The following is a 461,373-nucleotide window of genomic DNA, read 5'->3' on the forward strand; positions in this document are numbered from 1 at the left end:
GCCGGGTTTAAACTACAATCCGCCAGTGCTTTTCGTGATTTTTCTCGCCAGCAGATCATTTGGAATGAAAAATTTGCAGGTAAACGCCCTGTCCTTGATACCCATAGTCAACCGTTAGATATTTCAACATTATCTGAAGGGGAATTATGTGAAGCGATTTTGCATTGGTCTGCGCTACCAGGGGCGAGCCGTCACCACTGGGGTACTGAGATTGATGTTTACGATCCTCTTCGCATTCCTGCTGGGCAAACCTTGCAATTAGAACCTTGGGAATATCAAGAAGGGGGTTATTTTGCTGAGCTTAATCATTGGTTAACTGACAATATGGCGACTTTTGATTTCTACCGCCCGTTCACCGCTACCAATGCAGGTGTTGCACAAGAACCTTGGCATATTAGTTATTGGCCGTTGTCCCATGAAGCTGAGCTGCTATTGACGCCAGAAATTGTTAGGCAGGTGCTAACCGAAGAAGATATTAGTGGAAAAACCTGGTTATTAGATAACCTTGAGTATGTTTTTAACCACTATATTAGAGTGCCTGAATGATTTATCTGTCACTCAGTCTCTTGCTGAGTGACTCCTTTCCCCATCACGTCATCATAAATCTGGGTTATTCTGATCCGAATTTGACATATCGACGACAGGTAAGCGGTACATAAAAATCAGTAACCAACACATCCCTAAAAATAACCCAATTTTTAGCCAGCCATAACTAACCACCCAAATCGAAAAGGCAAACGTAATAACGATTAACGTCATGGCTTTCGGTTTTACACCTTTTGGTAGCGCACGATGCGCTTGCCAGTGACGTAAATACCCGCCAAACCATGAGCGATATAACAACCAATTATGGAAGCGTGGAGAAGAACGCGAAAAGCACCATGCCGCCAATAATAAGAAGCAGGTCGTTGGCATGACCGGTAAAATAGCCCCAAGAAAAGCTAAGCCAACAGCAATCCATCCTACTGTAATGAATATGATTTTCTTTATATTCATTCAGGCTCTCCCGTTACAACAAAAAACATGGTTAAATGACCCCACTAAAGCCAGCCAACTGCGTCATGTGGGCAGGCCTACACATTATTATGATTAAAATAAGAAGGCAAATATGCATTGGTTAGCCGATTACTGGTGGGTCATTCTACTGTTATTAGTCGGGGTCATTTGGAACTCAGTAAAAGAAATGATGCGTCTCGACCCCAAAAAGTATTTAGATGACAAACCTGAAATTCCGCCTCACAAAGATAATAATCACCTCTGGGATGATGAAGACGACGACTGGCCTAAAGACAAAAAGCGCTAATTTGTTGCCTTAAACTTTTCACCTCTTCAGGGTAATAGTCATTCAGCCACTGTGCGATTTCGGCTCTTGCCCGTTTTAACCACTGTTTTTGCCCTGTTAACCCGAGTTGCATGGCAATACGTTCAACAGATAGTCCTTGATAAAAATAAGCCCCAAGGGCAGAGCCTGTTATTTCAGCCGAATGTTGTCGCTGTAAAATCGCTAAAAAACGCTGTAATGACGCCTCACTTGCGGCTAACGAACGGTGGTAGTCGCTAAAGCCAACTAATTCTAGCCAATCTCCATCATCCAGTAGCTGCTCAGATGTGCTTTTCAGACAAAATTCATTCAGGTCATTTCGCCAAAATAGATCCCGCTGCAATCTCTGTTGCCCTAAATGGCAAATTGACTGAGCTTCTGCGGATAATGGCAATATCGCCATCGCCGTAAAACAACCACTACTCGCCTCAACATGCCGCCCAATTCGTACGATTTGGAACCCTGATGATTGCCAAAAAGCCAATAATTCAGGGGTTAAACCAAAGCTGACCGATAGGAAATCTAAACCTTCCTGAATGCCTTGCTCAATTTGCGATTCTAATAACCGGTAACCCATTTTTTGGCGACGATATCCAGCATTTACAGCGATACGCATCACTCGTCGAGAATCTAATCTCGGCGCTTGAGGGAAATAGCAATGCGCTGCGAGGGATTGAGCAACCAGATTTCCCCGTGGGCGTCGTTGTCCTGCCCAAATTTGCCAGCTCAATTTTTCATCTAACCCCCCTTCATCCACCATCCACACAGCGCCGATAACGTCCTGATTATGATGGCTTGCGACGGCAAAATACTGGTGTTGCGCATCCAATAATCGGCGTAAATCTAACGGCGAAGTCCGATAATGTGCCGCGGTCAATAAACCATAAAATGCGTGGAGTTGTTTGGGATCATGAGCCAGCTGCTGCTGGGTAAGCGACTTGAGAATAATCGGTTCTGACACGACATTCGTCGAAGCAGAGCTTTCCAATAATAAACTTTGGTTAATCACCCTTTCGAGCGGGTCATGTTCTGCAAAGCGGATCGGCTGAGTGAGCGACAGCGAGGTAAAATTTTCGAGGCTATCGCAAAATTTCATTATAAAACCACGCCCCGTACCTTCATAACCTTCCACCGTCGTGGTCATAAGTACCCGTGGGAAAAAGGCGATAATCTGCCGCAGAATATGGGAAGGAATGGCGGCAGCTTCATCAATGATTAGCCAATCAGCCTCAATTTTCTGCCCTGATTGGCAATAGTGCAAAAGCGCATCAGGTGCCCAAAATTTGAGTTCATGCTGAGCATATTCGGCAATCACGCCGGTGGTCACTTTCGCTGGCGCACAACACCAACATACTCCGTTCCACGCCTTGATCAGCATCCCTGCAACAGTGGACTTGCCTCGTCCGCGAGGGGCGATTAAGCCCCATACTCCGTTTTTTGCAGACAGCAATTGTCCGAGCGCATCTTGTTGCTGCTCTGTCGGCTGACCCGAGGGGGCTATCCATTTGGGGTGATCGGGTAACAAATTCAGTAAGCGAGGTTGGTTTCGTTCCTCAAGCTGTTGATCAATAAACAGCACATCAGGGCAATTTCGAAAAATGCGTTGCAAATGATGCACAAAATTCGGTGTGGGGATTTCACCAAATTGCTCATTCCATCTCACACTATCCGCATCATGTTGCTGCGCCCATAAGGATTGGGGCGGTGTACAAAGCACCAATAAGCTTCCTGCTTTTAGAGTCCCCGCTAAGATAGCCAGCGCTTCGCTGTGTAACCCTTTACGCGCATCAAAAATACCATGAACAAATTCGCGTCCAAGCAGGAGTTGGGCTTTTTCTGGTGGAATACTATTGGGTAATTCAGGAGAAAGACAGAGCCAATCACCCGATAAGAAGCTTTGAAATTGCTGAAGCACAGATGTAACCCACTCATGCTCCCCAGATAAAACCAGCAGGCGGCGGAAACCGAGATGATGTAGCTGTTCAACAATCGCTTGTAATGAATTTTTCATCGCCAAGGTTACGATTTACCAATAAGTAACGACAGAATCCCGGCGGCGATCAATGGCCCAACAGGAACACCTCGGAATAAAGCAACACCAATCACAGTACCCACCAATAACCCCGCCACCGTCGAAGGCTGACTTCCCATCAGTGCTACCCCCCGACTACCTAGCCAAGAAACCAATATACCAATCACTATTGCCAATAATGATTTCCAATTCAAAAAGGAGCTTAATACATCATTCGCTGAGATTTTTCCGCTCGCAATAGGTGCCATGACACCTATCGTCAAAATTAAAATCCCGATGGTTAGCCCATATTTTTCGACCCAAGGGAAGAAATTATTCAGCGGCGTGATCCGCACCACCAGCAAAAATAGCATGGCTAACGTCACTGTCATGTTGTGGCTGATAATGCCTAATCCTGCCAATACCAGCAAAATGATCAGTGTAGGATCCACTTGGCTCATAATTTTTCCCCTGTAAAATAAGTGTATTGCAGCAATACAGCGTCACCGCGTCAATTGAGTTAGTATGTTATTGATCTCGCGTTGAAGAGGCAAATCATCCTTCACCTTTAAACGCTATTTTCTGTAGTCTATCTGAAAAAAGTTTATCTTAGAAAATAGGATTCCCTTCATTCATGGAACCCTAATAAAACTTAAGTTAAATAATTAGAATATTCGATACTCCATATTGTTTTTTCACCCACTATTCCGACCTTCTTGATCAATATTTTTTAAGATACAGAGTGTTTCACTAAAAAAAACCAAAAAAAATCTCTTTCCCAGACAGCAAGTTATCTATTCGTATAATAGATTGCCGTAATCTATAAACACGATTCACTAGGATCTCGGCTATGTCTCACGATTTAACCACTTATTCAAACGCTCGCTTTATCGCACTGCGTCTACGCCCAGGGGAAGATGTCATTCTTACCTTACAAGAACAGGTCAAACATCATCAGTTGCAAGCCGCATTTATTGCTGGCTGCGTGGGAAGCTTGACCGATGTCGCCTTACGTTTTGCTGGGCAAGAAAACACCCATCTTACCTCTGGTAAGTTTGAAATTGTTTCACTGATAGGCACCCTTGATGCTCAGGGTGAACATCTGCATTTGGCGATTTCCGATGAAAACGGACAAATGAGTGGTGGGCATATGATGCCGGGTTGTACCGTCAGAACCACCCTCGAATTGATTATTGGCGAACTGGAAAATAAAACCTTTACCCGCGAGCCTTGCGCGCTCTCAGGATATGAGGAATTGGTCGTCACCTCTCGTTAACTTTCGTTTTATTTTGATTTTCATTCTGGCTTTAATTTACAACTTATTAGGGATATTTAATTCATGGCAAACTCGTCAATAATCTCCAGCAGAACATTGGCTTTAATTGTTTTTTCCATTGCAATCAATATGGTGGTTGGGCAACTAAGTTCCATGTTAAAACTGCCTATCTTCCTTGATTCTATTGGCACTATCATCTGCGCACTGCTCGCAGGCCCTTGGGCTGCTATCTTCAGTGGCTTAGCGACTAACTTGCTTTGGGGGCTTTTAACTGGGCCTATCGCGGCAGCATTTGCCCCAGTGGCGATGATGATCGGCTTAAGTGCTGGTTTGCTGGCGCGTGCTGGCGGTTTTCGTACCCTACCACGCGTTATTTTATCAGGTGTGGTGATCACTATCGCACTGATGATTGTCGCCGTGCCTATTCGTACCTACTTATTTGCAGGTACCACCGGTAGCGGAGCAGACTTTTTTGTGGCTTATTTCCATGCTGTTGGTGAAAACTTATTAGAGTCTGTGGCTATCACCGTTTTAGGCGCTAATATTGCAGATAAGATAATTTCAGCTATTGTGGCTTGGTTGCTTGTCCGTCGTTTACCTGAGCGCGTTCAACGGACTTTCCCGAATATGGCTAAAGTGCGCTAGGGGTTAGAATGCACCCTTTTACCTCGCTAACCTTATGGGGGTGGCTTAGCGCCACTACCCTTTTTTTACCTTTTGGGCTACCCCTAATCATCGTCGCTTGCAGTATTTTTTTGGCGGTTATTTTATGGCCAGCCGCCCGCTATCGCTGGAAATTTATTGTCTGGTTTATGGTACCGATGGCCGCAGGGCTTTGGTTGGTGCATGGTGGCTGGTTAAGCCAATTACTTTCTGGTACCCATCCTTCTGATATTCAGCAGCAAAAAGCCCTCGCATTATGGTTTAGGTTGCTAGCGATTATTAGTGCCTCTCAATTATGGCTACAATATGTGCCCACTGAGCGATTTATCCGGGCGCTATTTGCCAGTCGTCTCCCTGCCAGTTTTGCCTACGTGCTCGCCGGCCCTCTTTTACTTGTTGAACAACTTCGTCAGCAGCTTGCCACGATCCGTGAAGCTCAGCTTGCCCGAGGCGTGCCCTTAGACGGCCACTTTTGGCAACGATTAACCACGTTACCCGCCTTATTATTTCCCCTTGCGAGCCAAGCACTCAGTGAGCTAACCGTCCGCAGTGCTGCCCTAGATATGCGCGGTTTTCGTTACACTCGCCATCGCACCACATTGAATAAACCTACGGATAGCCGCCTTCAATATGCATTGCGTCTTGGCTTATTAGTGTTAATCGTGATTGAAGGAGTATTCACGCTATGTTGGTAAACATGACGGAAAATAGGGTGGTAAATCTACAGCAAATGACGTTTACACCTCAGGACAGCGAGAAACCTATCCTGTCAGGGATTAACCTAGCCCTATCACACGGAAATTGGCATTGTGTGTTAGGCGGAAATGGCAGCGGAAAAACCACATTAGCCCAACTGTTAGCGGGTTGGTTGCCTGATCAGTTAACTGGAAATATCACGGGTAATGGCATGATCCTTGCCCAACCATTAGGGGAGCAATCTTTAGTTGAACTCTCTATTGAGCGTCAACTCGTGCAACAATCTCCGCAGTTGCAACTCTCTGGCTGTACGTTTACCGTTGAGCAAGAAGTGGCTTTTGGCCCCGAAAATTTAGGGCTTCCACCCGAAGAAATCACTCAACGGATTGAACAAGCTCTTGAGTTAACGTTCAGCCAAAATTTACGCATTCGTCACCCGGCAACACTCTCTGGCGGGGAAGCTCAGCGCGTTGTATTGGCGAGTGCGCTTGCTATGCAACCACGATTATTACTATTGGATGAAGCCTTTAGCCGATTAACTCCCGCAGCCACACATCGATTACTCGCTCAGTTAAAAAATTACAGTGAACAAACCGGCTGTTGTGTGATCCTGTTCGAACGGCATTTACTGCCAGCGCTGCATTTTTGCGATGATTTTTCGTTACTTGAACAAGGTATTATTACTGCTCAAGGGGATATTAACGCCATATTTTTACCTGCGCAGCAGACAATCAATATGCCCGATGCGTGGCGTGTTGTCGGGAAATTAATGGAACGTGGCAGTTGGCACTCCCCAGTGCCTCGCAATGAACAACAACTGATTCAAGGTATTGAGGCGAGTTATGCTGCAAATTAATCAATTAAGCTTTCAATACACCCCTAAAACAGCACATGCCATTGAAGATCTCACACTGACACTGCACGCAGGAGAATGGGTGGCATTGGTGGGTGATAATGGCGCGGGAAAATCCACCTTATTGCGTTTAATGACCGGTTTATTGCCGCCTTCGCATGGGGAAGTCAATTTTAATCAACAACCTATCAGTGAATTGAAAGCAGCAAAACGTGCCCAACAGATTGGGATTTTATTCCAAGAGGCTGAAAAACAGATTTTTCACAGCACGGTGAAAGATGAGATTATGTTTGGATTACGCCGCCAAAAATTTTCCTCATCAGATATCGCTGAAAAATTAGAGCGAGCTTTAACACTTTGCCATTTAACTGATGTTGCAGATAAACATCCGCTTGATTTACATTCAGCCCAGCGGCGAATGGTCGCTGTGGCCTGTTTAACCGCTGTTCAGCCTAAATTACTGCTGTTAGATGAGCCAAGCCGAGATTTCGATACACTGTGGTTAGGGTATTTTGAGCAATGGCTCGATTATCAAAAACAATTGGGTACTACGGTTGTCACGATCAGCCATGATTTGGATTTTGCGGCTCGGCATTTTGCTCGCGCGCTACATTTATCTCAAGGTCGCTTAGTGGCTGATGGTAATATTGAGACGGTATTACGCCACCCTGAGTTACAGCCTGATTCTGTTTTGCCATCCCCTACTTTGCATTCACTTAGCCATCAATTGAACCTTCCTATCGAAAACCAAGCTGAGCGTTGGGTTCAGCAATTTTTGGTACAGTCATGATTTGAAGACAAAAAAATAGCCTGCGGTTGGCAGGCTATCATTCTTCATATTAGTGAAGTTTTAGAAACTTAATCGAGTTTAACGCCGATACGACGAGCGACTTCTTCGTAAGCTTCAATCAAGCCACCAAGGCTTTGACGAAAACGGTCTTTGTCCATTTTGTTCAGGGTTTCTTTATCCCACAAACGGCTACCGTCTGGAGAGAATTCATCACCCAGCACAACTTCACCGTTGAATAAACCGAACTCCAATTTAAAGTCGACTAAGATCAAACCTGCATCCGCAAAAATCTTGCTTAAAACATCGTTCGCTTTGTAGCTCAGTTCGCGCATTTTCGCTAAGTTTTCTTTGCTCACCCAACCAAACGTTTCGCAGTAAGACTCGTTCACCATTGGGTCATGTTTAGCGTCATCTTTCAGGAATAAGTCGAACAGAGGCGGGTTTAAAATCATCCCTTCTTCAACCCCAAGGCGCTTAACCAGAGAGCCTGCCGCACGGTTACGGATAACGCATTCAACCGGCACCATATCCAGTTTTTTAACCAATGCTTCAGTGTCAGATAATAAGGCTTCCATCTGTGTAGGAATGCCTGCTTCTTGCAACTTAGTCATGATGAAATGGTTAAATTTGTTATTAACCATTCCCTTACGGTCAAACTGTTCGATACGCTCGCCATCGAGTGCTGATGTATCATTACGGAACTCCAGAACTAATAAATCTGGATCCTCTGTGGTATAGACCGTTTTTGCCTTGCCACGATACAACTCAGCTTTCTTTTGCATCTTAAACACTCCAGGGATGTGATTACACTCAATAGAAATCAACCTGCACAGCAGATTCAGATAAGTAACAGTAGAATAGATCGCTAAAAATAGCGGGTTCATTGTTAATTTTCTGCTCTGATTCAGTCAGTTACCCCAAAAACATTGATACAGCGCTAACTAACTGATATTCAATATTTTATGATTAACTGCTAATTATGATAATAAAATTCTCTCGCATACGCAAACGATTACTTAGCTGCAAATACTGATTTTTTGTCCATTTGTTTCACTGAGAATTTTATGATGGATAGGTGCGCAGGTGGGTAGTTAAATTAATGGATGTTTGCTGATAACAATCAGTTTGTGGGTATATACGTCGATATCTCTACCCCAAAGTTGATTAATCCACTGGCTAAAGAATTCAGACTCAGTATGGATTTGTGTTAGTGGTCTGTCTTCGTGCGTGCCATCGGAAGCATAAATATAATAGCCTTGATAAAATGCCCAAGAAATCATGATTTCCCAGAAGCGTTGCCCATCACGAGTATGCTCTTCATCCGTTACCATGATGCTATGGTTGTCGAGCAAATGAATGAAAAATATTCGAGGTAAATCTCCAATATTATTCCGGTGTAGATGGGATATAGTGCGCCAAACTTTAATTTGTGTACCCGTAGTTTCACCAAAGATAATATCCGTACGGAATCTCAGCTCCAGCAAGTAAACTGTTTCTGGTATTCCCTCCATCGCTAATAATCGATATTGTTCTTTTTTGAGTGATTTAACTAACCGGTATCCTTTGGGGATAACATAGCCGGGTAAATCAAAGTCCACAATTCCGTCTCGAATAAAGCTTTCCGTATGGCTCTGGTTATTTGCGGTACTGCGTAATTTATAATTAAATTCAGCCCCTGATATTTGTCTTGGCATCGAAGTACTATCACTCTTGGTCGTTGGTTTAGATGCGTTATTATCCACGACTTTTCCCTCACTGTTAGCCTTCATTGACTGAAGTATATCCGAAAAATAGCCTCTAATACATTCACCGTTAGAGTGACTATTAAGCGGTTTTATTACGTTTACATCACGTTTTTACCTGAAAAAAACGCCATCCCATAGGACGGCGTTTTCACTTGATAGAACAAATAAGTTAGCTAACTAAACTTATTTTTTAGTCGGTGCTTTACTGAAAGCGGCTTTCAGTGCGGCGACCATTTCATCATTCTGTTTCTGAGTTAATGGTACGCCTTTGGTGTTGATAAACTGTAGGCTACTACGGTTATTCAAATCACCCACTTGGACTTTATAGTCATCTTCAGGTACCGATGGGTCATCAATACCCAGCGCTTGCCACTCAGAGCTGCTCAAGCCTTTGTAAGTCACCATGACGGAACCTGCTGAACGGCTACGATCACCCACTTTCATGCCAACGCTTTCTAATGCGTGAGGTAAACGCTCCCAAACCGCATCGTACGGCGCACGAACGATAACCACTGGTAAGCCAGTGTCATTGCTGCCTGTTTGAACATCAATGATGCCATAGGCGCTTTGCAGGCTATTTTTGCTTGAAGTATCACGCAGGGTGTACAGAGCATCGGTTAAATCGTTTAATAACAGTTTGTTATAACGTTGGATTTCCGCTGCATCTGTCACTGTTTCATCACCTTGGCGTAAGCCTAAGTTAGTCACTGTTAACGCAATCATGCCATTTTCTGGCTGAACCGTGACTTTATGACGGCTCTCTAATGGGACGTTTTCGTCTGCACGATCCCATTTAATCCAGTCAGTTTCGATAGAGCGAGAACCATCGTTCTTCGTAGAGACTGGGATACCACGCTGTTCTAAAATCATGGTTACTTGCGACCATAACGCATTATTTTCAGGAGTATTATCTAGCAACAAACGGCTGGCTTCTGCGCTGTTTTCAGTGCGTGAACCCGCTAATTGTGAAATCGTCAGTACTGGTGGGCGAATATCTAACGCTTTCCCAACCGCCCCTGTTGAGGTGGTTTTAGGAATATCATATTCACCATTAGTTGCTGGTAAAGTGATCCCCTGCGGCGCGCTTAGCACTTTCAATGGCGCAGCATTAAGATATTCCTCATCACCACTGACCTGACGTTTATAGCGCTGATCGCTGGAGCAGGCTGCCAGTAACACGACAAGTGACAGGCCAGCAACCTTCATAACCTTCGATTTTTGCAATAATGTTGCCATTAAAATTCCCTAAATTTTACAGTAAACCCGCGAGTTTCAAGGCATCTTCAACCTTTTGCTGTCCAGATACAGTTAACGGTGTCATTGGTAACCGTAATGTATCATCCGCAATAAGACCTAAACGATGACAAGCCCATTTCGCAGGGATTGGATTCGGCTCAACAAATAACTGATGATGAAGTCCCATCAGCTGTTTATTCAATTCACGGGCCTCAGTATATTTGCCCGCAAGCGCTAAGTCACACATTTTTACCATCTGCGCAGCCGCGACGTTGGACGTGACCGAAATGACGCCCTTTCCACCGAGTTGCATGAAATCAAGTGCAGTCGCATCATCGCCAGAAAGCAGAACAAAATGGTCATCAACCAACTCTTTGATTTGATGAACCCGTGCTAAGTTCCCTGTGGCTTCTTTAATTGCCACAATATTCGCCAATTTCGCCAAGCGGCCCACAGTTTCAGGTAATAAATCACATCCAGTGCGCGATGGTACATTATAGAGAACTTGTGGCAAGCTGGTGTTTTCTGAGATTGCTTTAAAATGCTGATATAAGCCTTCTTGTGACGGTCTATTATAATAAGGCGTTACTGTTAGGCACGCAACTACACCACTGTTTTCAAACTCATTTGTTAGTGAAATCGCTTCTGCGGTCGCATTTGCACCTGTTCCCGCAATAATTGGGATACGTCCATCTGCTAGCTCAAGCGTCGCTTTCACTACATCAACATGCTCTTTATGGTTTAATGTTGCTGATTCCCCCGTTGTTCCCACTGACACAATCGCAGAGGTTTTATTTGCGACATGGTAATCCACCAGCTGTTTCAAGCTTTTTCTATCAACGTTACCCGCTGAATCCATTGGTGTGATCACAGCAACAATACTGCCTTGTAAAAAGTCTTTGTAGTTTACGTTTTGATTAGCCATCGCAATGCCCCCTAAATAGTGAGTTTCCATGTTACGTTTTCATTTCACAGAAGAAAACCACCCAAACGCAAGATTTTAATGAATTTTGTTAATGCCGATGACATTAACTTAAATAGAAGTAATAATTCAGCCATATTTGTCGCAAGAGTGAATCGCCCCACTTGGCAGATTCACAATTTTATGGTTTCCTTACCACCATCCTGAGTCAATATCATTGACCTAAATTTAGTCAAAATAAGGAAGATACTTTGCCTAAGACTGAACCGCAATTTCTTGTTATTACTGCGCTGGGAACAGATCGTCCGGGCATTGTGAATACAATGACACGCCTTGTCAGTGAATGTGATTGTAATATTGAGGATAGTCGACTCGCTATGTTTGGCGAGGAATTTACTTTTATAATGATGTTATCCGGCAGTTGGAATGCTATCACGCTTCTAGAGGCGATTTTACCGACTAAAGGGGCAGAGTTAGATTTGCTGATTGTGATGAAACGCACGCATAGCGTACAAAAAACCTACTATCCGTCTACTGTAACCGTGAATGTGATGGTGGACGATGCGCCGCGTATTATTGAACAATTTACCAATTTGTTTACCACTCAACAGTGCAACATCGCAGAATTGATTTCTAAAACACAGCCTGCAAATGATACACAACCGGCCCAATTGGAAATTCAAATTACAGCCCATGACCCACTGGATGATAATGGCATAATTATAAAGAATAAATTTCAACAACTATGTACAATGCTAAATGCCAAAGGCAACATCAGTATTGTTAACAACCCCAAAATGCAGAGTTAACGGAGATATATGTAATGAACCCATTGAAAGCCGGTGATAAGGCACCTCAATTTAGCCTTCCTGACCAAGATGGTGAAATCATCAATCTTTCTGATTTCCAGGGTCAACGCGTATTAGTTTACTTTTATCCTAAAGCGATGACACCAGGCTGTACAGTTCAAGCATGTGGACTGCGTGATGAGATGGATACACTAAAAGCAAAAGGTGTCGAAGTTTTAGGTATTAGTACAGACAAACCAGAAAAATTGGCTCGTTTCGCTGAAAAAGAGTTATTAAACTTCACACTGTTATCCGATGAAGATCATCAAATTTGTGAACAATTTGGTGTGTGGGGTGAAAAACAATTTATGGGTAAAACTTATGACGGTATCCACCGCATTAGTTTCCTTGTCGATGCAAATGGCACCATCGAGCACGTATTTGACGATTTTAAAACCAGTAACCACCACGAAATCGTATTAGCATATATCAACGCTCACGCCTAATTACTCAAAAGGGTTGCTAATTTAGCAACCCTTTTTCTTCATGACTCTATTTTCTAACCTTCTGTTTTTTCTGTTGTCTCACTATCACTCAAATCTTGTGGCCATGCGTTAATCACCGCTTTGATTAAGGTTGCTAGCGGGATCGCAAAAAACACGCCCCAGAATCCCCATAACCCGCCAAAAATCACCACAGACAAGATAATCACGAGTGGGTGTAAGTTCACGGCTTCTGAGTACAACAGCGGCACGACGATGTTACTGTCTAGCCCTTGGATCACCAGATAAACAATAAACAGTGACCAGAACTCAGTACCTACGCCCCATTGAAATAATGCGACTAAGACCACCGGAATGGTGGCTGCCACTGCACCGATATATGGGATCAAAACAGAAACGCCAACCAATACGGATAACAGCACTGAGTAACGCAGATCAAAATAGGCAAAACCAATATAGGTACAGACACCAACAATCACCATTTCCGTGACTTTACCACGCAAATAGTTGGTAATTTGCTGATTCATCTCCAGCCAAACTTTACTGACCAAAAGACGATTTTTCGGTAACAGTTTTAAGAAACTTTTGGTGATCTTTTCTTTATCTTTTAATAAGAAAAACATCATCAACGGCACTAAAACCAGATAGATTGCTAATGTAAAAATACCAATTAATGAAGCAACTGACGCTTTTACCACAGACTCCGCAACAACTGACAACCTACTGCGCACATTATCTGCCATCATATCAATGATGCCAGCATCAACCAGTGCAGGATATTGCTCCGGTAATCGGCGAGCAAACTCGCTAAAGCGATTGACCATGTTAGGTAAATCCGCCACGAGATTGATCCCTTGCTGCCATGCTGTTGGTGCAATAATTAAGATCACCATGGCACTTATTCCAGCAAACAAGGTCAAAATGATGCTAACCGCTAAAACGCGGGATAAACCAAGTCGTTGGAGTAAATGTGTTGGCCATTCCAGTAAATACGCTAAGACAATTGCGACTAATAATGGAGCCAGTATACTGCTGAAGAAAAAGATGACCAGAAAGCCAATAACCAGCAAACTAAACAATGCAACTGCTTGCGGGTCAGCAAAGCGCCGACGGTACCATTGTAAAAACATTTCTAACATTCATTGGCTCCTGGGAATGTAAAACAAAGACAGTTCCTAAATTAAAGAAAATTATACCGAATAACAGATTTTACGATAGCTTTTGCTATCATATCTCCCAATTAATTCGTATTTTCTGTAGGTAATAAGTGAAGATATGCACTATGAATAAAAAATTGAAATATCCACTGCTCGCTATCCTGATGTCCGCACTTATCCATGGTGCTGTATTACCTGCCTATAGTGCTGTTGAAGATACCCTACCCGATATCGGTACAACCGCAGGAGGAACTCTCAGCATTAACCAAGAAATCATTATGGGTGATGCCATCACTCGTCAAATTCGAGGAAGTACCCCCCTCATTTATGACCCCTTACTAACCCAGTACGTGAATAAGCTTGGGCAACGTTTAGTGACGAATGCAGATTCCGTCAAAACGCCATTTAAATTTTACCTTGTCAATAACCCGAATATTAACGCTTACGCCTATTTTGGCGGTAACGTGGTTCTTCACTCGGCACTGTTTCGTTATAGCCAAAATGAGAGCCAGCTTGCTTCCGTTATGGCGCACGAAATCTCTCACGTCACCCAGCGCCATCTGGCGCGAATGATGGAAGACCAAAAGGCCACAACACCGTTAGCTATCGCGGGGACTATCGGTTCTCTATTATTGGTAATGGCGAACCCGCAAGCTGGTTTTGCTGCATTAACGGGAACATTCGCGGGAATGCAGCAAGGGATGATCAGCTTTACACAAGCCAATGAGCAAGAAGCCGACCGAATTGGCCTACAAACATTACGTCGCTCAGGGTTTGACCCTCATGCCATGGCTGATTTTATGCAAACCATGTCTGACCAAACCCGCTATATGTCTAAACCGCCAGAAATTTTGCTGACTCACCCCTTACCTGACAGCCGTTTAGCCGATGCTCGTAACCGTTCAAACCAATATCCCAAAGTCCATGCCCCATCCTCATTAGACTTTATGTTGGCACGCGTTCGAATTTTGTCGATGTACAGCCCTGCGGATCAACGCAATGCGCTGGATCAAATCATCGAAAATTACAGTAAAGGCAATGCTCAAGAGCAAATGGCGGCGAAGTACGGCAAAGCATTATTGTTATCTCAAGATAAAAAATACAGCGAAGCGGGCGTTATTATTTCTGAATTGTTAGCCAAGCAGCCGGATAACCCGTGGTTTATCGACTCCATGACCGATATCGATATTGAGCAAAAACAAGTCGGTAAAGCAGTTGCTCGTCTACAAGATGCATTGAAGAAATCGCCGAAAAATACGGTATTTATTGTTAACCTTGCGAACGCATATGTCAGTAATGGGCAGTATAAAGACGCCACTAATTTATTAAATAAATACACGTTTGATTACCCAGACGACCCAATTGGCTGGGATCTGCTTGCCGAAGCCTCAGCAAAACTGGGGGATCGTAATGCAGAATTGGCGGCATATGCCGAAGGTATGGCACTGCGTGGCAACTACGACACTGCCATCAATTATTTAAGCGAAGCGAGCCGTAAAAGCCGCTTAGGCAGTTATGAACAACAACGTTTTGATGCGCGAATCGATGAACTCACTCGATTAAAAGAGCGCGATAGCAACGCAAAACCGTAAGGAATAAAGATAATGACGGATTCAATTAAAATTTATCACAACCCTCGCTGCTCCAAGAGCCGTGAAACACTGGCTTTATTGCAAGAAAAAGGCATCACGCCAACGGTGGTTGAATATCTAACGACGCCACCTTCAGTGGCTGACATTGAGAAATTGCTAAAGATGCTTGGATTTACCGATGCGCGCCAGTTAATGCGCACCAAAGAAGATATCTATAAAGAGTTGAAATTAGCGGATAATAACGTCACTCAAGCGCAGCTTATTCAAGCCATGCATGATAATCCAAAGTTAATTGAGCGCCCGATTGTGGTAAAAGGTAAAAAAGCCAAGTTAGGTCGGCCACCAGAGCAAGTGCTGGAAATTTTATAAGTAGGCTATTTGGCAGACAATAGATTGGCAGTCAATAGGCTGCCAATTTTTTATAATTTGAGAATGTCTTTAACGAAAGGAATGGTCATTTTACGTTGAGCAACAATCGAAGCATGATCAAGCTTATTTAAGATATCAAATAAGGTACCCATCTTTCTGTCTAACCGTTTTAATACAAACCGGCAAACATCTTCAGGCAATTCAAATCCACGAATACTGGCACGTAATTGCAGCGCACAAATTTTGTCTTCATCACTTAAAGGGTGCAGTTTATAAATTTGCCCCCAATCGAGGCGAGAGGCTAAATCCGGCAGTTTCAAATCAATCTGGCGCGGCGGGCGATCCCCGGTGATCAGTAAGCACGTTCGACCAATTTCTAAAATGCGGTTATACAGATTGAAGATGGCCATTTCCCACTCTTCATCTCCCGCGATGCATTGAATATTATCAATACAGACCAGAGAAAGATGTTCCATACCTTCTAGCACATCTGGCACAAAGTAAGCGCGTTTATCCAGCGGCACATAACCCACAGCAACACCTTGCTCAGATAACTCAGCACATGCCGCATGCAGTAAATGACTCTTACCGCCCCCTTCTCTTGACCAGTAATAAATATAACTACCGTGAGGCTGATTAATCGCCGTTTTTAGCGCAGAGAGTAATCCCTCATTTTCCCCTGCATAGAAACTGGCAAAGGTTTCATCATCTGGAAGAGAAAGTGGTAATGAGAGTTGAGATGGTGTATTCAGAAGCGCCTCTGATTGTGCAGTTCAATTAACGCCATTGAGTTTATCATAAATAACAAGAAGAGATGAACAGCCTGACGGTTAATTGCCGGAGCTTTAGCCACTCCGGCAATCTATTTCACTTAATCGTGACTTATTTTTTATTTTCGTCTAAGACTTTCACTTCAGAAGTCACAAACTGTTTTTCTGGGCGAACAAAGGTAATAAAGCGGAATAACAGCGCCATCAGAATACCGACGATTGTCGCCAACGCCATACCTTTCAGTTCAGCTTGACCAATGTGGATCACTGCGCCACTCACACCGATGATTAAAATCACTGAAGTTAAAATCAGGTTTTGTGGTTTGTTATAATCCACTTTCGAATCAATCAGAACACGAATTCCCGATGCACCGATTACGCCGTACAGTAACAGTGAAACACCCCCCATAACAGGTACTGGCACTAATTGAATCGCTGCCGCTAATTTGCCCACGCAAGAGAGTAAGATAGCGATAATGGCCGCGCCACCGATGACCCACGTACTGTAAACCTTAGTAATCGCCATCACGCCGATATTTTCACCGTAAGTGGTATTTGGCGTCGAACCAAAGAAACCCGACAACACGGTAGAGAAACCGTTTGCGAACATGGAACGATGTAAGCCTGGGTTTTTCATTAAGTCACGCTCAACGATATTCGCCGTCACCACTAAGTGCCCAACGTGTTCTGCAATCACCACTAACGCCGCAGGTAAAATGGTTAAAATCGCAAACCACTCAAAGCGCGGTGTATAGAATGTTGGAACTGCAAACCATGGAGCCTCGATAACTGGCGTGAAATCCACTATCCCCATGAAATAAGAGAGTGCATAGCCCGTTAAGAAGCCAATTAAGATTGGGATAATCGATAGGAATCCACGGAAAACCACGGCACACAAAATAGTGACTGACAATGTGGTGATTGAGATAATTAAGGTACTTGAATCAACCGCCGCACCTTCTTTTGGTAACAGCCCAGCCATACTAGCTGCTACTTGCGCTAATTCTAGACCGATAACTGCGACAATCGCCCCCATCGCTGCAGGTGGGAACATCACGTTGATCCAGCCACGCCCTGCCACTTTGACAATCAATGCCACGATACAAAATAGCACCCCGCAGATAATAAACCCGCCAAGCGCTAGCTCATACCCAAGAGGAAGTAAAATTAATACCGGAGAAATAAAGGCGAAACTCGACCCTAAATAAGCAGGAATTTTACCCTTACAGATAAATAAATACAGCAGCGTACCGATCCCGTTGAATAATAAAATTGTTGCCGGGTTCACGCCAAATAAAATAGGAACAATAACCGTTGCCCCAAACATGGCAAACAAATGTTGAAAGCTTAATGGAATGGTTTGTAGTAATGGTGGTCTTTCTTCAACACTTATCGTGCGGCGTGTCATGCTCGTCATCCTCTTATGCGTCGTGAATATTATTTTTTTATCAAAAAAAAGCCGACTCTTCAGTCGGCTTCATTATTATTTAGTACCAAATATCTTATCGCCCGCGTCTCCGAGACCTGGAACGATGTAACCATCTTTATTTAAATATTGATCAATCGAAGCGGTATACAGTTCAACATCAGGGTGAGCAGCTTCTAATGCAGCAATCCCTTCCGGTGCAGCAACAAGAACTAATATTTTAATTGAATTACAACCAGATTTTTTCAGAAGGTCGATAGTTGCAATCATCGAGCCACCGGTTGCTAACATGGGGTCAACAACCAAAGCCATACGCTCATCGATGTTTGAAACTAGCTTTTGGAAATATGGGACAGGTTGTAACGTTTCTTCATCACGGTAAATACCTACTACGCTGATACGTGCACTTGGAACGCTTTCCAGAACGCCGTTCATCATGCCAATACCGGCACGCAGGATAGGAACTACAGTGATTTTTTTACCTTTAATTTGCTCAATTTCTACAGGACCACACCAACCATCAATTGTTACTTTTTCAGTTTCTAGGTCAGCGGTCGCTTCATAAGTCAGTAGGCTACCAACCTCTGAGGCCAGTTCACGAAAGCGCTTAGTGCTTATGTCATGATCTCGCATCAGGCCGAGTTTATGTTTAACGAGAGGGTGTTTTACCTCAACGATCTTCATGGGTTTCTCCTACTTTTTTAAAACGTTACCGGACAAAAAAATCGCGGGATTATACCGCTTTTTTCCCTCAATGCCACTAGTATCATCTTGATTCAGGTCAAACAATCATCAATCTGGCGTTATTTGCTGAATTAGTATACACATAATATTTTTTATGGTGTAGGCAGTGAATAAAATCATGCGCTTTGCGTCACGACATCACAATTTATTGCAGCAAATATTTCAGTCAGAAAGCTATCGCAAACGTTTGCGGAGCCTGATAGAATATCGGCAAATGAAGTTATCTTTTCCAAAATGCAATTGCCTTGGGGGCCGTAGTGACTGATAAAACCTCTCTCAGCTATAAAGATGCCGGTGTTGATATTGATGCAGGTAACGCATTGGTTGAACGTATCAAAGGTGTGGTGAAAGAGACTCGCCGTCCAGAAGTGATGGGAGGATTGGGAGGGTTCGGCGCACTGTGTGCCCTGCCACAAAAATACCGCGAGCCTGTTTTAGTCTCAGGCACTGACGGTGTGGGAACTAAACTACGCCTCGCCATGGACTTAAAACGTCATGAGTCCATCGGTATCGATTTAGTCGCTATGTGCGTCAACGACCTAATTGTCCAAGGTGCTGAGCCACTGTTTTTCTTAGACTATTATGCAACTGGCAAACTGGATGTAGATACCGCCGCGAGCGTTATCACGGGGATCGCGGAAGGCTGTAAGCAGTCTGGCTGTGCATTAGTCGGTGGTGAAACCGCTGAAATGCCGGGCATGTACCACGGCGAGGATTATGATGTTGCTGGCTTCTGTGTGGGTGTTGTTGAGCGCTCTGAAATTATTGATGGCACAAAAGTCAGTGCGGGCGACGCGCTGATCGCGTTAGCCTCAAGCGGCCCTCACTCTAACGGTTATTCATTAGTGCGTAAAATTCTGGAAGTCAGCAAAACCAATCCAGAAACCACGCAATTAGCGGGCAAACCTCTCGCTGATCACCTGTTAGAACCAACCCGTATCTATGTTAAAAATGTCTTAGAATTAATTGCTAAAAACGATATTCATGCCATTGCACACATTACGGGCGGCGGCTTCTGGGAAAATATTCCTCGCGTTTTACCTGACAACACCCAAGCCATCATTGACGGCAACAGCTGGGAATGGCCTGCGGTATTCGAATGGCTGCAACAAGCGGGTGATGTCACCACCCACGAAATGTATCGTACATTTAACTGCGGCGTCGGTATTATCATTGCTCTGCCACAAACCGAAGTTGAATCTGCATTAAAACTGCTGAGCGCATTGGGCGAAAATGCTTGGCAGATCGGGACAATTGGCGAATTACCTGCGGGTGAAGAGCAGGTTGTTATCCGCTAATGAAAAACATCGTTGTTTTGATTTCAGGCAGTGGCAGTAATTTGCAGTCGATTATTGATGCCTGCCAACGCCATGAAATCGATGGGCAAATCGTCGCGGTGATCAGTAATAAAAGTGATGCTTACGGTTTGGTTCGCGCACAAGAGGCTGGCATTCCAGCCCTTTGTGTTAGCTCGAAAGCATTCACTGAACGCCAAGCCTACGATGCTGCACTGTTAGACGCTATCGAGCAGTATCAACCGGATTTAGTGGCATTAGCTGGGTTTATGCGCATTTTAACCCCTGATTTTGTGAAACATTTCACAGGGAAAATGCTGAATATCCACCCTTCTTTATTGCCTAAATATCCGGGGCTGCATACCCATCGACGCGCACTTGAAAATGGTGATAAAGAACACGGTACTTCCGTACATTTTGTCACTGAAGAGCTCGATGGTGGTCCGATTATTTTGCAAGGATATGTGCCGGTGTTACCGCAAGATACTGAAGACGATTTGGTTGAACGCGTTAAACTGCAAGAGCACCTGATTTATCCTCAAGTTATTGCGTGGTTTGTTTCCTGTCGCCTCGTAATGCAAGACGGTAAAGCCCTGCTCGATGGCCAGCCGCTATCAGCGACAGGTTATCACGCAAATTAATGCGCAATTCAGTAGATTTAAATACATTCGCTCAGATTTGGTTGGCAGGTCTGAGCGAATAACTCAAGTTCAGCCATCCGCAAGAAACGCTTTATTTCCCACCCGCCAAATCGATAAAACTTCCCGTGACGTAAGATGCCTCACCAGACAACAACCACGCGATAGCCTGAGCGACTTCTTCTGGCTGGCCTCCACGTTTCATCGGTAAACTCTCTTTAACCCGATCAACCCGTGCAGCTTCACCACCATCGGCATGCATATCTGTATAGATAAAACCGGGGCGGACGGCATTGACTCGAATACCCTCCCCAGCGACTTCGAGAGATAAACCAATCGTCATTGTATCGATGGCACCTTTGGATGCGGCATAGTCCACATACTCATGTGGGGAGCCAAGGCGAGATGCCGCAGAAGAAACATTAACAATCGCGCCACCTTGCCCACCATGACGAAACGCCATACGTTTGACCGCTTCACGCGCACAGAGAAAGCTACCGCTGACATTCGTTGCAAATAATTGAGCTAATCGCTGTGCATCTAACTGCTCTATTGAGGCTTGAGGCATGATTATTCCTGCGTTGTTAACCAGCCCAGAAATGGGGCCTAATTCTTTATCGATCTGCTGAAACAACGAAACAATTTGTTCTTCCTGAGAAATATCGGCCTGCACCGCAATGGCGGTACCACCTGCATGGCGAATTATGTCTAAAACTTCCTGCGCGCAGTCTTGACGAGTGTGGTAGCCAATACAAACTTTATGACCTTTATGTGCCAAATTGATTGCTGTCGCTCGACCGATACCGCGATCGCCACCCGTTATCAACGTAATATTGTTTTTCATGTTTTATGCGCCCAGTTTTAATTTTATTTTTTCTTATTGACCAATATTAAGACTGAAATGTACAGGTAAAATACTGGCATGACGAAAAATACACGTTTTCCTGACAATTTAGTGATAAGCCACCAACAAACGCGCTTACTAAGAGTGAGGCTCCTAAATAAGCACTTCGATAGCGTTCTGGAGCCAGATGATTAACCGGAAAGGCAGCGCTGAGCGAGAAACAGACATCTCTCTAAAGATTGCGAATAAATAACAAGTTGGAAAAAGCGGTTAAGTATAAAATTTAACTTTCTCCACTTTGTTTTATTTCAATAATCTAAGTGAATCACTCTTCTAAACAGTTTTTTCGTTCATGCTCAATAAGCCATTCTTTACGCGCTATACCACCACCATAACCTGTCATTGCACCATCTTTACCAATAATTCTGTGGCACGGTATGATGATAGCTATTCGGTTCGCACCATTGGCTGCCGCCACTGCGCGTACTGCTTTGATATTCCCAATCTGCTCAGATAGTGCTTGGTAGTGAGATATTTGCCCATAGCTAACACCACGTACCCCTAGCCAGACAGAACGTTGGAAATCACTACCTGGGGTAACTAGGCGTAGATCAAATTTCTGACGTGTTCCAGAAAAATACTCGGTAATCTCTTTTTCAGCCTGACGTGTATGAACGTTTTCCCCTGAAATTATTCGCGCTTTAAGCAACTTTTGAAGATAGCGAAATTCGGCTTCCAACATTCTTCGGTCAGTAAACTCCAGCAGACAAACACCGTGTTCTGTGGCACAGACAAACATGGGCCCAAGTGGTGTAGTAAAACGGTGAATCATAATCATCTGACTCTGCTGAGTCGGGGCAGCACCTGTTATGTTCTTATAGGTATAACCAAAACCGCTCAATGATTCATAACCATTATCCAAAGCAACATCCGTGGCAGTTCGACCACTTTTAAGCTCTTGAACCGCTATATTAACCCGCTGCATTCGTTGAAATGTCTGGAAGGTAATTCCATGATTTTGTAGAAACCAACGACGTACTCTTTCTGGGCTGATACCATGCATCCGTAATTCAGAATCTTTTATTTTTGCTTTAGGGTATGCACGTACAAGCCCCAGCGCTTGCTCAATGAAAAGCGGTGCACTATATGCATTTTCTGTAGGACGACACACTTTACAGGGGCGAAACCCTGCATCCAAAGCCGACTTAAAATCTCGATAAAAATCAACATTTTTACGTTTTGGTTTACGTGCCCGACACACTGAAATACAAAATACGCCAGTAGTTTTGACACCAACAAAAAAAACGCCTGTATATTCTGCATTGCGTTCAAGTAATGCCTGATACCAGATATTACACTGATTATTATCGAGAACTTTCATCCACAAAAACTCCTGCAAATGTCTGCTGTGATTGGATAGTTAACATCAAGTCTCTAAGCTTTGTTTGAAGAGCAGAATGAATAAAATTCCCCATTGAAATACGTTTTACGCCCAGTATACTTAATCTCTCAAATTTAGGCAGATTAGGCATACACATTACATTTAATGGCAAGCTAATTGATTTGGAAATAATCTCTATATCATTTTCTAATGTTAGGCATGGGACAAAAAGCCCATCAGCACCCGCTGCTTTATAAAGCCGCCCGCGGAACAAGGTTTCCTCCAATGATTGTTCATGATTTAGGAGGTATGTATCGGTACGAATATTTAAAAATAATGGGCTATCTTCTAAGATTAATGCCGCTCTTATCTCTTTTAATGCCTCGGAAAATATTGTTGCATCACCAAGTTGTCTGACACCATTAATCACTCTGCTGTCTTCAAGGTTTATACCAACAACCCCTAACTGAATAAGGCGTTTGAGATTAATAGCAATCTCCTCAGAGGTATCACCAAATCCAGCTTCTACATCAACGCTTAATGGTAGATTACTAACAGATTTGATGCGACTGACAATGTAAAATAGCTCATCAAAAGAAATGGATTCCCCATCTTCGTAACCTAATGTAGCGGCAATCGCTGCACTTGAAGTCCCTAGTGCCTGATAGCCTGCTTGCTGCGCAGCAATCGCACTTCCTGCATCCCAAACATTCGCAATAAGTAGCGGTTTATTTTGATTATGAAGCTCAATGAAATTCATGTTTATCTCCTTTTTGAATGAAGATAAACCTAAAATATTCAATGCTCCCTAACAACCGAAAATTGGACGACCATTTTTGTATGTTATCTATATCAACCAAGGAAAAATCTTCTCTACTTTGTTGTTCAACACGCTCTAGTTCTTATAACGTCCGCTCTTGGCACAAGGCTGTCCGCTATTTTAGATTTACATCACCGCCATCCCGACTCAGTTCTGTACGAGTACAATCTTTAGATGGATACAATTTCCGCCCTTTTCTATTTCTAGCCACGTATTTTCAGATATTACGTTCACTCTTGTGGTCTAAACCCACCATCAACCACATGCCAACCACTCCCCCTTAAACCAACTAATCTTCGACAAACTCTCCCTCACCCTGCTTTCTGTCATTATTTTATTGCAAATAAGTGGTATCCTTATAACAGCGCTAAGTAATTAATTTTCTAGTTGATACTTTCGCCATAAATAGTTTTATAATTAATAACAATCGAGGTGTTTTATGACGACCGGGCAAGCTCATCTGTTTAAGTTGCGCCCACTTGAGCGTGAAGACTTAGCTTTCATCCACCAGCTGGACAATAACGCCAATATTATGCGTTATTGGTTCGAAGAGCCTTATGAGGCATTCGTTGAGCTCAGTGATCTTTACGATAAGCATATTCACGACCAATCCGAACGCCGCTTTATTGTCGAATCAGACAGTGAAAAAGTCGGTTTAGTCGAGCTGGTTGAAATTGATTATGTTCACCGTCGTTCTGAATTCCAGATTATCATTGCACCCCGCTATCAAGGGAAAGGGTATGCAAGCCGCGCTGCAAAACTGGCCATGGACTACGCCTTTTCAGTGCTCAATTTGTACAAACTTTATCTGATAGTCGATAAAGAAAATGTCAAAGCTATCCATATTTATAATAAACTCGACTTCCACACAGAAGGCGAGCTAATTGATGAGTTTTTTGTTAATGGTCGCTACCACACCGCAATCCGTATGTGTGTGTTCCAGCACCAATATTTTGCAATGAAACAGCAGTCTTAAAACGCTTAATATTTCCAAGAATAGCGCGATAGAAGTCAAAGGTGATAATCGGTTTTTATCAGTATTAACCAGTCGAATACGGAGCAACAATGTCCCAAGAACGCCTCTATCATGAAAAAGAGCTCAGCTGGCTCTCTTTTAACGAACGAGTTCTCCAAGAAGCCGCGGATAAGCGGAACCCTCTTATAGAACGAATGCGTTTTTTGGGCATTTACTCCAATAACTTAGATGAATTCTATAAAGTCCGTTTTGCGGATGTAAAACGTCGCATCTTAATCAATGAAGAACGCGGCTCTGCCAGTGGTGCTCGTCATCTGCTCAAACGCATTCAATCTAAAGTGGCCAAACAAGAGCAAGAGTTCGACGTTCTCTACAACGACCTGCTCCTTGAAATGGCACGTAACCAAATATTCTTAATTAATGAGCGTCAAATTTCACCGCGCCAGCAAATTTGGTTACGCCAATACTTTCGTCAAAATCTACGCCAACATATCACGCCGATTTTAATCAATCGTGATACTAACTTAGTGGAATTTCTGAAAGATGATTACACCTACCTCGCCGTTGAAATTATTAATGGTGCTGAAGTGCAATACGCCTTATTAGAGATCCCATCGGATAAAGTTCCACGTTTTGTTAATCTCCCGCCAGAGATGCCAAAGCGTCGCAAATCAATGATTTTAATTGACAATATCCTTCGCTATACCCTCGATGAAATTTTTAAAGGCTTCTTTGACTACGACAAGCTCAATGCCTATTCCATGAAAATGACCCGTGATGCGGAATATGATATCGCCACGGAGATGGAGTCTAGCCTGCTAGAAATTATGTCATCCACGTTAAAACAGCGGTTAACGGCGGAGCCAGTTCGCTTTGTTTATCAACGTGATATGCCCGATGAAATGGTCGCGCTACTACGAGAAAAACTGGGGTTATCGAATGATGACTCGGTGATTGCAGGAGGGCGTTACCATAACTTTAAAGATTTTATTAACTTCCCGAATGAAGGGAATAAAAACTTACTCAACAAACCATTACCGCGCTTACGCCACCGCTGGTTTGATAACTTCCGTAACGGATTTGACGCCATTCGCGAACGCGATGTGTTGCTCTACTACCCTTATTACACGTTCGAGCACACGTTAGAATTGCTGCGCCAAGCGTCGTTTGACCCGAATGTGCTATCCATCAAAATCAATATTTACCGTGTGGCAAAAGACTCTCGCATCATCGACTCGGTGATCCACGCTGCCCACAACGGTAAAAAAGTGACCGTGGTCGTGGAACTGCAAGCGCGTTTTGATGAAGCCGCTAATATTCACTGGGCAAAACGCCTGACTGAAGCGGGCGTCCACGTTATCTTCTCCGCGCCGGGGCTTAAAATTCACGCCAAGTTGTTTATTATCTCCCGTATGGAAGAAGGCCAAATTGTTCGCTATGCCCATATCGGTACGGGTAACTTTAACGAAAAAACCGCTCGCCTCTACACCGATTACTCATTACTCACCTGTAACGAGCAAATCACTAACGAAGTGCGCCGAGTATTTAGCTTTATTGAAAACCCGTATCGCCCTGTGACATTCGATAATTTGATGGTGTCTCCGCAAAATACACGCACCAAAATCACTGAGTTAATTGACCAAGAAATTGCGAATGCGCAAGCTGGGTTACCGAGCGGCATCACGCTGAAAATTAATAACTTAGTCGATAAAGAACTGACCGATAAGCTTTATGATGCCTCCAATGCAGGCGTTAAAATTCGCTTGTTAGTGCGTGGTATGTGTTCACTTGTCTCAGGGCAACAAGGCTATAGCGAAAATATCCAAGTCACCAGTGTGGTCGACCGATTCTTAGAGCATGACCGTGTTTACGTCTTCACCAATGCCGGTGATGAAAAAGTCTTTATCTCTTCGGCCGATTGGATGACCCGCAACATCGACTACCGTATCGAAGTCGCCGTTCGTTTGCTGGATCCGCGACTTAAACAGATGGTTTTAGATATCCTCGAATTACAGTTCAGTGATACCGTCAAAGCCCGCTTTGTTGACAAAGAACTCAGTAATCATTATGTTCCCCGCGGCAATAAGCGCAAAATTCGCGCTCAATTAGCTGTTTATGAATTTTTAAAAGCACTCGAAATGCCTGACACAAGAGCTTGATACTATGCCAATTGCCAGTTCATCTACCCCAAGACCACAAGAAATTGCGGCGATTGACTTGGGTTCAAACAGTTTTCATATGGTTATTGCGCGTATTGTCAATGGAGCACTACAAGTTCTAACCCGTTTAAAAAAACGTGTTCATCTTGCTGATGGGCTGAGTGATACCAATGAACTCAGTGAAGAAGCCATGGAACGTGGCTTGGCGTGTTTATCGCTATTTGCTGAGCGTCTACAAGGCTTCACGCCCGATAACGTCTGTATCGTTGGTACCCATTCATTACGAGTCGCCACCAACGTCGAAGAATTCCTGCGCCGTGCCAAGGCCATTATTCCCTACCCGATTGAGATCATTTCAGGGCAAGAAGAGGCTCGCTTGATTTTTATGGGTGTTGAGCACACTCAGCCGGAAAAAGGACGCAAACTGGTTATCGATATTGGCGGCGGATCCACGGAGCTGGTGATCGGTGAAAAATTTGAACCGATTTTAATTGAAAGCCGCCGTATGGGCTGTGTTAGCTTTGCGCGTCACTATTTTCCTAACGAAACCATTTCCCCAGAGAATTTTAATCGCGCCTATTTAGCCGCCTGCTTAAAATTGGAAAGCACCGCTACCCTGTTTAAAAAACAAGTCTGGGACGTGGCCATGGGGGCCTCCGGCACCATTAAAGCGGCACATGCGGTGATTGTAGAGATGGGCGACCGTGATGGCATTATTACCCGCGAGCGTCTCGAAAAAATCAAACAGCTAGCACTGAAGCATAAAACATTTCGTTCATTAGAAATTCCAGGGCTTTCTGCTGATCGCAAACAAGTTTTTGTACCCGGTTTAGCTATCTTAATTGCGGTGTTTGATTCCCTCGAAATCAAAGAATTACGACTCTCAGACGGAGCCTTACGTGAAGGTGTTCTCTATGAAATGGAAGGTCGCTTTCGCCACCAAGATATTCGTCAACGTACCGCGTTAAGCCTTGCCGAGCACTATAATATCGACCGCGAACAAGCTAAACGGGTTTTGAAAACCATGGAAGAGCTGTATTATCAGTGGCGTCAGCAGAACCCTAAACAGGCCAACCCACAATTAGAATCCATTTTAATTTGGGCGGTTATGCTGCACGAAGTGGGATTGAGCATTAACCATAGTGGCATGCACCGTCACTCCGCCTATATCTTACAAAACACTAACTTACCGGGATTTAGCCAAGAGCAACAATTGCTGTTATCCACGTTGGTTCGTCATCATCGTCGCGCCATTAAATACGATGAAATACCTAAGTTTAACTTGTTTAAACGCAAGCAATTTATGCCGTTGATTCAGATTTTGCGCTTATCTATCTTATTGAATAATCAGCGCCAATCGACAACGACGCCTTCGTCTATGCGCATTGAAACCGACGAAGGTCATTGGACACTTTTCTTACCTGAGCAGTATCTCGCCCACAATGCGTTAATGCTGCTCGACCTTGAAAAAGAGAGTGCATACTGGGAAGAAGTTCCTGGCTGGAAACTCACTATTTGCGCAGAAAATGAGCCATAGGCTGATATGACTCAAAAATGGGTGTGATTTAGAAAACAGAAACAAAAAATAATGATTTGCGGTCAGTGTTGTTTTGTTCTTCTTATTCGAAATATGAACAGATTTGATATTTTTTTGGGATCAGCGACAATACTGGGTAGAAGTTTCGTCACCTCGCAGGCGAATTAATTTAAAGCGCTTCGGCGTCGAATGGTTTAAGGATTAACATGTCACAAACTGCTTTTTCAACTGATGCGGCACCAATAATCAATCCGCATTCACAAAGACTGGCGTACATCCGCCAGCAAATACTGACGTTATTCATGGAAGACGAAGAGTTTGTTCACGCTCTTGTCGAGAAAGACCAACACGTCAGTATGGATGATAAAGCATTTAGTGAAAAAATTAGCACGGTTAAAGAACTGCTTATTGACCTCCACACCGCGGATATCGCCGATATCCTTGAGATGCTGCCGTACGACGAGCGTCTCGCTCTTTGGCGTTTAGTCGATAACAACGAACGCGGTGAAGTATTGGTTGAGGCCTCCGTATCAGTGTGGGACAGCCTGATTAAAGATATGTCAGACCGAGAACTGCTGCGAGCAGTTGCTGGCTTACATGTGGACGAACAAGCATATATCGCCGAACACTTGCCCCGCGATACCATGCGCCGACTCCTCACTTACTTAGACCCAAGCTTACGCAGCCGTATTCGTGAAGTCCTCCAATACGCCAAAGACAGCGTTGGACAGATGATGGATTTCGAATTCGTCACCGTGCGTTCAAATGTCACCCTAAAAACAGTGCAACGCTATCTACGCCAACGGGGAAAAATTCCTGAAGCAACGGATAAAATTTTCGTTGTCGATAAAGATAATTATCTGCAAGGTGAATTACCCCTGACCACCATTTTAATCCAAGCGCCAGAACGTATTGTTGCCGACGTGATGAAAACGGATACCGTCACCTTCTTACCCGATGAAAAAGGTGAAGATGCGGCGAGCGCGTTCGAACGTTACGACTTAATTTCTGCCGCCGTTGTGGACAGTAATGGTTTGCTGATGGGACGTCTAACCGTTGAAGACATCGTTGATAATATCAGCGAAGAAAATGACAACAGCATCCGTCGTATGGGGGGCTTAAGCCCTGAAGAGGACGTATTTGCCCCAGTTGGTCAAGCCGTTAAAACCCGTTGGACATGGCTTGCCATTAACCTGTGTACCGCATTCGTCGCTTCCCGCGTTATTGGTGTATTCGAAGATACAATTTCACAGCTAGTTGCTCTCGCAACATTAATGCCAATCGTGGCCGGTATCGGTGGTAATACCGGTAACCAGACTATTACCATGATTGTCCGTGCCATCGCGTTACACCAAATTCAGAACGGTAGCTTCTCCTTCCTGATGGTCAGAGAGCTTGGGGTCGCCTTTATTAACGGGGTAGTTTGGGGTGGTATTATGGGGGTCGTCACCTATCTCCTGTATGGGGATCTCGCTATGGGCGCTGTAATGACCCTTGCAATGGTACTCAACCTCTTGATGGCTGCCATCATGGGTGTCCTGATCCCATTAATTATGATTAAAATGGGTAAAGACCCTGCTATCGGCTCTAGCGTGATGATCACTGCCATTACAGATACTGGCGGCTTCTTTATCTTCTTAGGGTTAGCTACCCTGTTCTTAGTTTAACGGCCTACCCGCATACTTTCTGAACATAGACCATAGTCTTTAGTGAACAGAAAGCATGCGGGTTTATAAAAACCTGCCATTTCCTGCAAAACCTCCTAATCATACTGAAACAGAAATAACTGACAGATCATATCCGCGAGTATTATTTATTTAAATAGCCTTATCACCTGCAAATTAATTATATTATTTTATCTATACCTGTTATTTACTCTATTTAGTTTCACACTTAATAAATGAGTACCATTATATTTATTGCCTTTTTTGCCATTATTTTACATCTCAAAATATACAATCGTCTGTAATTACTCGTTTATTAATATCATATCGTGGCATTCAATTATCATTTAGAGTAGTCATTTGACCTTTTTTAACTAAATAGAATCTTATGCTTGTTTTCAAGGTGGCAGTTTACAGAATATGAAACTTTCTGCTATAAATGAAGGCACGTTAGAGATACAGAGTATTACCTTGGTTTATTTTCCCTCGTTTTATCTCTCATATCCTTTGCCAAATAATATTAATTACTTCGCTATTTAACGTACCTATTATTACAAATAACCTCATCGCGCTAATATTGAAATGTTGTGTATTTAGAAGGACAGAATTATGACATCGCAAACAACCAGCCAACCTGCGGCTAGACCGTTAGGCAAAGAAGATTATAAAACGTTGGGCTTATCCTCTTTGGGTGGCACATTAGAATTTTATGATTTCGTTATTTTCGTTTTTTACGCGAAAATTATCTCTCAACTGTTTTTCCCGGGAGATAATGAATTTCTCGCATTAATGGCGACGCTGGGTCTGTTTGCTGCGGGTTATCTTGCTCGCCCATTGGGCGGCATTATCATGGCTCATTTTGGCGATAAAATTGGCCGTAAGAAAATGTTTACCTTAAGTATTTTCTTGATGGCATTCCCAACCTTTATTATTGGTTTCTTACCTACATTTGAGACCATTGGTGCCGCTGCACCACTGTTACTGTTATTAATGCGTATCATGCAAGGTGCTGCTATCGGCGGTGAAATGCCAGGTGCATGGGTGTTTATTGCCGAACATACACCGAAACAGCGTTATGGTTTAGGCGTGGGAACATTAACCTCAGGGATCACTGGCGGGATTTTATTAGGCTCTATCGTCGCTATTATCATTGAGCGTTCTTATACCACCCAAGAAGTGCATGATTTTGCGTGGCGTATTCCGTTTATCTTAGGGGGTATCTTTGGTTTTATCTCTGTCTATCTGCGTCGCTTCTTGCAAGAGACCCCGATTTTCAAAGAGATGGCAGCTAAAAAAGCGTTAACCAAAGAATTGCCTGTAAAAACCGTGGTTAAATCCCATAAACAAGCTTGCATGATCACCGCTGCACTGACGTGGTCGCTGTCTACTGCCATCGTTGTCACCATTTTGATGACGCCTGACGTGGTATTAAAAGGTATTTATGGCATCGATCGTAATATTGCTTTGCAAGCCAACTGCGCGGCAACCTTGACCTTAACCTTAGGATGTATTTTCTGGGGCTGGTTAGGGGATAGAACCGGAACGCGTACTTCTATGACATTGTCTTGGGGCGGATTAGCTGTCACAGCTATCTATTTCTATTCATCATTGTCATCTGATATTTCTGCGAATACCTTAACGTTTAATTACGCATTAATGGGCTTCTTCGTGGGGGCGATTGCGACAACGCCAATTATTAGTACTCGCGCGTTTCCACCAGAAATTCGTTTCTCTGGATTATCCTTTGCGTATAACTTGGCATATGCCGTATTTGGTGGATTAACCCCAATCTTGACAGGGGCATGGTTACAGCAATCCCATATGGCACCAGCATATTATGTGGCAGGAGTATCCTTGTTAGCCGTTGCCGTGGCGTTTATCCCTCTGTCATACAAAGGTTGGACTCGTACTGCAGAAGAGGAACGTAACCCTGCGGCAGTACTAAAAACCAGCATAACTCAATAAAACGAATTAGAACAATGACTCGCCTGTGGCTGTAAAGTCACAGGCTTTTTTATTTTCTTACGAAAAAACGTGCTTTTATCTATAGTTCTTTTCCATTTTTTCATATTTCCTCCATTTTCTTTTGTTCCCCTCAAGCTAAACTATTAAAATACGCAACTGATTAATTTTTAATATATACCTTATTATATTCAGTTAAATTTATTGGAATGGTTCCTAACTGATTTTACTCAACCTTGAGTTAAGCGAATTACCCACCATGACGACACAGAAACGCCGTACAATTTTGACTCGCTCTGCCCTGTTTGTTGCTCTGCTAGCTGCGGCTGGCGCAACGTGGTATGTCTACCATAAAAATAACCAAAATGAAGTACCAACCACAGCCAGTGCAACTCAAGGCGGACAAACGAAAAAAGCAGGCGGGAGACCATCACGCCCGCTTGCGCCCGTGCAATTTGCCACTGCGCAAGAAAAAGTCGTGCCACGTTTCCTATCCGGTTTAGGTACCGTGCAGGCCGCTAACATGGTGACAGTCACTAGCCGTGTTGAAGGTCAATTAATGAATATCTACTTTACCGAAGGACAATCCGTCAAAGCAGGTGATTTACTCGCGCAAATTGACCCTCGCCCTTTTGAAGTGCAACTTGCCCAAGCGGAAGGTCAATTAGCCAAAGATAAAGCCACTTTAGCTAATGCTCGATTAGACCTGAGCCGCTACCAAAAACTGGCAGGAACCAAAGTCATCTCTCAACAAGAGCTGGATAACCAGCGAGCTACCGTATTACAAGCCGAGGGTAGCATCAAAGTTGACCAAGCTGCCGTTGATAATGCCAAGCTGCAACTGACCTACAGTAAAATTACAGCCCCCATTTCTGGACGCATCGGTTTAAAACAAGTGGATGTGGGTAACTTTATCTCCTCAGGGACTTCCACGCCGATTGTGGTGATCACCCAAACGCAACCTGCTGACGTGCTATTTGCCTTACCTGAAGGCGACATTCCTGCCATCCAACAAGCGCAAGCGGCGGGAAATAAAGTCCTGATTGAAGCGTGGGATCGTAACAATATTGCCATGATTGCACGCGGTGAGTTATTGAGTACTGATAACCAAATTGACCCAGCAACGGGCACACTAAAAATCAAAGCACGCTTTACTAACGAAGAACAAAAACTGTTCCCGAACCAATTTGTGAACGTCAAAATGCAAGTGGAAACGTTGCAAAATGCCGTCGTGATCCCAACCGCAGCTCTGCAAATGGGTAATGAAGGTCACTATGTTTGGGTATTGAGCGACGATGATACGGTGGCAAAACACCTCGTCACCGTCGGTATTCAAGATAGCCAACAAGTGGTGATTGAAAGCGGTTTATCCGCTAACACCAAAGTCATCACCGATGGCGTCGATAAGCTAACTGATGGCGCGAAAGTTGAAGTGGTCAACGCATCAACCCTCGAAAAGAAACCCGCTTCTACAGAGAGAAAGCCTCGCAATAGTGCGGAGAAAGCCTAATGCAGCCGGAAACACATAAAGGCGGTGGCCCATCCCGCCTCTTCATTCTGCGCCCTGTTGCAACCACCTTATTTATGGTGGCGATTTTGCTGGCGGGGATCATCGGTTATCGGTTTTTACCTGTATCAGCATTGCCGGAAGTGGACTACCCAACCATTCAAGTGGTGACCTTATATCCGGGTGCCAGCCCTGATGTAATGACGTCGGCTATCACTGCGCCGTTAGAAACGCAATTTGGTCAAATGTCCGGTTTGCAACAGATGTCATCACGCAGCTCCGGCGGCGCATCGGTGATCACCTTAATGTTTCAGCTCTCTTTGCCTCTCGATGTGGCAGAGCAAGAGGTCCAAGCGGCAATTAACTCCGCCACCAGCTTGCTGCCTTCAGATTTACCGTATCCACCAATTTACAACAAAGTAAACCCTGCGGATCCACCCGTTTTAACGCTCGCTGTCACCTCCGATGCAATGCCGTTAACGCAGGTACAAGATATTATTGAAACCCGCGTTGCGCAGAAAATTTCCCAAGTGACTGGGGTCGGCTTAGTCACCTTAGCGGGGGGACAACGCCCTGCCGTGCGTGTCAATCTTAATCCTCAAGCCATGGCGGCAAAAGGGTTAGACAGCGAAACCATCCGCACCGCTATCAATAATGCCAACGTCAACTCCGCAAAAGGGAGTTTTGATGGCCCAACCCGCTCTGTGACGTTATCTGCCAATGACCAGATGAAATCCCTTGAGGATTACCGCAAATTAATTGTCGCCTTCCAAAATGGTGCCCCTGTACGTTTGGGAGATATTGCCACCATTGAGCAAGGTGCTGAGAACGCCTATCTCGGTGCATGGGCTAATAGCCAACAAGCGATTGTGATTAACGTTCAGCGCCAGCCGGGCGCTAACGTGATTAGCACCACGGATACTATCCGTGCGTTATTGCCTGAATTGATTGAAAGCTTACCGGCGTCTGTTAACGTCGATATTTTGACCGACCGCACCAGCACCATTCGCGCTTCCGTCAATGATGTTCAATTCGAATTAATGCTCGCTATCGCCCTCGTGGTGATGGTGATTTACCTATTCCTGCGTAATGGGATTGCGACGCTGATCCCCGGCATCGCCGTGCCATTATCGTTAGTCGGCACCTTTGCCGTGATGTATTTTTGCGGCTTTTCCGTCAATAACCTTACATTGATGGCGCTAACCATCGCCACGGGATTCGTGGTAGATGATGCCATCGTGGTGATTGAAAATATCTCTCGCTATCTCGAACAAGGGGATAAACCGGTTGTTGCCGCATTAAAAGGCGCAGGAGAAATCGGTTTTACCATTATCTCCCTGACCTTCTCTTTGGTTGCAGTACTGATCCCGCTGCTGTTTATGGGAGATATTGTCGGGCGTTTATTCCGTGAGTTTGCGATTACGTTGGCGGTAGCGATTTTGATCTCCGCCGTGGTGTCGCTCACCCTCACCCCAATGATGTGCGCCCGTTTACTCAAACCGGAATCTCAGCATAAACATAACCGCTTTGAAATCGCCTGTGAGCGTTTCTTTGAGTGGATGATTGCAGGTTATGGTGTTTGGCTAAAACGAATTCTTAACCACCAATGGTTAACTCTGTGTGTCGCATTAGGAACCTTGGTACTGACCGTGCTGCTGTATATGTGGATCCCAAAAGGGTTCTTCCCACTGCAAGATAGCGGCATTATTCAAGGTACGATTGAAAGTCGCCAGTCCATTTCGTTTGCCGCGATGTCGAAGAAGCAGCTAGAGGTGGCGGGCATTATTTTGGCAGATCCAGCAGTTGAGAACGTCACCACTTATGTAGGTATCGACGGTAACAATGCCACACTGAATAACGCTCGAATTCAAATCACGTTGAAGCCCCTTGATGAGCGTGATGACCGAGTTCCAACGATTATTCCTCGCTTACAGCAAGCCACCAGCGGCATTGCAGGGGTCAATCTCTACTTGCAACCGTCACAGGATTTAACCATTGATACCCAGGTTTCCCGCACCCCGTATCAATTCACGCTACAAGCTGGCTCACTAGATGAACTCAGCACTTGGGTGCCAAAATTGCAGGAAGCCTTAAATCAGCAACCTGCACTCATCGACGTCAGCAGCGACTGGCAAGATAAAGGTTTAGTGGCATATGTGAATGTGGATCGTGATACTGCGAGCCGTTTTGGTATTACTATGTCGAATATCGATAATGCGCTGTATAACGCCTTTGGCCAGCGTATGATCTCCACCATTTACACCCAAGCTAACCAATATCGCGTGATTTTAGAGCACAATACCCAAACTCGGGATGGGATGGATGCGCTCAATGATATTCGCTTAAAAGGCACTGATGGCGCGATTGTTCCGCTTAATACCCTCGTCAATATTCAAGAAGGCTATGGGCCTTTAGCGATTAACCACCTCGACCAATTCCCATCAGTGACGTTCTCTTTTGATGTAGCGGGAGATTCCTCATTGGAGGAAGCGGTCAATGCGGTGAAACTCGCCGAAAAACAGATTGCGATGCCAAAATCGATTACCACCCAGTTCCAAGGGGCAACCCTCGCCTTTGAAGCCGCACTGAGCAGCACCGTTTGGCTGATTTTTGCCGCGATCATCGCAATGTATATCGTGCTCGGTATTCTGTACGAAAGCTTTATTCATCCCATCACTATTTTGTCCACTTTGCCGACCGCTGGGGTGGGTGCTTTACTCGCGCTAATGATGGCGGGAAATGAGCTCGATGTCATTGCCATTATCGGGATTATCTTGCTGATAGGGATCGTGAAAAAGAACGCCATTATGATGATTGACTTTGCTCTCGCCGCAGAGCGTGAACAAGGTTTATCCCCATATGATGCGATTTATCAGGCCTGTTTACTGCGTTTTCGCCCGATCCTGATGACCACCATGGCCGCGTTGCTTGGTGCATTACCGCTGATGCTCAGTACCGGTGTTGGCGCAGAACTACGTCAGCCTCTGGGGGTTTGTATGGTGGGCGGGCTGATCATGAGTCAGATTTTAACGCTGTTCACCACGCCTGTGATCTACCTGATGTTTGACCGCTTAGCCCATCGCTTCAATCGCCGTGGGCACAAGGTACAGGAGTCTTAATGAAACGCTTCTTTGCTTTGTTTGTTAGCCGTCCGGTAGCGACCACGTTAATCAGTGTCGCCATTACCCTGTGCGGTGCATTGAGCTTTCTGTTTTTACCTGTGGCACCATTGCCACAGGTGGACTATCCCGTGATAAGAGTGACGGCGTCACTTCCAGGTGCATCCCCTGAAACTATGGCATCCTCCATCGCGACACCGCTTGAGCGCTCATTAGGCAGCATTGCTGGTTTAAATGAGATGACCTCTAGCAGTTCGTTAGGGCGAACCACCATTACCTTAGAGTTTGATTTAACCAAAGATATCAATAATGCCGCGCGGGAAGTACAAGCCGCCTTGAATGCTGCACAAAATTTATTACCTAGCGGTATGCCAAGCCGACCGCGTTACTATAAATCAAATCCATCTGACGCTCCGATCATGATTTTAACCCTCACATCAAAAACCCTCAGTACCGGGGAAATGTATGATGTGGCGTCCACTCGCTTAGCTCAGCGTATCGCGCAAATCGAAGGGGTCAGTGAAGTTGCCGTCGGTGGCGGTTCTCTTCCTGCGGTGCGTGTGGAACTCAACCCAACCGCCTTATTTAATCAAGGGGTTTCCCTTGATGCTGTACGCTCTGCTATCAGTAGTGCCAACGTGCGCCAACCGCAAGGCTATATCAATAATGACGATAATCGCTACCAAGTTCAAACTAACGACGAACTGAAAAAAGCCGCCGATTACCGTCCGATTATTGTGCATTACAGTAATGGCAATGCCGTCAAACTCAGTGATGTGGCGGTCGTAAAAGATTCTGTCCAAGATGTCCGAGCCGCAGGGATGTCCAGTGGTGAACCGGCAATTTTGATCATTATTCGCCGCGAAGCGGGTGCCAATATCATTGAGACGGTCAAACGTATTCGCGAGGAACTCCCTGAATTTAAAGATCTGATCCCTGCCGCTATTGATTTACAGGTCGCCCAAGATAGAACACCGACCATCAAAGCATCGTTGGCAGAAGTTGAACGGGCGTTAATGATTGCAATTGCGCTGGTGATCCTCGTCGTATTGCTATTTTTACGTTCAGGTCGTGCCACTTTAATTCCCGCTATTGCAGTGCCTGTCTCATTAATTGGTACCTTTACCGCCATGTATTTATGCGGTTTTAGCCTCAATAACTTATCTTTGATGGCCTTAACCGTCGCCACCGGATTTGTGGTGGATGATGCCATTGTGGTGTTAGAGAATATTTCTCGGCATATTGAAAATGGTCGAAAACCGTTTATCGCCGCGGTTAAAGGGGTCTCTGAGGTTGGCTTTACTGTCGTTTCTATGAGTATTTCTTTAGTGGCGGTGTTTATTCCACTGTTACTGATGGATGGATTAGTCGGGCGATTATTCCGTGAGTTTGCCATTACGCTCTCTACTGCCATCGGAATTTCACTGATTATCTCGCTGACGTTAACCCCGATGATGTGCGCGCATTTACTGAAAAAACGTGGCGCGGCTAATACCAAGCAACGGGGATTTGGACGCGTTCTTATTCGGTTACAAGAAAGTTACGGCGTCACGTTGAATTGGGTGTTATCTCATCGTCGCAGTGTACTGGCGGTGCTGATTGCGGCAATTGGCTTGAATGTTTATCTGTATATTTCGATCCCTAAAGCCTTTTTCCCTGAGCAAGATACAGGGCGTTTATTGGGATTCGTTCGAGCAGACCAAAGCATCTCATTCCAGTCAATGAAGCAAAAAATGACCCGCTTTATGCAGCAAGTGAAAGCGGATCCTGCCGTGGATAGCGTCACTGGATTTACGGGCGGCAGCCGCGTCAACAGCGGTTCTATGTTTATCTCCTTAAAACCACTGGATGAGCGCAAAGAGAGTGCCAACAGCGTGATTAACCGCTTGCGCATGAAACTGGCGAACGAGCCGGGTGCCAACTTATTTATGATGCCCGTGCAAGATATTCGCGTGGGAGGACGCCAATCCGAAGCTAGCTATCAATTTACCCTGTTAGCCGACGAGCTGGATGCGTTACGTTCATGGGAACCCGCTATTCGTCGAGCGCTGGGGGATTTACCGCAATTAACCGATGTGAACTCCGATAAAGAAGATAAAGGCGCGGAGATGGCATTAACCTATGACCGCGATTTGATGGCGCAATTGGGTATCGATGTGCGTGATGCTAACAACCTGCTCAACAACGCCTTTGGTCAACGTCAAATTTCTACCATTTATGAAGCCATGAACCAATATAAAGTGGTGATGGAAGTGGCACCTGAATACACTCAAGACGTCAGCTCACTGGATAAAATGTTTGTGGTGAATAAGCAAGGAGAAGCGATTCCCCTCTCCTATTTTGCCCGCTGGCAGCCCGCCAATGCACCGTTAAGTGTTAACCACCAAGGGTTATCAGCCGCGTCCACCATTTCCTTTAACGTGGCAGACGGCTATACCTTGGATGATGCCATCGTGGCGGTGGAAAAAACAATGACCGCTTTAGGGGTGCCATCGACGGTACGCGGCACTTTCGCAGGGACAGCACAAGTTTTCCAAGATACCTTAAAATCTCAGTTATTTTTAATCTTAGCGGCGATTGTCACGGTCTATTTGGTGTTGGGTATTTTGTATGAGAGCTATATTCACCCGCTCACCATTTTATCGACATTGCCATCCGCAGGTGTCGGCGCGTTATTAGCCTTGGAATTATTTGATACGCCATTTAGCCTAATTGCCTTAATCGGCATTATGTTGCTTATTGGTATTGTGATGAAAAACGCCATTATCATGGTGGATTTTGCCCTTCAAGCCCAACGTAATGCGAACTTATCGGCGAAGGACGCTATTTTACGCGCGAGCCTGCTGCGTTTTAGACCGATTTTAATGACTACCCTTGCCGCGATTTTTGGGGCGCTCCCCTTGATGCTAGGTACAGGTGATGGCGCAGAGTTACGCCAACCGCTGGGGATCGCGATTGTCGGTGGTTTAGTCATGAGCCAGTTGCTGACGCTATTTACCACACCGGTGGTGTATCTCAGTTTTGATAGCCTGAGGCAGCGTTTTTCACGCAAAGCGCCTTCAATGCAGGAGAAATCCCATGAAGCTTAAACTCACCAGCCTCAGCACTCGGTTATTTATCGCTATCTTTGCCACCTGTTTGCTGCTGGTTGCTATCATGCATCAAGGCGTCAGAATGGGCTTCCAGCATGGTTTTATTGACTATATTAAAGAGAATGACCAACAACGTGCTGAATTGCTCGCGTTAGCACTTGCCGAGCAATATGAAGAGCAAGAGAGTTGGCGTTTTTTGGCGGTTGATGAGCGCATGTTTTTCCGCATTTTACGTAACGTCGATAATCAGCACCAAGGGCAAGGTCATGGCGGTGGTCATAAGCGAATGCGTGGTATGTTTTGGCTTTATGACGCCAAAGACAACCTGATTTGGGGGCGGGACCTCCCCCCTCCAGATCAAGTGATTCGCGTGCCAGTCAAAACGAGCCGAGGAGCAACCGTCGGCTGGCTAGTCGCCAGTTATGAAAGCGGTATCAGCAACCAATTAGACCAACGTTTTGATACCCAGCAGATGCACATTAGCTGGGTAATTGCTGGGTTATCGCTGTTCGTGGCGCTGTTAGTGACCCTATTTTTAGCTCGTGGCTTTTTAAAACCCATCACCCGATTATTGGAAGGCACTCAGCAGCTCGCAAAAGGCAATTTCAGCGCGCGGGTATCTGAGGTTGGCCAAGATGAGTTGGGACAACTGGCGAAAGACTTTAACCATCTCGCCTCAACTTTGGAAAAAAATGAGCAAATGCGCCGCGATTATATGGCGGATATTTCCCACGAATTACGCACCCCGCTCTCCGTTTTACGCGGAGAGCTTGAAGCTGTGCAGGACGGCGTGCGCCAAGCGACTCCTGAAACTATTAATTCCCTACTCAATGAAACTCAAACACTGATAAAATTGGTCAATGACCTACATCAGCTTTCTTTATCCGATAGAGGCTCCTTGGTTTACCGTATGGAATCTATCGATATTATCCCGATCATTGAGATGAATTTAGGGCAAGCCAAATGGCGCTTGGAAGATAGGCAGCTGACGTTAGAAACTCAATTTTCCGCCCATTCCCATCTATTCGCTGACCCTGATCGCATCAACCAATTGTTTTATAATTTGATGGAAAATAGCCTGCGCTATACGGATCCTCACGGTAAAATTGCCGTTAGCGTGAGCCAACACGAACAACAATTAGTGATTACGTGGGAAGATAGCGCACCGGGATTAAGTGTTGAACAGTGTCAGCGTCTATTTGAGCGATTTTACCGTGTGGAAGTTTCTCGTAACCGTGCGAGTGGCGGCTCAGGTTTGGGGCTAGCGATTTGCTATAATATTGTCGAAGCCCATAACGGGACTATTTCTGCGGCACCCTCTCCACTCGGTGGCGTGAAGATAACCATTCAACTTCCCATTGCGACGCAGGAGGAGCAATAGTGTCTTTGCCTGAATCCCCTTTATTGGGAGCTAATAGCGCCCATGTTCTAATTGTTGAAGATGAACCCAAACTTGGACAGTTACTGTTTGATTATCTGCAAGCGGCTGGTTATGTACCAGCCTTGCTGATGCGCGGTGATGAAGTCATCCCCTATGTACAAAAGCACTTTCCTGACCTGATTTTATTAGATTTGATGTTGCCGGGGCTCGATGGCATTTCAGTCTGTCGTGAATTGCGTAAATTCAGCGACGTTCCTGTGATTATGGTGACGGCTAAAACGGAAGAAATTGACCGTTTATTAGGGTTGGAAATTGGGGCCGATGACTACGTTTGTAAGCCTTTTAGTCCTCGAGAAGTGGTAGCCCGCGTGAAAACGATTTTGCGCCGTTGCCAAAAAGCCCCTTCTTCTACAGGAAACCAAGAAACTCAACTGGTTATCGATGAAAATGCTTTCCAAGTACGTTATGGCGATAAATTACTGGAATTGACCCCCGCAGAATTTCGTCTGTTAAAGTTTTTGTCTGATAACGCGGGTACCGTGTTTTCTCGAGATCAATTACTGGATATTTTGTACGACGACCATCGCGTGGTCACCGATAGAACCATTGATAGCCACGTCAAAAATTTACGCCGTAAGCTTGAATTTCTGGATGACGAAAAAACCTTTATCCGCTCTATCTATGGTTTAGGCTATCGTTGGGACGATATCTAATCGCCGCCGGCGTTTCTGTAACAAAATTATAACCCTGTTTTTTACATGGGAAATTTGGCATTCCCATCATTTAGCGTTAAAATCCCCACCCTCGAATTTTTACACCAAGCCATCCGGCTTGGTGCTGACCTGACATCAGACTGAGAACTAACATGTTTACACCAGAATTATTATCCCCAGCAGGTTCCTTGAAGAACATGCGCTATGCATTTGCTTATGGAGCCGATGCGGTTTACGCCGGTCAACCACGTTATAGCTTACGCGTGCGCAATAACGAATTTAACCATGAGAATCTCGCAAAAGGGATCAACGAAGCCCACGAGCTGGGTAAAAAATTCTATGTGGTCGTCAATATCGCGCCACATAACGCCAAGTTGAAAACCTTTATTCGTGACCTGACTCCCGTGATTGAAATGGGTCCCGATGCACTGATTATGTCCGACCCCGGTCTAATTATGATGGTGCGTGAAGCCTTCCCGGAGATGGATATTCACTTATCGGTTCAGGCTAACGCCGTCAACTGGGCTTCCGTGAAATTCTGGAAACAAATGGGATTAACCCGCGTGATTTTATCCCGCGAATTATCTCTGGAAGAAATAGCTGAAATTCGCCAGCAAGTGCCTGAAATTGAGCTGGAAGTTTTTGTACACGGTGCGCTATGTATGGCGTATTCCGGTCGCTGCCTGCTGTCTGGTTATATTAATAAACGTGACCCGAACCAAGGCACCTGTACTAACGCGTGTCGTTGGGAATATAAAGTTCAGGAAGGCAAAGAAGACGATGTGGGTAACATCGTGCATGTCCATGAGCCAATCCCAGTTAAAAACGTGACGACAACACTCGGTGAAGGTGCTCCAACCGATAAAGTTTACATGATTGAAGAAGCGATGCGTCCGGGCGAATATATGACCGCCTTTGAAGACGAACACGGTACTTACATCATGAATTCAAAAGATTTACGCGCCATCGAACACGTTGAAACGCTGACAAAAATGGGCGTTCACTCACTGAAAATCGAAGGTCGTACCAAATCATTCTATTATTGCGCTCGTACTGCCCAAGTCTATCGCCGCGCCATTGATGATGCGGTGGCGGGTAAACCATTTGACCCAACCCTGCTTTCTACCCTCGAAGGGTTAGCGCACCGCGGTTATACCGAAGGTTTCTTGCGTCGTCATACCCATGATGCCTACCAAACCTATGAGTATGGCTATTCCGTTTCGGATACCCAGCAATTTGTTGGTGAATTCACAGGTAACCGTGTGAATGGCTTAGCGGAAGTTGATGTGAAAAACAAATTTAGCGTCGGCGATAGCCTAGAGTTAATGACACCATCAGGCAATATTGTCTTCACTCTGGATGCATTAACTAACCGCAAAGGCGAATCCATTAATGTCGCACCGGGTAATGGGCATGTGGTTTATCTGCCGATCCCTGAAGATGTGGACGTGAATTTTGGTCTGTTGATCCGTAACCTTGCGGGAACGACGACTCGAGATCCTCATCAAGCCCAAGTAGAAAAGGCGTAAAAGCAAAAAAGCGTAAACTGGCTAAGCATTCCATCGCTTATTGCTAAACACGTTTTGCTGAATAGAAGCCCATGGTCGATGACTATGGGCTTTTTCTTAGGCATTCGTGTAAAAAATGGTCATTTTATGCTTTATTTTAGTTGAGAATCATTCTCGTTATTGACAGCCTCGTTAAAAAGTGCACTCAATATCCAAATTTATGCAACAGATCACATCAATTGGTTATTCTATATCGTATAGTCACTGTCGAAAACGAAGAACTAGAAAGTCATAAATTAAGACTAGGAACCACCTCCTTGGCTAGCTCAATCTCCCTTGAGCTAGCCATTTCTTTTTTCTAGCCCCTCAAAATTCTTACCACCAGCGATGAAAATGGTGTACAGGTCCAAAGCCACTGCCGACCTCTAAACTATCTGCTTGCTCCAGTGCCCCTTGCAAATAGGCTTTTGCTTCCACAACCGTTTGTTGCCAATCTGCAAGACGTGGTCTCAGTGCGGCTAGTGCTGCTGACAATGTGCATCCTGTACCATGGGTATTTTTGGTATCGATACGTACCGATGTAAAGCGCCACTCACCTTCTGGGGTAATCAACCAATCAGGGCTTTGAGAATCGATTAAGTGCCCGCCTTTCATCAAGACACTTTGGCAACCCAATTGCAGTAAACGTTGCCCTTGCTCACGCATTTGTTCTTCGGTTTGCGCCACCGGCTCATCAAGTAATACTGCCGCTTCGGGTAAATTTGGTGTGATCAGAGAAACCATGGGTAAAAGCTCACGTCTTAGCGTCTCCACGGCATCAGGTAATAATAGTGGGTCTCCGCTTTTGGCTAACATCACAGTATCGAGCACCACATAAGGTACGGGTGTTTTTTTCAACGCATTGGCGACAACTTGAACATTGTCGCGATTAGATAACATTCCGATTTTCGCGGCATCAATACGGACATCACTTAAAACAGAGTTCAATTGCGCTGCAACAAAGTCTGAAGGGATATTATGGATGGCTTGAACACCTTGCGTATTTTGTGCCACCAGTGCAGTTATTACACTGGTTCCATACGCACCGAGTGCGGAAAATGTTTTCAGGTCTGCTTGAATACCAGCTCCGCCTGATGGATCTGTTCCCGCAATCGTTAATGCATTCACTCTCATTAATGCCCTCTCCATTGTCTTCAGAAAAATAATGGTCTTCAGAAAAATAATTGCCTTCAGAAAGATAATTGACCTTAGTCATATTGCGTTTATGATGCCTTTTTAACTTAAAAAAAATCATTAAGTTAATGAAACAACGACCTTAAATGGATTGTCTCATACAAAACATTAATTACTAGCAGATTATCCATTGACCCCAATAATTAGATGCGATTAATTTCCATCTAGAGTAATTCAATATTTTACATAAAATAATCATATGGTTATGAATCATAAATTCATTCTAATACCCATAATTGATATAAACATTGAATTGATTCCTTACAACAAATTACGATCCTAATAAGTCATTATCCTAATTTAACCATTTATTGCTGTCCTATTTAGCTTATCTTTATTAAAATAATTCCCACTACAATTATTACAATTGCGATAATGATGTTGTCAATGTCTATCATGACTCATCTATCAGATAAAACTAGATTGGATCCACAATGAGAGTTAATAAAAACATACAGTTGGTTGTAGGCGCATCGGCAATTCTGAGCGCTTCAATCTGCATGTCATCACCTGCGTTGGCTGAAGAGCAGCCTGTCGGTTTATGGGATAAATTCACCAATAACGTCAGCACCACTTGGGATTCTGACAAATATGAGCTGTATATCCCGTTCTTCACTTGGCATAACCGTTTTATGTACGATAAAGAAAAAACGGATACCTACAATGAAGAACCATGGGGCTTTGGTATCGGTAAATATCGTTATGATGAAGATAATGACTGGCATGCACTCTATGCAATGGCATTTATGGATTCCCATAATAAAGTCGAGCCAATCGTTGGTTATGGTTTCCAAAAAATGTGGATCCCAGGCGACCTTGATGGTTTCCGTATGGGTGCGGGTTTTACGTTAGGTATCACCGCGCGTGAAGAATATAGCTATATCCCAATCCCAGTTCCGCTGCCTTTAGTCTCTGTCGAATATGATAAATTTTCTGTTCAAGCCACCTATATTCCAGGCACCTACAATAACGGTAACGTGCTGTTTGCTTGGTTACGTTGGCAGTGGTAAGCGCTTGAGCTTACGCTCATATCGCTAGAGGCCGATTTAACAGAAAATAAGTACAAAAAAACCGGTAGATTAAAAATCTTACCGGTTTTTATTTATATAGCCTTTTATTTATCAATACGCTTACTTATTGATAAGGCTATAACGCATTGCCCTCTACACCTTGTTTTTTGGTGCCCGAGAATTGATAACCAACCCACAGAACCGCGACCCAAACAGGCATAATCAGGACAGAAACGCGTAAGCCATCCATTGTTAGAATAATAATCAAGATCAGCGACAAGAACGCTAAACACAGATAGTTACCAAATGGATACCAAATACTCTTAAACTTCGTTTCAATACCTTGTTTATTCATTGCTGCTCTAAACTTCAAGTTAGAGACACAGATCATAATCCAGTTTAAAACTAACGTGGTGACCACTAAGGACATCAGTAATTCAAATGCCTTACCTTCCATCACAAAGTTAATCAAGATCCCGCCAGAAGTCGCGATACCTGAAACAAGCAATGCCATCACAGGCACGCCGCCTTTATTCACTTTTGCCATAAAGCGTGGTGCGTTACCTTGTTGTGCTAAGCCATACAGCATGCGGCTAGTACAGTAAGCTCCACTGTTATAAACCGACAGAGCAGCAATCAAAATCACCACGTTCAACGCGTTGGCAACAAGTAAGTCACCCAGCTCATGGAAAATCAATACGAATGGGCTAGTTTTACCATCCAGTTGTACCCATGGATACAGCGCCAATAATACCGCCAGTGAGCCGATATAAAAAATTAAGATACGGTAAACCACTTGGTTGATGGCTTTAGGAATGCTTTTATCGGGATCTTCCGCTTCTGCCGCGGTGATCCCTACTAACTCCAATCCACCAAATGAGAACATAATAATTGCCAGCGCGACCAATAGCCCATTATAGCCTTTGGCAAAAAAGCCGCCGTATTCCCATAAGTTACTCACTTTAGCTTGAGGGCCACCATGACCACTAAACAGCAAGTAACAACCAAATAAAATCATCGCGATAACCGCAACAACTTTGATCAGAGCAAACCAGAATTCAGTCTCTCCATAGGAGCGAACGTTAATCAGGTTAATCGCATTAACCGCAATAAAAAACACCAGCGCCGAAACCCAAATAGGTAACTCAGGCCACCAGTGTTGCATATATTTACCCGCAGCGGTCAGTTCAGTCATCCCAACGAGGATAAACATGACCCAGTAGTTCCAACCCGAGAGGAACCCGGCAAAACCGCCCCAATATTTGAATGCGAAATGGCTAAATGACCCTGCAACAGGCTCTTGAACAATCATTTCACCTAACTGACGCATGATCAGAAAAGCGATAAATCCACACAATGCATACCCGAGTAGTACCGAAGGCCCTGCCATTTGAATAGTGGTTGCTATCCCTAAAAATAGCCCTGTACCGACAGCGCCCCCTAAGGCAATTAACTGAATATGCCTGTTTTTCAATCCGCGCTTTAACGTCTGTTGCGCCATATCTTTACCCTTCGTCCTCTAGCTTTTTGTTATCGTCCACAGTTGTGATAATCACGCAAGTTTATTTGAATTTTTGCATGAACTCCACTCGCAATTACACCACTGTAAAGCTGGCTTTCTGCCTGTCTTCTAATGTTTCCAAATAATGACAAACTAATATCCAGTAAGACGTTGCAAAATGCAAACTCAAAATGGTAACAAACCCGTCACGCGGCAGACGCCAAGTTGAAAGTCATCCCCGCCCTGATCGCAGAGATTATTCATTGCTAAGAGGTATAAAAAAGCACAAACAATTATAATGCTTATGATTAATAGCATATTTCGCATAGATAATGGGATTCATAATAGTCACATCATCTGGCAATATTAATCGATATTATCGTCTTTAGTTGCGTAAAATGGGCTATTCATCGTTTTCAAGAAAACAATTGTTTATTTTTGCAGCTCTTGGTAAATAACTGGCTATTGTTGTGTGATTTTTATACATAAATCTGCAATACCGCACAACCAACCTTTGTCATGGTGAAATGAAGTTGTGTATACTTCAGTTACCGTAAAATAAGAATGAATTTGAGATGGCACAAGATAACCACGTAGCACTTGTTAACGCTCTAAGTAAATGGATCGAAGAGCATTTAGGTCGAGTCATCCACTTGGAAGAACTCGCTGCCTATTCTGGGTATTCCCTTTGGCATATGCAAAAAATCTTTAAGGAAGTCACAGGAATTTCCTTAGGAAAATATATCCGTCAGCGTCGACTGGCTGGAGCCGTAAATTTATTAAGAAACAGCAGCCAAAGCATTTTTGATATTGCGTTAGATTTTGGCTTCGGCTCGCAATCTCACTTTACCTATATGTTCCGCAAAGAATATGGCATTACGCCGTTTGATTTTCGTCAAAATGACCAAATTCATTTGGATGTAAAAGAGCCATTACACCTAACCCCGGATGATGAGTGAATTTGTTTTACGCGCATTGACCTGAATTTTTTCAGATTTAATGCGATAAAACATGGGCATTCTCATCCTTTTTACTGAGCAACTTATTCGTTGCCTTCTTAGATAATTTACATTCTCGATAATCAGAGTAAGGTACCTGTAGAAGTTCTATTTTAGGAGGCATTGATGTCAATCAAACTGGTCGCCATTGATTTAGATGGCACGTTACTCAATTCGCAGCACCAAATTTCCCCCGCAGTGAAAGAAGCCATTACCCGCGCGCACAAACAAGGTGTGCGAATTGTCCTTGCCTCAGGCCGCCCCTATTCTGGTATTTTACCCTACCTTCAAGAACTTGGATTAGATACCGCCAGTAACTACTGCATCAGTAATAATGGCAGCGTGATCCATCAAGCCAATGATGGCAGTCACCTGTATGAAAACCTGTTAGATTTTGAAGATTATCAATATTTTGCTGATCTGGCTAACAACGTGGGGGTTCATATGCACGCCCTTGCGGATAACACTATGTTCACCGCTAATCGCCATATTAGCCGCTATACCATTCATGATGCCTATTTCACCAATACCCCTCTGGTGTATTGCCCCGTTAACGAAATGGATAGCTCGCTCAGTTTTACCAAAATCATGATTATTGATCATCCTGAGAAACTGGATGTGGGTATCAGCTATATTCCTGAAAATACCTTTGAAAACTATTCGCTGATCAAAACCAGTCCTTATTTCCTCGAAGTTTCGAATAAAGATGCCAGTAAGGGCTCTGCGCTGAAAGTATTATGTGAAAAGTTATCCCTCACACCAGACAAAATCATGAGCATCGGTGACCAAAATAATGATGTCGCCATGCTACAGTATTCGAGTGTTTCGGTTGCAATGGGAAATGCTGCACCACATATCCGTGAAATAGTGAAATTTGTCACCACCACCAACGATTGTGATGGCGTTGCTGTCGCAATAAACAAATTTATTATCTAGTGAGCCGTTAATTTAGAGTTCAAATCTCTAGACAAAAATACAATTTAACTGGATATGCCTAGGCATTCCCATTCTGGCATATCCATCTCCTGCACTTCTCTTAGAGCTATTTTATCCTTTACCTTACTTACTCTTCCAAATTTGATACTATCTGCCTCCTTTAAAAATTGTCATTCATCTATAAGTACAATAAAACCCACATCACTAACAGGTAGTAAAATGTTTTCGACTAAAGATATGTTAATTCTGGGGATGATGGTATTCGCCTTATTTCTAGGCGCGGGAAATATCATCTTTCCACCGATGGCAGGCTATCAATCAGGGACTGACTGGTTTGATACCTCATTAGGCTTTCTGATCACCGGTGTTCTGCTACCCTTCTTAACCTTGGTTACGGTTGCAGTAAAAGGGCGTGGTGAAAAGCTTTCTGTTGATTTACCCAAATGGGTTGCGGTCATTTTCTGGGTTGCACTCTACTTAATCGTCGGCTCTACATTTGCGATGCCAAGGGTGACCAATACCGCGTTTGAAATGGGCTTCTTACCATTAGGCTTTGTTCAAAAAAGCACATTTTCGCATCTCACTTTCGCACTCATTTTTAACTTTACCTCGATGTTCTTCATGTTAAAGCAAGGTACCATGATCAGCGCGATTGGTAAGTTTATGACTCCAGCATTACTTGTTTTATTAGTGGTAGTGGGAATTGCCGTGGTCATTAACCCGCTTTCTGATATGAATCCCCCTGTTAAACAGTATGCAGAATTTGCCTTCTTTGGCGGCGTAATTGATGGCTACCAAACCATGGATGTCCTCTCTGCGATGGCGTTTGGTGGGATTGTGGCGCGTGCATTGGCGTCAAAACAGATCACTGAACCACGCCAAGTCGCGACCATCACGATTAAAGCAGGTTTAATTTCAGTAAGCTTACTCGCGGCGCTGTATATCTGCCTGTTCTATTTAGGCGCGACCAGTGAACAAGTGGCGAATACAGCAACCAACGGCGGACAGATCTTCTCTCGTTACGTCGATGTCCTATTTGGTGCAGTAGGTACGTGGATCATGTGCGGGATTGTATTACTCGCAAGCATGACCACGTTAGTGGGTGTAACTAGCGCATGTGCGGATTACTTTGCCACGTTCCATCACCGTTTAGGCTATCGCTTCTGGGTAGTTTTCTTCACGATGCTAACCACTGTCGTGTCCACGTTTGGTCTCGATACCTTATTGCGCGTCACCATTCCGGCTCTGCTGATGATTTACCCTTCATCAGTTACTATCGTGTTCCTGCAATTTGCACGCAAATTAATGGCGGCACCTCGGGTCACTTATGGGATCACCATTGGCGTAGTTGTGCTGATGAGCCTGTTCGATACGCTAAATAACATGGAATTATTGAGTGCAACGGTAAAAGCAAACCTGATCACCTACTTACCGCTGTTTGAGCAAGGTATGGGTTGGTTAATTCCAGGAATTATCGCGTTTATTATCTCGATGTTTATTGGCAAATTTACCAAGAAAAGCGAGCCTGTTGCTGAGCAAAACTTAGCTTAATCTTGATATTTAAAAGCCGAATGTTGGCATATCGCTGACATTCGGCTTTTTATTTTTTAGGATTAGTACGCTACGCCCCAAACTTAACTCATCGCCTTGTGGCAATAAAACAGGTGATTGACCCTATGGTTACCATCAAGACACCTTGCCAGAAGCCCAATGTTAATGCGGTACTCAATAACATTGAAGAGAATGCCGTAGAGATCACCGGAGTGAAATAGGACAACGTCCCAAGAAAAGCCACATTGCCTTTGATAATTGCCACCGTCCAAAGCGCATTTGCCCCGCCAGTTGCAATGGCAGTGACAAATAACAAAATGACACTATTCACATTGATATTAAATGGCGCTGGCGTCGAGAAGATAAATAAGATCCACAAACCAACCGATGTCATGATAAAAAACAGCACCATACCATTGCAGCCATTCGACATTCGTTTCGTAATATTGCTATAAAAAGCCCACAGTAATGCGCCAACAAAGGCTAAGCCGTAGCTAAGTGGGTTACTTTGAATATTTGAAAGGATCGCGTTCAAGGACAAAGGTTGATCGCCGGAGATAACCCACAATAAACCCGCAAACGCTAAAATAAGCCCGATAATCAGTAATAGGCTAAAACGCTGTCGATTAAACAGAACCGCTAACGCAATTGTGAAGCTCGGCCATAAGTAATTCACCATGCCCAGTTCAATGGCTTGCTGGCGGTTATTGGCAAGCCCTAAGGCTAAAATAAAGCAGATTTCATAGCTGACAAATAAAAATGCCCCCCAGAACAAGTAACGTCTAGGGAAAAGATGAATTTTTGGTAATCCCATTACAACAACCAAAACCAGGCTGCCTATCGAATAGATAAGTGCCGCACCACCAATAGGACCAAAGTTTTCGCTCGTACTGCGAACAAGCCCTACCATTGTACTCCACAATAAAATGGACACTACCCCATAAAATGTTGCTGCATATCGTCCGAGTTTCATCTTCCTGATCAACACCTTATTTCATATTTATCTGATTATCATTTTCCTCCAAAACCTTACGCTCTAAGGGCAATAAAGCAAGTTTTTTATATTTATTAGCCAGAAAATAAAGAATAAAAAAAGGCGTGTAGAAATAAATCTAGACGCCTTCCATTTATATTTCTGTTAACTTTCAACTGCGGTCAACTGCAACCAGCTAGCGTAAAATTAATGGGCTTCGTTCTTAACCCACTGCTCAACCGACTCTTTTTCCCAAATTCCTTCATTGAGCTGTTTTTTCAACTCTGGGTGATCATTAATATCAAATGTTGGAATTTTTCCCGCGCCTAACTGCTGGTTGTAATCTTTCGCGAGTTTGAATGCCACGCCGGACAATAAGAGGATGGCAATCAAGTTTGTAATTGCCATTAAGCCCATTGAGACATCCGCAAGTTTCCAAATCAGTGGCATTTCACCGAGCGCCCCAAACATCACCATCCCCAATGTCGCTAAGCGAAAAATAAACAGCCCTGCGGTATGATTATTTTCCAAGAAAATCATATTGCTTTCTGCATAAGCATAGTTGGCAATGATTGATGTAAAGGCAAAGAAGAAAATCGCAATCGCAACGAAGATACTTCCCCAACTGCCCACCGCAGAAGATAAGGCTAGCTGAGTCAGCTCAATACCATTGATTTTATCCACCGGACCATCTAACACACCAGAAGCCAAAATAATAATGGCCGTAGCGCTACAGATCACGATGGTATCCATGAATACACCCAACATTTGCACGTAGCCTTGGGAAGCAGGATGCGGAGGATAAGGTGACGCAGACGCCGCTGCATTTGGCGCAGAGCCCATTCCGGCCTCATTCGAGAATAACCCGCGCTGAATGCCTTGCGTCATCGCTTGAGCAATACCATAACCAATTGCGCCGCCTGCGGCTTCTTGTAAACCAAAGGCGCTACGGAATATCAGCATAAAGACATCAGGTAAACGCTCAATATTTTGACCTACTACCCAGAAAGCCAGCACTAAATAAGCGATAGCCATGATTGGCACAACAAATTCGGCAACTTTAGCAATTGATCTTAATCCACCAAAAATAATGGTGCCACTGAGGATCACTAAGGCGATTCCAACATAGAGTGGGTTAAAATCAAATGCCACGGCAGTTGCTTGTGCAATGGAGTTTGCTTGGACTGCATTAAAAACCAAGCCAAATGCAATGATTAAGAAGATAGAGAACAGTACACCCATCCAGCGTTGTTTTAAGCCTTTCTCCATATAGTATGAAGGCCCGCCGCGATAGTTGCCTTGGTCATCTTTCGTTTTATAAAGCTGCGCTAATGTGCATTCAACAAATGACGTTGCCATTCCTAATAATGCAACGACCCACATCCAGAATATAGCGCCGGGGCCGCCTGCCGTAATCGCGATAGCAACACCTGTTAGATTTCCAGTACCGACTCGAGCTGCTAGGCTGGTACATAGTGCTTGGAATGAAGAAATACCCGAACTGTCTGATTGAGTACTATTTTTCAGTACTCCAAACATGTGACCAAAATGCCTGAACTGAATGAATTTAGATCGTATTGTAAAATATAAACCGGCTCCCAGTAATAAATAAATTAATAACGAGCCCCAAATAAGATTGCTGATTGAGTTTATAAATTCTATCAAATTATGCTCCTTTTATTATATCCACTAATAGAGGTATTAGTTGGTGAGTTATTTAGCTCCATATTATTTAAGTAATTAAACAAATAAAAATATAAACCATGATGGTTCATCATGAATAATCAATGTTATTAAACAAGACCCATGAATTATATTTTTTTTACTTTCGCTGTAAATTTTTTTCTGACTAGAATCCTATTTAATACTTAACACAGCGAGACATCATGCAAATTAGAATAAAAAAACAAAACAAAACAATAGTTAAAACAAAACGATACAACCAAGTTGATTACTTTAAGAACAGTTTCAATCAATTGATTGAAAACATGGCAATTTTTAATCAGAATTTACAGTTATAAGTAAAAAAACATTAAATTTAATTAACTGAATACGTATTTAATTAAATAATCTTTCAGCGTTTTTTAAATTGAATAACTAATTGATGAACTTTAATTATTACTCTTTTGAATAATCATTGAAGATAAATATTAAATATAGTTTGATACGTCTTTATTGAATTATATTTCACTTGTTTTAAATCTACCACTTAATCCTATTTCAGCATCAAACAATCACTTTTCAATCATCACAATAAGATGATTGCTAATGTTTTATGATACCAATACACTTATTGCTAATTTGCTTTCCACATCAAAGGGTAATATATGGAAATCCACATCAAAGTTTCTGACGATTTAGTCTCAACACTCTCTGAAAAATCCTACGACGCGTTCACTACTGAATTGCACGCCAGAGTTTTAGAAGTATACCCAGGTAGTAACCTTTTCATTACACATGACAGTGGTGCAACCACCTTCAATACCAAAGGCTTCCATGATGATAAAGAAGCGCATATTGTTCTCCATGAACTGGTTGAAGATGTTTTCCATCATGGTCACTGGTTAAAAGCATAAAACTTGCTAGCCCTATTTTCCAGCCTCCAGCAATAATAGCTAGGCTGGAACTCCTCGCTCTCGTCCTTCTCCCTATTTCAAACCCTGATCAAGATCATAGTTAATGATGATGTTAGTCTACTTTGTATAAAAGTCCTTTTCTTTTAAGCGTTATATGATAATGTATATAACGAATTTTCATTTACATTGCTTTTGCTAATTTATAGCAGCCAGTATTTATTACTGGCTTTTTTTATGGGAAAAATTTAGGCGAACGCCTGAATTGAATACTCAGATATGCCGTCAATCTCGAAGAGAAAACTATTGCGATTTTTCACACAATGACACTATGGCAGTACGTAGTTCAGGCGTATCACTGGTGATCATTTGATGATGCTCAGAGAATTTCCCACCTTGAACACTTACGCTAACAACAAACGGTAATTTCTCACCTTGCTCACTGGTTTGATAAAAACCACAGACTCGATAACTTTCACCCTCTTTAAATTCACTTTTCAGAACAATTTTGACATCATCAAAAGTCAAAGGGCTTCCTGAACTTAACTTATTCTCAATAAGCTTTTCAGCTTGCTTGGTGACATCGTTATCACCGATTGTTGTATAAAACTGATAAGCAAATACGCCTAACGCCAATAAAATCACTATCAGTAGCTTGCTTTTTATACGTTTCAATCTCAAATCCTTCTTATACTACACTTATGGGCTTATCGATTATGTTAACACCTTTACCCCGTCAATAATAAGTATCTAGATATTCATGCCGCACAAAAAGTTCCATTTAATTGAAAGAATAAAAATCGATTTATTTTACATTTAAAATTTTATGGTTTATATAATATTGACTCTCAGCTTTTAGAACACGAACAAAATTTATTTAACAAATATTTATCAGTGTGAAGAAATAATGAATAATTGTGTTCTAAATATGAAACCATCCTATATTTAAGTAAATCAGATTGAAATAAAAAACCACAGTGGCAAGCTGATAATAAATAAAGAGGAGAATCAAAATGAAAAATTTAAAATCACTTATTTTAGTCAGCAGTTTATTAGCAGTGAGTTTCTCTACATTTGCTTATCATGGTAATGGTTATCACCGAAATGGTAATGGACCTAGTCAAGCTCAATATGATAGACCATGCGATGGTAATTACCGTGGGCAACATATGGGACGCCACCAAGGAATGATGCAATACTCTACGGCCGTACAAACCACTCAGCCAGAAGAGGCATTAAAGAAAATTACAGCAGAAGTGCCAAAGGGTGAGAGTAACAAGAAATATATGGTGAAAGTGGCAGTGGTTGAAATCTCTCCTAGCTTAGTGACACAAGAAGCTCAATAAATTTCACTCTGAATAATAATAGCCAGTAATATCTTTAATAATGCTGGCTATTACGTATTAACCAAAAGTTAGCTATTTATACCTATAGGTAAATATCCTTGCCATAATGGTTGATATTTATTTCCATTCTCATTTTTATTTAAGTGAATATAATATTCACCAACTTTCTTTAGTAATAAACAATCATCAACATCTTTTAAATTATCTTTATGCTGTTGCTGGCTATTCACTAAGAGCTGGCTAATTGCTTTTTGTTTAGCTTCTTGGACATTTTTTGCCACAAAGAGATCAAACTCATGCAGCTCCGCAAGTGTTGATGAAATATATCCACCTACATTAATAAAATAGAGCTTATATTCACTTTCTGATGGTTCTTTGCTCAAACTGATGTCGAACCCATCTGCCCAATTGATATCTGCATACCCATCCACATGGATTTTATCTTTATCCCCAAACCAAGCATCTCGCAATAATGGCCAAGCTTCTTCTGGTGTGTTGACTGCAGCAAACTGCACATCATGTACTTCAATATTGGATTTTCCGGCATTACCACCAACATAAAACATAAATAGCTTCATTATTATCTCTCTGTGATTAGTTATCGTTATATATATTAATATACAACCATATCAATTCAATGTGCAATAATTAACACCATTGCAAAAAATAAAAACTAAGAAAAATTACCATTTTAAATCAATTAATTAAATCAAATGAAAAATTAACCCCGTCTAAAACCACTCCTTACAAGCATAACAAAATGAATAAAAAATCACTTTAACTATATATTTATTTACAACTGAATTATTTCGAGTAATCTAATCACACAAGATAAATATATTTCAGGGACTCATTATGGATCGTCGTTCATTTCTAAAATCAAGCTCACTTGTTGCAGGTGGTTTAGCACTAAATTCAGTTTTAAATCAAGCAAGTGCAAATACTAGCGCACTTGTTAAGCCGAATGCTCAACATCCTTTATTACTCAATTTCAATGAAAACTCATTGGGAATGTCACCTAGTGCACAAAAAGCGGTCATTGAAGCTTTACCCGGTTCATTCCGTTACCCTGATGACGCACGCTCCGAGCTTATCGGCAATATTGGCACACTGCATAATCTAGACAGCAAGAATGTGACCCTAGGAAATGGTTCATCAGAAACCATTCAAGCGGCTGTCGCCATGCTCGCAAATAAGGCAAGAAAAGAAGGCATAAAAATTCAACTTGTTACCCCAGATCCTACATTTAACTATGCTGAACTTTATGCACTCCCACTCGGTGTAGAAATTACTAAAGTTCCATTAAAATCAGATTTGAGTTTTGACCTGAAAAAGATGGAGCAAATCGCCAATGATTTCGACGGTTTATCCATTATCTATATCTGTAATCCAAATAACCCAACGGCGATGATAACGCCGCATAGCCCACTCGATAGCTGGATGAAAAAAGTTTCAGATAAACAATTTTTTATTGTTGATGAAGCCTACGCTGAGTTTGTTGAAGATCCGCAATTTGTGAGTGCAATTGAATTAGTCAAAGCAGGGCAAAAAAACCTAATAGTGACACGGACTTTCTCGAAGATTTACGCATTAGCAGGCTTGCGAGTGGGATACGGTATTGCAATCCCTGAAATCATTGAAGCAGTCGATGAGTTTATCTCGATTGATAACACCAATACTGCGGGTGCTGTCGCTGCCATTGCTTCATTGAAAGATAAGAAATTCCTGGAATATAGCCTTAAATCTAACAATCTTTCACGTAAAATCGTTGAAGCTGCACTCAATGAATTAGGCTTAGAATATGCACCATCACAAGCTAACTTTATTTTCCACAAAGTAAAAGGTGATGTGAAAACCTATAAACAGCGCATGAAAGAGGCCAATATTATGGTTGGCAGAGAGTTTCCACCTGTTATGGGTTGGAACCGTTTAACGTTAGGTACCCCACAAGAAATGGAGCAGTTTGTTGCAGTACTTAAAGAGTTTCGTCAAAAAGGTTGGGTGTAAGTAAAATCCCCCTTCTTTACCAAGCATCTTCTACCCAACCACTCTCTATATAGTAGAAGATGCTGTTCACTAAAAAGGACCTTTAAAAATAAAAAATGCACCTGCAAAAATAAGAATAAAGCCAATAATATGGTTTATTGTAAAACTCTCGCCCAGATAAAGCACAGAGAACCCAGCGAATACGCATAACGTAATCACTTCTTGCATCGTCTTCAATTCAGCAGCGCTGTAATATTGATGCCCTAAGCGATTTGCAGGTACCGCGAAACAGTATTCTACAAATGCAATCAACCAACTAAAGAATATGACTATATATAATGGCTTATTCGTAAATTTTAAATGTCCATACCAAGCGAACATCATAAATACATTGGAAATAACCAACAAGATGACAGGGTAAAGTTTTGCTAGCATGATAAGCCAATGGCGAGTTCAAATATGCATATATTATGCGAATAACTCCCCTTAACTTCAATCATCTTCCAATACTTGTTCATTATTACTGTCACTTATAGCCAACCAAATAGCTTGCATTTTTTCCCGAAAGAAAAACAAACCGTACTTATTGGTATATTTTGTTATTTACTTTAATCTCACCGCGATTACAATGACCTCAATTAATGTATTTGTAGGTACACTTTATGATGGATTTTATTACTGCAAATCAGAAGGCATGGGATAAACAAGCAGCATCTCAACAACCTTGGTCTACTCCCGTTGATAGTCAAACAATTGAAGAAGCAAAAAAAGGAAATTGGAAAATCTATCTAACGCCAACGCCATTAAATAAAGCTTGGCTTGGTGACGTAAAAGGGAAGAAAATTCTCTGTTTAGCTTCTGCGGGTGGACAGCAAGCACCAATCCTCGCTGCTGCGGGCGCTATCGTGACAGTATTTGATTTGTCAGAAAAGCAGTTAGAGCAAGATAATATGGTGGCTAAGCGGGATAATTTAGCACTGACGACAGTTCAAGGTGATATGCGTCATCTCCCTATGTTTGAAGACAATTCATTTGATATTATTTTTCACCCAATTTCAAACTTATATATTCCCGATGTTAATCCTGTATGGCAAGAATGCTTTCGGGTACTTAAACCGCAAGGTCGATTGCTCTCAAGTTTTTTTAACCCTATCGTGTTTGTTGATGATAGAGAAAAAAGTCCTGTTGAAAATACAATTATTCGACCTCGATATACCATGCCGTTTTCAGAATTAGATAATTTATCTCAAGAACAAGTGGCGTCAAAACAAGCGAAGCAAGAAGCGTTTGTCTTTGGTCATTCTCTGACTGACTTAATTGGTGGGCAAATACAAGCAGGCTTTAATATTGCAGGTTTTCAAGAAGATTGGCAGCCAAATCCTCGTTTTGTTATCGACAATTTCTTACCAACATTCCTAGCGACACTGGCAATAAAACCATAAGGCAGTATTGATAATACAAAGATCAATCTGCCTTTCAATTATTATGATTTATGACTATCGATTGCAATAACGTTCCCAGATCGGGTCAAATTGTTCAACTGGGACGATATCATCAACTTTTTCAACCAGTGGAATAGAAACCACTGTTTTACCTTCTTTGTTTTTATGTAAACGAACAATAAATCGTTTATACCCGGAAGGCAAGCCATCTTCAAACCCAAAAACCTCACCACAATAGTAGCCAGTCTCATCCCCCTCTTCATTCTGATTCAGGACATGATATTTCACATTTTTGTATGTTGCGGCTGATGGATATATCAGAAAATCTTCAACGGCGCTTTTGATTTTACTCTCTGCATCCATCTTAGTATCTGAAGAAACTTCTGTCATCACACCTGCTATGTAGGAACAGCCCGCAACTAATAATAATACAAGGACTCTTAGTAACATTTTTCTCTATAGAATGGCGAATTAGAACACACTAAGTATTATTATAAATCGTCTAAAAAATAATTCGAGTGCAAATCTAACACATAATTGTTGTGTGTTAATTTAAATGCAAAAAATTGCACTTTTTATTTGGTTTACGCTACGAAGGCGCTAAATTGATAAATTCACTGCGTAAGCTGCCAGAAATATACTAAAACAGCTGCAGTGACTATCCAAATCAACGTTGCTAGACTTAAACAAATCCACGGTGTTAACTTGGTTGCAAAGACATAAACAGTGATTAAATACATTGCATAAGGGATTAATGACCATAAGCCAAATAATGCTGTTTTTCTTAACGCCTCCGCACCTTGCTCCTGAACCACTATCACATGGGCAATTAATGCAAAGGTGGGAAACAAAGGAACTAATCCTGCAATATAATAAACTTTGCTACGCGAGAGAATCGCGATAACTAAAACAGCGAGTGCGCCAAACAGACATTTTACCAATAAAGAAATCATAGCAAACTTAATAGGGTTAAGAGTATTTGTACTGATTATCACTCTAAACCACTCACATTGGCTAGTTAGCTTTCATAAACAATCCTTTCTCCATCACATATTTAAGCATGTGATTTTTTACACCTATATGTTTATCGATGGTTGAATATTTTTTGCCATTATTCTGATATAACCTCTTTGTATAATGAAACAACCAAAGAGATAAAAATGACAATAAAAATTTCTGTACTCGTTGATAACAACACCCTCATTGACAGCTATTTTTGTGGTGAACCCGCGGTTTGCTACCACATTGAAGCTGACGGTAAAAAAATACTATTTGATACTGGCTATTCCGATGTTTTCATTAACAATGCCAATATCCTCAATATCGACCTTGCTCAAATTACTGACCTCGTTTTATCCCATGGTCATAATGATCACACATGGGGAATTAATCACCTTATTCAATATTTAGATCGCCGAAATGTTGAATCCCAGCAAACAAAAAAATTGATTTATCACCCGGATGCTTTGCAACCTAAAAGTTATCACTCAAAAGTTATTGGCGCGAATACCCCAAAAAATGTTTTAACTGCCTACTTTGATACAGTTGAAACCAAAGGTGCTTACTCTGTTTCTGAGAATGTAATTTTCTTAGGTGAGATCCCAAGAAATAACACATTTGAAGGGAAAGAACCGGTAGGTAAAACTATCGATGAGCATAACAATAGCGTTGACGATTATGTACTTGACGATAGCGCCCTCGCGATTAAAACCTCCGAAGGGCTGATTGTTATTACGGGGTGCTCACACTCAGGGATCTGTAATATTGTCGAGCATGCAAAGCGAGTCACCAAAATAGACAAAATTGTGACTGTCATCGGTGGATTCCATTTACAAAAAGCGTCCGATGAGCTGTTAAACCAAACCAGTGATTATTTTAAAAAACAAAATTTATTGTAGATCCACCCATGCCATTGCACTGACTTGGCAGCCAAAATTCATTTAGCAAAACACGCCCCCGTTCAAGAAGTTGGAACTGGTATGCAACTCACTTATCCTGCATAAAATAACACTTAATCATGTAGCTAATTGAATAATCCCGATATTAGCTACATAGCTTCATACTGATTGCCTTTATAAGTATAAGTATATCTATGTTCTTGAACCCAAATCATTATCGTGTTTTGAGCCTGATAACATTCGTGTCAGCTCTTCACATCGAATAATTTTTCCATTCATCAAATGGAAGCAAGCAAACACCTCAAATTCACTCACTGTGCCCTCTTTCTTTACTGCCTTCGCAATATGTTGTGTATGAACACAATTTTCACCTTCCGCAATCGACTTAATGTCGATCGTGATGCTCTCGGTGGCTTCTTTTAATACCTTCATATGCGTGCAGAACTCGGCAAAATCAATCAGCTTTCCATCAACTACCTGCACATAATCCGATGAGAAAAATTGCTTAATTACTGCTAACTCTCCAATTTGTTTACCAAGAACTGCTGTCAATGCTGTTCCACAAATACCATCTTATTCATGCCTATTCCTCTGTATAATATTATTTTTACATTTCTTAATATTATATTCGGCCAACTCACGCGGCTTTCAATCACCCAGCCCTTTATTAGATAAAAATAATTCTTATTTACATTACGTAAATCTATTCATCTAATTCTTATCATCAAAACAAACTTATTGAATTTCATAAATAGAAAGACTACAACGTAGAGTACTCGAGAAAAAATTCTTTTAAGGAATAATATGAAGCTGTTTAAATCTATTTGGCAGTTTTTTGGTACTTATCAAACACCCGTAATTCGCTTAACTCATTGTATGATATTTTTATTGGTTATTGGGCAAATTATCATCAGTAATTGGATGTCTATCAGTAAAAGTGGTGTGCTCCCAGTAAGCGGGCCTGCATATTATTTTACTTGGCTACACATTATTATCGGGTTCTGTTTATTATTTTTGGCGGCTATTCTCATTTTTATCTGTCTCTCAAATCGAGGATTTCGATATTTCTATCCTTATTTATGGGCAGATCTCTCTCAGATAAAAAACGATGTCAAAAGCCTATTTAATTTAACGCTTCCCGACAGCTCACCTAAAGGCTTAGCAACCAGTGTCCAAGGGCTTGGATTAGGTGCATTGGCGCTAGTTGTCCTTTCTGGTGTGACTTGGTTTATTTTATGGTGGCAAAACTCATCATTAGCCCCTGAAGCGAGAAATATTCATAAAACACTCACAGGGCTAATCGAAGTTTATATTGTGGGGCATGGTCTTATGGGATTATTGCATTTTATCCTATGGAGAAAAGCACCCCATTAACCTACGGCTAATAGAATGAAGCATCCGTCGTACTGTATTTATTCAGCTTAAGTTGCTTTCCATCCGAAATAAGTGTCAAAATAAATTGACACTTAGATGTCACACCCTGTTGGTTATATTCACATTGAGAATCAGCAATCAGTGCTGATTGATTAAGTACTTTAACCTCTAAAATAATATCATAAGGCTTAGCTGGGTCATTTTTGTACTCTACAGCAGTCTCCGAAAATAACTTATTGTCATTGTAATATGATATAGCGTATAAGCGTCCATTCTTATCATAATGAAATTCACTGAGCTTTGTTTTTGGCTCCGCAATCCATGAACTCTTAATAAAGCCATCCTCGCCATATTGATACAATAATTTACCATCTGAGTCTTTCTTAGATAAAATCAAACAATTATTTCCAACTTCCATTTCAACTGGCCCGTTAGAGTCATGACCAATCAACTTATTTTTATTACGCTTAACCGAAAGCTCATTATGTTCACTATTAATATACTCATCTTTTGTACGCTTCATGCTGAAGCTTTCAATACAACCATCCTTTGCCACTTTCAAATCTGACTCATAGTTTATAGAGCCATCTTCATTATAAACAACTGAATTGACTTCCTTCACATTCCCTTTCACTGGGTTAAAGTCATACATATGCGCCATGTTGAAAACGACTGGACTGTACTTTTGTTCTGATAACGCAATCGCTTGAAAAGGTAAAGAACATGTAGCGATATATGTTGTTAATAGTAAAAAGCTAGACTTCATCTTTACCTCTAATTTTTATCTTATTTTGATGAATCATGTCTGATTCAACATATCTGCTAGCTTTGAGAACTCAGAGAATTTATTCGAGAATAACTATACTCCACATAACTTACCTCTAATTCTACTGTGCCATTAGCCAAAACTAAAGCAGATATCCCCGCCTCTTCGTTTAGCTACTTCATACTCTGAATATTTTAGCAAAGCATTAGATGATTCAGTTTTTTATTAATTAACAAGAATCAGCATAATCTTTTAATAAAGTTAAAAAAGCTGCTAGAATTAATGTAAAGTTTCGCAAGTATACCTATTTTTAACAGATTATCTCATGGCTGATGGATTGTTTTATTGAGAGTTATCTTGCTGTTACATTCAAATATACAGATAATGCTGATTTACACAAATTTAAGCTCTTTCTATACTCACCACTCAATTTTTCGTTAAGGAATAAACATGAATTGGTATTTAGAAGTCATCAAAAATAACTATGCTAATTTCGAAGGTCGTGCTAGACGTAAAGAGTATTGGATGTTTACTCTTGTTAACATGATCATCATTATGGTTCTATATGCATTGATCATTTCATCTGTTGATTACACAACAGGCGGAATGGGTATGCTAGGTGTTATTGCAGGAATTTTATTGGGGATCTATGCATTAGCCACTATCGTCCCTTCTATTGCAGTATCCGTACGTCGCTTACATGATACTGAGAAATCAGGTTGGTGGTATTTAATCGCATTCATCCCATTTGGCGGGATCGTATTGCTCGTCTTCATGTGCTTAGAAGGTACTAAAGGCGACAATCGTTTTGGCGCAGATCCAAAAGCATAAAAAAATTGCCCCTTATTCAGTAAGGGGCTTATTTACTACCATCTTAAACCCTCTTCAAAATAACTTTAATCTATTTACTTCAATTTCTTACCAGCTAGTAAAATACGGTTTCCGTAATGCTTCTTTTCGGTAATTTTATTGTTTTTCCATTTGATACGATTGTCAGTATAAAATTGCATTTATGTGCAATATTTTGCTTGTCATAGTCACACTTAGAGTCAACAACTAATATAGGCAAACCAAGTGCCTTAATCTCCATTTGAAGATCAAATGGCTTTGTTAGGTCTTTACCGTAACTAATGATACTTTCAGAGAACACAATATTATCTTTATAATATTTTATCGTCTCAGGAAGGTTATTCTCGTTATACGTATTTTCGCTATATTGAACTTTCGGCTCTGCAGTCATTGAGCCTAAAATTATTCCGTCATTATTGTACTGATATATTAACTTTCCATTACTATCAGTTCTAGAAATAATCAAACAATTCTCCGCCACTTCCATTTCAACAGGCCCATTTGCATCTGAACCTACTAATTTATTTTTTTCTCGTTTGATTGAAAGCCAGTTATCAATGCTATTTAAATACTCATCTTTTTTTTGTTTCATTATAAAACTATCAACACAACCATCACGACCAACCTTTAATTCAGATTGATAATTGATGGTATCATCCTCATTATAAACAAAGGTATTCAGTTCTTTGATATTGCCTTTAACTGGGTTAAAATCATAGAGTTGGGCAAAATTAAAAACGATCGGGTTATACTCATCATTTTGAAATGCAGCAGATTGGAAAGAGACGGTAAATAATGCCAATTGAACAATTGAAGCTAAGCATTTGTTATTCATATAATTCTACACCTCGAAATTGCTAATTTGCTGTGTTCTAAATTTTATAACTGTTCTTTTCTAGTTTTTATTTACATCGTTAATTTCACTACAAATAATCCTTTTCATATTAACATTTATCAAACTAACTTCCAGCCTCATTTTTTATAAAAAAAATAAAAATACGTATAAATACTTATTTATTGGATTTCTTTACGTCTAATTAAGATAATCTTTAGACTATAAAATTTACACGTATTTATACCTATTTAATTGTTTATAATTAATAAAAAACCGCTCTAAGCGGTTATTGGTTCAAAACGAAACGGTATTAATTAATATTACTTTCAACAGGTTTTAGCTATAAAATAGCGCTTATTTTGTAGCCGGTTTTGCAGAATAGTTTTGCAGAAGAATTTTTCTAGACAAAATAAAACGGGAGTTTTTAGGCTCCCGTTATTAATAACACTACGTAATAAATTACATGTGTTTAATGATTGCGTCGCCGAATTCGCTACATTTCAGTAATTTAGCGCCTTCTAATTGACGTTCGAAATCGTAAGTTACAGTCTTAGCCGCGATTGCGCCTTCCATACCTTTAACGATTAAGTCTGCCGCTTCAACCCAACCCATGTGGCGCAGCATCATCTCTGCGGACAGAATAATAGAGCCTGGGTTTACTTTATCTTGGCCTGCATATTTCGGTGCAGTCCCGTGAGTTGCTTCGAACAGTGCACATTCAGAACCAATGTTTGCGCCCGGTGCAATACCGATACCACCAACTTGGGCAGCTAATGCGTCAGAAATATAGTCACCGTTCAGGTTCATACACGCGATAACATCATACTCTGCTGGACGCAGCAGGATTTGTTGTAAGAATGCATCCGCGATAACGTCTTTAACAATGATATCTTTGCCCGTTTTTGGATTCTTAATTTTAACCCATGGACCACCATCGATTAATTCACCGCCGAACTCATCTTGTGCTAATTGGTAGCCCCAATCTTTAAATGCACCTTCAGTGAATTTCATAATGTTGCCTTTATGAACTAAAGTCACTGAATCACGGTTATTATCGATTGCATATTCAATTGCTGCACGAACTAAACGTTTTGTGCCTTCTTCAGAGCATGGTTTGATACCAATACCGCAATCTTGTGGGAAACGAATTTTCGTTACGCCCATCTCGTTTTGCAGGAATTTGATCACTTTGTCTGCTTCTGCGCTACCCGCTTTCCACTCAATACCTGCATAGATATCTTCTGAGTTTTCACGGAAGATCACCATATCAGTGAGTTCAGGTTGTTTAACTGGGCTTGGTGTGCCTTTGTAGTAACGAACTGGACGTAGGCAGATGTATAGATCAAGCTGTTGACGAAGTGCAACGTTGAGGGAACGAATGCCGCCACCAACTGGAGTGGTTAATGGACCTTTAATAGAAACGCGGTAATCGCGGATTAAATCGAGGGTTTCTTGCGGTAACCAAACATCTTTGCCATATAACTGAGTGGATTTTTCGCCAGTATAAATTTCCATCCAAGAAATTTTACGCTCACCGTTATAGGCTTTTTTAACTGCGGCATCAACAACTTTTAACATTGCCGGAGTGACATCAACCCCAATACCGTCACCTTCAATGAAAGGGATAATTGGGTTGTTCGGAACGTGTAATTTGCCTTTTGCATCAATGGTAATTTTAGCGCCTTCTGCCGGAACTACTACTTTGCTATCCATTAACCTCTCCTTCACTTGCGTATTTTACTTGTTAATTTTTTGTAAGAGACCTGTCAATACTACTGCAATCTGCGTCGAACGCCAATGATTACTAAGCTAAGCTTTTATACAGATCGCATTTAACGCATTATTTTCGTGTCTAAACACTCAGAAAAACCAAGATAAATATATTTAAATCATAATCTTAGATAAAAAACCAACACTCTAAAAAGTTAAGATCTAAGCTAAATCAAGACCTAAATACTGAATGACCTTATTCCATAGCTTATCTAAAATGCCCTATCTAAACATTCGTACTGCTCACAGAAATTAATATATTGTCATATTATCTTTATGATTTAATAGATTTAATTAAATTATTAGCACTTAATGGTTTTAATGTGCGAAAAAACAAAACCCTATTGATTTTAAATCAATTTATATTATCCCGCGCGTAATTGAATTCTATTCAAACAAATAATGAAATACCACAATAGATTAAGAAAAATACATTTTTATTTATTAAAAATATAATTACTAATTCAAGATAAATATAAAGGTGAATATATGGAAAAATTATCTAACTTAATCAATTTAAAACAAGAAACCTTCTCGCAGCATCCATTTTTTCTGGGCTCCATTGACTCATCTTTACCCGTCAAAGAATCACTGGCATTTTTACCCAAACTTGCGTTTTTTATTTTGGCATTTGGCGATATTAACAAATATATTTTGCCCTTTGAAAATCCTAAAAATGATTTAGAAGCCGCCGTAAATGACCACGCTTTAGAAGATTCTGACCATTGGTATTGGTATATTGATGATCTCCGCACATTACGTATGAATGAACCACAACTTTTGACGGATACCTTAGTATGGTTGTGGTCCCCACAAATGGAAGATAACCGTAAGCTCATCTATGAATTAATCAGCGCTATCGCCAATCAACCGGCTAAAATTCGCTTAGCCGTCATTGAATGCATGGAAGCAACCGGGCGTACATTCTTCACTTACGTCAATCAAATCGCTAAATTATCGCCTGTACCACTTAAATATTGCGGAGCTCTTCATTTAGCTCACGAATCCGGTCATACGATGGGTAGTGACGCTGAATTAATTGATACTATTAATTATACGGATGAAGAGCACGTTCTTTGTGTGCATTTGATTGAGCGAATATTTACTGCTTTTACTCGTTTTATCGATGAAATAAATCAGTAACCATAAATCAAGGGGAAGCGGCTCACTGTTTGAGCATTCTTTCCCCTTGATGATCAAACAAAACGTCCTTACTTTATCGTCAAAATATCGCTATTCTATTGCGTATTACATGAATCACTCTCAGTAAATTATTATGAATGCACCTAATCGCAACCGCACCAAGTACACGTCCTCACCGTCAAAACCACGTCGTACATTGGCAACGAATTCATCTTCTCGCGGAACTCGCCCAACCCAACCACGCAAAGTGATTATTTTCAATAAACCATTTGATGTACTACCGCAATTTACGGATGAGCAAGGACGGGAAACGTTAAAAAACTATATTCCCATCTCTGATGTTTATGCCGCGGGGCGTTTGGATAGAGACAGTGAAGGTCTGTTAGTCCTCACCAATGATGGTCAATTGCAAGCCACGCTAACCCAGCCGCAGAAAAAAACAGGAAAAATCTACTATGCTCAAGTAGAAGGCATTCCCGATGAAAGCGCCCTCGCAAAATTTCGCAAGGGATTGCCCCTAAATGATGGACCCACTCTACCCGCGGGTATTGAGTTAGTCAGTGAGCCCGAGTGGTTATGGGCACGAGTTCCGCCAATCCGTGAGCGTAAGAACATTCCTACTTCTTGGTTGAAGATCACGCTTTATGAAGGAAGAAATCGACAAGTTCGTCGGATGACTGCCAATATTGGTTTTCCTACATTGCGATTAATACGCTATGCCATGGGAAATTTCACACTCGATAACTTATCTTCCGGCGAATGGAAGGAGGTCACTGTTGTTTAAACCCAATGTTACCGTTGCTACCATTGTCCATGCCCAAGGGCGTTTTTTAGTGGTTGAAGAGTGGGTGAATAATAAACCCACATGGAATCAACCTGCAGGACACCTTGAAGCCAATGAAACATTAGTACAAGCTGCCGTTCGCGAACTTTATGAAGAGACTGGCATTATTGGTGAGCCTCAAGCATTGGTTAAAATCCACCAGTGGATAGCCCCCGATGACACCCAATTTATTCGCGTCTTATTTTCCCTTGAACTGGATGCCCCCTGCGAAACCCATCCCCACGACGATGATATCAGCGCTTGTTATTGGGTTAGCGCAGAAGAAATTCTGACTAGCCAATGCCTTCGCTCCCCTTTAGTGGCTCAAAGTATCTGCTGTTACCTAGAAGGTACTCGCTATCCTTTAAGCGTTTTAGCCGCCTTCGGTGACCATTACGAGTAACATTATTATCCTAACGCTGGTGCAACAAGGGGGCAACGTGCTAAAGTATGGGGCTTGATTTTTCCGCATTGAGACTATTTCCCATGTCAAATAACAGTACCAAATCAGATAACAGCCAAATTAAGGTCATCGTCGGTATGTCCGGTGGTGTTGATTCATCCGTTTCCGCTTACCTGCTCAAACAGCAAGGGTATCAGGTGGTCGGTCTGTTTATGAAGAACTGGGAAGAAGACGATAACGAAGAATACTGCACCGCAGCGACTGACCTTGCTGATGCGCAAGCAGTATGCGACAAACTCGGTATCGAGCTGCGCACCATCAACTTTGCCGCTGAATATTGGGACAATGTATTCGAACACTTTTTAGAAGAATACAAAGCGGGTCGTACCCCAAACCCAGATATTCTGTGTAACAAAGAGATCAAATTTAAAGCTTTCTTAGAATTTGCCGCCGAAGATCTGGGCGCAGATTATATTGCAACGGGTCACTATGTTCGTCGCCGTGATGTTGATGGTAAAAGCCAGCTATTACGCGGCTTAGACAACAACAAAGACCAAAGCTACTTCCTGTATACCCTCAGCCATGAACAAGTGGCAAAAAGCTTATTCCCTGTAGGTGAATTAGAAAAACCTGAAGTCCGTCGCATCGCCGAAGAAATTGGTTTAGTGACTGCAAAGAAAAAAGATTCTACCGGGATCTGCTTTATTGGTGAGCGTAAATTCCGCGATTTCCTCGGTCGCTACCTCCCTGCTCAACCAGGCCCAATCGTCACCGTTGACGGTGAAACCATTGGCCAGCACGAAGGGCTGATGTACCACACATTAGGCCAACGTAAAGGATTAGGTATTGGCGGCACCAAAGACGGTTCTGAAGAGCCATGGTATGTGGTCGATAAAGACGTTGAAAACAATCAATTGATTGTGGCGCAAGGTCATGAGCATCCACGTTTAATGTCTACAGGCTTAATTGCTCAGCAATTAGATTGGGTTGATAGACAAACATTAACTGAGCCATTGCGCTGCGTTGTTAAAACCCGTTACCGTCAAGCGGATATCCCTTGTACAATTACCCCATTGAGCGCCGAGAGAATCCAAGTCACTTTCGATTATCCGGTTGCGGCTGTTACTCCGGGACAATCTGCGGTATTTTATATCGACGAAGTCTGCCTCGGTGGCGGCGTTATTGAAGCCCGTATTCAGGAGTAAATGTGGCGAAAAACTATTACGATATCACGCTAGCCTTAGCGGGTATCTGCCAAGCAAGTCTGATGGTACAAAAGCTCGCTCATGAAGGTACCTTTAATGAGCAAGATGGTAAAACCATGGTCGATAGCCTGACCAACATGAATCCATCCACCACGCTGGATGTATTCGGTAATGACGAAGCGAATTTAAAAACCGGTTTAACTGCCCTGCTGGGTATGTTGACCGGGGGTAATAGCGGGATTTCTGCAGAGATGACCCGCTATATGCTTAGCATCATGGCGCTAGAGCGCCGCTTAAGCAAAGATGACAATGCAATGAACCAACTCGGTCAGCGAATTGAGCAACTTGAGCGTCAAGCCAGCTATTTCGAACCGATGTCTGAAGGTGTTTTTAATGCACTCGCCGGAATTTATGTGGATGTAGTTAGCCCAGCAGGTCCCCGTATTCAAGTGACCGGCTCCCCTGATATTCTGAAAAACACCGTTGTTCAAGCCAAAGTTAGAGCCACATTGCTCGCAGGTATTCGCTGCGCCGTTCTCTGGCAGCAAGTTGGTGGAAGTCGCCTCCAACTGATGTTTTCTCGAAGCCGTCTGTCTAATCAGGCGAAACAAATTTTGTCTCACCTATAAATCTGGAGTTGCTACCAATGGAATTATCCTCACTGACCGCTGTATCCCCGATTGACGGCCGTTACGGTGATAAAGTCAGCGCTTTACGCACTATTTTTAGTGAGTTTGGCTTACTGAAATTTCGTGTGCAAGTTGAAGTTCGCTGGCTGCAAAAACTGGCTGCAACCGCTCAAATCAAAGAAGTTCCTTCATTTGATGCTGACGCAATCGCTTACTTAGATGAAATCGTCACAAACTTCTGCGAAAAAGATGCAATGCGTATCAAAGAAATTGAGCGCACAACTAACCACGATGTTAAAGCAGTAGAGTATTTCCTAAAAGAAAAAGTGGCGCATATTCCTGCTCTGCATGCGGTCTCTGAATTTATTCACTTTGCTTGTACGTCTGAAGATATCAATAACCTGTCCCATGCATTAATGCTGAAAACCGCTCGTGAAGAGGTTTTACTGCCACAATGGCGTCAAATCATCGATAAAGTTAAGGCGATGGCGCACGAATACCGTACTTTACCTTTACTGTCACGTACTCATGGGCAACCAGCAACACCATCCACTATCGGTAAAGAATTTGCTAACGTTGCGTACCGTTTAGAGCGCCAATTCCGCCAGTTAGAGCAAGTGGAAATTTTAGGTAAAATCAATGGTGCGGTCGGTAACTATAACGCCCACATTGCCGCTTACCCAGAAGTTAACTGGCACGAATTCAGTGAAACATTTGTGACTTCACTGGGTATTCAATGGAACCCGTTCACCACGCAAATCGAACCGCACGACTATATCGCAGAACTGTTTGATTGTGTTGCACGTTTCAACACTATCGTGTTGGACTTTGACCGTGATATATGGGGTTATGTTGCTTTAAATCACTTTAAGCAAAAAACCATTGCAGGTGAAATTGGCTCATCCACCATGCCACACAAAGTTAACCCTATCGACTTCGAAAACTCAGAAGGTAACTTAGGTTTAGCAAACGCGGTATTAGGTCATTTAGCAAGCAAATTGCCAGTTTCTCGCTGGCAGCGTGACCTGACTGACTCAACCGTTCTGCGTAACTTAGGTGTCGGTTTGGGTTATGCCCTGATTGCTTACCAGTCCACAATGAAGGGCTTGAACAAGTTAGAAGTTAACGAGCAGCACTTATTGGATGAATTAGATCAAAACTGGGAAGTGTTAGCCGAGCCAATCCAGACTGTAATGCGTCGTTATGGCATCGAAAAACCGTATGAAAAACTGAAAGAATTAACGCGAGGTAAACGCGTTACCGCTGAAGGCATGAAACAGTTTATCGATGGTTTAGAGCTTCCAGAAAGCGAAAAAGAGCGCCTGAAAGCAATGACGCCAGCCAACTACATTGGCTATGCCATTAATTTTATTGATGAAATCAAGTAATCAATAATTATTAAAACAGGCGGCATTCGCGTCGCCTGTTTTTCTTCTTTTCCAATTTTTCCAATAAATCTCAGATTCGACTATTTTTCCGATCTGTTTGACTTATATTTAGTTAAGATCTTGTTCCCTATCCCATCTCTTTCTACCATACTCATTATAATATTATCATTTGCATGCTTTCTTTATGTGAGGTTCTCAGATGCGCATTCTTATCGTCGAAGATAACGCCCTACTTCGTCACCATTTAACGGTTCAACTCAAAGAATTAGGTCATCAAGTGGATTCTGCTGAAGATGCAAAAGAAGCTGACTATTTTCTGAATGAAAGCCATCCCGATATTGCGGTAGTGGATTTAGGTCTTCCTGATGAAGACGGGCTTTCCATGATCAAACGCTGGCGCAGCAACCATGTAATCATTCCGCTTCTCGTCTTAACTGCACGAGAAAGCTGGCAAGAAAAGGTTCAAGCTCTCAATAGTGGCGCAGATGACTATGTCACCAAACCCTTTCAATTAGAAGAGTTGGTCGCGCGTATGCAAGCATTGATGCGCCGTAACAGCGGATTAGCCTCCCAAGTGCTTGAACTTGAAAACTTTGTGATTGACCTTTCCCGTAAAGAATTTACGGTCAACGGTGAGTCGGTCAAACTTACTGCATTCGAATATACAATTATTGAAACCTTGCTACGCAATAATGGAAAAGTGGTCAGTAAAGACTCCCTTATGCGCCAGCTTTATCCAGATGCAGAATTACGTGAAAGCCATACCATCGATGTGCTTATGGGGCGTTTACGTAAAAAAATCCAACAGTTCCATTCCCAAGAGGTAATTGTGACTGTTCGCGGCCAAGGCTACCGTTTCGATGTGAACAACTGATATGAAACTGAGTAAATTTAGGTTCAAACCCCTTTCTTTACAGGCGCGTTTTATTTGTGCGACGTCAGCTGTGATCCTTGCGCTAACCCTCGCCTATGGGATTGTGGCTGTTGTGGGTTATTTAGTCAGTTTTGATCGAACGACCTACACTTTGCTACGTAGCCAAAGTAACCTAATTTACAGCCTTGCTCAGTGGCAAGATAATAAAATTGATATTCGCGTTCCGCCAAACTTTACGTTGAACAATCCCTCGTTGATCATTATTTATGATAGAAATGGGCAAACCGTCTGGCGACAACGTGAAGTCCCCAGCGTCGAGCGCCTTATTCAACTCGACTGGTTAAAAAAGAATGGGTTATACGAAATTGATACCGATTTCGATGAAACGCGCCAATTGATGAACAATAACCCAGACTACAGCCATCGACTCAATGATATTGATAATATCGATGAACCATTAACTCACTCCGTTTCAGTTAACCAGTATTTAGAAACTGAAACCATGCCAGCACTAACGATTGTCGTCGTCGATACGTTACCTCAAGACCTACAAAGCACTGGCGTTGTCTGGGACTGGTTTGGTTACGTGTTACTCGCCAACTTTATACTGGTGATCCCGCTGTTATGGCTCGCGGCCTATTGGAGTGTGCGCCCCATTAAGTCACTGATTTCGCAAATTAGTAGTCTTGAAAAAGGGGAACGAGAAACGCTGGATGAAAACCCGCCAGCAGAGTTGCGAGGCTTAGTGCGGAATTTGAATATTTTGCTGAGCAACGAACGCAAACGCTATAGCAAATATCGCACTACATTGTCCGATTTAACCCACAGTCTAAAAACGCCTTTAGCAGTGTTACAGTCCACATTGCGGCTTCTACGTTCAGGTAAGCAAATGACCATCGAACAAGCTGAGCCTATCATGTTAGAACAGATAGGACGTATTTCTCAGCAAGTTGGCTACTATTTGCATCGCGCCTCAAACCAAGGGGATGAAAACCTGATGCTGCGAGAAATCGCATCGGTACCTTCTATCTTAGATAGCCTCTCTAGCGCACTGCATAAAGTGTATCTCAACAAAGGTGTCTCCATCACCGTCGATATCTCCCCTGAAATCACATGGCTAGGTCAGCCCAATGATTTTATGGAAGTGATGGGCAATATTATGGAAAACGCCTGTAAATATTGCCTTGAGTTTGTGGAAGTCACCGCCCTTGCCGATCATGATAGTCTAACGATTTTTGTGGATGATGATGGCCCTGGCGTTCCTGAAAGTAAACGCAGCATGATATTTATGCGCGGGCAACGCGCTGATACCCTGCGACCGGGGCAAGGTTTGGGGCTATCGATTGCGGTAGATATCATTGACCAATATGATGGTGAAATTACCATTTCGGATAGTCCACTTGGTGGTGCTCGCGTCGCCGTCACCTTTAGGCAGCAAGCGGTGATTGAAGATAGCTAGGTCATTGATGAAGATAATTAGGTTGTGAATGAAAATAATTCGTTCATCCGTGTATGAAGATGGCTAATCTGTGAACTGACGCCCTCTAAGCCCTGTTTTACGATCCATTTCCGGTATACTATTTAGGAAGTTTTGTCATAACTAGGGAACAATAAGATGGATTATAAACTGAATCTTGACTGGCAGAGTTTTCTGGACAGTCATTGGCAGAAACGACCTCTGCTTATCAAACAGGGTTTTACGCGTTTTATTGATCCTATCTCGCCTGATGAACTCGCGGGATTAGCGATGGAAGATGAGGTTGATAGCCGTTTAGTCAGCCATCAAAATGGGCTCTGGCAAGTCGCCCACGGTCCATTCGAGAGCTACGACCATTTAGGTGAAGAAAACTGGTCAATCTTGGTTCAAGCGGTTGACCACTGGCACCACCCAAGTGCCCAACTGATGAAACCTTTCCGAGTCCTTTCTGACTGGCGTATGGACGATTTAATGATCTCCTACTCTGTTCCGGGTGGTGGTGTAGGGCCTCATCTCGACCAATATGATGTATTCATTATTCAAGGCGAAGGTCGTCGCCACTGGCGTGTTGGGGAAAAAATCCCAATGAAACAGCACTCCCCACATCCTGACTTACTGCAAGTACAGCCTTTTGATGCCATCATCGATGAAGAGATGGAACCCGGTGATATCCTGTATATTCCACCTGGATTCCCCCACGAAGGTTATGCCATTGAGCCATCACTGAATTATTCTGTCGGTTTCCGTGCACCCAATGCCCGTGAATTAATGAGCAGCTTTGCTGACCATTTAATTTCCAATGATTTAGGCAGCTACCGTTACAGCGACCCTGACCTTTCTTTCCGTGATAATCCGGCAGAAATTTTGCAAGGCGAACAAATTAAGCTGCGTGAAATGATGGAATCACTGATTCATGATCCAGAACTATTCCGTAAATGGTTAGGTGAATTTATTTCTCAATCACGTCACGAGCTGGATTTAGCACCGCCAGAGCCACCTTATGAACAAGATGAGATTTATAATTTATTAAAAGACCAGCAAGAAACCCTATATAAACTCAATGGGTTGCGCGCTCTTCGTGTTGGCGATCAGTTCTTTGTTAACGGTGAGTCTTTAGAGACTAAATGCTATGAAGCCGCAGATAGCCTGTGCCGTTTCGATGCGGTCAACCATGCAAATCTCAGTGATGCGTTAGACGATGTCAATTTTATCGCCTTAATTACTGCGCTGATTAATAGCGGATATTGGTATTTTGACGATTAATTATTCCTATAATTAACAGCCAAAGACAGCAAATGCCCCGAATATCATTACTTCACATCGGGGCATTTTTATTACCATTTTTTATATTAAAAACGCATCAAAACTATTTATTCGTATTACGTTTTGCATGGATAGCCGTTAATTCCGCAATTCGCATGATTACGCTTACCGCCTGCTCCATTCCTTCTTGAGTAATAAACTCATGTTTACTATGGAAGTTATAGCCGCCAGTGAAAATATTCGGGCATGGTAAGCCTCGGTATGATAGCTGCGCGCCGTCCGTTCCCCCACGAATAGGCTTGATAACAGGTTCAATCTCGCAGTCCAGCATCGCTTGTTTAGCTAATTCCACAACATGCGGATACTTCATCACTTCTTTATGCATATTGTAGTAGCTATCATCCAATGTCAGCTCGATATAGCAGCTCGGGTGCAGCCCTTCCCCCACCTTTTCTGCGATACGAATAATATTTTTCTTTCTCGCTTCAAAATTGGCTAAGTCAAAATCACGGATAATGTAGTTCATTTCCGCTTTTTCCACGTTCCCCTTAATGGACGTTAGGTGATAAAAACCTTCGTAGCCTTCCGTATTTTCAGGCGTTTCATCCGGCGGTAACATAGAATGAATTCGCGTTGCTAAACCCAACGCATTGACCATCACACCTTTGGCGCTACCAGGATGGGTATTGTTACCCACAATTTTGATAGAGACGTTGGCAGCGTTAAAGTTTTCGAATTCGAGTTCACCGACGCCACCACCATCAACGGTATAAGCCCAGCGAGCATCAAACTCTTTAAAATCGATATGTTGTGCACCACGACCAATTTCTTCATCTGGCGTAAAGGCAATACAAATTTTTCCGTGTGGAACATTTTGCCCTTCTAAACGCACAATCGCGGTAATAATTTCTGCGATACCCGCTTTATCATCCGCCCCTAATAAGGTTTTGCCGTCTGTCATAATTAGCGTTTTGCCAATCATTTCGTGCAATACAGGGAACATAACGGGGGATAAAACTTCATCACCAATGCCCAGAGCAATATCGCCACCACGATAGTTCTCAAGTACTTGCGGGCACACATTTTTGCCCGAATAATCTGGGGCGGTATCTAAATGCGAAATGAAGCCTATCGCAGGCACATCCCAATCGACATTGGATGGCATGATAGCCGTTAAACAGCCATGTTCCGACAGCGTCACTTTTTCAAAGCCAAGGATATTCAATTCTTTGGCTAACGCGCGGGCAAATTTTAGCTGGCCAGTGCTACTAGGTACTGTTTTTGCATTCAGTTTTGATTGTGTATCAAACGCAGTGTATTCAAAAAACCGCTCCAAGAGTTTGTCCATACTTCCTCCCCCTAAATATCAATGGGGATATTATGGGAAAGATCACAGAAACAATTATTGTTTCAAATCAGATTTGCAGCTAAAGAGTGAGGAAGATAACTAATTAGTTTAATTTATTGTTCATTTTGGGCTGCACTTTTGGATAACACGACGCGTTAGGTACCATGTTATATAATGACTATCTTATATAACTAAATGCGCTATAGCATGATCCCTAAGGTGGGAATACGATGGCAAAAACATTTTTAATTTACGGTGTTAGTAAAGGGTTAGGTAAAGCATTAGTTGAAGGAGTGCCTGAGCAAATCGATACTGTGTATGGTGTTTCTCGCTCTAAACCCCCTTTTAGCGATGCGCAATTTCACTGGATATCAGCTGACCTTAGTGATCCACAATCGGCTTCAACCATCAAAAAGCATTTAGGTGAACACCCCATTGATGCCCTAATTTATAATGTCGGCATTTGGGAAAAGCTCGCCTTTACTGAAGAATATGATTTCGAGTCCACCAGCGATATTGAATTACTCACCATGATCCAAACCAATATCAGTGCCTGCCTGTTGAATTTGAAAGCATTACTCAGCAACTTGCGTTTAGGCACCAATAGTAAAATTATTTTAATTGGCTCTACGTGGGGGTTGGATAATCATAATGGCAAAGAGGTCACCTTTAGCGCGACCAAGTATGCCCTACGCGGGATTGTGCAATCACTGAGAGAAACCTTGCGCCAAGATAATATCGGTATTTCTATTTTGAACTTAGGTTATCTCGCTACGGAATATCCGTTATCCATGCCCGTTGATGAGGTAATTGCAAAAAGTGAAGGGGCGTTAATTCCGCTGCAAGATGTGGTGAATGCCGTGCGCTTTATTCTTAGCACCAGCAGCGCCACCTGTGTAAAAGAAATTACTATGCCTGCCATGTTGGATGAAAACGTGTGATATCAGCCTAATTTACTCAGTGCATAAAATACGGGAGCTAAAAAGCTCCCTTTTATCTTTATTCTTCGTTAGTTAACTTTGCCAACAAATCATCCACATATTCACTGACCACTTTACTCGCCAGCCCATAATGGCGCTCTTCAAATTCGCTTTCCACTTGGCTTGGTTCTAAATTCAATTGCACGGTGTGAGCGCCTTGTAAACGCGCTTCATGCACAAACCCTGCCGCAGGATAAACATGCCCCGATGTCCCGATGGAAATAAACAGTGTAGCTTCCCCAAGTGCTTGGTAGATTCTATCCATTTCAAACGGCATCTCACCAAACCACACAATATGCGGGCGTAACGGCTGTGGGAACTGGCAGCAGTGGCAACGCTCTTCTACGGATAAATCCCCTTTCCATTCGAGGACTTGGTTTGACCAATTACAACGTACTTTTAATAATTCACCGTGCATATGCACGACGCGCTTGCTACCCGCTCGCTCATGTAAATTATCAATATTTTGGGTCACTAGTAGGAATCTATCCCCGAGCGCTTGTTCTAATTTTGCTAATGCGTAGTGCGCTGAATTCGGTTGAATATTCTCTTGTTGCAACTGGCGACGACGTTCATTGTAAAAACGCTGAACTAATTGTGGATCACGGGCAAAGCCTTCGGGCGTTGCCACATCTTCCACGCGATGCTCTTCCCATAAACCATCAGCCGAACGGAAGGTTTGGATCCCTGACTCTGCAGAAATACCCGCACCGGTTAATACAACCACGTTAATGTTTTGCATACTGAGCAGTCTATTATCAATGTAGTAAGAACGATTGCGAAGTCGCTGACGGCGTTTACATTTATTTTTACTTATTTTTTTCAATCTACGGCGAAATCGCAACATCGGAAATTTCCTTTCATCCTTGCAGTGAATTTGTCGGTGTAAAAAGTGAAAGTATAAACATGGTAAATTATGTTATTTATACATAATTTGGATAGTAACATACTAAAACCCATCATCTCCTGCAAAGTAAAACAAATATCTCAATAACCTCGATTTAATAACTTTTTTATCATCAAAAAGACATTTTTTTCACTTTCAGATGACAAAAAACTTTATCCCCATCACACCTAACGGCTAAAATAGCCGCCATCTCACTATTTTGATTTCTCTTATTTGAAGGATTTGCATGGAAAAGTTTTTTGAAAGAATGATGTACGCTTCACGTTGGATCCTTGCGCCCATTTACTTGGGGCTATCACTGACATTGCTGGCGTTAACCATCAAATTTTTCCAAGAAGTATTTCATATTCTGCCAAACATCTTTAGCATTCCAGAATCTGATTTGATCCTCACTCTGCTATCTCTCATTGATATGGCGCTGGTGGGTGGGTTACTGGTGATGGTGATGTTCTCAGGTTACGAAAACTTCGTCTCCCAATTAAATTTGTCTGATCACCATGAAAAGCTGAATTGGATTGGTACCATGGATGCGACGTCGCTGAAAAATAAAGTGGCCGCCTCCATTGTCGCTATCTCATCCATCCACTTATTAAAGATTTTCATGAACCTCAAAAACGTCGAAAACGATAAGTTAATGTGGTACGTGATCCTTCATTTAACCTTCGTGCTGTCAGCGTTTGTGATGGGTTATTTGGATAAAATGACCAAAAAAGATAAGTATTAATCTCTCTCAATACATGCGGTTTCGCATAAAATAAGGGAAGCTCACTGACGCTTCCCTTTTTGTTTCAAATATTATTTTTTCAAAAACGGTAAAATATGGCTCATTAACTGCTCAGGGCACTCTTCCGTCACGAAATGACCACACTCCCCAAGTATCGCTCCTTGTAATTGGGTTGCTCGTCCCTGTAATGTCAATTGCGGTGCATCTCGGGTTGCCTGATCCGCCCCTATCGCCAATACCGGCATGGTGAGCTTTTTCTGCGCTCGCTGTTTATTTTGCTCAATCGTCTGTGGAATAGCGCGATAATAGGCAAACCCAGCTCGCAGTCCACCCGGTGAAGCATACGCATCAATATACGTCTGCGCGGCAACGCGATCACGGCGATAGGCCCAATTATCAAAAATAAAATTAAGATACTCGCGCTCTTTACCTGCCGTCAGCGTTTCCGGTAAATCACGCACTTGGTTAAACATAAAATGCCAGAGGAAAATATTCTCTTCAGGATCCACAAAAATACTCGGTGCTGGCGCTAACCCTGGAATAACCGCTTCTGTTAAGGCTATCTTTTTCACGTCGTCGGGATAATCACTTGCCAGCGCATACCCCACCCACATGCCAATATCATGCCCTATCACCGAATAGTGAGTATGGCCAAGTTGCTTCATCATTTCGTGCAATGTGGTTGCGGCAGCCCCCGTATCATAGCCACTGTCTGGCTTATCCGAATACCCTGTTCCTAGTGGATCGACTGCAATAGCGGTATAACCATTAGCAGCAAGCTCCGTCATCACATAACGCCATGTATACCAGGTCTGTGGCCAGCCGGGGATCAATAGGACAGGCTCCCCTTCCCCTGCGGTCACATAGTGAAGGCGCTGCCCGTTCACTTTCACATAATGATGTTTAAAGTTGGCTTCGTTCGCTTCAATGGTTGGAAGCGTAGCACTTACAACTGATTGAGTTAGGTTTCCTGCTGCTAACGTAGTAGTTGCCTGCAAAGAGAACGTCATCAGGGAAACGAGCAACACCTTTTTCAATACCGAATTCATATTTATTCCTACGCTTTTATGTGAGTAAAAAAGCCACTCATTCACGAGTTGCATTAATTGTTTGTCGATCAATAATGAATAGATTAAAGGCTATTTTAATTCTTTGTCAATCGATAAATAATATTATTTGTCATTCGACAAAGAAGTGATACTATGAGTGCATTATCATTCAGAGGAGCATTTGTTATGGCGGGAAGACCGAGAGAATTCGACCGAGACGCAGCATTGAATAAAGCTAAGCTTGTCTTTTGGCAGCGCGGTTATGAAGGCACGTCGATATCAGATTTAGTTTCTGCTCTGGGCATCGCTTCTGCTCGCATTTATGCGGCATTTGGCTCGAAAGAAAACCTATTTCGCGAAGCTATCGCCCTGTATTTGAGCCAAGAAGGGGCTTTTGCTGAAACTGCGTTACAAGAGCCCAATACGCGTCTAGCGATAGCGCAGTTACTAACCCAAGCTGTCGAAACTTACACCCAGCAAACGCATCCACAGGGATGCATGGTGGTTTTATCACTGACTAACTATGCCAGTGAAAATGAAAACATTATGTCTTGGCTGGCGAGTTACCGGAAAACCCGTACTACCGCCATCATAAAACGTTTAAATGAGGGAGTAACTCAAGGGGATTTACCCAAAGAAACGGACACGCAAGCACTTGGCGATTATATCTCAACACTCTTTCACGGCATTTCGATTCAAGCTCGCGACGGGGTGAGTAAAGCTCAGTTGCTCGCGATGGTTAACGTTGCGATGACAGGGTTTGATTCCTTTATCTCAACATCAACTGCCCACTGATTATAAATTTCAATTTTAGGAAAAAATCGCTATGTCCTCATTCGGTTCATCTCTCAGTCATACATGGGTTTGCACATGGCTTTCAACATCTCAACCCACCACCGGTGAGGCACTTCCGTTTCCGTTGGAGATCCCAACCTTATTGAATAACCAAACCCTACAACAAACACTGCGAATCACATTAGGCGGACAACAATTACGCCTGGTGTTTTCCAATCGTTATGGCACCCAACCCTTAGTGCTGGGTGAGAATGCCATTGCTGTAAAATCGCTATCTGGTAAGTCATGGAATGCGCCTGTTCTGTTTAATGGGCAATCTCGTGTTTCTATCCCTGTAGGGCAAGTGTTGTACAGTGATGAAATTATCCATCCCATTGACGATTTGTCTGAAATCACACTGCGAACCTATCTACCGGATCCTACGCTTGTAGAGACCTTTCATTGGGATGCACGACATTATTCTCAATTAACATCGGGTAACAGCGTTCATTCCAAAACGACAAAAGAAAGCCTACCAATTAGTTCACGTTTATTATTAGAGGCTGTTGAAATTCAGAATCAGGCACCAAGCCAAGCGATTGTTGTCATTGGCGATTCCATGGTGGATGGCAATGGTGTCGAAATGGGAGCTTATCACCGTTGGGTGGATTTTTTTGCTGAGCGTGCCGTTTCTCAACACACTTCGGTGATCAATGCGGGGCAATCGGGCTCCCGTTTACTCAAAGATGGAATTGGGATCAGTACATTATCTCGCTTTACTCGGGATGTTATTGAGCAAGCTGGCGTAACCACATGCATTGTACAAGTGGGTCTCAATGATATTGGGCTTGCACAAACCGCCCTAGCGCCTGCGGATATGACACCTTCTGCTAGCCAACTGATTGAAGGTTATCGTCAATTACTTGATATAGCGCATCAGCATAATATTCGCGTCGTCGGTGTCACGCTTGTTCCGCTACGTTGTACAGCCGAATATGGATTAGAGAACTTCTATACCCCTGAGAAAGAAGTTATTCGCCAAGAAGTGAACGAATGGGTACGCACCAGCAATGAATTTGACGCATTGATTGACAGTGAACAACTTGTGCGCGACTCACAAAATCCTCAACAATTAGCATTAATCTATGATTCTGGGGATCATCTCCACCTTAACCACGCAGGGCATCTGTTGGTTGCGGATTCAATTTCCTTTGATGCTGTTGTTGGGGTTTAAAACAGCCACTAGAGTTTAAAACCACAGGCACGAGAATAGCTTTTCGTGCCTAATTATTCCTCTATTCTTTGATACGGCTTAACATTATCTTCCGCCACGCCATCATTCCCTATGTTACTATTCACCTACCTAATCCATCATCTAAAATAGCCTTGGATAACCGAATGAGTGACCATTTTATCGGGAAATTTGAAGCCGAAATTAAGTTTAAATTACCCAATTCTGACACTTTTCTTAAGCAGCTTATCAATGACAATGCTGAAGCATTTACCGTCAATAATCATGAAGTTGATGACTTTTTTGACTATCCCGATGGGCAGTTAGCCGCGCAAAATATCAGTATGTCCGTGCGGGAGATGATACCGTCTGGGATCAAACTTTGGATAGTCAAAGGACCAAGCAGCTCAGAGTGTAAAGCGATTGATATTGCAGACTGCCAACATGTCAAAAATATGCTGACTACCTTGGGATATCAATGTTACCTAACGATTGCGAAACAGCGCAGCATCTATTTTCTGGATGATATTCATATCACCATTGATTACTTAGAAGGTATTGGTTGGTTTGCTGAATTTGCGATTATGACGGACGATGAGAGCGAGCTAGACAACTTATACACAAAGTTACTGTCTACCGCGCAACACTATGGTTTTACGGAAGCATTAATTGAAACCCGCAGCTACAAGCAGATGTACCTAGAGAGTTTGGTGAAATAATATTGCGTTAACTATTATTAGAAGAAATGAGGCGCGACTGTTGCTACTCGCGCCTTGTTGATTACTGACCGCTTAGAATTCGCGCCGGATCTAACTTACTTGCGCGTCTTGCTGGATACCAGCTGGCTAATAAGCTCAGAACAACCGTGGTGAACAGCACGTAAATCACGTCCATCACATGCAGTTCGGAAGGTAGGAAATCAATAAAGTAGACATCCCCTGATAAGATAGGATGACCGATAATCACTTCAAGTCCCTTAATCATCGTGGTTAAATTTAAGGAGATTAATACCCCCAGCACCACGCCGATAAGCGAACCAACCAGCCCTCCGATTAACCCATACCACAGGAAGATAGCGCGGATCTGTCTATCTTTTGCCCCTAATGTCCGCAGAACCGCAATATCGCTGCTTTTATCTTTGACGGCCATCACGAGCGTGGAGACGATATTAAAACAAGCGACCCCGATGACTAAAATCATCGCCAAATACATGACACTGCGAACCACTTGAATGTCGTTATACATATAGCCGTAATCGCCTATCCAGCTTTTCACCACCACATGATGCATGGTTTTCAGCCCTGCGTCATACACCACTTTATCGGCTTCGAAAGGATCTTTAGCTTTAATTTCAAAGCCGCTAATGCCGTTTCCATAGCCAAGATATTCCTGTGCGTCCGCCAGCGGAACTAAGGCAAGCTGATGGTCGAGTAGTCCACTTAAGCGGAAAATCCCCGTCACTTGGACACGAATACGCTTAGGCTGCTGAATTTTCATGCTGTCATCGGTATTTGGGATCATAATCGTCACCCAATCCCCGACTTTCACATTCAGCGAATTCGCCACCCCTTGCCCTAAAATGATAGACTGCTTACCCGCTTCAAAATGTTGCCACGCATCATTTAAGATAAACTCAGGCAAGGCACTGACTTGGGATTCTGTTTCATGAGAAACACCCATAATCTGGATGGCTTTCAGGTTCGCGCCGCGCTCAAGTAGTCCCGTGAAATTCACATAGGGGCTAACCCCTTGAACACCCGGCGTTTTGCGGATCACATTTTGCGCGAACTCCCAATCCTGATAAGGGGCTTCAACGGCGTAAATTTGCCCGTGAGGCACCACGGAAAGGACTCGGTTATTTAATTCTCGCTCAAAGCCATTCATGGCACTTAAGCCGATAATTAATACCGCAACACCTAAAACAATCCCAAGGGTCGAGACAATCGACACCAAAGACACCATGCCTGTCCTACGGCGTCCTCGGCTAAATCGCAATGCCGCTAGTAGCGTCAGAGGCATTTTAATCATTACATTGCCCCCAACGTAATTTCCTGTTGAAGATGACCATCACGCATTTCTAAACGACGGGATAGACGACTCGCCAGTTTCATATCATGGGTGACCACTAAAAATGCCGTTTTTTGCTTACGGTTTAACTCACCCAATAATTCAAAAATAGCATCCGCATTACGCAAATCGAGGTTACCTGTTGGTTCATCTGCCAGCACTAACGCAGGGTCATTCACCAATGCACGAGCAATAGCGACACGTTGACGCTCACCACCAGATAATTCAGATGGACGGTGATTGGCTCGGTGCTCTAACCCTACCGCTTTTAACATTTCGGTGGCTTTCGCAAACGCCGTTGCTTTCGCCACACCGCCAATTAACAGCGGCATCGCCACATTTTCCAGTGCCGTAAAATCAGGCAATAAATGGTGGAATTGATAAATAAAACCGAGGTCTTTATTACGAATTGCCGCACGGGCGTCGGAAGAAAGCTGGTTAATCTGCTGCCCACGAAAAATAACATTTCCTTGAGATGGCGTATCTAACCCGCCAAGTAAGTGTAATAAGGTACTTTTACCGGAACCTGAGCTACCCACGATAGCCATGGTTTCGCCTTCATTCATCGTGAAGCTGACATTCTTTAACACTTCTGTGGAGAGTGTGCCTTCTTGATAAATTTTGCTTAAATGTTCACAGACCAGAAGTGGTTGGTTATTCATATCGTAAAGCCTCAGCAGGTTGTACCGCTGCCGCACGCCAAGAAGGATAAAGCGTCGCCAGCAAAGAAATCAGCATTGCGCACAGCGCAATAATTAAAATACCCGGATAGTCGAGTACAATCGGGAGTGCCACTCCCCGCGGTAATAAGCCAATTAACGGCATAATCACATTTAATTGGCTCGACAGCAGCGTCCCCAGAACCGTACCAATTAATGTCCCGATAATGCCAGCACCCGCCCCTTGGATCATAAAGATAGTCAAAATTTTGCTACGTTTGAGTCCCAAGGTTTTCAATATCGCCACTTCACCTTGTTTTTCCATGACTAATAAGGATAACGACGTAATGATGTTAAATGCCGCCACTGCGATAATCAGGCTCAGCAGCAGGCCCATCATGTTTTTTTCCATTCTTACTGCTTGGAAAAATTCGCCTTTACGTTCACGCCAATCTGTCCAAACTAACCCTTCCGGCAATGTCTGTTTGCTCGCCACATCCACTTGCAGAGGTTCGTCCAGATATAAACGCCACCCAGTAATATTTCCGGTTGGGTAACGTAGCATTCGCGCTGCATCAGGCTGAGCAACAATCAATTCGCTCGTATCCGCTTCACCATTAGTTTGAAAAATACCCGCAACCGTAAATAAACGCTGACTAGGTATACGCCCCATAGGGGTTAATTGACTCACCCCTGGAATAATCAAACGCACTTGATCGCCGCGTTTCACGCCAAGAGTTTCCGCCAGCCGATTACCAAGAAAAACGTTGTATTCCCCATCGATTAAATCATGGCGATCACCGCTTATCAGCTTATCGAGTAATAAGGAGGATTCATCGGAACGGATCCCCCCCATCATGCCCACCCCCACGTTAGACCGGCTTTGTAAAACCACTTCCGACTGAACAATCGGTTCGATTTTCTTAACGCCTTTGAGGTTTTTTAATTCCGTGACGGGGTGTTGATTGGGGTCGATATTTCCAGTATTTGAGGTCAATATGGCCTGTGGCATATAGGCAAGTATGCTATCTTGTAACGAACGTTCAAAACCATTCATTACAGACGTCACGGTAATCAATGCCGCAACACCAAGAGTTATGCCTATCGCCGACAAACTGGATACAAAACGTCCAAATTTATCGACCGCGCGCCCACGCATATAGCGCAGACCTATAAAGAGTGAGACAGATTGATGCATGAAAACGTAATGTCCCTGTTGCCAAAGCGAAGTGTTCAGGGATAATAAAGGGTACGATTGATGAATGGAACCACCCAACCGCGCTTTTGTGGTTTTTTTTATTATAAATACTATTTGTTTAGATCACTTTCAGACTACTCAATGAGTTCTGTGGGTTGTTTAATTAATTTTTAATTGCCTAACTAATCATTAATTAACTAGTTAGCTATGAGAAGCTGAATATTTCTATGTCGTCAAATTATCGTTATGAACTGCCCAGTCGTGCTGGAGATGTCCGCCATTTAGGCTGCTTAATTGGTGCTGCAGGCCCCTTAGAATGCGCAGAAATGATTGAACGCCATCAAGGTCCTGTGGTGATTGTCACACGTGATATGCAAAACGCATTACGCGTTCGTGATGAACTTCAACAATTCACCCAACATCCTATAGAGACACTATCGGATTGGGAAACGTTACCCTACGATAATTTTTCGCCACATCAAGAAATCATCTCTCACCGTTTGTCCACTCTATACCGCTTGCCAACGCTGCAAAAAGGGGCACTGATCCTCCCCGTTAATACCTTAATGCAGAAAGTGTGCCCTGCTGATTTTCTAACGGGACATGCCTTAGTGATGGCTAAAGGCGATAAGCTCTCGCGCGATAGCCTGCGAGACGAACTGGATAAAGCCGGATACCGCCATGTTGAGCAAGTGCTTGAGCATGGTGAATATGCCATTCGCGGAGCATTACTCGACTTATTCCCAATGGGTAGCGACCTGCCATTTCGTATCGACTTTTTTGATGATGAAATTGACAGCTTACGCACCTTTGACGTCGATACCCAACGCACCTTAGAAGAAGTCAGCGCAATAAACTTATTGCCTGCTCATGAATTTCCGACCGATAAAGACGCTATCGAGCGTTTTCGTAGCCAATGGCGTGAACGTTTTGAAGTCCGCCGTGACCCGGAACATATATACCAGCAGGTGAGTAAAAATACTCTGCCAAGTGGGATTGAGTATTGGCAGCCACTGTTTTTCGCTGAGCCGTTGCCTTCTTTATTTGAATATTTACCCGCGAACACTCTGTTTGTTTCGCAAAATCTACAAGAACCCGCAGAGCGTTTCCAGCAAGATACTCAGCAGCGTTATGAAAGCCGTGGTGTTGACCCAATGCGCCCATTGCTTCCTCCTGCCGAGTTATGGTTAACCGTCGAACAACTGAATCAGAACTTAAAAAATTGGCCTCGGGTACAGTTGTCTACGGAAAAATTACCGAAGAAAGCGGCCAATACCAATTTAGACTATCAGCCACTTCCAGATATTAGTACCCAAGGACAAAGTAAAAACCCACTGGAAAAACTGCGTCAGTTCACCGAACAGTTTGATGGCACCATAGTGTTCTCCGTGGAAAGTGAAGGACGCCGTGAAACGGTGAGCGAATTACTCGCACGCCTAAAAATTCGCCCTGAAATTATCAATAATTATTTTGGTCAAACCCAAGACCGCTTTGCTATTACGATTGGCGCGGCTGAACATGGATTTATTCAACCAGAAAGCCATCGCGCCTTAATTTGCGAAAGTGATTTACTGGGTGAGCGAGTGGTACGCCGCCGCAGTGACCAACGCCGAACCATCAATACCGATATTCTTATTCGTAACCTTGCCGAGTTACGCCCAGGTCAACCCGTGGTTCATATTGAGCATGGTGTCGGTCGCTATCAAGGCTTAATCACCTTAGAAGCAGGTGGTATTCCTGCCGAGTATTTGATCCTCACCTACGCAGGCGAAGATAAACTGTATGTCCCTGTCTCTTCATTACATTTAATTAGCCGTTATGCTGGTGGTGCTGATGACAATGCGCCGCTGCATAAATTAGGTAGTGATAGCTGGGGACGAGCTCGCCAAAAAGCGGCGGAAAAAGTGCGGGATGTGGCGGCTGAACTTCTGGATATTTATGCTCAACGCGCAGCTAAAGCAGGCTTCGCCTTCAAGCATGATAAAGAACAGTATCAGGAATTTTGCCAAGGTTTCCCATTCGAAACCACTACCGATCAAGAGATGGCGATTAACGCAGTATTGAGTGATATGTGCCAGCCGCTGGCAATGGATCGCTTAGTCTGTGGCGATGTGGGCTTTGGTAAAACTGAAGTCGCCATGCGCGCCGCATTTTTAGCCATCAACAATGATAAGCAAGTGGCGGTACTGGTTCCTACCACGCTATTAGCCCAGCAACATTATGATAATTTCCGCGACCGCTTTGCGAATTGGCCGGTACGTATCGAAATGCTATCGCGCTTTAAAACGGCCAAAGAGCAGCAACAAATTATTAGCGATACCGCAGAAGGCAAAGTGGATATTTTGATTGGTACCCATAAATTGCTACAAAGCGATATTCAATGGAAAGATCTGGGTTTGCTGGTGGTAGATGAAGAGCACCGCTTCGGGGTTCGTCACAAAGAACGCATTAAAGCGATGCGCGCTGACGTGGATATTCTGACCTTAACTGCGACGCCAATTCCACGTACCCTGAATATGGCAATGAGTGGTATGCGAGATTTATCGATTATCGCAACCCCACCTGCTCGCCGCTTAGCCGTAAAAACCTTTGTTCGCCAATATGATGATTTAGTGGTGCGAGAAGCGATTCTGCGAGAAACGTTACGCGGCGGTCAGGTTTATTATCTTTATAATGATGTGGAAAATATCGAGAAAGCCAAAGCACGCCTTGAAGCCTTAGTGCCCGAAGCGCGATTTGTTGTGGGTCACGGACAGATGCGTGAGCGCGAACTTGAGAGGGTCATGACGGACTTCCACCATCAACGGTTTAATGTCCTGATCTGCACCACGATTATTGAAACAGGTATTGATATCCCAACAGCAAATACCATTATTATTGAACGTGCTGACCACTTTGGTTTAGCTCAATTACATCAGCTACGCGGTCGTGTGGGTCGTTCCCATCACCAAGCTTATGCTTACCTGCTGACACCGCATCCAAAAGCCATGACCACCGATGCACAAAAACGCCTTGAAGCAATTTCATCCCTTGAAGATTTAGGGGCTGGGTTTGCGCTGGCGACCCATGACCTTGAAATTCGAGGTGCTGGCGAGCTATTGGGTGAAGACCAAAGCGGGCAGATGACCACCATCGGTTTCACCTTATATATGGAGTTACTCGAAAGTGCGGTGGATGCACTGAAAGAAGGACGCGAACCATCTCTTGAGGATCTCACCAGTCAACAAACTGAAGTGGAACTGCGTATGCCAGTGCTACTGCCTGATGAGTATATCCACGATGTGAATATCCGACTGTCTTTCTATAAACGTATTGCCAGCGCTAAAGATCAGGCAGAACTGGATGAGCTGCGTATCGAGCTTATTGACCGCTTTGGTACTTTACCTGATGCGGGTAAATTCTTGCTGTCGACAGCAGGCATTCGTTTACAAGCGCAAAAACTGGGCATGAAACGGATTGAAGCTCATGAGAAAGGCGGATTTATTGAGTTCAATGAACGCAACAAAGTCGACCCGATGTTCTTAATCAGCTTACTGCAAAATCAGCCGAAAACGTTCCGCATGGAAGGCCCAGTCCGTTTGAAATTCTTCCACGATTTAGCCGATAGAGCGACGCGTTTAGACTTTATCAAGCAGCTAGTCGCTGATTTTGATGAGCATCAGCTAGTGTCGTAGGGGCAGTCACTCTCAACAAAAAAGCCATCGATTCATTATGCTTCGATGGCTTTCTTTTATATGGTTTTAACCAATAAATAACTACTTTTTATTATCTATCAAATGACCTATCGCTTCTAAGTGCCCCAGCGCGTCACTATTGCCCTGCGCCGCAGATTTTTGGAACCATTCTAAGGATTGGTGAGAGTCATCAGATAAACGCTCACTGGTTTCATACATTATTCCCATCATATATTGCGCTTGAGCATGCCCTTGGCTAGCCGCTTTTAGATACCACTCAATGGCTTTTTCTTCATTTTCTTCAACTCCTTCCCCCACATCATACAGGGTACCAACTTCGTACTGTGCATCGAGGTCGCCACTTTTGGCTTTCAACATGAGTTCATTAAATGAGGGAATATTGCGCGACGTGAAACCTAAAAATTCCAGTAATTTTTTAAGCATGGTTTCTCTTTCTACTCAAATATTCCAAAGGTATTTTTGCCCGTTTTGACTTCCAGTATGGTAGACGGTTGGTAAGCTTTTGGTAGGTCATCTGGCTTCATACAGTAAAATGGCAAAATGCTTTTTGCCCCTTCACGCAAGGTTTCACATGCCGCTTTACTGGACATGGTTAAATCTAGCTGCCCATTTTCATTTAGAGGAATAAACACCGTTGGCTCATACGGCATTCTCACTTTACCAATCGTATCGCCAATACGGTAAATAACATCATACCCTACAATAATCTGCTCTAAACTCTTGGTGATCACGCAAGTTCTCGGTTCATTGTTGGAAAATGGTGGTAGCGACCTTCCTTGTAAGGACTGGATCATCAAAATAGTTCTGCACTCGCGTTGCGCAGGGTGCCAACGAGATAAAGACTCTTGCGTGAATGAGCCTAAAATACCCGTAACCGAACAGTTTTCATGTTCCACCATACGCGTTGCTCTAATGGGTTCGGTAGATAAAACAGTGGCAATTTTCACTTCGTCACTACGTACAAAAGAGAAATAAACAGCAGCAATTAGGCAAACAACAACGAATGCGGCTAACAACAACTTAATTTTTAGCTTCATCGTTTGCCCTTTTATTAAATAGTGAGTGTGTTAGCTATTGTAGCTTATCTAGTATCAACTACATTAATTACATACAAGAAATATGGTTTTTTAGATTAGTCTGAATATGAGACATACATCTTATTTACTTACGCGTAATAAGTTTACCGCGAATAGTCGTAAATAATTAACTAAATCAATTTCAATATATTGCACCACATTAGAATATTCTCTATTTCTTTGTTTTTTAACAAAAAAACGAAGCCTACCAATTAATGTGTATTATGAGTGATTTAAATTTATAATATATCGCCTTTTTGTATTAAATCACACTTAACCCAAACTCATTAGGATAATTAGCTGATTTTATGGCGTCTATTTAATGAATAAGTATTTAAAATATATGCGCCGTTTTAACTGGATATTATTATTTATTTTAAATACATCTTTATTCTGATTGGAGGATACACACGATTATTCGCTGATAACCGTGTGTATCCTTACGATTGCAGTACCAAAAAAACAATCACTATCGATTAATGTAATTTCAGTTTAGGTCGAATAATACGGTTAATGCTGCCAACTAGCATCATTAAACCCGTTTTTATATAGCCGTGTAATGCAATTTGGTGCATGCGATATAGGGAAATATAGACGAAACGAGCTATGCGTCCTTCTACCATCATATCTCCACGCATTAAGTTACCCATCAAGCTACCTACGGTACTAAAGCGAGATAACGAAACTAATGAACCATGATCTTTGTAAATGTAGTTTTTCAGTGGCTTATCTTTCATTAATGCCACGATATTGTCATAGCATAAGCTCGCCATTTGATGAGCGGATTGTGCTCTTGGTGGGACAAAGCCACCTTCCGGTTTTGCACAAGATGCGCAGTCACCAATGGCGAATATCCCATCATCCAACGTGGTTTGTAATGTCGGCTTAACCACCAATTGATTGATGCGATTGGTTTCTAAACCTGCAATATCTTTCATAAAATCAGGTGCTTTGATCCCCGCAGCCCACACCATTAAGTCAGCATAAATTTTACCGTCTTCTTTGGTATTTAAGCCATCGGTATCCGCGCTTGTTACCATGGTTTTGGTTAACACTTTCACGCCCAATTTATTCAGTTCTTGGTGTGCTGCGCTTGAAATACGTGGAGGTAATGCAGGTAAAATACGCTCACCCGCTTCCACTAACGTCACATTTAACGCATCTGTGTCTAACCCTTTAAAACCATAGCTCGTTAACTGCTCAACCGCATTATACAGTTCTGCAGAAAGCTCAACCCCCGTTGCCCCACCGCCGACAATAGCGATATTCACTTTTTCTTCCGCATTATCACGTACTGAATAACGCAAGAATAAATTCAGCATTTCATCGTGAAAACGGTGAGCTTGTGCAGGACTATCAAGGAAAATACAGTTTTCTTTTACGCCTGGGGTGCCAAAATCATTCGAGGCACTTCCCAACGCCATGACTAAAATATCGTAATCAATTTCACGCAATGGTACTAACAGCTCACCGTCTTTGTCACGTAATTCACCGAGAACCACTTTTTTGTTTTCTCGGTCGATATTTGTGAGGGAGCCTAATTGGAAGTGAAATGCATTGTGACGAGCATGGGCTAAATAACTGATAGCATCAACACCATCATCCAGTGAACCCGTCGCCACTTCATGAAGTAATGGTTTCCATAAATGACTTGGGTTACGGTCAATCAGCGTGATATCCGCACGTTTTTTACGCCCTAATTTACGTCCTAAACGTGTTGCCAGTTCTAAACCACCAGCACCACCGCCTACAACAACGATTTTAGGTTGAGTTAAGGTCATACGCCCCTCATATAAAATATATTAATGTTATTTAAGATTTCTAATAACAAAAAACTTAAATAACACTAATTCACCGTCTTTTATTTTGTTCGGGTTTGAAGAATATCATGTCTGGTCATTTGGTCATACCAAATGTTGATGCAAATCAACTTAGTTGATTATTATGACAACGATCACGCTCGTCAAATCATTTTTTGAAAAAAAAGAAACGAGTCAGCTTTATTTAACTTAGAGACAAAAAAGCCCGAGAATGGCGTTATTCTCGGGCTTGGAAACCTAGCATTTTGTGAGGGTATTTTACTTCACTTTCTTAATACGCTCGTCCGTCGGTAACTGAATTGGCGAGTTATCTTTGAAGTATTTCATCAACGCTTCGTTATCCGGCAGGCTATAAATACGGTCTTTACCTTGTTTAAAGGTAGAGAAACGGCTACCACCCGTTGCCAGAAACTCATTGGCAGCGACACGATAGCTTTTCTTCATATCGATTGGCTTGCCATTTAATTTCATGGAGCCTGTAATCACTTTATCGCCTACCGCACGACTGTCATCCCATTCATAATAAAAACCGTGGGAAACTGGCATGACTTGCGGGCGTTCACGATCCCACTGTTGCTCTAACGCTTGTTTAATTTGCGCCCCAGTTAATGATTGTGTAACGACCACATTCGAGAATGGCTGCACCGTAAAGATATCACCGTAGGTCAGCTCCCCTGCTTTGAGATCAGCACGAATGCCACCGCTGTTCATAAAGGCAATTTGAGCACCGCCAGCATCTGGTGTCGCTGCAGCATACAGCTGAGCATCAGCGATAATTTTACCTAATGTTGAATCACCACCCGACGCTAATTTTTTATCCGCAGGTGCACTCAAAATCCCCATGACTTGTTCAGCAATCGGTTTGGAGATGCGTTCATAGTTTTGGATAAAGCGGCTTAATTGAGGATCTTTCTCATAACGGCTTGTTTCAACCGGGATATTTTTCGCATTAATGCTGATGATATCGTTGGTTTTTCTATCAATTTCAATATTCAATTGAGACAGTAATGTCCCGTTAGATTGTGCTGAAATGACTTTCTTACCATTAATATCACAGTTATACGCTTGATGTGTATGCCCGCTCACCACAAAGTCCACATCGGCATCGAGCTGCTTAACAATCTCGACAATAGGCCCTTTGATATTGTCGCAACGGTTAATATCTTTAACCTTGGTATCCACTTGCTGAGTTGCTCCTTCGTGGATCAACACACCGATACTGCGAATACCTTGCGCCTTAAGCAATTTCACCTGTTGGTTAATGGTTTCGGCTTCATTTTTAAACTCTAAGCCTGCGGTACCACTTGGCGTAACGATGGCAGGCGTTCCTTCCAGCGTTAAACCAATAAATGCCATTGGCACGCCATCAAATTTCTTAACATAATAAGATGGGAATAGCGTTTCACCGGTCTCTTTGACAATCACGTTCGCGGCTAAATAGTTAAAGTCAGCACCAGCAAAAGACTCTTTACCCACACAGCCTGCGGTTGGGTGGCATCCGCCATTTTGCTTTCTCAGTAACTCGACTTTACCTTTATCGAACTCATGGTTGCCGACTGCACTGGTCTCAAGACCAATTGCGCTAAGCGCTTCAATGGTTGGCTCATCGTAGAACATCGATGACAGTAATGGACTCGCACCCACTAAATCCCCTGCGCCCACAATGATGGTGTTGTCGTTTTCCGCTTTTAATTGCTTGACCAGTGTCGCAATGGATTCGATTCCACCGAGTTTACCATCCCCCGGCGCTTGTAATGCACCGTGGAAATCGTTAATACCAATGACTTGAACTTTTACGGTATCGCTCTGTTTCGTGGCACAGCCTGCTAATAAAGCACCTGATACCAGCAATGTCACTAAACTGATTTTATGATTCATCTATTCATTGCCCCCAATTACATTTTAAAGCGATAAGTGGTTGTCATCGAACCGGATAACGAATGTGCGCGACGCGACTCACCATCATACAGTTTTGGTGTGGAGTTATCAGACTCTTGCTGATGATGCCAGCCCATACCGCCACTTAATGAAACGGAAAGGTTCTCAGTTGGTTTCCAGTAGGTAAATAAGCCAACCTGACCTTGTTTTAAACGCTCACCTGAGTAAGAGAATTCACTGTAGTTACTGTTAGCCCCGACAGACCAAGTTGGGTTAACTTGATATTCGGCTTTTAACGCCAGCATGGTTTCACCATCACGAACATAGTCGATATCGGCGTAGGCTGGTGAATTAAAACGTCCACGAGTATTACCAATTGGGTTACGCGCAAATTGCCCTACACCATTGGTTTTATGTGCGGTGGTATGCGTGATGCCCGTCATTAAAGTCCATGGCGTTTCTGGAACGCGCCACTCAATTTCACCCGCATAGTGCCAAGCACGCTTATCAAAGTTTTGTTTGCCACGTTTGGTATCTGTCGATGTACGCTTACCATCGCTACCGTATTCATGACCATAAATTTGAGAAGATAAGGTGATATCGGAGTTAAGTTTATATTTGATCTCTAAGCCTTGTTGACGGAAAACATCATCCGCCTGACCAATAAAATAAGAGGCTTTCAATGGTTTGGTGTTGTAGTTAATGCCACCTGTAACCACATGGTTGATATCGTGATTGACACCATTTCCGTCACGGAAATACATTCTGTCAATATTCGGGCTATCTCGACGCATCACTTTGCCATCAAGATAAAGTAAATCTAAGTTCCAATCGCTAATTGCGGTGTTGGTATAATAACCATTATAGGTGTTTAAAGATAAACGCTGGGAGTTGGTAAAAATACCTGTATTTTTCAACGTGAACCAACCCGCTTTACCTTTGAAATTAACGGGTTCAAAGTCTAATTTAAATTTAGCGTAACGCTGACCAATTTTGTTATAGCCTTTCGCTTCACCATCATCGTTATATAAAATCGCTCGGGAGGCGAAGTCTTTACTTGCTGCCAGTTTGATCGCGCCATAATAAGAGGCATCAAACCCGATAAAATCAGCAAAATATCCTGATTGGTAATCTAACTGAATATTCTGCCCCCAAGCTTGGGCAACTTGTTTTCTGTAACGTTGCTCATTGGCATCGTAACGGTTTTCTGACTTCAAGTATTTCCACATATTTCGTGTAGAAAGCTCTAATTCAGAGTCTGCAACAAATGAGTTTTCCTTGATGGCATTTTCCCAATCGCCAGCATTAGCCCCAAATGCAACGAAACAAGATGGAAACAATATTAACACTATTTTTTTGACTTTCATTTAAATTAAACCTAGTCGTGATTATTAGAATATAACTACCCGCACCCAATTTTTATTGGGCGTTATGACACCTTGCTATCTTTCAATAAGTAACAATTTCATTTAGCTTTAATTACTGCAATAGTCTTTAATGATTATTTAATTTAAGTTTCACCCTCTATTCTTTAAGCGCAATTTATTTTTTGGCATTAAGAATAAAATTTTAATTATTTTACAAGTCGAAATAATTAATCTAAACATATTGATTTGATTTAAGTTAACTCCATAATTTTAGACTTGTTTGGGCGATATTCAACCGCACTCTTAAGGAGCGTTTTGAGTTGATATTCATAATGAAAAGCATGCTAACGTAATTTTGTGTCAATTAACACGATCAGCGTCACAACAAACTAGATACATTGCAAATCACACATCATTCGATGTGATGTTAATCACTTTATAGGCTATTACATCTATTAATTGAACTCCATATTTAAACAATAACTTTGCTATTTTAATCATCTATATTTTAATGAAATGTTATTTACTAAAGTTAAATAACATTTTTATTTAAACCAATAACATTAATCCATAACCTAGATCTTCAATTTAAATAAATCTCTAAGTCAATCATTCTGTTTTTAAGCGATATACTGGTTTGAACAGTTGAAATGAAGAATATTTATCGTACATAAAGAGATTATTTAACGCCAGTCTATAATTATAACTAGGAATTATTCCTAGTTCATTCCATACATTAGCTAATATTGATGCACATTTTTTACACATATATTGAATATAGATACAGTATTACTAATCAAATATGACAATCAAATTCCTTTTTCATACTCAATTTATACCAATAAAGTTACCCGTAACTTATTCAGTGAGTTTAAGATAAAAAAAAACCGATGGGTCATTATCCCATCGGTTCATTTTCAACGCGATTTAATTAGCGATTACGGTGTTCTTGCCATTTTTCATGTAGTTCGACTAACTGACGGTGACTTTGCTTCCAACGATCCACAGATTGCAGCTCATTCAATGAATATTGACGGCCACTGTGATACAGCTTAGAAGCGCGGCTATCACTTTGTTTCGGTAAATTATCCAGAACACTCACCGCACCTTCACGATTATTACAAACAAGGATCATGTCACAGCCCGCGTTCAATGATGCTTTCGCTCTCTCAGGATAACTTCCCATAATCGCAGCACCTTCCATCGATAAGTCATCAGAGAAGATAACGCCATCGAAGCCAAGCTGCTCACGTAATACTGATTTTAACCAGAATGGTGAACCACTCGCAGGGCGATCATCAGCTTGAGTATAAACCACATGGGCAGGCATAATCGCATCAAGCAATTCACGCTGAATAAAATCTTTAAAAATAGACATATCCTTGCCGCGAATTTGCTCTAATGGGCGATCATCTCGTGGCGTTTCTTTATGGGAATCGGCTTTGACGGCCCCATGCCCTGGGAAGTGTTTACCTGTGGTTTTCATTCCTGCACTGTGCATACCGCGAATAAAACGCTCTGCCATCACCATCGCAATTTCAGGATCTGCGTGGAATGAACGCTCACCAATGGCGATGCTTTCGTGCCCTAAATCTAATACCGGTGCAAAGCTAATATCGATATCCATAGCAATCATTTCTGCCGCCATTAACCAGCCTGCTTCTTGTGCTAATTTAGCACCGTCCATCTGATTGTTCAGTGCAGCAAAAGCTTGCGCGGAAGGTAATGCGGTAAATCCATCACGAAAACGCTGTACACGGCCACCTTCTTGATCCACAGCAATCAATAAACGGTGCCTTGATGCATCACGGATTTGTCGCACTAACTCACGCAACTGTGCCGCATCATGGAAGTTACGGGTAAATAAAATCAACCCGCCTACCAGTGGATGAGCTAAAATTTCACGCTCTTCGTTGTCCAGTTCATAGCCCTGAACATCCAGCATTATCGGACCCATAACATGCCTCACTTGATTAATTTTCACAAATTCTCGTATATTCACGGAGATTTTATATTGCCCAATCAAAGACCAAAATAGTCTCGTAATGGGGAAGAATCATTTAAAAACTGCGCTTCTTGACGCTGGCACCACTGAACTTCATACCACATTAACGTCATGTATTTGACCCACGGCTCCCATTGCAAACAGTGCTCTGCCAAACGGTGTTTATCTTTATAGGCACCATAGGTGGGGCAATATTGCGTCAAGAAATAATCTCGTTGTTCTACCGTCAGGCTATTGAATTGAAAATAGGTTTCTAGGGACAACCCAATATCGGTATTTGCTGCATATTCCCAATCCACTAGCATTTTTGGCACCCCTTGCTCACACAGCACATTACCCGGATGAATATCCATATGGGCGGGTGCGAGCTTTAATACCTTTGGCATTGGCGTGCGTAGGAAACGATGATGTACCCGCTTCCAGCGTGCTGAGACTCTTTTATTATCAATTAAATAGCCGTAATGAGCAATCTCATTACGTAACGGTAATCGGTAATTTAATACGTCATGATTATGGAGCTTGGCAACGATCCCTGCCAATTTTTTTTGAAATTCAAAAGAAAGAAATTGTTCGCCACTAGGATGATCGCCATCAACCCATTCCAATAATAACCAATGGGTATTACGCCCAAGGACTTGGGGGGAATAAGGAAAATCTTTCAGTTGCTTAAGAATATGCGCTTCTTTGCGGCGATTAACATACAACGCATTTTGCGCTTGCCCATCTGAGCGGGCGATTAATTTAATGGGGGGAACAGTATCTTGAGTTTGAGTAGAGTATCGATATTCAACTAAATAGCTGCCTCCCGATAACCCCGCTAATGGAGAGACTTCCCAGCATGATGCTAAAACTGCTGGGAAGCATTCAGAAAGTAATGCAAACAGTGATGATTGATTACTCAATACTCTGTTTTCCAGACCACACAATTTCACCGGTTTGCACGTCCATTAACTGCATTTCAATGCTGCGATCTTTGGTGGAACCTGACATAACACTATAAATCACATACTGGGCTTGAACATAACGCCCTAAACCAATCGCTTTACTGCGAGTGACCAGACTATCATCCTGTGACAATCCCAATGTTTTGCGGGCTGCACTGACGACACCTTGAGGAACCACTTTAAACTTATTGGTTTTCATGACTTCATTGGTTAATGCTGCCGTTACTGCCTGTGAAGGCAAGCTTCCGCTGGTATTATTTTTGACAGAATCGACCAGCAAAACTTTGCCACTTTCAACGCCATCGTCCGCCACCATTTTATTGACTAACGGCTGTAATGCCCCGGCCCAATCAACGGTTTGCTGCTTTGGTGGCATCGGTACTGTGTCCGTTGGTGGTGGAGGCGTTAATTCCGGCTGCTTTTCAGGCTGTTTCGGTGTTACACCAGGTTCAACAGGAACAATTGGGGGTTTAGGCCCTTGAGGGACTGACGGACAACCTGCCAAAATAAATGCTGCTGCTGCGACCAATAAGATCCGTTTCATTGTGACTCTCCAGCCGTTGAAGGTAAGAAAACATAGATACGCGCATTACGTGCAAGCGGGGATGTTGTGACCTCTTTTAGCATCACTGATGAATTAGCCGGGATGACTTGAGGCTGACTCTTTGTTGAATCCACTCTCAATCCTTGCTCGTCATACCAAAAGATACGATACAGCACAGTGACCGGTTTCTTTTCAATATTGCTCATGTTGATAGTTGCGGTTGCCGTTACGCTACCAACCTTGATCACCGGTTTTTCTACAATCACACCTGCTGCTAGCACGGAAGGCTCCATCACGATGCGCTGCTGATCATTAAATGATAACCCTGTTTTTTTGTTCCAAACACAACCACTGAGAAACAGCGTAAGTAAGCCCAGTGTGGCGACGTATTTTAAGGTTGATGCAGCGCGTTTCATGATGAATTACTTAGCCAATAATGGGCCTAATGGACGTCCACCCACTAAGTGCATATGAATGTGGAAGACTTCTTGTCCTGAATGTTTGTTGCAGTTCATAATCAGGCGATAACCATCTTCTGCAATCCCTTCTTCTTTCGCAATTTTCGCCGCCACGGTAAATAAGCGCCCTAATGCCAGCTCATCATCAACCGTCACATCATTCACGGTTGGGATTAATTTATTCGGAATGATCAAAATATGCGTCGGCGCTTGTGCCGCGATATCACGAAATGCAGTGACCAGCTCGTCTTGATATACGATCTCGGAAGGGATTTCACGTCGAATAATTTTACTGAAAATAGTCTCTTCTGCCATGACAAATTCCTTAATAATTTAATAGTTATCTATTTATTGCCCAGCGCGTAAATGGAATAAACGGTTGAAGTTCTCAGTGGTGATTTGTGCCATTTCTTCAACACTCACCCCTTTCAATACAGCCATATACTCCACCACATCACGTACATACGCAGGTTGGTTCTCTTTGCCACGATGCGGTACTGGGGCTAAGTAAGGTGAATCTGTTTCCACTAAAATTCTATCTAATGGCACAACTCGCGCAGCTTCTCGGATCTGTTCAGCATTACGGAACGTGACAATACCGGAAAAAGAGATGTACATCCCTAAATCCAGTAAATCGATAGCCGTTTGTTGGTCTTCCGTAAAGCAGTGCAACACACCGCCACACTCGTCAACTTTCTCTTCCCGTAAAATAGACAGTGTATCTTCTCGCGCGGAACGAGTATGCACAATCACGGGCTTATTCACTTGACGACCAATGCGAATATGCTGACGAAATGACTCTTGCTGCAGTGCCGCATTCTCTTGCTGATAATAGTAATCTAAGCCCGTTTCACCAAGCGCGACCACTTCACTACCCGCTGCTAATTGCGCCAATTTTTCAAAATCATAACCTTCATCCAAGTTTAATGGATGAATACCACAAGAAAACGCAACATTGTCGCGCTTTCCAATTAACTGTTTCATGCTTTCAAAACCTGGCAAGGTGGTTGCCACGGCCAACATAAAGCCGACATCTCGTGCAGATGCCTTTGCGATAACATCATCGACGTTAGTGTGTAATTTTTCATAATCTAAACAGTCGAGATGGCAGTGTGAATCAACAACAAACATAGTCTACTCTTTTTATCTTGAAGGCGAAGCGAATAACGCTTCCCAGTGTAATAACTGATTGGTCAGGAGTAACTCCTGATTTAGCGCAGGTACGGTTAGTAATTGGTAACGACACGCTTGCCACTGGCTATACACATCCAATAGCTGCGAACTGCTCATGGATGTTGCCAACAAAGTGACGCATGCCATTTTATCTTGGTTGACAACATACTGCCCTGCTTTTTGCTGCAATTTTATGCCATCGGCAATTAACCCGAGTAGCCAATTAATGCATTCAGGTCCATTATCAGTATTTAATGCTGGCAGAAGTTTTAAAAAATCTTTCTGACGTAAGCTCTGCTCTAACTCGTTGCATAATCGCTGACGTCGTTGCCACTGCTCAGGCTCAAGCAACTGCAATGCGGCAACAGGTGCGCCTTGGCACAATGTTAACGCAGTAACAGCATCCTCTACGGATAAACCCGCCTGCTGTTTTTGCAGCCAATATAACGCAACTTGCTGATCAGGCGCAGGTAGAAAGTGAGTTAAACAACGACTTCTTAATGTGGCCAGCAAGCTATCTAATTTTTCACAACCTAATAAAAAGTAGGTTTGCCCTGTGGGTTCTTCTAAGGTTTTGAGCAACGCGTTAGCCGCGGCATCCGTCAGTGCCTGTGCATCGGGAATGGAAACAATTTTTGCACCACTTTGTTGCGCATGACCACTTAATGTTTCAGTTAGCTTACGAACCGAATCAACACTGATGGTCGTTTTCCCTTTTTCAGGCTCTAGAACATGATAATCAGGATGTGTGCCAGCCAACATTAAACGGCAACTATGGCATTCTCCACAGCTTTTTAAACCATCTTTATTTTGGCAAATCAACCAACGGCTCACGCCATAGCTTAATGCTTCAGCCCCATTGCCCGCTATTGAATGAATCAACAATGCGTGGTGACCACGCCCTGCTTGATAAGCGCTTATTAATTGACGATAAGTTTCATTAAGCCATGGATACCAATTCATCATTCGAGCCTTATTTTGCCAGCCATGTCAGTAAGGTACTGCGAATATCGGCTTGCACTTGTTCAATGTTTTGGCTCGCATCGATGGTTAAAATAGTATCATCTGCCGCAGCCAGTTCTAAATAGCGCGCTCGAGTACGTTCAAAGAAAGCCAGCGATTCTTTCTCAATACGGTCTAATTCACCGCGAGAACGTGCGCGTTGTAAACCCAGTTCTGGCGGTAAATCTAAATAAAGAGTCAGAGCCGGTTTAAACTCACCAAGAACTAAGTCTCGTAATGACGCCATTAAGTGGCGATCGATTTCACGGCCACCGCCTTGGTATGCTTGGGAGGATAAATCGTGTCTATCACCAATGACCCATTTTCCTGCTGCAAGTGCGGGCTTGATGACCGTATCAACTAACTGAACACGCGCCGCATACAACATTAATAGCTCTGCTTTGTCGGTGACTCTATCACCTTCAATGCCTTGTTTTATCAATTCACGCAGTTGTTCAGCCAGTGGTGTACCACCCGGTTCACGGGTAAACACCATATCGTGAATGCCCGCTTGGTTTAATGTGTCAACAACGGTGTTGATTGCCGTCGTTTTACCCGCACCTTCTAATCCTTCAATAACAATAAATTGGTTTTTCATTTCGTTTATCAATTCTTTTGCTCAATTTGTCGGTAAACCTTAACAGCGCGGTTATGGTCATTAAGATTGCGACTAAAAGTATGTCCGCCTGTACCATCGGCGACAAAGTATAAATAATCTGTTTTTGCTGGGTGAGCCGCCGCTTTTATCGAGGCAAGACTCGGCATAGCAATTGGCGTTGGTGGTAAACCATCGATTTTATACGTGTTATACGCGGTGTAGTTATCTAAGTCACTGCGATAAATTTTACCACGATAATTTTCCCCTAACCCGTAGATAACTGTAGGATCTGTTTGTAAGCGCATGTTTTTCTTCAAGCGATTCACAAACACCGAAGCAACCTGAGCGCGTTCGTTATCCACGCCAGTCTCTTTTTCGACAATCGATGCCATGATCAACATTTCATAGGCATTCTTATAGGGTAGATCTTTATCGCGACCTTTCCACTCTTCTTCCACAGCGGCTTGCATGCGTTTATAAGCACGCTTGAGTATCTCAACGTCACTGGTACCCGCTGTGTATAAATAGGTATCAGGGTATAACCAACCTTCGAGATTATCACCCTCTTTAAAATCCAGCATGGCATAAAGCTCAGTTGGCGTTGCATCTTGAGTTTTATGTTGCATATAGGGCGCATCACGCAAAATATTGCTCCAATCAGCCAATTTGTTACCTTCAATAAAGCGAATACTAAATTGCGCTTCTTTACCACTGGTGATCAGCGCTAATAATTGATCCACAGTCATATTTGGCTGTAAGCGATAAGTGCCTGCTTTGAACTGAGCTAATTCGGGGCGCGCTTTTAGAAGAAGCTGGAAATTATGCCCTTCTTCGATAAATTTTTCTTTGATAAGCAACCCTTCTAAGGCCACTCGCCCTGTCCCTGCTGGCACAGTAAAGATAGTTTCTTGGACAATGTTGATAGGCTTCTTCGCATAATCAAGAACTTGACGATATTGTAGATACGCTACAATCGCGCCAATAACCACAAGGACAAAGACAATCAGTGTTATTTTTTTCGCTAATTTCATTATGGGTCACTTAAATGCATTGTTTGTCGATGAATGATAAGAATTAAATCGTTATCGGGTTTAAATTTGTCGCTGTAATAGTAAATACTCAAACAGTTCTCTTGATTGATAACTGATTGTTTTATCTTCTGAAAACCGAATGCTTTTCACTGGTAAAACAGGCATTAATGCATTGCAAATAATGACTTCATCACATTGAGTCAAAATGGCGGGAAAGCGCTCAACTTCTGCCAGATGGTACTGGCTATTATTGAGCTGTGCTATGATCTTTTGTCTCATTAACCCATTGACACCAGAGTGACTAAGAATGGGTGTGTAAACATCACGCCCTATACGCCAAAAAATATTGGCGCTACAGCATTCAACGATGGCACCATTCGTATCTAACACCACGGCCTCATCCAGTTGAGCATCGTCAATCTCTTGGCGGATCAACACTTGCTCTAATCGATTTAAGTGCTTCATACCTGCTAAGAGTGGATTGCGGCTTAATGGAGTTTGGCTGAGCAACAATGATACCCCTTGGCACTGCAATGCTACGTAATGCTTTGGGAAAGGAGAAGCCATCACAATGATTGTCGGATATTCAAATCCTTGCGAGCTATAACCTCGACCGCCCTTACCACGACTTAACACAACCTTCAGCACAAACTCTTCATCAGTTTGTTGTTCACAAACCTTTTCAATATGTCGCGTCAGTTGTGACCAATCTATCGCAGGTAATTTGAGGCGAGCAGAATCTTGCTGTAAGCGTAAAATATGCTTATCTAACATCTTCGCCTGCTGATTTACGCCATGAATAGTCGTAAAGCACCCATCACCAAAGGCGATAGCGCGATCAGTAATATCAATTTGTTGACAAGAAACCCCGTTAACCCAATAAGTCATGACCATTTCTTATAATAAAAGCTGATAAATCAGGCAGTAACATAGTGTGTAATATCATAAACTAAAGCAAAGAGTACTGCAAAAAGAAGGCAAAAATAAAGCCCCAGTATCAAAGACACTGGAGCTTAGAAATGCACAGTATTATTGATTATTCAGCGTTATAGCGACGGAAAATCAATGAGCCGTTAGTACCACCGAAGCCGAATGAGTTACACAGAGCATACTCCATGTTTTCAACTTTACGCGCTTCACCCGGAACAAAATCAAGCTTACAACCTTCATCTGGGTTATCTAAGTTGATTGTTGGTGGAACGATTTGGTCGCATAGAGACAGAATCGTAAAGATAGATTCAACTGCACCCGCAGCACCTAATAGGTGACCAGTCATAGATTTTGTTGAACTAACTAACACATTTGTATCTTCGCCAAATACAGAGATAACCGCTTGTGCTTCCGCTAAGTCACCTGCTGGTGTTGATGTACCGTGAGCATTGATATAGCCAATATCACTTGGCTTAATACCTGCATCATTTAGCGCATTTTTCATCGCTAATGCAGCGCCTTCACCATTTTCTGGTGGTGACGTCATATGGTAAGCATCACTGCTCATACCAAAGCCTGCGATTTCTGCGTAAATTTTCGCGCCGCGTGCTTTAGCGTGTTCGTATTCTTCGAGAATAATGATACCTGCACCATCACCCAGAACAAAACCATCACGGTCTTTATCCCAAGGACGACTTGCTGCTTGTGGGTTATCATTACGTGTCGATAGTGCGCGCGCTGCACCAAAGCCAGCTACACCTAATGGTGTCGTTGCTTTCTCAGTGCCACCCGCAAGCATAACATCAGCATCACCATAGGCTATCATCCGTGCAGCATGTCCAATATTATGAACGCCTGATGTACAAGCTGTTGCAATTGAAATGCTTGGACCACGGAGGCCATACATGATGCTTAAGTGACCAGCAGCCATGTTGATGATTGTCGATGGTACGAAGAATGGGCTAACTTTACGAGGACCACCGTGCATCATAGATTCACAGTTATCTTGAATTAACCCTAACCCGCCAATACCAGAACCAATAGCTAAACCGATACGAGTAGCATTGGCTTCTGTTACTTCCAATCCAGAATCTTTGATGGCTTGATAACCAGCTGCAATGCCATACTGAATGAATGGGTCCATCTTCTTCGCATCTTTGCGAGAGATGTCAAAATCTTCGTAATTGAAATCTTTTACTAAGCCTGCAAATTTAGTTGCGTGGTTAGTAGTATCAAAATGATCAATTAGGCTGATACCACTCTGTCCGCCACAAACAGCTTTCCATGATGAATCAACTGTATTGCCGACAGGAGATAACATGCCAAGTCCGGTTACAACTACACGACGCTTAGACACGTATGTCCTCCAAGGAGGGAATTAGTTACAAAAGAAACATAGGCGATCGAATGATCGCCTAGATAAGTTTTACTGCTATTACTCAGATGCTTTGACGTAGTCAATTGCAGCCTGTACTGTAGTGATCTTTTCAGCTTCTTCGTCAGGGATTTCGCAATCGAACTCTTCTTCCAGAGCCATAACCAGTTCTACTGTGTCAAGAGAATCAGCGCCCAAGTCATCAACAAATGAAGCTGTATTCACAACTTCTTCCTCTTTAACACCCAGTTGTTCAACGATGATTTTCTTAACGCGTTCTTCGATAGTGCTCATACTATTAAAATTCCTATCAAAACTCGCTTTCGCGATGGTTTTCGTAGTTTATGAAATACAGGAAAAGATACAACCCAATCCCGGCTGTGGAAACCATTATTTTGCATAATTTTGCATTAGGCAACACAAAAATATGCAAATGGTTCCCTCATTTCTTTAGATCATGTACATGCCACCATTGACATGCAATGTTTCACCTGTGATGTAAGCAGCTTCGTCAGAAGCTAAAAATGCTACAGCACTGGCAATTTCTTGTGCATCACCCAGTCTATTCGCAGGAACCTGAGATAAAATGCCTGCACGTTGTTCGTCTGTCAATGCCTTAGTCATATCAGTTTCGATAAAACCAGGCGCTACAACGTTAACAGTGATACCACGAGAAGCGACTTCACGAGCTAATGATTTACTAAAACCAATCAGCCCAGCTTTCGCTGCCGCGTAGTTTGTTTGTCCCGCATTCCCCATGACACCCACAACAGATGCAATGGAAATAATTCGCCCACAACGCTTTTTCATCATGGCACGCAAAACGGATTTAGACAAACGGTAAACGGATGAAAGATTCGTGTCAATAATATCTTGCCACTCATCATCCTTCATACGCATCAATAAGTTATCACGCGTAATACCAGCATTATTAACTAAAATATCAATTTCGCCAAATTCCGCACGGATCTGGGTCAATGTTTCTTCAATTGATGCTGGATCTGTCACGTTTAACGCTAAGCCTTTACCTTTCCCATCTAAATAGGCAGTAATCGCTTCCGCGCCTTTTTCGCTTGTTGCAGTACCAATAACGGTCGCACCGCGTGCAGTCAAGGTTAAAGCAATCGCTTTACCGATTCCACGGCTAGCACCAGTTACCAGTGCAATTTTTCCTTCAAAGCTCATTGTCGTCCTCAGATAGTTTCTAAAGCCGAGTCTAATGATACAGGATCATTGACTGCAACGGCAGTTAAATTAGAGACAATTCGCTTGGTTAGACCAGTCAGGACTTTGCCTGGGCCCATTTCAACCAATTGCTCAATACCTTGTTCTGCCATGAATTCGACTGTTTCAGTCCAGCGCACCGGATTATATAACTGGCGCACTAATGCATCACGGATATTTTTCGCAGACGTTTCCATTTTAACATCAACATTATTGATAACAGGATAGGTCGGCTCACAAAATTCAATTTTTTCTAATGCATCAGCTAATTTATCTGCTGCTGGCTTCATTAATGCACAGTGTGAAGGCACGCTAACAGACAGTGGCAATGCTCGTTTTGCGCCCGCTTCTTTACACGCAGCACCTGCACGCTCAACCGCAGCTTTCTCGCCCGCAATAACAACTTGACCTGGTGAGTTAAAGTTCACAGGTGAAACCACCTGACCTTGTGCTGCTTCTTGGCATGCTTTTTCGATAGATTCGTTATCTAAACCGATGATTGCATACATTGCGCCAGTACCTTCAGGAACCGCTTCTTGCATCAGTTTGCCGCGCAGTTCTACCAATTTAATGGCTTGTTTGAAGTCGATAACACCCGCACAAACTAACGCTGAATATTCGCCAAGGCTGTGACCTGCCATCAACGTAGGAATTTTACCATTTTTTGCTTGCCAAACACGGAAGATAGCCACAGACGCGGCTAATAATGCAGGTTGAGTCTGCCATGTTTTATTTAATTCTTCTTCTGGTCCATTTTGAACTAATGCCCAGAGATCGTAACCCAATGCTTCAGACGCTTCAGCGAATGTTTCTTTAACCAGCTGATTTTTTTCTGCTAAATCAGCTAACATTCCTAAAGACTGGGAACCTTGTCCCGGAAATACCATAGCAAATTGTGTCATGTTTGTTTTCTCAGTAAATTAAAAACGAACCAGTGCGGAGCCCCAAGTAAAGCCGCCACCAAATGCTTCTAATAACACTAATTGGCCGCGCTGAATGCGACCATCGCGCACTGCTTCATCGAGTGCTGTTGGGACTGATGCCGCAGAAGTATTTCCATGACGATCCAGCGTTACAACCACTTTATCCATGGTCATATCCAATTTTTTTGCGGTCGCGGAAATAATTCGTAAATTTGCTTGATGTGGTACTAACCAATCAAGTTCTTCTTTTGCAATGTCGTTTTGCGCCAATGTCTCATCGACAATATGGGCTAATTCACGCACAGCAACTTTGAATACTTCGTTACCTGTCATGGATAAATAAGCTTGGTCATCTGAGCAGCGAGCACGGTTTGGTAAGGAGAGTAAGTCCCCATAACGCCCGTCGGCATGCAGATGTGTAGAAATAATACCTGGTTCTTCAGAAGCGCCGATCACCACTGCACCCGCAGCATCACCAAATAGAATAATGGTTCCGCGATCATTCGGGTCTAAAGTTTTAGATAACGCATCCGCACCAATCACCAGTGCTTTCTTAGTCATGCCCGTTTTAACGAACTGATCAGCGATACTGATAGCATAAGTAAAACCAGCACAAGCTGCTGCCACATCAAATGCGGCACAATCATTAATTTCCAGCATTTGCTGAATTTGACACGCTGCGCTTGGGAATGCGTGAGTTGCGGAGGTTGTCGCGACAATAATTAAACCAATTTCACTGCTGTCGACCTGTGCCATTTCCAGCGCATTTTTTGCTGCTTGGAAACCCATTGTGGACACGTTTTCATCGGCAGCTGAAATTCGTCTCTCTTTAATACCCGTACGCGTTACAATCCATTCATCAGAAGTATCAACCATTTTTTCCAGATCAGCATTGGTACGAACTTGCGATGGCAAATAGCTGCCTGTTCCTAATATTTTACTGTGCATAGGTTATTGATCACTCCTGGGTAAAACAATATTAAGTCGAGCTGTTATTCTTTCGGGAACTTGTCGTTCAACAGCCTGTACCGCACGTTCAATTGCGGCTTTAAACGCATTTTCATTCGCTGCGCCATGGCTTTTGATGACAATCCCTTTTAATCCTAACAGAGTCGCGCCGTTATACTGGTCGGGGTTCATATCCCCAAAACGCTTCATTAGCCGTTTTTTCAACCATTTCTTAGCGAGTTGCATAAACCAACCGCTTTTTTTGTTCTCTTCACCGGCTGATCTTAACAATGAAAGAATGACACGAATCACACCTTCCATTGTTTTTAGTGAGACATTACCTGCGAAGCCGTCACACACTAATACATCTGTTTTACCTGTCAGCAACTCGTTGCCTTCAACATAACCAATGTAATTAATTGACGCCGTTTCTTTCAACATAGCGGCGGCTTCGCGGATATTGTCCAGCCCTTTACTCTCTTCTTCACCAATATTGAGTAAAGCGACTTTAGGTTGATTGATGTTGGCAACCTCTTCCGCCATCACTGAACCCATCACAGCAAATTGCACGAGCATTTCACTGCTACAATTTACGTTAGCCCCTAAATCGAGGACAACGGTTTTTCCTTTTTTCTGATTTGGCAAAATGGTCATTAACGCTGGGCGTTCAATGCCTTCAATTGATTTTAACATCAATTTTGCCAAGCCCATCAATGCACCTGTATTACCCGCACTCACGCACGCTTGCGCTTGACCTGTCTTGACTAACTCTAACGCCACTCGCATTGACGTCCCTTTGCTTTGGCGAATTGCGTGGGATGGCTTAGCATCGTTAGCAATGACGTTTTCTGCAGGGATAATTTCGATACGCGAAATTTGCTCCGCACTTTGTTGTGCAAGCAAAGGATGAATGGCTTCGGGTTGACCGACAAGCAGTAATTTTAATGCTGGATTAGATGCCAGTGCCTGCAATGCAGCAGGCACCGTGACGCGGGGACCAACATCCCCGCCCATGGCATCTAACGCGATGGTTAGACTAGCCAAAGTATCAACAATTACTTGCTGATAACCTTACGGCCACGGTAGTAACCATCTGCAGTCACATGGTGACGCAGGTGAGTTTCACCGGAAGTTTTATCTACAGAAACTAGGGTAGCAGTCAGTGCATCATGTGAACGACGCATACCGCGTTTTGAACGAGTTGGTTTATTCTGTTGTACGGCCATTGACCTTACTCCTTAAGTACTTTTCTTTAAACTGGCTAATGCGGCAAATGGATTTGGCTTTTCTACCTCAGGAGGTAGTTGGCCATACACCATGTCCGCCTCGGACACTTCACAGTGTTCAGAATCATGAACCGGAACCACTGGTAAGGATAGAATTATTTCATCTTCTAACATTCCCAGCAAATTTATTTCACCAAATTCATCTACATAAACTGGTTCATATTCTTCCGGTAATGCTTCGGCCTTTTCGTCACTGACGACAGGACTAAAACAATACGATACGTAGACATGATGTTTAAAATCTTTTCTGCAACGTTGGCATTGTAGAGTGACATCTAATTCAGAATGCCCTTCTATCACTGTCAAACGTCGCTTATCAATTTTAAATGATAATTCGGATTTAACATCACTGTCTACACTGACTACTGATTCGGCAATTCGTGTAACTTGCTCAGGTGTGTAACTCCCGACATAGTCGAGGTTTTTCTGAGCTGCACGCTGCGCATCGATAGTCAGGGGTAATTTTACCTTTTGCATAAGGCGCGCATATTAACTTTGTAATGAACTATAGTCAAAGAAAAAGGCGGGATAAACTCGCCTTTTCACCAAAAAATCGCCGGTTAAGCGGATATAGTTTAAAATGAGTTAACCCTTTTGGCTATGAGTTTCGAGAAAAATCATGAAATCAATTATTTTGGCGTCAACCTCTGAATACCGACAAGCCTTACTAAAGAAGCTGGGCATCCCATTTCTCGCCGCTGCGCCGAACGTTGATGAAACGCCTGTACTGCAGGAATCGGCTCAAGCTTTAGTGATGCGCTTATCCCACGAAAAAGCTAAAGCACTGGCTCAACAATACCCTCAACATCTAATCATCGGCTCTGACCAAGTTTGCGTCATTGACGATAAAATAGTCGGAAAGCCACACAATTTTGATAATGCCTTTAAACAACTCAAGGCAGCGTCAGGTCATCGGGTGACTTTTTATACTGGGCTTTGCTTGTTAGATAGTGCGACAGGTAAATTCAATCTTCAGTGCGAACCCTTCGATGTCTATTTTAGACAGCTCACTGATGAAGAAATCACACAATACCTGAATAAAGACGAACCTTATCAATGCGCTGGCAGTTTTAAATCGGAAGGATTAGGCATTAGCCTGTTTGATAAGCTTTCAGGGCGAGATCCAAACACTCTGATTGGTTTGCCGACTATTTTATTGCTGGAGATGTTACGTCAGCATGGAGTCAACCCACTCTTAGACTAAATAATTAAGGTTAGCTAGCCTGCGGGTAGTCGCTAACCTTTATTATCATTATTACTGCATTACTGCGCTTTTTTCGCTCGTAATACTTTCAAGCACTGATTCAAATCGTTATGTAGCGGCGCAACAACTCGCATTTCCTCACCCGTTTTCGGATGAGTGAATTTCAGTGAATACGCGTGCAAGAACAAACGCTTCAGTCCTGTATCTGCTAACTGGCTATCAAATTGCTTATCACCATAACGGTCATCAAACGCAATTGGGTGACCTGCGTGTAAAGTATGTACGCGGATTTGGTGAGTACGTCCCGTTACTGGGCTCGCCTTAACTAACGTTGCATTTTCAAAACGTTCTTCGACTTTAAAACGTGTTTCAGAAGGCTTTCCTTCACTATTGACTCGAACAATACGTTCACCGCTTTGCAAAATATTTTTCAATAACGGAGCTTGCACAACTTTAGTATGTGACTGCCAATTGCCGCGCACTAACGCTAAATAATCTTTTTGCATCTGTTTTAAACGTAACTGCTCGTGAAGCGCACGTAACGCCGAACGTTTTTTAGCGACTAATAAGATACCAGAAGTATCTCTGTCTAAACGATGCACCAGTTCTAAAAAACGGGCCTCTGGACGTAAGGCGCGTAGCCCTTCAATTACGCCGAAACTTAACCCACTGCCACCATGAACCGCGGTACCTGATGGCTTATTGATGACTAAAATGGATTCGTCTTCAAATAGAATGCAATCCGTTAATGCTGCCACCTTATCCAATTTTGCTGAAACAGGTGCAGTTTCACGCTCAGCGACACGCACTGGCGGCACGCGAACTTGATCCCCTTCGAGTAGTTTGTATTCAGGCTTAATTCGCCCTTTGTTGACGCGCACTTCACCTTTACGGATGATGCGATAAATCATGCTCTTAGGAACACCTTTTAACTTGCTCAGCAAGAAATTATCAATGCGTTGCCCTGCTTCGTCATCGCTAATATCAATAAATTGAACTTGGTTTTCTGTTTTCATTCGGGAATGCGTTAACTCTGATTGATGAATAAATAGTCTCACTTACATCGGTATATCATACCGACTCCACGAATTTTTTTATGTTTTTTTTTAAATTGGTCAATTTCTGCATGATTGGCTCAATTTCTTAATAAAATTTCCATATAACTTACGTTGCACTTGCTATAATGCACTTGGCAATGGAATAATAAGCGGTGCCAAGATGTTTAAAAACGAAAATTGGCTTTGCTATGTTAGCTTTAGGTGTTTTCGCACTTTCGGCTATAATTATTTTTAGCTAGTAGAATACAAGTTAGACGTAATACTGTAGGAATTTATTATTTGATGGCGTAACGATGCTGCAATGGCGTAAGACATCTAACTAAATCAAATAAATTAGCGAGCAACGAATTTTAGCTTATTGGGTTGGGAGTCTCCGTTTTCTAAGAAATCTACGGCATCCTGATTAAGAACGCTGAATTTTTAATCTAAAAATCAGGTTCACCGAATACTGCGCGTCTCTATACGAACGACTGCCGAGAGGTAGACGGCTTTGTAAAAATCATGAGGCCATCGGTTTACAGTAGCTCCTTCTTTCGCTGCTCTATTATTTAAAAAATAATGAGTAAGTAATAACATGAAAAGAATGCTAATCAACGCAACTCAACAGGAAGAGTTGCGTGTTGCCCTTGTTGACGGGCAACGACTCTACGACTTGGATATTGAAAGCCCAGGTCATGAGCAAAAAAAAGCCAACATTTATAAAGGTAAAATTACCCGTATTGAACCAAGCCTCGAAGCTGCTTTTGTTGATTATGGCGCTGAAAGACATGGTTTCCTGCCTATCAAAGAAATCGCTCGCGAATACTTTCCTAGCAATTATCACTCCCAAGGTCGTCCTAACATCAAAGATGTGCTGAAAGAAGGCCAAGAGGTTATTGTTCAAGTTGATAAAGAAGAGCGTGGTAACAAAGGTGCAGCCTTAACCACATTCATCAGCTTAGCGGGTAGTTATTTAGTTCTGATGCCAAACAACCCACGTGCCGGTGGTATTTCTCGCCGCATCGAAGGTGAAGACCGTACAGAATTAAAAGAAGCGTTATCTTGCTTAGAAATTCCAGATGGTATGGGGCTAATCGTCCGTACTGCGGGTGTCGGTAAATCAGCAGAATCCCTGCAACAAGATTTACTGTATCGCTTACGCCACTGGGAAGCGATTCAAAAAGCAGCTGAAAACCGCCCTGCGCCGTTCTTAATCCACCAAGAAAGTAATGTGATTGTCCGTGCTTTCCGTGATTATTTACGTCCTGACATCGGCGAAATCCTGATCGATAACCCGAAAGTGGTTGAGATGGCACGTAACCATATCGAAGCGATTGGTCGTGGTGATTTTGCTAGCAAAATTAAACATTATAGTGGCGATGTTCCTCTGTTTAGTCACTATCAAATCGAATCTCAAATCGAATCTGCGTTCCAGCGTGAAGTACGTTTACCTTCTGGCGGTGCGTTAGTTATCGATACAACCGAAGCATTAACGGCTATTGATATCAACTCCTCACGCTCAACCCGTGGTGGTGATATCGAAGAGACTGCATTCAATACTAACCTTGAAGCGGCTGACGAAATTGCACGTCAATTACGTTTACGTGACTTAGGTGGGCTGATTGTTATCGACTTTATCGATATGACCCCAGTTCGCCACCAACGTGAAGTTGAAAACCGCCTACGTGAAGCTGTTCGCCAAGACCGAGCTCGTATTCAAATCGCGCGCATTTCACGCTTTGGTCTGTTGGAAATGTCTCGTCAGCGTCTTAGCCCATCTCTGGGTGAGTCGAGTCATCACGTCTGCCCACGCTGTACAGGTACGGGGACTATCCGTGATAACGAATCGCTGTCACTGTCAGTATTACGTTTAATCGAAGAAGAAGCACTGAAAGAAAATACCCATGAAGTGCATGCGATTGTCCCTGTGCAAATCGCATCTTATCTATTAAATGAAAAACGCCAAGCCGTCACGGAAATTGAGCAACGTCAGCGTAACGTGCGCGTTGTGATTGTTCCAAATGACCAGATGCAAACGCCTCACTTCCACGTCATCCGCATCCGTAAAGGTGAAGAAGTTCAAACCCTGAGCTACAACTTAGCCCAGTATCATGAAGCTGAAACTTTAAACCACGGTGAAGAAACGACAACTGAGCGTAAAATACCTGAGCAACCTGCTATTTCAGCATTTGCACTGCAAGAGCCCGTTGAAGCTCCTGCACTGAAACCAAAAGAAGCCCCGGCTAAAGCGCCTGTTCGCGAAAAAGTGGATGAGCAACCTAAAGCTGGTTTATTTAGCAAAATTGCTGCTTTCTTTAAAGGTCTCTTTGCTGAAGAAGAAAAAGCAGTTGAAAAGCCGGCACAGAAACCACGTCAGAATAACAATGACCGTCGCCGTAATAATGATCGTCGTCGCAATAATAACGACCGCCGTAATAACAATCGTCGCGATCGCGATGATAATTACGAAAATCGTGATAACCGCGACAATCGTGATAACCGCGACAATCGTGACAATCGTAATAATCGCAATGCACAATCTGAAGATGCTGCAAACCGCAACAAGGGACGTAATAACAAGAATACGACCCCAGTTGAAGAGCAAACAACGGACAGTGCAAACCACGAAAATCAGCAGCAACGTCGTGATCAACGTGCAGAGCGTCGCCGTCGTCAAGATGAAAAACGTCAACAACAAACTGCAAAAACGCAGCAAGATAACCAGCAAACCGCTGTTGATAATGCTGCTGTAGAAAAAGATGAAGAAGAACAACGTCCTGTTGCTCCTCGTCGTCAACGCCGTCAATTAACACAAAAAATTCGTGTGACTGACAATGACCAAGCAGCAGAAACGTCAATAGTTACTGATACCGCTGTTGTTGCAGAAAACTCTACAGCACCGATTGCAGCATTACCTGCAGCAGTGAATGTTGAGAAAAAACAGTCTCATGTTTCTCTGGACGAAGATGATAACTTAGCGACTAACACTGAACAATTGGATGATGATGAAAAACAAGATACCATCATTCCACGCCGTTCTCGTCGTTCACCACGTCATCTGAGAGTGAGTGGTCAGCGTCGTCGCCGTTACCGTGATGAGCGTCATTTGAATAAATCACCAATGCCTTTAGCGGCGGCAGTAGCCTCCCCTGAATTAGCCTCTGGTAAAGTATTTATTCGCTACCCAGTCGTTCAGCCTCAACAAGAAAGCATGGCTATCATGACCAATGAAGAGATGCTGGAACAACAAAATACGGTTCAAGCACCTGTAGTTGCTGCACCGATTGAACATGTTGAAGTAAAAGCGGAACACATTGACGTACCCGTAGTTACTGACGCTATCGTTGAGACGCCAAAAGCAGAAACTGAAACTAGCGTTGTTGTTGAAAATACGACGGTTGAAGCCGCAACAGTGGAAAGCGATGTTGTTGAAAATGATGTTGTTCAAAATGTAGCAGCAGACATTATCGAAGAGACAAAATCAGAAGTCACTGAAACGCTGGTTGAAGCTCCTATCGTTGAAGAGGTCAAAACTGTTGTTGAACCTGTCGTTGCAGATATGGTGATTGAAACTGCAGTTACCGCAGCAGTAGTTGTTGAAACTGCCGTGATTGAACCTGCTCCAACAGCAAATGCGGTTAACTTACATAAGCGCCATGCATACTCACCAATGACGAAAGCCCCAGCACCTGCTGTAATGGCTTCTGACTTTGAAATTAAAGAGTATCAACGTGAGCCATCAACCTTTGAACCTAAAGGTGCAGGTGGTCATGTAGCCGCCAATGTTGCGACATCAGAAATGGCAAAACCCGCTAGTTTCTAATACGCTACAACATTAAGTATCAAAGCCTTGCTAGGAAACTAGCAAGGCTTTTTTATCACTACAATTCGTATATAGTAATAATTTAAAACCAAGGTGCCTGAATCATCACCGAGCCATAAAACAGTGCGCGGCCTGCGAGTTCACCACTAAATATACCCAGCATCGCCAATGCAATAAAAATAGCTGATGGCTGTTTTCCCTTATACCCTCTCATCGCAACAATGCAAGGCAATAGCATGCTCATCACCACCTGCCACCAAAGCAAATAACTTCCCCCTTGGCTTGCAGGTAATTGTAAGCGAGTAATTTGAGCCCCTAATACTAATGCAATCCCTACCAGCACACCCATTTTGATAACTGATGGAACGGGTTTTCCTTGTCCAATGATTAATACAGTAATGAGACTAAAACCCAGGACTATTGCACTACCAATGAACGCGATTTGTGTCGCAGGGGTATGCCATAATGGATGCGCAACCATTTGGTAATATACTTGCGCCGTCACAAAAATAGCCGCAACGCCACCAATAGCACTTAACCAGCCGAGTAACTGATTACGCACATTGACTTGAGGGGATAGCCAACATGACAGCGCCCAAAGAGTCACGACACCGTTTAATAATACAAATGTCACCGCTTCACGGCTCAGCCACGAATGACTTAGTCCAAGAACAGAACGATAGGCTTCAAAAGGTACCCCTAAATGCCCCATTGACATCGATGAGCCAATCGCTTCAATCAACCAAATCAATATGACCACACGGCGTAGCATAGCCCCTGAGAGTAGATTCTGTTTACTTGCTTTCATTTGGTAAATAGTTAATGCGAGGACTGCACCAATTCCCCACTGACTCATCACTGTAAAAAACACCAGCGGGAGCTCCATATGTTTAATATCCATGATTAGTCCTCCATACCAATGATGACAATATTCGGGTTGCTTATCGTGTGGTCAGGCATGTTGTAACTCTGTTCCAATACACTCCAGTTAGTGGTGTGTTTCTTGCGTAATTCATTAATATCACCAAATTCGATAGCACCTGTAGGGCAAGATTCCACACATCTTGGTAGCAAGCCCTCATCAAGTCGTTCTGCACACATGTTGCACTTGCTGGTTTTGCCTTCAGCTGGGTCAAAAACAGGAGCATGATATGGGCATGCCATGATACACATCTGGCATCCAATACACTTTTCATGATCTTGAACGACGATACCATCGGCACGCTTAGTGTACGTATTCGCAGGGCAGACTTTTAAGCATTGAGGATCATCACAGTGATTACATGACATCGTGATAAATGCTTGTGTATTGGGCGAGTCACCGTTGAATTCTCGAACTCGACGCCACAACACGCCTGGAGGGGTTACATTTTCGGATTTACATGCCATGGAGCAAGTTCGGCAGCCATAACAATCCTTCGTATTAATTAAAAAACCATATTGCTTTACCATGACTATGCCTCCCTTCTCACATCAACCAACGTACTATTACAACAATGCCCAGTACCTAAATGCTCAACTTGGTCATTGGTCACGTGGCTGCTGCTTCCCCCTTGCTGTTCCCACCAACCATTATCTAAAGAAATGACTCCCTTTTTGATATGCATTGTCACAACTGCAATAGCTCGATGCTCACCGCGGTCATTGAACGCAATAGCCCATTCCCCATCTTTGATATCTCGCACTTTCGCATCTTCTGGGTGAATCAATACGTTAGGTTGGTTGCGGTGTATTTCTAGAATCCATTCATTCATGCCATGGCTAGAGTGGACGCTCCGAGCCAACTTTCTTTGCACGGCCATTAATGGGTATTTTTTAGCCAGCTCAGGGGAGCCTTGGACCGATTCCGTCACCTGATAGTAAGAAACGACGGGAGAAAACGTTTTCTTTTGCCACTCTTCAATAAAAAAATGGGCTTTTTTGGTAGATGTCCTAAATACGCCATCTTTGAATGGGATCCAGTCACCCTCAACTGGGCGAACAGGGCCTTTGGCCAACATTTGGCGAGTAATGCCAGAACCTTCTAAACATGTGTCAATGTAGTGTTCAATGGGTTTATTAAATACATCGCCAAAGCCAAAACGCTCCGCTAATTGCGCGAAGATCCAATAATCAGGTTTAGCTTCACCGACTGGTTCGACAGCTTTCTCCATCAATTGTACATACTGACTACGTACCCCAGCCATCAAGCTAGTATCTTCAAAAATTGTCGTTACGGGTAAAACTAAATCCGCATACAATGCCGTTGAGCTCATTAAGTTATCCGCAACAACCACAAATGGAACTTTTTTGAGCGCTTCACGGACTTTGTTTGTATTGGGGAGCTGGGTCATAACCCCCATTGTCATGATCCACCAAAAATTAATTGGATGCGGCTGCTCATTAACAATGTACTCGCCGACCTTAGATACAGGGATTGGTGGAATATTTTTAGCATTGGGAGCAGGCGGAACGATTGGGCTGAATTTTGCCATCTGCCGAGCGCCACCTGCATCACAGACACCGGCACCACGTTTACCAATATTTCCGGTTAACAGTGCGAGATAGAACTGGCTAGCAGCAACGTAAGTACCATACTCAGTTCGTTGCGCTCCAGACATATTTTGTACAATCATCGATGGCGTTAACGATGAATAGTCCCGAGCAAGACGCACTATAGTTTCAGCTGGCACATCGGTTTCTTTGGAAACACGTTGAACATCCCACCCTTTTGCTTGTTGATAGATCTGTTCAAAAACAGTGGTGAATCCAAAATCTTGAGGTAATTCATGCTGGTGAAGTGCAGGTTTAATGCCAGCAAGGTCATGACGAACTGGCTTTTGACTTATTAAATCAAAGACCAGATAACTGTCCTTATCATTGTTATCTTCCCTAATTTGTTGTTGATGCGAATCAACAAGATAGACAGCCCCAGTATGTACCCGTAGAAAATCCTCATCAATTCGATTCTCTTCAATAATGATTTTAATCATACCTAAGGCGAGCGCAGTATCTGTCCCAGGAATGATTGGTATCCATTCATCGGCTTTTGCCGCCGTTTCATTAAAACGAGGATCAATAACAACCAGTCTCGCGCCATTTTTCCGCGCCTGATTATAATTTTTAAAATAGGCTTGCATCGTCACGGCGGGGTTATTTCCCCAACACAGAATATAGCGGCTATCCGCAATCGTATCGCGAGTGTCTGCATAACGTAAACCAAGCATTGGGATCATCGCTGCGGTAACTGCCGAACAACATAACGATCCCGCTTGTTTAGTAGAACCGCCTAAATAATCAAAAAATGCCTTACCCATATCATTTTTAATCGAATCCATGTTCCCTGCATGGGTTGATATGAATAATCCTTCATTACCATATTTATCAATGGTTTCTCGGATATTTTTTTCAATAAGATCCAACGCTTGATCCCATGAGATAGGCTTAAACTCAGCTTTCCCTTTCTCACCAACTCTGAGTAATGGTGTGGTGATCCGTTCTGCATGGTATACCCATTTAGTTCTGCTCATTCCTCGCAAGCAGCACTTCACGTTAAAACCTTCCGTCGCTTGTATTTTCATCAACTTACCTTGATAGGTATAAGCGGTCAGGTTGCAGTGCAAACACTCCATCGCACAAGTTGAACGAAATGTTTTGTAGTCGGAGAGCCTTAAACGAACTCGAGGTAAAGGCCGATTATTGTTGGCTTGCACAAATGCGCTCGGCGCTATCGTCGCCAAGCCCACGACACCAATTCCCTTGAGTAAAGTTCGGCGATTTAATCGCAATTCATCGTAAATTTTCATTATGGTAAACCTCAACATTGCTTTTAATTTAGTTCACCATATGTATACAGCATTCACAATTAGTGAACTTGCTTCATGTCAAAGTTACTCTTACTTGATCCGAAATTTACCCATGATCGTTATCGTGCTTTCCCCTATATAGGTTATTAGTTCCTACTCCTAACTCATGGTAAAATCAGCGGTCTAGATAAAACGAGGTTATGTATGACTACACTGCAAGGTGTTAATTCTGTTGATATCGCTGTAAATATTCTTAATTTCATCGCACAAAATGGTGGCATTGCGCGTGCGGCTGATATTTCCAAAGGCTGCGATATATCGAAAAGTCGCTTACATAAATATTTAGTTTCGTTATGTCGGACTCAAATGCTTTATCAAGATGTACAAACCAGCCGTTATGGTTTGGGGCCAAATTTGTCATTCTTAGCCAGTTTTGTTGCAACAGAAGGGTCAATTGTTGAGGTAATAAACCAAAGTTTGGTCCATTTTCGTGATACACAGAATGTTTCCACGGGACTCGCTATTCGTATTGGTAAAACATTATCCTTGGTAAAATACAATCGTAGCTTTAAAAATGTCGAAATTGATTTTCTCCCCAATACCCCTTTACCCATTGATAAAAGTGCAGCAGGTTTAATTTATTGTGCATTTGATAAACAATTTACAACACATCCATTTTCTGATGACGAGCTGAATCATATTATTCAACAAGGCTATGCGATTCGTTATTTACCCACAGAAGGTATCCCAGGAGCACAATCTATTGCTTGCCCGATATTCAATCAACAAGGCGAATTAGTCGCCGCAGCGATTACCATGGGCTTTATTGAAAAAGATGAAATGAGCAGATTAGCAAGCTTATTAATCAAACAAATTCGTACTATAACGTTATGATTTAAATAAAAAAGCTGAGACATGCTCAGCTTCTTTAACATCAAATTAGGTGATAATTACTTAGTTTCAGGTCGCGCCAGTTCACCCATCTCTTTAAGCTTTTTAGAGATCTCACGACGCTCTTTGGACAACTCAGCATTCTTAATGATGTAATCATCGATACGATCATCATAGTCGCTACGCATGTTTGCAATGATGCCATGGATATCATCAATGGACATGCCTGGTTTGATATACTCACTCAGGTTATCTAACAGCAGAACACGCTTTTGGTTATCACGAATTTTCTTTTCGTTATCCGTGATTTCGCGACGAATTTTATTTTTACGGCGAAACATACGCACAAATTCCAGTACATTTTGGAAAGTTGGTTTGTTAGCGTTGTCCATGTTTAAAATCCCCTATTCAATAGTCAAAATGTATTGTCTATTAACACAATACCTTCTTCTAGGGTCACCTTACAAGATGCATTCACTATTTTATTGATTTGAATTTAATGATTTGCATTGCAAATGCATCTTTAGACCTTAATTTGCGAGCGTGCTCGTAAGCTATTTATATACAGACAAACTTCCTCCATTAAATTCCGCCTGTTTTATTAATCAATGTTAGTAATAACGTTCTTCACTGAAACAAAACACTTGAACATTGTAGCCTATAAGATACCATGAGGACATATGCGTATAATCTGGCATTATTTAACCACGGATGGTAAAGATCCATGCTCAAATTTCATCGATAAAATCAAAGACCCAATTGCTCGAATTAAAGTGGTCTTGCGTCTTAACCAACTCGCTAAGGGAAATTTAGGGAAACATAAATATTGTCGAAATGGAGTATGGGAGTTAAAAATTGACCAAGGACCAGGATATCGAGTCTATTACAGCTTAGTTAGAGACGAGATTATTTTACTGCTTTTAGCGGGTACGAAAAAAACACAGCAAGCAAATATTGGTATCGCAATTCAGAATCTAACCGACTATTTAAGGTAGGAACAAATATGGCTAAATCTCGATTACATGACGATGCAGTGGTTGAAATGCTACGCAAAGATCCAACTCTCATCCCAATTTACCTACAGCAAGCCTTTGTACAGATTGATGAAGATGGCGGGCAAGCCGCATTTTTATTAGCTTTACGCCATATTATTGAAGCTCGAGGAGGGATGGCAGATATAGCCGAACAGTCCGGCTTATCCCGAGAAACTCTCTATCGAACATTATCCCCGACAGGAAACCCCACATTAAAAACACTACGCAGTATCATTAATGCAACTGGAATACCATTTTCTTCACTCGCGACGCTATCCTCCACATAAGTTTAGATTTTCTGCTAGATGGTTTACCATAGCCTCAAGCCGTTATACGTTTGCATTACTCACCTAAATCGACGATGGATCTCATTTTGAAAAATAAGCATAATCAGCCGACCTTCTTTATTCATGACTATGAAACATTTGGTAAGCATCCGGCACTGGATCGTCCTGCGCAATTTGCGGGTGTGCGGACAGACTTAGATTTCAATATCATCGATGAACCTGAAGTATTTTACTGCAAACCTACGGATGATTATCTTCCTCAGCCAGAAGCGGTAATGATAACCGGCATTACCCCGCAAATCGCGATGGCCAACGGCGTGAATGAAGCGGAATTTGCGAAACGCATTCATAACGCATTCAGCGTACCTAACACCTGCATTATGGGTTACAACAATATCCGCTTTGATGATGAAGTGACGCGAAATATTTTCTATCGTAACTTTTATGACCCTTATGCCTATAGCTGGCAGCAAGGTAATTCTCGCTGGGATTTATTGGATGCATTACGCGCTTGCTTTGCATTACGCCCTGAAGGGATCAACTGGCCAGAAAATGATGACGGGCTACCTAGCTTGCGCCTTGAACATCTAACCAAAGCTAACGGCGTTGTCCATGAAAATGCCCATGATGCGATGTCTGACGTTTTAGCGACCATTAATATGGCTAAGTTACTGAAACAGGCGCAGCCCCGTATGTTTGATTACTTCTATCAGCTGCGAAATAAAAACAAAGTTAATCAGCTAATCGACATCGTAGATATGACCCCGTTAGTTCATGTATCGGGGATGTTTGGTGCGGTACGCTCTTATGTTAGCTTAGTTGCCCCTCTCGCCTGGCACCCTGAGAATAAAAACGCGGTGATTATGTGCGACCTGTCTGCCGACATGTCGCCGCTTCTAACGTTAAATGCGGATGAACTGCGTGAGCGCTTATACACACCGAAAGCCGAATTAGGTGACGAGCTACCCGTCCCAGTTAAACTGGTACATATAAATAAATGCCCAATCCTTGCCCCTGAGAAGACCTTGCGAACAGTGGATGCTGAACGTACAGGCATTGACCGTGACCTGTGCATGCGTAATTTAGAATTATTGCGTAAGAATCCTGATGTGCGGAATAAATTGATTGAGCTGTTCAGCGTTGCCCAACAATTTCAAGAGTCAAATGACGTGGATAGTCAAATCTATAATGGCTTTTTCAGCCCATCTGATCGCTCTACGATGGACATTATTCGCGAAACGCCACCCCAAAATTTACCGGCATTAGATCTTAGCTTCGAAGATAAGCGAATGAAGGCGCTATTTTTCCGTTATAAGGCACGCAATTTCCCTGCGACACTCTCTTATGATGAGCAACAGCGTTGGTTACAGCATCGCCGCGATTATTTTACTGAAAGCCGTTTAACGGATTATCTACAGCAAATTAAATTACTCATGGAAGTTCATCATGAAGATGAAAAACGCTGTCAGCAATTAAAAGCCTTAGTGAACTATGCCGCAGAATTAGCAAGTTGATAGTCAGTGATAGAAATTCAAATGGGCAGAAACCTGCCCATATTTATTATCTTTTAGTGGTCACAACCACAATCCCCTTCCCAATGTTTCCGTTTAGTGGTCTTTCCAAGACCTGGATTCATGGTGTTTGTTGGGTCGGACTCTTTATAAAATGATTTCAATTGTTCCGGCGCTTTATACAAATGCCCAACGTTATGCTCTGCTGGGTACTGAGCACCTCGCGCATCCAGTAATTCCAACATTTTTTGCTTCAGCTCTTTCGGGTCTACGCCTTTTTTCAAGACATAATCTTGATGCATTACGTGGCACATAAAATGTCCACAATATAATTTATGCACAATCAGATTTTCAATTTCTGGTGGTAGTTTTTCAAACCAATCGCGGTCATTACGTCTTAGAGCGATATCTAATGGTAAAACATCCTCCACATCATTACTGTGCACAGCATGATAGCGAACCGCTGAACCTGCGGCGGCAAAGCGATGTAGGAATGCTTTTGCCCCTTCTTCTGGTGTGCATTCAAAATAGCCGCCATCGGCTTTGGCGAAGAAAGATTTCAACCAGACTTTGGCTTCATCAATACCGTCTCCCGCCATTTTAAGCATTAAATGGTGCTCATACTGGTCACGGAACTGTTTCATACGAGGAGGTAGATGAGAAGGCCACAGTTTGCTTAACAACTGCATGGTGCGGTCAATTAAGTTTGATGGCAGCAGTGGCACTTTATTCAATACCGCATCCATTCGCCCTTTAATGGTAAAGAATGTTGGCATTTTGTCGGTACCAAATTTATCTATCATTAAGAACGTATCTTTGCCATAAATCTCTGCAATATCAAAACAGCCACGGTGCATATACTCACCCGCAACAGGTAAGTTTTCAAATTCGCTCAAGATATGCCGACGAATGTCTTCTAGGACATCTGGATTGTTCGACCCAATATAGAAAACTTGTGTGGCTTTGTCCGCAGGGAAAGTGTCTAAGCGAACAGCGAAAACAGCCAGCTTACCGGCACAGCCTGAAGCTTCAAATAACCGACGCTCGTCCGCATTAAAGCGCGATGGTGTGTCTGCGTCGACATCACGCACACGTTCTGCGTAATCATGATCCGATGCCAATTTTTCGCTATTTTCGATATCTTCGCTGCTATAGCGGCGATTTTGTAAGTTGGTTAAGACTTCTTCTGGGGTTTTCCCCAATTCGATACCTAAATGGTTTACCAGCTCAACTTTGCCATCTTCATTGATGCGTCCATATAAGGCCAACTCAGTATAAGCAGGACCACGACGTACAAGGGATCCACCAGAACTATTACAAATTCCCCCCACAACGGAAGCACCAATGCATGAGGAGCCAATTAAGGAGTGCGGTTCACGCCCCAGAGGTTTGAGAATTTTTTCGAGGTCATAAAGCGTGCTGCCCGGCATCGCGACCACTTGGTTGAATTCAGGTAACACTTGAATTTGGTTTAGGCGTAGCGTGCTGATAATGACGATATCGCGATCATAATCATAACCGCTTGGGGTTGAGCCTTCGGTGAGCCCCGTGTTTGCCGCTTGCATGATCACAATTTTGTCAGCTTCGACACAGGCTTTAAATACATACCACTGTTCGAGTAACGTGGTTGGGAATACAACAGCAATGGCATCACCCACTCCTGAGCGGAAGCCTTTGCGATAACGTTCAGTTTTATGGGGTTCGGTAAGGATATTTTTTTTGCCAACAATGTTCCTGAGTGTGAGTAATAATCGTTGGTTCTCAGGATTTTTCACATCATTCATCTCATGCCTTCCTGTCAGGGTCTTGTCATTAAACCCATCCACAATATCACATAAGATTAATATGTTAAGAAATTATTAATACCCTTTAGAAACAAAAACAGCACCCAAAGGCGCTGTGTTTATTAGTCTTCAATTTCAGTTCGCAGTTCGCAGTTCGCAGTTCGCAGTTTAACTATTTCGATGCCAACCTATATTTGAAGTTATATTTAGGCAGATATGCTGACATATATTCAAAATAATTCGTGTTGTAGCTAGGCGGCAAGCAAGCTAGACCCTAGGAGCATACATAAGTATGTGACTAGGGCTAGCGCGTGCAGCCAACAACGCTACGACGCGAAGAATGAAGAATATATCTATACGTCGCTCATCTGCGGCATAGGCCTACGGAACATACGAGTCAGCACAGCCATATACACCAGACCAACCGCCGTCCAAATCAAACCATAAACCATTGAATCTTCTTCGATATTCAGCCACAGCACACAGACTGTTAGCGTACCGATGATCGGTAATATCAAATAGTTCATGATGTTTTTGAAGCCTTTAATACGGCGTTCACGGATAAAGAACTGGCTAATTACCGAGATATTCACAAATGTAAATGCAATCAGAGCACCGAAGTTAATTAATGCTGTTGCAAAATCCATCTCAAACCAGATAGCGCCGAGGGCTAAGAAGCCAACTAATAAGACGTTATAAGCTGGTGTGCGCCATGTTGGGCTAACGTAGCCGAATATTTTTTCTGGGAATACGCCATCACGACCCATTACATACATTAGACGCGCACTACCCGCATGAGCCGCCATACCAGATGCTAATACCGTGACACAGGAGAACACTAGGATAATGGCTTGGAAGAAGGATCCCGCCACAAATCGCATAATGTCAGGCTGTGTTTCGTTAATATTCGCAAAGCGTGAAACGTCTGGGAAAAATTGCTGTAAGAAGAACGAAACGGTAATAAAGATCACGCCACCAATCAGTGCAGTTAAGAAAATTGCACGAGGAATGACTTTACCTGCGTTTGGCGTCTCTTCTGACAGTGAACTTAACCCATCAAAACCTAAGAATGAGAAACAGAGTATGGTTGCCCCAGCTATCAGCGGGATCATCTCAGTTTTTTCATTCGCAAATGGATTGAATGTCCAGATCTCCCCAGTCCCTTCACCATTTGAAACTCCGTGGATCACTAAACCTGTAAACACCGCCATTACCCCCATTTGGATAATCGCAATTACAGTACTTAAGTTTGCAATCACGTTGATGCCTCGTAAGTTAGCGGCAGTCATTAAAATGACCAAGCCGATGACAAAATACGCAGGTTCAACATTCGGGAAAATATCTTGTAAATAAATTTTCGCCAATAAAATATTGATCATTGGCATGAAAATGTAGGACAGCAATGATGTCCAACCCACAAGGAAACCAATATGTGGACTCATTGATTTCTGGGCATAAGTATAGGCAGAACCCGCTGATGGGAAGCGTTTAACCAGCTTACCGTAGCTCAGTGCAGTGAACAGTATCGCAGCAAGGGCAATAATGTATGAAGTTGGGACGTGACCACCAGTCTTATCTGATACCATTCCGAAAGTATCAAAGATAGTCATTGGCTGAATATACGCAATACCGATCATGACAACTTGTACAAGCGTTAATGTCTTCGCAAGTTGAACTCGGTTATTCGCGCCAGTTTGGTTGTGGCCGATATCTAAAGGTACGGAATTATTTTGCATGATAAAGCCCCCCCATAACTTTCGATTGCGTACTTCGACTCAATCGACAGTTACTGGGAAGACTTTGCATCTGCCTATAAGCAGAGAAGAAAGAAGAGAAGTGGAAAAGCGTCTGTGCGAAGCCGGTGTTTGCTCCGTAGTCATCAATGCGGCAACGACGGCCGCTTGGCCCTGCTGCCAGTGCGAAAAAGTAAGCCATAAAAGCATTCCTCAAAGCTGTAGCATGAAATATTAGCTACACGTAAATATTTATTTATCTATCCGGCCTAATATCCGGCCCCGTTAAAATGAAAGAACCCTAAAAAGCAAAAAAACCGATGCCGGTTTTTATCAGGCATCAGTCATTTTTTAGTCCGCGCATTTTGCACGTCATACCTGTAAATAGCAAGCCAATTTGTTAACAAAACGCCCCCTTTTCAATGAGAAATTCTGATAATTTTGGACTTTCCGTTCTGATAGCTAATATGACACGTTTTTAAGATGATAAATGGCACTAAAGCTGATTGATTATCCTTAATAAAATGCTAAACCGGTCGATCTAATTTCGCAGCACTTTTTTCCAATAACATATCTAAACTTGAGTGCAATAATTTACTTTTTACGGCTTTGGTTTCCGACTGCAATGGATGACCAACTTTATTATCCATAGTATAGACAGTCACTTTTCCCTCCTGATGGTTATAAATCAATAAACCATCCACACCATAATCATATTGGTCTTTAAAATTACCCAGTACCGATTGCATACTGTTTCTCGCCTCAACATCACCATTGACGGCTTTGCGCAGTGCTTCGATAGATAGCCCCACAGGAATCGAGTGGACATACAACACTTCCACATCAGAATCACCATCATCACTGCCATTACACATAAAGCAGGCATCCCTTTGAACCGATGAAAGCCGTTCCATTTTGCGCAATTCGATTAATAATTTTTGACCATCTTGATACGGCGATTGCGAAATATCGAGAAAAACTAATCGGTAAGGCCCCGGATCACCCGCAAGGGCATGGGAAATACCGCCTACAAATAGTAAAAAACTCAGACAACTAGCTCTAAAATAACGGTTAAATTTGGGCATAGTCTATTCCTGCTCGGCTCCATATCGCGGTGAGGAAGATTGACGCAGTTAGAGATAAATAACTATATCTTTATATCTGAATTACTTTTTTTCTTTTTGACGACCTATTTTCTTTTTAAATAATAGTACAAAAAAGCCCTTTGGTGATTAACCAAAGGGCTTAGATAAACAAAAATTAATGATTTAATTAGAAGTTGTAGTTGATGCCGATATTATAACGACGACCTTCTAATTCAGCACCATAGGTTCCTTTATCTACACGGCGGTCTAATACGTTATAAACACCACCAACAATGTTGGCATTTTTACTTAGTTTATAACTCGTACCTAGGTCAAACAGTGCGTAGGATGGTGTACCTTTACTCATTTGCTGACCACGGCCTTGGTAGTTTGACGTTTCGCTACGGAAATTCATACGACCCCATGTTTGTAAATCTTCCGTTGTCTCCCAAGTCAAGGTGGTATTTACCATGTGCTTAGGCTGCTTACTCAACGGCTTACCTTTATTCACGCCACTTTTTTGTTCTGTGTGTGTGAAAGTATAGTTCGCTGCGAATTCGAGGTTATCAAGAATACCCCAGTTAAAGGTTACTTCGACACCTTGCATTCTTGCTTTATCGACGTTGGCTTTATCGCTAACAAAACGGTACGGTTTGCCTGGAGAATCACCCTCGCCATCGGCCAAAGTACAGTCTCTGATTGTGTCAATGCTATTATCACAACGTCTAATTTCCGTGATTTTATCTTTGAAATCAGTATTATAGATTGTAACCCCAGCGGTTAGGTTATCTTGATTATTCCAAATAACACCAATCTCTTCAGTGATACTTTTTTCTGGTTTCAGATCTGGGTTACCGTAAATGATTGCATTTCCTTTACCACCGCCCGTTGCTTGTCCCCAGTTTGCAGATGACTCACGTAAACTTGGTGCTTTATAGCCTGTAGATACACCACCTTTAATGGTCCATTGCTCATCCGCATGCCAAACACCATATAAACGCGGAGTCCAATGAGCGCCGTAGTTTTCATCATTATCCATTCGCAGACCACCCGTTAATGCAAAGTCATTTGTCATTAACCATTCATCTTCTGCAAATAATGCCCAGCTGTATCTGTCTAACTCGCTATTTCCCGGCAGCTTGTTGCTTTGATCTTTTAGCTTTTCCTTACGGTACTGACCACCAATACTGACACTGTGATCACCCAGTAAGAAAACACTTTGGTTACGGACGACTAAATCTTCTGCCGTCATTTTACGACCTGGGTTTTTCGCTTCATCGTACTGAACATAAGTGTCTGTCGATGCAAGATCATAAGTACCTGTATGTGTTAAAGCCACATGGGTCATGTCATACTTGCTAAATCCGCTACCATCACCATAAGCAGAGGTGTAACCCTCACGATAGTCACGATGCTGATTATCTTTTTTAAAGTCTAAATCAAAGGCGTTTTGCTCATTTGGAGTCAGTGATAATGTCCCACCACCACTGGTCATAATTTGGCGACCAAATCCATCGATAATTTTATCTTCACTTCGATGTGAATATTGACCTTGTAACTTCATTCCCAATAAACCATCAACTAATGGTCCCGATGTATAGAAGCTACCCTGCCCTGTATTACCCGAATTTTTGCGTTCTGTAATGGTAGTATCTGCGCGTAAACTCGTTGTCCACTCTTGTTGAACACGACGAGTAATAATATTGATAACCCCACCCATCGCATCAGAGCCGTAAAGAGAAGACATAGGACCACGTACCACTTCGATACGCTCGATGGCAGGTAATGGCGGTAACCAGCCTTGCTCGATACCTGCGCCATCACTATTTGGTCGAATGCTACGTGTATCCACACGTTTCCCATCGATAAGGATCATGGTGTATTTTGCATCCATCCCTCGGATACTAATATCAGAGCTGCTACCGCCACCAGTAACAAGAACACCTGGAACATCCTTCAGAGCATCCGTCACATCGCGATACGCTTTAGTTTCTAGCTGTTCACGCGTCACAACGGAGATTGATGCAGGCGCATCTTCAATTTTTTGCTGATAGCCTGATGCAGTCGTTACAAAAATTTTATCGCTGTTGCTATCCGCAAAAGCAGGTACCGCAGTGATAGCCGCAATAATGCTAACTGCTATTTTTCTTTTAGTAAAAACAACCATTCCCAATTCTCCAAGAGATTTCTTTATCTTAACAATGAATTTTCAATGCTCAGCATGGGTCGCCTAACGCCCCAAAGGTTTATTATTTTTTGACATGATACTTTCTGAGGTTTACCACTTTTGAAGTTAAATCAATTAAGTAATTAACTCTCATTCGCAGGCGGTAACAATAATGTAAATGGTAATACTTATCAATACCATTATTGATTGATTCATGACTTTCCGTGATGAATTGTGTGACTTAAGTCAAAGGTTAAATCTTTTGAATCAAGATCTGCGGCGGATTATTCATCAGTCGTAGATCCTATTAAAAACGAAGAAAGGTGAGCGCTTGTCTGAAGGGAACCTACATGCAAGCGCAAAAAGAGGGTTATACGGAAGATTATTGACTAATATTCTGGCTAAATTGTGCGTAACCACGTTTTGCCGCAGCGTGATATTGTTGATTGAGTGGTGCGGTCATCTGCTGTGCTATTGCCGTCATTTCAGGGCCTGCTAGTTTAGGTGAACCGGTACGAAACGGTGGTCGAGGATCATACTCAATTGCCAATTCGACAAGGGAGGCAACCTCTTCCCCACGCAAGGCTTTGAGCACCAACAGTGAGGCGTCAAATGAACCGGTTGCCGGTCCAGAGGTATAAATCGAACCATCGATGACGACATCACTGCCCCCTACCGCGATTGCCCCTACGTCTGATAGCATCGGAACAACATTACTATTACTGGTTGCCCGCTTACCCCGCAATAACCCTGCTGTGCCTAGCATTAACGAGCCATAACAAGTCCCAATCACTGCTTTTGCTGTATGCCCAACCCGTACAAAAAATTGAATCACTTCTGGATCTTCAATGACCTCTGGAGGCACCATACCCGTGACTAAAACATCTAAATTATCAGGGCATTCATCGAATGTCATTGTTGGCATGGTTGGCCATCCTGTGTAGCCCTCAAGCAGCTCTTTACGCTTCCAGATAAAATAAATTTCAGCGCCCACAATAGTAAAAACGGATTGTGCTCCATTAATGTCCATTGGCATAAATCCTGGGCAGACAAAAATTCCCACTTTGAGTAAAGACGATTGTTGCGCCCTCCCCCCTGCAATCAACGCCTGAATCGACGGTGTCGTCAACCCCGCATCCGTATTGATGGCATAATTATGCTTATTCATTCTATTACCTTTGGTTATTTAATCATCATTATTATACTGATCGGTAAGGTAATATATGATATACAATGATGTAAACTATTTTTGTACTGAATGGTAATAAAATGGCACAAAAAGGTAGACCACGAAATTATGATAGCCATGAAGCGCTGAATAACATCATGGCGTTATTCTGGCGCAAGGGGTATTCCGCCACTACACTTGAAGATTTGGTTGACGTCACGGCAATGAAAAAACCGAGTCTCTACGCCGCTTTTGGAAACAAAGCACGGCTGTATGAGTTAGCAATGGCACGGTTTGGTGAAATTGCACAAGAACACTACGCAGCGGCACTGACTGAACAATCCCCAAATGAGCCGTTATTCGCGCGGCTTAGCCGTTGGCTTCGTGCCACAGTCTCCTTGTATAACGGAGTGGACGGTAAGACTGGCTGCATGGTGCTTTGCACTGCCGTAGCAGAAACCGATGACCCACAGATACAAGCCTTCCTAAAAGACGTTATCCTTGCGCAGGAGACGATGCTTATCACTTGTATCGAAAAGGAAAAATCGACCTTACGTGAACCAGAAAATGTACTATTACTGGTAAAAACGCTTATCGCATTACTGCATTCAGTATCGTTACGGGCGAGAGCGGGCGAAACAGAAGAGGAATTGTCCACGCTCATTGATGCGGGAGAGATGGTACTACGTGCAATGCTGGTTATACCGGCAAATACCCAATCAAAATAATCCCCTTAGAAAATAAAAAATGGGTAATGTCGTCAGCAAACTAACTGACTAACATTACCCATTAACATCTTAATTTTAAGAGAATATTATTTCTCTAAATTCTCTTTATATGACGGGAAGCTCATCTCTTTATAACGGACAATCGAGGTTTTCTTCGCGATTTTATATCCGAACCAGATAGCTAAGAATAGAGGAATACCGATATAGGTTGCAGTGACTCCCACCCAGTCAATTTTGTCTTCTAAGAAAGCTTGGTAGTTTTGACCCAATGTGATCACTAAGCATAGGATAAAGGCGAAAATTGGCCCGATTGGGAAGAAACCTGAGCGATATGGCAAGTCATTAAGATCTCTACCTTGCGCAATATAGCCTCTTCTGAAGCGGTAATGGCTGATGGCAATCCCTAACCATGCGATAAACCCAGTCATACCTGACGTATTTAATAACCACAGATACACAGTTTGGTTACCAAACATTGAGCTTAAGAAGCACAGCCCCGCCACAACCGTGGTTGCCAGCAATGCATAACGTGGTACGCCACCTTTTGACAGGCGAGCAAAGATTCTCGGTGCTTTACCTTCACGAGCCAAGGTATATAACATACGCGTTGATGCATACATGCCTGAGTTACCCGCAGAGAGAACTGCCGTTAATATAACCGCGTTCATCATCGCTGCTGCTGATAATAACCCTGCATTTTCAAATACTAACGTAAACGGACTCACGCTAATATCTTTAACATCGTTACGCAGTAAACTTGGGTCAGTATATGGAATAATTAAGCTGATGATTAAAATTGCGAAGATATAGAACAGCAAAATACGCCAGAATACTTTACGCACCGCACGCGGAATATTTTTCGCGGGATCTTTTGATTCACCTGCCGCAATACCGATTAATTCAGTCCCTTGGAATGAGAACCCTACAATCATCGCCACACCAATCATGGCGGAGAAACCACCTGCAAATGGTGCGTCACCAATTTCCCAGTTATGCCAACCTGCGTTTTCTGCGCCACTCATAATGCCGAAAATCATCAGCACACCGACAATGATAAAAATAATCACCGTGGTCACTTTAATCAGCGAGAACCAGTATTCAGCTTCACCAAATCCTTTAACAGAAATGTAGTTCAGTAAGAAAATGATCGCTAAGAAGATAGCACTCCAGATCCAACCGGGGGTATCTGGGAACCAATAGGTCATCACTAATTGTGCAGCCACAAGGTCAACTGCGATAGTGACCGCCCAGTTGTACCAGTAGTTCCAACCTAATGCGAAACCAAAACCTTCATCGACATATTTTGCGCCATACGTCGCAAAGGAGCCGGAGACTGGCATATACGCTGCTAATTCGCCTAAGCTGGTCATTAAGAAGTACACCATTAAACCAATAATGGCGTATGAAAGAAGCGCTCCACCCGGCCCAGCTTGTGCTACCGTGGCACCGGATGCCACAAATAACCCAGTTCCGATGGAGCCGCCAATTGCGATCATCGCGAGGTGGCGAGCTTTTAGTTCTCGACGTAATCTTGGTCCGCCGCTCATCGATGTCGTTGTATGTTGTTCTGCCATCTGTTCCCTGTATTTTATTTTCAGTCAATAACGCGGGGATTCTAACAAACTCAAACGGCAGAACTAAGCAACTCTTTGCTGTTATAAGATACCTTCATAATCCAGCGATAATTATTAGCAAAACACGTTATGCTGAATAAAACGTCAATTACAATAATCCAGCAGATTCGTTATCGCGTTAGAAAGATGCTTCTGACGGTGATAAATTAGGTATAACGTACGCTCGAGTTGTAGCTCTTCCACTTCAAGCTCCACCAGCGTGCCATTATCTAACTGCTCCGCAATCACGCGTCGAGATAAACAGCTGATGCCCATCCCAAAGCGTACCGCATGTTTAATCGCTTCAGAATTGCCTAACTCCATTAAAATATGGAAGCCTGGAAGGTGTGCAAATAGTAGTTGGTCTAGTACATCGCGCGTACCAGAACCTCTTTCACGCAAGATCCATGGCGCATCTTTTAACTCTTTTAAGGTGACTTTTTTCTTCGCTAATGGGTTACTTGGTGCAGCAAACACCACTAACTCATCTTTTAACCACGGTTTTGAAATGAGTTCAGGGCTATGACAAACCCCTTCAATCAGCCCTACATCCGCCCGAAACTCCATCACGCCTTTAATGACTTCTTCGGTATTTCCGATAAATAATTCCAGTGGAATTTCAGGATTATCATGACGGTACCCGGCTAGAATCTCAGGCAACATATAGTTACCGATTGTGGTACTTGCCGCCAAACGAACTGCACCCATCTCTTTTTTGAACAGTTGCTCGACTTCAAATGCTTGTTCTAATAACGCTAATGCCTTTGGGTAAAGTAGGCGGCCATGTTCGTTAGTGACAAGTCGTTTACCTACACGGTCAAAGAGTTGTACGCCTAACTGCCCTTCCAAGTCAGTCAGTGAAGCACTCACTGCGGACTGCGATAACGCTAATAATTGCGATGCCTGTGTCGTGGAGCCACTTTTCAATACTTCCGTGAAAACTTCAAGCTGCCTCAGTGTAATACGCATACAGAAAGCTCCAAGATGATTATGTAGTTGTAATAATATTGTTAATATTAATCATTTATTAGCAATATACCAGAAGAAACTCCTAATCTATTTTTTAGATAAATAATACAAAAACAATCAATTTAGATTATTGAATTTTTTGTTATATGCTTATTCCAACTTAATCTAAGTCGTCATAAAGAGTGTAGTCATGGATAAAACTGGAACCAAAGCAATAACACAAAATCGTTCGTTCCCTATTCTAAAACTTGTTCCGGGGATCATTTTAGCGGGAATTTTAACAGCCATAGCCATATACCTTGGTGAACAGTCATGGTTTATGGATATCGGCCTGGGCGCGCTCACCCTGGCTATTCTTCTTGGTATTTGTGTAGGAAATACCGTTTACCCTGTGGTTAGTACAAGTAGTGATGCAGGGATCAAATTTGCTAAGCACTATTTTTTACGTGCCGGTATTATTTTGTATGGCTTTCGCCTGACTTTTCAGCAAATTACCGATGTAGGAGCCACAGGGCTGATTATTGATGCGCTGACATTAACCTCCACTTTTTTATTAGCTTATTGGCTTGGTAAAAAAGTGTTCAAACTGGATGATGAAACCACCATGCTAATTGGTGCTGGTAGCAGTATTTGTGGAGCCGCAGCCGTAATGGCAACCGAGCCAGTGGTTAAAGCGTCTGCAAGTAAGGTCGCTGTTGCCGTTTCAACCGTGGTTATCTTCGGTACCATCGGTATTTTCGTTTACCCATGGTTATATCAGTTAAATGCGCATTTCGGATGGATCCCTGCAACTCAGGAAACGTTCGGGATTTATATCGGTTCAACTGTTCATGAAGTCGCCCAAGTCGTTGCCGCAGGTCATACTATCGGTCCAGATGCAGAAAATGCCTCAGTGATAGCGAAAATGTTGCGAGTGATGATGCTAGCTCCGTTTTTAATTATTTTATCTGCATTTATTAGCCGTAAAAATGCTGCTAGCACGCAAGAAGACGCCCAAAAAAGTAAAATTACGATCCCTTGGTTTGCCGTAATTTTTATTTTGGTCGCCGCATTTAACTCATTCAACTTATTACCTGAGCAACTGGTTAAACAAATTATTACGTTAGATACCATCTTATTAGCAATGGCAATGGTGGCATTAGGGTTAACAACGCATGTCAGCGCGATTCGACAAGCGGGGATCAAACCTTTACTGATGGCGGCTATCTTATTTGCTTGGTTAATTTTCGGCGGTATCGTGATTAACGTTGTTATTCAGTCGGTGTTTTAACCCTCATTTTCTACTTGCTAAGTTTGTCTCCTTTTTTGAGCACCTCCGATTGCCGCTTTTTATAAGCGGCATTTTTTTATTGGTTTCATTTCTTTAGTTATTAATGGCATACTCCTGAAAAAAGGAGTCAATCATGAAATATGTTGGAGCACATGTCAGCGCCTCTGGCGGCGTTGACCAAGCAGTGATTCGCGCCCATGAAATTGGAGCCACCGCATTCGCCTTATTCACCAAGAATCAGCGTCAATGGAAAGCCGCCCCCCTTAGCGACGAATTAATTAAAAGTTTCAAACAAAACTGCGCTAAATACGGTTATGGGAAACACCAAATTTTACCCCACGACAGTTATCTCATTAATTTGGGGCACCCTGAATTTGAAGCATTAGAGAAATCTCGTGTCGCTTTTATTGATGAAATGCAACGCTGTATGCAATTGGGTATCGACCTGCTGAACTTCCATCCCGGCAGCCACCTTAAGCAAATTGAAGTTGATGATTGCCTAGCGCGCATTGCAGAATCAATCAATATCGCCTTAGAAGAAACTGAAGGCGTTATCGCCGTTATTGAAAATACCGCAGGACAAGGAACAAACCTTGGCTTTGATTTTACTCATCTAGCTAAAATCATCGAACGAGTGAAAGATCAAAGCCGTGTAGGTGTTTGTATTGATACTTGCCATGCCTTTGCTGCAGGTTATGACCTGCGCACAGCGGAAGATTGCGAAAAAACATTCCAACAGTTTTCTGATATTGTGGGCTTTGAATTCTTAAAAGGTATGCATCTTAATGATGCGAAAAGTGAATTTGCCAGTCGCGTTGACCGTCATCATAGCTTAGGTGAAGGTAATATAGGCTATGCGCCATTTAGCTATATTATGAAAGACCCGCGTTTTGATGGTATTCCGCTGATTTTAGAGACCATCAATCCCGATATTTGGCCACAAGAAATTACATGGTTAAAATCTCAACAAACTCGCTAAAACCGCCAATAAACTAGAATCATCGCAAATAAAAAGGCGGCCTTCTATAAGCCGCCTTCTCAATGAAATAATCGTAAAATAATTACAGCGATTTCATCTCAATTTTTGCCATCATATCTGCCAGTTTATTACGGTTTTTCAAGCCAACATCTGGCTGTGAAACCGATAAGGCAGAAATTGCGGTCGCCATACGGAGTGTATGTTCGCTAGTCTCACCATTTAATAAACCGTAAGCTAACCCTGCAACCATTGAATCGCCAGCCCCTACCGTACTGACAACCTCACATTGAGGGGGCTTCGCTAGCCAAGACCCTGAAGCATTTACCCAAAGAGCGCCTTCTTCACCAAGAGAAATGACCACGTGAGAAATGCCTTTATCGCGCAATTCATGAGCCGCCGCAATGACATCTTTTAGATCCGGTAATTTGCGCCCTACCCATGTTTCTAACTCTTGACGATTAGGTTTAACTAACCATGGAGATGCTTTCAGGCCCGCTTTTAATGCTTCGCGGCTGCTATCAAAGATAATACAAGGGCATAACTGACGCAGGCGAGTCATCCAACGTGTGAATTCTTCAGGTTCAATTCCGTTAGGTAAACTTCCGCTTACCACCACCATATCAAAATGACCAAGCCAATTAAGGGATTCCGTGGAAAAACGGTTCCAATCTTCTTTGCTGACATCAAAACCAGAGAAATTAAAGTCTGTCGACTCACCGTTATTTTCTGTGAGCTTAACATTAATGCGTGTACGACCTGGCACCATGCTAAAACGGTTTGCCATGCCATTTTCACTAAAGAAGTGTTGGAACTCTTCTTGGTTGTCCTTACCCATAAAGCCGCTAACAGTGATATCAATACCGAGGTCACGCAGGACTTTCCCCACATTGACCCCTTTACCTCCAGCATTGAGACTAGCAGTCTTAACTAAATTGACTTCACCGACTTCGATGGAAGGGCATAGCCCCACAAGGTCATAAGCAGGATTTAATGTAATTGTAGCAACCCGGCGAGTCATAACCACTTATCTCCCTTATCATTATTGTCTTTGTGTAGACAGTCTTATCACAAGATTTTCAGGGCATAGTTATAACATTAATAACTGTTGGTTTCAGTGATATTTGTATTTTTTCCTGATTGTAATTTGAAAGTAACGTGGCAAAATTCTTTCCTTTATAAAAATAAGAAGAAGGAAAAATTATGTCGGTTCCTCAATATGTTGTTGCTGGCGTCGGTGTACTGATTACGAACGCCCAAGAGCAAATTCTACTGGGAAAACGTAGCAGCCAACATGCACCTTACTGGTCTATTTTCGGAGGGCATGTTGACCCTGGCGAATCTTTCGAAGCCTGCGCTATCCGTGAAATAAAAGAAGAGATTGGCATTGATATCGATACTCCAACTGTATTTGGTATCAGCAATAATATCGAAACGTTCCAACAAGAAGGCAAACATACCGTTTCTATCTGTATGCATGTGGAATATAACGGGAAAGTTGCCCCGCAGATCATGGAAGCGGATAAATGTGAAAGCCTGTTGTGGATCTCCCCGACTGACCCATTACCTGAGCCTCATTTTGAAGCTAGCCGTAATGCGATCGAATTATGGTTTAGTAAACGTTTCTATCAGCCGCACATCTAAACCCACTATGCACAAACATCACCCTGCTTGTGCATATAATAACCACTCTTAGCTATTTTTTATTTTATTATCTTTTAGATGTTTACATTATTTTAGACCTAATGTATCGTTCAGCTAGTACAGTGAAACAATCATTCAGGAGTCATCATGGAAACCAATGTTACAAAACCACCAAAGCGCCCCTCTATTTTAGGAGGTTCAATGATCATAGCCGGTACTGCAGTTGGTGCTGGTATGTTTTCTATTCCGATGGTGACTTCAGGTGTTTGGTTTTCCGGTTCAGTTGTCTTACTGATCTACACATTTATCTGTATGTTATTATCAGGATTAATGATTTTAGAAGCCAATATGAATTACCCGGCAGGTGCTAGTTTTCATACTATGGTGAAAGATTTATTAGGTTCTGGCTGGAATACCATTAATACCCTTTCCATCACGTTTGTATTGTATATTTTGACCTATGCCTATATTTCGGCCGGTAGCTCAATCATTACAGAGAACATTTCAAAATATGTTCAAGTTCCGCAAGCACTTTCTGGCTTTGTTTTTGCGGTCGTTATCGCGTTTTTTGTTTGGTTATCTACCCGTGCAGTTGATAGGTTAAGTACGATTCTAATTGGCGGGATGGTGATCACGTTCGTCATGTCCATTGGTGGCATGGTGACAACCGCTTCACCTTTAGTTCTCTTCGACCAATATGAAAATAGTCAAAGTGAATATTTACCTTATGCATTAGCCGCTTTGCCTTATTTACTTACCTCTTTTGGTTATCACGGTAACGTACCGGGATTAGTGAAGTACTACAATAAAGACAGCCGTAGTGTCATGTTGAGCTTAGTGTACGGTGCAGGAATTACTGTCACTATTTACATCTTATGGCAGTATGCTATCCAAGGTAATATTCCTCGTTCATCCTTTATTGCAATCAGAGAAAATGGTAACAATATTGGCGCGTTACTGAATCAAATGAATATTTCCGCACAAAGTAGCTTTATTTCACAATTTTTAACACTGTTCTCTTACATGGCATTAGCAAGTTCGTTTTTAGGCGTATCCCTCGGCTTATTTGATTTTATCGCTGACTTCTTTAAATTAAACGATAGCCATCAGGGGCGTTTTAAATCGGTCATTATTACATTCTTACCGCCAACGATTTTAGGTTTAGCGTTCCCTGACGGCTTTATTTATGCCATCGGTTTTGCAGGGCTCGCAGCAACTATTTGGGCGGTTATTGTCCCTGCGATGATGGCAAGAGCAAGCCGTAAGCGTTTTCCTAATAATAGCTATCGAACACCCGGCGGAAGCTTTGTTATTGGGTTCGTGATCTTATTTGGTTTGATTAACGCAACAGCACATATTTTGTCTCTGTTAGGTTTATTACCTATCTATTAAGTTATTCAAAGACAATCATTGGTTAAAAAGAGATCCCTAGCGTGAAAACTAGGGATTTTTTGATGTTAACATCTTGCCTAATTCCTTATCTGCGAGTAATTTTGTCGAACTCTTTTTGACAATAACAAAGAAGGTTATTTATGGCCAAGGCCAACGAAATCAAACGTGGTTTTGCAATAAACTACAACGGGAAATTACTGCTGGTTAAAGACATTGATATCCAATCCCCAAGCGCTCGTGGCGCAAGTACACTGTATAAAATGCGCTTTACCGATGTCAAAACTGGCCAAAAAGTTGAAGAGCGCTTCAAAGGCGATGATATTTTAGACACTATTTCACTCACTCGCCGTGCGGTAAGCTTCTCTTATATTGATGGTGATGAGTATGTGTTCATGGACAATGAAGACTATACTCCATATATCTTTAAAAAATCTGATATTGAAGATGAACTGTTATTTATTCCTGAAGAAGGTTTACCAGGAATGCAGGTTTTAACAATGGATGGGCAAGTTCTAGCACTTGAATTGCCACAAACTGTCGATATGGTGATTGCTGAAACAACACCGGGTATTAAAGGCGCTTCTGCGAGTGCTCGTACTAAACCTGCAACAATGCCGACAGGCTTAACTGTTCAAGTTCCTGAATATATAACTACCGGTGAAAAAATCCGTATTCATATTCCTGAACGCCGTTATATGGGCCGTTGTGATTAATTATTTCGCCCTGTTTTCTCAATGAGAAAATAAGCTTACATTACCTATGGGCATTCAGCCCATAGGCGTCATTATAAATAAACATTACTAATTCATCCTAGAATCGCATTCCACTTAATATTCAAATATTAATATAAATATGATAATTTAGTTATTAGTCATAAATAACTGTATAAACCCCTATTTTGTTTTCCTTGTTAATCCATTTGAATGTCTGAGTTCCTTTTTGATTTGGAAGTACAGTCCCTTTTTCACTTAATTTATTAAACTTTACTGACGTCGTTTTAACCACACCATCATCATTCCAACATTTTGTATCAATGCTCTGCTCAATACTCGTGATAACACAAGGTGATGCGACAATCGCGCCAACAAAGTGGATGGTACCTGATGAAACGGGTTTTGCTTCGCTGTGCGTAGAAGCTTTAGCGTGCATACCAAATGTTAGTGCCATTAAAGAAAACACTGCTAATGTTATTTTTTTTACTGAGTGATCCACAAGAATTTCTCCGCTTAAAATTAAGTTATCGTCAATTACTGAAATTTATTTACATCTAATTGATGCGTTATTTAATAAATTTCGGGCATAAGCTTAATTTGTGGAGAGATAGGGTTATTCCACTTATGGTCGTTATTTTTTATTTTTAAAAAATTCCAAAGAAAAGATTCGATCTTTAGCATTTAAATTTAACTTAGATACAATAAATTTCATTGGAATTGATTTCATTTATACAACAAATCACTTTCTACTTTATTAAAATCAGTCATTCTCTCCATCAATCACATTTGATATTTATAAATTCGAACCGCTATCAACAACTCTCTATATCAATTCATTTTATTAGTAAAAATTTAATTTATTTAATTCCTTTCATTTATTAAAATCGTGAAATTTCATAGTATTTAATAATGAACATAACTGTTTAGCCCTCTTCATTTAAAGATTAATGCATAAAAAACACACAATATGTAGTAAGAATATCTGCAACATATACCTATCGAATACAGGCAATTTGTTTTTACATTTAAGTGACAAACAATATAAATTTAAACTTCTTTACAAATTAGATTGAAATTTAAAAAATACTCACTGTTTTTATAAAGATATTAGATAATAAACGTGACTATGATCATGTTTTCTTTGAAAACGATTTCTGTAAGAGTGCAAAAATACTGGATTATTCGCATTCTGAAGGCAAGTTAATGATGGATCTCTCGTTTTATATAATGTTTTGTAAATTATGCCCCTATTAACTCGCCATTTCAGCTTTGTTTATGTATATTCTTTATGTTTGGTTAAAGAACTCAATATTCATCAGCCAAATATATAAAATAAGTACGATTTTTAGCAGCTTCTGATTATCTTTACTATAATCAACAGGTGTTAGAGCACAAGATAGCTGCTAATTTTGAGCGTAATTTGTTCGATACATAAACACTTTCTGCGAAAAATACACTCAGTCGTTAAAATGCGTTTTTCACAGGGATCGGTTTAAGTGTGTTGTGTAGTTTCCACACAGCAATAAATAAAATGGCAAGGGATATTCTATTAATGTTAACTTCTGAAAAATTTAAGCGCTATGTCTGGCGCATTGTTCCGGCAGTCGCAATTGCCGTAACGCTTTCAGCATGTACAGCACCGAAAACATCAAAGAATGGTCAAACTACTGCAAGATCTTCAGATGTTCGCATGTTAAATGCAACATCGAATGACTCACTCGCAATGGCATCTCAAGATGAATTCGAAGATTTAGTCAGAAGTGTTGATACAAAATCCAAAATCATGGATCAATATGCAAGCTGGAAAGGCGTGAGCTACCGTTTAGGTGGAACCACTAAAAGTGGTATTGACTGTTCTAGCTTTGTACAACGTACTTTCCTCGAGCAATTTGGCGTACAATTACCGCGCACTACCTCTGAACAAGAATCTTCAGGTAAAAGTGTAAAACGCAATAATTTAAGAGCGGGTGACTTAGTTCTGTTTAAAACAGGTCGCACGATGAAGCATGTAGGGATTTATATCGGGGACAATAAATTTGTTCACGCCTCTACAAGCAATGGCGTTATCGTTTCTGAAATGACTAACGATTATTGGAGCAAGCGTTATTACGCAAGCCGCCGTGTAGTTAATGGTTCCTAAAATCCAGAAACATTAATGCAGTAACATATAGATACCTTGCCAATAAAAAAGCTTCCAGGCTCTAAACCGGAAGCTTTTTTATTGGGCCGAATATCATAAATACGGCCTTAATATTAAATAGTTTCAATGCCGTTAGGCACAATAGAAGCCAGAAGCCATTTCTGCGATAGCAACACCCGATGCTTTTAAACGGCACATTGCGGTTAGCTCATCACTCGCTCGGATAAATAAACACATCTCTTTTTGCCATTCTAAAATGGCGTTGTCGATCTGCATTTCCGATAACGATTCAGATAAATGCTTCATTGCAATACAGTCTGTTGCACAGTCGTGGCTCAACAATTTTAGCCCCACTAGCTTATCGCTATTGATATCATTCATAGGTACAACCTCAACATCTGTACCTATTTTTCCCGATAACCAGCGGTAGCTTTGCGGCAGCCTGTGCACCACCGAAAGACCTAATTTTTCCACAAAAATTTCCTATTAAAACATGTCATCATTTTGCCAAGTAAATTGACTAGCCAAATCGCCATTTAATTTACATTTCACTCAATGAATATCGATTCTTTTAGATACTGAAACTCCCCCAAGAGACAACGTCCCTCTTTCTTGTACCTCTCTCTATATTAGAGAGTGAATAGAGCTACATATGTCTTAAAGAAATCCTCGTTCAAACCGAACTTTTAACCCAATCAAAAAGTAACATGAATGTTAAAAGCAAGAACTTAAATATAACATTAAAAAAGTAGTATGTCGTTAAATTTTTGTGACAGACATCATTGCATACGAATTTTTTTGACAAAAAAGTTAATTATTAAACAAATTTTGAGAACAATACTCAAAATAGATCATAATAAATCCATTTATTTTTTACATTATTACTCAAATAGAGTAACAATTATCCATTTTTTAAGCTCACGTAGCCTTATTTCGGTTCGTCAGAAAATTGACACCACATTGCTATGAAAACAGAAATTTAACAAATATTCCTCTTAAGATAATTGATATGGATCATTTTTTGATAAGTAATTTAATTACAGATTAAAATTAATCGGTTTTACCGATTTATTATACAGGCTAATCTATAGGTATTATGAATAGTTTGTTCGTGAGATAAATCAGAATGATATAAGTAATTGAGGGAAAATAATGAATTTATCAGTTTCATCCTTGAAACTGATTCAATAAGAAGTGTTATTTTGCTCGTTTCGCCAAAAGCACAAATAACATCGAGAGTGCTACACAACCTACCATCGAGCCTACCATCGGCCATGCATTTTTAGCAGGGATCATCGATAACAATGTCCCTACCAATGCGCCAATAGAAAAACGGATTGTACCTGCAAGTGAAGAGACTGTTCCTGCAATATGGGGGTAATTATCAAGGATCACCGCCATCGAGTTTGAGGTGATCATGGCAATCCCGCTCACATAAATCGCGACGCCAATCACTAATGTCCAGAAATCCATACCCAATGCAGTCGTCGTTAATAACCATATTCCCATGACGAACTGAACAATAATCCCGAAATATAACATTCTCTCAGCGCCAAATTGTCTTACGAATTTGCCGTTAATCGTCGTCATAATAAATAAGAAGACAATATTAATCCCAAAGTAATAGCCAAAATGTTGAGGCGATACTCCGTTAAGGTCGATATAGACAAATGATCCTGCATTCAAGAAAGAAAACATACCGGAAAACGAGAATGAGCTGGCCAAAATATAGAACAACACTTGGCGGGCTCTGAATAACGTCGCAAATTGGCGTAGTGTGGTTCCAATATGGAATTTTTGTCGTCTTTCAACCGGTAGTGTTTCTCGAATAAATAAACTGACCAGCACCACAGCGATAACAGCAGCAATTGCAATGCTCCAGAAAATGGCATGCCATGAGAACCAGCGCATCATTTCACCGCCCATGATAGGTGCCATCAACGGCGCTATCGTCATCACCAACACGACGAAAGACATGCTTCTGGAGAATTCATCTTTAGTAAACATGTCGCGCATCAATGCGTTGATCACTACACTGGCTGCGGCTGCCGCAAATCCATGAAGGAAACGCAACCAGATAAATGTATCGATAGATTCCGCAACTGCACAAGCCGCAGAAGCTAATGCAAAGACAATAACTCCACCTAAAATTACAGGTTTGCGTCCTAAACTATCCGCCATCGGACCATAAAAAAGCTGACCAATTGCAAAACCAAAAATGTAGCTGTTTAGGGTCATCTGAATGCGCCCTTCATCTACATTAAAGTAACCTGTCATTGCAGGGAAACTCGGTAAATACATATCAATCGCTAATGGCATTAGCATTGATAGCAAACCTAAAATTAAAATCAGCCCCAAATAGGATGAACGCTGTTGTTGCACTTATTAACTCCTGCTTATGACATCATTAACGGGGAACCGTAATACTCTCAATCTCTGCTTCAGTCAGTGGGCGATATTCTCCCGGCTCTAACTGCTCATCTAAACGAATTTCCCCTATTCGCTCACGATGCAAACCACATACATGATTTCCGACTGCCGCAAACATCCGTTTAACTTGATGATAGCGCCCTTCACTGATTGTCAGTCGGACATCACGTGGAGAAATAATCGTCAATTTCGCAGGTTTCGTTAGTGATTTTTCACCATTTAGCATGACACCCTGTTCAAACTGTACCGCGACATCATCAGCGATGTCTTCACTCAGTTGAACTCGGTAGGTTTTCTCACAATGATGTTTTGGCGAGGTAATGCGATGAGACCATTGCCCATCATCCGTTAATAACACTAACCCTGTCGTATCAATATCTAAACGACCTGCAGCATGGAGTTTCTGGGCGATTGGCTCATCAATAAAATAAATAATTGTAGGGTGCGTTGGGTCATCGGTAGAGCAAACATAGCCTTCTGGCTTATTGAGCATAAAATAACGAGGCCCCGTGACTTGCACTAACACATTGCCATCATAGGCAACTTCATTATCAAGACCCACTTGCATCGAACCTGATTTTACTACTTCATCGTCAACCATGACATTACCGGCACGCAGCTCACGCGCCACCAAACTCCGGCTTATCCCAAGTTGCTGGGACAGAAATTTATCCAGTCGCATAGATTCTCTTAACTTGATGGAATGTCAGCGAGAGGTACAATAGCACCGCGCTGTCATAAGATAGAAAGATGGATTGCTGTGATTACTATCACATAATTTATTATACCAATAACCTGTTACAAGTGATAGCACAGCAAGGGATACGCTTAAATTTAGACCTAGCCACGGATTTAACTTAAATTTAACATTAATAATCTAACTTTTTTGAAAAAACTAACTCATATGCCTGCAGCCTCATCCAGTTTTACTTTACGCCCTTACCAACAAGAAGCCGTTGACGCGACGATCCAGTACTTCCGACGTCATACTACGCCCGCGGTGATTGTGCTCCCGACAGGGGCAGGAAAAAGCTTAGTGATCGCAGAATTAGCGAGACTGGCTCGTGGCCGCGTATTAGTTTTAGCGCATGTCAAAGAGTTAGTTGAGCAAAACCACGCCAAGTATCTAACTTATGGCCAAGAGGCAGATATCTTCGCAGCAGGTCTCAATCGCAAAGAATTCCACAGTAAAGTGGTCTTTGGAAGTGTGCAATCGGTAGCACGTAATCTTGAACACTTTGATGACAAATTTTCCTTAGTGATCATCGATGAATGTCATCGCATCAGCTTAAACGAAAAAAGCCAGTATCAGCAAATTATCCTAAGTTTACAAAAACATAATCCAGCGCTGCGTATTTTGGGTTTGACCGCTACCCCATATCGCCTAGGCCATGGATGGATTTACCAATACCACTACCACGGAATGGTTAAAGGTGATGAACACTGTTTTTTCCGTGATTGTATCTATGAATTACCGCTGCATTACATGATCAAAAACCAATTTTTGGTTCCCCCTGAACGCTTAGACATGCCTGTATTACAATATGATTTCAGTCAAGTTTCTGTGAATCAATCGGGCATTTTTAGCGAGCAAGAACTCAATTTATCCCTCAAAAAACAGCAGCGTATTACACCGAAAATTGTGGCGCAGATTGTTGAATATGCAACACCATTACAAGGATGCATGATTTTTGCCGCTACGGTTGAACATGCTAAAGAGATCCTAAGTTATTTACCTCAAGATACTGCGGCTTTAGTCACCGCAGAGACACCATCCCTTGAGCGCCAAAACATCATTCAACAATTTAAAAACAAACAATTACATTATCTTGTCAACGTTTCGGTACTGACAACAGGTTTTGATGCACCGCACGTAGACTTAATTGCCATCTTACGCCCAACAGAGTCCGTCAGCTTATATCAGCAAATTGTTGGACGTGGCTTACGCTTGAGTGAAGGGAAAAAACAGTGCCTAATTCTGGACTATGCCGGAAACCCTCACGACCTCTTTCGCCCCGAAGTTGGTAGCAGCAAACCCAACTCCACTAGCGTTCCAGTCCAAGTTTTCTGTCCACTGTGTCAGTTTGCCAATGTTTTTTGGGGGAAATGCACTGCTGATGGTCAAATTGTCGAGCACTATGGGCGTCGTTGCCAAGGGTGGGAAGAGGATGAGCATGGGCGAAAACAACAATGTGAGTTCCGCTTTCGATTTAAACAGTGCCCCCATTGTGGTGCGGAAAATGACATTGCCGCACGACGTTGCCATAAATGCCAAGAGGTGCTTACTGACCCCGATGATATGCTCAAAGCCGCATTACGACTCAAAGACGCTCTAATCTTACGCTGCGGAGGAATGGAACTCACGTCAGGCTCGGATGCAAAAGGCGAATGGTTGAAAATCACCTACTACGATGAAGATGGCACGTCGGTATCTGAGCGTTTTCGTCTCACCACTCCAGCTCAAAAACGCGCGTTTGAATTCCGATTTCTACGAGAGCATCATCGTGCCCCAGGCGTTCCTTTCCATTGGAATAATGCGAACGACATTATTTCACAACAAGCTTTATTACGTTATCCACAATTTATTGTTGCACGGAAAAAAGAAAGTTACTGGGAGATTAGAGAGAAAATCTTTGATTATCAGGGGCGTTTCCGTCTTGCAGCATCATTAAGATAATCAGAAAAAACACGATTACTGACGAATAAATCATGCCAACTCAGAAAGATAATGATCTTAATGATTGCCCGCTAGCCGTTTTTTCGTTAAAATGCCGCCCGCCTTTGTATGTCTCGCTTAGCGAAATGATGTTACGGGGCCAAATCTCGAACCTGCTGCTGGGTCGCCTGTAGCAGGATTTTTATTTTTTCTTTTATAGAGAAATTGTAATGTTAACTATCAATGCAATTGAACGTAAAGAGCAGGGTAAGGGTGCGAGCCGCCGCCTGCGCAGAGCTAACCAACTGCCAGCTATCGTTTACGGTGGCAACCAAGAAGCTATCTCTGTTACTCTGAACCACGATGAAATCATTAACCAAGAAAGCAAAGCAGGATTTTACGAAGTTCTGGCTCTGGTTATCGATGGTAAAGAAATTAAAGTAAAAGTTCAGGCTGTTCAACGTCACCCATTTAAGCCAAAAGTGACGCACATTGACTTCCTGCGCGCTTAATTAAGCCCATAGCCGAGCTTTAAAGTTTTTTCGGGACGCCGAGTAAATAACGCCGCAATTGCGGCGTTATTTATTTCTAACGTAAAATTTCTAATATAAAAACTTCGATAGACAATCCATCGTTCACTATTTATTACCGCGACGTTGCAACTGGTCACGCAGATTCGGCGGTGTACCACGGATAGTCAATGTGTCTGTCACGGGATCCCAAAAAATACGTTCTCCCATTAACATCGCATCAAAGCTAATCGTAATCCCCCCACCGCTGCCTGAAAATTTCGTTAATTGTTTCAACGTACCGCGGTCAGCAGGAAAACTCTCTTCCAATTGATAATCATTTTGGCGAGTAAAATCTTCAAAGCTTTGCTCTTCCACCATCGGTAACTCTTTTGAGAGTTCCTTCAGCTCAATTTCTTCGCCTGATTGCAATTGCTCACTGCAATAGCTATGAACTTGTTGGCGATAGGCTTGGCGAGTGTTTTTATCCATTTGCGCATTATCACAAAAGTCATCCAATGCTTGGACTAATCCTTTATTCTGTACCTTCGCATTCAAACCTTCAGATGCCGCTAAAAAGTCCATAAAGAAATCAGACACTTTACGCCCTACTCGCCCTTTAAGGAAAGTCAGATAACGCTTCGACTCTGGATTAGTTTCCCATTCAGTCAAATCAATACGCGCCACAATATCCGCATGAGGAATATCTAAGTAGTGAGTCGTACCCAAATCGAGGGATTCAGTCACAAACATGCTATCGCAACTATTCAGAACAGCAATCAGGAGATATTCCACTGCCAAGTAACGATATTGGCAAAAGAGAACAATACCACCTTCAGCAAACGGGTATTTTGCCAGCTCATCTTTTAAACGCACAGTCATTGCACGGCTAAAGCCTAAAAACTCTTCTTCACCCTTACGCAGTAACGTTAACGCTTCAGCAAGTTCACTCTCTTCGTTGAACTCACCAAATGCCTTACTTTTTGCACTGTATACACGATGTAATTCTGCCATCATGTCTTGCACAACATTGTCTGTCGTCAATAACGAATCACGCAACATGACTTCTAAGGTCTGTTCATCTCGTTTAATCAACTGGTGTAACGCTATCTGGGTAATTTCCAGACTCATTGTTGGCTCCTTTCGCTAGCAGAAATAATGTCGCGTATTCAAACACTGTTAGTATTTGTCTGCAACTGAAACTGTTAACAGCCATTTTTTTATTACTTTTATGGCGAACTATTATCCACTTCGGTGATCTAAATAAACATTATTATCAATTAAACGAAAATTTGTTTAAAGAATGAAGAAAAGTCACCCACAATGGGCTATCATATGGAGCTTTCATTAATTTAGGATGTCATAATTTATGCCACAATCATCTCGCTATAGTGATGAAAAAGTTGAAGGTTTACTGTCTGACCTTGTTAGTGTGTTAGAAAAAAACCATACTCCCGTTGATCTATCATTAATGGTACTCGGTAACATGGTTACCAATCTGCTCAATACGTCTGTTGCCCCTGCTCAGCGTAAAATGATTGCAGAGTCCTTTGCCAATGCATTAATTTCTTCTGTAAAAGAAGATAAATCACACTAATTTGGTTGATAAATAAACAGCATGGTCACCCATCAGCGCTACCGTGATAAAGTCTCCAACATGATTGGTTGGGGGCACTGGTTTGCACTTTTTAATATACTACTTTGCCTTTTGCTAAGTAGCAGCTATCTGTTTATTTTTGACTGGCCAGATACCTTCGCTGGTCGCGCTTATGCCTTCGTCAGTTGGTTGGGTCATTTCAGTTTCGTGGTGTTCGCCACTTACTTGCTAATCATCTTTCCGCTGACCTTTATCGTTATGTCCCAACGATTGTTGAGGGTTATCTGTGTAGCGCTAGCCACCGCGGGACTCACCTTATTACTCTTTGATATTCGCGTCTTTAGCCAATTTGGTCTCCATCTTACCCCACAGGTATGGGATTTAGTCATTAACCCCGCCAAGGGTGAAATGGCCCGCGAATGGCAACTGATGTTCATCAGTATCCCCATTATCTTTCTTGTTGAGATGCTATTTGCAACTTGGAGCTGGCAAAAATTACGCAGCCTAAGCCGTCAAACATTTGGACGCCCACTTGCTGGCCTATTCATTGCAACATTTGTGATGTCTCATTTAATGTATGCATGGGCGGATGCCAATTTTTATCGCCCCATCACTATGCAACGCTATAACTACCCGCTGTCTCAGCCAATGACCGCACGTAAACTGCTTGATAAATATGGTCTACTCGACCTAACTGCACATCAAAATCGTGTATTCCAGCAAGGTAGCCCAACAGCACTGAAACTTCAGTACCCATTGAAACCACTTAGTTACCAAGACCAAGGTACGGGTTACAATTTACTTTTATTGGTTGTTGATGATTTAGGTAATGTTTCTCAGCAAAACCAAATGAACTCATTGAAAGAGTTCAAGAATATCAGCTCCCAATTTACCAATCACTATACTTCTGGATTACGTAATGATACCGCCTTATTTGGGCTGTTCTACGGTATCTCATCAAGTTATATTGATAACATTCTCAATGGTCGCCACCCTTCTGTCTTGGTTGAAGCTTTACAGCACCAAGGCTACCAGTTTGGTTTATTCTCCACTGATGGGTTTAGCTCACCATTATTCCGACAAGCGATTTTGTCTGACTACTCCTTGCCAACAAAAGCGTCGGACAGTGACAAACAAACTATTGCACAGTGGAATTTGTGGCTGGACAACGTGAAACATGGCTCGCCTTGGTTCTCATTCTTAAACATCAAGGGAGCACCTGGAAGTAATCAAACGGATAACCAAATCCGTCAAGTCATTGATACACTGAAGGGCCAAAACAAGCTAAACAATACCATTGTAGTGATCACAGCAAATTATAACAGTAACGGTTCGCAAGATACTGACTGGGTGAATAAGAAACACTTTAACCGTGACAGCATGCAAGTCCCGTTATTTATCTACTGGCCAAATACTCCAGCGCAACAAATTGACAAACTGACTAGTCATCAAGATGTCATGACTACCATCATGCAGCGTGTATTACATGTCAACAACCCGCCTGATGATTACAGTCAAGGTGAAGATCTCTTCAGTGCGCAGCGCACTTATCCGTGGGTGATCACCGGAGATAAAAGCGATGTCGTCATTACCACCAACAGCGCTACCATGTATATGGATCATAACGGCCAATTTAATATCTATGACCCACAAGGCAACGAGCAAACTGACGACAAACCAGACCTTGCTGAACTACTGAAAATCTTTACAGAACTTAAACGTTTCAATGAAAATTAGCGCTTAAATTTCAAGCAACCATCTGGGCTTACTCTTGATTTTGCCAACGTTTTGAGTAGTATGTTTTTTGTCTAAAGCCCTTGTTGTAAAGGCATGTATTCATTAATCGGCACGTAGCGCAGCTTGGTAGCGCACGGTCATGGGGTGTCCGGGGTCGGAGGTTCAAATCCTCTCGTGCCGACCAAATTCTCACTCAAGCCAGTCTTTTCGGTTGGCATTTTGCTATTCAATACTTCCCTTTCTTTGATCATTATCTGATATCCAAATTGCATGGTTATCAGAATAATAACCACCATTCTTTTAATCTTTTATTAAAGGTACGGCATGTGCCTATATTTTTCCAAAACGAACGTTTAATTCACACGAAAATTATTTGAGTTTCGTGCAATATTTCACTCAATAAAATCATTTTTTGAACAGTTTAGAATAAATTTTATTATTCCAAACTAATTTAGCATAATCATCCATTATGCTTTATTTTAAATTTTTCGCGTAATTTATATCCATTACACATTTTCTTACACTTTATTTTTAGCTTTAATTAACGATTTATATTAAAAATTAGAAATAACTCAATAAATAGTATTTAGTCTATATTATCTCCCGATATCACCCTCTTAATGTGTAAAATTATTTATATATTCTAATTCCCTTAAGAATATTCTCTATTTTCACTATCAAAACCCCCTGTAAATTATCCACTCACATTTATTAAAAACGCAAATTCACATTGATTTTAAATGATTTTTAATTAATTAAATAGGCATTGATACGTAAAAATACGTTGCGCCTTGCTCAAATATAAAATCAAATTCATTAGAAACCTTGATCTATCCTCCTTAAAATTATATAAAATAGCAAACTGATTTAAGCTAAATTAAAGTTTAAGAATATATTTCATTTACCAATAATTCATATTTAAAGCGAGTAATACCACTAAAGGACTCCTAAAATGTCAGATAGCTTCCAAAATGAAGTACCGAAGGCTCGGGTTAATATCAAATTAGACTTGCACACGGGTGGTGCGCAGAAAAAAGTGGAATTACCACTTAAATTATTAGCTGTTGGTGATTACAGCAATGGACAAGATAGTCGAGCATTATCTGAGCGAGAAAAAGTCAATATCAATAAAAATAACTTTAATAGTGTACTCACTGAATTTGCGCCGACCATTAACCTCACTGTGAAAAATACCCTTGCAGCTGATGGAAGTGAAGAAAGCATCAACCTCTCTTTCAAAAACATGAAAGATTTTGAGCCTGAGCAAGTTGCCCGTCAAATTCCACAACTGCGCGCAATGTTAGCCATGCGCAATCTGCTGCGTGACCTGAAATCTAATCTCCTCGATAACGCAACGTTCCGCCGTGAACTGGAAAATATCCTTAAGGATCCAGAACTCAGTGATGAACTTCGTGAAGAACTAGCACAGCTAGCGCCGAAGAAAGATTAATTTGGATTATTAAAGGATTATGCTGATGTCTGTAAAAACTGAATCAACTCAAGGCGCAACAACTGTGCTGGATGACACCTCAAACCAAGGTGTTTACGCTTCGTTGTTCGAAAAAATCAATTTAACGCCAGTCGCATCAATCAGTGATATTAACGCATTCCAAGACAATGCTGCCTTGGCAGATGCAACGGCTGATGAGCGTGTCACTGTCGCCGTTCAAGTTTTCCTCGACCGTTTAAAATCATCAGGTCAAAAAGTCGAGCGTTTAGATAGAAACCTACTCGACCATCATATCGCTGAACTTGATAAGCAAATCAGCCAACAATTGGATGAAGTCATGCACCACCAAGACTTCCAAAAAGTTGAATCCACTTGGCGTGGCTTGAAATTCCTCGTTGACCGCACTGATTTTCGTCAAAACGTCAAAATTGAACTGCTCGATATTGCGAAAGACGATTTACGTCAAGATTTCGAAGATAGCCCTGAAGTCATTCAAAGCGGCCTTTATCACCATACTTACATTGCTGAATATGACACCCCAGGTGGCGAACCTATCGCTGCAATGATTTCTAACTATGAGTTTGACCGTAGCCCGCAAGATATCGCCTTACTGCGTAGCATCTCAAAAGTCTCAGCATCCGCACATATGCCATTTATTGGTTCTGTGGGACCAAAATTCTTCGGCAAAGAGACGATGGAAGAAGTCGCAGCAATCAAAGATATTGGCAACTATTTTGACCGCGCTGAGTACATCAAGTGGAAATCATTCCGTGACTCTGATGATGCTCGATATATCGGCTTAACCATGCCTCGTGTGCTTGGTCGTCTACCATATGGCCCAGATACCGTACCGGTTCGTAGCTTCAACTACGTTGAAGAAGTTAAAGGCCCTGACCACGAGAAATACCTGTGGACCAACGCCACCTTTGCTTTTGCTGCTAACATGGTGAAAAGCTTTATCAACAACGGCTGGTGCGTACAAATTCGTGGCCCTCAAGCTGGTGGTGCTGTTAAAGATCTCCCGATCCACCTGTTTGATTTAGGCACGGGCAGTCAGGTAAAAATTCCATCCGAAGTGATGATCCCAGAGACTCGTGAATTTGAATTTGCAAATCTTGGCTTCATCCCGCTGTCTTACTACAAAAACCGTGATTACTCCTGCTTCTTCTCTGCTAACTCTGCGCAGAAGCCCGCGTTATACGATACCGCGGATGCCACCGCGAACAGCCGTATCAACGCCCGTTTACCGTACATTTTCTTACTGTCCCGTATCGCTCATTACTTGAAGCTTATTCAACGCGAAAACATTGGTACCACCAAAGACAGACGCTTACTTGAATTAGAACTCAATAACTGGGTTCGTGGCTTAGTCACTGAAATGACCGACCCAGGTGATGATTTACAAGCTTCTCACCCGCTACGTGATGCAAAAGTGGTTGTTGAAGATATCGAAGATAACCCGGGCTTCTTCCGTGTGAAACTGTATGCGGTTCCACACTTCCAAGTAGAAGGTATGGATGTTGATTTATCGCTAGTTTCTCAAATGCCTAAAGCTAAAGCCTAACGGTTATTAAAGGTCATTCAAGATGAAAATCTACCGTCCCCTATGGACAGACGGGGCCTTTTTGGCCCCTCAGCAATTTCAACAGCAAGCCCGTTGGGACGGTCATGTTGCTGAAGTCGTCGCACAAATGGGTATCGCCTCCACGTGGGGCGTCATTAGTACCGAGTTTGATATCAGTGCATTAACGCTCTCTCGCGTAAGCGCCCAAAAAATAGTGGTGCGCTTTCACGACGGCACACTGATTGACACAACCTTAGCTGATGCCCTGCCTCCGGTATTGTCCCTCAATGATTATGCGGATCGCCATTCATTGGATATCGTTCTGGCATTGCCTTTAATGTTAGCCAATGGCGGAAACTTAGTTCCCGAAACAGGCACCGATCGCCCACGCCGATTTAGCCAAGAATGGGTTAAAGTCCAAGACTTATTAGGGCATGAACAAACAGACATTGCCGTGTTACGTCACGTAGCAACACTGCGTTTTGCTCATGATGAGAATGAAGCCTATATGACCTGCCCTGTTGCACGCCTTATTCGCAACGCTCAAGGGATGTGGGAATTTGATAGCCACTTCATTCCCCCCTTACTTTCCTGCCAAGGAAGCTCTGAATTACAAACATTGCTTTCTGAGTTTATGCACCGCTTAGTGGCTAAGCGCCGTCGTTTAATGGCGCTACGTCGTGAAAGTAATGAAAAAATGGCCGACTTTGTGGTCGCTGATGTTTCACTGTTTTGGTTATTGAATTCACTCAATAGCGCCGAGCCTGTTCTCAATGAACTCAGTAGCGCATTACATCGTCATCCTGAATTGCTCTATCGGGAGCTAGCTCGTTTAGCAGGCAGCTTATTAACTTTTTCCTTAGAGAGTAAGTTGGAAGACATCCCGCTGTACAAGCATGAGCAGCCAGAGCTCGTTTTCCCACCTCTTTTTGCCTTATTAAATACACTGCTTGAAGCCAGTTTGCCTTCTCGTGTTATTAGCATTGAACTGGCAAAAGAAGGTCCATTCTGGAAAGGTCAACTCCATGACGGTCGATTACGGGAAGAAGCCGATTTTTACTTATCGGTTCGCTCATCCTTGCCTGCTCACTTACTGATCGCTCAATTTCCACTCCTTTGCAAAGCGGGCAGTAGTGATGATGTGGCTGACGTCGTTAATGTGGCACTCAATGGTATTCCATTGAAACCGCTCAGTCATGTTCCAACGGCGGTTCCTCTTCGCTTAGAAAATCAATATTTTGCGCTAGATATTGAAACGCCAGCGGGTCAAGCCATGCTCTCTTCAGGGCAATGTGCTTTCTATGTGCCAAGCACGTTAGGTGACATTCAATTAGAGCTGTTTGCGGTACTTCGCTCATGAACAATACAACATCGCACCATACTATCGACATGATCTTCGCTCAAACTTGGCTGATGGTTTGTCAATTACATCAAGGCACCGCCATCACTCAAGGGGATAGTTTTTATCGTCGCGTTTGCCAACTCATTGATGAAACTCGTCAAAAACTGCTCGAACATGGCTACTCAGAATCCGCCATTGAGCACATGCAATATGCTCAGTGTGCCCTGATTGATGAATCTGTGATGAATCGCCAGCACCAAGATGATGGCTACAACACATGGATCCAGTCTCCTTTGCAAGCTCGCTACTTCAATACATTAGAAGCGGGAGACAAACTTTGGGATCGTCTACGCAGCATTTTAAATGAAACCGCCCCAAATACTGACGTCTTACTCTGTTTTCATCGTGTGCTTACCCTCGGGTTTGTTGGTAAATTTCGCCAAAAAGAGGCTCCTGAACGTGAGCGCATCGTCGCTCAACTGAATGTTCAACTTCCAGACTATCTGATCGCTTCAGAATTACCTCTTGTCGTAAAACCTAAATTACGGTTTAGCCGTCGCAGGCTTTACTGGTTTGGTTGGATAGGCGGCATCCTAATACTCGCTGCCATGTGGTGGGGGTTCAGTGCTTCGTTAGAACATTTACTACAACAGTGGATGACACAAGGATAGGCATGCAAAATCCAATCAAACAGTGTCTGACGCTTTTTGCTACGGGGCTTTTCTTGTGGTTACTCTGGGGATTTTGGTCTCTAGGGCAAAGTGTCACCATTTTTGTTTCCGTCTTCGTCTTAGTCCTGACGGGTGGAATGCTGTTTTGGCAATATAAACAAAGACGCCAAGTGTTATCCACTGAACATGATTATACGGGTGCATTTCCTACTGATAATTATCAGGGCCCTGTCATTTTAGTCTGTGGTCAATCTCAAGCACTATTTCTGGATGACCAATTACACCGAGAAACAAATCAAGGTTGGTATATTCGTGTATCCGCGCCCACTGAGCTCGTTAAACTGATTGCCGCCTTGGTGGAATATGCCCCTTCGCTATCGGGGCACTTATCCTTACTTTACGTTGTATTACCTGAGCAACTTACCCAGCAAGAAACCCTGACACAAGCGCTACTCAACTGGCGTCGAGCTATCGGGGAGAGCCGTCAAAAAATAGGCGCTAAATTGCCATTTTGGGTCACGGTATACCTTTCTAAACCTCATCATGCTGATACCGCTATGCATGTTGATGATGAACATACACCTTGGATGACGTTACTCAGTCATCAAGCTGAGTTTCAAGTGGAGCAAGAGGGTGCGATGTCAGTCCCTTACTCCGTGTGGCTACCTGCGCATTTCGGACAGTCAGAACAAAGCCTGCAATTTTCTCTATGGCTAGATACCTTACAAAGTTGGCTAAACCAAGTTTTAGTGCCTCAATTCACCCTACCTCAAGCTGGAGCGCCGAAGCAAATCCCTTCCGCATGGGCCATTCAGTGGATAGATATCACTAGCCAACCGAACAATTTATGGCAGCAATTCATCCAAGAAAAAACCACATTGCCATTGCATTCCTCAGTACAAACAACGGATTTACTCCCTTTGCCGGATGTCATGCTACGCCGTTTACATCATGATATTAGCTTAAGCCGAACTGAAAAAAGCCTCGGTGCTATTGGCGTCATTTTTGGGGTTTTCTTAGTGGGCGCGTTAGTCGGTAGCTACCACCATAACCAGCAACTCATTCGCCATATTGGTGAAGATATTGCTCGTTTCTCTCAACTTTCAGAAGTTCCACTAGCTCCTAAATTAACCGCTTATCAGCAGCTACAAGATGATGCCGCTGAGCTTGCACGCTGGGAGCGCGAAGGGATCCCAAGCGCTTACTCTTTAGCGTTATATCAAGGTAATCGAATATTGCCTTACTTACATACCCTGCTAGGAAGTTGGGCCCCTTCTCAACCTGAAATCGCCCCTGAAGCGCCAACCGCACCATCTCAAATCGTCACTTTAGATAGTTTGTCCTTATTCGATGTTGGGCAATACACACTCAAAACGGGCGCGACCAAAGTGTTAGTTGATGCGTTACTCAATATTAAAGCCAAACCCGGCTGGTTAATTATGGTTTCTGGCTATACCGATAACACCGGGAATCCAGAACAAAATCAAAAACTGTCTTTAAAACGCGCAGAGTCTGTCCGTGATTGGATGATCCAAACCAGCGATATCTCGCCAACCTGCTTTGCTGTGCAGGGATATGGGCAAAATAACCCCGTTGCCGACAACAACACCGCTGACGGACGAGCTCGCAATCGCCGCGTAGAAATTCGCCTGATACCGCAAGCTGAGGCTTGTCAGATATTGGGCGTCAACACCGTACCATCGATGGATGGTGGTACACATTCCACACGAAAGGAGAAGTAGTTATGGCTATTCCAGTTTATTTATGGCTGAAAGATGATGGCGGTGCTGAAATTAAAGGTTCTGTCGACGTACAAGACCGTGAAGGCAGCATCGAAGTGGTTGCTCAAGATCACAAACTGTACATCCCAACGGATAACAATACCGGTAAATTAACCGGTACTCGCATCCATACGCCATTCATTTTCGTTAAAGAAATTGATGCTTCAAGCCCTTATCTTTACAAGGCTGTGACCACGGGTCAAACCTTGAAAGAAGCGGAATTCAAATGGTATCGCATTGATGACGCAGGACAAGAAGTCGAATATTTCAACACCAAACTTGAAAACGTCAAAGTCGTGAAAGTTGCGCCTAAAATGCACGACATCAAAGATCCAGGCAAAGAGAAGCACAACCATCTCGAAGAGATTGAGCTGCGCTATGAAAAAATCACTTGGACATACAAAGACGGCAACATCATCCATTCCGATTCTTGGAATGAGCGTGCTACCGCTTAATTAAGACAAGCAGGCGTTTCGGCGTCTGCTTTTTTCTTGCGCCCCTTGCGCAACATCACTCACACACAACACATTTTGCCATTAAACAAGCTATACGCGCTTTCAACCGCGCATTCCCATCGCGAATATCACCTTATGAACCTCGGTTAACGGTTAGGGGCGGTAGCGTGCCTAAACACATTGATATCCACCAGATTATCTAGGGAGAGAACATGGAAAATTCTTCAGTTATGTTATTGCGTCGCCTAAACCCTTTCTGTGCAAATGCACTAGAGGCAGCAGCTTCCTTGTGCCAAACACGCGCCCATGCTGAGGTCACCATCGAACATTGGTTACTCAAGTTACTGGAAATGGGTGAAAGCGATATCACGGTATTAGCGCGCCGCTATGAATGGGATATTTCTGCACTTTGGCAAAGCCTGTTAACAGAAATCAACAGCCTACCCCGCTCTATCCATAGCCGCCCCTCCCTCTCAAAATCACTCCTAAACTTAATTCAAAACGCATGGGTGATAGCCTCATTGGATGAAGATATCGAGCACATTCGCAGCGTCCATATTCTTGCGGCGATGGTGAAGCAACCCTCTTTAGTTCCGAACGATGCCCTTTGGCCATTAATGACCTTGAGCCTCACGCAATTACAACGCTTAAGACCGATGCTGGATGCGCAATCCGATGAGCGCCCTGAAGTCCAGCAACTTGCAGCGCATAATCAATCTTTATCGACGGAAGCACCACTTACCGCTCAATCCGCTAACGAAGCTCCTGCACCGAATGTCATCGGTAATACACTGAATGATGCCTTACTAGCAGTGCTGAATAAATTTACGGTGGATGTCACCGAAAAAGCGCGTGAAGGCGCGATTGACCCTGTCTTTGGACGTGATGACGAAATCCGTCAAATGGTCGATATTCTGTCTCGCCGTCGCAAAAATAACCCCATTCTCGTGGGGGAACCAGGTGTCGGGAAAACAGCGTTAGTCGAAGGTTTAGCCCTGCGTATTGTTGAAGGTAACGTTCCTGTCAGCCTGCAAACCACATCACTACGCACATTAGATTTAGGGCTACTGCAAGCGGGGGCTGGCGTCAAAGGCGAATTTGAACAGCGCTTAAAAAACGTGATTGAAGCTGTACAACAATCTCCTACGCCGATTTTACTGTTTATTGATGAAGCCCATACCATCATTGGCGCAGGCAACCAAGCCGGTGGCGCTGATGCCGCTAACTTACTCAAACCCGCCCTTGCCCGTGGTGAATTACGCACGATTGCCGCCACCACTTGGTCCGAATATAAGCAATATTTCGAGCGTGACGCCGCTTTAGAACGCCGCTTCCAAGTCGTCAAAGTCGATGAACCGGATGATGAAAAAGCCTGTTTAATGCTGCGTGGATTAAAACCGCGCTACGCAAAATATCATGGTGTTCACATTACCGATGATGCGGTTAAAGCCGCCGTCACCTTATCTCGCCGTTACTTAACCGGTCGTCAACTCCCCGATAAAGCCGTGGATTTGCTCGATACCGCCAGTGCCCGTATCCGCATGAGCCTCGATACGCTCCCTGAAGCACTGACCCGTTTAAAAGCCAAGCGCAATGCATTAGAACTTGAACAGCAAGCGATCCTTGATGACTTAGCCATTGGCAACATCACCAACCAATCCCTACTGAGCGAATTAGTCACTCAAGATGCGCAAATCGCCATACAACTGGCTGAGTTAGAACAGCGTTTTGAGCAAGAAAAAAAACTTATCAGCGAGCTCTTAGAACAGCGCCGTCAATCCCAAGATGTCAGCGATATCCAATCACAGCTAGAACTCGTTCAACAAAATGAGCCGCTGATCACCCCTGATGTAGATGTCAGAACGGTGGCCACAGTTATCGCCGACTGGACAGGCGTGCCATTATCCAGCCTCTTAAAAGACGAACAAACCGAACTGCTGGAGTTAGAAGACTCGCTAGGTAAACGCGTTGTGGGTCAAGAAAGTCCATTACTGGGGCTTGGACAACGACTGCGTGCAGCTCGCACGGGGCTCGCCTCAGAAAATGGCCCTCAAGGCGTATTTTTATTAGTCGGTCCAAGCGGAATTGGTAAAACTGAAACCGCCCTCGCCTTGGCTGATGTCCTGTTTGGTGGCGAAAAATCCTTAATCACCATAAACATGTCCGAATATCAAGAAGCCCACACTGTCAGCCAATTAAAAGGCTCGCCTCCAGGTTATGTGGGTTACGGTCAAGGCGGGATTTTAACGGAAGCCGTCCGCAAGCGCCCTTACAGTGTCGTGTTACTCGATGAAGTGGAAAAAGCCCACCGCGATGTGCTCAATCTGTTTTATCAAGTTTTCGACCGTGGATTTATGCGCGATGGCGAAGGTCGAGAAATTGATTTTCGCAATACCGTGATCTTAATGACAGCCAACTTGGGCAGTGACTTGCTTATGCAGCAACTCGAAGAGTTCCCTGAGTCTACCGACGGCGAACTGCAAGAACTGCTGCGCCCAACCTTGCGCGATCACTTCCAACCCGCCTTACTCGCACGCTTCCAAACCTTAATTTATCGCCCATTAGGCCCTGTCGCTCTGCGCCAAATTGTTGAAATGAAACTGGCCAGCGTCATTAAGCGTCTTTACACCCACTACAAGCTTGAAGGCATTATCGAAGAAGCGCTGTATGACACGCTCGTGAGCGCCTGTTTATTACCAGATACTGGCGCTCGTAATATAGACAGCCTGCTTAACCAACAAATTTTACCGGTACTAAGCCAACAATTACTCATGCGCCAAGCTAACCACCAGCAAGCGCAAAGCCTGACGTTAGGTTATAGCGAAGAAGACGGGATCACCCTGAGTTTCAGTGATATTGAGGAGATAAATCCATGAGCCTACTCGATACAGCCAAAAACCTGTTACAAGGCCAAAACCGTTATCGCCTAGAAGTACAAGGATGCTCAGATTTACTGGACGTTGAACATTTTACGGGCCGTGAGGCCGCTAGCGATACCTATCGCTACCAAATTACGTTTACCTGTTCCGCCCAAGATCTTTCTGCTCAGCAATTATTGCGCCGTAATGCCAGCCTGACCTTTTCTGCGCCAATAAGTAACGTAATGGGACTCGCCACTCAGCCGAGTGTTGCCAAGCGCGTTCATGGCGTAGTGACGGATTTCCGCCGTCTCTCTGGCTCTGTGGATGAAGCTCGCTACCAGTTAGTTATCGAGCCTTTTTTTGCGCTACTGCGCCATCAAATTCGCAGCCACCGTTTCTTTATCAACCAATCCATTCCTGATGTGGTTGAACAGATCCTGCGCGAACATAATTTCAAAGGCTGGGAGTTCGAATTTCATCTCGAAAAAGAGTACCCAAAACGCGAACAAATCAACCAGATCAACGAAAGTGACCGCCAATTTATTGAACGCTTACTCAGTGAAGTAGGTATTTTTTATCGCTTTGGTTTACAAGATGATACCCAAACCGAGGTACTCCACTTTACAGATAGCCAGCGCGGCTATGTGTATGACAAAACACTGCCATTAAATAGCCCATCTGGGCTGAGCGATAACCATGTCGACAGTGTTTGGGGATTATCTTTACGTCATCAAGTGGTTGAAAACACTGTTTTTGCCAAAGACTATAACCACCGACTGGCGGAAGATACGTTGATTTCCGCTGTCGCGGACATGACACGCGGTGACGGCGAAAAAATCAACTACGGCGATGTTTATCACTATAAAGGCCGCCACCTAACCCGTGGGGATAAAATTCGCCCTGAAACTGAAACCGCTAACTTCTGGGCAAGACTCGACCACGAGCGCTTTTTAGCTCGCCAGACTTTACTACGCGGAGAAAGCAGCGCAGCAGACCTGACGCCATTATTAGTGCTAAGTATTCAAGATAATCCGCTCAGTTCGACGTTACCCAGCGTATTCAAATCGCCCATTTTAATTACTCGCCTACGCTTTACCGCCAGCCGAGATAAAGCGCTAACTGTTCGCTTTAACGCCGTGCCATACACTGAATCACTGTGCTGGCGCCCTGCTCTAAAACCACGCCCGGTGATTGCCGGAACACTAATGGCGCGCGTCACCAGCGCAAAAGACCACGACATTTATGCCCACCAAAATGAACATGGATTTTATTGGGTCAAATTCGACGCGGATCGCGATGATAAAACCAAGGGCTATGAAAGTATGCCCGTACGTTTGGCTAAACCTTACGCCGGTGATACTTATGGGATGCATTTCCCGCTGATTCAAGGGACTGAAGTCGCTATCGCCTTCCATGAGGGTGACCCAGACCGCCCATATATCGCTCACGCACTGCATGATTCCCGCCACCCCGACCACGTTACGGATAAAAATAACACCCGTAATGTGATCCGCACGCCTGCGAATAACAAACTGCGTATGGAGGATAAACGCGGGCAAGAGCATATTAAGCTCAGCACCGAGTATGGCGGAAAAACCCAGTTAAACTTGGGGCATTTGGTGAACGCAGAACGCGAACAACGCGGTGACGGTTTTGAGTTACGTACTGACAGCTGGGGCGCGATTCGTGCGGGCAAAGGGTTGTTTATTACCACCGATAAGCAGGATAAAGCCGGTGGTGATGTGTTGGCGATGGAATCAACAATTACACAGTTGAGTAATGCATTAGAACTTGCACAGTCCATTATGAACTTAGCTAGGCATTCAAATGTAGAAACATCTGATCATGAACGGCATACAAGCCAAATAGACAATAATTTTCATCAACTCTCTCAAGCTTCATTAGTAGCATCATCTCCAGATGGAATCGCTTTAAGTTCTATGGGATATATGCAACAAAGCTCAAGCAATGACTTCGTAATTACATCTTCAGAAAATGCATCAATGACTGCATTTAGGCGACTAACATTAGCCGCTAAAAAAGGAATTTCAATATTTACTCATGAATTAGGGGCAAAATTAACATCTGCTTTTGGAAAAATCGAGATAGAAGCTCAAGATGATGAAATTGCCTTGACCGCTCAAAAAGGGATCAGTATCACCAGTAATGAGGATGAAATAACGCTTACTGCCAACAAAAAGGTCACCGTGCAATGTAATGGCTCATCGATCATATTGGAAAACGGTAAAATAACGTTTGTTACCTCTGGGGACATTGATTTCAAATCTGCTAACGTCAATATGCTATCACCTGAAAACATAACTATTCCTTTCGAAGGATTTACGCTTTGCGAAGCCAAAACACTCAGTGATACATTTAATAACGAAGCTATAGTTAAAATGGACTAAATATGGACGTTACAAAACACTTTCAGGATGCGTATCCAATCCACTTTCATTCCCACGTGATTATTGACAGAGTCATTTATCCCAACCTACCCATAACATGGAATGCAAGCCCGATTATTACAGAAATGATAGCGCCTCAGGCCCATTTATATCCTTTTCTTGTTGATTTACGCCATCTAGATTCTGAACAAATACCAACACTCCAAAAAATGATAATTGATTCAAAAAAAAATGGAGGAATAATTTTAATCAAAAGTCATTACGACCATAATACGCTCATCTATCTCCTTGCTAATGCTTTAATCTATGCACCCAAAACAGGTGGAAATTATTTATTACGTTATTATGACCATAATGTTATGTTGCAATTAATAAGAATAATTCCACACAATCATTTCTTTAATAAAATAAAATCTCTCGGTATCGATTTTTTTACATTCCATAGTCGATTCGGTCATATAACTTATCTTCCTGAACTTGTAGAAACAGCATTTAATGATAATAAGAATAATACGTTAGCCCTCCTTTCAAATATCGGAATAATAAATAAGGCCATTAAAAAATTAAATAATGAAATGGACATAGCTACATATTTAAAAGTTAGCCAACGACTTGATGATAAAATTACTATTGCCCATCATGAGTTTTACCTAACAGATGCTAATGACATCATGTCTTTTATTACACAATGCATACTCGTTCATGATTTTTATTACCAATCACCTCAGATAATTAATCTTTTAAAAGAAACGAGTCAATATCCTGGTTACTTTCATGAAAGCCTTTCATTATTGAGCATCGACGATTGGAATAACATCCTCGCGTATTGTGAAAACACATTATAATTAAGGAATATTATGTCTTGTAATTTTTGCGAAAGAAGAGGCGTAGCAATCCTCCCAGTCCGTTCTGCAATCACCCTTGATAACTCAGGGGCACCAGCATTACCGCCTAAATTTACCACCAGTGTTAGTGAACGCGGTAAAATAAAATATACATCTCGTCTTCTTCGAAAAGGTTATTTACATGTTTATGATGAAAAAAGACAAACATGGACTGATTATATTGTCACTGACGATGCCTATTATTGGAAAGTGACGGACGATGCCCCCTCAATCATTCCTAAATTAGGTCAAAAACCCTGTGCAACTAAGTTAGATGAAGTCGCTCGAGCTTCCTTTATATCCTTACCTTTAGCCATAAATCCTAATGATAATGGTCGTTTTTGGCTTAGTTGGTCACAATACGCATGGACTGATGCTATTCGTGAAATGCACCACCAAATAGAATTTCGTGAAAAACACATGCAATGTTTTGACCTAAAATTATGGCTATTAGATAAAAAAGCAGATCAAACGGTTCCATTAACTCAACTTCGTCAAACTGTTGCTGAATATTGTGACGCAAAAATCCCAGCATCTTCTTTTGATTTTTATTCTTCTCCTTGGTTAACAAAAACAAAATCAGATGGTGATTTTTTATTAAATACCGCCACTAACTTGGCCTCTATCCCATTAAACCCCGATCCATCTCGTGCAGCAATTATTCATCTTCAAGATCCCATTGCCATTTCGGAAGATCTATCACAATTAATTCTACAGTCACACGATAACTTTCTTACTGTTTGTAGAAAAAATTCCAAATTAAGTGATTTTGATAGAAAACTCACTGCTTTTTCAAATATCTCTTTAGCTGAATATAATGTTAAGGAAAATAACAAGCTTCAGCAATTTTTAGCCGCGGAAGAACTCGAAAATAAAGCCTATTTTGGTGATGGTGAAACCTTTATATGGCCAAGTATTGCGGAAAAAAATGCAAAAAAAATTCGAGATTATACGAATGAAAATTACGAATCATGGGCTGATAATGAATGGGAACGCTATTTGGCACATGCAAATGAAAATAATATTGATGAATTCAAAAATGATTACAATACACAAAAAAATGAGTACGAATCTAATTACGAAATCCCTTTGTTTGATATGTACCTTGCGATGCTAAAACACTCTCTTTTTATAAATTATTTTATTTATAATTTTGATTCGAATAATAAAATAAGTGGAGAAAATTATACAAATACCTTGAGTTCTTGTTTAATTGGCAGTCAGGTCAGTGCTGAATGTGCAGATTATATTGAAACACAATTAAACGGTGATTTTCTTGACAAAAAAAATATTTTTATGCGAGCCTATATCTTTAATCAAAATGATGCAGCTCAATTTTATAAAGAACATATCCCTCAATCTACCGATAATTTACAATTACATTCATTGCCATGGGGAAATTTATTATCCTTCCACAGCCAATTTTTACAAGATCTCACCCAAAAGACTCACTTTAATGATAAAATTAACACATTGAATTATGTATTAGCGGGTCCCATTATCCGAGTGTTAAAAAGTGCATCTCTTTATAAGACATCAAGGCTTCCTGTACTACTTGCTATTAATGAGAATAGCCCATTAATAAGCATGTCAGAGAAAGGTGCACGAAAAACAGTATCCAAAATGCTGACAGAAGCTATCGTTCGAGAAACTTTTAGTGCTCAGAAAATGAGTCCTGTGGAAAAACTCAAGGCTAAAAACATTTTTCGTAATGCCATTGAAAATCAAATCAATCAAAAAGGCATTGCAGATACGGTGCTCAAAGAAATGGGAATAAAGAGTGCCCAAGGGGGAGATTTAACAGGGGATGGCATTCTACGTAGCAATGTATTATTAACCGAAAATATGCACCCCGAATTTAAAGGAAAAACACCTCAAGAAATCGTAAAAATAGCCCAACGTATTACTAGCGACATATCAACCTCTGAACAAGCTCATAACCTTTACCTAAAACAAAAGCTCTCCGTGACCGCAAGCACGGGAAATATTGCATCGATTCTTTTTCAACTTGCAGGAATTGCCAGCATGATAGAACAAGAAAGTGCTTGGTATGGCGGTGTTAAAACGCGAGCTGGGCAACGGCTAATCGCCAGTTGGATTGGAGTAACTGGCGCAATATTAGAGTTTTCATTTGCGACGCTCAATTCAGCATGGGCCAAAGGGGCATTAACAGAAGTCCTCTGGTTTAGAATACTTTCGAGAATTGCTCAAGGTGTATCTATAGTAGGTATTGCAATACTTGCTTATTTAGATTACTTAGATTATGAAAAAGAAGAAAAAAAAGGTAATATTTTGTTGTCAAATTTATATTATTTTTCTAGTTTTCTAGGCCTTTTACTAATCATTTGTATTTTAGGTCGAATTCCCATTGCTGGCGTTATCATATCGATTATATTTATCATCGTTGCATTTGTTATCGAGAATTACAAACCAAATGATTTAATGTTATGGATTAACAAATGCATGTATTTCGGAAAAAATAATGAAGGATTATTTTCATTAGCTAAAGATGAAGATGAAGCTTTTGCCAAACTATGGGAACAATAATTCAGGACATTAAACCTATCATGAAAAAAATTAAAGAAACATTAGTTCGCTTTTCGATTAATCGTTTTTTAGACAGTGATGACTTGGCAAACCATTTACGTCAAGGTCAGCATATCGAACACATTACACAACAGGATTTAACAAGTGACTTATCTCTCATCAAATTAAACTCCACTTTTTTAGAAGTGACTGATGTTCACTATAAAGATAGGGGATTTGTTTCTTTTGTTGTTTTGATTTATCTTGCCTTAGCGACTTATTTCACCGTTAATGCTATTTTTTTTCCTCTGAATTTAGATTGGTTTAAGATTTCAATTTCTGTTCCATTCATATTAATTGCGCTTTATGTACTCAAAATTGAATGGTTTATTTATACACACTACCCTATCCGTTTTAATCGTAAAAAACAGCTTGTTCACCTTTTTCGCACTAATGGCGCGGTGCAAACTATCCCTTGGCAAAATATCTATTTTACCTTACGACAAGAAAAACCCAATGGTCTCAGCCCTAAAATGTGGTACCTGTGTGGTCACATCCTCGATGATGAAAAGTTACGGGTGGTTGATACATTTACCGTCAGTATGTGCTCTCTCTATAAAGAGGAAGTGCTGCGCTTTTGGGAGTTTGTTCGCCGTTATATGGAAGATAAGAAAGGGGTGAAAGAGGTCGCTGAGATTTCTCATTGGTTTTTACCCAGCAACGAGCAAAAAGAGTCGTTAGGGCTTGGTTTCCGCATGCTCAATATGCGAGTAGGTCGTATTGGGTCGATTCTGCTTTTTCCTCTGCATATACTGCAAGCCCCTGCCCGCTGGCTTTCATTTCAAACCAGTAAAATTCCCCAATGGACACCAGAGGTCGAAGCCGACTGTCAGATTGAAGACAATGACCCATACCAATTTGATTGCCACAGTGTTGATATGAAATGGCATTGGCGGTACCTGCTTTTTTGGCGCTACGCAGAAAGTACTGCGGTCGCAAAAAATCGATTGAAACGGTAAGGCTATCCTAATTAACATCTACATGTAACCAAGAGAAAATATTTATGAAAGGAATCATTCGACTCGGTGATAGAACGTCATCTGATGGTCGCGTTTTATCCGCTTCAAGTAGAATACACATACACGGCAAGGGTGTGGCGCGAGTTGGAGATACAGCCTCATGTCCCAAACACGGCACTAATCAGATCGCCGAAGGAAGTGACAAAATCAATGACCAGGGGCAAGCAATTGCTTTTCATGGACACAGACTTTCATGCGGATGTTTATTGATTACTTCTTTACCAAATATTTCAATTGGATAAAACATGATACAGCCAGATGCAACCCTTCCCCCATTAATGTCAACTCCAAATAAGTTCAATTTATTTCATGCTATCATTATTTCTTTATCTATCGGATTAATTGTATGCATTGTTTTATTTTATTTTTCTATCTTTGAAAGTAGTAATAGATTGATTTTTATTTTCTCCATATCTCTTGCTTCCTCTATTAGTATTTTTTTATTTTCTTACTTAATACATATTCAAAAAATTAGTTACATTAATCGATGGAATTTAGAACGCGATAATGTAATGAAAGAAAAAATAAAACTAAAAAGAAGGGTTATTAATGGACATTTGGTTTTTACAATGACGGCTCTAGGAAATCAGGGGAATAGTCTTTTTGCGTTAACTGATAAAAATCTTTTAAAACAAACAGAAAAAGAAGACAAATCCATAACAAAAAACGCTAACATCCCCATATTAACGTCAAAAAATAGCACAGAAAGATTCACTGGAATTCTTGACCATTTTTTATTAAGTAATACCGAATCAATATCAAAGATAGCGTCAAACAAACAAACTAGATTTGTAATTTTAGATAATATCAATGAATCATCAAAAAAATATTTAATTGAAAAAACAAATGAAACCTCAAGTAAAAACATCTCAAATCAAATTCAATTTTTACCTCCAAATAAATTAAGTACCTTTATGAATGAACAAGCCAACTTCCTAGCTCACCCCCCTATATTTTTATTAGGAATGCAAATTAATACAGAAACAAGCTACTACTCAGAAGCTGTTGTCTTACTTGAATTGTTATCTAACTCAAAAAATCATGGCGTTAATATTCACCAATCTCCCGAAAACATTCTAGATTGCTGTATAGAGAACGTTTTATCTTTCGGTGGGAATATACCTTATGCAATAGAGAACATTTGGTATAGCAATATAGATGGTTTTGAACTTAGTCAAATATTAGAAAAATTAAGCACTCTAGGTATATCACCTCAACCAAAATTGATTAATGCTAATGCCGTATTCGGTGAAACCAGTGAGTTATCAGAATTACTTTTAATCAGCTTAGCATTAGAGCAAGCTCAAAAAAGCGACTTACCACAATTAATTCTAAATACAGAAAACATGCATAAAGCCAGAATCATTTCCAATAAAAACCATTAATTAGCAATTTAAAATATAGAGACCCCTAGAATGTTATTTTACATAACCATTATCTTTGCACTTGTGTCTTTATTATTTACTTGGTTTTGGAGCGGAAGTTACGCTATAGAACCAAGCAACAAAGCCAATGCGTCATTATATATTATTTCATTATCCATATTATTTATTGGGATAGTTAAATTAATTAAAAAAATTAGAAATAAAGTTATCAAGTTTAGGATAAAAAAAGATACTTATGACTTAAATGAGGGACAACTCGGAGAAAACCTATCCGGAAAATATCAAACAGAGTTACTATCTTTACCTATAAAACAAACCCTAAAATCCCAATACGGCACTTTCTGGCATTCCAAAGTCTCCATTCAACTCCTCCTTGGCTCCCACTCCGCCGTCGAAAAACTTGCCCCTAGCCTGACCCAAGAAATCTGGCAAGAGTGTGATGGTACCCTGCTTATCTACGGTGGCGATATCGGCAGTTCTATAGACTCTGAGCGGCTAGCAACCCTCAAACACCTACGCCGACGTCGTCCGCTTGATGGTGTGATTTGGGTGACTGAAAACAGTATTTCATCCCAGCTTTTAGACAACAACGTCACGTTCACTAACCTCAATACCGCAACAGCCCACAATGCAGGGCGTGCAATCCAAAACCTCTTCCAAGAATTAGGTTGGCGTGCACCGGTTTGGGTATGGAGTGTCAGTGACCAACAATCCCTCAGCGCTGTTGAAACGCCCTCTATTCTCTGCATGACAGAGCAAAATATGCCAGCCGAGGCGCTATCGCCTAGCTTATTAAGCCTGATCCCCGCGCTCGTTATCAACGGAACCCAAGCGTTATTGCGTGAACAGAAACACACCTATCTGCTTGCTTTAGCCCAATTTCTACAAAACGGTGGCAGCCAACAGCTCGCTACCGCATTAGCCCCACTCAATACCCAATTACGTACGCTGCCTTTTTCCGGCATCGCATTTAGCCCTTCTATCAATCCGTTAAATCAGCAACGTTTACCAAATAGTTGGCACCCTGATACCCGCTGGAAAAGCTGGTTGAATGTGCAATCTGAACTGGAATCCGGTTTACAGCCTGCCTCTTTAGGCTTTGACAAAAAACGTCTCGTTCAATACGGTGCCGCTACCGCCATGACTTTGTGGGGCGCAGGTATGATTGTCTCTTACTTCGCCAATCGCCAGCTTATTGAAGAGAGCTACCAAAGCGCGAGCGTCGCCGCTAACAGCCAATTACCGGAAACTGAGCGCCTCAAAGCTCAGTATGATTTTCAGCAAACCCTAGGCTTACTCAATCACCGAGAACAAACTTCGGTGCCTTTCTGGCTCCATTTTGGGCTAAACAGTAATCAGCCACTATTAGCCCATTTATGGCCACTGTACCAACAAACGGTATTACCGCCTTTGCGTGATACCATCGCTCAACAATTGGCTCAACAATTACAGGCGTATGCTCAGCTATCCCCTAACAGTGATGACCGCCGTCAAGCCACCCAAGGGGCGTATCAAAGCCTAAAAACCTATTTAATGATGACCGTGCCAGAGCGTATGGAGCCCACCTTCTTTACTGACAGCGTGCTCACGACCCTCCCCGTTCCGCAAGGAATGAACGAAGGCGAATGGCAAACCCTCGGTAAAGAATTACTCATGTTCTATGCCCAGCAGCTACCGAAGCACCCTGAATGGCAATTAACTACCAACAATAACCTGATTAATCAAAGCCGTACTTTACTCATTCGACAAATTGGTCAACGTAGCGAAAGTGCCACGCTGTATCAAGAAGTGTTACTACAAGCGCAGCATCAGTTCCCGGATATGACATTAGATGATATGACTGGCGATACCGATGCCAGCTTTTTATTCACCACCGATGAGTTTGTCTCTGGGATTTTTACCCGCAAAGCGTGGGAAGAATCTATTCAACCCGCCATCAAAAAAGTCGTTGAATCCCGCCGTAATGAAATTGATTGGGTATTGAGTGATAGCCAGCATGATCTTAGCCAAGATATTTCGCCTGATGCGCTCAAGCAGCAGCTCACCGAACGCTATTTTGCTGACTTTTCTGATAGCTGGTTAAACTTCCTCAATAGCCTGCAATGGCGTCATACTGAAAGTTTGTCCGATACTATCGACCAGTTATCCTTGATGAGTGATGTGCGCCAGTCACCCGTCATTGCGTTGATGAATACCGTGGCTTACCAAGGGAAAACCGGACGTCAGCAAGAAAAGCTCGCCGACTCCTTTATGAACTCCGCGAAAGACCTGCTCAATAAAGAACAGAAACCCGTTATTAGCCAGAAAGCCGACTTTACGGGCCCACTTGAAGATACCTTCGCCCCTGTTCTGAATTTCGTGGATCCGCAAGCCACCACGCAAGCAAGCGATAACCTCAGCCTGCAAGCCTATCTTACCCGCATAACCCGCGTGCGATTAAAACTTCAGCAAGTAGTTAATGCGCCAGATCCGCAAGCAATGTCTCAATCCTTCGCACAAAGTATTTTAGAAGGTAAAAATGTCGATTTCGCCGAAGCGCGGGATATGGGCAGCTTGATTGCTGCCAGTTTTGGGCAAGAATGGCAACGCTTTGGAGATGCGTTGTTAGTGGAGCCGATGACCCAAGCGTGGCAACAATTACTCACGCCAACAGCACAAGGCATTAATAGCGAATGGCAAAATGCCATTGTCAGTGAGTGGAATAACGCTTTCGGTGGACGCTATCCTCTGAAAAATACCCAAAGTGATATCTCCTTACCGTTGATGGCGCAATATCTGCGCCCCGATAATGGCCGCATTCAGCGCTTCTTAGATACTCGCCTACAGGGTGTTCTACGCAAAGAAGGCAACCGCTGGGTACCCAATAGTACTAATGCCCAAGGCTTACGCTTTAACCCCGCCTTTTTAACCGCGCTAAATACCCTGACAGAATTAGGCGATGTGGCTTTTGCGAACGGAGAAGCACGCCTCTATTTTGAAATGCGTCCGGGCACCAGTAAAAACGTGATGCAAACTATATTGGTGATCGATAAACAAAATCTCACTTACGATAACCAATTCCCCGAATGGCAACGTTTTGTTTGGCCTGCCGATACCATCGCGTCTGGCGCATCATTAACCTGGATGACCACGTCTTCAGGTACCCGACTCTATGGCGATTATCGTGGTGTTTGGGGTCTCATCCGTTTACTCGAAACTGCCAACGTCGCGCCTTATGCGGGTAGCACCAGCAGCTATACCGTTTCGTGGGTAACACCGGATGGCATATCGCTGAATTACCAACTGCGCACCGAAATGGGTCAAGGCCCGCTGGCGCTATTAAAACTGCGCAATTTCGTTCTACCTGAAAAAATCTTTTTGGATTAAAACAAAGGACATGTTTAATATGAAATATCTAAGCGTTACACTGTGGTTTGGGCTTTTTTTGAACGTCTTATTCGTTCTTTTTATCTGGCAATTTTCTGCTCTTTTTCCTACTCATAGTGATATGTATGGCACGGGGCTTTCTTATGCAGAACGTGAAACTATAAGTATTCTTAGTGCATTACTACAACCATTCAGTATCGCTATTATTGTTCAAGTCTTCAGTGTATTAATCTTATTTAAATTTCCCAAACTAGGTTTAACACTCTCAATATTAAGTGCCATTATCATGCTTCCATTGAGCTTTGTTTTTATTGTGGGTTATCTATATAGCTATGAAAACAGGGTCAATCGAGCACTTACGCTATATAACAACACCCAAGACCCAGATATTCGTATTTTATTTAGAACCAATCAAATAAAAGCAACGTCTGTTTTCATGATTGTCGCAGGCATCATTTGCCTATTCATTGGTTTTAATTTGGGTGGGTTACTTTTAATCGTAGGAATTGTACGCTTATGTAACGCCATTAGGTTAAATAACAAGTTTATTATCGGGTTATACAACGATAATTTAATTCTTACCCCAAATGCTTACGCAAATACTTACCTTATTCCGCTGAGTGCCGTATCTGTTATTGAAAATGGCTTTAGCACGCTTGAGTTATCGGTTTCACTACCTGAATTAAATAAAAAATTCACCATAAAAAAAGATTTATTAGCGGGCGAGGATTTCTCTGAAGTTCTCGAAAAAATAGTCGCGAATATTCCGAATAGTAATGTAGAAAAGCGTCCAGTAGCCATTGAATGACTTTTATTTATTTATTTCATTAAAAATCACGAAACTATTAAAGCTTTACAATTTCGTTCTACCTGAAAAAATCTTTTTGGATTAACTAAATGGACTTATTAATGAAAAAATTTAACGCTGTTATTTATATTGGACTGCTCATTAACTGCTTAGTTATCGCATCGGTTTGGTATATTGTTGATTTAATGAATTCACAGTGGCATCTCTCCTACGATGAGCGCCAGCTTCTAGATGTCCTTAATTGGGTTCATTATCCATTTATGGCAGCGATTGCTGCCCAAATTGCCAGCTTATTTATTTTAGATTCACATCCTAAAATTGGATTAACCATCGCCATTATCAGTGCCATCGTGATGGTTCCGCTGAGCTTAATTTTCTTAACGGGTTATTTATATGCCTATGAAAATCGAATTAACCGAAGTTTAACGGAATTCACAGGTTCACAAGCCAATCTGTACATTTTCTTTAAAAAAACTCAATTAGAAACGCTCGCTATTTTATACCTGTTTATAGGGGGGATTGTTGCATTTCTAGGCTTAGGGATCGGTTGGGTTTTATGTGTGGTAGGCATCATTACATTATGCAATTTAAGACGATTAAAAAACCGTATTCTGATTGGTGTTGACCAAGATAATCTGATTCTCACACCCAATTTATATTCTAAAACCTATTTAGTACCGCTCAATTGCGTCACTGTTTTTAAAGATAATGATAACTCATTTAAATTGCACATTATTACTTCTGAAGTCAATCGCAAAATCACCCATCGTAAAACAGTGTTAATGGGTAACGATAGCACCACCATTCTTAACCATATTCTGGCTCAAATCCCTAAAAAAGAGAGTCTGCTTTCCAACTCGACCTCTCACTAGTTACGCATTTACATCGATAGGACATCACCTATGCCTTTATTAACTGCCTTGCGCACCGCTTGCTTTACTGGAAATCCGCTTGCCGCTAACCAGATTGTTGAGCAACAAGTAGCACTATGGGAGCGCTGGCTACTGCCCATTACCGCCGAAAATCCAATGGGGGATGACCCCGGTTATGATGATGACTTCGAACGCATGAAAGAAGAAGTCAACAAACTCTCGGGGTCAGACACTGAGTTGATTTACGCTCTTGCCGAAAACCTACTGACCAACGTCTGCAAAGATGCGCGAGTTATCACTTACTATATTTGGGCGCGTTTGCATCGTGAAGGGGAAACAGGATTCGCCGATGGGCTTGGCCTACTCGCAGGGTTACTGCATCGCTACCATGACAGCCTATTGCCTACGCGTCCAAATAGCCGAAAATCCGCCATCGAATGGCTCGCGGGTCAACGTGTCATCGACAGTTTATCCCTCTACCCTGAGGTGGATAGCAACGAATTCTCCCGCATTGTGGCGCTACTTAGCGCGATCGTGGATGAGTTTCATACGTGGGATGAAGCCAGCCGCCCTAACCTTGCCCCCCTCTTACGTGCTTTAGAGAACCGGCTCGCCCAATCCGGTGGGGCGGATAGCGTCGTTCCGCAAAATATCAAAGCGTCTGAAAACGTCGCGACAAAGCAAACAGTCTCAGGTATCAGCCCTATCGCCCCCATCCAATCGGGTCGTGAGCTGCTCGACCAAGCCAAAGTGCTTGCCAATTATCTACGTAATCAACCCAACGGCTGGCTGTCGGGTCATCGACTGATGACATCCGTCCGTTGGGATACCCTGCACCAATCGCCACCGCAAAATCAGCAGGGTTGCACACGTTTAGCCCCACCGCGCTCGGATGCGAAAGCCCAGTTAAAACGTTTATATCTGCAACAAAATTGGTTAGAACTCACAGAACAAGCCGACCGCCTATTCGCCGAAGGGGTTAACCATCTTTGGTTAGATGTTCAATGGTACTTACACCAAGCTCTCAGTAAATCTCCTGCGCCTTGGGACGGTTGGGCGGACGTTATTGCCTCTGATTTAAAACAATTTTTACTGCGTCTACCGGGGTTAGAAAATCTCGCATGGGAAGATGGCACTCCCTTTGCTGATGAAGTGACCCTTGCGTGGATCAAACAACAGATTCTGGAAGATAACATTCAGTCTCTGCACCATATGCCAGTTCAAGGCACGGATGACGATGACAACAGCTCGATATTCGCCTTAGAGCAAGAAGCATTAACGCAAGCCGATACTGAAGGTATCGAGGCCGCATTAGCCTGGTTAATGTCTCGTCCGAATATTCAGACCACCCGCCAAAAATGGCTATTGCAGTTGGTGATGGCAAGAGTGGCAGAGCAGTTCGCCCGTCATGATTTGGCGCTGAACTTATTGCGCGAATTAGATAATCGCGCTGAGCACATGCAGCTGGCTGATTGGGAACCGCATTCCCTGTTTGAAGTCAAAGCCCGCCAATTACAACTTCTGCGCAGCAAAGCGCAACGTAACACACCGGATAAGGCCGAGTTACATCACCAAATGTCTGAATTATTGGCTCAATTGACTCGCTTAGATCCTGTCCGAGCGCTAGTACTCTACCCTTAAATTAATCAGTGAGAGTGATACGAATGGATGATTTAACCCTTCGCTATTATGATGCAGAAATGCGCTATCTGCGCGAAGCTGCGAAAGAGTTCGCCCAAGCTCACCCCGACCGGGCAGCACTATTAGATTTAGATAAAGCAGGCATTCCCGACCCTTTTGTTGAGCGACTATTTGAAGGTTTTGCCTTTTCGATGGGTCAACTGCGCCAAAAAATTGATGATGATTTACCTGAATTAACAGAAGGATTGGTCAGCCTACTTTGGCCTCATTACTTACAAACCATCCCTTCCCTGTCCGTGGTTGAACTCGCACCAGATATTCACGATATGAAATTATCGTCGGTGATCCCAGCCAATTTTGAAGTGCTTTCACGCCCGATTGGCGAGAAGAAAACCGTTTGTCGTTACCGTACCACACGGGATTTAACCTTAAACCCCATTGCGCTATCCACAGTGAATTTAACCACTGAGCCTGACGGACGTTCCGTGATCCGATTACGCTTCGATTGTGCAAAACTGGTCGATTGGAAACAGAGCCCTCTTGGTGCTATTTCCTTCTATTTAGCGGGTGACGTCCCGACCACTTACGCCCTGCATCTAGCACTCACCAAACACGTCGCGGTAACCTATATTCGCTTACCATCGTCCCCTGACCGCGTTCGTTTACCGCTGTGGTTTTCTCCCGGCGGATTTGCTGAAGAAGATCAACTGTGGCCTAAAGGCGATAGCACTTTTAGTGGCTACCAGTTATTGCTGGAGTATTTTTCTTTTCGCGAAAAGTTTTTCTTCGTCAACTTAAACGGGCTTGAAGAGATTCAATTACCCGAAGGACTAAGTCACTTTGAGCTGGAAATTGTGCTCGATACCCTGTGGGATAGCGACATTCCATTAAGTCGCGATAACCTAAAACTGCACAGCGTGCCGGTGATCAACTTATTCAATATTGAAGCTGACCCGCTCACCGTTAACGGGTTAGAAAGTGAATATTTACTGCGTCCCCGCCGCCTGCAAGATGGGCACACTGAAATTTACGCTGTTGATACGGTTCATGGCACAAGGCGAGGTGAACACATTCACTATGTTCCATTCAGTAGCTTTCGCCATCGAGGCGGTATGTTGCGCCGCAATGCACCAGAACACTACTACCACACTCGCGTTAAACGTGGTGTCAGTGGCTTGCATGATACATGGCTGATTTTAGGGGGAGAACGCGAACAGCCAACCGCCGCTCTGGAAAGTGAAACCTTATCTTTGCAATTAACCGGCACTAACGGGCAGCTTCCGCGCAAAGCGCTGCAAAGTACATTGCTCGACAGAACCGAAGAAACAAAACAAATCCCGTTGCAGGTCCGCAATTTATGTAAGCCAACCCTGCCATGCTATCCCCCAGCTGAAGACCGATTCCATTGGCGCGTTCTCAGCCACCTTGGCGCTAGCTTTCTTAATATGATGGACAACGTGGAAGTGTTACGCGGCACATTGGCGCTCTATGACTGGCGAGAAGATGATTTAAACAGTCGCAAGCTCGATGCCATGATCCACGTTGAGCAGCACCTTATCGAGCGCTTCGAAAAAGGCTTTTTACAGCGCGGTATTGCCATCGATGTTACCCTTGATAGCAACGGATTTAACGGTGAAGGTGATATTCATCTCTTTGGTGAAATGCTCAACCGCTTTTTTGCACTTTATACCGATGTGCATCTATTTAACCAATTGACTCTCCATATTTTACCAACAGGAAATAGCCTCACATGGACAGAGAACCATCCTCAGTAAATCAACTTTTTGATGCGCTAGGGGAGCGTCTACCACGGGTTAACTTCTATCGGTTTTGCCAGCTACTAGAACAGAGTAATAAACAGCGCCCACCGCTGGGTAGCACCCAAGACCCAAAAACGGATGTTATCCGGTTTCGTCCCCATCGAGGGATGGGTTTCCCTGTTACCGAAATTAAAGGCATCGATATTGAAGACCGCTACCGAGATAGCAATACGCCCAGTATTCGAACCACCTTTTTAGGGTTATATGGCGTCACATCACCATTACCCACCGCCTACCTCGATGACATCGCACAACAACGGGAAGGAACCGAATCGCTCACGGATTTTCTGGATATTTTTAACCATCGGCTCACGACGCAGTTTTACCGTATTTGGCGAAAATACTCCTATCCAGCGACCTTTTCCGCAGGTGGCGAAGATGAAACTTCCCAGTATTTGTATGGACTGATTGGCTTAGGGATCCCCGGCACTGCCCAACATGTACAAGCGCCTTTATCCCGCTTTCTAGCCTTACTGGGTACATTGCGTTTTCCAACGCGCACCGCAGAAGGAGTTGCATCTCTTGTTAAATTACTCGCACCTGATACTCACGTAAAAATCAAACCCCATGATCCGCGGCGTATCGAACAAATAACTCAAACTGGGCTATCGTGCAGAACACCAATGACCTTAACCAACAAACCCGTTTTAGGTCAGTATTCTACCGATGTAAACAGCCAAATTTTGATTACCTTACAGACAGATAACTTTGATGAAGCCCGCAATTGGCTGCCTGACGGACAACTGTATCAAGATTTAATGGCACTGTTGCATGTTTACCTAGGGTCAAGAGTCAATGCCCGTCTTTGTCTCAAATTACCCAGAAAGTTGCTCCCGAACGCAACGTTAAGCACCCAATCTCACCAAGGTGTTCAATTGGGACGTACCGCCGCGATGGGCGCATTACCCCCTAATGCCCCTCACCAAGAACACATTATTACCTTAAATTTAGGGCGCTATCAGCGATTATCGGCAACATCACACTCTACGCCGCCCTCACATTACGCTAATTATCGATTCTAATTCTGGGACTCCCCTATGAAACACATCCCTTTATTGCCATTTTGCGGCAAAACATTGGTGCTTCTGACTGCTTTAAACCTCGCTGGATGCGGACTCACTCAAATGGTCAGCGATGGCACTCGCAATGCAGCAAACGCGATATTTTATAAGCAAGTGAAAGTCGTCCATCTTGATTTTGTAGCGCGTGAAGCGCTCAATACCGATGACACAGGCGCATCGCTGTCCACCATCATTCGTGTATATCAATTAAAAGATACGGAAAGCTTTGATGAGAGTGATTACGCGTCGTTATTTGCCAAAGATAGCCAAGTACTAAAATCTTCTCTCGTGGAACAAAAAGATTTACGCATTCGCCCAGGTGAATCGATTTCCCTCGATATGCCCCTTAAAGAAGGCGCTGAATTTGTTGCCGTTGCGGTGATGTTCCATCACCCTGACCTTATCACCGATGACTGGCGCGTCGTGATCCCAATAAAACGGTTACTACCGGATGACCCACGTTTACTCACCCTCGCGGATAACGCCATGACCTTAAAACCACTTGGAGAAAAATAGCATGTCCCAGCCTTCATTATATGAAATGTTGACGGGGTATTTTGCGGGTGGATTGGATATTGATGCGATTCCAGAACATGACCAAGTGATGGTGTCTGTGATGGACAATATTCGCCGCATTCTCAACGCCAGAGCGGGCAGTATCGAGCACCTTCCCGACTACGGGCTACCTGATATGAGTAAAATGATCCAAGGTCTCCCCGGCACCGCTCACAATATGATGACCATTTTATCGGCAACGTTACTCAAGTATGAGCCTCGCATCAAATCACTCTCTTTAGTGTTATTACCGCAAAACAGCTTTGGGGCACTCCATTACGCCCTTGAGGTTGAATTACATGAGCAAGGTTTGATCCGCTATGGCACTGAGTTTATGCCTGATGGGCGCATTCTCGTCCATCATCTAAAAAAACAATTCGATACGATTTAAACCGACGACAGCGTGAGAAGACTATGAACCCAGATTTAAACACATTGCGCCTTGGTGGCGACCCGCGCACGCTGGCTGATTTTGCCGCGCTCAAAGAAGAATTAAATAAACGCTTTCACCCTGCCCGCCCTGATGTAGATTGGGCGCGTGCCCACGGACTTTGTTTGTCCTTATTCAACCAAAACGGCGCTGATTTACAAACTTGCGCATGGTTTACCCTGATCCGCCAGCATCAAAATGGCATCGCGGGATTAAACGAAGGCTTATCGTTACTCCAACATTTACTGAGCCGCCACTGGCAAGGATTATGGCCACAACAGACCCATGCCCGGGTTGAAATTCTCGCGACGCTGAGCCAACAATTGATGACGGGGCTACGCGCCCATGCGCCTGTTTATGCAGACCTGCCAGCACTGTATCAAACTGAAGCGACGCTCAACCAAATCGGACAGTTACTGCAAACATTAGAGCTCAAACACCTTACTCAGCTGGAACGACTGCAAAACTTGCTCACCACCCAAGCCAAGCAGCTCGAAAATACCGATGTTCCTGATAGTGGTTTTATTCCACCAACGCCGCTGCAATTGCCAAAAACCTCGCCATCGTCATTTCATGCCCGTACCGCCGCAACGCCAATTTCCATCAAAGCCAATGCCACCATCAGCGCACCGACACCAACCCAGCCTTCTTACCGCAAAGGCATTTGTGTGGGTCTGGCTTTCGGTATTGTGCTCACAGGCGCGCTGTGTGCAGGCACCTTGTATGTCTTACACCCACAAATCAATAACCACGTTTTAGCGCAAGCTCTCCCACAGCTCCCTGACTTTACGCCGAATATTGCTTCAATACTTGAGCAACAATTACAGCCTAATGCCGCGCAACCCAATAGTTTTTCTCCAGAAAAACTCAAGATAATCGATAACTACCTCGTGGAATTAGAGTCCGTCTCCCCTATTTGGTCTCAGCAGTATGGATTAAATATGGTCAGTTACCTCACGAAGCAATATGGTGAACGGCAAGAAGTCAGCACATTTAATGATAAATGGCAGCAAAATATGCAAATTAATGCGTTATCTAGCGATAAATTACAACAATGGTCTGAGGGGATGACGGAGTTAAACAATCTCAGTACACGCTTAGATAGCCTTGATGGTAAACCGCGCAGCTATATCACGGGGTCTGAATTAAAAACCGTGATTTTCAATGCCCGCCAGCACTTTAATCAAAGCGTTCCGTTAGAAGAAGAATTACGCCGCCTTGAGCAACTTCAAACCCAAGGCTCCGTCCCTGAGTCTGAATACCAACGGATTGATAACCATTTTAAACAGCTACTCAATCGCTATGCGTTGATAAGACAAGATAAGTCTTAATGCAATTTCTGCTCTGAATTCTACATTTGAATGAGGAGTTTCCCCTAGCTCTTCCTCAAAATTGATTACTATCAATTGAATGGAACTGCACTTTTTATGAGTGTCAATTTTCTATGAATAGCGATTCTCTACAAATAACAAAGGATGTTTTTTAATGAAATGGAATTTAACTCGAACGCAATATATGGCTGATTTTATTGTTGTTCCTATTTACGTGATTGTGGCATTTACTGTGGCACTTTTTCGTGAAAGTGCTCAATTATCTTGGTTGCTCTATTTTATGTTGGGATGGTGTATTTGGACGCTGATGGAATATATTATTCATCGCCATGGCTTCCATTTTTACTATAAAAGAGATCACGCAAGACACCATGTAAAACCGAAAGCATGGATAGGAACAACCCCTTTAGTCAGCACCTCGCTCCTCGCCATTATTTGGGGCTTATGTGCTATTATCAGTAATAATATCGGGTTAGGTAGCATTATTTTTATTGGTTTTTGCTTTGGTTATTATAGTTATATTGGTATTCATTATTTAATTCATCATTCTAAGCTGGCAATTATTAACACCCTTCGCCACCATCATGAATTACACCATCGTAACCCTCGCATCAATTATGGTGTTTCCGTCAGATTTTGGGATTATATATTTAGAACGAAAGCGTAATATTAATCTATTTTCCCCTTGATAACGCGTTACTCAGATACGTTACTTCTATTTATTGAATACATGTCAACCTGACAAGAGATTATGCTCAGAAGCAGTACAAACAAGCCATAAAGAGGAGCCTGCCGAATGCCCGAAATAAATCACTTTCGTTCATTTGTCCTACACGGAACGATTACCACCATTCTATATGCGCTGGTTTTAATACTATCGGGTTGCTCTCTCGCTGATCGCAAAAACCAGCCCATGGCAGCGGGTTTAAGTGGCTTTAACCATACACAAGGCAGTATTACTTCATTTTCGGTGAATGGCTCAAGTGCCAGCGTCGGTGGCGTTCAATGCTGCGTTCTACTCCCCGCTAAATGGGCTCCCGGTCTTCACGCCAGAATAAAATGGGAAAGTTTGGATAAAAGTAAACTGTCGCCAATGCCTAAATTTAGTCAAGTAGAAGCCTATAAGCGGTGGGAGGCGGAACTAGAACGCTACAGTACCCAACATGAAGTCAGTGTGCCGATCCCAGAATATGACAGTAAAACGGCCTGCGGCTTAGCTGTACATTTTTTGCCTTGCAACCAAGTTAAAGTGACCACATCTTGTAAAAGCTATGGTTCTGATGATTACCCCATTAACGAACCGGTTGATATGAAGGAGCCTGCCGTATGTCCGAAATAACCAACGCCAAAATGCCGACGTAGGCACTGCATTTCCCGAAATTGGCGAATGTCGCATTAACAACAAATCTCTGTCATTTAAATTGTGCTTATTTTCCCTTACCCTCATACCGATATTTCTTGCAAATATTCCCTTTCTTATCGGTCGCTATTTATGCCATCAAAATCAACTTCTCCCGTGATTTTATCGATATCAAAATACGCAATAACTGGGGTGGTCAGGGGATCTCCTGCGCCTCGACACCCTACAGATTGGTGATCTTCACGCACTAGCAATCTCATGAAATCCGCGCTATTAATTCCCTCATAAAACAGGCATCTATCTTCTGTACTCAACCATAATGAAATCACTCGGGTTGCTAAGTCTAATTCAGAAGGATTCACATCATTGCGATAACTATCCCCATGATGCAGTTGCCATAGCTGGTCTTTTCTCAGCCATCCCCTAACTATATCACCCGATACCGTATAGTAATTGACAAGAACAAACTCCCCTTCTACTTCCATTTGACCAGACACTTGGTCGCCAGCAATCACGAAAACATCCTCGACTAAACATGTGTCATTCGGTGCAGAATAAAAATACGCTTTTCCATCGCCAACGACTTGATAATGGTTATTCTTAGCCGGAAGCGTCAGCGGATAGCCTCCCTTTTTAATCTCCAAACACTCATTCGTTGCCGTGACTTTATTTTCTATAGGTACAAATGATTTTGCAGGCACCCAACCTGTAACAAATTGATTATTCTTGTCTCGATAACGAATATAGAAATATTGCTCACCATTTAATTCATTGATTTCTCGAAATACCTCAACTTTATCACCCGGAATAATAAACGTGGATAGCTGGCACTGTTTATCCGGTGCAGAATAAAAATAGGCTTTATCCTTAACTATCGCGGAACTAAAGTGAAAACCTGCTTCAGCGGTAGAAAAGTCAGCGGCCTCTTCACACCGTTCATTTGAATATAACGGGTCATTTGCATATAACGGCGCTGAAAAACACAGCAGCAAACATAAATAAAACTGTTTCATTTCATTCCTTGAAACGCAGTAATTAGTGCATCCTTTTTACCAGTGATATACTCAATTTACTTTAGGAAAAACACCCGATTATTAAATTCAAGGAATACCCCATGCTTCGCTGTGCTGCTCGCATCACCCACCAGCTACGTCATGCATTTCATTCTCGGCCGCGTTTTTTGGTCTCGCTTATTGTTGCTTTCATCACTTTCTTCGCTTTATTTAAAACACAAAGTCTGATTATTAACTTAATTATCAGTTGGAACGCATTTGCGTGGTGCTATTTACTGTTTCTGTTCCAGAGAATTATTAGCCACAATGTGAAAGACATTCGCAAGCTGACGAAAATCGAAGATGAAAGCGCAAGCATGGTAATATTTTTCTTAATGTCAGGCTGCTGCGTCAGTTTATTAGTCTTATTTTTTGCCTTGGGTGGGCACAGTGATATCCCGAAAGCCGATAAAATTTACTCCTATATTTTAACAGCCTCGACATTGATATCCTCTTGGCTGCTCTTACCCACGGGCTTTACCATGCACTATGCCCATCTCTATTACGGCAATAGTGAAAATGAAAAACCGTGGTTAATTTTCCCCGATAAAATCACCCAGCCGAGCTATTCGGATTTTATGTATTTCTCATTCACCATTGCTGTCGCCTCACAAACAGCAGATGTGGAAGTTGCCTCAACCCCTATGCGTCGCGCGGTATTGCTTCAATCCGTTATTTCGTTTGTCTTTAATATGGCAATTTTAGGGTTGTGCATTAATATCTCTGCCAGCTTCTTTTAAAGGGTAAACACCCTTTATCGGAATAACTTGCCGAAATAAAAAGAGTTAGCCGACTGACACAATAAAAAAATATTCAATGCGGGATATTGACAATATCCCCATATAGATCTAAAAATACTGTATATTAATACAGTCTTTAGTAGAGGCTATTATGTTACGCATCGAAGTGTTATTTGATAAGAATTCACCGCAAAAACCAAGTAGCTTGGTTTTACAAGCTTTAGAGTCTGAGATTTTACGCAAGCTACAGTCACAGTACCCTGATATGGTCACTCGAGTAGGCTTTAGCTCTCAGCAGGCGATTAATATTTCAGGAACGAAGATTGCGGGTGACAAATTACGCATTGAAGAGATCTTAGAAGAAATTTGGATGGATGACGGCTGGCTACCTGAAGCAAATACCGATGACTAAATAACTAGATGATTAGCAGAGAAATGGAAGGTAATATCCATCTTCCATTTCTTAATTCGTTATTCTTTGAAGTTAATCTGAATCACTTCCAATGTGTTCCTGCCTATCGCTTATACGCTTCTGCGTATAAAAGCCGATAGCGCCACAATTCACTATTCCGCCACTTACGAAAGAATATTAATAAAGTCTCTGACGAAGATACGATTTAAACTCATTCACCGGATTACGTTTCGTTTTGCTCACTTCAAGTACCCGAGCCTCTATTAAGCAAGTTTTCGCATCAGTGCATCGCTGAACTTCATTTAATTTCGTCGTATTCAACGTCAATTGTGGCTTATTGAAACTCTCCCCCATAAATAGCATGGCAATAAAAATGATCCCGATAAATAGAGGCACTTCAATATACGCTTGTTTCATGATGAATGCTCTTGTTATGGTTGTTGAGGGTATATTAGTGCTTTTGCATTTTCGTACCTTAATATTTGGTTAAACCAACCTTAAGGGATGCTTAAGGGAATAAATATCCTAGTTGCTGGGTGAGCTGAGTCTGCTTATACTCCGCAGCAGAGGGAATAAATATGAATATTTTATTGGTAGAAGACGATCTTCAGCTTGGCAAAGCGTTATGTCGTGGACTGGAATTAGCCGGATTTAATCCTTGCTGGGTTAGATTATTATCGGATGCTAAGCAGCAATTACAGACACACAATTTTGATGTCATGCTTTTAGACTTGGGATTACCTGATGGTGATGGTCAAGATGAATTAATTTCATGGCGTCAATCTGGAGAATCGATACCGATTATTATTCTTACCGCCCGCAATAAAATGGATAATTTAGTGGCGAGTTTAGATTCTGGTGCTGATGACTTCTTAACAAAACCCTTTGAGATGCCAGAGTTAATTTCTCGTGTAAAGGCTATTAGCCGCCGTATGGCCGGGTTTTCATCTGAAATTTGGCAATTGGATAATCTGCAATTAAATCCGTTAAACCACCAAGTCACCTTGGATGGTCAATTATTATTACTCTCCGGTAAAGAATATCTGTTGCTATACGAGTTAATTAAAAATGCCGACAATGTCGTGCGAAAAACAGATTTAGAGCAACGTTTATTTGGCTTGGATGATGTGGAAAGTAACTCCCTTGAAGTCCACATTCATAATTTACGCCGCAAAATTGGTAAAGACAGAATTATTACTATCCGTGGCATCGGTTATTTACTAAAAAAAGAAGCGCAATCTGGTGAAGATTAAATCCTTTCTTGTCTACACATTTGGTATTCAGATTGGCGCAGTCATCTTTTTATGGCTGCTGCTAGTGGGTTGGCTGCAATTTTTTTATCTACCTGATTTGGTCGATGATGATGAATTTAACCAACAACAGCAGATTGTCACACAGGGTATTGCTCGTACGCTAGGGACCGTTTCAGGCACCCCAGAATATTTCGATAAACTCGCCGTTATCCTACAAAAAATGTATACCGATGCCATGGAAAACGGCATCGAAACTAGCTATAAGCCTTATATGGTGGTGCGGGATAATCGGGGGCATGTGTTATATCGCAATAGTGAAAAAATTTCGGACCCATCACTAAAATCTGTCGAGAAGCTAACTGCCCAACATAAAGATTGGCATTTCACTTCGGCATGGGATGATGACCATACCCTCGAAGTTGTGATTGCAGAATCGTATCTTGAACGACGAAAGTTAATCGGTAACCCAGCGGAAGGCACTGCCATTCCTCTCGCCTTTATCTTGGGTATAATGTTAATCGCTATTTTGATCACTGCCTATTTTAGTATTCGTCCAATTAAGCAAGTCGCTAAAGTTATTTCATCGCGTCAGCCGGGAAATTTAACGCCGATTGATACCAAAGATATGTATAAAGAAACTCGCCCCATTATTTCTGCCATTAACCAATTAATGGCGCGAGTTGATGCCGCGAATTTGCGAGAAAAACGTTTTATGGCAGATGCGGCTCATGAATTGCGGACTCCGATTGCAGCGGTGACCGCACAATTACATTTGTTAATGCATATCGATAATCCAAAAGAAAAAGCCGAGATTATTAATGATATGAAAGAGACACTAACGCGAGCCGCCTCTTTATCTCATCAATTAATTGATCTCGCACGTTTGGAAGCGGAAGATTTTGCCATTCGTAAAGAGCAAATTGATTTACCGATGTTAATCGGTAATCTCATTTCATCCCATATTCCTTATGCTCTCAATAAACATATTGATGTGGAATTATCCAGCCCAGATTCTTTTTATGTCGAAACCGATAAGCTGGCGCTGAGTAATGTGTTCACTAATTTAATCGAAAATGCGATTAAATATTCTCCAGAAAAAGCCAAAATAAAAGTGACACTGACAGATCTCACCCCTTTTGGGGCCACCATTACAATTCAAGATAATGGACGCGGTATTCCAGAAGAGAGTCGTACACATCTATTTTCTCGTTTTTATCGTGTGCCCGGAACATTAGAAACAGGAAGCGGTTTAGGATTATCTATTGCCCATAATCTGGCATCAAAAATAGGTGCAACATTAAAAGTCACTGATGGATTAGAAAATAAAGGTATTGGATTTATTATTGATTTGCCTTAATTGAGGGGGCAGTCGAGAATAATACCATTATTTAAAATAATGTTATTCAGTTAACATCCCTAGTGCTCAATAAGCATTACAATCCCCTATTACGTTAAATTACTTAGCCATAAGAAGGGGCAATAATGTCACAGGCGCTAATCATCATTGATCTTATTAACGATATTGTGGGTAAAAATGGTTTATCCAATAGCAGTTATTCCCAAGCCAATTCCCGAAATATTATTGAAAAGGCGAATCAAGCCGCTAATTACGCTAGAAGTCAGCGAATTCCTGTTATTTGGGTCAAAGTTGGCTTTAGCGATAATTATCAAGACATCCCCGCTGGCTCTCCACTTTTTTCACAAGCTAAACAGAAAGGCGCATTCAAATTAAGCGGCTATGGCTGCCATTGGGTGGAAGATTTGGAAGTTCATATGCAAGACAGAGTTATCATTAAGAAAGGTGTTTCGGCATTTGCAGGCAATAAACTCCACCAATGGCTCAACGATAATAATATTACTCAGCTCTATTTCGGTGGAGTAAGTTCCGTGATGGCAATCCAAAGTAGTGTGAGGCAAGCCCATGATTTAGGCTATTTTTGCCATGTCCTCGAAGATGTGTGTGCCGCTGCAACCATTGAACTACACGAACAAAGTATGCAGGCACTGGCAGGTCTAGCCACGATTTCATCCAGCAAAACCTTTATGCAAGGCAAATAACCGTCATGACGAGTATGTTGTAAACAATAATTTACAATCCTCAACTTAAAAATTAGTTTAATATTTAAAATATCTTTTGGTTGATTATTGACTTTGATCAATAAAAAACTAGAATGCTCCTACGTGATCAAGATCACACATTAACATTCGGAGCGAACATGAAAAGCATCAAAGAATTTTTTGTTAACCTGCAAGAAGTTGTTGAATTACTGTCCAAGCGTTTTATGTAATTTGCTTTAAACTTTAGTTAGTTAAACCATAGTCAATCAAACCTTTCATTTACCTCATTCAAGTATTTGCAATTTTTGCTAGCGGCCTTTTTTAAGGCCGTTTTTTTATTCAAATACGTTCTCAATAATTTCCGCCACTATCGCCGTTTTAATCGCAACTAACAGTAAATCTTTTCCGCTCATTCGCCACTCATACCCTGAGTAAGTTGGCAAACAGGCTCTAAACGAGGCGGGTAACGCTTTTTTAGCAATTCCCGGCGGCAACGGCTTACCTCGACGGATCTGTTTTTCAATTCCAGGTGGAAGCCCTTGATAACCCACTAGCCCATAATTGATGGCAACGGGACGAACATCGCCGAAATTGATATTAATACTAATCAAAGAGTTATCATAATGACTTGAGTATTTCTTCACATCACAGTCATATTTTTTGCCCTTATGTTTATGCTTTTTATTGTGCTTATGATGATGATCATCATGATCATAATAATAATAGTCACCCTTATGCTTACCATTTCCTTCATCACCTTGATGGTTAGAAGCCTGAGCAAATAGCGGCATGCAAATGAGTGCCGGAAGTAAGATAAATTGCAAAATAAATGGTTTTTTAGCTTTACTCTCGATGTGCATTTTATTGTGAATTCCTAACCATACCGGGTCGTAAAACATTATGCCCTACGTAAAAATACAGCAATAAGAAATGCCTCATTCACAGTAATGTTATGTAAATGTTAGTAATTTCAGCCAAACTTAAGTCCTATTTGCTTATACTGGATCGTCATTTATGGATAACGCAATAAAGGAGAATTTATGCAGCAGCAACTGCTCGACTGGGCTCGCCAGTTTAATCAAGACTATGCCACCCTCGCCTCTCTCTTAATGGTTCTTGGGCTGATACTGATTGTCGCCCTGATTTTGCACCTTTTTCTGCACAAAATACTGCTTCCCACGATTGAGAAAAGAGGATTAAAAGCAGGTTCCGGTTGGCAACATCAACTCACGCAATATAATCTATTCAATCGAATTGCCTTTATTATTCAAGGTATTGTTGTCAATATTCAATCCGCCTTATGGTTATCTTCGGGCTCAACGACACAAATGGTATTGAATGTCGCTTCCCAAGCATGGTGCTTACTGTTTGGTTTGCTGACTATTTATTCCATTTTGGATATCACACTGGGCGTATTACAACGAGCCGCAAAAACGGCGCATCTCCCGCTACGAGGTATTTTCCAAAGCATTAAGCTTATCGCCACTGTTTTGATTTCGATTATGATCATCGCGCTACTGATTGGTAAATCTCCGTTGATTATCCTCAGTGGTTTAGGGGCGATGACCGCCGTCATGATGCTGGTGTTTAAAGATCCGATTATGGGTTTAGTCGCCGGCATTCAGCTCTCTGCGAATAATATGGTCAACATTGGTGATTGGCTTGAAATGCCGAAATACGGTGCTGATGGTGCAGTAATTGATATTGGGTTGACCACAGTTAAAGTTCGAAATTGGGATAATACCGTCACCACTATTCCAACTTATGCACTGATTTCAGATTCATTTAAAAACTGGAAAGGAATGACTGAATCAGGCGGACGCCGCATCAAGCGCAGCCTACGTATCGATGCCAATAGTATTCATTTCTTGAAACCTGAAGAAGTTAGCAACTTTGAAAAAGCCAACTTATTAGAGCCTTACATCGGGAAAAAAGTCTCTGAAATTCAGGTCTACAACTCTGCGTTACCAGAGGATAAAGCGACGCCACTCAACCAGCGACGCCTCACAAATATCGGGACATTTCGCGCCTATATTGAAGCATATCTGCGTGCTCACCCGCAGATCCATAAAAATATGACCATAATGGTTCGCCAACTGGAGTCAGACTCAAACGGTATCCCAATTGAGATTTACGCGTTTACCAACACGACGGTTTGGTTAGAGTATGAACGTATCCAATCGGATATTTTTGACCATATTTTTTCCATTTTGCCGCAGTTCAATTTATCCGTACATCAATCACCTACCGGTAATGATGTTCGATTCTTAGGTCATTCAACAAATAAATAACTCATCATAGGTAACTTATAAATACTACTTAATGATTAGCGAACATGACCTTCCTACCTAGAGGGGGAAACCCCTCTTATATCCACAGATCTCACTCCACCATTATATAATTTTTAATATAACGATTGATAACAAAAACAGAACAAAACTGGCAGCTACGATAAGAAAACTCCTTATAAATTAAATAAATAAAAACATTTCTCTTGGTTTTATCAAAGATATTGTTGATACATATCATGTTAGTGAGTGGGTATTTTTTCTAACATATTGAACATACCTAATACGTTATTTACATATAGGCAATGTCAATGCATAAAAATAAAACAAATACTCATTTCGCAGAACTGAGCAGGAGGGAGTTTCTTCAAACCTCCGCAACCGTAGCGGGTGCAGCCGCCGTTGCAGGCTCAATCACTCTGCCTTTTGCTGCTCAAGCAAAAACACCAACCATCATGCCCGACGAAGTCAGTGAAAAAATCAGCTACAGCGCTTGTTTAGTCAACTGCGGTAGTCGCTGCCCTCTTAAAGTTCATGTGAAAGATGGCGTTATCAGCCGTATTTCCAATGAAACCATGTATGACGATTCAACACTGGGAGAACATCAGATTCGCCCTTGTCTGCGTGGTCGTTCAGTTCGCTGGAAAACCTATAATCCAGACCGTTTAAAATACCCAATGGTACGTGTGGGTAAACGTGGAGAAGGTAAGTTCAAAAAAATTAGCTGGGATGAAGCTACCACTATCATTGCTGAAAAACTGAAATATACCATCGATAAATACGGCAGCGATGCCATTTATTACCAATATGGTTCCGGTTCAACGGGTGCCAACTTACACGGTCGTGCTGCCTGTAAACGTCTTTTAAGTTTAACGGGTGGATTTTTAGGTGACTACGGGACTTATTCCTACGCGCAGTTAATGGAGATCACTCCCTATGTTTACGGCAGTGTGGAAGAGTCTTATTTAACTGAAATCCAAAACTCCGATCTCGTGGTCATGTTTGGCCATAACTTGGCTGAAACCCGCATGTCCGGTGGTGGTCAGTTCTATGAAACACTAAATGCGCTCGATAAGAGCAAAGCAAAAGTGATTATTATCGACCCACGCCGTACCGATAGCGTAACAACGTTAGGCGCTGAGTGGATCCCAATCTATCCGGGTACTGACGCCGCGTTAGTAGCAGCCCTGGGTTATGTGATGATCCAAGAAGGCTTAACCGACGAAGAATTCCTGAAAAATTACTGTGTGGGCTGGGATGAATCAACCCTGCCAGCATCAGCGCCACGTAATGCCTCTTACAAAGACTACATCATGGGCAATGGCCCTGATGGTATTGCTAAAACCCCTGAGTGGGCGAGCAAGTTAACGGGGATTTCGGTTTCACGTATTATTCAGTTAGCCCGTGAAATTGGTAACGCTCAACGTGCTTGGATCTCACAAGGCTGGGGCTTACAACGTACCGAGAATGGTGAGCAAGCGTGTCGCTCTATCATGATGCTGCCTATTATGTCTGGCAATATCGGTCGTTCAGGGACTAACACCGGTTTATGGGGTAACAGTTTTGCCTATCCAGTGGCTGGATTTGGCTTACCAAACCCAGTAAAAGCGCAGATCCCTACCTACATGTGGTCAGAAGCCATTGTACGTGGTAAAGAGTTAACCGCAGAAAACGGTGGGATCAAAGGCGTTGATAAGCTGAATAATGACATCAAATTTATGTGGTGTTATTCCAGTAATGTCATCGGAAACCAGCATGGTGATTTGAATAAGACCCATGAAATTCTGTCTGATGGGTCAAAATGTGAGTTTATCCTTGTTTGGGATAACCACGATACCCCATCGGCAAAATATGCAGACTTACTGCTGCCAGATGTAACTACCGTCGAAACAAACGACCTGATCAATAACTCCTATGCAAGTGGGGCTTATCACTATCTGGTGCGTCTACAAAATGCCATTGAACCACTGTGGGAAAACCGTCCAAACTACGATGTGTTAGTCGAGGTAGCAGAGAAAATGGGCGTGAAAGATCAATTCACCGAAGGTCGTACCTACGCAGAATGGATTGAGTTTTGCTACAACAAAACCCGTGAAAAAATGCCTCATTTGCCAGAATTTAGTGAGACCGATGGTGCGGGGATCATCGACCGTAAGTTCCTCAATAGTGCTGAAAATGTGGCACTGAAAAGCTTCCGTGATGACCCAGTGAATAATCCACTGAAAACGCCATCCGGCAAAATTGAAATTTACTCCGAAAAACTGGCTGAACGCGTGAAAAACTGGGAACTTCCAGAAGGTCAGCGTATTCCAGCTATTCCTGAATATTGTGTGAATAAAGAAGGTGTTGAAGCACAAGCAGCACAGAAAAAACACTCTTTATTAATGACGGGCTTCCACGATAAGGGTCATGTTCACTCAACCTATTACAACGTGGCTATGCTGCGTGAGGCTATTCCTCATCAATTCTGGTTAAACCCAATTGATGCACAAGAACGTGGTTTGAAGAACGGCGACTTAGCTGAAATCTTCAATGATCGCGGGCGTATTCAGATTAAAGTCAAAGTGACTGAGCGCGTCTTACCCGGTGTGATTGCGGTTCCTCAAGGTGCATGGCGCACATTGAATACCGAAGGTTTAGATGTTGGTGGTTGTATCAACACCCTAACCTCCCATGTCCCTTCTCCACTGGCGAAAGGCACACCACAACATACTAACCTTGTTGAAGTCAAACGCGCTTAAGGAGTTAATTGATGAAACAGTATGGCTTTTATTTTGACTCCACAAAATGCACTGGCTGTAAAACCTGTCAGGTAAGTTGTAAGGACGAAAAAGACTTAGATTTAGGTCCTAAATTCCGCCGAGTGTATGAATTTGGTGGCGGTAGCTGGCAGAAGCAAGACGGTATTTGGCAACAAAATGTCTATAGCTACTACCTGTCTATTTCGTGTAACCATTGCTCGAACCCAACTTGCGTAGAAGGTTGCCCAACTGGCGCAATGCACAAACGCAGCGAAGATGGTTTAGTGGTTGTGGATCAGTCTATCTGTGTAGGCTGTCGTTACTGTGAACTGCGCTGCCCATACGGTGCGCCACAGTTTGACGAAAAGAAAAAACTGATGAGCAAATGCGATGGCTGTTATGAGCGTGTCGCAAAAGGAATGAAGCCGGTTTGTGTAGAGTCTTGCCCGCAGCGCGCTTTAGATTTCGATGACATTACCGTTTTACGTGAGTTACACGGTACGGAGTGCGGCATTGCACCAATGCCAGACCCAAGCCTGACTAACCCGAATATCGTCATCAAGCCACACAAAGATGCTAAGCCATCGGGTGATAAAAGTGGCGAATTGAAAAACCCTGCGGAGGTCTAATATGCATGAGTTACCACTGGTTTTCTTTACTGTCTTAGGGCAATCCGCGGCGGGTTTATTTCTGTTAGCTTATATTGCGAAAAAAATGGGCTCAATCGACGATAACCAGCTGAAAACAGCCAATATTATCGGGTTTATCATTGTGATAATTGGCTTAGGTATTGGCGCACTGCACGTCGGCCAACCACTGCGTTTCTTCAATATGTTGTTGGGCGTGGGTCGCTCACCAATGAGTAATGAAGCGTTCTTGAGTGGCGTGTTTGTGGGTTGTGCCGCCGCTACACTGTTTTTCACTCACTTTGTTAAACAAACGGCTCTGCGTGAACTGTCTAACATTGCGACGGTGATTTCAGGGTTAGCGTTCGTTTGGTCAATCCCACAGGTGTATAACATTGCGACAATTGCTAACTGGGATACCCAATTCACTACACTGCAAATGTGGACAACCCTGTTTGTGGGCGGTGGCGCACTCGCGATGGCAATCGGCGCTCGTGGTTTAGGATTAATGGCATTTTTAGCGGGTACCTTTGCGATTTTTGCCAGCCGTGCCAGCTATCAAGCATTTTTAAGCGAAACTGCACCCGCATTAAGCGCAGAACAAACCGGCTTTTGGGGTTTCCAAGTGATTGTATTAGCGATCGCCTTAGCGGCATTCGTTGGGTTCGCTATCAAGCAGCGTTCACCAAAAATCCCATTACTAACCTGTGCAGCAGCCGTATTACTCGCAGAACTGTCTGGTCGTATTGCCTTTTATAACCTGTGGCAAATCACCATGTAAGGTGCTATAACCTCAGATTATGATTAGCAATATAAAATAATTAATAGTATAAGAGCCTGAATTCAGGCTCTTTCTTTTAAGTTAATTTAAGCTTTATAGGTAATATCATGCAAACTCTCGATACTACTCTTTTTCGTATTTTAGGGGGAATGTTTTACTACTCTCCTGAAACACCCACGTTTCAAACGTTGCAACCTGTACTGCGTGAGATCCCATCCCTGTATGATTGGCAAGAACCCACTCAGCTGATTGCCGACTGTGAGGCATTAAGTGATTACCCAGCAGACACGCTTACCTATGATTTTTCGATTCTTTTTGAAGGTCAAGGTGCAATGCCAGCACCACCGTGGGGCTCGGTGTATCTGTCTCACGACAACACCGTTATGGGGGATTCCACCAGCGCCTATCGCCAGTTTTTGATGTCCCATGGATTAGTTACTGATACGGGATTACGGGAGCCAGAAGACCAATTTGGTTTAATGTTAATGGCCATTTCAGCACTGGCAGAGCAAGGTCAAGACGATGCCATTGTGGAATTACTCGAGCAGCATTTATTACCTTGGGCGGAACGTTACTTAACGTTGGTTCAGCAAACGTCAACTGAACATGGGTTTTACCCTACCCTTGCCAAAATCACTCAGACCTATTTGGCTGGTGTGCAAAAACAGCTAGGTTTACAGCCTGCCACGGCCGAACTTTTCCGTTAATAAACCTTGAAAGAAAATGAGTTTGCTAGCACGTAAGCAAACTCATTTTTATGTAGACGAACTAGAATGACGAGTTAGGCTGCTGTAAAAAGGCAATTTCTTCTCGAGTTGACGGTCGGCCGAGGATCTCGTTGCGGTGCGGGTAGCGCCCAAACTTATCGATAATGGCCTTATGGCGCATTTCATAATCCAACGTACTATCATCCCCCAACATACGGAATAGCTCCACCGCTTGCAGGTGGATAAAGCTCGATTCTGAATGCATAAATGGCATTAACATAAATTTGCGCTGAGATAGCGTAAGCAAATGATAATCCGGCTGCTTAATGGCTTCTTGCGCTAATGCTAGCGCCATCGCATCTTGTGCGAACGCTTTTGGGGTATCTCGCCATAAGTTACGGGAAAACTGGTCAAGAATAATAATTTCCGCTAAACGGCCACGAATAGAGACTCGCCAATAAGCCAGTTCCCCTTTTGCCGCCTGTTCACTGAGCGCAGTAAAACGCTTTGCGATGGTTAAGTCGAATTTTTCGCTTTTTTCAAACCACTGTTTTGGGGTCGATTCTTCAAACCAAAATGAAAGCACTTCTTCCATGGCATTCATAAGTTACCTATTTATATTATTATTGCGATTATTATTACGATATCGAGTTCATCGTAGATAAAAATAGTTCAAATTGACAGGATGGAGATCTGAAAACACAAATTTGCAGATAAAAATTTTGTTATTTGCGAGCTAGACCTAAAATAATCGCGATAACACTCAGTAACTTCCTACTGTTTTTATTACATCACGTTTTTATTGCATCAAGATAAGTATTCTTTTTTTGATAATGATAAATGCTCGATCACACATTCTTATTTGCTGTTTAATGTGAATTTAAATTTATCTATCGTATGAATACATACATTTATTTAATCCAATGTTAGAATTTGACTTATATTTTATAGACAAATAACGCGCCCTTATATATTGAGCGTATTGATTTGACATCTTGGGTGTACTTCATTAGCAGTGAGTGGGAAGGCAAGATAAATGGCAGGACATATGGTACTTATCGGTTGGGCGTTGTGGGTCAGTCCTTGTGGCACCGATTCATGCGATGCATTACCCGTGACCGAAACCATTTTTACCCAAGAACAATGCATGAGCCGAAAATCCTATTTAGAGGCAAAACGCCCTAATTTGTTTTTCTTATGTGGTGAGGTTTATCGTGATAGCGATGAAATCGCTAAAGAGGAAAAAAGTGTCGTTCCTGCACCTAACCCGCCACTCCCCGTACGTAACTTACCGGAACGTAAATCACGTTGAGTTACGATTAAATGGGTAAGGCGGTGGCCGTTCGCCACCCCCTATTAACGATTAATAACCATTAGCGATTAGATAATCTCCGCAATTTTATTATCTGCATTGATAAAATCCCCTTGTTTAGCCGTATATTTCAGCTCCCCTGAACGGTGGGCGATGACTTGAACTTCCATTTTCATTGCCTCCATCACACCAATTATGTCCCCTTCTGTCACCTTATTTCCCTGAGGAACCAACCAGTTGAATAGCACGCCAGAAATGGGTGCGTTCACGCTGTTAGGGTTATTTTCCATCCCTTGAGGCGCTGAGGTAGCCGTCGTAGGGTTCATTGCCATTCCAGCAAACAGTTGCGCGGGCAACCCCAGTTCACAACGTTTCCCATCAATTTCAATAAATGACCGTGTTAACGCTTGTTCAGCTTGCGGTAACTGACGTTTCGCTGGGGGAATTTCAACACTAAATTCCGTTTCAATCCAACGGGTATGTACCTTAAAGTTTTCACAAAAATCGGCTTGCTCCATCACCGCTCGATGAAAAGGCAATACGGATGCAACCCCTTCAATCTTAAATTCAGCTAATGCGCGACGAGCACGCACAATCGCCTGCTCGCGGGTTTGCCCAACCACAATCAATTTCGCCATTAGCGAGTCAAAGGTACCGGGAATGGCTTTACCTGTTTCAACGCCGCTATCAACACGGACGCCAGGGCCTGATGGGGCATCAAAACATAAAATGGTTCCCGGAGTCGGTAAGAAGCCATTCCCGGCATCTTCCGCATTGATACGAAATTCAAAAGCATGCCCACGAGGCTTAGGCGTTTCTTGAATACTCAGAGGCAAGCCTTCAGCAATACGTAGCTGCTCAACCACCAAATCTATTCCGGCCGTTTCTTCTGTGACTGGGTGCTCAACCTGCAAACGGGTGTTCACTTCTAAGAAGGATAAGGTGCCTTCTTGGCTTAATAAGAATTCGACCGTTCCCGCTCCCACATACCCTGCTTTACGGCAAATATCTGTGGAAGCGCGAATAATTTGTTGTTCCAGTTCAGGAGTTAAAAATGGAGCGGGTGACTCTTCCACCAGCTTTTGATTTCGGCGTTGCAACGAACAATCTCGCGTTCCCACGACAACAACGTTCTCGTGGGTATCGGCGATGACCTGCGCTTCAATATGGCGCGGGTTATGCAAAAATTGTTCAATAAAGCATTCCCCGCGACCGAATGCCGCTGTCGCTTCACGCACCGCCGAGTGGTATAACTCTTCCACTTCATGCATCTGCCATGCCACTTTTAAACCACGACCACCGCCGCCAAATGCCGCTTTAATTGCGATGGGTAGCCCATGTTGATGGGCAAACTGCACCACTTCTTGGGCGGTTTCAACGGGATCTTTAGTTCCCACGACAAGTGGCGCACCCACTTGTAAAGCGATATGTCGGGCTTGGACTTTGTCCCCCAAAATATCAATACTTTCTGGGCTTGGACCAATCCAAATCAAGCCAGCTTGCTGCACTGCGCGCGCGAATTCAGCGCGTTCAGAAAGAAAACCGTAGCCCGGATGCACCATGGTTGCACCGGATTTTTTCGCTATCTCAATCAGTTTCTCAATGTTTAAGTAGCTCTGTGCTGGGGTATTTCCACCTAGCCCATAAGCTTCGTCCGCCATGTTGACATGTAATGCGTCAATATCGCTATCGGCATACACTGCCACAGACGCAAAACCATAATCGCGGCAAGCACGAATAATACGTACGGCTATCTCACCGCGGTTGGCAATCAATACCTTATGCTGTGCATTTTTATTATTGGTATTCATAAGCTTCATGACTCCCTTCAAGTTGATAAAATTCACGTAATGGATTAAAGCGGATTTTGCCGTTCACGGGGATTTGCCCTGCGAGATCCAAATGATAGTTACACACTGCCCCTATCACCGGATACCCTCCCGTTAATGGGTGATCATTTAAAAATAACACCGGCTGCCCATTCGCTGGAACTTGGATAGCGCCAATACAAGTGCCTTCACTCGGTAATTCTTGCAACCGTTCACGGCTTAGCGGTACTTCACCCGCAAGGCGTAACCCGATACGGTTTGAGGCGGCAGTTACCTGCCAAACTTGCTGGCGCAGTAATTCGGCGGCTTGTTCAGTAAACCAATCTGTTCTAGGCCCCATCACCACATCCAGTACCACCACATCATCTATTGTCGGGTAATCAAAAGCTGGCGATTCGGTGAGCGAAATAGCGCGATGACTCATTTTTTGATGAATCGATAAAGATTGCCCGACCATTAATGGCGCGGGGCCAACCTGAGCTAAAGTATCGAATGAACAACTTTCAAGAATCGGTGCCACAGAAAAGCCCCCGCGTACTGCAAAATAGCTACGTACACCTTTAGTCGGGCGTCCTAATTGAATGACATCCCCTTTTGCGAGGTGAATCGGTTGGTAAGTTGCTGAGGTGTATATCTGCCCGTCTTCCGTGGTGATGGTAACAGGACACTCTGCGCCTGTAATACCGACCAGCACATCTCGATTAGCGCGGACCTTTAAGCCACCTTGCGTCACTTCCAATACAGTAGATTGCGTACAGTTACCGACCAAACGATTTGCACTGTATAGCGCCGATTTGTCCATCGCGCCTGATTCGGAGATCCCTAACGCTGACTGCCCAATACGTCCTCTATCCTGGAATAAAGTTTGTAGCCCTGTCGCCAGTACCGTGAGATCGTAAGTTTGGTTTTTATCGATAGGTTTAATGTCAGTTTGGCTTGGTAAACTATAGCTCACGCGGCTCTTGCTTTGGTCAACAAATTGCACCCGATAACCTGCTTGTAAAAGTGCGGGCTCTGGGCGATTAATATCCCACACAGCTAAATCAGTCTGACCAATCAGTTGCCAACCACCGGGGCTGGCTTGTGGATACACACTGCTAAATTCTCCCGCCAGTGCCACTGACCCCGCAGGAATTCGCACGCGAGGGGACTGGCGGCGCGGTACCTGTAATTGTGCTTGTTTCGATACCATATAACCAAATCCGGGCGCGAAACCACTAAATGCCACCAGATATTCATTTTCAGTATGACGGCGAATCACCTCTTCGATAGAGACCCCTAAATACTCCGCCACTTCCGATAAGTCTTCCCCGGTATAGTGCACTGGAATAGTGACAGATTTTCCCGTTTTAGCTTCACCACCTTCAATATTGCGCAGAGAAATTTGCTGCACAATCGCATTAACATGCTCAATCGCTGGGTTATAACGCACTAATACCGTTCGTGCCGCTGGGGTTATCTCTTCAATGCCTTTAATAGGACGATGCGTTAATGAGTCTGTGAGTGCCATCGTCTGTTCGAGACTCGGCAGTTCAACCATAAACGCGCTTAAATTGACAGGTAAGAAACGCATAAGCCCCCCTATACGTGGTAAGCGGCGTCAGGAACATCCGTGATAAACATATATCCCGGAGCATGACTTAACGCAAAAGGAACACCCGATCTCATCACCGCTGCTTGAGGCGTCACACCACAAGCCCAAAATACGGGAATTTCACCGTCTTCAATGCGGACTGCGTCCCCAAAATCAGGGCGCATAATATCGCGGATCCCCAGTAATTCGGGCGCGCCAATATGTACGGGAGAGCCATGTACCGCGGGAAAACGCCCCGAAATCATGACGGCATCGGCAACACGATCTGCAGGGATTGGACGCATTGATACTACAAGCTCGCCTTCTAAACGCCCCGCAGGACGACACAATTTGTTAGTTTTATACATCGGCACATTGGAACCATCGGTAATGTGGCGAACATCAATACCCGCCTCTATCATCGGTGTTTCAAAGGTAAAACTGCAACCAATCAAGAAAGTGACTAAGTCAGGATGTTGCTGATAAATGGCCGTCGCATCCGTAATTTCATCCACCAGCGTGCCCTGTTCCCAAACACGATAACGAGGAATATCGGTACGCAGATCGGCACCTTCGGCTAATACGGTTTGCCAACTCCCTGATTCGCACACATCCAAGACAGGGCAACTTTTGGGGTTCCGCTGAGCATAAAGTAGGAAATCAAACGCCCAATCCCTCGGTAACGCAATCATATTGGCTTGGGTCATTCCCGGTGCCATGCCTGCAGTGGGTTTATCATAACCATGACGAATCGCTTCTCTCGCCGCTTTCGCGGCTTGAATTGCCTCCTTTGAGGCTTTCATTAATGCATTCATGCTTGACCTCTCTTTCCTGCAAAGGCACAGATACCGATCCCTTGCAGCTCAAAGAGTTCACGTACTTTTTTCGCCATCTCTAACGCACCGGGGCTATCTCCATGTACACAAATGGATCCCGCTTCAATGGGGGTAAATTTCCCATCAATAGCGACTACACCGCCTTCATTCACTAACTGCAACATGCGCTTAGCCACTAATTCTGGGTCATGCAAGACAGAGCCTGCTAGCTTGCGAGACACCAGCGTACCATCGCTGTTGTAAGCTCTATCAGCAAAGGCTTCTGCAACCACCTTCAACCCACTCTCTTTTGCCCAACCAATCAATGAGGATCCTGCCAATGCCACCAGCGTTAACTGGTTATCAATTCCCAAGATCCCATCAATCACTGCCATCGCTTGGCGTTTGTCATGGGCGATGGTGTTATATAGCGCGCCGTGTGGTTTGACATATTCCACTTGAGTACCTGCCGCCGTCGCAAGCCCCTTTAATGCGCCAATTTGATAAATCACGTCTGCGGTTAATTCGTTAGACGCAATGTCCATATTTCGACGGCCAAATCCGACTAAGTCAGGGTATCCCACATGCGCTCCGACCGTTACGCCTTGTTTTTGCGCGGCAATGAGTGTTTGAAGGATCCCTTCGGGAGAGCCCGCATGGAACCCACAAGCAATGTTGGCGCTACTGACAATACTCAGCATTGCCTCATCATTGCCCATTTTCCATTGACCAAAACTTTCACCAAGGTCGCTATTTAGGTCGATTTGCTTATTCATTATTGTTCCTCAATCCTTGATAACGACTTATTTTAAGTAGTTGAAAATTGCACTCACGGACATGGCACCCATGTACCACGTTAACGCACAGGTCACGACACCCGACCACAGTAACCAACGTGGGTAATGATAGCCTTCCATTAAATCTGCACGTTTCCAGCCAATATAGACAAACAGAGTCAGGCCAATCGGTAAAATCAAGCCGTTAAAGCCACCCGCGAAGACTAATAACGCTGCTGGCGCAGTTCCCATTGACAGGTAAACAGCCAATGAAACGGCAATGAACAGGATAGTGGCAATATTACGTTGTCTTTCCGTAATGGAAGACTTGAACGCTTTTAAGAAGCTCATTGAGGTGTACGCTGCACCGATAACGCTAGTCAGTGCTGCCGCCCATAAAATTAAACCAAAAATACGTAAACCGAAGTTACCCGCTGCGGCTTGGAATGCTTGCGATGCAGGGTTCGCCGCTTTACCTGAAATATCAATCGTCACGCCGCTAGCAACCACACCTAAGATGGCTAAAAACAGGACATAGCGCATTATGCCAACGACGATGATCCCTTTAGTCGCCGCACTAGAAACCGCTTTAATGTTTTCAACGCCAACTTCGCCTTTATCCAGTAAACGATGCGCCCCTGCGTAGCAGATATAACCACCAACCGTTCCGCCAACAATCGTCGTGATCATCGCAAAATCAACAGTGTCAGGGAGTACGCTTTGACGTAATGCTTCACCAATTGGCGGGTTAGATGCAATCATCACAAAGAGTGTTAAGGCGATCATGACCAAACCTAATGCAATAATTAATCTATCAATAAAGCTACTGGCTTTGCGGGATGAGAATATATAAATCGCTAAGAGCGCACTGAGTAAACCACCCCATTTAGGGTCGAGACCGACGAGTGCGTTCAGACCTAAACCTGCCCCGGCAATGTTACCGATATTAAATATCAATCCCCCAAAGATGACTAACACAGCCAGTAAATAGCCACTTCCGGGAATTGTCGCATTGGCGATATCCGATGAATGCATTTTGGTCAGCGTAACCACTCGCCAAATATTTTGCTGTACCACGAAGTCAATGATGATGGAGGCTAAAATACCAAACGCAAACGCGGCACCTAAAGTGACGGTAAATGTCGCAGTTTGGGTGATAAATCCGGGACCAATCGCCGATGTTGCCATTAAAAAAATAGCGCCAATCAGCGAGGAACGACGTTTCTTCACATATTCTGCTGTCGAGATATTTTCATGAGCTGCCATATGCATACTCCTCTGTAGTTTTTGTTGTTATCTGTATTTTGATGTTGTGCAAGTTTTTTAATACTGAACTCGTTTGTAGAGGCAATTTTCGTGCCATTGTTCTATCAATGGTATGGATTGTTAATTTATTGAATATAGATTGTTGAACAATTAATACGGAGCGATGAATAATTAAGCAATCAAAATCGTTTCTGATGAGTTGAAAATCAAATCTTGATCACTTTTTTAACAATTAATGTTTCTCCATAACATTGAGAATGAGAGGTGTAATGCGTCAAAGCACCAATTTAGTGCTCTAAAATGAAAATGCCCTGAATGAGTGCATAAAAGGAGTCTTGCTGCCCTACGGCGAATATGTGAAGATAGCGCTCAAATACCTGTTTTAATGAACTGTTCTCCCTACTTTTCTTCAACTAGGCTCGCCTTTTTATGAAAAAACAGCCCGTCGCACAAACCCTGTCAGTCACTATCGCAGAAACTATCCGCCATAAAATTACGATTGGTGAGTTAACGCCGGGACAACGTTTATCAGAAGCCGCATTGAGTGAAGAGCTAGAGATTTCCCGTAATACCTTAAGGGAAGTCTTTCGCGTATTAACCCAAGAAGGTCTACTCACCTACGCCCCCAATAAAGGGGTGTATGTTTCCGTCCCAGATATGGCGGCGATTATTGATATTTACCAAGTACGTCGATTAATTGAATGTGATTCATTGACTCATGCTTATGCCCTGCATCCTGCCGTTCAAAAAATGAAACTTGCTGTTGCTGAGGCTCGGGAGCATGAAAAAACGGAAAATTGGGTGGGTGTCGGTACCGCCAATATGAAATTTCATACCGCGATTGTGGAATTATCGGACAGTGAAAGATTAATTAAGCTTTATCATAATATTGCCGCGGAGCTTCGTTTAGCTTTTGGTCATTTAAACGATGCCAAACTGCTCTACGCACCTTATATCGATAAAAACCAAGCTATTTTGGAATTACTTGATGTTGGCCGAAACCAAGATGCGGCCGCTACGCTTTTACACTACCTCGATTTATCTGAACGAACATTACTCGCCGCCTATAAACGCAGCCAATCACTGCTATAAAATCATCAGCATTTCAGATTGCTCGTTTTATTCCATGTCTTTTGTTCCCCCTCTATTTTTTTAAATTAAATATCTATGCAAATAACCTTGCATAGATATTGCAGAATTAAACACTCCATAAAAATCTCAACTCACAAAAGTTGTATTTAACAATTTTTATAGATTAGATTAATCACTTTTTGTTATCGATTTGGCAACACATTAAGATACAAATAGAAATATAAATTAACAAAACATTCCATTTCAGAAACTTAATTTACAATTTGTTATAAGTAACCATTGTAAATAACTCTACTTTCTCGAATAAATGATTGTGGTTTTTCCGAATATTAGTTATAAAACTGAGCATAATAAAAATACAATGTTAAATATTATTAATATAAACGAGAATTATTTATGACATTAAACAACATCGTTCCAAAAAAACCGTTTAAATTTGGTTTAGGGTGGCAGATTCTAGTTGCGCTTATTTTAGGTGTTATCGTTGGTGCTTTATTGCATGAAAGCGTGGAATACAAAGATTGGTTAATACTGAATGTTCTCTCTCCCGCAGGTAAGATTTTTATTCAGTTAATCAAAATGATTGTTGTACCTATCGTCATTTCGACCTTGATTGTGGGGATCGCTGGTGTCGGGAATACAAAACAATTAGGTACGCTGGGTTTCAAAACGATCCTTTACTTTGAAGTCATTACTACCATTGCCATCATTGTGGGTATTTCGTTTGCCAATATCTTCCAACCAGGTGTGGGCATTGATATGTCTCAGCTCACTCAAGTGGATATTTCTCAGTACCAAAAAACGACGCAGGAGGTTGCTAGCCATCCTTCAGGGATCGTAAATACTTTATTATCTTTGGTACCGAGCAATATTTTTGCTGCTATGGCGAGTGGCGATATGCTTCCTGTGATCTTCTTCGCGGTTTTATTTGGTTTAGGGTTATCCTCTTTACCAGTAGCAAAGAAACAGCCACTATTAGATGTTCTGCAAACTTTTTCTGAAACCATGTTCCGCGTGACCAACATGATCATGATGTATGCACCAATCGGGGTGTTTGCATTAATTTCTGTCACCGTCGCAAACTTTGGATTTACTTCACTGGTTCCACTGCTGAAGTTAGTTATTTTGGTTCACTGTGCGATTATTTTCTTCGCCGTTGTGGTGCTCGGAATTGTTGCACGCTATTGCAAAATTAATATTTTCACTCTGATGAGAATATTGAAAGATGAGTTACTGCTTGCATATTCAACAGCCAGCTCTGAAACTGTACTTCCACGTATTATGGATAAAATGGAGAAGTATGGTGCACCAAAATCTGTCACCAGTTTCGTTATCCCAATTGGTTATTCATTTAACTTAGATGGCTCCACTTTATATCAAAGTATCGCCGCCATTTTTATTGCTCAGCTATATGGTATTGAGCTGTCATTAGGGCAAGAGCTTATTTTAGTCTTTACCTTAATGATCACTTCAAAAGGTATTGCAGGGGTTCCGGGAGTTTCATTTGTCGTCTTGCTGGCAACGTTAGGTTCTGTGGGGATCCCATTAGAAGGTTTAGCCTTTATTGCCGGTGTTGACCGTATTCTCGATATGGCAAGGACTGCACTTAATGTGGTTGGTAACGCTTTGGCCGCCTTGGTTATCGCCAAATGGGAACACAATTATGATGCAAAAAAAGCTCGAGAGTATGAGGAAAGTTTTTGATTAAGGATTAAATATCCAGGTTCCTCTTATTTATAACTAAAGCCATCTTTAAAATATTAAAGATGGCTTTGAATATAGACCGCCCATACGTCTAGTTATTTATACTTAATCTCAATTTTAATTTTGTACTTATCTGATATTTTCTCGCAAGATTTTATTTCATTGCTACGCTAAATATACACTTTAATTTAAGTCACTCTTTATTTGGATTAGCAGCAATGAATCAGGTCAGACGCTTTCTTTTATTCTTAAAAGTTTTACAGCACCTAATGATCATCTTTGTATTTACGCTGTCATATTTTATGGTTCAGAATTGGCTATAATTCGATAAAGTTAACGTAAACCCAAAGCCCCCTTTTTTAGTAAAATAATATACCGACTATTTAGGGGGGAACTTCTGAGAGGTTATTTGGATAAATTTTACATAAGATATTGAAATGTACTACTCAGTATTAAAACGCCGCCCCCATCAAGATAAATTTAGGTTCCGCTCTTTGATAGTGGTTGATCATCGGTACTAATCGTTGGAAGTGTTCAGACGCACAATGTGAATCTAATGCGGCACGATTGGGCCACTCTTCAATAAAAACAAAATGCCCAGGATCCTTTTCATCAATATAAAGGTCATAGGCGATACATAGCGGTTCTTTCTTTGTGGCTTCAACAAGTGCCTTATAGAGCGGCAACACAATTTCTACCGCTTCTGGCTTGATAAAATCCTCAGCAATGACTTTTAGCATTGTAATCCTCTTTATTTAGCTTGTTAAAATTCAAATCAATCCCTTCCAGCTAAGCGGGTTGCAGAAATTATTACTGATTCAGCTTATCACCCACATTTTTAATTATCTGCGCTAATTTTGCTTTATCTTCATCAGAGAGATAATCATGGTATTTTTCAACAAAGCGCTGGATTCGCCCTGCCCCAGCAATGATTTTCTCAGCCGCTTTGTTGATGTCATCTTGATTGGTATTCATGTTGAGCCTCATTAACCTCATCCATGACAAAGAAGGTACCATGCATTTAATAAATGAACATCAAACTAACCTTTGCATGATATATGTTAATTACTGAAAACTGACTCAGCAACATAGGGTATTGAAAGTAGAAGGAAGAAATTAGGAAATGGGTAAATGACTGACAAAGAAAAAACCCGCTATATCTTTCGATATAGCGGGTTCTTATTTGGTGCCGGCTACCGGAGTCGAACTGGTGACCTACTGATTACAAGTCAGTTGCTCTACCAACTGAGCTAAGCCGGCTAATTTGGCGGAGAGATAGAGATTCGAACTCTAGGATGGTCGCCCATCGGCGGTTTTCAAGACCGCTGCCTTCAGCCGCTCGGCCATCTCTCCATGGGGCGCGATTATGGAGGAATCATGGGGGCTTGTCTACCCCTGACAGTAAAATAATTGCATTTTTTTGTTCGTTTGACTAATCTTCACTCAATTGTTCTCTATTGCCCTAAAAAAATGCTAATATCTGTGCAAAATCGGTGTCTATAGCATACCTAGGCGTATGATTTTTAATCTGATTAATCTAATTTGCCAGTGTGACAGCGTGGGACTGTATGTACAAACAATCATTATTAAAACCGAATGTTCTTTCTCGCATTTTTATTACCTTTATTGTGCTGCTTGTCACAATGCTTTCGTTATCTCTCTATAATTATTATCACGCATGGATGTTAGCGCACCAAACGGCTATCAACACCCTTGCTAATCGGCTCGCTTATCAAATTGAAGATTATCGCTATCAGGCGGGCCATATCTATAAGCTTGCGAATGATAAAACCACACCTGACTCTATTAATGACATTTCCGTGACAGAAATGCGCCACGATGTTTATTGGCTAAGCAGTAATAATCAGACCATTGATTCCATTGTGTTTGGTCTCAATAAACCAAGCAGTAAAGTCTTAGCAACAAAGCTCGCAAACTATATGGAGATTGTATGGGGGGCACGGAATGAATTTAACTCCATGTACTACCTTAATGGCCAAGACAACTCCTTAGTGCTGGTAACAACCCATTCCATTCTAAAACCAGAGCTACGCTATAAAGAAAGCTATTTAACACTAACCGCGGAAGATAAACGCTCTGATATGATCACTCAATCGACGTTATTAGATCGTCGTGAAGTTATCTCTAATATGCAAAAAAACGCACAGGATAATGTTTACTTCTATACCTATCGTTTAGTCTTTAACTCGCCTGGGCGCTTAAGTAGTGTGATCTCTTTTGATATTTCTATCAATTCTATCCTCCCTTTTACATTACAGGGCGATGATATTTCGATTTCACAACGACCAAACAATCAAGAAAATAGCCAAGCGGCCAGCGAACTCGTTGGCACCAGCCTGATGCTATCCCAACCCATTGAAGGCACAAATTACCAGATTAGCTATACCCTTTCGCTGAAAAGTATTATTTTCGGGGTGCTAAGTTACAATTTTTGGCTAATTACCTGCATGATTGCGGTCAGTGTTTTAGCACTGATAACCACAATGTTTATCCGCAAGCGAATTATTTCACCCAATGCTTCAATGCTGGATGAGCTTCAGTTTAAAGATGCCCTCAATAATGACATTCTGAATCATATTTCTTATGGCATCTTAGTCTTTGATTTTAATAGCAATAAAAAGTTATTAAGCAACAGTATCGCGAACCACTTATTACCGTCTATGGATCTGATACATATCAAAGAGATGGCAACCGATCATAATGATGTCATTCAAGTTTCCATAGAAAACAATATCTATGAAATCATTTTGGTGAAGAGCTTAATTAAAGAAAACACCATTTTGTTTATCATCATAGATAAAGATAAAGAAGTTCTGACGCAAAAACGCCAAGAAATGGCCACGCGTGAGCACCAAAGAAATATTCAACTTAGAAAAGTAGTTTTCGAGAATATTTGTCAGGAAGTTCTGCCAGCCATTAACCAAATTGATGCCAAATTTAATCAATTGAGCACATGGCTCGACGAACCTAAAAACCCATTATTATCTGAAATTCAAAACCAACTGTTTTATATCAATAATTGGTTTAGAAATATCGAGCTTATTAGCCAGTTAGAAACTCAACAGATTGAGTTTAAAACAGAAAAATTTGCTATTGGCCAGGTGATTAACCAATATCTTAAACAGAATTTAGCCCATTTAAATCGTAAAGGACTTTCATTCTATTTTTATAACAACATTAATCCAGACTCATTAATTGAAAATAACCCGGATTATTTACAGATTTTATTCCAATCAATTTGGGAATATTCAATAGAAACTACAGCCTTTGGTAAAATTGCCATTTCAATTGACTACATTATGGAAAAAAATGAGGTTTCTATTGATATAAAAGACAGCGGAATTGGATTAACTCAGATTGAATTGAATAACTTGCAAAGCCCATTCACAGGGAAAGCGCAAAGTTCAAATCAATTTAAGCGTTCCGGCATGACCTTTTATCTCTGCAAATTATTAACAAAAAAAATGCAGGGGACATTTAGTATCAAGTCAAGTGATGCCATCGGTAGCCACTATCAAATCAGGCTTCCAGCGCAACCTCAAATACAAATCCATGAATACCCTGCTCTGCTTGAAGATATTTATATTCGCTTGAATATTCAGAATGTTGATACGCGTAAAATTGTTAAACAGACCTTATCGCATTATGGTGCAGAATTTCTTGATATCGATGAAAGCTCACCACACAGTAATTGGGATCTCTTGATCACCGACAATGATGACATTTCCTTTAATAACATAATTAAAGTTAAGGGCAATCTATCTTCAATAAATTGTATTAACCAAAATTACATTGAAGTTAACTACAATTTTACGGATGAACTTATTGATGCTATCTCATTATTGATAGAACAAGCGGATGAGACAGAAGATAATAATGAATCCAACCTACCTTCGTCACTCATTCTACGAGAAACTAACTCTCAGTCGAATAATTCTGTTGATAATATTCTTTCAGGCTATCATTTAATTCTGTCGAAGAGCGATTATAAAGATTTGTTTATCTCAACAGTACCGATAGATATTAATAAACTGTATAATAGTGAAAGTGTTGCGAATTTAACCGAATTAAAAGACACTGCACATCGTTTAAAAGGAGTTTTTGCTATGCTTGAATTCCATTATCTTCATAAACTTTGTGAAGATTTGGAGCATTACATAGCAGATGAAAACGGATTTGAAATAAAAAATTGCATTAGAGAACTGGATGTCTCAGTGAAAAGACTAATGCCAGAAGGTAACCAATAATATGAATAACCTAAATGTCATTGTTGCCGATGATCATCCTATTGTTCTTTTCGGTATCAGAAAGTCGCTTGAACAGATTGAATGGGTAAACATCGTCGGTGAATTTGAAGATTCTACTTCTTTAATTAATAACTTAGCGCGCCTGAATGCAGACGTTCTGGTTACTGATTTGTCTATGCCTGGCGATAAATACGGCGATGGTATTACCTTAATTAAATACATTAAGCGCCACTACCCTGACTTATCGATTATTGTCCTCACAATGAACAATAATCCGGCTATTTTGAGCGCTATTCTAGAGCTTGATATTGAAGGTATCGTACTAAAACAAGGTGCGCCTGCTGACTTACCAAAAGCATTAGCAGCCTTACAAAAAGGGAAGAAATTTACCCCTGAAAGCGTCAGTAAATTGCTTGAAAAAGTGAATGCGAGTGGCTATGGCGATAAACGTTTATCACCAAAAGAAAGTGAAGTTCTACGCTTATTTGCTGAAGGCTTCTTAGTCACAGAGATTGCTAAAAAACTAAATCGCAGCATCAAAACCATTAGTAGCCAGAAAAAATCGGCGATGTTAAAGCTGGGTGTTGAAAATGATATCGCACTGCTGAATTACCTTTCATCAGTCAGTATCGACAATAGCCCTTCTGAATAACCGTTTTTTTACGCTAGAATAGAAGCCCGTTCAGGGCTTTTATTTTTTCTATTCAATAGATTAGCTATTTAATCAGTGAGTTATTCACTAGGTTTAACATACTTCACCAATGATTCCCGTAGCACGCTAATTGATGTAGGCTTCGAGAGACAATCATTCATACCTGCATCAAGACAGCGCTGTTTCTCTTCCGCCATGGCATTTGCCGTTAACGCCACAATAGGCTGCTTAAAGCCTTGTTCTCGCAACGTGCGTGCCAATTGATAACCATCCATATTGGGCATATTCACATCAGAAAGAACGATATCCGCATGATTATGCTCAAGGAATTTCAACGCATCCAATCCATCGACTGCTGTGCTTGTCATAAAGCCAATGCTTGCCAGCTGCTCTGTCAATAGCATTCGGTTAATAGGGTGGTCATCAACAATCAAGACTTTAAATGTATTCAAGTCTGCATCGGCATCTTCGAGGTCATGGTTCTCTAAACTCTCTTTAGTACCTTGAACCAACTTAACAATGATTTTATCAATCAACATTGGCAATTTATCAAGCTGATAAGTGTTATAGAGCCAATTATTTAGTTGAGTTTCAAATAATTCACCTGAATATAAGCTACTGAGTTTAAGTAAGTTTTTATTCTTTAAGGCCATATTTTCCTGACTATCCGTGATCAACAAATCATACGTTTCATTGGTATCAATGGATGAGCCCGTCACCACATTAAAATCATGGTGTTCGAGCAATCTTACAAGGAAATCAATTAAGAATGTATTTTGTCCCGTTACGGCTATACGGTAATTTTTTCGATACTCAGGAATGACAGGTTCTAAATATTGCTGGCCGTATAGTGGAATGCGGATCGTAAACGTACTTCCCAGCCCCGCTTGAGAATCCACGCCAATATCACCATCCATCAAGTTGATAAGTTTCTCGCAAATAGCGAGCCCTAATCCTGTCCCTTTGTGCCCATTATTTTGATCGTATACTTGGAAGAATGGATCAAATAATTGCATAACCACCGCCGGGGTCATTCCAATGCCCGAATCTTTGACCTCAATTTTTAAATAATTTTCATCTTTCCAGACATGCAGCATCACAAAGCCAGAGTCCGTGAACTTTATGCTGTTATTCACAATATTGGAGATAACCTGTTGTAAGCGAACAGGGTCGCTAAGCATCAGATCTGGAATATTAGGCTCAATATAAGAGTAAAGCGACACTTGTTTTTTAGTCGCTAAAGGAACGTAATTAGCAAGTACATAAGCAAATACATTACGGCAATTGAATAGTTTATTTTCTATTTTCAATTGCTTAGACTCAATCTTGGAGAAATCCAAAATATCACTGATAATCTGCAACAACAGCGATGATGAGTTATCCATCGTAGAAACTAATCGAAGCGCTTTATCTGATAAATCATATCGTTGTAGTAATTCAATATTACCGATAATCCCATACAGCGGTGTTCTTAATTCATGGCTCACCGTGGCTAAGAACATCGATTTCGCCTGGTTCGCCTGATCAGCTGCATCTGCGACATCCTGCAATGATTTTTCCATCTGCACACGGATACTAATATCGATCAATACGCAGATAGCCACATCTTCATTTTGGTAACGTGAATTCACAAAACTAATCTGTAGATGGGTGCCATTCGTTGCAACAACATCAATATAGTTGCTGGATTTTTGGCGAATAATCATCAAGATACGCTGTTTATCATCTTCACTCAGTAAACGAAAATAGTTATGTGCGAGCTCATTGCTCAGAATATTGCCGCCATCACTTAGCCTTAGGATAATAATCCCAACAGGTGCTGAGGCCACAATTTTATGGTTAAACTGTTCATGCTCTTCAAGACGAATAGCCGTATTGGCCGCGGGTTCTAGCATTCGTCTTTCTAATAACCAAATTAAAAAGAAGATTAACGTACCAGATAGGATATTAATTAATATTGCGTAAATTATTGATGTTTTTAAGTTATCAATTAAATACGATGTCTGGATTGAATAAATAACAGTTAGCTGCGAAGGCGCTAAGCGCTTCTTAAAAAACAGCTGAGTATAATCGGAATTAAAACCGAAATAATTTATCTCTCCAGATGTCAGTAATGGTGAATTTTTAATGTTCGCATCTGACGAAGTGTAGAGAACGGGTTGATTTGATGAGTTAATTAATGTGATTTCAACGGACGGATTATTACGTAAATTAAACTGATTTAAGTTAATCGCGCGCTCAATCCCAATAAAACCGACAATTAAGCTTTTCTCATAAATAGGGAGCATCAAATAAAGCTGGCCATTTGATGATTGGGAACTATGGGTGATGGTGTATAAATTACGCTCTTGTCCCTGCTGTTTTAGCTGTTTGTAGATCCGCACATTGTCATAAACCACTTTTTTTAACGTATCAATATCAGAAACTGCGGCACGAATTGAATAATCCATCATGCAATAACTACCTGTTCCAAAAACAAATACGTGATTTAAGCCTTGGGGGGCCGCAATGCTGTCTTTCCAGAAAATATTGAGTTGTTCAAAAGCAGAAAGATAGTTCTGAGTTCGCTGCTTAAATACATCACAATCTGCCGATGGAATGAGTGGGTATAGCGAGTATGACGTGGATGTGGGTAAAGTGACATCTTCTTGTTGAATACCCACTTTTTGTTGATGTTCTTCGTCTTTGAGTCGCTGCTGATCCGTCATGGAATGAATAAGGCGAAGCGTTGCATTTGACTGCTGAATGTATACTTGTAGGTTTTCATAACCAGAATGGAATTGCTGGCGCAGATCAGATTTATGCTCATTAAACTGCGTATAAAGGAAAAACAGAGTGATGAAAAGCCCCATTCCCCATAGCATAACGCCTAGGACACGAAAAAGATCTCTAGATAATCTGAGGGATGTTTTAAACGAGGGTAAATATCTCAATCCGTTACCTACAAGTACATTATCACTAATACTGAGTATACTCGATTAACCCAATGAAAAGCGACAACCAATAACTTCCATGTATATTGCTAGTGTAAAGATACAAAAACGGGCGGATAATCCGCCCGTTTCATTTATGAATAATACTTACTGTTCGGTATCTACATCAGTCTGCACATCACCGTCAACATCAATACCATCTTCATCGGCATTTTCATCGTCTTCAGTTTCAGCAACACGTTGTAAACCAACTACTTTTTCATCTTCAGCCGTACGGATCAACGTCACACCTTGAGTATTACGCCCAACGACGCTAACTTCAGAAACGCGGGTACGGACCAGAGTCCCTGCATCTGTAATCATCATAATTTGGTCGGTATCCTCAACTTGGATAGCGCCAACGACATGACCATTACGCTCGCTCACCTTAATGGAGATAACCCCTTGAGTTGCACGAGATTTTGTTGGGTATTCCGTTTCTTCAGTACGCTTACCAAAGCCGTTTTCAGTCACCGTCAGAATATGGCCTTCACCACGAGGAATAATTAAAGAAACAACTTTATCGTCGTCCATTAATTTAATACCGCGAACACCAGTCGCTGTACGCCCCATTCCGCGAACGGCATCTTCTGCAAAGCGAACAACTTTACCTTGTGCAGAGAACAGCATGACTTCATTGCTACCGTTGGTTAAATCAACACCAATCAGCTCATCGCCTTCGTTCAAGTTCACGGCAATAATACCGGCACTTCTTGGACGACTGAAATCTTGCAGAGGGGTTTTCTTCACGGTACCGCTCGCGGTAGCCATAAAGACATAATAGCCCTCTTCGTATTCACGCACAGGTAAAATAGCGGTGATACGTTCATCTTGCTCAAGTGGCAATAAGTTCACAATTGGACGTCCACGAGCACCACGGCTAGCTTCAGGTAATTGATATACTTTCATCCAATATAAGCGGCCACGACTTGAGAAACACAGGATAGTATCGTGGGTATTCGCCACCAACAGACGCTCAATAAAGTCTTCTTCTTTAATGCGTGCTGCGGATTTACCTTTACCACCACGGCGTTGTGCTTCGTAGTCAGACAATGGCTGATACTTCACATAACCTTGGTGAGATAGCGTTACCACTACATCTTCTTGGTTGATCAAATCTTCAATATTGATATCTGCGGTATTTTCAGTGATCTCAGTACGACGCGGGTCGTTGTAAACATCACGAATCACTTCTAACTCTTCACGAATGACTTCCATCAAACGTTCAGGGCTACGCAAAATAAACAGTAACTCTTCGATTTGTTTCAGAAGTTCGCGGTACTCTTCCAGCAGTTTTTCATGCTCAAGGCCCGTTAATTTCTGTAAACGTAGATCCAAAATCGCTTGTGCTTGTTGTTCAGTCAGGAAATATTGACCTTCATGGACACCATATTGTGGCTCTAACCACTCAGGACGCGCAGCATTATCACCCGCACGTTCCAACATTGCAGCCACATTACCCAAAGCCCAAGAACGGGAAATCAGCCCAGCTTTTGCTTCCGCAGGCGTTGGTGCTTTACGGATCAATTCGATAATTGGGTCGATATTTGCCAGTGCCACCGCCAACGCTTCAAGGATGTGCGCACGGTCACGGGCTTTACGCAGTTCGAAAATAGTACGTCGGGTAACCACTTCACGACGGTGGCGAACAAACGCGGCTATAATATCTTTCAGGTTCAGAATTTTTGGCTGCCCCTGATGCAGAGCGACCATGTTGATACCGAAAGAAACTTGCAATTGAGTCAGTGAATACAGATTATTCAGCACCACTTCGCCGACTGCATCGCGCTTAATTTCAATAACAATACGCATACCGTCTTTATCAGACTCATCACGTAGTGCACTGATGCCTTCAACACGTTTTTCTTTAACTAATTCTGCAATTTTTTCAATCAAGCGTGCTTTATTTACTTGATAAGGAATTTCATGGACGATGATCGTTTCACGGCTCGTTTTCTCATCGACTTCAACTTCTGCGCGAGCACGAATATATACTTTGCCGCGACCCGTGCGATAAGCATCAATAATACCACGACGACCATTGATGATAGCTGCAGTCGGGAAGTCTGGTCCCGGAATGTGCTCCATCAAGCCTTCGATACTAATATCTTCATCTTCGATATAGGCTAAGCAACCATTAATCACTTCCCCTAGATTATGAGGCGGAATATTGGTTGCCATCCCGACCGCAATACCAGACGAACCATTCACCAGTAAACTAGGAATTCGAGTTGGCATCACTTCAGGAATTTGCTCTGTACCATCATAGTTAGGGACAAAGTCTACGGTTTCTTTTTCTAAATCAGCCAGCATTTCATGGGCAATTTTCGCCATACGGATTTCCGTATAACGCATTGCAGCGGCGGAGTCTCCGTCAACTGAACCAAAGTTCCCCTGACCATCTACCAGCATGTAGCGCATAGAGAAAGGCTGCGCGAGACGGACGATTGTCTCATAAACGGCGCTGTCTCCATGTGGATGGTATTTACCGATGACGTCCCCGACGATACGGGCAGACTTTTTATAGGGTTTATTCCAATCATTTCCCAGTACATTCATCGCAAATAACACTCGGCGGTGTACTGGCTTCAGTCCATCTCGAACATCTGGAAGTGCACGACCGACGATAACGGACATTGCATAATCCAAATAGGAACTTTTCAGTTCTTCTTCGATATTGACTGGGGTGATTTCTCTGGCAATCTCGCTCATGGAACCACTGTCCCTCATAACTTCAGATTCAAAGAGTAAACTATACCACAACTCCCTTATTTAATTAAGAGATAAGAGAAGTGAGTATTTGTCTTTCAAGCTATGTATAATAGCGGAAAAATGCGCTTATGTGTCCGAATCTTGTAGATTTTCAAGCAATAGTCTCTCAAGGATTTTCATATTTGGCTCATAATCCCAATAAATTAACTCACGGGCGACTATCGTCCCATTACGAATTCCAACCTATTTTTGTATTTTGCAAAATAAATATAGTCCAATAGGTAAAAATAAGTAATGCGAGGATAGAAATAGATATAGGAGTTCCTCAGATGAATGATACCCAAGACCAAACGTACCTAAACGTCGACAAACAAGAAATTGAAAAGTTTGAATCGATAGCGTCACGTTGGTGGGATCTTGAAGGCGAATTTGCCCCATTACACCGCATTAATCCGCTGCGTTTAGGCTACATCATGCAACGTGTAGACGGCATTTTTGGTAAAAAAATCCTCGATGTTGGCTGCGGTGGCGGTATTTTATCTGAAAGCATGGCGCGCGAAGGTGCGGATGTCACGGGTTTAGATATGGGCGCAGACCCGTTAATGGTCGCTCGTCTACACTCTCTGGAATCGGGTATTCCTGTGGAATACGTCCAAGAAACCGTCGAACAGCATGCGGATAAACACCCTCAGAGCTACGATATCGTTACTTGCATGGAAATGCTTGAACACGTCCCAGATCCACAATCTGTAGTCAGAGCCTGTGCGAAGTTAGTTAAACCTGGCGGACATGTCATTTTTTCCACCATTAACCGCAACAGAAAAGCATGGCTGATGGCGGTTGTGGCAGCCGAGTATGTGATGAAAATGGTTCCGAAAGGCACCCACGATGCCAATAAGTTTATTCGCCCATCCGAATTAATTAGCTGGGTCGATAAAACGCAATTAAAAGAACAACATATGATTGGTCTGCATTATAATCCAATCACTGATAAATTTTGGTTAGGGCCTAACGTTGATGTGAACTATATGCTGCATACGATCAGCGAATAAATAGCAAGCGGTACGTTTAAGAAAGCAGCAAACGGTCCCAACTTTACAAAATAATTTTTAGTCGAATGTCGGTAAGTCAATTTTTAGCAACTCCACTTCTCATGCTGCTTACCGACATGATCAATTTTTCTTATCCAGCTGTTATCCACAAGAACCGTCAAATTTGTACACTTGATAAAATCACACATTAACATTATCTTGTTATTAGATTCTTAACAAACTACTACATATAGTGGTATTCGTAAATTTAATATACAAGTCTCATGATCACTCATCATGAGCTTTTTTACGTTTGGGACTCCCTATTTGTAACTCAACCAAGGTGTACTTGCTCATGAACCAGAGTCTGTTAGTCACAAAACGTGATGGACATAAAGAACGCATTGACCTCGACAAAATCCATAAAGTTATTACATGGGCGGCGGAAGGTCTTAGTAACGTATCAGTTTCACAGGTGGAGTTACGTTCTCAGATTCAGTTTTATGATGGGATCAGAACTTCTGATATTCACGAAACGATGATTAAAGCCGCTGCTGACTTAATCACCGGTGAAACACCAGATTATCAATACCTTGCTGCACGCTTAGCGATTTTTAACCTGCGCAAAAAAGCCTATGGCCAGTTTGAACCACCAAAATTATATGCCCACGTAAAACATCTGGTTGAGATGGGTAAATATGATAAGCATTTGCTGGAAGACTACTCTGAAGCAGATTTCGAGCAAATGGATGGTTTTATTGACCACTGGCGTGATATGAATTTCTCCTACGCAGCTGTTAAACAGTTAGAAGGGAAATATTTAGTTCAAAACCGTGTCACCGGTGAAATCTACGAAAGCGCCCAATTTTTATATATTCTGGTTGCAGCATGCTTGTTTTCTCACTACCCACAAGCAACCCGTTTAGATTACATCCGCCGCTTCTATGATGCGGTATCGACATTCAAAATTTCTTTACCTACGCCAATTATGGCGGGGGTACGTACACCTACACGTCAATTCAGCTCTTGTGTGCTGATTGAGTGCGGTGACAGCCTTGATTCTATCAACGCAACCTCAAGTGCTATCGTGAAATATGTGTCTCAGCGTGCCGGTATCGGTATCAACGCGGGTCGCATCCGTGCACTGGGTAGCCCAATCCGTGGTGGCGAAGCATTCCACACCGGCTGTATCCCATTCTATAAGCATTTCCAAACTGCAGTAAAATCTTGCTCTCAAGGTGGCGTACGTGGTGGTGCAGCAACTCTGTTCTACCCTATCTGGCACTTAGAAGTAGAAAGTTTATTAGTGCTGAAAAACAACCGTGGTGTTGAAGGAAACCGTGTTCGCCATATGGACTACGGTGTGCAGCTCAACAAATTAATGTATGAGCGCCTGATCAAAAACCAAGATATCACCCTATTCAGCCCATCTGATGTTCCGGGCTTATACGATGCATTCTTCGCTGATCAAGACGAATTCGAACGCCTATATGTGCAATATGAGCAAGATGAGAAAATCCGTAAATCTAGCATAAAAGCGGTTGAATTGTTCTCATTAATGATGCAAGAACGTGCATCTACAGGTCGTATCTACATTCAGAACGTTGACCACTGCAACACCCACAGCCCATTTGATCCGCAGATTGCCCCTGTTCGTCAATCCAATCTGTGTTTGGAAATTGCACTACCAACTAAGCCATTAAATAACGTCAATGACGAAAATGGTGAAATTGCCCTGTGTACGCTATCTGCATTTAACTTAGGCGCGATTGAAAGCCTCGATGAGTTAGAAGAGTTAGCTATCCTAGCGGTTCGTGCATTAGACGCATTATTAGACTACCAAGATTACCCAATCCCTGCGGCGCAAAAAGGTTCTATGGGCCGTCGTACTCTGGGTATTGGTGTGATTAACTACGCTTACTATTTAGCGAAGCACGGCGTTCGTTACTCCGATGGCAGTGCCAATAACCTAACGCACAAAACATTCGAAGCGATTCAATATTACTTACTGAAAGCCTCAAATGAATTAGCGAAAGAGCAAGGTGCTTGCCCGTGGTTCAATGAAACCACCTATGCACAAGGCGTGTTACCTATCGACACTTACAAACGTGAGCTAGATAAATTAACTGATGAGCCGCTGCATTATGATTGGGATACACTGCGTAACGATATTAAACAATATGGCCTGCGCAACTCGACACTGTCTGCATTAATGCCATCAGAGACCTCGTCTCAGATTTCTAACGCGACCAATGGTATCGAACCACCCCGCGGATATATCAGCATTAAAGCATCAAAAGACGGTATCCTACGCCAAGTGGTACCAGATTACGAAAATCTGAAAGGTGCTTATGAGCTATTATGGCAAATGCCTTCCAATAGCGGCTATTTGCAGTTAGTTGGGATCATGCAGAAGTTTATCGACCAGTCGATTTCTTCGAACACAAACTATGACCCAACCCGTTTCCCAAATGGCAAAGTGCCAATGAATCAGCTGTTAAAAGATTTATTGTTAGCCTATAAGTTTGGTGTGAAAACACTTTACTACCACAACACCCGAGATGGTGCTGAAGATGTTCAGGGGGATCTGGAAGAGGTTGTTGAAACCGCAGATTCTGATTGTGAAGGCGGAGCTTGTAAAATTTAATAGGGATGGTTATGTCACATTCATACACGATTTTTTCTCAGAAAAAAAATAACCAACTGCTGGAGCCGATGTTTTTCGGCCAACCTGTGAACGTTGCTCGTTTTGATCAGCAAAAATATCCTATTTTTGAAAAACTGATTGAAAAGCAGCTCTCATTCTTCTGGCGTCCAGAAGAAGTTGACGTGGCGCGCGACCGTATAGACTACAATGCGCTACCAGATCATGAGAAACATATTTTTATCAGTAACCTGAAATACCAAACGCTGCTCGACTCTATTCAGGGTCGCAGCCCTAACGTGGCATTTTTGCCACTGATTTCAATCCCAGAATTAGAAACTTGGGTTGAAACTTGGTCATTCTCGGAAACTATTCACTCACGTTCATACACACATATTATTCGTAATATCGTGAATGATCCGGCGATTATCTTCGACGATATCGTTGAGAATGAAGAAATTCTGAAGCGTGCAAAAGATATTTCTGAGTACTACGACACGCTGATCGAAATGACCAACTATTACCATATGTTTGGTGAAGGAACGCATACTCTTGGTGGTAAACAAATCACCGTTTCACTGCGTGCACTGAAAAAGCAACTTTATTTATGCTTAATGAGCGTTAACGCCCTTGAAGCCATTCGTTTCTATGTCAGCTTCGCGTGCTCTTTCGCCTTTGCTGAGCGCGAATTGATGGAAGGTAACGCAAAAATCATCAAGCTAATTGCTCGCGATGAAGCGCTGCACTTAACGGGAACTCAGCATATGTTGAACCTGTTACGCTCAGGCCAAGACGACCCTGAAATGGCGGAGATTGCCGCTGAGTGTGAAGACGAATGCTATCGCCTGTTTGTGGATGCGGCAGAACAAGAAAAAGAGTGGGCTGAATATCTGTTCAGTGAAGGCTCGATGATTGGTCTGAACAAAGATATTCTGTGCCAGTATGTGGAATACATCACTAACATTCGTATGCAAGCGGTTGGCCTGAAGCTTCCATTCAAAGGACGTTCTAACCCTATTCCATGGATTAATGCATGGTTAGTGTCTGATAACGTTCAAGTGGCACCACAAGAAGTCGAAGTCAGCTCTTATTTAGTCGGCCAGATTGACGCTGAAGTTAACACCGATGATTTGAGTGATTTCGAACTGTAATTATGGCAAGTCATAAAATCACCCTGCGTCTTACGCAGGGTGTGCAGGTCCCCTACCACACCGACGTTCACAGCAGTTTACTGGACGCCCTTGAAGATAGCCGAGTGCCTGTCGAGTACCAATGTCGAGAAGGCTACTGTGGCTCTTGCCGCGTGAACTTACTCAAAGGCAAAGTCGGATATAAACACAAGCCCATTGCGTTTATTCAAGAGGGTGAAATTCTGCCCTGCTGCTGTCATCCGCTTTCCGATATTGAAATCGGGTAGCGGCGTTAGTAATACGGTATATTTAACAATAAAAAGCGATTGCTTTGATGACTCAAGCAATCGCTTTTTTGCTTATAAAATAATAGTCGGGGAGCATACATAAGTATGTGACCCGACTAACTAAGAGCAGCTAACACCCCTGTAGCTTGAAGTATGACGGGTATTTTTATAAATAACCGTACATCGCAGCAAATACCCAACCAAACACACAGGATACACCCACCCCGATTAAGCCCGGCAGGATAAAGCTATGGTTGATAACAAACTTACCAATGCGCGTGGTTCCAGAACGGTCAAACTGAATAGCCGCAAGGTCACTTGGATAAGTTGGCAGGATATAGTAACCATAACACGCTGGTGCAGAAGCAATGATATATGCAGGGTCAACACCAATCCCCAGCGCGATTGGGACGACTGCAGCTAACGCCGCGGCCTGTGAGTTCACAAACTTCGATACCAACAATAAAACGATAGCATATGCCCAAGGGAAATCTTTAACCAAAGTACCTAAAGTCCCTTTGATTTCATCCATATGAGCACCGAACATGGTTTCTGCCATCCATGCGATACCATATACCGCAACAATAGCTATCATCCCTGAACGGAACACTTCGTTTTTAGAAATCTGCCCTGGATTGGTTTTACAAATAATAATAATCAGCGCACCCGCTAATAACATAAACATCTGAATGACCAGCACCATCGATAGTGGCTTGCCATTTACAAGAGGCCTTAGTTCAGAAAATGCGCCAAGGATCGTCACAACAGCAATTGACGCTAAGAAAATCCACATTGCGACCCAATTGATTTTAGGCAATTTGGTATCTAACAGTGTCACGTTGCCGCCGTACACATAATCATGGTTTTCTGGTACTGAAATAAATTCTTGGAATACAGGGTCTTTATCGAGATCTTTACCTCTAAACCAGCTAAAAATACCGATGGCTAAGATACCCAGTAGTGTTGAAGGGATGGTAATCGCCAATAAATCGAGAAATCCAAGGGACTGACCATTAATTGTTATCCCATTTAACATCGCGACTAAGGATACCACGGCAACAGAGACTGGGCTGGCAATGATACCCATTTGCGCACCAATACTACTCGCCGCCATTGGTCTTTCAGGACGAATATTATTCTTGATTGCAGCATCGTAAATGATTGGCAAAATGGTATACACCACATGCCCAGTACCACACAAAATGGTTAAAATACAGGTAACGAAAGGTGCAACAATAGAAATGTATTTTGGATTTTTACGCAGTAAACGTTCTGCGATTTGTAGCATAACGTCCAAACCGCCTGATGCTTGTAAGGTTGCTGATGCTGCAACAACAGCAATGATAACAAGCATAACGTCTACAGGCGGTTTTCCTGGCGGTAAACCAAAGCCAAAGACAAGTATAACTAGGCCAACACCGCCTAGCAGCCCGAGCGCCATACCCCCTTTTCTTGCTCCGTAGAACAAGCAGACAAGAATAATGGCAAGTTGAATCATAAAGTCCATAGGTCCATCCTTATTTATAGGTTTCCCCTATTATCCAGATGGTCTTAAAGTATTAATTTGATTTATATTAATTTAAAAAACAATATTGTTTTATTTTCATTTCTAATATTTTGCCCCCATCACAAAATTTCCCTTTAGTAGCTGCCATAATGCTCAGTTAAATAATATAATGAGTAAAATCAATCCAATAAACCCCGTTTTTTAACATTTAAACCCCATCAGATTTACCCTTCTCGCTATTCTTTAACGTTATTTCACACATTGTTATCAACAGCTCCTTTAGGAGAAACATTAAAGAATCTTTTAGCTTATTTAGACTGTTAACATTTATTTACACCATCTGTAATTCAGATTTGACAGAGTAATCGCGATCGCATAATCTGCTTAAATTATTAATAACCCGAATTCAATCAGAGGAATTTGTGAAGAATCGTACCCTTGGCAGTATTTTGATCGTGGCAGGAACAACAATTGGTGCAGGAATGCTAGCAATGCCGCTAGCGGCAGCAGGTGTTGGCTTCACTGGAATAGTATGTTTGTTAATTGGTTTATGGATGCTAATGAGTTATACCTCATTACTACTGGTCGAAGTTTATCAGCATAATCCTGCCAATATGGGTCTCGGTAGTGTCGCGAAAAAGTACCTCGGTCCCGTCGGTCAAATTGTCACTGGTTTGAGTATGTTATTACTGATGTATGCTCTGACAACTGCCTATATTGGCGGAGCTGGAGTGCTAATCTCTGATAGCCTATCCTCTTGGTGGGGGATCACCGTTTCGACTCAAACAGCCATTATCATGTTCACTATTGTTGGTGCTGCTGTGGTTTGTGTAGGAACACACTCTGTTGATTTTATTAACCGTATTCTTTTTACCGCTAAGACGATTTTCTTAGTGATCATGCTTGCCGTTATGATGCCCCATGCTGAGGCTGTCAACTTAAGCACCATGCCGCTGGAAAATGGCCTTATACTCGCCGCTGTTCCGGTGATTTTTACCTCTTTTGGATTCCACGGAAGCGTACCTAGTTTAGTCAATTACATGAATGGTGATGTGCGCAAGCTGCGTATCATTTTCATTACAGGGAGCGCGATTCCTCTCGTTGCCTACATTTTATGGCAAATTGCGACGCTTGGCGCTATCCCATCAAATACATTTATGGGGATCCTTGCCCAATCTTCAGGTTTAAATGGATTATTAACCGCAATTCGTGATGTGGTTGCCACCCCACGCGTGAATATGGCGGTTGCCCTGTTTATGGATTTAGCGTTAGCGACTTCGTTCTTAGGCGTGGCTTTAGGTTTGTTTGATTACCTTGCAGACTTATTCAAGCGCAGCAATAATTTCATTGGTCGTGCTCAAACCTCGCTGCTGACCTTCGTACCACCGTTACTCGCCGCATTGTTCTTCAGTAGTTTTGTACAGGCATTAACTTACGCCGCTGTCGCATTATCTGTCCTCGCATTAATCATACCGGCACTGTTAACCATGCGAGTACGCAAGTTAGAAGCAAATGGCATTTACCGCGTCAAAGGCGGCACACCAATCCTCACTTTAGTTCTGCTGTGCGGTATCGCGGTCATCGCCATCCAGTTCGCCATCGTGGCCGGCTTCCTACCAAACGTAGGTTAATCCCTAGAGTTTCATTCATAAAAAAACACCCCAAATTGGGGTGTTTTTCTTGGCGTTTTTTGATGTTTTTTTGAAAAACTATCACTGCCATTTTTCAACACATAATGAGCACTAGCATTATTCTCTAAATAGTTTGAATTGTGGCTAGGCGGCAAACGAGGATATCTTGGGGAGCATACATGAGTATGTGACCCGAGTAGCCGAGTGCAGCCAACAACGCCACAAATCAAAATATGACGAGAATATTAGAATGAAAGGCCAGCGCCCACATACCACCCGTCTGCCAACTTCTCATTACGATCATCATGCGCACCTTTCATCTCAATCAGACGATAACCCGCATCAACCGACAGCGGTTTAAACACGGTGTAACGAGCACCTGCTTTCGCTTCCATGTAAGATTTGCTGCCTGACGTCAGTGATTCTGGTGCGCCATACGCTTCACCGTAGAAGCTTAATGATGGCAGTGCTTGCCAGCTTAAGCCGCCGCCCAATGCTGCCGCTGCACCATCGGAGCCATCTTCTGGAGATAAATACAGCGCTTTACCGCCAACATAGGCATTAAATGGTCCTAATGGCAGGCCAAACGTTGCACCTAGGCTACCTAATTGACCATTGTGGTCACTGCGCGCCCATGAGCCATTAAATGCTAAACCAGAACCTTGAGTTCCTAAACCAGCACTTAATTCTGTAAAATGTTCACCCGCACTGAAATCAGCAGAAATTGCTTGAGCAGCACCCATATAAAATGCAGAGGTCGCTGCAACAGCTAAAAGAACTTTGCGCATTATCATTTCCTTTATTATTAAAAATTAAAGTATCGTGACGATGTTACGTGATTTAGTGCACGTACTCAGTCTTTTTTGCTTAAATTTACGTTAGAACACCGTTTAACGCACAATAAGTGAAATTCATCAGTGGTTTACTTCAATCTAATACTTCATTTCCTGACTAAACTTCTTACTATGATTACAGTGATTGGTCAGAGCGATTAGATAATTAATTCTTTGCTCATTATACTGTTCATCAAGTTTATTATAGAGATGAAGTGATATTCTACAAATATTCATCCAGTTAGTTACTTTTGTGTAGTCTATAAATCTAATAGTTGGGAGTATTGTGATGAAAAAAAGAGGTCTAACTACCGCTTCAGGCGCGCCTGTTGTGGATAACAATAACGTGATGACTGCGGGTAAACGTGGCCCGATGCTGTTGCAAGATGTTTGGTTTCTGGAAAAGCTCGCCCACTTCGATCGTGAAGTGATCCCAGAGCGCCGTATGCACGCTAAAGGTTCAGGGGCATTCGGTACTTTCACTGTCACCCATGACATTACCCGCTATACCCGCGCTAAATTATTCAGTGAAGTCGGCAAAAAAACGGATCTATTCATACGCTTCTCCACCGTAGCGGGTGAACGTGGTGCCGCCGATGCAGAACGCGATATTCGTGGCTTTGCGATGAAATTTTATACCGAAGAAGGCAACTGGGATATGGTGGGTAACAATACCCCTGTATTCTATCTGCGTGACCCACTGAAATTTCCTGATTTAAACCACGTTGTCAAACGCTGCCCTTACACCAATATGCGTAGCGCCGCCTATAAATGGGATTTCTTCTCCCACTTGCCTGAAGCGCTTCATCAATTAACCATTGATGTCAGCGACCGTGGCTTACCAAAAAGCTATCGCTTTATGCATGGTTTTGGTAGCCATACCTATAGCTTTATCAATGCGAATAACGAACGTTTCTGGGTGAAATTCCACTTCCGTAGCCAGCAAGGCATCGAAAACCTTATGGACGACGAAGCAGAAGCGCTGATTGGTAAAGATCGTGAAAGCTCTCAACGTGACCTGTTTGATGCTATCCAACGTAAAGAATATCCTCGCTGGAACTTACAGATTCAGATCATGCCAGAAAAAGAGGCGTCAACCGTCCCTTATAACCCATTTGATCTAACCAAAGTGTGGCCACACAAAGATTATCCATTGATGGATGTGGGCTATTTTGAACTGAACCGCAACCCAGATAACTATTTCTCGGATGTGGAACAAGCTGCATTTAGCCCAGCGAATATCGTCCCAGGGATTGGATTCTCTCCAGACAAAATGCTGCAAGGCCGTTTGTTCTCTTATGGGGATACTCAACGTTACCGTTTAGGTATTAACCACTATCAAATTCCGGTGAATGCCCCACGCTGCCCATTCCACAATTATCATCGTGATGGTGCAATGCGTATTGATGGTAATAGCAGCAATACCGTGACCTATGAGCCAAATAGTGCGGGAATGTTCCAAGAACAACCTGACTACAGTGAACCACCATTATCCATTGAAGGTGCGGCTGATCACTGGAATCACCGTGAAGATGAAGACTACTTCAGCCAGCCTCGTGCATTGTATGAATTACTGGACGATGCCGAACATCAACGCATGTTCCAACGTTTAGCAGGCGAGCTGATTGAAGCATCAGAAGAGACACAAAAACGTCAAATCGAGTTGTTTAAGAAAGTACACCCAGAATACGGTGCTGGTGTTGAAAAAGCGTTGAATGCGCTGAAATAATGCGGTATTGATATTGGTGGAAGGAATAAACCTTCCACCCTTTATTCCCTTTCAAATGCAATTTTCATATCGAAATATAAAAGCATCTTTTTTGAGCACCATTAAAATTCATTTTTATATACAAATCCATCAGCTATTTGGAATAAAAATGATTACCAACACAGAAAATAAAGCAATAACTCCAGTGCTTTCTTTAAAAGATAGCATTGAAGATACATCGCTTAGCTCATCATTAGTATCGGTTAAGAATAAAACAGAAGATTTCAAATATCTCGAATATCGCCAATACATTAAAGAAAATTTCTTTAGTGATAGCAATGAAAACCCCTCACAAAAAAATGGAATTGTTAAGTACGGATTTGCTGGGCCTCGAATGACAACCACTAAACTTCTCCAGCAATCAAAGTTTGAAAAACCCATATTTAACATTGACTATATCAATATAAGATTAAATTTAAAAAATTCATTCGCCTTTACTAATAGCAATAGTTTAAATCAGAAAAAAAATGATATTAATTCAATGCTACAACCATTTAGCCCTATAACTCTTAGCGAAAAAAGTTTGGAACCTATCACTGTTTGCTTAGAAAATCCAGATAACACTAAATTAGTTTATGACAAAGAAGTTCAGGATTATTTTCTATCTAATTTCAAATTACCTAGCAATAAAATGAACCTCGATTGGCGAGACTTTATTAATCAGCATCGTAATAAAGTTGATATTTTTAATTATATTAATGAAAAAGTGCTCCCGTCATCAAAAAAAGATGAAAAACTCACCAGCCTAATATTAAAAAATCTTCTTCCATTGTGTGGTGAAGAGAAGTTCAGCCATAATGATCTAACAAAAATTTTCGATTTCATGAAAGAAAAAGATATTTATGACTGCAAAAACATTGATGATTTTCGTTTAAAACTATTAAGCTTATCGAATGAAGAATTATTTAATCATTCAACTGAAATAAATCGTTTGATATTTATAACCATGATTCATTTCTTCAGAAATACGAGTAAAATCGGCTTGGATTTTTTAGTAAAAGAGAATTATCACATCCTTTTTACATGGGATAATTATTACAATGACTTTATCAGTGATGAAGATATCCATCAAAAAACATACAAAAAACACTTTCAAGATGCTGATGATTCATTCAACAAATATGAGCCTATTACTTATTCTGAAATAAGACATTTATATAAGAATAAAGATAAATTTATTAATCACCTACATCGCGTTGCTGTTATAGAAAAAGAGCAAGACATTTATTTTGCTGCCGGTTTTAAAGGTCTTTGGTTTGGGTTCAAAAATCATGATTTCATAGTATAGCGAGGCAGGGAAGGCAACCTTCCCTTTCCTCTCATTATATCGTTATTCAAATACATAATAATTTCATTTTTTACTATCTATTTGAACTTGCACCCACTGCTTCACCTGCTGGCGAGAAACTTTAATCCCCCCAGCTTTCAATTTCGGATCTAAACGATAAAACGCCATTGGGAATTGATATGGGGCTAATTTATCTTTTAGCCAATCCGCCAACATGTTCAAGTCGATTGATTCATTAGCTTCGATCACTGCCACCGGACGCTGCCCAAATTGCACATCATCAACAGGAACAATAAAGCTTTGGTGCACATCAGGGTGAGCATTGATCACCGCTTCAATATCTTCCGGCTGCACACACTCTCCACCACTGATAAACAGATTATCCAGACGGCCTAAAATCTGATATTCACCATCAATAAATGCGCCTTTATCATTGGTTTTAAACCATCCATTCACTAAATTTAAAGGATGTAATTGACCATCAAACCAATACCCTAAGGATTGGCTATCCGACTGAATTTGAATTTCATTATCCACCAGCCGAACTTGTTTACCCGTCAACGGAAGCCCCACGCCTTTCTTACCATCTGTACGTTTAGCACACACGGTTGACGCCATTTCTGTCATCCCATAACCGCTCCAGCATACAATTCCGCGCTGCTCGGCTAGATCCGTTAAACGGGTTGGGATCATGGCTCCACCCAACAAGACTTCTTTTAACGAAATATTTAATGGCATCTCGTCATTCAGTAACCGCCATAGCTGAGTCGGCACTAATGATACATGGGTGACACCTTGTAATGCTTCTTGCAATGGTGTTGAACGAATGGCGAGTTTTGCACCGCTCAGTAACCAACGCCATACAATCCCTTGCCCTGAAACGTGAAATAATGGCAATGAAAGTAGCCAGCAATCATCTTGCTGATAATTCATGGCATCTAGCACGCCAGCCGCACTGTTCAAATGAGCAGAAACACTGTGTACTGCGGCTTTAGGTAACCCCGTAGAACCTGAGGTTAAAATTAACGTTGCAGGTTGCTCAGCGGCTTTTTGAAAGCTTACTGAGGGGAAGCTATCATTCTCAATAAAATGATAATAAAGCTGGTGGTCCAAATGGCGATAATCCGCTAACGCGTTCTGCTCATCAGTAAAATCAATCACTGCGCTAATATCAAGATGCGGTAGTAATTCATTCAGTAAGCGTTCTGGAAGACGAGGATTGAGAGGCAAAACTTTCGCCCCACAAGCTAGCAATGCTAATTGACTAAATAGCAGCTCGACGGAATTTTTACCGCGCAAAGCGACACATTGCCCTTCTTTCACCCCTTGCATCGTGAAGTAAGTGACTAAATCAGCAATTTGCTGATTTAACGCCGCCCACGTTACCGCGTCAGTATCCGTAAAAAGTGCAATGTTGTTCGGTTGAAGACTGGCCCAATGCTGCCAAGGCCAGTCGGTAAAGCGGCTAGACGATGATGCTAACTCTGCCATACAACTGTCAGCTCATCTAACTGTTGAACAGGAATTTGGCATTGTGGCCAAGGTCTCACTAACTGAGATTGGATCAGTGAAACCGTATCTAAACCTGGAATAGTGTTCGGTGTTAACCAATGTGCGACCCGCGCCAATTGGGTTAAACCAAAGCTACTTTCGATGGATGAGCTGATCACTACCTGCATCCCTAACTGATGAGCTTGTTCCACCAAACTACGGCAATAGCTCAAACTGCCCGTTAAGGTCGGTTTAATGATAATCGCCGTCACACCCGGTTGCGCTTCAACTTTGAAGCCTTCTTCACGCACACTTTCATCCCATGCGATAGCGATGCCAGTCTCCGCAGAAAATTGCAAAGATTCCTCACGGGTTTTGCATGGCTCTTCAAGGAACGCAATTCGTGCACGGTAATCTGGGTTCACATATTTAGCAAAACCATCGGCTTTTGCTCGAGTCCAGCTACGATTAGCATCTAAACGCAGTTTTAGCTCAGGTACCGCTTCCAATAATAAGTTTGCCACCATGCCATCACGCACAGCTTCATAAAGCCCCACTTTCACTTTGGCGACTTTTTCCCCGTCCATGGCATCAAGGCTTAGGATCAAGTCATCGGGGTCACCGCTACATAATGGTGCTTTACGATAATCCGCTTGTTGTGGAAGCTCACCGGTCAGCTCTGCTAATGCACAGCTACAGCCAAAGGCAACTGAAGGTAAATGGCTTGGCGTCATTGTGCCTTCATTCACCCATTCATTTAGCCATGTGATGGTGTCCGCGGTTGCTTCTTCCAAGGTTTCACGGCTAAATTCCGGCAGAGGTGAAATTTCCCCCCAGCCTTCGCTATCCCCATCTTGTAAACAGACTAAAAGCCCATCACGGGTTTTCAATCGTTGATAGCGAAGGATAACGCCTGCCTCCATCGGCAGGCTGAACGAGTAAAGTTTGGCTTTTCTCATTATGGATTACGCTTATATTTAGAGAAATCTGGCGCACGTTTTTCGTTGAATGCGTTACGCCCTTCTTGACCTTCATCTGTCATATAGAACAGCATCGTTGCGTTACCCGCTAACTCTTGCAGACCCGCTTGACCATCACAGTCCGCGTTCAGTGCTGCTTTTAAGCAACGTAATGCCATTGGGCTGTTTTCCAACATTTCACGGCACCAACGCACAGTTTCTTTTTCTAAGTCAGCATAAGGTACAACGGTGTTTACCAGACCCATTTCTAACGCTTCTTGCGCATTGTATTGGCGGCACAGGAACCAAATTTCGCGGGCTTTCTTTTGACCGACGATGCGTGCCATATAAGATGCGCCCCAGCCACCATCAAACGAGCCGACTTTAGGACCTGTTTGACCGAAAATCGCGTTATCGGCTGCGATGGTTAAGTCACACATCATATGTAAAACATGACCGCCACCGATGGAGAAACCGGCAACCATTGCAACGACTGGTTTTGGACAGGTACGAATTTGGCGTTGGAAATCCAATACGTTCAGATGGTGCGTACCGCTTTCATCGCGATACCCGCCGTAGTCACCGCGGATTTTCTGGTCACCACCTGCACAGAAGGCTTTTTCACCTTCACCCGTTAGGATGATAGTCCCGATATGGTCGTCATAACGTGCGTCTGACAATGCTTGGATCATCTCTTTCACGGTTTGAGGACGGAATGCATTGCGCACTTCAGGGCGGTTAATGGTAATTTTAGCAATCCCTTCTGGGGATTTGTGATATCGAATATCGTCAAAACCTGCTGAGCAATCTTGCCACTCAATCGGTGCGTACAGTTTTTCTTCGCTTGGATAAATCATTATCAAGTTCCTTTAACCACAGTGTGATAAAAAATAGTGAAGTGCAGCAGCATAATGTTGGGGATTTTCCCGATGCGCATTATGCCCTGCATTCTTAATTAGCGTAAACGGCAATGCATATTGTTGCGAAACGCCTCGAAATTTTTGGTCTTTCTCACCGCAAAAATAGCAGTAAGGGGCCGATAATTGCTTTAATGACTCAACTAAAAACGGTTGTTTGGATAACGACGTATTTTCCAGCATATCGGCAACGGCCAATGGGTTATTTTGACCACGTAATGCCACCAATTTTTCACGCTGAGTAAGCGTAAGGTCAGCAAAGACTGGTTGTTGGTACCAATCACTCAAAACCTGTTCGATAGGTTGATATCGAAAACGTTCAGCCCAGCGATGGTCATTATCGGCACGCGCAATACGTTCCTTCTCATCCTGTAAACCGACGTTACCGCCTTCTATCACCAATCCTTTTAACCCTTGATGGGAGCCAAAGCAGGCAAAGTGCATCGCCAAGCGCGCGCCGAGCGAATAGCCAATCAACACATATTGCAAAACAGAATAATGCGCTAACAACTCCGTCAGTTGCCTGTCAAAATCCGCAAAACCTTGGCAACTGATATTGTGTGAGTCACCATGCCCCGGTAAATCGACCACTAAACGCGGATAATTGGGGCAAGCCTCAACAATCGATGACCAATCATCGTGACGACCTAATAAACCATGAAGGAAAACTAACCACGGTGTTTTTTCGCCGTTGGCAGGTTGTTCCTGACTCGAATAATAGTGCGCAGCTAGCACGGTAAACTTTCCACGTCTTGCAGCAATTGTTTCAGTGTTCGAGCACCTTCATCCCCATCAACCACTAACTCAATCAGCAGTGTCCCGTGTTGATTGTTTTGATTATGTGGATTAAGCCAAAATTCTTGCACCGTCTCTTTTAAGCTCGACCAGTCTGTCGGGGAACAATACTGCAAACCAAACATCATCGCCGCACCCGCAAAGCTCACATTTTGAGGCATACAATAATAGTTTTGGCGAGCTTCTGGGGAGGTAGGTAGCATCGAGAAAATTTGTCCCCCATTATTGTTCACAATAATCAATACACTAGGAGCAGAAGGTTCACGCAATAATGCCAAACTGTTTAAGTCATACAGGGCAGAGATATCCCCGACGATACCCAGTGTCGGCTTCGCCGTTGCTCTCTGTACTCCAGCCATCGTCGAGATCAACCCATCAATACCGCTGGCACCACGGTTACTGAATACGGGGTAACCCGCTGGCAATTGTGCGAGTGCATCAATTAAACGCACAATTAAGCTATTCCCCACGAAAAGTTGTCCACGAGGCGGGAGAAGCTCTGGTAATTGATGTGCCACTGCCGCTTCAGAGAACCTACCTTGCAGCTGGGCTTGAACATGTTGCAACGTGCTGTTTGTCAAATCTGTTAAGCCTTCACACCATGCACCGCGCGGTTGAGCAGGATGTTGCTCTATCCACCCTTTTATGCTGCAAGTTAGCTTACGACCTTGATGGTTGGCAGGATCTAAGCGCCCTGGGATAGTATCAATTATCCAATACTCTTGAGGATGGCATTGACTTTGCCACTGTAATGCGCGTTTTCCCGTTAAGCTTGATCCAAACTGAACCACTAATTCTGCTTCATCTAACCAGACTTTAGCATTCGGGTGCTGTAACCATAAATCAGCGCATGGATAAGGTTGCCCTGTCTGAGAAAGTACATCACCGATAACTGGCCAGCCAAGTTCTGCCGCCCATTTTGCAACAAGCTCGCCATCGCTACTGCTCATACGACCAGCGATCACTACCCCTTTTTTCTGTCGCCAGAAATACCAATCAGCCACTAATGCGACAGTATGAGTCGGAGGTTCGCTTAACCACGGGTGAGACGATTGCCACCAATCACCTAAACTGGCTTGCCAATCGGCTTCCCCTTCGGTTTCACCATATAGCGGTTCAGCAAAAGGACAGTTCACATGAAATGCCCCATGGCGCAGCTGATTCATCCCGTTATCTAGCGCAGAAACCAACCATTTCGCTGAAATATCGCGTGTCGGTCTTGGCAGCATTAAACTTTCGAACGGATGGCTAGCAAAAATATGGGTTTGGCGGATAGCCTGATTGGCACCACAGTCAATTAATTCTGGCGGCCTGTCTGCTGTGAGGAAAATGACTTTTTCCCCGGTTAATCCGGCTTCTATCAATGAGGGATAAAGATTAGCTACCGCCGTACCCGAGGTGACAATCACGCCAACAGGTTCGCCACTCGCTTTTGCAAGCCCAAGAGCAAGATGACCTAATCCGCGCTCATCAAAGTGCGTATGGCAATGAAGTTTTGTGTTATTCACGGCGGCTAACGTTAACGGCGTGGAGCGGGAGCCGGGAGCAATACAGATATTTTTCATTCCGTGACGGGCTAGCGTCTCAATAATTACCTCAGCCCAACGGAGATTAAATGCTGAATTCGACATAATGTGCTCGGTAAATTATTCATGATGCTGAGTGTAATAGGATTGAGAAAAATTTCTTGATCTCAAAACAATTTTTCATGAACTAATTGAAAATAAAAAGAAATAACCATTTTAGCTATAGGGTTTTTAGGCTGTTTTTTCATTGTGCTTTCAGTAAAGATTTTAACCCAGCCGCTTTGTTTTCAATTTCTTCCCACTCTTGCTCTGGGTCTGAACCACTCACAATCCCTGCCCCTGAATAGAGAGAGATTTGAGCGCCATCAATTTGAGCGCAACGCAGCGAAACCGCAAATTCACTGCGATTTAAACTGATAAAACCACCTGTTCCTGCATACCAACCACGGGAAAATGGCTCGTGCTTGGCAAGAAATTCACGGGCAACACGACGGGGTAAACCACATACTGCAGCCGTCGGTTGTAAACGCTGCAAACAATCACTGTCTGAAGGCGCTAATAGCGTCGCGGCAATGGAGCGATATAAGTGTTGAATTTTTCTCAGGCGGATCACCTTCGCGGATGAAACATCAATACCTGTTACTGCACCTTGTAATTGCTGACAAATATCATCAACTACCACTAAATTTTCATGCTGGTTTTTATTGTCTTCCATTAACCATTTAGCATTTTCAGCCGCAATCCCATCATCAATATGGTTCGCTACCGTGCCAGCTAATGCCTCAGAGTTAAGTTGAGTGCCTTGGCGCAAGTAAAGACGCTCTGGCGTCGATGACATAAAACCGGCATGGGCACTAAACGCCATCATAAAATGGTAGCAATGGTGATTCACTTTTTGGCTTGCGGATAGAAACTCCGCCACAGTTATGGGCTGGGATAGTGACAACTTGGTTTCCCGTGCCATCACCACCTTTTCCATTTTGCCTGCACGCATGTCTTGAATTGCCCCAGTGAGTAACGCACACCACTCATCATGATCAGGAATATGCTGTTGCCCAATGATTTGAGTGGATAATGGGGATACGCCATGCGATGCCGAATTTAGCTGCTGTATAAATGCAATGGCGGCTTGGATATCCTGTGCACCATCAATGTTTAGAGCAACAGTCACCGTTGAACGCAAGCGGAAGATTTCTAATCGAGGCAGAAAATAGTGTGCGGATTCTCGCTTAAGGGTTTCGCTAATACCTTCACCCACACCATTCCAACCATTGAGCCCCCATAATCGCATATCGGGAATTTCAGTATGCTGGGCGATAAATTGCTCAGCATCCGTGATCGCATTAAATGATTTTACTGTGCCTAAAGCACTGCATTCCTCTGACCCCGTACGATGATACCAATAGAACTGAGGGTAGCTATCTTGGGACGATAACCACGCTAACCCCGGAAACGCCTCTTTTGCGTCCATCTTCCACGCTAAGCGGGTATATTCGTTAGGATTGAGTACTAATGTAGACAAATGGGTCAGAATTTCAGCTAATAATTTATCAATTTTTGTTTTTGTCACTTTAGATTCCCACTGCACCATCACAACGACATCGATTTACTTATAATTATTATATATCGCAATGTAATTTATTAATACATTCATTATTAATAGCACAAGATGTTTAAAAAACCGTCAGAGAGGAATCAAAAATGATAAGCTGACGACGTGTACACGTTTTCAAAATCATGTCATATCAAACTGTTAAATAAGGCCTTACACGCTTCTTTTTTGTATAAACCGACTATTATGGTATAAATTAAATATAAAATATTAATAATTCAGCTTATAAACTACTTTTATTCTTTAATTAATTCTAAATATTGAGCCATAATTAAGATTAATTCTTTGTCATTTAAAAACTATAATTTTCATTTTATAAGCTTAATAATGACTCTATATCTAATTTTGAAAACGGCCATCAATGTAATAAATAAATATTTAAAAATACAACCAATGAGTTATTTTTTAGCGCTGATTTTCATTTTTTAATATCAACATAAGCCCTGCGTTTCTAGTAGGTTATGATTTATAAATTTGAACGTGATAAGCCTCTTGTTTATTACTATTAAAAACTTATAACGATAAGAATTTCACAGTCACTAAAACTTCATCATCATTAGAGTCTTATACCTATTAAAAACGAAACGTAAATAGATAAATTAACCATCTAAGCAATAAGATAATTAGTTCTCTAATTTTATCATTCAATCTTTATCTAATTAATTGGAAATCCAGAATGAATACTCAGTTTAACTATGACAGAATTATTAAAAAGGAAAACATTGGCGATGCAACATTGGCATTATTAACCAATCAAGATTCCTTATCCGCAAGATCTACAGGTATATTTACCCTTGAAGATTTAATTGATATTCACCGACACGTCCAGTTTGCTTTAACCCTTCCCATTAAAGAAATTGATATTTTAAAATGGTTTGGTATTAATGATGACAATGATTCATTACTGCCTACTAGTGAGTTAACTGAGGCGATTATGAATATACGTAAACACGCCAACACCTGGGATAATGTTGAACTCAAAGTAAAAGAGCAATCCATCGACTTGTCTTTAACCAGTCGTAACATCATACAAACTGGCGATCAAATTCTTGAATATATTAATCACATGCCGATTATTCAAAAAATCTCAGACAGCTTAGAAGATTTATCTGAAAGTGATTTAAATCAGATTACCTATCAAAACGATGACCAACAAATTGCCACTGAACTTTTAAGTATTTTGTATTTAATAAAAGGAGATATAAAACAGCAATCGATTAAAACCATTCAAATTAAAAATACAGTCTCAGATTTTCGTGCTCATATTACTGGTGGATATCTTTCAGACTATACCCATGTAGATTCATTACTCTTCACAACAAAAGGACTATATCAACAATTAGAGACTAACGAGGATCCTAGCAATAATGGGTCATTCTATAAAGAACTTATCGCCTTTAAGAAAAACGAACTATACCAATTAGAGCAGGAATATAGCCATTTTGTTAAGCTTTGCTTTACAGGGCTTGCGGGGGGTATTATTGGCTTAGTGATTACAGGCAGTATTTTTGGTGTAAAAGCAGAAAATATCCGTAATAGGAAAAATCAATTAATTAAAGAAATCGAAGAGATAAATCATAAATTTCATCAAGAAGAGCTACTACAAAAAACTATCTTTGATATTCAAATTAATTTGCAAAAAATTGAAAGCTTATTTAGAGATGCACGTCTCGCTATTGACCACTTAGATTATATGTGGCTTGTGATCCTCACCGAGGTTAAACAATCTATTGATATATTTGCAAGGATAAATAATGCAGAAAAACTGATCCGGTTTATCACGCAATTCAAACGTATCATCACATCTTGGAATTCTATTCAAGATTATTCAGTTCATTTGATTAAGCTATTTGATGAGCTACAAATCAATGAAAAAAAATCACAATAAAAGGCGTTAATATGTATGATAACCTCGATTTACCTATGTTACCCTCTATTGACATCTACCAACTAAGGTGTATTTCAAATAGCATTAGCTCTTTTAATAAAAATATTCTTAATTATGATTATATAATCTATGGCCGAATTCAAAAGATCGCAATTAAGATTGAAAGGCTCAATGAACTGATTAGAAATTCCGTTCCCATTCTAAAAATTAAATTAAATTATGTCATTGGAAATGATGACCATGCATTACTTTCATCTGAAAACAATGATGATGACCTCTCAGATATCCGCCGAAAAATTGCGATTACAAGCTTTGTAGAAGATTTAATGGATGTCAAATTCGAACTTGAAAAACTTATTTCAAAAACACGCTATACATTAGAATCATTATTGGTTTTTCATTTAAATGAACCTAACAAATTAAAGCTTTCACAATATAGCAATCAAAAAGAGTTTCTCGTCAACTCTAAAAATAGTAAGCAATCAAAGATTAACGAATTAAATAATAATCTCTCTGTGATCCTAGCTGCGGAAGATATTATATTAAAACATAAAATCACAGATTTCTTTGACCGATATTTTCAAGGAAAAGAACTTATCGATTCTATTGATATTCAACCCAATAAAAAAGACATTCTGAAAGCGGCTATTAGTTATATTCGTAACTTATTAACGATGGTGGATAATGGGCTCGAATTTAGTCAACTTGTTGGTGTAAGAATCTATATCAGTGACCAAATTATTGAGGCGCGTGAAGAAATAAATGCGATAGATAATAATATATTTCGACTCTCGCAGCTCATGAGCTATGCCAATGATATCAATCAAATAGAAACCCACAAACAGACCATTATCACTCAATCTAGTGCTTTAAAATCTTATTGGGAATCTTGGTGTGGTTTTATGAGTGAGAAAGTCTCTGAGGAGTGTTTGAATTTCGGTCAAATTAAAACCGTTAGCCAAATGCTAATGACCTATTTGAACGATATTGAGTATCAATATCAACGACAATTGCCAGATTAAAAAAAGCCCCGTTACTTAACCGTAGCGGGGCCTTTTATCGGAACTGACTTGTTTACAGAAACCTAATTATTGACTAAAACCAAATTGCTTACTGCAAACAAGTTATTTACCAAAACTCAGCTCAGTGCTGGCAATGTTGATGTTGCAATATCAATAATCGGTTGTGGCCACAGACCAAACACGATGACCGCTATCGCACACAGGGCTGCAAACACTGTTCCTAACGTCATTTTTTCTGGGCCAGTATAACGGTCAGCATGTTCTGCATCACGGCTATATAAGCTCGCCATAAAGCGTAAGTAGTAGAATAATCCAAGTGCACTACCTACCACCACAGCCCCTGTTAGCCACCACAATTGTGCATAAACGGCCGAAAGGATGGCATAGAACTTACCGATGAACCCAAGCGTAATTGGAATACCCGCTAGAGATAACATCATCACCGTCATCACGATCGCCAATACAGGCTTGTGCCAGAATAAGCCGCGGAATGCACTGAAGTCATCTTGGTCATCACCACGGTATGGGCTCGAAATCACGCTAACCACACCAAATGCCCCCAAGCTTGCTAACAAATAGCTCACCAGGTAGATAGCAATGGTGACTTGTGCCAATTGAGCATCAACACGCATTGCCACTAACGTGACCAGTAAGTAACCCATGTGGGCAATAGATGAGTAACCAAGCAGACGCTTCGCACTCTTCTGAGTCAATGCCAGTAAGTTACCAAACAAAATTGACGCAATCGCAATCACACCAACAACGGCTAATAACGTATCTGTTTGCGCGATGCCATCAACATGCGTAATCGGCGCTTCTAAGAAGATGCGAACCAACACCGCAAAGATAGCGATTTTACTGCCGGTTGCTAAGAAAGCGGCAACTGGCGCAGGCGCACCTTGATAAACGTCAGGCGTCCATAATTGGAATGGGAATAACGATAATTTAAAGCCGAAGCCCACAATCATCATGCCTAAACCGACTAAAATCAGCGGCGCGTGAATGCTGCTATTCGCTAAGCTTTGACCGACTACGCTGAAGCTTAAGCTACCTGATTCTGCGTACAGTAAGGCAATACCAAACAGCAGGAATGAAGATGCTGCTGCGGATAACACCATATACTTGATACCCGCCTCTAAAGTACGGCTACGTTCAAAGGTATAAGCAACCAGACCAAATAGTGGAATAGAGATCAATTCAATACCGATGAACATCGAAGCCATATGGTTCGACATCCCCAGCAGAACGCCACCCGTCACCGCAATGCTCAATAAGAGGTAAAACTCTTCTTTGTTATCATTAAAGCCTTCTAACCAATGATAAGCAAAAATAGCGGTACCCATACCTGCGATCAGAACCAGTCCTGAGTAGAACAGTGCAAAACCATCAACTAACAGCAATGAAGTCACAGCTCTTGGCAGTAATGCTTCCCCACCAGTATCTGTAGGAACGATATAACCGTTAACCCAAATCAGTGAAACAAATGTCAGGAGAAAACCAACAACCGTGATTGCGGCGCTGGTTAAATGATCTCGCCGCCACGCAATTGACAGCATCACAATCACTGCGGTTAATCCAGAAAGGATTAACGGCAGCATTGCTAACAATTCTAAAGGTGTTATTGTCATGGCGAATTACTACCCTTGTGTTGAAAGTGAAGCAGAATACAGGTTATGCAGTGTTTCCATCGAGCCCGCAGACGTATCTAAGATAGGCTGTGGGTAGAAACCAATGATAACCAATAAAGCCGCCAGAACCAGTAAAACACCGAACTCACGAGCTGTTAGCCCTTTCAATTCAGTTTCTGATTTCGGCGTTCCGTAGTAAGTCTGCTGCATCATCCATAGTGCATAGATAGAGGCAAACACCACACCAAACACCATAATGCAGGTGACTAATGTGAATTGGCTGAAGCTACCGAAGAAGATCATGAATTCGCCGATAAAGTTACCTGTGCCCGGCATACCTAAGGTTGCTGCGGCAAAGAACAGGGATAAACCCGGTAACCATTTGATGCGTTTCCATAATCCACCCATCATGCGCATATCACGGGTCTGAGTACGTTCGTACAGCTGACCACTGATAATAATCAGTGCCGCACCCGATAGACCGTTGGTGATCATTTGCACCACAGCACCTTGATATGCCAGTGTCGATGCCGCGTAGATAGCCACAGTCACAAAACCCATGTGGGATAAGCTACTGTACGCCGCTAAACGTTTAATATCCGTCTGTTTGAATGCTAGCCATGCACCGTAGAAGATACTGATTACGCCCAGTGTCATTGCCACTGGTGTAAATTGCAGTGAAGCTTCAGGGAACAGTGGCAGTACAAAACGTAATAACCCGTATGCCGCTGTTTTCAGCATGATACCGGAGATATCGACAGAACCCGCCGTTGGCGATTGTTCTTGGGTATCGGCCATCCACCCATGGAATGGCACTAATGGCATTTTTACTGCAAAAGCAATAAAGAAACCCAGCATCAGCAAGAAGCTAGCCGTACCTGACAACGCACTTTCAGTACCCAGCAACGCGTTATAGTCGAATGTCAGCTCATTGAACGCAGTCCAGTGAAGGATAACTAAGCCGATAATCGCCACCAGCATGATCAAACCGCTGACTTGCGTATAGATAAAGAATTTTGTCGCTGCATTAACATGCTGACGGTTACCTGACCCTTTGTGCCCCCAATTCGCAATCAGGAAATACATCGGGATCAACATCATCTCCCAGAAGAAGAAGAATAAGAACAGGTCAACCGCCGTAAAGATCCCCATCACACCTGCAATAATCCATAGCAGGTTAAAGTGATAAGCTCCTTGGCTCTCTTGCTGTTCGCTCCACGAACTGAGGATTGAAAACGCCCCCATGATGGCAGTTAACACCACCATCAACAGCGATAATCCATCAACCGCTAACGAAAAATTGATACCTAGCGCAGGGATCCATTCCGTTGAGTATGTACTTTGCCACTCTGGAATACCTTGCGGGTTAACCAGCGAATAATCCCCTTGCGCCCAAAATAGTACCGCAAGGATAAGCGTGATTCCCATTGTCCCCAGCGCAACCCAACGAGGTGCGCGGTGACTGAATCGGTCAGCCTGCCAGCTTAGCAGGGCACCGATAAAGGGAATAAGTATTAGCCAATATAATTGCATGGCGCAATGTGTCCCTTAATTAAACCAAAAGCAGCAGAGCAAGAATCAGCACTGCACCCAGCCCCAGAGAGGCAACATACCAACGGATCTGACCGTTTTCACTCACTGCTAGCCCTTTATTTGCCCAACGTGAAAGATGTGCAGGGATATTCATCAGTGAGTTAATCGGATCGCTTTCGAGTAACCATGCAATCCCTTTGAAAGGTTTTACAAAAATTACATCATACAACCAGTCGAAGCCCCATGCGTGGTACCACCACGTTGAGAAGAAACGACCAATCGCTGTTTTCGCAATCGCATCAACGATAGAGCGTCTAAACAGATAGAGGAACGTCGCAATCAACAGACCTGCGATAGCAAAACCACCCGAGATAGCTTCGATAAACAGTTTACCGTCTTCAGCTTCCATTGGTTTTGCAGGGAATACGCCCTCTAATGGCTGATGGATCATCGCACCCACGAAGGTCGCGAGGATAGCCAAAATAGCCAGTGGTACAGTGTGAGTGATGCCTTTAACTTTATGTGCTTTGATTTTAGCTTCACCGTGGAAGACGATGAAAATCATTCGGAAGGTATAAATTGCGGTCATTAATGCACCGATGATACCTGCCCATAACAGCACAGTTTGCCCATCCACTTTCGCGCCCCACAAGATGGCATCTTTACTGTAGAAACCAGAAGTAAACAGAGGCAACGCGGCCAATGCACTACCACCGATTAACATCACAATATAAACGAATGGAATTTGCTTACGCAGCCCACCCATCTTGAAGATGTTCTGCTCGTGATGACACGCGATGATCACCGAACCTGCAGACAGGAACAGCAACGCTTTGAAGAAGGCGTGAGTCATTAAGTGGAAAATTGCCGCATCCCATGCTTGTACGCCCAGAGCCAAGAACATGTAACCAATCTGGCTCATCGTAGAGTAAGCAAGAACACGTTTGATATCCGTTTGAACCAGTGCTGCAAAACCTGCAAACAGCAGCGTTACCGCCCCCACAACACCCACTAAATGCAGAATGTCTGGTGTTAACAAGAATAATCCATGAGTACGTGCAATTAAGTACACACCGGCGGTAACCATGGTTGCGGCGTGGATCAGCGCAGAAACTGGGGTTGGACCCGCCATCGCATCGGCTAACCATGTTTGTAATGGTAGCTGAGCCGATTTACCGACCGCACCGCCTAATAACATCAGCGTTGCCCAGTTCAGCATGGATAAGCCTTCTGGAGATAACTGAGTAGCACGTTGTGCCATTTCACTGAAGTTTAAGGTGCCCAATTCGTTGTACAGAATAAACATGCCGATCGCCAAGAACACGTCACCGATACGGGTCACGAAAAAGGCTTTCATTGCCGCTTTACCGTTATCTGGGTTGGTGTAATAGAAACCAATCAACAGATAACTGCACAGCCCTACCCCTTCCCAACCGAGATACATCAGCATCATGTTATCGGCCAGCACTAATACCACCATGCTCGCGATAAACAGGTTAGTGTAAGTGAAGAAACGTGAGTAACCTTCCTCGCCACGCATATACCAAGAGGCATATACATGAATAAGGAAGCCCACACCCGTTACCACACCTAACATGGTCAGTGAAAGACCATCAAGAGATAGGCTAAATGGGATAGTGAAATTACCCACAGACATCCAAGTCCATAACATTTGTGGATAAACATACCCAGCTTCATGAGTTAAAAACTCAGAGCCTGCATAAAATGCGACTAGCGCGGCCAGACCGACTGAGCCTGCACCGATAATCGCGGATACATTTTCTGACCAACGACCGCGGGAAAATGCGAGAAGCACAGACCCTAACAGCGGGAACAGAATCGTTAAATAGAGTAAGTTCATTCGCGCATCTCACTGACTTTATCAATGTTCAGGTTTTGACGATGACGATGGAGTTGCAGTAACAACGCCAATCCAATACTCGCCTCCGCTGCCGCCAGAGTGATTGCCAGAATATACATAATCTGACCATCTGGTTGCCCCCAAAAACTGCCCGCGACCACAAAGGCTAATGCCGTTGCGTTCACCATGATTTCCAGTCCGATCAGCATGAAAAGCAGGTTGCGGCGAATAACAAGACAGCTCAGTCCCATTACAAAGATAATTGCCGCTAAAATCAGACCATGTTGAAGAGGTATCATTGTTTCTCCCCCGCATTACGGCTGTTGCTGACAAGATCAGCGCTGTTTTCTGAACGGTCACGACCCACGTGGAAAGCAACAACCAGACCCGCGAGTAACAATAACGATGCTAATTCAACGGCTAAGACGTAAGGACCAAACAAGCTGATACCCACTTCTTTCGCGGTGATAATCACACCTTCCGTTTTTTCTTGGTGAGAAAGGCTGGCTATCCCATACACTAAAATACCCAGTAAAACAGCAGATAGCACTGCGGGACCAATCCACGTTTTCGGTGTTAACCAAGCGCGCTCTTGTTCTTGTACTGAGCGACCTAAGTTCAACATCATCACCACGAAAACAAACAAAACCATAATGGCACCAGCGTAAACGATAATCTCCAATGCTCCAGCAAAATACGCACCGAGCGAGAAGAACACCATTGACAGCGCCAACAGAGAAACCACCAGATACAGTAGCGCATGTACTGGGTTGGTATTAGTAATCACCCTCAAAGTTGCTAGAACAGCAACTAGACCGGCGATATAAAATGTAAATTCCATGAATATCGCTCCTTACGGCAACAGGTCTTTGACGTTGATAGGTTTCGCTTCGTTATCCGCTTCGCCTTTATCTTTACCTGCGATCGCCATACCTGATTTACGGTAAAAGTTATAATCAGGATATTTACCCGGTCCTGAAATCAACAGATCGTTTTTCTCATAAACCAGATCCTGACGACGCCAATCTGCCATTTCGAAGTCTGGCGTTAATTGGATTGCCGTAGTTGGGCAAGCCTCTTCACATAGACCACAGAAAATGCAGCGAGAGAAGTTCACGCGGAAAAATTCGGGATACCAGCGTCCATCTTCGTGCTCGGCTTTTTGCAGTGAGATACATCCCACTGGGCAAGCAACTGCACACAAGTTACACGCAACACAACGCTCTTCACCGTCAGGATCGCGCGTTAGCACGATACGCCCACGGTAACGGGGTGGCAGATAAACCGGCTCTTCTGGGTACATTTGCGTTTCCCGTTTATCGAACGCATGTAGACCCACCATCCAAATACTGCGTACTTGGGTGGCGAAACCGACCAATAACTCTTTTAATGTCATGGTTCAATCACCCCTTACTGAGCGTTGTATAAAATCACTGCTGCGGTACCCAGCAGGTTAAGCAGTGTCAGCGGCAGACAAATTTTCCAGCCGAAGGACATTACTTGGTCATAACGTGGGCGCGGTAATGAAGCACGGATCAAGATGAACATCATCATGAAGAAGGCTGTTTTAATCGCAAACCACAGGAAAGCAGGCAGGAATGGACCATGCCAACCACCAAAGAACAGCGTTACAATCAGCGCGGATACGGTCACGATACCGATATATTCACCTACGAAGAACAGACCGAATTTCATACCGGAATATTCCACGTGGTAACCGTCGGCAATCTCTTGTTCCGCTTCTGGCTGGTCAAATGGGTGACGGTGACAGACCGCGACACCCGCAATCGCAAACGTGATGAAACCAAAGAATTGTGGGATCACGTTCCACATACCCTCTTGGGAATTCACGATATCGATTAAGTTGAATGAACCCGCTTGCGCGACAACACCCATCAGTGACAAGCCTAAGAACACTTCATAACTCACCGTTTGAGCCGATGCACGCATCGCACCCAATAAGGAGTATTTGTTGTTACTTGACCAACCGGCGAACAGTACCGCATACACTGCCAGACCTGCCATCATCAGGAAGAATAAGATCCCGATGTTCAGGTCAGCAACGTGCCAAGTCGGGCTGACTGGCACAATGGCAAACGCTAAGAACAGAGAACAAAATGCGATAACCGGCGCAAGCGTAAAGATTTTCTTGTCCGCAAACTCTGGGATCCAGTCTTCTTTAAACAGCATTTTGAACATGTCGGCAATCAGTTGTCCCATTCCAAATGGACCCACACGGTTAGGACCGTAACGGTTCTGGAATAGACCGAGAATACGGCGCTCGCCGAGACTCATGTAGGCCCCGCAGGTCACGACAACCAGCAAGATAACAACGGATTTAAGGATGGAAATCAGGACTTCCATCACCGCAGGAGAAATCCAATCCATCATGCGCCCCTCCGCAGATTATTCACTGACACGCCCGCCATCACTGGAGCGATTCCCGGCATACCCAGAGGTAAACCGATTTGACCCACAGCAAGGTGCTGACTAATGCGCACTGGCAGATTAAAGGTTTGACCTGCATGACTAAACTCAGCTTTCACGCCAGCATTGAGACCCAGTGTCGCCGCATCTTGCGCATTCAACATGATATAAGGCTCTGGCATACGCTGCTGGATCACATCAGAACGTTGTGAGGTCTCATCACTACCAAACAGATGGTAGTAAGGTGCCACAACCCACTGTGCTTCGCCGCCTTGGTAAGGCGCAGGAACCTCGGTAAAGTACGCCAATTTGCTTTCTGTCGAATTGAATAAGCGCACGCCCGGATCACCAAACAATAAGTGTCCGCCCACCTCTGCTTGGAATTTGTTCCATGCTTGCGGTGAGTTCCAGCCCGGTGCCCATGCAAATGGAATTTGCTGGCGTGGTGCTTTCGGTTGGTTATTCCCTTCCATTGAGAATGCAAATGGTGAGTCAATATCTTGCGGTTGGCGCGGTTCATGAACCGATTTATTTGCCAGCATTGACGTACGACCGCTGTAACGATGCGGTTCACGCGCCAGTTTCTGTCCGCGAATACGGAAAGAGGCTTTCGGTGCTGTATCTCTAATACCTGCAAATTGCGGCAGTGCAGCCACACACTCTTCAATAACGTGGTCTAATTGCGACCAATCTGCATCACGTTGCTGCGTTTCAGTTTGCAGTGAATGCATCCAGCGCCAGCTTTCGTTCATCACGATGCTGTTATCGTAGTAAGTTGGGTCAAAGACTTGGAAGAAGCGTTGAGCACGACCTTCTTGGTTGATAAGCGTACCGTCTGCTTCAGCAAAACTTGCCGCTGGCAGCACTAATGTCGCCTTATCCATGATGTCAGTGTGCTGATGGTCTGCCACAATCAGGTGCTTCAATTTCGCTAATGCGCTATTGACGGCATCCACGGAGCTATGACGGTAAAGGTCATTTTCCATCACGATAGCCACATCAGCTTCGTTAGCTTCAATGCGCGAGAAAGCATTTTCTAATGGCAATGCGTTCATCATCGCAAGACCAAAGCTGTTGGCATGAGACGCGACATAAGACAGACCGACGTTCGCACCCTTCGCTTTCAGCGCAAATGCCACGTTAGCTGCGGCTTCGATCATCGCATCGCTAGCGCTATGGCTACCACTGATAATCAGGGGTTTCTTCGCACCCGCTAAAGCTTGAGCCACGGTTTCTACTTTCGCTTTCACATCAGCCGGTAAATCATTCACCGCTGGTGCATCACCGTTGATCATGTTAGCAATCGCAAAGCCGAAACGCGCTTGGTCAGCCACTGGTGCACGATAGTTGTAAGCCGCGACATCATCTAAACGCGTATCATCCACGTTAGTGATAAACAGTGGGTACTTAGCGTGTTGACCAATGTTTTGGATCGCTGCGATTTGCCAGTCAGCCACTTTTTGTGCCGCTGCCATTTCACGGGCTTTACCTTTCACCGCTTGGCGAACAGATAAGGCCATACGTGCGCCCGTCTGAGTCAAATCTTCACCCAGAACTAACACCGCATCATAGCCTTCGATTTCACGCAATGTTGGAGTGTAAACACCACCGTTTTGCAGGATGTTTTGCATCAGCGCTAAGCGACGCTGTTCATCCTTAGAAATACCAGAATAGAAGTTTTCCGCGCCGACTAAAGCACGCAGTGCATAGTTGCTTTCAACGCTAGCACGAGGGGAACCGATACCAATCACTTTCTTCGCTTGATTGATGATCTGCGCACCGCTTTGCATTGCTTCAATCGCCGAAACCACCTGCTGTACGCCATCTTTCGTTAACAGCGCTTGGCGAGGACGGTCTTTACGGTTCACGTAACCATAACCGAAGCGACCACGGTCACACAGGAAGTAATGGTTTACAGAACCGTTATAGCGGTTTTCAATACGGCGTAGTTCACCATAACGCTCACCTGGGCTGGTGTTACAACCGATGCTGCACTGTTGGCAGATACCCGGTGCAAATTGCATATCCCATTTACGGTTATAGCGTTCTGAGTGCGTTTTGTCAGTGAATACCCCTGTTGGGCACACTTCGACGAGGTTACCGGAAAATTCACTTTCCAGCGTGCCGTCTTCAGTACGACCAAAGTAGACATAGTTATGCGCGCCATACACACCTAAGTCGGTGCCATCTGCATAATCTTTGTAGTAACGAACGCAACGGTAACACGCAATACAGCGGTTCATTTCATGACTAATGAATGGACCGAGATCTTGGTTTACGTGAGTGCGTTTTGTAAAACGATACTTACGCATGGTATGACCGGTCATCACCGTCATATCTTGTAAGTGGCAGTTACCGCCTTCCTCACAGACTGGACAGTCGTGTGGGTGGTTGGTCATCAGCCATTCAACAACACTTTCACGGAATTGTTTGGCTTCTTCATCATCGATTGAGATGTAAGTGCCTTCCGTTGCTGGTGTCATACAAGACATCACGAGGCGACCACGAGTGTCATCCGCGTTTTGATACTGCTTCACCGCACACTGGCGGCAAGCGCCAACGCTTCCCAGCGCCGGATGCCAGCAAAAATAAGGAATATCTAGCCCCAACGATAAGCAGGCTTGTAACAGGTTTTCAGACCCGTTTACGTCATATTCTTTGCCGTCTACATATATCGTAGCCATAGTCAGCATGCTTCCCAAAGGCCCGCTTTAGCAGGCGTTAAACATAAATACGTTCTTCGTCAAAAATTCGTTTAGCGGTTGCTCAATCGCTAAATGCTTACCAACGCTGCTTGAGCAGGTTTGGCTGGATCCCGGCAATCTGCACGATGTTGCGCAGATCTTTTTTCGAGATACCCGCTTCGAACTCTCCACGGAAATATTTGATGGCGCTTTGTAATGGCTCAACCGCACCCGGTGCGTGTGCACAGAACGTTTTGCCTGGTCCTAAGAAACGGCAAAGTTGTTCAAGAGTTTCGATATCCCCTTCTTGACCTTCGCCTTTTTCCAGTGCCTGTAGAATTTTTACGCTCCACGGCAGACCATCACGGCACGGTGTACACCAACCACAGGATTCACGGGCGAAGAAGGTTTCTAAGTTACGTACTAAAGAAACCATATTGATTTCGTTATCTACCGCCATCGCCAGCGCTGTACCTAAACGGCTGCCTGCTTTCGCGATGTTTTCGAAATCCATCGGTAAATCGAGGTGATCGTTGGTCAGGAAGTCAGTTCCTGCACCACCCGGTTGCCATGCTTTGAGTTTTAATCCATCACGCATACCGCCCGCGTAGTCTTCTAAAACTTCGCGCGCCGTTGTACCAAATGGCAGTTCCCACAGACCCGGATTTTTCACGCGTCCTGAGAAGCCCATCAGCTTAGTTCCCGCGTCTTTACTCTTGCCCGCACTTAAATCGATATACCACTGGTCACCGTGCTCTAGAATTGCAGGCACGTTACAGATAGTTTCGACGTTATTAACGCAGGTCGGTTTACCCCATGCACCTGAACTTGCAGGGAATGGTGGCTTAGAGCGTGGGTTTGCACGACGGCCTTCAAGGGAGTTAATCAGTGCGGTTTCTTCCCCACAGATATAACGACCAGCCCCGGTATGCACAAATAGCTCAAAATCAAAACCAGAACCGAGAATGTTTTTACCTAATAAGCCCGCGGCTTTGGCTTCTTCGATGGCGCGACGTAAATGTTTCGCCGCTTCAACATACTCACCACGTAAGAAGATATAACCACGGTAGGCTTTTAATGCGTAAGCCCCGAGGATCATCCCTTCCACTAATAAGTGTGGCAGTTGTTCCATCAGTAAACGGTCTTTGTAAGTGCCCGGCTCCATTTCATCCGCATTACATAAGAAGTAACGCAGTTTCATGTTTTCGTCTTTCGGCATTAAGCTCCACTTCAGACCCGTCGAGAACCCTGCACCACCACGACCTTTCAGTCCGGCGTCTTTGACAAGGTTAACCACTTCATCAGGAGCCATGCCTTTGAGGGCACGTTCGACACCTTTGTATCCGTTTTTGCTGCGATACTCATCTAACCAGACTGGCTGCGCGTCATCGCGCAGACGCCAAGTTAATGGATGAGTTTCCGCAGTACGGATCACAGGGTTTGCGGAGAAGTTTGTCATGGATACTGCTCCAGTAGCTTTTGAATATTTTCAGGCTGCACATGACTGTGGGTATCTTCATCGATCATCATCGTTGGCCCCTTGTCACAGTTACCTAAGCAACAGGTTGGCAGCAGCGTAAAGCGACCATCAGCGGTGGTTTGGCCTGGGCGAATACTCAGCTGTTTAATAATTTCAGCTTCTAAGCCTTGATAGCCCGTAATATGGCAAACAACGCTGTCGCAATAACGAATAATGTGGCGACCCACTGGTTGACGGAAAATTTGGCTATAGAATGTTGCCACGCCTTCTACGTCACTCGCAGGAATGCCTAAAACCTCAGCGATAGCATGAATAGCGCCATCTTCGACCCAGCCACGATTTTTTTGCACAATTTTCAGCGCTTCAATTGACGCCGCGCGGGCATCTTCGTAGTGGTGTTTTTCCCCTTCAATTTCCGCACGCTCATGCTCGGTTAAAACAAAACCGTGATTGGCTTGCGGTTCGAAGGTATTCACCACGTCAGATTGACTGTTACAGCCGCATTGGCCGGTGCCACATTGACCTTGTTTATCTTGTTCATTATGCATGGTTAGCGATCCACATCCGACATTACAAAATCGATACTACCCAGATAGACAATTAAGTCAGAAACCAAGCTACCTCTGATTGTCGCCGGAATTTGCTGCAAGTGCGCATAACTCGGGGTACGAATACGTGTACGGTAGCTCATGGTGCTGCCGTCACTGGTTAGGTAGTAGCTGTTGATCCCTTTGGTTGCTTCAACCATCTGGAATGATTCGTTCGCTGGCATTACCGGGCCCCAAGACACTTGTAAGAAGTGGTTGATCAGGGTTTCGATATGCTGCAATGTGCGCTCTTTCGGCGGCGGCGTTGTTAGTGGATGGTCAGCTTTAAATGGACCTTCTGGCATATTCTTCAGGCATTGCTCAAGAATACGGATACTTTGACGCATCTCTTCCACTTTGATCATTACGCGGTCATAGCAGTCGCCGTTATGGGCGATTGGAATGTCGAATTCAAAGTTTTCATAACCTGAATAAGGACGTGCTTTACGTACGTCAAAATCCACACCCGTTGCACGTAAGCCTGCACCCGTCACGCCCCACGCTAATGCCTCTTCCTTGGTGTAAGATGCCACACCAATAGAACGACCTTTCAAAATGGAGTTTTTCAGCGCAGAAGTCACATAGGATTCTAGACGTTTCGGTAACCAGTCTAATAATTCACGCAGTAATTTATCCCAGCCGCGCGGTAGATCGTGAGCAACCCCACCGATGCGGAACCAAGCTGGATGCATACGGAAACCGGTGATTGCTTCAATGACGTTGTACACTTTTTGTCTATCAGTAAACGCAAAGAACACCGGTGTCATGGCACCAACGTCTTGAATATAGGTACTGATATACAGCAGGTGGCTGTTGATACGGAACAGTTCAGACATCATGACACGAATAGTTTTTACGCGATCCGGTACTTCGATACCTGCTAGTTTTTCAACAGCAAGAATATATGGCATTTCATTCACACAACCGCCGAGATATTCGATACGGTCGGTATAAGGAATGTAGCTATGCCATGACTGACGCTCGCCCATTTTCTCTGCACCACGGTGGTGGTAGCCGATATCGGGAACGCAGTTAACAATTTCTTCACCATCCAATTGCAGCACGATACGGAATGCACCGTGAGAAGATGGGTGGTTTGGACCCAAGTTCAGGAACATGAAATCTTCGTTTTCATTTCCGCGATCTAAGCCCCACTCTTCTGGTTTGAAAGTCAATGCTTCCATTTCCAGATCTTGCTTTTGCTTAGTCAGAACAAATGGATCGAATTCCGTGGCACGCGCAGGGTAATCTTTACGCAGCGGGTGACCTTCCCAGCTTGGAGACATTAGTAGGCGACGTAAATTCGGGTGACCTTGGAAGGTGATCCCGAACATGTCCCACACTTCACGCTCATACCAGTTGGCATTTGGGAATAAAGAAACCACCGATGGCACGTTTAAGTCTTTCTCATTAAGAGCCACTTTCAACATGATATCGCGGTTTCGGTCAATGGAAATGATGTGGTAGAACACACTAAAGTCCGCTTCTGGCAGACCTTGGCGATGAATACGCTGGCGTTCATCGACTCCGTGTAAGTCGAACAACATCACATAAGGTTTAGGTAGTTTCTGTAAGAAATCTACAATTTCCAGTAATTGTTCACGACGTACCCAAACCACTGGCATGCCAGTGCGGGTTGCTTGAACTGAAAAGGCATCCGGGCCAAATTGGTTGCGCAGTTCCAGAAGCACAGGATCATTAATATGATCTTGTGTCTGCCATTCTGGCTGATTATGACTCGCTTGCGCTATCTGATCTGTCATCATTCTTCACCATAACGCTTGATCAGGTTTATTATTTCGCAACAACATTGCTCTGTTACGCTGTATGGCTAAAAGCCTTAAATTTCGTCAGGGGTACGCAGGTTGGTTACTGCAATACGTTCACCGTGTTTTCTTTCTCTTTCTGACTGCATATTCGCACGATAAACACCCTGATCACCGACAACCCATGAAAGTGGGCGACGCTCTTTGCCGATGGATTCTTGTAATAGAAGGAGAGCCTGCATGTAGGCTTCAGGGCGTGGTGGGCAGCCTGGAATGTACACATCCACGGGAATAAATTTGTCGACGCCTTGCACTACGGAATAGATGTCATACATCCCACCTGAGTTCGCGCATGAACCCATGGAGATAACCCATTTTGGTTCAAGCATTTGGTCATAAAGGCGCTGGATGACAGGAGCCATTTTGGTAAAACAAGTTCCCGCAACAACCATAAAGTCGGCTTGACGAGGAGAAGCACGCAGTACTTCCGCACCAAAGCGGGCTACGTCATGAACAGCCGTGAACGACGTCACCATTTCTACATAGCAACATGAAAGACCGAAGTTGTATGGCCACAGGGAGTTTTTACGTCCCCAGTTCACCACATCATGAAGTGCATGAGATAATTTCCCCATATACACACTGTTTTCAACTTGCTGCTCAAGGGGATCAGTAACAATTTCTTGAGTTTGCAGTGGGTAACGGTCGTTCTCACCGTTCGGATCTATGCGGGTGAGCGTATAATCCATTGTATAATGCCTCGCTTTTTACTGCGGATGACGATTGCTGATTTTAATAACTTCACTAGGACCTTTAACTGCGCGACGTGAACGGATTGGAGTCCAATCGAGTGCACCAACGCGGATCAGATAAAATAATCCCGCCAACAATACCAAGATAAAAATAGCGGCTTCGATGAAACCGACCCATCCCGCTTCGCGGATGGCGACAGACCATGCAAATAAGAACATAGCCTCCACATCGAAGATCACGAAAAACATCGCGACCAAGTAGAACTTGGCTGACATACGAAGACGAGCACTACCGACAGAGTCAATACCTGACTCGTAGGGAACGTGTTTTGTTCTGGCTTTGGCGCGGCTACCTAAGAAATGACCTGCGGTCAACATGAAAGCGCAAAGACCAATAGCGCCGAGAAAGAATATAGCAAAGCCCCAGTTATGGGCTAACTCTAGGATTGATGTAGACATACTCGTTGCTTACTCATTACTTATGGTACTTAACTGCTCTTTTTTATAACACGGCAGTATTGCACCACAATTGCCCAGTTAATCGAGAAGAAAGACCAAAATTGACCTTAAAACTAAAAGATCCCCCAAACTAAAATCAGCCTGACGACTGCTGTTTGGTTTGTCCCTCTCTCACTACATTTTATTTTGCTCAAATGAGACAAAATAACCGTATTTATTACAAATAATTCACACGCAAAAAACATTCATGAAACAAAAATAACTCATTAACTGCTAAAACGTGTCAGTGTTACTATACACAAATAAACACGCAAAGTAGTCTAACTGATTATTCGTTTTTACTACACCATTATCTCAGGAAAAACCTGTCTTAACAGACGAAAAAATGTGCTTTTTATTTGATCTAACGCACAGATTTATTGAAAAAATACTCAATTTGTTTACATAACATCCGAATTTAATTTAAGAGGCAGTAACGAATTTTTATTCATCAGCCCTACTAAGCCTATGACTACTCTCAGCTATTTTATCAATTCAGCAAATAAATATTGTTAACGACGTAACATATCGTTAACTAACTAATGAATTTCATGTTATGCCGTATACATCACAATTATTTCATGCTCTTACGCGTAAATCCATACTTAATAAGTGGTTAATTCGTGTATTTTGTCACCTATTGAGCAGAAACATTGTTCACTATTTTGTCACCTGAACTTTAAGTGAAATATCGTACTGTCAAAATCCCCTTCCTTCCCGATTAACCACTTAATGAGTACGGTCAGTAAATTTCAGTTAAAAACAATTTGATAACAATATAAATGCGTAAAATAGTCAGGTAGGTTTTAAGGATGGATATCGATGGAAAAAAAACGGCTGAGCCAGAATTAACTGACTCAGCCGGATAAATATATTTTGGTTAGCTTGTCACTTATCTTTGATAAAAATCCTATTTTACCGATAAGGACAAACCTCTATCTTATTGAGCGCTGTTCTCAACTTGCTCAGCAACGGAATAAGAGATTTTTTTGTTTTCAATCGCATTAAAGACAGTGAGCACGAAATCTTTTTGCTCATCCGCATTTTTATATAGCCAGTACTGAATATCTGGCAAGCGAGGTAAGCCATCTGACTCGCCTAAAATACGCAGATCCGCATTTTGCATTTCCATTGGACGTGCAGTCACCCCAACTTCAGCATTCACCGCTGCACGAACAGCAGGTAATGATGCCGCTTCATAAGCCACATGCCACGGTAAGCCCACTTCATCTAATGCATGAGTACATAACTTACGGTATGGGTTAGTTTCATCCATGACAACCAATGGGATTGGCTCATTTGGGCGTAACTGAAAATCAGGGGCGCTGTGCCATAAAATCGGGACAGTTCTTAATGCTGTTTTTGGGTGCTGGGGAATACGGGTTGTCGTTAATGCTAAATCAATTTCATGATTATCTAACATTGACTCAATAAACTGAGCACGTTTAATTCTCACTTCTACCGCGATGCGTGGAAATACGGAGGCAATACGGTTTAGTAAGAAAGGTAATAAGATATCGACTGTATCGTCGGATGCCCCGATACGCAATTCACCATCTGCATCGTTATAAGTCAAAGATGCGGTGGCATCATCATTAGCGCGTAAAATCTGTCTCGCATAGCCGAGTAATTGCAGACCATGGGCAGTTAACAACTTATTACGCCCGTGACGTGCAAATAATTCACGACCAACTAATTGCTCTAAACGTTGCATCTGCTGACTAACAGCGGACTGGGTTCGACATACTGCGGCAGCAGCAGCGGCAAAAGTATTAAGATCAGCCACTGCGACAAATGTGCGTAGTAAATCGAGATCTAAGTTCATTATGGGACGATTGGAATTTATCATCGTACATTCTCTTTATATAATTTTATGATACCTGGTGTTTCTGCTCTCCTCCGTGAGAATCAGCGAGTCTTAAAAATAATCCAACTTTTTGCATTTCTAATCCGTAGATTTGCATTTATGGTATTCAATACTCTATATTGCTACATCTATTTGATAATTAACTTAAACAGCTCAATTATCCAATTAGTGTTTTAAATTTCTATCAATTAAAGCGAGGTTGATTAACATAAAACTCAATAAGCACGAAATAATTGAAGAAGACTAAATAGTAACATATTTAATGTAGTTGCAATTATTTTAATGTAAGCTCTTTATGTAACATATGATGTAAATTAACAATTTTATTAATTATCAATACACTAAACATTATAACCACGGTTTCACTAAGAATATTCTCATTAAAATAATCAATATTGCTAACAAAAAAAGCCAAAAAACCCCAAAAAAGCCTCTGCCAATAGTTAAATTTATTTTTAATTTAATGATTTAAGGTACAAACTTACAGAGTGATACAATTTTTGTCACTTTGTCATTACGTAACTTTTTCATTATTTATGACGACTCATTCACTGACACACTCCAAAACTACGATGATTATCAGAATTAGATTCTGACTTAAAAGCCATAACTAGAACCATCATCTGACTTATTCAATACTTTAAGATAGCATATATCTGATTTATGTCTAAACCAACCTTTTGCACCAAAAATTATCTAGCATCTTCAAAAGCTTCCGAGGGAGGAGTACAGTAGATAGTAATGCCGGAAGTCCCCTATGATTGCGAGCCCGTTAGGGTAATGAGAGAACCATGAATACGATAATGAAATCCAATAAGCTTGATAATGTTTGCTATGACATTCGCGGGCCAGTTTTAAAAGAAGCAAAACGCTTAGAAGAAGATGGTAATAAAGTCCTAAAACTGAACATTGGTAACCCGGCACCTTTTGGCTTTGAAGCACCTGATGAGATCCTCGTTGATGTCCTACGCAATCTGCCAAGCTCGCAAGGTTACTGTGACTCCAAAGGCTTATATTCCGCGCGTAAAGCAATAGTTCAACACTACCAAGCCCGTGATATCCACGATATGACGGTTGAAGATGTCTATATTGGTAACGGTGTTTCTGAACTAATCGTTCAAGCAATGCAAGCGCTATTAAACAATGGCGATGAGATGCTAATTCCCGCGCCTGATTACCCTTTATGGACGGCTGCCGTCTCTTTATCTGGTGGTCATCCTGTTCACTATATATGTGATGAACAGCAAGGCTGGATGCCGGATATCGAAGATATCCGCAAGAAAATCACCCCACGTACCCGCGGGATTGTCATCATCAACCCAAATAACCCAACAGGGGCGGTGTACAGCAAAGCGCTATTAATGGAAATCGTCGAGATTGCTCGTCAATATAGTTTGATTATCTTTGCCGACGAAATTTACGATAAAATTCTGTATGACGATGCGCAGCACCACTCTATCGCAGCACTGGCCCCCGACTTACTGACTGTGACCTTTAATGGGTTATCAAAAACTTATCGTGTCGCAGGTTTCCGCCAAGGCTGGATGGTCTTAAATGGCCCGAAAAAGCATGCTAAAGGCTATATTGAAGGCTTAGAAATGCTGGCCTCTATGCGCTTATGCGCGAACGTGCCAATGCAACATGCTATCCAAACTGCATTAGGTGGTTATCAAAGTATCAGCGAATTTATCCAACCGGGCGGTCGTTTATATGAGCAGCGTAATCGTGCATGGGAATTGATCAACCAAATTCCAGGAGTCTCCTGTGTTAAGCCACAAGGTGCCCTGTATATGTTCCCGAAAATTGATATTAAACGTTTTAATATCCACGATGACCAAAAAATGATCCTTGACCTGCTACTGCAAGAAAAAGTGCTATTAGTTCAGGGAACCGCATTTAATTGGCCACACCCAGACCATTTCCGTATCGTCACCCTGCCTTATGCAGATGACTTAGAGATGGCGATTAATAAATTTGGACGTTTTCTTGAAGGTTATTCGCAGTAATTAGAACATGACTAAGATTTTTATTAATAAATAGCTCCTCTGTGAGCTATTTATTTTTCATTATCTATAAAATGAAGCGTTATTATTCTAAGCAATTAAAATAAAAAATAGTGTGAATCATTGACATTGAATCCTACTATCTCCAGTTTAATGTCTAAATTTCGCCGAAGATAATCATCTAATCTGTATTAGTTTTTCAGAGCAACTGCCTGACTTCGGAAAAGCAACATAGGCAGTTTTGGCCTCGCCATTGATACCGATAATAGCTTTTCCATTATCCTCATCCTTGATTGAACAAGTGAAATAACCATTGGTAGAGTATATTTTGCCATCCATGGTATGTACCATCACTTTCCAATAGTCTAATGGCGAAAACAAACCTAGCCGATAATAAAAATAAAATTGATAGTCTACTTTCTCACCGTGCTCTATATCGTTAACAGAGCCTTCTGTTTTTTCTGAGCCGCTCGATTTGTGTGTGATATAAATTGTGCTTACTTTAGTTCCCCAATAATTTTCAATTGAACCTAATCCTTTTTTGCCATTCATCATATTATCTTCTCCTTTATTAGCATCCACTTTATTTAGTTAGTTAAAACAACTTAATTTATAATTAAAATTACTTTAAATACGTTAATGAGTAGAAATACAATTAATATTTAACCGAGAAATAAAATAGCTCTGGAAGAGCTACTTTATTCGTTACATATTCAAACCTCTTAATTCGATAATCATTATTTGATAGTCAAATAATAGAAATAAGATATACCGCCGCAAGAAAAAACAACACTAATATTACTGGAAAGTATTTCATAAAAACCTCGATTTACTGATAATTTGGAGTGATCGCTGGTGATTATAAATCATTATTATCTTATATCAATTATTCGACTACTAAATTAAATTTAGATCTATTTAAGAGCGTCTTTATAAGATTGACTTACTAACTTATCTAATTAACACTATCTACGAATTAACCGCGTGCTACAGCCACTAGAATGTGTAAATGCCACATACATTGTTTTGGCATCACCATTAACGCCAAGAATCACAGGATCTTCATCCTCTTCCGTGATATCACAATAAAAATTATCTTTCGTTAAATAGCGCTCACCACTCACAGTCTCAAATTCTAAGAACCAATAATCATGGAAACCGGCGTACTCTGCGTGGCCCGCTTTATGTCTTTTTTCACCCAGCTTTAGGTTATAAATTTCAAAGTTAGTGGGCTTCTGGTAGAGCGAATGATGTTTAAATTTAACGACTTTCAAATCCTCATACCAAAAATTTTCAAAAGTAATAAATATCAATCTTGGATTGAATGTTTTCATCGCTATTTCCTGTAAAAGAAATTTTTTTGATAAAAAACGGACTAATATAGAGACATTTTTACCGAAAAAGTCCCGGATACTGGATATGAAACATTTAATTGCTTATTTTTACCGTCAACAGATAATTTAACCCGCCCAATTTTTTTATCCTCCTCACCAATTGAACACAAAAAACCCTCTGGCGTAGTATAAGAACCCGATGCCGTGACAATATGAACACGCCAGTAATCATCTGTTTGTCCAACATCATGTTGAATAACATATTCAAATGCATTCTCAATCAGCTCATTATTTTGTATCCCCCCAAGCGAAATTGAAGCCTCCCTAATTGAAGTATGCCGCAAATTGGCCATCAATATCTCTTCCCCCCAATGGTTTTCAAATGAGGCAATACCACCACTTAATTTTTGCATCGTCATACATTCCTCTTTTTAGATAGAATCTCATCATAGCGGTATTTAAATAATCTAAAATCAATTGTTTTTATTAGCTTTTTCTAAAAAAAACCAATTAATTCCCTGACACAATAAACTTACCAACCTCATAAATTTTGAGATATAATTTTGGTTATCATCGGATCAAAGAAGAGGAATTATGAGCTACTTTTTCGCCCACCTTGCTAGAATGAAACTTATTCATCGCTGGCCATTAATGCGTAATGTTCGTACCGAAAATGTTTCCGAACACAGTTTACAAGTTGCGATGGTTGCTCACGCCCTAGCGATTATTAAAAATCGCAAATTTTCTGGTAATGTTAACCCCGAGAAAATCGCTTTATTCGCCTTATATCATGATGCTAGTGAAGTTATCACTGGCGATTTACCAACCCCAATTAAGTATCACAATCAGCAAATTGCACACGAATACAAGAAAATAGAAAAATTCGCGCAGCAAAAGCTACTCGATATGTTGCCAGAAGAGTTGCAAGAGGATTTTAAATGCTTGCTCATGGAAGAACTGCAATCTGAAGAAGAGCACTTTATTGTGAAACAAGCAGATACGCTTTGTGCTTATTTAAAGTGTTTAGAAGAGCTTTCCGCCGGAAATAGCGAATTTAAGCTAGCCAAAAAACGTCTGGAAAAAATGCTAGAAGAAAGAAAAAGCCCAGAAATGGACTATTTTATGAAAACTTTTGTTCCCAGTTTTACACTATCCTTAGATGAAATTAGCCATTAAATTAAATACAAGGAATGAAATCCCTCATTCCTTTATTTAAATCACTCAGCTATAACACCTGAAATTAGTTAACCTGTTTCAAATAAATATAACAGCCCGAATAATTTGAAAAATTCACATAGAACTTTTTATCGTCCCTATCAACACCTAAATTAATATAATTATTATTATCACCATACCATAATGAGCATATGCATTCACCGACCGGCTTATATATTTTACCCGAGTTTGTTTCTAGTGTGATATCCCAATTATCTATATTATCAGCAATAGCGCAAAAACCATTTGCGTCATATTGTTCATCATTACACAGTTCGATATTTTTACGAAATGGAAAAACTAACACTCTTTCTATCGTTGCGCCATCTGACATAAAATTAATTGTTTGAGTTACAAATTCTCTTTTTCCTAAGCTATCTGTACTTGTTAACCAATGGGATAACTTAACCAACGATATATCTTCACCCCAATTATTTGTAAATGAACAATATACTTCATTTTCTTTATGCATTTATCACTCCCCACTACATTATTAGTATATTCATAGTTCAATTTTTAACTACAGAAATCATGACTCATTAAATTACATTCATTTCAGTTGAACAATCACCTGAGGCTAAATAACTCACATAGAGTCGTTCTGACTCTCCATTAACACCGAGGATCACTCTTCCTTCGTCTTCATCATAAATCGAGCAACTAAATCCATGAGTTGATTGATACTTTCGACCACTTGCCGTCTCTATTCTAATAAACCAATAATCTGATGATTTTCCAATTCCTCTTTGATAAATAAATTCTAAAGCATCTGGAATAATCTGCTTATCAGCAATGTGGGCCAATGTTATTTCTGAAGTTCTTAGTGATGTATGGCGCAAAAAAACAGATTTTAATTCCTCACCCCAGAAATTTTCAAATGTTGCAATTCCTTTTTTTGTTTTAATAAATTCCATATTTCCTCCTAATGTCAAAATTTAATAATTATGCCTTATTCATAAAAATTAAGGCTCGTTTTACAATCTGATGATTTAGGGAAATGAACATACATTGAGCGGGCTTCACCATTAACACCAATAGTCACTTCACCTTTATCTTCATCTGCAATAGAACAATAAAAACTCTCTTTATTTTTATATTTCTTACCATCTAAAGTTTCTACTTCCATATACTAATAATCTTTTGGTGCCACCCATCCTAACTGGTATTGAAAAATCAATGTTTGATGATACGTCGCTTGATTTAGCACATTAAAATGCATGCAAGATTTAGTTAAAAAACCTCTATGTTTTATATAGGCACTAGAAAACATTTCTCCTCAATAGTTTTCTAATGTTATAAAACCTGATTTTGGTAACCTAATTCCCATAAAACCTCTAATATAAGTTAACTTATTGTGTTAGATAATATTTTATATATCGAGAGTTTATAATTCAAAAAGCAATAAACTCCCTCCATTTTAACTATGCTATTTTTTAGCTTAACTTAGTACTACAACCGCTAGAACTTGAAAATTCACTATCAGCATTTTTTATCATCATTAACGCCTAAAGTAACTTTCGGATAACCATAATCCATAACAGAAGAGCAGAACCTCATTTCCGCTCGGTATCCTCGGCCATTCATACCTATTCCTTATTTTAAAAAATAATGACATTCCAGATTAAATTAACAAAATTGAAATTAAGAAAAAAGATTAAATGTTAGCAATTAAATTCATGAAATTATGAATAGGAGTATCACCTAACTTTAACTTTAACTTTAAATCACTTCGATTAATTTGGTACTACAGCCACTAGATGACGAAAAACTGACATAAAAAGTTTTTTCCTCACCATTAACACCTAGTGTTATATACTCTGAATCCAGAAAAGAGATTGAGCAATAAAAATTATTTTTAGTCTTAAATATCTTCCCGCTTTTAGTCTCAAAAGCAATATCCCAATAATCATATTTATCAATTGCTACTTTCTGATATGTAATCACCAGGGCCTTTTCTTGTCGTGTTTTATCCTGAATGTTGGTGATACGATTAAATGAGCCGTGAGTTACACTTGTATCAAAAAAACCAGAAACATAATGTTTCAAGTCCAGATTAATAATCTCCTCTCCCCAATAATTTTCAAAGCTACAATATCCATAATTAAACTTTTCATAGCTATTGACCTCACCATGATTCATATTAATCACCTCTTTCAATTTAGGTCTTAATCAAAACTTAGATTACCTATTCATCGGATGGAATACTCTACAATACGTTATTAATATAGTTTCAAGCTTGTTTTACAATCTGCTGATTGTGGATAATGAACATACATCGTTTTAGCATCTCCATTAATACCAATGGTCACTTTCCCACGATCTTCTTCCACTATAGAACAAGAAAAATCGCTTCTTGCTCTATATTTTTCACCGGATAATGTTTCTAATCTAACAAACCAATAATCCAACTAATTAGATAAACCTACTTCATATTTAAATGAAAATATATCTTTACATATTGGCTCATTGGGCAAATCATTAAAAATGTCTCTATTATAGTAACGTACTATATCTGTATTACCTTCTATAATACCCATATCTATAATTTTCGTATTAATATAGATTCAATTTCGTTTTACAATCTGACGATGCTGGAAAACTGACATACATTGTTTTTTCTTCTCCATTCATGCCTATTGTAACTTGCCCTTTATCCTCTTCACTTATGGAACAATAGAAATTATTTTTTGTTCTATATTTTTCCCCAGATAATGTTTCAATTTCCATATACCAATAGTCTTTTGGCGAACCAATACCTAATTGATATTGAAATATTAATGCATCCTTATAAATAGCACCATCAGGCATATCAAAGTGCGTTCTGACTTTAGTCAAAAATCCTGTATGAGATAAATGTACACGCTTGAGATGTTCACCCCAGTAATTTTCTAATGTAACAAACCCTGTTTTTGGTAATGTAATATTCATAATATCTCCGGTATATAAAATTAATTTACAGAAATAGACTACAAATTTTCCATTGAAATAAAAACAACCATAATTAGCAGTATCTTTTTATTTTGATACTGTTAATTATGGTTATTACTTTTCATGATGTAATAGGCTCTATTTGTTAGAACCTATTATTGTTCAAAAAGGGAATAAAACAGGGATCACGGCCACACTGATGAACATAACGATAATCGTAAATGGCACACCGATTTTCAGAAAATCTGCAAATTTATAACCGCCAGGGCCCAATACCAATGTATTCACAGGGGAAGAAACAGGTGTCATAAATGCAGCGGATGCCGCAATACCAATCACCATAGCAAAAGGCAATGGAGAGACTTCCATTTGATGCGCGGCGGCAATCGCAATAGGAGCCATGAGTACCGCTGTTGCGGTATTAGAAATAAATAATCCAATGGTGGCACACAAGATAAACAGGCACAGTAACATCACATGAGGTCCCAATCCGCCAGCAACCTTCATCAATGCATCTACCGCTAGGGCTATCCCCCCAGTTTCCTGTAAAGCGATAGCAAATGGCATCATACCTACAATCAAAATAATGCTCGGCCAGTGAATTGATTTATACGCACTTTCCATATCAATACAACGAAATTTCCCCATTAATAAGCAGGCAATTAATGCCGCAATAAAATTAGGAATTTCATTGGTGACCATCATCGCCACCATGAGTGCGAGGCAAAATAACGCATGTGGGGCTTGTGAGGCTGCCGGGGCAACGGCCTCAACTTCGGCGGCTAAGTTCAATACGATAAAATTACGTGGTTTGGTCGAAAGGACTCGAATAAGTTTCCAATCCCCTATCACTAAGAGAATATCCCCTAAACGCAGAGATTCATCCACTAGCTTTCCATCAAGGGCCTTTCCATCACGGCGGATCCCAACGACGTTTAAGCCATATCGGGTACGAAATTTAATCTCTCGTAAACTTTTACCCAACAATTCTGAGTCTGGGTTCATGGAAACTTCCGCCATCCCCACATCTCGTGATTGCTCGGAAAAATAATCCCCGCGCAAGATCATCGGCTCAAGAAGTTGTTCACTGCAAAATTGGCGCAGTTCATCGTCAGTCACTGAAATATCAATCAGCAAAACATCGCGCTCGCGTAACTCAGTTCCCCCTGTTGCACTCACCATCACTCGACGAAACTTACGCCAACGCTCAATCCCCACGACGTTTGCACCATAACGGGAACGTAAATGAAGCTCATCAAGCGTGTGTCCAATCAGTGAAGACCCTTTACGAATAGCTAATCGGCGGGCACGCCCTGCCAGTTTATAATCGCGGATCAGATCACGGAAACTACGTTGGTATTTAACGGGTTGTTTATCCGGTTCATTGCTGCCCAACCAGCGACGAGTCAGCCACATGTAACCAATACCGGCGATTAAAATAAGCAGCCCTATCGGGGTAATTGAGAAAAATTTAAAGCTGGGTAATCCTTCGCGAACTAATTCGCTGTTGACCACCATGTTGGGCGGCGTTGCGACTAATGTCATCATGCCGCTGATTAAGCCAGCAAAGCCCAGCGGCATCATTAATCGACTAGGAGAGGTTTTCATCCGTGCTGCGACACTGAGCACCACCGGAATAAAGATAGCGACCACGCCAGTGGAGCTCATAAATGCACCGAGCCCCGCCACCGTCATCATTAAAAATACCAGCATTTTACTTTCGCTGCTGCCTGCAACTCGAACGAGCCACTCCCCCATTTGGTAGGCAATTCCGGTACGAACCAGACCATCACCGATGACAAATAGAGCCGCAATCAACAAAACGTTTGGATCCGAAAAACCCGCCGTTGCCTGTTGTAAGGTCAGTGTGTCGCTTAATACAAACGCCACAATCACTAACAAGGCAACTACATCCATGCGGACTTTATTGGTAGTAAATAGAACAACCGCGATCAATAGTAGGGTTAGTACCCACAGCAATTCTCCGTTCAAAATATCCCCTTTCGACGAAAAAAAACAGGCTAAAGATTTTAGTTAGTTAACCATGTTTTTCAGAGGATTTCTTTGATTAGATCGCAATTAGACGTTTTTCGACACGAAAAGCTCAAAATAGCCACTATCGTCAGGACCAGTCACGGAAATTTGTTCTAATGTACTAATAATTGCAGAGATTTCATCTCGTCTTGGCATGCCTTCAGGAGCATGAACCGCAATAACTTGGCAACCCGCACTTAATGCTGCATGGATCCCCGCTGGCGCATCTTCAAAAGCAATGCACTCGTCAGGAGGTAATTCGAGGCTTTTCGCCCCTAATTGGAAAGGCTCTGGGTCTGGCTTGCCTTTAGACACTTTTTCAAACGTGACCCAATGTTTAGGTTCAGGTAAACCCGCTGCTGCTCGGCGTCCGTGAGCAATTGGCACTGTACCCGATGTCACAATCGCCCAAGGGGCACCTAATGTATTGAGTAAAGATAACAGCGCTATTGCACCTGGCAGTGCAACAACGCCGTCCATATCTTCGCTTTCCATTTTCTCTAACCAACGAAAATGGCTTTGTAGCTCTTCTTCGCTTGCATTAGGCAGGAAATGACGCAATGTGGTCATTGCAGGTTTTCCATGGATATAGTCGATAATTGCTTGTTTATCTTCGCCAATTCTATCGCCGAATAAACACCAACAGCGCTCAACAACAGCGAGTGAATCCGCCAACGTTCCATCGAGATCGAATAAAAAACCTTTTGCTTTTAACTTCACATCAAACCCTTTTTTAGAAAATCATGCTGCCTAATACAAGACGTAAATGCATCCACCTAAAGAGAGAGGTTAAGCATTGAGAATTTGAGAAACTTCAACTGCTGAAAGGTGATATTGACGAGGACAAGCTTGCCAAATTTTCAGCATTCTTAAATATTTATCCCACATTGGTGTTTGTGAGTTAAAGCCATGAGTCCCACTATCGAAATGGGTGTAGCGCCCTTCTGTATTGACCATAAAGCGCACATAACTCAGATAACGCGCTTCAGTTGCGGCATCAAAGCCCAAAAATTGCACACGACGGCCATCCACACCATGTTTATCTTCCATATTGCCATAAGAAACTTGCAGCGCATGGTACATTTCCATCACGTCAATAACCGTACGACACGTTTGCTCGCTGAGTTCACCAAAATCCCTATCCAGCTCGCGCATTTGTAAACCAAATCCACGCTCAATGATAGTTTGCAGACGGCGGTAACGCTCCGCGTTATCCGGGTCTAGCATGGTCATCATTTTATATTGATTGGATAAAATTAAGCGTTCAGCATTAGTCATTTCCATCACAGCTCTCCGTAGATAATTTTCTGTCATCTTCGCATTCAACGTTGATAATGCACAGATTAAATATCACTTTTATTGATCTAAACAGTTATTTTTCGTTAATTACTGTTAAATAAAGGTTTGTTATCAAATTGAATGCTAAATAAGGTTCAATGAACCGTTTAGATATCTTCCATAAAGGTATGATCTAACTGATTGAACGCTTTTTTCAAAAGCTCGGCTAGCGCCATGTAGTCAGGCTGCTGCTCAACGGGCGTCATCGCAATTCCCGCTGCAGTAAATTTATCTCGAATTTCATAGAACCAGCTTAATAATCCAGCCGGTAACGGCGTTACGGCACGCTTACCTAACCACCATAATCCTTGCATTGGCAAGCTACACGCAAATAACGCCGTAGCGACAGCTGGACCTAACTGCCCGCCTAACGCAATTTGCCAAGCCAGCGTAAATATCGCAATGGGCGGCATAAAGCGGATCCCAAACCGAATCGCTTTATTGATACGTAGTTCAGGAAACAGTGGCGTTAGCTTTTTTTCCATAGGGAAAACCTTCAGATAGTGATTACCTAATCTGAAGCGTTTAAAAAAACCCGGAGGGGTACTCTGCATTGTGCTCATCAATTAATTCCCTACTACTATTAATTTTCCACTTCGATTGATTTCCAACTGCCATCACAAAAACAATATCAATCTATGGCTAGCTTACGTCAAATTGAGTGTGAACGCACACTCAGTTTTTAAGTTAATTTTCACAAATTTAGCGTTAATCAAGCTAACTTAAATGAAACCCGCTATTCTCTTGAATACGTAACTCACCGCTATAACTACCCTTTATATGGCATTTATGATTTTAATCAACCAAACACCTTATTTTTAAAAAAAACGTATAAAATATAAAATAGTTTTAGTAGAATCGACCGTAATTAGAATTACTGCCGAACTATGTTACTTAATAGTTCTCTTTAATAAGTAAACAACAGTGATATATTGGGGTTCTGCGCGCTATTTCAATACGATACCGTGACTTATTTTTCACAGTTACTTAACCGTATTACGTAACGTTTTCGCGAGAAAACCCTGTAAAATCATCGATCCATGTACTTTTTTGCACATATCATGATATCAATCATGAATTGGTCGGATATAAATGCGCTAGGCTCTAGCGACTTACATTTTTCAACTAAGTCTGTGTGTCCTCATAACGGGCTTCACAACATCAACTAAGATAGGTATTTCCATGTCAAGTAAGCTGGTACTGGTTTTAAACTGCGGTAGCTCCTCACTGAAATTTGCAATCATCGATCCGACTAATGGAGATGAATTTCTATCAGGTTTAGCTGAATGTTTTAATTTGCCTGAAGCTCGCATTAAATGGAAAATGGACGGTGAAAAACATGAGGCACCTTTAGGTGCAGGCGCTGCGCATAGCGAAGCACTGAATTTCATCGTAAACACGATCCTTGCTGCTAAGCCTGAATTGTCAGCACAAATTACCTCTATTGGTCACCGTATTGTTCATGGTGGCGAGAAATTCACTTCTTCTGTTGTTATTGATGACGAAGTTATCGCGGGTATTAAAGCTGCAATCCCATTTGCACCGTTACATAACCCTGCCCACCTTATCGGTATTGAAGAGGCGAGAAAATCATTCCCTCATCTGATCACGAAAAACGTAGCAGTATTCGATACGGCATTCCATCAGACAATGCCTGAAGAAGCTTACCTGTATGCACTGCCATACGAATTATATTCCGAGCACAGCATCCGTCGTTATGGTGCGCACGGTACTAGCCATTTCTACGTTTCTCGAGAAGCTGCGAAAAAACTGAACAAGCCAGTTGATGAACTGAACGTTATCACTTGCCATTTAGGTAATGGTGGTTCAGTATCGGCTATCGTTAACGGTAAATGTGTTGATACATCAATGGGTTTAACTCCATTAGAAGGCTTAGTAATGGGTACTCGTAGCGGCGATATCGACCCTGCGATTATTTTCCACTTACATGATTCATTAGGCATGAGCGTTGACCAAATCAACAAAATGCTGACCAAAGAATCTGGCTTACTGGGCTTAACTGGCGTGACTAGCGACTGCCGTTATGTTGAAGATAACTACGGCACCAAAGCAGATGCAACCCGCGCAATGGATGTGTTCTGCCACCGTTTAGCAAAATATGTTGGTGCGTACAGCGCGCTAATGGAAGGTCGTCTTGATGCAATCATCTTCACTGGCGGTATCGGTGAAAACTCTGCGCAAGTGCGTGAAATTACGCTGAAGAAACTGGCAATCCTTGGTTTCGAATATGACCACGAACGCAACTTAGCAGCACGTTTCGGTAAAGAAGGTGTTATCACCACCGATAACAGCCGTCCGGCACTGGTTATCCCAACCAATGAAGAGTTGGTGATTGCCCAAGATGCTGCACGCTTAACAGCATAAAGACTTTCTTGCCGCCAGCCTTATGCTGGCGGTACTGCTTAAGAGTAACCAAAAAACGAGGTTCCTGTGTCCCGTACAATTATGCTAATTCCTACTGGCACCAGCGTTGGTTTAACCAGCGTTAGTCTGGGTGTCGTCCGCTCAATGGAACAAAAAGGTGTCCAGCTGAGCGTGTTTAAACCTATCGCACAACCACGCGTTTCCGGTAATAAAGACCAAACCACCGAAGTTTTACGTTCACACTCCAGCATCACGACCATTGTTGAGCCTTTAACAATGGAATATGTTGAGTCTCTGCTAACCTCATCGAAGAAAGACATTCTGATGGAAGAGATCGTGGCGCGCTACCACGAACACACCAAAAATGCAGAAGTAATCCTGATCGAAGGTTTAGTCCCAACTCGCAAGCACTCTTTTGCACAATCACTGAACTACGAAATTGCCAAAACCTTAGGCGCTGAAATTGTATTCGTTACGGCTCCAGGCAATAGCTCAATCCAACAAATGCAAGAGCGTTTAGAGCTAGTTCGTAACGAATTCGGTGGTCAACGTAACGAAAGCATCATCGGTGTTATTGTTAATAAAGTTAACGCACCTGTGGATGAGCAAGGCCGTACTCGCCCTGACCTGTCTGAAATTTTTGATGATTCTACCAAAGCGACAGTGGCAAATATCGATGCCAAAGCGCTTGAGTGTTTAAATCTGCCAGTATTAGCATCAATTCCTTGGAACTTTGACCTGATTGCCACTCGTGCAATCGATATGGCAAAACACTTAAATGCACAGGTCGTGAACGAAGGTGAAATCAATACTCGCCGTGTAAAATCCGTCACTTTTTGCGCACGTAGCATTCCACACATGCTAGAACACTTCCGCCCAGGCTCATTATTAGTCACCTCTGCGGACCGTCCTGACGTACTAGTTTCAGCCTCTTTAGCTGCAATGAATGGCGTAGAAATCGGGGCTATCTTATTAACTGGTGGCTATGATATCGATGCACCTATTCGCAAACTTTGTGAACAAGCATTCGAAACGGGCTTACCTGTGTTTATGGTGAATAGTAACACATGGCAAACTTCGCTGAATCTGCAAAGCTTCAGCCTTGAAGTTCCAGCTGATGACCATGAGCGTATCGAAAAAATTCAAAACTATGTGGCTCGCCACATTAGCAGTAACTGGATTGAATCTCTGGTTGCTGATTCTGAGCGCCCTAACCGTCTGTCTCCTCCTGCATTCCGTTACCAATTAACTGAACTGGCTCGTAAAGCAGGTAAACGTATCGTCCTGCCTGAAGGTGATGAGCCACGTACCGTTAAAGCGGCATCGATTTGTGCTGAACGTGGTATCGCGACCTGCGTATTGTTAGGTAATCCTGATGATATCCGCCGCGTTGCGACATCTCAAGGTATCGAATTAGGCGCTGGCATCGAAATCGTTGACCCAATTAAAGTTCGCGAAGAATATGTTGCACGTTTAGTGGAACTGCGTAAAAGCAAAGGTATGACTGAAGTTGTTGCTCGTGAACAACTGGAAGATAACGTTGTTCTGGGCACATTGATGCTGGAAAAAGGCGAAGTGGATGGTCTGGTCTCTGGTGCAGTTCACACCACTGCAAACACCATTCGTCCACCACTACAGTTAATCAAAACTGCGCCGGGTAGCTCATTAGTTTCTTCTGTATTCTTTATGTTGCTGCCAGAGCAAGTGTTTGTTTATGGTGACTGTGCGATTAACCCAGATCCAACAGCAGAGCAACTATCTGAAATCGCAATTCAATCTGCGGATTCAGCAAAAGCCTTTGGCATCGAGCCTCGCGTTGCGATGATCTCTTACTCTACGGGTAATTCTGGTGCAGGTAGTGATGTTGAGAAAGTACGTGAAGCAACTCGCTTAGCGCAAGAAAAACGCCCTGATCTGATGATCGACGGCCCGTTACAGTACGATGCTGCGGTAATGGCAGATGTGGCTAAATCTAAAGCGCCAAACTCGCCTGTTGCAGGTAAAGCAACTGTGTTTATCTTCCCAGACCTGAACACAGGTAATACCACCTATAAAGCAGTGCAACGTTCTGCTGACTTGGTCTCTATCGGTCCGATGCTGCAGGGTATGCGCAAACCTGTTAACGACTTATCTCGTGGCGCACTGGTAGACGATATTGTTTACACTGTTGCATTGACTGCGATTCAAGCGGCACAAAACGAAAACGCATAATCTTAGTTATTAAGCATTGCGTTAAAAGGTCAGTCCAGAAACGGGTTGACCTTTATTTTTTCATCGCTATATGAAAATAACATTTCCCCTTTTTCATATCATTATCCTCTATATTTTCACAAGAATATTGAGGATGATTATGATTCTCCCCCAAAGAGTCAATATTAAGTTTGAACAGATAAAATTAACAAATCATTTTAAAAACACAGCTGAAAATGAGTTTTCCCGCAATATAATTGGCATTAAAAATATGCAAGAAGCCGAAAAAGGTGTCTGTTATGGATTAACACACGCTTTTTTATTTTATGCCCATGCTAATGATGAAAAAACATATATAAAAAATCTGGCTCGCGCATTAAAAAAAATACATAGCATCAAAGAAAACACTCGTCACTATCGCACTTTTTTAAATGATGCTTTCTGTCAAATTATCTATAAACAAGCATTAATTGATTATGCCCTTCACATTGACTATGTCATGAAAAAATTTGATTTTTCAAATGACAGCAGTGAATTAAAACAAAAAAATACGCTTAATTCTATCAATGAAATCTTTTTTAAAAATAGTGCATTGTTACTCGATAATATAAGAGAAGATGATGCTATCAACTTTAAAAGAGCATTACATCAGCTATATTCTTATACCTATTCCACATCGGAAAGCACTAGAGAAGATATATTAAAAGGGAAAAGCCGCTTTGAATGTCATTTAATAAAGCTAACTGCTCGAGAAATTAAGAAAAAATGTTCTAACTTTACACTGACTGACTTATCACTCAAAGACATGAAACCGTTTTTTGAACTGGTTAAAAATCACCAGAAAAAAATCGTTAAGCACCAAATAATACAAAAAAATAGTCAATACAATATAAAATATGACACCTATACGATTATTGATAATAATGTAAAATTAAATTCACAAAATTATATAACCCTTGAGCAATTCAAACAGCGCATTAATAATCGACTACAGCAACAGAAGGATACCATTTGTGATTTTATTACTAAAAATCATGCCATGGGGATAACAATTAAACATATTAATGATAAGGTCATATTCAAGTTCTTTGAACCTAATAAAGGCCTTTATATAACAGAAAATAAGAAAAAATTTTTTAATCTCATTGAAAAAACAATGGCTCAGCAAGCGTGCTTAGTTAATACTCAACATGAGAAAATCATCGAGATTAATACTTCCTACGCTGATAAACTTCATCAATATCCGCTATCCAATAAAATCAAAGAACCTAAATTTTATAAATCATAAAAATACAAAAGGACTACCGAGGTAGTCCTTAATTCAATATCCATATTTATTCTGGGCTTGAACAGCTAATGGCTTTATCCGCTTCATTATTGCGTGTTAACCATAATGACAGTGCTTTGAGCGAATCTGGCGTGAATTCATCGCAACGAGCGGTAATTTCCTTGGGAGTCAACCAACTTACTTCCACGACTTCACTTTCTTGCAAAGCAAAAGGGCCGTGGCTCACACAACTAAATAACCCACCCCACACACGGCAGATTTCGTTTTCATAATAGAAAGTGCCATGCTCTGCAAACGGAACACCTGCAATCCCCAATTCTTCTTCTGCTTCACGCTTGGCTGATTCAAGGATCTGTTCATCTTGCATCACAACACCACCCGCCGTCGCATCCAAAAGCCCTGGGTAGAAATCTTTAATGTCCGTTCTTCGTTGCACCAGAATTTTACCCATTCCATCGTGTACCACGATATAAGTCGCACGGTGGCGTAAGTTTTCTGCACGCATTTGGCTACGGGTTGCTTGCGCTATTACATTATTATCTTCGTCAACGATATCTACCCATTCGACGAATTCGGTCTGTTGTTCCATCCTGAAAACCTTATTTAGCTTGTCCACCAAAATACTTTGATACAAGGTATTCTTTTCGCATATATGTTGCAAGAGATCCTAACCAAATTTGACCTTGCTTTCCATCACAAAAATCAATGCATCTCTTTAAGATACAGTACAAAATTCTTTTTTGTGAAGCGTTAACTGAAACCCAACAATTCCCATTTGCAAATGCTATAGTTATCTTTATAGGGTGGTAAAAATTGGATTATTTAGAGCGTGATAGTGCTTTAAATATGGGGGAGAAAATATGAGAATTCTAATAACAGGTGGAACAGGGTTAATTGGCACCCAACTGGTTCAAACGTTAGTGATGCATTCACATCAGGTCACCGTATTAAGCCGTTCACCACAAAAGGTATACAGTTTATTTTGTAAAGCCGTTGAATGCTGGACAACCCTTCAAGATAAAACTGACCTTGATAGCTTTGATGTGGTCATCAACCTTGCCGGTGAACCTATTGCTGAAAAACGTTGGACAGCCGCCCAAAAACAGATCCTTTGTGATAGTCGCTGGAAAATTACGCAGCAATTGACAAACTTGATCAAAGCCAGTCAAAACCCTCCGAGCGTATTCCTGTCAGGCTCTGCCGTTGGTTACTATGGTGACCAAGGCCAATCCGTCGTGACGGAAGAGGATCAACCCCATGATGAATTTACTCATCAGCTAGCTGCTCGCTGGGAAGCTATCGCCCAAGAAGCGCAATCGGATAAAACCCGAGTTTGCTTATTACGTACAGGGTTGGTTTTATCCCCTAACGGCGGTTTGCTCGCTAAAATCCTGCCTATTTTTAAAATGGGCGCTGGCGGGCCGATTGGTCAAGGAAAACAGTATATGCCGTGGATCCATATTAACGATATGGTGAAGGCGATTTTATTCTTGATGAAGACGCCAACCCTTAGTGGTCCATTTAATATGACCTCGCCTTATCCTGTCCATAATGATCAATTTGCCGCCATGATGGGGGATGTTACCAACCGCCCTTCCTTTATTCGCACCCCTGCATTTGCAGTTAGAGGTGTGCTTGGGGAATCCGCGACATTATTGCTTGGTGGACAGCAGGCCATACCTAAACGTTTAGAAGAGGCTGGCTTTGAATTTGAATTTATTGAGCTAAGAATTGCGCTAGAGGATTTGTTAGCACCAAAATCGTGATTATTTTGAATAACAGGCGCTATTTAGCCCCCTGCCAACGGATGAACAAGTCCTGTTCAAGTTGGATATCAAATTGGTCGAGTACGCGGTTAACGGTTTGGTCGACAATATCTTGAATTGATTGAGGCTGATGATAAAACGCAGGCATTGGGGGCATGATCACCGCGCCCATTTCTGCGGCTTGAACGAGCAATCGCAAATGCCCCAAGTGCAGGGGGGTTTCTCGTACCCCTAATACCAGTTTTTTCCCTTCTTTTAAAACGACATCGGCAGCACGGGTGACTAACGTGTCTGTATAGCTGTGAACGATGCCAGAAAGGGTTTTCATAGTACACGGCATGATAACCATACCTACAGTCCGAAAAGAGCCGGAGGAGATGGCAGCGGCAATATCGCGGCTATCATAAACATGGTCTGCGAGCTGTTGCACATCTTTAACACTAAACGCTGTCTCCAGCGCTAATGTCTGACGCGCTGCAGCACTCATCACCAGGTGGGTTTCCACATCTTTCACAGGTTTGAGCACTTCCAGCAATCGAATACCGTAGATTGCTCCACTCGCGCCTGTTAACCCAATGATAAGTTTTTTCATGTTCAACCCCAATTCACGTAATTTCCTGCATTATATACCAAATATCGTGAAGTAGTGAGTGAGAGGCGAAGTGTGGAGGTCAGGATAGTAAAAATACAGAGCAAAACTTTACTCACGGAATAAGCAGGCATCAATAAAGGAAACACGAGCGGAGGACAATTCAGACTAACTTCATTTTCAACTTAGTTTTTAGATTTAATCCTCTAAATAATTCATGTTGTAGCTAGGCAGCTCGCCCCAAATATCATTAATTTTCTATATAGTTAGAGTTACAGCTAGGCGGCAAATAAAGCTAGCCCAAGGAGCATACAAAAGTATGTGACTTGGGTCGCTGAATGAAGCCAACAACGCTGTAGCCCTAACTATGACGAAAATTTAGCCTTCGTTGTAAATCTCTAAATCCTCAACATCACTCTGATCTTTCAGCTTCAACTCATCATCTTTGCGCAGATTTTCCAGATAATCTAAATAGCTTTGGTCGATATCTTTAGTCACGTAGATGCCATCAAATACTGAGCATTCAAATTCGTTGATTTCTGGGTTTTCTTCACGAACCGCATCAATAAGGTCGCTGAGATCTTGGAAAATTAGGCCATCTGCGCCAATCAGCTTACGGATTTCATCCACTTCCCGACCATGTGCAATCAATTCATTCGCATTTGGCATATCGATGCCGTATACGTTAGGGAAGCGAACTTCTGGTGCGGCTGAAGCAAAGTAGACATTCTTTGCACCCGCTTCACGAGCAAGTTCAACAATCTGCTCTGATGTGGTACCGCGCACAATCGAGTCATCCACCAGCAGAACGTTTTTATCGCGAAACTCTGCACGGTTTGCATTCAGTTTACGGCGCACAGATTTACGACGTTCTTGTTGCCCAGGCATGATAAAGGTACGTCCAACATAGCGGTTTTTCACAAAACCTTGGCGATACGGTTTCTCTAGGATATGGGCGATTTCTAACGCAATATCGCATGAAGTTTCAGGGATTGGGATCACCACATCAATATGCAGGTCTTCCCATTCGCGAGCAATTTTCGCGCCCAATTTTTGCCCCATACGCAATCTTGCGTTATACACCGAGATTTTATCGATAAACGAATCTTGGCGAGCAAAATAAACATATTCAAAAATACACGGTGTCAGCTGAGGGTTTTCTGCACATTGGCGGGTAAATAATTTACCATCTTCAGTAACATATACCGCTTCGCCTGGCGCAACATCACGTAGGAATTCGAAGCCTAAAGTATCGAGTGCCACACTTTCAGAGGCGACCATATATTCGTGTTCGCCAGTTGCTAGAATACGGCGACCAAGTACTAATGGACGGATACCGTGTGGGTCACGAAATGCCACCATCCCGTGGCCAATAATCAGTGACACGCAAGCATAGGCACCACGGATTTTTTTGTGCATTGATGCTACGGCACTAAAAATGTTGTCGGGTTCGAGAGGAAAATGGTCAAACTTATCTAATTCGTATGCTAATACGTTTAGAAGAATTTCGGAGTCTGACGTGGTATTCACATGGCGACGTGCTGTTTCAAATAGGCTCCGAGCGAGTTCGTGAGCATTTGTCAGATTACCATTATGTGCAAGGGTGATACCAAAAGGAGAGTTAACGTAAAAAGGCTGAGCTTCGGATGCGCTGGAGCTACCCGCAGTTGGGTAGCGCACATGTCCAATACCCATTGAGCCTTGAAGGCGCAGCATGTGGCGCGTTTCAAAGACATCTTTTACTAAACCATTTGCTTTACGCAAACGGATATTGTTTTTACCATCAATAGTCGCAATACCCGCTGCATCTTGCCCACGATGCTGTAGCACCGTCAACGCATCATAAATTGATTGGTTTACCGGTGAAACACCGGCGATACCGACAATACCGCACATTTAGTCTTTCCTCATCAGCCAGACGGAGAGATATTCTCCGGTAGGAAACTTGACGCATTTTGCAGGTAGTCAAAGAACCACCTAATAATATGACTGAACTGCGGAATAAGCTGTGAACGATGCCAATCCTCACTTTGAGGAAGCGGTGTAAATGTATCGAGAAAGAACAATAGCGCCGATACAATTAATACCCCACGCAACGCACCGAAGCAGATCCCCAGTACACGATCTGTACCCGATAATCCGGTTTTTTGTACTAATGAGCTAATCACATAGTTCACCACTGCACCAACAATCAATGTCGCGATAAACAGTGCTGCAATCGCAATACCATTACGAACCAAAACATCCTCAAAGTTCGTAAAGTAACTCGCTAAGTAAGGATAAAACGTACTTGCTACGAAGAACGCACAACCCCAAGTGATTAACGATAATGCCTCACGTACAAATCCACGGATCAGGCTTACCAGTGCCGAGAAGCCAATAATGGCGATAATTGTGTAATCAATCCAGACCATATTTCATTCCAAAATTCGCATTCACGTCAGCGGCGAATGCATTCTAACAGAAAACGAAAACGTTTGCGTAACCATTTTTCATTGAATTTAAAAAAATCAACGGCGAAAAGAAAAAATCATAATCGCCGCAGTAAGTTACTAAATACCCTTATTTTTTAGGGATAACTGAATATCAATTTAAGGCTTAAAGGCTTGAATTATCCCTTTTGTACCGGTAATTGCGTTCAATTCAGGTAAAGCAGATTCAAGCTTCTGCCTTGATGCTTCTGGTCCCACATAAATACGGGTTAATTTGTTGTTCACCGGCTGCGCTGGCACCGTATAAACCTGATATCCAGACAGTCTTAGCTTCGCCACAATTTCTTCAACCTTGCTGGCATTATTGAGGGCAATCACTTGCACCACATACGCTTTACCTTGAGGTTCTTGTTTCGGCTCTGGTTTTGGTTCCGGTTTTGGTTCCACCTTAGGCTTAGGCTCAGGCTTAGGCTCAGGCTTAGGCTCAGGTTTTGGCTCAGGCTTAGGTTCCGGCTTCGGTTCTACTCGTGGTTTTTCTGGGGTGACATTAGCAGGAATGGCACCTCCATTTTGATTCACCACGTTTTGCCCCGTATTACCTTGATTTGCACTGCTTTGATTTGCACTGTTTGCGGCTACAGGAGGCTGCTCACTTTGCTTTTGCTCAGTAATAGCTTCCGATAACATCGCTTCAGAAGTTCCTTCCGAAGACGCGGTCGATGCACTGTGTGTAATTGGTGCAATTGACTCAATATCTTCTTCATCACCCGGTTTGGGAATAATCGGAATGGCTGCAAATTCATTCTCATTGTATTTCTTATCGCCATCCAGCAATGCAGGCAATACGATGACCCCTGCAGCGACTAAAACAATAGCGCCAGCAAGACGATTCTGGAATTTACTAGCCACTGGCTTTATCCTTCTGTTTTCTCTAATAACATCATGACGTGAGCCACCGTGTGGAATGATCCACACACCACAATCACATCTTGTGGTCGCGCATCCGCACACGCTTGTTGCCAAGCTGCTTCCACGGAATCAAACTCATGGGCACCGTCAACATGCTGACTAAGCTCAGTCACATCAGCACCACGAAACTCTTTCAGAGGTGCAAGATACCAGTCAGTTACCTGCTGGGATAAACAGGTTAATGTCCCATTAATATCTTTATCCCCCAGCATTCCCACCACCGCACGAATTCGACGACCATCTGTCACTGGTAATTGTGCGAGTTTGGAAACTAAATAGCCTGCAGCGTGAGGGTTATGAGCCACATCCAAAATCATTAACGGATGTTCGCCAATTATCTGAAAACGTCCCGGTAACTGAGCAATACTTAAACCTTGATGAATAGCTTGGTCAGTGATTTTCTGCGCTAACTGGGCATCAATCTCCATCAGGCAGCTGATCACACCCATCGCAGTTGCTGCATTGGCCAGCGGGACATTCGGTAACGGTAAATTAGCCCATGACCGCTGAGAACTTTCCCAAGACCAATGTTGCCCCTGCTCTTGGTAACGCCAATCCGTGCCACGACGAAACAGCATAGTGCCAATTTTGTCTGCATAAGCGCCGATAGAGGCTGGCATATCAGGCTCACCCACCACGCCATAATGACCTTGTCGGAAAATACCCGCTTTCTCATAACCAATATGCTCACGGTCGGAACCTAGCCAATCGGTATGATCAAGCGCAATACTGGTGATTGCCGCGATATCCGCATCTACCACGTTAGTTGCATCAAGGCGACCGCCCAACCCTACTTCAAGGATCACAATATCTAACTCAGCTTGCTTAAATAATTGTAGTGCAGCTAAGGTGCCATATTCAAAGTAGGTTAACGAAATATTTCCACGCTGCGCTTCGATAGTCGAAAATGCTTGGCAGAACTCACTTTCAGTAAGCTCTTTACCTTGGATTCGGACGCGTTCCGTGTAGCGCACTAAATGTGGGGAACTGTAGACTCCCACCTTCAAACCCGCAGCCATCAAAATAGACTCAAGTGTATGGCAGGTTGTGCCTTTTCCGTTGGTTCCAGTGACAGTAATGACGCGAGGAGCAGGTTGAGTGAGATGCATTTGACGGGCAGCTTGCCCTACTCGTTCCAACCCCATATCGATATTTTGGCTATGCAGGTCAGTAAGATAAGAAAGCCAAGCCTCCAATGGAGACTTGGCTGTAGGAATGATTGGATTACTCATCATCTTTTTTATGTTTAGCGCCTTTTGCTTTATCTGCACCTTCGGCAGAGTCAGCAAGATCAATTTCCACGTCAACCGTTTCAACAACCAGAGTTGGAGCGGTATTCAGACTTGGTTGATTCATTAACATCGCCAGTACATCAGCCAGACGATCACGCATATCTTGACGACGCACGATCATGTCAATTGCCCCTTTTTCCAGCAGGAATTCACTGCGCTGGAAACCTTGAGGTAGTTTTTCACGAACGGTCTGTTCGATAACACGCGGCCCCGCGAAACCAATCAGCGCTTTAGGCTCGGCAACGTTGATATCACCCAACATCGCTAAACTTGCAGAAACACCACCCATGGTAGGGTCAGTCAGTACAGAAATGTACGGTAAGCCACGTTCTTGCATTTTCGCCAGTGCGGCACTGGTTTTCGCCATTTGCATCAGAGACAGTAACGCTTCTTGCATACGCGCACCACCACTGGATGAGAAGCAAACTAATGGACAATTATCTTCCAAAGCTTGTTCTACGGCACGGACAAAACGTGCACCCACAACCGATGCCATTGAACCACCCATGAAGGAGAACTCAAACGCCGCCGCAACAACAGGCATCTCTTTGAGCGTACCTTTCATGACGACGATGGCATCTTTTTCACCCGTCTCTTTCTGGGCTGAGCTAAGTCTGTCTTTGTATTTTTTCGAATCACGGAATTTGAGCATATCTTTTGGCTCTAATTCACTGCCTAATTCCGTTGTTGAGTTTTCATCAAGGAAAGATTCAAGGCGTTGACGAGCATGAATACGCATGTGGTGGTCACATTTCGGACACACTTGCAGATTACGCTCAAGCTCGGCACCATAGAGTACTTGCCCGCAGCTATCGCATTTAGCCCAAACACCTTCAGGGATGTTTGCTTTATGGGATGGGGTTGAAGTACCTTTTTTTAAAATTTTCTCAATCCAGCTCATTAATGGACCTTTTCGTCTGATTGCACTCTGACAACACTTCGAACAATACCGCCACTGAATTTCAGGGTGTGGTTATATAAGAAGCATCTATCAGTATGTTAATTTTTGCCATTAAACCACAATGATATCTCACTGTAGATAAAAACTTTTTTTAAACCGATTATTGGTTATCGTTTTTTTGCGTCGCCGCACTATTTGCTTTTGCCACTGCATTTTTTTCTTTTGCAGCAGCTCGACGGTGGCGAATAATTTCAATGACACCCGGCAGAATTGAAATAAAGATAATCGCGACTATCAGTAATTTCAAATTCTTTTGTACTATCGGTAAATCACCAAATAAATACCCTGCATAGGTAAAGAGTAGCACCCATAATAGCGCACCTGTCACATTATAAAAGGCAAAATGACGGTAAGACATTTTACCCATACCCGCAACGAAAGGTGCAAAAGTTCTCACGATAGGTACAAAACGTGCCAAAATAATCGCTTTTCCGCCATGTTTTTCATAAAACTGATGGGTTTTATCCAAATAGCTACGACGGAAAATTTTTGAATCTGGGTTTTTAAACAGTTTCTCACCAAAGATACGTCCAATGGTATAGTTCACTGCATCACCAATAATTGCCGCAATAATCATCAACAACACCATAATGTGTACGTTTAAATCATTACTTGGCAATGCGGCTAAAGCACCAGCAACAAATAATAATGAATCTCCAGGAAGGAAAGGCGTGACCACCAGCCCCGTCTCACAGAATAGGATCAGGAATAAAATTCCGTAAACCCAAACACCATATTCGGCGACCAATTCCGCAAGATGCACATCAATATGTAAAATAAAATCAATGATAAAACTGATAAACTCCATGGGGTTCCTCATGTGGAGATTTATATTAACGACCTTTAAAGCAGCTCATCCGCGAGAAATAGAGGCCCCATCACATTCTGTGGCAGGTCAAATTTTTCAGGATAATCCACGCTCACTAAATACAATCCTTCCGCTTTGGCTGTCGCCGCCGCTTTCGTTCTATCTTTTAATTCTAGAAGATGTGCCATCCAATCAATATCTTGATTACCACTGCCTATCTCCAACAAACTGCCAACAATGTTTCTCACCATATGGTGCACAAACGCATTGGCTTTAATATCCACAACCACATAGTTTCCGTGACGCGTTACATTAACGTGCATCACATTACGCCAAGGGCTTTTTGACTGGCACTGCACTGCTCGGAATGAGGTAAAATCACGCTCACCCAGCAATGCTTGCGCTGCTTGGTGCATACGTTTTTCATCAAGCGGAAAATGAAAGTGCGTTACACCATTCGATAAAATTGCAGGTCGATAACGGTGGTTAAAAATCACATAGCGATATCGACGTGCGGTTGCACTAAAACGCGCATGAAACTCATCATTCACAGGTTTACACCAGCGAACCGCAATATCGTCAGGAAGATGGGTATTCGCCCCCATCGTCCATGCTGCCTCTTTGCGGTTGGCTGAAGTTTCAAAATGTACCACCTGCCCAGTTGCATGAACACCTGCATCCGTACGCCCTGCACAATTAACGGTGATTGGTGCCGCGGCAATTTTAGACAGGGCAGCCTCAAGGCAGCCCTGTACACTTTTCACTTCTTGCTGACGTTGCCAACCATAATAACGGCTACCGTTATACTCAATTCCGAGGGCAATGCGATGCAACTTTGGGGACTCCAACATTAGTAATACAGCTCCTGAGCCAGTTTTTCTGCTGTCTCAACTGCCATTAGTGCACCACCAAAACGAACGTTATCCGCCACTGACCAGAACTGTAAAATTTCCGGTATACCATAATCGTTACGAATACAGCCGATGCTTAAAACGTCATTACCTGATGCGTCAGTCACTTGAGTTGGATAATCACCCACTTCTGAGACCTGAATATCATCAAAACGTTCAAATTCTTCGCTCGCTTCTTCCGCGCTAACTGGGCGTAATGTTTCTAAGTACACCACTTGGGCATTACCATAAAATACGGGTGACTGAATAAAGCTTACGGAGACTGGCAAACCGTCGTCTTGCAGCACTTTACGCACTTGCTCAACTAAACGGCGCTCTTGCACAACACTGCCTTCACCATCTGCTAATAATGGCAGCATGTTAAAGGCTAATTGCTTAGCAAAACGACCTTCTTCCGCAGGGATACCATTCAATAAACGTGCGCTTTGACCCGCTAATTCATCAACGGCTGCTTTACCGTATGCTGACATCGACAGCATATTGGTCAGTGTAATACGTCCTAATCCAGCCGCATCCATTAACGGTTTGATAGAAGTTAAGAGCTGGCTCACATAACTATCTGCCACCGAAATAATATTGCGATTACGATAATCCGCTAATACTTGCGGGTTAACACCCGGTACCACTAACGGTACATCAGGGTCTAACGCAAAAACACCGCTGTTATCAATCACAATGCAACCTTCTTGCGCCGCTAATTCCGCATACTGTGCTGCTGCTTCTTCGCCTGCTGCAAAAAAGGCAATTTGCGCCTGCGACCAATCGAAGTCCGCGACATCTTGCACTTGATAGCTTTTACCGTTGAAGCGAATGCTCTCCCCTGCACTGCGCTCACTGGCTAGTAAATAAAGCTCACCAACGGGAAACTCTCTTTCTTGAAGCAGGGAAAGAATGCCTTCGCCCACTGCGCCTGTTGCCCCGAGTAATGCAATATTCCAACCTTCTGTCATGGTTTTTCCTCTAAAAAAATCAAAGTGAAACAAGCTGTGCTTAGCCGCTCATTTCACCTAAAAGAATCTGTTATTAAATTTTGCGTTAAAACCTAATTCGCTCAGTAACTGGGCTGTCTCTTGGTTATCGCATTGAACTGTTAACGATGACCATTCACGGCGTTCTTGGTAGTGTTTACGTAATTTATCGAACTCACCGGGAATGCCAGCTACTGCACGCAATGATGCATCATCACGGCGCACATCATACACGAGATGCACTAATCTTTTGAGCTGGCTTTGCGTTAATTTACCATTGAAATTAATGCAGTCGATATCCGGTTTCGGTAACAGCGATGCCAGAGACACATTCGCAGGCTTACCTAGGAATTCGCAATAAGCTTCAAAGACTTGGGTTGTACCTCGCGCTTTACCTTCTAAAGTATAGCCTGCAATATGCGGCGTACCGATATCCACATACGCCAGCAATTCTGTATCCAGATCAGGCTCAGGCTCCCACACATCCAATACCACACTCAGCGGCTTACCTTGTTCAAGCAACTGTAATAGCGCTTGGTTATCAACTACTTCACCACGGCTCGCATTCACCAAAATGGTACCATCGTGTAGATTTGCTAGTCGAGACGCATCCATTAAGTGGAAAGTAGAATATTCGCCTTCCATGTTGAGCGGCGTATGGAAGGTTAAAATATCAGACTGCTCCAGTAGCGAATCGAATGGAACAAAAACTTCTTGGTCGCCTTTATCTGCTCGAGGAGGGTCACATAATACGGTATTTACGCCCCACGCTTGCAGACGTTTATACAAGCGCCCTCCCACATTACCAACACCCACTATCCCAACGGTTTTATCGCGCAAATCAAAGTTATCGCGTTCCGCCAGCATCAATAATGCAGAAAAAACATACTCAACGACAGCAATGGCATTGCACCCCGGCGCTGAAGAGAATCCAATATTGGCTTCGGCAAGCCACTGGGTATCAACGTGGTCAAACCCTGCTGTTGCCGTGCCGACGAATTTTACTGGCGTATTGCTCAGTAATGATTTATTCACTTTGGTAATTGAGCGCACCATTAATGCATCTGCATCAGTCAGTTCCTGTTCTGGCACTGGACGCCCAGGTACTGCTTTAACCTCGCCTAGCTCACTAAATAGTGTTTGAGCATATGGCATGTTTTCATCAACCAAAATTTTCACGGAATTCGTCCCAATAGAATGTGTGTCATGCCCGATTTGGCTGCCACACTATACTCCAAATCGTCGATAGGCTGAATCATTTACATGACAATGCTTTTAGTTGAAATTGATAGGCTATTCGGCGACATTTAATTTTTCTTTTTATTAAACAAACTTACAGATGAGTCTGACTACCTATTCCCAAAGATTTCATGTTTAATCAGCAAAACTACATTAAAAGTTATTCATTTTTCAGGAAGGCATTTATTTTGAAAGGCATATTGATTGTGAAAAAGGTATTACTGTCGCTACCCCTAATGTGCTCGTTTTATGCCTATGCTGGCGAGCAAAATTGCTCGGCGGACACCATTGCCATCAACAACTTTAATAATTTCATCTTTGCTCAAGAGCGCCCATTTAACGATTCGTTAAAAGAGATGAATGCACACACCGCCAGCCAAGATGATTACATCAACAACACGGTTCAAACGAAGTTTGATGATTGTGGAGCCTTAATCGAGTTAACCGGCCATGAAGTTATCAAATTCAGTATCCACGACACAGTGACAGTCAAATCCATTGATATGAGCATGAAAAAAAATGGTAACGGATGGGACTATAAATCAGCATTTAAACTGTCTGTAATTAATCAAGATAATGTTGAAAAAACCATCTTGCAGCAAAAAATGACTGGGAAGTTTCTCACTGATCATAATGGAAAAATAACCGAAGCCAAAGATTCTTCTTATACGACAACTCTCGACAAAGAGCGCATGCTAACAAGAGCAGTAACTCGTTTTTTAACTGATGATATGGGTCGATTATCTGAATCCAACCGAGTCAGTACACTCGAAAATGATAGTGTGAAAACAGCCTTTCACTATGATGCGAAAAATCGCTTAATTCGCATGCAGTCTGACTCAACCGTTGAAGAGTTTACCTATGGTGATGATGACAGAATGTTAACCAACAAAACCATTGAAGAATTTTTTACCACCGAAACAACCGTGACGACCTGTAAAAGCTGGAATACGTTCGGAAGATGCACCGATGCGGAACAAACTATAACCACGTTAATTAAAGATGAACACGGCGGAAAAGATAGCGTGTACAACTACCACGCTAATATCAAATACGATTATATATATTAATTTTTCCGCTGCTATGGGGTCAGCTCTTTCATACGAAACCGGTCAGGAGTGACCCCTGAAATTTGCTGGAACATCGCAATAAATGCAGATGCCGAGCTATACCCCACATCCAAGGCAACTTCATGAACACTTTTACCTTTGTCCAATCCTGCCACCGCATGTAAGTAACGCAGTCGCTGCCGCCACTCGCTGAATGACATGCCCAATTCTTGTTGGCAACGGCGAGACAACGTGCGCTCCGAGGTATAAGCCCGTTTTGCCCACTGGGCGAGCGTTGTATTATCCGCAGGATCTTGCTGTAATTCCGCTAAAATAGGCGCTAACAATTTATCTTTGCTGGTGGGTAAATAGGTATCTTGGCACGGAGAAATAGCAAACTGGTCAATCAATACCTCACCCAAACGAATGTCCTGCTCAGTTTCGGGCTGCACAATCCCCCGTTGATACATATCCGTCATAATCGTGTGGAATATGGGGCTTAATCGCACAACACATGCCTTACTGGCAAGCAGTGGCGTATAGGCTTGGGCAAAATCAATAATACGAAATTTAACACTCTGCTTATTAAAACTCGCATGTTGGGTATTGGCAGGGATCCAGATGCAAAACTCTGGCGGTGCCATATAATGCTTGCCTTCCACTTCCATTTCCATAATCCCGCAGACCACATACAGCAATTGACCAAAGGCATGGGAATGGGATTTGTACTCGGTTTGCTGGTTGATCTGCTCATGACGCAAAGCAATAAATTCAGGCTCAATAATATTGCATTCGTTAATTTGTAGAACATCACTTTTTAAATTATTCATAGGCTGTCTGAAAAACGTTATCGATTGTCTGAATATCAGTATATATAATATTTCGGACAGATGTATACTCCTGTGACTGATTAGGGAGAACGTTGTTAATGAAATATTTCCTGTTTCCGCTGACCGCGGTTTTATTATGGTCCATAAATGCCATCGTCAACAAAGCCGCTGCAACGGCGATTGACCCTGCTGCCATTTCGTTTTATCGCTGGGCTCTGGCATTTTTAGTCATGACCCCATTTGTTCTGCGCTCGGTACTGCGCCATGCCAAAGTGGTTAAGCAACATTGGTGGCAGCTGGCCATCTTAGGTGCTTTGGGGATGATGCTGTATCAAAGTTTAGCTTACTATGCCGCACATACAGTTAGCGCGACGTTTATGGGTGTTATGAACTCATTTATTCCGCTATTAACTGTGGTAATTAGTATTTTTGTTCTGAGGGTGATCCCAACCGTTGGGATCGTTGTGGGCTCCATGCTGTCTCTATTTGGATTAGCTTGGTTAGTTAGCCAAGGAAACCCCGGTTCATTACTGGATAATGGATTGGGCCAAGGCGAATTGCTGATGATCGTCGCTTCCGCCGCTTATGCACTGTACGGTGTATTGACCAAACGTTGGTCGATTCAGCTTTCCAGCTGGGATTCTCTGTATGTTCAGGTATTTTTTGGGGTTTTATTATTAATTCCAAACTTCTTGATGGCAGATGATGTGAGCCTTAACCGCGATAATATCGGGTTAGTTTTATTCGCAGGGATTGCCGCATCGATTCTGGCTCCAGCAATGTGGATCCAAGGCGTCCTTCGTTTAGGTGCCAATACCACCTCTATCTTTATGAACCTTGCTCCGGTATTTACTGCCGTTATCGCGGTATTCACTCTTGGAGAAGAGTTAAAGAGTTACCACTTAATTGGGGGCGGCATCGTGTTACTCGGTGTGATGTTAGCCCAACAGCTGCGCACTCCGCTCACTCAGCTATTTTCCCGCAAGAAAAAAGCGCTAGAAGAAGATACTTGTCAGTAATTGATTCACTGTCATTTATTACTAAAAACAATAATGCAATGTCGTATATTCATCCGCCCCACGTTGTGGGGCTTTTTTATCCGCATTGGTTTTATCTATATTGGTTTTATTTGCATTAGCATCAATCACATACCCACTCTTTAAATTCGCCCCTCCACTTAAGCCAAATAATCAGGCGGAATCTGATTGCATCTTATTTATATCTCCTTAGACTCAGCTAGATATCCACTTATTTTATAAGGTTTTTATGTAGCCATGACGTATTTGTTCGATATGCCTATAACGATTATGGGATATCACAAAATACATACCCATTGAGACAAATAACGATGACTAAACAACTGAAAATAGGCCTTTTTATAATTTTAGTAATTACCATTTCAATTGGTATTTACTTTGCAAATTTCTCCAGCAAGTCCAATCCAGCACAAGCTGGTTACGATTTATATCAACAAGGCGAAACTGAAGCCGCTTTTACGCTATTTCAAAATAACGCAGAGAGCGACTCTCAATCTGCTTATGCATTAGCCATGATGTATAAAGACGGCATTGGAACACAGCCAGATGACAAAAAAGCCCAATATTGGTTGGAAAAATCTGCCTCACAGAGCAACAAAAGTGCACTCTATAATCTTGGTTTTTATCGTTATAACCAGAAACTCGAGGGGACTTCTGACGACCCGTATGGTTTAGTCTCGTTAACAAAATCTGCAGATCTGGGTGTACCAGAAGCCCAAATTATGGTCGGTGGTATTTACATTGCAGATGAGAGTGAAAAAATCCCACAAAACATTGAGTTAGCTCGTCAATATTTTACACTTGCCGCAAAGCAAGGATCACAATTCGCGCAATTTGCCCTTGGCTATATCGCCTATGATTTTGACAACGATAATAAAAAAGCAGTCGAAATATTAACCCCTCTTGCAAGTAAAAGTTTTCCATTACCAGCCATGTTGCTCGCAGAAATTTATGCAGAGGGAGGGAATGGTGTCACACCGAATAAATTTTTTGCTGAAAAATATGAAAAAATGTCAATGGCATCAGCCTTAGACTTTATTTCAGATGCAAATGAATTTGAGCCAGCTCCACTGCCTATTTATGGTTCTCAGACACCAGAAGAAAAGCAAAAAATCATTGAAAATTTAGACAATAGAGCTCGTCAAGGCGATGAGGTCGCCATTTATATTTTGTATCAAAAATATATGGCTGGTGACGGTGTCAGAAAAAATAAGAATATTGCATCGGCGTATTTGCGTCCTTTAATACAAAAACGTTCCCCCAAGGCTTTATACTTAAATTATCTTACTGATAGAAATAATACCGATGATTTAATCGAAGCCGCTGAACATAAATACCCAGATGCGATGTATCAAGCATACCAAATATATTCGGGGAATACCTTTGACAATAATATCGACCGTAATGACACGCTCGCCAATCAATATCTCGAAGGTGCTGCTGACTCAGGTCATCATGATGCTCTAGTGAGGATCATTGAAAAGTCAATCAACAGTTACCAGTTTCCAAATCGTCAGTTAGTTGATTTGATAACGAAATACACACCAATATTAATGGAGAAATACCCTAACTCGCCGGAAGCCATTATTGTTGCTAGCCAAGTATATAGCGAAGAAAATAGCCCATTATATTCGCCAGAAAAAGCATTTTCTGCGCTAGAGAAGTCTAATGAACTTTCCCCTAGCTATGATGTTCAAATTCAATTAGCTCGTTATTATATTCAAGGTTTTGGTACAAAAACAGATTTAGAAAAAGCGGTTAATATACTCAAATCCAATTTAGATGGCCAAGGCCGCCCTTCAGCTGCCGACCGTTTATTAGTTCAACTCTATTATCATACTGATATTCAAGCGTATATAGATGAAAAAACGATCATTGATATTTTGAAAAATGACATTATAGAAAGAGAAAATTACACATTAGCCCATTTCTATGCCAATTATTTATTACAAGAGAACCCAGAAAAGAATAGTCAGCTTGCATTCGAGCTATTCGAAAAATCGATTGAGTATACCCAGAATGCTCGAATTTACTATGCCGCCGCATTATTAAAATATAAGCCTGAACAAACCGATCTTGCCGTTGCACTTATTGTCGGCTTGCTCTCTTCCGAAAGTAATATGGCGGAACTGACCCCTAAAGAAAAAGATACCGCTAATGATATTCTTCTCAGTATTGCCTTACAAACAATTGAAACTAAACGCTTACTGGTAAATTTAGCGCTATTTGACCTCAACCCGAAGGCCCTCGCACTCGTAGAGCCACTCGTCGGTAATGATGCGGATATTACCTACTTGTATGGCATGACAAAGCTCTCTCAATTAGACAATGTAAATCGTTTAAGCGACGACGAATTAAAACCCTATTATGACACGCTTCTCAATGCGGCTGAATTAGGCAGTTCATCCGCTTATTTATATATCGCTCAAAATCTTGATGCCGTTAATTACTATAATGATAGAACCGCCTATTATAAAAACCGATTCCAACAAATCACTGGCCTCATACCAAAAGACCTAATTCCCACCTATAAGAAATGCGCAGAATTAGGCAATAACCGATGCTTATATGAATTAGGTGAAATTTATCAAGAGGGGAAATATGGAGAAAATTCTAACTATGATATTGCATTGGAATATTATGGAAAAATATCAGACCCCGATTTTAGTTTTTTAAAATCACGTAAAAAAGAGATTGAAAAAGCAAAAGCCAGTTTTATTCAGATTCAAAATGATGCGAATAACAATGACCCTGAAGCATTACGCATACTCGCTAATGCCTATAAATTTGGTAATTATGGGCAAAAAATTGATGAGAAAAAATGGCTTAACTATTTAACTATGAGTGCAAAGTTCAATAATAAGCAAGCCTTAAACGACTTAATCGATTATTACAGTCAAGACGAGTTTATTGATGCAAATAAAACCAAGATATTGGCTTACTATGACCAACTCACCGAGTTAGGCGACCAAAGTTATACCCGAGAATTAGCGCATCAATATTTAAAGGGTAGTCGCCTTGTTGAATCTGACCGCCAAAAAGCTCGTGAATATTATATTAAGTCCGGGAGTTGGGGCGATCAGTATCTTCGATACATGAACACATATGACCTTGGCATGAAAATGTTAAATGAAAGCCCATCGGCGAAATTCAATGTCGGGGATGCTTATTTATATGGTAATGGCGTAAAACAAGATACCAATGAAGCGATTAAATACTTAAAACAAGCCAGTGATGAAGGCAATAATTTAGCCATACAGCGTTACACCGAACTACTCTACATGGGTATTTATGATAAAGAAAAACACAAATGGATCACAGAGCCAAATTGGGATGAGGCCATATTCTATTTAAGAAAACACACCGAGCCTAAGCGTGTAAAAACCTATATTGAAGTGTATGAGACCCTCGTCGAACCTGCACAAAAAGGCGATGCTTCCGCTTATGCCAAATTAGGTGACTGGTATTTTACTTGGGGAAACCACCCAGCGGCGCAACTGTACTATATCAAAAGCATTGATGCCGGTAACATTGCAGCTTATCAACTCTTAGACCGAGTCACTGAAGATCCTGCCGTGAAACGCCAAAATTATTTGGATGGAACCGCCAAGGATGACCTTTTTTCCAAGGTACAACTTGCTCGCGTTTATTTAAATGACGCCAATGTTGATAACAATTCACCGGATTATCATCTTGCTCTGCAATATCTTGATATTGGAATGGAATCTACCGATGCTGCAATCTCAGAAAGTGCATTTTTATTATTAGCCGATTTATATAAAAATGGTATTTTGTTGAAAAATGATCAGGTTCTACGTAGTGAAAATAATGAAAAGTATCTTGAACTCATTCAGCAGCAAGCTGAAAAGCGCCCTGAAGCCTTAATTCGTTTATATCGCTATTACGCTAACATTGATAATCCCAAAGCGCTCGATTACTTATATCGTGCTCATCAGCAAGGGGACTTAAATGCCACCTTCATGCTATATGAAATCAATAATCCAGGGGAATACTGTACTAATAGTCTTAATGCAGATATTGATAAGTCGAGTGTTTATTTAAAAGTATGGCTCGACAAAAAACAATTTGGAAAAAATACAGATAGAAGCTATATCCAAGAACCCGAAAGTTTAAGCAAACACATGGGCGATATTTACCTAGAGGGTAGTTGCGATATGCCCAAAAATATCGATAAGGCAATTGAATGGTATCAAACCTCGTTAAAATATCATGATACTTATGCGTTAAGTAATTTGTATCAAGCCTATGTAGAAAAAAAGGATGCAAAACAAGCTTACTATATTGCATTACGTTTAGATAAAGCCCCTGAAGACATTGAGTTATTAGACACATTGTCATCGCAAGAACGACAAGAAATAGAACAAAAGTTTGCCGATGAGCAAGCATTCCAAAAATATGGCCGTTTTGCTCAGCAAATTGAAGAAAAACGCCTCAAAGCTGAAGCCGGAGATCGTATCGAAGCATTTTCATTAGGCATCAGCTATGCTCGAGGAGAAATGGTACCGCAAGATACGCAAAAGATGATCTATTATTATGAACTAGCAGGGAAAAATGGCTACTCACGCGCCTATAATATCTTAGGAAATCTTTATCGTAAGGATAATGAAAAAGGGATTGAAAGAGATTACCCTAAAGCACTTTATTACTTTGATTTAGGTGCAAAACAAAATGACAGTAATACCGCGCATTTAGCCGGAGATATGCTCTATTTTGGACAAGGCGTTCCTAAAGATTATGCACAAGCTGCAAAATATTATGAAATCACTGACTTAGAACAAGGTGCCCATCATGCTATGGCAAAATATAAGCTTGCCTACATGTATTATAACGGCTTGCTTGGTACTAAGAGCAAAGAAGATATTCAAAAAGCCCGTGACTATCTTGAGATTGGCGCAAAATACTTAGATAAAGACTCGACCGCAGCATTAAAGGAATGGGACTTTAGTATTTTAAATCAATAGTGAGATATCTCCCCATCAAGTTACCTCTAATCTAATAGCGAACAAAAATCCTCACTGAGTGGGGATTTTTCTCGTGTTGCTATTTACATTAACGATATTGAATGAATAAAAGGATGAAATCCCCCTATTATAGTAATAGACTTAACCTAAATTTTAATAATCTATAAGTAAAGGAAAGGGAATGTCCGCAAAATTCAGCGGTAAGTCTTTAATATTGGGTGGTATCAGTGCCGTTATCATCGGTAGCGTGCTTTTCTACACATTTTCTCCATCAAAAAACCTCGTAGAAAAAGGCGGCGTTCAGCAAGAAAAAGATACCTCATCACAAACAGTCACACCGCCATCAAAGCAGCAATTAATTGACAGCCAAGCAGAGTTTGATCTTGCCATGATGTACTGGGATGGAAAGGGTCAGCAGCAAGATCGTTTAAAATCCAATGAATTACTCATCAAGTCCGCTAAAGTTGGCAACCCAAATTCACTATACAATTTAGGTGTCTTTCGCTATCTACAATTAATTGCAGACACCCCAGACGACCCATTCGGATATCGCTCACTTGAAAAAGCCGCTGACCTCGGTAATAGTCGAGCTCAAGTTTTTATTGGCATGCGATACTATTTTGATGACAAAAAAATTCTTCCTGAAGATTTAAAGAAAGCGCGTCACTATATTACATTAGCAGCAGAACAGAATGAGCCATTTGGCTTATATGCCTATGCAGGGATACTGGATCAAGAGGACCAAAATAGCCAAGAAGCCGTTAAGATCCTGACACCCTTAATTAATGATGGCTTCTTGCTAGCAAGCTATACATTGGCGTCAATTTATGAAGAAGGAAGAAATGGCGTTGAAAAGGATCCTCAACTCGCCAAGAAATATGCTGAAATATTCAATGAGCTGCTCAAATGCGCCAATGAAGAAACATTTAATCCCCCGCCTTTACCAATATCGATGTTTAGTGTCTTATCCCCTACTGAGCGAGCCAATAAATTATCTGAACTCGAGTCATTAGCAAAAGAAGGTAACAGTGATGCGATTTATCAACTTTTTGATCTCTACAATTTAGGTGATGGTGTTATTGAAAATAAATCTAAAGCCGCTGACTACCTTAAGCCATTAGTTGATAAAAACGATCCCAAAGCGCTCTATCTTCGCTATACCGTAACGAAAAAAAATCCAGATGATGTCATCACTGCCGCTGATAATGGTTATGCTCCCGCGGCATATGATCTATACCGCGTTTACTCTTTCGCCATAGAGGACAACAATTTTAATTACTCCCCTGAACTTGCTAAAAAATATCTTCATCAAGCTGCCGATCTTGGCAGCAAAGGAGCAATGTCATACTTTATCTTAAGCATGCTTGAAGATAGTAACTACCCGAATACTCAACTGAACCAACAATTGACTTATTATGCCAATAAATTATTAACTGATTATCCTAATGACCCAATGGCGCTGACTTATGCCAGTTATGTCTATTACGATAAGAAAAGTGAAATTTATGACCCAAATAAAGCCTTTGAATTGACTCAGCGAGCCTTTGAAATATCCCCAGAGAGCTACCTTCGACTTAATTTAGCAAATAAATATGCTTATGGTATTGGTACGGCACAAAATCTAGAAAAAGCAGTTCAACTATATAATGAAAATATCATTAAATTTCCTGCTGATACTCGCTCAAAACGTTATCTAACGGAACTCTTTTATACTTATGATCTTTCTGCTTATCTCGATGAGAAAATCATTATTGAGTACATTCTCAATGATATAAAAGATAAAAGCTATTATCTGCAAGCCTACTATTATGCAGACTATCTACTTCAGACTGACGCTAAGAAAAATTATCAGCAAGCCTTCGAACTTTATGAAAAGCATAGTAACTATAATTTAAAGGCAAAAATTCATTATGCTATCGCTTTAATTAAATATCAGGATAACCAATACGCCCAAGCCATCTCCCTAATTGATGATGTATTTAAGAATAAAGAATACAAAAACACGCTTTCAAATAAAGAACTTGATGCAGCTTATAAAATATTGATGGATTATGGACTTAAAAATGCAACTGCGAAGAAATTATTATTAACATTAGCCGTTAATGATGATTATCCAAACGCAAAAGATTTTGCGCTTCCATTAATCGGGAAAGACCCCGATATCACGTTCCAATATGCGATAGAGCAGCTAAAAAAGATAAACAATATTGACGAGGTTTCGGATGAAGAACTCAAATCTTATTATGATTTGGTCTTTAAAGCTGCAGAGATAGGCAGCACGGATGCTAACTTATATATCGCTCGAAATCTTCAAAATTACAAAGTTTCGACTGAATGGCCTTATTTCTCCTCTCGATTTATGTCAATTACGCAATTTCCTGAAGAGGCAACAACACAATGGCTTGAAAAATGTGCTGACCTTGGTAATAACGACTGCTTATATCAACTGGGTGATATATTCGAAAGAGGACGCTACAAAAACCCCATTAATTATCAAAAAGCGCTAAGTTATTACGAACGAATTACGGATAAAAAATACCCTTATGTACAATCAAATATTAAGGCGATTAAAGATGTATTAGCCCAATTCGATGAGCATAAAAGAAAAGCCCATGATGGTGATGCTTATGCCAACTTAATGGTTTCCGATGCCTATAAAACTGGTGAGTTTGGACAACCTATCGATGAAACACTCTGGCTCAAATATCTTGACCGTAGTGCAATGCTCGGTAATGACGTTGCACTTCAACGAATTATTTATCACTACGACAATGCAAACTTACGCGAAGAAGATCGCCCCAAATTACTCGGTTATTATTTGAAAGCCGTCGAAATGGATTATGAGAATTTTACTTATAAGCTTGCACACTACTATTTCTTTGGTAGTGCAATTACGCCGATTAATCGGGATAAAGCCAAGGAACTCTATGCAAAAACAGGACGTTACGGACGAGACGATCTCGATAAAATGGAGAAGTTCGATGCTTATTTTAACCAAAAAGATAATGATCCACAGGCATTATATGAGCTAGGGAAAGCGTATCTCTATGGTAATGGCACACCGCACGATAATATAAAGGCCAAAGATTATTTCCGCCAAGCTGCAGAGAAAGGCAATACCGATGGCATAATCGCTTATGCTGAGTTACTCAAAACGGGCGTCGTCGATAGAAGCACAGAAACAACACTTGAACCCTCAAATTGGGATGAAGCGATTCTGTGGCTCAAGAAAATCCCTGATAGCCCATCAGCTAAAAACGATTTAGCGTTTTATCAATCCACTATACTCCCTGCTCGAAGCGGTGATGCAGATAAAGCCCTCGACCTGGGGTATTGGTATTCCAGAGAAAATAACGATACAGAAGCATTGCAGTGGTTCAAAGTAAGCTACCAAGCTGGCAATATCAAGGCTATCAGACCACTCTATTTAAATAGTGACATCAACATTGAAGAACAGAAGAAATTACTACAATCTGGTGTCGACAAAGGTGACCTTTTCTCTATTGATAAACTTGCCCAGTTAATTATTTCATCGCCTGAAGTAACGACTGATTCAAAAGAATATCAAACCATAATTACCAACCTTGAAAGTAATTTGCACAGTAATGATGAACATTATCAATACAGTGCTTATTCACAGCTGAAAGAACTTTATGGTAATGGTATTACAATTGATAATCAGTTAATTAGAGAAAAATCACCCGAAAAATATGTCGCACTACTAGAGCAACAATCAGTTACCCGCGTCGATGCGTTATATAGTTTATATTTTCATTACCGTGATAGCGATTTCAATAAGGCAGTCAGCTATCTTGAGAAAGCCGCTAAAATGGAACCCAAAGAAGCCACATATAAGCTCTTTAGTGCCTATTACCCCTATAAAAACTGCTCCAATAAAAATATGGACATAAAAAAAACAGAGCAATACTTAAAAAGCTGGTTAACCTTATCTGGCGCACCAGAGGAGGAGCAATCCTATCGACCGAATACTTATGCCAAGGAAAGCAAAGATCTAGGGGATATCTATTTCAATGGAGACTGTGGCATCCCAAAAAATCTGGATAAAGCCATCCAGTGGTACCAAATATCATTGGAAAATCATCCTTACCATGCAGCAGAAAGCCTATATAACGCTTATCTTTCCAAACAAGATGCAAAGCAAGCCTATTACTATGCTTTAGTGCTGAAAAAAAATACGGAAAATGTTCCTCTCTTTGAGCAACTATCACCAAAGGAAAAAGAGACAATTAAAGCGCGTTTACAAAAAGGTAACCGTCAATAAAAGCATGTTATTAGCCCTTTTTAGCGGTGTGAAGTGACCCCCAGTAATTGGTTCTCCAACGATTGGGGGTCACTTCAGTTATGGGGCTTTGTTTATTTTCGCCAATTACACAGACTAAACCGCACCTAAAAAGGTGCATAAATTGGATAGTGACCGTTTTTAGGTGCAAACTAAGTAATTCCTAGCTCTTTGCCCCCTAAATAGCGAGCATGCAAAAAGGCAAGTTCAACAGCATCTATATCGGCTCCAGTGATACCGTAATCCTCAAAATAGTTACGCCACTCTCTAACAACCAGCCAAATTTTATTAATTTCATCAATTGCTTGGTTTCGGTTTAAACCAAAACGTTCACACCAAGAAAGTGCATTATTCAGTGTCGCTTCCTTACCAAACTCACCAACACCAAGATGTAATCGTCTATATTGTGAATGTGAAGGCCGAGGAACCACATCGTATAACGGACTAAGACGCCACCGTAAAGCAACTGGGGTACTAAGCGCTCTTCTTTCTATCGTTGGAATTTGCTCTGGATATTCTTTCAGCAGAAACCCATGATTACGTAAATGGTCATCATCATTATTCACGAAAATATTGAATACCATTCTTCGATATAGCTCTTTTAAATCATCAACAAGATATTCAGCATCTAAATAGCGTCGCATTGCATCGGCTAACGCTGCATAACTACTCTCAATGGATGACATTTCATGAATATTCATTAAAGTGAGCGCTGATATAAAATGCCGTCTTCCTGTCGTATCTCCTGCCCCAACACGGTCAAAACGCTTAATCAGCATAGCAAAATTACCTGAACCAACTTCTTCAAGACGCGTCTCAGGTACATTTAATCCGGCGGCATCAGCTAATCTTAATGTGGCATGCTCGATAGCCGGATAACAAAAACCACGATCGGTATTAGAAGCAAATTTTGCAAGCCAATGCGTTCCATCTTCCACGATGACCGTCGCTTTTGGGCGCATCCCTCCCATACTCGAGCCTGCATCAAATATCCCATGCAAATTAGCGGGTAAAGGTGTACCATTTTCAATACGTTCAGCTGCATCAAAAAGATATCCCAATGACTTAATATCTGGTGATGTTCTAAGCTCTCTAGCTGAACTACCTTCAAGAGTAATATCCAGCGCTCCTGTTCTATTACTGCCAGCCTCAAGAAGATAAACCGATTCTGGTAGAGAGTTTGCTGGTGCGCGTTTTTTAGCTTCAATAACCCTCCGCCCCCATGCATCAGGAGCAGCATCTCGGATCCCACCAAATAATGTTGACTCATGAGCAAATAATTTTTGCCCCGCCACTAATTGTCCTTGAAGCATCCCAAGCCCAATAGGGTCAATTTCTATTGCACCGTTACGGTGCAAATATTTCAAACCATAAACAAAGCTTGAGCTTAATAGCTCAGAGTCTTCTTCTTGTATGTGTAGTTTTCCCGCAGGAACAGATTCGATAGTACAGGGCAAGAATGCATGTACCATTAGGTTTTTATTAGAAATCATACTCTTCAAGTTCCTTGTCACTTAATGGACTCGCTCTTCGAGGTTGATTCATTGCTTCCAATGCGCTTACTGCATTATCTTTTTTATTCAATGCATCGGCGAGTGTGGCACCTGCACGAACAATGTCTAGATAACGCAAAATCTGACCAATGGCGATGCCCGGATCACCATTTTCAATTCGACTCACAGTATTACGGCTCAGATTTGCTCTGACGGCAACTTCCGCCTGCGTCATTCTGCGGGCAATTCGACTTTGCGCCAAGGAATTACCTAACGTAGAGAGCTGAAGTGATTGTTCTTGTGAAAGTAACGTCTGCTGTGAACGCTTCATAATGCACCTAAAATAAGTCACAAAGTCTATAATGTTTTATTTTAGGTGCAATTGAATAAAATTCAATCTATTCGATGCTTTGGTTTTACTCAATTGTCTGTTTGAATATTTAATTGGCTACCATGATATTAATGCCCACTAGGCTTTCTTCGGTGCCCGGCTCGCTTTCAAGGTGATCCGCACCAACAACCCGCCGAGATGTTCACTCTTTAGCAGCTGCAAGTCTGAGCCGTGATAACTGGCGATATCTTTTACAAGCGCCAATCCCAGCCCTGAACCTTCCAGTCCTTTGGCATTATTCAAGCGCATGAAGGCTTTTAATGAGCGGTGAATATATTTATTTTCAATACCGGGTCCTGAGTCTTCAACTTCCACTTTAATCATGGATTTATGGCTTTCATCCTCCACAATGCGCACAGTGACAATCCCCTTCTCTGGGGTATATTTGATTGCATTATCAATTAAGTTCGCGCACATTTCCGCCAGCAAAATAGCATCACCTTTGACCCAACAATGCTCTAGCCCCTCATAGCCTAAATCAATCTGCTTGCTCTCGGATTCTCCCAAGCGGGTAAAACAGACTTGCTGAACAATTTCGACCAGATTAACCGCACGATAGAGCCTTATCGCCTCTTTTTCGTGCTCTTTTAAACGCGCAAGCTGCAATAAGCGGTCAGTTAATACGATGGTGTTATCCAACGTTTTATTAATCGCCTGCAAACTTTGCTGTTTTTGTTGTTCATCATCGCTATTGAGAGCCACTGAAACTTGGGTTTTTAATACGGCTAACGGGGTTTTTAATTGATGAGAAGCATCGGCACTGAAACGTTCTTGGCGTTTTAACATGCGCTTTAAACGCTCCACATAGCGGTTCAAGGCATCCACTAGAGGCGAAAGTTCAGACCATGGCAACACATTCGGTATTGGCGTGAGATCATTCGCGGCACGCCCCAACATAAGATTGGAAAGCTTTTTCAGCGGTGTTAATAATTTACGTAGTAGCAAATACGCCAATATCAATGTCACAACCACCACAGTACCTTGGCTCATCAACGCCGAGATAAGCAGTTGATTGGCAAAATCTTGCCGAGCATACACCGTTTCAGCGACGCGGATCTCCACCATACCTTGGATCCCACCTTCGTTAATCGGCTGGAAAAAGGTCGCCACGCGAATGGGTAGCCCCATATATTCCGCATCATAAAAGTAGACTAAGGCAGTGTAATGTTGAGAGCGCATCCAGTAAGGGGGGATTGGCGGTAGGTCATCATAGCCAGAAATGGTTTCCCCGTGAGGGGCGATGACTTGGTAAAACAAGCGATCATTGTTGTTCAGCTCAAAGCTATCAAGAACCACATAAGGCACATTCACGGAAAGATGTTCATCCACCACCTGCAAGCGCTCCGCCACTGTTCTCGCCGACGCCAGTAATGTCCGGTCATAGGCAAGGTTTGCGGCGTTTTTAGCACTATAATAGTGGGTATAAACGGAGAAACTTCCCAACAAAATGAGGGGGATACCGAAAAAAATCAGTAACTGATGAAAGAGAGAGCGTGGATGAGAGACTAATTTCATACACTACACTGCTCTAATCGGTATCCCAAGCCGCGTAAAGTATTGATATTGACATCTGAACCCGCGAGCTTTTTGCGAACCCGATGCACATACAATTCAATACTTTGTAAATTGGCTTCATCCGACAGTGAGAATACCTGCTCGAATAATTGTGTTTTTGAAACAGGTCGTCCTCTACGATGAAAAAGGGTATTCAATACCGCGTATTCTCGCGGGGTTAAGCCTAGCGGTTCCGCCTTCAATGAAAAATAACCGTCGTCATGAAAACAGAGATCACCAAAACACTGGTCACTATTCACATTCCCTTGGCTACGGCGTAATAACGCACGCACTCGGGCTTCTAGTTCCGCAATATCAAAGGGTTTAGTTAGGTAATCATCCGCCCCTGCATTTAGCCCTTTTACGCGGTCAGCCACATCTGAATTCGCCGTTAATAACAGCACGGGCGTTTCTTGATGACGTTTGCGCATCTGGGCTAGCACATCCAAGCCACTCATGCGAGGTAATGAAACATCCAATACCACCAACGAATAATTTTCAGTTTGTAATAGCTGGTCAGCGCTATAGCCATCACCGGCAATATCAACAGCAAATCCCGATGCGGTTAAGGCTTTTTGTAACCACAATGACAACTCGTCATGATCTTCAACCAATAACATTCTCATTCGTCGCCCACTCATTATGATTATTTATGCGTATAAGTTGGCACTCTCTCGATTGAATGAAAAGTATTAAACGTGATTTTTACCGAAGCTATCACAACAATCCTTCGTTAACCTGCTGCCACAAATAGAAATTAACATTAAATTAACAAATTTAAGAAGGGATAATATAAAACAATCTGATATGTATCACATAAAAATAATTTTATTTGTTAATGAAAGGTAAATGAAAGGTTCTCAATACAATGATGAATAGCGAAAAAACATTACCCACAGTTATTTATCTACAAAAACATATTCATCTACAACGGAATATCCATAACGACATAACCAACAACAACCAAGTAACTTAATTATTGTCTAGTGAGGAATGAAGCATGAAGAAGTTCACAATCAATACCTTAGCAGCAGCAATTTTTTTAGTTGGCATTAACCAAGCAATGGCGTTACCCGAAAGAACAGAATGTATTGCCCCTGCCAAACCTGGCGGTGGCTTTGATTTAACCTGTAAACTCGTTCAAGTCTCCATGCTGGAAACCAAAGAAATCGAAAAACCAATGCGTGTGACTTACATGCCCGGTGGAATTGGTGCCGTCGCCTACAATGCCATTGTGGCTCAACGCCCAGCTGAGCCGGGAACCATCGTCGCATTCTCTGGTGGCTCCTTGCTCAACCTTGCTCAAGGTAAATTCGGTCGTTACAACGAAAATGATGTTCGCTGGCTCGCGAGTGTTGGCAGCGACTATGGCATGATTGCCGTGCGTGCTGACTCCCCATATAAAACCTTAGGCGAACTGATGGATGCCTTCAAAAAAGATCCAAACAGCATTGTCTTCGGTGCAGGTGGCTCCATCGGTAGCCAAGATTGGATGAAAACGGCGTTACTGGCCAAGGCTATCGACTTAGACCCACGCAAAATGCGCTATGTTGCTTTCGAAGGCGGCGGCGAAACACTAACAGCCCTGTTAGGTAACCACATCCAAGTGATTTCTGGCGATATCAGCGAAATGACCCCGTATATCAGTGACGGAAAAATCCGCATCCTAGCGGTGTACGCCGATAAGCGCTTACCGGACGGACTCGCTAATATCCCAACCGCTAAAGAGCAAGGCTACGACATTGTTTGGCCTATCATTCGCGGATTCTATATGGGGCCAAAAGTTTCCGATGCCGATTACAACCAATGGGTTGAAGCCTTTCAAAAATTACAACAAACCGATGAATTTAAAAAGCAGCGTGAATTGCGTGGCTTGTTTGAATATAACCTATCGGGTCCAGAACTAGACGCTTACGTGAAGAAAGAAGTTGAGAACTACCGTGAGCAAGCTCGTTCCTTCGGGTTAGCGAAATAACGGAGCCGCTATGAGCCAACGCATATTTGCCATAGTCTGGCTAATACTGTGTGGGATCGGGCTGTATATAGGCTGGGGCATCCAAAGCGAGTTTAGCTATGAACCGCTAGGCCCCCGCCCCTTCCCGATAGCCATACTGTCATTAATGACCCTGTGTGCACTCGCACTCCTGTTGGGTCGCCAAGAAGCGGTTGAATGGCCAAAGCCCTATGTCTTGCGCCGTTTAGTCTTGTTAATCATTGCATTAGTCATTTATGCATGGGCCTTTGAGTGGTTAGGATTCCCATTAGCGACCACCTTATTAACCATCAGCGTTGCCCTGTTATTTGATGCAACCCCGATAGCCGCCCTAATTTCCGGTCCGATTCTTGGTCTTTCGCTGTTTTACGCCTTCGACAAATTGCTCGATGTGACATTGCCAATCGGCGAACTTTTTAGCTAAGGAGAAAAGTATGGAAACTTGGATGTATTTATCTCAAGGCTTTGAGGTGGCGCTGATCCCTCAAAATATTATGATTGGGCTGATTGGTTGCTTTATCGGTACGATTGTCGGCATGTTACCGGGTCTTGGACCCATTAACGGCGTGGCTATTTTATTACCTTTAGCGTTTGCGTTAAAGCTCCCTGCTGAGTCTGCACTTATTTTACTGGCTACCGTCTATCTAGGCTGTGAGTATGGAGGGCGAATTTCTGCCATCCTATTGAACGTTCCCGGTGATGCCGCCGCAATTATGACCACGTTAGATGGTTACCCAATGGCGAAGCAAGGCAAAGGCGGCATCGCACTTTCGATTTCTGCCGTCAGTTCATTTATCGGTTCTACCATTGCAATTGTTGGGATCATTTTATTTGCACCACTACTGGCACAATGGTCGCTCGCCTTCGGGCCTGCTGAATATTTCGCATTGATGGTATTTGCTATCGCGTGTTTAGGTAGCATGATGAGCCAAAACCCCGTCAAATCGCTGCTCGCGGCATTGATTGGTTTGGCGCTAGCAACCGTCGGTGTCGATGCCAACTCTGGGGAATACCGTTTTACCTTTGACAGCGTTAACCTATCCGATGGCGTCCAGTTTATCGTCGTAGTTATTGGTCTGTTCTCTGTGAGTGAAATATTACTCATGCTAGAAAGCACGGCGTCTGGACAAGGATTGATCCGCAAAACAGGTCGAATGTTATTTAGCAAAAAAGAAGCTAAGGCCTGTGCTGGCCCAACATTACGATCCTCATTTATTGGCTTCTTTGTGGGGATTTTACCGGGTGCGGGGGCGACTATCGCTAGCGCCATCACCTATATGACAGAGAAAAAAATTGCAGGTGATAAAGGGACATTTGGTGAAGGGGATGTTCGCGGTGTCGCGGCACCTGAAGCCGCCAACAACGCCTCTGCCTGTGGATCATTTATTCCGATGTTGACCCTCGGTGTTCCAGGTTCGGGCACAACGGCAGTGATGATGGGAGCGCTGACGCTGTATAACATCACCCCAGGTCCGGGGATGTTCACTGAACAACCACACATCGTTTGGGGATTAATTGCTGCGCTTCTTATTGCTAACGTCGTATTGTTAGTGATGAATATTCCGCTGATCGGTCTATTCACGCGTATGCTCACCGTACCACTGTGGTTTTTAGTCCCTGCAATTGCCTGTGTCTCTGCGGTGGGTGTTTATGCGGTACACAGCACCACTTTTGACTTGTTACTGATGATGGGGCTTGGAGTATTCGGCTATATCTTGCGGAAGATGAATTTCCCACTATCTCCGCTGATCCTTGGGTTTGTTTTAGGTGAGATGTTAGAGCAAAACCTGCGCCGCTCGTTGTCTATCAGTAATGGGGATTTCAATATTTTGTGGAGCAGTACTATTTCTAAAAGCTTATTAATTCTGGCGGTATTGGTGCTGGTGTTACCACCGATTGTGAAGCTTATTCGCAAACGTCGTCGTCAAACCGCGCAAGCATAATTCCAAACTGTACGTTATGACAGTCAGACTTCGCCCCATGCAAATGGGGCAGGTCTACTGATGAATTACCATAGTAAAACGCTTAACTTAATAGCTGATAGTAACTGATTAAGTGCAATACCGTTACTTTCGTGAAAATTGGACACACAAAACCCCTAGGATCACTAAACCAATACCCACCACTTTCTCAATTGGGATAGGGTTTCGATTCATACCAAACCAGCCAAATTGCTCAATAAGCGCAGAAATAATTAATTGACCCGCAATTACCAAAACAAAAAATGTCGTACTGCCAATTTTAGGGACTAAAATCAAAGCCGAAGTGAGATAGAGCATCCCTGCGATACCACCAAACCAGATCCAAATTGGTTGATTAAATAGTTCAGTACTAAAATGGGGTTTTGGTACCTTAAAAATAATTAAAAGTGGAATTAATACAATTAAACTGATCACCAGCGATGTTGCACTTGCCCATAACGGATGACCTAATTGCCGAGCAAGTATGGCATTACTTGCTGCTTGGATTGGTACAACCGCACCTGCCAATAATGCAACAAAGGCCAGAATGATCCCTGTGATTGAAAATGCTGACATCAAAACCTCTTCATTAATATTGACTTAAGTTGAATGGTTGCCATAGTAAAGAGAGATAACGACATTGGAAAATGAACAATTTTATAAGGCACTATTCGTAGGATGAATAACTTAAGGAAATTAGATTTAAATCAACTCGTGACGTTGTCAGTCTTATTGCGGGAGCGTCATGTAAGCCGAGCGGCAGAAGCTTTACATAAAAGCCAGCCCGCAGTCAGTCATGCATTAAATCAATTGAGGGACATTTTTCAAGATCCATTATTGGTTCGCCGAGAAGGCCAATATCAATTAACTAGCAAAGCTGAGTCTCTTTATCTCCCATTAAATGAAGCATTAAACCAGTTAGATGATTTGATTGCCCAAAAACAGTTTTCCCCACTCAGCTGCCAAAGACGCGTTAATATCGCGATGTCCGACTATGGGGCGGCTTTAATAACTGTCAAATTGGTTTCTTATCTACGTAAATATGCGCCCAATATTGATCTCAATATCTGGCACTGTAGTCGGGAAGAAATGCAGAATAAATTGTATGAAGGGAGCTTAGATTTAGCATTCGGTATATTTAATACTTTGGATTATTCGTTACGAAATCAAACTGTCTTTACTGATAAATTTGTCAGTTTGGTTGATCGTCAGCTCGGTTCGCAAGGCAAAATGGATTTAGTTGATTGGCTATCCTACCCCCATATTTTAGTGAGTATGAAGCCTTTTGATGCTAACGAAATAGACCATCAACTTCAATTAATTAATCAACAACGCCGTGTTGCAGTGACTGTGCCTTACTGGCAAATTGCCCCCCAATTATTAACAGGGACTGACCTGATCCTAACGGTGGCGAAAAAAGCGATACCTCCATCCATGTTAGGCAAATTTACGTTATTTACGCCGCCATTATCTCTTCCTGACTTGGATTTCCAAATGGTATGGCACCAACGCAGTGATACTGATAAAGCATTAGAGTGGCTTAGAGGCATTATCGCTGAACAATTAAAAGATGACCGAGAGTTTTATGGCGAAAACGAGGATTAAAAGGGGCAGCATTTCTGCTATCTATCAGAATTTATAAAAAAAGCGAAAGCCTTGGCTATCGCTTTCTATTCTTTATATGACCCATCCTAAATATTTTGTTTCGGATAGCCCTGCTCGCGTAGCCATTCGCGACCCACATCAATAGTTGGCGTTTGCACAATAAAGACAAATAATGCGCCGATCATGCCCCCTAACAATGCGCCGCCTAGAAAACCACCTGAAAAGAAACCAAAGAAAAACAACATAAAAGCTAATACGGCGGAAAGTAAAACCGCGAGTCCTGTGAGCTTCCAATATTTCGCACCCATGCGTTTTTTACCTTCTTTCAGGCATTGACGAAACAGACGCCCTTGCTCTTTTCTCTCTAACCCTGCTAATTCTGGAACACTCTTCGCCGTCCAATACGCCATCTTATCTACCTTTCTTTTTAATTAAATTTTGTCTAACGCATTTATACGCAGCTTAGAGGTAAGATACTTGCGGATAACTCTGATAAATCAGATTAAGTACTTATAGAGACTTCAATATCTTGAAGAAGGTATTCTGTCTAAAGCTGATTAATTCTAACTATCTTAGTTTTGATGTTATCCGATTATGAAATTAATTCACAAATTCCACCACTGTGTCGCACAAGTGTAGTTTTATTCTATGTTTTACAGCCAGGCTTCTGAATCTAAGTACGTTCATTCGAATGCCTTAATTTTTCATTTCATGAAGTAAATTTACGCTTTCTCTGAGTTCATTATCCTTTAAATTATATCTTGCATTTAATCCACACCCTTATGACTAAATTCACAAACGCTAACTTATTATGACTTTTATTAAATTTAATAATCAATATAATAAGCTCCCTCAGATTTTATTATTCAAAAGGAATAAAATGTCACTTGAACCAAGACATGAGCTATCCAATCAAGGAGCTCCAAACTTTATTTTCATTTTATTAATGATCATCGGTATCCCTTGCATTCTTTTCCCTACCTTAACTTTGTTTATTATACCTACTGTTATATTCATTTCCTTTTGCTTCTTTATTCACTACTTATATTCCGAAGGGCATTTCTCCGAAATGCTTTCAGGTATCATTATAGGGATTATAATTACCGTTGTTGCAATGGTAATTCCTATTGTAGGGCCAATAATCTTAGTGCTTTGGATTATCTATAATATAGCCAAAGCGGTTAGTAGCATTAAAGGGTTAGTCCCAGATGCTATTATCAGTATTTTATTAGTAGCCAGTTTAATTATTCCATTTATTTTGGATGTTAATCGCTCTTCTTACCGCCATCGCGATGATATCTCTGAAAGAATTGCCTGTGCAGCAGCCTATATTATAGTTTCTGCAATTTATTATTTCAGAATGAAAAAGCAGCCGATGACCACAAAAGACTATCTTTTTAGATTCTCTATCTTATGGATTTCTGGCCCCTTAATTATGCTGCTAATCATCATGATTGCGATGTCTATAAAAGCAGCATTTAGAATTGCGGTAAATACTACATTCACACCAACCACAGTAACACAGAATGTCTCCGCACACATGAGAGGTGAAGTTGCTATTAGCGCTTATACCAGAGAAGTTACTCGTAATATCGCAACAACTACGACTAGCATTCTTCCGGGTACAGGTGCCGTTACAGCATCAATATTAGGGGAGGTTGCACCTAAAATTAGTCAGAATGAATCAGAAATAAGCGTGGAGTCCTTGCCTCTTAAGGATCATAGTTCATTGGCAGACAATTTTTATCAAACTAACACTGAGCATAATTTCTATCGCCGCGATGATCTTGATAACAAAAAAATCAATAATTTTGTTCAGCGTGCTAACGCTAAATTCCCTAATCATCATATTAATAAAAATGATATTTTGTTTTATTACAATGAGACTGTATTTGGTAGTGGTGATAATGGCGTTATTTTAACATCTGAATTTGTTTGCTGTTCGTTAGGTCGATTATATGAAAGCTTCATTATTCGTTATGCAGACATCAAGCATGTCAGCATAAAAGGGTCGTTGAATAAAACAATCACAATTCTTAACAAGAAAAATGAAAAACATAAAATTGAACTGACACAATCCAACAAAGGTGCAATGAAACTATATGAATTAATCAAGAAGTTTAGTTCATAACGCTTAGAGCCAGCTCTCCTGATAGGCTATCAATCGAGTATGGAAATAGCCTGAAAAGGCTAAGACATGATTAACCATTAAATATTCTGTGGGCTGGGTGGTTTATCGTGGCCAATAAAATTTGCCCCATAAAGATCTCGGGGCAAACTTTTTATTAATAAAACGGATATTTCGTATAACTCAGCAAGGTAACATTCTTATTACCCATGCCTTCGCCATAATAAACATATTTTGATGGTGGCGTGGAAACCTCAGCGGCTTCTTTTTGTCGTTTTTCAAAAAGTGGAAACGTGATTTTAGTGTTAAATGCACGCTTAATTTTGGCTGGGAACAGCCCCTTAATACTTTTAATCAATGCATTACCCAAAATTTTTAAATCATTTTTCCAAATCTTACACCGTGTGAAATCCATATTAGCTCCTTATTGATACATTAATGGAGCAAATATCATGGCACTATTTTCATTACGGTAATTTAATAAAATGATGATTATGGTGGTAGCGATAATTAAAGCATAAAAAAAGCGAGAGCCTTAGCCCTCGCTTTCTATGCAGTGCATTTCAGTGAATGAAGCTTATGCTTTGTATTTGCTCATCACTAACGTTGCGTTGGTTCCACCGAAACCGAAGCTGTTAGACATCACTGTGTTCAGTGCTTGCTCCGTTGGTTTGGTGATGATGTTCAAGCCTTTCGCTTTCTCATCTAAATTCTCAACGTTGATGCTTGGTGCGATAAAACCATGCTCTAACATCAGCAAGCTATAAATCGCTTCTTGAACGCCTGCTGCACCTAAAGAGTGACCTGTCATCGCTTTGGTTGCAGAAAGTGCTGGGCAATCGTGGCCAAACACTTCTTGAATAGCTTCTAACTCTTTAGTATCACCGACTGGCGTTGAAGTACCGTGAGTGTTGATGTAGTCGATTTTATCAATACCGTGCATTGCCATTTGCATACAACGCACTGCGCCTTCACCAGATGGAGCCACCATATCAGCACCGTCAGACGTTGCACCGTAGCCAACTACTTCTGCGTAAATATGTGCGCCACGCGCTAATGCGTGCTCTAACTCTTCAACCACGACGATACCACCGCCGCCTGCAATAACGAAACCATCACGATCTTGGTCATAAGTTCTTGATGCTTTTGATGGAGTTTCGTTGTACTTAGTAGACAGCGCACCCATTGCATCGAACTCACACGTCATTTCCCAGCTTAGTTCTTCACCGCCACCAGCAAACACAACATCTTGTTTGCCCAGTTGGATCAGCTCAACCGCGTGACCGATACAGTGTGCAGAAGTTGAACATGCAGAACTGATTGAGTAGTTAACGCCCTTGATTTTGAACGGGGTTGCTAAGCAAGCAGAAATACCGGAAGCCATTGCACGAGTCACCATATATGGACCCACACCACGCAGACCTTTTGCACGCATACCGTCAGAGCCAGCCACTTGGTTACGAGGGGAACCACCACCAGAGCCAACAACAACACCCGTACGCAGGTTAGACACTTGGTCTTCCGCTAAACCTGAATCTTTAATCGCCTGTTCCATTGACAGGTATGCATAGACAGAGCAATCACTCATGAAACGGCGGACTTTACGGTCAATCAGACCTTCAGTATCCAGCTTGACATCACCCCAGACATGGCTACGCAGCCCTGCCTCTTTAAATTCTTCTGAGAAAGTGATCCCGGAACGACCTTCCTTCAGAGAAGCCAGTACTTCTTCCTGGTTATTACCAATGCTGGAAACAATACCTAGGCCAGTTATGACTGCACGCTTCATTCGTTACCTCATGTCTATAATTATATGATTACGGGATTACAGGTGTCACTTTAGCTTACACTTGTACGCTGAACAAGTCCGATCAGGGTAAATATTTGTATTTTTTTTATCATGGCACAAATAAGGCTTTTATGTGACGGTAGCCTTACAGTGATATCAGCGTTAGAATTTGAATATGATTTTGCAATAACGGGCTTAAACGTGAAAAAGACAGCTGTACAAACCGCTCACCTCAGTTGGAATGAGGAAGGTACACCGATTTCAGAACAGTTTGAAGACATCTATTTTTCTAACCAAAATGGGTTAGAAGAGAGTCGCCATGTGTTTTTGCAGGGAAACCATTTTCCACAGAGATTTCTAACACACCAAGATGAAACTTGTGTGATTGCCGAGACCGGATTTGGTACTGGATTGAATTTTCTCGCTTTATGGCAGGCCTTCAACCAATTCAAAGCCGAAAATCCCAATGCAAAATTACAACGACTACATTTTATTAGCTTCGAAAAATACCCTTTATCAAAAGCCGATTTAATCGCCGCACACCGTTGTTGGCCTGAGTTAACCGAGCTCTCGGGGCAATTATGTGAACAGTGGCCACCCGCTCTACCCGGTAACCATCGAATTATTTTAGAAAATGGCACAATCACCCTCGATTTATGGATTGGTGATGTAAATACGCAAGTATCCATACTTAATGACAATTTAAACAATAAGATAGATGCGTGGTTTTTAGATGGTTTTGCCCCTTCCAAAAATCCACAGATGTGGAGCGAACAGTTGTTCGCTGCAATGGCAAAATTTGCGCGTCAAGGCGGAACATTTGCTACCTTTACGGTAGCCGGATTTGTCAAACGCGGATTACAACAAGCTGGCTTTACTATCATGAAGACCAAAGGATTTGGTCAGAAGCGTCAAATGCTGACAGGGGTACTAGAAAATAATCTGACTCGCCCGATGGCACCTTGGTTTGCGCGTCAACCTGCATCTCATACCGACGATATCGCGATTATTGGCGGTGGAATTGCCAGCCTCGCCTTAGCCCGTTCACTCAGAAAACGTGGAGCGAATGTCACGATTTATTGTCAAGACCAACAAGTCGCCCAAAACGCATCTGGAAACCGTCAAGGCGCAGTCTACCCCTTATTAACTGGGAACGATAACGCCCTAGAACGCTTTTTTGTCAGTGGTTTCCCGTTTGCAACTCGCTTTTATCAGCAGCTTAGCGCGCAAGGTATCGAGTTTAATGGGCAATGGTGCGGGGTAAGCCAAATGGCGTATAACCCTAAATCCACCAAAAAAATCGACAATATGCTGCAAACTGAGTGGCCGGAAGAGTTTGCCGTTGGTAAAGATAGACAACAACTTAGTGAGCTTAGCGGCGTGGATGTCAATCATCGAGGTATTTATTACCCAACTGGTGGCTGGCTCTGTCCTGCGCAATTATGCGAAAGCTTAGCGCAGAAACTCGCTGAAGAAGGCGTTAATTTCTATTTTGGTCTGTCAGTCACCAGCTTACAGCGTTCAGAGGAAGGTTGGGAGCTAACACTCGATAACCAGAAAAAATCCAATCATCAAACCGTGGTGATTGCCAATGGTCACTTACTGAATCAGTTTGAGCAAACGAAAAACTTACCTATCACGCCTGTACGCGGACAAGTGAGCCATGTTCCGACTAACCCGGCATTGCAGCAATTAAAAACTGTGCTGTGCTTTGAAGGTTATATGACGCCAGAAGATGCCACAAACCAGCACCATTGCTTGGGGGCGAGTTATCAACGAGACAATTTAAGTCTTGAGTACTCCGAGGAAGAGCAGCAAGAAAATCAGCAAAAGCTACTCACCAGCCTACCGGATGTGGATTGGACTGCGCAGGTAGATATCTCCGGCCAACAATCTCGCCAAGGGATCCGTTGTGTGATCCGCGACCATATGCCGTTACTTGGCAATGTGCCTGACTTCGATGCCCTGATGCAGCAATATACGGATTTACCCGATCAACTGCATCACGAAAAATCTATCTCGCCATCGCCTGTATATCCAAATCTATTTGTGTTCGGCGCATTAGGAGCTCGAGGACTTTCCACTGCGCCACTTTGCGCTGAAATATTAGCCGCACAAATTTTTGATGAGCCGATGCCTGCTGACGATGACGTACTTGCCGCATTACATCCAAATCGTTTCTGGGTAAGAAAACTGCTGGCGGGACGCCCAATCACCACGAAAGAGGCGTAAACAAAAGGCACATAAACGAAAAAAGGCTTCCATTTGGAAGCCCTCAGAACGAAGCAATATTGAGATTAATTAACGCTCAACTTCATAGCACAGCGATCAATCGCTTGAAACCCTGCATCCATTTCGTGTTGCAAGATATCTTGTAATTCACTCGTCAATTGCGCCTCTTCCATTATCGAAAAACCAAGACGCTGATAATACGGTGCATTCCACGGAATATCACGAAATGTGGTCAGTGTAACCTGACCAATCTGTTGGGACTGTGCGAACTCGATAACCTGCTGGATAAGCCGCTTACCTAAGCCCTGTCCCTGCGCTGACTGCTGAACTGAAAGCTCCACAATATGCAGGCTATCGCTTAAATGCTCCGCCATAATAAAGCCAACTGGCTGATCATGATCATCCACAGCGAGCCACTCTAAGCCATTAGCGATGCAGTTAACGTGATTTTCTACGGGTTGAATCTCACTGTGGGCAATCCAATCAAACTTAGGGTGTCCGGCAAACGTTTTCCCCGCAGACGCTTCCACTTCAGGTAAGAATTGGGCATCTTCATGGGTTGCTAATCGAATGGAATACATGCAGCTAATAGAATCCATAAAACTAACGCACGGTATCTAACAGCGTTTTCCACATACCCAGCACCAGAATTTGGTCTGGTGGGGTCAATTCACCAGCTTTGATGGCATTTTGGATACTCAGCTCAACGCGCTGATACAATGCATCAACACTGCTTTCGTTCTCTTCTTCCAGCTCTGCCACAGCAAGGGTTAAGTGACCACGCAAATAGCCACCAGCAAACAGCTCATCATCGCTGGCGTGTTCAACCATATCATCAATTCTTGTCAGTATGCGTGTTTCAAAATCCGCAAGCATGCTTAATCCTTACTGTAGTGAGTGATTCTATTAGGCGAAAATATCTTCCGGATAGGGAAACAGTTCCGCGCAAAGTGGGGGTGTATTGTAAAACGATTGTAACGCATTAATAAAGCGCAGTGGTCTCTCTGGGATACCTTTTTCGAGGTACTCCATCACTTGGCCATGCACTTTGCGCATAAAGGCGATACGGTCGGGTTCAAAATCCCCTTCCAAATTGTCGCAACTCACATTAAACGGAATACCCGTTGCCACACAGAAAAACCAATCCAATGCTTGAGGTTTGATTTCGACCACTTCAAAGTCACACTGGGTTTTCTCATCGCGGCCATCTGGGCAGTACCAATAACCGTAATCCATTTGCTGGCGACGTTTTTCCCCAGCAATGCACCAGTGAGAAATTTCATGGAGTGCACTGGTAAAAAAGCCGTGCGCAAACACAATTTGGCTGTATGGTGTGGTACCATCGGCAGGTAAATAGATAGGCTCGTCGTCCCCTTTTACCAATTTGGTATTGTACTCTTCGCCGAAACACTGTTCGAAAATATCAATAAGTTGCTGATAATGATGTTGGGTCATGGAACGCTTAAATCATCTTAAAATAATGTGAGAAACCAAGCTTTAATATCATCACCGTGGCTGTCATTTAACAGCTTAATACTCATTAAGAGTGAAATCACGACGATCATCGGCCTGATAAGTTTTTGCCCTTTGGTTAACACTAAGCGAGCGCCAAGTCTCGCACCAACCATTTGGCCGGCAAGCATAACAAAACCGAGTACCCAAAGAACATGACCTCCGATAATAAAAAAGATCAAAGATCCAAAATTGGAGGCGAAATTTAACAATTTTGCATGTGCGGTGGCTTTGGCGAGGTTATACCCTAATAACAGGACATAAGCGAGTGCTAAAAACGAGCCAGTTCCTGGTCCAAATGCCCCATCATAAAAACCGATACTCATCCCCGCAGCAACCCCAAAAATTGGCATGCTAACGCGCTGAGGCCTATCTTGGACACCCAAAGATGGCGTGAGTAAGAAATAGAGCCCGACGCAGATGACCATCACAGGCAGCAGCTGCTTCAAAAAAGCAGTATCAATGGATTGAATTAAAATTGCCCCGAGCATAGCCCCTATTATGGTCATGATCACCGGGAAAATTTGCTCTCGCAAATTAATAGCTTTACGCCTTGCGAAATAGAGGGTGGCAGAGAATGAACCGCCAATGGCTTGTAATTTATTGGTCGCCAAGGTTTCGATGGGAGTGATCCCCACAGAAAGCAGTGCAGGAATGGTCAGTAAGCCACCGCCCCCTGCGATAGAGTCAATAAAACCGGCAAGTAGCGCGACAAAAAATAGCAGAGCGTAAACTTCAGGGGCAACGGCAGTAAGCCAATCCATTTCACATTCCAGATAAGTAAACTATCACGATGCAGATTTGTTATTTATTGATTATCTTATTAAAAGCTAAGCAATATCACAGCCCGGATGGATTATAATCGAGGTTTCATCCTAACCTTTAACTCACAGTGGATACACTTGCCAAGCAAGAATATCCACTGAAAAACGTCAATGACTTATTCGAATGGCGCTATCGCTGGCACAACATCCGCACACTGCCCACGGTGACGTAAAAAGTGGTCCATCAGCACAATCGCCATCATGGCTTCCGCAATAGGTACCGCGCGAATCCCCACACAAGGGTCGTGGCGACCTTTGGTGATCATCTCAACTTCTTCACCGTCGCGGTTCAAGGTTTTTCCTGAAACGGTAATACTAGAGGTCGGTTTCATGGCGATATGGGCAATAATTGGCTGGCTGCTGCTAATGCCCCCTAAAATCCCACCGGCATGGTTCGACGTAAAACCGTGGCGAGTGATTTCATCACGGTTTTCGCTGCCTTTTAAGCTCACGACACCAAAACCATCACCAATTTCTACGCCTTTTACCGCATTAATGCTCATCAGAGCATGAGCAATATCCGCATCTAAGCGGTCAAAAACTGGCTCACCTAAACCCGCCGGAACATTTTCAGCCACAACAGTGACTTTCGCACCGATGGAATCACCCTCTTTTTTCAAGCCACGTAGCAGCTCATCAAGGGCATCCAATTTGCTCGGATCTGGGCAGAAGAATGGGTTTTCTTCGACAATCGACCAATCTTTAATTTCACACTCTACGCTGCCCATTTGGGTCAGACATGCGCGAATTTGAATGCCAAATTTCTCTTGCAGGTATTTCTTAGCAATCGCACCCGCAGCAACACGCATCGCTGTTTCTCGGGCAGATGAACGCCCGCCACCGCGATAATCACGCAGACCATATTTCTGTTCATACGTGTAATCGGCGTGCCCTGGGCGGAACACGTCTTTAATCGCACCATAATCTTGGGAACGCTGATCGGTATTTTCAATTAATAGACCGATACTGGTGCCTGTCGTCACACCGTTAAAAACCCCCGATAAGATTTTCACTTGGTCGGGTTCACGGCGTGCAGTGGTATAGCGCGATGTGCCCGGACGACGACGATCTAAGTCGATTTGTAAATCTGCTTCTGTCAGTGCTAATCCCGGCGGAACACCATCAACGATGCAGCCTAATGCTAGCCCGTGTGACTCTCCAAAGGTGGTCACACGAAACAGTTGCCCAATTGAATTTCCAGCCATTCCCTGTTTCCTATTTGCTTGCGATTCTTATACTTGTTAAGAAATATGATGTTATGCGTAATTATTATGTTTTATGTGATTATGACAAGTAACGCAACTCTATTATTAATCAATATATAACGCAAAGTGTTCGTGATGTTCCACCAACTGTTCACGGGTTAACATAAACACACCGTCACCACCAAATTCAAAATCTAACCAGATAAATGGAATATCTGGATATTGGTCAATCAGATGCACCATGCTGTTACCCACTTCACACACTAAAATTCCCTCTTCCGTTAAGAAGCGCGGAGCGTTAGCGAGAATGCGGCGAACCAGTTTCAGACCATCGCTACCGGCTGCCAATGCCAGCTCAGGCTCAACACGGAATTCTTGCGGTAGATCGTCCATATCTTCAGCATCCACATACGGCGGATTGGTGACAATCAGGTCATATTTAACATCAGGCATGTCACGGAATAGATCCGAACGAATTGGGATCACTCGGTGTTCTAAACCATGATTCGCAATGTTTTGCTCTGTCACAGCCAAGACATCCGTAGAGATATCCACGGCATCCACTTCCGCTTCAGGGAATTCATGGGCGCAGGCAATCGCAATGCAGCCACTACCTGTGCACAGGTCGAGGATAGTTTGTGGCTCGTCAGACAGTAAGCCCACAAAGTGGTTGTTAATCAGTTCCCCAATAGGCGAACGCGGGATCAGAACGCGCTCATCCACATAAAACTCATGCCCACAGAACCACGAGCTGTTAGTCAGATAAGCAACTGGAATACGGTCATTAATACGGCGTAATACACGCTCAATAATGCGGTGACGCTCCGTTGGTGTCAGGCGCGAAGTGAGTAGCTCATCCGGTAAATCCAGCGGTAAATACAGGCTTGGCAAAACTAACTGTAAAGCTTCATCCCATGGGTTATCGGTGCCGTGACCATAATAGATATTGGCAGCATTAAAGCGGCTCATGGTCCAACGTAAAATGTCTTGAATGGTATGAAGTTCTGCGATGGCTTCATCAACGAAGATCTTTTCCAAGAAGGGATTCTCCTGCCTGTGGATTAAAAGGGAAAATTTGAATGGCTAAAGTTTGCCACGAAGTGAAAGACAAATCAGCAGATTAATGCAAGAAAATACGCAGATAAGCACTTGTTTGCGCATTTTGGCGCTAAAAATAACCGCGCCCCGGATTTTCATCAAGGGCGCAGTGTCTATCATGATATTAAAAACGTTACGCTAATTCTTCGACTTCTTCCGTAGGTTTTTCCGGTTTTTTCACCTTTCCTGATTTTTTCACTAATAGCGCGTAAGCAATGGTGAGCAACAACAACCAACCGATACCCACATACAGCGCAATTCGGGTACTTTCGAAATAGCCTAATACACCGAAAATAAACACCATAAAGGCAATTGCAAGGATCGGCGCAACTGGCCACATCGGCACTGGGAATTTCAATTGCTGAACTTGCTCTGGCGTCATCTTACGGCGCATCGCAAATTGTGCCAGTAAAATCATTAACCAGACCCAAATCGTGGCAAAAGTTGCAATTGAGGCGATCACTAAGAAGACATCTTCGGGGATCAGATAGTTCAGCACTACGCCAATTAACAATACCAGCACCATGACTAACACCGTCATCCATGGCACCCCATTTTTGGTTAACTTAGTGAATGACTTAGGTGCCTGCCCTTCGTGGGCCATGCCATACATCATGCGACCCGCACCAAAAATATCACTGTTAATTGCCGAAATGGCCGCGGTGATCACCACCACGTTCAAGATATTCGCCGCGGCTGAAATCCCTAAGCTATCAAAAATCTGTACAAACGGACTGCCATTTTGGCCAATTTGGTTCCACGGATAGATGCACATCAGTACAAACAGCGTTAATACGTAGAACAGTAAGATACGTACAGGCACTGCATTAATGGCTTTTGGAATAGTCACTTCTGGGTTTTTGGCTTCGCTCGCCGTGATCCCGATGACTTCGATTCCTCCAAAGGCAAACATCACCACCGCAAATGAGGCGATTACCCCACCTATCCCATTTGGCATAAACCCGCCATGGTCAAATAAGTTTGATACCCCAACCGCATGTTCAGAGGCTTGACCGAAGCCAAACATCATAATGGCCGCTCCGCCGACGATCATTGCAACAATCGCCCCCACTTTAACAATCGACAACCAAAACTCCATTTCACCGAATGTTTTGACGTGGCACAGGTTAATGGCACCGATAAAGCAAATAATACTGAGTACCCAAATCCACTGAGCCACATCAGGGAACCATAATTTCATATAGACCCCAAATGCCGTGACGTCAGCCAAGCAGACAATTAGCATTTCAAAAACATACGTCCAGCCTGTGAAAAATCCCGCTCGCGGACCTAAATAGTGGCTAGCATATTGGGAAAATGAGCCCGCCAATGGGCTGCGAACCGCCATTTCACCGAGCGCGCGCATCACCATAAAAACAGCCGCGCCCCCAATAATATAAGCCAGTAAAACGGCCGGGCCGGCAGTTTCAATGGCTTTGGCTGAACCATAGAATAACCCCGTTCCTATTGCTGAACCGAGGGCCATAAATCGGATATGGCGCGCAGAAAGCCCACGCGCAAGTTGTGATGTGCTTTGCATGTTGTGTCCTTCGTATTTTTATCAGTCGTTTCGAAGAGAATTCGCAGCCGATACATAGTCGGCTGCTTCTAAAACACTTACTTATAGGAACTATCGGTATATGAACGACAGGTTTTTATGAATGAAAAACCGAGTTTGCTGCAAACAACGTGGCAAGTTTATGTTGATCAATCAGCGAGATAGCCGCCTCGATATCCGGCGCGAAATAACGGTCTTTATCGTAATACGCAACTTTATCACGCAGTGTTTTACGGGCTTTTTCCAGCTTTTCGCTCGATTTCAAGCCATCACGGAAATCCATTCCCTGACACGCAGATAACCATTCAATGGCTAAAATGCCCGTCACGTTTTTCGCCATCTCCCATAAACGGCGACCTGCCGCAGGTGCCATGGAAACGTGGTCTTCTTGGTTGGCGGATGTTGGTAAACTATCCACGCTAGATGGGTGCGCTAATGCTTTGTTTTCACTGGCTAATGCTGCTGCCGTCACCTGTGCAATCATAAAGCCAGAGTTTACGCCACCATTGTTAACTAAGAATGGTGGTAATTGGGACATATGCGTGTCCATCAGCATCGCAATGCGGCGCTCTGATAATGCACCAATTTCGGCTAATGCCAGCGCAATATTGTCCGACGCCATGGCAACTGGCTCCGCATGGAAGTTACCGCCAGAAATAATGTCGCCATTATCGGTAAACACCAGCGGGTTATCGGATACCGCATTAGATTCAATTAAAATCACTTCTGCCGCTTGACGGATTTGCGTTAAACACGCGCCCATCACTTGAGGCTGACAGCGTAATGAATATGGATCTTGGACTTTCGAACAATTCGCGTGAGATTGTGACAATTCGCTGCTTGGTGATAATACATCGCGGAATAACGCCGCCACATCGATTTGGCCTTTTTGACCGCGAACTTCTTGGACACGGGCATCGAATGGTTTACGCGAACCTAATGTCGCTTCCACGCTTAACGCCCCACACACAATGCCAGATAACAGCAGATTTTCCGCCGCAAACAAGCCTTTTAACGCAAACGCTGTCGAGGTTTGTGTTCCGTTCAGGAGCGCTAAACCTTCTTTAGCTTCCAGCGTTAATGGTTTCAAGCCCGCTTTTTCTAACGCTTTTTTCGCAGGTAACCATTGACCTTCAAAGCGCGCTTGACCTTCACCAATCAGAATCAAGCTCATATGTGCAAGCGGTGCTAGGTCACCAGATGCGCCCACTGATCCTTTTGCAGGAATGAATGGGTAAACTTGTGAGTTAACCAGTGCAATCAGCGCTTCAATCACTTCAAGACGAATACCTGAAAAACCGCGCGCAAGGCTGTTGATTTTTAATACCATAATCAAGCGAACCAGATCATCGTCCAGTGGCTCACCGACGCCAGCTGCATGGGACATCACAATAGAGCGCTGTAAAGATTGCAGATCTTTACTGGCAATACGGGTGTTAGCAAGTAAACCAAACCCAGTGTTGATCCCATACGCGGTTTTATCTTCCGCAATAATTTGATTTACGGTCGCAACGCTTTTTGCGATAGCGCTGTGGGCATGTTTATCTAACGTGACGGTCACTGGCTTTTGGAAGACAACGCGTAATTCGTCGAGTGTCATTTTCCCCGGATGGATAGTTAATTTAGTCATCAATGGCACTCCTTAACGTGTTTTTAGCATAGGTAAGTTTAAGTTTTTCTCTTTAGCGCATTCGATAGCGATGTCATAGCCCGCATCCGCGTGGCGCATCACCCCTGTCGCTGGGTCATTATGCAGTACGCGAGCAATACGCTCCGCCGCCGCATCTGTACCATCACAAACAATCACCACGCCAGAATGTTGAGAAAAGCCCATTCCGACACCGCCACCATGGTGTAATGACACCCATGTCGCGCCGCTCGCCGTATTTAATAGCGCGTTGAGTAACGGCCAATCCGACACCGCATCCGAGCCATCTTTCATCGCTTCCGTTTCACGGTTTGGGCTCGCTACCGAGCCTGAGTCTAAATGGTCACGACCAATAACAATCGGTGCAGAGACTTCGCCACTTCTAACCATTTCATTGAACGCTAAACCTAACTTGGCGCGATCCCCCAAGCCAACCCAGCAAATACGCGCCGGTAAGCCTTGGAAGCTAATACGCTCACGCGCCATGTCCAGCCAACGATGCAGATGCTTATCGTCCGGCAGCAATTCTTTCACTTTGGCATCCGTTTTATAGATATCTTCAGGATCCCCTGATAGCGCCACCCAGCGGAATGGGCCTACACCGCGGCAAAATAGCGGACGAATATAGGCTGGAACAAATCCAGGGAAGTCGAACGCATGTTCAACGCCCATTTCCAACGCCATTTGACGAATATTGTTACCGTAATCGAATGTCGGAATGCCTTGGGCTTGGAAAGCCAGCATGGCTTTCACATGTTCCGCCATGGATTTTTTCGCCGCCAGTGCAGTACCTTGTGGGTCTTTCACACTCTTTTCGCGGTATTCATCCCAACTCATGCCGATCGGCAGATAACCATTGAGCGGGTCATGGGCACTGGTTTGGTCGGTGACCATGTCTGGCTTAATGCCACGACGAACCATTTCAGGTAAAACTTCAGCTGCGTTCGCGCACAGTGCGATAGAAACGGCTTTGCCTTCTGATGTGTACTTTTTGATGCGCGCTAATGCGTCATCCAGATCAGTCGCTTGTTCATCCACATAATGGGTTCTTAAACGAAAATCGATGCGGCTTTGCTGGCACTCGATGTTTAATGAGCAAGCCCCTGCTAATGTTGCCGCTAATGGCTGTGCGCCACCCATTCCACCTAGACCGGCCGTTAATACCCAACGCCCAGTGAGGTCGCCATTGTAATGTTGGCGTCCCGCTTCAACGAAGGTTTCATAGGTGCCTTGCACAATCCCTTGGCTACCAATGTAAATCCAGCTCCCTGCGGTCATTTGACCGTACATGGCTAAGCCTTTTGCATCCAACTCATTGAAATGCTCCCAATTTGCCCAATGCGGTACAAGGTTGGAGTTAGCGATTAATACGCGGGGAGCATTTTCGTGGGTTTTGAATACACCGACAGGTTTTCCTGATTGCACCAGCAGGGTTTCGTCGCTATCTAGCTGTTTCAGGGATTCAATAATTTGGTCATAACATTGCCAGTTACGGGCTGCGCGGCCAATACCACCATAAACGACAAGCTCATGGGGATTCTCTGCCACGTCAGGGTCGAGATTGTTCATCAACATGCGCAGTGGCGCTTCTGTCAGCCAACTTTTAGCTGTTAAGGTCGTTCCACGAGGTGCTCGAATTTCAATATTGCGATATTTGTTATTTAACTTTGTCACGAATATACCCTCACTTAGATGCGTGTTTGACTTATTGCGTCTCCTTATAGATATAGTTGTATATACATGTACAATCAATTTATTTTTTAACAATCAGAGAGGTAAAAACATACAGCATTAAAATATTTTATTTAATAAAAACAATAACATGAAAAAATAACCCTTGATTTTATTGACGTTTTTTTATTCTAATTCTGCCTACCAGATCACATTTGATTCACACTTAGTTTACATTTGTCATGAGGATGATTGAGGCCAGCACAGCCATAATGGCTGCGCTCATGTCGACGGGATGGTCTTATTTCATACCACTAGGAAGAAAAACTGCCTTTGAGTTTATATCGATGACCGGGAAACAATAACTTCGTACTAGTCACAATATGGCTTTGTGACCATGTTCGGCGGGTAATTTGCAGGCACGATGCGCCCACATGCACTTGCAAAAGCCGAGCACTGCGGTCATCCGCTTCTACCGCTTCAACAATATGCTCACCCTGAGTCAGCGGCGCAACACGGGATAAATAATCGTGGGGAGTGATGGTCAGAAAGTCTTGTTCCAGATAATCAGGTGCTGCCAGCGCATTCACAAAACGGTCTTCAATTTGTACTGGAATATCATTCTCCAAATGGACAATCACAGAATGATAAACCGGCGTTTCTGGGGAAATATTTAACTCTTTTGCCAGTGTGACTGATGCACTGACTTGCTCTAATTTATTAATTTTGCAGCTGTATTGATGATTTCTAGCGAGTATCTCATCTTCAATGCTGTGGATTTCAAACAAGGCGGATTGCCCTTTAGGCTCAGCAACAAAGGTGCCAACCCCTTGAAGACGCACCAATAACCCTTCAGCGGTAAGCTCCCGTAAGGCTCGGTTTGCCGTCATTCGGCTACAATCAAACTGCACAACCAACTCGGCTTCTGAAGGCACACGATCGTTGGCTTGCCACTCTCCTGCTTGTATTTTTTCAATAATTGACTGCTTAACTTGCAAATACAATGGAACAGGAGTTTTCAGCTTCGGTTTTTTTTCGGCTGTCACGTTTATTTCCAAATAAGTAATGTGTGTGAGTCGTCAACATTGAAAATCAATCAAAATAATTACTGCCTATAGTGGAGGTGATATTCCTAGGCAGCAATCAGAACTTTATGAATAAATAGTATTATACTCGTCATACTTCAAATTGCAGCGTTGTTGACTACGCTCATTCGCACTAGTTACATACTTATGTATACTCCTAGCGACTCATTGACTTGTCGCCTAGCTGCACCTCGAATTATTTAGAGTATATAACCTGAAAATCAGAAACGCTTTTCTATTTTAACTCAAATAAACCATTAATTTTTGTGGGTGACTTTTCCTTGATAAACACGCTGATTTAATGGATTGCTGCCCTGTTCATAAATCATTTCTACCGGATCCTTTGCATTCCATACCACAAAATTGGCTTGATAACCGACGCGTAATTGCCCAAGGCTATGTTCTCGTCCTAATGCTTTCGCCGCGTGGCGAGTCACCCCTGCCCAAATTTCTTCAGGAGTTAATCTAAATAATACCGCCGCCATATTCATCACCATACGCAGTGAGGCAAATGGGCTGGTGCCTGGGTTAAAGTCCGTGGAGATGGCCATAGGTACTTGGTTTTCGCGTAATAGTTCAATCGGTGGTAATTTTGTTTCACGTAAAAAATAGAACGCACCGGGTAATAATACCGCCACGGTTCCACTGCGTTTGAGGGCTTGAATACCTTGGAGATCTAAATATTCAATATGGTCGACTGATAGCCCGTTAAATTCTGCTACCAGCTCACTTCCCCCTAAATTAGAAAGTTGCTCCACATGCCCTTTTACTGGAATTCCTAATTTTTTCGCTGCTAAGAATAATTTCTCGCTTTGTTTAAGAGAAAAGCCAACACTTTCACAGAACACATCCACCGCATCAAATAGCCCTTTTTTCCATAACTGCGGCATAATTTCATCGCAAATAAGGTCAATATAATCGTCAGCTTTACCTTTATATTCTGGTGGAACAGTATGCGCGGAAAGTAATGTCGAGCTCACGTCGATCGGATAAGCTGCAAATAATCGTTTTGCCACTGACAGCTGTTTCTCTTCATTGGCAAGATCTAAACCATAACCCGATTTCATTTCAACGGTGGTGACGCCTTCACGGATCAACGCTTCTAAACGCGGTTTAGACACCTCAAATAGCCCATCTTCACTCATGGCTCGCGTGGAGCGAACGGTGGAATTGATCCCGCCACCTTGTGCACTAATCGTTTCATAGGAGACGCCATTCATACGCTGTTCCCACTCTGCGGCTCGGTTACCGCCAAACACTAAGTGGGTATGGCAATCAATCAGTCCCGGCGTGATTAAGCGCCCTTCTACATCGATAATGTGGCAGCCGTTGGCATCAACTTGGTAGCTTGGGTGAATGGCAATGATCTGCTCACCACGAATGATTAAATCGTAATTTTCCAGTAACCCGTATGCCGTTCCAAGTTCAGTATTCATTGTGGCGATCCGCCCGTTACGCCAGATCACATCATTTGCGTGTGCTTTAAATAACATATTTCATCCCATGGCAGCAGAAACCCGATTCGGCTTCACATATGAAAAGTACAGATATAAACGTATATATATGTATATACAATTAGACTACTTATCGGTCTGTTGTCAATGTCTACTCACGTAAAAGTTATAAATTTGTTACGTGGCGCTAAAAATATTCTATGATAACCGTTCATGGGAAAAATGGGTTACACTACGGGTCTGTTTCGCCCATCCAAGAAAGCATCATTTATTAACAATTGATTTATAAACAATGACTAAAAATAAATTCGCCTTAGAAGACGGCGACATCAATCTCTTTAAAGACGCTATTCAAGGTGCTAAGAAAATTCACCAAGACCAAATAGTGCATGCCCCTATTCGCGCGAAAGTCACTCAACCATCCAGTAAAAAAGTTCAGCAAGAACAAGTGGATGCTTCTTTTTATTTTTCTGATGAATTTCAACCGCAGTTAGATAATGAAGGCCCTACTCGTTATTTAAGACCGGATGCCAATCCGTATGAGTTGAAAAAATTACGTCGTGGAGACTATGTGCCGGAGTTATTTCTGGATCTTCATGGGTTGACCCAAATGGAAGCTAAACAAGAAATTGGCGCGTTAATTGCCGCCTGTAAGCGGGAGAATGTCCATTGTGCCTGTATCATGCATGGGCACGGTAAGCATATTTTGAAGCAGCAAACCCCACTGTGGCTTGCTCAACATCCTGATATTGTTGCTTTTCATCAAGCCCCTAAAGAATGGGGTGGCAACGCGTCGCTGCTGTTATTAATTGAAACGGCTGAGAGTGCTCGCCGTTAAGCACTCACTTCATTTTCATCACCTAGGATGCTCAAACTTAAGATTGGGTCAACGAAATCTGTGATGGGCTGAGCATCCATTCTAAGTGACATTTCATCTGCTCAGTATCCACTTCAACACATGCGATCGTCGATGTTGTAAACATTGGCGGTGCTTCGTGGGGACATAATTCCGAGACCAAATAGCCAACCAGTGGCAGGTGCGAAACCACCAAAACTGCTTTGGCACCACTAAATGCATAATCTCGAATTTGAGAGGCAACCCAATCCGCATTTCCTCCGGGGGTTAACCCTTCCATGATTTGCACTTGTGCTGGCAGCGATAACGCATCACGCATCACTTGCAATGTCTGCTCTGCGCGTAAATAGGGGCTCACTAATACCGTATCAATCTGAGGTTGACGGGCTTGTAACCATTTCGCCATCAGTACCGAATCATCTTTTCCCTTTTGGGTTAATGGTCTTGCTGAATCACTCGCTGCCTGAATCGCCGCATCACCGTGACGCATAATATAAACTTGCATAATCCACCATCTGTGCCGCTGTCCCACAGGAGAACTCGGGTCTTTTTGTTAAGATAATTATTGTTAAAGATAACCATCAGTTGGAGTGAGGAGAGATTCTGCAACAAACCCGTTGCAAATAAAATGATTTACATTGTTTTTTACTGACATTTTTCGTTATTCGACCATAAAAAAACCTGATAACCGCAGCGTTTAACTGCAGCATCAGGTTGATCAAACAGCGATTATCGCTTAATAAATGTCGCTATTCTCTTCCGTCGAAGATGCATTTTTTTCATGATCATTCACCGGATAAAACGTGCGGTTAGACTGTGCCATTTCAATCAATAAGTCGCACGGCGCAAACTTATCGCCATGTTTTTCCGCTAAGTGTTGCAAAGTTTCTACGGTTTTATTGATACCAAGGCTATCTATATAGCGGAAAGGCCCCCCAAAGAATGGCGGGAAACCAATACCAAATACTGCACCAATATCCCCATCTCGTGCGCTACGGATAATCTTCTCATCTAAACAGCGTGCAGCTTCATTGAGCATTAACATGACACAGCGTTGAGCGATATCCGTTTGGCTCATTGACGTTGAGGGGTGAATGTTTATCAGTGAATAAATACCCTGGTCAACTTGACGTTTTTTTGATTTTTTCCAGAAGGCCAGCATACTTTTTGATTGCCCGTAAACATAAAAACCACGGCCGTTTTTCTTCCCTTTACGGTCATCATTGATCACTTTTTCGAGAGCATCGGGGGCTTTAAAACGGTTACCGAAACGCTCAACGAGAATAGGTAAAATTTTGGTTCCGACATCAATACCTACTTCATCAAGTAGATGGAAAGGTCCAACAGGGAAACCAAACTTCACTAATGCCTTATCAATATGGTCAATCGCCTCACCTTCCACAAGGCACTGCGCCGCTTCACACAAATATGGTGCTAAAATGCGGTTCACATAGAAACCCGCATCATCGCCAACAACGATGGCGGTTTTACCTTGGCGCTTAGCAAAGGCAATAGTGGTTGCGATGGTGGTGGCATCCGTTTGCTGGTGCGGGATCACTTCCACCAACGGCATTTTATCTACGGGGCTAAAATAGTGCAGCCCAATCACTTTCTCTGGATGTGGGCTACCTTCCGCAATACGACGGATGGGTAATGAAGAGGTATTTGAAGCAAAAATCGCTTTGCCATCGGACATTTTTGCGGTTTCTTGCACCATTTTACGTTTCAGTGCCAGATCTTCAAACACGGCTTCCACCACAATATCCGCTGACTCTAGTCCTTGATAGGTCAATGTCCCCGAGATCCGAGCCATAATTGCATCCCGCTCCCGAGGCTGTAAGCGCCTTTTACTCACTCGCTGGGAAAGCAAATCCCAGCTATAACGCAGAGCTTGAGCGATACCTTTGTCCGAAATATCTTTAATGCGTACTGGATATTTACCCAATACCGCACTCACATAAGCGATGCCGCCGCCCATCAACCCGCCGCCAAGCACGCCCACTTGTTTGATAGTTTGCGGTTTAGCGTCCGCCCCAGTTTCATTTTTCAATGCGGTAGAGGCAAAAAATAGGCTACGTAATGCGGCAGATTCTGGCGTCATCGCCAGTTCACCAAACGCTTTGGCTTCTTCGGCGAATCCCGTTTTTAACCCGCTATTCATACCCGCCTTCACCACCTGAATAATCTTTTCTGGTGCCGGATAGTGTCCTTGAGTTTTACTTAATGTTTTCTCTTTCGCGCTGGAAAACACTTTATTACGCAATAAGTTGCTACTGAGTAAACGCTGTTGCCAAGGGAGAGGTTTGCGTTTTACGCCTCCTTTCTGTGCCAGTTCAACCGCCGTATCCAGTAGAATCGAAACCGGAACCGCGTCATCCACCAGCCGCATTTTTAACGCTTGTTTGCCTTTTAATTGGCGTCCTGTCAGCATCATATCTAAGGCATTTGGGATCCCAATTAAACGCGGTAAACGCTGAGTTCCGCCGGATCCTGGTAGTAACCCTAACTGTACTTCAGGTAAACCCAGTTTGGTTTTATCGTCATCAGAACAAATGCGCGCATGACAAGCGAGCGCTAACTCCAAACCACCACCAAGGCACACGCCGTGGATAGCCGCAATAATCGGTAGTGGGTAATTTTCAATTTTATCGAACAGAGTGTGCCCCTGCTTAGATAGCTCGCTCGCCTGCTCTTTACTGGTGCAATTAGCGATCATGCTAATATCCGCACCTGCGATAAAACTGTCTTTTTTACCCGAGGTGATCACCAAGCCTTTCAGGCCTGATGTCGATTGTGCTTGCTGTAAAATGGCATGAAATTGCTGTGCAAACTCCGCCTTTAGGGTGTTCACTTTTTCATTAGGAACATCAATGTAAATCACCCCAACATTGCCATTTACTATTTTTAATGTAAATGCAGGTTCCGCGATGACTGCTGAATGTTGCGTCATTATTCCGCCTCCAAAATCATTGCCACACCAAGCCCACCCGCCGCGCAAGCTGTGGTTAGCCCAAACCCACCACCGCGTCTACGTAGCTCATTCAATGTTTGTGTCACCATTCTCGCCCCTGTCGCGGCAAAAGGATGACCATAAGCAATAGAACCGCCTAGCACATTAAATTTGTCCATATCAATTTCCCCAATCGCCTTCGACAAACCAAGCTTTTCTTGGGCAAATTTCTGACTGGCAAACATTTGAATATTGGAGAGTGTTTGGGCAGCGAACGCTTCGTGCATATCAATCAAAGTTAAATCTTGCAGAGAAAGCCCCGCTCTTTGTAATGCAATCGGTGTGGCATAGGAAGGTCCCAGTAGCATATCTTCCCACACATCAATTGCAGAGAAAGCATAACTTTTGATATAGCCTAGCGGCGTATAACCCAATGCTTTTGCTCGAGATTCAGTCATCATTAACACAGCAGCCGCCCCATCAGTTAATGGGGTGCTGTTAGCTGCGGTAACGCTACCGTGTTTTCTATCAAACGCAGGTCTGAGTTTTGCATAAGAAGCGAGCACTGAATTTTCACGCACATTATTATCCTGCGAGAATGCTTGCTTGTAAGGTGGCATATACGCGGTCATCACCTCTTGCTCTAACACGCCGCTTTTCCAAGCTTTGGCAGCCAGTAAATGAGAGCGATGGGCTAATTCGTCTTGTTGCTCACGGCTAATATGGTAACTTTTCGCCATCTGCTCGGCGGTGTCTCCCATGCGTAGCCCAGTGGAGTATTCTGCGACACCCGGTGCAACGGGCGCTAAATCTTTCAGGCGCAATTTACTGATAAGCGATAATTTTTGCCCAAATGATTTGGCTTTGCTTAATGCCAATAGTGTAGCGGCGAGCTTTTTCGATACGCCGATAGGCAGCACAGAAGATGAATCCGCCCCACCTGCGACACCCACTGAGATATCCCCCACCATCATGCTTTGTGCGACATTCACAATGGCTTGAAAGCTGGTCGCACAGGCGCGAGAAATACTGTAAGCATCCGTCGATACGCTCATGCCTGTACCCAACACAATTTCTCTCGCAATATTAGGCGCTTCCGGCATTTGAACCACTTGCCCAAAAACTAATTGCTCAATAATCGATGGATCTATATCACTACGATGCAGTAGTTCTGCAACGACGGTTTTGCCTAAATCCACCGCGGGAATATTGAGATAAGCGGTAGATTGCTTAGCAAAAGGCAAACGTAATCCACTAACGATAGCAATCCTTTCTTTTGTGACATGCTGATTATCGCCATGGTGGGAGAGTTGATTCATGGTCGCTCCTGCTAAAAGAAAAATAAGTAGAATTGTTGAGATTAAATTGAGAGGTCTGACCTGTATCGATTGTTAACATATTCTTCACACTTATCAATCAGAGTCGATAAAAAATGCGAGCTCACACACAAGTTACAATTAATTGGCAATAAAGAGGGGAAATTAGGTAAGTTTTTAGCAATAAAAAACCCATTCACTTCTAAAGATGACGCATCCGCGAAATAATAGAGTCAATGGGCTTTAAAAAGGAATTCAAACGTTTGATTAACGTAAGCCTAATTGGAAAATCAGACTTTCTGCTTCACAGCTAAATGTAAAGTTAGCCGATAACTCTACACCACCCGCAACTGGGTTGATTGAGTGAGCAATTTCACACGGTTCTGACTCAACAGATTTGGCTTTTTCTGTGAGCATTTTCAGCATCGCTTCAGCTTCTTGCTGAGTCGCAAAAACATGCTGATACGATGCGGTGCAATCTTTATTTTCCAAAACTGTACCAACATCTACACAGCAGCACGCAGCTGTTTCATCCGCGCTACAACGTTTAATCGCATCAGTCATTTTATTCTCCCAATGAACAAACTGTTAAGTAAGTATCATAACGCTGAAAAAGTGACAAACACTAGTGATATCAAAATTAATTGCTAATAATCCAACATAAGTTTGATCTAGTTCCTTATATGAGCATTTCTTACTCGTTAAGCTCACTTGAATGTTGCTATTTTGTTAATTGCATCGCATTTTCGAAAAGAAAGATCGCACAAAAACAAAACAACCTTGCAACATACCCAGTGGTCAGACCTATACTCAGTGAACTGGTCTGATTTGTCGTAGAGGCAAGCGACCCTACAATTCAGCGCTTCTTGCGATAGAAGTCGCTTATTTAAATAAAACTACTAGAGGGTTTTGGTCATGAACCAGAAAAACCTATTTGCTCGATCAGCTTTAGCAATCGCAGTGGCTGTTATTTCTTCCAATGCAAGCGCAGCTGGTTTTTTGCTGAATGAATATTCAACCTCAGCCTTAGGACGTGCATTTTCAGGCGCAGGAGCCGTCGGCGACAACGCAAGTGAAGGCAGCCGTAACCCAGCTGCAATGATGTTATTTGATCGACCAACCATGTCGGTTGGTGCCGTGTATATTGACCCTACCGTTGATATTAAAGGCCGTACTAGCGATGCATTTACTGCCAATAATATCGCCCCCAATGCCGTAGTACCTAACGCTCACTTTATCTTCCCAATTAATGATAAGTGGGCAGTGGGTACTTCAATGACCACTAACTTTGGTCTTGCTACTGACTTTCATAAAGATTACGCCGCAGGCCCTATCGGTGGAAAAACAGATTTAAAAACCGTTAACTTAAATTTAAGTGGTGCATATCGCATCAATGATAATTTTAGTTTTGGTGTGGGCGCTAATGCTGTTTATGCCGATGCTGAAATTACCCGTCATATGGGTGTCGGTGCAGGAGCTGTTCCTCCAATGTTTGGTGTTACCCCAAGTACAACAGCAGCATCATTGAAAGGTGATGATTGGGGCTATGGTTGGAATGCTGGCTTACTATATGAAATCAACCAAGATAACCGCTTAAGCTTCACTTACCGTTCAAAAGTAAAAGTGAAATTTGAAGACGGTAAATATTCTAATGACTTGCCTAAGCAAATTGGCGGTTTAGGCGGTACTACCGTTAAAGGGACTTTAGATCTTAACTTACCAGATATCTGGGAGTTTTCCGGTTACCATAAAGTCGATCCTAAGTGGGCGCTGCACTATAGCGTTTCTTATACTGGTTGGAGCACCTTTAAAGACCTAACGGCGTACCAGAAGAGTAACGGTAAGGAACTGTTCCATAAACCAGAAAACTTTGATGATGCGTGGCGCTTAGCATTAGGTACTACCTACTACTATGATGATAATTGGACATTCCGTACGGGTATTGCTTACGATGAAAGCCCTGTGCCATCTAAATATCGTTCAATCTCAATTCCAGACCAAGACCGCTACTGGCTGACCGCAGGCACCACTTATGCATTTAACAAAGATGCCTCTGTGGACTTAGGTATTGCCTATATGCACGGTAAAAAAGTGAATATTAACGAAAAACTGGCAGAAACACCTAGTTCCCCTGTAATTGCTTTCAAATCTGAAGGATCTGCATGGTTATACGGCGTTAACTTTAACTATACATTCTAATCAGTTAGATCTTATCGGGGGAGTTCGCTCCCCTGATATCTCCCTTTTCTATCTCTTCCTCTGCTCCACTTTCTTTTTATGCTCTTCGCAGAAAAATCATCCTCACGCTAAATTTTTTCTTGACTTTTTTTTGTACAGATTTATATATTAATTATAGCCCAATGTTATTTTATTGTTAAAAACATTCCTGCGGCTTATTCATGTACTGATCCCAGTCATAAGTATCCACCCAACCATTTTTTATATCGATATTTAACTGCAATGCTGCCCTTCATCTTTTTGACATGAAGACGCAGTAGAGTTGCTCACTAAGCGATTATCTGAGGAAAACCATGGGAAAAACATAGGAGGGCATTATGGGAACATTATTCACTATCAGCTTTGTTAGCGTGTTGGTCGTCAGTGCCGTGATTGACACAGTCATCCAACGAGGAAAACAGGACAATGACTAGCAGTTTATTTATCACTCTCTGATGTCCAAAAAAACATAGAGAGTGATAAACCCCACCAATTAGTCAATCGAATCCAGTTCCCCTTCAATGACCGCCGCATTTGGGTTATCTGCTGGTTGCAGAACTCCACCTTTCGACAAGAAATCATTACGTTGGAAGTAAGCTTCGCGGAACATTAAGTAAGGGTCGGACGAGCTTTTCAGCAATCCATCGGAATCAAGTAATCTTGCACGGGTTTCAATCCCTTCCAATGCCCATTTACCCGCCGACATCCAGAACGTTAAATAACTCAACATTGGGTAGAGATCGTCTGCTAGGTTACCGCCTTGCTCACGCACTGTTGCGCTACCATAACCCGGTAAAACCACATATGGGCCATAACCCACATCATAGTAACCTAATGTATTCCCAAAACGCTTCGGTTCTTCTTTGACTAACTGAGGGTTTGCCATGCCAGCAACATCAATTAAGCCACCGATACCAAACACCGAGTTCAAGAAGAAGCGGTTAAAGTGCTTAAAGCCTTGCTCCACTTCCCCACGGAAAAAGCTGTTTAACATGCTGGCTGGTTCTTCAAGGTTGCCAAGAAAGTTACTGAGTCCGTTTCGAGCAGGCATCGGCACGTAATCATTCCAAGCAACGGCTACAGGTCTTAAGACATATGGGTCTAAGACATTATAGTTAAAGTTAAACATTGCTCGGTTAAAGCCTTCTAACGGGTCTGAACGCTGCTGCGTTTCTGGGTCAACGCTCGCGCACCCAACCATTAAAACTCCCGCGAGAAGAACGCTACTTATGCGAAACTTCATCATTCTCTCCATCCTTTATTCCACCTTGCCATGGTGTTTTTATCGTTATTGCTAATCGCTTTATCATAAAAGCAAATAGAAAAACCTGTTAAGCGTTTTGAGTGGTTTAGTTGCTATATAGATATAATTATAACCCATTTAATTATCAACTTATCATAAGAAATACATCCTAATGACCCCAAATGCCAGAGTAGTATCAGTAAATGTAATTAATTAGTGAATTAACATAGAGATAGACTTATCTGAAATTATTTTAGGCTAAACCGTAAGATGCTTAAAAATCCAACAAAGAAAGGAATAAAAAAGATAAAAGCAGAGAATTTGGGTGTAACAGCTTGATTCGATGGAAGGTGGACAGTAAAATGCCAAGCGCTATTACGCAGCATCTCAATGTCCCCTTAGTTAAATGGATATAACGAGCCCCTCCTAAGGGCTAGTTGCAGGTTCGATTCCTGCAGGGGACAGATTCCTGTTTTAAACTCTCCCCCCAAGAACTTTCTCAATCTTTCTTCGCCCTATTTCGCTTTTATTTCATCCCCTATATTATTTTTCTCATATTCCTATTTGATGGGCTGACCACGATGCGAACACTTTTTGCCTTATTGATTGGTATTCTTCTGATAGGCTGTACGATGGAGAAATCACCTTCCGTTACTATGTCAGGAATGACATCAAACCAAGTGATGCAAATAGAAGGTACGCCGGATGAGCAAGCGAAACAGGATGGTTATCAGCTAATTGTTTATCATGATAAACAACAACCAGAAGCCACAACTCAAATGACAGATCGCTGGTTTATTTTTAAGAACGGGTATCTGTTAGAATATTCTACGCAATATTTAAATTCGTCTAATACGATAAATACTCCATTGAGATTAACTGCAAAACAAATATTATCTCAATGGATAGATAGCCAATCCTTACCAACAAACCCCTCTGCTCACATGAACTAAAAGATAAACTGGTGACATAAAGATTGTTATATTTCTTTAGAAAGATAATGCCGCTGCATGCCTAATTCAGGGAAATTAGGGAGTGACATTTGTTTCACATATCCCAGTTTTTCATAAAATGGTAAAGCTTGGAAACTAAAGGTATCCACTAATGCATTGTGGCAGCCGAGTTTTTTACTCTCTTCTTCTGCAACGTGCATTAATTGGCTACCTAATCCATTCTTACGCATTGACTCATCCACCCACAGATAATCAATACATAACCATCGACCCTTGATGGATGCGAGAAGCCCTCCCTTCATGACCCCATTTTCATCTTTGCTATACACACCAAGTTGTCCGAAATAGCTATTTTGTAAAAAAGATCGATTATAGCTTCTTAACCCAGTAAATAACGCCTCTTTATCTTCAGGGGTAATCTCATGTGTAACTGTAATTTTCATAACAACCTCATTTTATTTATCAGTATTTTTTATTATGCAGAAAACATCCAGCCAACAAATTAACTATCGCTTATTGCTCGAATAACATCGTATTACGAATATCTTAGCTAGACACCATTTACTTAATTAAAAACTAAACGTTTTTTATCTTGCCTGCGATTTTATTCACCGTAAAATCCCCCTAATCTTTCAGAAAAAATGTGAATAATATGACTCTTACCATTATTATTTTTGTACTGGTCTATATCGCCATGGCATTTGGCAAACTGCCCGGTTTTAAAGTTGATAGAACGGGCGCGGCCGTCATCGGTGCATTAGCCATGATGGCCATCGACAGCATTACACCACCTCATGCCTGGAATGCTATTGATTACCGTACTATCGGCATGCTATTTGGTTTGATGGTGGTATCGGCTTCGTTTGTGGTTTCGGGCTTTTATAGCTGGACAGCAGATCGCGTAGCGATGCTCAAAGTTAGTGCTCCTACGCTACTTGCAGTACTGATCGCCGTTGGTGGATTACTTTCAGCACTTTTAACCAACGATGTGGTTGTCGTCGCGATGACGCCGTTACTGGTCTCTATCACACTATCTCGCGGGCTTAACCCCATTCCGTTTCTGCTTGGATTCTGTTTTGCCGCCAATAACGGTGCAACAGGCTCACTGATTGGTAGTCCACAAAATATGATTGCGGCACAGGGGCTAGATATTTCCTTTGTGGGTTTACTACAATCATCGGCAATACCTGCATTATTATCTTTACCACTCACATGGCTGGTATTGGTGTGGTTATATCGCAACCGCTGGTATTTAGCTAAAGAACCGAGTAATACACCAAAAACGGTCTCCCCTCCAACGCCACTAGATACTTGGGAAACCGCTAAAGCCGGTGTTATCACACTCGCGGTGATTGTGGCTTTTGTGGTGAGTGATATACCAAAAGAGTTAATCGCATTAACGGCGGCGGGTTTCCTATTACTAAACCGATCCATTGCTTCTAGCGATATGCTTAAGTTAGTGGATGGAAATTTATTACTACTAATCATGGGATTATTTGTCGTCAATGCGGCATTTGCTGGAACAGGATTACCGCAGCAAATGCTGAATGATTTACGCGCTCATGGTGTTGAGCTCAATAACCCTTTCATTCTGTTTTTAGTCACCGGCGTCCTCAGCACTATTGTCGGCAATAACCCCTCCGTCATGCTGCTGGTTCCTTTTTTAACGCCTGACGGTAACGCCGATGCATTAGGTGCCGCATTAGTGCTTGGCTCTGGTTTTTCCAGTAACTTATTTGTGTTTGGCAGTTTAGCGGGAATTATTGTAGTAGAACAAGCCGCAGCTTATGGTGTGAAAATTTCATTCTCAGAATTTGCGAAATCGGGGGGAATTGTTGCAGCGCTCTGTATGCTATTAGCCACCGCATGGATTTTGTTCGTGTTATAAAGCTGATGCCTTTCTCAGTCTATTTTGCTGAGAAAGGCGTTTAAGATTTTCAGGGAAGAATAGCAAATGAGCGAACAGGAAACCCACTCGCATTATTAGGTTTAGCCACGATATTAAAAATCACGGCACCACGAGTCGGTAATTGATCCAAATTCGCCATCAATTCTATTTGGTAAGTGTCTTGTGCTAATACGTAATACTCCCCTAATAGCGCATTATTTTGGCGAAAATCTTTCGCTGCATCAGTATCGAACGTTTCATGCCCAATGGCTTTAATGCCACGCTCTTCAAATAAAAATTTGAGCGCATCCATACCCCATCCCGGAATTTGGTTATTACCTTCAGCGTCTTTATTATCCATGGCTTCCTGAGAAGGCCAACGCTTATGCCAATCTGTGCGTAGCGCCACAAAACTATCCGGCTCTATTCGCCCATGCTCACGCTCAAAAGCTAAAACATCGTCACGAGAAAAAGCAAAATTAGGGTCTTGTTTCACTCGCTCAGATTGGTCGATAACAATCAGCGGTAAGACTAACTCTTGCAGTTCCAATTCATGCAAAAAGCGTTTTCCTTCAACAAAATGGCAAGGAGCGTCAATATGCGTACCGTATTGCCCAGAAAAGGTAAATTGCTGAGCAAAAAAGCCGTCAGAGTAGCCAAATAATGTTTTAAATTCTGCAGAGTCAAACATAAAGAAATGAGGAGAGTCTTTATCAAAGCTGTGCGTTAAATCTACCCATTTTTTGGATTTTAATACCTTTAGTGCATTTAAAACCTCGTTAGCCATCATTTTTCCCTATCTGGTTTTGGTCTTTATCAAGACAGTTTTATTTTGCTGTTTTTATTTGTTCTGAATAGGTAATAACCAACTCTGTAGCGTTTGTCTATCTTTCTAAGCAACCTGTTGCCAATTCTTTCACCGAGTTGGCAACGAGAATTCGAATATTATTTAGAATAATTTGCCCACGCAGCTGGTTCAATAAAACCATCATAAAGGCGCTGAGAGCGAATATAATCAGCATACTCTTTTGATTCAAAAGCCTCTTTTAAATCTTTAGCCCATTGGGTATCGAGATCTTTTTGTAGAACAGAAACCACAACACGATGCTCAAGTGGTGAATCCTCAACAACTAAACCATCGGCAATACGCTGCCCTGCACTCGCCACATAGTTACCATTCACCACCACAAAATCCACATCATCCAATAGACGTAAACCTTGCGCAGCATCTGTTTCACGGATATCGAGTTTATATTTTGCCGGTTCAATGTCATTTACGCTAAAACTGAGCGTACTGACATTCGGCTTGATTTTAATCCAACCCAGTTGCTCTAAAATTCGAGCACCACGTTCCGCATTTATAGGGTCATTTGACAACGCCACAATCATGCCATCTTGTACATCATCCAGCGTTTTGTGTTTATTAGAACGTAAACTCTGCGGTGCGCTTGGCGAATCTGCTAATGCGACCATATTAATGTTATTTTTTTGGTTATACGCTTCCATATAAGCGCGACTTTGGTTTACTGATGCGTCAATTGCCCCTTCTTCAAATGCAGGGTTAATTTGCCTATTCTGTGAAAACTGACGTAACGTCACTTGGTAACCTTTTTTCTCTAAAATAGGCACAATACCTTTATCGGCCTGGTCAATATAATTCCCGACACCGAAGCCAATCGTAATTTGCTTTTTATCTGAGCTGTCTTTTTCTTTATTATCACCACATCCTGCCAATACAATGATTGCGGTTGCCACTAAAGATAGATTTATTATTTTTTGTTTGAACATTTGATATTCCCTATGGTGATTACTTTTTAATTACTTTCAGTTTTTAATATTGTCAATTGACCGGAGTATAAACAGGATTTATTTAACGTCTTAGATCCGTTCGTTATAACTTAAATAAAAATGAATATAAAAATAAGACAAACCAAAATGGTTATAACCATATAACAAAATGGTAGTTCGAATAATGATGTGATTGATATGTAATGAAGGAGATAAAAAATTTAAATAAAGTGAGTTATTTATGACAGTAAAATTTGATTTAATTAACACGATTCTTCACCTGACACCAGACTCGGAATTAGCAAAAAAACGCGCAGAAAGACCCGTTGCAACAGAAAATACTCAAGCCGCTTTTGAGACTATTTTTTCTGTGCCATCTCAAGTATTGCCTCTAAATGTAAAATATTATTTTGCGCTTTCCGTGGCAAAAATTACTGGTTCAATGTTACTCGCACAATATTATGCTGAATTATTATCATCACAATCCATCGTCGAAATAACACCTGACATTACGCTTGCTGAAAAATATTTGCGGATATTAACCAGCAATCCAAATCAAGCGGATTACGCTTTAACGCAACAATTTATCCAGCAAGGATGGTCTGAGTCCGATATTATTTTATTGGCTCAGTTAATTACCTTTGTGACTTATCAATCTCGCTTAGTCTCTGGCTTGGAATTATTAATTGGACAAAATCCGATTTCAGATAATAAATCAAACCAATATTTTCCAATTACCGCAGGAAATTGGCGTCACGCAACGACAACACATTTAGGACAACCATCACCAACCGCCTTTACACAACAGCAATTAGGTTGGGAATCTTGGTTATCTGCGCGAGATGTAAATTCGTTAAGTGATGATGAAACTCAAACTCTGAAAAAGCATGGACAATTGAGTTCTGAGTATTTCCTTTTGTTAGCTCATCAAAGTGAAGTTTTAGCACTACGTACACAGATAGACCGCGGTATTTTTTATACCTCAGGTGGGCTACCTCGTTGGGAAAGAGAGTTTGCTGCCGCTGCGGTCAGTAAAGTGAATGGCTGCATTTATTGCGCCTCAGTTCATGCACGCAAAGCTAGCCAGTATGCAAAAGAACATTTCGGTGATGTCGAGAAACTGTTAGCGACTCCCGCAGGAAATGTGCTTGCTGAAGGCTATGAGCCGAGGCTTTTAGCTGCCGTATCTCTTGTTGCTTCGCTCTCCGCTACGCCTATTCAAGCCTCCGTTGAGCAAATCGATCAACTGCGTTCATTAGGGGTTACGGAGCTAGAGTTACTCGATTTAATTCAATCCAGTGCTTTTTTCTCATGGGCTAATCGCTTGATGCTGACATTGGGAGAACCGTTTGAACTCCCTGAACATAAGGAGTAATACCATGGATAAGGTCATTGGATTAGCCGCTCTCGAGGCGCAAATAAATCAGGATCTGCAGTACCTTAATTTGCCGATTGGCTCATGGTCTCTGTCAGATGAAGATCTTGATAAGCAAAAGATTAATGTCGCCATTATTGGTGCGGGCATGTCGGGAATTACTGCATCCTTTGCCCTAAAATTACGAGGCGTTAACGCCATCGTTTTTGACCAAGCACCTTCCGGCAAAGAAGGCCCTTGGCAAACACCAGCCTTGATGGAAACCTTGCGGTCACCTAAACAGGTTGTTGGCCCTGCTCTCGCCTCCCCCTCTTTAACATTCCAAGCATGGTTTAAAGCTCAATTTGGTGATGATGCGTGGGAAAATCTCGATAAAATTCCACGCTTACAATGGGGGGAGTACCTACAATGGTTTAAAACCATGACGGCCCCCACGCTGCTGAATCAGCATCAATTAGTCGATGTTAAATTAATCCCTCAAGGTCGTGAGTTAACGTTTGAGACTCCCAATGGGCAGGTCTCTTTTGTCGCTCAGCATGTTGTGATTGCAACCGGCATGGAATCATTTAGCGAGCCTAATATCCCAGAATTTATGGATAAAATTCCAACCCAATACTGGGAGCATTCATATGCGGGTAGCAACTATGAGCGATTTAACGGACTCGATATTGGTGTTGTGGGCTACAGTGCAGGTGCGATGGACAGTTCAGCCACTGCATTAGAACATGGTGCTAAGTCTGTTGAGTTATTGATCCGAGCAAAAGAGATGCCTCGAGTAAACCGAGGAAAAGTTGCTGGAAGTGCCGGTTTTACCAATGCCTATGGGTATTTTACCGATGCACAAAAATGGCATTATGCCGACTATGTTTTGAAAGCGAAAACCCCTGCCCCTCATGGCAGTACACTGCGTGTTTCTCACCATACTCATGCTTATTTTAACTTCAATACGCAAGTCAATGATGTCACCGTCAAAGAAGATAAATTGCAAGTTTCTACCACCCAAGGGGATTTCTCTTTTGATTACCTCATTTTAGCGACAGGCTATCGACTGAATTGGCAGAAACATAGCGCATTTCATCGCTTGGCACCGTTTATTAAAACGTGGAGAGATGTTTATACCCCCCCTAAAGGTGAAGAAAATGATGAACTTGCCACGCATCCCTATCTTGGTAAACACTTTGAATTACAAGCAAAAGCAGGTTATGAGTTTCCGTTTATTGATCACTTTTATTGCTTCAATTTAAGTGCCTCTCTCAGTATGGGGCCCGTAATTGGTCTGATCCCAGGCACTAATACTGGGGCTGAGCGCTTAGCGGATCATATTGCCGCTAAATTGTATCTGGCCCATCGGCAGCAGCACCTTGAGTTGGTTAAAACCAGTACAGAGAATGAATTATTAGGTGATGAATGGCAACCTGCCTTGCCCCCCGCTCAGCGCGTACAACTGATTGAAAATGTGGAGTAAAGGATGATTGAATTTAACAATGTCCAAAAGATCTATGAAAAAAATGGGCAGTCCTTAGTCGCTCTACAAGATATTAATTTGCATATCAATAAAGGTGATATTTTTGGTTTTATTGGTTATAGCGGTGCAGGTAAAAGCTCCCTCATCCGCTTAGTTAATCAATTAGAAAAGCCAACCAGTGGCTCCATCAAGGTCAATCAGCACAATTTGGCGGAGCATACCCCATCACAAATACGGGCACATAAAAAAAGCATCGGAATGATTTTCCAGCATTTCAATTTGTTGGAAACGAAGACCGTCGAACAGAATGTTTCTATGCCTCTGGTTTTACTCGGCATTGATAAGCATGAAATTGCCCGTCGCGTAGATAACATTCTCGAATACGTTGAACTGAGTGATAAAAAACACCAATACCCTAACCAGCTTTCTGGTGGGCAAAAACAGCGAGTTGGAATAGCCAGAGCGTTAATTAATAACCCACAAATCTTGCTGTGTGATGAAGCAACCTCTGCATTGGATCCTCAAACTACCGCCTCTATTTTGGCATTACTGCAAAAGATCAATCGGGAACAGAGAATTACCATTTTATTGGTCACACATGAAATGGAGGTCATTGAGCAGATTTGTCATCGTGTCGCAGTCATGGAATCCGGTCGCATTGTTGAAGAAGGCACAGTGCTTGATATTTTTGCCAATCCTCAACATTCAACCACGCAAAAATTTGTGGGTACTGTGCTCAATGAAAAAATTCCTGACCGTGTACTTCATCAGCTTGAACATCAAGAGGATGTCTATCGATTAGAGTTTTTAGGCAAATCGGCACAAGAGCCCGTGGTGAATGAGCTTATCATCAAGAATATTATTAAAATCAATATCCTGTTTGCCAACATGAAAGAGATCAATGGCGTCGTTTTGGGCAGTATGTTTGTTCAAATGTTAGGAGATAAGCAACATATTGATGAAGCCATAACCTATTTACGCCATCGTGGCGTTGCAGTGAATAAGGGAACAGTATGAGTGAGTTTTTTGAAACAGCACTGACAAGTAAACAATTTTTATTGGCCATGTCAGAAACATTCACTATGGTGAGTATTGCGCTTGTCCTAGGCTCGCTATTTGGGATCTTATTGGGAATTTTATTAGTCATTACTCGCCCAGAAGGGATTTGGGAAAATAAACGCATTTATCGCGTGATTAACCCTATTATTAATATATTCCGTTCATTACCTTTTATTATTTTATTAGTGGCTATAATCCCACTAACGCGCTTTGTAGTGGGCACATCTATTGGTACCACCGCGGCAATTGTGCCATTAGTCATTTATATTGCGCCTTATACGGCAAGATTGGTCGAAAATTCATTGCTCAGTGTCCATTCAGGAATTATTGAAGCCGCCGATGCAATGGGGGCGACCAACTGGCAAATTGTTTGGCACTTTATTTTACCGGAAGCGAAGTCGTCATTAATTTTAAGCTTAACGGCTGCCAGTATAACGCTAGTTGGAGCAACAGCGATGGCTGGTGCAGTTGGCGGCGGAGGTGTTGGTGACCTTGCGTTAAATTACGGCTATCAACGCTTTGATAATGTTGCTATGGCAATTACGGTTGTGACCTTGGTGATTATAGTGCAAGGAATACAGTTTATTGGTGACACTTTGGCAAGAAAGGCGCGCTTTCACTAGTTAATATAAAGTCGATGAAATATCTTCATCGACTTTTATTGATTTCTCATACAATTACCCACCCCCTTTCCCTTTTCAATTCCACCGCAAAAAATATTTACACATAAAAAAGTAGCTTTTAACTCGAGTTTAATAAAAAAACAGGCTATTTTTAAAAATTAAATTTTAAAAAGTGCAGTAAAATACCAATATATTTCAAATGATTCATATATAATCATAATAATATACATCATAATGTTTATTTGGCCTCTTGGGACTGAAAACACTATCAAATGTATATTTTAGTCACTTTGATAACATCTTTAGCTACCTCGCGCGCTTTACGATGCATCGTCAGCGTTTTATTCACCTCTAACTGAAAACTGATTATGCCGACTATCGAACAACTTATATTGCTTTCATCCATATTGATTTTACTCGGTATTTTTTCGAGTAAATTGTCAGCAAGGCTTGGTTTGCCTATGCTGGTTATGTTTCTCTTTATTGGCATGCTGGCAGGTGAGGATGGCTTAGGGAAAATTACCTTTGATAACGTCAATGTTTCTTATGCTGTCGGCTCTCTCGCCCTTGCTCTAATCCTTTTTGATGGTGGACTACAAACCTCAGTAAAATCCATTAAGTTAGTCTGGAAACCTGCGTTCACCTTAGCTACCGTTGGTGTTTTGATTACTGCGGGTATCACAGGGTTAGCCGCCGCCTATATTTTAGGTATTCCACTTCTTGAAGGGTTACTTTTAGGAGCCATTGTTGGCTCAACTGATGCCGCCGCCGTATTTTCACTGCTACGCAATGCAGGCATTTACCTAAACGAGCGTTTACAGGCGACTTTAGAAATAGAGAGTGCAACTAACGACCCGATGGCCATATTTTTAACCGTTGGGCTGCTGCAACTACTAATGAATCCACAAGCCTCCGGTGGTGAATTGGCTTTATTATTTGTTAGCCAAATGGGAATCGGTGCTGCAGTTGGGATCGGTGTTGGTTGGATTTCAATAAAGATCATCAACAAAATTAAGTTACTCGCTGCGGGTCTTTATCCCGTTTTAGTGGCAGCCTGTGGTTTATTTTCATTCGGTGTCGCCAGTAATTTAGATGGTAGTGGCTTCTTATCTATTTTTGTCACGGGTGTGGTTATTGGTAATCACTCATTTGTTTTCCAGCGCAATACCTTTTTATTCCATGATGGGCTGGCATGGTTAAGCCAAATCATCATGTTCGTTATGTTAGGTTTACTGGTTAACCCTAGCTCGCTGATTGAGGTATGGCAGGAAGGATTACTCATTGCGCTGGTATTAACCTTTGTAGCAAGACCACTCGCGGTTGTCCCTGTACTCAAACTATTTCGCTTTACACGAAATGAGATAGCTCTGATCTCTTGGGTGGGATTAAGAGGCTCTGTCCCGATTATTTTGGCTATTTTCCCATTTATTTTTGGATTACCGGGTGCCAACCTCATTTTTGATGTTGTCTTCTTCGTGGTTCTAATTTCTGCAACATTACAAGGTTCCACACTGCCTTACTTTGCCCGCAAGTTAAACCTTATGCAGCCACCACCGCTTCTACCCGCAGCGACATTAGATATTACCGCCGTCGACCAGATTGATGCTGACTTAGTAGAATATACGCTGGGTGAGGACTGCTCTGCCGTAGGACGCCGATTGTCTCAATTAGCACTACCGGACCAAACAGTGATTGCGATGATCACCCGAGAAAAAAGTGTATTACCACCACGCGGGTCAACAATCTTAATGGCGAATGATCATTTGTTTGTCGTACTAAAACCACAAAATCGCTTATTCCTAGAAAGATTATTCTCCGAACAAACTTCTTCGGAGCCAACCATTATGGATCTACCTGAGTCGGGGTTAAGCTTAAAAGGCACAACGCGATTAAATGAAATTTATGAGTCGTATGGAATTTTGCTTGAAGTTGATTCTGATAAAACACTCAATCAATTTATTCACGTCAATACTGAAAATGAACCCACTCAAGGGGATGTGGTTAAGATAGATAACATACAAATAAAAATTGATGAGATGATCGGCCCACGTATCGTTACCGTTATTTTAGAGCCAGTAAAAATCCAGCAGGAATAATATGTTAAAAGTGGTGATAATCAATTTTCATTTTTCCAAGCTTATTTTCTAAATTTGATGTATAAAAAAAATAAAAGCCCTTAAGGGCTTTTATTTTTATAAGTACGCTACATAAGAGAGAATTAATATATTCAATGACTTTTACTAATTAACTTATGTTAATTAATTTACCGTTCTCATCTGAAACAACTTAATTACTGTACTTAATTTGTTTCATTATGAAACGCGTGCAAAGAATTAATATTATACAAGAGAATAAAGCGAGTCGTTAAACCCTTTAGATTCTCTTTCCTCAGAGGCGTTCGTATCATCCTGGAGCACTTCACTGAAGAACTCTCCCATATTTACGCCTAATACCTTTAATACGCGAACTAAACAATCGATATCAATACGATTCACACCTCGTTCATAACGAAATAGTTGTTGTTCACTGATGTCGATCTCTTTAGCTAATTGAAAAACTGTATAGCCTTGAGCTTTTCTTAAAGATTTAATTTTTTGTCCAACTGCACAAGCGACAGGATATTTTGTATTCATAAACATTCTCGCTTCAATCTATATTAATTGAATAAAAATTAGCAGATATTTTCTGCCATTTTCATTGTTATTTTATATGTACTGTATAGTTCATTGATAAAAACATGGTGATACATCCAACATCACTAAGAGAATGATATACTAGCCTTCTAATTAGTTTCAACTAGTCCAAAAATGACATTGCAACTATGTAACAAAATATTTTTCTCTATACAAATAAGACGAGTTAGTGAATTGATCTTTATTTATCAATCACTTACGTAAATTAATAGCCAGTGAATATCACCTAGTAAACTCAGATGAAAGAGCATATCACAAGATAATTCACTAAAAACCAATTACTTTCCCGTCAATAAATCCAAAAATAAAGGAAATAAACAGAATAATTTAACACTGTAACAAAGTTAATCGTTTCACGATAACATTGGTAGTTTTTTGAGTCAAAAACCATACTAAGTGAGCATTTTCTGTAAAAGAAAGTAAAAAATATATGTTTTACATATATAACTATTTCGCAACACAAAACATCAATAACTTACATTTTCGAACCGCATGCTACAAATTAATTAAACACTATATTTTTAAAGTAACCTAGTGAATTTAATGCACCTACATATTCAACATAACAAAACATTAACGTTAAGGAAGTCGAACATTCACTTTACTTGATGAATATCACAAAAATATGAACATTACTGATTATCGATAATCTTATTTTAATATTACAAATACATAAGCACTCGGAAATTATTGAATTTTAAGATTATCAAAACGCGAATAACTAGAATTATTCACCAATATACTACTTTGCAGATGTTCTTTTGTTGTAATATCAATGAAAGCTTTGTTTGTTATTTCTTTAACACCACCTAAGAATATTCTTAATAATTTATTTAATCCAAACCAACATAAAGCTGTTCATATGGTATGACATAATTTAATTCCTACCATAGTTTTTAATAAAAATTCACTTTAGATAAAACTATAAATGCATTAATCCATTAGCATCACCATTTAAGTGATTTCACCTACAGCATTGACATGCTTTATTTTTATTAACTAGATTTTGATTTAAAAAAAACTGAAGACCACGCAATACAAGGAAAAACCTCGTTGTCGTTTCATTTGATATATTAATTCATTAAAAATTCAAAAGTTTATATTAGTAATATAATGGTCAACATAGCGAAATATTAATTCTTAATGGGAATAATATTTTATGGGTAACATGAATATTTAAGCAAAATAAACGAAGAATGCCAGTAAGAGGGGATAGTGAGATTTTATTGGATACAGTTCTGTACAAATTAATTAAAATCAGTAATTTACGTTTTAAATTAAGAGTTTGAGATGTGTTTTTTGATAAGAATGAAGTGGTGGGCGATAGCGGGCTCGAACCACTGACCCCCTCCTTGTAAGGGAGGTGCTCTACCAACTGAGCTAATCGCCCACTTCATGACACTACTTTAGATTGTGGGTCGTGCAGGATTTCTCGGCCTTTGGCCTCACCCTACGGGTCGAACCTGCAACCATCTTGTTAGTCGCTAATGTTCACACCGAATAACCCAAACATCTTTCAAGTTACAGATTTTAATGGTGGGTCGTGCAGGATTCGAACCTGCGACCAATTGATTAAAAGTCAACTGCTCTACCAACTGAGCTAACGACCCATATTCAAGTATCTGTACTGCTTGAATGATTTACTTCATTTAGATGGTGGGTCGTGCAGGATTCGAACCTGCGACCAATTGATTAAAAGTCAACTGCTCTACCAACTGAGCTAACGACCCATCTGTATTTCTGAATTGTTTTAATGCGAGAAGAAATGAAGTGGTGGGCGATAGCGGGCTCGAACCACTGACCCCCTCCTTGTAAGGGAGGTGCTCTACCAACTGAGCTAATCGCCCACTTCATAATAATCACATTGTCATAAATAATTGGTGGGCGATAGCGGGCTCGAACCACTGACCCCCTCCTTGTAAGGGAGGTGCTCTACCAACTGAGCTAATCGCCCAATCATTTATGTTTTCATCGTCAACGGTGGTGGGCGATAGCGGGCTCGAACCACTGACCCCCTCCTTGTAAGGGAGGTGCTCTACCAACTGAGCTAATCGCCCCGTCGTCGATGGAGGTGCATTATAGGGATACTGTGTTCTGAGTCAACGGTTTTTGAATAGATTTTTTCTGTTCGTTGCAAAAATAATCAAGATGTTTTATTTATCACCTACGAAGTACCCTTTTTAATCAATTAACTACATTATCCTACTAAATTTTATTAGAAAAAAATCATCCAAAGCTCACCAGACTAAAAATTTTAGCGGTTATTTTCTCAATTTGATGATTTTCTTTATCTGTATAGAGAGAAGCAGATTGAGGATTCACTACAGGGTGATAGAATAGAGCAACTTTTAGCAATGCTTACGATGATCATAAGCGCATTAAGAAACAACGTTTCGCAATTAAGGCAATCTCGATGAGTAAAATCAAAACCCGTTTTGCACCAAGCCCAACTGGCTACTTGCACGTTGGTGGTGCTCGTACCGCCCTGTATTCCTGGTTATATAGTCGCCACAATCAGGGCGAATTTGTCCTGCGTATTGAAGACACCGACTTAGAACGTTCAACTCAGGAAGCTATCGACGCCATTATGGACGGTATGAACTGGTTGAATTTAAATTGGGATGAAGGCCCTTACTATCAAACTAAGCGTTTCGATCGCTACAATGCCGTGATCGATACCATGTTAGAAGCAGGTACAGCTTACCGCTGCTACTGCTCTAAAGAACGTTTAGAGGCTTTACGTGAAGAACAAATGGTCAAAGGCGAAAAACCTCGTTATGACGGCTGTTGCCGCGACCATAAACATAACCACACTGCGGCAGAACCGCATGTTGTTCGCTTCCGTAACCCACAAGACGGTTCAGTGATTTTCAATGACACCATTCGTGGTCCAATTGAATTTAGCAACCAAGAGCTTGATGACTTAATCATTCGTCGTACTGATGGCTCTCCAACGTATAACTTCTGTGTGGTTATTGATGACTGGGATATGGAAATTACCCACGTAATTCGTGGTGAAGACCATATCAATAACACCCCTCGCCAAATCAACATTCTTAAAGCATTAGGTGCGCCAGTTCCTGAATATGCTCACGTTTCTATGATTTTAGGTGATGATGGTAAAAAACTGTCTAAACGCCATGGCGCTGTTAGCGTTATGCAATACCGCGATGACGGTTACCTTCCACAAGCGTTATTAAACTATTTAGTACGCTTAGGCTGGTCACACGGTGACCAAGAGATCTTCTCAATTGAAGAAATGAAAGAATATTTTTCTCTTGATGCAATCAGCAAGTCAGCGAGTGCATTCAACACTGAAAAATTACAGTGGCTGAACCATCACTACATCAATACCCTGCCAGCTGAAGAAGTGGCAACCTACCTTGCATGGCATATCGAACAGCAAAATATCGACACCAGCACAGGTCCACAGTTAGTTGAGTTAATCAAATTACTGGGTGAGCGCTGTAAGACACTGAAAGAAATGGCGGAATCTTGCCATTACTTCTATCAAGACTTTGAAGAATTTGATGCTGATGCCGCGAAAAAACACTTACGTCCAGTTGCACGTCAACCATTAGAAGTGGTGAAAGACAAATTAATCGCTATTTCAGATTGGACGGCTGAAAATGTTCATCAAGCGATTGAAGCAACTGCGGCTGAATTAGAAGTGGGTATGGGTAAAGTGGGTATGCCTCTACGTGTAGCCGTAACTGGCGCGGGTCAATCTCCTGGACTAGATGTTACCGTTCATGCTATCGGCCAGGCTCGCTCTGTGGCTCGTATCGAAAAAGCCTTAGCGTTTATCTCAGAACGCGAAGCATCCGCACAATAATTTTCTAAACACAATAATTTTCTAAACAAGAAGCCTCTCTCTATATACTGCCTCTGAACTTAAGGGGCAGTTTTTTTCAGCTCCCGCATCAAATGGGAATTGATTGCAAAATGTTCTATATTTCAGCAGTTAAACCCAAAAAACATATTAATATATTGACACTCCAACCGAGCTTGAATATCATGCCTCCCGTCCAAAAGATTTTGTTTGGGGCTATAGCTCAGCTGGGAGAGCGCTTGCATGGCATGCAAGAGGTCAGCGGTTCGATCCCGCTTAGCTCCACCATCTAAAACCCAATTTAGATGGCTGAATTTCATAACAAAATACTTCATTTGGGGCTATAGCTCAGCTGGGAGAGCGCTTGCATGGCATGCAAGAGGTCAGCGGTTCGATCCCGCTTAGCTCCACCAAATTCTTTCTATCCCCCTTTGATTCACTTTTTGCTTTCTGAAATCCTATTTACAGTTATTCTTAATCATCTAATCTAACTCACTTCCCTCTGCTTTACCGTCTATTCACATTTAATTTACTCATATATAATTAGCTTATAATTTTATTTAAATAGAATTATTCAGATGTGTCATCGCACATCGTCCGTATTCCATTTCAACTAGGTGAGTTATGCCACACATAGATGCCGATATCATTGTGATAGGAGCAGGCGTTTCAGGTTTATCAGTCGCAAATCAGTTACAATCCCAACATAAAACAGTCCTTATCTTAGAAGCTCGCGACCGTCTTGGTGGGCGTATTCATACTCACGAAATTGATAACCAATTTTATGATTTAGGGGCTTCTTGGATACACGGTATTACCGATAATCCCATTAATGCCATTGCACAACAGCATCATATCCAAACCGTTGTTTTTAATTACCAAGATGCTATTTTCTATAAGAAAAATGGCTTGGTTTTGTGTGAAGATGAAAAAGAAGCTTTCGAAGCGGGTCTTGATTATTTAATGGAACAGTTTGAAACCATCTCATCACCCTGCCAATTTAATAATGCAGCCGAAGCGTTAAATAGTTGGTTGCAAAGCCCTGAATTTCACCATTTATTGACCGTAGATCACCATGCAAGTCAATCCCTGTTTGAACAGCTACAAACAGGTTTACATGAATTTTTTGAAGCTATCGCTGAAGATCCCTGTGCTTGCACATTAGAGACATTATCCCCCCATTTTTTACAACTCGAGGGCTTTTGTGAAGGTGATGAAGTTATTTTCCCTCGTGGATATTCACAAATTATCGAAACGCTATCAAGTGGGCTGGATATTCACCTTAACCACCCTGTTGAACATATCCATTACTTAGACAATTATGTCACTGTCACTACGTTTGATGGACAACAGTTCAATGCCAATAAAGTCGTTGTGACCGTACCACTTGGGGTATTGAAGAAAAATAAAATTCATTTCACACCTATACTGCCTGAAAAAACTCAAGAAGCCATTAATCAGTTAGGTTTCGGTGTATTCAACAAGTTATTTGTCACCTTTGAACAGGCTTTTTGGCGTAAAAACGCACTCAACAACGTCAATAGTATGTATATCCATGAGTCTGATTATTGGCTAAATTTTATGGATGTGAGTGGGATTTACCAAAAACCAACGTTACTGTTTTTATTCGGTGGATTGTCCGCAAAATGGCTAGAGGAGTGTGATGAACACACCGCATGGCATGAGCTGCAAGAATCGCTCAGTAAGGTATTTGATGATGTACCCGCGCCTATACGACTGATAAAAACCGAGTGGGAAAAGGATATTTACGCTTATGGTTCGTTTAGCTACCCCGCTCCTAACTATTCTGTGGATCAAATTGCCCAATTAAAGCAGCCTATTGATAACAAAATTTTCTTTGCAGGAGAACATTTAGCGTTGTTAGGGGCCGGTACGGTGCATGGGGCTTACCAATCGGGTATAGACGTCGCTACCACGGTACTTAACGCACAATAACCATCGATTAAGCCTCTAACCCTTATTTTCGTTTTAGGGGCTTAACAATGCTCTCTAGCCCTTCTATCTTCAGCCCGAGCGTCATCTCCATTAATTGCCCCAATCGCCCTGCCGGAAACTCCCCTTTTTTATAAAACCACAGTAGATATTCCTCGGGAAGATCAATCAGGACGCAACCTTTATATTTACCAAATGGCATCGATGTATTGGCGATATCAAGTAAGTCTTGTTTTTCCATTTATCCGCTCTTGTTTTAGATATAAAAAAACGGCATTCACTGAATGCCGTTTCTCACTGTAACACTTTTTGCCGAGATGACTACAGGATTAATCCAACCACCGCAGCAGATAAGAAGCTTACCAGCGTTGAACCGTACAGTAATTTCAGGCCAAAACGTGCAACGGTATTACCTTGTTTTTCGTCTAACCCTTTAATTGCACCAGCAATAATACCGATGGAAGAGAAGTTAGCGAATGACACTAAGAATACAGATAGGATGCCCACAGAGCGGTCAGATAAACCAGATGCCACCGCTTTTAAACCATCCATTGCCACGAATTCGTTAGTCACCATTTTCACTGCCATGATGCCACCAACTTGTAGCGCTTCATTCGCAGGGATGCCTAACATCCAAGCAAATGGATAGAATACATAGCCCAGCATAGTTTGGAACGTCACACCAAAAACAGCTGAAAAAATACCATTAATCATCGCAATCAATGCGATAAAACCAATCAACATCGCAGAAACGATAATCGCAACTTTAAACCCAGCAAGAATATATTCACCCAGCATTTCGAAGAAGCTTTGACCTTCATGCAGGCTGCGCATTTGGATCTCTTTTTCCCCTTCTGGTGGGTACGGGTTGATCAGTGATAACACCACGAATGTACCAAACATGTTTAAGACCAGAGCGGCAACCACATATTTTGGGTCTAACATGGTCATGTATGCACCCACGATGGACATTGAAACGGTAGACATCGCCGTTGCTGCCATGGTGTACATTCTTCTTTCTGACATGCTGCTTAATTGATCTTTATAGGCAATAAAGTTTTCGGACTGACCCAACAGCAATGAACTTACTGCGTTGAATGACTCAAGTTTACCCATACCGTTTACTTTCGATAACACCGTACCGATGATACGGATCACGAAAGGCAGGACTTTAATATGTTGTAAAATACCAATCAGCGCGGAGATAAAGATAATTGGACACAACACTTGCAGGAAGAAGAATGCTAAGTTGCCTTCAATCATTCCTCCGAAGATAAATTTGGTCCCTTCTGCCGCATAACCCAATAAATGGGTAAATACGCCAGCAACACCAAGAACGAAAGACTCACCGATACCTGATTTTAAGAACAGGTAAGCGAGTGCGATTTGGATCACAAGCAATTGAATAACATAGCGAGGGCGGATCCCTCTACGGTTGCTACTCGCTAAAATCGCGAGAGCGCCGATGATGACGATGGATAAAATAAAGTGCAGGATCGAGGTCATTTTTGACTCCAACAAAGTTACGAATCAGTCTATGCGCATATTCTATGTAATAGACAACATTTAAATGAGATTAATGTCACATTAATATGAAAACTGACTCAGCCTATCTTTCAAAAGTCACGAGCAGATCACGTTTCACGAGTAACACATTAATAACAACTGTAAAAATGTTAGCCAGAAAATAAGAAATGCCATTATCACGGTGGACGATAATGGCATTGCGCATTAAATATAGGTCACGATTAGATATTCAGCAAACGAATTAATTCTTCTTCATCAATGACTTTTATACCCAATTCTGTCGCTTTCACTAACTTTGAGCCTGCCGCTTCACCGGCAATCACCAGGTCGGTTTTCTTCGATACACTGCCCGCTACCTTCGCACCTAAAGCCACCAATCTATCTTTAGCATCATCGCGGGAAAGCGTTGACATCGACCCAGTCAGTACGACCGTTTTTCCCGCAAAAGGGCTATCAATTTCAGCACTGTTAATCACTTTCACTTCAGGCCAGTGGATGTTCGCAATGGTCAGTAAATCATGAATAACTTGGCGATTGTGCTCTTCGCGGAAGAAATGCACCACATGCTTCGCCACCACTTCACCAATATCTTGAACGGTTTTCAGTGATTCTTCATCCGCCGCCATCACCGCGTCTAATGATGCATAATGCGCCGCGAGGTTTGCCGCCGTCGCCTCACCCACTTCACGGATCCCTAATGCATAGATAAAGCGAGCCAGTGTAGATTGTTTGGATTTTTCGAGCGCATCAATAAGTTTTTGCGCGGATTTTGGTCCCATTCTTTCTAGACCAGTTAATTTACCCGCTGATAATTGATAGAGCTGCGCCGCATTTTTCACATATTCCGCGTCGACCAACTGCTCAATAATTTTATCGCCCATCCCATCGACATCCATCGCACGACGAGAAACAAAATGTTTCAGTGACTCTTTTAATTGTGCACCACAGGTTAATCCGCCAGTACAGCGAGCCACCGCCTCCCCCTCAATACGTTCAATATCAGAACCACACACAGGGCAATGGGTCGGGAATAGAATTTCACGACTATCCGCTGGGCGTTTATCCATAACGACACTCACGATTTGAGGAATAACATCCCCTGCGCGGCGGATCACGACGGTATCCCCAATGCGGACGCCCAAACGGTCAATTTCATCTGCGTTATGGAGTGTGGCATTGCTCACCACAACACCGGCGACTTGCACTGGCTCTAAACGAGCCACTGGCGTAATCGCTCCTGTGCGCCCCACTTGGAATTCGACATCTTTCAGTAAGGTGATTTGTTCTTGAGCAGGAAATTTAAACGCCGTTGCCCAGCGCGGTGCTCGGGAAACAAAACCTAATTCTTCTTGAGTGGCAATATCATTCACTTTAATCACGACACCATCGATATCAAAACCGAGTGTCGGGCGAATGTTTTCAACATGATGATAGAAATCAAGCACTTGCTGGCAACCAACACGTAATTGCACATGCTCACTCACTGGCAGCCCCCACGCTTTAAACTGCATCAAGCGTTCATAATGGGTATCTGGCAATGTTTTTCCTTCCACCACCCCGACACCATAACAGTAAAAGGTTAATGGGCGTTTAGCCGTAATACGCGGGTCTAACTGCCGAAGAGAGCCCGCCGCCGCATTACGTGGGTTAGCGAAAATCTTACCATCCGTTTTACGTGCTTCTTCGTTCATGGCCTCAAAGCCTTTTTGAGGCATAAAAACTTCACCACGAATTTCAACACGAGCAGGAATATTATCCCCGCGTAAACGCAGCGGAATCGCTTTGATTGTGCGTACGTTGGCCGTGATATTTTCGCCAACAGTACCATCACCACGGGTTGCCGCTTGAACTAACTCCCCATTTTCATACAACAAGCTGACAGCTAGACCATCTAATTTGAGTTCACAGCAAAATGTCAATTCAGTGTGGTTATGCAGTCGGTCTTTCACACGTTTATCAAATGCAAGATAGCTTTCTTCATCAAATACGTTATCTAAAGAGAGCATTGGAATTTCATGGCGAACCGTATCGAATGCGGCTAATGGTGCAGCGCCCACTCGCTGGGTTGGGGAGTCTGTGGTGATCAGCTCTGGATGCTGCGCTTCGAGGCTTTTAAGTTCCTGCATCAGCTTGTCATATTCCACATCGGGAATTTCTGGTGCATCCATAACGTGATAGAGGTATTCGTGATGGCGCAATTGTTGTTTTAATGCGTCTATTTTTTGCGTGAGTGCGTCTGGGATTTGTTTCGTCGTCATGTTTCACCAATAGATATAAAAAACCCCCTGAATCGGGGGTTTTAATTAACTTAATGTATTTCGAATTCTTGCATGATACACCTCTATTTTTTGAGGTGTCAGTATTTTTCGTTCATCATCCAACACAACACCACCTGCATCTGATGCAATACGTTGTGCCGCTTGGAGCATTAATTTAAAGTTCTGGCTAGCTTCACCATAAGACGGCACCATCATAAAGATGGAGACGCCCGGCGTGGTGAAATCAGACATGGCTTCTGGGTCAAATGATCCTGGTTTCACCATGTTTGCCAGACTAAATAATACTGGCCCCGATCCCGCTGGATGAACGTGACGGTGGAAGATATTCATGGCACCGAATTGGAAGCCAGCTTGAAGAATACTTTGCAGTAATGCCTCACCTTCAAGAACCTGCCCATGATGCGCTGCAACATGCAGTACCAGAACAATTTCTTTTTCACTTGCAACTGCTGCTTTTTCTGCCGGCGCATTTGATACTTCGAGCTCTACTTCGGTGTGAGGCTGAACCACTGGTTGTACCGCTTCTTGATGAGCAGACATTTGTGGTACAGACTCTTGCTCTACAGAAACATGGATTTTCGGCTCTGTATGAATGCGTACAGGCTCTGAAACATGCTCTTGTAAATCAGCTTCATCCGCCATATTAATCGTCAATTGCTCAGGGGGCAGACGATTATCAACATGTGGAGCAAACACAGGCTCAGAAGCCGTTGGTTTAACTGACTTTGAAGCAGGCTGTGGTGAGTGCTCTGCAGTTAAATTAAACTCAGGCTCAGCGTCACGTTGAATTGTATGGGGTTGAGAGACAGTCTCAGCACGCGGCTCCTCTTTCACCATATAGATAGGCTGATCTTCAACGGCGGCTTTTTGTACCGGTTGATTTTCAGTAAACAGAGCAGAATCATCATATTCTGATGAATTTTCCTGCGTGTCATTCTTTCTACGTTTTACAGGTCTGTCGCGAAATAACTTAGAGCGCTCTTTACGGCTGGTCCATAAACCATGCAGTAATAAAGCGACAATGGCTATCGCACCTACGACCACTAATATTAGACGCAAATCCTGCATCGCTGCTATCTCTAGTTGATGAATAATGATGCCATCACGGCGGAAACTACCTTAAGATTATTTCTCAATTGCTCTAAGTGCAACCCTCAGAACGATTTTCTTACAAGAAAGAGAATATTCCGCCTTCGTTTGCTGCTTTTTTATACAAAATTATCACTAGTCAGTGTAATTTCATACCTATATGATACATGCTCACCCGCAAAGGAGATAATAAGAAGTATGACCCAATCGACATTTTCGCCACAAAAAAATCACTCTGGTTTTTATTACTTTTCACAAGGGTGGCGACTAATCACTCGTCCAGGCATTAAGCGTTTTGTTCTTTTACCCCTATTAGCAAACATTCTGCTTCTTGGTGGCGCTTTTTGGTGGTTATACAGTAAGCTTGGCGGATGGATTGAGCAGGTTATGAGCTACATCCCTAGCTGGCTACAATGGCTTGACTATCTGATTTGGCCTGTTGCCGTCATTTCTATCTTACTGGTTTTTAGCTATTTCTTTAGCACGATTGCCAATATCATCGCGGCTCCGTTTAACGGTTGGCTATCAGAGCATTTAGAAGCTGAACTGACAGGTAACCCCGCACCTGATACGGGAATGGCTGAATTGCTAAAAGATGTACCGCGCATGATTAAACGCGAATTTGTGCGAATTGCTTACTATTTACCGCGAGCCATCGTGTTATTGGTGCTGTTCTTTATTCCGGGTATTGGGCAAACTGTTGCACCCGTTTTATGGTTCCTGTTCGGCGCTTGGATGATGTCCATTCAATATTGCGATTACCCATTTGATAACCATCGAGTTGGATTCGACGACATGAAGCAAGCTCTCTCAAAAGACCGATTGAATAATATTCAATTTGGTGGTGCCGTCAGCTTATTAATGATGATCCCGATTTTAAACTTAGTCATCATGCCGGTTGCAGTTTGTGGCGCAACCTTAATGTGGGTTGACCGTTATCGCGCTCGCTACGCTCGCTATTAGCCCTTCTCGAAACTAACACTTTCTAGGGATATGCAGGTACCTATCTGCATATCCCTCCCCCTCTGATTCTGCTCTCAATACAGCCCAATACCAGACCTTTCCTATTAGTTATAATAACGGAGCTTTAAATAACCTACGGTTATATTCTAGCGTTAAATCATATTTGCAATAATTAGATGTTCGAGTATGTTGAATTCATATTCAATTTTGAAAACACACCTAATTCTTGGCTAACCGTTAATTTTAAGGATGTCCCATGAGCAAAATTTATGAAGATAATTCGTTGACCATTGGAAATACCCCATTAGTGCGTTTACAGCATTTTGGCAACGGTAATATTTTGGCAAAAGTGGAATCTCGTAACCCAAGCTTCAGTGTGAAATGCCGTGTGGGCGCAAACATGATTTGGGATGCAGAGAAAAAAGGCATCCTGACAAAAGATAAAGAACTGGTTGAGCCAACAAGCGGAAATACGGGTATTGCCCTCGCCTATGTGGCTGCAGCTCGCGGTTATAAGCTGACGTTGACCATGCCAGAAACCATGAGCGTAGAACGCCGTAAACTTTTAAAAGCCCTTGGTGCTAATTTAATCCTGACTGAAGGTGCCAAAGGTATGAAAGGTGCCATTGCTAAAGCGGAAGAAATCGTCAACAGTAACCCAAGTAAATATCTGCTATTACAGCAATTTAGTAACCCAGCCAACCCTGCGATTCACGAGAAAACTACTGGGCCTGAGATTTGGAATGATACCGATGGCAACGTAGATATCGTTGTTTCTGGCGTTGGAACTGGCGGGACTATCACTGGTATTGGCCGTTATTTAAAGCAGACAAAAGGGAAAAAAGATGTGGTGATGGTTGCCGTTGAACCCGCAACGTCTCCAGTGATCACTCAAGCCCTTGCAGGTGAAGAAATTAAGCCGGGCCCCCATAAAATCCAAGGTATCGGTGCTGGCTTTATCCCTGGCAACTTAGACCTTTCTATTATTGACAAAGTCCTGCAAATTACCGATGACGAAGCGATTTCAACCGCCCGTGAGTTAATGGAAAAAGAAGGCATTTTAGCAGGTATTTCATCTGGAGCTGCGATTGCAGCAGCCGCTAAACTCGCTGCACTCCCTGAATATAAAGACAAAAATATTGTGGTCATTTTACCATCTTCAGGAGAGCGTTACTTATCCACTGCACTGTTTGCAGATATTAATGCCGAATAATGATTATTAGGTTAACATTACGTTAAAAAAGCACCAATTAGGTGCTTTTTTTGTGGGTGAGATCATAGATTAGCACGGATTGGGATGATTTATTATGCGGCATTTAGTATTAAACATAGTAATTATTTCACACCTCGAAATTAATCATTTTTTAGCCACTCATCGATTGAGTGGCGAAATACTCACTAAAAGCGTCGTGTGAAACTTAAGCTAAAAAAATGATAATTTGGTTGATACCAAACAAAGTAGAAAACCAAAGGAATCGTTGATAATCTAAATTATACGCATGCTCAGCATATTTCATCTACAATAGGCTGTGTCATCATAAAAAACTTAAAATCACTGAGGAAATATTATGTTCCAGCAAGAAGTTACTATTACAGCACCTAACGGTTTACATACTCGTCCTGCGGCTCAATTCGTTAAAGAAGCAAAAGCATTCACTTCAGATATTACGCTGAGTTCAGGCGGCAAATCAGCTAGCGCAAAAAGCCTGTTCAAACTACAAACATTAGGTTTAACCCAAGGCACCGTAGTCACCATTTCAGCTGAAGGTGAAGATGAGCAACAAGCAGTTGAATTTTTAGTTAAACTGATGGGCGAATTAGAATAAATCGTCACTTTGCCATCTTGTTTTAACGTAATAATTCCCTGTCCCTGAATAGATTATTCGGGGACACCTGCTTAATCACTTATATCTACTGTTGTCTCTGCAACATCAAAACTCCTATCAGTAGTAAGGTAATATTATGATTTCAGGAATTTTAGTATCCCCAGGTTTTGCTTTTGGTCAGGCTCTCATCCTCAAAGAAGATCCTATTGTTGTCAGCACCCGTAAAATCACTGACGAGCAAATTGATAAAGAGATCCAAAACTTCATTGATGGACGTAACAAATCAGCTGAGCAGCTTAGCCTTATCAAAGATAAAGCAGAAAAAAATCTTGGTGCGGAAAAAGCTGAGATTTTTGAAGGTCATATCATGCTGCTGGAAGATGAGGAATTAGAGCAAGAAATTGTCACCCTCATCAAAGGTGATAAAAAAACCGCAGATGCGGCGGTCTATTCAGTGATTGAAGACCAAGCTCAAGCATTAGAAGCTTTAGACGACGAATACCTCAAAGAGCGTGCTGCCGACGTGCGCGATATTGGGAAACGCCTACTTAGAAATATTCTTAATATGCCGATTGTGGATTTAAGCGCAATCACCGAAGAAGTTATTTTAGTCGCGCCCGATTTGACGCCTTCCGAAACCGCTCAGTTAAACCTAGACAAAGTATTAGGTTTTATCACTGACCTCGGTGGACGTACTTCCCATACCTCTATCATGGCGCGTTCACTGGAAATTCCTGCGATTGTCGGTACCACCGACGCGACCAGCAAAGTGAAAAGCGGTGATTTTATTGTGCTAGATGGCGTGAACAACACCATTTACCTCAATCCATCTGAAAGCGAAATTGATAAGCTAAAAGCTTTCAGAAATGAGTACCAGCAAGAAAAAGAAGAACTGGCAAAATTAAAAGATTTACCCGCAATAACCTTAGACGGTCATCAAGTTGAAGTCTGTGCAAACATCGGTACTGTCCGTGATGTCGCGGGTGCTGAGCGTAATGGTGCAGAAGGCGTAGGTTTATACCGCACTGAATTCTTATTTATGGACAGAGACGCTCTGCCAACAGAAGAAGAGCAATTCCAAGCGTATAAAGCTGTGGCCGAAGCCATGGGCAGCCAAGCAGTAATTGTACGTACAATGGATATTGGTGGCGATAAAGACTTACCTTACATGAACTTACCGAAGGAAGAGAACCCATTCCTTGGCTGGCGTGCAATTCGTATTTGTCTTGACCGCAAAGAAATTCTACACTCTCAATTAAGAGCTATTTTAAGGGCGTCTAAATTTGGTAAACTGCGTATCATGTTCCCGATGGTTATTTCTGTCGAAGAAGTTCGAGAACTGAAAGCAGAACTTGAGATGCTTAAAGAGCAGCTACGAGAAGAAGGCAAAGCCTTTGATGAAGCGATTGAAGTCGGTATTATGGTGGAAACGCCAGCTGCAGCAGTCATTGCACATCATTTGGCGAAGGAAGTTGATTTCTTTAGTATTGGGACGAATGATCTCACTCAATACACTTTAGCGGTTGACCGTGGTAATGAGCTGATTTCACACCTTTATAATCCGATGTCTCCAGCCGTCTTGAACTTGATTAAACAAGTGATTGACGCTTCTCACGCAGAAGGTAAATGGACGGGTATGTGTGGTGAATTAGCAGGTGATGAACGTGCGACCTTATTGCTGTTAGGCATGGGGCTGGACGAATTTAGTATGAGCGCAATCTCAATTCCTCGTATCAAAAAGCTAATTCGTAATGCGAATTTTGCAGATACTCAAGCGCTAGCGGAACAAGCACTTGCTCAACCAACAGCCGATGAATTGATGAAACTTGTCGATACCTTTATCCAAGAAAAAACGTTATGCTAACAGCAGCACATTAGTTCGGTCCCATATAAAACGATTAGGAGAAGGTCCATGGGTCTGTTTGACAAACTGAAATCACTAGTTTCGGAAGACAAGAGTAGCAGTGGCAATATTGAAATCATCGCGCCATTATCGGGCGAGATAATCAATATTGAAGAGGTACCAGACGTTGTGTTCGCAGAAAAAATTGTTGGCGACGGTATTGCTATCAAGCCTTCTGGCAACAAAATTGTGGCTCCGGTTGATGGTACAATCGGTAAAATCTTTGAAACTAACCATGCGTTTTCTATTGAATCTGATGATGGTATCGAACTGTTTGTTCACTTCGGTATTGATACTGTTGAACTCAAAGGCGAAGGCTTTAAACGTATCGCAGAAGAAGGTCAATCTGTGAAAAAAGGCGACGTTGTCATTGAGTTTGACTTAGCCCTGTTAGAAGAAAAAGCAAAATCAGTTCTGACTCCAGTTGTTATTTCAAACATGGACGAGATCAAAGAGCTGAATAAATTAAGCGGTACCGTGACTGTCGGTGAAACAGTCATTATGCGTATTAAGAAATAATTGCGCTAAACCTTAAGCTAAACCTTAAAAAGCAGCTTAATAACAAACCACCAGCGACATTTTTGCCCTGGTGGTTTTTTGTTGGGTTCTCTTTTCTAAATAATTACTTATCAAAAAACGTTTACTTATCAAAAACACCTGTCGACAAATAGCGGTCACCACGGTCACAAATAATCGCCACAATCACAGCTTTAGGGTTCTCATTTGCCACTCGCAACGCCCCCGCTACCGCACCACCTGAACTGACACCACAGAAAATACCTTCTCGTTTTGCTAAAGCGCGCATCGTGTCTTCAGCTTCTTGCTGATTAATATCGAGCACAGTATCCACTAATTTGCTGTCAAAAATCCCCGGTAAATATTCTGGAGACCAACGACGAATCCCCGGGATTTGGCTCTTTTCAGCGGGTTGTAAGCCAACAATTTCCACGTCTTTTGATTGGCTCTTTAAGTAGCGGCTCACGCCAGTGATGGTGCCTGTCGTCCCCATACTAGAGACAAAGTGGGTAATTCGGCCTGCAGTTTGTTGCCAGATCTCAGGTCCTGTGGTCTTAAAATGGGCTAAAGGATTATCAGGGTTATTAAATTGGTCTAAAACCTTCCCTTCACCTCGGTTTGCCATTTCTTGAGCTAAGTCCCTTGCCCCTTCCATTCCTACTGTGGTGCTCACTAAAATAAGTTCTGCACCATAAGCTTGCATGGACGCTTTACGCTCTTGGCTCATGTTATCTGGCATTAACAGCTTCAGCTTGTAACCTTTCACCGCAGCAATCATCGCTAAAGCGATCCCTGTATTGCCGCTGGTTGCTTCAATAAGCGTATCTCCCGGTTTGATCTCCCCGCGTTTTTCCGCTTCGTCGATCATCGAAAATGCAGCTCTATCTTTTACTGAACCGGCAGGGTTATTCCCTTCAAGCTTTACCCAGATTTCAGCATCCAAACCTTCCGTTAGACGTTGCAAGCGAACCAACGGCGTATGACCAATATACTGTTCCAACGTTGACACTGTGTTTTTCCTTATAATAATTTTTTATTGATTGATAATATAATTAACAATTAATTCTAAAATCAATCATCCCTATTAATCTACGCACTTTTAGCTAGAGAAGGGAAAAATAATGGGTCTTTACCCTGATAAATTTGTGTTTGTTGGCTGCCGAGATAATACTGTTCCCCCCTTATAGGAACAGTACGCGCATCCTGCCATACCACGGACAAGGTTTCCTCACTCCACCCTAAAGGTTGCACCGTTAATTGCCAAAAGTGCCCTCGAGGGCCTGATTCAATGATCCTTACTGGCAGCTGGTGTTGCTCATCCATTTCTTTTTGCAAACGAATATCCCAAGGGCGAATAAACACATCGACTTCCCCTTGCTGAGCACTAACCTGCTCGAGTGGGAAGGTAAAGTTCGCTATCTGCAACTGTGAACCACGGATCTGTCCAGAGATTTTATTAACCTCCCCCATGAATTCAAGCACAAAACGCGTTTCCGGTGATTGCCAAATTTCATTAGGAGTGCCTACTTGTTCGATATGCCCTTGGCTCATTACGACAATGCGATCCGCAACTTCCATCGCTTCCTCTTGGTCGTGAGTCACGAATACACTGGTGAATTTCAACTCTTCATGAAGCTGGCGCAACCAACGACGTAACTCAATACGCACCTGCGCGTCTAGTGCCCCAAACGGTTCGTCTAACAGCAAGATTTGCGGCTCTACGGCTAATGCTCTCGCTAATGCTACCCGCTGTTTTTGTCCCCCTGAAAGCTGAGAAGGAAAACGCTCAGCTAAATGGGCTAATTGCACCATCTCGAGCAGCGCCATCGATTTTTGCTTAATCGCCGCTTTTGATGGTCGCTGTTTTCGAGGTAATACCGTCAAACCAAATGCTACATTCTCGAAAACCGTCATATGACGAAACAGCGCATAATGTTGAAAAACGAAACCGACATGCCTATCTTTCGCATGTACTTGGCTCACATCTTGACCATGGAAACGTAACGAACCGTGGCTTTGCTGCTCTAGCCCCGCAATAATGCGCAACAAGGTGGTTTTCCCAGAGCCTGATGGCCCCAGTAATGCCACCATTTCCCCTGAGCCGATATCCAATGAGATATTGTTCAATACTGATGTTTTACCAAACAATTTACCAACATGATTAATTTCAATACTCATAATTAATGGACTCCTGACTCAGTTTGCTGTCGGCTTAAATGCCATTGCAAAGCACTTTTCACTATCAAGGTAATCATCGCTAATAACGCTAAAATAGCCGCAGCCGTAAACGCGCCTACCGTATTGTAATCTTGATGAAGCAACTCCACTTGCAGAGGCAATGTGTAAGTTTCACCACGAATAGCGCCCGATACCACAGACACCGCGCCAAACTCACCAATTGCACGCGCATTGGTTAATACCACGCCATAAAGCAGCGCCCAGCGAATATTAGGCAGAGTGACTCGCCAAAACATTTTCCAACCTGAAGCACCCAATAATGTTGCTGCTTCGTCCTCTTGGCTTCCCTGACTTAGCATCAATGGCACTAGCTCTCTGACGACAAATGGGCATGTCACAAAAATAGTCACTAATGCCATTCCCGGCCATGAAAACATCACTTGAATATCAAAGCCTTCTAACCAGCCGCCGAACCAACTATTCGAGCCATAAAAAAGTAAATAGAGTAACCCCGCAACCACTGGTGAAACCGCAAAAGGAATATCAACTAAGGTCAATAACAGTTGGCGTCCTGGAAACTGAAAACGCGTCACCAGCCATGCCAGCATCACGCCAAAAACCAAGTTAACAGGTACTGTGATCAACGCGATAAGGAGAGTTAACCCGATAGCATGGAGCATATCTGGGTTGCTTAAGTTAACGAGGACTTCCCCCAATCCTTTCTCAAATGCGGTGATAAAAATCCAGATAATTGGCACCACCAGCAGCAATACTGAGAAAAATAGCCCAATGCTAATGAGCGCCCATTTTCCCCAATTAATATTTCTGCGTTGAGTGACTGGAAATGGTGTTACTTGTCCCATTAATGCCCTCCTAAGCGCTTACCAAAACGACTTTGGATCACATTCACTGTGAATAAAAGAAGCAATGACACCGCCAAAATAACCGATGCAATCGCACTGGCGGCAGGGTAATCAAACTGCTGCAATTGGCTGAAAATCATTAAGGAGACCACCTCTGTTTGCCACGCAATGTTTCCGGCGATAAAAATAATCGCCCCAAATTCACCAAGGCTGCGTGTAAAAGATAAAACAGTTCCCGCTATCAGCGCAGGAGAAACTTCAGGTAACACAACGCGACGGAACGTTTGCCAGCGTGTTGCGCCTAGCGTCTGTGCTGCTTCTTCGTATTCAGGTCCCAGCTCTTCCAATACCGGCTGAACCGTTCTGACCACAAATGGAATACTGGTAAAGGCCATCGCTACGGCGATACCTAACCATGTATTCACCACTTTTATATCGAACTGATGCAGATACTGCCCATACCAGCCCGATGTGGCAAATAAGGTCGCGAGTGTCAGCCCTGCTACCGCCGTAGGTAGTGCGAAAGGTAAATCCACCAACCCATCTAAGAACAAACGTCCAGGAAAGCGATAGCGCGTTAAAATCCATGCCAGTAACATGCCAAAAACCGCATTAAACAGGCTTGCGACCAGAGCCGCCAATAAGGTTACTTTATAAGCAGCAACCACTTGAGGGTAACTGATCACAGCCCAATACTGCTGCCATGTCATATCGGAAAGCTGCACCACAAGAGCGCTTAAAGGCAGCAGTAAAATCAAACAGATGAAAAACAAGCTGCTGCCTAACGTCAGTCCGAAACCGGGCAAAAACCGCTTTCCTGATTTACGCATTAACGACGACCTTGTTCCATAAGTTGATCAAATTCCCCTCCCGTCGAAAAGTGGTCATTCATCACATTGTTCCAATTGCCAAATTGTGATTCCACTGTAAATAGCTGAGTCGATGGGAATTTACTCTTATTCGCTTCCATTACCTGCTTGTCATTCACTCGATAATTAAAACGAGTAATAATATTTTGTGCCTCTGGTGTGTAGAGGTAATTCAAATAGGCTTTTGCCGCTTTTTCTGTGCCATTTTTTTGCACATTTTTGTCTACCCACGCGACAGGAAATTCCGCCAAAATATCGACCGGAGGCACTACCACTTCGTAGTCTGATTCGCCATATTGGCTACGGATATTATTCACTTCAGACTCAAAGCTAATTAAAACATCCCCTAATCCTCGCTCGATAAATGAGGTTGTCGCACCACGACCGCCCGTATCAAACACTTCAACATTTTTCAGAAGTTGCTGCATTTTCTCGCGGGTTTTTGGGCTATTTTTACCATTTTCTTGATTAAATGCCCCCCATGCGGCTAGGTAGGTATAGCGACCATTTCCCGAGGTTTTAGGATTTGGGAAGACGAGTTTCACATCACTACGTGCGAGGTCGTCCCACGTTTTAATGCCTTTCGGATTGCCCTTACGAACTAAAAACGCCATTGTCGAATAATAAGGCGAGCTATTATTCGGCAAACGCGCTTGCCAATCTGCAGGGATTAACTGTCCCTTATCATGGAGAATTTGTACGTCGGTCACTTGGTTAAACGTCACCACATCCGCTTTTAACCCTTGCAAAATGGCCAGTGCTTGCTTCGATGAGCCCGCGTGAGATTGCTTGATTGTCAGTGGGTCATTAGGGTTTTCCTGCGCCCACTGTTTTTCAAATTCAGGGTTTAACGCAGCAAATAACTCTCTTGAAATATCATAGGAACTATTCAGTAATTCAGCTGCCGTCAGGGATGCGCTACTCATTAACGAGAACATCGCCAAACTCGCTAAGCCTGTATTTTTAAAAATTGATTTTTTCATATGATCCCTACTCGTGACTAAACCCAAACATAATCTAAAAAACAATGTATATGTTTTGGTTATAACTTTGTAGTTAACAATCATCTTTTGATATATCAAGTTGGAATAACAAAGAGGTTATAGCAATAAGCCATAAAATTCAGAGGGAATTGAAGAAGTTAATGTAATGAGGAAGGTTCATTCAAGCTGCCGCTATCCGCGACAGCTTGAATTATCGCGATAAGATTATAGGGATAATAATCTTTCAATTGATGGCGCGTAGTAATAGCTGCCAGAAACGGCTTTAGTCATACGCAGCAGATCATCATATTTACCATCAGTTTCACCAAACATGCTCAGTAATTGCTGTTCAATATTATGGATGGTTGCGCAATAGGCAATAAAGAATAAACCGTGTTTACCGCTTGCCGTGCCGTATGGCAAGCTATGGCGCATAACAGAGAGTTCTTCCCCCTCTTCTTCAATCACCACGCGAGAAACGTGAGATGTTTTATTACGCACATCTTCGTCTAATTCAACGCTATCGTGTTTAGTACGACCAATCATTTTCTCTTGTTCATGCTCAGAGAAACGCGACCATTTTTTCAGGTCATGTTCATAGCGTTGTACCATGACATAGCTACCACCAATGTCATCGCCTTGATTAATCAACGTCACTTCAGCAATTTCTTCGCCTTGAGGGTTTTCTGTACCATCAATGAAACCGCTTAAATCTCTATCTTCAACCCAACGGAAACCATGAATTTCTTCAACCACTTCAATGGATGAGCCAAATGCTTTTAGCGCGGCTTGTGCCAGAGAAAAGTTAATATCATGACGTAATGATTGAATATGAATAAACATATCGCGCTGAGTCGCAGGCGCTAGCCCTTTGCCGAGTGTACGAAATGGCTTTAATTCTGGTGAAACGCCAGCGTGTCCGAGCTGCTTCCAAACATCTGAACCAAATGCAATCACAGCACCAAGACGATCATCAGGGAATTTTGCTTGTAGTTTGGTTAATTCATCAACAAAAACCTTGCACCCTGATTTCACCTCTTCGAGCGACCCGGTCACCATGGATTCAATAAAAATACCAAAACGACTATGTTCCTTCAAAATACCACTTTGGGAATGAGACATGCATAAACCCCTTAGAATGAATAAATTACACAAACCTATACTTTAAATTAGTTTATCGCATTAATAATGATTTTCACCTTGTTTTAACGCAAGAGTTGGTCAGTCTAGAAGATATCAGAAGGGTCTGACTCGAAAGGAGGATAAATGCAAATATTATCAGTAAATTAGAACCGTAAGTTATTGCCTATTAAATCAAATAACTTACGGTCTTTTGTTCAAAATCTTAGCGAAGTAACTTATTTATGCCAAATAATTTGCGACACTTTCCATGTTTTCAGCACTTCATCGGCTGGCATTAAATTCTCAGGCCCTTGCCATTTCCCGCTAAATTTATAAACCACTTTGCTACTTTGCGGTGCAACACACAGTACCGTCGGCACATTATCAACCACTTCCCCTAAGGAACATGAGCCGTAGGCCTTCTGATAAATGTCGCTAAACTCAGTACCAATTTGAGTATCCCACTCAGTGAGCATATCAGGATCATTCACGACAATACGCGATACTGTGCCTTTTTCAGGACCAAAGACTTCGACTTCAACGTCTAAATCCTTCATCGCTTGAAATACAGAAACCATTTCACCATTTTCAAGCTGCATGCCACCACGTACTGCATAACGATCATCAAGTTGATTATTAATTACATCACGATCCATTGGGGTCAAACTTGTGATCGCCCCCACACCCGCTTCAGAAATCATCAGAGGGCTATGAAACCATGTGGATGGTGAAAATAGACTTTTACCAGCACAGCCCGATAGCACCACTGCGCCACCGAGTAGAGAAACTTTAAATAGGGTTACGAATGCGTTTTGGGACATATCATCCTCTTTAGCGGGTCATATAATGCATACTGAGACCGTCCATTTCATAAAAGATTCACGCTATTTAGCCAAACCTTCAAGAAAATAATTACCGACAGTTTAGAAATCCACTTCGTGAGTCAATCTTTTTGAATAAATTAAACGCTCAGTTTGCTCTTCTTCATATAACATTTTTTCAAACATGCAGATTGCCGAATCAGACTCTTCGCTAACCAACAATTCAATTCTGCCACAGCCACGGGCAATCAATTTTTTCTCTAAACGACTCACTAACGCGTTAGCAATACCGCGCCCGCGAAACTCAGGATGAACGGCTAAATACACGGCGGTACCACGAATACCATCGTAGCCCCCCATAATGGTTCCGACCACTTCACCCGATACCTCGGCTACAAGGAAAAGATCGGCACCGCATTGTAGTTTACGCTCAATATCTAATTCAGGATCACCTGAAATTTCATTCAATTGACAGCGTTCCCACAATGTAAGCACCTCTTCATAATCATTTTGGCGAAATATGCGTATTTCCATCATCTTGTCCGTTTGAGCTAAACTGTCTGCCATTATCACTGCTTTTGATACACAATCAATAATCAATATGCCTTTTTTACCTCAACGGGGTATACTTTATCCAATTTATCTCTCCCGACGGTTTTATTAAAAAACAATGAATTACCTAGATATTGATCGCGTAAAAGCCTATTTGCAAAGCTTGCAAGATACCATCTGCCAAAAAATTACAGAATTAGATGGCAAAGAAACTTTCCTTGAACAAACTTGGGAACGCACTGAAGGTGGTGGTGGACGCAGCCGAGTTTTAACCCAAGGCGCACTTTTTGAACAAGCTGGTGTGAATTTCTCACATATCAAAGGTGAAAAAATGCCTGCATCAGCCACAGCGCATCGCCCTGAATTAGCAGGACGTAGCTACCAAGCCATGGGCGTTTCATTAGTTATCCACCCTCTCAATCCTTATATACCGACCACACATGCCAATGTGCGCTTTTTCATTGCTGAAAAAGAAGGTGCCGACCCCGTATGGTGGTTTGGTGGTGGTTTCGACTTAACCCCCTATTATGGATTTGAAGAGGACGCTGTCCATTGGCATACCGTCGCTAATGAACTCTGCACTCCTTATGGAACAGAGGTTTACCCTAAATTCAAGCAGTGGTGCGACGACTATTTCTTCTTAAAACATCGCAATGAGCCTCGTGGTATTGGCGGGTTATTCTACGATGATCTCAATCAATGGGACTTTGAATCTTGCTTTGCATTCACTCAGGATATCGGCAATGGCTTTTTACAAGCCTATGTACCGATTGTTGAAAAACGTCGAGATATCCCATGGGGTGAGCGTGAACGCCAATTCCAACTTTATCGTCGTGGGCGCTATGTGGAATTTAACCTTGTCTGGGATAGAGGCACACTATTTGGCTTGCAAAGTGGCGGGCGTACAGAGTCCATTTTGATGTCTATGCCACCATTGGTACGTTGGGAATATGATTATCACCCAGAAGCGGGTAGTCCAGAAGCTAAGCTGTATACCGACTTTTTAATCACGGATAAAAATTGGCTCATACACAATAAATAATACAAACTTTTGTAATTAATCAGATTTCTATCTGCTGATTTTCCTAATAAAAATTAGCAGACACTAATTTAATTAGTTAATTATCATGTAGTTACAATAAAATCACAACCATTTATGATTCCATTTCGTCAAACAAAATGGAGTTATAAATGAATCAGATACTTGGTCGTTCACTATTATCACCTAGCTTAATCTCTCACTTCTATCAAGAAAGCCAATGCCATGATTTAAAATCAACCTTATTTCATATCAATGACATTATGAGCCGTACTTACACTGAAGAAGATGCAAACTATCAACATCAATTATTGGCTAACGCTTGTAACATCACTGGCGGCACCTACAACCGAGTGATCCGTGATGCTCAACAACGTGTAGAAAATTACACTCACAACCACTCTAGCCTACCTATTTGCCGCCGCGAAGAAATGCCAGCTGATGAGCATATGGCACATAACGATTTCGCCGTTATTATGCGAGAAGAGGATAAGGTGGCTCCGACCGTACCGGCGCATCGCGTATTCGATGCTATTGGGCTGATCCGCTCATTCCTCAAGGAGAAACTCAATATTGATCAGATGTTTGGTTGTGATGCTGATATCAATGCGGTTATCCATTATGACAAAAACTACTCCAATGCATTTTGGAATTCTCAAGCTATTTTCTTTGGGGATGGTGATGGAACTGTTTTTGGTCCGTTCTACAACGATATTGACATAGTCGCTCATGAACTCGCTCATGGATATATTAGCTCACAAGCTGACTTTGACTATGTCGATCAATCTGGTGCATTAAATGAATCGGTGGCTGACGTTTTAGGAGTCATGACAAAGCAATATGTTCAAAAACAAACAGCAGCACAGTCCAACTGGTTACTCGGTGAAAAATTGTTTATTGATAAGAAAAAAGGACCTGCATTACGCTCAATGAAAGAGCCTGGTACCGCTTACTATTTCACCAAATCAAATAATGACCCTCAAGTGGGGCATATGGACCAATATCGTAATTTACCTCGCCATGTTGATAATGGTGGCGTGCATATTAACTCGGGTATTCCAAACAAAGCCTTCTATTTACTGGCAACAAGACTGGGTGGTTATTCTTGGGAAATAGCAGGGAAAATCTGGGTTGCCGCAGTGTCAGATCCAAACGTATCAAATACGGCGACGTTTATTGAATTTGCTCAGGCAACAATTCATTCAGCGAAAAACCTATTTGGTGATCAAATTGAGCTGGCAACCCGCCAATGCTGGCTAGATGTTGGGCTACGTGTTCAATAAAAATGAAGTGTCATTGTAACTTATACACCATTGTCGGCCCATCGAGAGGCTGACTTTTATCTAAAATTATAATAAAAAAGGCCAAGTACAAATGAGTTTCAGGTATCTCATCCTCAGCCGTTTTTCACTTCAATATCTTTTATTTCGTCATTTGCCCAATTAACGTTTTTTCTTTTTACGTCCTGGCTGGGTAAATTTCTTTTTCGGTGGTTCAGCATTTGCTTTCGGTTTTTGGCTACCTGCGCCTTGTTTTCCGGCTGCCTTTCCACTACTGCTACGTGCTTGAGGTTTTGCCACTTTTTTGGGCTTAACATCGGACTCTGATTTTTCAATCAAATTAAACAGCTCGATAAGCTCATCATCCGTTAAGTCGCGCCACTCACCCACTGGAATACCCGTGAGCCCCACATTCATAATCCGCACACGTTCTAGCTTCGTGACTTCGTAACCAAAATGTTCGGTCATACGACGAATTTGGCGGTTTAAACCTTGAACCAGTGTAATACGGAAAACAAACGGTGCCTCTTTTTTGACTTTACATTTCTTAGTCATGGTACCAAGAATTGGCACACCAGCACCCATACCACGAATAAATTCATCGGTCACTGGCTTGTTCACTGTAACGATGTACTCTTTCTCGTGATCATTACCTGCACGTAAGATTTTATTCACTAAGTCGCCGTGATTCGTCAGGAAGATCAAACCTTGGGAGTCTTTATCTAAGCGGCCGATTGGGAAAATACGAGTACTATGATTCACATAGTCCACAATATTATCTTTTTCGCCACTTTCTGTAGTGCTGACAATCCCAACTGGCTTATTCAGAGCAATCAAGACTAGATCTTCTTCGTTGCGTGGTTCAATTAACTGCCCATTGACCTTCACCACGTCTCCTGCGGAAACTTGGTCGCCAATGCCTGCTCGTTTACCGTTAATGAACACATTGCCTTGCTCAATATAACGATCAGCCTCACGTCTAGAGCAGATACCGCTCTCGCTAATGTATTTATTCAGGCGTGTGGTTGAATTGATTTCCATGGTTTTCCTCAGTCATTAAAACAACTTAAATTTTAGGGCTGTGGCGAGCTAACAAATAATAGTAAAAAGCCGTAACAACCTAATCGGGTTACGGCTTTAGTCTGTTTATCACGCTAACAGTTGGCGATTAGCGTTTTTTCAAATGCTGCATCAGACGCTTACGTTTACGTAATTGGGTTGCCGTCAGTTTATTTTTCTTATCTGCATATGGGTTTTCACCCTCTTTAAACAGAATACGAATTGGCGTTCCCATCACATTTAATGAACGGCGGAAATAGTTCATTAAATAACGTTTATAGCTATCTGGTAAATCAGAAACTTGGTTACCGTGGATAACAACGATTGGTGGGTTATGGCCCCCTGCATGCGCATATTTCATCTTCACGCGGCGACCACGGATCAATGGTGGCTGATGTTCATCTTCCGCCATTTTCATAATACGCGTTAACAGTGCGGTACCCACACGGCGAGTCGCTGACTCATACGCTTCTTGTACAGATTCAAACAAGTTACCCACGCCGCTACCATGTAGCGCAGAGATAAAGTGAATACGGGCAAAATCCACAAAACCAAGACGCAGTTCCAGCATATCCTTTACATGCTCGCGATCTTCAGGCTTCATGCCATCCCATTTATTCACTGCGATAACTAATGAACGGCCTGCGTTCAAAATGAATCCTAATAGCGACAAATCTTGGTCAGAAATACCTTCTCGGGCATCGACAACCAGTAAGACAACGTTAGCATCTTCAATCGCTTGCAGCGTTTTGATAACTGAGAATTTCTCTACAGTTTCAGTCACCTTACCGCGCTTACGTACCCCAGCGGTATCGATGAGAATATATTCACGCTCATCACGCTCCATTGGGATATAAATACTGTCACGGGTGGTACCCGGCATATCAAAGACGACCACACGGTCTTCACCAAGAATACGGTTAGTCAGGGTCGATTTGCCCACATTTGGACGCCCTACGATAGCCAGTTTTATTGGCAATGTACTCGGGTCGAAATCATCGTCTTCATCTTCGGATAATTCGCCTTCTGCTTCCAGCTCAGCCCAATACGCGGCATTAGCTTCTTCGTCAGTGAGTTCGACTTCTTCGTCTTCGACCTCGATAAAAGGTTTTAAAGAGTGCTCAATTAACTGAGTAACACCGCGACCATGAGTGGCGGCAATAGGGTAAATCTCCCCAAGACCCAGTGAATAGAAATCACCAACAACGATATTGGCATCAATACCATCAGTTTTGTTGGCAACTAAATAAGTTTTTTTCTTGCGGCTACGTAAGTGCTTAGCGATACCTTCATCCGCTGGCATTAAGCCTGCTCTTGCATCTACCATGAAGAGAACAACGTCAGCTTCTTCAATCGCTTGAAGCGACTGAGCCGCCATATGGGTTTCTACGCCCTCTTCTGTACCATCGATACCACCAGTGTCGATAATAATAAATTCGTGCCCTTCAACTTCTGCACGACCATATTTACGATCACGGGTCAGACCGGGAAAGTCCGCTACAAGTGCGTCACGGGTACGGGTTAATCGGTTAAATAACGTGGATTTTCCTACGTTTGGACGCCCAACCAGCGCTACGACGGGTATCATTCTTCAGTGCCTCACAACTTTAATTAACTAATAGAATTCTGAGGCTAAACTCAGAAAACAAAAAAACGAAACGGCCCCTGTATTCAGGAACCGTTTATTTTATCGATAAATCGTCTGCTTGTCAGAAAATTAACGTGTTAACAGGTAAACTGTTCCGTTTCTTGTCTGAACCATCAGTTTATCACTCGCAATGACTGGGCGGCTGTGGATCCCTGAACCATTCAGTTTATTTTGAGCCACAAAGCCACCTGTGCTGGTATCTAACCAGTGCAGATAACCTTCTTTGTCACCCACAACAATATAGCCGTTATAGACTTCTGGCGCAGATAACCCACGGTTCAGAAGCTGATCTTGAGTCCATAATGTCACGCCGTCACTCTTACGAACAGCTAGCACACGGTCGGTTTGGTCAACTAAATACAGGGTATCGCCCGATAACACCATATCATTGATGGAGCCTAAATCACGCTTCCATAACATTTGACCAGAACGCATGTCCAGTGCCGCTAATGTGCCGTTATAGGCAATCGCGTACACTTTGCCATCATCAATTACAGGCGTCATATCCACATCGTTCAGACGACCAATTTCTGTTGAACTGGTGACTAAAGAGATACGTTGTTGCCAAATCAATTGACCTTGAGACAGCAGAACTGCACTCACTCGACCGTTATCGCCACCGACGATAGCCGCACCGAATGCAACCGCTGGCGCAGATTCACCGCGTAATGACAGTGATGGAGTATCCATATTCACTGTCCACTTAATCGCGCCTGTCGCTGTATCCAGCGCTTGTAATTGACCATTGCTAGTGTGGATAACCACCATATCGCCACTCACGACAGGCTTGGACAAGGCTTCGCCTGCCACTTCCACATCCCACAATACTTCACCATTTTCTTTATTTAGCGCAATAACTGTACCACGCTCAGTACCGATGAAAATTTTGTCATCAGAAATGGTCAAGCCACCAGACAGTAACGCAGATAAATTGGCAGAAAGAAAACCAGTACGTTTTGATAAATCGACAGACCACAGTTCTTTACCGCTATCAAGTTCCAGCGCTTTAACTAAGCCTTTACGATCCGCAGCGTAAATTGCTGAACCATCCCACACAGGAGAAAGTTCAGAATAGAACTGCTCAACACCATTACCGACGGATTTATCCCAAACAATAGAAGGTGTAAATTGATTCTCAACCTGTGGTAATGGCGCCATCACAATAGAATCAGTTTCGCTGGAACAACCGGCAAGTAAAGCTGAAGCAACCAGGCCTACCAAAAGAGTTTTGCGCAACTGCATAGTGTGTCGTTTCCTTTCTTCTTATGAATTAGATACGTTGTTCAATTTCAGAGTCAAAATACCTCTGAGTGATTGAGAACCTTCACTTTCTAACCCCTGAGTGTATGCCGCTTTAGCGCCGGATTTATCACCCTTATGGAGTAAAGCATCCCCACGGACATCCTGTGCCGTAGCTTGCCATGACTTACCTTGGATCTTAGCAACAGAGGCGATAGCCGCATCCGCATTACCGAGTGCAAGTTGGATACGCGCTAAACGCAGGTTAATCACATCTTGCAAATCAACGGTTTTTGCTTTCGCTAATGCGTCAGTCAGTGCTTTTTCAGCACCTGCTAAATCGCCTTTATCAGCAAAAACTTGCGCCAGTTCCAGCCCAGTCATTGAACTGTAAACATCGTTAGTTTCTGCTGCAAATTTTTGTGCAGCTTGAATGCCTTCCGCAGAACCTGAACGCAACTGAGTATTGACGGTTTCGTATTTTGCTGCACTTTCTTGCAACACATTCGACTGGTGTGATTGCCAATAGTTCCAACCAAACACACCACCAACACCAATCACCAGTCCAACCACTAATGCAACGCCGTTGTTAGCGAAAAAACGTTTGATCGCCTCAACTTGATCTTGTTCGTTTGTATAGACTTCCACTTGTCTCTCCTTAACCTAACAGCGCTGCGATACGCGATGCCATTAGTTGCTGTGAAATAGTTTCTTGCTCACCCGTGCGTAAATCTTTTAACGTCACTTGGCTATTATTGATTTCGTCTTCGCCTAAGATCAGAGCAATTTTTGCCCCTTGCTTATCAGCGCGTGCGAGCTGCTTCTTAAAGTTACCGCCGCCGTGGTTAGTCATTAAACGCAGAGTTGGCAGTTCATCACGCACTTTTTCTGCGACTAGCAATGCAGCTTGTTGGCTATTCTCACCAAAAGAAGCCAGATACACATCCGCAACGGATGTATCTGCTGTAAATTCTGGGTTCACTTCTTGAACCAGTAGAACCATACGCTCCATACCCATTGCAAAGCCAACTGCTGGAGTTGCACGACCGCCCAGTTGTTCAACCAGACCATCATAACGACCACCGGCACAGACCGTACCTTGGGAACCTAACGCAGTTGTCACCCACTCAAACACAGTGCGGTTATAGTAGTCTAAACCACGCACTAAGCGTTGGTTAACACGGTATTTAATGCCCGCGTTATCTAATAATTTGCACAGGCCCTCAAAGTGTTCACGAGATTCCGCGTCCAGATAATCAAACAGTGCTGGTGCATCATTTAATAATGCTTGAACGTCTTGGTTTTTAGAATCCAAAACACGCAGAGGATTACTGTACATACGACGCTTGCAATCTTCATCCAGTTTATCTTTATGCTGTTCAAGGAAAGCAACTAATGCATCACGGTAGTTTGCGCGAGCTTCTAGTGAACCAATGGAGTTCAGTTCCAGAGTGACATGCTCGCTTATTCCCAGCGCACGCCACCAGCGGGCTGTCATTAAGATCACTTCCGCATCAATATCTGGGCCTGCCAGACCAAATACCTCAGCACCAAGCTGATGGAATTGGCGATAACGCCCTTTCTGTGGACGCTCATAACGGAACATTGGCCCTAAATACCATAAGCGCTGTTCCTGATTGTACAGCAAACCATGCTCAATACCGGCACGCACACAACCTGCGGTATTTTCTGGGCGCAGTGTGAGGCTCTCTTCGTTACGGTCGTTGAAGGTATACATCTCTTTTTCAACAACATCAGTCACTTCACCAATCGCTCGTTTGAATAACGGGGTCTGCTCTACAATCGGGGTACGAATTTCGCTAAAACCATAACCCTGTAAAATATTTTTCAATGTTGCTTCGATTTTTTGCCACACTCGAGTATCTGCTGGCAAGTAGTCATTCATGCCTCGGATGGCTTGGATATTTTTTCCCACTTTATTTCTCTATTTTCAGAATTACATAAGGTCGATTATAAGAGCGAAATGTCATCAGGTTCAATCAACAAACTGCAAATCCACTGTGGAATCGGGAATTATCTGTTGATTTTGGTCGCTATGGCCTAATTTTAAGGAAAAATGACCGCGATTAACACAGCTAATCACGGTGATAAATAAAAAAACTGACTCATGATGAGCCAGTTTCTAAATATTATTTATCTATCTGATTAACATTTATTCGCATGCTTTCGTCTAGCATTGCCGCTTTGGCTCGAATTTTAGCTTCTAGCTGATCAATGATATTGTTATTATCAAAGCGTTCTTTTTGACGAATACCATCTTCGTAGAATCCGCTCTTGGTTTTCGCACCCGCGACACCCAATGTAGACACTTCAGCTTCACCTGGGCCGTTCACTACACAGCCGATGATAGACACATCCATTGGCGTGATAATGTCTTCAAGTCGCTGCTCTAACGCGTTCACCGTACCAATCACGTCAAATTCTTGGCGTGAACATGTTGGGCAAGCAATAAAGTTGATGCCACGGGAACGAATACGCAGTGACTTCAGAATATCAAAGCCCACTTTGACTTCTTCAACAGGATCGGCGGCAAGCGAAATACGCAGTGTATCCCCGATACCTTCAGAGAGCAGCATTCCTAAACCAATAGCTGATTTCACGGAACCTGAGCGCGCGCCCCCCGCTTCAGTAATGCCAAGATGAAGTGGTTGATCAATTTTTTGAGCAAGCAGACGATAAGAGCCCACGGCAAGGAATACATCAGAGGCTTTCACACTGATTTTAAATTGGTCGAAATTCAATCTATCCAGAATATCCACATGGCGCATGGCTGATTCAACCAACGCTTCTGGTGTCGGTTCACCGTATTTTTCTTGAATATCTTTTTCCAGCGAGCCACCATTCACACCAATACGAATAGGAATATTGTAATGGCGAGCGCAGTCAACCACTTGGCGAATTCGCTCTTCGCTACCGATATTTCCCGGGTTGATACGCAGGCAATCAACACCGTATTCAGCCACTTTCAGGGCAATACGGTAGTCAAAGTGAATATCAGCGACCAGAGGGACATCAACTTGCTGTTTGATTAATTTAAAGGCTTCTGCGGCATCCATCGTGGGTACCGATACGCGCACAATATCCACCCCAACACGTTCAAGGGCTTTAATTTGGCGAACAGTTGCTTCAACATCGGTTGTACGGGTATTGGTCATTGATTGAACAGCGATAGGTGCGCCGTCGCCAACAGGAACATTACCGACATAAATACGGGTGGATTTGCGTCTTTTGATTGGTGATTCGTTATGCATTTTTGTTTAATTCTCCGAACATCCATGTGCTCATTTTAATACCATGGCGCTCTTTAATATCATGGCATAGTATATGGTCATTGCTTTAACGCGACCCACTATACACAAGAAAGCAAACTATAAACTATCACAAAGAGTGTTTTAGGATATAGTTTGCTTCTTTAATTTCGTAATATTTTTATGCTTCTGGCAACTTAAATTTAGCAGAACGTTTTGCTTTGATGAAGCGGCTTAAATCAACGTTTTTACCTTGGAATTGCACAGTCACATTGGCAGGCGCACCGATGTTTAAACGGTAAGGTTGTGCACCATCTAGCTCTAATTTATCGCCGCCATTTTTCATGCCGCTAAATAAAACTTTATTGTTTGCGTCACGAATTTCTAACCAGCATTGACCAGAGAAATTCAACGTCAAACCATTGCTATTGGCAACGGCGGTCTCTGTGGTTTGAGTCACATCAGTTTGGACTCTGTCTACGGAAGGTGTTGTTTGCAGCGCATTTGGCAGCGGGATCGTTCTCACGCCTTCCGCGTCTGTGTTCGCTGTTGTTGCTTGGGTATCAGCTAAGACGGGCGCAGGGTCAACCAGCGGATCGGTTTGCACAGTGCTATTGTCAGTTGCAAGTGGCATATCAACCGCAATATTGTTTACAGATTCGCTAGTATTTTGTTGAACCAAGGCTTCATTTTGATTAGCCATCGACAACAAATCTTTCTGTTGAGCATTATGGTCTTGCCACCACCAAACGCCAACCATCGCAATTAAAACAATCACGATCAGCCACGTCAATTTCATTAGCCAACCTTCGCGTTTTTTACGCTTTTTGCCTAATGAGTAGCTTTGCATTGGGGAAACATTCGGGGACTGTGCGGGAACATCGCTTTTTAACAGGGACGTAATTTCATTTTCAGGGATACCAACCATTCGTGCATACAAACGAATGTAACCACGTAAAAACGTAGGCTCTACGCCCGCAGGATGAATATCTTGTTCTATTTCCTTTACCGTACTCACTTTAAGACACAGTCGCTCCGCAACTGTTTCTTGCGTTAGTCCCATACGCTCGCGAGCGCGGGATAATAATTGCCCTACAGTGATAGAAGTTTGTTCGGTATTATTTTCGATAGTCATTAGCTGGCAACACTATTTCCAAGTTTAATAAATATAAAGCAGATTTCACGCTACTTTACCCGTCTGATTACGTCATAGTTTCCAATGAAATTGTTTTTAACAACGATAGAGAAGATATGCCGCTTTAATTATTGTAGGCGAACCAGGGCGTTTTGCCTAACCATAAAACGCCCCGAATCATAACCTAACTCACTGATTAGATATTATCTATATATCAGACTGATTTTACCTGGATAGGTTCCCCAGCAAGGCGTTTTTTCAAGGTACGTTTCGTCCTATCAATAACATCCCCTGCCAGTTGTCCACATGCAGCATCAATATCATCACCACGAGTTTTGCGAACTATAGTCGTAAAACCGTATTCCATCAATACCTTAGAGAATCGATCAATTCGGCTGTTGGAGCTACGACCATACGGCGCTCCCGGGAACGGGTTCCATGGGATCAAGTTGATTTTGCTTGGTGTGTTTTTCAAACATTCTGCAAGTTGGTGAGCTTGTTCAACGCTATCGTTAATATGGTCAAGCATCACATATTCAACCGTGACACGTCCTGCATTCGCATTGGATTTCGTTAAATAACGATTCACGCTAGCTAAGAATGTTTCGATATTATATTTCTTATTGATTGGTACGATGTCATCACGCACATCATCCGTTGGCGCGTGCAGAGAAATAGCCAGCGCGACATCTATCATATCGCCTAACTTATCCAGCGCAGGCACAACGCCTGAAGTGGAAATGGTCACGCGGCGTTTTGACAAACCGAAACCAAAATCATCTAACATGATTTCCATCGCAGGAACCACGTTATTTAAGTTCAATAACGGCTCCCCCATCCCCATCATCACCACGTTAGTGATAGGACGACGACCGCTAGACTTCAGCGAACCGATGATTTTAGCCGCACGCCAAACTTGCCCGATGATTTCGGAAACACGTAAGTTACGGTTAAAACCTTGCTGCGCTGTAGAACAGAATTTACATTCCAGTGCACAGCCAACTTGAGAAGAGACACACAGTGTTGCGCGATCGGCTTCAGGGATATACACCGTTTCAACCAGTTGGTCACCGACTTTGATAGCCCACTTAATCGTGCCATCGGATGAACGTTGTTCATCAGCCACTTCAGGTGCTCGGATCTCAGCGACTTCTGTTAATTTCGCGCGTAGCACCTTGTTGATATCGGTCATTAGCTCGAAATCATCGTAGCAATAGTGGTAGATCCACTTCATCACTTGGTCAGCACGGAACGGTTTTTCGCCGAGCTCAGCAAAAAATTCGCGCATCTGCTTGCGGTTTAAATCGAGCAGGTTAATTTTTTGACCGCTTTTTTCTGGCTGCCCATTTTTTTCTGGCATAGCAGATACAGCAGAAGGAGTTGCACACTGTGCATTGGTAGTCATATCAGACATTGAGTTTGCCTCGTTATTACACTTTCGGCAGTGCGAAAAGCACGACGTAAATTGGGATTGCGATTAGTCTTGACGACTAAAAAATAAATCACCCTGTTAACGCGATGATTAACAGGGCGACATATTGTACAAATATTATAACAATAATGCTAATGCATTATTGAGAACGCCTTAGCGTGGGCAGATTTCGTCAGCAGCGAAAAAATACGCGATTTCACGCGCAGCAGACTCTTCTGAATCTGAACCGTGAGTTGCGTTTTCAGTGAAGCTGTCTGCGTAGTCAGCACGTAAAGTACCCGCTAATGCGTTGTCTGGGTTAGTTGCGCCCATCAGGTCACGGTGACGTTGGATTGCGTTTTCGCCTTCTAACACTTGTAACATGATTGGACCAGAAGTCATGAATTCAACCAGACCATCAAAGAAAGGACGACCTTTGTGCTCAGCGTAGAAGCCTTCAGCTTGTTCACGAGTCAGGTGCATCATTTTAGCAGCAACGATTTTGAAGCCTGCGCTTTCAAAACGGTTGTAAATTGCACCGATTACGTTTTTCTTAACTGCGTTTGGTTTGATGATAGAAAATGTACGTTGAACAGCCATAAATAACCTCTTAGCGATTGACTTGACTTTTACTCTTTATTCTCTGCTTTATTTCTCTTACTTAACCCAATGTTTCCACTAGAATTTCAAGAGAGGCATATGAAGAACCAAGAATATGTGCCTGTTGTAGTTTTTATATTGTTTCTATTCCTGATGTTAGGAAGCAGAAAAATAGGGCGTTGATTATAGGGGCTTGGATTACAATTTCCTACAGTCACATCAACATTTTGTTAATCTTTTTATAGCAAAAAATACTAGATTTTTAATTAAGTCATCGTTTTATGCTATTACTTCACCTTAAAGTTGATAGCAGTCACCTGTCCGCTCATATCTAAGACAGATATTTGGTAGTTTCCACTTTTTTCGAGCGTCAGCAAAATTGCTCCATTTTGTTCTGTATTGTTCACTTGCTCGCCGTTTAAAAACCACCATTTTTGCCCTTGTCCACCTTGAGTGAGTAACCGCAGGTCTAAACTGGTTTTTCCGGGTAAACGCTGGAGCACTTCCCCTTCGCGGATCCCTGAAATTAATAGTGGCGGCATTTCAAGATTTAACGGCGGACAAGTAGTATCCGGCTTAGGCAGTCGATTCACTCGTTTTTCACTTGCCGGCAGCCATGATTCTACGGTAATCGGCCATAAATGGATCTCTTTTTCTTGGGCATTTGGGCAATCTGGTGCGACTTGTAACCCCTGCTCATTCACCCACACTTTTTGCCTGAGCCCAAGAGAGGATTCTTGATCTCGAGCCATTAGCGTTGGTGGAATAGTATTGTCTAAAATCCAACTCAAACGGCGCTGGCGACAATTACTATCTTCTTTCAGTAATGAGGTTCCCCCCGGCCAGCAGATCACAGCTTGGCTAACACTCGCTGGCCTTGAATCTTTGGGGAGCACTTCGCGAGATTGATAAATTCGCGTCAGCAGCATGTTATTCACTTGGTTCATAATCGGGATCGCTGTGGCATAACCAAGCTGCCCTGCAACTGGCGTCGCATCAGGACGACCGACCCAAACACCAATGGTATAACGAGGGTTCACACCAATAGCCCAAGCATCGCGGTAGCCATAACTGGTCCCCGTTTTCCATGCAAGATTTGGTTGTCCCGATAAGTTAGCATCAGGCATTGGGCGGGATTCTCCAGCCATAATTCGGCGAACAATCCACGCCGCACCCGGCGACATTAGCTTGCGGTCGCGGATATCATCTGTTGGTCGATAACGCAGTGGAGAAACTTCTCCTTGGCGAGCAAATGCACTGTAAGCTGACACTAAGTCTTCCATTCGTGCCGCCGTTCCCCCGAGGATCAACGATAAATTAGGTTCTCCGCCAACTGGGAAACGCAGTTCTGTGCCCACATTACGTAATTGAGCGGCAAAACGCTTACTGCCATATACATCCAGCAGTTGCACAACGGGCAAGTTTAATGAGCGCACTAACGCATCGCTCACACTGACAGGGCCATTAAAGCCGCTATCAAAGTTACCGGGACGATAATCATTAAATCGACGAGGTACATCCTGTAACAGTGATTCGGCATGGATCAAACCATCATCCATTGCCAGCGCATATAAAAATGGCTTGAGCGTTGAGCCCGGCGAGCGCCATGCACTGATCATATCCACATGACCAAAGCGACTATCATCCTGAAAATCAATCGACCCGATATACGCTTTCACGCTCATATCCGTGTGATCTACCACCAGCAACCCTAAAGAAGTTTGCTTGGGTAATTGGTTTTTCCAGTTCATCGCCATATCTTCGAGCTGCTTTTGCAGGCTAGCATCAATGGTGGTTTCTACGATGGATTCATGGGAATCTTTGATCATCCGACGCGCCAGTAATGGCGCTAAATGCGGGTTTTTACGTGGCGCAAGCCAGATTTGCTCTTGCTTAATTTCATTGACTTTTTCAGTACTCCAGACTTGGTATTCAGCCAGTCTATCGAGTACTTTATCTCGTGCGGCTTGCGCCCGTTCTGGGTATCTATCAGGTCTTAAACGACTTGGTGCTTGTGGTAAAACCGCAAACAGTGCCGCTTCACTTGCGGTCAATTTTGCAGGGGATTTATTCAAATAAACCCAGCTAGCCGCCCCAATGCCCTCAATCGTGCCCCCATAAGGCGCACGGTTAAGATACATTTCGAGAATTTCATCTTTGGAATAATGATATTCCAGCTGTGCAGTACGCCATAACTGTTTGAGCTTGCCGCCAAATGTACGCTCATGAGGGTCAATCAGCCTTGCCACCTGCATCGAGATGGTACTGCCCCCAGAGACAATGCGCCCAGAGCTTACTAACTGCCCAGCGGCACGCATTAATGAAAATGGGTTAACCCCCGGATGCTGGTAGAAATGGCGATCTTCATAGGTTAATAACGCGTCAATATATTCCGGCGAGACCTCCTCCAATTTAACAGGGAAACGCCAAATTCCTTCTTTATCAGCAAAGCGCCATAACGGAGTCCCATCCCCCGCAACGACCGTGCGAGCCATCTCAATCTGCTTGATTGGCAAAGGCCAAATTTTATCTGCTGCTAAAAAGGCCAGTGGCAATACCACGACCAAAACCAGTAGCGTCCACCCAATGCGACGTAACCATCTCTTCATTCGTCAATATACCAAGAGTTATTATTTGTTTTTATGATACTAAAAAAAGAGGGAAACACACGCTTCCCTCTTTATCTTCATCTAATTCAATGATTCTCTAATTTAATATTAATTAACGAACCACTTCCAACTGACCATCAGAGTAACCCGTTGCACGCCATTCTGGCACATACATGGATTCCACTTGTGGCACTGGTTTGTTATACACACCCGGCGTTACCGCGCGAGCTAAATAAACCAGTGTGGTTGGACGATATTGCTGAACTTCCACTGCCGCCACAAAACGGTCATCACGGTATTCCATATGACGAATCTGCGACTGCTGCATATCATCAATCATCTCTTGCAGATTTGGTGCTGATTCGCTGAGGTTAGCACTACTGTTAGCTAAGTTTTGGTTTTCCAACTCTAAGCCCGCAGGTAATAAATCCACCACCAGTGCATCAGGGACAGTTTGGTTGGCATTCACTTCCAACTTCACCACCACCATTTCGCCGCTTCTTAATCTATCGATTGAAATACGGTTGCCTTTCATATCGTAGTAACTGCGTTTGATATCCAGCACATTTGAGTATGGCTTCGGTGAACGCATCGGATAACCGACAACATTCAAGCGAGTATACAGTGTGCTGGTACCGCTGTTTTCAACACTATAACCATTCACTAGCTGTTGTTTAGTTAAGAACTCACTCACTGGTTTCTCTGAAACCAATGGTGGCTCTTGACCATTGACTAGTGCTTTCCATGGTGTTTCTGTCTCATTGGCATAGAAACGACCCGCTAAGTACAGGGCATTGCTCTCTTGAGTCGAGAAATACTTCTGCGAAGTCAGGTTGTTAGACAGCGTTTGCAGTTTTTGGTCACGGGATTTTGGCATCAAGTTATATTCATTCAGCAATGCCACGATCATCGCATCATCACGGATTGCTGAACCGTAATCACCAATGCTGCTGTAACGTGCGCTCTGTTTCTTCATACCATCAATAATGGCATTTTCACCACGCGCTTTATCACCCATCAGGTTTAATGCCACACCCAGTTGAACTAACGCTAAACCGCTAGTCGCATTGTTGGCTTGACCATAGATTTGACGCAGTGCCCCTAACGGTGCTTTTTGCTGAGTCGCTAACACTAAGCCCGCATAGGCTTGGATCGCAAAACGGGATGCGTCAGGCTGATCCGTGTACGGATAACTCACTTGGCTACCATCTTGCAGGTAACTTAACAGGCGTGCGTTAGCGTTATTCAATGCACTTTGCGGTACGGAGAAACCACGCTGATTCGCTTTGTTTAAGAAATCCGTCGCATACGCGGTTAACCAATACTCTTCACGACCCATTTTATCCCATAGAGAGAAGCTACCGTCATCACGCTGCATACTCAGTAAGTGTGGGATCCCTAACTCAATCGCTTTATGGCGATCCGCGTCAGTTTGTGAATTAATACCCAGTTTTTGCAGCTCAGCTTGTGTAGAGAACAGTGACGGATACAGCCCGCTCACCGTTTGTTCTAAACAGCCGTATGGATACGCAAACAGCTCACGAATATAGCGCGCAATTTGCAACGGTGGGCGGCTCGTTAATAGCACTTGCCCTTCCAGCGTATCTTGCTGTAAATAAGCAAAATCATTGGTTGGTAATGACCAAATTTCACCCGGCTCAATCGCGGTAGCAAATGCCACGGTTTCTGCCGGTTGTGCTGGTCGCACGCCCACTTTCCAACTATTTTTGTACTCTTTCTCCGCTTCCCCTTCGACTTTCACGCCGTTGATGGTCATTGAGAGTTCGCCTTCACCAAAACCATAATCGGCACTGACTGGCAACGTCACTGTAGTACGTTTTCCTTTGGTCAGTTCGATATCACGGGTTGGTGCGCCGTCTAATTTCACCATGCCTGACGCTTTGAATGTGACTGTCACATTCTGGGTGTTGTCGGTCATATTGGTAAGATCTAACGCGAAGTAAGACTTGTCGCCACTCGCCATAAAGCGAGGCATCGACATTTGCGTCACTAATGGTGCCGCTACAACGACTTTACTGTCCGCATGACCAAAATCTTTTTGGTTCCATGCTTGCGCCATTAAGCGTAATTCCCCGTTAAAATCAGGGATTGCTAGCGTAATTTCACCTTCGCCATTTTTGTCTAAGATGACAGGTTGCGCTTGTTCCGCAATGATTTGCACCTCTGTTAGAGGCTTCATACCACCACGTTCCAGCGCTGCATCTTCACCATCACCACCAAAGCGCAGGTTGGCTAACTTGCCTTGACCTTCAATTAAGTGGCCATACACATCATATTGGTCAACACTGTAGCGCTTACGACCAAAGAAAGCATCGTATGGATCTGGTGTTTTGAAATCGGTGATATTCAGGACGCCCGTATCGACCGCAGACAGCAACACGTTCACTTTTTCAGGCAATGGTTTGCCATCTTGAGAAGTGGCTTTGATCTTCACTTTCAGATCTTCATTTGGACGCATTTTTGTCGGTGCGTTCAGCGCCAATGCAATCTTACGATTTTCATCGGCTAGCGGCAGATGTAATACCCCAACGGCACGTTTGACGGTCGCTTCTTTAGAGTCATCCCCCGGACGAACAACTACCGCAGAGATATATAAATCATGGCGCGCCCACTCTTTATTCACCGGCACTTCCACATCTAACCCACCCGCTGGGACATCAATTTCCTGCCACCATAATGGCGCACTGCTAGATTCAAGCAGAATGTAACCTTTACCTGCTTTTGGTGCTTCGATGCGGACTTTGGCTTTTTCACCCGGTAAGTATGCTGGCTTGTTCAAGCTTAATTTCACTTGGTCAGGGCGAACGGAACCGCTGCCTCCGGTATTATCTTGCCAAGAGAATCCTGCCCAGAACTGAATGCTGCTGACTAGCTCATTTTCAGGGTTGGTAATTTCTAAACGGAATGAACCCCAATCTACTGGGAACGAGATCTTCGCGGTGCCATCTTTCGCGATAGAAATATTCTCATTCGCTACGACTAAATCTTTCTGATCGTAGTTAGAAACCCAACCGCCACTTTCTGACCAGCTCCAGTAGTAATCGCGACGCTCATACACTAAACGCGCAGTCAGGTTTTCCGCTGCCAGTTTATGCCCTGCCATATCTGACATGACAATCTCAAACTCAGCTAATGAATTTTCATCGACGTTATAACGCTTCGCGTAGCGGTCTGTACGGTAATCGTAGATCTCTTTTTTCTCAAAGAGAGGACGAATACCCACCAATTTTTTCGCTGGCCAAATCGCTTGCTCAGCACGGCGAGTCACTGGGCGACCACCTGCCTCTAATAGGCTAGCTTGCAGAACTGCCGTAATCGGGGAGCGCGTTGATTCCCAGTTGCTTTGCGGCAAGGAAATCACAGTTTCGCCGCTACCATCTAAGGTTAAGTCAAACTCATCCAGTTTACGTGGTAAACCTTCTTCATTAGTCGCGCCGAATTCAAAGCCCGGCAATTTCGCAACCGCCTCACGATTAGCTTTCAGCAACACTTGCCCTTGCAACTGGTTATCCGCTGCTGGAGCGCCGTAGAGGTAACGGCCTTTAATATCAAAGTCAACTGGCTGCGAACTTAATACCGGCTTCTCACTGCCTGTAATATCCAGCGCCATGCGCTCTGGCATAAAATCTTCAACATTGAATTTGTAATAACGTTGTGGTGAACCATCACCTAAATCAAAACGCAGTGACCAGCCACCTGTTTCGGCATTTTTCGGGATCTCTAGCTGGTACTGGTACAGACCATCTTGTTTTTCATCACCTTGCCATACAAAGCTCTTGTAGACCTGACCATCCGTCTTTAAGACATCCACTTTGACTGGCTGAGATTTCACAGGCTGACCATCGCCATCACGTAGTAAACCATTCACTAGCAGTAATTCACCCGGACGATATAAATCACGAGGGCCGAATACAAAGAACTGCTTTGCATAGCCTGAAGGGCCTGAGATATCAAACTCAGACAGGTCTAATGCGGGTTGAGTCAAGTCAATCATACTGGTTTGCCCTTCGTGGGTCGCCAGTAATAATTTGCCGCCAGCCAGTTTGTCTAACTGGGCATGACCGTCACCATCCGTGGTGCCTTTGGTGACTAATTGGCCTTTCTCATCCAAAATACGCAGCTCGACGCCTTTAATCGCCGAACCTTTGGCTAATGATTGGGTGAAAATATCCACACGGTCATGGTAGCTATGTAATGACACGCCGATATCACTGAGCGTAAAGACAGTCGCAGGGAATTGATAACTGTAGCTACCCGCTTTTTGCATGATCGCTAAATAAACACCATCTTGTTGCAGCTCTTTGATATCTTTTAATGGCAACAGAATGGATTGGCGGGTGTTTTTATCTGGGTTTAAATCGAAACGCCCCGTGTAGGCTAATTCGACTTTGTCGAGGAATTCATCGGAATACCAATATTCATAATTACTGCGGTATTGCCACATCGCAAGGAATTGCGGTAATTGTTTTTCATCGACACGGAAGAAATTCACGTCGATTTTATCCACGTTCAGCGCGATAACTGGCAAGCCTTGGGCAACTTTGCTTGGTAGTAAAGAGCCTTTACTTGCGAACCCAACGGTTGGAATAATTTGCGCCGTTTGGAATTTCTTCTCAAAGCTGTTGTTGATGGTGCGTTCGTTGACCGCTTTCACTCCCGGATTAACCGAAAGATTTAATTCTTTTGATGGCGGTAGATGGCGGAAACGTAATTCCATCTGGTTATCAGATAGTTCCCAATCTCCATCCAGCTTGCCTGATTTTACATCCACCAGATTCAAATACTGACCAAAATTTTGATTTGGTTGTAAAGGCACCGAGAATGTCACGACCATGGCGCTCGCACCATCTAGCTGCAATTCCGAGGCATCCAAAATTTCCAGATCTTTCCCGGCATATTTCTTCACTAACTCTTCATTGGAAAGCTTAGGCGCTGCCTGTTTTTGTTCTGCAACAGGCGCTGTTTTGGTACTTGTTTCTGCCGTTGAGGTGGAGACATTACTCTCTTTTTTCGTGGTATCGTCAGTATTATCGCAGCCCGCTAATGCCATAACGGACGCTAAGGCTAATGCTACATAACGCTTTTTCGTTTTTAGACCCGCCAATGAAGTCCAACTTGATTGTTGTTTCATTACCGCCCCATCCCTTATTAAGTTAATTTATTATGTTCATGAAGCCCAAGAAATTCCTTGAACTTAAATACGTTGCGATGATTGAGCTTAGTGTGTAATCCGCAATAATAAGTATGCGCATTAATTGAAAGCATAATTTAACAGAATGTAACACCAACACCTATCAGACAAAACGGAAAAAATAGCATGAAAAAATAAAGACGCGGAGACGTCCGGTCTTTATTTTGAATAAGGAGAGAATTAGATATTTTTGATGGGAATACTGTCGCGCAGGAAGCTGCCTAATCGGCGTTGATAAAATGGCGCAACGTGCTGGGTAATAAAGTGACTTAAGCCTTTTTCGTCTTCATTAACGATGCAAAAATCAATGGATTCATCCTCATCGATATATTCGCATGCGGTTGCGCCAGCTTCTTGAATAACTTCATCGATATTTTCTGCGCCTGGGACAAATTCCAACGCTATCATCAAAATATCATCAAATTGTTCATCTTCCACTTCTTGAACCGAAACAATAAACGCGCGTCGTATGACTTTATGTTGTTTAAAAAATTCACTGAGCGCCGCTGTCAATTCTTCAGGTTCTTGTTCGAGAACGCTTAATTTTAATGAAGAGCCTTCTGGCACCGTGAGTTCAGTAAACTGAACATCGGATTGCGAGTCTGTTGTTAGGTTTTGGGATTGTTGCGTCATTCAATATCCTCTACAACCAAAAATAATATCGTCTAAATTCAAAAACCATTCATGTTAAAGAAAAAATCGCAGGTTGCATTGATTGCATCACTGCGATTTCATTATAACGCGAATTATTTTGATTTTTTGAGAAGTAAGTTGGCTAATGTTCTCACACCAATACCAGTTGCCCCTTCAGCCCATAAACTCACTGGCGATTTACGGTAAGTTGCTGAACAATCGATATGTACCCAGTTTTGACGATAATTTTCAACAAAGTGAGATAAGAAAGCCGCCGCTGTGCTTGCACCCGCAGTATGCGAAGGCGCTGCAATGTTGTTCAGATCAGCAAAGCCAGAAGGCAGTTGTTGGCGGTGGAATTCAGCTAATGGTAAGCGCCAGAATAATTCGAACTCTTCATCTGAGGCTGACATTAATTCTGCCACTAATTTGTCATCGAAGCTTAGTACGGAGTGGTAGTCATTACCCACAGCTGTTTTCGCAGCCCCTGTTAAGGTTGCCGCATCGATTAATAACGTTGGTTTCTCTTTGCATGCATCGATTAAACCATCCGCTAAAACTAAACGCCCTTCTGCGTCCGTGTTCATGATTTCAACGGATTTGCCATTACGATAGCGGATAATATCCCCTAATTTAAAGGCATTAGCGCTAACCATGTTGTCTGCGATGCACAGGAATAGTTTTACGCGCTTGGTTAAACCACGAGTAATTGCGAGTGCTAAAGAACCCACTAACGTTGCTGCACCGCCCATATCAGATTTCATTGAATTCATTGAGGCGGATGGTTTGATGCTATAGCCCCCTGAATCGAAGGTAATACCTTTACCCACTAAACAGGCAAATACCGGCGCTTTCTCATCTTTACCTGGGTTGTAATCCAATGCTAGCAATACTGGAGGGCGGCTAGACCCACGACCCACAGTATGAATACCTGCATAACCTTGTTCTAATAAGTCATCGCCTTTGACAATGCGGTAACTGATATCTTGAGCGCCCACTTTGCACAGTAAATCGATTGAACGCTGAGCCAGTTGCTCAGGGCCTAATTCTTCCGCTGGCGCATTGATAATATCGCGAACCCAATCAATGGTATTGATACGTTGCTCTAATTCTTTACGATCTGCTTCTTGCAGAGCTGGCCATTCAATGGTTCTCGCCCCTTTTGGTGCACGAAAACCTTGCCAAAATGCCCAACTTTTTTCTAAATCCCAACCTTCACCCGTTAATGAAACATTGCGAATGCCTTGGCTATCTAACTTACGACCCGCACTTTGTACGGCACACAGTTTACCCGGATGCTTAAGGTGGATAGTCATGCCTTTATCGTTTGAACTTAATAGAGCGCCTTCACCCCAGCATGGTGCTGCAGGTTCGCATGTAATCATGACTGGCATAATTTGTTTGGTCATTATTTTTCTCACTTTATCCACTAAGTTGATTATTGCGGGATCTTGAATTTAGCTTATCACTTTCTGCTATCAATCTTTGCTAATTCGCCAACTATACCCTAAAAATGGCAATGTTATTGAGTTTAGTTTCTATCGAACCAATAGGTTATTTTAAAGCATTTCACTTACTGATATCTCTTGCCGCAGACGAAAAAAAACCGGATGCAACCTATTCAGCGCTATCCGGTTTTTTATCCACGAAAATTATTCGTACTCGTCCAGCCAGACTAACAGAATAGCTTCGAGGATTTTCTCGTTAGATTTTTGCGGGTCATCCTCAAAATCTTCTAAGTCGCAGATCCATTGATGCATGTCCGTGAAACGCACGGTTTTTGGATCTGTATCCGGGTAAGCATCATAGAGTGCCTCACCGATTTCACGACTGTTTGTCCACTTTAGGCTCATAGCTACCTCACTCTATTCAATGGCATGCAAGCAAACTCACTCTCTAGCGTGGTTAATAGTGTATCGAGGGAGCTCAACCACGAGATCCTCATCGGTCACTACTGCTTGACAACTTAAGCGGCTTTCAGGTTCTAGGCCCCATGCTTTATCTAGCATGTCATCTTCAAGCTCGCTGCTTTCTTCTAGAGAGTCAAAGCCTTCGCGAACGATGCAGTGACAAGTCGTACATGCACAGGATTTTTCGCAGGCATGGTCGATTTCAATTCCATTGCGCAGTGCTACGTCTAAAATAGATTCGCCCTCTTGTGCTTCGACTACAGCACCTTCTGGACATAACGTACTATGAGGTAAAAAAACGATTTTAGGCATAATTATATCTCATCCACAGAATGGCCTGACAGCGCCTGACGAATAGATGCATCCATTCGGCGAGCGGCAAATTCTTGGGATTTCTTATCCAGTTGTTTAATTGCATTTTCAATAACAGTAGGGTCTGTACCTTCTACTGCTTGGATTAACTCATTGACCGCATTATCAATTTCTGTCTCTTCGGTTGGAGTCAGTAAATGTGCATCTTGCTCTAATGCGCTCGTTAAACTTTCAAGCACTCTTGCTGCTTCAACTTTTTGCTCCGCTAGGCGGCGCGCATTTAAATCATCTTGCGCGTTAGTCATTGAATCTTTAATCATGGTTGAAATTTCGGTGTCAGTTAAACCGTAGGATGGCTTAACTTGAATCGATGCGGCAACACCTGTGGATTTTTCCATGGCACTCACGCTGAGTAAACCATCCGCATCCACTTGGAATGTGACTCGAATATGTGCGCCACCTGCCGCCATTGGTGGAATGTCACGCAGTGTAAAGCGGGCTAATGAACGACAATCCGAAACCATTTCACGCTCACCTTGTACAACGTGAACGCTCATGGCGGTTTGCCCATCTTTAAATGTTGTGAACTCTTGCGCACGGGCGACAGGGATAGTGGTATTTCGTGGGATCACTTTTTCCACTAAACCACCCATGGTTTCCAAACCTAATGACAGCGGGATCACATCCAATAGCAGCATGTCGCTATCCGGCTTATTCCCCACTAAAATATCGGCTTGAATTGCAGCTCCAATAGCAACAACTTTATCTGGGTCGATGGAGGTTAATGGTGTACGACCAAAAAACTCACCCACTTTTTCACGAACTAATGGCACGCGAGTCGAGCCGCCAACCATGACCACATTTAAGACATCGTCATTTTCTACGCCAGCATCTTTTAATGCGCGACGACATGCCATTAATGTGCGTTTAATGTGGGTTTCAATCAGTGATTCAAAGGTTTCACGGCTAACTGTACCTTGCCAATTTGACCCAGTGGCAGTCTTAGGTAAAGTAATTGTTGCGGAATCAGCATCACTTAATGCGATTTTTGTTTCGGTGGCAATGTTCAATAATTGGCGCGTTAAACGGTGATCACCTTGAATGGAAAGACCCGCTTCCTGTGCAATCCACTGTGCTAATACGTGGTCAAAATCATCTCCACCCAACGCAGTGTCACCACCTGTTGCCAACACTTCAAAGACACCGCGGCTCAGGCGTAAAATCGACACGTCAAATGTACCGCCACCTAAATCATAAACGGCGATCACCCCTTCTTGACCAGAATCTAAGCCATAAGCAATCGCGGCAGCAGTAGGTTCATTCAGTAAACGTAAAACATGCAAGCCCGCCAAACGAGCGGCATCTTTGGTGCCTTGACGCTGGGCATCATCGAAATAAGCTGGAACCGTGATCACCACGCCATCCATTTCACCGCCAAGAGTTTGCTCTGCTCGCTTTGCCAACGTTTTTAAAATATCCGCAGAAACTTGAATAGGATCCACTTGCCCTGCAGCCGTTTGAATAAATGGCAAACCATTTTCGCTAGCCGTTAGCTGATAAGGTAAATCCGGGTAACGTTTTTGAATATCGGCTAATGAGCGCCCCATCATGCGTTTCACTGAAATCACAGTGTTGACAGGATCTTGTTCAGATAACTGTTTCGCTTCCCAACCCACAATGCGGTTATCTGCTTGATAATTGACTACAGAAGGAAGCAAATAGCGCCCTTGTGCATCGGGTAATGCCGCCGCTTCACCGCTACGAACTGTGGCAATCAAAGAGTGTGTTGTACCAAGATCGATCCCTGCCGCCAACTTACGTTGGTGCGGCGCGGCGGTCATTCCGGGTTCGCTAATTTGTAATAAAGACATAATCGTTTTCTCTTAAAAGTCGTCTAGTAACCGTTCTTCGAGTTGCTCAGCTTGTTGCTGTAACTTATCGAGAAAACGCAATTTTCGGACGGTATCAGCGGCTTTTTCCCACTGCATCGCATCGAGTTCTGAAACCATCAAGGCGCTGCGCGTCTGCTGCATTTGTTTGACATTTTTCATAAAGGCAGACACCCGTTCAAGGGCTTGCGGGCTGTTTTCGATGTTATCTAACTCTTCGCGTAATTCGAGTTGCTCCATCAGGAATGCGGTATCATGCATGGTATGTTGTTCGTTATTTATATCAAAACCATGTAGTAACAGCATATATTCCGCGCGTTTCAGCGGATGACGAAGGGATTGATATGCCGCATTGATAGTCGCAGCATGTTGGAGTGCTTGCATTTTTTCCTGTTCTGAACAGGTTGCAAAGCGATCGGGATGATATTGTCGCTGTAATTCTTGAAAGCGATGTGTGAGTTGCTCACTGTCAATCGCGTAATTAGGGGTTAGCCCAAAAAGAGTAAAGTAATCCATAAGTGCTCAGTTTCTCGAACCGGGTACCAATGTAGCTAAGCTTAGCTAAAGATCATGTGGTCATTAACGCCACGTTAGTTACATTGGTCAAAGTCATGCTCATTTGAAGACATTATACGTGAAAACTTTCACCGCATCCGCATTCACTGTTAACGTTAGGGTTATTAAATTTAAACCCTTCGTTTAAGCCTTCTTTTACGAAATCCAGCTCAGTGCCGTCTAAATAAACCATGCTTTTGCCATCGACGATGACCTTAACACCTTTGTCTTCAAAAACGGTGTCTTCTTCATTAATTACATCAGCGAATTCAAGCACGTATGCCATTCCCGAGCAACCTGAAGTTCTTACACCCAAACGCAAGCCTTCGCCTTTACCACGATTATTCAAAAAAGATTGAATTCGTTGCGCTGCACTTTCAGTAAGAGAAATCGACATTGCAAACCTCACTTTAGAAACAAACAAGGCAGATGCTAGAAATTATTAGCATCCGCCTTCAAATCATCGGTACAACTCATTATATTTAAAGTTGCATAATAAATACATCTTTAATTAATTTGAGTTTAACTATCAGTCGTGGGCTGTCTATTTTTGTTGTTTATATGGTCTAAGGTACAGCCCTTACTTACTGATACTTATCTATTATTTGCCTTGGCGTTTGCTTTTGTAATCAGCAATAGCAGCTTTGATTGCATCTTCAGCCAGAATTGAGCAGTGAATTTTCACTGGTGGTAATTCTAACTCTTCCGCGATCGCTGTATTTTTGATTGATTCAGCTTCGTCTAAGCTTTTGCCTTTCATCCACTCAGTAACTAGTGAACTTGATGCAATTGCTGAGCCACAACCATAGGTTTTAAAACGTGCATCTTCAATGATACCGTCATCATTTACCTTAATTTGTAACTTCATAACGTCACCACAAGCAGGTGCACCTACCATGCCGCTACCCACGCTTGGATCATTGTTATCAAATGAACCGACGTTACGTGGATTTTCATAATGATCGATAACTTTTTCGCTGTAAGCCATTTTTAAACTCCTGAAACTGTCTGATTAATGGTGAGACCATTCGATGCTGTTGAGATCTACGCCTGCTTTAAACATATCCCATAAAGGAGACAGCTCACGTAAGTGGCCGATCGCACCATGAATTTGTTTAATTGCATAGTCAATTTCTTCTTCCGTCGTAAAGCGACCGAAAGAGAAGCGAATTGAGCTATGAGCCAGTTCGTCATTCATACCTAAAGCACGCAGCACGTATGAAGGTTCTAAGCTTGCAGAAGTACATGCTGAACCAGAGGAAACTGCTAAATCTTTCAGCGACATCATTAATGACTCACCTTCAACATAGTTGAAGCTGACGTTCAGAATGTGCGGCGCACCATTTTCTAAGTCACCGTTAAGGTAAACTTCTTCGATATCTTTAATGCCGTTCCATAAACGTAAGCGTAAACCACGCAGACGTTCAGATTCTTGAGCCATTTCTTCTTTAGCGATACGGTAAGCTTCGCCCATGCCCACGATTTGGTGAACAGGTAAAGTTCCTGAACGCATACCACGTTCATGACCACCACCGTGTTGTTGCGCTTCCAAACGAATACGTGGTTTACGACGAACATACAGTGCGCCGATACCCATTGGTCCGTACAGTTTGTGTGCAGAGAATGACATTAGGTCAACTTTTAACGCTGACAGGTCGATAGGTAATTTACCCACGCTTTGAGTGGCATCAACGTGGAATACGATACCACGGCTACGGCATAATTCGCCGATTGTAGCAATGTCCTGAACAATACCGATTTCGTTATTTACGTGCATGATTGACACTAAAATGGTGTCTTCGCGCATTGCCGCTTCTAACTCTTTCAGGTCAATTAAACCGTTGCTTTGAGGTGCTAAGTAAGTCACTTCAAAACCTTCACGCTCTAATTGACGGCATGTATCCAGAACTGCTTTATGTTCTGTTTTACAAGTGATGACGTGCTTGCCTTTTTTCTGATAGAACTGGGCAGCACCTTTGATAGCTAAGTTATCAGATTCTGTTGCACCTGATGTGAAGACGATTTCACGAGGATCGGCATTCACTAATTCAGCGATTTGATTACGAGCAATATCTACCGCCTCTTCAGCTTGCCAGCCGAAACGGTGTGAACGAGATGCTGGGTTACCAAAATTCCCATCCATTGTTAGACATTGCATCATTTTTTCAGCAACGCGCGGATCGACAGGCGTAGTTGCTGAATAATCTAGATAAATCGGTAATTTCATTGCTCACATACTCCAAAGGACAAGACAACTTTGCCTTTAATTTTTTAATGACCCCAAGGGTGCAAGCCGCTATAGGTTGGGCTTTTTCACCATTTGGTGATCGACTGCAATTTATAATCTATTTTATATTAGGCACGAACATTGATAATGGATTCTGGTGTAATGCCGTTCGGCATTGTTTTACGCTTTTCATTATCTTGCCTATCAGCAACATCCAAAACTTCTTGATTCTTAACCAGCTCATCAAGGCTGATGCTGCTGAGAAAACTGGTGATTCTGTCACTTAGGTCACGCCATAATGCGTGAGTTAAGCAGCGGTCGCCATTTTGACAACCTTCTTTATTACCCTGACAACGGGTTGCATCCACGGATTCATCGACCGCAGCAATTACTTCAGCAACAAAGATTTGGTCAGCATCACGCCCAAGCAAATAACCGCCACCGGGACCGCGAACACTAGAAACTAAATCGTTTTTACGTAAACGAGAGAAGAGTTGCTCAAGATAAGAGAGGGAGATTCCCTGACGTTCAGAAATGTCAGCTAAAGGTACTGGACCTGTCTGAGAATGTAACGCGACATCTAGCATCGCAGTTACTGCGTAACGCCCTTTGGAAGTGAGTCTCATAACATAAATACTCCGTGGTAAAATATGCAGCAATTGTGACATACCTGAGTAATTTGGTCAACTATTTACCTGACTAATTTACTCAAGTATTATGCTCACTTTACCACGGCATTAACCTCATTTTTTCGCCCATTTTTCCATTGATGTCAAAATGCCACGAAGAATGTGCAACTCTTGGGTTTCAACATGGGCACGGGTAAATAAACGTCGCAGTTTATTCATAATTAACCCTGGGTGCGCCTTGCGAATAAAGCCAGATTCGTTCAATACGCTTTCAAGATGAACATAGAAACGTTCTAAATCTTCCGCTGGTGGATATTCTACCTCATCATCGGTCGATGTTTGCGTATTTTTTTCTTCAATTGCCAAATACGCCATGCGGATCTCGTAGCTAACTAATTGAACCGCCATTGCCAAATTCAGCGAACCGTATTCTGGGTTGGTCGGAATATACAAATGATAGTTACATTTTTGCAACTCTTCGTTGGTTAAGCCGACGCGCTCACGACCAAAGACAATCGCAACTGGTGACTCTTTTGACTGCTCAACAGATTTCACACCGCATTCACGAGGCTCGACCATTGGCCAAGAAAGTGTGCGAGAGCGTGCGCTGGTACCAATGACTAATTTACACCCTTCTAGCGCTTCATCGAGAGATTTTACGATTTTAGCATTGCCAATCACATCACTTGCCCCTGCGGATAATGCAATAGAATGGGAATCAGGCTCGACGAGAGGATTAACTAAATAGAGATTTGAAAGCCCCATAGTTTTCATTGCGCGAGCGGTTGAGCCCATATTGCCAGTGTGTGAGGTTTCAACAAGAACGATACGAATATTTTCTAGCATGGTTTATACGTTGTCATGAAAAATTAATCGCAAGAGTCTAACACAAAATTGCTTATTGTGACGAACATCTATATACTTTGCGTCTCTTGATTTTCGTTCTTTAACATCCCAGTGGAAAATACCCATGCATCCGATGCTTAACATCGCCATACGTGCTGCACGTAAGGCTGGTAATTACATAGCTAAAAACTATGAAGATCCTCAGAACGTAACAGTAACCCAAAAGGGTGCTAACGATTTCGTCACTAACGTTGACCGTGACGCTGAGCAAATTATCGTTGATATTATTCGTAAATCTTACCCAGACCACACTATCATCACTGAAGAAAGTGGTGAGTTATTAGGTAAAGATGATGATATTCAATGGGTAATCGATCCACTGGATGGCACCACCAACTTCACAAAACGTCTCCCTCACTTCTCAGTCTCTATCGCTGTACGCATTAAAGGCCGTACAGAGGTTGCTGCTGTCTATGACCCAATGCGTAACGAATTATTCACGGCTGTACGTGGTCAAGGCGCTCAGATGAATGGTTACCGTTTACGTCTCGCTGAGAAACGCGATCTTGAAGGCGCAATTGTCGCTACAGGCTTCCCATTCAAACACAAACAACACGCTCCTATCTACATGAATATCATGGGCAAAATGTTTGACCAATGTGCAGATTTCCGTCGCACGGGTTCAGCGGCTCTGGATTTATGTTACGTGGCGGCAGGCCGTGTGGACGCGTACTTCGAAATCGGTTTAAAACCATGGGATTTCTTAGGTGGTGAACTGATCATGCGTGAAGCTGGCGGGATCATGACTGACTTCGTAGGCGGTCATAACTATTTAGCATCAGGTAACTTAGTCGCAGGTAGTCCGCGCGTTGTTCGCGATATTCTGGCTGCAATGAAAGATGAGTTATCTGAAGCATTAAAACGTTAATTTAACCCACGTTAAATTTGCTAAAAAGGGCGCTAGTGAAAACTAAGCGCCCTTTTTATTATTGCGTTATGGTAACCCCAGTCTAAGACTGAGCCGTCACTTTTGGTCGAATAAACAATGCAGGCACAGCCAAGAGCGCCATCAAATAAAACACGACACCATGCTGGTCAGGCATACGTTCATAAATATAACCAACCATAATGGTGATCACCGCAAGCCCTCCCCCAGTCGCTAATGCAGAATAAGCACCTTGCAACGGTATAATTTCATTTTCTTTACGCGCGCTAATAAAGCGCATTGCCGCTAAGTGGCAAACGGTGAAGGTTCCGCTATGTAATATCTGAACAATAATTAAGACTGGTAATGCAGTAAATGCCCCCATCATTCCCCAGCGGATAATTCCACAAACTGCGGATAATAAAAGTAAATTACGTGCACTCCAACGCCGGAATAATCGATGGCTCAGCATAAATACAATCACTTCTGCCACCACACCCAGCGACCATAAATTACCGATCACTAAATCGGAATAACCCGCTTCTTTCCAGAACAGCGAGGCAAATCCATAATATGCGGCATGAGCACCTTGCAACAGCGTCACACAGATTAAAAACAACAATACGTTTTTATCTGCAATCAGCTGTTTGAATGATACCTTATTTGCCCCATCGATTTTTGCCACACCCGCGGGCATAATCGCTGGTTTTAGCATCGCCCCTAATAATAAGGCCGCGCAGCTGATCACCAGCGCCACCATAATAGAGGTATGTCCCCACACGCCAGCGAAATAGCCCATTGACGATGACCCAATAATAAAGGCGATGGAGCCCCAAACACGGATTTTGCCATAATCAAAAGTAAACTGTTTTTGCCATGTTCCTGCCAGTGAATCCCCTAATGGCACCATAGGGGCAAAAAATAGGTTAAACCCTATCATGACGAACATCAGCCACGCCCAATGGGAGCCGAATGAAAATCCAATGGAGAAAATAAGGGAAAGCGCTGCCAGTAATCGCAATGCATTGATCAGTTTGGAAGGCTCTTTGACTTGGGGGGTGATAAACATTGCGCCAAGAAAACGCGCTGCAAGCCCGATACCTAACAAAAGCCCTATCATTTCTGCATCAATTCCCTCACCTTGTAGCCATACTGACCAAAATGGTAAGAAAATACTGTAGGCAAAAAAGTAGGTAAAATAATCAATCGCTAGCCAACGCGTTGATGGAATAACCATCACTCCTCCCTTATTTTTTATTCCCCTCCCTATGAAGGGGTTTACAACCGACAACAAAAAACCCGCTTTTACAAAGTGTAGAAGCGGGTTTATCGTGTTAATTCAGCTTACTTTATGAGCATATCGCCATTATGCATAAACTGGGTATTTTTTGCAGATAGCTAATACTTTCTGTTTAACAGCTTCAATGGTCGCTTCGTCATTGAGGTTATCCAGAATATCACACATCCAGCCAGCTAGCTCGCGTGCATCTGCTTCATTGAAGCCACGACGTGTAATTGCAGGAGAACCGATACGCACACCAGAAGTCACAAATGGGCTCTTCGGATCGTTAGGTACGCTGTTTTTGTTTACAGTAATATTTGCGCGACCCAGTGCAGCGTCAGCGTCTTTACCTGTGATATCTTTGTCAACTAAGTCAACTAAGAACAGGTGGTTTTCAGTGCCGCCAGATACCACTTTAAAACCGCGCTTTTGGAACACTTCAACCATCGCTTTCGCATTTTTAGCGACTTGCTGTTGGTAAGTTTTGAACGCAGGCTCCATCGCTTCTTTCAGTGCTACCGCTTTACCTGCGATAACATGCATCAGAGGACCGCCTTGTGAACCTGGGAATACCGCAGAGTTCAGACGCTTATACAGGTCTTCATCGCCGCCTTTAGCTAAAATCAGACCACCACGTGGGCCCGCTAAAGTTTTGTGCGTTGTTGTAGTAACGACGTGAGCATGTGGAACTGGGTTAGGGTAAACACCTGCCGCCACCAGACCTGCAACGTGAGCCATATCAACGAACAGGTAAGCACCGATGCTGTCAGCGATTTCACGCATCTTAGCCCAATCAACCACACCAGAATATGCGGAGAAGCCGCCGATGATCATTTTTGGTTGATGTTTTTTCGCTTGAGCTGCAATATCGTCGTAATCGATTTTACCGCTTTCATCGATACCATAAGGAACGATGTTATACAGTTTGCCGGAGAAGTTTACTGGAGAACCGTGAGTTAAGTGACCACCGTGTGCAAGGTTCATACCTAATACAGTGTCACCTGGTTGCAGCAGCGCCATATAAACGGCAGCGTTAGCTTGTGAACCTGAGTGTGGCTGTACGTTTGCGTAGTCAGCACCAAATAACTCTTTTGCGCGGTCGATAGCTAATTGCTCAACCACATCAACGAATTCACAACCACCATAATAACGCTTAGTTGGATAACCTTCCGCATACTTATTGGTCAGCTGAGAGCCTTGAGCCTGCATAACTCGTGGGCTGGTATAGTTTTCAGAAGCAATTAATTCAATGTGTTCTTCTTGACGTTGTACTTCTTTTTCCATTGCTTCCCACAGTTGTGGGTCGTAATCTGCAATATTCATTTCACGCTTTAACATTCGCTTCTCCTGCCTCAGCAATTCAATAAGGTAACAATCAATTCAACTTAATGACTGACAGTGTAAACTCTTTTTCGTCGTTGAGATAGCCCCTAAGAAAAAATATACGCAAACGATTGCATTAATTTTTTTGCTTTCAGATACCTTTAAACAACACAAAATATAATAGCGCACATTTCAATAATACCGAGATGAATATCTAACTTTGCTAGCCACCTCTAATTTTGCGGTGAATTCCCCCACTTTTTAATGCGTTAATTATTTACATTTCCCGCTAAATATTATAAGTTGCATATAAAATACATGTTTATAAATTCATAATATTATGAAAATAATTCAGGAGCACCTGTATGCTTGATCAACAAACTATCGCCACAATTAAATCCACCATCCCTGCCATCGCAGCAACTGGTCCTAAATTGACCGCTCACTTTTATGACAGAATGTTTAAACAACATCCTGAACTGAAAGATATTTTCAATATGAGAAATCAAACGAATGGCGATCAGCGTGAAGCCCTATTCAACGCCATTTGCGCCTATGCAGTCCATATTGAAACCCCAGAAGCGTTAATTGGTGCAGTGGAGAAAATCGCGCAAAAACACGCCAGCTTAAATATCAAACCAGAACATTACCCGATTGTCGGGGAAAACCTGCTCGCTGCGATTGATGAGCTACTGAGCCCAGGTCAGGAAGTGTTGGACGCATGGGGAAGAGCTTATGGCGTGCTGGCAGATATTTTCATTAACCGTGAAAGCGCGATCTACCATGAAAACGCCGAGAAATCTGGCGGATGGGAAGGCTTACGTGAATTCAAAGTCACTAAAAAGCAGCCTCAAAGTGCCGTTATCACCAGTTTTGAACTCACTCCAGTAGATGGTAAAGCGGTGGCGGATTATCATCCGGGACAATATATTACTGTATACCTGAATGAAAATAGTTTTGAAAATCAAGAGATTCGCCAGTATTCACTCACTACTGCGCCAAATGGAAAAACCTACCGTATTGCAGTGAAACGTGAAGAACAAGGCATCGTTTCAGGCTTCTTACATCAAAATCTCAATGAAGGCGATATTGTTCGTTTAGCGCCACCATGCGGTGATTTTTACCTTGATGTCGAGCCGAAAACGCCAGTGACTTTAATCTCTGCTGGCGTCGGCTTAACACCAATGCTTAGCATGCTTAACCACCTCACCATACACCAACACCAAGCACCTGTGAATTGGCTACATGCTGCTGAAAATGGGGATGTACACGCTTTTAATCAAGAAGTTAGTCAATTAATGACGCAACACAAGCAAGGCCATTCCGCAATTTGGTTTAATCAGCCCGCGCCACAAGACCAACAAGGTGAAGATTACCAATACCGAGGATTACTGGATTTAACGCAAGTTAAAGAGAAAGTGCTTCAGCCAAATATGCAATTCTATTTCTGTGGGCCTGTTGGCTTTATGCAACATGTTGGAAAGCAGCTAATTGAAATGGGTGTTGCTGCCGATAACATTCATTATGAGTGTTTTGGCCCTCATAAAGTATTACCGTTAAATTAATCGCAGCTATTCATTATAGTGAATTGTTTTTAAAGCTTTAGTTATAAATGATTTTTAATTTTTGCGGTAACGGACTCGCATATAAATATATTATCATCCCATGTAAGATATATTTATCCCGTTACCGCATTTTTCATTCTAGTTAACTCGCTAGCCAAAAGCTAAATAAGCCAACTAAGACAAAAATTAAATTGCTTCTTCGTCCTGCTCACCTGTACGAATACGAATTACGCGAGCGACGTCATACACAAAAATTTTCCCATCACCGATTTTGCCGGTTTGCGCCGTTTGCATAATGGTTTCTACACAGCTTTCAACAATATCGTCCGGCACAACGATTTCAATTTTTACCTTTGGTAAAAAATCCACCATATATTCTGCACCGCGATACAGTTCAGTGTGACCTTTTTGGCGACCAAAGCCTTTCACTTCAGTCACCGTCATACCGGTGATACCTACTTCAGCTAACGCTTCGCGCACATCATCAAGTTTGAATGGTTTTATAATTGCATCAATTTTTTTCATTTTCAGTTCCTGTTATGACCAGTTTTTACGGCCAAAACCTGAGGTAATCGGATAACGACGATCTTTACCGAAATTACGCATTGTGATCCGCGGTCCAACAGGAGCCTGACGGCGCTTATATTCGTTAATATCGACAAGACGCACAACTTTGCGAACAATTTCTCTATCAAATCCGAGCTTGATAAGGTCAGCCACAGATAAATCTTTTTCTACATAACCGTCTAGGATGGCATCTAACACATCGTAAGGCGGTAAACTATCTTGGTCTAATTGCCCTGGAGCCAGTTCCGCTGAAGGTGGTCTATCAATTACGCGCTGCGGAATTGCCGGCGATATTGTATTACGATATTTAGCCAGTTCAAAGACCAGCGTTTTTGGCACATCTTTAAGGACATCAAAGCCCCCTGCCATATCGCCATACAACGTTGAATACCCAACTGCAGATTCACTTTTATTGCTGGTCGTCAGCACTAAACGGCGGCGCTTATTGGACATCGCCATTAAAATCACGGCGCGGCAACGGGCTTGTAAATTCTCTTCTGTAGTATCCGGTTGAGTGCCTTCAAACATCGGCTGTAATTGTGCCATAAAGGCATCAAACATCGGTTCGATGGAGACGATATCAAACTCAACACCCAGTAATTCCGCCTGCTCTTTAGCATCATGAATGCTCATTTCAGCGGTGTAACGGAACGGCATCATAACGGCTTGAACCCTGTCTTTACCGATAGCATCCGCCGCGATCGCCACGGTTAATCCTGAATCAATTCCACCGGATAACCCTAAAATCGCCCCATTGAAGCCATTTTTGTTAATGTAATCGCGGGTTGCTAAGACTAATGCTTGATACACCTGCGCGATTTGAGACGCTTCAGGCTGCTTCGGCTGCTCAGTCACTAATTTCACATCTTCAAATGTGACTGTCGCCACTTGCTCTGCAAATTCAGCCAGTTGGTAGACTTGCTTACCTTTGTTTGCCAGCACTTTCGAGCCGCCATCAAACACGAGTTCGTCCTGTCCACCCACTTGGTTAAGATAGACAATCGGCATGCCTGTACGCTGAGCATGTTCCACCAGCAGATCACTGCGAATGTGCTCTTTATTTAAATCATACGGTGAAGCATTAATGGTGAGAACCAACTCAGCTCCCGCCCCTTTTACCGCATCAATCGGCTCGTCATACCAAATATCTTCGCAAATCAGTAAACCGAGCTGATAACCTTTGAATTCCACCACGCACGTTTTTTCTGCCGCAGTGAAATAACGAGGCTCATCAAAAACACCGTAATTAGGCAGTTCTTGCTTAAAGTAACGGGCTAATAGCTTTCCTTGGTGAAAAAATGATAATGCGTTATAAATTTCATTATCTTCGTACCACGGATGGCCTACGATAATTCCACATTGACCGCTAGCTTGTTGTAAACGTTTTAATTGCGCGGTGCAACGCTCTTCAAAATCGTGGCGGAAGAGTAAATCTTCAGGGGAGTAGCCTGTTAGAGCCAACTCAGAAAACATGACGATATCAGTATTTTCGGCATGCTCTTCAACAGTTTGCAACATCCGTTCGCAGTTGCCTTCGATGTCGCCAACCAGCCAGTTAAGTTGTGCCAGTGAGATATTAAGCTTACGGCTCATAACGTGTTTGTTCTCCCTTAATCCTTTAAGCTATAAAGGTTTTATTCTTTAAAATCATTCGCTTCTAAATCGTGACGCCCAAGTAATTTATAAAACTCGGTACGGTTGCGTCCCGCCATGCGTGCAGCTTGGGTCACGTTGCCTTTGGTCATCTGCAATAATTTACGCAGATAATTTAATTCGAATTGGTTACGTGCTTCCACAAAGGTCGGTAGCGCCGTATTTTCGCCTTCCAGAGCTTGACTAACGAGGGCTTCGCTGATCACTGGAGATGTGGTCAATGCGACACACTGTTCAATCACGTTCACTAACTGCCGCACGTTTCCGGGCCAGCTTGCGGTCATCAAGCACTTCATCGCATCACTCGAAAAACTGCGAACAAAGGGTTTATGACGGATCGCAGCTTCACGTAATAAATGATTAGCTAATAACGGAATATCTTCCGCGCGTTCATTCAACGCAGGGATCCGCAAGTTCACCACATTCAAGCGATAATAGAGATCTTCACGAAACTCGTTTTTCTCCATCGCTTTCGGTAAGTTACGGTGAGTCGCAGAAATAATGCGTACATCAATATCTAAATCGCGGTTGCTTCCTAGCGGGCGAACCTTACGCTCTTGCAGAACACGCAGCAATTTGACTTGCAGCGGCATCGGCATATCGCCAATTTCGTCTAAAAACAGCGTCCCACCGCTGGCGGCAAAAAACAGCCCTTCACGGCTACTCACTGCACCTGTAAACGCGCCTTTAGCATGCCCAAACAGTTCAGACTCAAGCAATTGTTCAGGCAATGCGCCACAGTTAATTGCAATAAACGGTTTATGAGCTCGTGGGCTAACTTTATGAATCGCTTGCGCTAATACTTCTTTACCCGTACCACTTTGTCCATTAATCAGCACACTCACATCTGATTGTGCCACCATATGGGCCTGTTCAAGTAAACGGATCATCAGCGGGCTACGCGTGACAATGCCAGCGCTCCACTCTTCATCACTAATTGGTGTTGAAGATAATGCTAACGCTTCATCAATGGCTTTATAAAGCGCGTCTTTATCAACAGGTTTGGTTAAGAAACTAAACACCCCGCGCTGCGTTGCCGCAACCGCATCAGGAATCGAACCATGAGCAGTGAGAATAATCACCGGAAGATTCGGATGGGCTTTTTGCACTTCATCAAACAGCGCCATGCCATCCATTTCATCCATTCGTAAATCACTAATAACGAGATCGATTTTTTCTTTCTGGAGTAATTTTAGTGCTTCAGGCCCACTTTCCGCTGTTGAGACTTTAAAACCTTCACTGCTCAAACGCATACCAAGCAGTTTTAGCAGGCTAGGATCATCATCCACCAAAAGTAAGTTAGCTGACTTACGGCCGGTCATTGTGCTTTATTCTCCGAGGAACTCTGTTCGGCTGAGGCTGGCTTCGTTTCTGTTGGTGCAGCAGCAGCGGCTTCATCTTCTTTTTCAACTTCATTCGCATTTTTCTTGCGAGAAGAGAGCTGGCGTTCAATATCCGTTAAGTTTTCTAACTTGCGGGAAGTGCTATTAAGCTCAAAACGCAGCTTGGCATTATCTTCTTTTAGGCGGTCAAGCTTTGCATCCATCTCTTGCTGCATACGTTTATAACGTGCATTCGCATCGGCAAGGTTGATCACTTGAACCTGCTGCTCGCGCCACAATTGCAATAATGGGCGAATTGGCGTTGGGAAGCTCAAACTATAAGTGTTAATGCTATCGAGCATTTGGCGACGTTCAGCGATTGTCGGCTCCGCTGAACCTAATAGAATATTTTTAGTAAATGAAGTAGACCAATCATTCACTTCAATCTTTTTCGCTTCAGCACGCGCTTTGTCAGCATCCATTCTGTCCACACAGCCCATCATACGTAACCAATAGAGGGCATTTTCCTGTGAGACAGGTTCTTGATTTTCCCAAATTGATTCGCAAGAAGCGTAACGATAATCCGTGGTTTTCACTTCTGGAATAACGACTTTGGCGAGGGTTTCTAATGGTGATTGACCATTCTTCGCCACACAACCCGTTAAAATGAGAGAGAATAAAATCATTCCCAAAGGAGTGCCAACGCGGGAAGATTTAATACATGTCCCACGACGAGTTGAGATTGTTTTTGTCTTTAACAATCTCGTTTTTGTCTTCGACAATATTGCGCTACACAATACCGCCAAAAAATCTGTAGACCTGTTTTGCATTATTATTCGTTCTCTGCGGTTAAAGGCAATTCAATTCGGAAGCAAACATCCGCTGATTTATGTGGCACTAATGATAATTCACCACCCATCTGCTTAATACAATCTTGCGCGATGCTAAGCCCTAACCCACTTCCTTTGACGGCACCTTTTCTTTGGAGGCTGCCTTGATAGAAAGGTTCAAAAATCATATTTTGCTCAGACTCAGGGATAGGCGTGCCCGTATTGGCAACCTCAATGAGTAATTTATTCCCTGTCCTGCGGCTTGAGATCCAAATATTACCTGATTCGCCACCATAGTGCACCGCATTGGAGTAGATATTATCAATAACCCTTCCGAGTAAGGTTGGTTCTGCAAGACAACTTTCCACTTTTAAGCGAACATCAGTGGTAATATCTTTCGCTCTTGCAGGTAAATTATGTGCATTAACAATATCTTCAATAAGCTTTTTCAAATCGACTTGCTGGGCAACGGGCGGCTCATCGACTAATTTCCGATTATAGTCAAGAAGCTGTTCAATAAGTTGCTGAAGATGCTTACTGCTCTGGTCAAGAATATCAACCACCTCTTTTTGCGAACTAGTTAACGGACCTGCAACCTCATCCGCCAATAATTCTGTTCCTTCTCGCATACTGGCTAATGGCGTTTTTAGCTCATGGGAAATATGACGTAAAAACTCATGGCGCTGGGATTCCAACCAAGCTAACCGCTCACTTAACCAAATAATTCGCTGAGCAATGATCCGTAGCTCTCTTGGGCCTTTAAAGCGGTCAGTATCATTTTCCAGAGTCAGCCCTGTTCCTAAGCGGTTAATCATGCGTTCAATGATTTTAACCGGGCCGATAATCATACGAGTAAATAAGGTCACCAACAGCGCGCTCAGCAAGAAGAGGATCAGTGTTTGCCAACCAAATAGTTGCCCTTTATTTGCAATGGCTTTTTGAAGCTGTTCACCACGGCTAAAAATAACCTCTCGAGTTTGCTGAACAACAGCCGTATTTTGCGCAGAGAATTGCTCTAACACTCTGGTAGTGGCTTCCATCGGTTCATTATTTTCACAACTAATCGCTTTCAGCTTTTGCAACCCAGTAAAGAGCCCTAACACTTCTGGCGTCTCTGGCAAAATAGTTTTTTGACGCTCCAGCATCTGTTCATAATCAGCAAACTGCTTTTCATACTGCGTCTGTAAGGCTTTATCTTGCAATACACAATACTGGCGATAACTGCGCTCCATTTCCAGCGCGAGGCTACTCATCGCTTCACTGCGCCGAGCATCAAGCAGCGTGGTTTTATTGATATCCGCCGCTTGGTTACTCAATTGTTCTAGACTTTGATAAGCCTGATAAGCCAATACCAATAATGGCAAAAGGACTAACCAAAAAGCCATGACCACTAACTGCCGCAATGAGCGCGGAAAAAGACGCAATTTACTCAACGCATTCATCTCTTACCTATTTATATGTAATTCAATGGTAGCAGAACTCCCGTTAATGCGAAAAGTGCTGTTTACATTGATGATAGATAAACCAATAGACAGATAGATAGCAATGTACATGCCAAGAAAGTGAGCTAAACGTGAATGATTTCAGATAAATAGATTAAATATACTGCGATTGGACGGGAAGATAAGCTCGATAGGGAGAAATATTGATACCCCAGAAATGGGAAGGCGGAGGGAAGAATTGCTTCTCACCTCCGCCAGCGATACTCGACATTACGCTTGAATGCCGATTTTTTGCATACGATTATGTCTTTCATTAAAGATAATCATATAGGTGGTGCCTCACTCCACGTGTCGCCCTGTGTTTGATAAAGCTCGAAAGCGAATATCGATGATTTGGACGGTAGGCACCTTACTTTGGCATCATTCGGGTTTTATGTGGTATGTTCCCATTTGCTAGGTTTCCCCAAGCTTGGACCTACATAAGCAATTGAATGAGCAACTGACGATTATTATGCACAACCCGTGCCAACTTTTCAATGATATTTTTATTTCATTGATTTTTATATGAATTTATTTTCTTACTTATTCTCATCATTTTTGAATTGCTATGAATACAAAAAAAAATCACTTACCCACCCAAAATCTGTCTCCAATTTAAGACAGTGAATCCCATCATTTTTAAAGCCCTTATTTATCAATATCATAAATGTCTCCTTTTAGAGACACCAACAAGCCCTGTTTGTCGCGAATAGTAGACACTCCAAAAAATTTGCCTATCTCCCACTATTTATATTCTCTTTAGACCTGTCTATTTTGTGTTGAATTGACGGTGATTTATCATTCATCAAAGCCAAAATAAATCGATGCCGTTGGCTCACTCACTTTGCCGGTATTTTAGCAGCGAGTGTATAGTCATTCACCAAAACCCATTTTATTTAATGGCAAACCCGTTTCATTCCCAAATAAAATATTGCCATCCTATTTATTATCGTTATGATCCTGCGCGTTTCATTTCTGATGTACGTCAGAATTTTATGTTATTCCGCTAGCTTATCCATCCCTATATTGATATAAGACTGGCAAATGGTCTCCTACTTACTTTCGATACTACAGTCCTCAATACGACAAAATGATAAAAATAGCCCTTATTGATGACCATATTGTTGTTCGCTCCGGCTTTGCCCAATTACTGACGTTAGAACCTGACATTAGTATTGTGGGGCAATACGCGAGTGCGCAAGAAGCATGGCCGCACCTAATTAGCCTCGATATTGACGTGGCAATTATGGATATTTCAATGCCAGATGAGAGCGGTTTACAACTGCTAACCCGTTTACGTAAAAAAAAGCCCGACTTTCGTACTATTATTTTAAGCATCTATGACACCCCTGCTTTCGTGCAAAGTGCACTCGATGCCGGTGCCAGTGCCTATCTCACCAAATGTTGCGGACCTGAGGAATTAGTCCAAGCGGTACGCTCTGTTTACCAAGGTGGATGCTACCTGTGTGCTGATGCTATGCGAGCCTTACGCCAAACACCGCAGCAAAAACAAGGTGTTCAAGAGCTCACTAACCGTGAGCGCGAAGTCTTTGATTTACTGGTGGCAGGCCTCAGTGTGAAAGTCATTGCCGAACAATTAAACCTCAGCCATAAAACAGTGCATGTACATCGCGCGAATGTCCTCGGGAAATTGCAATGCGAAAACACCATTGATTTAGTGCACTACGCCTTAGAACACAACATCATTTCTCGATAGACAGATTTTCTTTCCAGCAAGGTAACGTTCCAGTAAGGTAACGTCCCAGCAAGGTAAATAGTAATGAACAAAGCGGCTCGTTTAGGATTACAGTCTCTATTCCTATTATTTACCTACTCACTGATTTGGGTGGGATTATGGATCATTGGTTTTTATCTTAGCCAAAATAGCTTTCAAGCCACCCTATTTTTACCGCAAGCCTTACGCCTCACCTTGATGATCCTATTATGGAGACGCTACTGGCCAACTGTTCTACTCGCTGAAGGGCTTCTGACCTACTGGCTTGCACAAGAGCAATTACTCACTCAACCTATTTTGCTGTTATCCCCAATATTGAGCCTGCTGGTTGCAATCGTTATCCAAAATATTTGGTGGCGATATACACTTTATTGGCAACGACTGATTTTGTTACTGGCTGGCGTCGCGGCCAATAGCATACTCAATGCCTTGCTGTTTGGGCTTTTATCTCAATATTCTATTAGCCAATTATTCTTAACCACATTCACAGGTGGAATTCTCCTCTCCCCCTTTGTTTATCTTATCTATGAATACTTGCATGAGCAGCACTATCATATGCTGCTCGACTACGGAACCACGGATAAGCAATTACGAACTTCATTGATTATTTGGTGTTTTCTTTTCTGTCTCGTCGGCTTAAGTGCCCAAATTTTCTTTGCTCCTGAAATTGAACAACTGATTGTTTTATTGGTCTTTATTCCCAATATTTTTATGGCGTATCGTTATGGCTGGCAAGGCGGCGTGTTATCCGCATTACTAGGAAGCTTAATCATTACCTTCGCAAGACAGTTCCAAGGTGCTTTTGATGATCTCCAAGAACTACAACTCTTTTTAAGCTCTCAAGCCCTGATTGGTATCGGGTTAGGCATCGCTATCAGCCGCCAAAAGCAACTCTCAAGTAACTTACAACGCTACCGCCAGCGATTAGAAGAAGAACTTCACGCCCGCCGAGACTTGATGCGCCAACTCGTGCATACCGAAGAAGATGTGAAGAAAGATATTGCCCGTGAACTCCATGATGAGATTGGACAAAACATTACCGCGATCCAAATCCAATCTATGTTGGTGAAAAAAACCGCGGCTAACGATTTAAGCTATAACGCTGCTAGCCAAATCAACGAGCTGGCACTACAGATCCACCAAGCCACCCGCCATCTATTGCGCCAATTACGTCCGCCTGTACTCGATGAAATGTCCCTTGAAAACGCACTCACCCATTTAATTGGTGAATTTGCTTTTAAAGAAAACAATATTCAATGTGACTTTCATTACGGATTAACTGAAACCCCAGCCAATGAAACAGTGTTATTCACCCTTTACCGTTTGGTTCAAGAGCTACTGAACAATATCAGCAAGCACGCCAAAGCCACAAAGATCCACATCTCATTAAATCAACAAGGTGACTCGATACAGCTAATTGTTGATGACAATGGTGTGGGCATCCCTTTTAGCAAACGTACATCAGGCTTCGGTTTACGCGGAATTGAGGAGCGAGTCAGAGCCTTAGGTGGCGACTGGACGCTAACAACTCAAAGTGGTACCAAAATAATTGTTAACTTGCCCACATTTTGAAATGAAATAGTGAAAAACTAGGAATTATTCTTAGCCTCCTAATACCTTATCTCATCCTTTTATTTAAAAACTTCATTACATTCTGCCAAACGGGAGAAACACAATTATGACGGGTACACGCAAACTGGATCTGGATAGCAATTACCGTTTCTGGCGTCGCCGCCTGATGTTTTCCATGATCATCGGTTATGCCGCTTTTTACCTTACCCGTAAAAGCTTTAATTTTGTGATGCCCGTTATGCAGGCAGAACTGTTTTTAGACAAAAGTGATATTGGTTGGATCGCCTCAGCATTTTACCTTGCGTATGGTCTATCCAAGTTTATATCCGGTATTTTCCATGACATTACAGGCTACCGTTGGTTTATGGGTGTTGGCCTCGTGATGACAGGGATCCTCAATATCATTTTTGCCTACTGTTTATCGTTCCCTGCGCTGTTAGTCGTTTGGACGTTAAACGGATTTTTCCAAGGTTGGGGATGGCCACCCTGTGCACGTATTCTCACTCATTGGTACTCACGTAACGAGCGGGGATTTTGGTGGGGACTGTGGAATATTTCCATCAACCTTGGGGGAATGGCGCTACCACTGTTAACAGCCTTGTTAGCCACCCACTACAGTTGGCAAATGGCGCTGATCGTTCCGGGAATTATTGGGGTTATTTTAGGATTATGGCTATGCCGCCAACTCCGAGGTACGCCCAAAGAAGAACATTTACCCACCGTGGGCCAGTGGCGACATGATGCATTAGAGTTACGCCAAGAGCAGCTTTCCCCCCCACAATCCATGTGGGTGATTTTAAAGCAAACCATTGTGTTTAACCCAATGATTTGGCTGCTCGGTTTCACCTACATTTTGGTCTATCTCATCCGTATTGGGATAAACGATTGGGGGAATTTATGGCTAACCGAAACACACGGAAGCAATTTATTAAGCGCCAATGCCACGTTAGCTCTGTTTGAATTAGGTGGTTTATTAGGCGCATTGTGCGCAGGTTGGGGTTCCGACCTCCTGTTTAGAGGGCAACGCGCACCGATGATTTTGCTGTTTTCCTTAGGTCTATTCGTTTCTGTGAATGCCTTATGGTTAATACCAATTCATCACTACGGACTATTGGCCGCATGCTTCTTAGCCAACGGTTTCTTTGTATTTGGACCACAGATGTTAGTCGGTCTAGCTGCTACAGAATATTGTCATAAAAAGGCAGCTGGAACGGTAACGGGTTATCTTGGATTGTATGCTTATCTTGGGGCTGCAATCGCAGGATGGCCGCTCTCTCAAGTGATTGCCAATTATGGTTGGTCAGGGATGTTTACCTTACTCGCCAGCGCAGCCGCTTTGATGGGGCTACTACTGATGCCTCTTTTGATTGCCAATGTCAGCAAAAGAGAGCATTTAGTCGGTGCAGTTTCACCGACACATAATAATAGTTAATCCGAAAACGTGAATAAAGGACTGACAATGAAACTTAAGACTCTCTCTACACTTGTTGCAGCAGGTTTATCCCTTGCCGCTATTACGACCACTGCAAACGCAGCGGGCCGTTTAGTGGTTTACTGTAGTGCGACCAACGCGATGTGCGAAGCGGAAACGCAAGCATTCGCCAAAAAATACGACGTTAAAACGACGTTCGTTCGCAACGGTTCAGGCAGTACTTTAGCTAAAATCGAAGCTGAAAAACGTAACCCACAAGCAGACGTATGGTATGGCGGAACTTTAGATCCACATTCACAAGCAGGTGAAATGGATCTGTTAGAGCCGTACAAATCTCCTAACCTGTCTCAAATCATGACGCAATTCCAAGATCCTGCTAAACGCAAAGGCAACTACTCTTCTGCGGTTTATATCGGTATCTTAGGTTTTGGTGTGAATAAAGATCGCTTAAAAGAGAAAGGTTTACCAATTCCTACTTGCTGGAAAGATCTGACTAAGCCTGAATATAAAGGCGAAATTCAAATCGCGGATCCACAAAGTTCAGGTACGGCTTACACTGCATTAGCAACCTTTGACCAACTTTGGGGTAACGAGCAAGCCTTTGATTACCTGAAAAAACTGAACTCTAACATCTCCCAATACACCAAATCTGGTATTGCCCCAGCACGTAACGCGGCTCGTGGCGAATCTGCTATCGGTATCGGCTTCCTGCATGACTACTCTCTAGAAGTTGAAAATGGTGCGCCATTAGAGTTAATCGCGCCATGTGAAGGGACTGGCTATGAAATCGGCGGGATCAGTATTCTGAAAAACGCACGTAACATGGACAACGCAAAACTGTTCGTGGATTTCGTTCTGTCTAAAGAAGCCCAAGAACTAAGCTGGAAACAAGGTCAGTCTTACCAAATTCTGACCAACACCACCGCAGAGTCTTCTCCACTGTCTCTGAAACTCAAAGACTTAAACTTAATCAACTACGATATGGATAAATACGGCGATGCTGAAGTCCGTAAGAATCTGATCAACAAGTGGGTTACTGAAGTTAAAATGAGTAAATAAGATGTTGGTGCGGCGTCCGTCGCCGCACTTTACCTGATTGACTCGCGAGCTTCGCGATTTAGTGTATTAGCTACTTACTATAAAAAATGATGCTAAATAAAAGAGTGTCTGCGCTACGCAGACGGCTCCAGTTTGGCTCACTCATTAGAACGATAATATTAATTAGGTTTAAAATTATTTTCGTTATAAATCATGATATTAATTTAATGGTTAATTAACTCAATAATAATAAACTTAGGGGAAAAACAATGCCTCAGACCTTAACCCTAACAGCCTCGAAGAAAAAGGACAGTATCTTCCTTTGGATTCTGATAGCTTGGCTGGGCTTCGCTCTGCTACCCTCATGGAGCCTCGACTACGGCTTATTCGACTCAACTCAAGATGAGATCTTAGCTGCGTATGGCTGGAGCAGTGTCAATATTAGTTGGCTATGGTATTTATTGCCTTCTATTTTACTGTTAAGACCTATCACGCCAGCCGATCGTAATCAAAAATCCCGTCACTATCTTGATATCGCTGTTGCCGCTATCACGGCAGTGCTCGTGATTATTACTGCTTATCTAGAGGGTAAAGGATTAGGCTATTCCGCCATTACCTTATTTATCGCCCTTGGTATGATAATGACCCACGCCCTGACACGTCTAGAGTGGCTGGGTGGCGACCAATTTGTTATTGGCTCCCTTATCACCGTCGTCGCACTGATTGCGCTATTTATCGTCTTTCCCAGTGTGGCAATTTTTATTCCGATGTTTACTGATGGGAACGGAGATTTTGCACCATTTGCATTTGTGGCTATTTTAACCCAGTCACATATTGTTCAGGTGATTATCAACTCCATATTCCTCTCATTAGCAGTGGGTGTTGGCTGTACCTTCTTTGGTTTAATCCTCGCAATTTACACCACCCGAATTGCTAAGCGCTCTGCGATTATTGGTCGCGTATTCTCAATTTTACCCATTGTGACCCCGCCGTTTGTTGTCGGTTTAGGTGTCACCTTAATGATGGGTCGCTCAGGCTATATTACTGAATTTTTAGCCACCTATATGGGCCTAGAAAATACCAACTGGCTATACGGCTTTACCGGTATTTGGTTAGCACAGGTTCTCGCCTTCACCCCAATGTCCTTTATGATCCTCGATGGCGCGATTAAAACCATCCATCCATCACTAGAAGAAGCGTCATATACCTTACGCGCTAACCGCTACCAGACGTTCTTCAACGTGTTTATGCCACTGTTGAAACCTGCACTGGCTAACGCCTTCTTAATCGTGATTGTGCAATCCCTTGCCGACTTCAGTAACCCGTTAGTATTAGGGGGTAACTTCGACGTTCTGGCGACACAAATCTATTTCTATATCACAGGTTCCCAGCTTGATTACCAAGCGGCCAGTACGTTAGGTGCTTCCTTACTTGTCTTCTCATTGCTGGTTTTCTGTGTGCAATACATGTGGATTGGTAAACGCTCTTACGTCACCGTTTCCGGTAAATCTTACCGTGGCGATGTTCAACCGCTGCCAGTTTCCCTTGTTGCAACGGTAACAACAATTCTCGGTATTTGGGTCGCGTTTAACGTCTTACTGTACGGCAGCATCTTCTACGGAAGCTTCACTGTGAACTGGGGTGTGGATTACACATTAACCCTCGACAATTTCATCAAATTATTTGGCCAAGGTTTTGATGATGGTGCATGGCCGTCGCTGTTAGACACCTTGTTATATGCGGGTATCGCTGCGCCAATCACCGCGATTTTAGGTTTGCTTATCGCGTATATTGTGGTTCGCCAAGATTTCCGTGGTAAGAAAACCATCGAATTTACCACCATGTTGTGCTTTGCCGTACCAGGCACCGTGGCTGGGGTTTCTTACATCCTCGCCTTTAACGACACACCGTTCTATTTAACAGGGACGGCGGCGATTGTAATTATCTCCATGACCATGCGTAACGTACCGGTAGGTATTCGTGCGGGTATCGCGGGATTAGGCCAAATTGATAAGTCGTTAGATGAGGCCTCCCTCAGCTTGCGTGCAGGTTCAATGCGGACAATTTTCCACATCCTGCTGCCATTATTACGTCCAGCGATTTTATCGGCGCTGATCTACAGTTTTGTCCGTGCTATCACCACCGTAAGCGCCATTGTGTTCTTGGTAACGCCAGACACCCGTGTTGCGACAGCGTATATCTTGAACCGCGTTGAAGATGGTGAATACGGTGTGGCGATTGCTTACGGTTCTATTCTGATCGTGGTCATGCTCGCGATTATCTTCTTATTTGACTATTTAATTGGCGAAGCCCGTGTTTCACGTTCCAAAGCCAAAAATGCACAGTAATCATGGAGTCACTGACATGACACAGAAAAGTTTCGTTGAATTAAAAAATATAACTAAGCGCTTTGGCGACAATACGGTCATTGACGATTTAAGCCTTTCCATCCCACAAGGGAGCATGGTCACCCTATTAGGACCATCTGGTTGTGGTAAAACCACCGTACTGCGCTTAGTCGCAGGTTTAGAGAAGCCAACTGAAGGGCGCATGTTTATCGATGGCGAAGATGTCACCGACCGCTCTATTCAACAGCGCGATATTTGTATGGTATTCCAATCCTATGCCCTCTTCCCGCATATGTCGTTAGGGGATAACGTTGGCTATGGTTTGAAAATGCTTGGCTTGCCGAAGGCTGAAATCAAAAAACGTGTAGAAGAAGCGCTGGAGCTGGTGGACTTAGCGGGCTTTGCAGACCGTTTCGTTGACCAAATTTCCGGTGGGCAACAACAGCGTGTTGCACTAGCACGAGCCTTGATTTTAAAACCGAAAGTGCTGTTATTTGATGAGCCATTAAGTAACTTGGATGCCAACTTACGCCGCAGCATGCGTGAAAAAATCCGTGAACTGCAACAGCAATTTAATATTACCTCACTGTACGTGACCCACGATCAGAGCGAAGCTTTTGCAGTTTCAGATATGGTTCTGGTGATGAACAAGGGTAAAATCATGCAGTTAGGCTCACCGCAAGAGCTGTACCGCCAGCCGGCATCTAAATTTATGGCGAGCTTTATGGGGGATGCGAACATTTTCCCTGCAACCCTCAGCACTGATACTGTTGAAATCTTTAATTACCGTTTACCGCGCCCTGCGCAGTTTGCGACAGATAAAGCTCAAGTCACTGTCGGTGTTCGCCCTGAAGCCATCACATTAAGCAAACAAGGTGAAGAGAGCCAACGCTGTACTATCACGCATGTGGCCTATATGGGGCCGCAATATGAGGTCACGGTAGATTGGCACGGTCAATCTATGCTATTACAGATCAACGCAACTCAATTGCAACCGTCTGTGGGTGAAGATCTTTATTTGCAAATTCACCCATACGGGATGTTTATTTTAGAGTAAAAAATTTCTGTTTTAGACTTGTTATTTCAGCCGCCCAGTTGGGCGGTTTTTTTATGAATAGCAGAATAAAAAAACGACAATTTTGTGTGACTTTGTATCACTCTTTGCTATAGTGTAACTAAGTTACACCTAATAGATATGCGAGGCTTATATATGTCAACAACCAAATTAAGGCAGCAAGGCGGAGCTGTTGTTTTAACTATCCCAATTGAAGTCGCCAATATGGCTGGATGGGTCGTCGGTATGAAATTAAATATTGATGCTGTTGGAGAATCCATTTGCATAAAACCGGTCAAACGCGTGGCTAGAGGAAGAAAATCTATTAATGAGCTACTATCCGGTATTGCTAAAGAAGAGATTAAGTTATTAAACAGTGAAGTCGATGATTCTGACCCACAGGGAAATGAGATTATTTAATGGTAAAAGCAAAAAGGCCTCACAAAGGCCAGATTTGGCACATTAATGGCGATCCAGTCGCAGGCAAGGAATTCAAGGGACCCCACTACTATTTAGTGGTTACAGATGCACAAATCAACACCGCACTTGGTACGTCAATTTGTGTTCCTATTACAAGTGGAGGGAGCCGCGCCAGAACTCAAAATGTCACTGTTTACTTAGATGGTTCAAGTACAGATACAGGTAACATTACTGGCTGTATCTTATGTTATCAACTCCGCTCGTTAGATCTAATAGCCAGAAAAGCCACTTACTCAGCAACACTCAATGAAGATATTTTCGAAGAGGTTCTCAGCAATATTATTGATATCATTGACCCTCAAATTTGAATTTTTACCATTTTTGATGAATCGAAAAAACACCCTATAAATCAACCGACCTATAGGGTGTTTAGTTTTTAGCGCTAAATTAAAACAGGTGTTTTCATCTTAGCCTAATTGCTTACGTGCATTACGGAAAATGCGCATCCATGGGCTATCTTCACCCCAGTTTTCTGGGTGCCAAGAGTTGCTCACAGTACGGAATACACGCTCAGGGTGCGGCATCATGATAGTCGTGCGACCATCCGTTGATGTTACTGCCGTAATCCCATTCACAGAACCGTTCGGGTTCGCTGGGTATTGCTCAGTCACTTGACCGTAGTTATTCACAAAACGCATTGCCACCAGCGCGTTATTTTCTAACTGCGTTAAATGAGCTGGTGCACGAGTTTCTACTTGGCCTTCACCGTGAGAAACCGCAATCGGCATGCGTGAACCCGCCATATCTTGCAGCAGTAATGATGGGCTATTTGCAATTTCCACTAAGCTAAAGCGTGCTTCAAAACGCTCTGAACGGTTACGGACAAAACGCGGCCAATACTCGGCACCCGGAATCAAGTCATGCAAGTTAGACATCATCTGACAACCATTACACACCCCTAATGATAAGGTGTCTGGGCGATTGAAGAAGCTAGCAAACTCATCACGAACACGGTTATTGAACAGAATGGACTTCGCCCAACCTTCACCAGCGCCTAATACGTCACCGTATGAGAAACCACCGCATGCCACTAGCGCTTGGAACTGTTCAAGAGACAAGTTGCCCGCCAGTAAATCACTCATGTGAACGTCGATAGCATCAAAACCTGCACGATCCCATGCCGCCGCCATTTCAACGTGGGAGTTAACCCCTTGCTCACGCAGTACAGCCACTTTAGGGCGCACACCAGACGCGATATACGGCGCAGCGATATCCTCTGCGATATCGTAAGTCAGTTTCACATTCAGACCTGGGTCTTGATTGTCTTTCTTCGCGTCATGCTCTTGGTCTGCGCACTCTTCGTTATCACGTAAGCGCTGCATCTGCCATGTGGTTTCAGCCCAGCACTCACGCAGAGCACTACGGGAACCATTGTAAACGACTGTATCACGGCTATTAATGATCACCGCGTCGTCATGAGTTGCAGAACCAAGATAGTGAACACAGCCTGCTAAGCCCGCGTCGGCAAAACATTGCTCTACATATTGACGATCCGCACCTTGGATTTGGATCACTGCACCCAGCTCTTCATTAAACAACGCCGCTAAGGTGTCTTCATCAAATGAGCTAATATCCACATTAATACCGCAGTGACCCGCAAATGCCATCTCCACTAATGTGACAAACAGCCCGCCATCGGAACGGTCATGATAAGCCAGTAATTTTTGCTCAGATAACAGTTTTTGGATGGTATTAAAGAAGCCTAACAACAACGCTGGATCACGGACATCTGGCGCTTTATTACCTAACTGACGGTAAACTTGCGCCAGTGCAGAGCCACCAAGCGCATTGTGACCTTGACCAAGGTCGATTAATAACAAGCCGTTATCTGCCGTGGTTTTCAGTTCTGGTGTAACTGTTAGACGAACATCTTCAACGCGACCAAACGCCGTAATAATCAATGACAATGGTGAAGTCATTTCACGCTCTTCACCATTTTGCTGCCAGCGAGTCTTCATTGACATCGAGTCTTTACCCACTGGGATTGTCAGACCTAATGCTGGACACAACTCTTCACCGACTGCTTTAACCGCTTCGTACAGACCCGCGTCTTCCCCTGGGTGACCCGCCGCAGACATCCAGTTAGCAGATAGCTTCACGCGCTTAAGGTCTTGTACATAAGAGCATGCTAAGTTGGTTAGTGCTTCACCCACGGCCATACGCGCAGAAGCGGCAAAATCCAACAGTGCCACTGGCGTTCTTTCGCCAATAGACATTGATTCACCATAATAGCTATCCAAGCTTGCGGTTGTCACCGCGCAGTCAGCGACTGGGATCTGCCATGGGCCAACCATTTGGTCACGAGCAACCATTCCCGTCACAGTACGGTCACCGATAGTGATTAAGAACGTTTTCTCCGCAACGGCCGGTAAATGCAGAACACGCTTGACGGCTTCAGTTAAATCGATGGCGGTTCTATCCAGTGATTCAGGCTCGGCTTTCAGTGTCGTCACATCACGCAGCATTTTTGGCGTTTTGCCTAGCAATACATCCAGTGGCATATCGATAGGCTGGTTATCAAAATGCTCATCATTAAGGGTTAAATGACGTTCTTCCGTTGCTTCACCGATCACGGCAAATGGCGCGCGTTCACGCTCACAAATTTCAGTGAATAATGCGAGTTGTTCTGGAGCAACTGCCATCACATAGCGCTCTTGAGATTCGTTACACCACACTTCCAGTGGGCTCATTCCCGGTTCATCATTAAGAATTTTACGCAGTTCAAAACGACCACCACGACCGCCATCGCTCACCAATTCAGGCATTGCGTTGGATAAACCACCCGCGCCAACATCATGGATAAACAGAATTGGATTTTTATCACCTAGCTGCCAGCATTTGTCGATCACTTCTTGGCAACGACGCTCCATTTCTGCGTTATCACGTTGAACAGAAGCAAAATCAAGGTCAGCCGCAGATTGACCAGATGTCATGGATGATGCAGCTCCGCCCCCTAGACCGATATTCATCGAAGGGCCACCCAGAACGATGAGCTTAGCGCCAACAGTAATTTCGCCTTTTTGAACGTGATCCGCACGGATGTTACCAATACCGCCCGCTAACATAATTGGCTTATGGTAACCGCGTAATTCTTCGCCGTTGTGACTATTCACTTTCTCTTCATAGGTACGGAAATAACCTAATAAAGCGGGACGACCAAATTCGTTGTTAAATGCCGCTCCGCCTAAAGGGCCTTCGGTCATAATATCGAGTGCGGTCACAATACGCTCAGGCTTACCGAAATCTTCTTCCCACGGTTGTTCAAAACCTGGAATACGTAAGTTTGAAACGGAGAAACCAACCAAACCTGCTTTTGGTTTTGCACCACGGCCCGTTGCGCCTTCATCACGAATTTCACCACCAGAACCGGTTGCAGCCCCCGGCCATGGAGAGATTGCCGTTGGGTGGTTGTGGGTTTCCACCTTCATCAAAATATGAGCATCTTCTTGATGGTAACGATAAGTACGTCCATCCGGTTCAGGGAAGAAACGACCCACTGAAGAGCCTTCCATTACCGCCGCATTATCTTTATAGGCAGACAGAACGTGATCTGGCGTTTTTTCGAAGGTATTTTTGATCATTTTAAATAGGGATTTTGGCTGTGTTTCCCCGTCAATAATCCAATCCGCATTGAAAATTTTATGGCGGCAATGTTCTGAGTTTGCTTGCGCAAACATATACAGCTCAACATCCGTTGGGTTACGTTTTAACCCTGTGAATGCCTCTAATAGATAGTCAATTTCATCGTCAGCTAACGCTAAACCCATCTCTTTATTAGCCGTATCTAGTGCTTGGCGTCCACCTGTGATGATATCAATTACTTTCATTGGGGCAGGCTGTTGCTGAACAAATAACGCCTCAGCTTGTTCAAAAGAGGCAAACACCGTCTCCATCATGCGGTCATGTAACAGGCTGATGACCAGACTCCACTGCTCGCTTGTCAGGGAATCGGCTTGAATATAATAGGCAACGCCGCGTTCAATACGTTTAACCTGTGTTAAGCCACAGTTATGCGCGATATCTGTTGCTTTAGAAGACCAAGGAGAGATGGTTCCTGGGCGCGGGGTGACTAAAATCAGTTTTCCAAATGGCTCATGCTCTGCCAGAGAAGGACCATATTTTAACAAACTATTCAGTTTACCTTGCTCACTGCCACTTAATGGGGCTGATAGCTCAGCAAAATGCATATATTCAGCATAGATATCCGTTACAGGGAGCTGTTTTTCAGCAAACAGCGCCAAAAGGCGGGTAATACGAAATGCTGATAGTGCCGGTGAGCCACGCAAAATTTCCATAGTCTTAAATTCTCTCTTTTAAACGCCAGCCCTGATCACGAAAGCAGGGAAACCGGCGTCCATTATAAAGCAATGTTCATCAATACGAAACCGTTTGCGTGACTAAAAATAGAGCGATTAGTTAAATATTAATATGTGCGAAATACGATAATATTAGTTGCACCAATCATCATTGTTAGAGCAAAATACGAAACCACTGGATTTATAACCATGATTAAACAGTTTTTATTAAGCGCACAACACCCGTTCCTGCACGAGAAATAATTATTTGAATAACCTAAAAGTTAACTATTTTATTATCGTGGTCATTGCCTTACTTGCCACCATGATCATTGGCTTCAATGTCCGATGGCCAAATACGCCCTCCCCCCAAATCGATAAAATTATCTCTCGAGGGGAGTTACGTATTAGCGCAGTAAATTCACCACTTATCTATATTAATGAGCAACATCAGCTATGTGGCTTCGACTACGACCTTGCCCAAGGCTTTGCCACGTACCTAGGTGTTAAACTAAAAATCATTATCCGCCCCACTATCGAGCAAATTTTTGATGATCTCGACAATAATGATGCTGATATTTCTATGGCGGGATTGCTGTATAACAAAGACCGTTTAGATACGATGAAAGCTGGTCCAAGCTATTTAAACGTGACTCAGCAATTGGTTTATCGTAAAGGGAAACCTCGGCCAAAAACCTTCAATGATGTGAAAGGGAAATTGGTCGTTATCGCTGGGAGTACTCACGCTAGCACGTTAAAAGCACTGTCAGCCCAATACCCTAAACTAAAGTGGGAGGAGAGTAGCGATTATACCCCAAGCCAGTTATTAGAAATGGTCGCAGAAGGTGAAATAGACTATACCCTTGAGGATTCTATCGCGGTCTCTTTACAACAACGTATTCACCCGAAAGTCGCTGTCGCGTTTGACTTACGTGATGACCATGCCATCACATGGTATATGAGCCGCCAGCATGACAATAGCTTAGATGCTGCGCTACTCGATTTCTTTAATACCAGTAATCAAAATGACTCACTCGCCCGCTTAACCGAGAAATATTTTAGTCACGTCGAATCTTTTGATTATTTTGATACGATTACATTTATTAGCGCTATTAACAATAAATTACCTGATTATCAGCATTTATTTGAAAAGTACGCCGAAACTGTCGATTGGAAATTACTGGCCGCTATCGCTTGGCAAGAGTCCCACTGGGATCCCCTCGCAACCTACCCTACTGGCGTTCGTGGGATAATGATGCTTACCAAGCCAACTGCGGCAACGATGGGAATTGAAGATAGATTAGACCCTGAAGGAAGTATCAAAGGTGGAGCTGCGTATTTAGCCTATATCATGAAACGCTTACCCGACTCTATCGCTGAAGATGATCGTATTTGGTTTACCCTTGCTGCCTATAATATGGGCTATGGGCATATGCTGGACGTGCGAAAATTGACCAAAAAACTGGGTGGAGATCCTGACCGCTGGCTTGATGTTAAAGCGAATTTGCCCCTGTTAACGCAGCCAAAATACTATTCTCAACTGACTTATGGTTATGCTCGTGGACACGAAGCTTACCGCTATGTTGAAAATATTCGTCGCTATCATCAAAGTTTGGCTGGCTATTTACGGAGTCAGGAGAAAAAACAGAAAACAATGGATATTGCAAAAAAATCACTTGTTTATGTCGTAGTACCAAATAATGAAACGCAACTATCATCCTATGTGATGCCTGATGCGATACCTGCAAAATTGGAAATCACGCCAAAAGCCTCAGCAAATTTAGGTGTGTTTTATGCCAGTGAAAATACGCGTGCGCCAAATCACTCCCTAGGGAAATATATTCTGGCAAAACCAACACGTTCGAGCGCCATTGATAATGGCGTAGCCCTACAAGGAGAACCACCAGTTGATGATTAGCTCTCGGGGTTTTGAGCTTGTTTTTCTTGGCGTCTCTGCTCTTTAATTTGTGCTCTGCGCATTCTAAAAAATTCGCTGAGCATGGATGAGCAAGTTTCTTCAAGTACACCACTCGTCACTTCAACATAGTGGTTTAAACCTGGCTGCGACATGATATTAATGAAGGAGCCACATGCTCCCGTTTTAAAATCTTTCGCACCATACACGACCCGACCGATGCGGCTATGGATCATCGCCCCTGCACACATAATGCAAGGTTCTAAAGTGACATACAGTGTCGTGTCTAATAAACGGTAATTCTGTAGCGCGGAGCCCGCTTTCTGCAAGGTAACAATTTCGGCATGGGCGGTAGGGTCGTGATTTTCAATGGCGTGGTTCCAACCTTCTGCCACTAGTTGGTTATCTTTGACCAGTAACGCACCGACAGGAATTTCGCCAGCATCTTGGGCTTTTTTTGCTAGCTCAAGGGCTTGAGCCATCCAATACTCATCGATTTCTAATTGCGTCACTCTAGCCTCTCATCCATCCACACTCGAAAAGTTGATTATTACGAAATGTTAAAGTGACTGCAAATTGAATCTGATATTAATCAATAACTAATTGCTAAAAATGGCAAGTTTAGCAGCGAACCCCATAAAAAATGCACCGACAGTGCAATTTCCCAGTTTCGCCAAAATCTGCTTTTCCCGTAAAAATCGGGCTATCAAGTAACCACTGAATATCAATAAGCTTAGATACAAAAAACTAACCGTTTCTAAGATAACCGCTAATACCATGTACGGCACCCAAGCATGGCTATAATTGAAGTCGATAAATTGAATAAAGAACGAGATATAGAACAAAATCGCTTTCGGGTTCGTTAAGCTAAGCACCAAAGCTCGAGTAAAGTAATTCTCTTTTCTTACTTCAATCTGCTCTACCCCTGCTGATAACGATTTTTTCTGCCAAAAGGTTGCATATAGGATTTTACACCCTAAGTACAAAAGATAAGCAGCCCCTAAGTATCTTACGATGGTGAACAGTGTTGGAGAGGCTTTGATCACCGAGGCAACACCAATAAATGAAAGAAAAATCAGTATTGCATCGCCAGTAAAAACACCGATTGCGGCGCGATATCCCGCTTTAGTCCCATGTGAAGTACTTGATTTTAATACATACAATGAGTTTGGACCGGGAACAATAATGATAAGCACCAATCCCGCTAAGTAAGTCCAAAAATTCAATACCCCTAGGTTTTCAAACATAACCACTTCCTAATTATTTTTTCTTATTACTATCACAGTTGGGATCCATTGTGAATATTCTACTTTTATTAATTTTTAAATCATTTGAATATATAAAACAAACTAATAATTAACATTATTTTTAAAATCTCTTTCATTAAATATGATTAACCCGCACTTAAGTTTTCATAATTTAAATAAGAGGAATAAACATGGCTTTTATTAGAAGAACCGTGCAAACAAACATCTTTGAAGAGTTTTACCCAACAACGCTCGCATTCAGCGCTGCTAAGAAAAATTACTTCTTAGGACATTCAAAAGATAAATCTTACATGATCTACAACATGACAGACGCAGGAAAAATCGAACCTACTGTCGTTGTACAAAAAGGTAAATTAAAAACCTACCTGCAAAATATTCAAGCTTTCTACGACCCTACTCAAAACAAGCAATATCTGTACGGTTATAATCTCGATGAAAAAGTAATCGATGTCTATCAAATCGCTGATAATGCCAGCATCGTGCTAATGTATTCTGAGGAGTTTAACGTTGAAGATTCTATAAAGTCAGCGACCTTCTTCATCATTAATGGCGTACTGTGCTTCTATACGCAATCTGATAAAACTAAGAACTGGTATATCTATAACTTAATTAATTATTAATTTAATATTTTCTATTAATTATTTTACTCAATAAGAGCTTAAATTAAGCTCTTATTTTATTTATCAAAATAAACCATTTTTATATTTTTAGTTCCATTTTATTCGCAGGCTATCCACTTTGAGTAACACTTAAAGCTCTTGATTATTCTGCCTGTCCTCATCATTTTTTCGCTGAGCATCTCCTTTCACTCATTCATAATTCAGTGTCTAATTGATTTACTTCAGTGTAAAATGGCGTTCGAAAACGTATACTACTGGTTTGAATCTAATATAACTAATTGAAATGGCACTATTAATTACTAAAAAATGCATTAACTGCGATATGTGTGAGCCCGAATGCCCAAATGATGCAATTTTCATGGGATCAGAAATCTATGAAATAGATTCTAACCTGTGTACTGAATGTGTTGGGCACTATGATAAACCCACTTGCCAGTCAGTTTGTCCCATTACTAATACGATTATTACAGACCCTGAACATGTCGAGTCCCAAGAGCAACTTTGGGATAAATTTGTCATGATCCATCACGCCGATAAAATCTAATTTCACAAACACACTGAACAAGTATGTTAAAGCGGCGATGGCTGAGTTCTGCGTTATTCAATTTTTGTTTTACTAAAAACACCCATCCGTTGAAGTACTATTTCATTAACACACTATTTCATTGAAACATTGCCGACCAAAAATAAGTCGGCAATCAATAATGCCTACAGGCTTTCAATAATCACCGTTGCAGCCGCATAGTGCCGTTCATCAGTAATCGAAACATGAAAATGCGTGGCTTTTAAATTATTGGCTAGTTTTAACGCTTCACCGCTCAGGGAAAGTAACGGTTTGCCTAGCTCATCGTTTGTAACTTCAAACTGATTAAAAGCCAAGCCATTACGGATCCCAGTACCTAATGCCTTAGCCGCGGCTTCTTTCACTGCAAATCGCTTAGCAAGAAAACGCGCAGGCTTAGTTTGTTGCTGATATTGCGAATATTCATGTTCTGTTAAAATACGCTTCGCTAAGCTATCTGCGGAGCGCTCGATAACAGATTCAATACGCGTAATCTCAACAATATCTGTACCTAAACCTACAATGGCCATTATTTACGCGCTTCTATAAGTAAGTTTTTCATGTCGGACACAGCTTGAGCTAAACCGCTAAACAGTGCTCGGCCAATAATCGCGTGCCCGATATTCAGCTCATAAATTTCAGGCAGTGCTGCGATACGTTGAACATTATGGTAAGTCAGCCCATGACCCGCATTCACTTTAATGCCTTTACCCGCTGCATAGCTTACACCATCACGAATACGGCGGAATTCAAGCTCTTGCTCTTGTTCAGTTTTGGCATCCGCATATGCGCCTGTGTGAATTTCAATAAATGGTGCCCCACACTCTTGAGCAGCATCAATTTGTTCATGATCCGCATCGATAAATAAAGAGACCAAAATACCCGCTTCGTTCAGCCGTTTTACTGCGGATGCGACTTTTTGTTTTTGCCCTGCAACATCAAGCCCACCTTCAGTGGTCACTTCTTCACGTTTTTCGGGAACTAAGCAGCAATAAGTCGGCTTAATGCGACAAGCAATGTCAATCATCTCTTCCGTGACCGCCATTTCAAGGTTCATACGCGTTTGAATGGTTTGGTTGAGCAGTTCAACGTCTCTATCGGTAATATGACGGCGATCTTCACGTAAGTGGATAGTGATCCCGTCGGCCCCTGCTTGCTCAGCAACAAATGCCGCTTGAACAGGATCAGGATATTGTGTTCCTCTTGCATTTCTAACAGTTGCAATGTGGTCAATGTTAACGCCCAATAACAGCTCAGCCATGTTTAACTCCCTATGAATAAACAGTCACTTATTTCTTGTCTGCCATATCCTACTGCAATTTATGGGATTGGGGGAAAAAATCTCTCATTCTTCCTCACCGATTCCAAACTGATAATAATATTTCATCAATTACATTCATTTTTTGGGAAGCGCCTCGAAGAAAATCAATAAAGCGAAAGTTTTGGCTAGGTAGCCTGCTGTTATACAGTTAAAACAGACTGTAGTTACGACAAATTGTCGTTAAAAAGACTTATAGTTATAACAAATAGAAAAAATAGCGTCATAGAACAAAATCTATTGTTATGACTTAGCCATGTTCTGAGAAGGGATAATAAATTGCCTGAAAAGTTCGCGGCTTTTAAGGGGTTTACCGCCTAGGTAAGGTTTCAGTGCCATGCGAGTAAACCGTTTAGCGGCTTTTAAGGTGTCGGCATCTGGGAATTCGCGATCGGCTAACGCTCTTAGTTGCTTACCCGTGAACGTGAGTTGGTCAACAACTAGGCTGCCAATAAATCCTTTTTCTTCACGGTAACGGTAAGTCATAGTCTCTGAAACTGGCTCACCACTGCCCGCACAATGTAAAAAATCTACGCCGTAACCAAGATAAGACAGCAAAGCAAGCTCAAACTGGCGTAAAGCAGATTCAGGCGTGCGTTCACTTCCTGCTAAAACTTGCAAGCAATTGAGATAGTCAAAAAATAGAGATGAATAAGGTGTACCGAACTCAATAACCCGAGCGGTAAGTTCATTAAGGTATAAACCGCTATATAAAACAGTGCCACTGAGAGGGAGAGCAAGAGAGACGGGATCAGCATTGATGAGGGTTTTGATTTCACCTTTGCCACTCCAACGGATCAACAAAGGTGTAAAAGGCTGTAAACAGCCTCTTAATGGTGAGCGGTTGCGTCTCGCACCCTTTGCTAGCAAACGAATTTTACCTTCCCCTTCCGTGAAAAAGTCAATTAATAGACTTGTTTCACTGTAAGGACGGGAATGGAGCACAAACGCGCGTTGCCAACCACTCACGGTGTCACCGATTATTTTAAATCGTCAACATAGCCCAGACTGCGCAGCGCTCTTTCATCATCTGCCCAACCGGATTTAACTTTAACCCAAAGTTCTAAGTGAACTTTAGTTTCGAACAGACGCTCCATATCAATACGGGCTTCTGTACCAATGGTTTTCAGCTTGCTACCTTTATTGCCGATAACCATTTTTTTCTGGCCTTCACGCTCAACTAAGATCAGACCGTTGATATGGTAGCCGCCTTTATCCATCTCTTTAAACTGTTCAATTTCAACAGTCACAGAGTAAGGTAACTCGTCACCTAAGAAACGCATCAGTTTTTCACGGATAATTTCAGAGGCCATAAAACGCTGAGAGCGGTCTGTAATATAGTCTTCAGGAAAGTGGTGAATAGCTTCAGGTATATGCTGTTTCACAATCTTCGCGATGGTATCAACGCCAGTGCCTTTTTCTGCACTAATTGGTACGACATCCAAGAAATTCATTTTTTGGCTGATCATACCGATGTGTGGTAGTAAGCTGGTTTTATCCGCTACATTATCAATTTTGTTGATCGCCAAAATGACTGGGCAACGCAAGCTAGATAGCTTGTTCAGCACCATTTCATCATCAGGTGTCCAGTGGGTACCTTCAACCACAAAAATAACCAATTCAACATCACCAATAGAGCTAGATGCTGCGCGGTTCATCAAACGGTTAATCGCCCTTTTTTCTTCAATGTGAAGACCTGGGGTGTCAACATAGATAATTTGGTAATTATCTTCTGTATGGATCCCCATAATACGGTGGCGAGTTGTCTGCGGCTTTCTCGATGTGATCGAAACTTTTTGCCCCAGTAACTGGTTTAACAGTGTTGATTTCCCAACATTTGGTCGTCCAACTATGGCAACAAAACCACAGTGGGATTGTAATTCACTCATTCAATCTCCAAGATTTTCAATGCTTGTTCTGCTGCGGCTTGCTCCGCTTTACGACGGCTTGAACCTATCCCGTGAATCGGCTCTTCAATGCCGCTCACTTGGCAATGGATCGTAAATTCTTGATCATGAGCTTCACCTTTCACATGCACCACTAAATAGTTTGGTAGTGGAAGATGACGCCCTTGCAGATATTCTTGTAGCCGCGTTTTCGGGTCTTTTTGTTTATCACCCGGACTAATTTCATCCAACCTTACTTTGTACCATGCCAGAATGATCTCTTCGATAGTTTGAATATTACTATCGAGGAAAATCCCACCAATTAAGGCTTCAACGGTATCAGCTAAGATTGATTCTCGGCGGAAACCGCCACTTTTTAATTCACCCGGCCCTAAACGTAAACATTCACCGAGTTCAAATTCACGGGCAATTTCAGCCAGTGTATTTCCACGCACTAACGTTGCGCGCATACGGCTCATATCACCTTCATCCACCTTAGGAAAACGATGATAGAGATCGTTAGCAATCACAAAACTGAGAATTGAATCACCCAAAAATTCCAGTCTTTCATTATGTTTGCTGCTAGCACTTCTGTGAGTTAATGCCTGAATTAATAAATCATTTTGCTGGAATGTATATCCAAGCTTACGCTGTAATTTTTCTAACAAAGAGGGGTTCATGTGCGCCCAACCATTCTACGTTTAATAAAAAAGCACACGCAACAAACCTGTAAAATCAGCTATTTTACAAAACTGTTGCGTTTGCACTGACTTCCGCTGACCATCACCCATAAGCAATTGATATTCAAAAAATAACTTTTATGAATTATCGAAATTTAACGAGGATAGTTAATAATTAGGAAGTCAATAATGTTTAAAACAACATTATTGTACACTGGGTAAAATAATAATGCTTATGATAATGCGAGTTTTCTCATGAAAACCCGCATTGTCTGAAATGAATTATAGAGGACCAATTCGGCTAAAGCGAATACCTGTAGGCCATTCGTTCTCTTGTTTATCTAAACTTAACCAGATAAACACCGCACGACCAACCAAATTCTGCTCAGGAACAAAGCCCCACATACGGCTATCAGAGCTGTTGTCTCTATTATCACCCATCATAAAATAGTGTTTCTCAGGCACAATCCACTCATTAAGTGGTAAACCTGGTTGTATATATTTTGATTGAGTAATGTAGTTATTAATTGTCAAAATTTGGTGCGTAACAGTATCTAATTTCTCACTTCGACCATATTGGCGCAGTGAGTTATTCGGTAACGCTTGGTCTACTGGGATTTGATAATTACCATATTGATTATCAACCACAGAGCTATTTTCAAATACCATTGTCCATTCACTTGGCTCTAATGGGCCATAAGTAACCGGCAATTTCTCTGTGCATTTATTGTCTGCACAGTTAGGGTAAATCGTCAGCTCTTTCGCTTCTGGGTTATAAATGATTTTATCACCCGGCAAACCAATAACACGTTTCACGAAGTCTACATTTGGCTCTTTCGGATATTTAAATACCGCGATATCTCCACGATTTGGTTTACCCGTTTCGATTAATGTTGTTTGAGTAATTGGATCTTTCAATCCATAAGAAAACTTCTCAACCAGCATAAAATCACCAACTAAGAGTGTTGGCATCATCGAACCTGATGGAATTTGGAACGGCTCATAAATAAACGAACGAACAACCAAAACAATGGCTAACACAGGAAAAATTGAGGTTCCTGTTTCCAGCCACGACGGACGACGAACCGCTTTCGCGAGTTCATCTTCGTTCATTGAGCCGTTTGTTACTTCCCGCAATTTTTTAAGTTTCGCTTTACGTGCTGGCGCAAACTTAAATTTATCTAAGCACCAAATAATCCCTGTCACCAGTGTCGCCAGTGTGAGGATTAGGGCAAATGTGTTAGCCATTAAGACTCCTTGTAAACTTAGCTGTCTTTACCAACGTGCAATATAGCAAGGAACGCTTCTTGTGGGAGTTCAACGTTACCCACTTGCTTCATACGTTTCTTACCGTCCTTTTGCTTCTGTAACAGTTTTTTCTTACGGCTAACGTCACCGCCATAACATTTGGCAAGAACGTTTTTGCGCAGCTGTTTCACTGTAGAACGAGCAATAATGTGGTTACCAATCGCAGCTTGGATAGCAATATCAAACTGTTGACGTGGAATAAGCTCTTTCATTTTTTCCACCAGCTCACGTCCACGATACTGTGAATTTTCACGGTGAGTGATCAGCGCTAATGCATCAACACGTTCGTTATTAATAAGAACATCAACACGCACCATATCGGATGTCTGGAAACGTTTAAATGCGTAATCCAAAGATGCATAACCACGAGAGGTTGATTTCAATCGGTCAAAGAAATCAAGAACCACTTCTGCCATCGGAATTTCATAGGTCAAAGAAACCTGATTTCCGTGGTAAACCATGTTGGTTTGTACACCACGTTTTTCAATACACAGAGTGATAACGTTACCTAAATACTCTTTAGGCATCAGCATATGGCACTCAGCAATTGGTTCTCTTAACTCTTCAATATTGTTTAATGCAGGTAACTTGGATGGACTATCCACATGTACAACTTCACCATTGGTTTGCACCACTTCATACACTACCGTTGGTGCGGTCGTGATCAGGTCAAGATCGTATTCACGCTCTAAACGTTCCTGAATGATTTCCATGTGCAGTAACCCAAGGAAACCACAACGGAAACCGAATCCTAATGCTGTTGATGTTTCTGGTTCATAGAATAATGAAGCATCATTCAGGCTTAATTTACCTAATGCATCACGGAAGGCTTCATAATCATCTGAACTCACAGGGAATAAGCCAGCGTAAACCTGAGGCTTCACTTTTTTAAAGCCAGGCAATGACTTCTCTGCTGGATTACGAGCCCCGGTTAAGGTATCACCAACCGGTGCGCCAGTGATGTCTTTAATCGCACACACTAACCAGCCTACTTCACCACAGCTAAGCACATCACGGTCAACTTGTTTTGGTGTGAAAATACCGAGGCGATCTGCGTTATACACATTGCCTGTACTCATCACTTTAACTTTGTCGCCTTTTTTCAATGTTCCGCTTTTAATACGGATTAGAGAAACAACGCCTAAATAGTTATCGAACCAAGAGTCGATAATCAGCGCTTGTAACGGCGCATCACCATCACCTTCTGGTGGTGGGATTTCTTTTACTAAACGTTCGATAACATCTTGAACACCGATACCGGTTTTCGCAGAACAACGAACTGCATCATGGGCATCAAGACCCACAATGTCTTCAATTTCATCAGCAACACGCTCAGGATCAGCGGCTGGTAAGTCAATCTTGTTAAGGACTGGAACCACTTCCAAGTCCATTTCAATTGCGGTATAGCAGTTCGCTAAGGTTTGAGCCTCAACGCCTTGCCCTGCATCCACAACTAATAATGCGCCTTCACACGCCGCCAATGAACGAGAAACTTCATAGGAGAAGTCTACGTGTCCTGGGGTGTCGATAAAGTTCAGTTGGTAAGTTTCACCATCCGCAGCTTTATAATCGAGCGTTACGCTCTGTGCTTTAATGGTAATGCCACGTTCACGTTCCAGATCCATAGAGTCTAAAACCTGAGCCGCCATTTCACGGTCAGTTAAGCCACCACAGATTTGAATAATACGATCTGACAACGTGGATTTTCCGTGGTCGATATGTGCAATGATCGAAAAGTTTCTGATGTTTTTGATTTTCAAGGTAATATCTTCTTTTAAATTGCCTTACAAAATCAGTTTTGAGCAAATTTTGCCACAAAACTAAAATGCTATGATTATCACAAGATTGCTAATTAGCAGCATTTTACATACAAGACCCCACTAACACAAAGATTCAATGTAAAACAACTGTAAACTAGCCAAAGTTGAATGAGTTACTTATTTCATTTTTCTTTGTTTTTCTTCATTTTTGAACGACTAAAAACAAAATCGCCTGTAGTAAAAAGCTTATGTCGTGAAAGCTTAGCTACAGGCGATGATGTGAGACAATGGCATTCAACAATGTGTTTGAATGCTGATTTCGCCGGGAGGAAGTCCTATTTGTAAGACAATAGGCTGGAAATCAATTTTATTTCGCCAACGTGAAGCCATTTTTCGCGCAGTGAAAAAGCCAGCAAATCCACCGGAAATTCCCGCTAATGCGACCCATACCTGCTCAAATTCAGCTAATTGAGCCAATGCAGCAAATAAAAACAATCCAACCAATGGTGTTAAATAGACTAACATCGCAGAACGCAGCAAGCTCCCTTCAGGAATACCCACTTCAATTTTTTGTCCAACAACCAATGGCTGTTCAACTTCAAGTTCTAATTCGTGCTCTGTGTTAGGCCCTATTTTGTTTAAAGCATATGAACCACAAGCAGCACGAGCGCTGCAACTTCCACATCCGGCCGAAGAGCCATAACGCAATAATGCTCGCCCTTTCTGCCACCTAACCACCGTTGCCCATTCTTTTACCATGATTTACTCCCGAAACTGAATGCTACTCGCAATTAACTGGGATGTTGATAGCGGTAACTCTCCTATTATCGTAATCACATTTTGCTTTTGAGTCATGGTGTAAATTGTGCGGCGACCATTTTGTAGTGGCTGATCAAGTAAAGGACCTTTCGATGTTTTTGTCACATTAACCGAAAAGGTAAATAGCCCATCGCTGAACATCGCCGTTTCAATGATGTCATCATCGCTCAGTTTTCGCGTAGAGCGAGAAACTTCCTCAAAGCCTGGAGGCAACATTCCCACCTGCCATTTAAATGATGGATTTTCGTTTTTCGGCGACACCAATAATGGCGGCAAATTCACATTACTGAGAGACTTCAATGAATCTTGTACATTTTTGCTATCTAAAACAGTGGAAATCACCCGAAACTGTTCCAGTGTTTGATTATTGTTGTCGAGTAAATCAACACGCAGTGGCAATTTAGTTTCTTCATCGATTAATAACACATAATTAAATCGAGAATTATCTTTTGAAATAATACGCATGACTAATGCGGGTCTATCACCAATATGCGTGCGACCGGCATCGATAAAATTATAATAAGGCTGAATTTTTTGGTAATCCGCAAAAAGTACCGTAGGTAAATTATCAATAATATGTTCGCCATTCAGGCTAAACGCATCGAATCCAGGTTCAAAATAACTAATTCGGTTGCCATTTTGCACTATTTCTCGGCGAGATGAATCCATTTGGATCATTTGAGAAATAGGGACATCATTGATAATTGCGTGGCGATAGCGCACTGGAACGATATTTTGCGGATTGAATGTCATAAACGACATTTCATATGACAGATTCTGGGCAGCCGTTCCCATTTCTTTGAAAAGAACGTCGGCATCCGTAGATGATGCCGACGCTTGATTAGACATAATCAGGCTGCCCGTCAGGCAGAAGACGGATAACCATTTATTCATTATTGCAGTTTAACCCCTGCTGATGCGGTATTTTTATCACTGTCTTGATGCGGTTGATTCAGCATTGAACGTCTTTCAATTTCATACTGTTGCAGCATGGCATTGATACGTTGATTTTGTTGTTCGATTTGCTGAGATTGTTGCTCAGTACCAAACAATTGGCTATCTGAGATATTTAAGCTAACTGGCGCACCACGTCCAACTGGAACAGTATTAAATACGGGATCATCCACAGTAGAATCGACGCTATTGCTTTGATTGTATTGTTGAACACCCACAATTACAGCGAGTGATACACATGCAGCCACACCGATTTGCGTAATTTGGCTAGCCCATGGACGAATTTTGTTCCAAAACGGGAAACCACTCCAGCTGGCTGGTTCTGGTTGTGATTCAACAACTGCTTGAGGATTAATTCGCACCGCTTCATTTTCCAGCGCTGCCGCAACTTTACTTGCAATATCAAAATGAATGACATCGCCTATATCATTACGCAGAGTATCACGAACAAGATGATAGCTCTCCCAACGTTGCTTTAACGTTGAATCACATGAAATGGTGTTAATAAGTTCTAAATCTAGAGCTTCACCATCCATCATTGCGGAAAGTTTCTCTCTTTGCATGCCCAATTACCTTCAGTTAATTGCTCACAGTTAAATGGTAACTCGCGACCCAACCCATTAATGCTGTTGGATCAACGGCTGAACTTTTTCATCAATTGCTTCCCTTGCTCTAAAGATCCGCGATCGAACTGTCCCTACAGGGCAATCCATCACCTCGGCTATCTCTTCATAGCTTAAGCCATCAAGTTCACGTAGCGTGATTGCCATTCGAAGATCTTCTGGCAGTGACTCAATGGTACGGAAAACAACTCGCTTTAATTCCTCAGACAACATTAAGTTCTCTGGGTTCGAAATTTCTTTTAATGCGCCGGCTGATTCGAAGTTTTCTGCGTCGCTCGCTTCCAGATCTGACGCGGGAGGACGTCTATCTTGCGCGACTAAGTAGTTCTTTGCCGTGTTGACAGCAATTCGATAAAGCCAAGTATAAAAAGCACTGTCGCCACGAAACGAACCGATTGCACGGTAAGCCTTAATAAACGACTCTTGTGCGACATCAGGCACATCCGCTTGCGGTACATAACGAGAAACGAGACTTGCAACTTTATGCTGGTATTTAATCACCAGTAAATTGAAAGCTTGTTGATCGCCTTTTTGTACTTTCTCAACCAATATTTGGTCTGTCAGCTGCTCGCTCATTCCAGGAACCATCTCCTGAACACAGATTGATAATGACTTAACTTGTTCATCTTCTCCCTTCCTTAAGCAAGCCTAACTTCGAGTAATAAAAACTGATGAAGTTCAATTTATTCCAAAAATAATCGAAAATAATTTCAAAAAATGAGTTCGATGTTTCTTAATCGATCCCATTGATCCTTGTGAGCACTACCCAATAGTATACACAAAATAGGCATATACTCGGCATGATTACGTGGAATTTATTCATTTACATTGGCACTTATCATGTAGCCAATGGTTTTTTCCAAATAAACGATGATTTTCCAAATAACTAAAGTGTAGCTAAATAAAACGGTTCTTTGGGAACTCAAAATGCGATTAATACATAGTCACAGGCAGCTCGATAGGCTAACATAAAATTCTCTATAGAAACACAACACGCAAACACTTATGAACGCATCCACACAGCATGACACTGATATTTTAATCATTGGAAGTGGTGTCGCAGGATTATCAGCCGCACTCCGGCTCGCGCCCTTTCATCAAGTTACTATTCTCAGCAAAAGCACCCTCAGTGATGGTGCATCTTATTACGCTCAGGGCGGAATAGCCGCCGTTTTCGATGACACAGACAGCATAGAATCCCATGTTAATGACACACTCGTGGCTGGTGCGGGGATCTGTAAAAAGAGCGCCGTAGAATTCATTGCATCAAACGCCAAACATTGTGTTCAATGGCTGATTGACCAAGGCGTATTATTTGATACCGAAGTCAATGAAACAGGGGAAACTCAGTATCACCTCACCCGAGAAGGCGGACACAGCCATCGCCGTATTCTGCATCACGCGGATGCCACCGGAAAAGAGGTTGAAACCACTCTGGTTAATCTTGCTTTCGAACACCCAAATATCCAGATCAAAGAACGCTACAATGCAGTTGATCTGATCCTCGAAGATAAAACCCAAAAGAACGCACGCTCCCGCATTGTCGGTGCCTATGTTTGGAATCGCCAAAAAGAGCAAGTCGAAACGATCCGAGCAAAAACCATCGTTTTAGCCACTGGTGGGGCTGCTAAGGTTTATCAATACACCACCAACCCCGATATCTCATCCGGTGATGGCATTGCCATGGCATGGCGGGCAGGCTGTCGTGTTGCTAATTTGGAATTTAACCAGTTTCATCCAACCTGTTTATTCCATCCTCAAGCACGTAATTTCCTACTCACAGAGGCTTTGCGAGGTGAAGGTGCTTACTTAAAACGCCCAGATGGCGGCCGATTCATGCCAGATTATGACGAACGTTGTGAATTAGCACCGCGGGATATTGTCGCCAGAGCTATCGACCATGAAATGAAACGCCTCGGGGCAGACTGCATGTATCTGGACATCAGCCACAAATCCCCTGAATTTATTCAACAGCACTTCCCAACCATTTACGCCAAATTGCTCACCTTAGGTTTAGATTTAACCCAAGAGCCGATCCCGATAGTTCCCGCAGCCCACTATACCTGCGGCGGTGTCGTTGTTGACCCGACAGGCATGACGGATGTACCGAATCTGTATGCTATTGGTGAAGTGAGTTACACCGGGTTACATGGAGCCAATCGCATGGCGTCCAACTCATTACTTGAATGCCTTGTTTATGGATGGGCTGCCGCAGAAAATATTCTCAAAACGATCAACGAGATCCCTGCTGTTTCTACACTCCCTGAATGGGATGAAAGCCGAGTCCATAACTCTGACGAACAAGTCGTAATTCAGCATAACTGGCATGAATTACGCTTATTTATGTGGGATTACATGGGGATCGTAAGAACCACAAAACGCCTTGAACGCGCTTTGCGCCGTATTCACTTACTTCAGCAGGAAATTAATGATTACTATGCTAATTTTCGCATCTCCAACAACTTACTGGAACTGCGTAACTTAGTCCAAGTTGCAGAATTAATGGTACGTTGCGCCTTAGAACGCAAAGAGAGTCGCGGTTTGCACTATACCTTAGACTACCCTGAGCGATTACCAAATTCTGGCCCAACCTTTTTAACTCCATGATATTAAAAGCCTATCTGTACATTAACCACAGATAGGCTTTTAGTACTTAAGATAAAATGGCTGGATCAACGAGATAAATTCATTCGTATAGCTATCATCTGTTTTTTTCAATGCTAAAGACGAAATAACCGGCTCCGTCATCTTTGTCGTCAGCCCTAATAACATCCGATGATATGGCGTATGTGCTTTATCCTGAACTTGCACGCGGTAAGCTAAATTCCAACCGCTCGCCATTGCCATCGCTTCAACTTTCTCCCCCACTTCATAAGGCAATACCAAACAAAAAATACCGTCTGGAGCCAAACACGCTTTCGCGCTATCGAGTAATACTTGGTGAGTGAGTGTTCCGGTATAGCGAGCCTGATCGCGTTTTTCATCTCGACACGCCACCGCCGGTTCAAAATAAGGTGGATTACTCACGATTAAATCATACTGGCGATTAGGCTGCTCGCTAAACCTAACAATGTCCTGATGGAACACATGTAGCCGTTCAGTCCATGGAGATTCATCAAAGTTTTCCTGTGCTTGTAACGCTGCCGCATCATCGAGTTCAACGGCATCAACCCAAATTTGATCACTACGCTGGGCGAGCATTAAGGCAATTAATCCGCTTCCACAGCCAATATCCAACGCGTATTTTACCGAATTAATCGGTGCCCACGCACCGAGTAATACCCCATCTGTACCGACCTTCATCGCACAACGGTCATGTGCGACAAAAAATTGTTTGAAGGTAAACCCGCCTTTTCGATGACTCTTTTTTTGTTCGCTCATACTGCCACTCTGGTTTAAATAGGATTTGCGTGAATATTCTCAACTTCAACCCACAAATCTATAAATTTAATCTAATTTCAATAATATTATTCTCATATTTTGAGAATATCATTTGTTAGTGTTTTTTTTTGCTGCTAAGTTCGAGAAAAAGGAGATGCCATGAACAGTATTAATAGAACACTAGATATCTTATCGTTTGTCACGACTTGCGCATCTCCAATCACACCTCAAACCATCTCCAAAGAGTTAGATATTCCTCTTTCTACGGTTTATCGTCTTTTAACTATTCTCATAAATTGGGAATTTGTGACTTACTCTAAGCAATATGGCACCTATACCGTTGGTGCGCAGAGTATCAAAACACAAGAAAAATACTATCACCACAGTTTGCTGATGACCTCGTCAAAATCAGAACTGCACGCATTAGCGAAAAAGACCCAAGAGACTGCGGCAATTATCACCGCTAACCTACGGGAAACCATTTGTGTCGATAAAATTGATAGTGAACAAGCCGTACGTTGCTCTTTTATTGTCGGACATGGCAATACCGTGATCCGCGGCGCTAGTGCCAAAACCCTCTTAGCCTACCGTGATGAACAATACCAAGAATTGGTCTTCGAAACTCACGCCAAGCAGCTATACAAAGATAACTATTTACAAAAATTAAAACAGGATCTGATCCAAATCCGCCAACAAGGCTATGGCATTTCTGTTGGTGAAATTGACGCTGGTGTTTTTGGCGCATCGGCACCTGTTTTTAAAGGCAGCGATATTTTAGCTGTCGTCTCTGTCATGGCACCCGAATTTCGTGCCATCAACCGCGTCGATGAGCTAATTAAAGCCACATGTCAAACGGCCCAAAATATAACAAAACTGATTAACTTGGAGTAACTATGACACAACCTTTTCAATGGCAAGGTCGTACTGATGGTGAAACACCGGAACATTTACGCATTCACCAAGTCATCAACCAACACTCACCTGCAGAGTTTGCCATTATTGGCTTCGCTTCGGACGAAGGTGTTCGACGCAATAAAGGTCGCCAAGGCGCTAAAGCCGGCCCTGATGCCATCCGTCGTCAACTTGCTGGCCTGCCTATCCACCAGCCATTGGCTATCCGTGATGTAGGAACCGTAAGTTGTGACGATGGTGATCTGGAAGCGGCTCAACGCCGCCTATCCGATGAGATAATCTCTGTGTTAGAACAGCGCCAAAAACCCATTGTTTTAGGTGGGGGGCACGAAGTCGGCTTTGCGAGCTTCCAAGGTGTTTTCGATTTCGTTCAAAAACATCAACCAGAAAAAACCATTGGGCTCATCAATTTTGATGCGCACTTTGATTTACGCGAAGCCCCAGAAGCCACATCCGGTACGCCGTTTTTACAATCATCGCTGCTGTGCGCTAAGCACCAGCGCCCTTTCAATTACCTGTGTTTAGGCATCGCCGATCACGGTAATACCAAAGTGTTATTTGATACAGCGGACCGCTTAGGCTGCCACTATATTCGCGATAAGGCCTTAACCTCGAGCTTATTACCACAAGCAATTGAACAGATTAAACAATTTATAAATTCTGTGGATTACCTGTATGTCACTGTGGATTTGGATGTGTTCTCTGCGGGTATCGCACCGGGAGTCAGCGCACCGGCCGCTCGAGGGATTTCCACTGAAACATTTGATGAATTATTTAACGTCATCAAATCTAGCGGCAAGATTGCGCTGTTTGATATCGCTGAGTGCAATCCTGAATTTGATATTGATAACCACACATCAAAACTAGCAGCTTACTTGGTTTACCAATATTTATTCTAAAAACAACAAACACAATAAAACGACTGATAAACAACTTTACCTTGTCTTTCAAAATATAAATAAAAGCTTAGTCAACTAAGCAACTAGTTAAAAATAAACAGCATTGTGACCCTAACGCTGTAGCACGAAAAACAATTTTATCGTGTCTTTAACAAGACATTTATACCCTTGGATTTCGAGTTACAGCTAGGCGGCTAGAGAGGATATCCCTAGGAGTATACATAAGTATGTGACTAGGGTAGCCGAACGCGGCCAACAACGCTGTAGCTTGAAAATTAAGCGTATTTATCTCTTTCATTATAAAGACATTTATACCCTTGGATTTCGAGTTACAGCTAGGCGGTGAACGAAGGTAGCCCTAGGAGCATACATAAAGTATGTGACTAGGGTAGCTGAGAGAAACCAACAACGCTGTAGCTTGAAAGACATGGTATAAAAAAAGGGAAAAACATGACATTCCAAATTGACACACTCACCACCCTCTTCCTGACTGTAGTTTGCTTACTGATGGGTGTTCACCTCAAAAAACGCATTGAATGGCTACAGCGTTTTTGTATCCCTTCACCGGTAATTGGTGGTTTTTTAGTCAGCCTGCTTATTTGGGGATTAAAGTCTTTCGATTTAGCTGAAATTACGTTCGATACCAGCTTGCAGTCATTCTTAATGGTGGCGTTCTTTACGACTGTTGGTATTGATGGCAGCTTCCGTATATTAAAAAGCGGCGGACGCTTACTGATTACTTACCTGTTAATTTGCTGGACATTGGTTATTTTCCAAGACACCTTTGGTGCCGGTTTGGCGCATTTATTAGGTATCGACCCGGTTATCGGGATCATGGCTGGCGGGGTTTCCTTAACAGGTGGACACGGTGGTGCGGCGGCATTTGGTGGTATGGCTGAAGGTCTTGGCGTACAGTCTGCAACCGTTGCAGCGATTGCGGCAGCAACTTTTGGTCTGATTTCAGGAAGCTTATTAGGTGGCCCTATCGCGAGCTACTTAATTAAGAAACATAAAGTCACCATCCAGGCTGAAGAGAACGTTGCCAGTGTAAAAGTTGAAGAGAAACTGGCAGGCAAAATCGACTCTATCGACGCCCATGCATTCTTAAAAATGTTAGCGCTGATTTTAGGTGTGATGGTCGTCGGTCAATTTGCGTCTGCGCAATTCACTAAAGCCACAGGGTTCTCTTTACCAAGCTATGTAGGTGCAATGATTATCGCAATTATTGTGCGCAACATTAACGACCAAGTTGAAGTTGTTCGTATTAACCAAAAATCCATCAACTTAATTTCGGATGTTTCACTGGGCTTATTCTTAACCATGGCGATGATGTCGCTTAAGATTTGGGAACTGAAAGTCATCGCGCTGCCATTGTTCATCATCTTACTGGCGCAAACTATTGCCATCATCCTATTCGTTGTTTTCGTCGTCTTCAGACTCTTAGGCAAAAACTACGATGCTGCAGTAATGTGTTCTGGCATGATGGGACATGGTTTAGGTGCAACGCCGAACGCAATGGCAAATATGTCATCGGTCTGTGAGCGCTATAAGCAAGTTTCCATGAAAGCGTTTATGATTGTGCCATTAAGCGGCGCTGTACTTATCGACCTCGTGGGAATTCCTTACCACACATGGTTAATTAACATGCTCAGCTAATTCCACTTCATCCCTCTTACCCACTATACGACATGGTTTGGTAAGAGGGAGCATTATAAGTAAGCCACTTCCTTATATACCCCCCGCCAACAAAAACAGGTAAACTCTGCACAAAGCTGATTTTTGTGGTGAACAATTTTGCTAACCTGTTTATAATCAGCGCCCCAAATAGAGGTATATCATGACTGCATCCACTTTTTCTGAACTTGAGCTTGATGAAAGCCTGATCACCGCGCTGACCAATAAAGGTTACGAGCGCCCGACGGCCATCCAAGAAGCTGCCATCCCACCTGCAATGGATGGACGCGACGTTTTAGGTTCAGCCCCTACCGGAACAGGTAAAACTGCGGCATTCTTATTGCCAGCCATTCAACATTTACTTGATTTCCCAAGAAAAAAATCAGGTCCGCCTCGCGTTCTGATTTTAACACCAACTCGCGAACTCGCTATGCAAGTCGCTGATCAAGCTAAAGAGTTGTGTGCACATAATCATTTAGACGTTGCCACCATCACAGGCGGCGTTGCGTATATGAACCACGCTGAAGTGTTCAGCGAAAACCAAGATATCGTCGTCGCAACCACTGGACGTTTGCTGCAATACATTAAAGAAGAAAACTTCGATTGCCGCGCGGTGGAAATTCTGATCCTCGATGAAGCTGACCGTATGCTGGACATGGGCTTTGCGCACGATATCGAAACTATCGCAGGCGAAACCCGCTGGCGCAAGCAAACCATGTTGTTCTCCGCGACCCTTGAAGGCGAGGCGATTCGTGACTTTGCTGAGCGCCTACTCGAAGATCCTATCGAAATTGAAGCTGACCCTTCTCGTCGTGAACGCAAGAAAATCCAACAATTTTACTATCGCGCTGACACGTTAGAACATAAAACTGCGCTACTGTGCCACCTTATCAAGCAAGAAGATGTCACCAAATCGATTGTCTTTGTACGTAAACGTGAACGCGTTCGTGAAGTTGTTCAATGGTTGCGTGAGGCAGGTGTTGAACCTTGCTATATCGAAGGCGAAATGGTGCAAGCGAAGCGTAACGAAGCCGTTCGCCGCTTAGTGACTGGACAAGTTAAAGTCCTCGTTGCGACAGACGTTGCTTCCCGTGGATTAGATATTGAAAACATCAGCCATGTTTTTAACTTTGACTTACCGCGCACCGCAGATGTCTATTTGCACCGTATCGGTCGTACTGGTCGTGCAGGACGCAAAGGTACTGCTCTTTCTTTAGTTGAAGCACACGATTTCCCTCTACTGGGTAAAATCACTCGCTACATCGAAGAACCGATTAAGATGCGTGTGGTAGATTCATTACGCCCAACAACCAAAGCGCCTTCTGAAGCGATGCTAAATAAGCCAAAACCCTCTAAGAAAGTACTGGCTAAGCGTAAAGAAAAGAAAAAAGAAGAGCAAACTAAGAAAAAAGAAAAAGTACGCCATCGCGATAAGAAAAATATCGGTAAACGTCGCACTCCAGCTATATCATCTGAAACTACGCCATCTGCAACTGCGGATAGCAATAAAACCAAGTAAAACTCAATCGAGTGATACTGACAAAAGCGGGCTTCGGCCCGTTTTTCATTTATTAACTTAAGTTCATTAGCTTATAGACCTTCTCCCTCATTGCCCGGCTTTCATTAGTTAACGATTCTGCTTTTATCATATGATTATCTAAAATATCTCGGCAGCTATAACCCTGATTATTTTCCATTCGCCAATCTGCACCATTCGATAATAATAATTCAGCAACATCTAAAGAGTGACTATTTAAAGCATCATGCAACGGGGTATTTCCCAAATTATCTCTCACATTGACCATTAAACCATTACTTAGCAAAATTTCTGATTGAGCCACTCTCCCGCTTTGAGCCGCTAAATGTAAGACTGTTTTTTGCTGAGCCAACTGCATTTTTTTAATCCCCTGCCCGTATGGAGACTCCAATAATACTTTTATAAATTGGCTATTACCTGCACGAACAGATTGCATTGCGAGTTTATCAATATCACAGTGCTTATTTTTCATTGAAAGCAGCACTTTAAATTCACTGATATTTTCTTTCTTAATTGAATTTTTACAACTTTCCTGCCAATTAAAACTTTGTTTTAGCTCTACGTTAGGAAATTCATTCAACATAGAATCCGCTGTTTTATCAAATTCACCTGTAATCGCATTCCAATTATTCCATGGTTTATGTTTGCACATCATCCTAATAATCTTAAACATTGAATGTGCAATAAAGCTCCTGGTCAACAAACGGTGTGGTAACCAGTCTTTCCAAGAATTATGTTCGCTGTAAGCCATTTTGATACGATTTCCCAACGCAGAAGGGATTGGTAACGTGTTTTGAAATGCATCAAGCCAATCATATTGAACAGTATAAAAGCGTATCAAACCTTCATCTGCTTGTTGCTTAGCAATGTTATAATCCATTCCAATTTTATGTACTGTATTTTGAGCAAGCCCTGAAGGACTAAATGAAATACAAGGTGATTGACTCGCCAATCCGGCTATTGATGCAAGGCCGCCCCCTAGAGAGTGCCCTGTGCAGATAATATTGCCTTTCACGGCTCGATATAGAATATTCGTTAACCCCACTGCCTGAAAGAATTGAGGCTCATAATATCCTAGCCCTTGCCGAATATTGGCATAAAAATCGACAATATCATTCGTTCCCGCAAAGCAAATAATATACAGACCATTAAAACAACAAATATTCGATTGAAAACCTGTAAATTCATTATTTAAAAGTTCTGCATCTATACCTAATTCATTAATTTTTGACGCGCTAAGCTTTTCTATTCCTTGAATATCACGCCAATTACGATGATAGGCACCTTGTGATAGTAACGCTAAAAGATAATCTTTATTCTGTGCATCTCTTCCTAAAAACTCCTCTTTCGTGACATTCTTAGGCCATTTATCTCTAAAACTGCATGATGAATCTAAAAATGTATTTTGTTGATATAAATTTAAACCTTCCTCAACAAAAGAAAGTTCATCCTTACTTACTGTCTGCTGTATTGCTGTACTAAATGGCATAAATTCTCCCTAACAAATGCTGTATGCTGGAAGAATATTGAAATATAAATAGCCAAGGGGGGAAATAATCAACTTTGTTAGGGGCAAATAAAAAAGCCATTGAGAACAATGGCTTTTAGAATTTATTAAGATAAGAGATCTATTGACCTCTTAATATTTATTACAGGCTTTCAGTGAAAGTACGGGTAATAACGTCACGCTGTTGTTCAGGCGTTAATGAATTAAAACGTACTGCATAACCAGAAACACGGATAGTTAATTGAGGATATTTCTCTGGATTTTTTACTGCATCTTCTAATGTTTCACGGCTTAATACGTTAACATTTAAGTGCTGACCACCTTCTACACGAACAGTTGGTTTCATTTCCAGAGGAACTTCGCGGCTCTCAAAAGCACCTAATTCATCTTTAGGAACAACCTGGCCTTCGCTATAATCTGCTTTCGCACACACGCAACGAGCTTCATTTGTCTCGCTATCGATTAACCAGAAAGAGTTCAGCAGTGCTGCATTGTCACTTTTAGTAATTTGAATACCAGTAATCATCTCGACCTCCACGTTCGAATCAGATTTTGATCAATCTTTGCTAACTGTTTTTAATCGCTGTTGATTGGACAATTGGTCTAACCAACCTATTTAACTAATATATACCAGCTAGAACCCCTATATTCTTTGATATTTATCAAATATTTCGTATGGTAATTAACCAAGTCAGTGCATCTTCATGATTTAAATCAATATTCACATTTAGATTTTTTAATTATTTTTGTAAATTTTCAAATTAATTTTAAATACTTTGAGTGGGTTAGCGCAGAACAACACTTTATCTCTACGTCATGAACCAGTAAGCTACGAACTATAAAACACATCACTATGGGATCATTCATGTCAAATACGATGACTTGGCACGACGTAATCGGTGCGGAAAAATCACAAACTTATTTCAAAGAAACTCTCGCGTTTGTCGCAAAAGAAAGGGAAAGCGGAAAAACAATCTACCCTCCGCAAGAAGATGTTTTCAATGCGTTTCGCTATACAGAGTTACCTGATATCAAAGTCGTGATCTTAGGACAAGACCCCTATCATGGACCAGGACAAGCACACGGCTTATCCTTTTCTGTACGTCCGGGTATTAAAGCGCCGCCTTCACTCGTCAATATGTATAAAGAGCTTGAGAAAGATATTCCTGGATTTGTTCGCCCAGAACATGGCTACCTGCTTAGCTGGGCGCAACAAGGGGTTTTACTCCTCAATACTGTATTAACTGTAGAACAAGGCAATGCGCACTCACATGCACATCTAGGTTGGGAAACCTTTACAGATAAAGTGATTCAGGCGATTAATGATCATACTGAGGGCGTGATTTTTCTTTTATGGGGCTCTCATGCACAAAAGAAAGGTCGCATTATCGATACTAAACGCCACCATGTACTTAAAGCACCTCATCCATCCCCACTTTCTGCGCATCGAGGCTTCTTAGGATGTGGTCATTTCTCGCAAGCTAATCAATTGCTTGAACAACAGGGCCGCGCACCTATTGATTGGTATCCGGTTATTCCTGAATAAACAAATTATATAGCGATAAATGTGTTGGTGATGAAGTTCGTAATAGAAAAATGGGATGCTCAGCATCCCATTTTCGTTATATACCCTAAAACTATTTATGCTCTAAACTTATTTAGAAACAATGACCATTGCAGGGCGCAACAGACGGTTATTCAAGGTATAACCCTTTTGCATCACATTGATCACTTGTCCTGCACTGTGGTCAGGAGATTCAATCATGGTCATTGCTTGGTGAACCTCAGGGTTGAATGGTACATTTGCCGCATCAACAGGCTCAATACCAAACTTAGAAACGGCATCTAAGAACGTTTTCAACGTAAGATCTAAGCCTTCTAACATCGCTTTGGATTCTTCGTTGTCACGATCAGCAGCCTCAATTGCACGCTCTAAGTTATCAATAACAGGCAACAATTCATTGGAAAACTTCTCAAGCGCGAACTTGTGGGCTTTTTCAATATCTTGTTCTGTACGACGTCGAATATTTTCGATTTCAGCGTGAGCACGTAACATCGCTTCGCGTTCAGTTTTACGGGAAGCTTCAAGTTGCTGTTCAAGCTCAGCAATACGCGCTGCTAACGCTTGTTCTTCGGCTTGTAAATCTGCTTGTTGAGTATCAACTTCTTGCTCTGCTTGAACTTTTTGTGTTTCATTTTGCTCAGAAGCTTGCTCATCATGCATGTTTTGTTCTTTACTACTCATGAATATCTCCGCGTATTTAGCAATAATTCTATCTATGAGAGTATTATGGGGATCTAATACAGGGATTCAAGGGAAGTCATACAACGAGGAGTTAAAAAAGTATGCAAAAGGCTAAGATGACACCATCTTCACAATTTAAAACTATCGGTATTGTCGGACACCCAAGGCACCCTGAAGCACTGGCGACCCATGAACTTATCTATCATTGGCTAATTTCAAAAAATTACCACGCAATAATTGATAAACAAGTGGCTAAGGATTTGAAATTAAAAGATGCCAATACAGGGACTTTAACAGAAATCGGTCAACAAGCCGATTTAGTCGTTGTTGTTGGAGGTGATGGCAACATGCTTGGAGCCGCGCGAATTTTATCCCGCTATAACAATAAAGTTATTGGTGTAAACCGCGGCAATTTAGGTTTTTTAACCGACCTGGACCCCGACAATGCCCTTCAACAACTTTCTTGTGTTCTTGATGGCGAATATCACGAAGAGCAGCGCTTTTTATTAGAAGCTCAAGTTATTAAAGCGAATCAAAAAGCCCGTAAAAGTAGCGCCATCAACGAAGTGGTTCTGCACCCTGGTAAAGTCGCGCATATGATTGAGTTTGAAGTTTACATTGATGAAAAATTTGCCTTTTCACAACGCTCAGATGGCTTAATTATTGCGACCCCGACAGGCTCAACAGCCTACTCTTTATCCGCTGGGGGGCCTATCCTGACACCGAATCTAGACGCTATTGTACTCGTGCCGATGTTCCCACACACCCTATCGTCTCGCCCGCTAGTGATCAGCAGCGACAGCAGTATCCGCTTAAAATTTTTACGAACCAATATTGATTATGAAGTCAGTTGCGACAGTCAAATTATGCTACCCATACAGGATGGCGAAGAGGTGATTATTAAACGCAGCTCGAAGAGCCTGAATTTAGTTCATCCAAAAGATTATAATTATTTCAATACATTAAGTTCAAAACTCGGTTGGTCTAAAAAAACTTTTTAAATTTTTCGCACTGCCTCTTTACTGTATAAAAAAACAGGCTAAACTGTATGAAAACACAGGTGTGTATTTAAACAGGAGAGCGCAGATGCTAACCCAACTAACCATCAATAATTTTGCTATCGTTCGTGAGTTAGAAATCGATTTTCGTAGCGGTATGACGACAATTACAGGTGAAACCGGTGCGGGGAAATCCATTGCTATCGATGCTCTTGGTTTATGTTTAGGTAACCGAGGTGAAGCCAATATGGTTCGCCCTGGCGCTCAACGTGCCGACTTGTGTGCTCGCTTTTCACTATCTGACGCTCAAATGGCGGCAAACTGGCTCATTGAGCATCAGCTTGATAATCAAAATGAGTGCTTACTTCGTCGAACCATCGCTATTGATGGACGCTCTCGAGGCTTTATTAATGGTGTCTCCGTTCCCTTATCCCAATTACGTGAACTGGGCGCATTACTGATCCAAATTCATGGCCAACATGCCCACCAACTATTATTAGATAATGACCATCAGCAATCCTTACTTGATGCCTACGCTAATCAGCAAGAATTACTCGCTCAAATGAAGCAAACGTGGCAAAAATGGCATGAATCTTGTCAGCAATTAGCTGTTTTTCAAAAACAAATGCAAGAGCGTGAGTCTCGCCAGCAATTGCTTGATTATCATTTAAAAGAGCTCAATGAGTTCCTACCTATTCAAGGGGAGTTTGAGGAAATTGACCAAGAATATAAGCAGCTTGCTAATCACGGGCAATTTTTAACTATTGGGCAAACAACAGCACAAATTCTGACAGAAAGTGATGATGCGAACGTCATCAGCCTTCTCAATATGGCAAAAAATGAGCTTTCCGACTTAGTCGCTCTGAACCCTAAATTCTCAGGGTTATTGGATATGCTGGAAGAAGCGACCATTCAAGTTAGCGAAGTGAGTGATGAAATTAAACATTACTGCGATCAATATGAATTAGACCCAAATCGTTTATTTGAATTGGAACAGCGAATTTCCAAACAAATTAGTTTGGCACGTAAGCACCACGTTACGCCTGAAGCTCTACCTGAACTTTTCCAGCAATTAGTTGAAGAACAAAATCAGATTGCTAACCAAAATGAAGATTGTGAAGCTTTAAATGCACAAGTCATTGCTGACAACCAAAAAGCGTTAGAATGTGCGGAACGTTTACATCATGTACGCCGGCATTATGCACAAGAGCTCAGCCAGCTAATTACCAGCAGTATGCACCAACTTTCAATGCCTCATGGCCTCTTCACGATTGATGTAAAATTTGTTCCTGAACATTTGCAAATTGATGGTGCCTGCAAAGTCGAATTCAATGTCACTACTAACCCAGGACAGCCACATCAAGCATTAGCAAAAGTCGCATCAGGTGGTGAGCTATCTCGCATCGCTTTAGCTATTCAAGTGATCTCCGCGAAAAAAATGGATACTCCGGCGTTAATTTTTGATGAAGTGGACGTGGGGATCAGTGGCCCAACCGCTGCTATCGTCGGGAAATTGCTCCGTGAACTGGGTGAATCCACCCAAGTTATGTGTGTGACTCATTTGCCTCAAGTTGCAGGCTGCGGTCATCAGCATTTTTATGTTAGTAAAGAAACAAACGGTGTGGAAACCGAGACTCACATGCAATTACTGGATAAAAAATCTAGATTACAAGAACTTGCAAGGTTACTCGCAGGTTCTGAAGTGACAAAAAATACGTTAGCTAATGCAAAAGAGTTGCTCGCAGCTTAAATTTCGACAACTTTTTTTATCTCCTGTTGTCTTAGAGTCGATCTGGAAGGTTTTAAATTGTATCAATGTCGATTATCATTGATGTTCTGACTCCAAAAGGAATGAGATATCCATGCGTTATAAATTGTTAACTGCTGCAGCACTATCATTCGCATTAATGTCCACGGGCTGTTCAATGATGGAACGTCTTGTCTATCATCCGGATATTAACCAAGGTAACTACCTGACGGCGAAAGATGTTGCGAAGATTAAAAAAGGAATGACACAGCAACAGGTTGCTTATGCTTTAGGCACGCCAATGATGACTGACCCGTTTGGTTCTCAGACTTGGTTTTATGTTTTCCGCCAAGAGCTGGGGCATGATCCAGTGAAGCAAGAAACATTGACGCTGACGTTTGATCGCAACGGTATCCTGACAGATATCAAAAACGAAAAAAACCTTGAAGCGCAACAAGCCATGGAAGCTGGTGAAATTAAAGCATCAGAACCAAAAGCAGCGGAATAACACCCTATATAGCGTAATGCTTGAGCGTGTATAACTTGAATATGTATAAGTAGCTACCTGCTCCATTTACATGATGGGATAACAAACAGGTAGTTACTTTAGTGTTTTTGTTCATCCCTTTATAGTTTCTTGTCAATACATAAAGCGCCATCCTCTACGTTCTAGCCTATCAATCGAGGCATCCATCGCACCCACAAAGAAAAAACCTATAAATTAGATACAAAAAAACCAAGCTTTCACTCGGCTTCATATCAAATTGATTCACTCACTACGCAATATCTTATTTATTATTCTCTTTCGATTTTTCAGCTCGCTTGCGACGTAGCTCTTTCGGGTCGGCAATCAATGGGCGATAAATTTCGATTCTATCCCCTTCTTGAACGACATCACCCAATTTCGCTGGGCGACTATAAATGCCCACTTTATTTTTCTTTAAATCGATATCCGAACGCAACGTTAAAATACCCGACGCAATAATTGCTTCTTCAATCGTGGTTCCTTCTGCAACCTTCACAGAGAGCAAAAATTGCTTTTCAGGCAACGCATAAGTCACTTCAATATTGATATCAGACACGGTAAACGACCTTAGCGCGAGACGTAAATGCTTGAACCATATTATTAGCCAGCTCTTTGAATATTTTACCGAATGCCAATTCAACCAGCTTGTTCGTAAATTCAAAATCGAGATGAAATTCAATTTTACAGGCGTCAGCACTCAAAGGAATAAACTGCCATCCCCCAGTTAAGGCTCTAAAAGGGCCTTCAACTAATTGCATTTGGATACGTTTATTTTCTTCCAACGTATTTTTCGTAATGAAGGTTTTGCTAATTCCCGCCTTTGAAACCTCAACCGAGGCCGTCATTTCATCAGAATTTTGGCTAATAATTCGGCTTCCAACGCATCCCGGTAAAAAACTTGGATATGAAATCACATCATTCACAAGTTTATACATTTGTTCTGCGCTAAAAGGGACTAACGCAGAGCGACTAATCTGTGGCATATCAATTCCTATCCCCAAAAACTGCGCATATAATAGCACCATTGATGGGTTACTCAAAAAACAAAACCCGTGCAGGGCAAGAAATGCACAATCGCAAAAATATCAGTGTTGAACGATTTCATTCAACGCATCTTAACGTATAATGAATGAACTATGACAAAGAAAAAACCATATAAACCCGGTTCAGCAACAATTGCTATGAACAAACGTGCTCGCCACGAATATTCTATCGAAGAGGAGTTCGAGGCGGGTTTATCCCTACAAGGTTGGGAAGTTAAATCATTACGCGCGGGCAAAGCCAACATTGGTGATAGCTATGTTTTACTGCGAGATGGTGAAGCCTATCTGTTTGGTGCCAACTTTACACCACTGACGGTAGCGTCATCCCATGTCGTCTGTGATCCAACTCGCAGTAGAAAATTACTTCTTAATCAGCGTGAATTAGATACCCTTTACGGTAAAGTTAACCGTGAAGGCTATACCGTCATCGCTCTTTCCTTATATTGGAAAAACGCGTGGTGCAAAGTGAAAATTGGCGTCGCCAAAGGTAAAAAAGCCCACGACAAGCGTTCTGATATCAAAGATAGAGAGTGGCAATTAGATAAAGCACGAATAATGAAACATTCTAATCGCTAAGTCCTAGCTTTATAGAGTTATTTTCTGTTATACTGCGCTCATAACTTGGGGCTGATTCTGGATTCGACGGGATTTGCGAAACCCAAGGTGCATGCCGAGGGGCGGTTGGCCTCGTAAAAAGCCGCAAAAAAATAGTCGCAAACGACGAAAACTACGCACTAGCAGCTTAATAACCTGCTTAGAGCCTTCTCTCCCTAGCCTCCGCTCTTAGGACGGGGATCAAGAGAAGTCAAACCCAAAAGAGATCGCGTGGATGCCTTGCCTGGGGTTGAAGCGTTAAACTTAATCAGGATAGTTTGTTGATGGCGTGTCTGTCCGCAGTTGGCAAATGAAATTAAAGACTAGACTAAGCATGTAGTACCGAGGATGTAGAAATTTCGGACGCGGGTTCAACTCCCGCCAGCTCCACCAATTAAATCAAGGGGTTGCGTGAAAACGCAGCCCCTTTGTTTTATCTAATGTCCACTTTGTGACTGCCACTTATAATCAAGCTCAATCACCTCCCCATCATGATCTCTTTCTAACTAGATCGCGGAGCTAACACCTCGCGGTTACCATTATGAATCGGCTCACTGACTATACCGTTAGATTCTAACTGTTCAACGATCATTGCCGCTCTGTTATAACCGATTCTAAATTGCCTCTGAATACCTGAAATAGAAACGCGCTGTTGCTCTACAACAAATTCAGTTGCTTGATCAAATAATGGGTCAAGCTCTTCCTCTGACATACCACTATTCTGGGCATCATTATAAAGATTAAGATAACTCGCACTTCCCCATCGTTTACAATAATCGACTGTATCCCTGATATCTGAATCACTCACATAAGTACCTTGAATCCTAGTCGGTTCAGATAAACTCGGTGATGCGAATAGCATATCCCCCAAACCAAATAGTGATTCTGCACCATACTGATCAAGGATTAAATTAGAGTCAGCCCTAGAGGACACAGAAAGAGCAATGCGTGTAGGAATATTAACTCGAAGCTGTGTGCCAATACTGGTGGATAAAGGGCTACGAGTTGTCAGAATTAAGTGAATACCAACCGCATGACCTTGCTGGCTCAATAGAACCAACATTTCTCCTATTTGCTTATATTCACCAATAAGTTGGACGTAATCATCAACACAAACAACAATTTCAGGCTCACAACCTAAATACGGATGCTCACTGTCACTTTCTCTAGGACGCCAGAAAGGATCAGGCAAAGGCATATTTAGCTCTTTCGTATTTGATATTACTTTATTGTATCCACTCAAATTACGTTGATTTAATGCGCCAAATAATTTTTGACGGCGCTGCAATTCCGCGACCAAAAACGTTAATGGATTTATTGACTGAATAGGAGCAGAGATAACAGGAAATAATAAGTGAGGTATATCGTTATATAAGCTGAGTTCAAGCTGGCTTGTATCAAACATCACAAAGCGAACTTTATCCGGCGAGTTTCTGTATAAAATGCTCATTACCAAGGAATGCATTAACATTGACTTGCCTGAGCGCGTCACGCCTGCAATAAGTAAATGCGGCATTTGAGCCAGATCCCAACCAATTGGATCTCCAATAATATCTTCGCCTAACATGACTGAAAGAGAGGATAAACCACCACTTCCGCACCATACATTAAAGCACTCAGCAAAAGGTACTACTCGACGATAAGTGTTAGTAACGCGTAACCCGATACAAGGCGTCCCTGCAATAAAATCAATGATTTTTATATCAACGACACTCAGGAAGCGACACAACTCTGGCACTAGCGCCGTCACTTGAGATGCTTTTATCCCCCTGCCCAGCTCGATTCTAAAGAGTGTAAATGTTGCGCCTTCGTCATAGCCGACAACCTCTCCTCTTATTTGGTATTGCAGAAAGCAAGATTCAATAGCACGAGCCATCATATCTAGCTCTTGAGGTGACCAACAAAACACAGAAGTATGAATAAACGGTTGTGACATCAAATTTCTCCTGAATAACTATTTATCTTTTAATATAAGGAATTATCGGGAAAACTGATAATCAATCATGTATGCCCCCATAGGGCTCGTTTTTACTCTGACCCAGAGCACTCCTGTATTTTTCAACGTTTTCGAGTTTGGCTCTTTGATGCAAGATAATGTCCACCGGTCAGTATAGATTTCTTTTATCCATATACCATATTCACATCTACCCGATTTACCAACTCTCGGCCCTGGTGATACGATTTCATATTCTGTTTGGTAGCGAACTGTTTTATTTGCCAATGAATAGGCAAGCACATCAAATAGAGGCACGATAAACATAAGTCCAAGGAATCCGCCCCAAAGAAAATTACTATATACTTGTTTTTTAGGGCGCAGAAAGGTACTCCAAACGCTGCCAATTACCCCAGTGAAAATGGCAAAAACAATAGAAATTGTCCATATTGGAAACCATTCGAATAACACAACATTGTCGCCTAAAAAAAACGACAGAAATAGATATGCTAGCCAATAGCAATAAAGGATAAAAATAAAATAAGTAGATAATGATTTTTCCTTGTTACCCTTACTGTATGATTTGAATTGATAGTCCATAAAATTCTTACATCGCTAAAATACGCGCTTATATAGGCATTTATACTTAATTCACTTTAAATTAAGCCAATTATTTTTATCATGAAATTACGGCCAAGTAGATACAGTCTTTACAAATAGGCAATCTATTTGGCTTCAATAAATTAAATCACATATTGTTTATATCTGAAAATCTTTATGCCTTACTGATAAATAACACTCTATTTCACTCCATTGAAAAAATGTAAATTATGATATATCAAGTTAATATTTTTCTAATTCAAACGTAAATCCAGCATATAACAAGGTCAAATAAGCTCTTTATCACATAAATATCTAATGTGAGACACTTTCCTCTAGATAGCAAAAACAATGGCCTTAAGACTCAAAAACTATGAACCTTAATAGTAACTGAGTGATTTGCCCTCTATCACCTAAAGAAATCTCAGCCCTACTCGCTGCGGCAAGATACGAGCAATAGAAAAACTTATTTCAGTTTGCCATTAATACTGGGTTAAGAAGTTCTGAATTATGCGCATTGAGATGGAGCGATATAGATTTTTTAGAGAATACCGCACACGTGCAGTCCGCCAGCGTAGTAGGTGTTATTAAGAAAACCAAAACTAAAGCTGGTACCAGAAAGGTAGAGTTGAATAGTGAAGCCATGAACGCCCTAAATGACCAAAAGCAATTCACGTTTATGAAAGATGGTGTAATTTTTGAAGACCCGAAAACAAATAAAGTCTGGGCAGGTGCTGATGCGATCAGGAAAAAAGCATGGGTACCGACGCTGAAAAAAGCAGGTATTCGATATCGCAATCCATATCAAACTAGACATACCTTTGCCACGAGGTATATCAGCCAAGGCGCTAATCTATTTTGGCTAGCAGGACAAATGGGGCATAAAGGGCCTGAGATGCTGTTTAGGCATTATCTTAAAGAGTATGACGGCTATACAGCTTATAATATTAAGTATCAAAATTTCTCTTCAGCTAATTAATACTTCTTTTATCAGGAACTATATGAATATAAAACGCCCTGAGATAGTTTAACTCGGGGCATATTTAAATTAACATCAGCCTTTTAATGTGTGATATTTAGTATTATCATCTTATGCAAAATTCGCATTTAGAGGATAAGTATTTATATCAACTTCATTAACTTGTCGCCTAGTTAGATCAACTATCTGAAGTAATGTATTTTCAAATTGACTATTACCAACAAACTCATCACCAGGAGAAATTGCTCCACATAATAAAAATGGTAGGGCAGGTTTTTCTGAAAAAACATCAAAATTACTATGATGAAAATCTCTTACTTTTGATTCTTCATCAGGATTTAGTATCATCAATCCTGTAATTATATTTTTAATATTTGAAATGGAGTGAAGCCCATGCAAATACTTAAGAGTTAAGTCAGGGAGATATTGAGTAAATGCTTTATCGGAATATGTATATTTTGCATCTAAAATAATATATTTTTCATTCTTGTAATTATCATTTATTTTAATAACAAAATCTGGTGATCTATTTGAAAATCGACTAGAACTAGAACGTTTTGATACCTTTCCATTATAAGTAGTCCACCCCTCAGTATTTATAAGCCCTCTAAAATCAACTTTAGGATGATTAACCATCCAATATTTTGGCTCATAAAACAAACTCAACTTTAGACCTTTTTCAATGTTAATGCTAAATAATAATGATTCACTTACAGGTTCACTTGAAAAATTAGAATTATACTTTCTTTCTAAGATAGTCTTAATATAGAATAAAGAATAATATTCAAATAGCTTTGGAATACTCTGAATTGACAACAGCTCTTCTTGTACACTCCAATCAGGACTCCCAAAACGATACCAATCGACTATTTTTTTAAACAGTGATAAATATAAGGGATTCTTTTTGGCTTTCATCGTGAATGTAGGTATACCGACTATATGTTTTTTCGATGGTATTTTTTCAGTCAGCATTCTCTTTATAGAATGAAGATTAGTTAAAATAGATTTACATTTCAATATCTTCCTCTGGTTAATACACTTTTGAAAACGTTGAATTTGACTAAAGAAACTAATATACCCTAGAGGTGTTTCATTTACTTTATTGGTTTTTCCTTCAGGCATTTCAAAACCAAAAAGTAACATTGATGTGGTTTGAATCAAAGTATTTATAAAACCATAGATCACCTGATTTTCATAAACATCTGAATCTTCCGTTGCCTTATGCTCAATTAATTTCCCAGCTATATAGAAACTATCATTGTATTCTAAAATAGCATGATCAATACAATCAGTTTCAGAAAGTTCATCTATATTATTACAAAGCCATGATAGTGTAAGATCATCAACATTAGTGCTATCATTAGGATAAACATATTTTCCTATCGTTGATAATTTAGTAATTGGTCTATTAACTATTTTCTTTACTAATATTGATGTTGTTTCTGTAATATTTTCAATTTGCTCAAGTAAGATTTCTGCAGGAGTATCACCATGCTTATAACCCGCTTGACGACGAGTTACTCTAAAGAAAGAACATAGTACTTCACTATCAACTCCAGCTAGAAATGAAAGCATTTTTTCCACTCGCTCTGCATTTATTTTTCTCGCGAGAACCTCTACTGCTTGAAAGTTAACTATTTCGATGTTTTCTTCAGCTTTCAACTCTAAAGCTAATTCGGCAATGCCATAATAATTATGAAAAATACATTCATAGTTGAACTTCCCTAATCTTCTAGGTTGCCATTTATAAATCCATAAATCATTATGCTGTTCAATCACTGTAGGTTGCATTTCATTTTCATATAAAAGTAAAGATACTCTATCGTAAAATAACTCACTAGAGAATGATATTTCGATAGCTTCATCTTCAAGAATGAAAACAGCTGACTTACTTTTAGATTCAACTAAGGGTAATTCAAAAGCGTCACCTTGACGCTTCCCTCCTAAAATTGATATTTTAATTCTCACCTAAATCACCCTTAAAAATATGAATATGATTCACTATATATATCGCCATTATTTATTATATTTTTTAAAGTTGCCTTAGATAAATTTAAATCAAGTTCAACTAGCTTTTGCTCAAGATTATGTAATCTTTCTTTAAAGCCTGTTCCATATCCTTCAATCAATGGTAAAATATGTTGATTAATAGCAAAATCTAGTGGCTGGATCCTTAAACCTTCAATTTCATTTGCCACATGACAATATCTCTTTATAGCATTATATTTTCTTTGGCTAACTATTACAGATGTTGTTCTATTAATTGGTGCTCTTAAAATTTCAATGATTTGCTCTAGTGAATTTTCTTCTTCAGTAGTAAACGAAGACTCATATAAACTAACATCAAAACACTCATCAAACGATTCGTTATGTATTGCTCCATCAAAATCTATAGTTTTTAACAAACTAGATTTAAAATCTAAATTATGATTCAAGCCTATTACGGGAACACGATCTATCAATCGAGGAGATAAGCGCTCTGTAGATGCATCATTATTTATAGTTGCAATAAAACGTACCCCCTTGGAAACTTTTATGTATCGCTCTTCATCAGAAGGTATGCCCAAATCAATTTTTCTATTCCGTCCTTCAGGATCACACATACTTAAAAAATCAGACCAATAATGCTCAACACTAGAAAGATTTGCCTCATCTAATAAAATTAATTTTAGATAATCTTGATTATGATCGCTTTTCAAAAATTCATAAAGCCCTGTTCTAGCTGGCTGATAAACATCTTTTAATGAATTATAAAAGCCTAATATGTCTCTACTTGAAACCCAAGCTCGCCCTACAGAAATATTAATAAAATTACTTGTGTTATGTGTATTCTCTTCATTAGTCAATCCCATACTTTGAGCAAGCCTAATTGCAGTAGAGGTTTTACCTGTACCTGGGGGACCTGCTAATATAGTCATAAAAGATTGATTTAAGCAAATAAGCAAATTGGCCATTTCATCAAATGAAAAATTTTTACCATTATCATTACTAAATGAATCTATTATATAATTTATATAATCTTTTCTATTATCTTTTGTTAATTTTATCGTCGTTGGAGTTATTTTCGTTTTATATATATTTGGCGAACTCTCTTTATTTCTCCCACCATTTAACAATGTAGTTAAAGTTTTAATTTCAACAGCCTTCTCAAATAATTGAGGGGAATTTAAAGTCGCCTTTTTAAGATTAATAGTTTTTTCAACTGCCTCTTTTTCTTTATCTAGATCTTCTTTTAACCTTTTAAGATAATTTATTTCAGAAACTAATGAATCATAATCATTTACTCTTGATAAAGTTGAATAAAAAGCCTCAAGCTTTTGGTTTGAGTCTGTTATTTTACTCTCTAGAGTGGTGTTTTCTTCTGTTAATGCTTGCTGTTTCTGTAGTAATATTTTATGTGCATCTTCTGCGGTTTGTTTCTTTATTCTTTCGATTTCA

The 461,373-nt window shown here is 42.5% G+C and carries 397 protein-coding genes, 12 tRNA genes, 1 other RNA gene and 3 pseudogenes (2 of these 413 only partly in view); 178 read left to right on the plus strand and 235 right to left on the minus strand.

Annotation, left to right across the window (positions count from 1 at the left end; translation table 11 throughout):
• A protein-coding gene (locus LDO73_RS10110) for a M15 family metallopeptidase (protein WP_224057770.1) crosses the window boundary here: on the plus strand, positions 1-546 show its 3' portion. Its footprint begins 126 nt before the window's first position; only the last 546 of its 672 coding nucleotides appear in the window; its start codon lies beyond the left edge, outside the window; its stop codon occupies positions 544-546.
• 51 nt (positions 547-597) lie between these two features.
• Here LDO73_RS10110 and LDO73_RS10115 read toward each other — a convergent pair whose 3' ends face one another.
• Positions 598-990: a DUF454 family protein gene (locus LDO73_RS10115; RefSeq protein ID WP_224061169.1), complete on the minus strand. Its 393-nt coding sequence runs from the start codon at positions 988-990 to the stop codon at positions 598-600.
• A 118-nt stretch (positions 991-1,108) separates the two neighbouring features.
• Between LDO73_RS10115 and LDO73_RS10120 the strand changes: the two genes are divergently transcribed.
• Positions 1,109-1,303, plus strand: coding sequence for a YpfN family protein (locus LDO73_RS10120; protein ID WP_224057771.1), 195 nt, complete (start codon positions 1,109-1,111; stop codon positions 1,301-1,303).
• Here LDO73_RS10120 and LDO73_RS10125 read toward each other — a convergent pair.
• Together LDO73_RS10125 and LDO73_RS10130 are read right to left on the minus strand one after the other, a co-directional pair.
• Positions 1,284-3,332 (minus strand): tRNA(Met) cytidine acetyltransferase TmcA, encoded by a 2,049-nt coding sequence (locus LDO73_RS10125; protein WP_224057772.1) that lies wholly within the window; start codon positions 3,330-3,332, stop codon positions 1,284-1,286. The two genes, LDO73_RS10120 and LDO73_RS10125, sit on opposite strands and share 20 nt — an antisense overlap.
• 8 nt (positions 3,333-3,340) lie before the next feature.
• Positions 3,341-3,793: a DUF441 domain-containing protein gene (locus tag LDO73_RS10130; protein WP_036953250.1), complete on the minus strand. Its 453-nt coding sequence runs from the start codon at positions 3,791-3,793 to the stop codon at positions 3,341-3,343.
• A 389-nt stretch (positions 3,794-4,182) separates the two neighbouring features.
• Here LDO73_RS10130 and LDO73_RS10135 point away from each other — a divergent pair, with 389 nt between their 5' ends.
• The 5 genes from LDO73_RS10135 (at position 4,183) to LDO73_RS10155 (ending at position 7,610) form a co-directional block, all read left to right on the plus strand.
• Entirely contained in the window at positions 4,183-4,608 is a 426-nt protein-coding gene (locus LDO73_RS10135; RefSeq protein WP_224057773.1) for a PPC domain-containing DNA-binding protein, read from the plus strand.
• Between the two features lie 63 nt (positions 4,609-4,671).
• Positions 4,672-5,253, plus strand: a complete 582-nt coding sequence (locus tag LDO73_RS10140) for a membrane protein (protein WP_036953246.1) — start codon at positions 4,672-4,674, stop codon at positions 5,251-5,253.
• An 8-nt stretch (positions 5,254-5,261) separates the two neighbouring features.
• Positions 5,262-5,966: an energy-coupling factor transporter transmembrane component T gene (locus LDO73_RS10145; protein ID WP_224057774.1), complete on the plus strand. Its 705-nt coding sequence runs from the start codon at positions 5,262-5,264 to the stop codon at positions 5,964-5,966.
• Positions 5,957-6,823, plus strand: coding sequence for an energy-coupling factor ABC transporter ATP-binding protein (locus LDO73_RS10150; RefSeq protein ID WP_224057775.1), 867 nt, complete (start codon positions 5,957-5,959; stop codon positions 6,821-6,823). The genes LDO73_RS10145 and LDO73_RS10150 overlap by 10 nt, the downstream gene beginning before the upstream one ends.
• The gene (locus LDO73_RS10155; RefSeq protein WP_224057776.1) at positions 6,810-7,610 is read left to right on the plus strand and encodes an energy-coupling factor ABC transporter ATP-binding protein; all 801 of its coding nucleotides are present in this window, start codon (positions 6,810-6,812) and stop codon (positions 7,608-7,610) included. Before LDO73_RS10150 ends, LDO73_RS10155 begins: the two co-directional genes overlap by 14 nt.
• A 68-nt stretch (positions 7,611-7,678) precedes the next feature.
• Here the strand turns inward: LDO73_RS10155 and purC are convergent, their stop codons facing one another.
• From purC to dapA, 4 genes are all read right to left on the minus strand, one after another.
• Positions 7,679-8,392 (minus strand): phosphoribosylaminoimidazolesuccinocarboxamide synthase, encoded by a 714-nt coding sequence (gene purC, locus LDO73_RS10160; protein ID WP_224057777.1) that lies wholly within the window; start codon positions 8,390-8,392, stop codon positions 7,679-7,681.
• A gap of 309 nt (positions 8,393-8,701) precedes the next feature.
• A complete protein-coding gene (locus tag LDO73_RS10165; protein WP_224057778.1) occupies positions 8,702-9,379 on the minus strand; it encodes a hypothetical protein in 678 nt (225 codons plus the stop codon).
• A gap of 159 nt (positions 9,380-9,538) precedes the next feature.
• Positions 9,539-10,591 (minus strand): outer membrane protein assembly factor BamC, encoded by a 1,053-nt coding sequence (bamC, locus tag LDO73_RS10170; RefSeq protein WP_224057779.1) that lies wholly within the window; start codon positions 10,589-10,591, stop codon positions 9,539-9,541.
• 16 nt (positions 10,592-10,607) lie between these two features.
• On the minus strand, positions 10,608-11,516 hold the full coding sequence (gene dapA, locus LDO73_RS10175) for a 4-hydroxy-tetrahydrodipicolinate synthase (protein WP_051422710.1): 909 nt from the start codon (positions 11,514-11,516) through the stop codon (positions 10,608-10,610).
• A 248-nt stretch (positions 11,517-11,764) separates the two neighbouring features.
• Here dapA and LDO73_RS10180 point away from each other — a divergent pair, with 248 nt between their 5' ends.
• Entirely contained in the window at positions 11,765-12,322 is a 558-nt protein-coding gene (locus LDO73_RS10180; RefSeq protein WP_224057780.1) for a glycine cleavage system transcriptional repressor, read from the plus strand.
• A gap of 14 nt (positions 12,323-12,336) precedes the next feature.
• The gene (bcp, locus tag LDO73_RS10185; RefSeq protein ID WP_196712396.1) at positions 12,337-12,807 is read left to right on the plus strand and encodes a thioredoxin-dependent thiol peroxidase; all 471 of its coding nucleotides are present in this window, start codon (positions 12,337-12,339) and stop codon (positions 12,805-12,807) included.
• 53 nt (positions 12,808-12,860) lie between these two features.
• Here bcp and LDO73_RS10190 read toward each other — a convergent pair whose 3' ends face one another.
• Positions 12,861-13,943: an AI-2E family transporter gene (locus LDO73_RS10190; RefSeq protein ID WP_224057781.1), complete on the minus strand. Its 1,083-nt coding sequence runs from the start codon at positions 13,941-13,943 to the stop codon at positions 12,861-12,863.
• Between the two features lie 143 nt (positions 13,944-14,086).
• Here LDO73_RS10190 and LDO73_RS10195 point away from each other — a divergent pair, with 143 nt between their 5' ends.
• Positions 14,087-15,553, plus strand: a complete 1,467-nt coding sequence (locus LDO73_RS10195) for a tetratricopeptide repeat protein (RefSeq protein ID WP_224057782.1) — start codon at positions 14,087-14,089, stop codon at positions 15,551-15,553.
• A 12-nt stretch (positions 15,554-15,565) separates the two neighbouring features.
• Positions 15,566-15,922, plus strand: a complete 357-nt coding sequence (arsC, locus tag LDO73_RS10200) for an arsenate reductase (glutaredoxin) (RefSeq protein ID WP_224057783.1) — start codon at positions 15,566-15,568, stop codon at positions 15,920-15,922.
• Positions 15,923-15,972: 50 nt separating this feature from the next.
• Here arsC and hda read toward each other — a convergent pair whose 3' ends face one another.
• The 3 genes from hda to upp all read right to left on the minus strand — a co-directional run bounded on the left by hda (position 15,973) and on the right by upp (position 18,802).
• Positions 15,973-16,674 (minus strand): DnaA inactivator Hda, encoded by a 702-nt coding sequence (gene hda, locus LDO73_RS10205; protein ID WP_036953226.1) that lies wholly within the window; start codon positions 16,672-16,674, stop codon positions 15,973-15,975.
• Between the two features lie 130 nt (positions 16,675-16,804).
• Entirely contained in the window at positions 16,805-18,100 is a 1,296-nt protein-coding gene (uraA, locus tag LDO73_RS10210; RefSeq protein WP_224057784.1) for a uracil permease, read from the minus strand.
• 75 nt (positions 18,101-18,175) lie between these two features.
• Positions 18,176-18,802, minus strand: coding sequence for a uracil phosphoribosyltransferase (gene upp, locus LDO73_RS10215; RefSeq protein ID WP_224057785.1), 627 nt, complete (start codon positions 18,800-18,802; stop codon positions 18,176-18,178).
• A 317-nt stretch (positions 18,803-19,119) separates the two neighbouring features.
• Between upp and purM the strand changes: the two genes are divergently transcribed.
• A complete protein-coding gene (purM, locus tag LDO73_RS10220; RefSeq protein ID WP_224057786.1) occupies positions 19,120-20,160 on the plus strand; it encodes a phosphoribosylformylglycinamidine cyclo-ligase in 1,041 nt (346 codons plus the stop codon).
• On the plus strand, positions 20,160-20,798 hold the full coding sequence (gene purN / locus LDO73_RS10225; protein WP_224057787.1) for a phosphoribosylglycinamide formyltransferase: 639 nt from the start codon (positions 20,160-20,162) through the stop codon (positions 20,796-20,798). Before purM ends, purN begins: the two co-directional genes overlap by 1 nt.
• Before the next feature lie 91 nt (positions 20,799-20,889).
• On the opposite strand, the gene LDO73_RS10230 is transcribed toward purN, so the two are convergent.
• From LDO73_RS10230 to LDO73_RS10240, 3 genes are all read right to left on the minus strand, one after another.
• Positions 20,890-21,639: an SDR family oxidoreductase gene (locus LDO73_RS10230; protein ID WP_224057788.1), complete on the minus strand. Its 750-nt coding sequence runs from the start codon at positions 21,637-21,639 to the stop codon at positions 20,890-20,892.
• A gap of 325 nt (positions 21,640-21,964) precedes the next feature.
• The gene (locus tag LDO73_RS10235; RefSeq protein ID WP_224057789.1) at positions 21,965-23,020 is read right to left on the minus strand and encodes a bifunctional transcriptional activator/DNA repair enzyme AdaA; all 1,056 of its coding nucleotides are present in this window, start codon (positions 23,018-23,020) and stop codon (positions 21,965-21,967) included.
• On the minus strand, positions 23,004-23,780 hold the full coding sequence (locus LDO73_RS10240) for an isocitrate lyase/PEP mutase family protein (protein ID WP_224057790.1): 777 nt from the start codon (positions 23,778-23,780) through the stop codon (positions 23,004-23,006). The genes LDO73_RS10235 and LDO73_RS10240 overlap by 17 nt, the downstream gene beginning before the upstream one ends.
• Positions 23,781-24,279: 499 nt before the next feature.
• Between LDO73_RS10240 and speG the strand changes: the two genes are divergently transcribed.
• The 11 genes and pseudogenes from speG to yegQ all read left to right on the plus strand — a co-directional run bounded on the left by speG (position 24,280) and on the right by yegQ (position 43,479).
• On the plus strand, positions 24,280-24,816 hold the full coding sequence (gene speG / locus LDO73_RS10245) for a spermidine N1-acetyltransferase (protein WP_224057791.1): 537 nt from the start codon (positions 24,280-24,282) through the stop codon (positions 24,814-24,816).
• Between the two features lie 89 nt (positions 24,817-24,905).
• Positions 24,906-26,975 (plus strand): polyphosphate kinase 1, encoded by a 2,070-nt coding sequence (gene ppk1, locus LDO73_RS10250; RefSeq protein ID WP_224057792.1) that lies wholly within the window; start codon positions 24,906-24,908, stop codon positions 26,973-26,975.
• A gap of 4 nt (positions 26,976-26,979) precedes the next feature.
• Complete coding sequence (gene ppx, locus LDO73_RS10255; RefSeq protein ID WP_224057793.1) at positions 26,980-28,512, plus strand: exopolyphosphatase; 1,533 nt, start codon at positions 26,980-26,982, stop codon at positions 28,510-28,512.
• A 386-nt stretch (positions 28,513-28,898) separates the two neighbouring features.
• Positions 28,899-30,179, plus strand: a pseudogene (mgtE, locus tag LDO73_RS10260) (magnesium transporter); the annotation flags it as partial.
• Positions 30,180-30,785: 606 nt separating this feature from the next.
• A complete protein-coding gene (locus LDO73_RS10265) occupies positions 30,786-32,141 on the plus strand; it encodes an MFS transporter (RefSeq protein ID WP_224057795.1) in 1,356 nt (451 codons plus the stop codon).
• A 256-nt stretch (positions 32,142-32,397) separates the two neighbouring features.
• Positions 32,398-33,648, plus strand: coding sequence for an MdtA/MuxA family multidrug efflux RND transporter periplasmic adaptor subunit (locus LDO73_RS10270; RefSeq protein WP_224057796.1), 1,251 nt, complete (start codon positions 32,398-32,400; stop codon positions 33,646-33,648).
• The gene (locus tag LDO73_RS10275) at positions 33,648-36,764 is read left to right on the plus strand and encodes an MdtB/MuxB family multidrug efflux RND transporter permease subunit (RefSeq protein WP_224057797.1); all 3,117 of its coding nucleotides are present in this window, start codon (positions 33,648-33,650) and stop codon (positions 36,762-36,764) included. The genes LDO73_RS10270 and LDO73_RS10275 overlap by 1 nt, the downstream gene beginning before the upstream one ends.
• Positions 36,764-39,853: a multidrug efflux RND transporter permease subunit MdtC gene (gene mdtC / locus LDO73_RS10280; protein WP_224057798.1), complete on the plus strand. Its 3,090-nt coding sequence runs from the start codon at positions 36,764-36,766 to the stop codon at positions 39,851-39,853. Before LDO73_RS10275 ends, mdtC begins: the two co-directional genes overlap by 1 nt.
• The gene (gene baeS, locus LDO73_RS10285) at positions 39,843-41,237 is read left to right on the plus strand and encodes a two-component system sensor histidine kinase BaeS (RefSeq protein WP_224057799.1); all 1,395 of its coding nucleotides are present in this window, start codon (positions 39,843-39,845) and stop codon (positions 41,235-41,237) included. Before mdtC ends, baeS begins: the two co-directional genes overlap by 11 nt.
• A complete protein-coding gene (baeR, locus tag LDO73_RS10290) occupies positions 41,237-41,950 on the plus strand; it encodes a two-component system response regulator BaeR (RefSeq protein WP_224057800.1) in 714 nt (237 codons plus the stop codon). The genes baeS and baeR overlap by 1 nt, the downstream gene beginning before the upstream one ends.
• A 152-nt stretch (positions 41,951-42,102) precedes the next feature.
• A complete protein-coding gene (yegQ, locus tag LDO73_RS10295) occupies positions 42,103-43,479 on the plus strand; it encodes a tRNA 5-hydroxyuridine modification protein YegQ (protein ID WP_224057801.1) in 1,377 nt (458 codons plus the stop codon).
• A 354-nt stretch (positions 43,480-43,833) separates the two neighbouring features.
• Here the strand turns inward: yegQ and thiD are convergent, their stop codons facing one another.
• Positions 43,834-44,631, minus strand: a complete 798-nt coding sequence (gene thiD, locus LDO73_RS10300; RefSeq protein WP_224057802.1) for a bifunctional hydroxymethylpyrimidine kinase/phosphomethylpyrimidine kinase — start codon at positions 44,629-44,631, stop codon at positions 43,834-43,836.
• 494 nt (positions 44,632-45,125) lie between these two features.
• Here thiD and pagP point away from each other — a divergent pair, with 494 nt between their 5' ends.
• Positions 45,126-45,701, plus strand: a complete 576-nt coding sequence (pagP, locus tag LDO73_RS10305; RefSeq protein WP_423810852.1) for a lipid IV(A) palmitoyltransferase PagP — start codon at positions 45,126-45,128, stop codon at positions 45,699-45,701.
• A gap of 136 nt (positions 45,702-45,837) precedes the next feature.
• On the opposite strand, the gene LDO73_RS10310 is transcribed toward pagP, so the two are convergent.
• Together LDO73_RS10310 and mgrB are read right to left on the minus strand one after the other, a co-directional pair.
• On the minus strand, positions 45,838-47,202 hold the full coding sequence (locus LDO73_RS10310) for an amino acid permease (protein WP_224057803.1): 1,365 nt from the start codon (positions 47,200-47,202) through the stop codon (positions 45,838-45,840).
• Between the two features lie 186 nt (positions 47,203-47,388).
• Positions 47,389-47,529 carry a PhoP/PhoQ regulator MgrB gene (gene mgrB / locus LDO73_RS18150; protein WP_336431841.1) on the minus strand — a complete coding sequence of 47 codons (141 nt, stop codon included), beginning with the start codon at positions 47,527-47,529 and terminating at the stop codon, positions 47,389-47,391.
• Between the two features lie 248 nt (positions 47,530-47,777).
• On the opposite strand from mgrB, the gene LDO73_RS10320 reads away from it, so the two are divergent.
• The 3 genes from LDO73_RS10320 to brnQ all read left to right on the plus strand — a co-directional run bounded on the left by LDO73_RS10320 (position 47,778) and on the right by brnQ (position 50,687).
• Positions 47,778-48,161, plus strand: a complete 384-nt coding sequence (locus tag LDO73_RS10320; RefSeq protein WP_224057804.1) for a helix-turn-helix domain-containing protein — start codon at positions 47,778-47,780, stop codon at positions 48,159-48,161.
• 165 nt (positions 48,162-48,326) lie between these two features.
• A complete protein-coding gene (gene yidA / locus LDO73_RS10325; protein ID WP_224057805.1) occupies positions 48,327-49,136 on the plus strand; it encodes a sugar-phosphatase in 810 nt (269 codons plus the stop codon).
• A gap of 219 nt (positions 49,137-49,355) precedes the next feature.
• Positions 49,356-50,687, plus strand: coding sequence for a branched-chain amino acid transport system II carrier protein (gene brnQ / locus LDO73_RS10330; protein ID WP_224057806.1), 1,332 nt, complete (start codon positions 49,356-49,358; stop codon positions 50,685-50,687).
• A gap of 88 nt (positions 50,688-50,775) precedes the next feature.
• Here the strand turns inward: brnQ and yddG are convergent, their stop codons facing one another.
• On the minus strand, positions 50,776-51,660 hold the full coding sequence (gene yddG / locus LDO73_RS10335; RefSeq protein WP_224057807.1) for an aromatic amino acid DMT transporter YddG: 885 nt from the start codon (positions 51,658-51,660) through the stop codon (positions 50,776-50,778).
• 207 nt (positions 51,661-51,867) lie between these two features.
• Entirely contained in the window at positions 51,868-53,325 is a 1,458-nt protein-coding gene (locus LDO73_RS10340) for an alanine/glycine:cation symporter family protein (RefSeq protein WP_224057808.1), read from the minus strand.
• A gap of 662 nt (positions 53,326-53,987) precedes the next feature.
• Between LDO73_RS10340 and LDO73_RS10345 the strand changes: the two genes are divergently transcribed.
• Positions 53,988-54,236, plus strand: coding sequence for a DinI family protein (locus LDO73_RS10345; RefSeq protein ID WP_224057809.1), 249 nt, complete (start codon positions 53,988-53,990; stop codon positions 54,234-54,236).
• Between the two features lie 300 nt (positions 54,237-54,536).
• On the opposite strand, the gene LDO73_RS10350 is transcribed toward LDO73_RS10345, so the two are convergent.
• Positions 54,537-54,908, minus strand: a complete 372-nt coding sequence (locus LDO73_RS10350) for a hypothetical protein (RefSeq protein ID WP_224057810.1) — start codon at positions 54,906-54,908, stop codon at positions 54,537-54,539.
• 338 nt (positions 54,909-55,246) lie between these two features.
• On the opposite strand from LDO73_RS10350, the gene LDO73_RS10355 reads away from it, so the two are divergent.
• On the plus strand, positions 55,247-55,579 hold the full coding sequence (locus LDO73_RS10355; RefSeq protein ID WP_224057811.1) for a hypothetical protein: 333 nt from the start codon (positions 55,247-55,249) through the stop codon (positions 55,577-55,579).
• A 68-nt stretch (positions 55,580-55,647) separates the two neighbouring features.
• Here LDO73_RS10355 and LDO73_RS10360 read toward each other — a convergent pair whose 3' ends face one another.
• A complete protein-coding gene (locus tag LDO73_RS10360; RefSeq protein ID WP_224057812.1) occupies positions 55,648-56,157 on the minus strand; it encodes a DUF1543 domain-containing protein in 510 nt (169 codons plus the stop codon).
• 277 nt (positions 56,158-56,434) lie between these two features.
• On the opposite strand from LDO73_RS10360, the gene LDO73_RS10365 reads away from it, so the two are divergent.
• On the plus strand, positions 56,435-57,586 hold the full coding sequence (locus LDO73_RS10365; protein ID WP_224057813.1) for a pyridoxal phosphate-dependent aminotransferase: 1,152 nt from the start codon (positions 56,435-56,437) through the stop codon (positions 57,584-57,586).
• Positions 57,587-57,655: 69 nt separating this feature from the next.
• On the opposite strand, the gene LDO73_RS10370 is transcribed toward LDO73_RS10365, so the two are convergent.
• Complete coding sequence (locus tag LDO73_RS10370; protein ID WP_224057814.1) at positions 57,656-58,000, minus strand: DMT family protein; 345 nt, start codon at positions 57,998-58,000, stop codon at positions 57,656-57,658.
• A gap of 227 nt (positions 58,001-58,227) precedes the next feature.
• Here LDO73_RS10370 and LDO73_RS10375 point away from each other — a divergent pair, with 227 nt between their 5' ends.
• Positions 58,228-59,007, plus strand: a complete 780-nt coding sequence (locus LDO73_RS10375) for a class I SAM-dependent methyltransferase (protein ID WP_224057815.1) — start codon at positions 58,228-58,230, stop codon at positions 59,005-59,007.
• Between the two features lie 54 nt (positions 59,008-59,061).
• Here LDO73_RS10375 and LDO73_RS10380 read toward each other — a convergent pair whose 3' ends face one another.
• Both LDO73_RS10380 and LDO73_RS10385 read right to left on the minus strand, forming a co-directional pair.
• Positions 59,062-59,397, minus strand: a complete 336-nt coding sequence (locus LDO73_RS10380; protein WP_224057816.1) for a hypothetical protein — start codon at positions 59,395-59,397, stop codon at positions 59,062-59,064.
• Between the two features lie 224 nt (positions 59,398-59,621).
• Positions 59,622-59,960 carry a GlpM family protein gene (locus LDO73_RS10385; protein ID WP_224061172.1) on the minus strand — a complete coding sequence of 113 codons (339 nt, stop codon included), beginning with the start codon at positions 59,958-59,960 and terminating at the stop codon, positions 59,622-59,624.
• Positions 59,961-60,167: 207 nt separating this feature from the next.
• Here LDO73_RS10385 and LDO73_RS10390 point away from each other — a divergent pair.
• Positions 60,168-61,010 (plus strand): annotated as a pseudogene (locus LDO73_RS10390) (MBL fold metallo-hydrolase).
• An 87-nt stretch (positions 61,011-61,097) separates the two neighbouring features.
• Here LDO73_RS10390 and LDO73_RS10395 read toward each other — a convergent pair.
• A complete protein-coding gene (locus tag LDO73_RS10395) occupies positions 61,098-61,457 on the minus strand; it encodes a nuclear transport factor 2 family protein (RefSeq protein WP_224057817.1) in 360 nt (119 codons plus the stop codon).
• Positions 61,458-61,709: 252 nt separating this feature from the next.
• Here LDO73_RS10395 and LDO73_RS10400 point away from each other — a divergent pair, with 252 nt between their 5' ends.
• Positions 61,710-62,279, plus strand: a complete 570-nt coding sequence (locus LDO73_RS10400) for a cytochrome b/b6 domain-containing protein (RefSeq protein WP_224057818.1) — start codon at positions 61,710-61,712, stop codon at positions 62,277-62,279.
• Between the two features lie 7 nt (positions 62,280-62,286).
• On the opposite strand, the gene LDO73_RS10405 is transcribed toward LDO73_RS10400, so the two are convergent.
• Positions 62,287-63,045, minus strand: a complete 759-nt coding sequence (locus LDO73_RS10405) for a YnfC family lipoprotein (protein ID WP_224057819.1) — start codon at positions 63,043-63,045, stop codon at positions 62,287-62,289.
• 450 nt (positions 63,046-63,495) lie between these two features.
• On the opposite strand from LDO73_RS10405, the gene LDO73_RS10410 reads away from it, so the two are divergent.
• Positions 63,496-63,876, plus strand: coding sequence for a DUF805 domain-containing protein (locus tag LDO73_RS10410; protein ID WP_224057820.1), 381 nt, complete (start codon positions 63,496-63,498; stop codon positions 63,874-63,876).
• Positions 63,877-63,970: 94 nt separating this feature from the next.
• On the opposite strand, the gene LDO73_RS10415 is transcribed toward LDO73_RS10410, so the two are convergent.
• Both LDO73_RS10415 and icd read right to left on the minus strand, forming a co-directional pair.
• Positions 63,971-64,729, minus strand: coding sequence for a YnfC family lipoprotein (locus LDO73_RS10415; protein ID WP_224057821.1), 759 nt, complete (start codon positions 64,727-64,729; stop codon positions 63,971-63,973).
• Positions 64,730-65,188: 459 nt separating this feature from the next.
• Entirely contained in the window at positions 65,189-66,442 is a 1,254-nt protein-coding gene (gene icd / locus LDO73_RS10420; RefSeq protein WP_224057822.1) for an NADP-dependent isocitrate dehydrogenase, read from the minus strand.
• A 546-nt stretch (positions 66,443-66,988) separates the two neighbouring features.
• On the opposite strand from icd, the gene LDO73_RS10425 reads away from it, so the two are divergent.
• The 9 genes from LDO73_RS10425 to LDO73_RS10465 all read left to right on the plus strand — a co-directional run bounded on the left by LDO73_RS10425 (position 66,989) and on the right by LDO73_RS10465 (position 75,704).
• Positions 66,989-67,642, plus strand: a complete 654-nt coding sequence (locus LDO73_RS10425) for a hypothetical protein (RefSeq protein WP_224057823.1) — start codon at positions 66,989-66,991, stop codon at positions 67,640-67,642.
• Between the two features lie 133 nt (positions 67,643-67,775).
• Complete coding sequence (gene rluE, locus LDO73_RS10430; protein ID WP_224057824.1) at positions 67,776-68,426, plus strand: 23S rRNA pseudouridine(2457) synthase RluE; 651 nt, start codon at positions 67,776-67,778, stop codon at positions 68,424-68,426.
• Complete coding sequence (locus tag LDO73_RS10435; protein WP_224057825.1) at positions 68,419-68,868, plus strand: NUDIX hydrolase; 450 nt, start codon at positions 68,419-68,421, stop codon at positions 68,866-68,868. The genes rluE and LDO73_RS10435 overlap by 8 nt, the downstream gene beginning before the upstream one ends.
• A gap of 83 nt (positions 68,869-68,951) precedes the next feature.
• A complete protein-coding gene (gene mnmA, locus LDO73_RS10440) occupies positions 68,952-70,073 on the plus strand; it encodes a tRNA 2-thiouridine(34) synthase MnmA (protein ID WP_224057826.1) in 1,122 nt (373 codons plus the stop codon).
• Positions 70,074-70,075: 2 nt separating this feature from the next.
• Positions 70,076-70,702, plus strand: coding sequence for a high frequency lysogenization protein HflD (gene hflD / locus LDO73_RS10445; RefSeq protein ID WP_224057827.1), 627 nt, complete (start codon positions 70,076-70,078; stop codon positions 70,700-70,702).
• Between the two features lie 17 nt (positions 70,703-70,719).
• Positions 70,720-72,090, plus strand: coding sequence for an adenylosuccinate lyase (purB, locus tag LDO73_RS10450; RefSeq protein ID WP_224057828.1), 1,371 nt, complete (start codon positions 70,720-70,722; stop codon positions 72,088-72,090).
• A gap of 199 nt (positions 72,091-72,289) precedes the next feature.
• Positions 72,290-72,964: a two-component system response regulator PhoP gene (gene phoP / locus LDO73_RS10455; protein ID WP_224057829.1), complete on the plus strand. Its 675-nt coding sequence runs from the start codon at positions 72,290-72,292 to the stop codon at positions 72,962-72,964.
• A gap of 1 nt (position 72,965) precedes the next feature.
• Positions 72,966-74,423 (plus strand): two-component system sensor histidine kinase PhoQ, encoded by a 1,458-nt coding sequence (phoQ, locus tag LDO73_RS10460; protein ID WP_282560637.1) that lies wholly within the window; start codon positions 72,966-72,968, stop codon positions 74,421-74,423.
• Between the two features lie 156 nt (positions 74,424-74,579).
• Entirely contained in the window at positions 74,580-75,704 is a 1,125-nt protein-coding gene (locus LDO73_RS10465; protein ID WP_224057830.1) for a cupin domain-containing protein, read from the plus strand.
• A 103-nt stretch (positions 75,705-75,807) separates the two neighbouring features.
• On the opposite strand, the gene pepT is transcribed toward LDO73_RS10465, so the two are convergent.
• A complete protein-coding gene (gene pepT / locus LDO73_RS10470; protein ID WP_224057831.1) occupies positions 75,808-77,052 on the minus strand; it encodes a peptidase T in 1,245 nt (414 codons plus the stop codon).
• Between the two features lie 230 nt (positions 77,053-77,282).
• Here pepT and LDO73_RS10475 point away from each other — a divergent pair, with 230 nt between their 5' ends.
• Positions 77,283-77,993, plus strand: a complete 711-nt coding sequence (locus LDO73_RS10475; RefSeq protein WP_224057832.1) for an SDR family oxidoreductase — start codon at positions 77,283-77,285, stop codon at positions 77,991-77,993.
• A 58-nt stretch (positions 77,994-78,051) separates the two neighbouring features.
• Here LDO73_RS10475 and cobB read toward each other — a convergent pair whose 3' ends face one another.
• Entirely contained in the window at positions 78,052-78,876 is an 825-nt protein-coding gene (cobB, locus tag LDO73_RS10480) for a Sir2 family NAD+-dependent deacetylase (RefSeq protein ID WP_224061174.1), read from the minus strand.
• Positions 78,877-79,165: 289 nt separating this feature from the next.
• Here cobB and LDO73_RS10485 point away from each other — a divergent pair, with 289 nt between their 5' ends.
• Entirely contained in the window at positions 79,166-79,663 is a 498-nt protein-coding gene (locus LDO73_RS10485; protein ID WP_224057833.1) for a TIGR00645 family protein, read from the plus strand.
• Between the two features lie 71 nt (positions 79,664-79,734).
• Here the strand turns inward: LDO73_RS10485 and LDO73_RS10490 are convergent, their stop codons facing one another.
• Positions 79,735-80,712: an alpha/beta fold hydrolase gene (locus LDO73_RS10490; RefSeq protein ID WP_224057834.1), complete on the minus strand. Its 978-nt coding sequence runs from the start codon at positions 80,710-80,712 to the stop codon at positions 79,735-79,737.
• A 186-nt stretch (positions 80,713-80,898) separates the two neighbouring features.
• Between LDO73_RS10490 and LDO73_RS10495 the strand changes: the two genes are divergently transcribed.
• The 3 genes from LDO73_RS10495 to LDO73_RS10505 all read left to right on the plus strand — a co-directional run bounded on the left by LDO73_RS10495 (position 80,899) and on the right by LDO73_RS10505 (position 83,436).
• Positions 80,899-81,507, plus strand: coding sequence for a TetR/AcrR family transcriptional regulator (locus LDO73_RS10495; RefSeq protein WP_224057835.1), 609 nt, complete (start codon positions 80,899-80,901; stop codon positions 81,505-81,507).
• Positions 81,508-81,538: 31 nt separating this feature from the next.
• Complete coding sequence (locus tag LDO73_RS10500) at positions 81,539-82,720, plus strand: SGNH/GDSL hydrolase family protein (protein ID WP_224057836.1); 1,182 nt, start codon at positions 81,539-81,541, stop codon at positions 82,718-82,720.
• A gap of 164 nt (positions 82,721-82,884) precedes the next feature.
• Positions 82,885-83,436: a class IV adenylate cyclase gene (locus LDO73_RS10505; RefSeq protein WP_224057837.1), complete on the plus strand. Its 552-nt coding sequence runs from the start codon at positions 82,885-82,887 to the stop codon at positions 83,434-83,436.
• 61 nt (positions 83,437-83,497) lie between these two features.
• Here LDO73_RS10505 and lolE read toward each other — a convergent pair whose 3' ends face one another.
• From lolE to lolC, 3 genes are read right to left on the minus strand one after another with little or no spacing between them, the layout of a single operon-like run.
• Positions 83,498-84,745 (minus strand): lipoprotein-releasing ABC transporter permease subunit LolE, encoded by a 1,248-nt coding sequence (lolE, locus tag LDO73_RS10510; protein ID WP_154603592.1) that lies wholly within the window; start codon positions 84,743-84,745, stop codon positions 83,498-83,500.
• Positions 84,745-85,446 carry a lipoprotein-releasing ABC transporter ATP-binding protein LolD gene (gene lolD, locus LDO73_RS10515; RefSeq protein WP_224057838.1) on the minus strand — a complete coding sequence of 234 codons (702 nt, stop codon included), beginning with the start codon at positions 85,444-85,446 and terminating at the stop codon, positions 84,745-84,747. Before lolD ends, lolE begins: the two co-directional genes overlap by 1 nt.
• Positions 85,439-86,641, minus strand: coding sequence for a lipoprotein-releasing ABC transporter permease subunit LolC (lolC, locus tag LDO73_RS10520; RefSeq protein WP_224057839.1), 1,203 nt, complete (start codon positions 86,639-86,641; stop codon positions 85,439-85,441). The genes lolD and lolC overlap by 8 nt, the downstream gene beginning before the upstream one ends.
• A 227-nt stretch (positions 86,642-86,868) precedes the next feature.
• Between lolC and mfd the strand changes: the two genes are divergently transcribed.
• Positions 86,869-90,315 (plus strand): transcription-repair coupling factor, encoded by a 3,447-nt coding sequence (gene mfd, locus LDO73_RS10525; protein ID WP_224057840.1) that lies wholly within the window; start codon positions 86,869-86,871, stop codon positions 90,313-90,315.
• 81 nt (positions 90,316-90,396) lie between these two features.
• Here mfd and LDO73_RS10530 read toward each other — a convergent pair whose 3' ends face one another.
• The 23 genes from LDO73_RS10530 to yceD all read right to left on the minus strand — a co-directional run bounded on the left by LDO73_RS10530 (position 90,397) and on the right by yceD (position 111,395).
• Positions 90,397-90,759 carry a tetratricopeptide repeat protein gene (locus tag LDO73_RS10530; RefSeq protein ID WP_224057841.1) on the minus strand — a complete coding sequence of 121 codons (363 nt, stop codon included), beginning with the start codon at positions 90,757-90,759 and terminating at the stop codon, positions 90,397-90,399.
• 11 nt (positions 90,760-90,770) lie between these two features.
• Complete coding sequence (gene umoD, locus LDO73_RS10535; protein ID WP_224057842.1) at positions 90,771-91,373, minus strand: UmoD family flagellar biogenesis regulator; 603 nt, start codon at positions 91,371-91,373, stop codon at positions 90,771-90,773.
• A gap of 515 nt (positions 91,374-91,888) precedes the next feature.
• Positions 91,889-93,193 (minus strand): NAD(P)/FAD-dependent oxidoreductase, encoded by a 1,305-nt coding sequence (locus LDO73_RS10540; RefSeq protein ID WP_224057843.1) that lies wholly within the window; start codon positions 93,191-93,193, stop codon positions 91,889-91,891.
• Positions 93,194-93,490: 297 nt separating this feature from the next.
• Positions 93,491-95,110, minus strand: a complete 1,620-nt coding sequence (locus LDO73_RS10545; protein ID WP_224057844.1) for a bifunctional metallophosphatase/5'-nucleotidase — start codon at positions 95,108-95,110, stop codon at positions 93,491-93,493.
• Positions 95,111-95,127: 17 nt separating this feature from the next.
• The gene (locus LDO73_RS10550; RefSeq protein ID WP_224057845.1) at positions 95,128-96,477 is read right to left on the minus strand and encodes an OprD family outer membrane porin; all 1,350 of its coding nucleotides are present in this window, start codon (positions 96,475-96,477) and stop codon (positions 95,128-95,130) included.
• 931 nt (positions 96,478-97,408) lie between these two features.
• Complete coding sequence (nagZ, locus tag LDO73_RS10555) at positions 97,409-98,434, minus strand: beta-N-acetylhexosaminidase (protein ID WP_132495266.1); 1,026 nt, start codon at positions 98,432-98,434, stop codon at positions 97,409-97,411.
• Between the two features lie 65 nt (positions 98,435-98,499).
• A complete protein-coding gene (locus LDO73_RS10560; protein WP_224057846.1) occupies positions 98,500-99,384 on the minus strand; it encodes a phosphotransferase in 885 nt (294 codons plus the stop codon).
• Positions 99,377-99,970 (minus strand): penicillin-binding protein activator LpoB, encoded by a 594-nt coding sequence (gene lpoB / locus LDO73_RS10565; protein ID WP_224057847.1) that lies wholly within the window; start codon positions 99,968-99,970, stop codon positions 99,377-99,379. The genes LDO73_RS10560 and lpoB overlap by 8 nt, the downstream gene beginning before the upstream one ends.
• Positions 99,967-100,386 (minus strand): YcfL family protein, encoded by a 420-nt coding sequence (locus tag LDO73_RS10570; protein WP_224057848.1) that lies wholly within the window; start codon positions 100,384-100,386, stop codon positions 99,967-99,969. Before LDO73_RS10570 ends, lpoB begins: the two co-directional genes overlap by 4 nt.
• A gap of 6 nt (positions 100,387-100,392) precedes the next feature.
• Positions 100,393-100,743: a purine nucleoside phosphoramidase gene (gene hinT / locus LDO73_RS10575; RefSeq protein ID WP_006660814.1), complete on the minus strand. Its 351-nt coding sequence runs from the start codon at positions 100,741-100,743 to the stop codon at positions 100,393-100,395.
• 33 nt (positions 100,744-100,776) lie between these two features.
• A complete protein-coding gene (locus tag LDO73_RS10580) occupies positions 100,777-101,559 on the minus strand; it encodes a metal-dependent hydrolase (RefSeq protein WP_154603581.1) in 783 nt (260 codons plus the stop codon).
• 12 nt (positions 101,560-101,571) lie between these two features.
• Positions 101,572-102,564: a DNA polymerase III subunit delta' gene (gene holB, locus LDO73_RS10585; protein ID WP_224061175.1), complete on the minus strand. Its 993-nt coding sequence runs from the start codon at positions 102,562-102,564 to the stop codon at positions 101,572-101,574.
• 10 nt (positions 102,565-102,574) lie between these two features.
• The gene (tmk, locus tag LDO73_RS10590) at positions 102,575-103,201 is read right to left on the minus strand and encodes a dTMP kinase (protein WP_224057849.1); all 627 of its coding nucleotides are present in this window, start codon (positions 103,199-103,201) and stop codon (positions 102,575-102,577) included.
• 8 nt (positions 103,202-103,209) lie between these two features.
• Complete coding sequence (gene mltG, locus LDO73_RS10595; protein WP_224057850.1) at positions 103,210-104,232, minus strand: endolytic transglycosylase MltG; 1,023 nt, start codon at positions 104,230-104,232, stop codon at positions 103,210-103,212.
• A gap of 60 nt (positions 104,233-104,292) precedes the next feature.
• On the minus strand, positions 104,293-105,120 hold the full coding sequence (pabC, locus tag LDO73_RS10600) for an aminodeoxychorismate lyase (protein ID WP_224057851.1): 828 nt from the start codon (positions 105,118-105,120) through the stop codon (positions 104,293-104,295).
• A gap of 148 nt (positions 105,121-105,268) precedes the next feature.
• Positions 105,269-106,519, minus strand: a complete 1,251-nt coding sequence (fabF, locus tag LDO73_RS10605) for a beta-ketoacyl-ACP synthase II (RefSeq protein ID WP_224057852.1) — start codon at positions 106,517-106,519, stop codon at positions 105,269-105,271.
• Positions 106,520-106,597: 78 nt separating this feature from the next.
• Positions 106,598-106,831 carry an acyl carrier protein gene (acpP, locus tag LDO73_RS10610; RefSeq protein WP_006660807.1) on the minus strand — a complete coding sequence of 78 codons (234 nt, stop codon included), beginning with the start codon at positions 106,829-106,831 and terminating at the stop codon, positions 106,598-106,600.
• A gap of 156 nt (positions 106,832-106,987) precedes the next feature.
• Positions 106,988-107,722: a 3-oxoacyl-ACP reductase FabG gene (fabG, locus tag LDO73_RS10615; RefSeq protein WP_132495284.1), complete on the minus strand. Its 735-nt coding sequence runs from the start codon at positions 107,720-107,722 to the stop codon at positions 106,988-106,990.
• An 8-nt stretch (positions 107,723-107,730) separates the two neighbouring features.
• On the minus strand, positions 107,731-108,663 hold the full coding sequence (fabD, locus tag LDO73_RS10620; protein ID WP_224057853.1) for an ACP S-malonyltransferase: 933 nt from the start codon (positions 108,661-108,663) through the stop codon (positions 107,731-107,733).
• Between the two features lie 18 nt (positions 108,664-108,681).
• Complete coding sequence (locus tag LDO73_RS10625; RefSeq protein ID WP_224057854.1) at positions 108,682-109,632, minus strand: beta-ketoacyl-ACP synthase III; 951 nt, start codon at positions 109,630-109,632, stop codon at positions 108,682-108,684.
• A gap of 3 nt (positions 109,633-109,635) precedes the next feature.
• Positions 109,636-110,676 (minus strand): phosphate acyltransferase PlsX, encoded by a 1,041-nt coding sequence (gene plsX / locus LDO73_RS10630; RefSeq protein ID WP_224057855.1) that lies wholly within the window; start codon positions 110,674-110,676, stop codon positions 109,636-109,638.
• A gap of 11 nt (positions 110,677-110,687) precedes the next feature.
• Positions 110,688-110,858, minus strand: coding sequence for a 50S ribosomal protein L32 (gene rpmF, locus LDO73_RS10635; protein WP_006660802.1), 171 nt, complete (start codon positions 110,856-110,858; stop codon positions 110,688-110,690).
• Between the two features lie 12 nt (positions 110,859-110,870).
• Entirely contained in the window at positions 110,871-111,395 is a 525-nt protein-coding gene (yceD, locus tag LDO73_RS10640; RefSeq protein WP_224057856.1) for a 23S rRNA accumulation protein YceD, read from the minus strand.
• Between the two features lie 142 nt (positions 111,396-111,537).
• Between yceD and LDO73_RS10645 the strand changes: the two genes are divergently transcribed.
• Positions 111,538-112,122, plus strand: coding sequence for a Maf family protein (locus LDO73_RS10645; RefSeq protein ID WP_224057857.1), 585 nt, complete (start codon positions 111,538-111,540; stop codon positions 112,120-112,122).
• A 59-nt stretch (positions 112,123-112,181) separates the two neighbouring features.
• On the opposite strand, the gene rluC is transcribed toward LDO73_RS10645, so the two are convergent.
• Entirely contained in the window at positions 112,182-113,138 is a 957-nt protein-coding gene (gene rluC / locus LDO73_RS10650) for a 23S rRNA pseudouridine(955/2504/2580) synthase RluC (protein WP_224057858.1), read from the minus strand.
• Positions 113,139-113,754: 616 nt separating this feature from the next.
• Here rluC and rne point away from each other — a divergent pair.
• Positions 113,755-116,982, plus strand: coding sequence for a ribonuclease E (gene rne, locus LDO73_RS10655; RefSeq protein ID WP_224057859.1), 3,228 nt, complete (start codon positions 113,755-113,757; stop codon positions 116,980-116,982).
• An 82-nt stretch (positions 116,983-117,064) separates the two neighbouring features.
• Here the strand turns inward: rne and LDO73_RS10660 are convergent, their stop codons facing one another.
• Genes LDO73_RS10660 through LDO73_RS10670 form a run of 3 tightly spaced genes read right to left on the minus strand, consistent with a single transcriptional unit; the run spans position 117,065 to position 120,767 of the window.
• Positions 117,065-117,883: a dimethyl sulfoxide reductase anchor subunit family protein gene (locus tag LDO73_RS10660; protein ID WP_224057860.1), complete on the minus strand. Its 819-nt coding sequence runs from the start codon at positions 117,881-117,883 to the stop codon at positions 117,065-117,067.
• Between the two features lie 2 nt (positions 117,884-117,885).
• A complete protein-coding gene (locus tag LDO73_RS10665; protein ID WP_224057861.1) occupies positions 117,886-118,434 on the minus strand; it encodes a 4Fe-4S dicluster domain-containing protein in 549 nt (182 codons plus the stop codon).
• A 2-nt stretch (positions 118,435-118,436) separates the two neighbouring features.
• Entirely contained in the window at positions 118,437-120,767 is a 2,331-nt protein-coding gene (locus LDO73_RS10670; protein ID WP_224057862.1) for a molybdopterin-containing oxidoreductase family protein, read from the minus strand.
• Between the two features lie 204 nt (positions 120,768-120,971).
• Here LDO73_RS10670 and LDO73_RS10675 point away from each other — a divergent pair, with 204 nt between their 5' ends.
• Entirely contained in the window at positions 120,972-121,661 is a 690-nt protein-coding gene (locus tag LDO73_RS10675) for an IclR family transcriptional regulator (protein WP_224057863.1), read from the plus strand.
• Between the two features lie 56 nt (positions 121,662-121,717).
• Here LDO73_RS10675 and tmaR read toward each other — a convergent pair whose 3' ends face one another.
• On the minus strand, positions 121,718-122,050 hold the full coding sequence (tmaR, locus tag LDO73_RS10680) for a PTS system regulator TmaR (RefSeq protein ID WP_036953053.1): 333 nt from the start codon (positions 122,048-122,050) through the stop codon (positions 121,718-121,720).
• 288 nt (positions 122,051-122,338) lie between these two features.
• Between tmaR and LDO73_RS10685 the strand changes: the two genes are divergently transcribed.
• The 3 genes from LDO73_RS10685 (at position 122,339) to sbcB (ending at position 124,493) form a co-directional block, all read left to right on the plus strand.
• Positions 122,339-122,653, plus strand: coding sequence for a type II toxin-antitoxin system RelE/ParE family toxin (locus tag LDO73_RS10685; RefSeq protein ID WP_224057864.1), 315 nt, complete (start codon positions 122,339-122,341; stop codon positions 122,651-122,653).
• Between the two features lie 8 nt (positions 122,654-122,661).
• The gene (locus LDO73_RS10690) at positions 122,662-122,979 is read left to right on the plus strand and encodes an addiction module antidote protein (RefSeq protein ID WP_224057865.1); all 318 of its coding nucleotides are present in this window, start codon (positions 122,662-122,664) and stop codon (positions 122,977-122,979) included.
• A 74-nt stretch (positions 122,980-123,053) separates the two neighbouring features.
• A complete protein-coding gene (gene sbcB, locus LDO73_RS10695) occupies positions 123,054-124,493 on the plus strand; it encodes an exodeoxyribonuclease I (RefSeq protein WP_224057866.1) in 1,440 nt (479 codons plus the stop codon).
• Positions 124,494-124,546: 53 nt separating this feature from the next.
• Here the strand turns inward: sbcB and dld are convergent, their stop codons facing one another.
• The 5 genes from dld to LDO73_RS10725 form a co-directional block, all read right to left on the minus strand.
• Positions 124,547-126,274: a D-lactate dehydrogenase gene (gene dld, locus LDO73_RS10700; protein WP_224057867.1), complete on the minus strand. Its 1,728-nt coding sequence runs from the start codon at positions 126,272-126,274 to the stop codon at positions 124,547-124,549.
• Between the two features lie 353 nt (positions 126,275-126,627).
• Positions 126,628-128,010, minus strand: a complete 1,383-nt coding sequence (locus tag LDO73_RS10705; protein ID WP_224057868.1) for an APC family permease — start codon at positions 128,008-128,010, stop codon at positions 126,628-126,630.
• Positions 128,011-128,534: 524 nt separating this feature from the next.
• Positions 128,535-129,092, minus strand: a complete 558-nt coding sequence (locus tag LDO73_RS10715) for a hypothetical protein (RefSeq protein ID WP_224057869.1) — start codon at positions 129,090-129,092, stop codon at positions 128,535-128,537.
• Between the two features lie 187 nt (positions 129,093-129,279).
• Complete coding sequence (locus LDO73_RS10720) at positions 129,280-131,259, minus strand: ligand-gated channel protein (protein ID WP_224057870.1); 1,980 nt, start codon at positions 131,257-131,259, stop codon at positions 129,280-129,282.
• Between the two features lie 382 nt (positions 131,260-131,641).
• Positions 131,642-132,427: a DJ-1/PfpI family protein gene (locus LDO73_RS10725; RefSeq protein ID WP_224057871.1), complete on the minus strand. Its 786-nt coding sequence runs from the start codon at positions 132,425-132,427 to the stop codon at positions 131,642-131,644.
• 101 nt (positions 132,428-132,528) lie between these two features.
• Between LDO73_RS10725 and LDO73_RS10730 the strand changes: the two genes are divergently transcribed.
• Complete coding sequence (locus LDO73_RS10730; protein WP_224057872.1) at positions 132,529-133,155, plus strand: TetR/AcrR family transcriptional regulator; 627 nt, start codon at positions 132,529-132,531, stop codon at positions 133,153-133,155.
• An 86-nt stretch (positions 133,156-133,241) separates the two neighbouring features.
• Here LDO73_RS10730 and LDO73_RS10735 read toward each other — a convergent pair whose 3' ends face one another.
• Together LDO73_RS10735 and yieE are read right to left on the minus strand one after the other, a co-directional pair.
• Positions 133,242-134,729: an amino acid permease gene (locus LDO73_RS10735; protein ID WP_224057873.1), complete on the minus strand. Its 1,488-nt coding sequence runs from the start codon at positions 134,727-134,729 to the stop codon at positions 133,242-133,244.
• A 144-nt stretch (positions 134,730-134,873) separates the two neighbouring features.
• Positions 134,874-135,737, minus strand: coding sequence for a DNA-binding transcriptional regulator YeiE (gene yieE / locus LDO73_RS10740; protein ID WP_224057874.1), 864 nt, complete (start codon positions 135,735-135,737; stop codon positions 134,874-134,876).
• A 190-nt stretch (positions 135,738-135,927) separates the two neighbouring features.
• Here yieE and LDO73_RS10745 point away from each other — a divergent pair, with 190 nt between their 5' ends.
• Positions 135,928-137,007 (plus strand): YeiH family protein, encoded by a 1,080-nt coding sequence (locus LDO73_RS10745; RefSeq protein ID WP_224057875.1) that lies wholly within the window; start codon positions 135,928-135,930, stop codon positions 137,005-137,007.
• A gap of 133 nt (positions 137,008-137,140) precedes the next feature.
• On the plus strand, positions 137,141-137,986 hold the full coding sequence (gene nfo, locus LDO73_RS10750) for a deoxyribonuclease IV (protein ID WP_224057876.1): 846 nt from the start codon (positions 137,141-137,143) through the stop codon (positions 137,984-137,986).
• An 82-nt stretch (positions 137,987-138,068) separates the two neighbouring features.
• Here nfo and fruK read toward each other — a convergent pair whose 3' ends face one another.
• Positions 138,069-139,004, minus strand: a complete 936-nt coding sequence (gene fruK, locus LDO73_RS10755) for a 1-phosphofructokinase (RefSeq protein ID WP_036953017.1) — start codon at positions 139,002-139,004, stop codon at positions 138,069-138,071.
• Between the two features lie 182 nt (positions 139,005-139,186).
• Here fruK and LDO73_RS10760 point away from each other — a divergent pair, with 182 nt between their 5' ends.
• The 3 genes from LDO73_RS10760 to yeiP all read left to right on the plus strand — a co-directional run bounded on the left by LDO73_RS10760 (position 139,187) and on the right by yeiP (position 141,732).
• A complete protein-coding gene (locus tag LDO73_RS10760) occupies positions 139,187-139,627 on the plus strand; it encodes a nucleotide triphosphate diphosphatase NUDT15 (protein WP_224057877.1) in 441 nt (146 codons plus the stop codon).
• Positions 139,628-139,774: 147 nt separating this feature from the next.
• Positions 139,775-141,019: a tryptophan permease gene (gene mtr / locus LDO73_RS10765; RefSeq protein WP_224057878.1), complete on the plus strand. Its 1,245-nt coding sequence runs from the start codon at positions 139,775-139,777 to the stop codon at positions 141,017-141,019.
• 140 nt (positions 141,020-141,159) lie between these two features.
• Positions 141,160-141,732 (plus strand): elongation factor P-like protein YeiP, encoded by a 573-nt coding sequence (gene yeiP, locus LDO73_RS10770; RefSeq protein ID WP_224057879.1) that lies wholly within the window; start codon positions 141,160-141,162, stop codon positions 141,730-141,732.
• Positions 141,733-141,886: 154 nt separating this feature from the next.
• On the opposite strand, the gene LDO73_RS10775 is transcribed toward yeiP, so the two are convergent.
• The gene (locus tag LDO73_RS10775; protein ID WP_224057880.1) at positions 141,887-142,231 is read right to left on the minus strand and encodes a hypothetical protein; all 345 of its coding nucleotides are present in this window, start codon (positions 142,229-142,231) and stop codon (positions 141,887-141,889) included.
• Positions 142,232-143,284: 1,053 nt separating this feature from the next.
• On the opposite strand from LDO73_RS10775, the gene mepS reads away from it, so the two are divergent.
• Positions 143,285-143,872 carry a bifunctional murein DD-endopeptidase/murein LD-carboxypeptidase gene (mepS, locus tag LDO73_RS10780; RefSeq protein ID WP_154603557.1) on the plus strand — a complete coding sequence of 196 codons (588 nt, stop codon included), beginning with the start codon at positions 143,285-143,287 and terminating at the stop codon, positions 143,870-143,872.
• Between the two features lie 132 nt (positions 143,873-144,004).
• Here the strand turns inward: mepS and LDO73_RS10785 are convergent, their stop codons facing one another.
• The 3 genes from LDO73_RS10785 to rsuA form a co-directional block, all read right to left on the minus strand.
• The gene (locus tag LDO73_RS10785) at positions 144,005-144,346 is read right to left on the minus strand and encodes a hypothetical protein (protein ID WP_181477266.1); all 342 of its coding nucleotides are present in this window, start codon (positions 144,344-144,346) and stop codon (positions 144,005-144,007) included.
• A gap of 723 nt (positions 144,347-145,069) precedes the next feature.
• Positions 145,070-146,254: a Bcr/CflA family multidrug efflux MFS transporter gene (locus tag LDO73_RS10790; protein WP_036953002.1), complete on the minus strand. Its 1,185-nt coding sequence runs from the start codon at positions 146,252-146,254 to the stop codon at positions 145,070-145,072.
• 25 nt (positions 146,255-146,279) lie between these two features.
• Positions 146,280-146,984: a 16S rRNA pseudouridine(516) synthase RsuA gene (rsuA, locus tag LDO73_RS10795; RefSeq protein ID WP_224057881.1), complete on the minus strand. Its 705-nt coding sequence runs from the start codon at positions 146,982-146,984 to the stop codon at positions 146,280-146,282.
• 222 nt (positions 146,985-147,206) lie between these two features.
• On the opposite strand from rsuA, the gene LDO73_RS10800 reads away from it, so the two are divergent.
• Both LDO73_RS10800 and rplY read left to right on the plus strand, forming a co-directional pair.
• A complete protein-coding gene (locus LDO73_RS10800) occupies positions 147,207-148,979 on the plus strand; it encodes a DEAD/DEAH box helicase (protein WP_224061176.1) in 1,773 nt (590 codons plus the stop codon).
• A 209-nt stretch (positions 148,980-149,188) separates the two neighbouring features.
• On the plus strand, positions 149,189-149,470 hold the full coding sequence (rplY, locus tag LDO73_RS10805; protein ID WP_224057882.1) for a 50S ribosomal protein L25: 282 nt from the start codon (positions 149,189-149,191) through the stop codon (positions 149,468-149,470).
• A gap of 126 nt (positions 149,471-149,596) precedes the next feature.
• On the opposite strand, the gene yejK is transcribed toward rplY, so the two are convergent.
• Positions 149,597-150,598, minus strand: a complete 1,002-nt coding sequence (gene yejK, locus LDO73_RS10810) for a nucleoid-associated protein YejK (protein WP_108477940.1) — start codon at positions 150,596-150,598, stop codon at positions 149,597-149,599.
• 238 nt (positions 150,599-150,836) lie between these two features.
• On the opposite strand from yejK, the gene LDO73_RS10815 reads away from it, so the two are divergent.
• The 27 genes from LDO73_RS10815 (at position 150,837) to LDO73_RS10945 (ending at position 184,430) form a co-directional block, all read left to right on the plus strand.
• Entirely contained in the window at positions 150,837-151,064 is a 228-nt protein-coding gene (locus tag LDO73_RS10815) for a YejL family protein (RefSeq protein ID WP_039855328.1), read from the plus strand.
• A 21-nt stretch (positions 151,065-151,085) separates the two neighbouring features.
• Positions 151,086-152,801 carry an LPS biosynthesis-modulating metalloenzyme YejM gene (yejM, locus tag LDO73_RS10820; protein WP_224057883.1) on the plus strand — a complete coding sequence of 572 codons (1,716 nt, stop codon included), beginning with the start codon at positions 151,086-151,088 and terminating at the stop codon, positions 152,799-152,801.
• Positions 152,802-152,908: 107 nt separating this feature from the next.
• A tRNA-Pro gene (locus LDO73_RS10825) sits at positions 152,909-152,985 on the plus strand.
• Between the two features lie 768 nt (positions 152,986-153,753).
• The gene (gene tssB / locus LDO73_RS10830; RefSeq protein ID WP_224057884.1) at positions 153,754-154,251 is read left to right on the plus strand and encodes a type VI secretion system contractile sheath small subunit; all 498 of its coding nucleotides are present in this window, start codon (positions 153,754-153,756) and stop codon (positions 154,249-154,251) included.
• Between the two features lie 19 nt (positions 154,252-154,270).
• Positions 154,271-155,815, plus strand: coding sequence for a type VI secretion system contractile sheath large subunit (gene tssC, locus LDO73_RS10835; RefSeq protein WP_154603551.1), 1,545 nt, complete (start codon positions 154,271-154,273; stop codon positions 155,813-155,815).
• Positions 155,816-155,837: 22 nt separating this feature from the next.
• Positions 155,838-157,175, plus strand: coding sequence for a type VI secretion system baseplate subunit TssK (tssK, locus tag LDO73_RS10840; RefSeq protein WP_224057885.1), 1,338 nt, complete (start codon positions 155,838-155,840; stop codon positions 157,173-157,175).
• Positions 157,172-157,828, plus strand: coding sequence for a type VI secretion system protein TssL, short form (gene tssL / locus LDO73_RS10845; protein ID WP_224057886.1), 657 nt, complete (start codon positions 157,172-157,174; stop codon positions 157,826-157,828). Before tssK ends, tssL begins: the two co-directional genes overlap by 4 nt.
• 2 nt (positions 157,829-157,830) lie before the next feature.
• On the plus strand, positions 157,831-159,570 hold the full coding sequence (locus LDO73_RS10850) for an OmpA family protein (protein ID WP_224057887.1): 1,740 nt from the start codon (positions 157,831-157,833) through the stop codon (positions 159,568-159,570).
• A 2-nt stretch (positions 159,571-159,572) separates the two neighbouring features.
• Positions 159,573-160,064, plus strand: coding sequence for an Hcp family type VI secretion system effector (locus tag LDO73_RS10855; protein ID WP_224057888.1), 492 nt, complete (start codon positions 159,573-159,575; stop codon positions 160,062-160,064).
• A 212-nt stretch (positions 160,065-160,276) separates the two neighbouring features.
• Positions 160,277-162,940 carry a type VI secretion system ATPase TssH gene (tssH, locus tag LDO73_RS10860; protein ID WP_224057889.1) on the plus strand — a complete coding sequence of 888 codons (2,664 nt, stop codon included), beginning with the start codon at positions 160,277-160,279 and terminating at the stop codon, positions 162,938-162,940.
• Positions 162,937-165,333 (plus strand): type VI secretion system Vgr family protein, encoded by a 2,397-nt coding sequence (locus LDO73_RS10865; RefSeq protein ID WP_224057890.1) that lies wholly within the window; start codon positions 162,937-162,939, stop codon positions 165,331-165,333. The genes tssH and LDO73_RS10865 overlap by 4 nt, the downstream gene beginning before the upstream one ends.
• A 2-nt stretch (positions 165,334-165,335) precedes the next feature.
• Positions 165,336-166,178 (plus strand): DUF4123 domain-containing protein, encoded by an 843-nt coding sequence (locus LDO73_RS10870; protein ID WP_224057891.1) that lies wholly within the window; start codon positions 165,336-165,338, stop codon positions 166,176-166,178.
• Between the two features lie 12 nt (positions 166,179-166,190).
• A complete protein-coding gene (locus LDO73_RS10875; RefSeq protein WP_224057892.1) occupies positions 166,191-168,764 on the plus strand; it encodes a T6SS effector BTH_I2691 family protein in 2,574 nt (857 codons plus the stop codon).
• Between the two features lie 20 nt (positions 168,765-168,784).
• Positions 168,785-169,762, plus strand: coding sequence for a DUF6708 domain-containing protein (locus LDO73_RS10880; RefSeq protein ID WP_224057893.1), 978 nt, complete (start codon positions 168,785-168,787; stop codon positions 169,760-169,762).
• Between the two features lie 44 nt (positions 169,763-169,806).
• On the plus strand, positions 169,807-170,064 hold the full coding sequence (locus LDO73_RS10885) for a PAAR domain-containing protein (protein WP_006662454.1): 258 nt from the start codon (positions 169,807-169,809) through the stop codon (positions 170,062-170,064).
• 3 nt (positions 170,065-170,067) lie between these two features.
• Entirely contained in the window at positions 170,068-171,207 is a 1,140-nt protein-coding gene (locus tag LDO73_RS10890) for a hypothetical protein (protein ID WP_224057894.1), read from the plus strand.
• A gap of 30 nt (positions 171,208-171,237) precedes the next feature.
• On the plus strand, positions 171,238-174,573 hold the full coding sequence (locus LDO73_RS10895) for an ImcF-related family protein (protein ID WP_224057895.1): 3,336 nt from the start codon (positions 171,238-171,240) through the stop codon (positions 174,571-174,573).
• A gap of 19 nt (positions 174,574-174,592) precedes the next feature.
• A complete protein-coding gene (locus LDO73_RS10900) occupies positions 174,593-175,381 on the plus strand; it encodes a hypothetical protein (protein ID WP_224057896.1) in 789 nt (262 codons plus the stop codon).
• A gap of 101 nt (positions 175,382-175,482) precedes the next feature.
• Complete coding sequence (locus LDO73_RS10905) at positions 175,483-176,253, plus strand: hypothetical protein (RefSeq protein WP_224057897.1); 771 nt, start codon at positions 175,483-175,485, stop codon at positions 176,251-176,253.
• Positions 176,254-176,283: 30 nt separating this feature from the next.
• The gene (gene tssA / locus LDO73_RS10910) at positions 176,284-177,894 is read left to right on the plus strand and encodes a type VI secretion system protein TssA (RefSeq protein ID WP_224057898.1); all 1,611 of its coding nucleotides are present in this window, start codon (positions 176,284-176,286) and stop codon (positions 177,892-177,894) included.
• A 23-nt stretch (positions 177,895-177,917) separates the two neighbouring features.
• Positions 177,918-179,669 (plus strand): type VI secretion system baseplate subunit TssF, encoded by a 1,752-nt coding sequence (tssF, locus tag LDO73_RS10915; RefSeq protein WP_224057899.1) that lies wholly within the window; start codon positions 177,918-177,920, stop codon positions 179,667-179,669.
• Positions 179,645-180,736, plus strand: a complete 1,092-nt coding sequence (gene tssG / locus LDO73_RS10920; RefSeq protein WP_224057900.1) for a type VI secretion system baseplate subunit TssG — start codon at positions 179,645-179,647, stop codon at positions 180,734-180,736. The genes tssF and tssG overlap by 25 nt, the downstream gene beginning before the upstream one ends.
• 15 nt (positions 180,737-180,751) lie before the next feature.
• The gene (tssJ, locus tag LDO73_RS10925) at positions 180,752-181,291 is read left to right on the plus strand and encodes a type VI secretion system lipoprotein TssJ (protein WP_224057901.1); all 540 of its coding nucleotides are present in this window, start codon (positions 180,752-180,754) and stop codon (positions 181,289-181,291) included.
• Between the two features lies 1 nt (position 181,292).
• Complete coding sequence (gene tssE / locus LDO73_RS10930; RefSeq protein WP_004912512.1) at positions 181,293-181,721, plus strand: type VI secretion system baseplate subunit TssE; 429 nt, start codon at positions 181,293-181,295, stop codon at positions 181,719-181,721.
• A gap of 23 nt (positions 181,722-181,744) precedes the next feature.
• Positions 181,745-183,091, plus strand: a complete 1,347-nt coding sequence (locus LDO73_RS10935) for a VasL domain-containing protein (protein ID WP_224057902.1) — start codon at positions 181,745-181,747, stop codon at positions 183,089-183,091.
• A 154-nt stretch (positions 183,092-183,245) separates the two neighbouring features.
• On the plus strand, positions 183,246-183,758 hold the full coding sequence (locus tag LDO73_RS10940; RefSeq protein ID WP_224057903.1) for a sterol desaturase family protein: 513 nt from the start codon (positions 183,246-183,248) through the stop codon (positions 183,756-183,758).
• Positions 183,759-183,887: 129 nt separating this feature from the next.
• Entirely contained in the window at positions 183,888-184,430 is a 543-nt protein-coding gene (locus tag LDO73_RS10945) for a DUF3304 domain-containing protein (protein ID WP_224057904.1), read from the plus strand.
• A gap of 137 nt (positions 184,431-184,567) precedes the next feature.
• On the opposite strand, the gene LDO73_RS10950 is transcribed toward LDO73_RS10945, so the two are convergent.
• A complete protein-coding gene (locus LDO73_RS10950) occupies positions 184,568-185,464 on the minus strand; it encodes a hypothetical protein (RefSeq protein WP_224057905.1) in 897 nt (298 codons plus the stop codon).
• Between the two features lie 101 nt (positions 185,465-185,565).
• Here LDO73_RS10950 and LDO73_RS10955 point away from each other — a divergent pair, with 101 nt between their 5' ends.
• Complete coding sequence (locus LDO73_RS10955) at positions 185,566-186,243, plus strand: DUF1345 domain-containing protein (RefSeq protein WP_224057906.1); 678 nt, start codon at positions 185,566-185,568, stop codon at positions 186,241-186,243.
• 151 nt (positions 186,244-186,394) lie between these two features.
• Entirely contained in the window at positions 186,395-186,655 is a 261-nt protein-coding gene (locus tag LDO73_RS10960; RefSeq protein ID WP_224057907.1) for a DinI-like family protein, read from the plus strand.
• A 177-nt stretch (positions 186,656-186,832) separates the two neighbouring features.
• On the opposite strand, the gene LDO73_RS10965 is transcribed toward LDO73_RS10960, so the two are convergent.
• Entirely contained in the window at positions 186,833-187,072 is a 240-nt protein-coding gene (locus tag LDO73_RS10965) for a hypothetical protein (RefSeq protein WP_224057908.1), read from the minus strand.
• Positions 187,073-187,233: 161 nt separating this feature from the next.
• On the opposite strand from LDO73_RS10965, the gene LDO73_RS10970 reads away from it, so the two are divergent.
• The 3 genes from LDO73_RS10970 (at position 187,234) to LDO73_RS10980 (ending at position 189,966) form a co-directional block, all read left to right on the plus strand.
• Positions 187,234-187,908: a response regulator gene (locus LDO73_RS10970; RefSeq protein ID WP_224057909.1), complete on the plus strand. Its 675-nt coding sequence runs from the start codon at positions 187,234-187,236 to the stop codon at positions 187,906-187,908.
• Complete coding sequence (locus LDO73_RS10975; RefSeq protein WP_224057910.1) at positions 187,898-189,265, plus strand: sensor histidine kinase; 1,368 nt, start codon at positions 187,898-187,900, stop codon at positions 189,263-189,265. The genes LDO73_RS10970 and LDO73_RS10975 overlap by 11 nt, the downstream gene beginning before the upstream one ends.
• A gap of 125 nt (positions 189,266-189,390) precedes the next feature.
• Positions 189,391-189,966, plus strand: coding sequence for a cysteine hydrolase family protein (locus LDO73_RS10980; protein ID WP_224057911.1), 576 nt, complete (start codon positions 189,391-189,393; stop codon positions 189,964-189,966).
• Positions 189,967-190,301: 335 nt separating this feature from the next.
• Here the strand turns inward: LDO73_RS10980 and LDO73_RS10985 are convergent, their stop codons facing one another.
• On the minus strand, positions 190,302-190,826 hold the full coding sequence (locus tag LDO73_RS10985) for an anti-virulence regulator CigR family protein (RefSeq protein WP_224057912.1): 525 nt from the start codon (positions 190,824-190,826) through the stop codon (positions 190,302-190,304).
• A 180-nt stretch (positions 190,827-191,006) separates the two neighbouring features.
• On the opposite strand from LDO73_RS10985, the gene LDO73_RS10990 reads away from it, so the two are divergent.
• The 5 genes from LDO73_RS10990 (at position 191,007) to LDO73_RS11010 (ending at position 197,109) form a co-directional block, all read left to right on the plus strand.
• Entirely contained in the window at positions 191,007-192,257 is a 1,251-nt protein-coding gene (locus LDO73_RS10990; RefSeq protein WP_224057913.1) for a mechanosensitive ion channel family protein, read from the plus strand.
• A gap of 308 nt (positions 192,258-192,565) precedes the next feature.
• Positions 192,566-194,995: a DMSO/selenate family reductase complex A subunit gene (locus LDO73_RS10995; RefSeq protein ID WP_224057914.1), complete on the plus strand. Its 2,430-nt coding sequence runs from the start codon at positions 192,566-192,568 to the stop codon at positions 194,993-194,995.
• Between the two features lie 11 nt (positions 194,996-195,006).
• Positions 195,007-195,624, plus strand: coding sequence for a DMSO/selenate family reductase complex B subunit (locus LDO73_RS11000; protein ID WP_036952921.1), 618 nt, complete (start codon positions 195,007-195,009; stop codon positions 195,622-195,624).
• 1 nt (position 195,625) lies between these two features.
• A complete protein-coding gene (locus tag LDO73_RS11005; RefSeq protein WP_224057915.1) occupies positions 195,626-196,402 on the plus strand; it encodes a dimethyl sulfoxide reductase anchor subunit family protein in 777 nt (258 codons plus the stop codon).
• A gap of 107 nt (positions 196,403-196,509) precedes the next feature.
• Complete coding sequence (locus tag LDO73_RS11010; RefSeq protein WP_224057916.1) at positions 196,510-197,109, plus strand: TorD/DmsD family molecular chaperone; 600 nt, start codon at positions 196,510-196,512, stop codon at positions 197,107-197,109.
• A 61-nt stretch (positions 197,110-197,170) separates the two neighbouring features.
• On the opposite strand, the gene LDO73_RS11015 is transcribed toward LDO73_RS11010, so the two are convergent.
• Complete coding sequence (locus tag LDO73_RS11015; protein ID WP_154628167.1) at positions 197,171-197,713, minus strand: DUF924 family protein; 543 nt, start codon at positions 197,711-197,713, stop codon at positions 197,171-197,173.
• 432 nt (positions 197,714-198,145) lie between these two features.
• Here LDO73_RS11015 and LDO73_RS11020 point away from each other — a divergent pair, with 432 nt between their 5' ends.
• On the plus strand, positions 198,146-198,421 hold the full coding sequence (locus tag LDO73_RS11020) for a hypothetical protein (RefSeq protein ID WP_036952907.1): 276 nt from the start codon (positions 198,146-198,148) through the stop codon (positions 198,419-198,421).
• 68 nt (positions 198,422-198,489) lie between these two features.
• On the opposite strand, the gene LDO73_RS11025 is transcribed toward LDO73_RS11020, so the two are convergent.
• From LDO73_RS11025 to LDO73_RS11045, 5 genes are read right to left on the minus strand one after another with little or no spacing between them, the layout of a single operon-like run.
• Positions 198,490-200,232 (minus strand): acetyl/propionyl/methylcrotonyl-CoA carboxylase subunit alpha, encoded by a 1,743-nt coding sequence (locus LDO73_RS11025; RefSeq protein WP_224057917.1) that lies wholly within the window; start codon positions 200,230-200,232, stop codon positions 198,490-198,492.
• Positions 200,219-201,823, minus strand: a complete 1,605-nt coding sequence (locus LDO73_RS11030; protein WP_224057918.1) for an urea amidolyase family protein — start codon at positions 201,821-201,823, stop codon at positions 200,219-200,221. The genes LDO73_RS11025 and LDO73_RS11030 overlap by 14 nt, the downstream gene beginning before the upstream one ends.
• Positions 201,824-201,831: 8 nt before the next feature.
• The gene (locus LDO73_RS11035) at positions 201,832-202,638 is read right to left on the minus strand and encodes a putative hydro-lyase (protein WP_224057919.1); all 807 of its coding nucleotides are present in this window, start codon (positions 202,636-202,638) and stop codon (positions 201,832-201,834) included.
• Complete coding sequence (locus LDO73_RS11040) at positions 202,635-203,414, minus strand: LamB/YcsF family protein (protein ID WP_224057920.1); 780 nt, start codon at positions 203,412-203,414, stop codon at positions 202,635-202,637. The genes LDO73_RS11035 and LDO73_RS11040 overlap by 4 nt, the downstream gene beginning before the upstream one ends.
• A 27-nt stretch (positions 203,415-203,441) precedes the next feature.
• The gene (locus LDO73_RS11045; protein ID WP_224057921.1) at positions 203,442-204,680 is read right to left on the minus strand and encodes an NRAMP family divalent metal transporter; all 1,239 of its coding nucleotides are present in this window, start codon (positions 204,678-204,680) and stop codon (positions 203,442-203,444) included.
• Between the two features lie 429 nt (positions 204,681-205,109).
• Between LDO73_RS11045 and LDO73_RS11050 the strand changes: the two genes are divergently transcribed.
• Together LDO73_RS11050 and gltP are read left to right on the plus strand one after the other, a co-directional pair.
• Complete coding sequence (locus tag LDO73_RS11050; RefSeq protein ID WP_224057922.1) at positions 205,110-205,772, plus strand: GntR family transcriptional regulator; 663 nt, start codon at positions 205,110-205,112, stop codon at positions 205,770-205,772.
• A gap of 396 nt (positions 205,773-206,168) precedes the next feature.
• On the plus strand, positions 206,169-207,476 hold the full coding sequence (gene gltP, locus LDO73_RS11055) for a glutamate/aspartate:proton symporter GltP (protein WP_224057923.1): 1,308 nt from the start codon (positions 206,169-206,171) through the stop codon (positions 207,474-207,476).
• 452 nt (positions 207,477-207,928) lie between these two features.
• On the opposite strand, the gene LDO73_RS11060 is transcribed toward gltP, so the two are convergent.
• The 4 genes from LDO73_RS11060 to LDO73_RS11075 all read right to left on the minus strand — a co-directional run bounded on the left by LDO73_RS11060 (position 207,929) and on the right by LDO73_RS11075 (position 208,829).
• Entirely contained in the window at positions 207,929-208,216 is a 288-nt protein-coding gene (locus LDO73_RS11060) for a putative quinol monooxygenase (protein ID WP_224057924.1), read from the minus strand.
• Between the two features lie 70 nt (positions 208,217-208,286).
• Positions 208,287-208,451, minus strand: coding sequence for a hypothetical protein (locus LDO73_RS11065; RefSeq protein ID WP_224057925.1), 165 nt, complete (start codon positions 208,449-208,451; stop codon positions 208,287-208,289).
• Between the two features lie 209 nt (positions 208,452-208,660).
• Positions 208,661-208,736, minus strand: a tRNA-Thr gene (locus LDO73_RS11070).
• A 5-nt stretch (positions 208,737-208,741) separates the two neighbouring features.
• A tRNA-Ser gene (locus tag LDO73_RS11075) sits at positions 208,742-208,829 on the minus strand.
• Positions 208,830-209,044: 215 nt separating this feature from the next.
• On the opposite strand from LDO73_RS11075, the gene rcsD reads away from it, so the two are divergent.
• Together rcsD and rcsB are read left to right on the plus strand one after the other, a co-directional pair.
• Positions 209,045-211,744 (plus strand): phosphotransferase RcsD, encoded by a 2,700-nt coding sequence (rcsD, locus tag LDO73_RS11080; protein ID WP_224057926.1) that lies wholly within the window; start codon positions 209,045-209,047, stop codon positions 211,742-211,744.
• Between the two features lies 1 nt (position 211,745).
• A complete protein-coding gene (gene rcsB, locus LDO73_RS11085) occupies positions 211,746-212,396 on the plus strand; it encodes a response regulator transcription factor RcsB (RefSeq protein ID WP_004259923.1) in 651 nt (216 codons plus the stop codon).
• Positions 212,397-212,476: 80 nt separating this feature from the next.
• Here the strand turns inward: rcsB and rcsC are convergent, their stop codons facing one another.
• Positions 212,477-215,329 carry a two-component system sensor histidine kinase RcsC gene (rcsC, locus tag LDO73_RS11090; RefSeq protein ID WP_224057927.1) on the minus strand — a complete coding sequence of 951 codons (2,853 nt, stop codon included), beginning with the start codon at positions 215,327-215,329 and terminating at the stop codon, positions 212,477-212,479.
• Positions 215,330-215,476: 147 nt separating this feature from the next.
• The gene (gyrA, locus tag LDO73_RS11095; protein ID WP_224057928.1) at positions 215,477-218,080 is read right to left on the minus strand and encodes a DNA topoisomerase (ATP-hydrolyzing) subunit A; all 2,604 of its coding nucleotides are present in this window, start codon (positions 218,078-218,080) and stop codon (positions 215,477-215,479) included.
• 329 nt (positions 218,081-218,409) lie between these two features.
• On the opposite strand from gyrA, the gene ubiG reads away from it, so the two are divergent.
• From ubiG to yfaE, 4 genes are all read left to right on the plus strand, one after another.
• A complete protein-coding gene (gene ubiG, locus LDO73_RS11100) occupies positions 218,410-219,132 on the plus strand; it encodes a bifunctional 2-polyprenyl-6-hydroxyphenol methylase/3-demethylubiquinol 3-O-methyltransferase UbiG (RefSeq protein WP_224057929.1) in 723 nt (240 codons plus the stop codon).
• Between the two features lie 334 nt (positions 219,133-219,466).
• Positions 219,467-221,758, plus strand: coding sequence for a class 1a ribonucleoside-diphosphate reductase subunit alpha (nrdA, locus tag LDO73_RS11105; RefSeq protein WP_224057930.1), 2,292 nt, complete (start codon positions 219,467-219,469; stop codon positions 221,756-221,758).
• Between the two features lie 11 nt (positions 221,759-221,769).
• Positions 221,770-222,906, plus strand: a complete 1,137-nt coding sequence (gene nrdB, locus LDO73_RS11110; RefSeq protein WP_224057931.1) for a class Ia ribonucleoside-diphosphate reductase subunit beta — start codon at positions 221,770-221,772, stop codon at positions 222,904-222,906.
• A 2-nt stretch (positions 222,907-222,908) separates the two neighbouring features.
• The gene (gene yfaE, locus LDO73_RS11115; protein ID WP_224057932.1) at positions 222,909-223,172 is read left to right on the plus strand and encodes a class I ribonucleotide reductase maintenance protein YfaE; all 264 of its coding nucleotides are present in this window, start codon (positions 222,909-222,911) and stop codon (positions 223,170-223,172) included.
• Between the two features lie 166 nt (positions 223,173-223,338).
• Here yfaE and LDO73_RS11120 read toward each other — a convergent pair whose 3' ends face one another.
• Positions 223,339-224,679 (minus strand): anaerobic C4-dicarboxylate transporter, encoded by a 1,341-nt coding sequence (locus LDO73_RS11120; protein WP_224057933.1) that lies wholly within the window; start codon positions 224,677-224,679, stop codon positions 223,339-223,341.
• Positions 224,680-225,161: 482 nt separating this feature from the next.
• Here LDO73_RS11120 and tyrP point away from each other — a divergent pair, with 482 nt between their 5' ends.
• Positions 225,162-226,310: a tyrosine transporter TyrP gene (gene tyrP / locus LDO73_RS11125; RefSeq protein WP_423810853.1), complete on the plus strand. Its 1,149-nt coding sequence runs from the start codon at positions 225,162-225,164 to the stop codon at positions 226,308-226,310.
• Between the two features lie 245 nt (positions 226,311-226,555).
• Here tyrP and LDO73_RS11130 read toward each other — a convergent pair whose 3' ends face one another.
• Positions 226,556-227,098, minus strand: coding sequence for a YfaZ family outer membrane protein (locus tag LDO73_RS11130; protein WP_154628148.1), 543 nt, complete (start codon positions 227,096-227,098; stop codon positions 226,556-226,558).
• Between the two features lie 334 nt (positions 227,099-227,432).
• Between LDO73_RS11130 and LDO73_RS11135 the strand changes: the two genes are divergently transcribed.
• Together LDO73_RS11135 and LDO73_RS11140 are read left to right on the plus strand one after the other, a co-directional pair.
• A complete protein-coding gene (locus LDO73_RS11135; RefSeq protein WP_224057935.1) occupies positions 227,433-228,872 on the plus strand; it encodes a catalase in 1,440 nt (479 codons plus the stop codon).
• A 148-nt stretch (positions 228,873-229,020) separates the two neighbouring features.
• Positions 229,021-230,199, plus strand: a complete 1,179-nt coding sequence (locus LDO73_RS11140) for a hypothetical protein (RefSeq protein WP_224057936.1) — start codon at positions 229,021-229,023, stop codon at positions 230,197-230,199.
• A 63-nt stretch (positions 230,200-230,262) separates the two neighbouring features.
• Here the strand turns inward: LDO73_RS11140 and menE are convergent, their stop codons facing one another.
• From menE to LDO73_RS11170, 6 genes are all read right to left on the minus strand, one after another.
• Complete coding sequence (menE, locus tag LDO73_RS11145; protein WP_224057937.1) at positions 230,263-231,690, minus strand: o-succinylbenzoate--CoA ligase; 1,428 nt, start codon at positions 231,688-231,690, stop codon at positions 230,263-230,265.
• The gene (gene menC / locus LDO73_RS11150) at positions 231,678-232,649 is read right to left on the minus strand and encodes an o-succinylbenzoate synthase (protein ID WP_224057938.1); all 972 of its coding nucleotides are present in this window, start codon (positions 232,647-232,649) and stop codon (positions 231,678-231,680) included. The genes menE and menC overlap by 13 nt, the downstream gene beginning before the upstream one ends.
• Positions 232,649-233,506, minus strand: a complete 858-nt coding sequence (gene menB / locus LDO73_RS11155; protein ID WP_224057939.1) for a 1,4-dihydroxy-2-naphthoyl-CoA synthase — start codon at positions 233,504-233,506, stop codon at positions 232,649-232,651. Before menB ends, menC begins: the two co-directional genes overlap by 1 nt.
• Positions 233,507-233,518: 12 nt before the next feature.
• Positions 233,519-234,301, minus strand: coding sequence for a 2-succinyl-6-hydroxy-2,4-cyclohexadiene-1-carboxylate synthase (gene menH / locus LDO73_RS11160; protein WP_224057940.1), 783 nt, complete (start codon positions 234,299-234,301; stop codon positions 233,519-233,521).
• Positions 234,295-235,992: a 2-succinyl-5-enolpyruvyl-6-hydroxy-3-cyclohexene-1-carboxylic-acid synthase gene (gene menD, locus LDO73_RS11165; protein ID WP_224057941.1), complete on the minus strand. Its 1,698-nt coding sequence runs from the start codon at positions 235,990-235,992 to the stop codon at positions 234,295-234,297. The genes menH and menD overlap by 7 nt, the downstream gene beginning before the upstream one ends.
• Positions 235,993-236,131: 139 nt before the next feature.
• Positions 236,132-237,457, minus strand: coding sequence for an isochorismate synthase (locus LDO73_RS11170; RefSeq protein WP_224057942.1), 1,326 nt, complete (start codon positions 237,455-237,457; stop codon positions 236,132-236,134).
• 718 nt (positions 237,458-238,175) lie between these two features.
• Here LDO73_RS11170 and LDO73_RS11175 point away from each other — a divergent pair.
• Entirely contained in the window at positions 238,176-239,387 is a 1,212-nt protein-coding gene (locus tag LDO73_RS11175) for an alpha-xenorhabdolysin family binary toxin subunit A (RefSeq protein ID WP_224057943.1), read from the plus strand.
• 11 nt (positions 239,388-239,398) lie between these two features.
• Positions 239,399-240,409 carry an alpha-xenorhabdolysin family binary toxin subunit B gene (locus LDO73_RS11180; RefSeq protein WP_224057944.1) on the plus strand — a complete coding sequence of 337 codons (1,011 nt, stop codon included), beginning with the start codon at positions 239,399-239,401 and terminating at the stop codon, positions 240,407-240,409.
• A gap of 116 nt (positions 240,410-240,525) precedes the next feature.
• On the opposite strand, the gene nuoN is transcribed toward LDO73_RS11180, so the two are convergent.
• From nuoN to LDO73_RS11250, 14 genes are all read right to left on the minus strand, one after another.
• Positions 240,526-242,037 (minus strand): NADH-quinone oxidoreductase subunit NuoN, encoded by a 1,512-nt coding sequence (nuoN, locus tag LDO73_RS11185; RefSeq protein ID WP_224057945.1) that lies wholly within the window; start codon positions 242,035-242,037, stop codon positions 240,526-240,528.
• Positions 242,038-242,046: 9 nt separating this feature from the next.
• Positions 242,047-243,570 (minus strand): NADH-quinone oxidoreductase subunit M, encoded by a 1,524-nt coding sequence (gene nuoM, locus LDO73_RS11190; protein WP_224057946.1) that lies wholly within the window; start codon positions 243,568-243,570, stop codon positions 242,047-242,049.
• A gap of 19 nt (positions 243,571-243,589) precedes the next feature.
• Complete coding sequence (gene nuoL, locus LDO73_RS11195) at positions 243,590-245,431, minus strand: NADH-quinone oxidoreductase subunit L (RefSeq protein WP_224057947.1); 1,842 nt, start codon at positions 245,429-245,431, stop codon at positions 243,590-243,592.
• Positions 245,428-245,730 (minus strand): NADH-quinone oxidoreductase subunit NuoK, encoded by a 303-nt coding sequence (gene nuoK / locus LDO73_RS11200; RefSeq protein ID WP_006660292.1) that lies wholly within the window; start codon positions 245,728-245,730, stop codon positions 245,428-245,430. Before nuoK ends, nuoL begins: the two co-directional genes overlap by 4 nt.
• Positions 245,727-246,272 (minus strand): NADH-quinone oxidoreductase subunit J, encoded by a 546-nt coding sequence (gene nuoJ, locus LDO73_RS11205; protein ID WP_224057948.1) that lies wholly within the window; start codon positions 246,270-246,272, stop codon positions 245,727-245,729. Before nuoJ ends, nuoK begins: the two co-directional genes overlap by 4 nt.
• A 12-nt stretch (positions 246,273-246,284) precedes the next feature.
• Positions 246,285-246,827: an NADH-quinone oxidoreductase subunit NuoI gene (nuoI, locus tag LDO73_RS11210; protein ID WP_004259834.1), complete on the minus strand. Its 543-nt coding sequence runs from the start codon at positions 246,825-246,827 to the stop codon at positions 246,285-246,287.
• A 14-nt stretch (positions 246,828-246,841) separates the two neighbouring features.
• Positions 246,842-247,819, minus strand: coding sequence for an NADH-quinone oxidoreductase subunit NuoH (gene nuoH, locus LDO73_RS11215; RefSeq protein WP_036952747.1), 978 nt, complete (start codon positions 247,817-247,819; stop codon positions 246,842-246,844).
• Positions 247,819-250,551 (minus strand): NADH-quinone oxidoreductase subunit NuoG, encoded by a 2,733-nt coding sequence (gene nuoG / locus LDO73_RS11220; protein WP_224057949.1) that lies wholly within the window; start codon positions 250,549-250,551, stop codon positions 247,819-247,821. Before nuoG ends, nuoH begins: the two co-directional genes overlap by 1 nt.
• An 88-nt stretch (positions 250,552-250,639) precedes the next feature.
• Positions 250,640-252,001, minus strand: a complete 1,362-nt coding sequence (nuoF, locus tag LDO73_RS11225; RefSeq protein WP_224057950.1) for an NADH-quinone oxidoreductase subunit NuoF — start codon at positions 251,999-252,001, stop codon at positions 250,640-250,642.
• Complete coding sequence (nuoE, locus tag LDO73_RS11230) at positions 251,998-252,570, minus strand: NADH-quinone oxidoreductase subunit NuoE (protein WP_224057951.1); 573 nt, start codon at positions 252,568-252,570, stop codon at positions 251,998-252,000. The genes nuoF and nuoE overlap by 4 nt, the downstream gene beginning before the upstream one ends.
• A 2-nt stretch (positions 252,571-252,572) precedes the next feature.
• Positions 252,573-254,375, minus strand: a complete 1,803-nt coding sequence (nuoC, locus tag LDO73_RS11235; RefSeq protein ID WP_181477305.1) for an NADH-quinone oxidoreductase subunit C/D — start codon at positions 254,373-254,375, stop codon at positions 252,573-252,575.
• A 74-nt stretch (positions 254,376-254,449) separates the two neighbouring features.
• On the minus strand, positions 254,450-255,124 hold the full coding sequence (locus LDO73_RS11240; RefSeq protein WP_004912254.1) for a NuoB/complex I 20 kDa subunit family protein: 675 nt from the start codon (positions 255,122-255,124) through the stop codon (positions 254,450-254,452).
• A gap of 18 nt (positions 255,125-255,142) precedes the next feature.
• A complete protein-coding gene (locus LDO73_RS11245; RefSeq protein ID WP_224057952.1) occupies positions 255,143-255,586 on the minus strand; it encodes an NADH-quinone oxidoreductase subunit A in 444 nt (147 codons plus the stop codon).
• 979 nt (positions 255,587-256,565) lie between these two features.
• Complete coding sequence (locus tag LDO73_RS11250; protein ID WP_224057953.1) at positions 256,566-257,474, minus strand: LysR family transcriptional regulator; 909 nt, start codon at positions 257,472-257,474, stop codon at positions 256,566-256,568.
• A gap of 809 nt (positions 257,475-258,283) precedes the next feature.
• Between LDO73_RS11250 and LDO73_RS11255 the strand changes: the two genes are divergently transcribed.
• Positions 258,284-259,498, plus strand: coding sequence for a pyridoxal phosphate-dependent aminotransferase (locus LDO73_RS11255; RefSeq protein ID WP_224057954.1), 1,215 nt, complete (start codon positions 258,284-258,286; stop codon positions 259,496-259,498).
• A gap of 174 nt (positions 259,499-259,672) precedes the next feature.
• On the opposite strand, the gene LDO73_RS11260 is transcribed toward LDO73_RS11255, so the two are convergent.
• From LDO73_RS11260 to LDO73_RS11270, 3 genes are all read right to left on the minus strand, one after another.
• A complete protein-coding gene (locus tag LDO73_RS11260; RefSeq protein WP_224057955.1) occupies positions 259,673-260,050 on the minus strand; it encodes a hypothetical protein in 378 nt (125 codons plus the stop codon).
• 410 nt (positions 260,051-260,460) lie between these two features.
• A complete protein-coding gene (locus LDO73_RS11265; RefSeq protein ID WP_224057956.1) occupies positions 260,461-260,829 on the minus strand; it encodes a hypothetical protein in 369 nt (122 codons plus the stop codon).
• Between the two features lie 41 nt (positions 260,830-260,870).
• On the minus strand, positions 260,871-261,248 hold the full coding sequence (locus tag LDO73_RS11270; protein ID WP_224057957.1) for a hypothetical protein: 378 nt from the start codon (positions 261,246-261,248) through the stop codon (positions 260,871-260,873).
• 175 nt (positions 261,249-261,423) lie between these two features.
• Between LDO73_RS11270 and yfbR the strand changes: the two genes are divergently transcribed.
• Entirely contained in the window at positions 261,424-262,005 is a 582-nt protein-coding gene (gene yfbR / locus LDO73_RS11275; protein WP_224057958.1) for a 5'-deoxynucleotidase, read from the plus strand.
• 64 nt (positions 262,006-262,069) lie between these two features.
• On the opposite strand, the gene LDO73_RS11280 is transcribed toward yfbR, so the two are convergent.
• The 9 genes from LDO73_RS11280 to yfbV form a co-directional block, all read right to left on the minus strand.
• Positions 262,070-262,516, minus strand: a complete 447-nt coding sequence (locus tag LDO73_RS11280) for a hypothetical protein (RefSeq protein WP_224057959.1) — start codon at positions 262,514-262,516, stop codon at positions 262,070-262,072.
• Positions 262,517-262,583: 67 nt separating this feature from the next.
• Entirely contained in the window at positions 262,584-262,958 is a 375-nt protein-coding gene (locus LDO73_RS11285) for a hypothetical protein (protein WP_224057960.1), read from the minus strand.
• Between the two features lie 35 nt (positions 262,959-262,993).
• Positions 262,994-263,170, minus strand: a complete 177-nt coding sequence (locus LDO73_RS11290) for a hypothetical protein (protein ID WP_224057961.1) — start codon at positions 263,168-263,170, stop codon at positions 262,994-262,996.
• A 593-nt stretch (positions 263,171-263,763) separates the two neighbouring features.
• Positions 263,764-264,183 carry a hypothetical protein gene (locus LDO73_RS11295; RefSeq protein WP_224057962.1) on the minus strand — a complete coding sequence of 140 codons (420 nt, stop codon included), beginning with the start codon at positions 264,181-264,183 and terminating at the stop codon, positions 263,764-263,766.
• A gap of 414 nt (positions 264,184-264,597) precedes the next feature.
• A complete protein-coding gene (locus tag LDO73_RS11300) occupies positions 264,598-264,972 on the minus strand; it encodes a hypothetical protein (RefSeq protein WP_224057963.1) in 375 nt (124 codons plus the stop codon).
• A 162-nt stretch (positions 264,973-265,134) separates the two neighbouring features.
• Complete coding sequence (locus tag LDO73_RS11305; RefSeq protein ID WP_224057964.1) at positions 265,135-266,964, minus strand: SLC13 family permease; 1,830 nt, start codon at positions 266,962-266,964, stop codon at positions 265,135-265,137.
• Between the two features lie 87 nt (positions 266,965-267,051).
• Complete coding sequence (locus LDO73_RS11310; RefSeq protein ID WP_224057965.1) at positions 267,052-267,726, minus strand: sugar phosphatase; 675 nt, start codon at positions 267,724-267,726, stop codon at positions 267,052-267,054.
• A gap of 69 nt (positions 267,727-267,795) precedes the next feature.
• On the minus strand, positions 267,796-268,290 hold the full coding sequence (locus LDO73_RS11315; RefSeq protein WP_224057966.1) for a YfbU family protein: 495 nt from the start codon (positions 268,288-268,290) through the stop codon (positions 267,796-267,798).
• Positions 268,291-268,451: 161 nt separating this feature from the next.
• Positions 268,452-268,907 carry a terminus macrodomain insulation protein YfbV gene (yfbV, locus tag LDO73_RS11320; RefSeq protein WP_224057967.1) on the minus strand — a complete coding sequence of 152 codons (456 nt, stop codon included), beginning with the start codon at positions 268,905-268,907 and terminating at the stop codon, positions 268,452-268,454.
• Positions 268,908-269,526: 619 nt separating this feature from the next.
• Between yfbV and ackA the strand changes: the two genes are divergently transcribed.
• The 3 genes from ackA (at position 269,527) to LDO73_RS11335 (ending at position 274,207) form a co-directional block, all read left to right on the plus strand.
• Positions 269,527-270,729 carry an acetate kinase gene (ackA, locus tag LDO73_RS11325; RefSeq protein ID WP_224057968.1) on the plus strand — a complete coding sequence of 401 codons (1,203 nt, stop codon included), beginning with the start codon at positions 269,527-269,529 and terminating at the stop codon, positions 270,727-270,729.
• A gap of 81 nt (positions 270,730-270,810) precedes the next feature.
• Positions 270,811-272,940: a phosphate acetyltransferase gene (gene pta, locus LDO73_RS11330; RefSeq protein WP_224061177.1), complete on the plus strand. Its 2,130-nt coding sequence runs from the start codon at positions 270,811-270,813 to the stop codon at positions 272,938-272,940.
• A 139-nt stretch (positions 272,941-273,079) separates the two neighbouring features.
• A complete protein-coding gene (locus tag LDO73_RS11335; RefSeq protein WP_224057969.1) occupies positions 273,080-274,207 on the plus strand; it encodes a hypothetical protein in 1,128 nt (375 codons plus the stop codon).
• Between the two features lie 46 nt (positions 274,208-274,253).
• Here the strand turns inward: LDO73_RS11335 and yfcD are convergent, their stop codons facing one another.
• Positions 274,254-274,796, minus strand: a complete 543-nt coding sequence (gene yfcD / locus LDO73_RS11340; protein ID WP_224057970.1) for an NUDIX hydrolase YfcD — start codon at positions 274,794-274,796, stop codon at positions 274,254-274,256.
• A gap of 271 nt (positions 274,797-275,067) precedes the next feature.
• On the opposite strand from yfcD, the gene LDO73_RS11345 reads away from it, so the two are divergent.
• A complete protein-coding gene (locus LDO73_RS11345; protein ID WP_224057971.1) occupies positions 275,068-275,973 on the plus strand; it encodes a TIGR01777 family oxidoreductase in 906 nt (301 codons plus the stop codon).
• A 19-nt stretch (positions 275,974-275,992) separates the two neighbouring features.
• On the opposite strand, the gene LDO73_RS11350 is transcribed toward LDO73_RS11345, so the two are convergent.
• The 10 genes from LDO73_RS11350 to pdxB all read right to left on the minus strand — a co-directional run bounded on the left by LDO73_RS11350 (position 275,993) and on the right by pdxB (position 286,082).
• Positions 275,993-276,565 (minus strand): UbiX family flavin prenyltransferase, encoded by a 573-nt coding sequence (locus tag LDO73_RS11350; protein WP_224057972.1) that lies wholly within the window; start codon positions 276,563-276,565, stop codon positions 275,993-275,995.
• 375 nt (positions 276,566-276,940) lie between these two features.
• A complete protein-coding gene (purF, locus tag LDO73_RS11355; RefSeq protein WP_224057973.1) occupies positions 276,941-278,458 on the minus strand; it encodes an amidophosphoribosyltransferase in 1,518 nt (505 codons plus the stop codon).
• 14 nt (positions 278,459-278,472) lie between these two features.
• Positions 278,473-278,976, minus strand: coding sequence for a colicin V production protein (gene cvpA / locus LDO73_RS11360; protein WP_132495458.1), 504 nt, complete (start codon positions 278,974-278,976; stop codon positions 278,473-278,475).
• Between the two features lie 177 nt (positions 278,977-279,153).
• Entirely contained in the window at positions 279,154-279,903 is a 750-nt protein-coding gene (gene dedD, locus LDO73_RS11365) for a cell division protein DedD (protein WP_224057974.1), read from the minus strand.
• Positions 279,904-279,908: 5 nt separating this feature from the next.
• Positions 279,909-281,195 (minus strand): bifunctional tetrahydrofolate synthase/dihydrofolate synthase, encoded by a 1,287-nt coding sequence (gene folC, locus LDO73_RS11370; RefSeq protein WP_224057975.1) that lies wholly within the window; start codon positions 281,193-281,195, stop codon positions 279,909-279,911.
• Entirely contained in the window at positions 281,188-282,156 is a 969-nt protein-coding gene (gene accD / locus LDO73_RS11375; protein WP_224057976.1) for an acetyl-CoA carboxylase, carboxyltransferase subunit beta, read from the minus strand. Before accD ends, folC begins: the two co-directional genes overlap by 8 nt.
• Before the next feature lie 160 nt (positions 282,157-282,316).
• Complete coding sequence (locus LDO73_RS11380; protein WP_224057977.1) at positions 282,317-283,024, minus strand: DedA family protein; 708 nt, start codon at positions 283,022-283,024, stop codon at positions 282,317-282,319.
• A gap of 35 nt (positions 283,025-283,059) precedes the next feature.
• Entirely contained in the window at positions 283,060-283,875 is an 816-nt protein-coding gene (gene truA / locus LDO73_RS11385; RefSeq protein WP_224057978.1) for a tRNA pseudouridine(38-40) synthase TruA, read from the minus strand.
• Positions 283,875-284,885: an aspartate-semialdehyde dehydrogenase gene (locus LDO73_RS11390; RefSeq protein ID WP_224057979.1), complete on the minus strand. Its 1,011-nt coding sequence runs from the start codon at positions 284,883-284,885 to the stop codon at positions 283,875-283,877. The genes truA and LDO73_RS11390 overlap by 1 nt, the downstream gene beginning before the upstream one ends.
• Before the next feature lie 57 nt (positions 284,886-284,942).
• Positions 284,943-286,082 (minus strand): 4-phosphoerythronate dehydrogenase PdxB, encoded by a 1,140-nt coding sequence (pdxB, locus tag LDO73_RS11395; RefSeq protein WP_224057980.1) that lies wholly within the window; start codon positions 286,080-286,082, stop codon positions 284,943-284,945.
• A 266-nt stretch (positions 286,083-286,348) separates the two neighbouring features.
• Between pdxB and LDO73_RS11400 the strand changes: the two genes are divergently transcribed.
• Positions 286,349-287,212 carry a hypothetical protein gene (locus tag LDO73_RS11400; protein WP_224057981.1) on the plus strand — a complete coding sequence of 288 codons (864 nt, stop codon included), beginning with the start codon at positions 286,349-286,351 and terminating at the stop codon, positions 287,210-287,212.
• A gap of 11 nt (positions 287,213-287,223) precedes the next feature.
• On the opposite strand, the gene LDO73_RS11405 is transcribed toward LDO73_RS11400, so the two are convergent.
• Positions 287,224-288,021 (minus strand): AraC family transcriptional regulator, encoded by a 798-nt coding sequence (locus tag LDO73_RS11405; protein ID WP_224057982.1) that lies wholly within the window; start codon positions 288,019-288,021, stop codon positions 287,224-287,226.
• Positions 288,022-288,119: 98 nt separating this feature from the next.
• Between LDO73_RS11405 and LDO73_RS11410 the strand changes: the two genes are divergently transcribed.
• The 3 genes from LDO73_RS11410 (at position 288,120) to LDO73_RS11420 (ending at position 298,322) form a co-directional block, all read left to right on the plus strand.
• Complete coding sequence (locus LDO73_RS11410) at positions 288,120-289,040, plus strand: DMT family transporter (RefSeq protein ID WP_224057983.1); 921 nt, start codon at positions 288,120-288,122, stop codon at positions 289,038-289,040.
• 329 nt (positions 289,041-289,369) lie between these two features.
• Positions 289,370-294,040, plus strand: coding sequence for a tetratricopeptide repeat protein (locus LDO73_RS11415; RefSeq protein WP_224057984.1), 4,671 nt, complete (start codon positions 289,370-289,372; stop codon positions 294,038-294,040).
• Positions 294,041-294,254: 214 nt separating this feature from the next.
• Positions 294,255-298,322 (plus strand): hypothetical protein, encoded by a 4,068-nt coding sequence (locus tag LDO73_RS11420; protein WP_224057985.1) that lies wholly within the window; start codon positions 294,255-294,257, stop codon positions 298,320-298,322.
• 170 nt (positions 298,323-298,492) lie between these two features.
• On the opposite strand, the gene LDO73_RS11425 is transcribed toward LDO73_RS11420, so the two are convergent.
• The 4 genes from LDO73_RS11425 to tctD all read right to left on the minus strand — a co-directional run bounded on the left by LDO73_RS11425 (position 298,493) and on the right by tctD (position 302,404).
• Positions 298,493-299,833 (minus strand): type II toxin-antitoxin system HipA family toxin, encoded by a 1,341-nt coding sequence (locus tag LDO73_RS11425; protein ID WP_224057986.1) that lies wholly within the window; start codon positions 299,831-299,833, stop codon positions 298,493-298,495.
• Positions 299,823-300,164 carry a helix-turn-helix transcriptional regulator gene (locus tag LDO73_RS11430; RefSeq protein ID WP_224057987.1) on the minus strand — a complete coding sequence of 114 codons (342 nt, stop codon included), beginning with the start codon at positions 300,162-300,164 and terminating at the stop codon, positions 299,823-299,825. Before LDO73_RS11430 ends, LDO73_RS11425 begins: the two co-directional genes overlap by 11 nt.
• Positions 300,165-300,302: 138 nt before the next feature.
• Positions 300,303-301,739 carry a sensor histidine kinase gene (locus tag LDO73_RS11435; protein ID WP_224057988.1) on the minus strand — a complete coding sequence of 479 codons (1,437 nt, stop codon included), beginning with the start codon at positions 301,737-301,739 and terminating at the stop codon, positions 300,303-300,305.
• Entirely contained in the window at positions 301,736-302,404 is a 669-nt protein-coding gene (tctD, locus tag LDO73_RS11440; RefSeq protein ID WP_224057989.1) for a transcriptional regulator TctD, read from the minus strand. The genes LDO73_RS11435 and tctD overlap by 4 nt, the downstream gene beginning before the upstream one ends.
• Positions 302,405-302,778: 374 nt before the next feature.
• On the opposite strand from tctD, the gene LDO73_RS11445 reads away from it, so the two are divergent.
• From LDO73_RS11445 to LDO73_RS11455, 3 genes are read left to right on the plus strand one after another with little or no spacing between them, the layout of a single operon-like run.
• Complete coding sequence (locus LDO73_RS11445) at positions 302,779-303,753, plus strand: Bug family tripartite tricarboxylate transporter substrate binding protein (RefSeq protein ID WP_224057990.1); 975 nt, start codon at positions 302,779-302,781, stop codon at positions 303,751-303,753.
• A 10-nt stretch (positions 303,754-303,763) separates the two neighbouring features.
• A complete protein-coding gene (locus LDO73_RS11450) occupies positions 303,764-304,195 on the plus strand; it encodes a tripartite tricarboxylate transporter TctB family protein (protein ID WP_224057991.1) in 432 nt (143 codons plus the stop codon).
• A gap of 10 nt (positions 304,196-304,205) precedes the next feature.
• Positions 304,206-305,714 carry a tripartite tricarboxylate transporter permease gene (locus LDO73_RS11455; RefSeq protein ID WP_224057992.1) on the plus strand — a complete coding sequence of 503 codons (1,509 nt, stop codon included), beginning with the start codon at positions 304,206-304,208 and terminating at the stop codon, positions 305,712-305,714.
• A 123-nt stretch (positions 305,715-305,837) separates the two neighbouring features.
• On the opposite strand, the gene LDO73_RS11460 is transcribed toward LDO73_RS11455, so the two are convergent.
• Entirely contained in the window at positions 305,838-306,308 is a 471-nt protein-coding gene (locus LDO73_RS11460) for a DMT family transporter (RefSeq protein WP_224057993.1), read from the minus strand.
• Between the two features lie 102 nt (positions 306,309-306,410).
• Here LDO73_RS11460 and LDO73_RS11465 point away from each other — a divergent pair, with 102 nt between their 5' ends.
• Positions 306,411-307,337 (plus strand): LysR family transcriptional regulator, encoded by a 927-nt coding sequence (locus LDO73_RS11465; RefSeq protein ID WP_224057994.1) that lies wholly within the window; start codon positions 306,411-306,413, stop codon positions 307,335-307,337.
• Positions 307,338-307,423: 86 nt separating this feature from the next.
• Here LDO73_RS11465 and LDO73_RS11470 read toward each other — a convergent pair whose 3' ends face one another.
• Positions 307,424-307,747, minus strand: coding sequence for a hypothetical protein (locus tag LDO73_RS11470; protein ID WP_224057995.1), 324 nt, complete (start codon positions 307,745-307,747; stop codon positions 307,424-307,426).
• A gap of 470 nt (positions 307,748-308,217) precedes the next feature.
• Between LDO73_RS11470 and LDO73_RS11475 the strand changes: the two genes are divergently transcribed.
• Positions 308,218-309,468 carry a hypothetical protein gene (locus LDO73_RS11475; RefSeq protein WP_224057996.1) on the plus strand — a complete coding sequence of 417 codons (1,251 nt, stop codon included), beginning with the start codon at positions 308,218-308,220 and terminating at the stop codon, positions 309,466-309,468.
• Positions 309,469-309,622: 154 nt separating this feature from the next.
• Here the strand turns inward: LDO73_RS11475 and LDO73_RS11480 are convergent, their stop codons facing one another.
• Positions 309,623-309,880 (minus strand): hypothetical protein, encoded by a 258-nt coding sequence (locus LDO73_RS11480; protein ID WP_224057997.1) that lies wholly within the window; start codon positions 309,878-309,880, stop codon positions 309,623-309,625.
• A gap of 162 nt (positions 309,881-310,042) precedes the next feature.
• Complete coding sequence (gene fabB / locus LDO73_RS11485) at positions 310,043-311,254, minus strand: beta-ketoacyl-ACP synthase I (protein WP_224057998.1); 1,212 nt, start codon at positions 311,252-311,254, stop codon at positions 310,043-310,045.
• A gap of 201 nt (positions 311,255-311,455) precedes the next feature.
• Between fabB and mnmC the strand changes: the two genes are divergently transcribed.
• Entirely contained in the window at positions 311,456-313,486 is a 2,031-nt protein-coding gene (gene mnmC / locus LDO73_RS11490; protein WP_224057999.1) for a bifunctional tRNA (5-methylaminomethyl-2-thiouridine)(34)-methyltransferase MnmD/FAD-dependent 5-carboxymethylaminomethyl-2-thiouridine(34) oxidoreductase MnmC, read from the plus strand.
• Positions 313,487-313,551: 65 nt separating this feature from the next.
• Here the strand turns inward: mnmC and LDO73_RS11495 are convergent, their stop codons facing one another.
• The 11 genes from LDO73_RS11495 to hutI all read right to left on the minus strand — a co-directional run bounded on the left by LDO73_RS11495 (position 313,552) and on the right by hutI (position 325,580).
• Positions 313,552-314,067, minus strand: coding sequence for a GNAT family N-acetyltransferase (locus LDO73_RS11495; RefSeq protein ID WP_224058000.1), 516 nt, complete (start codon positions 314,065-314,067; stop codon positions 313,552-313,554).
• Positions 314,068-314,089: 22 nt separating this feature from the next.
• Entirely contained in the window at positions 314,090-314,362 is a 273-nt protein-coding gene (locus tag LDO73_RS11500) for a YfcL family protein (protein ID WP_224058001.1), read from the minus strand.
• 30 nt (positions 314,363-314,392) lie between these two features.
• Positions 314,393-314,941, minus strand: coding sequence for an elongation factor P hydroxylase (locus tag LDO73_RS11505; protein ID WP_224058002.1), 549 nt, complete (start codon positions 314,939-314,941; stop codon positions 314,393-314,395).
• Positions 314,942-314,958: 17 nt separating this feature from the next.
• A complete protein-coding gene (locus LDO73_RS11510) occupies positions 314,959-315,762 on the minus strand; it encodes a TSUP family transporter (RefSeq protein WP_224058003.1) in 804 nt (267 codons plus the stop codon).
• A gap of 176 nt (positions 315,763-315,938) precedes the next feature.
• The gene (gene aroC / locus LDO73_RS11515) at positions 315,939-317,027 is read right to left on the minus strand and encodes a chorismate synthase (RefSeq protein WP_224058004.1); all 1,089 of its coding nucleotides are present in this window, start codon (positions 317,025-317,027) and stop codon (positions 315,939-315,941) included.
• Between the two features lie 105 nt (positions 317,028-317,132).
• Complete coding sequence (prmB, locus tag LDO73_RS11520; protein ID WP_224058005.1) at positions 317,133-318,065, minus strand: 50S ribosomal protein L3 N(5)-glutamine methyltransferase; 933 nt, start codon at positions 318,063-318,065, stop codon at positions 317,133-317,135.
• Positions 318,066-318,258: 193 nt separating this feature from the next.
• Entirely contained in the window at positions 318,259-319,665 is a 1,407-nt protein-coding gene (locus LDO73_RS11525) for an amino acid permease (RefSeq protein ID WP_224058006.1), read from the minus strand.
• A 115-nt stretch (positions 319,666-319,780) separates the two neighbouring features.
• Entirely contained in the window at positions 319,781-321,313 is a 1,533-nt protein-coding gene (hutH, locus tag LDO73_RS11530) for a histidine ammonia-lyase (RefSeq protein ID WP_224058007.1), read from the minus strand.
• 12 nt (positions 321,314-321,325) lie between these two features.
• Entirely contained in the window at positions 321,326-323,005 is a 1,680-nt protein-coding gene (gene hutU, locus LDO73_RS11535; RefSeq protein WP_224058008.1) for a urocanate hydratase, read from the minus strand.
• A 311-nt stretch (positions 323,006-323,316) separates the two neighbouring features.
• Positions 323,317-324,048: a histidine utilization repressor gene (gene hutC, locus LDO73_RS11540; protein ID WP_211886103.1), complete on the minus strand. Its 732-nt coding sequence runs from the start codon at positions 324,046-324,048 to the stop codon at positions 323,317-323,319.
• 296 nt (positions 324,049-324,344) lie between these two features.
• Positions 324,345-325,580 carry an imidazolonepropionase gene (gene hutI / locus LDO73_RS11545; protein ID WP_224058009.1) on the minus strand — a complete coding sequence of 412 codons (1,236 nt, stop codon included), beginning with the start codon at positions 325,578-325,580 and terminating at the stop codon, positions 324,345-324,347.
• Positions 325,581-325,833: 253 nt separating this feature from the next.
• On the opposite strand from hutI, the gene smrB reads away from it, so the two are divergent.
• Positions 325,834-326,379: an endonuclease SmrB gene (gene smrB / locus LDO73_RS11550; RefSeq protein ID WP_224058010.1), complete on the plus strand. Its 546-nt coding sequence runs from the start codon at positions 325,834-325,836 to the stop codon at positions 326,377-326,379.
• 37 nt (positions 326,380-326,416) lie between these two features.
• On the opposite strand, the gene sixA is transcribed toward smrB, so the two are convergent.
• From sixA to LDO73_RS11570, 4 genes are all read right to left on the minus strand, one after another.
• Positions 326,417-326,902, minus strand: coding sequence for a phosphohistidine phosphatase SixA (sixA, locus tag LDO73_RS11555; protein ID WP_224058011.1), 486 nt, complete (start codon positions 326,900-326,902; stop codon positions 326,417-326,419).
• A gap of 231 nt (positions 326,903-327,133) precedes the next feature.
• The gene (gene fadJ / locus LDO73_RS11560; RefSeq protein ID WP_224058012.1) at positions 327,134-329,347 is read right to left on the minus strand and encodes a fatty acid oxidation complex subunit alpha FadJ; all 2,214 of its coding nucleotides are present in this window, start codon (positions 329,345-329,347) and stop codon (positions 327,134-327,136) included.
• On the minus strand, positions 329,347-330,666 hold the full coding sequence (gene fadI / locus LDO73_RS11565; protein WP_224058013.1) for an acetyl-CoA C-acyltransferase FadI: 1,320 nt from the start codon (positions 330,664-330,666) through the stop codon (positions 329,347-329,349). Before fadI ends, fadJ begins: the two co-directional genes overlap by 1 nt.
• Before the next feature lie 264 nt (positions 330,667-330,930).
• Positions 330,931-331,227: a YfcZ/YiiS family protein gene (locus LDO73_RS11570; protein ID WP_224058014.1), complete on the minus strand. Its 297-nt coding sequence runs from the start codon at positions 331,225-331,227 to the stop codon at positions 330,931-330,933.
• Between the two features lie 351 nt (positions 331,228-331,578).
• Between LDO73_RS11570 and fadL the strand changes: the two genes are divergently transcribed.
• A complete protein-coding gene (gene fadL / locus LDO73_RS11575) occupies positions 331,579-332,862 on the plus strand; it encodes a long-chain fatty acid transporter FadL (protein ID WP_224058015.1) in 1,284 nt (427 codons plus the stop codon).
• A 511-nt stretch (positions 332,863-333,373) separates the two neighbouring features.
• Here fadL and mlaA read toward each other — a convergent pair.
• A complete protein-coding gene (mlaA, locus tag LDO73_RS11580; RefSeq protein ID WP_224061178.1) occupies positions 333,374-334,123 on the minus strand; it encodes a phospholipid-binding lipoprotein MlaA in 750 nt (249 codons plus the stop codon).
• A gap of 392 nt (positions 334,124-334,515) precedes the next feature.
• On the opposite strand from mlaA, the gene LDO73_RS11585 reads away from it, so the two are divergent.
• Positions 334,516-334,587: transfer RNA gene (locus LDO73_RS11585), tRNA-Arg, on the plus strand.
• 117 nt (positions 334,588-334,704) lie between these two features.
• Positions 334,705-335,076, plus strand: coding sequence for a hypothetical protein (locus LDO73_RS11590; protein WP_224058016.1), 372 nt, complete (start codon positions 334,705-334,707; stop codon positions 335,074-335,076).
• Positions 335,077-335,102: 26 nt separating this feature from the next.
• Here LDO73_RS11590 and LDO73_RS11595 read toward each other — a convergent pair whose 3' ends face one another.
• Positions 335,103-335,519, minus strand: a complete 417-nt coding sequence (locus LDO73_RS11595; RefSeq protein ID WP_224058017.1) for a GNAT family N-acetyltransferase — start codon at positions 335,517-335,519, stop codon at positions 335,103-335,105.
• Between the two features lie 209 nt (positions 335,520-335,728).
• Here LDO73_RS11595 and LDO73_RS11600 point away from each other — a divergent pair, with 209 nt between their 5' ends.
• A complete protein-coding gene (locus tag LDO73_RS11600; protein WP_224058018.1) occupies positions 335,729-336,964 on the plus strand; it encodes an SLC13 family permease in 1,236 nt (411 codons plus the stop codon).
• A 49-nt stretch (positions 336,965-337,013) separates the two neighbouring features.
• Here LDO73_RS11600 and LDO73_RS11605 read toward each other — a convergent pair whose 3' ends face one another.
• Both LDO73_RS11605 and LDO73_RS11610 read right to left on the minus strand, forming a co-directional pair.
• Entirely contained in the window at positions 337,014-337,751 is a 738-nt protein-coding gene (locus LDO73_RS11605; RefSeq protein ID WP_224058019.1) for a cyclase family protein, read from the minus strand.
• Between the two features lie 158 nt (positions 337,752-337,909).
• A complete protein-coding gene (locus LDO73_RS11610; protein WP_224058020.1) occupies positions 337,910-338,752 on the minus strand; it encodes a MetQ/NlpA family ABC transporter substrate-binding protein in 843 nt (280 codons plus the stop codon).
• A gap of 241 nt (positions 338,753-338,993) precedes the next feature.
• Here LDO73_RS11610 and LDO73_RS11615 point away from each other — a divergent pair, with 241 nt between their 5' ends.
• The 5 genes from LDO73_RS11615 to LDO73_RS11635 all read left to right on the plus strand — a co-directional run bounded on the left by LDO73_RS11615 (position 338,994) and on the right by LDO73_RS11635 (position 345,370).
• Complete coding sequence (locus tag LDO73_RS11615) at positions 338,994-340,127, plus strand: CMD domain-containing protein (RefSeq protein ID WP_224058021.1); 1,134 nt, start codon at positions 338,994-338,996, stop codon at positions 340,125-340,127.
• Positions 340,128-340,131: 4 nt separating this feature from the next.
• A complete protein-coding gene (locus LDO73_RS11620; RefSeq protein WP_224058022.1) occupies positions 340,132-341,592 on the plus strand; it encodes an FAD/NAD(P)-binding protein in 1,461 nt (486 codons plus the stop codon).
• A gap of 3 nt (positions 341,593-341,595) precedes the next feature.
• Entirely contained in the window at positions 341,596-342,609 is a 1,014-nt protein-coding gene (locus LDO73_RS11625; RefSeq protein WP_224058023.1) for a methionine ABC transporter ATP-binding protein, read from the plus strand.
• On the plus strand, positions 342,606-343,274 hold the full coding sequence (locus tag LDO73_RS11630; protein ID WP_132495518.1) for a methionine ABC transporter permease: 669 nt from the start codon (positions 342,606-342,608) through the stop codon (positions 343,272-343,274). Before LDO73_RS11625 ends, LDO73_RS11630 begins: the two co-directional genes overlap by 4 nt.
• Before the next feature lie 368 nt (positions 343,275-343,642).
• Positions 343,643-345,370 (plus strand): potassium/proton antiporter, encoded by a 1,728-nt coding sequence (locus tag LDO73_RS11635; protein WP_224058024.1) that lies wholly within the window; start codon positions 343,643-343,645, stop codon positions 345,368-345,370.
• A gap of 243 nt (positions 345,371-345,613) precedes the next feature.
• On the opposite strand, the gene LDO73_RS11640 is transcribed toward LDO73_RS11635, so the two are convergent.
• From LDO73_RS11640 to LDO73_RS11670, 7 genes are all read right to left on the minus strand, one after another.
• Complete coding sequence (locus LDO73_RS11640) at positions 345,614-345,907, minus strand: helix-turn-helix domain-containing protein (RefSeq protein ID WP_006661320.1); 294 nt, start codon at positions 345,905-345,907, stop codon at positions 345,614-345,616.
• Positions 345,908-347,281: 1,374 nt separating this feature from the next.
• Positions 347,282-347,357: transfer RNA gene (locus LDO73_RS11645), tRNA-Val, on the minus strand.
• Between the two features lie 144 nt (positions 347,358-347,501).
• Positions 347,502-347,577, minus strand: a tRNA-Lys gene (locus LDO73_RS11650).
• Positions 347,578-347,621: 44 nt separating this feature from the next.
• Positions 347,622-347,697, minus strand: a tRNA-Lys gene (locus tag LDO73_RS11655).
• A gap of 41 nt (positions 347,698-347,738) precedes the next feature.
• Positions 347,739-347,814, minus strand: a tRNA-Val gene (locus LDO73_RS11660).
• Between the two features lie 31 nt (positions 347,815-347,845).
• Positions 347,846-347,921: transfer RNA gene (locus LDO73_RS11665), tRNA-Val, on the minus strand.
• Between the two features lie 27 nt (positions 347,922-347,948).
• Positions 347,949-348,024 (minus strand) — tRNA-Val (locus LDO73_RS11670).
• 356 nt (positions 348,025-348,380) lie between these two features.
• Here LDO73_RS11670 and gltX point away from each other — a divergent pair.
• The 4 genes from gltX to LDO73_RS11690 all read left to right on the plus strand — a co-directional run bounded on the left by gltX (position 348,381) and on the right by LDO73_RS11690 (position 351,755).
• Positions 348,381-349,802, plus strand: a complete 1,422-nt coding sequence (gltX, locus tag LDO73_RS11675; RefSeq protein ID WP_224058025.1) for a glutamate--tRNA ligase — start codon at positions 348,381-348,383, stop codon at positions 349,800-349,802.
• Positions 349,803-350,011: 209 nt separating this feature from the next.
• A tRNA-Ala gene (locus LDO73_RS11680) sits at positions 350,012-350,087 on the plus strand.
• Positions 350,088-350,136: 49 nt separating this feature from the next.
• Positions 350,137-350,212, plus strand: a tRNA-Ala gene (locus LDO73_RS11685).
• 211 nt (positions 350,213-350,423) lie between these two features.
• Entirely contained in the window at positions 350,424-351,755 is a 1,332-nt protein-coding gene (locus LDO73_RS11690; protein WP_224058026.1) for a flavin monoamine oxidase family protein, read from the plus strand.
• Positions 351,756-351,777: 22 nt separating this feature from the next.
• Here LDO73_RS11690 and LDO73_RS11695 read toward each other — a convergent pair whose 3' ends face one another.
• The 4 genes from LDO73_RS11695 to zipA all read right to left on the minus strand — a co-directional run bounded on the left by LDO73_RS11695 (position 351,778) and on the right by zipA (position 356,626).
• Positions 351,778-351,993, minus strand: a complete 216-nt coding sequence (locus tag LDO73_RS11695; RefSeq protein ID WP_224058027.1) for a DUF3820 family protein — start codon at positions 351,991-351,993, stop codon at positions 351,778-351,780.
• Between the two features lie 80 nt (positions 351,994-352,073).
• On the minus strand, positions 352,074-353,258 hold the full coding sequence (locus LDO73_RS11700; RefSeq protein ID WP_224058028.1) for a NupC/NupG family nucleoside CNT transporter: 1,185 nt from the start codon (positions 353,256-353,258) through the stop codon (positions 352,074-352,076).
• A 242-nt stretch (positions 353,259-353,500) separates the two neighbouring features.
• A complete protein-coding gene (ligA, locus tag LDO73_RS11705) occupies positions 353,501-355,537 on the minus strand; it encodes an NAD-dependent DNA ligase LigA (RefSeq protein ID WP_224058029.1) in 2,037 nt (678 codons plus the stop codon).
• Positions 355,538-355,582: 45 nt separating this feature from the next.
• A complete protein-coding gene (gene zipA / locus LDO73_RS11710; protein ID WP_224058030.1) occupies positions 355,583-356,626 on the minus strand; it encodes a cell division protein ZipA in 1,044 nt (347 codons plus the stop codon).
• A gap of 219 nt (positions 356,627-356,845) precedes the next feature.
• On the opposite strand from zipA, the gene cysZ reads away from it, so the two are divergent.
• The 5 genes from cysZ (at position 356,846) to crr (ending at position 361,858) form a co-directional block, all read left to right on the plus strand.
• A complete protein-coding gene (gene cysZ / locus LDO73_RS11715; protein WP_224058031.1) occupies positions 356,846-357,610 on the plus strand; it encodes a sulfate transporter CysZ in 765 nt (254 codons plus the stop codon).
• Between the two features lie 256 nt (positions 357,611-357,866).
• The gene (gene cysK, locus LDO73_RS11720; protein ID WP_224058032.1) at positions 357,867-358,823 is read left to right on the plus strand and encodes a cysteine synthase A; all 957 of its coding nucleotides are present in this window, start codon (positions 357,867-357,869) and stop codon (positions 358,821-358,823) included.
• Between the two features lie 355 nt (positions 358,824-359,178).
• Entirely contained in the window at positions 359,179-359,436 is a 258-nt protein-coding gene (gene ptsH, locus LDO73_RS11725) for a phosphocarrier protein Hpr (RefSeq protein WP_006658608.1), read from the plus strand.
• Between the two features lie 136 nt (positions 359,437-359,572).
• The gene (gene ptsI / locus LDO73_RS11730; protein ID WP_224058033.1) at positions 359,573-361,300 is read left to right on the plus strand and encodes a phosphoenolpyruvate-protein phosphotransferase PtsI; all 1,728 of its coding nucleotides are present in this window, start codon (positions 359,573-359,575) and stop codon (positions 361,298-361,300) included.
• A gap of 48 nt (positions 361,301-361,348) precedes the next feature.
• Positions 361,349-361,858, plus strand: coding sequence for a PTS glucose transporter subunit IIA (gene crr, locus LDO73_RS11735; RefSeq protein ID WP_224058034.1), 510 nt, complete (start codon positions 361,349-361,351; stop codon positions 361,856-361,858).
• A 121-nt stretch (positions 361,859-361,979) separates the two neighbouring features.
• On the opposite strand, the gene cysM is transcribed toward crr, so the two are convergent.
• From cysM to LDO73_RS11775, 8 genes are all read right to left on the minus strand, one after another.
• A complete protein-coding gene (cysM, locus tag LDO73_RS11740) occupies positions 361,980-362,864 on the minus strand; it encodes a cysteine synthase CysM (RefSeq protein WP_224058035.1) in 885 nt (294 codons plus the stop codon).
• Between the two features lie 80 nt (positions 362,865-362,944).
• The gene (cysA, locus tag LDO73_RS11745; protein WP_224058036.1) at positions 362,945-364,033 is read right to left on the minus strand and encodes a sulfate/thiosulfate ABC transporter ATP-binding protein CysA; all 1,089 of its coding nucleotides are present in this window, start codon (positions 364,031-364,033) and stop codon (positions 362,945-362,947) included.
• A gap of 2 nt (positions 364,034-364,035) precedes the next feature.
• Positions 364,036-364,896: a sulfate/thiosulfate ABC transporter permease CysW gene (gene cysW / locus LDO73_RS11750; protein WP_224058037.1), complete on the minus strand. Its 861-nt coding sequence runs from the start codon at positions 364,894-364,896 to the stop codon at positions 364,036-364,038.
• Positions 364,896-365,726 (minus strand): sulfate/thiosulfate ABC transporter permease CysT, encoded by an 831-nt coding sequence (gene cysT, locus LDO73_RS11755; protein WP_224058038.1) that lies wholly within the window; start codon positions 365,724-365,726, stop codon positions 364,896-364,898. Before cysT ends, cysW begins: the two co-directional genes overlap by 1 nt.
• A complete protein-coding gene (gene cysP / locus LDO73_RS11760; RefSeq protein WP_224058039.1) occupies positions 365,726-366,748 on the minus strand; it encodes a thiosulfate ABC transporter substrate-binding protein CysP in 1,023 nt (340 codons plus the stop codon). Before cysP ends, cysT begins: the two co-directional genes overlap by 1 nt.
• A 225-nt stretch (positions 366,749-366,973) precedes the next feature.
• Complete coding sequence (locus LDO73_RS11765; RefSeq protein WP_224058040.1) at positions 366,974-367,870, minus strand: Dyp-type peroxidase; 897 nt, start codon at positions 367,868-367,870, stop codon at positions 366,974-366,976.
• Positions 367,871-368,106: 236 nt separating this feature from the next.
• Positions 368,107-368,691, minus strand: a complete 585-nt coding sequence (locus LDO73_RS11770; RefSeq protein WP_224058041.1) for an RpoE-regulated lipoprotein — start codon at positions 368,689-368,691, stop codon at positions 368,107-368,109.
• A gap of 102 nt (positions 368,692-368,793) precedes the next feature.
• Entirely contained in the window at positions 368,794-369,225 is a 432-nt protein-coding gene (locus LDO73_RS11775) for a GNAT family acetyltransferase (protein WP_224061179.1), read from the minus strand.
• A gap of 136 nt (positions 369,226-369,361) precedes the next feature.
• Here LDO73_RS11775 and hemF point away from each other — a divergent pair, with 136 nt between their 5' ends.
• The gene (hemF, locus tag LDO73_RS11780; RefSeq protein ID WP_224058042.1) at positions 369,362-370,285 is read left to right on the plus strand and encodes an oxygen-dependent coproporphyrinogen oxidase; all 924 of its coding nucleotides are present in this window, start codon (positions 369,362-369,364) and stop codon (positions 370,283-370,285) included.
• A 149-nt stretch (positions 370,286-370,434) separates the two neighbouring features.
• On the plus strand, positions 370,435-371,565 hold the full coding sequence (locus tag LDO73_RS11785) for a M4 family metallopeptidase (protein WP_224058043.1): 1,131 nt from the start codon (positions 370,435-370,437) through the stop codon (positions 371,563-371,565).
• A gap of 159 nt (positions 371,566-371,724) precedes the next feature.
• Here LDO73_RS11785 and rluF read toward each other — a convergent pair whose 3' ends face one another.
• From rluF to trmJ, 22 genes are all read right to left on the minus strand, one after another.
• Positions 371,725-372,603 carry a 23S rRNA pseudouridine(2604) synthase RluF gene (rluF, locus tag LDO73_RS11790; protein WP_224058044.1) on the minus strand — a complete coding sequence of 293 codons (879 nt, stop codon included), beginning with the start codon at positions 372,601-372,603 and terminating at the stop codon, positions 371,725-371,727.
• Positions 372,604-372,730: 127 nt separating this feature from the next.
• Positions 372,731-374,209 (minus strand): ribosome biogenesis GTPase Der, encoded by a 1,479-nt coding sequence (gene der, locus LDO73_RS11795; RefSeq protein ID WP_224058045.1) that lies wholly within the window; start codon positions 374,207-374,209, stop codon positions 372,731-372,733.
• Between the two features lie 129 nt (positions 374,210-374,338).
• Positions 374,339-375,511: an outer membrane protein assembly factor BamB gene (gene bamB, locus LDO73_RS11800; protein ID WP_224058046.1), complete on the minus strand. Its 1,173-nt coding sequence runs from the start codon at positions 375,509-375,511 to the stop codon at positions 374,339-374,341.
• Between the two features lie 21 nt (positions 375,512-375,532).
• On the minus strand, positions 375,533-376,156 hold the full coding sequence (locus LDO73_RS11805) for a YfgM family protein (RefSeq protein ID WP_224058047.1): 624 nt from the start codon (positions 376,154-376,156) through the stop codon (positions 375,533-375,535).
• 10 nt (positions 376,157-376,166) lie between these two features.
• Complete coding sequence (gene hisS, locus LDO73_RS11810) at positions 376,167-377,444, minus strand: histidine--tRNA ligase (protein ID WP_224058048.1); 1,278 nt, start codon at positions 377,442-377,444, stop codon at positions 376,167-376,169.
• 214 nt (positions 377,445-377,658) lie between these two features.
• Positions 377,659-378,780 (minus strand): flavodoxin-dependent (E)-4-hydroxy-3-methylbut-2-enyl-diphosphate synthase, encoded by a 1,122-nt coding sequence (ispG, locus tag LDO73_RS11815; RefSeq protein WP_224058049.1) that lies wholly within the window; start codon positions 378,778-378,780, stop codon positions 377,659-377,661.
• Between the two features lie 178 nt (positions 378,781-378,958).
• Positions 378,959-379,912, minus strand: coding sequence for a cytoskeleton protein RodZ (gene rodZ / locus LDO73_RS11820; RefSeq protein WP_224058050.1), 954 nt, complete (start codon positions 379,910-379,912; stop codon positions 378,959-378,961).
• 214 nt (positions 379,913-380,126) lie between these two features.
• A complete protein-coding gene (locus LDO73_RS11825) occupies positions 380,127-381,272 on the minus strand; it encodes a bifunctional tRNA (adenosine(37)-C2)-methyltransferase TrmG/ribosomal RNA large subunit methyltransferase RlmN (RefSeq protein WP_410431076.1) in 1,146 nt (381 codons plus the stop codon).
• Positions 381,273-381,497: 225 nt separating this feature from the next.
• Complete coding sequence (ndk, locus tag LDO73_RS11830; RefSeq protein WP_006658631.1) at positions 381,498-381,923, minus strand: nucleoside-diphosphate kinase; 426 nt, start codon at positions 381,921-381,923, stop codon at positions 381,498-381,500.
• A gap of 287 nt (positions 381,924-382,210) precedes the next feature.
• Positions 382,211-384,532, minus strand: a complete 2,322-nt coding sequence (gene pbpC, locus LDO73_RS11835) for a peptidoglycan glycosyltransferase PbpC (protein ID WP_224058051.1) — start codon at positions 384,530-384,532, stop codon at positions 382,211-382,213.
• Positions 384,533-384,644: 112 nt separating this feature from the next.
• Complete coding sequence (locus LDO73_RS11840; RefSeq protein ID WP_224058052.1) at positions 384,645-389,684, minus strand: alpha-2-macroglobulin family protein; 5,040 nt, start codon at positions 389,682-389,684, stop codon at positions 384,645-384,647.
• A gap of 240 nt (positions 389,685-389,924) precedes the next feature.
• Positions 389,925-390,377: an enhanced serine sensitivity protein SseB C-terminal domain-containing protein gene (locus LDO73_RS11845; RefSeq protein ID WP_224058053.1), complete on the minus strand. Its 453-nt coding sequence runs from the start codon at positions 390,375-390,377 to the stop codon at positions 389,925-389,927.
• Between the two features lie 113 nt (positions 390,378-390,490).
• Positions 390,491-391,786: an aminopeptidase PepB gene (gene pepB / locus LDO73_RS11850; RefSeq protein WP_224058054.1), complete on the minus strand. Its 1,296-nt coding sequence runs from the start codon at positions 391,784-391,786 to the stop codon at positions 390,491-390,493.
• Positions 391,787-392,029: 243 nt separating this feature from the next.
• Complete coding sequence (iscX, locus tag LDO73_RS11855) at positions 392,030-392,230, minus strand: Fe-S cluster assembly protein IscX (protein ID WP_006661301.1); 201 nt, start codon at positions 392,228-392,230, stop codon at positions 392,030-392,032.
• A 36-nt stretch (positions 392,231-392,266) separates the two neighbouring features.
• Positions 392,267-392,599 carry an ISC system 2Fe-2S type ferredoxin gene (fdx, locus tag LDO73_RS11860; RefSeq protein WP_224058055.1) on the minus strand — a complete coding sequence of 111 codons (333 nt, stop codon included), beginning with the start codon at positions 392,597-392,599 and terminating at the stop codon, positions 392,267-392,269.
• 2 nt (positions 392,600-392,601) lie between these two features.
• On the minus strand, positions 392,602-394,470 hold the full coding sequence (gene hscA, locus LDO73_RS11865; RefSeq protein ID WP_224058056.1) for a Fe-S protein assembly chaperone HscA: 1,869 nt from the start codon (positions 394,468-394,470) through the stop codon (positions 392,602-392,604).
• A gap of 12 nt (positions 394,471-394,482) precedes the next feature.
• A complete protein-coding gene (gene hscB, locus LDO73_RS11870; RefSeq protein WP_036949485.1) occupies positions 394,483-395,004 on the minus strand; it encodes a co-chaperone HscB in 522 nt (173 codons plus the stop codon).
• Between the two features lie 112 nt (positions 395,005-395,116).
• Positions 395,117-395,440 carry an iron-sulfur cluster assembly protein IscA gene (gene iscA / locus LDO73_RS11875; RefSeq protein ID WP_036949483.1) on the minus strand — a complete coding sequence of 108 codons (324 nt, stop codon included), beginning with the start codon at positions 395,438-395,440 and terminating at the stop codon, positions 395,117-395,119.
• Between the two features lie 204 nt (positions 395,441-395,644).
• Positions 395,645-396,031 carry a Fe-S cluster assembly scaffold IscU gene (gene iscU, locus LDO73_RS11880; protein WP_036949481.1) on the minus strand — a complete coding sequence of 129 codons (387 nt, stop codon included), beginning with the start codon at positions 396,029-396,031 and terminating at the stop codon, positions 395,645-395,647.
• A 24-nt stretch (positions 396,032-396,055) separates the two neighbouring features.
• Positions 396,056-397,270 carry an IscS subfamily cysteine desulfurase gene (locus tag LDO73_RS11885; RefSeq protein WP_132495564.1) on the minus strand — a complete coding sequence of 405 codons (1,215 nt, stop codon included), beginning with the start codon at positions 397,268-397,270 and terminating at the stop codon, positions 396,056-396,058.
• 128 nt (positions 397,271-397,398) lie between these two features.
• Complete coding sequence (iscR, locus tag LDO73_RS11890; protein ID WP_036949477.1) at positions 397,399-397,896, minus strand: Fe-S cluster assembly transcriptional regulator IscR; 498 nt, start codon at positions 397,894-397,896, stop codon at positions 397,399-397,401.
• A gap of 117 nt (positions 397,897-398,013) precedes the next feature.
• Positions 398,014-398,745: a tRNA (cytosine(32)/uridine(32)-2'-O)-methyltransferase TrmJ gene (trmJ, locus tag LDO73_RS11895; protein WP_224058057.1), complete on the minus strand. Its 732-nt coding sequence runs from the start codon at positions 398,743-398,745 to the stop codon at positions 398,014-398,016.
• 124 nt (positions 398,746-398,869) lie between these two features.
• On the opposite strand from trmJ, the gene suhB reads away from it, so the two are divergent.
• Complete coding sequence (gene suhB, locus LDO73_RS11900; protein ID WP_224058058.1) at positions 398,870-399,673, plus strand: inositol-1-monophosphatase; 804 nt, start codon at positions 398,870-398,872, stop codon at positions 399,671-399,673.
• Between the two features lie 82 nt (positions 399,674-399,755).
• Here suhB and LDO73_RS11905 read toward each other — a convergent pair whose 3' ends face one another.
• Entirely contained in the window at positions 399,756-400,907 is a 1,152-nt protein-coding gene (locus LDO73_RS11905) for a 3-phenylpropionate MFS transporter (protein WP_224058059.1), read from the minus strand.
• Positions 400,908-401,036: 129 nt separating this feature from the next.
• The gene (glyA, locus tag LDO73_RS11910; RefSeq protein WP_036949469.1) at positions 401,037-402,290 is read right to left on the minus strand and encodes a serine hydroxymethyltransferase; all 1,254 of its coding nucleotides are present in this window, start codon (positions 402,288-402,290) and stop codon (positions 401,037-401,039) included.
• 350 nt (positions 402,291-402,640) lie between these two features.
• Here glyA and hmpA point away from each other — a divergent pair, with 350 nt between their 5' ends.
• Positions 402,641-403,840, plus strand: coding sequence for an NO-inducible flavohemoprotein (hmpA, locus tag LDO73_RS11915; protein WP_224058060.1), 1,200 nt, complete (start codon positions 402,641-402,643; stop codon positions 403,838-403,840).
• Between the two features lie 186 nt (positions 403,841-404,026).
• On the opposite strand, the gene glnB is transcribed toward hmpA, so the two are convergent.
• From glnB to LDO73_RS11940, 5 genes are all read right to left on the minus strand, one after another.
• A complete protein-coding gene (gene glnB, locus LDO73_RS11920; protein WP_004921424.1) occupies positions 404,027-404,365 on the minus strand; it encodes a nitrogen regulatory protein P-II in 339 nt (112 codons plus the stop codon).
• Between the two features lie 12 nt (positions 404,366-404,377).
• Positions 404,378-406,000: an NAD+ synthase gene (locus tag LDO73_RS11925; RefSeq protein ID WP_224058061.1), complete on the minus strand. Its 1,623-nt coding sequence runs from the start codon at positions 405,998-406,000 to the stop codon at positions 404,378-404,380.
• 41 nt (positions 406,001-406,041) lie between these two features.
• Positions 406,042-407,382: a two-component system response regulator GlrR gene (glrR, locus tag LDO73_RS11930; protein WP_224058062.1), complete on the minus strand. Its 1,341-nt coding sequence runs from the start codon at positions 407,380-407,382 to the stop codon at positions 406,042-406,044.
• On the minus strand, positions 407,379-408,068 hold the full coding sequence (qseG, locus tag LDO73_RS11935) for a two-component system QseEF-associated lipoprotein QseG (protein WP_263422571.1): 690 nt from the start codon (positions 408,066-408,068) through the stop codon (positions 407,379-407,381). Before qseG ends, glrR begins: the two co-directional genes overlap by 4 nt.
• Before the next feature lie 146 nt (positions 408,069-408,214).
• On the minus strand, positions 408,215-409,654 hold the full coding sequence (locus LDO73_RS11940; RefSeq protein WP_224058064.1) for a sensor histidine kinase: 1,440 nt from the start codon (positions 409,652-409,654) through the stop codon (positions 408,215-408,217).
• Positions 409,655-410,783: 1,129 nt separating this feature from the next.
• Between LDO73_RS11940 and LDO73_RS11945 the strand changes: the two genes are divergently transcribed.
• The 8 genes from LDO73_RS11945 (at position 410,784) to LDO73_RS11980 (ending at position 419,660) form a co-directional block, all read left to right on the plus strand.
• The gene (locus LDO73_RS11945; RefSeq protein ID WP_036949460.1) at positions 410,784-411,410 is read left to right on the plus strand and encodes a response regulator transcription factor; all 627 of its coding nucleotides are present in this window, start codon (positions 410,784-410,786) and stop codon (positions 411,408-411,410) included.
• Positions 411,411-411,473: 63 nt separating this feature from the next.
• The gene (locus tag LDO73_RS11950; protein ID WP_224058065.1) at positions 411,474-413,000 is read left to right on the plus strand and encodes an MASE1 domain-containing sensor histidine kinase; all 1,527 of its coding nucleotides are present in this window, start codon (positions 411,474-411,476) and stop codon (positions 412,998-413,000) included.
• Between the two features lie 106 nt (positions 413,001-413,106).
• Positions 413,107-414,432: an MFS transporter family glucose-6-phosphate receptor UhpC gene (uhpC, locus tag LDO73_RS11955; protein WP_224058066.1), complete on the plus strand. Its 1,326-nt coding sequence runs from the start codon at positions 413,107-413,109 to the stop codon at positions 414,430-414,432.
• A gap of 27 nt (positions 414,433-414,459) precedes the next feature.
• On the plus strand, positions 414,460-415,491 hold the full coding sequence (locus tag LDO73_RS11960; protein ID WP_224058067.1) for an ABC transporter substrate-binding protein: 1,032 nt from the start codon (positions 414,460-414,462) through the stop codon (positions 415,489-415,491).
• A gap of 248 nt (positions 415,492-415,739) precedes the next feature.
• Positions 415,740-417,818, plus strand: a complete 2,079-nt coding sequence (locus tag LDO73_RS11965; protein ID WP_211886162.1) for an ABC transporter permease — start codon at positions 415,740-415,742, stop codon at positions 417,816-417,818.
• A 16-nt stretch (positions 417,819-417,834) separates the two neighbouring features.
• Positions 417,835-418,875, plus strand: coding sequence for a ferric ABC transporter ATP-binding protein (fbpC, locus tag LDO73_RS11970; RefSeq protein WP_224058068.1), 1,041 nt, complete (start codon positions 417,835-417,837; stop codon positions 418,873-418,875).
• Between the two features lie 153 nt (positions 418,876-419,028).
• Positions 419,029-419,292 carry an AbrB/MazE/SpoVT family DNA-binding domain-containing protein gene (locus LDO73_RS11975; RefSeq protein WP_224058069.1) on the plus strand — a complete coding sequence of 88 codons (264 nt, stop codon included), beginning with the start codon at positions 419,029-419,031 and terminating at the stop codon, positions 419,290-419,292.
• Entirely contained in the window at positions 419,292-419,660 is a 369-nt protein-coding gene (locus LDO73_RS11980; protein WP_224058070.1) for a type II toxin-antitoxin system PemK/MazF family toxin, read from the plus strand. The genes LDO73_RS11975 and LDO73_RS11980 overlap by 1 nt, the downstream gene beginning before the upstream one ends.
• 99 nt (positions 419,661-419,759) lie before the next feature.
• Here LDO73_RS11980 and purL read toward each other — a convergent pair whose 3' ends face one another.
• Positions 419,760-423,647 carry a phosphoribosylformylglycinamidine synthase gene (gene purL, locus LDO73_RS11985; RefSeq protein ID WP_224058071.1) on the minus strand — a complete coding sequence of 1,296 codons (3,888 nt, stop codon included), beginning with the start codon at positions 423,645-423,647 and terminating at the stop codon, positions 419,760-419,762.
• Positions 423,648-423,915: 268 nt separating this feature from the next.
• Between purL and mltF the strand changes: the two genes are divergently transcribed.
• A complete protein-coding gene (gene mltF, locus LDO73_RS11990; RefSeq protein ID WP_224058072.1) occupies positions 423,916-425,565 on the plus strand; it encodes a membrane-bound lytic murein transglycosylase MltF in 1,650 nt (549 codons plus the stop codon).
• On the opposite strand, the gene tadA is transcribed toward mltF, so the two are convergent.
• Both tadA and leuE read right to left on the minus strand, forming a co-directional pair.
• On the minus strand, positions 425,562-426,074 hold the full coding sequence (gene tadA / locus LDO73_RS11995; protein WP_224058073.1) for a tRNA adenosine(34) deaminase TadA: 513 nt from the start codon (positions 426,072-426,074) through the stop codon (positions 425,562-425,564). The two genes, mltF and tadA, sit on opposite strands and share 4 nt — an antisense overlap.
• Before the next feature lie 87 nt (positions 426,075-426,161).
• Positions 426,162-426,809 carry a leucine efflux protein LeuE gene (gene leuE / locus LDO73_RS12000; protein WP_036949445.1) on the minus strand — a complete coding sequence of 216 codons (648 nt, stop codon included), beginning with the start codon at positions 426,807-426,809 and terminating at the stop codon, positions 426,162-426,164.
• A 191-nt stretch (positions 426,810-427,000) separates the two neighbouring features.
• On the opposite strand from leuE, the gene LDO73_RS12005 reads away from it, so the two are divergent.
• Both LDO73_RS12005 and LDO73_RS12010 read left to right on the plus strand, forming a co-directional pair.
• Positions 427,001-427,450, plus strand: a complete 450-nt coding sequence (locus LDO73_RS12005) for an XRE family transcriptional regulator (protein WP_224058074.1) — start codon at positions 427,001-427,003, stop codon at positions 427,448-427,450.
• Between the two features lie 283 nt (positions 427,451-427,733).
• Positions 427,734-427,994 (plus strand): YfhL family 4Fe-4S dicluster ferredoxin, encoded by a 261-nt coding sequence (locus tag LDO73_RS12010; protein WP_154602652.1) that lies wholly within the window; start codon positions 427,734-427,736, stop codon positions 427,992-427,994.
• 164 nt (positions 427,995-428,158) lie between these two features.
• On the opposite strand, the gene acpS is transcribed toward LDO73_RS12010, so the two are convergent.
• From acpS to rpoE, 11 genes are all read right to left on the minus strand, one after another.
• On the minus strand, positions 428,159-428,542 hold the full coding sequence (gene acpS, locus LDO73_RS12015) for a holo-ACP synthase (protein WP_224058075.1): 384 nt from the start codon (positions 428,540-428,542) through the stop codon (positions 428,159-428,161).
• Positions 428,542-429,273, minus strand: a complete 732-nt coding sequence (gene pdxJ / locus LDO73_RS12020) for a pyridoxine 5'-phosphate synthase (RefSeq protein WP_224058076.1) — start codon at positions 429,271-429,273, stop codon at positions 428,542-428,544. The genes acpS and pdxJ overlap by 1 nt, the downstream gene beginning before the upstream one ends.
• A gap of 300 nt (positions 429,274-429,573) precedes the next feature.
• On the minus strand, positions 429,574-430,299 hold the full coding sequence (gene recO, locus LDO73_RS12025) for a DNA repair protein RecO (RefSeq protein ID WP_224058077.1): 726 nt from the start codon (positions 430,297-430,299) through the stop codon (positions 429,574-429,576).
• 11 nt (positions 430,300-430,310) lie between these two features.
• Entirely contained in the window at positions 430,311-431,219 is a 909-nt protein-coding gene (gene era, locus LDO73_RS12030) for a GTPase Era (protein WP_224058078.1), read from the minus strand.
• Complete coding sequence (rnc, locus tag LDO73_RS12035; RefSeq protein ID WP_224058079.1) at positions 431,216-431,896, minus strand: ribonuclease III; 681 nt, start codon at positions 431,894-431,896, stop codon at positions 431,216-431,218. The genes era and rnc overlap by 4 nt, the downstream gene beginning before the upstream one ends.
• Positions 431,897-432,178: 282 nt before the next feature.
• On the minus strand, positions 432,179-433,144 hold the full coding sequence (gene lepB, locus LDO73_RS12040) for a signal peptidase I (RefSeq protein ID WP_224058080.1): 966 nt from the start codon (positions 433,142-433,144) through the stop codon (positions 432,179-432,181).
• A gap of 17 nt (positions 433,145-433,161) precedes the next feature.
• Positions 433,162-434,958 carry a translation elongation factor 4 gene (lepA, locus tag LDO73_RS12045; RefSeq protein WP_224061180.1) on the minus strand — a complete coding sequence of 599 codons (1,797 nt, stop codon included), beginning with the start codon at positions 434,956-434,958 and terminating at the stop codon, positions 433,162-433,164.
• 300 nt (positions 434,959-435,258) lie between these two features.
• On the minus strand, positions 435,259-435,723 hold the full coding sequence (rseC, locus tag LDO73_RS12050; protein WP_224058081.1) for a SoxR-reducing system protein RseC: 465 nt from the start codon (positions 435,721-435,723) through the stop codon (positions 435,259-435,261).
• Between the two features lie 3 nt (positions 435,724-435,726).
• Positions 435,727-436,677, minus strand: coding sequence for a sigma-E factor regulatory protein RseB (rseB, locus tag LDO73_RS12055; protein ID WP_224058082.1), 951 nt, complete (start codon positions 436,675-436,677; stop codon positions 435,727-435,729).
• Complete coding sequence (gene rseA / locus LDO73_RS12060) at positions 436,677-437,300, minus strand: anti-sigma-E factor RseA (protein WP_224058083.1); 624 nt, start codon at positions 437,298-437,300, stop codon at positions 436,677-436,679. The genes rseB and rseA overlap by 1 nt, the downstream gene beginning before the upstream one ends.
• 57 nt (positions 437,301-437,357) lie before the next feature.
• A complete protein-coding gene (rpoE, locus tag LDO73_RS12065; RefSeq protein ID WP_224058084.1) occupies positions 437,358-437,936 on the minus strand; it encodes an RNA polymerase sigma factor RpoE in 579 nt (192 codons plus the stop codon).
• Positions 437,937-438,365: 429 nt separating this feature from the next.
• Here rpoE and nadB point away from each other — a divergent pair, with 429 nt between their 5' ends.
• A complete protein-coding gene (gene nadB / locus LDO73_RS12070; protein WP_224058085.1) occupies positions 438,366-439,967 on the plus strand; it encodes an L-aspartate oxidase in 1,602 nt (533 codons plus the stop codon).
• A gap of 39 nt (positions 439,968-440,006) precedes the next feature.
• Here the strand turns inward: nadB and trmN are convergent, their stop codons facing one another.
• The gene (gene trmN, locus LDO73_RS12075) at positions 440,007-440,741 is read right to left on the minus strand and encodes a tRNA(1)(Val) (adenine(37)-N(6))-methyltransferase TrmN (RefSeq protein ID WP_224058086.1); all 735 of its coding nucleotides are present in this window, start codon (positions 440,739-440,741) and stop codon (positions 440,007-440,009) included.
• Between the two features lie 159 nt (positions 440,742-440,900).
• On the opposite strand from trmN, the gene LDO73_RS12080 reads away from it, so the two are divergent.
• The 4 genes from LDO73_RS12080 (at position 440,901) to srmB (ending at position 445,745) form a co-directional block, all read left to right on the plus strand.
• Positions 440,901-441,632, plus strand: a complete 732-nt coding sequence (locus LDO73_RS12080) for an IclR family transcriptional regulator (RefSeq protein ID WP_224058087.1) — start codon at positions 440,901-440,903, stop codon at positions 441,630-441,632.
• A 2-nt stretch (positions 441,633-441,634) separates the two neighbouring features.
• Positions 441,635-442,552 (plus strand): formimidoylglutamase, encoded by a 918-nt coding sequence (hutG, locus tag LDO73_RS12085; RefSeq protein WP_224058089.1) that lies wholly within the window; start codon positions 441,635-441,637, stop codon positions 442,550-442,552.
• Positions 442,553-443,002: 450 nt separating this feature from the next.
• Entirely contained in the window at positions 443,003-444,208 is a 1,206-nt protein-coding gene (gltS, locus tag LDO73_RS12090) for a sodium/glutamate symporter (protein WP_224058090.1), read from the plus strand.
• Between the two features lie 181 nt (positions 444,209-444,389).
• The gene (gene srmB, locus LDO73_RS12095) at positions 444,390-445,745 is read left to right on the plus strand and encodes an ATP-dependent RNA helicase SrmB (protein WP_224058091.1); all 1,356 of its coding nucleotides are present in this window, start codon (positions 444,390-444,392) and stop codon (positions 445,743-445,745) included.
• 52 nt (positions 445,746-445,797) lie between these two features.
• Here srmB and LDO73_RS12100 read toward each other — a convergent pair whose 3' ends face one another.
• A complete protein-coding gene (locus LDO73_RS12100) occupies positions 445,798-447,252 on the minus strand; it encodes an ankyrin repeat domain-containing protein (RefSeq protein ID WP_224058092.1) in 1,455 nt (484 codons plus the stop codon).
• 160 nt (positions 447,253-447,412) lie between these two features.
• Positions 447,413-447,796, minus strand: coding sequence for an autonomous glycyl radical cofactor GrcA (gene grcA / locus LDO73_RS12105; RefSeq protein WP_108478520.1), 384 nt, complete (start codon positions 447,794-447,796; stop codon positions 447,413-447,415).
• Between the two features lie 339 nt (positions 447,797-448,135).
• Between grcA and ung the strand changes: the two genes are divergently transcribed.
• Positions 448,136-448,816, plus strand: a complete 681-nt coding sequence (gene ung, locus LDO73_RS12110; RefSeq protein ID WP_224058093.1) for a uracil-DNA glycosylase — start codon at positions 448,136-448,138, stop codon at positions 448,814-448,816.
• A 108-nt stretch (positions 448,817-448,924) separates the two neighbouring features.
• Here ung and grpE read toward each other — a convergent pair whose 3' ends face one another.
• Positions 448,925-449,515 (minus strand): nucleotide exchange factor GrpE, encoded by a 591-nt coding sequence (grpE, locus tag LDO73_RS12115; protein ID WP_036949413.1) that lies wholly within the window; start codon positions 449,513-449,515, stop codon positions 448,925-448,927.
• 116 nt (positions 449,516-449,631) lie between these two features.
• On the opposite strand from grpE, the gene nadK reads away from it, so the two are divergent.
• The 3 genes from nadK to bamE all read left to right on the plus strand — a co-directional run bounded on the left by nadK (position 449,632) and on the right by bamE (position 452,768).
• Entirely contained in the window at positions 449,632-450,516 is an 885-nt protein-coding gene (gene nadK / locus LDO73_RS12120) for an NAD(+) kinase (RefSeq protein ID WP_181478775.1), read from the plus strand.
• Positions 450,517-450,601: 85 nt separating this feature from the next.
• A complete protein-coding gene (recN, locus tag LDO73_RS12125; RefSeq protein ID WP_224058096.1) occupies positions 450,602-452,263 on the plus strand; it encodes a DNA repair protein RecN in 1,662 nt (553 codons plus the stop codon).
• Between the two features lie 112 nt (positions 452,264-452,375).
• Positions 452,376-452,768, plus strand: a complete 393-nt coding sequence (gene bamE, locus LDO73_RS12130) for an outer membrane protein assembly factor BamE (RefSeq protein ID WP_224058098.1) — start codon at positions 452,376-452,378, stop codon at positions 452,766-452,768.
• Between the two features lie 280 nt (positions 452,769-453,048).
• On the opposite strand, the gene LDO73_RS12135 is transcribed toward bamE, so the two are convergent.
• Positions 453,049-453,342 (minus strand): RnfH family protein, encoded by a 294-nt coding sequence (locus LDO73_RS12135; protein WP_224058100.1) that lies wholly within the window; start codon positions 453,340-453,342, stop codon positions 453,049-453,051.
• Positions 453,335-453,769 (minus strand): type II toxin-antitoxin system RatA family toxin, encoded by a 435-nt coding sequence (locus tag LDO73_RS12140; protein ID WP_224058102.1) that lies wholly within the window; start codon positions 453,767-453,769, stop codon positions 453,335-453,337. Before LDO73_RS12140 ends, LDO73_RS12135 begins: the two co-directional genes overlap by 8 nt.
• 153 nt (positions 453,770-453,922) lie before the next feature.
• Here LDO73_RS12140 and smpB point away from each other — a divergent pair, with 153 nt between their 5' ends.
• Together smpB and ssrA are read left to right on the plus strand one after the other, a co-directional pair.
• The gene (gene smpB / locus LDO73_RS12145; protein ID WP_006814817.1) at positions 453,923-454,405 is read left to right on the plus strand and encodes an SsrA-binding protein SmpB; all 483 of its coding nucleotides are present in this window, start codon (positions 453,923-453,925) and stop codon (positions 454,403-454,405) included.
• A 47-nt stretch (positions 454,406-454,452) separates the two neighbouring features.
• Positions 454,453-454,816, plus strand: a transfer-messenger RNA (tmRNA) gene (gene ssrA / locus LDO73_RS12150).
• A gap of 109 nt (positions 454,817-454,925) precedes the next feature.
• On the opposite strand, the gene LDO73_RS12155 is transcribed toward ssrA, so the two are convergent.
• Complete coding sequence (locus tag LDO73_RS12155) at positions 454,926-456,359, minus strand: DNA translocase FtsK (protein WP_224058103.1); 1,434 nt, start codon at positions 456,357-456,359, stop codon at positions 454,926-454,928.
• 42 nt (positions 456,360-456,401) lie between these two features.
• Positions 456,402-456,956 carry a hypothetical protein gene (locus tag LDO73_RS18155; protein WP_224058105.1) on the minus strand — a complete coding sequence of 185 codons (555 nt, stop codon included), beginning with the start codon at positions 456,954-456,956 and terminating at the stop codon, positions 456,402-456,404.
• Between the two features lie 394 nt (positions 456,957-457,350).
• On the opposite strand from LDO73_RS18155, the pseudogene LDO73_RS12165 reads away from it, so the two are divergent.
• A pseudogene (locus tag LDO73_RS12165) lies at positions 457,351-457,935 on the plus strand (site-specific integrase); the annotation flags it as partial.
• A gap of 111 nt (positions 457,936-458,046) precedes the next feature.
• Here LDO73_RS12165 and LDO73_RS12170 read toward each other — a convergent pair.
• On the minus strand, positions 458,047-459,903 hold the full coding sequence (locus LDO73_RS12170) for a nuclease domain-containing protein (protein WP_224058107.1): 1,857 nt from the start codon (positions 459,901-459,903) through the stop codon (positions 458,047-458,049).
• Positions 459,904-459,914: 11 nt separating this feature from the next.
• Positions 459,915-461,373 carry the 3' portion of an ATP-binding protein gene (locus LDO73_RS12175; RefSeq protein ID WP_224058108.1) on the minus strand. The gene runs 1,091 nt beyond the window's last position, so 1,459 of the gene's 2,550 nt are visible here — the last part of the coding sequence; its start codon lies off the right edge, out of view; it ends in the stop codon at positions 459,915-459,917.

Source organism: Providencia alcalifaciens (assembly GCF_915403165.1).
Classification (GTDB): Bacteria; Pseudomonadota; Gammaproteobacteria; order Enterobacterales; family Enterobacteriaceae; genus Providencia; species Providencia alcalifaciens_C.

What these genes read in the sequence shown, in the direction of transcription:
- LDO73_RS10120 (WP_224057771.1), top strand. Translation starts at nt 1,109, where the DNA reads ATGCATTGGTTAGCCGATTACTGGTGGGTCATTCTACTGTTATTAGTC.
- LDO73_RS10125 (WP_224057772.1), bottom strand. Translation starts at nt 3,332, where the DNA reads ATGAAAAATTCATTACAAGCGATTGTTGAACAGCTACATCATCTCGGT.
- LDO73_RS10130 (WP_036953250.1), bottom strand. Translation starts at nt 3,793, where the DNA reads ATGAGCCAAGTGGATCCTACACTGATCATTTTGCTGGTATTGGCAGGA.
- LDO73_RS10135 (WP_224057773.1), top strand. Translation starts at nt 4,183, where the DNA reads ATGTCTCACGATTTAACCACTTATTCAAACGCTCGCTTTATCGCACTG.
- LDO73_RS10140 (WP_036953246.1), top strand. Translation starts at nt 4,672, where the DNA reads ATGGCAAACTCGTCAATAATCTCCAGCAGAACATTGGCTTTAATTGTT.
- LDO73_RS10145 (WP_224057774.1), top strand. Translation starts at nt 5,262, where the DNA reads ATGCACCCTTTTACCTCGCTAACCTTATGGGGGTGGCTTAGCGCCACT.
- LDO73_RS10150 (WP_224057775.1), top strand. Translation starts at nt 5,957, where the DNA reads ATGTTGGTAAACATGACGGAAAATAGGGTGGTAAATCTACAGCAAATG.
- LDO73_RS10155 (WP_224057776.1), top strand. Translation starts at nt 6,810, where the DNA reads ATGCTGCAAATTAATCAATTAAGCTTTCAATACACCCCTAAAACAGCA.
- purC (WP_224057777.1), bottom strand. Translation starts at nt 8,392, where the DNA reads ATGCAAAAGAAAGCTGAGTTGTATCGTGGCAAGGCAAAAACGGTCTAT.
- LDO73_RS10165 (WP_224057778.1), bottom strand. Translation starts at nt 9,379, where the DNA reads ATGAAGGCTAACAGTGAGGGAAAAGTCGTGGATAATAACGCATCTAAA.
- bamC (WP_224057779.1), bottom strand. Translation starts at nt 10,591, where the DNA reads ATGGCAACATTATTGCAAAAATCGAAGGTTATGAAGGTTGCTGGCCTG.
- dapA (WP_051422710.1), bottom strand. Translation starts at nt 11,516, where the DNA reads ATGGCTAATCAAAACGTAAACTACAAAGACTTTTTACAAGGCAGTATT.
- bcp (WP_196712396.1), top strand. Translation starts at nt 12,337, where the DNA reads ATGAACCCATTGAAAGCCGGTGATAAGGCACCTCAATTTAGCCTTCCT.
- LDO73_RS10190 (WP_224057781.1), bottom strand. Translation starts at nt 13,943, where the DNA reads ATGTTAGAAATGTTTTTACAATGGTACCGTCGGCGCTTTGCTGACCCG.
- LDO73_RS10195 (WP_224057782.1), top strand. Translation starts at nt 14,087, where the DNA reads ATGAATAAAAAATTGAAATATCCACTGCTCGCTATCCTGATGTCCGCA.
- arsC (WP_224057783.1), top strand. Translation starts at nt 15,566, where the DNA reads ATGACGGATTCAATTAAAATTTATCACAACCCTCGCTGCTCCAAGAGC.
- uraA (WP_224057784.1), bottom strand. Translation starts at nt 18,100, where the DNA reads ATGACACGCCGCACGATAAGTGTTGAAGAAAGACCACCATTACTACAA.
- upp (WP_224057785.1), bottom strand. Translation starts at nt 18,802, where the DNA reads ATGAAGATCGTTGAGGTAAAACACCCTCTCGTTAAACATAAACTCGGC.
- purN (WP_224057787.1), top strand. Translation starts at nt 20,160, where the DNA reads ATGAAAAACATCGTTGTTTTGATTTCAGGCAGTGGCAGTAATTTGCAG.
- LDO73_RS10230 (WP_224057788.1), bottom strand. Translation starts at nt 21,639, where the DNA reads ATGAAAAACAATATTACGTTGATAACGGGTGGCGATCGCGGTATCGGT.
- LDO73_RS10235 (WP_224057789.1), bottom strand. Translation starts at nt 23,020, where the DNA reads ATGAAAGTTCTCGATAATAATCAGTGTAATATCTGGTATCAGGCATTA.
- LDO73_RS10240 (WP_224057790.1), bottom strand. Translation starts at nt 23,780, where the DNA reads ATGAATTTCATTGAGCTTCATAATCAAAATAAACCGCTACTTATTGCG.
- speG (WP_224057791.1), top strand. Translation starts at nt 24,280, where the DNA reads ATGACGACCGGGCAAGCTCATCTGTTTAAGTTGCGCCCACTTGAGCGT.
- ppk1 (WP_224057792.1), top strand. Translation starts at nt 24,906, where the DNA reads ATGTCCCAAGAACGCCTCTATCATGAAAAAGAGCTCAGCTGGCTCTCT.
- ppx (WP_224057793.1), top strand. Translation starts at nt 26,980, where the DNA reads ATGCCAATTGCCAGTTCATCTACCCCAAGACCACAAGAAATTGCGGCG.
- LDO73_RS10265 (WP_224057795.1), top strand. Translation starts at nt 30,786, where the DNA reads ATGACATCGCAAACAACCAGCCAACCTGCGGCTAGACCGTTAGGCAAA.
- LDO73_RS10270 (WP_224057796.1), top strand. Translation starts at nt 32,398, where the DNA reads ATGACGACACAGAAACGCCGTACAATTTTGACTCGCTCTGCCCTGTTT.
- LDO73_RS10275 (WP_224057797.1), top strand. Translation starts at nt 33,648, where the DNA reads ATGCAGCCGGAAACACATAAAGGCGGTGGCCCATCCCGCCTCTTCATT.
- mdtC (WP_224057798.1), top strand. Translation starts at nt 36,764, where the DNA reads ATGAAACGCTTCTTTGCTTTGTTTGTTAGCCGTCCGGTAGCGACCACG.
- baeS (WP_224057799.1), top strand. Translation starts at nt 39,843, where the DNA reads ATGAAGCTTAAACTCACCAGCCTCAGCACTCGGTTATTTATCGCTATC.
- yegQ (WP_224057801.1), top strand. Translation starts at nt 42,103, where the DNA reads ATGTTTACACCAGAATTATTATCCCCAGCAGGTTCCTTGAAGAACATG.
- thiD (WP_224057802.1), bottom strand. Translation starts at nt 44,631, where the DNA reads ATGAGAGTGAATGCATTAACGATTGCGGGAACAGATCCATCAGGCGGA.
- pagP (WP_423810852.1), top strand. Translation starts at nt 45,126, where the DNA reads ATGAGAGTTAATAAAAACATACAGTTGGTTGTAGGCGCATCGGCAATT.
- LDO73_RS10310 (WP_224057803.1), bottom strand. Translation starts at nt 47,202, where the DNA reads ATGGCGCAACAGACGTTAAAGCGCGGATTGAAAAACAGGCATATTCAG.
- mgrB (WP_336431841.1), bottom strand. Translation starts at nt 47,529, where the DNA reads ATGCGAAATATGCTATTAATCATAAGCATTATAATTGTTTGTGCTTTT.
- LDO73_RS10320 (WP_224057804.1), top strand. Translation starts at nt 47,778, where the DNA reads ATGGCACAAGATAACCACGTAGCACTTGTTAACGCTCTAAGTAAATGG.
- yidA (WP_224057805.1), top strand. Translation starts at nt 48,327, where the DNA reads ATGTCAATCAAACTGGTCGCCATTGATTTAGATGGCACGTTACTCAAT.
- brnQ (WP_224057806.1), top strand. Translation starts at nt 49,356, where the DNA reads ATGTTTTCGACTAAAGATATGTTAATTCTGGGGATGATGGTATTCGCC.
- yddG (WP_224057807.1), bottom strand. Translation starts at nt 51,660, where the DNA reads ATGAAACTCGGACGATATGCAGCAACATTTTATGGGGTAGTGTCCATT.
- LDO73_RS10345 (WP_224057809.1), top strand. Translation starts at nt 53,988, where the DNA reads ATGGAAATCCACATCAAAGTTTCTGACGATTTAGTCTCAACACTCTCT.
- LDO73_RS10355 (WP_224057811.1), top strand. Translation starts at nt 55,247, where the DNA reads ATGAAAAATTTAAAATCACTTATTTTAGTCAGCAGTTTATTAGCAGTG.
- LDO73_RS10360 (WP_224057812.1), bottom strand. Translation starts at nt 56,157, where the DNA reads ATGAAGCTATTTATGTTTTATGTTGGTGGTAATGCCGGAAAATCCAAT.
- LDO73_RS10365 (WP_224057813.1), top strand. Translation starts at nt 56,435, where the DNA reads ATGGATCGTCGTTCATTTCTAAAATCAAGCTCACTTGTTGCAGGTGGT.
- LDO73_RS10370 (WP_224057814.1), bottom strand. Translation starts at nt 58,000, where the DNA reads ATGCTAGCAAAACTTTACCCTGTCATCTTGTTGGTTATTTCCAATGTA.
- LDO73_RS10375 (WP_224057815.1), top strand. Translation starts at nt 58,228, where the DNA reads ATGATGGATTTTATTACTGCAAATCAGAAGGCATGGGATAAACAAGCA.
- LDO73_RS10380 (WP_224057816.1), bottom strand. Translation starts at nt 59,397, where the DNA reads ATGACAGAAGTTTCTTCAGATACTAAGATGGATGCAGAGAGTAAAATC.
- LDO73_RS10385 (WP_224061172.1), bottom strand. Translation starts at nt 59,960, where the DNA reads ATGATTTCTTTATTGGTAAAATGTCTGTTTGGCGCACTCGCTGTTTTA.
- LDO73_RS10400 (WP_224057818.1), top strand. Translation starts at nt 61,710, where the DNA reads ATGAAGCTGTTTAAATCTATTTGGCAGTTTTTTGGTACTTATCAAACA.
- LDO73_RS10405 (WP_224057819.1), bottom strand. Translation starts at nt 63,045, where the DNA reads ATGAAGTCTAGCTTTTTACTATTAACAACATATATCGCTACATGTTCT.
- LDO73_RS10410 (WP_224057820.1), top strand. Translation starts at nt 63,496, where the DNA reads ATGAATTGGTATTTAGAAGTCATCAAAAATAACTATGCTAATTTCGAA.
- LDO73_RS10415 (WP_224057821.1), bottom strand. Translation starts at nt 64,729, where the DNA reads ATGAATAACAAATGCTTAGCTTCAATTGTTCAATTGGCATTATTTACC.
- icd (WP_224057822.1), bottom strand. Translation starts at nt 66,442, where the DNA reads ATGGATAGCAAAGTAGTAGTTCCGGCAGAAGGCGCTAAAATTACCATT.
- LDO73_RS10425 (WP_224057823.1), top strand. Translation starts at nt 66,989, where the DNA reads ATGGAAAAATTATCTAACTTAATCAATTTAAAACAAGAAACCTTCTCG.
- rluE (WP_224057824.1), top strand. Translation starts at nt 67,776, where the DNA reads ATGAATGCACCTAATCGCAACCGCACCAAGTACACGTCCTCACCGTCA.
- mnmA (WP_224057826.1), top strand. Translation starts at nt 68,952, where the DNA reads ATGTCAAATAACAGTACCAAATCAGATAACAGCCAAATTAAGGTCATC.
- purB (WP_224057828.1), top strand. Translation starts at nt 70,720, where the DNA reads ATGGAATTATCCTCACTGACCGCTGTATCCCCGATTGACGGCCGTTAC.
- phoP (WP_224057829.1), top strand. Translation starts at nt 72,290, where the DNA reads ATGCGCATTCTTATCGTCGAAGATAACGCCCTACTTCGTCACCATTTA.
- phoQ (WP_282560637.1), top strand. Translation starts at nt 72,966, where the DNA reads ATGAAACTGAGTAAATTTAGGTTCAAACCCCTTTCTTTACAGGCGCGT.
- LDO73_RS10465 (WP_224057830.1), top strand. Translation starts at nt 74,580, where the DNA reads ATGGATTATAAACTGAATCTTGACTGGCAGAGTTTTCTGGACAGTCAT.
- pepT (WP_224057831.1), bottom strand. Translation starts at nt 77,052, where the DNA reads ATGGACAAACTCTTGGAGCGGTTTTTTGAATACACTGCGTTTGATACA.
- LDO73_RS10475 (WP_224057832.1), top strand. Translation starts at nt 77,283, where the DNA reads ATGGCAAAAACATTTTTAATTTACGGTGTTAGTAAAGGGTTAGGTAAA.
- LDO73_RS10485 (WP_224057833.1), top strand. Translation starts at nt 79,166, where the DNA reads ATGGAAAAGTTTTTTGAAAGAATGATGTACGCTTCACGTTGGATCCTT.
- LDO73_RS10490 (WP_224057834.1), bottom strand. Translation starts at nt 80,712, where the DNA reads ATGAATTCGGTATTGAAAAAGGTGTTGCTCGTTTCCCTGATGACGTTC.
- LDO73_RS10495 (WP_224057835.1), top strand. Translation starts at nt 80,899, where the DNA reads ATGGCGGGAAGACCGAGAGAATTCGACCGAGACGCAGCATTGAATAAA.
- LDO73_RS10500 (WP_224057836.1), top strand. Translation starts at nt 81,539, where the DNA reads ATGTCCTCATTCGGTTCATCTCTCAGTCATACATGGGTTTGCACATGG.
- LDO73_RS10505 (WP_224057837.1), top strand. Translation starts at nt 82,885, where the DNA reads ATGAGTGACCATTTTATCGGGAAATTTGAAGCCGAAATTAAGTTTAAA.
- lolE (WP_154603592.1), bottom strand. Translation starts at nt 84,745, where the DNA reads ATGATTAAAATGCCTCTGACGCTACTAGCGGCATTGCGATTTAGCCGA.
- lolD (WP_224057838.1), bottom strand. Translation starts at nt 85,446, where the DNA reads ATGAATAACCAACCACTTCTGGTCTGTGAACATTTAAGCAAAATTTAT.
- lolC (WP_224057839.1), bottom strand. Translation starts at nt 86,641, where the DNA reads ATGCATCAATCTGTCTCACTCTTTATAGGTCTGCGCTATATGCGTGGG.
- mfd (WP_224057840.1), top strand. Translation starts at nt 86,869, where the DNA reads ATGTCGTCAAATTATCGTTATGAACTGCCCAGTCGTGCTGGAGATGTC.
- LDO73_RS10530 (WP_224057841.1), bottom strand. Translation starts at nt 90,759, where the DNA reads ATGCTTAAAAAATTACTGGAATTTTTAGGTTTCACGTCGCGCAATATT.
- umoD (WP_224057842.1), bottom strand. Translation starts at nt 91,373, where the DNA reads ATGAAGCTAAAAATTAAGTTGTTGTTAGCCGCATTCGTTGTTGTTTGC.
- LDO73_RS10540 (WP_224057843.1), bottom strand. Translation starts at nt 93,193, where the DNA reads ATGACCTTAACTCAACCTAAAATCGTTGTTGTAGGCGGTGGTGCTGGT.
- LDO73_RS10545 (WP_224057844.1), bottom strand. Translation starts at nt 95,110, where the DNA reads ATGAATCATAAAATCAGTTTAGTGACATTGCTGGTATCAGGTGCTTTA.
- LDO73_RS10550 (WP_224057845.1), bottom strand. Translation starts at nt 96,477, where the DNA reads ATGAAAGTCAAAAAAATAGTGTTAATATTGTTTCCATCTTGTTTCGTT.
- nagZ (WP_132495266.1), bottom strand. Translation starts at nt 98,434, where the DNA reads ATGGGTCCGATAATGCTGGATGTTCAGGGCTATGAACTGGACAACGAA.
- lpoB (WP_224057847.1), bottom strand. Translation starts at nt 99,970, where the DNA reads ATGAAACGGATCTTATTGGTCGCAGCAGCAGCATTTATTTTGGCAGGT.
- LDO73_RS10570 (WP_224057848.1), bottom strand. Translation starts at nt 100,386, where the DNA reads ATGAAACGCGCTGCATCAACCTTAAAATACGTCGCCACACTGGGCTTA.
- hinT (WP_006660814.1), bottom strand. Translation starts at nt 100,743, where the DNA reads ATGGCAGAAGAGACTATTTTCAGTAAAATTATTCGACGTGAAATCCCT.
- LDO73_RS10580 (WP_154603581.1), bottom strand. Translation starts at nt 101,559, where the DNA reads ATGTTTGTTGTTGATTCACACTGCCATCTCGACTGTTTAGATTATGAA.
- holB (WP_224061175.1), bottom strand. Translation starts at nt 102,564, where the DNA reads ATGAATTGGTATCCATGGCTTAATGAAACTTATCGTCAATTAATAAGC.
- tmk (WP_224057849.1), bottom strand. Translation starts at nt 103,201, where the DNA reads ATGAAAAACCAATTTATTGTTATTGAAGGATTAGAAGGTGCGGGTAAA.
- mltG (WP_224057850.1), bottom strand. Translation starts at nt 104,232, where the DNA reads ATGAAATTAGCGAAAAAAATAACACTGATTGTCTTTGTCCTTGTGGTT.
- pabC (WP_224057851.1), bottom strand. Translation starts at nt 105,120, where the DNA reads ATGACTTATTGGGTTAACGGGGTTTCTTGTCAACAAATTGATATTACT.
- acpP (WP_006660807.1), bottom strand. Translation starts at nt 106,831, where the DNA reads ATGAGCACTATCGAAGAACGCGTTAAGAAAATCATCGTTGAACAACTG.
- fabG (WP_132495284.1), bottom strand. Translation starts at nt 107,722, where the DNA reads ATGAGCTTTGAAGGAAAAATTGCACTGGTAACTGGTGCTAGCCGTGGA.
- fabD (WP_224057853.1), bottom strand. Translation starts at nt 108,663, where the DNA reads ATGACACAATTTGCTATGGTATTTCCGGGACAAGGTTCCCAGTCTTTA.
- LDO73_RS10625 (WP_224057854.1), bottom strand. Translation starts at nt 109,632, where the DNA reads ATGCACAGTAAAATATTAGGAACAGGCAGCTATTTGCCATCGCAAGTT.
- rpmF (WP_006660802.1), bottom strand. Translation starts at nt 110,858, where the DNA reads ATGGCCGTACAACAGAATAAACCAACTCGTTCAAAACGCGGTATGCGT.
- yceD (WP_224057856.1), bottom strand. Translation starts at nt 111,395, where the DNA reads ATGCAAAAGGTAAAATTACCCCTGACTATCGATGCGCAGCGTGCAGCT.
- LDO73_RS10645 (WP_224057857.1), top strand. Translation starts at nt 111,538, where the DNA reads ATGAAATCAATTATTTTGGCGTCAACCTCTGAATACCGACAAGCCTTA.
- rluC (WP_224057858.1), bottom strand. Translation starts at nt 113,138, where the DNA reads ATGAAAACAGAAAACCAAGTTCAATTTATTGATATTAGCGATGACGAA.
- rne (WP_224057859.1), top strand. Translation starts at nt 113,755, where the DNA reads ATGAAAAGAATGCTAATCAACGCAACTCAACAGGAAGAGTTGCGTGTT.
- LDO73_RS10660 (WP_224057860.1), bottom strand. Translation starts at nt 117,883, where the DNA reads ATGGATATTAAACATATGGAGCTCCCGCTGGTGTTTTTTACAGTGATG.
- LDO73_RS10665 (WP_224057861.1), bottom strand. Translation starts at nt 118,434, where the DNA reads ATGGTAAAGCAATATGGTTTTTTAATTAATACGAAGGATTGTTATGGC.
- LDO73_RS10670 (WP_224057862.1), bottom strand. Translation starts at nt 120,767, where the DNA reads ATGAAAATTTACGATGAATTGCGATTAAATCGCCGAACTTTACTCAAG.
- LDO73_RS10675 (WP_224057863.1), top strand. Translation starts at nt 120,972, where the DNA reads ATGACTACACTGCAAGGTGTTAATTCTGTTGATATCGCTGTAAATATT.
- tmaR (WP_036953053.1), bottom strand. Translation starts at nt 122,050, where the DNA reads ATGGACAACGCTAACAAACCAACTTTCCAAAATGTACTGGAATTTGTG.
- LDO73_RS10685 (WP_224057864.1), top strand. Translation starts at nt 122,339, where the DNA reads ATGCGTATAATCTGGCATTATTTAACCACGGATGGTAAAGATCCATGC.
- LDO73_RS10690 (WP_224057865.1), top strand. Translation starts at nt 122,662, where the DNA reads ATGGCTAAATCTCGATTACATGACGATGCAGTGGTTGAAATGCTACGC.
- sbcB (WP_224057866.1), top strand. Translation starts at nt 123,054, where the DNA reads ATGGATCTCATTTTGAAAAATAAGCATAATCAGCCGACCTTCTTTATT.
- dld (WP_224057867.1), bottom strand. Translation starts at nt 126,274, where the DNA reads ATGAATGATGTGAAAAATCCTGAGAACCAACGATTATTACTCACACTC.
- LDO73_RS10705 (WP_224057868.1), bottom strand. Translation starts at nt 128,010, where the DNA reads ATGCAAAATAATTCCGTACCTTTAGATATCGGCCACAACCAAACTGGC.
- LDO73_RS10715 (WP_224057869.1), bottom strand. Translation starts at nt 129,092, where the DNA reads ATGCCCAAATTTAACCGTTATTTTAGAGCTAGTTGTCTGAGTTTTTTA.
- LDO73_RS10720 (WP_224057870.1), bottom strand. Translation starts at nt 131,259, where the DNA reads ATGGTTGTTTTTACTAAAAGAAAAATAGCAGTTAGCATTATTGCGGCT.
- LDO73_RS10725 (WP_224057871.1), bottom strand. Translation starts at nt 132,427, where the DNA reads ATGAATAAGCATAATTATGCCATCAATACGGATGCGGGGTTGACGACA.
- LDO73_RS10730 (WP_224057872.1), top strand. Translation starts at nt 132,529, where the DNA reads ATGGCACAAAAAGGTAGACCACGAAATTATGATAGCCATGAAGCGCTG.
- LDO73_RS10735 (WP_224057873.1), bottom strand. Translation starts at nt 134,729, where the DNA reads ATGGCAGAACAACATACAACGACATCGATGAGCGGCGGACCAAGATTA.
- yieE (WP_224057874.1), bottom strand. Translation starts at nt 135,737, where the DNA reads ATGCGTATTACACTGAGGCAGCTTGAAGTTTTCACGGAAGTATTGAAA.
- LDO73_RS10745 (WP_224057875.1), top strand. Translation starts at nt 135,928, where the DNA reads ATGGATAAAACTGGAACCAAAGCAATAACACAAAATCGTTCGTTCCCT.
- nfo (WP_224057876.1), top strand. Translation starts at nt 137,141, where the DNA reads ATGAAATATGTTGGAGCACATGTCAGCGCCTCTGGCGGCGTTGACCAA.
- fruK (WP_036953017.1), bottom strand. Translation starts at nt 139,004, where the DNA reads ATGACTCGCCGGGTTGCTACAATTACATTAAATCCTGCTTATGACCTT.
- LDO73_RS10760 (WP_224057877.1), top strand. Translation starts at nt 139,187, where the DNA reads ATGTCGGTTCCTCAATATGTTGTTGCTGGCGTCGGTGTACTGATTACG.
- mtr (WP_224057878.1), top strand. Translation starts at nt 139,775, where the DNA reads ATGGAAACCAATGTTACAAAACCACCAAAGCGCCCCTCTATTTTAGGA.
- yeiP (WP_224057879.1), top strand. Translation starts at nt 141,160, where the DNA reads ATGGCCAAGGCCAACGAAATCAAACGTGGTTTTGCAATAAACTACAAC.
- mepS (WP_154603557.1), top strand. Translation starts at nt 143,285, where the DNA reads ATGTTAACTTCTGAAAAATTTAAGCGCTATGTCTGGCGCATTGTTCCG.
- rsuA (WP_224057881.1), bottom strand. Translation starts at nt 146,984, where the DNA reads ATGCGACTGGATAAATTTCTGTCCCAGCAACTTGGGATAAGCCGGAGT.
- LDO73_RS10800 (WP_224061176.1), top strand. Translation starts at nt 147,207, where the DNA reads ATGCCTGCAGCCTCATCCAGTTTTACTTTACGCCCTTACCAACAAGAA.
- rplY (WP_224057882.1), top strand. Translation starts at nt 149,189, where the DNA reads ATGTTAACTATCAATGCAATTGAACGTAAAGAGCAGGGTAAGGGTGCG.
- yejK (WP_108477940.1), bottom strand. Translation starts at nt 150,598, where the DNA reads ATGAGTCTGGAAATTACCCAGATAGCGTTACACCAGTTGATTAAACGA.
- LDO73_RS10815 (WP_039855328.1), top strand. Translation starts at nt 150,837, where the DNA reads ATGCCACAATCATCTCGCTATAGTGATGAAAAAGTTGAAGGTTTACTG.
- yejM (WP_224057883.1), top strand. Translation starts at nt 151,086, where the DNA reads ATGGTCACCCATCAGCGCTACCGTGATAAAGTCTCCAACATGATTGGT.
- tssB (WP_224057884.1), top strand. Translation starts at nt 153,754, where the DNA reads ATGTCAGATAGCTTCCAAAATGAAGTACCGAAGGCTCGGGTTAATATC.
- tssC (WP_154603551.1), top strand. Translation starts at nt 154,271, where the DNA reads ATGCTGATGTCTGTAAAAACTGAATCAACTCAAGGCGCAACAACTGTG.
- tssK (WP_224057885.1), top strand. Translation starts at nt 155,838, where the DNA reads ATGAAAATCTACCGTCCCCTATGGACAGACGGGGCCTTTTTGGCCCCT.
- tssL (WP_224057886.1), top strand. Translation starts at nt 157,172, where the DNA reads ATGAACAATACAACATCGCACCATACTATCGACATGATCTTCGCTCAA.
- LDO73_RS10850 (WP_224057887.1), top strand. Translation starts at nt 157,831, where the DNA reads ATGCAAAATCCAATCAAACAGTGTCTGACGCTTTTTGCTACGGGGCTT.
- LDO73_RS10855 (WP_224057888.1), top strand. Translation starts at nt 159,573, where the DNA reads ATGGCTATTCCAGTTTATTTATGGCTGAAAGATGATGGCGGTGCTGAA.
- tssH (WP_224057889.1), top strand. Translation starts at nt 160,277, where the DNA reads ATGGAAAATTCTTCAGTTATGTTATTGCGTCGCCTAAACCCTTTCTGT.
- LDO73_RS10865 (WP_224057890.1), top strand. Translation starts at nt 162,937, where the DNA reads ATGAGCCTACTCGATACAGCCAAAAACCTGTTACAAGGCCAAAACCGT.
- LDO73_RS10870 (WP_224057891.1), top strand. Translation starts at nt 165,336, where the DNA reads ATGGACGTTACAAAACACTTTCAGGATGCGTATCCAATCCACTTTCAT.
- LDO73_RS10875 (WP_224057892.1), top strand. Translation starts at nt 166,191, where the DNA reads ATGTCTTGTAATTTTTGCGAAAGAAGAGGCGTAGCAATCCTCCCAGTC.
- LDO73_RS10880 (WP_224057893.1), top strand. Translation starts at nt 168,785, where the DNA reads ATGAAAAAAATTAAAGAAACATTAGTTCGCTTTTCGATTAATCGTTTT.
- LDO73_RS10885 (WP_006662454.1), top strand. Translation starts at nt 169,807, where the DNA reads ATGAAAGGAATCATTCGACTCGGTGATAGAACGTCATCTGATGGTCGC.
- LDO73_RS10890 (WP_224057894.1), top strand. Translation starts at nt 170,068, where the DNA reads ATGATACAGCCAGATGCAACCCTTCCCCCATTAATGTCAACTCCAAAT.
- LDO73_RS10895 (WP_224057895.1), top strand. Translation starts at nt 171,238, where the DNA reads ATGTTATTTTACATAACCATTATCTTTGCACTTGTGTCTTTATTATTT.
- LDO73_RS10900 (WP_224057896.1), top strand. Translation starts at nt 174,593, where the DNA reads ATGAAATATCTAAGCGTTACACTGTGGTTTGGGCTTTTTTTGAACGTC.
- LDO73_RS10905 (WP_224057897.1), top strand. Translation starts at nt 175,483, where the DNA reads ATGAAAAAATTTAACGCTGTTATTTATATTGGACTGCTCATTAACTGC.
- tssA (WP_224057898.1), top strand. Translation starts at nt 176,284, where the DNA reads ATGCCTTTATTAACTGCCTTGCGCACCGCTTGCTTTACTGGAAATCCG.
- tssF (WP_224057899.1), top strand. Translation starts at nt 177,918, where the DNA reads ATGGATGATTTAACCCTTCGCTATTATGATGCAGAAATGCGCTATCTG.
- tssG (WP_224057900.1), top strand. Translation starts at nt 179,645, where the DNA reads ATGGACAGAGAACCATCCTCAGTAAATCAACTTTTTGATGCGCTAGGG.
- tssJ (WP_224057901.1), top strand. Translation starts at nt 180,752, where the DNA reads ATGAAACACATCCCTTTATTGCCATTTTGCGGCAAAACATTGGTGCTT.
- tssE (WP_004912512.1), top strand. Translation starts at nt 181,293, where the DNA reads ATGTCCCAGCCTTCATTATATGAAATGTTGACGGGGTATTTTGCGGGT.
- LDO73_RS10935 (WP_224057902.1), top strand. Translation starts at nt 181,745, where the DNA reads ATGAACCCAGATTTAAACACATTGCGCCTTGGTGGCGACCCGCGCACG.
- LDO73_RS10940 (WP_224057903.1), top strand. Translation starts at nt 183,246, where the DNA reads ATGAAATGGAATTTAACTCGAACGCAATATATGGCTGATTTTATTGTT.
- LDO73_RS10945 (WP_224057904.1), top strand. Translation starts at nt 183,888, where the DNA reads ATGCCCGAAATAAATCACTTTCGTTCATTTGTCCTACACGGAACGATT.
- LDO73_RS10950 (WP_224057905.1), bottom strand. Translation starts at nt 185,464, where the DNA reads ATGAAACAGTTTTATTTATGTTTGCTGCTGTGTTTTTCAGCGCCGTTA.
- LDO73_RS10955 (WP_224057906.1), top strand. Translation starts at nt 185,566, where the DNA reads ATGCTTCGCTGTGCTGCTCGCATCACCCACCAGCTACGTCATGCATTT.
- LDO73_RS10960 (WP_224057907.1), top strand. Translation starts at nt 186,395, where the DNA reads ATGTTACGCATCGAAGTGTTATTTGATAAGAATTCACCGCAAAAACCA.
- LDO73_RS10965 (WP_224057908.1), bottom strand. Translation starts at nt 187,072, where the DNA reads ATGAAACAAGCGTATATTGAAGTGCCTCTATTTATCGGGATCATTTTT.
- LDO73_RS10970 (WP_224057909.1), top strand. Translation starts at nt 187,234, where the DNA reads ATGAATATTTTATTGGTAGAAGACGATCTTCAGCTTGGCAAAGCGTTA.
- LDO73_RS10980 (WP_224057911.1), top strand. Translation starts at nt 189,391, where the DNA reads ATGTCACAGGCGCTAATCATCATTGATCTTATTAACGATATTGTGGGT.
- LDO73_RS10985 (WP_224057912.1), bottom strand. Translation starts at nt 190,826, where the DNA reads ATGCACATCGAGAGTAAAGCTAAAAAACCATTTATTTTGCAATTTATC.
- LDO73_RS10990 (WP_224057913.1), top strand. Translation starts at nt 191,007, where the DNA reads ATGCAGCAGCAACTGCTCGACTGGGCTCGCCAGTTTAATCAAGACTAT.
- LDO73_RS10995 (WP_224057914.1), top strand. Translation starts at nt 192,566, where the DNA reads ATGCATAAAAATAAAACAAATACTCATTTCGCAGAACTGAGCAGGAGG.
- LDO73_RS11000 (WP_036952921.1), top strand. Translation starts at nt 195,007, where the DNA reads ATGAAACAGTATGGCTTTTATTTTGACTCCACAAAATGCACTGGCTGT.
- LDO73_RS11005 (WP_224057915.1), top strand. Translation starts at nt 195,626, where the DNA reads ATGCATGAGTTACCACTGGTTTTCTTTACTGTCTTAGGGCAATCCGCG.
- LDO73_RS11010 (WP_224057916.1), top strand. Translation starts at nt 196,510, where the DNA reads ATGCAAACTCTCGATACTACTCTTTTTCGTATTTTAGGGGGAATGTTT.
- LDO73_RS11015 (WP_154628167.1), bottom strand. Translation starts at nt 197,713, where the DNA reads ATGAATGCCATGGAAGAAGTGCTTTCATTTTGGTTTGAAGAATCGACC.
- LDO73_RS11020 (WP_036952907.1), top strand. Translation starts at nt 198,146, where the DNA reads ATGGCAGGACATATGGTACTTATCGGTTGGGCGTTGTGGGTCAGTCCT.
- LDO73_RS11025 (WP_224057917.1), bottom strand. Translation starts at nt 200,232, where the DNA reads ATGAATACCAATAATAAAAATGCACAGCATAAGGTATTGATTGCCAAC.
- LDO73_RS11030 (WP_224057918.1), bottom strand. Translation starts at nt 201,823, where the DNA reads ATGCGTTTCTTACCTGTCAATTTAAGCGCGTTTATGGTTGAACTGCCG.
- LDO73_RS11035 (WP_224057919.1), bottom strand. Translation starts at nt 202,638, where the DNA reads ATGAATGCATTAATGAAAGCCTCAAAGGAGGCAATTCAAGCCGCGAAA.
- LDO73_RS11040 (WP_224057920.1), bottom strand. Translation starts at nt 203,414, where the DNA reads ATGAATAAGCAAATCGACCTAAATAGCGACCTTGGTGAAAGTTTTGGT.
- LDO73_RS11045 (WP_224057921.1), bottom strand. Translation starts at nt 204,680, where the DNA reads ATGGCAGCTCATGAAAATATCTCGACAGCAGAATATGTGAAGAAACGT.
- LDO73_RS11050 (WP_224057922.1), top strand. Translation starts at nt 205,110, where the DNA reads ATGAAAAAACAGCCCGTCGCACAAACCCTGTCAGTCACTATCGCAGAA.
- gltP (WP_224057923.1), top strand. Translation starts at nt 206,169, where the DNA reads ATGACATTAAACAACATCGTTCCAAAAAAACCGTTTAAATTTGGTTTA.
- LDO73_RS11060 (WP_224057924.1), bottom strand. Translation starts at nt 208,216, where the DNA reads ATGCTAAAAGTCATTGCTGAGGATTTTATCAAGCCAGAAGCGGTAGAA.
- LDO73_RS11065 (WP_224057925.1), bottom strand. Translation starts at nt 208,451, where the DNA reads ATGAATACCAATCAAGATGACATCAACAAAGCGGCTGAGAAAATCATT.
- rcsD (WP_224057926.1), top strand. Translation starts at nt 209,045, where the DNA reads ATGTACAAACAATCATTATTAAAACCGAATGTTCTTTCTCGCATTTTT.
- rcsB (WP_004259923.1), top strand. Translation starts at nt 211,746, where the DNA reads ATGAATAACCTAAATGTCATTGTTGCCGATGATCATCCTATTGTTCTT.
- gyrA (WP_224057928.1), bottom strand. Translation starts at nt 218,080, where the DNA reads ATGAGCGAGATTGCCAGAGAAATCACCCCAGTCAATATCGAAGAAGAA.
- ubiG (WP_224057929.1), top strand. Translation starts at nt 218,410, where the DNA reads ATGAATGATACCCAAGACCAAACGTACCTAAACGTCGACAAACAAGAA.
- nrdA (WP_224057930.1), top strand. Translation starts at nt 219,467, where the DNA reads ATGAACCAGAGTCTGTTAGTCACAAAACGTGATGGACATAAAGAACGC.
- nrdB (WP_224057931.1), top strand. Translation starts at nt 221,770, where the DNA reads ATGTCACATTCATACACGATTTTTTCTCAGAAAAAAAATAACCAACTG.
- yfaE (WP_224057932.1), top strand. Translation starts at nt 222,909, where the DNA reads ATGGCAAGTCATAAAATCACCCTGCGTCTTACGCAGGGTGTGCAGGTC.
- LDO73_RS11120 (WP_224057933.1), bottom strand. Translation starts at nt 224,679, where the DNA reads ATGGACTTTATGATTCAACTTGCCATTATTCTTGTCTGCTTGTTCTAC.
- tyrP (WP_423810853.1), top strand. Translation starts at nt 225,162, where the DNA reads ATGCTAGCAATGCCGCTAGCGGCAGCAGGTGTTGGCTTCACTGGAATA.
- LDO73_RS11130 (WP_154628148.1), bottom strand. Translation starts at nt 227,098, where the DNA reads ATGCGCAAAGTTCTTTTAGCTGTTGCAGCGACCTCTGCATTTTATATG.
- LDO73_RS11135 (WP_224057935.1), top strand. Translation starts at nt 227,433, where the DNA reads ATGAAAAAAAGAGGTCTAACTACCGCTTCAGGCGCGCCTGTTGTGGAT.
- LDO73_RS11140 (WP_224057936.1), top strand. Translation starts at nt 229,021, where the DNA reads ATGATTACCAACACAGAAAATAAAGCAATAACTCCAGTGCTTTCTTTA.
- menE (WP_224057937.1), bottom strand. Translation starts at nt 231,690, where the DNA reads ATGGCAGAGTTAGCATCATCGTCTAGCCGCTTTACCGACTGGCCTTGG.
- menC (WP_224057938.1), bottom strand. Translation starts at nt 232,649, where the DNA reads ATGAGAAAAGCCAAACTTTACTCGTTCAGCCTGCCGATGGAGGCAGGC.
- menB (WP_224057939.1), bottom strand. Translation starts at nt 233,506, where the DNA reads ATGATTTATCCAAGCGAAGAAAAACTGTACGCACCGATTGAGTGGCAA.
- menD (WP_224057941.1), bottom strand. Translation starts at nt 235,992, where the DNA reads ATGTCGAATTCAGCATTTAATCTCCGTTGGGCTGAGGTAATTATTGAG.
- LDO73_RS11175 (WP_224057943.1), top strand. Translation starts at nt 238,176, where the DNA reads ATGAATACTCAGTTTAACTATGACAGAATTATTAAAAAGGAAAACATT.
- LDO73_RS11180 (WP_224057944.1), top strand. Translation starts at nt 239,399, where the DNA reads ATGTATGATAACCTCGATTTACCTATGTTACCCTCTATTGACATCTAC.
- nuoN (WP_224057945.1), bottom strand. Translation starts at nt 242,037, where the DNA reads ATGACAATAACACCTTTAGAATTGTTAGCAATGCTGCCGTTAATCCTT.
- nuoM (WP_224057946.1), bottom strand. Translation starts at nt 243,570, where the DNA reads ATGCAATTATATTGGCTAATACTTATTCCCTTTATCGGTGCCCTGCTA.
- nuoL (WP_224057947.1), bottom strand. Translation starts at nt 245,431, where the DNA reads ATGAACTTACTCTATTTAACGATTCTGTTCCCGCTGTTAGGGTCTGTG.
- nuoK (WP_006660292.1), bottom strand. Translation starts at nt 245,730, where the DNA reads ATGATACCTCTTCAACATGGTCTGATTTTAGCGGCAATTATCTTTGTA.
- nuoJ (WP_224057948.1), bottom strand. Translation starts at nt 246,272, where the DNA reads ATGGAATTTACATTTTATATCGCCGGTCTAGTTGCTGTTCTAGCAACT.
- nuoI (WP_004259834.1), bottom strand. Translation starts at nt 246,827, where the DNA reads ATGACATTAAAAGAGTTATTGGTCGGTTTCGCCACCCAAGTACGCAGT.
- nuoH (WP_036952747.1), bottom strand. Translation starts at nt 247,819, where the DNA reads ATGGATTGGATTTCTCCTGCGGTGATGGAAGTCCTGATTTCCATCCTT.
- nuoG (WP_224057949.1), bottom strand. Translation starts at nt 250,551, where the DNA reads ATGCTGACTATGGCTACGATATATGTAGACGGCAAAGAATATGACGTA.
- nuoF (WP_224057950.1), bottom strand. Translation starts at nt 252,001, where the DNA reads ATGACAAACTTCTCCGCAAACCCTGTGATCCGTACTGCGGAAACTCAT.
- nuoE (WP_224057951.1), bottom strand. Translation starts at nt 252,570, where the DNA reads ATGCATAATGAACAAGATAAACAAGGTCAATGTGGCACCGGCCAATGC.
- nuoC (WP_181477305.1), bottom strand. Translation starts at nt 254,375, where the DNA reads ATGATGACAGATCAGATAGCGCAAGCGAGTCATAATCAGCCAGAATGG.
- LDO73_RS11240 (WP_004912254.1), bottom strand. Translation starts at nt 255,124, where the DNA reads ATGGATTATACGCTCACCCGCATAGATCCGAACGGTGAGAACGACCGT.
- LDO73_RS11245 (WP_224057952.1), bottom strand. Translation starts at nt 255,586, where the DNA reads ATGTCTACATCAATCCTAGAGTTAGCCCATAACTGGGGCTTTGCTATA.
- LDO73_RS11250 (WP_224057953.1), bottom strand. Translation starts at nt 257,474, where the DNA reads ATGATAAATTCCAATCGTCCCATAATGAACTTAGATCTCGATTTACTA.
- LDO73_RS11255 (WP_224057954.1), top strand. Translation starts at nt 258,284, where the DNA reads ATGAATACGATAATGAAATCCAATAAGCTTGATAATGTTTGCTATGAC.
- LDO73_RS11260 (WP_224057955.1), bottom strand. Translation starts at nt 260,050, where the DNA reads ATGATGAATGGCAAAAAAGGATTAGGTTCAATTGAAAATTATTGGGGA.
- LDO73_RS11265 (WP_224057956.1), bottom strand. Translation starts at nt 260,829, where the DNA reads ATGAAAACATTCAATCCAAGATTGATATTTATTACTTTTGAAAATTTT.
- LDO73_RS11270 (WP_224057957.1), bottom strand. Translation starts at nt 261,248, where the DNA reads ATGACGATGCAAAAATTAAGTGGTGGTATTGCCTCATTTGAAAACCAT.
- yfbR (WP_224057958.1), top strand. Translation starts at nt 261,424, where the DNA reads ATGAGCTACTTTTTCGCCCACCTTGCTAGAATGAAACTTATTCATCGC.
- LDO73_RS11280 (WP_224057959.1), bottom strand. Translation starts at nt 262,516, where the DNA reads ATGCATAAAGAAAATGAAGTATATTGTTCATTTACAAATAATTGGGGT.
- LDO73_RS11285 (WP_224057960.1), bottom strand. Translation starts at nt 262,958, where the DNA reads ATGGAATTTATTAAAACAAAAAAAGGAATTGCAACATTTGAAAATTTC.
- LDO73_RS11290 (WP_224057961.1), bottom strand. Translation starts at nt 263,170, where the DNA reads ATGGAAGTAGAAACTTTAGATGGTAAGAAATATAAAAATAAAGAGAGT.
- LDO73_RS11295 (WP_224057962.1), bottom strand. Translation starts at nt 264,183, where the DNA reads ATGAATCATGGTGAGGTCAATAGCTATGAAAAGTTTAATTATGGATAT.
- LDO73_RS11300 (WP_224057963.1), bottom strand. Translation starts at nt 264,972, where the DNA reads ATGAATATTACATTACCAAAAACAGGGTTTGTTACATTAGAAAATTAC.
- LDO73_RS11315 (WP_224057966.1), bottom strand. Translation starts at nt 268,290, where the DNA reads ATGGAAATGACTAATGCTGAACGCTTAATTTTATCCAATCAATATAAA.
- yfbV (WP_224057967.1), bottom strand. Translation starts at nt 268,907, where the DNA reads ATGAGCACAATGCAGAGTACCCCTCCGGGTTTTTTTAAACGCTTCAGA.
- ackA (WP_224057968.1), top strand. Translation starts at nt 269,527, where the DNA reads ATGTCAAGTAAGCTGGTACTGGTTTTAAACTGCGGTAGCTCCTCACTG.
- pta (WP_224061177.1), top strand. Translation starts at nt 270,811, where the DNA reads ATGCTAATTCCTACTGGCACCAGCGTTGGTTTAACCAGCGTTAGTCTG.
- LDO73_RS11335 (WP_224057969.1), top strand. Translation starts at nt 273,080, where the DNA reads ATGATTCTCCCCCAAAGAGTCAATATTAAGTTTGAACAGATAAAATTA.
- yfcD (WP_224057970.1), bottom strand. Translation starts at nt 274,796, where the DNA reads ATGGAACAACAGACCGAATTCGTCGAATGGGTAGATATCGTTGACGAA.
- LDO73_RS11345 (WP_224057971.1), top strand. Translation starts at nt 275,068, where the DNA reads ATGAGAATTCTAATAACAGGTGGAACAGGGTTAATTGGCACCCAACTG.
- LDO73_RS11350 (WP_224057972.1), bottom strand. Translation starts at nt 276,565, where the DNA reads ATGAAAAAACTTATCATTGGGTTAACAGGCGCGAGTGGAGCAATCTAC.
- purF (WP_224057973.1), bottom strand. Translation starts at nt 278,458, where the DNA reads ATGTGCGGTATTGTCGGTATCGCCGGTGTTTCACCGGTAAACCAATCA.
- cvpA (WP_132495458.1), bottom strand. Translation starts at nt 278,976, where the DNA reads ATGGTCTGGATTGATTACACAATTATCGCCATTATTGGCTTCTCGGCA.
- folC (WP_224057975.1), bottom strand. Translation starts at nt 281,195, where the DNA reads ATGAGTAATCCAATCATTCCTACAGCCAAGTCTCCATTGGAGGCTTGG.
- accD (WP_224057976.1), bottom strand. Translation starts at nt 282,156, where the DNA reads ATGAGCTGGATTGAGAAAATTTTAAAAAAAGGTACTTCAACCCCATCC.
- LDO73_RS11380 (WP_224057977.1), bottom strand. Translation starts at nt 283,024, where the DNA reads ATGGAGTTTATCAGTTTTATCATTGATTTTATTTTACATATTGATGTG.
- truA (WP_224057978.1), bottom strand. Translation starts at nt 283,875, where the DNA reads ATGTTGGAGTCCCCAAAGTTGCATCGCATTGCCCTCGGAATTGAGTAT.
- LDO73_RS11390 (WP_224057979.1), bottom strand. Translation starts at nt 284,885, where the DNA reads ATGACAGAAGGTTGGAATATTGCATTACTCGGGGCAACAGGCGCAGTG.
- LDO73_RS11405 (WP_224057982.1), bottom strand. Translation starts at nt 288,021, where the DNA reads ATGAATAATTTAAAAAGTGATGTTCTACAAATTAACGAATGCAATATT.
- LDO73_RS11410 (WP_224057983.1), top strand. Translation starts at nt 288,120, where the DNA reads ATGAAATATTTCCTGTTTCCGCTGACCGCGGTTTTATTATGGTCCATA.
- LDO73_RS11415 (WP_224057984.1), top strand. Translation starts at nt 289,370, where the DNA reads ATGACTAAACAACTGAAAATAGGCCTTTTTATAATTTTAGTAATTACC.
- LDO73_RS11425 (WP_224057986.1), bottom strand. Translation starts at nt 299,833, where the DNA reads ATGATTTCTAATAAAAACCTAATGGTACATGCATTCTTGCCCTGTACT.
- LDO73_RS11430 (WP_224057987.1), bottom strand. Translation starts at nt 300,164, where the DNA reads ATGAAGCGTTCACAGCAGACGTTACTTTCACAAGAACAATCACTTCAG.
- LDO73_RS11435 (WP_224057988.1), bottom strand. Translation starts at nt 301,739, where the DNA reads ATGAAATTAGTCTCTCATCCACGCTCTCTCTTTCATCAGTTACTGATT.
- tctD (WP_224057989.1), bottom strand. Translation starts at nt 302,404, where the DNA reads ATGAGAATGTTATTGGTTGAAGATCATGACGAGTTGTCATTGTGGTTA.
- LDO73_RS11445 (WP_224057990.1), top strand. Translation starts at nt 302,779, where the DNA reads ATGAAGAAGTTCACAATCAATACCTTAGCAGCAGCAATTTTTTTAGTT.
- LDO73_RS11450 (WP_224057991.1), top strand. Translation starts at nt 303,764, where the DNA reads ATGAGCCAACGCATATTTGCCATAGTCTGGCTAATACTGTGTGGGATC.
- LDO73_RS11455 (WP_224057992.1), top strand. Translation starts at nt 304,206, where the DNA reads ATGGAAACTTGGATGTATTTATCTCAAGGCTTTGAGGTGGCGCTGATC.
- LDO73_RS11460 (WP_224057993.1), bottom strand. Translation starts at nt 306,308, where the DNA reads ATGTCAGCATTTTCAATCACAGGGATCATTCTGGCCTTTGTTGCATTA.
- LDO73_RS11465 (WP_224057994.1), top strand. Translation starts at nt 306,411, where the DNA reads ATGAATAACTTAAGGAAATTAGATTTAAATCAACTCGTGACGTTGTCA.
- LDO73_RS11470 (WP_224057995.1), bottom strand. Translation starts at nt 307,747, where the DNA reads ATGGCGTATTGGACGGCGAAGAGTGTTCCAGAATTAGCAGGGTTAGAG.
- LDO73_RS11475 (WP_224057996.1), top strand. Translation starts at nt 308,218, where the DNA reads ATGTCACTTGAACCAAGACATGAGCTATCCAATCAAGGAGCTCCAAAC.
- LDO73_RS11480 (WP_224057997.1), bottom strand. Translation starts at nt 309,880, where the DNA reads ATGGATTTCACACGGTGTAAGATTTGGAAAAATGATTTAAAAATTTTG.
- fabB (WP_224057998.1), bottom strand. Translation starts at nt 311,254, where the DNA reads ATGAAGCGTGCAGTCATAACTGGCCTAGGTATTGTTTCCAGCATTGGT.
- LDO73_RS11495 (WP_224058000.1), bottom strand. Translation starts at nt 314,067, where the DNA reads ATGTATTCCATTCGATTAGCAACCCATGAAGATGCCCAATTCTTACCT.
- LDO73_RS11500 (WP_224058001.1), bottom strand. Translation starts at nt 314,362, where the DNA reads ATGCTTGCGGATTTTGAAACACGCATACTGACAAGAATTGATGATATG.
- LDO73_RS11505 (WP_224058002.1), bottom strand. Translation starts at nt 314,941, where the DNA reads ATGACCCAACATCATTATCAGCAACTTATTGATATTTTCGAACAGTGT.
- LDO73_RS11510 (WP_224058003.1), bottom strand. Translation starts at nt 315,762, where the DNA reads ATGGATTGGCTTACTGCCGTTGCCCCTGAAGTTTACGCTCTGCTATTT.
- aroC (WP_224058004.1), bottom strand. Translation starts at nt 317,027, where the DNA reads ATGGCTGGAAATTCAATTGGGCAACTGTTTCGTGTGACCACCTTTGGA.
- LDO73_RS11525 (WP_224058006.1), bottom strand. Translation starts at nt 319,665, where the DNA reads ATGCAAAGCACATCACAACTTGCGCGTGGGCTTTCTGCGCGCCATATC.
- hutH (WP_224058007.1), bottom strand. Translation starts at nt 321,313, where the DNA reads ATGACTAAATTAACTATCCATCCGGGGAAAATGACACTCGACGAATTA.
- hutI (WP_224058009.1), bottom strand. Translation starts at nt 325,580, where the DNA reads ATGTTATTTAAAGCACACGCAAATGATGTGATCTGGCGTAACGGGCGG.
- smrB (WP_224058010.1), top strand. Translation starts at nt 325,834, where the DNA reads ATGACTAAAAATAAATTCGCCTTAGAAGACGGCGACATCAATCTCTTT.
- sixA (WP_224058011.1), bottom strand. Translation starts at nt 326,902, where the DNA reads ATGCAAGTTTATATTATGCGTCACGGTGATGCGGCGATTCAGGCAGCG.
- fadJ (WP_224058012.1), bottom strand. Translation starts at nt 329,347, where the DNA reads ATGACGCAACATTCAGCAGTCATCGCGGAACCTGCATTTACATTAAAA.
- fadI (WP_224058013.1), bottom strand. Translation starts at nt 330,666, where the DNA reads ATGAATCAACTCTCCCACCATGGCGATAATCAGCATGTCACAAAAGAA.
- LDO73_RS11570 (WP_224058014.1), bottom strand. Translation starts at nt 331,227, where the DNA reads ATGACTGATGCGATTAAACGTTGTAGCGCGGATGAAACAGCTGCGTGC.
- fadL (WP_224058015.1), top strand. Translation starts at nt 331,579, where the DNA reads ATGAACCAGAAAAACCTATTTGCTCGATCAGCTTTAGCAATCGCAGTG.
- mlaA (WP_224061178.1), bottom strand. Translation starts at nt 334,123, where the DNA reads ATGAAGTTTCGCATAAGTAGCGTTCTTCTCGCGGGAGTTTTAATGGTT.
- LDO73_RS11590 (WP_224058016.1), top strand. Translation starts at nt 334,705, where the DNA reads ATGCGAACACTTTTTGCCTTATTGATTGGTATTCTTCTGATAGGCTGT.
- LDO73_RS11595 (WP_224058017.1), bottom strand. Translation starts at nt 335,519, where the DNA reads ATGAAAATTACAGTTACACATGAGATTACCCCTGAAGATAAAGAGGCG.
- LDO73_RS11600 (WP_224058018.1), top strand. Translation starts at nt 335,729, where the DNA reads ATGACTCTTACCATTATTATTTTTGTACTGGTCTATATCGCCATGGCA.
- LDO73_RS11605 (WP_224058019.1), bottom strand. Translation starts at nt 337,751, where the DNA reads ATGGCTAACGAGGTTTTAAATGCACTAAAGGTATTAAAATCCAAAAAA.
- LDO73_RS11610 (WP_224058020.1), bottom strand. Translation starts at nt 338,752, where the DNA reads ATGTTCAAACAAAAAATAATAAATCTATCTTTAGTGGCAACCGCAATC.
- LDO73_RS11615 (WP_224058021.1), top strand. Translation starts at nt 338,994, where the DNA reads ATGACAGTAAAATTTGATTTAATTAACACGATTCTTCACCTGACACCA.
- LDO73_RS11620 (WP_224058022.1), top strand. Translation starts at nt 340,132, where the DNA reads ATGGATAAGGTCATTGGATTAGCCGCTCTCGAGGCGCAAATAAATCAG.
- LDO73_RS11625 (WP_224058023.1), top strand. Translation starts at nt 341,596, where the DNA reads ATGATTGAATTTAACAATGTCCAAAAGATCTATGAAAAAAATGGGCAG.
- LDO73_RS11630 (WP_132495518.1), top strand. Translation starts at nt 342,606, where the DNA reads ATGAGTGAGTTTTTTGAAACAGCACTGACAAGTAAACAATTTTTATTG.
- LDO73_RS11635 (WP_224058024.1), top strand. Translation starts at nt 343,643, where the DNA reads ATGCCGACTATCGAACAACTTATATTGCTTTCATCCATATTGATTTTA.
- LDO73_RS11640 (WP_006661320.1), bottom strand. Translation starts at nt 345,907, where the DNA reads ATGAATACAAAATATCCTGTCGCTTGTGCAGTTGGACAAAAAATTAAA.
- gltX (WP_224058025.1), top strand. Translation starts at nt 348,381, where the DNA reads ATGAGTAAAATCAAAACCCGTTTTGCACCAAGCCCAACTGGCTACTTG.
- LDO73_RS11690 (WP_224058026.1), top strand. Translation starts at nt 350,424, where the DNA reads ATGCCACACATAGATGCCGATATCATTGTGATAGGAGCAGGCGTTTCA.
- LDO73_RS11695 (WP_224058027.1), bottom strand. Translation starts at nt 351,993, where the DNA reads ATGGAAAAACAAGACTTACTTGATATCGCCAATACATCGATGCCATTT.
- LDO73_RS11700 (WP_224058028.1), bottom strand. Translation starts at nt 353,258, where the DNA reads ATGACCTCGATCCTGCACTTTATTTTATCCATCGTCATCATCGGCGCT.
- ligA (WP_224058029.1), bottom strand. Translation starts at nt 355,537, where the DNA reads ATGACGACGAAACAAATCCCAGACGCACTCACGCAAAAAATAGACGCA.
- zipA (WP_224058030.1), bottom strand. Translation starts at nt 356,626, where the DNA reads ATGCAGGATTTGCGTCTAATATTAGTGGTCGTAGGTGCGATAGCCATT.
- cysZ (WP_224058031.1), top strand. Translation starts at nt 356,846, where the DNA reads ATGACCCAATCGACATTTTCGCCACAAAAAAATCACTCTGGTTTTTAT.
- cysK (WP_224058032.1), top strand. Translation starts at nt 357,867, where the DNA reads ATGAGCAAAATTTATGAAGATAATTCGTTGACCATTGGAAATACCCCA.
- ptsH (WP_006658608.1), top strand. Translation starts at nt 359,179, where the DNA reads ATGTTCCAGCAAGAAGTTACTATTACAGCACCTAACGGTTTACATACT.
- ptsI (WP_224058033.1), top strand. Translation starts at nt 359,573, where the DNA reads ATGATTTCAGGAATTTTAGTATCCCCAGGTTTTGCTTTTGGTCAGGCT.
- crr (WP_224058034.1), top strand. Translation starts at nt 361,349, where the DNA reads ATGGGTCTGTTTGACAAACTGAAATCACTAGTTTCGGAAGACAAGAGT.
- cysA (WP_224058036.1), bottom strand. Translation starts at nt 364,033, where the DNA reads ATGAGTATTGAAATTAATCATGTTGGTAAATTGTTTGGTAAAACATCA.
- cysW (WP_224058037.1), bottom strand. Translation starts at nt 364,896, where the DNA reads ATGGGACAAGTAACACCATTTCCAGTCACTCAACGCAGAAATATTAAT.
- cysT (WP_224058038.1), bottom strand. Translation starts at nt 365,726, where the DNA reads ATGCGTAAATCAGGAAAGCGGTTTTTGCCCGGTTTCGGACTGACGTTA.
- cysP (WP_224058039.1), bottom strand. Translation starts at nt 366,748, where the DNA reads ATGAAAAAATCAATTTTTAAAAATACAGGCTTAGCGAGTTTGGCGATG.
- LDO73_RS11765 (WP_224058040.1), bottom strand. Translation starts at nt 367,870, where the DNA reads ATGTCTCATTCCCAAAGTGGTATTTTGAAGGAACATAGTCGTTTTGGT.
- LDO73_RS11770 (WP_224058041.1), bottom strand. Translation starts at nt 368,691, where the DNA reads ATGTCCCAAAACGCATTCGTAACCCTATTTAAAGTTTCTCTACTCGGT.
- LDO73_RS11775 (WP_224061179.1), bottom strand. Translation starts at nt 369,225, where the DNA reads ATGGAAATACGCATATTTCGCCAAAATGATTATGAAGAGGTGCTTACA.
- hemF (WP_224058042.1), top strand. Translation starts at nt 369,362, where the DNA reads ATGAATTACCTAGATATTGATCGCGTAAAAGCCTATTTGCAAAGCTTG.
- LDO73_RS11785 (WP_224058043.1), top strand. Translation starts at nt 370,435, where the DNA reads ATGAATCAGATACTTGGTCGTTCACTATTATCACCTAGCTTAATCTCT.
- rluF (WP_224058044.1), bottom strand. Translation starts at nt 372,603, where the DNA reads ATGGAAATCAATTCAACCACACGCCTGAATAAATACATTAGCGAGAGC.
- der (WP_224058045.1), bottom strand. Translation starts at nt 374,209, where the DNA reads ATGATACCCGTCGTAGCGCTGGTTGGGCGTCCAAACGTAGGAAAATCC.
- bamB (WP_224058046.1), bottom strand. Translation starts at nt 375,511, where the DNA reads ATGCAGTTGCGCAAAACTCTTTTGGTAGGCCTGGTTGCTTCAGCTTTA.
- ispG (WP_224058049.1), bottom strand. Translation starts at nt 378,780, where the DNA reads ATGCATAACGAATCACCAATCAAAAGACGCAAATCCACCCGTATTTAT.
- rodZ (WP_224058050.1), bottom strand. Translation starts at nt 379,912, where the DNA reads ATGACTATCGAAAATAATACCGAACAAACTTCTATCACTGTAGGGCAA.
- LDO73_RS11825 (WP_410431076.1), bottom strand. Translation starts at nt 381,272, where the DNA reads ATGCCAGAAAAAAATGGGCAGCCAGAAAAAAGCGGTCAAAAAATTAAC.
- ndk (WP_006658631.1), bottom strand. Translation starts at nt 381,923, where the DNA reads ATGGCTGTTCAACGTACATTTTCTATCATCAAACCAAACGCAGTTAAG.
- pbpC (WP_224058051.1), bottom strand. Translation starts at nt 384,532, where the DNA reads ATGAAGAGATGGTTACGTCGCATTGGGTGGACGCTACTGGTTTTGGTC.
- LDO73_RS11840 (WP_224058052.1), bottom strand. Translation starts at nt 389,684, where the DNA reads ATGAAACAACAATCAAGTTGGACTTCATTGGCGGGTCTAAAAACGAAA.
- LDO73_RS11845 (WP_224058053.1), bottom strand. Translation starts at nt 390,377, where the DNA reads ATGACGCAACAATCCCAAAACCTAACAACAGACTCGCAATCCGATGTT.
- pepB (WP_224058054.1), bottom strand. Translation starts at nt 391,786, where the DNA reads ATGACCAAACAAATTATGCCAGTCATGATTACATGCGAACCTGCAGCA.
- iscX (WP_006661301.1), bottom strand. Translation starts at nt 392,230, where the DNA reads ATGAGCCTAAAGTGGACAAACAGTCGTGAAATCGGTGAGGCACTCTAT.
- fdx (WP_224058055.1), bottom strand. Translation starts at nt 392,599, where the DNA reads ATGCCTAAAATCGTTTTTTTACCTCATAGTACGTTATGTCCAGAAGGT.
- hscA (WP_224058056.1), bottom strand. Translation starts at nt 394,470, where the DNA reads ATGTCTTTATTACAAATTAGCGAACCCGGAATGACCGCCGCGCCGCAC.
- hscB (WP_036949485.1), bottom strand. Translation starts at nt 395,004, where the DNA reads ATGGATTACTTTACTCTTTTTGGGCTAACCCCTAATTACGCGATTGAC.
- iscA (WP_036949483.1), bottom strand. Translation starts at nt 395,440, where the DNA reads ATGTCGATTTCTCTTACTGAAAGTGCAGCGCAACGAATTCAATCTTTT.
- iscU (WP_036949481.1), bottom strand. Translation starts at nt 396,031, where the DNA reads ATGGCTTACAGCGAAAAAGTTATCGATCATTATGAAAATCCACGTAAC.
- LDO73_RS11885 (WP_132495564.1), bottom strand. Translation starts at nt 397,270, where the DNA reads ATGAAATTACCGATTTATCTAGATTATTCAGCAACTACGCCTGTCGAT.
- iscR (WP_036949477.1), bottom strand. Translation starts at nt 397,896, where the DNA reads ATGAGACTCACTTCCAAAGGGCGTTACGCAGTAACTGCGATGCTAGAT.
- trmJ (WP_224058057.1), bottom strand. Translation starts at nt 398,745, where the DNA reads ATGCTAGAAAATATTCGTATCGTTCTTGTTGAAACCTCACACACTGGC.
- suhB (WP_224058058.1), top strand. Translation starts at nt 398,870, where the DNA reads ATGCATCCGATGCTTAACATCGCCATACGTGCTGCACGTAAGGCTGGT.
- LDO73_RS11905 (WP_224058059.1), bottom strand. Translation starts at nt 400,907, where the DNA reads ATGGTTATTCCATCAACGCGTTGGCTAGCGATTGATTATTTTACCTAC.
- glyA (WP_036949469.1), bottom strand. Translation starts at nt 402,290, where the DNA reads ATGTTAAAGCGTGAAATGAATATTGCAGATTACGACCCACAACTGTGG.
- hmpA (WP_224058060.1), top strand. Translation starts at nt 402,641, where the DNA reads ATGCTTGATCAACAAACTATCGCCACAATTAAATCCACCATCCCTGCC.
- glnB (WP_004921424.1), bottom strand. Translation starts at nt 404,365, where the DNA reads ATGAAAAAAATTGATGCAATTATAAAACCATTCAAACTTGATGATGTG.
- LDO73_RS11925 (WP_224058061.1), bottom strand. Translation starts at nt 406,000, where the DNA reads ATGAGCCGTAAGCTTAATATCTCACTGGCACAACTTAACTGGCTGGTT.
- glrR (WP_224058062.1), bottom strand. Translation starts at nt 407,382, where the DNA reads ATGACCGGCCGTAAGTCAGCTAACTTACTTTTGGTGGATGATGATCCT.
- qseG (WP_263422571.1), bottom strand. Translation starts at nt 408,068, where the DNA reads ATGATTTTATTCTCTCTCATTTTAACGGGTTGTGTGGCGAAGAATGGT.
- LDO73_RS11940 (WP_224058064.1), bottom strand. Translation starts at nt 409,654, where the DNA reads ATGAATGCGTTGAGTAAATTGCGTCTTTTTCCGCGCTCATTGCGGCAG.
- LDO73_RS11945 (WP_036949460.1), top strand. Translation starts at nt 410,784, where the DNA reads ATGATAAAAATAGCCCTTATTGATGACCATATTGTTGTTCGCTCCGGC.
- LDO73_RS11950 (WP_224058065.1), top strand. Translation starts at nt 411,474, where the DNA reads ATGAACAAAGCGGCTCGTTTAGGATTACAGTCTCTATTCCTATTATTT.
- uhpC (WP_224058066.1), top strand. Translation starts at nt 413,107, where the DNA reads ATGACGGGTACACGCAAACTGGATCTGGATAGCAATTACCGTTTCTGG.
- LDO73_RS11960 (WP_224058067.1), top strand. Translation starts at nt 414,460, where the DNA reads ATGAAACTTAAGACTCTCTCTACACTTGTTGCAGCAGGTTTATCCCTT.
- LDO73_RS11965 (WP_211886162.1), top strand. Translation starts at nt 415,740, where the DNA reads ATGCCTCAGACCTTAACCCTAACAGCCTCGAAGAAAAAGGACAGTATC.
- fbpC (WP_224058068.1), top strand. Translation starts at nt 417,835, where the DNA reads ATGACACAGAAAAGTTTCGTTGAATTAAAAAATATAACTAAGCGCTTT.
- LDO73_RS11975 (WP_224058069.1), top strand. Translation starts at nt 419,029, where the DNA reads ATGTCAACAACCAAATTAAGGCAGCAAGGCGGAGCTGTTGTTTTAACT.
- LDO73_RS11980 (WP_224058070.1), top strand. Translation starts at nt 419,292, where the DNA reads ATGGTAAAAGCAAAAAGGCCTCACAAAGGCCAGATTTGGCACATTAAT.
- purL (WP_224058071.1), bottom strand. Translation starts at nt 423,647, where the DNA reads ATGGAAATTTTGCGTGGCTCACCGGCACTATCAGCATTTCGTATTACC.
- leuE (WP_036949445.1), bottom strand. Translation starts at nt 426,809, where the DNA reads ATGTTTGAAAACCTAGGGGTATTGAATTTTTGGACTTACTTAGCGGGA.
- LDO73_RS12005 (WP_224058074.1), top strand. Translation starts at nt 427,001, where the DNA reads ATGGCTTTTATTAGAAGAACCGTGCAAACAAACATCTTTGAAGAGTTT.
- LDO73_RS12010 (WP_154602652.1), top strand. Translation starts at nt 427,734, where the DNA reads ATGGCACTATTAATTACTAAAAAATGCATTAACTGCGATATGTGTGAG.
- acpS (WP_224058075.1), bottom strand. Translation starts at nt 428,542, where the DNA reads ATGGCCATTGTAGGTTTAGGTACAGATATTGTTGAGATTACGCGTATT.
- pdxJ (WP_224058076.1), bottom strand. Translation starts at nt 429,273, where the DNA reads ATGGCTGAGCTGTTATTGGGCGTTAACATTGACCACATTGCAACTGTT.
- era (WP_224058078.1), bottom strand. Translation starts at nt 431,219, where the DNA reads ATGAGTGAATTACAATCCCACTGTGGTTTTGTTGCCATAGTTGGACGA.
- rnc (WP_224058079.1), bottom strand. Translation starts at nt 431,896, where the DNA reads ATGAACCCCTCTTTGTTAGAAAAATTACAGCGTAAGCTTGGATATACA.
- lepB (WP_224058080.1), bottom strand. Translation starts at nt 433,144, where the DNA reads ATGGCTAACACATTTGCCCTAATCCTCACACTGGCGACACTGGTGACA.
- rseC (WP_224058081.1), bottom strand. Translation starts at nt 435,723, where the DNA reads ATGGTAAAAGAATGGGCAACGGTGGTTAGGTGGCAGAAAGGGCGAGCA.
- rseB (WP_224058082.1), bottom strand. Translation starts at nt 436,677, where the DNA reads ATGAATAAATGGTTATCCGTCTTCTGCCTGACGGGCAGCCTGATTATG.
- rseA (WP_224058083.1), bottom strand. Translation starts at nt 437,300, where the DNA reads ATGCAAAGAGAGAAACTTTCCGCAATGATGGATGGTGAAGCTCTAGAT.
- rpoE (WP_224058084.1), bottom strand. Translation starts at nt 437,936, where the DNA reads ATGAGCGAGCAGCTGACAGACCAAATATTGGTTGAGAAAGTACAAAAA.
- nadB (WP_224058085.1), top strand. Translation starts at nt 438,366, where the DNA reads ATGAACGCATCCACACAGCATGACACTGATATTTTAATCATTGGAAGT.
- trmN (WP_224058086.1), bottom strand. Translation starts at nt 440,741, where the DNA reads ATGAGCGAACAAAAAAAGAGTCATCGAAAAGGCGGGTTTACCTTCAAA.
- LDO73_RS12080 (WP_224058087.1), top strand. Translation starts at nt 440,901, where the DNA reads ATGAACAGTATTAATAGAACACTAGATATCTTATCGTTTGTCACGACT.
- hutG (WP_224058089.1), top strand. Translation starts at nt 441,635, where the DNA reads ATGACACAACCTTTTCAATGGCAAGGTCGTACTGATGGTGAAACACCG.
- gltS (WP_224058090.1), top strand. Translation starts at nt 443,003, where the DNA reads ATGACATTCCAAATTGACACACTCACCACCCTCTTCCTGACTGTAGTT.
- srmB (WP_224058091.1), top strand. Translation starts at nt 444,390, where the DNA reads ATGACTGCATCCACTTTTTCTGAACTTGAGCTTGATGAAAGCCTGATC.
- LDO73_RS12100 (WP_224058092.1), bottom strand. Translation starts at nt 447,252, where the DNA reads ATGCCATTTAGTACAGCAATACAGCAGACAGTAAGTAAGGATGAACTT.
- grcA (WP_108478520.1), bottom strand. Translation starts at nt 447,796, where the DNA reads ATGATTACTGGTATTCAAATTACTAAAAGTGACAATGCAGCACTGCTG.
- ung (WP_224058093.1), top strand. Translation starts at nt 448,136, where the DNA reads ATGTCAAATACGATGACTTGGCACGACGTAATCGGTGCGGAAAAATCA.
- grpE (WP_036949413.1), bottom strand. Translation starts at nt 449,515, where the DNA reads ATGAGTAGTAAAGAACAAAACATGCATGATGAGCAAGCTTCTGAGCAA.
- nadK (WP_181478775.1), top strand. Translation starts at nt 449,632, where the DNA reads ATGACACCATCTTCACAATTTAAAACTATCGGTATTGTCGGACACCCA.
- recN (WP_224058096.1), top strand. Translation starts at nt 450,602, where the DNA reads ATGCTAACCCAACTAACCATCAATAATTTTGCTATCGTTCGTGAGTTA.
- bamE (WP_224058098.1), top strand. Translation starts at nt 452,376, where the DNA reads ATGCGTTATAAATTGTTAACTGCTGCAGCACTATCATTCGCATTAATG.
- LDO73_RS12140 (WP_224058102.1), bottom strand. Translation starts at nt 453,769, where the DNA reads ATGCCACAGATTAGTCGCTCTGCGTTAGTCCCTTTTAGCGCAGAACAA.
- smpB (WP_006814817.1), top strand. Translation starts at nt 453,923, where the DNA reads ATGACAAAGAAAAAACCATATAAACCCGGTTCAGCAACAATTGCTATG.
- LDO73_RS12155 (WP_224058103.1), bottom strand. Translation starts at nt 456,359, where the DNA reads ATGTCACAACCGTTTATTCATACTTCTGTGTTTTGTTGGTCACCTCAA.
- LDO73_RS18155 (WP_224058105.1), bottom strand. Translation starts at nt 456,956, where the DNA reads ATGGACTATCAATTCAAATCATACAGTAAGGGTAACAAGGAAAAATCA.